Source organism: Streptomyces sp. NPDC044044 (assembly GCF_056434405.1).
On record NZ_JBWKFG010000008.1, the window covers coordinates 286,218 to 620,413 of the forward strand.

Genomic DNA, 334,196 nt, shown 5'->3' on the forward strand with positions numbered 1-334,196 from the left:
GCCTGCCGCCGACTGGGAGCGCGAGGCCCTGCCCATCGGCAATGGCGCACTCGGCGCCATGGTCTTCGGCACCCTCGCCTCCGAGCGGCTCCAGTTCAACGAGAAGACCCTGTGGACCGGCGGCCCCGGCTCCCGCGAGGGCTACGACCACGGCGACTGGCGCGAGGCCAGGCCCGGCGCCCTCGACGCGGTGCGCGGGGAGCTGGACGAGAAGGGCGCTCTGGCCCCCGACGCGGTCGCCGCCGAGCTCGGCCAGTCCCGCCGCGGCTACGGCGCCCACCAGACCTTCGGCGACCTGCACCTCGACATACCGAACGCCCCGGAGGCGCCCGACGCCACCTACCGCCGCACCCTCGATCTGCGCAGGGGCCTCGCGACCGTCACGTACACCCACCGACAAGTGCGCCACGAGAGGGAGTTCTTCGCCTCGTACCCCGACGGCGTGCTCGTCGGGCGCCTCACCGCCGACCGTCCCGCGAGCGTCAGCTGCACCCTGCGCCACACCTCGCCCCGCGCCGACTTCACCGCGAAGGCCGACGGCGACCGGATCGCCGTACGCGGTGAACTCGTCGACAACGGCCTGAAGTTCGAGGCGCAGCTGCGCGTCGTGCACCAGGGCGGCACCCGCACGGCGAACGCGGACGGCAGCATCACCGTCAGCGGCGCCGACCACGTCTGGTTCGCGCTCGCCGCGGGCACCGAATACGCAGACACCTACCCCGACTACCGCGGCGACGACCCCCACGCCGACGTCGTACGCGCCGTCGACCGGGCCGTCGCCAAGGGGCACGCCGCACTGCGCACCCGCCATCTGCGCGACCACGGGGACCTGTTCGCCCGCGTCGCCCTCGACATCGGCCAGAGCACGCCCGCCGACGTGCCGACCGACCAGCAGCTCAAGGGATACGGGGGAGGTGCGAGCGCGGCGGACCGTGCCCTCGAAGCGCTCTTCTTCCAGTACGGGCGCTACCTCCTCATCGCCTCGTCCCGCGCGGGCTCGCTGCCCGCCAACCTCCAGGGCGTGTGGAACAACAGCACCACCCCGCCCTGGTCGGCCGACTACCACACCAACATCAACCTCCAGATGAACTACTGGCTCGCCGAGGCCGCCAACCTCGCCGAGACCACCGCCCCCTACGACCGCTTCGTCGAGGCGCTGCGCGCGCCGGGACGACGCACGGCCAAGGAGATGTTCGGCTCGCGGGGCTGGGTGGTGCACAACGAGACCAACCCCTACGGCTTCACCGGCGTCCACGACTGGTCGACCGCCTTCTGGTTCCCCGAGGCCGCGGCCTGGCTCACCGCGCAGCTCTACGAGCACTACCGCTTCGGCGGCTCCACGGAGTACCTGCGCTCCACCGCCTATCCCGCGATGAAGGAGGCCGCCGAGTTCTGGCTCGACAACCTCCGCACCGACCCGCGCGACGGCGCCCTCGTCGCCACCCCCAGCTACTCGCCCGAGCACGGCGACTTCACCGCGGGCGACTCCATGGCCCAGCAGATCGTGCACGACCTGTTCACCAACACCCTGGAAGCCGCCCGCGTCCTCGGTGACTCGGCGGCCTTCCGGGCCGATCTGGAGAAGACCCTCGGCAAGCTCGACCCCGGCCTGCGCGTCGGATCCTGGGGCCAGCTCCAGGAGTGGAAGGCGGACCTGGACGACAAGACCGACGACCACCGGCACGTCTCGCACCTCTACGCCCTGCACCCCGGACGCCAGGTCAAGCCCGGCAGCAAGTGGGCCGACGCCGCGAAGGTCTCCCTCACCGCGCGCGGCGACGGCGGCACCGGCTGGTCCAAGGCGTGGAAGGTCAACTTCTGGGCGCGGCTTCGCGACGGCGACCACGCGCACAAGATGCTCGGCGAGCAGCTCAAGTCCTCGACGCTTCCCAACCTCTGGGACACCCACCCGCCGTTCCAGATCGACGGCAACTTCGGTGCGACATCGGGCATCGTGGAGATGCTCCTGCAGAGCCAGTTCGACGTCATCGAGGTGCTGCCCGCGCTGCCCGCGAGCTGGCCCGAGGGTTCGGTGCGCGGCCTGCGGGCGCGCGGCGGGGCGAGCCTCGACATCGAGTGGAAGGGCGGACGCGCCACACGCATCGTGCTCACCGCGTCGCGCACCCGTGAACTCACCGTGCGCAGCGACCTGTTGAAGGGTGGCGAGCAGACCTTCAAGGCGCGGGCAGGACAGCGGTACGTCTTCGACTGAGCTCGCGTCCGGTGGACATGCCGGGGCCGGGTCCACCCCCACGCGGACCCGGCCCCGGCTGTTCTCGCGGCGGCTCTAGGAGCCCGAACGCACCACCCGTACATCGGCCGCACGGACATACGCGACGCGGTGTCCGAACTGGACCTCGTAGTACGTGTCCTTGCCGCGCACCACCTTGTGCGGCGCGGTGTCGAACGTCGGCGCGTAGAAGTACTCGCCGGGCACCTTGTCGCCGATCGCGTACTTCTGTCCCGCGAGGAGCTTGTACGGCAGCGGCGTGACCGGCTGCACCGGAACGCCCGCCGGGTACGCCTCCTTCTCCGGATAGGCGCGCCCGTACACCGGGACCTCCTTGGCGTCGCCCTTCGGCGTCACCACGAGCCCCGACGCGTCGACGGCGGTCGGCTGCTTCTTCGGGTTCTTGAACCAGGCCTTCTGGCCCAGGTACCAGACGGCGGTCCAGTCGCCCTTGCGGTCGGCGACCGCGTACTGCTGGCCGGTGGACAGGCGCGCGCCGGTGTCGTTCACGCCGGTCGTCGATTCGCCGCCACCGGGCCGCAGGCCGATGTCCTTGATGAGCGGCGCGTCGTCACGCGGCTCGGTGTGGACGCGCACCGCGGCCGAACCGTGCGTCGCGCACTTCTCGCCCGGCTTGACGCAGCCCGTGTACTCCGGCCGGTTCTTGGAGTACGTGGGCGCCACCGTCACCAGACCGCCGTTCGGGCCCGCCGTCCGCTTGAACGGCTTGCCCATCAGGGTGAAGTAGTGCTGCCAGTCCCAGTACGGCCCTGGGTCGGTGTGCATGCCCGCGATCGTCGACGGCAGCGTGCCCGGCACGTTGTCGTGGCCGATGATGTGCTGGCGGTCCAGCGGGATGCCGTACTTCTTCGACAGATACTTCACCAGGCGCGCCGACGAGCGGTACATCGCCTCCGTGTACCAGGTGTCGGGCGCCGTGAGGAAGCCCTCGTGCTCCAGGCCGATCGACTTGGAGTTCACGTACCAGTTGCCCGCGTGCCAGGCGACGTCCTTGGCCTTCACGTGCTGGGCGATGTGACCGTCGGTGGACCGCAGGGTGTACTGCCAGGACACGTACGTGGGGTCCTGCACCATGTTGAGGACGCCTTCCCAGCGGCCCTCGGTGTCATGGATGACGATGGTGTCGATGCTCTGGCTCTTGGGCCGGTCCGACAGGTCGTGGTTGCCGTAGTCGTCGTTGCCGTCCGGGTCCTTGAACTCCTCGTACGGCGCCGGGATCCACTCGCAGGACACCGTGGACGGGCACTCGGTCTCGCCCTTCGGCGCCTTCCGCAGCCCCATGGCCCGCACCTGCGCGGCGTCCGGCTTCAGACCGGTGACCGCGGGCAGGGCCACGTGCTGGCCCGCGTCCGTGGTGCGCTCCTGACCGTCGTGGATGACGGCGAAGACGTCGTTCGCGTACGTCGCCGCGGTGGCCTGGTCGTCCGCGCCGGAGAAGCGGGCGATCGCGCCGTACCAGTCGGCGGGGTTCTCGCTCAGCGGCTTGCCGAGCTTCTTCTGCGCGGCGGCGAGCAGGGCGGCGCCGCCGCGTACGTTGGCGGCCGGGTCGGTGCGCAGCCGCTCGGCGGAGAGCCCGCTGACCTCGGCCGCGCGGGGCAACGTCTTGAGGCGGGCGGGCAGTTGGGAGTTCTTCGGCACCTTCGCCGTGAACTCCTTCGGCTTGAGGACGCCCCGTGACGCGTCGCCGCGCGGGTCCTCCTCGCCCTCGCTGTGGTGCGGGGTGCCGGCGATGGCGGTACGCGCGTCGGTGAGGTGCATCGGGCCGTAGCCGCCGGTCACGCTCGGCGCGCCGCCGTGCGCGTCCCAGCGGGACTGCAGATAGGACACTCCGAGCAGCACGCTCTGCGGTACGCGGTACTCGTCGGCCGCTGCCGCGAAGGCGCTCTGCAGCCCGTCCGGCGGCGCCTGGGCGCCGGCGCCCGGCGACGAGGATGACGGGGCGGCACCGAGCAGCGGAAGCAGCAGACCGGCGGAGACAAGGGCGCCCGCTGTCCTGACGGCGCGTCTGCGCGCGGCAGGGGTGCGGGCGGTGGCGGATCCTCGCAATGCAGCCTCCTGGGACGGTGAAGCGTGATGGGGCGTGCGGGGCCGGGCGTGCGTCAGTGGTACCGGCTCTCCGACGATCCGTCAATCATGCCCAGGAGGCGGGATTTCCCATGTCAGCGCCGGTCCCGGCGGGTTTCGCCCCGGGAGGCCGCACGGCCTGCGACGCGTCAGTGGATTGGACCAATGAGCAGCACGAACTCCACACCGATCATCGGGTCGCCCCCTGGGACGTCAGTGGTCCGGTCCACCTGTTCGGGGGATGCGTACGGCGTCTTCAGGCCGTCCTCAGGGCCGTTCTCAGGGCCTCAGCGTCGCGAACGCCCGGTCGACAAGGGCGCCCCGGTCCGTCGTGCCGCCCGAGCGCAGCCACTCCCTGTCGGCCGCGTCGAGAGCCGCCGCAGCGGCGGAGGTGAGGACATCGGCCGTGAACGAGTCCAGCTCCGCACCGGGCCGTTGGGTGAGCGCCTCGGCGACCTGTGCGCGCATCGCGTCCCGCTTCTGGTGCAGCCGGGCCCGCAGGGACGGCGTCGCGTCGATGAGGGTGAGCTCCGCCAACTGGGACCCGGAGGTGTGGATCCGCTGCTGCCAGGAGCGCAGTACCTGATGGAGGCAGTCCCACGGCGCCTCGTCGGCGGTCCTGCCGCGCACCTCGTCGGCGACCTCGTCCGCCATCGACTCCACGGCGCCGAAGACGACGTCCTCCTTGGACGGGAAGTACCGGAAGAAGCTGCGCTTCGACAGGCCCGCCGCGTGCGCGATGTCCTCCACGGTCGTCTCATCGAATCCCCGCTCGGCGAACAACTCAAGTGCCAGCGCGGCCAGTTCGGCCCGCATGGCGCGCCGGGCACGGGCGCGGATCCCGCCGGCCTCCTGATGATCTGCACTCTCACGGCTACCCATGCACCGGAGTTTACTTTGCTTCACCCGATGCCTAATGTGTCACCGAGTGACGTGTTCTGGGGTATACGGCTTCGGGGAGGCGGACATGACGTCCTTACGCGGCAAGACGGCACTGGTCACCGGTGGTACGGGCGGGATAGGCAAGGAGACGGCCCGCGGTCTCGCCCGGCGCGGCGCTCACGTGATCCTCGTCGGCCGTGATCCCGGGCGGGCCGCCGACGCGGCGCGCGAGCTCGCCCGTGAGGCCGGGAGCGGCCCTGTTGAGGCGGTGGCAGCGGACCTGACGCTGCACGAAGGGCTGCACGCCGTGGCCGACGCGGTGCGTTCCGGGTGCGGCCAACTCGACGTACTCGTCAACAACTTCGGCATGAACCCGGCCGGTCGGCGCCTGACCGATGACGGAGTCGAGACCGCCTTCGCCGCGAACGTCCTCGCGCCCTTCGCGCTCACCCGGTTCCTCATGCCCCAGCTGACGAAGGCGCCCGCCGCCCGGGTCGTCAACCTCACGGGCGGCATCCCGCGCGGACCCGTCGACCCCGGCAACCTCCAGGCGGAGAAGACCTTCGTCGGCTGGACCTTCGGCCAGTACAACCACACCAAGGCCGCGCTCATGGCGATGAGTTACGAGTACGCGCGGCGGATCGAGGACGGCCCTGTCACGATCAACGTGGCCTATCCCGGCCACGCCTACACGCCGGGCAACAAGGCCACCTCGATGAGCGCCTTCCCCTGGGTGTACCGCCCGGCCGCGCCCCTCGTCCGCCTGCTCGGCCCGCTCCTGCTCGCGGACCTCGCCAAGCCCGCCAGGTCCAGCATCCACCTGGCCACGAGCCCGGAGCTCGCGCACGTCACCGGTGCCTACTTCGACGCCAAGTGCCGCCGGGTCCCGTGGCCGGACTTCGCCACCGAGCCCCGTACGCGTGAAGCGGTCTGGTCGCTGTGCGAGGAGCTCGCCGGAGACGACGGGCCCTGACCGGCACGGCGACGGGGATCAGACGAAGCGGCGCACAAAGGTCAGCGCGGTGTCCGCCACCTCCTGCCAGCGGCTGTCGATCGTCAGTGCGTGGTCGCGACCGGCCATCTCCGTGATCTCGGTGACCCCGGCGTTCTCCCGCTGCTTCTTGTACGCGCCGTTGGCGAGCGCCCAGGGCACGGCGTTGTCCTTCTCGCCGGAGATGATCAGGAGGGGGCCGCGGCGGGGGTTGCGGCAGTCGACCTTCATCTCCGTCCGGGGGTTGATGTTGGCCCCGGCCGCCTGGAAGGGCGGTGCGCACGGGGCCGGGACCGCGTACTTCTCGTAGAGCTCCTTGGCTTCCTGCTCGCTGACGGCGTTGGCGTAGGCGTAGCGGAACTGGTCGAAGGTGAGCGGTAGTGCGCGCTTGCGGTTGGCCGGGTTGCCGATGATGGGGCGCAAGGAGCGCAGCGTCGAGAGGGGCAGCGCGAGGATGCCGCGGAACGGCACCGGGTCGATCGCCACCGAGGCGGCCGAGAGACCGCGCCCCGCGAGGATCTGCGTGAGCAGCCCGCCGACGGAGTGCCCGATGATGGCCGGTTTGCGCTCCAGGCCGTCGATCAGGCCGGCCAGGTGATCGGCGATCCGTCCGACGGTCTTGCCCGCGAGGGCGTCGGGGCGCTGCCTCGCCTCGGTGACCGAGGCCGGATCGTCGGGCCACGACAGGGCGACGGGCAGGTATCCGGCGGCCTCGAAGTGGGCCGTCCAGAGGTCCCAGCTGCTGGGCAGCATCCACAGACCGTGCACGAACACGACCGGAACGCGCTCTGGGGAGGCGTTGGCGCGGTCGATCTGCTGTGCGTCATTGAGGGACATAGCCTGAAGTTATGGGCGTAAGTCCCCCTGCGACATAGGGGCGGCGGCGGTATGGCCGGTGTTGCATGGTGCTTGTCCGGTCCGCGTGGACCGGGGGCGGGCCCGGCTTGGGGGCCGATGTCTCAGCGTGCCGCGCCCGACAGGGCCCGGTCCACCTGCCGCGGCGACAGCGCGTGCTCGACCGCGAGGATGCCCGCACCGATCGCCGCCGCGTTCTCGCCGGTGCGGCTCGGCTCGATCCGCAGCACATGGGTGGCCAGCGGATGCGAGCGGCGGTACACCGCCTCCCTTACGCCCGCGAGGAGTTGGTCGTGGACGGCGGCCAGCGCCCCGCCGACCACCACCGTGTCGGGGTTGAAGAAGTTCACCAGGCCCGCGAGCACCTCGCCCACCGCGCGGCCCGCCTCGCGCACCATCCGTACGGCGTCGCGGTTGCCGGACTTCACCAGGCGTACGACATCGCTGCCCGATGTCGCGTCCAGGCCGAGCCCGGCCAGCTTGCGGGCGATCGCCGCGCCGCCCGCCACCGCCTCCAGGCAGCCGGAGTTGCCGCACCGGCAGGGCTCCTCGATGTCGCCGACCCGGATGTGCCCGATGTCGCCCGCGCTGCCCTGCGCGCCCCGGTGCAGCCGGCCGTCGGCGACGATGCCGCAGCCGATGCCCGTGCCCACCTTGATGTAGAGCAGATAGCGCGTGTCGGGGAAGGCGCGGCGCTGCTCGGCGAGCGCCATCACGTTCACGTCGTTGTCGACGAGGGCCCGCGGGCCGAACCGCTCGGCGAAGAACTCTGGGATGGGGTACTGATGCCAGCCCGGCATGATCGGCGGATCCACCGGGCGGCCCGTCGAGAACTCCACGGGTCCCGGCACCCCGACCCCGATGGCCTGGAGCGACGCGGGATCGCGCTCGGCCTCCTCCAGCAGGGCGTGCAGCGTGCGCTCGACATGGCCGAGAACCTCCTGCGGGCCGTCCGCGATGGAGAGCGGGTCCTCGCGCAGGGCGAGCATCTCGCCGCCGATGTCGAGGAGGGCGACCCTGCAGTGCGACGCGCCCAAGTCGACGCCTGCGACGGCGTGTTCGCGGGTGCGCAGGCGAAGGCGGCGTGGTGGCCGGCCGCCCGTCGATCCGCCGTCCGCCTCCTCGGTGAGGAAGCCGTGCGCGATGAGCGCGTCCACCCGCTGCGACACCGTCGACCGCGCGAGCCCCGTCACACGGGCGATGTCGGCGCGGGTCTCCGCCGCCCCCGTGCGGAGCAGGGCGAGGACTTCGCCGGGTGACGACGGCGGGGAAACGGGGTGATCCGGCGCTCCAGACATGGCAGCCACCTTAGGGACGAGTTTCGCTGCTCACAAGGCCGATGGTGTTCGACGATCGACCTAAGTCACCGTCAACTCGCTTGCAGAGAAAGCTGCTTGAGCTCTTGACAGGTCAAAGCTGGCTCATCACATTGCTCTGCAGACCGCTGCCGAAGGAGCCGAGGGTGCAGGCGATGCAGGCGACGCAAGAGATGTTGGCGATGCGCGGGGTTTCCAAGAGCTTTCTCGGAGTGCGTGTGCTGCACGGGGTGTCCCTCGACCTCGCCGCGGGCGAGGTGCACGCGCTGGTCGGCGAGAACGGCGCCGGCAAGTCCACCCTGATGAAGGTCCTCGCGGGCGAACACGTCCCGGACGAGGGCAGCATCGTGCTCGACGGAACGGAGCGTTCCTTCAGCCATCCCGCGCAGGCCCAGGCCGCCGGGATCGGCATCATCCACCAGGAGTTCGCGCTGCTCGCGCACCGCACGGTCGCCGAGAACGTCTTCCTGGGCCGCGAACCGACCCGCTACGGCCTCGTCGACCGCCGTGCGATGGAGGCCCGCACGGCCGAACTCCTCGCCGAGGTGGGCGTATCGGGCATCACGCCGCGCACGTACATCCGCGATCTGTCCGTCGCCCGGCAGCAGACCGTCGAGATCGTCAAGGCGCTCGCGTCGGACGTCCGCGTCCTGGTCATGGACGAGCCGACCGCGCCGCTCGCCAACCACGAGGCGGGCCTCCTGCACGACCTCGTGCGCCGCCTCGCGGGCCGTGGCCTCGGCATCCTGTACATCTCGCACCGCCTGCGGGAGGTCTTCGAGCTCTCCCGGCGGATCACGGTCCTGAAGGACGGCCGTCACGTGACGACGGTGCGCACCCAGGACACGGACACCGACCAGGTCGTACGCGCCATGGTCGGCCGGGAGCTGAGCGCCTACTACCCGCCGCGCGCCCGCCCCGACGACATCGGCGAGGTACGCCTCACGGTCACCGGCGGCGGCAACGACCGGCTCCGCGGCATCGACCTGACCCTGCGCGCCGGCGAGGTCACCGGCATCGCGGGCCTTGAGGGCTCCGGCCGTACGTCCCTCGCGCGGGCCCTGTTCGGAGCCGCCCCGTTCACCAGCGGGACGATGACCGTGAGCGGCGAAACCCTGCGGCCCACCACCCCGCGGCAGGCCATCCGCGCCGGAATCGCCCTGGTGACCGAGGACCGCAAGGCCGAGGGGCTCGCCCTGCGGCAGTCCGTGCGCGACAACGCCCTGCTCGTGACCCGCGCCGTACCGGCCCGCGGGGGACCGCCCGCGGCCCGCGAACTCACCGCACTCCTTGAGCGCGTACGCCTCCAGGCGCGCGGCGAGGACCAGCAGGCCCAGTACCTCTCCGGCGGCAACCAGCAGAAGGTCGTCATCGCCAAGTGGCTGGCCGCCCGCCCCCGCATCCTGCTCTTCGACGAACCCACCCGCGGCGTCGACGTGGGTGCCAAGGCCGCCATCCACACCCTTGTCCGCGAGCTGGCCCGCGAGGGCATCGCCGTCCTGATCGTCTCCTCCGAACTGCCCGAACTCATCGGCATGAGCGACCGCGTCCTCGTCATGTCCGAAGGGCGCATCGCCGGTGAACTCCCGGCGGGGGCGGCCGAGGAGGACGTGATGCGGCTCGCCACGACCGAAGCGCCCTCAGACACGAGCGCCCCGTCCGGAGAGGAGCCCGCCGCGTGAGCGGTACCACCGGCACCACCATGGCCCCACCGCCCGCCGTGAAGACCCCCCGCGCACCGAGCCGCAGCAGGCTCACCGATCCCGCCGTCGGCGTCTGGCTCGCGGCGGCGGGCGTCACCGCGCTCGGCTGGATCGTGGTCGCCGCGCGCGGCGGCGACTTCCTCACGCTCTCGAACGTCGTCGGCATCCTGCAGAACTGCGTCGCCCTCGGCCTGGTCGCCGTGGGGCAGACCGCCGTCATCCTCACCGGCTCCCTCGACCTGTCGGTGGCGTATCTGATCAGCCTGGGCACACTCGTCGCCGCCACCACCATGGAGGACGGCAGCGTCGTCACCGCGGTGCTCGCCGTCCTCGCCCTGTCGGCGGCCGTCGGGCTCGCCAACGGCCTCATCGTCACCGGGCTCAAGGTCAACGCGTTCATCGCGACGCTCGGCACCGCGTTCATCCTGCGCGGCTGGATCGAGGACAACTACACGGGCCCGGCGGGCAAGGTCCCCGCCTCCTTCCAGCATCTGGGCTACGACCGGATGGGCCCGATCCCCGTCTCGCTCTTCCTGCTGGCCGCCGTCGCCGCCGCGATGTGGCTGATCACCCGCCGCACCCGCTTCGGCCACCACCTGTACGCGACCGGCGGCGACGAACACGCGGCCCGGCTCTCCGGCGTCCGCACCCGCCGCACGATCATCGCCGCCCACGTCCTGTGCTCGCTGTGCGTGGGCGCCGCCGCCCTCTTCCTCGCCTCACGGCTCGGCGCGGGCGCCCCCTGGGCGGGTACGGAGGCGCGCTACGACCTGGAGTCGATCGCCGCCGTCGTGCTCGGGGGCACCATCCTGGCGGGCGGGCGCGGGGGAGTGGCGGGCACGCTCGGCGGGGTCCTCGTGCTCGCCGTGCTCGACTCCGTCTTCAACCAGCTCGGCGTCGACCCGTTCTTCAAGAACGTGGTCCGCGGCATCGTCATCATCGCCGCCGTCGCGATCTACGCCCGGCGCCGCAGCGGGAGGTCCGCATGAGCAGTCAGACGGCCGAGCAGGCCAAGGCCTCAACGGCCGCCCCGTACAAGCGCGTTGTCCGCTCGCTCGGCACCGGGGCGCCCGTCTACGCGCTCCTGGTCATTCTGCTCCTCGCGCTCGCCGCCACCGACCCCGGCTTCTACGAACCCGACCGCTTCCTCGCCTTCGTCAAGCGCGCGGCGCCCCTGGTGATCCTCGCCGCCGGGCAGTATCTGGTCATCGTCTGCGGCGAGTTCGACCTGTCCGTCGGGGCGATCGTCACCGCGGGAGTCGTGGCGGCGGCCGAGGTCTACGGCTCGTTCCCGGACGCGCCCTGGCCGCTCATCACGGCGGGCCTGCTGCTCGCGGGCGCGGTCACCGGTCTCGTCAGCGGGCTGATCACCACGCGTCTGAGAGTGCCCTCCTTCATCACCACGCTCGGCATGGTGCTGATCCTGGAGGGCGCCGTCTTCTTCTGGACGGGCGGCTCCCCGCACGGCCAACTGTCCGCAGGTTTCCGTCAGATGGGCCGGGGCACCGCCATGGGCTGGCTGCCCTGGGCGGTCCTCGCCTGCCTCGTCGCGGGCCTGGTCGCCGTCCTGCTCATGCGCTCCGACTTCGGCCGCACGCTGATCGCGACCGGGGACAGCGAGCGCACCGCCGCCCTGGCGGGAGTCCGCGTGCACCGCGCCCGCGTCATCGCCTTCGTCCTGTCCGGCGCGGCGGCCGCGCTCGCCGCCGTCCTCGTCGGCGGCTTCTCCGGGGTCTCCGCGCAGGCGGGCCGGGGCTACGAATTCGAGGCGATCACCGCAGTGGTCCTGGGCGGGGTCGTGCTCGGCGGCGGCCGGGGCAGCGTTCTCGCCGCGATGGCGGGCGCCTTCTCGCTGCAGGCCCTGTTCACGCTGCTCAACCTGCAGGGCGTATCGGGCGCCCTGGAGTCCACCGTCCAGGGCGTCATCGTCATCGCCGCGGTCGGGCTCGGGGCCGCCGACTGGTCCCGGCTGCGCCGCCGTCGTATCCACTCCTCGGGAGGCAGACCCTCGTGATGCACAGCTCCTTGAACCCTCTGACGCGCAGGCGCGCGCTGATACCCGCGGTGGCGCTCCTCGCGGGCGCCCTGCTCACCTCCTGCTCCAGCGACACACCGCCCGACTCGCCCGCAGGGGCCTCGCAGGCAGCCGAGTCCGGCAAGGGCGGGGACAAGCCGTCCAAGTTCTTCGAACAGGCCGAGTACGAGCGACAGTTGAAGCTGGGCAAGGAGACCCCGAAGGGCCCCGCCGCCAAGCCCTGGGAGCAGATGCTCGAACCGGAGATGACCGACACCGCCCAGTACGAGAAGAAGGGCTCGGGCGGTACCCATCTCTGCTTCTCGAACGCCGGCGTCTTCAACCCCTGGCGCCAGGTCGGCCTGAAGAACATGAAGGCCGAGGTGAAACTCCACAAGGAGATCAGCGACTTCACCGTCCTCGACGCCCAGGGCAAGGACGACAAGCAGATCTCCGACATCCAGGAGCTCGCGGGCAACAAGGACTGCGACGCGCTCATCGTCTCGCCGAACACCACCGCCACCCTCACCCCCGCGGTGAAGGAGGCCTGCGGCAAGCTCCCCGTGATCGTCTTCGACCGCGGCGTGGAGACCGACTGCGCCGTCACCTTCGTCAACCCCATCGGCGGCTACGGCTACGGCGCGGTCGCCGCGGACTTCCTCGTCGACGAGGTCAAGCCCAAGGGCAAGATCCTCGCCCTGCGCATCTCGCCCGGCGTGGATGTCCTCGAGACCCGCTGGTCGGCGGCGAAGCTGGCCTTCGACAAGAGCGAACTCGACGTCGTGGACGCCAAGTTCACCGACGGTGACCCCGCCAAGACCAAGTCGATCGTCTCCGACGCGATCTCCCGGCACGGCTCCATCGACGGCGTCTGGATGGACTCCGGCGCCACGGCCGTCGCCGCCGTCGAGGCCTTCGAGGACGCGGGCGTGGACGTACCGCCGATCACCGGCGAGGACCAGCAGGACTTCCTCCAGGCGTGGAAGGACAAGGACCTCACCGCGATCGCCCCCACCTACCCGACCTTCCAGTGGCGCACGCCGGTCATCGCGGCCCTGCGCATCCTCGACGGCAAGCAGGTCCCCAAGGAGTGGAAGCTCCCGCAGCCCACGGTCACGCAGGCCAACCTGGACGAGTACCTCCAGGAGGGTATGCCGCCGCTGCACTACGCGATGTGCGGCTGCCAGGACATGCCGGGCTTCCCCAAGGAGTGGGGAGGCAAGAAGTGACGTACACGGCCTGGCAGTTGGGCGCGAACCCCTGGATCTGGCACTCGCCGGTCACCACCGAGGCGCTCGGCGAGACACTGCCCCGCCTCGCGGGCTGGGGCTTCGACGCCGTGGAGCTGCCCCTGGAGCAGCCCGACGACTGGGAGCCCGCCGCGGCGGCCAAGCTCCTGGACGCCACGGGCCTGACGCCCGCGGCCGTCGTCGCCGTCATGCCCGACGGGCGCGACCTGGTCCGCGCCGACCAGGGCACGCTGCGCGCCACCCAGGACTATCTGCGCCGCTGCGTCGACGCGGCCCACGCGATCGGCGCCCCCGTCGTCGCGGGCCCCGTCTACGCGGCGGTCGGCCGCACCTGGCGCATGGACCGGGCCGCGCGCGCGGCGGCGTACGAGGAGTGGCGCGAGCACATCGCGCCGGTGGTCGAGTACGCGGCACGCGCCGGTGTCCGTATCGCGGTCGAGCCTCTCAACCGCTACGAGACCAGCCTGTTCAACACGGTCGCGCAGACCCTGGAAGGCCTCGCGGGCCTGCCCGAGGAGTCGATCGGCGTCGCCCTGGACACGTACCACCAGAACATCGAGGAACACTCCCTGCCGCAAGCGGTCCGCACGGCGGCGGGCCGTATCGCCCACGTCCAGGTGTGCGCCAACGACCGAGGCGCCCCGGGCGCCGACCACCTCGACTGGCCCGGCTTCCTGCGCGCCCTGGGCGAGTCCGGTTACCGCGGGGCGCTCTGCATCGAGTCGTTCACGGCCCACAACGACGCCATCGCCGTCGCCGCATCCGTCTGGCGGCCCCTCGCGCCCACCCAGGACGCGCTCGCGACCGACGGGCTCGGCTTTCTGCGCCGCACCGTGGCCGCCCTCTGACATCCGGCAATCCCGCACGTCCGTCCGTCCTTCCCAGCAGAGAGGACCACCCCATGGACTGTCATGTGCGTGACAGAAGCATGCGTGACAGAAGACTGCGTGACGCGAAGGGGCTACGAAGAACGGTGATCGCCTTCGTCGCGGCCCTGCTGCTCGCGGTCGGGTTCCTGCCCGCCACGTCGAGCGCCGCCGACGCGGACAAGGCGCCCGCCTTCCGCGCCCTGCTCTTCACCAAGGCCGTCGGTTACGTCCACGACTCCATCCCGGCCGGCGTCCAGATGGTCAAGGAGCAGGCGGCGGCGAACAACTTCGAGGTCGTCGAGACCGCCGACGCGACGGTCTTCGACGACGCGAAGCTCAAGGACTTCGACGTCATCATCATGCTGCAGAACTCCGGCATGGTCTGGGACACCGAGGCCCAGCGCGACGCCATGAAGGCGTACGTGAAGAGCGGCAAGGGTGTCGTCGCCCTGCACAACACCCTGGACATGGGCGTCGAGGACTCCTTCCCCTGGTGGGACGACCTCATCAACGCCGGCGCCCACATGCCCGCCCACTCACCGGGCGTCCTGAAGGGCACCGCCAAGGTCGCCGACCGCGCGCACCCCTCCACCAAGGGACTTCCCGAGCGCTGGGAGCGCCCGGAGGAGTGGTACAACTTCGACAAGAACCCCCGCGGTGACGTGCACGTCCTGGTCACTGCCGACGAGACCACGTACGACCCGGGCGGCTCCAAGATGGGCGCCGACCACCCCATCTCCTGGTGCCGCAACGCCGAGGGCGGCAAGGTCTGGGCCACCGCCATGGGCCACGACAAGGCGTCGTACACCGAGCCCGCCTTCCGCGAGCACGTGCTCGGCGGCATCCAGTGGGCCGCGGGCAACAAGCCCGGCGACTGCGGCGGCACGGTCTGGTCCGGCTACGAGAAGACCGCGCTCGACGACAACACCGCCGACCCGATGGAACTGGACGTCGCCAAGGACGGCAAGGTCTTCTACGTCCAGCGCAGCGGCGATGTGAAGATCTTCGACCCGAAGAGCCACTCCACCTCCACGGCCGGCAAGCTCGACGTCTACACCGGCGGCGAGGACGGCCTCGTCGGCATGGAACTGGACCCGAAGTTCGCCACCAACCGGTGGATCTACCTCTACTACGCCCCCTCATCGGCGACGGACGACGTCAACCGCCTCTCCCGCTTCACGGTCAAGAAGGACAACACCCTCGACCTGGCCAGCGAGAAGAAGCTCCTGGACGTCCCCGCCTACCGCGACCGCACCTTCCCCGAACCCGGACACACGGGCGGCGCCGTCGAGTTCGGCCCGAACGGCACGCTCTACCTCGGCGTCGGCGACGACGTCCCGCCCAACCTCGACCCCAACTGGCAGGGTTACGCCCCGATCGACTGGCGTCCCGGCAAGGAGCGCCTCGACGCCGCCCGCACCGCCGGCAACACCAACGACCTGCGCGGCAAGATCCTGCGCATCAAGCCCAAGGACAGCGGCGGCTACACCATCCCCAAGGGCAACCTCTTCGCCAAGGGCACCGCGAAGACCCGCCCAGAGATCTACGCCATGGGCTTCCGCAACCCCTTCCGCTTCACCGTCGACCCCAAGACGGGCTACGTGCACGCTTCCGACTACGGCCCCGACCGCGGCGCCCCCGAGACCAACCGCGGCCCGGAGGGTCTCGTCGAGTACAACGTCATCAAGAAGGCCGGCAACTTCGGCTGGCCCTTCTGCCACGGCAACAACCAGGCGTACGCCCCCTACAACCCCGACACCCAGGAAGTCGGCGCCAAGTTCGACTGCTCCAAGCCCACCAACCCCTCGCCGAACAACACCGGCCTCAAGGACCTGCCGACGCTCCAGCAGCCCGAGATCTGGTACGGCTACGGCGAGTCCAAGGAGTTCCCGGAGATGGGCGCGGGCGGCTCCGCGCCGATGAGCGGCCCTGTCTACGACTACGACGCCAAGAATCCCTCCAAGACGAAGTTCCCCGCCTACTTCGACGGTGCGAGCTTCTTCTACGAGTGGGCCCGCGACTCGGTCAAGGAGATCCGCTTCGACAAGGACGGCAAGCTCCTGAAGATCAACGACTTCCTGAAGTCGGCCAAGTTCGCCAAGCCCATGGACATGACCTTCGGGCCGGACGGCTCGCTGTACGTCCTGGAGTGGGGCAGCGAGTTCGGCGGCGGCAACAACGACTCCGGGCTCTACCGCATCGACTACGCCCAGGGCCGGCGCACCCCGCTCGCCCAGGCCAAGGCGTCCGCCACCAACGGCCCCGCCCCACTGAAGGTCGACTTCTCCAGCGAGGGCAGCAAGGACCCGGACGGTGATCCGCTCACCTTCGCCTGGGACTTCGACGGAGACGGCACGTACGACTCCACCGAAGCCAGCCCCTCCCACACCTACGACGCCAAGGGAGACTTCAACGCCCAGCTGAAGGTCACCGACTCCACCGGCAAGTCCGGCTACGCCAACGTGCCCGTCACGGCAGGCAACACGGCACCCAAGGTGAAGGTCGAGACCCCGGTCGACGGAAAGCTCATCGAGTTCGGCGACAAGATCCCCTACAAGGTCACGGTCACCGACCCCGAGGACGGCACGATCGACTGCTCCAAGGTCACCGTCAATCCGGCCCTCGGCCACGACGACCACGAGCACCCCACCACCGACATCCCCGGCTGCGAAGGCACCGTGGACACCGGTGACCTCGGCGGCCACCCCGAGGGAGCCGACCTCACGTACGTCCTGAACGCGAAGTACACCGACAAGGGCGGCGACGGCGTCAGCGCCCTCACCGGCTACGGCCGCTCTGTCATGCACCCCAAGCACAAGCAGGCCGAGTATCACGACGACCAGTCAGGAACCCGCATCGTCTCCCAGGAAGGCGCCGAGAACGGCAAACGCATCGGCGACGTCAGCGACGGCGACTGGATCGCGTACAGCCCGATGAGTGTCGAAGGCGTCAGCAAGGTCAGCTACAAGCTGTCCTCGCCCTACGGCGTCGGCTCGATCGAACTGCGCGCCGGCGCACCCGACGGCAAGCTGCTCGCCACGACACCCGTCCCCAACACCGGGGGCTGGGACACCTATCAGGCCACACCTGACGTGCCGGTGGAAGCGCTGGCAGGCACCCACAAGCTGTACGTGGTCTTCAAGTCGCCCCAGGACAATTCCTTCGACCTGGACGCCGTGCAGTTCACGACGTCATAGTCACGCGGTAGTCGCCGGGGGCATACGAAGGTCCGCAGTGCGCCGCTGTCCAAGGCGCACTGCGGACCGTCATCCCCGTCAGCGAGTACCGACCGCCGCGCGCACGGCCCGACGGGCCAGCTGGCAGTCGTCGTGCAACCGCCTCAGCAGCAGCCGCTGTTCCTCACCGGACGGCGCAGCACCGGGATGGGCCGGGCCCGATGCCGCCGGGGCCGCGTCGTGCATCGAGCGCTGCACGGCCATCTCGTACGTACGGATCTCACGGGTCAGGACCAGCATCAGGTTGACCAGGAACGCGTCACGCGCCGCCGGGCCCTGCTCCTGCGCCAGCTGGCTGATCTCGCGCCGTGCCACCGGTGCGTCACCGAGCACCGACCACAGCGTCGCCAGGTCATAGCCCGGCAGATACCAGCCCGCGTGCTCCCAGTCCACGAACACCGGGCCCGCGGGGGACAGCAGGATGTTCGAGAGCAGCGCGTCGCCGTGGCAGAACTGCCAGGTGCCGTGCTGTCCGGCCGAGTGCGCGATGCCGTGCAGAAGTTTCTGCAGGTCGCCCATGTCCCGGTCGGTGAGCAGGCCAAGATCATGGAAGCGGGAGATCCGCCTGCCGTAGTCCATGGGCCTGCCGAACAACTCCTGCGGCGGGCGCCACCGGTTGAGGTGACGGATCGCGTTGAGCGCAAGACGTACGTCCGCGCGCGGCGGCGGCTCCACGGGATGGCGGGACAGCGCGGCGACGCGTCCCTGCATCCGCTCGATCACCAGCGTGCAGTCCTCGGGGTCCGCGGCGATCAGCCGCGGGGCCCGGACCGGAGGACGGTGCCGGACGAACGAGCGGTAGGCAGCTATCTCGTGCCGGATCCGCTCGGCCCACACGGGCGAGTGGTCGAGTAAACACTTGGCGATCGCGGTGCTGCGTCCTGTTGTCCCCACGAGCAGCACGGTCCGTCCGCTGCGGCGGAGCACCTGCACCGGATTGAACTCGGGACAGATGCGGTGCACCGAGGCGATCGCGGTGCGCAGTTGCGCCCCCTGGGGGCCTGACAAGTCGAGTCTCCCGCTGAGCGGTTGCGTGCCGGGCCCCGGAACGCGTCGCATGCGGCCGGCGCCGAGCGACCCGGCCGCGGGGCGCGCGGGCTCCAGATACGGGCCGCTGCCGGGCTGTCGGCTGTGCAGTGGCCGGGGCGGGGCGGACACGGAGGACGATGCTGTGTACATGGGCGATACAGATCCCTTCGTGTGCCTGCGAATTGCTGCGCCTCCCGCCCCGGCCCCCTTGGGAACACCCTGGGGAATGTCCCGCGGCGGGCCGGGTCGGGGTGGCGCATTCCTACCTGACACCCGGCGTCCCCTGGCACACCATGTGGCGCACCCTGGCGAACCGTGGCGAATAGTCGCTCAGCAACTGACAGAGGGTTACTGTCAACTCAGCCGAGAACCTGGGGGCTTGACGTGAACGGACAACCCAACACCCGACTGTCGGACCTTTTCGGCCTGGCAGGCTGGTCAAAAGGGGAGCTCGCGAGACTGGTGAACCGGCAGGCGGCGGCCATGGGCCATCCGCAACTGGCCACCGACACCTCGCGGGTACGGCGTTGGATCGACATGGGAGAAATCCCCCGCGATCCCGTGCCCCGGGTGCTGGCGGCTCTGTTCACCGAGCGTCTCGGCCGTGTCGTGACCATTGAGGATCTTGGTCTGGTCCGGCACGGGCGCGTGGGGAAACGGCGTGGCGACGGCGGTGTGGAGCACCCCGACGGCGTGCCGTGGGCGCCCGAACGGACAGCCGCGGTCCTCACCGAATTCACGGGAATGGACCTCATGCTCAACCGACGCGGCTTGGTGGGCGCGGGTGCCGCGCTCGCCGCCGGCTCCGCACTCAGCAGCGCCATGCACGACTGGCTGCACACTGATCCGGCCCTCGTTGCCGACGCTCCTCGTACCGACCATCCCCTGCACGCCGACCCCGCTGGGTTCGACCGCTATGAGGCCGCCCCCATCGGGTCGCAGGAGATCGAGGAACTGGAGACATCCGTCGAGGTGTTCCGGGCCTGGGACGCGGCCCGCGGTGGCGGGCTGCAGCGCAAGGCTGTGGTGGGACAGCTCAACGAAGTGGGCGGCATGCTCGCCTACCGACACCCCGACCATCTCCAGCGACGCCTGTGGGGCGTCGCTGCCAATCTCGCCGTCCTCGCGGGCTGGATGTCGCACGACGTCGGCCTGGAGCCCACGGCTCAGAAGTACTTCGTGATCGCCGCGCACGCGGCGCGCGAGGGGGGCGACCGGCCGCGTGCCGGTGAGGCCCTGTCCCGGGCCGCGCGCCAGATGGTGCATCTCGGGCGGCCCGACGACGCCCTGGACCTCATGAAACTCGCCCAGGCGGGACCGGGCGAGGAGATGCTGCCGCGCACGCAGGCCATGCTCTACACCATCGAGGCCTGGGCACAGGCGTCGATGGGCAAGGGCCAGGCGATGCGCCGCACACTCGGCATCGCGGAGGACCTGTTCGTCTCCGACAAGGGGGATGTGCCGCCGCCCAGTTGGATGCAGATGTTCGACGAGGCGGACATGCACGGCATGCAGGCCCTGGCCTACCGCACCCTCGCCGATCACGACGCGTCCGCCGCCAACACCGCCCAGCGCCATGCCAAGGAGGCGATCGACCTGCGGTCCAAGGGCCGCGATCGCTCGCAGATCTTCGACTACATCTCGCTGGCGTCGGCCTGCTTCATCGGCGACGACCCCGAACAGGCCGATCGGTACGCACGGTTGGCGCTGGTCTCGATGGGGTCGAACTCCTCGCACCGCACGTGGGACCGTCTGCGGGAGATGTACCGCCTGACCGCTCAGTACTCGGGCTACCCGAAGATCCAGGACCTGCGTGAGGAGATCAAACTGGCCCTGCCCAAGGCAACGGCCAAGACCGGAGGTGGCAGCCGGGTCCGCGCATAGGACCCGGCACGGCTCGCCGGGCGCAGGCCACTCGGGCGCGAGCCACTCGGGCGCGGGTCAGGAGTTGATCCGTGCGATCAGCAGGCAGGCGTCGTCCTCACGTGGGGCCACGCCGAACTCTTCGACGACCGTCCGCACACAGTCCTGCGCACCCCGCGTGTCCATGAAGCGTGGCGCGAGCGCGAGCAGCCGGCTCGTGGCCGCGTCCCTGGAACGCCGGGGGACAAGGCCATCGGTGTGCAGCAACAGCAGGTCGCCGGGCTCGAGTTGCACTTCGGCCTGCTCGTACGTGGCTCCGGATGTCGCCCCGAGGATCACTCCGCCCGGTGGCGTCAGCGCGCGCCCCGTCCCGTCGCGGAACAGCAGCGGGGCGGGGTGTCCCGCCTGCGCCCAGGTGAGGGTGTGGGTCGTGGGGGTGTACTGACAGCAGACGGCGCTGCCGAGCGCGGGCTGCGTGGTGGTGTCCAGTAACTGGTTGAGCCAGCCCATCAGTTGGCCAGGCCGCACTCCGGCGACCGCCATCCCGCGTACGGCGCCGAGCAGCATCGCCATGCCGGACGTGACGGTGACGCCGTGCCCCGTGAGGTCGCCGATGCTGAGCAGGAACTGGCCGTCGGGCAGCTCCATCGCGTCGTACCAGTCGCCGCCGATCAGTGAGCTCGTCGAGGACGGGAGGTAGTGCGCGGCGAGGTCGAGCGCCGCGGGTCCGCCGTGCGGGAACCGCAGGGAGCCGCGCCACGGCGGCAGCACAGCCTCCTGCAGTTCGACCGCGAGCCGGTGCTCTGTCTGCGCGATGTGCCGCTGGCGCTGCAACGAGTCACGGGTCTCGCGCACCACTCGCTGGCTGCGGCGCAGTTCGCTGACGTCCCGCAGGACCGCCCACATCGAGGCGGTGCTGCCGTCAGCGGCGAGCACGGGCTCGCCCATCATGTGCACCTGTCGTACGCCGCCGTCGGGCCGCACGATACGGAACTCGCCGTCGATCGGCTTGCCGTCGATCAGGCAGTCCGTGACCATGGCCGTCAGCATCGGCTGGTCGTCGACGTGCACCAGGGAGGGAAGCTCGTCGAGGGAGAGCGGGGGAGCCTGCGGGTCCCGCCCGAGGATCTGGTAGAGCTCGCCCGACCAACTCGCCTCGTCCTTCAGGAGGTTCCACTCCGCGCTGCCGACCCGGCTGAGCAGTGAACCGCGCTGCGGTTCGAGGGGCGCGGGCACGGCAGGGGCGACGGGTGTCGCGGCCGACGGCACGGGTCCGTCCCTCAACTGCGCGAGGTGGTCGCCCAGATCGTTGAGCTGATGGACCGCCAGGTCACACAGGGCGCGCTGCCAGCGATCCCGCGGGTCGCCGTCGTCGGCCCCGGTGTCACGGCGCACGGCGTCGACTTCCCCGCGGAGCCGACGCGTCTGCGTGATCAGCGCTTCGACCGAGCCGCGCTCGGGCGGCTGGGCGGAAGGGCGGTCCGCGAAGACATGGGACGGCATGAGGTGCTCCGTTGAGAATGCGGTGCGACCAAACGGGCGGGATGGACCGCTAATGACTTTCGCACAGCCAAGGGTGCCCCGTAAGGGATTTGGCAACACACGACGCGGTCATGTCTCTGGCATATGTCTGTGTCCTTCGGAGCAGAGCATTCCGGCGGCGCGGCGCCGATCACCCGCGCAAGTAGCGGATGACAGCCAGAACGCGGCGGTTGTGGTCATGTGACGCGGGCAGCCCGAGCTTGTCGAAGACGGCGGCCACATGCTTCTCGACGGTGCCCGCGGAGACGACCAGGCTCTGCGCGATCGCCGCGTTGGACCGGCCCTCGGCCATCAGCGAAAGAACCTCGCGCTCGCGCTCGGTGAGGGGCGCGAGCTCCTCCGCCCGGCGACCGGCCCCGGCCAACTGCGTGACGACCTCGGGGTCCAGCGCCGTCCCGCCCGCGGCCACCCGCTCCAACGCATCGGTGAACTCCGCGATGTTCGCGACGCGGTCCTTGAGCAGATAGCCGACGCCCGCCGAACCCGCGGCAAGCAGCCGCGTGGCGTACTTCGTCTCCACGTACTGGGAGAAGAGGAGCACTCCCGTGCCGGGGTGGTCCCGCCGGATGTCGATGGCCGCACGAAGCCCTTCGTCCGTGTGCGTCGGCGGCATCCGGATGTCGGTCACCGTGACGTCCGGGCGATGCTCGGCGACCGCGGCGCGCAAGGCGCTCGCGTCGCTCACCGACGCGCAGATCTCATGCCCGCGTTCCACGAGCATCTGGCCCAGCAACTCCCGCAGTACCGCGGCATCCTCAGCGATCACGACGCGCATGGCGGCATGTTCTCACGCGTGCAGCGGCAGCTCGACGGTGACCGCCGTAGGCCCGCCTTCGGGACTCTCGACATTCATCCGCCCATCGACCGTACGTACGCGCTGCATGAGTCCCGTCAGGCCGCTCCCCGCACCGGCGTCCGCGCCGCCGTGCCCGTCGTCACCGACCTGCAGGAGCAGCCTTGCGTCCAACTGCGCCACCGTGATGGCGGCCCGCCCGGCCCCGCTGTGCTTGATGACGTTCGCCAGCAGTTCGGCGGCGCAGAAGTACGCGATGGTCTCGATCGCCGGGGTCGGACGCTCCGGTATCTCCGTCACCAGGTCGACAGGGATGCTGCTGCGAGCGGTCAGCGTGGCGAGCGCGTCCGGCAGGCCGTCGTCGAGGACCGGGGGATGGATGCCGCGGGCCAGATCACGCAGTTCGGTCAGGGCCGCGGTGGCATTGTGATGCGCCCCGTCGACGAGTTGACGCAGACGCGCGACATCCAGTGGCCCGCCGCTCGGGCCCTTGCCCGCGCCCTCACCCTCGTGCTCGCTGAGCCGCTGTCTGATCATGTCGAGGCTCATCGCGACCGCGACGAGGCGGACCTGGGCTCCGTCGTGCAGATCCCGCTCGACGCGCCGGAGCAGCGCCACCGAGTCATCTACGGCGAGGGCCCGCGTCTCCTCCAAGTCGCGTACCCGATCGGCCAGTTGTCCGGGCCCGAGCAGGGTTCCGATGAGCCGGCGGTCGGCCTCGGTCACCAGGCGGGTCACCCAGGGCGCGCACAGCAGGGTGACCGCACCGATGGCCACCGCGAGGAACGTACCGGCGAAGGTATCCGCGTCCGGGCTGCCGCCGAAGGGAATCGGCGTGAGCACCATCATGCCCTCGGAGGAACCGGGCTCGGGACGCTGCCCGAACACCGCCCACCGCAGGGGTGCGGTGAGGTTGGCGAGACCCGTCAGCCACCAGAGGACGGCGTACGCCCCCAGGAGGCCGACCGGCAGTTTCGCCAGGACATAGGCCGCCGACCGCCAACCGGTCCCGTCCCACAGCCGGGCGTCGAGGCGGCTGACCAGGCGGCCGCTCGGACGGAGCGGCGCCGGTGCGGGCGTCTGATCCCCGAGGAACAGGGCGGCGAGGCGGCGGTGGACGCCGCCCAGCGCGCGTGCCAGCTGGAGCCCTGTGATGAACAGCAGCGCGCCCAGCACGGCGAACACCACCGACACGGTGAAGCCCGCGCCCAGGGCCAGCGCCACCGCGAGCAGCACGCCGCCCACCAGGCCCAGCGGGAACCCGATCAGGCAGTACGCGGCCTCCGCCCACGCCCGTCGGGTCAGTGGGGCGCGCCCCACGGCTCGCACGAGCGCGCGCGCCCCTCGCGTGCCCGTCGCCGTCCCGGGGTGCACCGGCGTGCCGGAGGTGGTGACGGTGCCAGTGGGGGCTGTGCCAGTGGAGGCGCTGCCGGTGGTGGCGGCGGCCTTCGGGCGTGTGACGTGCATGGCGTCCAGTGTCCTGTCAGGCGTCACGGCGAGTCGGCGTGCGCGAGCCCGCGCCGAGGGCGAGAGCGGCGTACCGGCCATGATGGTCGGGAAGAACTGCGCGACGGTGGTCCCCGAGGTCACGCCGATGACGGCGGGCAGCACGAAGGTGTTCGACGGCGACGGTGGGTCCATACCGCTTGGTGGGACCTCGGGTCTCGATCATCACGTCTCCTGCCGCAGATCTGGTGGGGTCGGACAACCTCACGTTAGATCTCCGCCAGGGCACGCCGGAACGTGGATTTCCTCCGTCTGGCCTGGGGGTTTACCCCCAGACGCCGGGGCGCGCACCACGCCACGCCCGGCCAGACTTCCGCCGGCCAGCCCCTACCCGCCTGCTCGCCTGCCCGCCGGGACGGTGTGTCAGACCACGGCGAGCCGGTCCACCAGCAGCTGCACCCTCGGCTCGGTCTCCTCCGGTGGCAGCCGTCCCGTCCGGGTCAGGGTGGCCACCCCGTGCAGGGACGCCCAGAACACCTCGGTGTACAGCCCCGGGTGGACACCGTCCCCGGCGACCTCGCCGAGGCACTCCAGCAAAGCGGCGAAGGCGTCCTTGAGCGGTTCCGGGGTGTCCTCCTGTGCGTAGGGGAGACCGCCGTCGAGCTGGAAGATGGCGTCGTAGACCGCCGGGTTGCGGTCGGCGAAGTCGAGGTAGGTGCGGGCAAGGGCGTACACCTGCTCGCGGGGCCCCTCTGCGGCGGCGGTCGCGGCGCGTACCGCCGCCGCCAGCTCGGCGGCACCCTCCAGGGCGACGGCGCCGATGATCTCCCGTTTGCCGCGGAAGTGGCTGTAGAGGACGGGCTGGCTGTATTCGATGCGCTCGGCTAGCCGACGGGTGGTGACCGCGTCCCAGCCCTGCTGCTCGGCGAGTTGGCGGGCCGTCGCCACGATGAGGCGCTCGCGGGCCGCCCTTTCACGCTCCTTGCGTTCCTGTACCGACATGATTCGATCCTAGCACCGCTAGACAAGCGAGCGGCAGCAGTACTAGCGTTGCCTCATCACCTAGCGGCGCTAGATTCCTGAGAGGTAGTCATGCTCAACGCACTTGAGGTAGTCACCACCGTGATCGTCGGCGTGATGGTGGGGGTGGAGTTCTCCGTCGCCTTCGTCATGAACCGGATCTTCAACGCCCTCCCCGAGGACAGTGGCCAACTCGCCCGTGCCCACGGGGGCCGGATGCTCGGCGCCGTGATGCCGGTCTGGTACATCGGCTCGCTCGTCCTCGTCGCGGTCTGGGCCGTCGCCGGATGGCACCACGACGGTGCCGCCCTGGTCGTCACCGCCGGTGCGCTGCTGATCGTCAGCGTGGTCATGTCGCTTCTGCTCCTGGTCCCGATCAACAACCGGGGCAAGACGTGGACCCCCGAGAACCGGCCCGAGGACTGGAAGGAGCAGATGAACCGCTGGGACCGCTACCACTACGTCCGCGTCGCCGTCATCATCGCCGCCTTCGCCCTGCTGGTCGCCGCCCTCGCCTGAGCCCGCGGGCCGACACCGCGCCGGTGGCGCACGATCTCCGCTCCCCGGGCGGCGGCTGGCCGCCGATGTCCCGACATCCGCATCCGCATCCGCATCCACCTCCACATCCACGAAGACTCGCAAGGAGAAGAACATGTCGCTGAAGAAGATCAACACCGTTCTGGCCGCCGCCTTCATCCTCTTCATCCTCTGGTTCGGGCTGGAGTTCATCGTGAGTCCGGAGACGACGGCGCCGGGCTTCGGCCTGCCGAGTTGGCCGTCCGGCGACGGCGGCGGCTTCCTGATCGTCAAGGGGATCCGCGACGTCGTGATGGCGCTGGGGCTGGGCATCCTGCTGGTGACGGGCCACCGCCGGGCGCTGGGCTGGCTGTTGGTGGTGGAGGCCTTCGCCGCGTACGGCGACATGGCCACCGTGCTGGCCCACCACGGCTCCGTGGCCACCGCACTCGGCGTCCACGCCCTGACCGCGACGTTGATGGTGGTCAACGGCCTGCTGATACTGCGCGAGACCCGCAAGGTCGCGTCCGCTCCGGCAACACCCGCCCCGCAGCCCGCCTGACGCCACCTTGGCGCGTGTCGGTGGGCGCCTGAGGTCCAGGGCCTCCAGCCCTCCAGCCCCCCACGGAGCCAGCCCCCCACGGAGCCAGCCCCCCACGGAGCCAGCCCCCCACGGAGTGAGCAGCCAACGACCCGCGCCCGGGCACAACCTCCAAGCGTGATGACGCATATGCGGCACTCTTTGGTCGATCGGCCAAGCATTCGCCAGGCGACTATGAGATTCCATGTGGCAGATGCAAGATGGAGTCCGACGATCGGTGCGCGGATGCCGCAGCTCCGGCCAGGCCCGAAAGGCGAGGTCCCCCCATGGTCATGCGCACCTACGACGGCAGCGCCGGAGGCGTCGACCACAGGGCCGTCGGCCCGGCGCATGCCTCTTTCCGTCGCCCCGACGAGCGCATCGCCCGCGTCATCGCCCAAGCCCTCGGCGATGCGCGCACTGTGCTCAACGTCGGTGCGGGCGCCGGGTCGTACGAGATCGCGGCGCACACGGTCACCGCGGTCGAACCCTCCTTGGCGATGCGCGCCCGTCGTCCTGCCCAGCTCGCCACCGCCATCGACGCCGTCGCCGAGGACCTCCCCTTCACCGACGGGCAGTTCGACGCCGCCATGACCCTCTTCAGTGTCCACCAGTGGTCCGACGCCGAAGCCGGGCTGCGCGAGATGCGCCGGGTCACCCGCGGCCCCGTCGCCGTGCTGACCTGCGACCCCGCACGCGTACGCGACTTCTGGCTCTACGAATACGCCCCCGACGTCCTGGAGGTGGAAGCCCGCCGCTACCCGTCCCTGGACCGGCTCGCGACCGCGCTCGGCGGAACCACCACCGCCCAGCCCGTCCCCATCCCGCTGGACTGCACCGACGGCTTCAACGAGGCGTACTACGGCCGCCCCGAACTCCTCCTGAACCCCGCCGCCCGCCAGGCCTGCTCGGCCTGGAGCTTCATCGACGACCGCGCCCGCCAGGACTTCGACACCTCCCTGCGCCACGCCCTGGGCTCAGGCGCCTGGGACGAAGCCTTCGGACACCTGCGCAACCGACCGACCTACAACGGATCCCTCGTCCTCCTGCGCGCCACCCCGTAGGACCTCCCCGCCGAGCGCCTTGAGTTGCCCGTTACGGCGTGGAGGGCCGCTGCGGGGAGCGGAGTACCAGCAGAGTGATCTCGCTGGGGGCGAAGACGCGGAACGGCGGGCCCCAGAAACCGGTGCCGCGGCTGGTGTAGAGGAGGGTGCGGGTGCCGTGGCGGCTGAGGCCGGCGAGGACGGGCTGGTCGATGCGGACGAGGTGGTGGAAGGGCCAGATCTGGCCGCCGTGGGTGTGGCCGGAGAGTTGGAGGTCGATGCCGTCCGCCGCGGCCCGGTCGATGAACTTGGGCTGGTGGGCCAGGAGCAGGACCGGCAGGTCGGGGTCGGCGCCGTCCAGGGCTCCGGCGAGGTGGGCGCGGTGACCGGGCAGGCCCGAGGACTCGGCGGTGACGTCATCGACGCCGGCGACCACGAGGGTGTCGCCGCCGCGTTCGAGCAGCAGATGGCGGTTGCGCAGCGGCTCCCAGCCCAACTCGTCCATCAGGTCGACCCAGCCCTGGGCCTGGCTGTAGTACTCGTGGTTTCCGGTGACGTAGACCCGGGCCCGGGTGGCGCGCACGGTGCCGAGCGGTTCGGCCTGGGCGCGGCGGCGTTCGGCCGTGCCGTCGGCGATGTCCCCGGTGTGGCAGACCAGATCGGCCTCCAGGGTGTTGACCGTCGCGCAGACCCGCGCCGACCAGCGGGCGCGGTCGAGCGGGCCGTAGTGGGTGTCGGTGATGAGGACGACGCGGGTGCCGTCCAATCCGGCTCCCAGGCGGGGGAGTTGTACGTCGAGCCGGCGCACCCGTGGCACCCGGCGGGCCTCGGCGTACCCCCAGGCGAGCAGCACGGCGGTGACGCCGAGGACCGCCCAGGTGACGATCCGGGCCCGGCTCTGCCCGTCGCCCGCGCCCGCCACGGTCAGGGCGAGGCGCAGCAGAACGCCGAGCAGGACGGACCAGGTGAACAGCACCCAGCTCGCCCCGAGAAGGGTGTCCCCGACGATCGCCGCCCAGTCCTGCTGGCGCCTGCCGTGGCCGCGCATCATCGCGAGCGGCATACCGATCAGACCGAGAGCGAACAGGGCGGTGCCGCCCCATGCCACGGGGAGCGGCCAGTGCTGGCCTGCGTGCAGCAGCACCCAGCACGGGACGGTCCACAGCAGGACGGGGGCGATCAAAGGGATGTAACGCATCAGGCGGCGCAGTCGGCTCTGCTGGGTCGCATGCGCCGAATCGTCCGCGGATCGGGCTTCGCTGGTCTCGGTCACGCTTCCCCTCCTCAAGTAGCCGGACTGCCGACCGGGCAGACTGCCGACGCGCGCAATCTATCCGGTTGCCCGAGGCGAGGTCTTGCCGACCATTGCGCTGTGACGCGACGTGCGCAGGAGTCGTGAAGAGTTTGCGCATGATTCTTGGGATTCGGTCACGGGAGAGGAAAACTCGGAGGCTCACTCGGCGCTTTCGAACAGGTCGGGCGCCGACCCATGTGATGGGAGACCGATCAACGATGTTCACTCTGGTACGGAGCAGAGTGCGGACGGCCGCGCTCGCGCTCTCGGCCGTCGCCGCCCTCGCCTTCGGCACGACCGCCACGACTGGCGCGGCGGCGGCCCCCGCCCCCGCACCGGCCCCTGCCCCCGCTCCCGCGAAACAGGGGCCGACCTCGGTGGCGTACGTCGAGGTGAACAACAACAGCATGCTGAACGTCGGCAAGTACACCCTCGCCAACGGCGGTGACAACGTTTTCGACGTCGCCGTGATCTTCGCGGCGAACATCAACTACGACACGAGCAAGAAGGAGGCGTATCTGCACTTCAACGAGAACGTGCAGCGAGTCCTCGACAACGCCGACACACAGATACGGCCGTTGCAGGACAAGGGCATCAAGGTCGTCCTCTCCGTGCTCGGCAACCACCAGGGCGCGGGCTTCGCCAACTTCCCGTCCCAGCAGGCGGCTTCGGGGTTCGCGAAGCAGATGTCGGACACCGTGACCAAGTACGGTCTTGACGGCATCGACTTCGACGACGAGTACGCCGAGTACGGGAACAACGGCACCGGCCAGCCCAACGCCAGCTCGTTCGTGCACCTGGTGACGGCGCTGCGCGCGAACATGCCGGACAAGATCATCAGCCTCTACAACATCGGCCCGGCCGCGTCACGCCTGTCCTACGGCGGTGTCGACGTCTCGTCCAAGTTCGACTACGCCTGGAACCCTTACTACGGCTCCTGGCAGGTCCCCGGTATCGCGCTGCCCAAGTCGAAGCTCTCGCCGGCGGCCGTCGAGATCGGCGGAACCTCGCAGAGCACGGCAGCCGACCTCGCCCGCCGCACCGTCAGCGAGGGGTACGGCGTCTATCTGACGTACAACCTCGACGGCTCCGACCGCAGCGCCGATGTCTCCGCGTTCACCAGGGAACTGTACGGCAGTGGCGCCGTCTACAAGCCGTAGAGCGACCGCAGGCCCCAGTGCGCGGCGCTCCCTCGGGACCTGCCGCTTCCCGTAGAACCGCGATCCGCTAGAACCGCGATCCGCGCGGGCCGCGTCTTCGACAGCGATGACAACGATGTCGGGGGCGCGGTGCGGGTCGGCCAAGTCTGGCGACGCACCCTCGTTCGCGCGGAAGCGTCGGCGCCTGGAAGGCCGAGTGGCCGCGTCGGGAACAGCTGGTCCGGTCGGCGCTGTTGCATCGACCGAGGGACCGGCGCCGCACGGCGGGGAACACGGGGGCCATCAGGTCGTCCGCCCCGCCGGGATTCGGGCCCCTGGATCTCGCGGTACGCCCGCCGCGCACTCGAAGCACGACGTATTTCTGCAGGAGGACTGCTTTTCATGACTGACCGGCCCTTGACGTTCATGGCAGTACACGCCCACCCCGACGACGAGGCCACCGGAACCGGAGGCGTCCTCGCGCGGTACGCGGCGGAAGGAATCCGCACGGTTCTCGTGACCTGTACCGACGGCGGTTGCGGTGATGGACCGGGAGGCGTCAAGCCGGGCGATCCCGGGCACGATCCGGCGGCGGTCGCCCTGATGCGCCGTCGAGAACTCGAGGAGAGCTGTGACGTCCTGAAGGTCAGCGATCTGGAGATGCTGGACTATGCCGACTCCGGGATGATGGGCTGGCCGAGCAACGACGCCCCCGGATCCTTCTGGCAGACCCCGGTGGAGGAAGGCGCCGCCCGGCTCGCGGAACTCATGCGGCACTACCGTCCCGACGTGGTCGTCACCTATGACGAGAACGGCTTCTACGGCCACCCCGACCACATCCAGGCCCACCGCATCACGATGGCGGCGCTGGAGATGACCTCGCTGACGCCGAAGGTGTACTGGACGACGATGCCCCGCTCGGGGATGCAGCGGTTCGGCGAGATCATGCGCGAGTTCCATCCGGACATGCCGGAGCCGGATCCCGCCGAGGCCGCCGCGATGGCCGAGATCGGCCTCCCCGACGACGAGATCACCACGTGGGTGGACACCATCGCGTTCAGTGGTCAGAAGTTCGACTCACTGGCCGCGCACGCCAGCCAGGGCGAGAACATCTTCTTCCTCAAGATGGGCAAGGAGAGGTTCGGCGAGCTGATGGGCATGGAGACCTTCGTACGCGTCAAGGACGCCACCGGCGCGCCCGTACCCGAGAACGACCTCTTCGCCGGACTGCGCTGATCACCGCTCCGCTCGCCGAACCTTCCGTACGAACTTCTCGTCGTGCTCCTCGTCGTACTCACGTCGTGATGGCCGGGGCGGTCAGTAGAAGCTGCGGATGAAGACGTCCGACTTGCCGTTGGTGTCGCCGGGCACGATGTCGTCGGCGGTGGACTGGAACACCACGTCACGCCCCTCGGCGCTGACCGCGTCGGTCCCGGCCGAGGCGGGCTGGTTCGAGACGATCTCGTCGGTGCCCGCTTGCAGGTCGCGCAGTGTGAGCGAGGGTGCGTTCGTGTCGTGCGGGGCGTACAGCAGATAGCGGCCGGTGGGATCGATGGCCACGCCCCGCACGTTCGGCACCAGTTGGGCGCTACCCGAGCTCACGTCGTGGACGTAGGTGTCGGAGCCCGAGAGGTAGACGACCTTTCTGCCGTCGTTGCTCAGCTGGACGAGCGTCGCATCCTGGGACGGGCCCTCGATCGGGGCGGAGGTGGTGCCGTCGGTCTTGTCCCAGACCAGGACGTCCTTCGTCTTGCCGTTCTGGTAGGCGACATGGCGGCCGTCGCCGCTGATGGACGGCCGGGACGGCTGGGTGTGGTCGAGGGCGGCGACGGTCTCATTGCTGCCGCCGTTGTCCCAGTCCTGCACCTCGATGCGCTGGCCGAACGACGGTTGCCTGATGGAGCGGATGACATGCGCGGTGTAGCGGCCGTCCGCGCTCAGCGACGGCTGGTCACAGGTGTAGGCCGAGCAGTTGAGGGACGCCGTGCGCCCCGTGCTCACCTGATACTGGCGAATCCGTACGTTGTCCATCCACTGGTGCGCATAGCCGAGGTATCCCCCGTCCCCGCTGATCACCGGGGGCTGGAGCGGGGCGAGGTTCCCCATCCTTTCGTTCTGCCTCGTCCGCTGGTCGCGGAGGAACACCCTCTCGCCTCCCGTCGCGGCGTCGGGCGTGAGATTCTTCGCCGACGACGAGAAGACGATGCGGCGGCCGTCGTGCGTGATCGAGGCGCCGCCGGAGTTGTCGTCGGCCTGGGTGCCGTCGGCGGCGACACTGATCCTCTCGACACCGGCTCCGCGGGTCCTCTCGACACCGGCTCCGCGGGCGCCCGCGACGCCCGTCTCGGCTGTGGTGTCGGCCGTGGTCTCGGCCGAGGCGGGCGTCGCGGGCAGCACCACCGTGACGGCGCAGGCCGCGACCGCCGCGCTCAGGGCCGCCCGCACGCGTCTGGTGGCGCTCCGGTTCGTATTTCCCCTCATTTTCCCCCCAGGTAGGACTCGGTCCGCCCTCCAGTTCCCCACCGGAGGGCCACAAGCATGCAACCGCGATGGTGCTGTGAGGTCAATGCGTCACATGACGTATCGAGAGGTGCAGTTTCGGTCATGTGCGGTTTCGGCCAGGTGAGTTCAGGTGACTTCAGCGAGTTCAGGTGAGCTGAGCTGAGCTGAGGTGAGGTGAGGTGAGGTGAGGTGAGGTGAGGTGAGTTCAGGTGAGAACGGTCCGCTTGGCACCGCACGGCGTTGCCGGCGGTGCCTTCGCATCATGCGACGGCGGTTCCCTCGAGCTCGACCAGCAGGGTGGGAATCGCCAGCCGCGTGACCCCGAGCATCGTGGTGGTCGGTGCCACCCCGGCGGCGCCCAACCGCCCCGCCAGCACGCCGTAGTGCTGGAAGAGCAGGTCGACGTCGGTCGTGTGGACGTTGAGGCGGACGAGGTTCGCGAGAGTCATGCCTGCCTCGCCGAGCACGGCCTCCAGGTTGTCGACGCTCAGCGCCAACTGCGCCGCCATGTCGCCGTCATGCTGGGGCTTGCCCTCGTCGCTCATCGCGGTCTGCCCCGAGATGTACAGGGTCCGGGTGTGCCCGGACACGACCTCGCCCTGGTTGAATCCCATCTCCGCCGACCAGGTCACCGGGTTGACCGCAGTTCTTTCCATCGCCACGTCAGCTCCATTCGATTCATGGGGAGTTCGTACGTCCATCGGCTCGGCAGCCGCCGGCTCCGATGTCGTGTTGACGAGCCTCGCAACGAATCACGACATCCTTGGTCATGTATTTCGATAAAGTTCTCGCATGCGCGCCGACCGGTTGGTCTCGTTGGTGCTCCTGCTGCGCCAGCGCGGTCTGCTGACCGCGGACACGCTGGCCCGTGAGCTGGAGGTATCCACCCGCACCGTGCTGCGCGACATAGAGGCGCTGTCCGCGGCCGGCGTCCCGGTCTACGCCGAACGCGGGCGGCACGGCGGGTTCGCGTTGTCGCCCGGTTTCCGGACCGAGCTCACGGGGCTCAACCACGACGAGGCCCTTGCCCTGCTGGCCGCCGGGTCGGGGCGCGGCGAGCAGGTGTTCGGCCTCGGCTCGGCGCTCGCCTCGGCCATGCGCAAGGTGCTCGACGCGCTGCCCGAGGGCCACCGCGCCACCGCGAGCGACGCGGTCCAGCGATTTCTCGTCGACCCGGAGACCGACCTGCTCTCACGTCGGCAGGTGAGCGAGGAGGTGCCTGGCACCACCATGATCGAGGTACGTCGCGCTGTGCTCGCCGGACACAAGTTGCGCATCCACTACGCGGCCACGGGCCAGGCGCCACAGTGGCGCACGGTGGACCCGATCGGCCTGGTCACCGTACGCGACCGGGGCTATCTGCTGGCCACGCGAACCGGCGCGGACCGAACCTACCGGCTGTCGCGGGTGCTTGCCGCCGAGGAGCTCCCCGAAACGGCACAGCGACCCAACCGGGTCGACCTGGACCGGATCTGGCGGGAACGCTCCGCGCGGTTCCTCTCCGGCGGCGACCACATCACCGTGCTGGTGCGGGTGAACCCGGCGCGGCGGGAGGACCTGCTGGACACCGCGCTGGCCGTCCGCGCAGAAGACCCCGACGCGGACGGCTGGCTGCGGCTTGAGGTGACCTACCAGGACTCACGTCACGCCGAATGGGCGCTGTGGCAGCTCGGCACGGACGCGGAAGCGCTGTCCCCGCAGTCGCTGCGCACCGCCTTGCGCGACCGCGCCGCAGCGTTCGCCGCGCGCTATGGCGAGCCGCTCTGACCGAGCGTTCCGCCCCCCCCGGCGACCGGGTGCTACCAGGTCAAGTCCCCGTGGAGCGCCAAGAATTGGGAAGGCGCCAACAAGGCGGCCCCGCGGACGAAAGCGGCGGCTCGCCCGGTGGCGGCATCGCGCCGCAGGAGCACGGCGGACGAAGCCGCTCGCCTGCTTCACCCGCTCACCGTCCCGGAGAATCTTCAAATAGATCTTCGCGCGGCTCCCGCAGCAGGTTGTCGGCCTGCCCCCAGGCGTCTACCTGCCCCTACGGGGGATGAGGAGTCCGGCTGGCTACGCTCCGAGCCATGAGCGGACCTGTAGTGGTCATCGAGTTGGCGGAGTTCGTCCCCTGCGTGCAGCAGCCCGAAGCCCCGCTTCGATCGGGGGGTCCTGCCGTCCTGCGGCGGACAGTCGCACAGGCGGGCTTCAGCGGCCGTCGCACGGGTCGGCGTCCGCAGGCATCGGCTTGGTGTCCGCCGCCAGGCAGGAGGAGTACACCCGCGAAGGCGTGGGCCGCGGCTCCGTTTCAGACGTGGTGCCCACGGCGATGATCAGCCCGGCAGCGACGACGGTCAGCCCTGCCATCGCGGCGAGCCAGGTACCGCGGCTCACCGATCGCCGCCGAAGTGGTTGCGGAACTCGTCGCGGCAGTCGTCCTCGGTGCCGACCCGGACTCGCGAGAAGCCCAGCACTCCGTCTCCGTCTCCCTCGTCCTCCCGCTCAGCCTTCGCCAACTGCCTCTCGATATCCGCGATGTACTCGGCGCACTCGGCGCTGACGGGTTTCTCGAACGGCGGGTCCGGTGCCGACGAGGCGTTCAGTGCAGCGGTGGCGGCGAGACCGGCCGCGCACAGCACCACCCACACGGCAACCCGAATGCGGCGGCTCATCGGTATCGGCTTGGGCATCCCGGCATCCTACGAGCACTGGCGGCCCCCGAGTTCGAAAAACCGCCGCCGAGCCACCCGTCATGACAGGGAGCTTGTACGAGCCGGTCAGCGGCTTGGTGAACGTGCCTTCATGCGGGCTCGGTGACGTCGCGACGGAGCGGTGCATCTTGTTCCGGTGGTGCCTGGAAGCCCTCCTGTGTCCACACGATCTCGAAGGGCATCTCCGGGTCGAGGTTGCTCATGCGTGCGGACACATCGCGGCCGACGATGAGCGCGTCGATGATCAGGGTGTCCGGCAGCTCGATGCCATGCCGTGCCGCGAAGGCATGGGGGTCCGCGGCTGCTTCCCTTGCAAGTTCCACATCATCGGCGACGGCCTGCAGGATCTCCCCGACACGTTCGTCACGGCCGAGGGCGATGATCTGCTCGTGCTTGGAGATCGACCGCTCGATGTCGGCGAGGTCGCTTTGCAGCGCCGTCCGTGACGGCAGGGGCTTGGGCAGCCTGTCGGGCCGGGGCGGCCTGCGGCGCAGCATCTCCCGGAGCCTGGCGGACTGTTCGCGCAGGGCGGCGAGGTCGGCCTCGTGAAGTACGAGAAGTCGCTGCAGCGTGGTCTGATGCCGGTTGTCGGGCATGTGCGGTCTCCGTGGCGGGCTGCTAAAGGACGGTGGCCCAGTCTCCGGACTGGTATGTCATGACGGGGGTGACGGTCAGCTGGCCTTGCACATCGATGGCGAACCGCATCACGGACCACAGCCGGGCCGGGGTATCGCTGAGGAGGTCGGCGATGACCCAGCGGCCGCGCTGCGTGGGCAGCGAGTTGGCGTCGAGGCTGAGCAGCGCCACCGACGCACCGGAATTGGTGAAGGTCTGCTCGCCGGAGTAGTTGTGGATCCAGCAGTGGTAGTCGCCCGGCACAAACGCGCCGCCCACCTGGGCGAGGGTGATGCGTTCGGGTCCGGTGGCGTCGCGGTCGTCGACGTCGAGGCCGATGAAGGGCACTGGCCGCATGGCGCTGAAGTAGCAGTGGAAGCGCTCGCCCGCGTTGTCGGGACCGGAGCAGTGCAGGTCGAGGTCGCGCGGGAGGGTGCCCCAGTCGAGCTGCATCACGAACGAGGTCGGCCTCTGGACAGCCATGTCGCGGCGGAGCGGGACAGTGATGGTCGTCGTCCCGGATACGGGGATGACCGCGGACACGTTGTTCGGCAGGTAACCGGTCATCGTCGCGCGCACGTTGGCGTTACCAGCGGGCAGGACGGTGGCGAAGGTCGCCTGCGGCGGGGTGCCGCTGGTGGTGTCGGTGCGCGCCAGGGTGTCGCTGGTGGTGAGGCGGACGTTGGCACCGTCGAGCGGCTGATTGTTGTTGTCGGCGTCGACGACCCGGACGACGAGGGTGGCGGCGGTGAGGGGCACGACGAGTTCGACATGCTGGTCCGGGGGGCCGATGGTCACGATCTGATCGGCGCTGGGATGCCGTTCGGTGGCGAGCTTGACCGTCGTGTGCGGCACGCACGCGAACTGGAAGCGCCCGTCGAGGCCCGTCTTGGTCTGGTATGGGTTGCCGTCGGGGTCCAGCAGCGCCGCACCTTGAGGGTCGGTGAGGAACACCCATTCACCGGGCATGGGGCTCCTCGCGGAATCGAGGACCTGGCCGGTGACCATGGTGCAGTCCATGGCGATCGGCACATCGATGGCCCCCTGGCCAGGAACCTGGGCCGTGACGGTCGCGATGTGGAAACGGTTCGCCGTGGCCTGCAGCTTGAGCGGCCCTGCGGGCACGCAGTCCCGGTCGGCGCCTTCGATGAATGCGGACAAGGGTGCACGGCCGTCGGACGGCTCCGGTGGCGTGGCCCCGGCGAACGGCTCACTCGGCGCCAGAGCGATGACCCGCGCGCCGGCGATCGGCGCACCGGTGCTGCGGCGCGTGACGACCGCCGTGACGCCCGCGCATTGGCGGCAGGGAGCACCCGGCGGCGGGCGCCAGCCGAGATCCGACCGGACTTCGCTGAACTCGACGGTGAACACGGTGGGCGGCGGTCCGCCGGGCTCGGCGTCACCATCGACGCGCTGAGGGCTGGTGTCGTCGCGAAGCCGCCATGACCGTTCCGGCTGAGCGGGATTGCGGGTGGCGAAGCTGAATGTCGCCCGATCGCCGGTGTCGATCGGCGTGCCGGCAGGAGCAGGGCCGCCGGCCCCGATCTTGGTGATCGTGAACGTCCACTCGCCCGGGTCGCCGGGCTTGTAGCCCGGGTAGCCGGGCGGGAACGGAGACGACACCAACACGGGACGGTCGGGGCCGCCGAACTGGTACGAGACGGGCGGGGCATCCTTCTTGCCCTTCTTGGGCAGGATCCGAACTCCGTGGTCGACACGGATCAAGGTGTCCGTCAGCGGCCGCCACATCTCGTCAACGGCACGCAGCACCATCTGGTCCCCGCTGCGGACAGGCCAGGTGGTCGGCTCGTCCATCAGGAACGTGTCCCACGTCCCCGGGCTCTCGGACGTCGGGCCGAGGTATCCGAAGAAGACCTTCGGGCCGTGGACAGCCCGCAGATGGCGACCGTCGTCGGTCCGGATACGGACGGCATTGGGCTTGAACGGCGTCGGTCGGCACCCGCCGTCAACGCACTCACACCATTCCGAGCAGGGAGGCCAGCAGCTCATGCGCATGCCGCCTCAGTGGGATGGCGTCCGATCCTGCCGACAGCGCAGGCACGTTGATGCGTCATCGTTGCCCCCCTAGCTGGAACCAGCTTGAGGGTCACTTACCTTCGGAGCCGAAGGTGGTCAATACAGGCCTTGACGACGCCCCAGGAAAGCGGCCATGTGGTGACTGAGTGCGGCGCGCCACCGCCTCTCGCAGACGGCTCCGACAGCAACGCCATGCACAGTGGCCATACGGTCGTACGCTGGCGCGATGGGAGTGGATCTAGAGCTGCTGGTGGTGGAGTGGGCGAGGGTGGAGGAGGCGGCGCCCGGCGATCGGGACGGCCTGTTGACTGATGCCGCCTTCGGCGAGGCGTTCAGCGACGATCTCTTCGAGCACGGCTGGTCCTGGCCCGTGAGCCCGGGACAGGACTGGTACGGCAGGTACGCCTTCAAGAACTCCCTTGGCTCCTACAAACCACACGTCCGGGCAGCTCACCGCTGGGATCACATGCGTGAGTCCGTCGAACCGACTGTGCGCACGGTGTTGGACCGGTTCCTCGACGCGCTGTTCTGGGACGGTCTGGAGTTCACAGAGAGTGCCGGCACGGGATTGCCGGAGCGGGTGCCCGGCTGGGACACGGACCTGCTGGTGTGGTGTCCTCCCGAGGATCCGCCCGTGATCGCGGAGTGGTGGAGGCAGGCGGTGCCCCGGTTGGAGGCCCTGCGCGAGCCGTTCGACCTGCATGCCGCAGAGCCCAGCGGCTGGGTCTCGACCTTTGATCAGTTCACCGATCTCCTCGCCGACTGGGGCGAAGTGGCCATGGAGGCAGAGCGTCGCGGATGGGGCATCGTCGGCTTGCGCTGCTGACGGGCAGCCACGTGCAGGGCCACCGGCGATCCGCCGCGGCGAGGACGCGGCGATGGTGCCCAGGGCCTGTTCGGCGGGTATTGCTTGCCGGGCAGGCCCTGGGCACCAGGCGGGCTCAGCGCTTGAGCGTGAAGGTGAAGTCGCCGGAGAGCTTGCCGCTCAGCCGGACCGCCGATACGACCTTCCCCTCCGTGATCAGTCGCTCGACCTCGGAGCGCGGAAGACCGCAGCCTTCAGCGATGACACGCACCGGCCGGACAGGGATCCGCGCCGCGAAGCGGACCGAGACGTCGATCACCTCGCGGTCCAGATGGTCCGACCCGCCGGTGTCGAGGCGCCAGGCGTCGTCCCAGTCGAGGGCGATGCGATTGCGGCGCCGCATGACCGGATCCTGCAGCAACTCGGCTGCCAGGCCAAGGTCGTTGTCGTGCAGCCGGTCCAGCAGCTCAGGTCGTACGGAGCGCACATTCATCCGCTTCAGGACCGTGAGCTTCGCGGTTTCCCCGCACGCTGCACAGAGCACGAGGAGCCAGGCGTCAATGAGCTTGTGGTGTGCGTTGACGCGAAATTTTCCGTTGGCCCGGAAGCGCTTGGACGCGCACGAGTGGCAGCGCCGGAGAACGGTAGGCAGGCAGGTGGGCATGACCACCCAGTCGTTGAGCACAGAAGTACACCGGTTTCAGTGAGAAGTCCGCAGCAAAAGCAGCGCGGCGCACATGCGCGACGCGCGACGAATCAGCACTCGGGAGGTCTCACAGGGTGTACAACGGCACGTCCTTGCCCAGACGACAGACGACTTGGTCGCGCAGCACGGTAGCGGCGTACAACTGCGCTGTTCCACTGCTTTTCGCGCGGAGGCTTTCTCCTTGCCTGCCCTGCCGTGCACCGTCGTGCCGAGCCGGTGGGCGGCGGCCTGCTCGAACGTGTCCGGGGCCGGGGCCTCTCCGCTCGCCCCGTACTGGATGCGGTTGCCCCAGATCTCGGCCGCACGCCGCAGTGCGGGCGAGGGCGAGACCCGTACGGGCTTGGCTGCCAGTGCGGCCGTGACGATCGTCTCCGTTATGGGGTGTCGGGGGCAGCCGTCCTGCGTGCGTAGGGGTGGGTCGCGCCGAAGGTGTCTGCCGCACAGGCAAGATGCCGATCGAAGACCTCCTGACTGTCAGGAGTGAAGGTCCACTGCCGCAGAGTCCGCCGCAGCTCGGACTCGGTCAGCCACCCATGCCAGGCCACCTCTCCCGGATCGGGGGCGACGAGCTCCGGAAGCACGGCATCGCACACCCCGAGCCAGTAAGGGCTGAGCCCACCCCGGTAGAGGAACTTGAACCGAAGGCACACTGTCGCCCGCACCCCCAGCTCCTCGCTGAGCTCACGGGCAGCCGCCTGCTCATAGGACTCGCCGACTCCCGCGGCGCCCCCGACGCCGAGTTCGTAGTGCCCTGGGAAACGGGACAGATGCTCGGCACGCCGATGGACGAGAAAGCGACCTTGCCCATCGCGGCACACCACCACGCCGACCCGGTGCAGCCAGCCCTCCCGGACGGCCTCCCTCCGGCTGACCACTCCCAGCACTCGGTCCTGCGCATCGACACGTTCCACGAGTTCATCCACGACGCACACGGTCCCAGACACCACTGACACCCGACCGAAATGCCCAGTGGGTCAGGCCATTGGCGCACGACGGCTGCCACGGCCGCACGGGCACAGGCACCACAAGCCGCTGGCCCACGTGCCCGTTGCGGCGCTTGCGCCACTTGCGGCCGGATCAGCAAATGGAGCTGCGGACCTTCGCGAAGGCGTTGTTCGCGACCTTGACGTAGATGGTCTTCTTGTTCTCGCGGTTGTACTTCTTCGAGAAGTCGCGGCCCGGGGTGAGCTCGAAGTCGACCTTGAAGCAGCGTCCCTTCTTCACCTGGAAGACGTCCCAGTCCTGATTGCCCTTGGTCCGCTCCCCGGGGTCGAGCCACTTCCTCTTCTGGTTGTTGCAGGTGGGCTTCTTGGTGGTGTAACTGCCGGTGCTCCCACTGCTCTTGCACCAGTTCTTCAGGGCGTAGAAGCCCTGCCCGCTGTTGTTCCAGGTCTGAGAGCACAAGGGCGGACGGCATGAACCGCCCGCGCTCGCGGTGGGCGCCGGGCCCGCCAGGGTGGCGGCGGTCGCGATCGCCACCACGGCGGCAGCGGTCCTGGCGTGCTTGAGTACGGGCTTGGTGGACACGGTCACGTTCTTCCCCCTTGTACGGTGGCCGGCCCCCATGGACCGGCGCGACCGACGTTAAGGCGGTCGCGGGGGCCGTCTCCAGGACTTTCGGGTGGGGCCGAAACTCAGTCGGCCGTCAGGCGGAGCTCCCGGTTCGGACGCCTAGCGGTGGGCCAGCAGCACTCCGCCGAGCTTGCGCGCGGCCGACGTGAGCGTGGGGTGGGTCTCGAGGGTGAAGCCGGACTCTTCGAGCCATGCGGCCACTTGGCTCGGCGGGCGACGACGGACGTAGGACTCCGGCCAGCGCTCACGGTTCTCCTGTGGCTCGGGCGGTGCTGTGTCGCCGACGTGGAAACCCACCAGCAGTAGACCGCCGGGCCGCAGCACGCGACGGAATCCGGCGAGGACCTCACCGATCGCGTCATCGGGGACGTGAATGATCGAGTACCAGGCGGCCAGGGCGGCCAACGCACCGTCCGCGAGGTCGAGTTGAGTCATCGACCCCACCTCGAACCGCACACCGGGATGCTCACGCCGCGCCACCTCGATCATCCGGGGCGACAGATCGATGCCGAAGGCGTCCAGGCCGAGGTCCCTCAGGTGGGCGGTGATCCTGCCGGGCCCGCACCCCACGTCCGCGACGGGCCCGCCGCCGTGCGCCCGCACCCGCTCGGCGAACAGCGCCATGACGTCCTGTTCGGGCGGCAGTTCGGCCAGGAGGTTGCGCGTCTCGTCCGCGTAGCTGGCGGCGTCGGCATCGTAGGACGCCCGGGTGTCCGCCAGCCACTTCTCGGCCGCTGGGCCTTCCTGTCCGGTGCTCACTCCCGGAGGCTATCCCAGGAACCAGCCGTCGGCCGGAAGGGCCGGAAAGGCCGGAAGGGCGGGAGGGCGGAGAGGGGTTCAGGGCCTGGTGCGAGCTGCTTCGGAGCCGCATCCTCACTCGGCTTGGCGCATCCTCATCCGGCTTGGAGGGTAGACACGAAGCGCGTGTCCACCCGCTTGGCGGCGGGCGCGGTGCGCAAGGCGCGATGGGGGTGGGGGCGGGGCCGGTGCGGCGCGTGGTCACCTTGCAGTCCGTCGAGCAGAAGCTGCTGCTGCTCGCTCTCCTGTTCGTGATGGGCGGATCGATCGTCGCGAACCTCTTCGCGTGGGACGTGAAGTGGCAGATCCCGCTCATCTACGCGGTCCTGTACGTCCTGCTGTCGATCGCCATCGAGATCCGCGACCGTCAGGCTCCTGCGTCTTCCACGCACTACCGCACGAGCGACGGTTCTTCCTGTCGTTCGTCCGTCTGGTGCGCACGGCCGAGCGTCATGTCTACACGAGCTACGTACGCAACACGGCGCCGCCGAGCTTCCAATCCCCTGCCGCACAGGAGTACTTCAGGGCGGCGGCGGACTGGACCCGGCGTAATCCCGGCGCGTCGTTCAACCGCATCATCGGTGTCCCCGCCCAGGAGCCCGGCAGGAGCGCCATGCGCTTGTGGCTGCGCGAGCACCACGCAGAGATGCAGGGCCTCGCCAATTACCACGCCCGCGTCGTGACCACCAACAGCGGTGTCGACGCGGTCAATATGGCGATCATCGACGACACCGCGGTCCTGTTGCTGCTGACGGCGGACGGATCCTTCATGAGCGGGCACAGCCTGGAGACGGCTGAGGCCGTGAATTCCTTCCGGGACTACTACCGGTCGTGGTGGGCATCGGCAGAGCCTCTCGAGGACTATGCGCGGCGCACCGGCCTCATGGACCCGGGGTGAGGCCGAACAGCGACCTGCTACGTGCACTCCGACGAAGCGCCTCAGATGGCTTCGCGGATGGCCCGCTCGAAGCCCTCCACATGGCCGCGGGTGAGCTGTGCCGCCTTGTCGGGGTCGCCGGCGACGATGGCCCGCAGCAAGGGGCCGTGCTCCTGGACGTGGCCGGTCATGCCGGGCAGCCGGTCGATGAAAAGGCACCAGATGCGGGTGGCCAGGTTGTCGTGCCGGACGAGGGTGTCCTCCAGGTACGGGTTGTGCGTGGCCGCGTAGATGGCGCGGTGGACCTGAAGGTCCAGGCGCATCAGCTCGGCCGGGTCGTGCGCACCGGAGTCCACGGCGTCCAGCTCCTCCTGGAGCGCCGTCAGGGCCGCCCGGTCCGCGGCCGTGGCGCGCCGCGCGGCCTGGGCTGCGGCCAGGGGCTCCAACTCCTGGCGCACCTCTGAGATGTGGGCCAGGTCGGTGATGTTGACGTCGGTGGCGAAGGTGCCGCGCCGAGGGTACGTCGTGATCAGGCGCTCGTACTGGAGCCGCTTGAGCGCTTCGCGCACCGGGGTCCGTCCGACGCCGAGGGACTGTGCCAGCTGGTCCTCGTTGATCGGCGCCCCGGGGCGGATCTCCAGCATCACGAGCCAGTCGCGAATCGCGCGGTAGGCCCGTTCGGCAAGGGACAGTTCCTCGCCCCTGGGCGCGGTGTCCAGCTGCTGCATGAAAGCCCCCTTGACCTGTCGCACGAGCTCCCATACCTTACCGCACAAGCTGATATATCAGTTGACCATTAGATGGCTCTCAGGATGGTGCACAGATGGCAACGAACCCGTCGATCAGCACAGTCGCCTCTTCCCTCTCCCTCCCGCTCGGCGCCTTCGACCCGGAGGTCGCCGCTGCCGTCGAGGCCGAGCTGCACCGTCAGCAGTCGACCCTCGAGATGATCGCCTCGGAGAACTTCACCCCGGCCGCCGTGATGGAGGCCCAGGGCTCCGTACTGACCAACAAGTACGCCGAGGGATATCCGGGCCGCCGCTACTACGGCGGCTGTGAACACGTCGACGTCATCGAGCAGTTGGCCATCGACCGGGTGAAGGAGCTGTTCGGCGCCGAGGCCGCGAACGTGCAGCCCCACTCCGGCGCCCAGGCCAACGCGGCCGCGATGTTCGCGCTGCTCGACCCCGGTGACACGATCCTCGGCCTCGACCTGGCGCACGGCGGGCACCTCACCCACGGCATGCGCATCAACTACTCCGGCAAGCTCTACGACGTGGTCCCCTACCACGTCCGCGCCGCCGACCTGCGGATCGACATGGAAGAGGTGGCGGAGCTCGCCCGGACGCACCGGCCGAAGCTGATCGTCGCCGGGTGGTCGGCCTACTCCCGCCGTCTCGACTTCGCCGCGTTCCGGCGGATCTCCGACGAGGTCGGCGCGTACCTGATGGTCGACATGGCGCACTTCGCCGGGCTCGTGGCCGCGGGCCTCCACCCCAGCCCGCTGCCGTACGCGGATGTCGTGACGACCACCACGCACAAGACCCTCGGCGGGCCGCGCGGCGGGGTGATCCTCAGCAGGGCAGGCCTGGCCAAGAAGATCAACTCCGCGGTGTTCCCCGGTCAGCAGGGCGGCCCCCTGGAGCATGTCATCGCGGCCAAGGCGGTCGCCTTCAAGGCGGCTGCGGGGGAGGAGTTCAAGGAGCGACAGCGGCGCACGCTGAACGGCGCCCGCATCCTCGCCGGGAGGCTGCTCGCCGACGACGTGGCCGAGGCCGGGATCACGGTCCTGACCGGTGGCACCGAAGTCCATCTGGTCCTCGTCGACCTGCGCAACTCCGCCCTGGACGGGCAGCAGGCGGAGGACCGGCTCCACCGCGTCGGCATCACCGTCAACCGCAACGCGGTGCCCTTCGACCCGCGGCCCCCGATGGTCTCGTCGGGCCTGCGGATCGGTACCCCGGCCCTGGCCACCCGGGGCTTCGGAGAGACGGAGTTCCGTGAGGTCGCCGACGTCATCGCCGAGGCGCTGAAGGACGAGCGGTTCAGCGACGAGCGTGCGGGCCTGCTGCGCGACCGGGTCGAGAAGCTCGCAGGGGCCCTCCCCCTCTATCCGCACCTGAGCGACCTGAAAGACCCGCACGGCTTGAACGCCCCGCACGGCTTGAACGACCCGAACGGAGACGCGGCATGACCACCGAGCCGCTGCCGGAGCACCCCGACTTCCTCTGGCGCAACCCCGACCCCCGCCCGTCGTACGACGTCGTCATCGTCGGCGCCGGAGGTCACGGCCTGGCCACCGCCTACTACCTCGCCAAGAACCACGGCATCACGAACGTCGCCGTCCTGGAGAAGGGCTGGCTGGCCGGTGGCAACATGGCCCGCAACACCACGATCATCCGCTCCAACTACCTCCTGGACGAGAGCGCGGCGATCTACGAACACGCCCTCGGGCTGTGGGAGCAACTCCCCGAAGAGCTGGACTACGACTTCCTGTTCAGCCAGCGCGGCGTGCTCAACCTCGCACACACGCTCCAGGACGTACGCGAGGGCGTGCGCCGCGTCAACGCCAACCGTCTCAACGGCGTCGACGCCGAATGGCTCGGCCCCGACGAGGTCGCCAAGGTCTGCCCCATCCTCAACGTCTCGCCCGACACCCGCTATCCGGTGCTCGGCGGCACCTTCCAGCCGCGGGCCGGGATAGCCAAGCACGACCACGTCGCCTGGGCGCTCGCCCGCAGGGCCGACGAGATGGGCGTGGACCTCATCCAGGGATGCGAGGTCACCGGCTTCATCAAGGACGGCGACCGGGTCGTCGGCGTCGAGACCAACCGTGGCCGCATCAACGCAGGGAGGGTCGGGCTCGCGGCCGCCGGGCACAGCAGCGTCCTCGCCGAGAAGGCGGGCGTACGGCTGCCCGTACAGTCCCATCCGCTCCAGGCGCTGGTCTCCGAACTGCACGAACCGGTCCACCCCACCGTGGTGATGTCGAACCACGTGCACGTCTACGTCTCCCAGGCGCACAAGGGCGAGCTGGTGATGGGCGCGGGCGTCGACACGTACAACGGCTACGGGCAGCGAGGCTCCTTCCATGTGATCGAACATCAGATGGCCGCCGCCGTCGAGCTGTTCCCCGTCTTCGCCCGCGCGCACGTGCTGCGCACCTGGGGCGGCATCGTCGACGTCACCCCCGACGCGTCGCCGATCATCGGCGCCACGCCCGTCGAGAACCTCTACGTCAACTGCGGCTGGGGAACCGGAGGTTTCAAGGCCACCCCGGCGGCGGGCTGGACCTTCGCCCACACCATCGCCACCGGCGAACCGCACCCCCTCAACCTCCCCTTCGCCCTCGAACGCTTCACCACGGGCGCACTGATCGACGAGCACGGCGCCGCCGCCGTGGCCCACTGAGAGGAGGATCCGATGCTGCTGATCACCTGCCCATGGTGCGGTCCGCGTGACGAGACCGAGTACCACTACGGGGGACAGGCCCATGTTCCCCACCCGGAGAACCCCGCGGATCTCGACGACCGGCAGTGGGCCGAGTACGTCTTCTACCGCGACAACCCCAAGGGCCCCTTCGCCGAACGCTGGATGCACGGCCACGGCTGCCGCCGCTGGTTCAACGCCCTGCGTGACACGGCCACTTACGAGGTGCTCGCCACCTACCGGCCCGACGAGCCGCGTCCCGACCTCGCCGCACCGGCCGCCGGAGGAGAGCGATGACCGACCAGCAGTTCCGGCTCGGGGACGGGGGCCGCATCGACCGCGGCACCGTCCTGCACTTCGCTCTCGACGGACGGGAGTTGACCGGCCACCCCGGCGACACCCTCGCATCGGCGATGCTGGCGAACGGCGTCGTCGAGGCGGCGCCTTCGCTCTACCGCGGCCGACCGCGCGGCATCGTCGCCGCCGGAGTCGAGGAGCCCAACGCCCTGGTGCAGCTGGGCGGTTCGTGTTCGGAGGGCATGCTGCCCGCGACGGCCGTGGAGCTGTACGACGGCCTGTCCGCCACGACGCTCTCCGGGATGGGGCGGCTCGACCCGACCCCCGACCCCGCCGTCTACGACAAGAAGTACGTGCACACCGACGTCCTGGTCGTCGGCGCGGGACCTGCCGGGCTCGCGGCAGCCGCCGCTGCCGCCGGCTCAGGCGCCCGCGTGATCCTTGTCGACGACCAGCCCGAGCCCGGCGGTTCACTGCTCTGCGGACGTACCGACACGGTCGCCGAGCAGCCCGCGCTCGACTGGGTCGCCGACGTCCGCGCGGCACTCGAAGCCGCCCCCGAAGTCGTCCTCCTGCCGCGCACCACCGCGTTCGGCAGCTACGACGACAACTACGTGCTCGCCCTGCAACGGCGCACCGACCACCTGGGCGCCGACGCCCCCGAGCCGTCCGAAGGCGTCTCGCGCCAGCGGCTGTGGCACATCAGGGCCCGCCAGGTAGTCCTGGCGACCGGTGCGCACGAGCGTCCGCTGGTCTTCGCGGGCAACGACCGGCCCGGAGTGATGCTGGCCGGGGCCGTGCGCGCGTACGTCAACCGCTATGCCGTCGCTTCTGGTTCGCGTGCCGTGGTGAGCACGACCAACGACAGCGCCTACGACACCGTCGCCGACCTGCATGCCGCCGGGATCGACGTCGCCGCCGTCGTCGACGCGCGCCCCACGCTGTCGCAACGGGCCTCCGAGGTCGCCGCCGCGACGGGCGTGCGGGTGCTGCGGGGCTGCGCCGTGACCGGCACCAGGGGCGAAGCCCGGCTCTCCGCCGTCACCGCCCAGGCTCTCGACGAGGACGGTCAACTCACCGGCGCCCCCGAGTCGTTCGACTGCGACCTGCTCGCCGTATCGGGCGGCTGGAGCCCGGTGGTGCATCTGCACAGCCAGCGCCAGGGCCGCCTGCGCTGGGACGAGGACCTGGTCGCCTTCGTGCCCGAGGGCACCGTGCGCAACCAGCACGTCGCCGGTGCGGCCCGCGGGACGTACGGCCTGGACGTCGCGCTGGCCGAAGGAGAGCGGGCCGGTGCGCTGGCCGCCACGGACGCCGGATTCCCCGTCCCGGTGCCCGACGCCCTCTCCGACCCCGAGGAGGCACGCCCCGCCACCCGCGCCCTGTGGCTGGTACCCGCGCCCGACGGAGAGCCCGCCACCTGGGACACCCACTTCGTGGATCTGCAGCGCGATGTCACCGTCGCCGACGTGTGGCGGTCCACCGGCGCCGGCATGCGCGGTGTCGAGCACGTCAAGCGCTTCACCTCGCTGGGCACGGCCAACGACCAGGGCAAGACGTCCGGCGTCAACGCGATCGGTGTGATCGCCGAGGCGCTCGGCGCGGGCGCGTCCCCCGGGGAGATCGGCACCACCGCCTACCGCGCGCCTTACACGCCGGTGGCCTTCGCCGCCCTGGCGGGGCGCGAGCGCGGTGAGCTGTTCGATCCCGAGCGCACGACCGCCATCCACCCCTGGCACGTGGCCCACGGGGCGCTGTTCGAGGACGTCGGGCAGTGGAAGCGCCCGTGGTACTACCCCGGGCCGGGCGAGGACATGGACACGGCCGTGGCCCGTGAATGCCGTGCGGCACGCGAAGGGGTGGCGTTCATGGACGCCTCCACCCTCGGCAAGATCGAGATCTGGGGCGCGGACGCGGGGGAGTTCCTCAACCGCATCTACACCAACGCCTTCAAGAAGCTCAAGCCCGGCATGGCCCGATACGGCGTCATGTGCAAGCCCGACGGGATGATCTTCGACGACGGTGTGACGCTGCGTCTCGAAGAGGGCCGCTACTTCATGACCACCACCACCGGTGGCGCCGCCGGCGTGCTCGACTGGCTGGAGGAATGGCTGCAGACCGAGTGGCCCGAACTCGACGTCCACTGCACCTCGGTGACCGAACAGTGGTCGACGATCGCCGTCGTCGGTCCCCGGTCGCGCCAGGTCGTCGCCGAACTCGCCCCCGACATCGACCTGTCGAACGACGCCTTCCCGTTCATGGCCTTCCGCGAGACCACCCTCGCATCCGGCGTCCCGGCCCGCGTCTGCCGCATCTCCTTCTCCGGCGAACTCGCCTACGAGATCAACGTCTGCGCGTGGTACGGCCTCGCGGTCTGGGAGCAGGTGCACGAGGCCGGACAGCCGTACGGCATCACGCCGTACGGAACCGAGACCATGCACGTCCTTCGGGCCGAGAAGGGTTTCATCATCGTCGGGCAGGACACCGACGGCACCGTCACACCACAGGACGCGGGCATGTCCTGGGTAGTATCGCAGCGGAAGGACTTCGTCGGGAACCGGTCCCACACGCGCGCGGACACGGCCCGCCCCGACCGCAAACAGCTGGTCGGGCTGCTGCCGAGCGACCGCAGCACCCGCCTCCCCGAAGGCACTCAACTCATCGCTCAGGGCGTGCCCTTGACCCCCGAGACCGGGCCGGTGCCGATGCTCGGCCACGTCACGTCCAGCTACCACAGCGCGGCCCTCGGCCGCCCCTTCGCCCTCGCCCTCGTCGCCGACGGGCGGGCCAGGATCGGCGAGACCCTCATCGCCCCGGTGGGCGATGACCTGGTGCCCGTCCTGGTGGCCGACTCCGTGCTCTACGACCCCGAAGGGACCAAGCGAGATGGCTGAGCCGACCGAGGCCACCGGCCTGACGGGCCTGCGCCGCAGCCCCCTGGCACATCTGGGAGAGCGGATGCGTACCGCCACGGTCACGGGCGCCCGCGGCGTGCGGCTGACCGAGCGGCCGTACGTCACCATGGTGAATCTGCGCGTCGACCCCGCCACCGATGCGGCCGGCCGCATCGGGAAGGCCCTGGGGGCCTCGCTCCCGCGCGAGTGCGGTCGCACCAGCGCATCCGAGGCGCACACGGCCCTGTGGCTCGGCCCGGACGAGTGGCTCGTCCTCTCCCAGGCCGAAGGGGCCGCCGTGACGGCGGAGTTGAGGGAGGCACTGGGAGGTGACCCGGGCTCGGTGGTGGACGTCTCGGCGAACCGCACCACGCTGGAGCTGACCGGCCCGGCCGCCCGCCAGGTCCTGGAGAAGGGCTGCCCGCTGGACCTGCATCCGCGAGCCTTCGGTCCTGGCCGGGCGGTGTCGACCACGGTGGGTCCCGTGGCGGTCCTGCTCTGGCAGACCGACGAGGCGCCGACGTACCGCCTGCTCCCGCGGGCCTCCTTCGCCGACTACCTCGCGCGCTGGCTCATCGACGCGATGAGCGAGTACGGAGGCACGGAGCTGCCTTGAGCTGTCCAGATGGCGGCACTTGCAAGGAGACCGCCCGCGGCGGTGTGCACGCGCCCGGCAGGCCGGGTGATCAACATCCACCACTCGCTCCTGCCGAGCGTCAAGGTCGAGCGCCGTGGCCCGAGCGGTCCGGTGGCACTGCGAAGGCCGGGTGTTCGCCCGGGGGAAGATGGACGGTGGTCCTTCGCTGAGAGGCTCACGTCCTCCTGCCCCACGGCAGGGTTGCGGGCATCCGCCGAGCGCGCGCTCGGCGGATGCCCGCAACCACTCCTGCCGGTCATCGCTCAGACGACGGCGCCGGTGTCCTCCCGTGCCGCGCGCCGCGCATCAAGGGGGCTCCGGCCCTTGCCGCCCCCGCTGGGTCGCCCGCGATCACGGCGCTGCTCCCGCGGAGGGCGGCGCCGCTCCAGCGTCACCGCCGTCGGCACCGCGGTGAACACGGTGGACACCGTGCCGATCACCACACCCGCGATCAGCGCCAGCGAGAAGTCGCCGAGCGAGTCCCCGCCCAGCGCGGTCAGCGCGGCGAGGATGAAGAGCGCCCCCATGCCGGTGTTGACGGTGCGCGGCAGGGTCTGGAGTACGGCCCTGTTCGCGGTGCGCTCCAGGTCCATGCGCGGATCGCGCCGCCTCGCCTCCCGCACGCGGTCGAAGACGACGACGGTGTCGTTGACCGAGTAACCGATGACGGTGAGCAGCGCGGCGAGGAAGACGCTGTCCACCGGCTTGCCGAGCCAGGCGAACAGGCCCACCACGACCAGTACGTCGTGCACCATCGCGCTGACGGCCGCCGCGGCGAACGTCCACCGGAACCGCACGCTCAGATAGATGAGCTGCGCGGCGACGGCGATCCCCAGCGCGATCAGCGCCTTCACCCGAAGCTCGTCACCGAGGCTCGGGCCGATCATCTCGTCGCGCTCGACACGGACGTCGCCACCCGGCTTCTCCAGCGCGCGCTTGATGGTGTGCTGTTCGTCGTCGGTGAGTTCACCCGTGCGCACGGAGATGTCACCGTCGCCGGACTCCTGGACCACGGCGCGGGGGAAACCGGCGTCGGCCACGACGGTCCGGGCCGTGTCCACGTCGACCGGCCGGCTCGTGGAGTACTCGACGAGCCGCCCGCCCGTGAACTCCACACCGAAGACGAGACCGCGCAGGGCGATCCCGGCGATCGCGACCACCACGAGCAGCGCACTGACGCCGAGCCAGCGCCTGCGGTGCCGCACGATCTGCGGGTCGCGCCGCGCCAGCCACGCGCGCACGCGCCCCGTCGACGTGATGCCGGTGATGCCCGGCCGCTCGCGCACGCCGCGCCGCCGTACCGCGAACTCGGCGAGCACACGGGTGACGACGAGCGCCGACACCATCGACGCGACGACACCGATGGACAGCGTCACACCGAACCCCTTGACGGGTCCGGTGGCGAAGAAGAACAGCAGGCCCGCGGCCAGCAGCGTGGTGATGTTGGAGTCGACGACCGCGCTCCACGCCTTGCGGAACCCGCGGGCGAGCGGCTGGTCGAGCGACTTCGTCCGTGCGCCGAGATACTCCTCACGGGCCCGCTCGAAGACGAGCACGTTCGCGTCCACGGCCATGCCGATAGCAAGGACGAAGCCGGCGAGACCCGGCAGCGTGAGCGTGGCTCCCAGGGCGACGAGAGCCGCGTACGAGATGAGTCCGTACAGCGCGAGCGCGAGGGTGGCGAGCGCTCCGAGGAGGCGGTAGACGACCGTGATGAACAGCGCGGTCAGCGCGAGGCCGATGAGCGCCGCCTGTGTCGACGCGGCGATGGCGTCAACGCCGAGCGTCGCGCCGACGGTCCGCTGCTCGACGACATCGACAGGGACCGGCAGGGCGCCGCCCTTCACCAGCGCGGCCAGGTCCCGGGCCTGTTCGTGGGAGAACCCGCCGGTGATGCGGGTGTCCCCGCCGGTGATGCCGGTGTCGCACGGTACCTCGGGGTTCATGCCCGGTGCGGAGACGACCTTGTCGTCGAGGACGATGGCGACGCGCCGCTCGGGCGAACCCTGGGCGGCACAGGCGGCGGCACCGGTGATGCGGGCCCAGTCACCGCTCGCGCCCTCCCGGAAGGTCAGGCCGACGGTCCAGCCGGCCATCCCTTGCTGGTCGAAGGCGGCGTCGGCGTCCTTCACCCCCTCTCCGGTCAACGCGGACGCGCCGAGCCGCAGGTAGGTGCCCTTCCGGTCGGGATCGGGGAGCGTGCGGGACCCGTCGGCGGCGCTGCGGCCGTGGTCCGCGGGGGCGCGGTCGGTGACGCCGGAGACGGGGTGCACGGTCAACTGGGCGGTACGGCCGATGACGGCGGCCGCCTCGCGCGGGTCCTGGACGCCCGGGAGTTCGACGATGATGCGGTGGTCGCCCGAGCGGGACAGGCTCGGCTCGGACACGCCGAGCGCGTCCACGCGCTGGCGCAGCACCTCCAGTGCGCGGTCGGTGGCCCGGGGATCGGCCTTGATCTTTCGGTCGGGGGAGTCCTTGGTCTCCAGGACGATCTGGGTGCCGCCCCGCAGGTCGAGACCCAGGCGGGCGGATTGGGTGAGAGCGACGGCCAGGGACGCGGCGATCACCGCGAGTGCGAACAGCGCACGCCACAAGGGCGCGCGGGACTTGGTCTGAGACATGAGACTGCTCCACGGCAGGACGAAGGGACAGCTGCCCGATCGACTCGCACGCGGTGCGACGCGGTGCGTGGACGGCTCAGGCGCTGACGAGGGTGATGTCGCTGCGCGGAGCACGTGGAGGGCCACGGGGTGCGGCCGGTCCGTCGGAACGCCGATGGACGGACGGGGCCTGCGCGCGTGCCTGGTCCGGTCCGCCGATGCTGCGGTGTGATGCCGGATCGGCCGCCGTCGCCGTGATCAGCCCGGGGTGGGGGATGGGGGACGCGTCAGGAGGCGTACCGCGGACCGCGGGGGTGTTCAGGAGGGCGGCGTGCGGGGCGGGTTGGCCCTGCGGATGCCCGCACCATTCGGCGGTGGCCGACGGGGCATGGGCCCTCGGCGCCGGAGAGGAGAGCGACGCCGGAGGGACGAACAGCGTGACGAGCGAGAACAACGCCGCGGACACGAGCGCGAGGGCCCACGAGACCCGCGAGTCCCGGGCAGCCGAGAGGGGCGTGGCGCGCTGCGACACCGTTGCCTCCCTGCTCGTGCGGTGGACCCGGTCCCGGCGCGGGGAACGGCACTTCGGCGAGCAGGGCCTCCGGCGACGGACGGCCGGAGCGCTGCCACCACCAGCCTAAGCAACCGGCGGCGGAGCCGGGCAGGGGGCACGTCACCACTGCTCGCCGCCCCGCCTTCCGCCCAGTCTCCCGCCCCGTCTCCCGCTCTGTTCCAGATCTGTGACGTGATCGGACGTGCCCGCGGCCCGGACCCCGCTAGCGTCGGGACCCATGATCGTATGGCTCAACGGCACTCACGGTGCAGGCAAGACGACGACCAGTGCGCTCGTGCAGCAGCTCCTCCCGGATTCCCGGGTGTTCGACGCCGAGAAGGTCGGCGAGACGCTGATGGACATCAAGCCCGGGTTGCCCTGGACGGGCAACTTCCAGCACTGGCCGCCGTGGCGGCCCCTGGTCGTCGAGACCGCCCGCCATGTGCTCGACTACACCGGCGGCACCCTCGTGATGCCCATGACCGTCCTGGTCGAGGAGTACTGGCGCGAGATCAGTGCGGGCCTTGCCCAACACGCCATCCCCGTACGGCACTTCGTCCTCCACGCCGACCAGGACACCCTCCGCGGGCGCATCGAGGGGGACAAGGACCTCGGCCCCTCCCAATTCCGCCTCGACTACCTGGAGCCCTACGCGGAGGCGGCCCGCACCTGGCTGCACCAGGAGGCCGAGGTCATCGACACCACACGCCTCACACCGCCCCAGGCGGCCCTGCGGATCGCGGAAGCGGTCAAGGGCTGAGGGTGAGGGTGAAACGGTCAGGGGAGCGTGCCCTCAGCACTGCGCGAAGACGTATCCCTTCGCGCCCTTGGGGCTGACGTCGAGGTCGCGCAGCGTGATGGACAGGCGGGGGCCCCAGGCGTCGCAAGCGATGCCGTAGTCCTTGCGCGTGTACTCGACGGCGAAGACCTTGTCGTCGTAGGCATCGGCGAAGTCGCCGCACTCCTTGTACGCCGCGCACTCCTCGACGACGGCGAAGTCGAATCCGATCCGGCCGCGCTCGGCGATGAGGTCGGTGGTGTTCTTCTGGGCGATGGCCAGGCCGCGGCTGTGGGCCCGCTCGGCGAGCAACTCGGCGAAGGCGGCGGCGTGTTCAGGCGTGAGGAGATCGTCGGAACGTTCGTAGGAGTCCAGGTTGTCGGGCTCGACCGCGTCGAAGCCCGACTTCGCGCAGCCGTCGATCCACGGCCCGACGACGGCCATCAGCTCCCGGCGCTTGGTGGGCGTGGAGATGTCCAGGAGCGGCTCCTCCCAGTCGTCGTCGACCACCAGGGAGCCGTCGTCGCCCTTCAGGAGCAGGTCGGGGTGCTTCTTCTTCCACCAGGTGATGGCGTCGCCAGGCTGGGTCTGGAACGCGTTGACGTAGCACACGTTGTACAGGCCCTTGACCGGCTCGGCGGAGCGGTCGCGCGAGACCGCCTGTACGGCGTCGTCCGGGGCGTAGGGGCCGCCGAGTTGGTAGTCGAAGACGGCGTCGGCCTTCGGCGCGCGCACGGAGTCCGCCCCGTCCGCGGCCGGGGCGTCCTTGCCGCCGTCGGTGGTGCAGGCGGCGGACAGGACCAGGGCGGCGGCGCAGGCGGCCAGACGGGCCGGGCGCGGGCGGTACGGGTGATACGGGCGGTGCATCGAAGACTTTCGTTCGGGGCGGCAGCCGGTGAGGGAGCCGCCGGATCGACGCGTCACGAAGGCCGTGGCGAAATATGACGCGATGTCGATCTTACGTACGTCTGCCGAGACCTCCACGCCCAGGAGCAGCAGATGAAGGTGAGGCCGGGCCGACCGTCAGGCCAGGACGACCGAGCGCGTCAGGTGCGCCGGCCGGTCCGGGTCGCGTCCCGCGTCCTCGGCGAGCCGCACGGCCAGACGCTGGGCGAGGACCAGTTCCGCGAGCGGATCGAGCCGCGGGACGCGCAGATGTGCGCCGGTGGCCTCGATCGCGGCGGTGAGGTCGGCGGGCAGCGGGGACAGGCTCCAGACGGCCCGCCCGGGACCGGCCACCGCGATGGGGCCGTGGCGGTACTCCATCACCGGGTAGGACTCCGTCCAATGCGCCGCCGCCTCCCGCACCTTGAGCGCCGCCTCGTGCGCGAGTCCGGCGTGCCAGCCATCGCCGAGGAAGGTGATCTGCTCCGCCGCGAGCAGCCGCGGATCCAGCGGTGCGCCCAGAGCCGTGTGCACATCGGACAGTGCCTGGCCGAGGTCATGGCCCAAGTGGGCTAGAAGCAGCGCGAGTTGCGTGGTCGGATAGCGGGTCTGCACGACGGACCGCTCGTCGGCGTGGTCGAGGATGATCACGTCGTCGGCGGCGCGCGCGGCAGGCGACCGGGGGACCGCCGTGAGGGTGGTGACCCGCGTGGAGGAAGGGGCCGCCGCGAGGGCGGTGAGGATCTCGGTGGTGGTGCCGGAGCGAGTGAGGGCCAGGATGCGGTCGTAGGGACGGTGCAGCCGTGCCGCCGACGCGGGGAACGCGTCGGTGGGGCCGTGCCCCAGGTCCTCCCGCAGATGGGCGTAGGCCTGGGCCATGAACAGCGACGTACCGCAGCCGATCACGGCGACACGCTCGCCCTTGGTGGGCAACGCCTGCGCGTATTCGGGCAGTTGCCTCAGCGCGTACTGCCAGCACTGCGGCTGTGTGTCGATTTCCTGACGTGTGAGCGACATGGGGTGCTTTCTCTGTCCGGGGGATGCGGGGGCGGGGCACTGGATCGATGGGGCCGGGCCGTGGGGCCTGCCGGTCAGTCGCCCAGGAGTCGGCGCAGGGAAGGCTGGAGCCGGTCCCCGTGGGCGCGGACCATGTCGTCGCACAGCCGCCAGATCTGTTCCACGGGAAGGGCCGCGGCGGTGGCCGGGTCGGTCATCGCCGCGTGCCGGATGTGGCGGGGCTCGTCGTCGAGGGCGGCCCGTACGACCAGGTCGTTCATGCTCAGGTAGGTGCGGTTGAGCGCGGCCAGCTGCGGGGGCAGGGATCCCGCGCGGGTGGGCCGGATGCCGGAGGCGTCGACGAGGCAGGGGACTTCGACCACCCCGTGGCCAGGGAGGTTGTCGATCAGGCCGTGGTTGGGGACGTTGCCGTAGACGGTGCGCGGGGTGCCGGTCACGATGCTGTGGATGATCTGAGGGGCGTACTCCATGGTGCCCTCGACGGTGAGAGGTTCACCGGCGGCCAGGGCGTCACGCGTGTGGTGGTAGGCGGTGACGTTCTCGTCGACGATGTCGAGGTAGGCGCCGATCGGCAGGCGCAGGCGCTCGATCTCGCTGTCGTGGTGCAGGTACCAGGGGACGTACTCGGAGGAGTGCTCGCTGGTCTCGGTGGGGTAGTGACCGAGCCGCCGGTACATGTCCACGCGGACCCGGCGCCTCAACTGCGCGTCCTGGGCGATCAGTTCGTCGAGCCGGGGGTAGAGGTCGCTGCCCTGGTGCTCGAACCGCAGCACCCATGCCTGGTGGTTGACGCCCGCCGCCAGGTAGGTGATCTCCTCGTACGGGACGCCCACCAGCTCGGCCAGGTCCCGCATGGTCCAGTACACGGAGTGGCACAGGCCCACCACCCGGGTCAGCCCTGTGGCCTGCGTGAGGTACTGGATGTTCATGGCCATGGGGTTGGTGTAGTTCAGGAGCCAGGCATCGGGACACAGTTCGGCGATGTCCTCGCCGAGTGCCTTCAGGAGCGGGAAGGTGCGCAGCGCACGGAAGATGCCCCCGATGCCCAGGGTGTCGCCGATGGTCTGGCGCAGCCCGTGGCGGGCCGGGACCTCGAAGTCCGTGCGGGTGGCCTCGCCCATGCCGACCTGCACGATGTTGATGACGAAGTCCGCGCCCGCGAGGGCATCGCGGCGCTCGGCGTGGCTGGTGACGGTGGCGTGCGCGCCGAGGTGCCCGGCGATGTGATCGGCCGCGGCCTGTGCGGTGCTCAGGCGCTCGGGGTCGATGTCGTGCAGGGCGATGTGGGCGCCCTTCAGTTCGGGGAAGGCGAAGAGGTCGGCGAGCAGGCCTTGGGTGAAGACGACGCTGCCTGCGCCGATGAAGGCGATCTTGGGGTGGTTCATGAGGCGTGCGCTCCGCTCAGGGTGGTGTGGGCGAGGACTTCGTCCCGCGTGGGCTGGGCCGCGGTTCCGCCGTGAGCGCGGGTGGACAGGGATCCGCAGGCGACGGCGAACCGCAGTGCCTCGTGCGGGGACCGTCCATCGAGGAGGGCGGCGATGAATCCGGCGTCGAAGCTGTCTCCGGCGCCGACGGTGTCGACGGGGGTCATGGGGAGGCCCGGCGCGGTGAGCAGCGTGTGGCCGTTGTGGCACAAGGCACCCTCGGCACCGTTCTTGACGACGGCCAACGGGACGCGGGCGGCGAGGAGTTCGGCCGCCTGCTGCGGGGTGCCGGACGGCAGCCCGGCCAGCCGCAGGGCCTCTTGGGCGTTGGGCAGCAGGATGTCCGTCTCGGCGAGGACGGCGTCGAGGGCCGCCGGCTCCCACCGCGCCGACGGGTCGTCCTGGGTGTCCAGGGATGTACTCGCGCCGTGCCAGCGCGCGGTGCGCAGCAGCGCGGGCAGGTCGGCGGCGAGACGGGGCTGCAGGAAGTACGAGGCGGCGTGGACGTGGCGGGCATCGGCGAGCAGTTCGGCGGGTACGTCGTCGCCGCTGACGGCGGTCAGGGTGCCCGGCGAGGTGAGGATGGCGCGGTCCTCGCCCTGGGTGAGCACGACCGTGAGCGGCGTCGGCCGGGAGGCGTCCAGACGCAGGGCGCGGGTGTCGACACCACGGGCGGCGAGCGCGTCGCGCAGGTAGCGACCCGCGTCGTCGTCGCCCACACGCCCGGCGAAGGCCACCTTCAGGCCCAGGCGCGCGGCCCCGCACGCCATGATCGCGGCCGAGCCGCCGAGGGTCAGTGTCCCGGCGTCGACGAGCTGTTCGCGCTGGCCGAAGGCGAGTGGGCCGGACAGCGGGCCCAGGATCACATCGGGGTTGGCGTCCCCGATGACGAGCAGGTCGTACGAGTGAGGCATCGAGTTCCTTCGGATCGTGCGGGAGAGGGCGAGGCGTGCGGGAGACAGGGCGAGGCGAGCGGCAGGTGCGGAGCAGGTCAGCCCTTCAGGCCGCTGGAGGTGACCGAGCGGATGAAGGCCTTCTGCGCGACGAGGAACGCGAGCAGGACCGGAAGGACGGTGATGACGTTGCCCGCCATCACCGCGGACCAGCGGGTGTGGTGCTGCCCCTGGAACGTGGTGAGACCCAACTGCAGCGTGTACTGGGTGTCGTGGTTGATCGCGATCAGCGGCCAGGTCAGGTCGTTCCACGTGGTGAGGAAGGTCAGCACGGCCACCGTGGCAAGCGCGGGCCGCGCCAGCGGAAGCACGATCGCCCAGAGGACCCGCAGCCTCGAACAGCCGTCGATCCAGGCGGCCTCCTCCAGCTCCCGGGGCAGGGAGAGGAAGAACTGGCGCAGCAGGAACACCGCGAACGGCGTGACGAGGGAGGGCACGATCAGCGCGCCGAGGGTGTCGATGAGACCCAGCTTCTTCATCACCAGGAAGGTGGGGATCATCGTCAGCTGGAAGGGCACCGCCATGGTCGCGAGCATCAGCACGAGCAGCGCCCGCGAGCCGCGAAAACGCATCCGCGCGAACGCGTAGCCGCCGAGCGCGCCGAAGACGAGGTTCGATGCCACGGCGACGGCGGAGACGATCGCCGAGTTCATCAGCCAGCGCGGGAACATGGCATTGCCCAGGACATAGCGGTAGCCGCCCAGGTCGATGCCCGAGGGCCACAGCGCCGGCGGGAAGCGGTTGATCTCCGCGTTGCTCATCACCGAGCTCAGGAGCAGCCAGATCAGCGGCACCGCGAAGAGCAGCGCCAGCGGGGCGAGCAGCACGTGCCAGGCGCTGAAGGGCAGCCGGATGCGGCGGTGGCGCAGAGCGGCGGGCTCGGACGCCTGGCGTGCGGTCGTCCCGGGCGCGGTGGTGGTCGCGGTCATCAGGCGGCTGCTTTCGTACGAAGGGTGCGCTCACGGCCACGGGCCACGCGCAGCACGGCGGCCACGACGAACAGGGCGAGCGCCAGGACGTAGGCGGCCGCGGCGCCGTACCCGGCGGTGAAGTTCTTGAAGGCCTGCTCCCAGATGAAGTAGACGATCACCGTGGTCGATCCGAGGGGCCCGCCCTTGGTGGTCACATAGACCAGATCGAAGACCTGCAGGGACTGGATGGTCTGCCACAGCAGCAGGAACACGCTGACCGGCGCGAGAGCGGGCAGCGTCACGTGCCGCAGCAGGTGCCGGTGCCCCGCGCCGTCCAGGCGGGCGGCCTCGATGAGTGACTGGTCGACGTCCTGCAGCGCGGCCAGGTAGATGACGGTGCACAGACCGGTGCCGCTCCACAGGGTGATGGCGACCAGCACGAACAGCGCCTGCGACGAGTCGGTGAGGAAGCCCTGCGGCGAGATCCCCAGGTGGTGCAGGACGGAGTTGGCCGCACCGAAGTCGGGGTCGAGGATGAACGAGAACAGCACGCCCTGGGCGGTGGCCGAGATGACGAACGGCACGAAGAACAAGGTGCGGTACAGGCCGACGAAGCGGATCCGCCGGTTCAGCGCCAGGGCGAGCGCGAGTCCGATGACGATGCTCAAGGGCACGTACAACACGGTGTAGAGCAGGGTGTTGCGCACGGCCTGGCTGAAGTGCGGGTCCTGGGACAGGGCACGGTAGTTGTCGAGGCCCACCCAGCGGCTCGGCGTGACCAGGTCGTTGGCCTGGAAGGACAGCAGCAGCGACCACACGACCGGCAGGACGCTCAGGCCGAGGATGACGAGCACCGCGGGGGAGACGAAGGCCCAGGCGGTGGCGGTCTCGCCGCGGCGCCGGCGGCGCAGGGCACGTCGGCCGGAGGCGTCCGGCGGCAGGGTCAGGGGGCGGGGAAGTGGTGGCATGGCGGTGTCCTCAACGTCCTCAACGCGGGATCAGCAGGGCGGCGTTGGCCTCTTCGGCGCAGGAGCGCACCGCGTCGGCGGGGCTTTTGCGGCCGAGCAGCACGGAGACGACCGCCTGCCCGAGGGACTGCGAGATGCGGGGATAGGCGGCGTGCACGGGACGAACCCGCGCCGATGCGACCGCCTCGGTGAACACCGGCAGGCCCGGCATCCGGTCGGCGTGCTCGCGCCAGGCCGGACGGTCCTGGCTGCGGCGGCTCAGCGGGAGACTGCCCGCCTCGACGGCCCAACGGCTGTCCTGGCCGGGCTGGTTGAGCCAGGTGACGAAGGTGCGGGCCGCCTCCGTCCGGGCCGAGCCGTTGTCGAAGACCGTCCAGGTGTCGGGTCCCGAGATGGTCAGGGGGCGGCGGCTGAAGCTGGGCAGGGGCACCACGTGGTAGTCGACCTCGGCCTGGGTGATGTCCGGAAGCTGCCAGGGTCCTGTGGGCACCATGCCCATCCGCCCGGACAGGAAGACCTGGTACATCTGCTCGCTGCCGGGCTTGGGGTCGACGTAGACGCTCTTGTCGCGCGCCAGGTCCCGCACGACCTCAAGGGCGCGTACGCCCTCCTGCGCGAAGCCGATGCCGTGCCCGTCGTCGGCGATCACGTCGCCGCCCAGGTCCCACACCATCGGCCACATCCGCCACACGGTGTCCTCGTCGCCGGTGCCGGGCCAGCCGGTGCCGAACCGTCCCTTGGAGGCATCGGTCAGGCGGCGCGCGGTGTCGGTGAACTCCTGCCAGGTCCAGCCCGCCTCGGGCAGATCGATCCCGGCCTCCGCGAACAGCTTCTTGTTGCAGACCACGGCGAGGCAGTCCAGGACCGCGGGCACCGCACGGACCCGGCCGTTGACGGTGACGGCCTGCCGGGCCGGTGCCCAGAAGTTGCGCCACGGCGTCGGCCCCTCGCGCACCTGTGAGGTCAGGTCGACGACCTCGGGGCTCCGGGCGACGCTGGCCAGGTCGGAGCCGAAGACGTAGGCGACATCGGGGTACGAGCCCGAGGCGAGCGCGGCGGTGACCTTCTGCAGCATGGCGTCGGCGAGCACACCGCCGCCCAGGTCGACGCGGATGTCCGGATGAGCGGCATGGAAGCGGGCGACCAGGCCTTTGAGCACCTTGGCCGCGGTGTCCGTCTGCCCGTGCCACAGCTGGATGGTCACCCGCCCGTCGGGGCCGACCCCGTCGGCGGGCCCCGTGCCGCAGCCGGCCAGCGCGCCCCCGCCCGCCGCCAGCGCCGCCGCGCCGCCCGCGCCCAGCACACTGCGCCGCGAGGGTCTTCCCGGCGCTCGGGGTCCTGCGCTCATCACTGCCTCCAGGGGGATCGGGTGCGCCCGCGGCGCGAAGAGTCCATGGGACGGAACGTCCATGGCAGGGAGGTGGAGCGGGTGGCCCGCTTCCGGGCGAACCGTGCCCCGGGGAGACCCGCGCCCCGGGAAGACCCGCGCGGCCCGGAATCCCGGAAGGGGGCCGCGGGTTCAGCAGGTCCGGCGGACGTATCCGCTGCTGCCCGCGGGCGACACGGCGACGTCGCGGCGCACGATGCTCAGCCGCTCGCCCCAGGCCGAGCAGGCCTTGCGCAGACCACTGTCCGTGTACTCGATGACCAGGACGTCGTCACCGAACGCGGAGGTGTAGTCCCCGCACTCGTCGTACTCGCCGCACTCCTCGGCGACGGCGAAGTCGAGCCCGGTCCGTTCGCGCTCGCCGGCCAGCTGGGGGGTGTTCTTCTGTGCGGCGGCCAGGCCCTGTTCGTGGGCGTGCGCGGAGAGCAGCGCGACGTACGACATGGCCTGATCGGCCGTCAGCAGGTCCGGGAAGCGCGTGAAGGTGTCGTAGTTGTCCGGCTCGACGGCCTGGAAGCCCTTGTCGGCACAGCCGTCGATCCAGCCGCCGACCTTGGCGGCGATCCGCTCGCGCTTGCCCGCGGTGCGGATGTCCAGGACGGCCTCGCCCCACTCGCCGTCGTACACGACGTCGCCGTCGGCGTCCCGCAGCAGCAGATCGGGATCCCAGTCCCCCTCGGCCCCGGGCTGGGCCTGGAAGGCGTTGAGGTAGCAGATGTTGTACAGGCCCGGCGCGGGCGAGGCCGCTCGGTCCCGGCTGACGGTCTCCACCCCGGCGGGCGGTGTGTACGAGCCGCCGATCTGGTAGTCGAACCCGGCATGCGGCGGGGGCAGTTCGGCGGCGGCCGCACCCGCGGACGCGGTCGAGGGGGCGAGCAGGCAGGCGGCGGCGGTCGCCGTGAGCGCCGCGGACGCGGCGATACCCCTGCGCAGAACACGATTGAGGCTCATCCAGGAGCTCCAGATGTCCGAGGGCACGTCCCCGCCTCGGACACGGAAAGGGTCCTGGCGACTCAGTCCGGGCTCATGGCCGAGGCCAACTACCGGCTGGGCGTACCTCTGCGCCGAGTGCTCGGCATCGGCGTGCCAGGGAGTTAATCGAGCAGTTTCAGTCATGTCAAGAGGAGAGGGCTGAGAAGCACATGGCGCATCTGAGCAGAAATGCGCACCAATCTTGCGGGACTCTGCTCGGAACGGCAGTCCCGGCTTATGCTCGACCGGTGCTGAGAAGCGACCGCCAGGCGCGGGTACTTGAGCATGTCGCTGCCCAAGGCAGCGCGGACGTGGCGCAGTTGTCCAGGATCCTCGGGGTCTCGCAGGCCACCGTGCGGCGAGACCTGCGGCAGTTGAGCGACCAGCGGCTGCTGGAGCGGACGCACGGGGGCGCGGTCCTGGGCGGCCTGAGCATCGAGGTGCCGCTCCGGCACCGGGTCGGCCGGCGCTCCCCGCAGAAACAGGCCATCGCGCGGGCCGCCGCCGACCTGGTCCCCGCCGGTGCGGTGGTGGGTCTCACCGGCGGCAGCACCACCACGGAAGTGGCCCGTCTGCTCGCCGACCGCGGCCCCGTCACGATCGTCACGAACGCCGTCAACATCGCGGCCGCCCTCGTCCTGCGCCCGGCCGTCACCCTGATCGTGGTCGGCGGCACCGCCCGCAGCGAGAGCTACGAACTGGTCGGCCCCATCGCGGAGAAGACCCTCGCCGACCACCACACGGACATCGCGTTCCTCGGTGTGGACGGCATCAGTGCCGTCCACGGGTGCACCACGCACGACCAGTTGGAGGCGGCCACCGACCGTGCCTTCGCCGGACACAGCAGCCGCACCGTCGTGGTCGCCGACCACAGCAAGATCGGCAGGGCGACGTTCGCCAAGATCTGCCCTGCGGCCGGCGTGCACACCCTGGTCACCGACGCCGACGCGCCCGGGGACGAACTCGACGCCATCGCCGCCGTCGGCGTACAGGTCACCGTCGTATGAGCACCGTCAGTGCCCTCGTCACCGTCAGTGCCTTCAGCGCCCTCAGTGCGCGATGGAGTCGATCAGCTCGCGGGCGCCCTGGCGCAGCAGCGTCACCGCCACGGACGTGCCGAGCGTCGCCGGATCGAGCGGCCCGGCCCATTCGTGGGCGTTGAGGACCGTCTTGCCGTCCGGGGTGAAGACGCGGGCGCGCAGCGAGAGGTCGCCGCCCCGCTCGCAGCGCGCGTACCCGGCGATGGGGGAGTTGCAGTGCCCCTGCAGGACGTGCAGGAACATGCGCTCCGCGGTGGCCTCCCGCCAGGCCTCGGGGTCGCCGAGGCCCGACACGGCGTCGATGGTCTCCGTGTCGTCCTCGCGGCACTGCAGCGCCAGGATCCCCGCGCCGATCGGCGGACACATCGTCTCCACCGACAGGACCTCGGTGACCACGTCCATACGGTCGATGCGCTCGAGGCCCGACACCGCGAGCAGCAGCGCGTCCGCGTCGCCCGCGGCCAGCTTCTCCATCCGGCGCCCGGCGTTCCCGCGCATCGGCACGCACTCCAACTCCGGGTGTGATGCGGCGAGTTGGGCGATGCGCCGCACCGACGACGTGCCGATGCGGGTTCCCGCGGGCAGCTCGTCCAGGGTGCGGCCGCCGGGGTGGATGAGCGCGTCGCGGATGTCGTCCCGCTTGAGGAACGCGGCGAAGGTGGTGCCCGCCGGAAGCGGCCGGTCCGCCGGTACGTCCTTGACGCAGTGCACCGCGAGGTCCGCCTCACCGGCGAGCAGCGCCGCGTCGACCTCCTTGGTGAACGCGCCCTTGCCACCGAGCTTCGCGAGGTCCCCCATCCACCGGTCGCCGGAGGTCGTGACCGGTACGACCTCGGTGCGGATCCCGGGGTGCAGCGCGGTGAGTTCGGCGCGAACGCGCTCCACCTGGGCCAGCGCCATGGGAGAGGAACGGGAGACGATGCGGATCAGCTCAGGAGCGGACATGCGCACCACGATAGGCGCTCGCGGCAGCAGTCTGCTAAAGGGCTCCTCGGTTCAGCCTGGGGCCCACGTGGCCGCCGGTCCTGGCGTGCGCGACGCCCCGGGCCCTCATAGCGTGAGAAGCAGCCGGTCACCGCCCCGCCCCCGTGCGGGCCCCGGCGTCCGACACCCGGGAGGTCCCATGTCAGCCGCCGCCGCTCACCAGCGGTCCCCGATCGTCCTCGAACGGATGGACCCCACCCATCTGGCCGACGTCCTGGCCCTGGGGCGCGAGCTGTACGACACCTCGGTGAAGCCGTACACGTCCTGGTCCCTCTCGGCGATCGCCGGGCACATGGACGCCGATGCCTCCTCCTGCTGGGTGGCGCTCGACGGTGACGCTCTCGCCGGGTTCGTCCTCGGCTCGATGGGATTCGACCAGCGCGCGGACTGGGGGAACCTGGAGTGGATCGCCAGCGCCCCCGCCTATCAGGGACAGGGCGTCGCCAGCCACCTGGTGCAGGCCTGCTGCGCGACGCTGACCGCCGCCGGTGCCACGGCCGTCGTGACCGATGTCGAGTCGCGCAACACGGCGTCCGCCGCGCTGATGCGGCGCAACGGCTTCAAGGAGAGCGTGTCGGTCACGCTGTTCGTGCGCGACGCTCCCGACGTGGCGCTCTGACAGCCGGGTTCCCGGATACGGGCACAGCTCTTATCCCGCACAGTCCTTTCCCGGCTCCAACGGCGGTGCGTTGACGCCCAGATGGGACTTGCAGCGCGGCGTGTTCCCCGCGTCCTCGTGCCAGGAGGCGGGCCGCGGGCGGATGAAGACCGCCGCCGCTGCCGCCGCGAGGACGAACAGGCCCGCGCAGCCCACGGCCGCCTTGCCGAAGGCGGTGTTCAGCGCGTCGGGATCCGCGTACGCCGTTCCGGAGAGGCCCACCGCCAGCGGAAGCGCCGCGACGACGAGCATCTGGGCCACCCGCGCCGCGGTGTTGTTGACGCCGCTCGCCAGGCCCGCGCGCCCCGCGTCGACCGAGGCGAGGACCGTGGCCGTCAGCGGAGCCACGAACAGGCTCATCCCCAGGCCGAGGACCACGACCGCGGGCAGGACCTCCGTGACGTACGCGGCGCCCGGCTCGATCCGCAGCATCAGGAGCGCACCGGCGCCCGCGATCAACGGACCGGCGACCAGCGGCAGGGTGGGGCCGACGCGCCGCGACAGATCGCCCGCCGCGGCCGAGAGCAGCAGCATCAGGACAGTGATCGGGAGGGTCGCGGTGCCCGCCTGCAGTGCGTCGTAGCCGAGCGTCGTCTGCAACTGCACCGGCAGCATGAACAAGAGCCCGCCGATGGCCGCGTACAGGCACAGCGTCATGACGTTGGCCGCGCTGAACAGACGGGAGCGGAAGAGGGAGAGCGGCAGCATCGGGTTGCGGCGGCGGTGTTCGACCATGACGAAGGCGACGCCCGCCGCGAGTCCGCCGAGGCCGGGCAGGAGGGCCGCCGCCTTCGAGGAGTCTCCCGAGGGGCCGATCAGCGCGAAGCTGATGCCCGCGAGGAACAGCGCCGCAAGGCACGCCCCTGTCACGTCGAACGGCTTCTCCGTGGCACCCTCGGCCCGGCTCTCCGGCACATGGCGGACCGCGAAGAGCACGAGCGCGGCCAGTGGCACATTGATCAGGAAGATCCACCGCCAGCCGGGACCGTCGATCAGCCAGCCGCCAAGGAACGGCCCGATCGCCCCCGCGACCCCGCCGAGCCCCGACCACGCGCCCACCGCACGCGCCTGGTCCTGCGGCCGGAACGACGTACGCACCAGGGCGAGCGAACCCGGTGTGAGCAGCGCGCCGCCGATCCCCTGCAGGGCCCGCGCCGCGATGAGCGTCCCCGCGTCCTGCGCGAGCCCGCACAGGGCGGAGGCGACGGCGAACCACACGACGCCGATGACCAGGGTGCGCCGCCGGCCGATGCGGTCGCCGAGCGCTCCGCCGAGCAGCAGCAGTGCCGAGAGCGTGAGCATGTAGGCGTTGACGACCCACTGCAGGGACGCGAGCGAGGTGTCCAGGTCGCGGCCGAGCGTGGGCAGGGCGACGTTCACCACCGTGCCGTCCAGCATCGCCATGCCGGACGCGAGGACGGCGCAGGCGAGCACCCAGCGGCCCCGCGCCGACTTCAGCGCGACGCCGCCGTCGGCGCTGTCCGTCGCGGGAGCCTTCTCCGTCGAAGCCATTGCCCCACCGTCGCTCTACATGTGCACCGCGCCGCCGTCCGCGTCCGAATGGACCGGAGCTCCTCTGCGGTAGAGCACGACCGTAACGAGGAGCCCGATCGCGAAGAAGACCGCCGACCACGTGTACGCGGTCGAGTAACTCTCCATCGCGGACTTGGCCTGGACCTCCGGCGTCGGCTGCTTGCCCACGAGGTAGTTGGCCGCGGCGCTGGTCGCGAGGGAGTTGAGCAGGGCCGTGCCGATTGAACCGCCCACCTGCTGGCTTGTGTTGACCATCGCCGACGCCACACCCGCGTCGTGCGCGGCGACGCCCGCCGTCGCCATGCTCATCGCAGGGGCGAAGATCAGGCCGAGGCCGAGGCCCGCGACGAGCAGCGGTGGCAGCACGTGGGCCGCGTACCCGCTGTGCACGTCGAGGGCGGTGAGCCAGGCCATCGCGGCCGCCGAGAGACCCATGCCCAGCGGCACGATGGGCTTCGCGCCGAACCGTGGCACGAGCGAGTTCGTCGTGACGACCGAGATCACCACCATCACGGCGACCATCGGCAGGAACGCGAGCCCCGTCTTGACGGGCGTGTAGCCGAGGATCTGCTGGAGGTAGTACGTCAGGAACAGGAAGACACCGAACATGCCGGCGCCCGAGATGAACATGGCGAGGAACGACGCCCCGCGGTCCCGGTCGAGCACCACCCGCAGCGGAAGCAGCGGATGTTCGGCCCGCGTCTGCCACCAGGCGAAAGCCGCCACCAGGACGGCGCCGACCACCAGGAACCCCCAGGTGTCGACGTCGCTCCAGGCGTGCGTCTCGGCGTTCGAGAAGCCGTAGACGATGCAGAACAGGCCCGCGGAGACGAGCAGCGTGCCCGGGACGTCCAGCTTCGGCCGGTCCGCGGGCCTGCCCCCGTGCAGCAGCCGGGCGCCGCCCAGCATGGCCAGCACGGCGAAGATGAGGTTCACGTACAGGCACCAGCGCCAGTCCAGGTACTCGGTCAGGACACCGCCGAGGAGCAGGCCGACCGCGCCGCCAGCGCCCGCGATGGCGCCGTAGATGCCGAACGCCTTCGCCCGCTCCTTGGGGTCCGTGAACGTCGTGGTGAGCAGGGAGAGCGCGGCGGGCGCGAGAAGAGCGCCGAAGACGCCCTGCAGGGCGCGGGCCACCACCAGCATGGTGAAGCTGGTCGCCGCGCCGCCGAGGGCCGAGGCGAGGGCGAAGCCGCCGAGACCGGCGAGGAAGACCACCTTGCGGCCCACGAGGTCGGCGATCCGGCCGCCGAGGAGCAGCAGGCTGCCGAAGGCGAGCGCGTACGCGGTGACGATCCACTGGCGGTTGCCGTCGCTGAACCCGAGGTCCTGCTGGGCCGACGGCAGCGCGATGTTCACGATCGTCGCGTCCAGGACCACCATCAGCTGGGCGATCCCCACGACCCCGAGGATCAGCCAGCGGTGCTCGTGGCTCCCGCCGCTCGGATGTGGGGGAGCGGAGGCGGAGGAGCCTGCGGTCTGCACCGCTTCGAAGGGCTCGGGCGCGGGCGAGCGGTCCATCGGTGCCTCCAGACGTCCCCCGCCACACAAGACATCCCCGTCACACCGTAGACGCGCTGGTCAGAGCCCGCGACCGGGGCACGGCAGGGCCGGGCCCCGGACAGCCAACCGCTCCGTCCGCGGGCGGTCGGTCAGCTTTGCGGACAGCAGGTGGGCGGTCAGCTCTGCGGCTCGCTGATGTTGACCATCCAGGGGACGCCGAAGCGGTCCGTGCACATGCCGAACACGTCGCCCCACATCTGCTTCTCCAGCGGCACGGCCACCGAAGCGCCTGCGGAGAGCTTCTCCCAGTAGCCGCGCAGCTCGGCGTCGTCGTCTCCGCTGAGGCTCACCGAGAAGTTGTTGCCGGGGTTGTGCTGCATGCCCGGCGGGGTGTCGGCGCCCATCAGGGTGAAGCCGTTCGGTGCCTCCAGCATGCCGTGCATGATCTGGTCGGCCTCTGGAGTGCCCTGGTGGCCCGCTTCGCCGAAGGTGTTCAGGGCCAGGTCGCCGCCGAAGACCTCCTTGTAGAACTCCAGGGCTTGGCGGGCATCGCCGCCGAAGCTGAGATACGGGTTGAGACGCGAGGCCATGAAAACCTCCCAGATCGGGGTGAACGGTCAGTTGCGCGGAGATTAGCGCGGCCCACTGACAACGGCCCCTCGGGCGGCATGCGGCAGGTCGTCCCTTGAGGCACGGAAAGGCATGTCGTCCCTTGATGGACGGATAGGCCGCCGAATGTCGCGCCCGGTTATTCAATCTTCATCAAATCTGGTCCGGCATCCGGACAGGCCTCTTGTGTGCGGACTGTATGCGAAATACGTTCTGCCGTATTCCTTGATCGTCCACGATCAGCCCGGAACCACCCTGGCGGAGGTACCTACCCGTGCGCCGAAAAGCGGTTGCCCTCGCGGCAGTTGCCCTGGTGATGTCCCTGACGGCGGGCTGCGGCTCCCTGCAGTCCTCGGCCACCGAGGTCGGCGGTGAGCGCATGACCGACGACCGTCCCGTGCGCGACGGCGGCACCCTCACCGTCGCCCTCAACGCCGACCCGGACAAGCTCGATCCGACCCTCGCGCAGACCCTCGTGGGCCGCACCGTCTTCGCCGGGATGTGCGAGAAGCTCTACGACATCGACGAGCACGGGACCGTGATCCCGCAGCTCGCCACGGCCCTGCCCAAGACGTCGAAGGACGGCCGCACCGTCACCTTCGGCCTGCGCAAAGGCCTGAGGTTCAGCGACGGGACGAAGCTGGACGCGGACGCCGCCGTCACCTCGCTGCTGCGCCACCGCGACCTCGCCGGCTCGGCGCGCGCCACCGAACTCGCCCCGCTCGCCGGGGCGAAGGCGACCGGACCGTACACGGTGAAGCTCACGCTCAAGCAGGCCTACGTGCCGCTGACCGCCGTCCTGGCGGACCGCTCCGGCATGGTGATGTCGCCGACCGCGCTCAAGAAGTACGGCAAGAACTTCACCAACCACCCCTCCTGCGTGGGCCCGTTCAAGTACGTGGAGCGCGTCGGCGGTGACCGCATCGTGCTCGCCAAGGACCCCAACTACTACGCGGCCGACCAGGTCCACCTCGACAAGGTGATCTACAAGCCGATACCCGACGGCAACGTCCGCCTGGCCAACCTGCGCTCCGGCGACATCCAGGTCGGCGACCAGATGACACCCGTCGACGTACGCAGCGCACTGACGGAACCCGGTCTCCAGCTCTTCAACTCGCCCTCGCTCGGCTACCAGGGCATCGGCCTCAACGTGGGGAACGTGAAGGGTCTCGGGCAGAAGCCCGGACGCATCGACACGCCTCTCGCGCGCGAGCCGAAGGTCCGTGAGGCGTTCGAGCTCGCCATCGACCGCGACCTCATCAACAAGGTCGTCTTCCAGGGCATGTTCGAGCCCGCCTGCGGCCCCGTCTCACCCGAGTCCGCCATCGCGCCGGGCGTCAAGGCGTCCGCCTGCCCCGGGCGGGACGTCGCCAAGGCCAAGCGGCTCCTGAAGGAGGCCGGGGTGAAGACGCCGGTCCGTATCGAACTGAAGGTGTCCACGACGCCCGAGTCCAGCCGCCTCGGACAGGTCGTCCAGGCCATGACCAAGGAAGCGGGGTTCGCCGTCACCTTGCGCCCCACCGAGTACGCCACCATGCTCGAAGAGACCGACTCCGGGCACTACGACGCCTTCACCAGCGGCTGGTCCGGGCGGCTCGACCCGGACGGCAACATCGCCAGCTTCCTGCAGACACGCGGCGCGATGAACGCCTACGGCCTCTCGGACCCGGCCATCGACCGCCTCGTCGAGCGCGGCCGCACCGAGGCCGACCCGGACGAACGCGCCAAGATATACGGGGAGTTGACCCGCCGCGCCCAGCAGAAGCGCGGGCTCGTCTACCTCTACCGGCAGAAGAACTACATCGTCACCGGCAAGGACGTCGCGGGCGTCCGCGTCTACGGCGACGGCCTGGTGCGCCTCACGACAGCGGGGTACGCGCGATGAGCCTCAGCCCGCTGCGCCTGGGCCCCGCCCGCTCGATCACTCCGCGGCTGAGCCCCATGACGTCCTACATCCTCACCCGGCTCCGGCAGTCATGCATCACGCTCGTGCTCGTGAGCATGGTCGTCTTCGCCGGGATCCGCGCCCTGCCCGGCGACCCCGCGCTCGCCCTCGCCGGCGAGGAGCGCAGCCCCGAGGCGCTCGCCGCGGTCCGTGAGAGCTACGGCCTGGACGACAACATCGCCATCCAGTACGGGCGGTTCATCGGTCACGCGATCACCGGTGACCTCGGGACGTCCTCACGCACCGGCCTTCCCGTCGCCGACGCGATCACCGCGGCCCTGCCCATCACCCTCGAACTGGCCGCCCTCTCCTTGCTGTTGGCGGTCACCGTCGGCATCGGCGCGGGCATCGTCGCCGCCGTGCGGCGCGGCAGGCCGGAGGAGTGGCTGGCCAACGCCCTCGCCCTGCTCGGCCTCTCCATCCCCACCTTCTGGCTGGGCATCGTCCTGGTCCTCGGGTTCGCCATCGCCCTGCCGGTCTTCTCGGCCTCCGGATACGTGCCGTTCGGGACCGACCCGCTCGACAACCTGCGCCGCATGGTGCTGCCCGCGATCGTCCTCGGCTCGGGCCTCGCCGCCGTGGTGATGCGCCAGACACGGGCGGCGATGCTCGACTCGCTCTCCGCCGACTACGTACGCACCGCGCGGGCCAAGGGCCTGTCACGGCGCGAGGTCATCGGCGGGCACGCGTTGCGCAACTCCCTGGTGACGGTCGTGACCGTGCTCGGCCTCCAGCTCGGCCACCTCATCTCGGGCGCCGTCGTCACCGAGCAGATCTTCGTCCTGCCCGGCTTCGGCAAGCTCACCATCGACGCCGTCTTCACCCGCGACTACGCGACCCTGCAAGGCGTGGTGCTGTGCACATCGGCCGCGTACATCCTCATCAACCTGCTGGTCGACGTGGCGTATTCGGTCATCGACCCGCGCATCCGGCTCGGAGGTGCCCGGTGACCACAGCGGTCCTCACCACGCTGGGACGGATACGTTCCGCGAGCGCGCGCAGCGGCAAGCTGCGCACCCTGCGCAAGAACCGGCTCGCCATGACCGGTGGCGTCATCGCCGCCGTGTTCGTCCTCGTGGCGCTCTTCGCGCCCCTGGTCGCGCCCTACGATCCGGCGCGCCCCGACTTCGCCAACGCCCTTGCCGCGCCCGGCTGGTCGCACTGGCTCGGCACCGACGACCTCGGCCGCGACCAGCTCTCCCGCGTCGTGTACGGGGCGCGGGCGTCCATGCAGGTGGGCGTGTTGGCGGTGGCGCTCGCGTTCGTCGTCGGCGTGCCCCTCGGCCTGCTCGCGGGCTACTACGGCAAGTTCACCGACAGCGTCGTCTCACGGCTCACCGACACGATGCTCGCCTTCCCCTTCCTGGTGCTCGCCGTCGGGCTCGCCGCGGTGCTCGGCCCCTCGCTCACCAACGCGACCATCGCCATCGGGATCTCGCAGATCCCGGCCGTCATCCGCATCACCCGCGCGGAGACGCTGCGGCTGCGACACGTCGACTACGTGGCCGCCGCCGTCGCCAACGGAGGCGGCGACGCCACGGTGCTCTTCCGGCACATCCTGCCCAACGCGACCTCGGCGCTGACCGTCCAGGCGACCGTCGGCATCCCCGCCGCGATCATCGGCGAGGCGCTGCTCAGCTTCCTGGGCCTGGGCGTGCAGCCACCGGACGCGTCGCTCGGCGTGATGCTCTCCGGCGCCCAGTCCTTCCTCGCGCCCGCGCCGTGGATGGCGGTCTTCCCCGGACTCGCCGTCGTCGCGGCCACGTTGGCGTTCAATCTGCTCGGCGACGGCCTGCGGGACGTCCTCGACCCCCGAGGAGCCACCCGATGAGCAAGCCCGTACTGAGCGTGCGCGACCTGTCGGTCTCCTTCCGCTCGGACACCCGCACCGTGCACGCCGTCGACCATCTCTCGTACGACGTCGCACCGGGCGAAGTGCTCGCGGTGGTCGGCGAGTCGGGGTGCGGCAAGTCCGTCACGGCGATGGCCGTGATGGGGCTCCTGCCGCCCACCGCGCGCATCGAAGGGTCGATCAGACTCGGCGGGACCGAGATCGCCGGAGCGAGCGAGAAGGAGCTCGGGAGGGTCCGCGGCAAGGACATCGCGATGATCTTCCAGGAGCCGATGTCCTCGCTCAACCCGGTCCTGACCATCGGCCGGCAGATAGGCGAGGTGCTGAGGCGCCACCAGGGCCTGTCGAAGAAGGAGGCACGCGCGCGTGCCGTCGAACTCCTCGACCTGGTGGGCATCCCGGCCCCCGCCCAGCGCGTCGACGAATACCCCCACCAGCTCAGCGGCGGCATGCGGCAACGCGTCATGATCGCCATCGCCGTCGCCTGCGACCCGTCCGTCCTGATCGCCGACGAGCCGACCACCGCGCTCGACGTCACCGTCCAGGCGGGCATCCTCGAAGTCCTGCAGTCCCTGCGCGAACGGCTCGGCACCGCGATCGTCCTGATCACCCACGACCTGGGCGTGGTGGCCGACGCCGCCGACCGGGTCCTGGTCATGTACGCGGGCCGACCCGTCGAACAGGCCCCCGTGCACGAGCTGTTCGCCGAACCGCGCCACCCCTACACCCGCGGCCTGCTGGGCGCCGTCCTGCGCCCCGGCGGCGAGGGCAAGCGCCGCCTGCCCGAGATCCCCGGCCTGGTGCCGAGCCTCGACGCACAGCCGGACGCCTGCACCTTCGCCCCGCGCTGCGCGCACGCCGACGACCAGTGCGCGACGCGCAGACCCGGCTTCAAGGCGGTCTCCCTGGACGCAGGAGCCGATGCCGCGCACCGGGCGGCGTGCTGGCACCCGCAGGAGACCCCCGTGCTCACGCCCACCACCCAGGAGGCCGGACAGTGACCCCCACCCAGACGCGCGAGAGCGACGCGGCGCCGGTGCTCGAACTGCGGGACCTGGAGCGGCACTTCGCGGGCCCCGGCGGCACCGTACGCGCCGCCGACGGCGTCACGCTCGCCGTCGGCAAGGGCGAAGTCGTCGGACTCGTCGGCGAGTCGGGCAGCGGCAAGTCGACGGTGGGACGGTGCGCCGTGCGGCTCGACGAACCCACCGGTGGCGCCATCCACATCAACGGCCAAGACGTGACCCGCCTCTCGCGGCGCGCCCTGCGCCCCCTGCGCAAGGACTTCCACCTCGTCTTCCAGGACCCCTCCTCCTCGCTCGACCCGCGCATGACCGTCGGGCAGATCATCGCCGAACCCCTGAGGCTGCACGGAATCGCCAAGGGGGACGCCGCACGCGCGCGCGTGGCGGAACTCCTCGCCCAGGTCGGCCTGCGCCCCGAACACGCCGACCGGCATCCGCACGAACTCTCCGGCGGGCAGCGCCAGCGCATCTCCATCGCCCGCGCGCTCTCCGTCGACCCGGACCTCCTGGTGGCCGACGAACCGACGTCCGCCCTCGACGTCTCCGTCCAGGCGTCGGTCCTCAACCTCCTGGCCGATCTGCAGCGCGACCGGGGCTTCGGGTGCCTGTTCATCACCCACGACCTGGCCGCCGTGGAGTTCCTCGCCGACCGCATCGCCGTCATGTATCTCGGACAGATCGTCGAACAGGCCCCGACCGCGGAGCTGTTCGCCGACCCGAAGCACCCGTACACGCAGGCGCTGCTGTCGGCCGCGCCCGTACCCGACCCGGCGCTGCAGCGCACCCGCGAGCGCATCGTCCTCAGCGGTGAACTGCCGAGCCCGCTCGCCCCGCCGCCGGGGTGCCGCTTCCACACGCGCTGCCCGCTGGCCGTCGACCGCTGCCGTGTCGAGGTCCCCGAGCTGCGCACGCTTCCCACAGACGCCGGACGCGAGGTCTCCTGCCATCTCGTCGCCGACGACGGAACGGCTCCGGACGCTGCCGCGGCCCAGACCCTCCGTACGATCCCCAGTACCCGCACCGCACGCTAGGAGCAGCTCACTTGTTCACCACCCGGCCGACACTCCAAGGCACCTTCGGCATGGTGTCCTCCACCCACTGGCTCGCCTCGCAGTCCGCGATGGCCGTCCTGGAGGACGGGGGCAACGCCTACGACGCGGCCGTCGCCGCGGGTTTCGTCCTGCACGTCGTCGAGCCGCACCTCAACGGTCCGGCGGGCGAGGTGCCGATCATCGTGGCGCCCGCCGACGGGGAGGTGCGGGTCCTGTGCGGGCAGGGCGTCGCGCCCGCGGGAGCGACCGTGGACCACTACCGCTCGCTCGGCCTCGACCTCGTGCCGGGCACCGGACCGCTCGCCGCCGCCGTGCCGGGCGCCTTCGACGCGTGGATGGTGCTGCTTCGCGACCACGGCACCAAGTCGCTCGCGGATGTCCTCAAGTACGCCATCGGGTACGCCGATGACGGGCACGCGCCCGTGGAGCGCGTCGGCGAGACCGTCGAGACGGTGCGCGAACTCTTCGAGAGCGAATGGCCCTCGTCGGCCGAGGTCTACCTGCCCGGCGGAGAGTCCCCCCGCCCCGGCGAACTCCTGCGCAACCCGGCGCTCGCCGCGACCTGGCGCCGCGTGATCGAGGAGGCGGGCAACGGCTCGCGCACCGAGCAGATCGAGGCCGCGCGGAAGATCTGGAGCGAAGGGTTCATCGCCGACGCACTGATACGCCAGGCGGCGATCCCCACCATGGACACCAGCGGAACCCGGCACACCGGAACCCTGACGGCCGCCGACCTCGCCGGATGGGAAGCGACCTACGAGGCCCCCGCGACGTACGACTGGAACGGCTGGACCCTGTGCAAGGCGGGCGGCTGGAGCCAGGGACCGACGTTCCTGCAGCAGCTCGCCGTGCTGCCCTCCGCACGAGCGGACCTGCCCGCGTACGGCTCGGCCGACTACGTCCACCTGCTCATCGAGGGCTGCAAGCTCGCCATGGCGGACCGCGAGGCCTGGTACGGCGACGCGGACGGCGCCGGCACGGTCCCGCTCGCCGATCTCCTGTCCCCCGCCTACAACGAGGAGCGGCGGACGCTCATCGGCGAGAAGGCCTCGCACGAACTGCGCCCCGGAAGCCCCGGCGGGCGCACCGCGAAGATCTCCGACCACGCGCGCGCCGTCGCCGCGGGCGAGCCCGGATTCGACGCGCTCGGCCTGCCCGGAGCGGGCGCCGGCGAGCCGACCGTCGCCAAGAGCGGCACCTCACCCGTGCCCGGCGAACCGGCCGTATCGGCGGACGGCGCGACCCGCGGCGACACCTGCCACCTGGACATCGTCGACCGCTGGGGCAACATGGTCGCGGCCACCCCGAGCGGCGGCTGGCTCCAGTCCAACCCGGTCGTGCCCGAACTGGGCTTCCCGCTCGGCACCCGCCTCCAGATGGCGTGGCTCGAAGAGGGCCTCCCCAACTCCCTGACGCCGGGCCGCCGTCCGCGCACCACGCTCACCCCGTCCCTCGCGCTCAAGGACGGCGTACCGGTGATGGCCTTCGGCACACCCGGCGGCGACCAGCAGGACCAGTGGCAGGTCCACTTCTTCCTGGCGGTCGCACTGCGCGGTTCCGTACGCGGAGGCCTCGACCTCCAAGGCGCCATCGACGCCCCGAACTGGCACAACGACAGCTTCCCCGGCTCCTTCTACCCGCGCGGCATGCGCCCGGGGAGCGTCACGGTGGAGTCCCGCATGGACGAGTCGGTCATCGAGGAACTGAGGCGGCGCGGCCACGACGTGACGGTCGGTGAGCCCTGGTCGGAGGGGCGGCTGTGCGCGGTGGCACGTGACCCGCGCACCGGCGTGCTCTCGGCGGCGGCCAACCCGCGGGGCATGCAGGGGTACGCCGTGGGGCGGTAGATCACCCGGAGAGCGCCCCGCAGGGCTCCCCGAAGGGCGCGGGGAGCCCTGCGGCACGGCCGGGTACGCGACGCCGCGTACCCGGCCGAAGGCGGGCGTCAGGACCGGCCGCTCGTCTCCTGGCCGTCCAGCGACTCCTCCGCCGACCGCTCCGGCTGCCTCGGCGAGGGCAGCGCCACGGCGGCCTCGGTCCCCCGGCGACGAGCCACGGCGCCGCCCACCAGCGCGGCCACCGGCTGCGCGAAGCGTGCGGTCAGCGGGCCGACGATCACGAGGATCAGGACGTACGCCGTGGCCAGCGGGCCGAGCGACGGTTCGATGCCCGCGGTGACGGCGAGTCCCGCGATGACGATGGAGAACTCGCCGCGCGCCACCAGCGCGCCGCCCGCCCGCCACCGCCCCTTGACGGAGATCTTGGCGCGGCGGGCCGCCCAGTATCCCGTGGCGATCTTCGTGCACGCCGTCACGACGGCCAGCACCAGCGCGGGCAGCAGCACCGGCGGAATGCTCGCCGGATCGGTGTGCAGGCCGAAGAAGACGAAGAACACGGCGGCGAACAGGTCCCGCAGCGGCGCGAGGAGACTGTGCGCCCCCTCGGCGACCTCGCCGGACAGGGCGATGCCGACCAGGAACGCCCCCACGGCCGCCGAGACCTGGAGCTGCTGCGCGATCCCGGCGACCAGGATCGTCAGACCGAGGACGACCAGGAGCAGCTTCTCGGGGTCGTCGCTCGACACGAAACGCGAGATGACGCGGCCGTAGCGCACGGCGAGGAACAGCACCAGACCGGCGGCCCCGAGCGCGATGCCCAGGGTGAGACTGCCCGCGGCCCAGCCGACACCGGCCAACAGGGCGGTGATGATGGGCAGATAGACCGCCATCGCCAGGTCTTCGAGGACCAGGATGCTCAGGATGACGGGCGTCTCGCGGTTGCCGAGGCGGCCGAGGTCGTTGAGGACCTTGGCGATGACCCCGGACGACGAGATCCAGGTGACGCCCGCGAGGACGACGGCGGCGACGGGACCCCAGCCCATCAGCAGCGCGGCGATCGCGCCCGGCACGGCGTTGAGCCCCATGTCGACCAGACCGGCCGGGTACTGGGTCTTGAGGTTGCTGACCAGGTCGCTCGCGGTGTACTCGAGCCCCAGCATCAGGAGCAGCAGGATGACGCCGATCTCGGCGCCGATCGCGACGAACTCCTCACTGGCGCCGAGCGGAAGCAGCCCGCCCTCGCCGAACGCGAGCCCGGCGAGCAGATAGAGGGGGATGGGGGAGAAGCGGAACCGTCCGGCGAATCTGCCGAGCAGCCCGAGCGCGAGGATGATCGCGCCGAATTCGATCAGGAAGACAGCGGAGTGCATCGAATCACTCCCGCCCGAGTATCGCGGCGGCGCTCTCCACACCCTCGCGGGTGCCGATCACGATGAGGGTGTCCCCGCCCGCGAGGCGGAAGTCCGGCGCGGGCGACGGAATGGCCTCGGCCCTGCGCAGGACCGCGACGATGGAGGCGCCGGTCTCGGTGCGCATCTGGGTCTCGCCGAGCACTCGCCCGTTCCAGTGCGAGGTGCCGGTCACCTCGATGCGCTCGGCGACGAGACCGAGGTCGGTGGTGTGCAGAAGGTTCGGGCTGTGGTGCGAGGGCATCAGCGCGTCGATCAGCGCGTCCGCCTCACCGGAACTCAGTCGCAGCGAGAGGGCGCACTCGTCGGGGTCGTCGGCGCGGTAGGCGCTGAGGGTGCGCGCGCCGTCCCGGTGCGCGACGACCGAGATCTGGCGGTGTTCTCGGGTGGTCAGGTCGTACCGGATGCCGATGCCTGGGAGTGGCGTCTGGCTGAGACGTGATGCGGACACAGCTCTTCCCCTAGTTGCTGATTGGCTGATGGGCGTCAATACGGCGTTAAGGTCACCCTATCGGCCCGTTCTTTGCCTGAACTTGGTGGTAGAGAACCCGCGCCGCGACTAGGGCTTGCCGTCCGCCAACACCGTCTCCACGGAATCGGCCTCCGTGGGCGACTTGTCCTCGCGATAGCGGACGACCCGGGCGAAGCGGAGCGTGACGCCGGCCGGGTAGCGGGTGGACTTCTGCAGCCCGTCGTAGGCGATCTCGACGACGAGCTCGGGACGTACGGTCACCACGAATCCGTCGTCGCTGACCGCGAGCTCACGCAGCCGCTCGGTCTGCCAGGCGAGCATCACGTCGGTCATGCCCTTGAAGGTCTTCCCGAGCATGGCGTACGTACCGTCGGCGCGCCGTGCGCCCAGATGGAGGTTGGACAGCTTGCCGGTCCGCCGCCCGTGCCCCCACTCGGCGGCGAGGACCACGAGGTCCAGGGTGTGCACGGGCTTGACCTTGAGCCAGGTCGCACCGCGACGACCGGCGCTGTAGGGCGCGTCGAGGGCTTTGAGCACAATGCCCTCATGGCCGCGCCGCAACGTGTCGGCGAAGAACTCCTCGCCGGCGCGGAGTTGAGCCTCGTCGGCGGGGTCGTCGACGACGGCGCGCCGCACCCGCATCGGCTCGGGGACGAGCCGCGCCAGGTGGCTGTGCCGCTCGGCGAGCGGCAGGTCGAGCAGATCCTGCCCGTCGGCGTACAGGACATCGAAGAAGACGGGGGATACGGGAAGTCCGGCGGCGGCGGTGGCGACATCGACACGGGACCCGACGCGTCCGGCGATCTCCTGGAAGGGCCGGGGTCTGCCGTCGCCGTCGAGCGCGATGACCTCACCGTCGACAATGAAGGCGTCGCCCGCCAATTCCCTTGCGGCAGCGCTGACTTCGGGAAGGCGGTCGGTGATGTCGTCAAGGGTGCGGGTGTAGACGCGGACGTGGTCCCCGTCGCGGTGCACCTGGACCCGGATGCCGTCCAGCTTCTCCTCGACGGCGCACGGCACCCCCAGCTTGCCGACGCCTTCCGTCACGGATCCCGCGCCGTGCGCCAGCATCGGGAGCACGGGCCGGCCGACGCTGAGCCGGAACTCGTCCAGGGAGCTCGGCCCCCTGGCGAGGAGAGCCTCGGCGACAGGGGTCACCGCCCCGGCCAGCATCACCGCGCGACGCACGGCGGCCGGCGGGGCCTCGGTGGCTCGGGCGAGACCTTCCACGGCGATGGCGTCGAGCGCACCCTGCCGGACCTCACCGGTCAGCAGCCCGAAGAGGAATCGCTGCTCCTCACCGGTGGCGGCCCCCATCAACTCCCTGACCAACCGCTTGCGTCCGGCCTGCGACCCCTGACCTGAGAGGGCGCCGATGGCGGTCAGGGCGTTGTCCGTGGCCTGAACGGTGAGGGTGGGTTCGACGGCGGGCGCGGGCGGTTCCTTGAGCAGACTCCACCCGATCCCGAGCCTCCCTTGGGGGAGGCGGCCCGCGAGGTAGGGAATGACGATGGGGGCGTCGGCGGGGGTGGCCGCGCGGAAGAGATCGGCGAGGAGGGCGATCTTCTGGGAGCGGGCGGGGGTGGTGGCCACGGTGGCGGACACGTGGGCGAGGCGGGCTAGGAGCATGCGTTCTCCTTTCCCCGATCCCGCCCGGGTCTTTCAGCCTGTCCGGCGTTTGAGGACGAACCGCCGCGCCAGCGGGTTTTCGGGAAGGGGCGGGGTCGGGGGACTGAATCGGTCGCCCCGGCCCTCGGCCCCCGACCCCCGACCCCCGACTACGCCTGGTGACAGATAAAGATCGGCCCGACCCAGCGCTCACAGTCCGGCTCAGGCGGAGGCGTGGGCTCGACAGGCGTGGGCTCGACGGGAGTCGGGTCCACCGGCGTGGGCTCCGGGGTGGGCGTTTGCGGAGTAGGAGTGGGAGTGGGAGTGGGAGTAGGCGTAGAGACCGGTGGCGCAACAGGCTCCGTCGGCTCGGCGGACGGAGCGACCGGCTCCGCCGGCTCAGCAGGCGCCACGGGAGCCACCGGCTCCGCCGAACCCTCCTGCTCAGGCTGAACCGGCGGCTCGGGCGCAGGCGCCTCCGGCTTCGGGGGAACGGGAGCCTCCTCGGCGGCAGGCTTCTGCTCCGGAGCCGCCGGGGCCTCCGGAGCCTCCACCGCTTCTTCCGCCGGAGCCTCCACCGCTTCCTCCCCCGGAGCCTCCTCCGCCGGAGCCGCAGGACGAGGCTCCGGCGGTCGAGCGACAGGACCCGCCGGAGCGGAAGGCCGCTCCGGCGCCCCGCTCTCGACCGAGGCAGCCCGCTGCGGCGGCACCGCATGGCCCGAACCCGAACCCGCACCCCGAGCACAAGCCCCGCCGCCACAGCAGCCCCCGCCACGGACGCGCCCACGACCCCCACCGCGGCGGCGGGCAGCTTGCCGCCCCCGGTGAGGACGTGACGTACGCCGTGCAGCAAACCGCCATGCCCGCCCGGGGCGGAAGCGGCGCCCGCTGCCCCCGCGGACCCCGCGGCCAACGGCACGAGGAACTTGCCCGCGCCGCCCAGAACGAAGATCAGCAGCGCAGGTCCGACCAGCGCGGGCAGCCGGTCGTTCGCGCGGGCGAGCAGCGCGAGCCTGTCCCGGCAGTCGGCGCAGTCGTCGAGATGGGCGAGCAACTGCTCGGACTGCCGGGTGGAGGCCTCGCCGCGTATGTGGCCGGGTATGCGATCCCAGTGCTGCTCGCACGCGGGATCCTCGGGCGTCCCGGGATGCGCGCGCAGGAAGGCCTGCCGCATCCCCTCGCGGGCCCGGTGGAGCAGGACGGCCGTCGCACCCCGCCCGGCACCGATCCGGCGGCCGACCGTCTCCAGCGGCTGTCCCTCCGCCTCGGCCAGCCACAGCGCCTTCACCCACCGCTCGGGCAACTGGCCGAGCACGCGACCGAGCAGATCCACGGAGGACACACGGTCACCTGGGTCGGCACCGCCACCGTCGACCGCGCCGAAGGGCCAGATGGACTCCATGAACCGCACGGCCTCCGGGGCATGCGGATCACGCGGCGTCTCGCGCCCGGCGTCGCGTCCCACGGCCACCGCGAGATTCCGCACGGTCGTCATGAGGTACGCCGGTACGTTCTCGATCTCGTGGCCCGCGGAGAGCCGTCGCCAGACGCGGAAGTGCGCCTCGGCGACGAGGTCGTCGGCGACCCAGGCGTTGCCGGTCAGCGAGCGCGCGTAGGCGACAAGGCGGGGCTGTTCCTCCTCGTAGATGCGGGAGTACGTGGCCGTGGTGGGCGTGGTGACCGGCCCGTCGGCGGATACGTCGGTCATGGCAGAGCACTCTCCCGGTCCCACTGCGGGTGGTTCGGACGAATTCGAAAGCCTAGGTGGTAAATGTCCGACTTGTGAGTCGGGAGTGGCGCAGGTCACAGGGATTGGCTCGCGTGTCGCGTAATGAACACCCCTGTCACGGACTCGAACAGTCACGGAAGAAAGCAGTGCGAGCAGCGGCAGCTGCGCCAGAAGAGGAGTCCGATCATGGCCGTCACCCTTGAGCAGCCCGCCCGCGCCCGCCTGGTCACCTCTGAAGGGCACGAACGCGCACTGCCCGTGACCTTGCGCTACTCGGCGGCCGACCCCCTGGCCGTCCAGATCACCTTCCCGCCGGAGGCCTCCCTCGACGGCGCGGAAGTCACCTGGATCTTCGCCCGCCAGCTCCTGGAGGAGGGCCTTCGTGCCCCCGCGGGCGGCGGTGACGTGCACATCTGGCCGTGCGGGCGGGCGCGCACGGTTCTGGAGTTCCATGCGCCGCAGGGTCTGGCCCTGGTCCAGTTCGACAGAGCCGTGCTGCGGCGATTCCTGCTGCGTACGTACGCGGTCGTGGGTGCGGGGCGCGAGGTCGCGGGGCTCGGCCTGGATCAGGATCTCGCCCGGCTCCTCGGTGGGGTCTGAGTGCGCCGCACGCACCCAACGGTGATTAGGTTAGGCTGCCCTAACTGAATCGTGGTGAGCGGGTTCCGGCCGCTCAGGGGAGGGGAATCCGATGGGTCATGGCTGGGAGGGCGTGGTCCTCAAACTGTTCCGCGGCAAGGACTTCGAGTTCACCGTGACCGGGGCCGAGGACGTCACCGAGCACTACCGGCGCCTGCACTTCACGGACGGCGGCATGCTCGCGCTGACCGGAGTGCACCCGACGATGTGGGTGCGTCTGTGGTTCGACCACGCGGACGGCAGGCATCACCAGCGTGCCTACACCCTGGTGGACCCCGATCCCGCCGCCGGTACGTTCAGCCTGGAGTTCGCCCTGCACGACGGCCGCGCGAGCGACTGGGCGCGCAAGGCCGGACCGGGGGACAGGATCGAGGCCACCCTGCAGGGCACCGGTTTCGACGTGCCCGATCCGCTGCCCGCACGGCTCCTGGTGATCGGGGACACGGCGGCGGTCCCGGCCGTCAACTCGCTCCTCACCGCCATGCCCGACGTGCCGGCCACCGTCTGGCTGGAGACGCAGCACGCCTCGGACCACGACATCGGCCTGCGCCTCGACCCGGCCCTGCACGACCTGCACCGGGTGGAGCGACGCGACGCGGGCGGCCACCTGGTCGACGAGGTCAGGGCCGCCCTGCCCGCGCTGGTCGAGGACCCCGCCGACGTGTACGCGTGGATCACCTGCGACACGACGACGACCCGGGCCCTCACCTCATACGTCCGCAAGGACCTCTCGATCCCGAAACAGCGCGTGCACGCGCTCGGCTACTGGCGCCCCGAGAAGCGGTAGGCACGGGCCGTCCGCCGCCGGATCACCACCGCCGAACCCGCCACCAGAGCCGCCGCACCCGCGGCGACGAGCAGGATCGCGGTCCAGTCCGAGCCGTCCGCCTCGACTCCGTGGGCGGCGAGCTCGGCGGCGTGCGCGGGACCCTGCGCCGTGCTCCGACTCTCGCTCTTGGGGATCAGCGAACCCACCGGCCTGACATGGTCCGCCGCCTTGAACCCCCAGTCGAGGAGCGACCTGGCCTCTTCGTACACGCGGTATCCGCCGCTCACCTGAGGGTTCATCACCGACACGACGAGGGTGCGGCCGCCGCGCTGGGCCGCGCTGATGAGGGTGTTGCCCGCGTGGCTGGTGTAGCCGTTCTTGATGCCGAGCAGTCCGGGATAGCGGGCCACGCCGTCGGCCCCGGTGAGCAGGCGGTTGGTGTTCTGGATGGGGTAGGACCAGTTGCCGTTCGGGAACTTGGCGACCGACGTCGAGCAGTAGCGGGCGAACTGCGGGTCCGCGAGCCCCGCCCGGCCGAACACCGCCAGGTCGTACGCCGAGGAGACCTGTCCCGCCGCGTCGTAGCCGTCGGGGGAGACCACATGGGTGTCGCGGGCGCCCAGGGAGCGGGCCTTGGCGCGCATCTGACGGACGGTCTGCTGCCAGCCGCCGTTGAGCTCGGCCAGCACGTGCACGGCGTCATTGCCCGAGCTGAGGAACACGCCGCGCCACAGGTCGGCGATGGTGTAGCTGCGCCCCGCCTCCACGCCCACGAGGCTGCTGCCCTCGCCGACCTCGGAGAGCTCGCTCTGGGTGACCTTGTGCCGGGCGACGGCGTCCAGGTGGGGCAGCGCGGTGAGGGCGAAGAGCGACTTCAGGGTGGAGGCGGGCGGCAGTTGGCGGTGCGCGTCGTGCGCGGCGAGTACTTCGCCCGAACGGGCGTCGGCCACCACCCAGGAGAGCGCGGAGACGTCGGAGGGGACGGCCGGGGCGCCGGCGCCGGGACGGGCCTGGACACCCGGCCGGTCCAGGAGGTCCGAGGTGTACGCGGGGCCGGGCTTGGGCGGCGTGGGCTCTTCCGTGGCGGCTGTGGCGGCCGTGGCGAAGGGTGTGGGCAGGAGGACCAGAGCGGCGACCGCGAGGGCCGCGGTGCGGACGGATGAGGAGCGCGGGAGGTACCTGATGACCATTCAGTCACCGTATGAGCGCTGCCCGAAGCCCGCAGGTCAGCTTGGTCCGGCTGGATGTACGGGGCGGCAGCCGACCGTGTGTGCGTGCCCTCTTCCCGAACCCGCCGTCCCTGCCCACACTGCTGGGCAAGGACGGCGGAGGGGGCCCTGATGACCGCTCGACGGGGACGGCGCACGGCGGCGAGCAGGCGGCGCGAGGCGAGGCGCAGGACGGGTGCGGTGGGCGGCGCTCTGCTGCTGCTCCTGGTGGTGGTGTTCTGGTCGGCCATCTGGCCCTACGCGGCAGGGGTGTTGATCCTCGGCGGTCTCGGTCTCGTGGGGTGGTGGCTGTGGCGCACGGACCGGATGGCGCGCGGCCGCGATCTCGCGTGGCGGCGCGAGGACGCGGTGCGGGCGGGCCACCGGACGCTCGCGCGGGCGGACGCGATGAGCGGCACCGAGTTCGAGGAGCTGGTCGCCGAGCTGTGCCGCAGGGACGGGTGCACCGAAGTGCGCCGCGTGGGTGGGGCGGGGGACAACGGCGCCGATGTCGTCGGTCGGCTCCCGGACGGCAGGACCATGGTCGTCCAGTGCAAGCGCTACGCGCCGAGCAGCACCATCGCGAGCCGCGAGATGCGCGATCTCCTCGGCTCGCGGGTGCACTTCGGGGCCGATGTGGCGATCTTCGTGACGACCACGCGCTTCAGCCGCCCCTCGGAGACCTTCGCGGCAGGGCACGGCATCGTGGCCGTGCACCGTGACCACCTGGGCCTGTGGAACAGCGGCGCCTCGCTGGAGTCGCTGCTCGGTGTGAGCGGTGCGGGCCAGGGGGACACCCGGCACCGGGCGCGCTGGAAGAAGACGTACGGGTAGCGCCGTACGCGCTGGAAGAAGACGTACGGGTAGCGCCGTACGCGAAGGGAGTCATGGGCTCGGTCGCCATGGCCGCCGCCTCGCTCCCGCCGCCTTCGCGAGGGCAGCCGCTCAGCCGCGCGGCCGGACGTGGAGATCCGGTCCGCTCGTCCCGGGCGCCTCCACGCCGGGCAGCAGCCGCATGTCGTGGTCGTAGTCGCCGCCGACGAGCGACCGGAACGGCACGGGCTCATCCGTGAAGAGCCCGTCGAGCCGACGCCTGTAGGCCTGCTTCGCCGCCGCGAACCGGTCCTCCGGCAGGTCGTTCGATGCGTGGACCGCGAACGGTTCGAGTGGCTCCATGCCGGTGAAGAAGAACAGGCCGTGCTGCAGCGGATGCAGCACGTCCGTCAGGCGGCCATGGATGCCACGGTCGGAGAGCGACGACTCCCGGGCCCCCGCCGTCACCGACACCAGCGCCCGCCGCCCCGCGAGCGCGCCCTCGCTGTAGGGCGGCGGGACCGCGGGGCCGTAGCCGAACCCCGCGGTGAACACGCGGTCGATCCAGCCCTTCAGGATCGCGGGCGCGGAGAACCACCACAACGGGAACTGCAGGATCACCGCGTCCGCCCAGCGCACCTTCTCCTGCTCCGCCGCGACATCGGGCGAAAGACGGCCCGCGAGCGTCTCCCGCTCCGAGACGGCCATGACGTGCAGCCGTCGGTCGGCGACGTGGTCGGGGAAGTCGTCCGCGTCCACCGTCGCCTTCCACTTCATCGCGTACAGATCGGAGACCTGTACCTCGTGCCCGGCCGCGCGCAGTTCGTCGACCGCGAAGGCGGCCAGCGACGCGTTGAGCGAGCGGGGTTCCGGATGGGCGCTGACGACGAGGATCTTCTTGGGCCGCTGGGGCGTGGCTTCGTTCATGACGCCACGTTCTCCCGGGCGGGACGGGCCAGCCAGAACCCTGTTCAACCGTCGGAACGCCGATCCTGGTACTGCGAGGGCCACGCATACTTGATCCATGGACGGCGTGGACCAGATGAAGAACAGTGACGCGATCGGCGACACCCGCCGGGCACTCGGCGGATTCCTGCGCGCCCGCCGGGGGCGCGTGGCGCCGGAGCACGTGGGGATCGCCGGCGGCCGTCGCCGACGGGTGCGCGGCCTTCGCCGCGAGGAGCTGGCCCAGCTCGCGGGGATCAGCGTGGACTACTACGTACGTCTCGAACAGGGCCGGGCCACCCAGCCGTCCCCGGAGGTGCTCGACGCGCTCGCCGGTGCGCTCGGCCTCGACACGGCGGAGCGCGGGCACCTGGCCACCCTGGCGGCGGCCCGGCGCGCCCCCGCGCCCACGGCCCGGGTCAGCCCGCTGCTGCGGCGGATCCTGGACTCCATGGCCGACTTCCCGGCCTTCGCGACGGACCACCGCCTCGACGTGGTGGCCTGGAACAGCCTCGGCGCAGAACTGATGGGCGGTCTGGGCGAACCGCGGCGGCGCGACAGGAACAACGCCCGGTTCCTCTTCCTCGACCCCGCGTCGCGCGATGTCTTCCCCGAGTGGGGCGACAGGGCGGCGGAGGCCGTGGGCCAGCTGCGGGTGGCGGCGGGACGCTACCCCGAGGACGCGGAGCTGGCCGCGCTCATCACCGAACTGGCCACGCACAGCGGCGAGTTCCGCCGGATCTGGGACAGCGGGGAGGTCGTGATGTGCGCGGCGGGCCGCAAGCGTCTGCGGCACCCGGAGGCCGGGCTGCTCACCCTGGACTTCGAGACCTTGCACGTGCCGGCCGCCCCCGGTGAGACGGGCCTCGTGGTGCACGTGTTCAGCGCGCGCGAGGGCAGCGCGGAGGCCACCGCCCTCACGGGGCTTGTCTAGCCCCTCCCGGGCCCGGCCGGCGAAGCGCCGAGGTCGGCGGCTCCGCGCCCCTGCGGTGCGCTACTTCGGAAGGTTCGCCTCGATCGCGGCGATGACCTCGGGAGCGTCCGGCTCGGTCTGCGGGCCGAACCGTGCCACCACGTCGCCGTCCGCACTGATCACGAACTTCTCGAAGTTCCAGCGGATGTCGCCGGTGTGCCCCTCGGCATCCGCCTGGCCCACGAGGTTCGCGTACAGCGGGTGCCGGTCGTCGCCGTTCACGTCGGCCTTCTCCGTCATCGGGAACGTCACGCCGTACGTCGCCGAACAGAACTCGGCGATCTCGTCCGACGTACCCGGCTCCTGGCCCATGAACTGGTTGCAGGGCACGCCGAGGACGGTGAAGCCACGGGCCGCGTACTTCTCGTGCAGGCGCTCCAGGCCCGCGTACTGCGGGGTGAGGCCGCACTTGGAGGCGACGTTGACGATCAGAACGGCCTTGCCGAGGTACTGGCCCAGGTTCGCCGAGCCGCCCTGGAGGGCGCCGATCTCTGCATCTTCGTAGACAGACATGATGCGGAGCCTACGCTCACGGGGCCCCGCCGATCACTCCGGTCCCCGTCCGGTTCAGGCGCCCGCAGGCGACCAGCTCGACGGTCGCGGCCACCGCGATCGTCTGGACCGCCATCAGGGCGATCAGCACGAACAGCTGCACCGCGCCGGCGAGCACCGGCGACGCGCCGCCCAGGAGCATGCCGACGAACGCGCCGGGCAGCGTGACCAGGCCCACCGTGCGTGTCTGGTCGAGGCCGGGAAGCAGGGCGTCCGACGCGGCGGGGCGGATCACCTCCAGGCGGGCGTCCCGGGCGAGCAGGCCGAGGGCGAGGCCAGCCTCGTACTCGCCGTTGCGGGAGTGGAGTTCATCGAGGGCGCGGCGCCCGCCGAGCACCGTCGCGGTCAGCGCGCCGCCGATCAGGATGCCGGACACGGGGATCATGGCGATGCCGCGCACCGGAAGGAGCCCGGCCAGGGCCAGGCAGGTCACCACCGGGACGACGGGGCCCGCGATCGGCAGCGCCGCCCACCACCAGCTGCCGTTGGCGGTGATGCGGCGCCCCGCGGTGCGCGCGGCGACGGCGACCATCAGAAGCAGGAAGGCGAAGAGCGCCACGACATGGTGGATCACCCAGCCGATGGCCAAGGACACCACGCCCAGCTGCAGAGCCGCCCGCACCCCGGCCACGAGGATCTCCCGCGCCCTGCCGCAGGACCCGTCGGGGGAGAGGTGGAACACGGCGGCCGTCGTGGCCGCGACGAGCAGCAGGACAAGGAGCGCGACACCGAGCGTCACGTTGACCGGAAGCAGGGCCTGAGCAGCGAGATCGCGCACGGGCCCACCCTAGGGCCTCTCGTTTGGATCAGGCCGGGTTCCCGGGGTCGTCGCGGAGCGGCCCGGTCTGTGAGGATGCGGGAAGAACATGTGATGCCGGACGAGCAAGTGACGCCGGAAGCTGGACCGGAAGAAAGAGGGGCTGACCTCATGGCGCAGCAGGTACAGGGCGTGATCGCGCGCGCGAAGGGCGAGCCGGTACGGATCGAGACGATCGTCGTGCCGGACCCGGGGCCCGGGGAGGCCGTGGTGAAGGTGCAGGCCTGCGGTGTCTGTCACACCGACCTGCACTACCGCGAGGGCGGCATCAACGACGACTTCCCCTTCCTCCTCGGTCACGAGGCGGCGGGCGTCGTCGAGTCGGTCGGCGACGGTGTCACGGAGGTCGCGCCGGGCGACTTCGTGATCCTCAACTGGCGTGCGGTGTGCGGCCAGTGCCGCGCCTGCCTGCGCGGCCGCCCCCAGTACTGCTTCGACACGCACAACGCCAAGCAGAAGATGACCCTCACGGACGGCACGGAGCTCTCGCCCGCGCTCGGCATCGGCGCCTTCGCGGAGAAGACCCTGGTCGCCGCCGGGCAGTGCACGAAGGTCGACCCGGCCGCTTCGCCCGCCGCGGCGGGGCTCCTGGGCTGCGGTGTCATGGCCGGCATCGGCGCCGCCATCAACACCGGCAACGTGGGCCGCGGCGACTCGGTCGCCGTCATCGGCTGCGGCGGTGTGGGCAACGCGGCGGTCGTGGGCGCGCGGCTCGCCGGAGCCGCGAAGATCATCGCTGTCGACATCGACGACAAGAAGCTGGAGACGGCCAAGGGCCTCGGTGCCACGCACACCGTCAACTCCCGCTCCGCGGACCCGGTCGAGGCGGTCCGCGAGCTGACCGGCGGCAACGGCGCCGACGTCGTCATCGAGGCGGTCGGCCGCCCGGAGACGTACGAACAGGCCTTCTACGCACGCGACCTGGCGGGCACGGTCGTCCTGGTCGGCGTGCCGACACCGGACATGCGCATCGACCTGCCGCTCCTGGACGTCTTCGGGCGCGGCGGCGCGCTCAAGTCGAGCTGGTACGGCGACTGCCTGCCCTCACGCGACTTCCCGATGCTGATCGACCTCTACCAGCAGGGTCGGCTCGACCTGGACGCGTTCGTCACGGAGACGATCGCGCTCGCGGACGTGGAGAAGGCGTTCGAGCGGATGCACCACGGGGATGTCCTGCGTTCGGTGGTGGTCTTCTGATGGCGGCGCGCATCGACCACCTGGTCACCTCGGGCACGTTCTCCCTCGACGGGGGTACCTGGGACGTCGACAACAACGTATGGATCGTGGGGGACGACAGCGAGGTCGTGGTCATCGACGCCGCGCACGACGCGGACGCCATCGCGGCCGCCGTCGGGGAGCGCCGGGTCGTCGCGATCGTGTGCACGCACGCCCACGACGACCACATCGACGCGGCCCCCGAGCTCGCGGCCCGCACCGGCGCGCCGATCCTGCTGCACCCCGCCGACGCGGAGCTGTGGAAGCAGACCCACCCCGACCGCGCCCCCGACGGCGAGCTGTCCGACGGGCAGGAACTCACCGTGGCGGGCACGCAGTTGACGGTGCTGCACACCCCTGGCCACTGCCTGGGTGCCGTCAGTCTCTACGCGCCCGCACTCGGCACGGTCTTCACCGGCGACACGCTCTTCGCGGGCGGTCCCGGAGCGACGGGGCGTTCGTTCAGCGACTTCCCGACGATCGTCGACTCGATCAGGGACCGGCTCCTCACGCTGCCTCCTCAGACACAGGTGCGGACCGGGCACGGCGACAGCACGACGGTGGGCGCGGAGGCGCCGCACCTGGAGGAGTGGATCGCCCGCGGTCACTGACCACCCCCGGCTGCGGCCCCTGACCGCACCAACTGACGTACGCGACCGGGGTCCTGCCCGGTGCACCCGACCGGCCCCGCGTGGTTCGCCGCGCGGGGCCTTTCGCGTACTGGCCCTGTTCCGCGATCTCCGATAAGTTAGGCAAGGCTTACCTAATGGAGGTTCTAGGATGGGTGTCCGTCACGCCAGCACGTCCGTGCCCACCGCAGCGGCACGCGCTCGCTCGCTGCTCACCACCGCGTGGTCCTGCGCGGTGACCACGGAGATCGGCAGGGATGAACTCGTCGGCGCGCACAGCGTCACGCCGGAGGGCATCCTCCTGCTGTCCCCGCCCCCCGACAGCGCGCTGGCCACCGCGATGATCTGCGCGCCGCGCGGTGAACCGTCCACCCTGGTGGAGTTCGCCGACGTCGCCCCCGTGTCGGTCAGGGACCGGATCAGGTCCCGGCTGTGGCTCTCGGGATCACTGGTACCCGACGGGGAGGGATTCATCTTCGCGCCGACCTGCGCCGTGCTGCACGACTCCACCGGCGGCCGGATCGGCATCGACCTCGACGAACTCGCCCTTGCGGCCCCCGACCCGCTGGCCGAGGCCGAGTCGCGGCTGCTCACCCACCTCGCCGACGCGCACGAGGAAGCCGTCGAGCAGCTGACCCGGCTCGTGTGCGCCGACAGCCTGCACGGCGTGGTGCGCGTGCGCCCGCTCGCCATCGACCGCTACGCCCTCACGCTGCGCCTGGAGAAGGCCCGCAGTCAGGCGGACGTCCGGCTGGACTTCGACGAGCCCATCGAGGACGTCACCCAGGTGACCGAGCGCATGCACATCCTGCTGACCAAGGCCCGCCACCTGCGCCGCCCCCTACTGCGCCCCACGTCCCCCGATGCCTGAATTCGCCGACTTCATCGAGCGCAGCGCGAGCACGAGCACCCCGATGTCATCGAGGAACACCGGATCGGGCAGCAGATCGGCCGGCAGGACGAGATAGGCGACCGCGCCCCAGAACACCCACTGGCGCTCGACCGGCAGCCCCGCCGCGCGCAGAGTGCGCCGCGCGCGGACCAGACGTACGAGCAGCGCTATCGCGACCGCGAGTGTCGCGGCCACCAGGATGGCGCCGGCAACAAGGAGGACCTTGATTTCCGTGCTCATCAGACCCTGACCTCCGTCCTACGACGTCCTGTGCGGGCACTCGGCCCAGGCTATGGGTACCCGCAGGACGCCACGCGAACATGCTTCCCGCTCTCGTCGCGCGGCGGACGTTCCGCCCTCCCATGACGGACGATGGAGGCCGGCATCACGCCGGCTCCTCCAACTCCTTCCTGGAAAGGCAGAGATGAGCGAGACGAGCCAGACGCTGCTCACGGCAGGGCGGGTTCTGACCGGCCCGCGTGGCCAGTACGTCACGGACGGCGCCGTACTGACCCAGGGCACGGACATCGTCGCCGCGGGCGCCCGAGCCGAGGTCGAGCCCCTGGCGCGCGGCGTGTCGCAGCGGTTCGCGCTGCCCGACGCCACGGTGCTTCCCGGACTCATCGACGCCCACGTCCACCTGGTCTTCGACGCGAGCAAGGACCCCGTCGCGGTCCTGGACGCGCACAGCGACACCACCCTCATGGCGGCGATGGAGGAGCGGGCGCTGCAGTTCCTGCGCAGCGGCGTCACCACGGTGCGCGATCTGGGTGACCGGGGCCGCCTCACCCTGCGCCTGCGCGAGGAGATCGCCGCGTCCCGGGTGCCAGGCCCGCGGATCATCGCCGCCACCACACCGCTGACCACCAAAGGCGGCCACTGCTGGTTCCTCGGCGGTGAGGTCGAGGGCGAGAACGAGATCCGCGCGCTGGTGCGGCGCAACGCCGAGCTCGGCGCGGACGTCATCAAGGTCATGGCCACCGGCGGCGGTCTCACCCGAGGCGGCCCCGCCACCTGGCAGCCCCAGTTCGGCGCCCCCGACATCCGCGTGATCGTCCGCGAGGCGCGCCGCGCCGGTCTGCCGGTCGCCGCCCATGGACACGGCACCGCGGGGATCGTGGCCGCCGTGATGGCGGGCGTCGACACCATCGAGCACTGCACCTGGATGACGCGCAAGGGGTTCGACCTGCGCGAGGACGTCCTGGACGCCATCGTCGCCAAGGGCATCAGGATCTGCCCCACCATCAGCCCGAACTGGCGGATGCTGCCCATGTTCTTCGGCGCCGAACGGGCCGAGGCCATGTTCGACCAGGTCCGCACGATGGCGGAGCACGGGGCGCGGCTGATCGCCGGGACGGACGCGGGCGTACAACGTGCGGGCTGCGACGGCCTGGCCCAGAGCCTCGGTTTCTACCAGCACTTGGGCATCGAACCCGGCCGCGTCATCGACATGGCGACCACGGAGGCCGCCGACGCCCTGGGGATCGCCGACCACGTGGGGCGCCTGGCCGCGGGCTACCGCGCCGACCTGATCGCTGTGCAGGGTGACCCCCTGAAGAACGTGGACGCCCTGGGCGATGTACGGCTGATCATGGCGAACGGCATGATGGTGGACCATGAGTGAGTCATCGGCACATCCCGCCCGGCCCGTCCAAGCACTGATCGTCGTCGACATGCAGTCCGCCTTCGTCACCGGAGAAGGAGCCGTGCCCGAAGCGGCCCGCCTTCTCGACCGCACGACCGACCTGATCACGCGGGCCCGCGCCGCGGGCGCCCTCGTCGTCCAGCTCCAGAACGACGGAGAGCCGGGGTCCGTCGACGAACCCGGCACTCAGGGCTGGGAGATACACCTCCCGGCGGACACCGACCGCGGCGAGAGGGTCCTGCGCAAGACCGTCGACGACGGCTTCGAGGAGACCGGACTCGCGGACCTGCTCGCCGAGTCGGGCGTGCGGGACCTGGCCATCTGCGGGGTGCAGTCCGAGATGTGCGTGATGGCGACCGCGCGTACCGCCCTGGAACTGGACTTCCGCGTCGTCCTGCCGCACGACGCACACGCGACGTACGACATCCCGGCCGCCGAGGGCATCAGCGACATGGTCCCGGCGGCGATGGTGTCCCGGGTGGCCGAATGGGCCCTCGGCGACGAGGTGGAGATCGTCGCGAGGGCCCAGGACATCGACTTCACCAAGCCGTAGGCCTGGCGGCGAAGGTGGATCAGCGCGCGGTGTACGCGCCGTCCACCAGGTGGTAGCTGCCGTGGATGAACGAGGCCCGCTCCGAGAGCAGGAACACGATCAGCTCGGCGACCTCCTCGGAGTGACCGAGGCGGCCCGCCGGGTGCAGGGAGACGAGGGCGTCGTACGCCTCCTTGTCCATGTTCTGCAGGAGCGGCGTCTCGATGAAGCCGGGGCCGACCGCGTTCACGCGGATGCCCTTCGCCGCGTACTCGGCGGCCGCGGTCTTGGTGAGGCCGACGACGCCGTGCTTGGCGGCGACGTAGGCGGGGGAGCCCGCGAAGCCGACGGAGCCGAGTATCGAGGCGACGTTCACGATGGCGCCCGCGCCCGCGGCCTCCAGGACGGGGAGCTCATAGCGCATCGAGTAGAAGACGCCGTCGAGGTTCGTGCGGATGACGCGGTTGTAGACATCGATGTCGTACGCGCCCGTCGGCTTGCTCTCGCCGCCGATGCCCGCGTTGTTCACCGCGAGGTCGAGCCCGCCGAACGTGTCGACGGCGAACCGCACGGCGGCCTCGACCGACGCGGGCTCCGTGACGTCCACGGCGACCGCGGCGGCCTTGACGCCCTCCGACAGGAGTTGCGCGGCGGCCTTCTCGGCGCCCTCGGCGTTGAAGTCGGCGATGACGACGTTCGCGCCGCCCTGGCCGAGTCGGCGGGCGGTGGCCAGGCCGATGCCGGACGCGGCGCCCGTGACCAGGGCGGTCTTGCCCGCGAACTCGGTGGCGTAGTCGGGGACGGTGGTGGCGGGGGTGGTGCTCATGGTGCTCTTCACTTTCCTCATGCGATGTGGGAGGCCGCCAGGGCCGCCTCCCCGGTCAGGACGGCGTAGGCCCGGTCCACATGCGCGGTGAGGTCTGCGTCGTCTGTTCCTTCGTCGTGCCCGCCGCGCGCCCAGCTGCGCAGGGCCGCGGTCAGCACTCCGGCGGCGGCACCGACGACGACGGCCGGGCGCTGGTCCCGGACGGGGTCGGTGCCGAGCCGCTCGGCGATGATCCGGACGGACTCGTCCTGGGCGTCGACCCGGACGCGTTCGTACGCGGCGAACAGCGCGGGCTCCGTGTCGACGAGGGCGAGCAGTGCCCGCGTCCGGGCCCGGCGGTGCAGGCCCGGAGTCTTCGGGTCGGTGAGCCAGTCGCGCACGGCCGCGCGGTAGGCGGCCAGCGGGGGCTCGTCGGCGGGGCGGTTGCGCAGGGCCGCGTTGATGCGGTCGCCGTCGGCGCGGGTGAAGTCGAGCGCCGCGGCCTCCTTGCTGCCGAAGTGGCGGCTGAAGGTGCGGCGCGTGACGTCGGCGCGCTCGGCGACGGCCTCCACGGTGACGGCCGCGAGGCCGTGCTCCAGGATCAGGTCGATGGCCGCGTCGGCGAGCGCTTCCCGGGTCTGCCGGGCCTTGCGCTGCCTGCGGTCCTCGCCGCCCCGGTCGGTGGCCGGGGCGCCTGGGCCGGATTCCGTCGCCTTGTTCATGCTGTCGACTGTACACCCCTGATGTCCCAATGGGACACCTGTCCCGTCGGGACTCAAGCGGAGGCTGGTGTGGCACGCAGATCGAAGACGCCGTACCCGAATCCCCGCGCCGTGACGACGCCGCTGCCGGCCTCCACGCCGTGCGCCTCCAGGGCCCGAGGGCCCGTCGCGCCCACGAGCTCGGTGGTGAACGCCGCCGGTGTGCTGCGGGGATTGATCACCACGAGATGGCGCCCGCCCCTGACGTACACGAACGGATAGCCGGTGTGCAGTACCTCCACCGAGCCGTCAGGGCCCAGCTCCGGGGAGGCCTTGCGCAGGGCGATCAGGCGGTGCACGAGGTGCAGCAGGGAGGTGTCGTCGGCCCGCTGGGCGGCGACGTCGGGTCGCTGCGGGTCGGGGTCGACGGGGAGATAGAGACGGTCGGCGGCGGCGGTGGAGAAGCCGGCGTTCGCGCTGTCGTCCCACTGCATGGGGGTGCGCGAGCCCGCGCGGTTGTAGCGCGGGCCGAGCACGCTGCCCTCGGTGTCGGGCAGGCCAGGGATGTAGCGCATGCCGATCTCGTCGCCGTAATAGATCGCCGGGAGCGTGGGCCAGGTGAGCTGGAAGGCGAACGCCGCCGGGAGCTGCTCGGCGGTGCGCGCGCCGCAGTTGAGGCGGGAGAAGTCGTGGTTGGAGGTGGGCAGCGCGATGTGCCCGGCGTCGCCGATGGCCTCGCGGGCCGCCCGCCACGCATCGACGAACGTACGCGCTGAGCCCTTGCCGCCCGGGTCGAAGAAGCAGTCGACGGGGTCCCACTCCTCGGAGGCGGTGCCCTCGCCGTTGTTCCACAGCGAGCGCAGGGGGCCGCCGTTGGTGGGTCCGCCGAACTGCAGGAAGAAGTCGACGTGGAACCCGGCGGGCACGGACACCGCCGGATCGCCCCACTCCGAGAGCAGCACCGCATCCGGGTGGGCGGCGTCCAGCCAGCCGCGCAGCTCGGTCCACACCTCGGCCGTGGCCCTGCGGTCCGGGTCGTCCTTCACGAGGGAGTGCGCCATGTCGACGCGGAATCCGGCGAGGCCCAGGCGCAGCCAGTGATCCATGATGTCGCGCAGGGCGGCCCGGTTGGCGCGCGGCCCCTCGGCGTCGACGGACTGCCGCCACGGCTCGGCCGGATCCATGCGCGCGTAGCCGAAGTTGAGGGCGGGCTGGGACTCGAAGAAGTTCGGCAGATACGCGCCGGGGCGGCTGCCCGGGGACGGCACGAAACCGTCCGGAAGGCCCTCGGGCGCCCAGATGTAGCGGTGGTCATCCGGATCGCAGGACGACGCGGTGAACCACGGATGCCGGTCGGAGGTGTGCCCGGCCACCAGATCGAGCAGCACCCGGATCCCGCGCCGCCCCGCCTGCGCCACGAGCCTGGCCAGGTCGTCGTCCGTGCCGTAACGCGGCGCCAGGGAAAGGTAGTCGGAGACGTCGTACCCGGCGTCGCGGAACGGCGAGGTGAAGCACGGATTGATCCAGACGGCGTTGACCCCCAGCCAGGCCAGGTGGTCCAGATGCGCGGTGATGCCGTTGAAGTCACCGATGCCGTCGCCGTCGGAGTCGGCGAACGACTGCGGATAGATCTGGTAGAAGACAGCGTCGGAGAGCCAGGCGGGGGCGGGACGGAACGAAGTCATGGAACGGGTGCGGCCTTTCCCTCGTGGCATGCGGTGGAGGCGGTGGGGCTGAGCCGTATGCCCCTCCAGCGTCACGGTCATGAGCGCCTCCGTCCAGCACGCCTCCCTTCCCTCCCCTCGGCGTGCGGCGGCGTGCGGCGGCCCGCCGAGGCCTGCGGAGGTCTGTGTCCGGCGTGTGGCGCCGACGAGCCACAGCGGTTGTCCCGCCGCGGGCCGGGGTAGGTCCGCCCGGTGCTTTCCTTACCGGGCCACGCCCCGCCGCTGAGCGATCACTTCGCCGCCGAGGGCTGTCTGCGACTGCCGTCGCTCATCCCGCCGTACCTGTTGGAGGAGCTGACGCGGGAGGTGGAGCGGCTGGAGAAGCTGGCGGTGCGCAGGGACTTCGCCATGGCGTCGACGGACGATTCGCCGCGCCACATGACCACCCTCGGCGGCCACACCATCGCCAGGGAATCCACCCTGATCCCGCGTCTGTACGGCGACGGCGAACTCCTGGCCTGGCTCGGCGCGGTCGCGTGCCTGCCCGCGGTCGAGGTCGCCGACCCCCTGGAGCGGCACGTCCTGAACATCCTCCACCGGCCCGGCGACACCCATGGAGCCCACACCGACGACTACCCCCTGGCCCTGGTGCTCTTCATCGAGGCGCCGGACGACCCGGCCGACGGCGGCCTGCTGCACTACACCCCGCGCTCGGGCGCCCTCGACGCCCTGCACACCGCCGCCGTCCGGGCACACCACCGGAGGGGCGACGGCTACCTCCTGCGGGCCGACACCACGGCCCATCGCGTCACCGCACTGCGCAGGCCGGGCATCCGCCGCACGGTGCTGAACTTCGCCTACACCACCCCCGACCGGCAACAGGCGCGCACGGCGACGGCCTCCCACCTGTACGCGCCCTAGAGCGGCAGCGCGCACACGGCCAGCGGGGCCGCGAACGGCTCGCCCGTCAGGCGCAGTCGGCCGCCCTTGCCCACCTGGAAGACGCTCACCGAACTCGACTTCTGGTTCGCCGCGAACAGCAGTCGCTGCGAGGGCGAGAAGGCGATGTGCCGGGGGAAGTCCCCGCCGACGGGGACGGTGTCGAGCAGCCGCAGCCTTGCGCCGCCCTCTTCGATCGCGTACCGCGTGAGGCTGTTGTGCCCGCGATTGGCGAGGAAGGCGAAGGTGCCCTCGCGCGTGACGACCAGCTGCGCCGGATAGCTGGTGCCTTCGCCCGTCCCGGTGGACTGCGGCGCGCCCGGCGTCAGCCGCCCGCTCGCGGGGTCGTACCCGCAGACGACCACGGTGTTGTCGACCTCGTTCGCCAGATAGGCGAAGCGCCCGGAGGGGTGGAACGTGAGGTGGCGCGGCCCAGCGCCCGGTCGCAGGGTGGCGTACGAGACCTGGGTGAGCTTCCCCTTCTTCGTGTCGAGGCGGTAGCTGTAGACGGTGTCGTTGCCCAGGTCGACGGCGAGGAGGTGTCCGCCGTCCGGGCTGGTCACGATCTGGTGCGCGTGCGGCCCGTCCTGCCCCGGCCCGGGAGGCGGGCTTGAGTGGGTGACGGAGTCGGTCAACTCGCCCAGTGCGCCGGAGCCTTGGATCGGATGGACGGCCACGCTCCCCGAGAGATAGTTCGCGCTGAGCAGCCAGCGCCCGCTCGGGTGCACGGACAGATGGCAGGGCCCGGCACCGCCGGTGCCTCGCGCGCCGAGCACCTCGGTACCCGAGGCCGAGAGCGCGATCGCCGTCACGCCGCCCTTCTCCCGCTCGTTGACCGCGTAGAGCGTCCGGCCCGAAGGGTGGAGGCAGAGGTAGGACGGATCGGGGACGCCGGCGAGGGTGCCCGTGCCGGTGATGCGCCCGGTCGCGTCGTCGTACGTCGCCAGACCGAGGCCGCTGCCGCCGCCGGACTGGGTGGTGTACGTGCCGAGGAACAGCTGCCGTGTGCGACGCGACGGCCGTTCGGGGGAGAGCACGGACGTGGCGGCGGACGCGGGCGTGGCGACAGCGGCGGCGGCCGAGGCGGCGACGGCTCCGATGAATCCGCGCCGCCCCCAGCCGCTCGCCTCGGACCGGCTGTCGGACCTGCTGTTCATCGCTGCCGCCATGTCCGCTCCTCAAGTGTCGGTAGTGACGCGTGTGGCAGACAGAGTGATGCCCAGAATCCCCACGATCAAGAGGCGCAACCCGAGTTGCATTCTGTGCAACGCCAAGATCACTGATGGACGAGAGTCCGGCGTCGGGCGTCCACGCCCTTCCGGCGTGGGGTGCGATCGATGTCGCGCACAGCGAGTAGAACACGGAGAGTAACTGCGGCAGGTCAACCGCGAATATGCGCCGCACGGTGGCCGGGGATGCCACCCGGAGGTATGAACTGGCCCTGAGCGGGCAAGATGTAGGTGCCATTCGCGGTGCCGCCCCAGTCCCCGGCGGCGTCGGGCGCCGGCCTCAGGGTCGCGCCGCTCGCGTTGTCGTAACTCTTCGTATGCGGGGTGTAGTGAAATTGGGGGGTGGACCATGGGCACGCCCGACCCGGGCTTTGGGCTGCACCACCGTGTGGTGGACGGATCGATCGTTCTGACGTTCCGCGGCGAACTGGATGCCTGGGCGGACCTGGAACTCGCGCCGCGCATAGCGGAGTTACTGGACCCGCCAGGCATTGATGTGGTGGTGGACCTGCGGCAGGTGTCCTTTCTGGACGCCGGTGGACTGCGCCTGCTGGTGCGCATCAAGGCCCTGGCCGTCACGAGGCGGTGCTCCCTGCGGCTGGTGCGCAGCAGTCCGCGCGTCTGGAGGGTGCTGCGCATCACGCGCCTCGACCGCAGTTTCACCGTTCTGGACGGCATGCCCGCCGGCCTGGACACGCCCGACGACTGCCAGGGAAACCTGAACAGACCAGCCTAGAACGGGCGCAAGCGGCAAATCTGATTACATGACGTACCCCTTCGCCCGCTCTCTCCTCGCCACGACCGTCCTGCTCATCGCCCTGCCCGCCCTCCCGGCAGCCGCCGCGTCCGCCCGCCCCGAGCCGCCGTGCACCGCAGGCACCGCCCCCTACCAGCGCCAGCTGGAGCGAGAGTTGCGCAGACCGGTCGACGGGATCCAGTCACCGGCGGACTGCGCGGCGATCCGGCGGTTGCAGCGGCGGCTCGGCGTCTCTCCCGCCGACGGGAGTGCCTCGCTGCGGACGTACCGGACGGTGGTCGCCGACAAGGTGCGGCGTGACCCGGCCGCCCGCCGGGGCTGTCCTTCCCGCGCGTACCGAGTGGTCTGCGTGGACCTGACCCGGCAGCTCCTCTGGGTGCAGGCGGGGCGGCGCCTGGAATTCGCGCCGGTGCCGATGCGCAGCGGGCGCGACGGTCTGGAGACGCGGCGCGGCTGGCACCGGATCTTCTGGAAGCACCGGGACCACTTCTCGACGATCTACAAGGTGCCGATGCCCTACGCCCAGTTCTTCAACGGCGGCCAGGCCCTGCACGGCACCCGGCACGACCTCTTCTCGTCCGGATCCGGCGGCTGCGTGAACCTGACGGTGGCGGACGCGCAGCGGCTCTACCGGCTGCTGCACAAGGGTGACCGGATCTACGTGTGGGGAACGAAGCCCGGCACCGGCGGCTGACGGACCGTCGGCCGCCGGTGCCGGGACCTCACTCGGGGCTCAGCTCTTGCCGCCCTTCTTGCCCGTGTCGTCGCGCACATTGCTGAGCCGGACGGTGACGCCCTGGGTGGCGTTGTCCTTGGTCAGCCGGTAGGGACCGGTGACCGCGGGGGAGGGCAGGCGATAGCCGTCCGGTACGGCGGTCTCCCTGAGGTAGTAGGAGTCGAGCGGCTGGTCGGTGAAGTCGCAGCGGCCCCGGCTGTCCGTGGCGCACCCTTGCCCCCTGCGGGTGTCCGGGTCCGCCCCTTTGGTCTGCAGGCCGTCCTTGCCGTTGGTCTCGCGCCACAGCTCGAACACGGCCCCGGCCAGCGGGCGGCCGGTGGTGCGGTCCGTCTTGCGGACGTGCAGGTCGCCCCTGGTGTCGTCGGTGGGTGTCTTCTTCTTGTTCTTCGCGGTCACCTTGACGCCGTCGCCCGCGCTCTGCGCGGTCACGACGAGCGGACCGAAGGAGGCGGGGGAGGGCAGGGCGTACCCGTCGGGGGCCTTGGTCTCCACCCAGTAGTACGTGCCGAGCGGCACCGTCCGGTCGCACTCGCCCTGGGCGTCCGTGGTGCACGGAGCGCCGACCTGGGTGTCGGGGCTTTCGCCGGAGGTCTGTACGCCGGGGACTCCGTTGGTCTCCTGCCAGAGCTCGAAGACGGCACCGGGCAGCGCCTTGCCGCCCGCCGCGTCCTTCTTGGCGACCTCGACCGTGCCGGTCACCGTCGGCGCGGTCCCGCACTCGGGCAGGTCACCCACGAAGGGGTAGTTGTGGAACTCCTGGCCGCCTCCGCCGCTCTTCGGGCTGGTGTGGGTGAGCGAACCGGTCGTGAAGAAGCGTCCGTTGATGCCGGGCACGCTGACCGTCGTGTCCGACGTGTTCTGGCCGATCAGTACGCTGCCCTGGAACTGCCCGGTGCCCTTGATCTCCACGTCCGTCGCGTCGGGGAAGTTCCACAGCAGGCGCTCCCGCAGCCTGTTGAGCGGGTCCGTGGCGTCGTCGATGCCGCCGCTGTACGTGTTGACCACCCGCTGTGCGCCCAGCACATTGACCAGGACCGTCGCCCCGTCCGGGATGTTCACGAAGCGGATGCCCTCCTGCCCGCCGGACGCGCCGGCCAGGTCGAAGTCGACGTTGAACACCTGGAGTGCCGAGGTGCCGTCCCCGGTGAACACGGTCTCGCCGCCCCCGTGCACGGCCCTACCGGTCGGCGTACGCGTGCCGTCCTCCCCGTGCGCGTAGCACTGGCTGGCCGCGTTGAGCTGACCGCGCAGCGCGGTGTAGGGCGCCGCCGCGTCCGGGTCCTCGGTCACGTCCTGGGCCATGATCGTGCCGCTCGCCGCGCCCGCATGACGTACGACCCCCTGCTCGGCGAGGAGCCGCTCGCCCGCACCGATCGTGATGCCGCCCCCGGTGGTGAGCCAGTCGGAACCGACCGGCGGCGCGACCCGGGAGCCGACGCCCGCCTCGCCGACGTTGTAGGCGCCGCCGGCCCCGTCCGCCTTGTCCTGGTCGAAGTCGCCGAGGACGACGACGCGCCCCTCGGCCTCGGCCGCGGCTCCGCGCACCCGGAAGTCGCCGCCCGCGAAGACGTTGATCGCGTTGTCGCGGAACTTGATCGAGCCATTGTCGATGGGCGGGTACGGGCCCGGAGGGCAGTTGCCCGGTACGCAGGGGCCAAGGCCTCCGGGAAGCGGCGCGGCCACGGCCCGGTCGGCGGGAGGATTCCCGGCCGAAGCGAAGGCGTTCCCGGAGGGGAACAGCGGAACGGACGCAGCGACGAACGCGCAGCTCAAGGTGGTCAGCAGGCGTCCGGCACGATGCGTGTGGAACATTCCGGGCATGTCGATAACCAGCTCCTCAGGCGATAGGAAAGGCTCCTTACCGGCAGCTTGCGACAGCCTCCCGCCGGGCCCGGCGCGGCAGGGCCGCGTCCTGGTGGGAGCGGGCGAACTTCCACTCTCACGGCGGCCCCCAGTGGAGTGCGGGCCTGCTCGGCACTTCCTCCGCCGGGGCCCGATGGCCGGTTCTGGCTCGCCGTGACGGAAGTTGACCACTCAGAGCCACTGCTCGGATACGGTGTGCGAGCTGTTTTCTTTGTTTCCCGTGGATACGCGAGGAGTTGCTGAGTGGACCGCAGTTCTGTGATCCGGATGCGTACGGTGCTTGCTGCGCTGGGTGTGGCGACCGCGATGGCGGCGGCACCCACCGCGACGGCGGTGGCGGAGCAGGAGCCGTCGTCCTCGGCGCGGCACGAGCCCTGCACCGGTGAGTTCCACAAGGACGCCCGCCTCGGCCCCAAGTGGCTCCCCAAGAAGTGGCAGGAGCCGGTCGGCCCGCTGCTCAAGGGATGGAAGCGCACGGGTGGCCTCTCGCCGTCGTCCTTCCTGAAGAAGTACTGGGAAGGTCCCGCCGAATCGGGCGGCTGGAAGTACCCGCCGAACGACGGCTTCGAGACGGTCAACGGTCAGGTCGACAAGCACCCCGAGGAGCTGGAGGAGGGCGAACTCCTCGACCGCTTCGGATCGGAGTACGGCTCGTTCCTGGCCCCTGCGGGCGACTCGTACGCCGAGCGTGCGCTGCCCCCGCAGAACCTCAACACCCGTGACGCCGCGGTCGCCTGCGACTACCGCGTCTACGAGGTGAGCAAGCCGTTCCACGTCTGGCAGGGCGGCATCGCCCCCTGGTTCGCGCAGCCCGGCGGTGGCCAGCAGATCAAGCTCGACCCGGTCTTCCTGGACCCGGGCGAGGGCCAGCGCCTGAACGTGAAGTGGCTGCTGGATCACGGCTACCTCGAGCCCGCGAACGACTAGCGCGCCGATGGACATCCGTGGACTGCCCACCGCACTGCGCGAGGCCGGCGTGGCCGACGGCTACTACTGGATCGAGGGCGTCCATGAACCGGCCCCCACGCCCCCCGACTTCGTCTACCTGCGGAGGACCGAGGACGGCGAGGCGTGGGAGGCCGGAACGTACGAGCGCGGAACGCACCATCCCCTCGCCCGGCACACGGACGAGGGGGAGGCGTGCGCGCTGCTGCTGCGCCTGCTGGTGTGAGGCACCGGGGCCGTGCCCGTCAGTCCTCGGGGCGCAGCAAGCCGCGCTGGTGCGCCTTGGCGAGCCGCTGGGGCACCAGGTAGGCGGAGCCGTCGACGGTGACCGGCACGAGCCGGGGAGTGCCGGCCTTCCACTGGGCTCGGCGGTGGCGGGTGTTGCTGCGGGACATTTTCCGCTTGGGTACGGCCATGGGCTCGGGTCCTCTCTCGGCGGTGCGGTGCCGAGGCTATATGAAAATGGATCCCATTTCTAATTAAGGCCGCTCAAGGTCCCGCTCAAGGTTCCGCTCAAAGTTCCGCGCCGGCGGGCAGGTGATCCCAAGGGGCGGATGCGGGCCTGCGGTTGACAGCTCGAACACGGCCGCGACAGCATCCCGCCGATGGAGATCACCGACCTGACACCTGCCGAGCGCCGCGTCTGGCAGGCGTTTCCGCTCGGCGATGGCGTCGACTTCCGGGAGAGCCCCGACGTCCCTGAGAGTCCCGATGACGACCCCAGGGCCGGTGGGTCCTGGGGGCCCGAGCGGACCGTGCGTGCCGAGGTGCTGCGGGCGCTGCTGCTCAACGGGCCGACGGAGGACGGCGAGATCGCGGGCATGAAGCTGACGGGCGCGCGGATCACCGGGTGCCTCGACCTCATGTACGGGACGGTCGAGCAGCCCGTACGGCTGCGGTCCTGCCACTTCGACGAGGCGCCGAACCTGTACGGGGCCCAGATCCGCACGCTGGCGCTCGGCGACTCGGTTCTGCCGGGGCTGAAGGCGGGCACCCTCCGGGTCGAGTCGGCCCTGCGGATCACCTGCTGCCGGATAGCGGGCCCCGTGCGGCTCGCGGGCGCGCAGATCACCGGTGCCTTCTTCGCCAACGGGGCGGAGCTCGGCACCCCGCACGATCCCGAGGCGCCGGACCCCGAAGCCGCGGCGGAAGCGGCGCTGCAGCTGAACCACGCGGTGATCGGCGCCGACGTATGGGCCCCCGGTCTGGTGGCCCACGGCCAGGTCCGGATGAATGGAGCCACCGTCGGAGGCCAGGTCAACCTCGACGGCGCCGACGTGGGCGGCGGTCCCGGTGAAGTCGCCCTGGACGTCGAGACCCTGTCGGTCGGCACCGATCTGCGGGCCAAGCGGCTGCGCGCCCGCGGCACGGTCAATCTGAGCGGCGCCAGAATCCCACGGCACGTCAATCTGGCCTACGCCCGCCTCTCCCACCCCGGCGGGACGGCGCTGCGCGCCAGCAGCTGCGTCGTCGGCGAGCTGTGGCTGCGGGAGGCCGCTCCGATCCAGGGGACCGTGAACCTGCGGCGCTCCCAGCTCGACCTGCTGTACGTCTCCCCGGAGGTGTGGCCCGACCAGGTCAAGCTCGACGGCCTCGGCTACCGCAGGCTCGCCCCCGACCTGCCCGCGGAGCAGCGGCTGCCGCTCCTTGAGCGTGAGGCGACCGGCTATCTCCCGCAGAGCTACGAGCAGTTGGCCGCCGCGTACCGCACGGTGGGCGACGAGGCAGCCGCCCGCACCGTACAGCTGGCCAAGCTGCGCCGTCACCGGCGCACCCTGCCCCCGTACGCCAGGCTCTGGGGTCACCTGCAGGATGTGACGGTCGGCTACGGGTTCCGCCCGATGCGCGCCGCCGGGTGGCTGCTGGTGCTGCTGCTCACCGGCGCCGTCGCCTTCGCGCTCCACCATCCGCGCCCGTTGAAGTCCGACGAGGCCCCGCACTTCAACCCCGTCTTCTACACCCTTGACCTGCTCCTTCCGATCATCGGCTTCGGGCAGGAGTCGGCCTTCGCACCGGACGGCCGGTACCAGTGGCTCGCGTATCTGCTGATCGCCACGGGCTGGGTCCTCGTGACCACGGTCGCGGCCGGTATCACGCGCTCGCTCAGCCGCCAATGACGAACATCGCCGACCTGGACACAGACAGGGCAATGATCGATATCCTCCAGCGAAACGCTCAAACGAACACCCAATGGGTACGTCGCTAGGGGGCCGGCAGCATGCGGGAGCCGAGGGATGTCAGGCGGCAGCGGATACTCGCCGTCGTGGAGTCGCGTGGTGAGGCGCGGCTGAGTGATCTCGCCGACGATCTGGAGGTCTCGGTGATCACCGTGCGCCGGGACGTCGAAGACCTCGCCCGGGAGGGCAAGTTGCGGCGCGGGCACGGCGTGGCGCGGTCCGTCGGGCCGGTGGAACGGAGCTCCGCGCCCGCCGAGCCGCCGGCGAGCGGCGGGGCCGTGGCGCTGATGGTGCCCGAGCGGCACACCTATCTGTACGAGACGATGCACGGGGCCCGCGGTGTCCTGCACGAGGCCGGGGTGCGGGTCGCGCTGCACATCGCACCGCAGGTGGAGGGCGCCGAACGGCCGCTGGTCGAGCGGGTGTTGGCCGAAGACGTGCGAGGGCTCCTCATCGCCCCGCGCTGGCGCACCGCGGCCGAGGAGGAGGCGGACTACGCCTGGCTCGCCGCGTCGGGCGTGCCCACGGTCCTGATGGAGCGGCGGCCGCGTGCGGGCAGTGCGCTGCACGCCATGGACTCGGTCTGCACCGACCACTGGTACGGCATCCACCTCGCCGTCGACCACCTCGTCCAGCTCGGCCACCGGCGGATCGTCCTGGCCGCCCGCGACGACAGTCCGACGGCCCGCGCCCTGCGTGCGGCCTTCGCCGAGATCGCCGCGTCGCGGCCCGAGGTCGAGGACTGGTCCGTGATGCTCAGCGCCGCGGGCGCGGGCCCCGGGCGGGTGCGCGAACCACTGGACCTGGCGGCGCGGCTCCGCGAGCGCGGGGCGACGGCCGCCGTGCTGCACGGCGACGTCGACGCGCTGATGCTCGTGCAGCAGCTCATGGACCGTGGGGTGCGGGTGCCCCAGGACTGCTCGGTGGTGGCGTACGACGACGTGGTGGCCGCGCTCGGCAGCACGCCGCTGACCGCCGTGTCCCCGCCGAAGCACGAGGTGGGCCGGACGGCGGCCGGGCTTCTGCTGCGCAGGCTCGACGAGTTGGCGGGGCCGGGCGCCGGGACGACGCAACGCGTGCAGCTTCTGCCGGAGCTCAAGGTCCGTGGATCCGCGACACACCTCGGGATCGTTTGACCGCTTCAGTTTCTTTTGATCGGTCTATTGACCGGCAACGTTCACGCGATCAGGATTCCGGTGTCCCGAACAAGAGCCGCGGGAGGCACCCATGCCTGGTCGACCGAGCCGCCGGTCCCTGCTCGCCGTGACAGCCGCAGTTCCCATGGCAGGTGCGCTGAGCGCCTGTTCGGGCAGCACGGGCAGCACGTCGCGCAGCAAAGGCGGCACCACACGCATCACCTTCTGGTCCGCACTGCGCGGAAGCCAGGAAGTGGTCGACGCGTTCAACAAGACCCACGACCGGATCCAGGTCGAGTTCCAGCAGATCCCGTCCGGCGCCATGGGCGGATACGCCAAGCTCAGCAACGCGGCGCGGGCCGGAAACGCCCCGGACGTCGCCACGATCGAATACCCCCAGGTCCCCGGCTTCGCCATCGACGGCGTCGCCCGGGACATCACCTCACTCATGAGCGACAGGCTGCGCGCCAAGCTGCTGCCGCAGGCCCTTGGCCTCACCACCTTCGAGAAGCGGGTCTTCACCGTCCCGCTCGACGTCGAGCCGATGGTCCTGCACTACCGATCCGACCTGTTCGACGCGTACGGGATCGAAGTCCCGCGCACCTGGGACGAGTTCACCGAGGCCGCCCGCACCGTGCGGGACAAGGACCGCGACCGGCGTCTCGCGCTCTTCCCCACCGACGGCGGCACCCAGTTCGCCGCGTGGGCGTGGCAGGCGGGCGCCCAGTGGTTCGACACCCGCGACGGCGCCTGGAACGTGTCGCTGACGGACCGGCCGACCCGGAAGGTCGCGGCGTACTGGCAGGGGCTCATCGACGAGGACCTGCTCTTCGTCAACGCCACCGAGAGCAGGCACCACGACGCGCAGCTCGGTGAGGGCCTGATCCTGACCCGGCTCACCGGCGCCTGGGACGCGGGCTCGCAGATGAACGCGAGACCGGGCCAGAAGGGCCGATGGGCCGTCGCCCCGCTCCCGCAGTGGGACCCCGACAACCCCGTCGTCGGCACCCACGGCGGCTCCACCTTCGCCGTCACCAAGGACAGCCGACACCCCGAAGCCGCCATGGAGTTCATCGAGTGGCAGGTCTCGCACCCCGACGCCCTGCGCGCCCGCCTCTCCAGCGGCACGAGCAGCCAGTACCCGGCCGTCCCCGACCTGGTCCCCGTGGGCCGCGAGGCATTCGACCGGAGCTACTACTCGGGCCAGGACATCTACCGCCTCTTCGAGGAACAGGCCGAGACGATCGGCGACGGCTGGGTCTGGGGCCCGCGCATGACCGCCACCCAGCGAGTGATGCAGGACGGCTTCGCGCGCGCCGGCGGCGGCAAGGGCTCGCTCATCGACGCCGTGCGTGCCGCCCACGACGGAACCATGCCGGACCTCAAGGCACTTGGCCTCTCCATCACCGAGCACAGCACATGAGCGGCCCCTACGCCCCGGCGCCGACGGAAGCTTCCGTACGCCCCGGCGCGACAGAACCCCGCACGCCGACGAGCACCAGCAGAAAGGCAGGTGACCCCCGATGACCACGACCGCGCCCCCGGCCCGCGCCACCCGCACCGCCGATGCCCCCGTCCCCGCCCGCCGCGCCCGCACGCGTGCGCGGCGCCGCGAACACGTGGCGTGCGGCGTCCTGATGACCCCCTTCCTGATCCTGTTGGTGGCGGTCTTCCTGATACCCGTCGGCACCGCGGTCTGGCTGAGCTTCTTCAGCGACGACCAGCCGGGTCTCGGCTTCGGGCCGGAGAAGACTGTCTTCGTCGGTCTGCGCAGCTACACGGCCGTCCTCACCGACCCGAGCTTCCTGGGCAGCCTGGGCACGGTCGCCCTCTACTGCCTGATCTACATCCCGCTCATGGTGATCGGAGCCCTCGCCCTCGCCCTGCTGCTCGACTCGGGCGTCGTACGGCTGCGCTCCTGGGCCCAGTTGGGGCTCTTCCTGCCGCACGCGGTGCCGGGCATCATCGCGGCCCTCATCTGGCTGTACCTCTACACGCCCGGTCTCAGTCCGGTCGTCGACGTGCTCTCCAAGGGCGACATCCACATCGACTTCCTCGGCGTGAACACCGTGCTCCCTTCGATCGTGAACATCGCCCTGTGGAGCAACCTCGGCTACAACATGGTGATCTTCTACGCCGCCCTGCAGGCCGTGCCCCGAGAAGTGATCGAGGCCGCCGTCGTCGACGGCGCGGGACCGGTGCGCACCGCCCTCCAGGTCAAGGCACCCCTGGTGCGCCCCTCGATCGTCATGGTCGCCATGTTCACCCTGATCTGGGCGATGCAGCTGTTCACCGAACCGATGCTGCTCAGCCAGTCGTCCCCGATGATCAACTCGCGCTTCTCGCCCAGCATGTACATCTACGACGCGGCCTTCACCCGCAACAACTACGGCCTCGCAGCGGCGGCCTCGGTGATCCTGCTCCTGTGCACGGTCGCCCTCTCCTACGGCGTCACCCGCTGGACCAACCGCACCCAGAAGGAGGCCGCACGATGAGCGCCGACACCCTCACCGCGCACCGCCCCCGCCTCCTGGGCCGCACCGTCGTGAACACCGTGGTCGGCATCGCGGTGCTCTACACCCTGCTGCCCGTCCTGTGGCTGGTGCTCGCCGCCTCCAAGAACCGGGACGCGCTCTTCAGCAGCGACTTCTTCTCGCTGTCCGACTTCTCCTTCCTGCAGAACCTGCGCGACCTGTTCGCCATGGACGGCGGCCTCTACGGCCGCTGGTACACCAACAGCCTCCTCTACGCCGTCCTGGGCGCCGCGATCAGCGCACTGGTGAGCGTCGCCTGCGGATACGCCTTCGACAAGTACCGTTTCCGGCACAAGGAGAAGGCCTTCGGCCTGGTGCTCGCGGCGGTGATGGTGCCGCAGACGGTGCTCGCCCTTCCGCTGTATCTGATGGCGTCGGCCACGGGCGTCGTCGACACCTTCTGGGCAGTGTTCATCCCGGTCCTGTTCAACCCGTTCGGCGTCTATCTGGGGCGGATCTTCAGCCAGGGGTACGTGCCCGACGAGGTGCTCGAAGCGGCCCGGGTGGACGGGGCGGGGGAGCTCACCACCTATGTGCGCGTCTCCCTGCGGATGCTGGGCCCCGGCCTGGTCACGGTGTTCCTCTTCCAGCTCACCGCCATCTGGAACAACTTCTTCCTGCCGATGGTGATGCTCTCGGACGAGAAGCTGTACCCGGTCAGTCTCGGCCTCTACACCTGGAACAGCTCGGCCACCGTCTCGCCCGAGTACTACCCCGTGGTCATCATGGGATCGCTCCTCGCGGTCCTTCCGCTGATCCTCGCCTTCATTCTGCTGCAGCGCTTCTGGAAGTCGGGTCTCACCGCCGGCTCGGTCAAGTGAGCCGTCGGTGAGCCACCGGTGAACCATGTGAAAGGGAACGTGTTGATGAACGGCAGCCACGGCAGCCACCGTCCGCACACCGCGCTCGCCATGGCGCGGGACGCGGCGACGGCCGTGCTCGGCCCCGACGCCCTGGCCGCACTCGGCCGGGTCTGCGATCTGGTGCCGGACACCGTCCTGGACGACTTCACCACGGAGCAGGCCCGCTCCGTGCTGCGGGACGTGGAGGTCCTGGTCACCGGCTGGGGCTGCCCGCCCCTCGACGCGGCCGTGCTCGCGTCCGCGCCCCGGCTGCGGGCCGTCGTCCACACCGCGGGGTCGGTACGCGGCCACATCACCCCGGAGTGCTGGGACCGCGGCATCGAGGTGTCGTCGGCCGCCGCGGCCAACGCCCTGCCCGTGGCGGAGTACACCGTCGCGATGATCCTGCTCACCGGCAAGCGCGTCATGGAGCGGGCCAGGGAGTTCAAGGCGACGCGGCGCCGCGACGACTGGCTCGGCCTCTCGCGCGGCGTGGGCAACTACGGCCGTACGATCGGCATCCTCTCCGCGTCGATGATCGGCCGCCGCGTCATCGAACTCCTGCGCCCCTACGACCTGCAGGTCCTGCTGCACGACCCCTACGTCTCCGACGAGGAGGCCAAGGCGCTGGGCGTGCGCCCGGTCGGCATCGGGGAGTTGTTCGCGAGCAGCGATGTCGTGAGCGTCCACACGCCGCTGCTGCCCGCCACCCGCGGTCTGGTCGGCCGTGAACTGATCGCCGCCATGCGCCACGAGGCGGTGCTCATCAACACGGCCCGCGGCGCGGTGCTCGACCAGGACGCCCTCACCGAAGCCGCGCTGGCCGGCCGCATCCGAGCCGTCCTGGACGTCACCGACCCCGAAGTCCTGCCCCCCGACCACCCGTTGTGGGAGTGCGACCACGTCATGATCACCCCTCACCTGGCCGGTTCGCAGGGCAACGAGTGGGGGCGCCTCGCCGATCTCGCCGTCGCCGAGCTCGGCCGCTGGTCCGCGGGCGACGGATTCGCCCACGCCGTACGACGCGAAAGGCTGGCCTACCTCGCATGAGCATCCCCGGACTGCCCGAAGAAAACCGGGAGTTGAGCCCCCGCACCGGCTACACGCGCGAGCACTGGGAGGCCGCGGCCGACGGCCTCCTGAGTGCCGCCTGGCAGTGGGCGACTCCACGCGGAGCCCTGCTCGACCTGCCGGGGCGGCCCTCCGCGTCGGGCGTACGGTCGGACGGCCTGGAGGGATACGCCCGCACCTTGCTCGCCGCCGCGTTCCGGGTGGCGGGCGCCGAAGGCAAGGACCCGCACGGCTGGCTCGACCGGTACGCGGAAGGACTCGCGGCGGGCACCCGCACGCCGGGCCGCGACGACGCCGAGTCCTGGCCGGTGATACTCGACCACAACGTCCAGGGCCAGCCGATGGTCGAGTCCGCGTCCGTCGCCCTCGGCCTGCGGCTGACCCGCCCCTGGCTGTGGGACCGGCTCGACAGCGGCGTACAGGACCGTGCGGCCGAGTGGCTGCGCGGCGCGATCCGGCACGTCCCCGCGCCCAACAACTGGTACCTCTTCCCCTACACCGTGGCCGGATTCCTGGAGTCGGTGGGCCGCGGCGACGCGGACACGGCACGGGCGCGTGAGCGGGCCATCGGACTCCTGGAGAGCTGGAACCGCGGCCAGGGCTGGTACGCCGACGGGGACGGCCGTGCCTTCGACCACTACAACGGCTGGGCCCTGCACCTGTACCCGACACTCGACGCCCAACTGGCGGGCGATGAGACCCAGTTGGCCCGGCACGGCGCCCGCCTGCACGAGCACCTGGAGAGCTTCGGGCTCCTCTTCGGCGGCGACGGCGCCCCGATCCACTTCGGCCGCTCCCTGACCTACCGCTTCGCCGCGGGCGCCTCCGTGGCCCTCGGCGCGCTCACCGGCCACACGCCCCTCACCCCCGGCACCTCGCGCAGGATCCTCAGCGGATCGCTGCGCTACTTCCTCGACCGCGGCTCCGTCGGCGCCGACGGACTGCTCAGCCTCGGCTGGCACGGCCCGCACGAGGCGACCCTGCAGTCCTACTCGGGCCCCGCGTCCCCGTACTGGGCATCGAAGGCGTTCGTCGGCCTCCTGGCGCCGGCCACCCACCCCTTGTGGACCGCCACCGAGGAACCCGCCCCCAGCGAGAGCCGCGACCAGGTCCTCGCGCTGCCCGCGCCCGGCCTCCTCGTGCAGAGCACCCGCGCCGACGGGATCGTCAGGCTGCACAACCACGGCAGCGACCACGCGCGCCCGCACGAGGCGGAGACGGCGGCCCACGAGGATCCGCTCTACGCACGCCAGGCCTACTCCACCAGGACAGGACCCACGGCACGCGGCAACACCGCGGACAACCACATCGCCGTGGAGGTGGCGGGAGTGCGCAGCGCCCGTAGCCGTATCCACCCGCTGGGCGCGGGTCAGGGCGAGGGCTGGGGCTGGGCCGCGTCACGGCACACCCCGGCGTTCGTGAGCGGTCCGCCCATGGTGCCGGGGCTGCGCGTGGAGAGCGTCACCGTGGCCAAGGGCCGCCACGAACTACGCGTGCACCGCGTCGTCGGCGCACCGCACGGCGCCCGCGTCACCCACACGGGCTGGGCGACAGGGCCGGACGATTCCTTGCTCTCCGCACTGCACCCCTTGCACGGCTGGAGCGGCCAGGACGAACAACGCGCGCCCCAGGGCACTGCCTTCACCCCCTGGGCCCGCCTGCCCCGGCTCACGGCCGATGCGGAGGGCACGGCCGTGTACGCGGCTCTGGCCACCCTCACCGCTGAGCCGGAACCCGCGTCCCTGGCCGATGCGGCCACCGTGGTGAGCGCCACGGCGGACACCGTCGAGGTGCGCTGGGCGGACGACGGCTCGCTGACCCGGATCGCCTTCGATCCGCTGACCGTCGAGCACGGCTGATCGCCGGGCACGGTGACCCCCGCACACGGGTGACTTGACCCTCACGTCGCGTCAGGCTGCAGGCTGTACGCGACGAAAGGCGAGGTCCATGAGTTACACGGTGGGGCAGGTCTCCGGGTTCGCGGGGGTCACCGTCCGTACGCTGCATCACTACGACCGGTCCGGGCTGCTCGTGCCGAGCGAGCGGAGCCCGGGCGGGTACCGCCTGTACGGCGAAGCCGATCTGGCCCGCCTGCAGCAGATCCTCTTCTACCGCGAACTCGGCTTCGCCCTGGAGGAGATCGCGGAGATCCTCGCGGACCCGCAGGCCAACGCTCTCGATCAGCTGCGCGCCCGGCACAAGGCGCTGGTGGAGCAGATCGGCAAGCTGGGCCGTCTGGTCGAGGTCGCCGAGCGGGCCATGGAGGTGCAGCAGACGGGCGTGCCGCTCAGCCCGCAGGAGCGGTTCGAGGTGTTCGGCGAGATCACCTTCGACCTGAGCTACGCCACCGAGGCCGGGCTCAAGTGGGAGAACAGCGCGGGGCACCGCGAGGCGATGAGCCGGGCCGCCGCCCACTCCAAGGAGGACTGGGCCCGGCTCATGAGCGAGGCGGCGGCCTGGCGGGCCGAACTCGTCGAGGCGTTCGACGAGGGCGAACCCGCCGAGGGGAAGCCGCCAGGGCCCTGGCCGAGGAGCACCGGCAGCACATCATCCGCTGGTTCACGCCGTGCCCGCCCGCCATGCACCTGCGCATCGCCGACGAATTCGCGGACGATCCCCGCGCCTTCGCCCTCGTCGTACCGCCTTCGGAGCAGCGGCCGGGCCTTGCCGCATTCCTGTACGCGGCGGTGCGGGCCAACGCGGAAGAGGGCGGGAGCGGGGTGGAAGGCCGATGAGAGTTCTCATGACCGCCGCCGGGTCGTACGGCGATGTCGCCCCGTACACCGGCCTCGGTGCCCGGCTGCGGGAAGCGGGCCACGACGTCGCCCTCGCCACGCAGGAGTCCTTCGCGCCGCTGGTGCGGGACGCCGGGCTCACCTTCCGCCCGCTGCCCGGCGACACGAGCGCGGGCGGCGGCGGCCATCGGCAGCTGATGCGCACGGCCGCCGCGTTCGTACGGGAGCTGGGGGCCGGGCTCGTCGATGCCGCGGAACCCGGCGCCGACGTACTGCTGCTCTCGACGACCACGGCGCCCCTCGGCCGCCAACTGGCCGAGGCCATGGACATTCCGTCCCTGGGCGTCTCTCTGCAACCCACCCACCCCACACGGGAGTTCGCGCCGGTGATGAGTGGCGGCAGGTCGCTGGGCGGGCCGGGAAACCGGGCACTGGGCCGCTTCTCCCTGCGGATGGCCGACCGTGTCTACGCCGACGCGGTCGCCGACCTGCGGGCACGCCTCTCGCTGCCCCGAACAGGCCGCGGTGCCGTCCGGCGGAGCCAGGAGCAGGCGGGGTGGCCGGTCCTGCACGGATTCAGCACGGCCGTGGTGCCCCGGCCCGCGGACTGGCGCGACGGTCTCGACGTCGTCGGCAACTGGTGGCCGCACCACGACCCGGACACTCCGCTGCCCGCCCCGTTCGAGGACTTCCTGCGGGCCGGACCGCCGCCCGTCTTCATCGGGTTCGGCAGCATGGCCGCGGGGGAAGGCGCGCGGCTGAGCGAACTGGCCCTCTCCGCGCTGCGGCGGGCCGGGCTGCGGGGAGTTCTCCAGGAGGGGCGGGCGGGGCTGATGGCGCACGGCGACGACATCCTCACCGTCGACGAGGTGCCCCACGCGCTCCTCTTCCCGAGGATGGCCGCCGTGGTTCACCACGCGGGCGCCGGAACCGCGGCGGCGGGCCGGGGTGCCCGCGATCCCCGTACCCGTCATGGCGGACCAGCCCTTCTGGGCCTCGCGGCTCGCCGGTCTCGGTGCGGGCACCCGGCCCGTGCCGTTCAAGGAGCTCACGGCGGAGCGCCTCGCCGAGCAGATCGGGCGTGCGGTGGGCGAGGCCACGTACCGGCAGGCAGCCGGTGCCGTGGCCCGCCGGATGGGCGCCGAGGACGGCGCCGGTCATGTCCTCAAGGCGGTCGAACGGCTCGGCTGAGCGGCTGCGGCCCCTAGTCCACCGTCACCACACCTCCCACCACCACGACCTCGGCCTTCGTCCCCGGTATCTCCTCAGGGCGAGCCCGCAGGATGTCGCGCGACAGGACGACGAAGTCCGCCAGCTTGCCGACGGTCAGCGAACCACGGTCCTGCTCAAGGAAGTTGGCGTAGGCGGAGCCCATCGTGTAGCCGTGGACGGCCGTCTCCACGTCGAGCGTCTCGGTGGGCTGCCAGGGTTCGCCGCCGCCGAGGGGGCGGCGCGTCAGGGCGGTGTAGATGCCCGCCATCGGGTCCATCTCGGCGACGTTCCAGTCGCTGGAGAGCGCGAGCACCGCCCCCGCCTCGTGCAGGCTCCGCATCGGCCAGGCCTTGTGCCACCGGTCGGCGCCGATGTTCTCGGCCCAGTCCTGTCCTGGCCCCGCGATCTCGGGGGCGCAGTGGCGCGGCTGCATGCAGGCGACGACACCGAGTTCGGCGAAGCGCGGGGTGTCGGCGGGGTCCAGGCACTCGACATGGACGACCTGGTGGCGGGCGTCGCGCGGTCCGTTGAGGGAGCGGGCGTGCTCGACGGCGTCCAGGACCGTGCGGATGCCCCGGTCGCCGGTGGCGTGCACGAAGCACTGGAAGCCGCGGGCGTCCAGCTTCGCGAGCAGCTCCGCGAACTCGTGCGCGGGGTAGAACGTGTCGCCCCGATGCTTCCCGCACCCGGAGTAGGGCTCGAGGAGCGCGGCGGTGCGGGGCTCCACGACGTCGTCGATGTACAGCTTGAGCGGCCCGACCCGCAGCCGGTCGTCCGCGAACCGCCGTGCGGCGGCGGCGAAGTCGTCCAGATCGGCGTCGGTCGTGCCGCGCGGATGGAAGAGGGCGGCGACGATGCGGGAACGCAGCCGCCCTTCCTCGCGGGCGCGGGTGAAGAGCTCCAGGTCGTCCAGGGAGTTCTGCGGTTCGACGACCGTGGTGATGCCGAAGCCGATCGCGTCGTCCAGGCTCTTGGCGAGCCGCCCGTACTGCCGGTCGGGCGACGCCCACGGGAGACCGAGCTCGCGCAGGGCGCGATGGCCGTCTCGGGAGAGGCCCTTGACCGCGAAGTCCTTGATGAATCCGGTGGGTTCGCCCGTCGCCGGGTCGGTCTCGGCGCGGCCGAACGGCAGCGACGTACGGTCGCGGTCGACGCCGAGACGGCGCAGGGCGGCCGTGTTGAGCCAGGCGGTGTGGACGTCGTAGCTCAGCACGAAGGCCGGGGTGTCGCCGGTGACGGGGTCGAGGTCGGCGGCGTTCGGCATCCGGCCGCCGGGAATCGCGGAGTAGTCGAACGCCTCGGCCTCGATCCACTCCGCGCCCGGGTTCTCGGCGCGCCAGGTGCGGATGCGGTCGTGGATCTCGCCGAGGGTGCGGGCGCCGGCGAGCTGTACGCACGCGTCGTCGGAGCCGAGGCGCACGTGGTTGTGGGCGTCGATGAAGCCGGGCAGGACCAGGCGTCCGCCGCCGTCGACGACCTGTGTTCCCTCGCCGGTCCAGGAGTCCGCATCCGTGTCGGGGCCGAGCCATGCGATGCGCCCGTCCAGTACGGCGAGCGCCTCGGCCGAGGGGAGGTCCGGGTCGACGGTGTGGATGCGGGCGTTGCGCAGGACGAGGTCCGCGGGCCTGGGGGTGGTGCTGGTCATGAGAGGTGAACTCCTGGGGCGGTACGGGTGGTTCGGGTGGGGCGGGGGTATTTCTTGGGTGGGCGGCGGATGCCTCAGGTGGAGGTGGAGGTGGAGGTGGATGCGGAGGCGGATTCGGAGGTGGGCAGGGAAGCGGGCACGCTGCGGCGGGCGAGCGCCCAGTACGTGAGAGCGGCGACGACCGAGCCGAGCAAGGTGAGGTCACCGCCGCCGAGCGGCGCCACCAGCGGCCCCGTCCACAGCTCCGAGGCGCAGGTCAGCGCGGCGAAGGCCATCCCGGCGACGAGGGCGGCCATCCCGGCGGGGCGGAATCCGGCCCGGTACCAGTAGGCGCCGTCGCGCCCGGTCGTGTGCAGAGCCCCGGTGTCGTACCGGCAGCGGCGCAGCAGCATGTCGGCGAGGAACACCCCGCCCCACGGCGCGAACACGATGATCAGGAGCGAGAGGAAGCTGAGCAGCGACTCGGTGAAGTCGGTCAGGAACAGCGCGCCGAGCGAGCCGAGCGCCGTCACGGCGACGCTGATGACGATGGCCTTCGCGCGGCTCCAGGGGATGCCGAGCACCTGGAGGTTGAGGCTCGAGGAGTAGAGCGTGAGGATCGAGTTGGTGACCGAGCCGCCGAGCACGAGCAGCAGGAACACCGCCTGGAACCAGCCCGGAAGCAGCCCCTCCACCCCTGCGACCGCGTCCGTCATGTCGGTCTGCGTGGCGGCCGCGACGCCCGCGACACCGAGCGCCACGGACGAGACCAGACCGCCGAGCGCGCCGGTGACGGTGATCGAGCGCAGCGAGGTGTCCCGGGGCAGATAGCGCGTGTAGTCGGCGGGCATCGGCAGGTACGAGAACGGCCCCGCGAGCATCACCACGAACGCGAGCGTCCAGCCGGAGAATCCGGCGCCACCGCCCGATGCCGCACCGAAGTCGGCGTCGGGCAGCACGAGGACGAGGAGCACCCCGAAGCCCGCGGCGAGCACGTACGCCATCCAGCGCTCGGCGAGTTGCACGGTGGCGTGCCCCCACATCGCCACCGCGAAGGTCATCGCGAGGGTCACCGTCAGGGCGAGGGCGCGTGCCGCGTCGCCGCCGCCCGTCCAGCCGAGGTCGGTGAAGAGCGCTTCGAGGGCGAGCGTGCCGACCACGGTGTTGACGATGGTGTAGCCGATGGAGACCACCCAGTTGAGCAGTCCGGCGGGGAAGTTCCCGAGGACGCCGAAGGCGGCACGGGAGATGACCAGGGTCGCGGTCCCGGTGCGGATGCCGCTCAGGCCTGCCGCGCTGATGGCGAAGAAGAAGAGCCCGCCGATCACGACCACGGCGGTGGCCTGCCAGAAGCTGAGGCCGAAGCTGACGGCGAGGGCGCCGTTGATGACGTAGGTGAAGGTCAGATTGGAGCCGAACCAGAGCCAGAACAGATCCTTGGCGCTCCCGTGCCGGTCCTCGTCCGGGATCGGGTCGATGCCGTGGGTCTCGACCCGGAACACCTCGTCGCTGGTGACGCCCGTGCCGAGCCCGGTGGTCGTCCCTGCTGCCGGTCCCGCTGTCGCCCCGGCTGTCGTTCCGGCTGCTGTCCCGGCGGAATCCGCGGCCTGTCGTGCCATGCGAGCACCTCACTCTCCGGCACCCAGACTTTGAATGCCGTTCTATGACCTAGAACGGCATTCAAAATGCGCCACGGGCCGGGGAGCCGTCAAGACCCTGCGGGAAATCAGCCGCGGACACCGGGGATAAGGTCGGCGGGTGGAGCAGGAAGCGGGGACCGGAACGGGAGCAGGCGTGGCAAGACGGCGGGACGGGCAGGTCGCGCGGGACCGGATGCTGGAGGAGGCGATGACGGCGATCGCCGAGAACGGCCTCGCCGCGCTCACCATGTCCGCGCTCGCCGAGCGTCTCGGCACCAGCGGCGGCCACATCCTGTACTACTTCGGCAGCAAGGACCGGCTTCTCCTGGAAGCGCTGAGCTGGAGCGAGGCCGCGCTCACCGAGGAGCGCCGCGCGCTGCTCGCGGGGCGTGCGGCCCCCGCCCGCAAGCTCGACCGGTTCCTGCGGATGTACCTGCCCAAGGGGCCGCGCGACCCCCGCTGGATGCTCTGGATCGAGCTGTGGGCGCGTGCCGGTGCGAAGGAACCGCTCCGCGCGGCCCAGGACGACCTCGACCGCGGCTGGCAGGCCGATCTGGAGGCCCTGCTCACCCAGGGCACGGCTCAGGAAGCCTTCGCGGTGGACGACGCCGCGGGCCGCGCCGGTGAACTGCTCGCACTCCTCGACGGCCTGAGCACCCGTGTCGTCCTGGGGCAGCGCGGCGCCGACCGCAAGGGCGCACTCACCTCGGCGCGCTCGGCGGCCGAGCGGCTCGTCGGGCGCCCCGAGGCGACCGGTCCGTAGCCCGAGCGGCCGAACGGGCAGGTCGTGATGGTCATGACGGAGCCGGAGCGTGGAAGCCTCCAGACATGACCGAAAGCGCGCATCTCTATATGGCGAACCCTCGGATCACGGTCCTTGGCGTCAACCCCGGCCGACCGCCCTTCCGCATCGTGGAGCTCGACGGCGAGGTGGTCGGCGAGGCCAGGGAACTCGTCGATGTCCTGGAGGTGGCCGCTCAGGCGGGTGTCGTCGTGCACGACGTGGACGACCCGGATCTGGTGCGCTGGGTGGGCGGCGACAAGTTCACCTGGAAGCCGAAGGCATCGACGGCACCCGAGGAGTCCATTCAGCCTAAGGAAGCGACGGAGCCGAACTAGCCGAAGCGGGGGACTCCCGGGGATCGGGGCACTCCCGGGGACCGGTGTGCGCCCGGGGGGCGGGGTGGTCGGGCCCGAGGTCGTAGATCCTGTTCAGGAGCTCGGCCTCGTTGCCCGTCAGGCCTGCGCGGCGCAGCGCCTCGTCCGCCTCCGCCATGGGTCCTGCGAGCAGCGAGGCCGCCGCGGCCGGTGAAGGGCCGGACAGTGCGGCGCGTGCGGTGTGCAGCAGCCGCAAGCAGGCCTGGGCGGCGGCCAGTTCGGGGGTCGGCGTGCCGGTCATGTCGAGAGCTCCTCTGTGCGGCGTCGGAAGGCCCGGTGGTTCGCACCGGTGGACCCTCCACTCTTGCGCACGGGTCTGACAATCGCGTCCCTACGCGGCCGCGGCGCGGCGGGTGAGCCGCAGGGTGAGGCCTTCGGGCATGAGGGTGAGGCGCTCGGCGACCCGCAGGCGGTAGCCGGGGTCGGCGTGCAGGTCGTAGCGGCGCAGGAGCAGACCGAGGACCAACGTCGCCTCGTGCAGCGCGAACTGACGGCCGATGCAGGCCCGCGCGCCCGTGCCGAACGGCTTGAAGACATGGGCGGGCCGCGCACGCACCGCCGCGGGGGCGAACCGGTCGGGATCGAACTCCTCGGGCCGCTCGCCCCACGCCGCCGGGTCGCGGTGCAGCAGCGTGGCAAGGACGAGCGCCCAGCCGCCCGCGCGGACCGGATGGGTGCCGCCGATGGTGGTGTCGTGCAGGGCCTGGCGGGAGAAGCCGGGCGCTGTCGGCCACAGCCGCAGCGACTCGTCGAGGACGCGGCGCAGATAACGGAGCTTGGCGACCTGCTCGTACGCGGGTTCCTCCGCGTCGCCCCAGACCGCGTCGACCTCCGCCTGCGCACGGGCCAGGACCTCGGGGGAGCGCGCGAGATAGTGCAGCGCGAACGACAGGGCGCCCGAGGTCGTCTCGTGCCCGGCGACCAGGAAGGTGATGACCTGTCGGCGGATGTTCTCGGCGGAGAGCCGCTCGCCGGTGTCGGGGTGGGCGACCTCCAGCATCCGGTCGAGAAGGTCGCCGTCGCCCGGCCCCGATGCGGCGCGGCGGGCCGCGACCACGTCGTCGACGGTGCGATTGAGGTAGGCCATGTCGGCGGCGTTGCGCCGGGTCGCGCCGCGCAGGAGCAGCGGGGCGAGCGCGGGCGGCACGACGTTGCGGCGCTGGGCGTAGGAGAGCGTGCCGACCATGGCCGTCACGAAGGGGTGCGGCCTGGACCGCTCGAAGGAGCCGAAGTCGTGCCCGAAGCCGGTGCGGGCGATCGTCTCCAGGGTCAGCTTCGTCATGTCTCCGGGCACGTCCACGGACCGGCCCGCCGACTCCCGCGCGTCCCAGCGGTCGGTCAACTGCCGGGCGACGTCCAGCATCAGCGGGTGGTAGCCCGCCATCGCGTCGCGGCTGAAGCCGGGCGCGAGGATGTCGTGCGCCAGCTGCCAGTTGGGCTCGTGGTTGTACGCGGTGAACAGGCCGTCGCCGGCCACCGGCCGCAGATTGGCGACGCCCAGGCCCACATGCTTGGCGAACCTCGACTCGTCGGCCAGCTCGGCCGCGAGCTCGGCGCCCCAGACGAAGACGATCTCCTTGCCGAAGGCCTTGCGGCGGAAGATGGGCCCCAGGCTGCTGCCGATGCGCATCGAGTCCTGCACGGGCGTACGGACGTGGGCGCCGAGGACGTCACCGATCAGGGGCAGGCGGCGCGGCGGATGGGGGATGAGATCGAGGCGCGGCCACGCGAGCTCGGCGCTGCGGAATCCCCTCGGGGGCTCAGAGGACTGAGGGGGCCCAGAAGGTTCCGCAGCCCCAGCAGCCCCGGCCGTCCCAGAGCCCCCAGCCGACCCAGCACCCTCCGCCACCTGCGATGTCTGCGACACCTGCGCCATGTGTGCCATCTCCCTTGTGCCGCAGACCCGTTGAGCCTGTTGTACGCGGATTCAATAAGGCCTTCCAGTCTGGTCCCGCTGTTGAATCCACGTCAAGTAAGGTGCTCACATGGTCGCGAACCCGCAGGAGCGCACGCGCCGCAGACTCAGCACCGAGGAGCGCAGGGAGCAGCTTCTCTCGGCAGGGGCGCGGCTCTTCGCGCAGAATCCGTACGACGACGTGTGGGTCGAGCGGGTGGCCGAGATCGCGGGCGTCTCACGCGGACTGCTGTACCACTACTTCCCGACCAAGAGCGATTTCTTTGCCGCCGTGGTGCAGCGCGAGAGCCATCGCATGCTGCGCCTGACGGCGGCCGTGCCCGGAGTGCCGGTCCGCGACCAGATCGGCACGGGCCTCGACACGTTTCTCGCGTACGTCGAATCGCACGCCGAGGGCTTCCGCGCCTTCCACCGTGCGGAGGAGACGGGCGACGCCACGGTCCGCAGGATCTACCGCGAAGGCCTGGCGGCCCACGAGGACCAGATCCTGGAAGCCCTGGCCGCGGACCCCGAGACGGCGGCCACCACCCACGACCTGCCCACGCTGCGCCTGGCCGTGCGCGGCTGGCTCGCCTTCATGGTGACCGTCTGCCTGGAGTGGCTCGAGGAGCCGGAGCTGCTGCCCCGCGCACAGGTGCGTGACCTGTGCGCGAGGGCGCTGCTCGGCGCGATCGCGCCCTGAGGTGTCCCCTCGGGGTCAGGCGGCGGTGAGCCGGCGGATCTCGCGGGGGCGTGACTCGCGCTCGTCGTGGTCGAGATCGAGCCCGGCCGCCTTGACGGCGGCGAACGACGCCGCGAAGGCGTCCTCGGACTCCCATTGGACGATCGAGACCACCGCGTCGTCGGACACCCAGCAGTCGGCCGAGAGGCATCCCGCCGTCCGCCGGAACTCCTCGGCGACCCGGTGGACGCGCGCGATGAACTCCTCCTGATACGCGGCGTGCGGATAGTGGTTCGCGACCATGCCCACCTTCATGAGGCTCTCCTTGTGAGATCGGCTCGTATTGCGGTGCTGCGCAGCCTCAAAGTAACCTACATACATGTCTGTATGTGAAACAGGATGGCGTGGCGATGACAGCACGGCCTGAGGGTGTTCGCGAGAAGCAGGCGGACCGGCGCGCCCGGACCAGGAGCGCCCTGCTGGAGTCGGCCGCGCGCGGGTTCTCCACGTACGGGTACGGAAACGTGGCTCTGGAGCGGGTGGCCGCCGACGCGGGCTACACCCGGGGCGCCCTGTACCACCTGTTCGCCAACAAGGAAGACCTGGCGCTGGCCGTGGTGGAGTGGGTCGAGGAGACCTGGAACGCCGAGGTCGGCGGGCCGGCCGCCGAGGAGACCGACCCCGTCGATGCGCTGCTCGTGATGGCGCGGGGCCACGCCGTCTACTGCCGCCGTGACGTGGCCCGCGTGATGCGGGCGCTGTCGGTCGAGTTCTCCGGTCAAGACCACGCGGTCGGCCGGGCGCTCGCCGGAGTCGTCGACCGGCTCGCCACTGGATGCGCCGACCGGATCGCCGCCGCACAGGAGAGCGGTGCGATCCCACCCGGGCCACCTCCCCGTGAGGTCGCGCTCGCCTACATCGGCACCCTCGAAGGCCTGGTGAGCAGCCTCGCCGGGCACGTCCCGCACGACGTCGAACTGGTCGAGAGGGCGGTACGGGGCCTGCTGGGCCTGCCGCCCGAGGCCTACACCGTCACGGAGGTCCAGGAATGAAGCTGCCGAAGACCGCGCACACGTCACGCCCCTGGCGGATCCACGAACTCGCCCCCGACTTCCAGGTGGAGGACGTCTGGGCGCTGCCCACGCCGGGCGGCCCCGACGAACTCCCCAGGCTGGTGTCACAGACCGTCGGCGGAGACTTTCCCGAGGGCGCGCCGCTGATCGTCCGCTTCCTCTGGGCCGCCCGGTGGAAGATCGGTGCCGTGCTCCGCCTCGACCGCCCGAACGCCGGGATAGGCGCGCGCGTCCCCTCGCTGAAGGACCGGATGCCGGACGACCTGCGGGCCGCCCCGAAGGGGCCGGAGTCCGCCGACTTCCCCTTCGCTTCGCTGTACTTGCTCAAGGACGAGTGGGCGGCGGAGCTGGCCAACAAGACCGTGCACACGGTCATGCACCTGAGCTGGGTCCCGGACGGATCCGGCGGGTACCGCGGGCAGATGGCGGTCCTGGTGAAGCCGAACGGCTGGTTCGGCGCTGCCTACATGGCCGCCATCAAGCCGTTCCGGTACCTGATCGTGTACCCCGCGCTGATGCGTGTCATCGAGCGCGCGTGGCGAAAGCAGGGCGACGAGGGACGGCCGCCGGTGCCTGCGCCCCAGCCGTGAGGCGGGCGCCGAGCTCAGGCCGCCATCGCCGGCGGCCGCGTCACCGCCACCACCCGTCCGTCCGGCAGTAGTTCGCCGGTGTCGTCGAAGACGATGGTGCCGTTGCACAGCAGGCTCCAGCCCTGTTCAGGGTGGGCCGATGTGATGCGGGCCGCGAGGTGGTCGGGGCTGTCGGCGGGCGGGCACGAGGGCTGGTGGGCGCACATGGTGTACCTCCGGGTGAGGGTCGCGAACCTTGTGCGCGGCCCGGTCTTGTCTCGGTTTCTCCTTGCGTGAGTGAAGACTCCGCAGGAGCCGCCAACTCATCGTTCGGAGAGGCTACTTGTCACCTCGGGCAGGGAGGAAACCGGCCCGGAAGTGCGCCAGGAGTGTGGTACGTGACGTGGCGTCAGGGTCCGTCAGGCGGCCCGCCGCCCAGAGGAAGAAGTCGTCCGCCTCCGCGTCGATCCAGTCGTACGTCGGGTCGAAGGGGCCGGGATCCGGTGCGGGGTAAAGGAGTTCGAGGACCGTCCCCCGAGCGCCGTCGACCGTGAAGCGTCGGGTTCCGTCCGGCCCAGGCGCCTGATGAACCGTCACTGTGGCGCAGTCCCAGCGGCATTGGCCGTACTGCAGCCAGAGGACCGGTTCGCCGTCGGACGGGTCGGCGTACAGCGCCGCTGCCGCCTCCCCGCCCGCGGTGACGAAGCCGTGGCAGCGGCCGGACGCGGGGGAGAGGAGACCCGTTCGGGGATCCAGGTCCCACGTCCGGCCGTGGCGGTCGTAATCCTGAAGCAGCATGGAGGTCAGACGCGCGGCGGGATGCCGAGTTCCTGGTCGACGGCCGCGCTGGTGCGGGTCGCCGCCTCGATGACCTTCGCCCAGCTGCCGTACTTGGCGAACTGCTGGTCCGCGGTCGGGCCCAGCGGGTTGCCGTACTTCTTCATGTTCCGCTCCTCCAAGGCCTGTACCGCTTCGGGGGACATCCCGGCGCGGGTGATGTCCTTGGCCTCGTTGCGCATGTCGACGAGGACGCGGGCGATCTCCTCGTCGGAGCGGCCCTCCTCGTGCATACGGTCCGCCACGCGCTCCATGGTGTCCAGCAGCCGGTGGTAGCTCAGCCGCACCTCGCGCGCCCGCTCGCGCTCCTCCGGGCTCATCTGCCGGATCAGGCAGACAGCGGCGTCCTTGCTGGTGCACGGCTCGTCGGGCGCGGGCGGCGGCGCCAGCAGCCTGGTGGCGGACGGCGCGTGCTGCACCAGCGCGTCCGCGTGGGCGTGGGCCGGGGCGAGCAGGGTGCCGCTGAGGGTGGTGAGCAGGGGGAGCAGGAAGAGGACCACGAGGCGGGGGAGGATCCGCTGGGGGATCCGGGGGGTCCGCTTCGTGGTCGGGAGGACGGGTACGGCGGGTGGGGCGGAAGCGGCCATGAGACGGGCACGCACGTAAGGACTCTCCTTCGCCTGGGAGTTGGGGCGAAGGGGACATTACGGCTCGATAACGGCCGCGGGCTGCCACGCTCGCGGCGCGTACGGGTGACGTGCCCGACGCGCGGCGAAACGCCGCCTCACCGCACCGCGGCCGCCTCACCGGCGGCAGGCGGCCGCAGGCTCAGCGCGTGCAGCGCCAACTGCATCTCGAACTGCGCCACCGGATCGTGCAGCCGGTCACCGAACACCTCGTCCAGCTGCCGCAGGCGGTAGCGGACCGTCTGCGGGTGCACGGCGAGGCGCGTGGCCACCTCGCTCGCGTTGTGCCCGCACCGCAGCCAGCACAGGAGGGTCTCGGCGAGGCGCTCCCGCTGCGGCGAGCGCACCTCCTTGAGCGGCAGCAGATGCCGCTGCGCGAGCGCGTCGATCAGCGCCTCGTCGTGGAAGAGCACCAGCGTCGCGAGATGGTCGGCGCAGTGCAGCAGGCCCGCGCGGGGCAGGATGCCGCGCCGGGACAGCTCAAGGGCGTCAAGGGCCCAGCGCAGCGAGCGCGCGCCCTCGTGCAGCGCGACCGTGGGACCGATCACCGCGCGCAGGCCCTGCAGCGCGGCGGCGATCGAGCGGGCCCGCCCCGGGCCCTCCGGGTCGGGCACCACGATGCAGCCGGGCTGTTCGGAGAAGCGCGCGAGGAACTCCGGAGGCACGATGGGCCTGATGGTCTCCGGGGTGAGGGCGTGGTCGATGACGACGACGGCCACCTCGCGCGGGATGGGCCACTGGGCGGTCTGCGCGAGATCGGCGATGGCCTCCGCCGAAGCGGGAGGATCGGCGGTCAGCAGGTCGATGAGGCGGGCCCGGCGCTGCTGCAGCTCGCCCGCCGCGTGCAGCCTGGCCTCGGTGTAGCCCGCGGTCGTCGCCGCGGCCATCTCGTCCAGGTGCAGGAACAGCGCCTCGCCGAAGGCCGCGAGGACGTGCCGGGGCAGCAGGTCGGCGTCGACCAGGGCGTTGACCCGGCGCCAGGTGACGCGCGCGCCCAGGCGCAGCGCCGACTGGAAGGAGTCGAGGCTGCGGCCCTCGTCCGCCTCGCCCCTGCCGATGTTCTGGTACGTGGCCTTCACCGACTCCCAGTCGGTGTCCGGGTGTGCCATCCGGGCCAGGAACCCCTCAAGGGCCTGCTCCACACCCCGGTTCACGACGTGCATGTACGTGTCGTCGGTCGGGCGTGCGTACTCCGGTATCTCCGTGCGGATGGCCCGCACCACCTCCGATGTGATGTCGTCGAGAAACGGTCTCACGTGATCGTGGAGGCCCGAGGGGAAGGCTCTGAACGCGGCGTACGACTCCTCTGCCGGGGTGCCCGCGGACGCGGGTGCGCCTGCCGGGGGTGTGCCGGGGGGCAGTGCCGAACCGTTCACCATGGCGTGCTCCCTCTGCGCGCGGGGGACAAAGGTTTGGTGAAGATACCGCCGGGGATGCGTGGCGGCCCGTCAAGGACGGACAGACATGATGCTGCCTCTCGTCACCCGGGTGACAAGAGGCAGCGCGTGCGAACTCGGTCACGGAAGCAGGCAGTTGCCGAACTCCGGCTTGCCATCGAAGCGGTCGCCGAGCCACTTGACCGCGTCGTCCTTCGCCAGTTGATCAGTCGTCAGGTGCTCACCCGGATACACCTTCCACTGGGTGGTGATGTTCGCCTCGCAGTACGCCTTGCGCGTCGCGTCCTCGGTCTCGACCGGGATGACTTCCTCCAGCGCACCGCGGTACTGAAGGACGGGGAAGTCGATCTCGTACGTGGCGCCGGAGCCCGCCCGGCCGATGCCGACGCCGAGCTTCTGCGCGTCGACGACCTCGCCCCACGTCCTGCCGTCCGTGCCCTTGAGCGCGTAGAGCTGTTCGAAGCTCAGCCGGTCCTTGGTGTTGTCCTCGATCTTCTGGCCGGCGAGGGTCGAGATCGTACCGGCCAGACAGTGCGACCTGGCCTTCTTGAGGGTCTCCTCGCCCTGGCCGTTCATGAGCTCGTCGAACGGCATCCGGGGGTACGCGGAGGACAGGCCGAGCACGGCGTCGACCATGAAACCCGCGAACGGGCTGCCGTTGAGCGCCTTGGCGACCACCTTCAGATCGCCCGGCACACCGCCGGACGCGTCCCCGGCGACGTCGAGCTCAGGAGCGTACGAAGCCGCGAGCTGCGCCGCCCACAGGCTGGCCGCACCGCCTTCGGAGTAGCCCCACAGGCCGACCTTCGTCCTCGGGTCGAGGCCGCTGCCGGGGATCTCGGGAGCGGTGCGCGCGATGTCGAGGAGTGCGTGACCGGCGTCGGCGCCGGAGACGTACGGATGGGTCTGGCCGTCGAGATAGCCGGCGCCGTCCGTGGCGGCGACGGCGTATCCGGCCTTCAGGAGCGCCGCGATGTTCTCGCCCTCGTACTCGTCCTGGAACGCGCCCGCGAGCTGCTTGGAGAACGCGCACTGCGAACCGAGCCCCAGCGTCCCGGGGTTGAAGGCCACGACGGGTCGGCTGCCGCGTCCCTTCCACTCCGCGTCGGGCACGGCGACGGTGCCGGATACCGCGACCGCCTTGCCCGCGTTGTCCTTCGAGCTGTACTGGACCTTCCAGGCGCGCATCGGGATGTCGCCGGGCACGTGGGGGAGTTCGGTGGCCCGGCAGGCGATGACGCTGCCGGGGTCGCTCGGCACGCCGCCGGGCACCTGGTAGATCCGCTCGTCCGGGGCGTCGCACGCCGCCGTCGCGTCCGGGGTCGCGGCGGCGCCCGCGGTCAGGGTCGGCACGCCGAGGCCCAGACCCGCAAGGGCGACGGCCGCGGTCAGCGCGAGCAGCCTCTTCTTCCGTTTCGCTCTTGGCCTGCGCACGGGTGCTCCTTCGGTTCGAGGGGGCCCTCGATGGGGCGTTCGAGGGGGGTCGCTGTGCACGCTGTGAAGTTACGGAGCAGTAACCAGGCCTTGATAGTCAGTGGAACCACAGCCCGTCGCGCCGGAACTGTGCGTGGGGCACAAGTGACGACCCGCCCTCCTGCGCCACGATCAGGTCATGACCGAGCCACAGGTGACGGCCCAGGACCCACGACCTTGGCTCCGTTTCTACGCCGCCGGGGTGCCGCACCGTCTGCGGGTCCCCGACGTCACGCTCCCCGACCTGCTCGACACGGCGGCCCGGCGACACGGCGGCCGGTCCGGCTTCCGGGGGTTGCACCGCGCAGTGGGCGCATGCGCCGAAAGGCTGCGGACGCTGGGTGTCCGGCGCGGCGACCGGGTGGCGCTCGTCCTGCCCAACTGCTCGTGGTTCGCGGTGGCGTGGCATGCGGTGCTGCGGCTCGGGGCCGTCGTGGTGGCCGTCGATCCCGGGGCTTCCCCGCAGGTGCTGAGGCATCAACTGGCCGACTCGGGCGCGGTATTGGTCCTTGCCGCCGACTCCGCGGGGGAGCGGCTCGACGCGGTGCGTGGTGACACGTGGGTACGGGACGTCGTCAGCGTGCCGGTGGGCGGGCAGTGGCCGGGGCGCGGCCGTATACGGAAGCCGGTCCGGACGAAGCGGGTCGTCCGGTCCCAGTCGGGCGGTGGCGGGCCCGAGCCGGGCGGCGCCGGGCCTGAGGCGGGCGGCACCGGGCCTGAGCCGGGTGATCTGGCCGTCCTCGCGTACGTCGCCCCTGAGGGGCCCGCGGCGATGCTCACCCACGCGAACCTGGTCGCGGCGGCCCATCAACTGGCCGTATGGCACCCGCAGTTGTGTGGTGGCCAGGAGACCGCACTGGCCGTCACGCCCCTGTGGCGCCCGCACGGGCTGCTGTTCGGGCTGACCGCCCCACTGCTCACCGGCGCGCGTACCGCCCTCCTGCCGGATCCCGACCCGCAAGCACTCCTGCGCACGGCACGCCGCCGGAAGGCGACCCTCCTGGCGGCCGAACCCGCAGACTGTCGAGGCCTCCTCCAGCGCCCCGCCCACGAGTTGGAGGCCCTCGGCACCGTGCGGACCTGGCTGACCGAGACGCTGGACGCCGGGACCGCCGACCGGATCCGCGGCTCCGTCGACGCGGTGCTCGTCGAGGGCTACGGCGTGCCGGAAGCCTCCGGCGCCGTCCTCGCCAACCCGCGCGGGGCCAATGCCCGCCCCGGCACGTCCGGCCTGCCCCTGCCCGGCACCGAGGTCCGCATCGGTCAGGAGGGCGCCCCGGAGGTCGAGCTGCCGCCGGGGTGCGCCGGTGAACTCCTGGTGCGGGGGCCGCAGGTGTGCGCGGGCTACTGGGGCGACCCTGCGGCGACGGCGCGGCGGCTGCTGCCGGGCGGGTGGCTGCGTACGGGCACTCTCGCGGTACTGGGGCCGGACGGCTACGCGACCGTCATCGGCGACGTCAGCGACATGAGCAACACCGGCGGCACCCGGGGCCTCGCGTCACACCCCGTCCAGGAACGCCCCCGTCCGTGACGCGCTGGCCCGCGCGATCTCCTTCGGCGTGCCCTCCGCCACGATCTCGCCGCCCGCCGCGCCGCCTTCGGGGCCCAGGTCGACGACCCAGTCCGCGGCGCGGACGACGTCGAGGTTGTGCTCGATGGTGATGACGGTGTTGCCCGCGTCGACCAGGCGCTGCAGGACGCCGAGCAGGCGCGCCGTGTCGGCGGCGTGCAGGCCGGTCGTGGGCTCGTCCAGGAGGTACAGGGTGCGCCCCGTGGCCCGGCGGCCCAACTCCTTCGCGAGCTTGACGCGTTGTGCCTCGCCGCCGGAGAGGGTGGTGGCAGGCTGGCCCAGCTGGAGGTACCCGAGGCCGACGTCGGACATCCGCTGGAGCCGCGTCGCCGCCCCCGGCACGGCGGCGAAGACCGTCAGCGCCTCGTCGACGGTCATGCCGAGGACCTGCGCGATGTCGTGACCGCCGTACAGCGCGGCCAGCACATCGGGCCTGAAGCGACGGCCTCGGCAGGCCGGGCAGCGCACCTCCACATCGGGCAGGAAGTGCATCTGCACCGTCAGCACACCCGCGCCCGTGCACCGTTCGCAGCGGCCACCCGCCACGTTGAAGGAGAAGTGCCCTGCGGTGAGACCCCGTTGACGTGCGTCGGGGCTCGCGGCGAACGCCTCGCGGATCGGCGTGAAGGCGTCCGAGTACGTCGCCGCGTTCGACCGCGGCACCCGGCTGATCGCCTGCTGGTCGATGGTCACGACCTTGTCGATGTGCTCCCAGCCCTCGATGCCGTCATGGGCGCCCGGAGCGTCGTTCGCACCGTGGAAGCGCTGCCGTGCCGCACGCCCCAGGATGTCGAGCACCAGCGACGACTTGCCCGAACCCGAGGGTCCGCTCACCGCGACGAGCCGCCCCAGCGGCAGTCGCGCCGTGACGTTCTTCAGGTTGTGCGCCCGTGCCCCGCGGATGACCAGCTCGGCACCGGACGCGGGCGCCCGCAGCGCGGGAAGCGGCATCGCGAGGCGCCCGGACAGATGGTCGCCGGTGACCGAACCGGTGGTGGCCGCCACTTCGTCCGGCGAACCGGCGGCCACGATCTGCCCGCCGTCGCGGCCCGCTCCGGGGCCGACGTCGACGACGTGATCGGCCGCGCGCAGCACATCGAGGTCGTGCTCGATGACCAGGACCGTGTTGCCCAGGTCGCGCAGGCGGCGCAGGACGTCGACCAGGCGGGCGGTGTCCGCGGGGTGCAGGCCGATGGTCGGTTCGTCCAGGACGTACAGCACACCGGTGAGTCCCGAACCGAGCAGCGCGGACAGGCGAAGGCGCTGGGTCTCGCCCGCCGACAGGCCGGGCGTGGCACGCTCCAGGGTGAGATAGCCGACGCCGACGTCGACGAGGCGGCGCACGCGCTCGCGCAGATCGTCCACGATCGGCTCGGTGACCTGCCACGCCTCGCCATCCGTGACATGCGCCCGCAGTCCGTCGATCCACCCGGCGAGCTCGTCGAGGGGCAGGCGTGACGCGTCGACGATGGTCAGCCCGGCGACGGTGACCCGTCGGGACTCCGGACGCAGACGGGTGCCTTCGCAGTCCGGGCAGACGTCGTTGACGAGGAACTTCTCCGCCTTCTCGCGGTAGGCGGCGTCGTCGATGCGCTCGGCGTAGCGCCGCAGCATGTTCGTGACCACGCCCTCGAAGCGGCCGCGGGCGACCGTCGACGGCGGTGCGGCATCGGGGAAGTGGCGGCGGAACTGCTCGCTCTGCACGCCGTGAAGAAGCAAGTCCCTTTGGGGTGCGCCCAGTTCACGTACGGGTGTGTCCGCGTCGAAAGTGAAGCCGTAGTGCTCACCGGCGGCGCGCAGGATCGGGATGTTGCGTGCGGTCAGGACGGGGAGCCAGCCGAGCACGGCGCCGCCCGCGACGCTCAGGGTGTCGTCGACCAGGCGCTTCACATCGGCCTGGAAGACGGTGCCGATGCCGGTGCAGGTCACGCAGGCACCGGCGGGTTTGTTGAAGGAGAAGGTCCCCATCACCATGCCCGGGACCGACGTCCCGCAGTGCGGGCAGGGGAGTGCGGGCTGTTCGTCGTCCGGCGACGCGCCGTCGGCGGGCTCGGTGCCTGACGGCTCGTCGTCCCAGAGCTCGTCGCCGCTCACGCGGTACGCGGGCGGGACGTCCTGCCCGCATGCCGGACACGGGCGGTGCCCGATGCGCGCCCACAGCAGACGCAAATACGTGAAGACCTCGGTGACCGTGCCGACCGTCGACCGGGGGCTGCGGTTGGTCAGATGCTGGTCGACGCTGATCGACGGCGAGAGGCCGGTGATCGAGTCGACCGCGGGCTTGCTGACGAAGGTGGTGACCAGGCCGAGCGACTCCAGATACTGCCGCTGACCTTCCCGGTGCAGGGTGTCGAAGGCGATCGTCGACTTGCCGGAGCCGGAGAGGCCGGTCAGGACGACGAGTTGGTTCTTGGGGATGGCGAGCGAGACGTTCTTGAGGTTGTGAAGGCGCGCGCCCTTGATGCGGATCGAATCGGTGGTTGCGGTGCTGGCATCCATGGCTTCGAGTGTTCCATTGAAGTCCTTGTTGAGACTTTTGCGCGAGAAGTGCCTCAAGGGCTGGGCCTCTGAGCGGATAACCTTCAACTCGGGTGTTGAGCAGCAGTCGGGAGAGGTCCTTCATGAGTCGAGCCGAGACGGCACTTCGTCCCGTCGATCTGGCCCGTGCGGCCGGTGTCTCCGCCCAGCAGATCCGCAACTACGCCGACGCGGGCATCCTGCCGCCCACCCCGCGCACGCCCGCCGGATACCGCAGGTTCGGCACCCGCCACCGCGACGCCCTGCTCACCTATCGCGCGCTCCTCCCGGGTTACGGCCTCGACACCGCCCAGGCGATCATGCGGGCCGTCCACGCGGGCGACGTGCCGCTGGCGCTCACCCTCGTCGACGCCGGGCACGCGGCGCTGCACGAACAGCGGCTCTCCCTCCGGGCGGCGGGCGAGGCGCTCGAAGCCGTCGCGAAGGAGACCCCTGACAACGCGCCGGACACCCCCCCGGACGATGCCCCGCAGACCTCCTCGCCGCCCGCCACACCACCGCGCCTGCGCATCGGCGAGGTGGCCGCCCGCCTCGGTGTGCGCACCTCGGCGCTGCGGGTGTGGGAGTCGGCGGGCCTCCTGGCGCCCCAGCGCGAACCGGTCACTCACTACCGCTGGTTCAGCCCCGCCGACGTACGCGACGCCCGCATCGTCAGCATCCTCCGGCAGGGCCACTACCCCCTGCCCCAGATCCACGCCGTCCTCGACGGCCTGCGCGAGACGGGCAGCCCCGACGCGCTCCGGGCGGCCATCGCGCAGCGCCTCGCGGGCGTCACCGCGCGCGCGACCGCCATGCTGGCGGCGTCCGGCCGGCTTCATCAGTACGTCACGGACGCACCGGACCCGCAGGAATACGTCACGGACGCACCGGCCCCGTAGGAGTACGTCACTGGCGCACCGGGCGGCGGGTCATCCGCTTGACCCCGGTCGGCGTCCCCGGACGCCGGTGCCGGGCCGGACGCCGCAGGGTGACGGCGGTGACGACGGCGCCCAACAGGACGCAGAGCGCGGCCAGTTGAAGTCCGGTGTCGTAGCCGTCGAGGAAGGCGCTGCGCGGATCGGCGCCGCCCCGCAGTGCCGTGCGCTCCGTACGGGTCAGGACCACGCCGACCAGGACGACCCCGAACACCCCGGAGATCTCGCGGGCCGCGCTGACGAGCCCCGAAGCCATGCCGGTGCGCGTCGCGGGGACGTCGGCGACGGAACGTACGGTCAGCGGAGTGGTCAGGGCGGAGCCCGCGCCGATCAGGAGCAGCCCCGGCTGCAGATCCCAGTACTGCGCGTGCAGCCCCGTCCCCGACACCCACACGAGCCCGCCCGCGACGAGGACGAGACCCCCGGCGATGGACCAGTGCGCCCCCACCGCCTTCGCCGCACGCTCGGCGAACGGCGTCGTCACGAGCAGCGCACCGGCCAGCGGCAGGAAGGCGAGACCCGCCTTGGTGGGTGAGAAGCCGAGCACGCGCTGGAGATAGAGCGCGGTGAAGAAGAACACGCCGTTGACCCCGATGCCCCACAGCACCTGAGCCGCAGCACCGCCGCTCAGTGAACGGTTGCGCAGCAGTCGCAGATCCACCAGCGGCAGAAAGGTCCGGGACTCGACGACGAGGAACGCGATCCCGGTGGCCAGCGAAAGCCAGAGGCAGAGCGGCACGGGCGGCGTGCTGAAACTGTGCTCCCCGCCCCTGACCAGGCCGTACGTGAGGAGGAAGAGCGAGGTCGTGGACAGTGCGACGCCCGGCAGGTCGAGGAGCGGCAGCAGGCCGTGCCGTACGCGATCGACGGCCCGCGGGACCGCGGGCACCAGGAGCAGGGCAATGATGCCGAAGGGGACGTTGAGCAGGAACACCCAGCTCCAGTCCCAACGTTCGGTGACGAACCCGCCCACCACGGGACCCAGCGCCAGCGCGACCGCGAGCGCCGCCGTCCACAGGCCGACCGCCATGGCGCGCCTGCGGGCGGGCAGATCGGCGGCGACCACCGCGAGCGAGGCGGGGATGACGAGCGCCGCACCCACGCCCTGCACCGTGCGCGCCGCGATGAGCGTCCCGCCGCTGTCGGCGAGGGCGGCCGCGAGCGAGGCCGCGGTGAAGACGACGATCCCCGCCGCGAGGACCAGCCTTCGGCCGAGCAGATCCGTGAGCCTGCCCCCGGCCGGCAGGAGCGATCCGAAGCTCAGAACGTAGCTGGTGGCCACCCACTCCAAGTCGGTGACGGTCAGGCCCAGTTCACGCTGGACCGTGGGCAGGGCGACATTGATGACGGTGTTGTCCAGCGTCGTGATGAAACCGGCCAGGGCGAGCATCGCCAGAAGCGCGGTCAGCCTGCCCCGGCCCACGTGCGGCTCCCCTCGGTCGCGATGCGGTTCCGCTGCCGGATTCTCCGGGGCGCCGACAGGTCGCCGCTGCTGCCCATGGCGCCGAATCCAGGGCCATGGCTTATCAATCGAGTGACAGAGCGTGTCAGACGATCTGTCAGCAACCCGTCTTACTCATGGGTCACATCCGGGCGGAACCTGGTGCACCGCTCGTCCCGGTCCCCGCGCTGTCCAGTTGGAGCCGCCATGTTCAGCCCGCAGTCCCCACCGTCCCCGCAGCCTCTCCAGCCGCCCGAAGGCCCGCTGCTGACCGACCATTTGGCGTACTGGGCCGAGCGTCGCCCGCACCAACGCGCCTTCACCTACGTGGAATTCCCCGAGCCCTCCTCGCCCGGCCTGCACCACACCCTCGGCTGGCAGGGTCTCGACGTCCGCGCCCGCGCGGTCGCCGCGAGGATCGCCGCGGTCGCGGGCCCCGGTGAGCGGGCGGCCCTGCTGCTCCCGCAGGGCCTCGACTACACGGCGGCGTTCCTCGGCTGCCTCTACGCGGGCGTGATCGCGGTGCCGCTCTTCAGTCCCGAACTCCCTGGCCATGAGGGAAGGTTGTCCGCCGTACTCGCCGACTGCGAGCCCGCGTGCGTACTGGCCGACTCGGGCACCGCCGCCGGGGTCGAGCGCTTCATGGCCGCGCAGGGGCTGCCGTCCGTGCCGGTGGTTCCGGTGGACCGGGCAAGCGTGGACAGGGCAGGCGTGGACGGGCCGGGCGCGACGCCCGCGAGCGCCCTTCCGGCACGCATCGAACCGGACGACATCGCCTACCTCCAGTACACCTCCGGCTCCACGCGCAGCCCCGCGGGCGTCGTGATCAGCCACGCCAACGTGGTGGCCAACGCCCGCCAGGCCATCGAGGCCTTCGCGGCCGACGCGGCGAGCAGCACGACCGTCGGCTGGCTTCCGCTCTTCCACGACATGGGCCTCGTCCTGAGCGTGGCAGCGCCCGTCGTCGGCGGTTTCCCCTCGGTCCTCATGGACCCGGTGGCCTTCCTGGAGCACCCGGTGCGCTGGCTGCGGCTGCTCGCCGCCTATCCCGGCACGATCAGCGCGGCCCCCAACTTCGCGTACGACTACTGCGCGAGCAGGGTCGACAGGGAGGAGGCCGCCGAGCTGCGCCTCGACCGCGTCAAGGTCCTCATCAACGGCAGCGAGCCCGTCCGCCCCGGCACCGTCGACCGCTTCCGCGACGCGTTCGCCGACGCGGGCCTTGCACCCGCGGCCCACTGCCCGGCGTACGGCCTCGCCGAGGCCACCGTGTTCGTGACGACCGACACCTTCGCCGAACCCCCCACGGTCCTCGCGTGCGACCCGCTCGCCCTGTCCGAAGGACGGCTCGACTTACGGGAGTCGACGGCTCTGGAAGCGACACACCTGGTCGCCTGCGGCACCCCGGCAGGGCAGGAGCTGCGCATCGCCGACCCGTCGACCGGCGCGGCCCTGGATCCGGGCGAGGTCGGCGAGATCCAGCTGCGCGGGCCCAACATCGGCCTCTGCTACTGGAAACGCAACGGGCTCTCCGAGGAGGTGTTCGGCTTCCGTCCACCCGATGCCACAGCGCACGACGGCGAGGCGGGATGGCTGCGCACGGGGGATCTCGGCGCCCTCCACGAAGGCAGGCTGTACGTCACCGGTCGGCTCAAGGACCTGATCATCGTGGACGGCCGCAACCACTACCCCCAGGACATCGAGGAGACCGTGCAGTCGGCCGTCGATCTCGTACGCCGCGACCGGCTCGCCGCGTTCCGCGTGCCCTGGACGGGTACGGAGACCGACGTCCTGGTCGTGGTCGCCGAGCACCGGCGGGGTGCGCGGCCCACCGAACAGGACCTGCTCGCCGCCCTGCGCACCGCCACGGCCGCCGTCTCGGCCCGGCACGGACTGCGCCTCGCCGAACTCCTCCTCATCCCGCCGGGCTCGCTGCCGAGGACGAGCAGCGGCAAGGTCGCCAGAGCCGCGGGCCGGGCGCGCTACCTGCTCGGCGCCTTCGGCGAGGGGGGCCGGGGCGGCGCGGAGGGCACACGATGAGGGACGTGGGCCGCGCGGAGATCCGGGCCGAGATCGTCGAGAGCCTGAGCGCCTGGTACGGCCTCGCCGCCGAGGAGATCGCCGACGACCGTCCGCTGGCGGAGCTGGGGCTGACCTCCCGCGACGCGGTCGTCCTCACGGCACGTCTCGGCGACCTCGTGGGCACCCGGCTGCCCGCGACGCTGCTTTGGGAGGCGTCGACGATCGGCGCGCTCGCGCAGCGGGTGGCGCGCGGCGAACCGGAGGACGGCGGTTCGCCGTCACAGGTGGATGCCCCCAACACCCCTTCTGCGGAGGGCGATGCGCCGGTCGCGGTCATCGGCATCGGCTGTCGGCTGCCCGGCGGAGCCACCTCGCCCGCCGCGTACTGGCGGCTCCTGAGCGAGGGCCGCGACGCCGTGGGAACCGTCGGCGACGACCGCTGGGCGCCCTTCCTGCGGGACGGGAAGAGCCTGCCGGACGACATCAGCAGGCACGGCGGGTTCCTCGCGGACGGGGACATCGACGGCGTGGCCGGCTTCGACGCCGAGTTCTTCGGCATCGGCGCGGACGAGGCCACCGCCATGGACCCGCAGCAGCGCATGCTGCTCGAGGTCGTCCGCGAGGCCGTCGACCACGCGGCGCTGCCCACGCCGTCCCTCGCGGGCACCCGTACCGGAGTCTTCGTGGGCATCAGCGGCAACGAGTACGCCCATCTCACCACCGCGGACCCGGAGTCGATCGGCGCCTGGACCTCACCGGGCGCGGCCCTGAGCATCGCCGCGAACCGCCTCTCCTACCTCCTGGACCTGCGCGGCCCGAGCATGGCCGTCGACACGGCGTGCTCCTCCTCGCTCGTCGCCGTGCACCACGCGGTCCGCAGTCTCGGCACGGCGGAGAGCGACATGGCGCTCGCCGCCGGGGTGAACCTGCTCCTTTCCCCCGCGGTGACCCTCGGCTTCCAGCGGGCGGGTGCACTGGCCGCCGACGGCAGGTGCAAGGCCTTCGACGCGGCGGCCGACGGCATGGTGCGCGGCGAGGGCTGCGGCGTCGTCGTCCTCAAGCGCCTAGCGGACGCGGAGCGCGACGGCGACCGCGTCCTCGCGGTCATCGAGTCGACCGGCGTCAACTCGGACGGCCGCTCGAACGGCCTCACGGCGCCGAGCGCTCAGGCCCAGCGCGCGCTCCTGGAGCAGTGCCATGCGACGGGGCCCGAGACCGTGGACTACGTCGAGGCGCACGGCACGGGCACAGCGCTGGGCGACCCCGTCGAGGCGTCCGCGCTCTCGGCCGCGCTCGGCCCGGGGCGCGGGCGGGCCGCCGACCAGCCGCTGCTCATCGGCTCGGTGAAGACGAACATCGGCCACCTGGAAGCGGCGGCGGGCATCGCGGGGCTCATCAAGACGGTCCTGTCCCTGCATCACGACGAGATCCCGTCCCATCTGCACTTCACCGCGCCGGGCCCGCACGCCGACCTCGACGCACTCGGCCTGCGCGTCGTCACCGGCCCCGAGCCGTGGCCCCGCTACTCGGGCACCGCACGGGCGGGAGTCTCGGCGTTCGGCTTCGGGGGCACGAACGCCCACGTGGTCCTGGCCGAGCACCGCGCGCCGCGCCGCGCACGCCCCGCGTCCACCGGGCCTGCCGTCGCCCTGCTCGACGGGGTCACCGAGGACCGCGTACGCGCGTACGCGGGTGAGTTGGCCCAGTGGCTGGCAGGGCCGGAAAGCCGCTCCGTCCACCCTGCGGACCTGGCCCGGACACTGGCGGGCCGCGTGGGACGGGGCCGCCACAGGGCGGCGGTCGTCGCGCGGGGCCGGGAGGAGATGGCCACGGTGCTGGCCCGTCTTGCCGGGCGGGAGCCCGATGGGCGGGTGGTGGTCGGGGCGCCCGTGTCCGCGGGTGGTGCGGGGGCGGTGTGGGTGTTCTCCGGGTACGGGTCGCAGTGGGCCGGAATGGGCCGTGAACTCCTCGCCACAGAGCCCGAGTTCGCAGCAGCCGTCGACCGTCTCGAGCCGCTGCTGCACGACCAGGCGGGCATCTCCCTGCGGGACTGCATGGATCCCGGCGCCGATCTGACCTCGCCCGCCGTCGTCATGCCCGCCCTCTACGGGATGCAGGTCGCCCTCGCCGCGCTGTGGACGTCGTACGGCTTCGAGCCCGCGGCCGTGATCGGCCACTCCATGGGGGAGATCGCCGCGGCCGTCGCCTGCGGCGCCCTCGACGAGGCCACCGGGGCGCGGGTCGTCGCAGTACGTTCGCGGCTCCTCGCCGGGCTCACGGGCGGCGCCATGGCCGTGGTGGACCGCCCCGGCGAGCACATCGAGGCCCTGGCCGCCGACTTCCGCACGCTTCAGGTCGCCGTCCACGCGTCCCCCGCGCAGAGCGTGGTCACCGGCTCCACCGACGATGTGCGCTCGCTCGTCGACCATGTCACCAGGGAGGGCGGCTTCGCGCGTTCCCTGCGCGTCACCGGCGCGGGGCACTCGCCCGATGTCGACCCGCTGCTCGCCGAGTTCGCCCGGGAGCTCGGCGCCGTGCGGCACACACGGCCCGGCTGCCGCCGCTACTCCACGGTCCTTGCCGATCCGCGCGACCCCGCGCCCTGCGACGTCGACTACTGGGCGGCCAATCTGCGGCGACCCGTCCGCTTCCGTCAGGCGGTGCGTGCCGCCGCGGACGACGGCCACCGTGTGTTCGTCGAAGTGGCCCCGCATCCCACGCAATTGCATCCGCTGACCGAGACGCTGCGGGACGCGGACGCCGACGGTTCGCTGATCCTGCCGACCCTGCGCCGCGACACCGACGACGCGCTCACCTTCCGTACCTCCCTGGCCTCACTGCTCGTACGCGGGGCGGGTGGGCTCCCCGAGCCTCGCGAGCGCCTGCATCCAGGGGCGCGCATCGTCGACATCCCTCCACCGCGCTGGCGCCATCGCCGCTTCTGGGCGGGGGAGGAGCCCGGCCCGCATGAGACGCCGCGTCACGCCCCGGCCCCGGTCCCGACCTGCGCCACTGGATCGCTCGACCGCCTGCGCGGCTGCGTGGCCGACGTCATGGGCTACACACCCGACCGCATCGACGCCGACATCCCCCTCACCGACCTGGGCCTCGACTCGCTCACCGCGGCACGCATCCGGACCGCGGTGGAGCGAGAGTTCGGCGTGGAGGTGGAACCAGGGGTGCTGCTGCGGCAGGCGACGCTGAGGGGGGTCGCCGACCTGCTGTCGGAGGGGCAGCCGGCCGGGCGTCCGCGGGGCGGGGGCGCGACGTCCCCGGCGACGTCCCTCGTGACGTCCCCTGCGGTTTCCCTCGCTCCGTCCCCCGCGGCTTCCCGCGGGGGTGGGCCGCGCCCTTCACGGCCGGGAAGGAGTGGAGCGGTGGCGGAGGACGAGGGGCCTCTTCGTGTCCTCGCCGACGCGGGCGGCGGCACCCCTCTCTTCCTGGCCCATGCCGCGGGCGGCACCTCGGAGGTGTACGCACGCCTGGCCGAACGGCTTTCCGGCACCCGCCCCGTCTACGGCTTCGACAGGCTGGCCGCTCCGGAGGAACTCCGGCCCCGCGCGGAGCACTTCGCGGATCGCATCCGTGCGGTGTGCCCGAATGGGCCCTGGATCGTAGGTGGTTGGTCCTACGGGGGCCTCCTCGCCCAGGAGGCCGCGAGGCTCCTGGCGCGGCACGGCGACGTCAGGGCCCTGGTCCTCCTCGACTCCGTGCTGCCCCTGCCCCCGCCCTCGGGCCTGTCCCCACTGCAGGAAGCCCGCCGCCGCTACGCCGATTTCGCCGCGTACATCACCCGCACGTACCGCACCCACCTCTCCCTGCCCTACGAGGAACTGGCACGCAGGGACGACGCCGAGCAGATCGCCCTCGTCATGAAGCTGCTGGAGCAGGCCGTCGACCTGCCCCGGGCCGTCCTCGATCATCAACGCACCTCGGCCCTCGACCTGCGCAGCGGTGAACGCCACACCCCCGGCCCGTACACCGGCCGGACCCTCCTCTACCGGGCCACCGAACCGGCCCCGCACACCGTGCGCGACGCCCGCTACGAACGGGACGACGCAAGCCTCGGCTGGGACGCCCACTGCACCGACCTCACGGTCACGCCACTGCCGGGGCACCACCTCTCCCTGCTCGACCCCCCGGTCGTGGACACGCTCGCCGAGCACCTGACCCGTGACCTGCCCGATGTCCGACCCACCTGACCGCTGACCGCCCCTCCTGGAAGAGGACCACCCCCATGCCGCAGAAGCACCGCAGACCACGCAGGAAGCTGGCCGCACTCGCCGCTGTCACCGCACTCCTCGCCACCGGTGGCGCCCTGGGCACCTCCACCGCCCTGGGGGCGCCCACCGCTTCGCCGGTGGCGGCCCGATCCGCCGAAGGGCCGCGCGTCGTCGGCGAGGAGTGGCTCGACTCCCGCACCGTCGACCTCACCGTCGACTCACCCGCGGTGGGCAAACAGCTTCCCGTACGCGTCATCCTGCCGACCCGCTTCAAGGAGCAGCCGGACCGCACATGGCCCGTGCTCTACCTCCTCCAGGGCGCCCACGACGACTACACATCCTGGACCCGCGAGACGGACGTCGAGGAGTTCCTGGCCGACAAGGACGTCATCACCGTGATCCCGGCGTCGGGCCCCACCGGCATCCCCACCGACTGGTGGAACCACGGCAGCCCCACCGCCCCCGACTACGAGACCTTCCAGGTCGAGGAGTTGACGGGCCTCCTGCGCGACACCTACCGCGCGAACGGCACCCGCGCCGTCGCCGGGGTCTCCACCGGCGGCTACGGCGCCATGGCGTTCGCCGCACGGCACCCCGGCACCTTCGGCGCGGCGGCCTCGTACAGCGGCGTCCTGGACACGACGGCCCTCGGCATGCCGACGGTCATGAACGCCATCGTCGCGCGGGAGTTGCAGCTTCCCTCCGCCCTCTGGGGCAGTCCCTTCCTGCACCGGGAGAACTGGAACCGTCACAACCCCGCAGCCCTGGCCGAGCGCCTCGCCGGAACCCGGCTGTACGTCTCCCAGGGCAGCGGTATCCCCAGCAGCGACTTCGGCAATCTCGAAGGGGCGGTCCTCGAAGGCACGCTGTGGGGCCAAGCGCGGGGATTCGCGCGGCAGTTGGACCGCGCCGGTGTCCCGGCGACGGTCCACTTCTACCGCGGCGGCTCGCACGCCTGGCCCTCCTGGCAGCAGGAGTTCAAGGCTTCCTGGCCGACGCTGGCGGCGGGCCTTGGGCTTCCGGCGACGGCGCGCTGACGTCGGCGGCGAGGCGGGCCAGCCTCCGCTCGTCCGGCCAGCGCACCGCACTCGCCCACGAGGCCAGCTCGAAGAGGCGTATCAGCCGGGCGCTGGAGTCGAGCTGGCCGCGCAGCACCCCGTGCCGGGCGGACGTCGGGTCGGCGTGGTGGAGGTTGTGCCAGGACTCGCCGCCGGAGAACGGGGCGAGCCACCACACATTCCCGGAGCGGTCCCGGACCCGGAAGGGGCGGTCCCCGCTGATGTGGCAGATCGAGTTGATCGACCAGGTGACGTGATGGAGCAGACCGATGCGTACGAGCCCGGCCCAGAAGAAGGCGGACCAGGCCGCTCCGGAGTCCCAGCTCCCCTCGCCCCAGAGGCCTCCGGCCACGGCGGGCGCGCCGAACGAGAACAGCACGATCAGCGGCTGCCACCGTGCCACCAGGGCCAGATCGCGGTCGGCGAGGAGGTCGGGGACGTACTTCTGCTGGTTGGTCCTGTCGTTGTTGAACGTCCAGCCGACGTGCGCCCACGCCATGCCCTTGAGCAGAGCGCGCACGGAGGTGCCGAACCGCCAGGGGGAGTGCGGGTCGCCGGGCTGGTCCGCGAACTGGTGGTGGCGTCGGTGATCGGCGCACCAGGTGATCGCGTCGCCCTCGACGGCCATGGTCCCTGCCACCGCGAGGGCGATCTTCAGAGGTCGGGCGGCCTTGAACGCCTTGTGCGTGAACAGGCGGTGGTAGCCGATGGTGATGCCGTGCACGGCGACGGCGTACATCACCGCGCCGATCACCAGATCGTGCCAGGTGACGCCCCAGCCCCACAGCGCGACGACGGACGCGATCACGGCGACAAAGGGAATGCCGACGAACACCCCCACCACGACCCGGTCGGCTGTGCCCATGCGTTCGCCCCAAGCGGCGTTCACGCTCTCTTCTGCCATGGGTTCTCTCACCTTTCAGTACGGGTGAGCCGGACATTAGCGACGGAAATGGGGAGGCCTCTACTCGGAAAGTGATGAGAGCGAGAGGGGTCGATTGGCGATCCAGGTGAATTGGAGCCGATCGGCTTGTGAGAGGCGGGTTTTCCGCCCACTGTTTGGACCCGAACCCGCATCATTGGACAGCTGTGCCGAAGGAGGAACGTCATGGATGTGCTCGCAGAGGCAGTCGTCGCGGGGGCCGACGCGGACGAACTGCGCCGACTTCCCTTACCCGATGAATTCACCGCCGCGCATCTGCTGAGGGAGGACGTGGAGAGCTTTACGGGGGTGGCGGACAAAGACGTCCGAAAAACACTCCATGTGGGATCCGTGCCGATGCCGGAACTCGCCCCTGACGAAGTCCTGGTGGCCGTCATGGCGAGCGGGATAAATTACAACACGGTGTGGTCGGCGATGTTCGAGCCGATATCCACGTTCTCCTTCCTGCACCACTTCGGTGCGAAAGGCGGCTGGGCCGCGCGGCACGATCAGCCGTATCACGTGGTCGGTTCGGACGCGGCAGGCGTCGTCGTCCGCACGGGCGCCGGGGTGCGCCGCTGGAGCATCGGCGACGAGGTCGTGGTCACCCCCGCCTACGTCGACGACGAGGAACCGGCGACCCACGCCGACGGCATGCTCGGCGACTCCCAGCTGGCCTGGGGCTTCGAGACCAACTTCGGCGGCCTGGCCCACTACTGCGTGGCCCGCGCCAGTCAACTCCTCCCCAAATCAGATCAGTTGACCTGGGAGGAGGCGGCCGGCAACCCGCTGTGCGCGGGCACCGCCTACCGCATGCTGGTCAGCGACCGCGGCGCGCGGATGACGCAGGGCGACATCGTGCTGATCTGGGGCGCGGCGGGCGGCCTCGGCGCGTACGCGGCGCAGCTCGTACGCAACGGCGGCGGCATCGCGGTGGGCGTGGTCGGCAGCGAGGAGAAGGCGGAGCGCGCCCGTGCCTTCGGCTGCCACGCGGTCATCAACCGCGCCGAGATCGGCCTGACCGGCAGCGCACCGGACGACCCGGCGGCGGTCGGCAAGAAGCTGGGCAAGCGGATCCGTGCCGCGGTGGGCGAGGACCCGCACATTGTGTTCGAGCACGTCGGCCGGGCGACCTTCGGGGTCTCCGTCTTCGTGGTCCGCCGAGGCGGCACCGTCGTCACCTGCGGATCGAGCACCGGCTATCTCCACGAGTTCGACAACCGCTATCTCTGGATGCGCCTCAAGCGCGTGATCGGCAGCCACGGAGCCAACCTCCAGGAACAGGCCGCGGTGGCCCGCCTCCTGGACCTCGGTCACATCCGTCCCGCCCTGTCGGTGACCTACGACCTCCAGGACACCGCCGAAGCCGCCCGCCTCGTCCAGTCCAACCGCCACACGGGCAAGGTCGGCGTGCTGGCGCTCGCGCCACGGACCGGTCTTGGGAAGCGGGGCGCGGCGTGAGTCATTGACCCAAGGACGCCGTGACGCCGCGCGCGTCCGCACAGTTGAGGGACAGCCGAGGGACAGCCGAGGGACGGTTGAGGGCGCGATCATGTCCCGGTCATGGCCCGTTCGTACATGACCGGGAACACGTCACGGCTCAGCGGACCGTCACATTGACGACGGGCGAGATGGCGCCGCCGCCCACGATGCGCAAGGCGTTGCGCCCCTTGAGGCCGAGTTTGACCCGCATGTTGTACGTCGCGGAGCGCGTGGTGTTCACGGAAGCGGGCAGCGACACCCATCGCTTGCCCTGCTTCTGCTGCAGGGTGACGCGCGTGCCGGTCCGCATGTGGTGGCTGACGCCGTACATGCGGAACTGCTGCCAGGCGCGCACGCTGCTCACGGTCGCCTTCGCCGTCAGCGTCGGACGCGGGGCTGCGGTCGCGGCTGCCCCGGGTGCGTGCGGGGCGTGCGGGGCGTGCGGGCTCACGGCGCCGGCGCCGGTCGCCGCGGGGCCCGTCAGAACGGCGACGGCCGCGATTCCCGCCACGGACACGTACTTCAGCTTCCACCGGTTCACGGTCAACTCCCTGTCTCCATCTCTCTGTTGCTTTCCCGCTCGGACGCTTTGCCGAGAAAGTTCCGCCAGCCGCCGTCGGGGCGCTGCCCCACCTCAAGCCCGCGCAGCCTGGCGAGGACGGCCGGGTCCTGGACGTCGAGCCAGTCGACGAACTGCCGGAAGGAGACCAGGCGCACGTCCTTCTTTCCGGCCATCGCCTTGAGGGCCTCCTCGACGGCATCCATGTAGATGCCGCCGTTCCACTCCTCGAAGTGGTTGCCGATGAAGAAAGGGGCGCGGTTCGTCTCGTACGCACGGCGGAAACCGGCGAGGTACGCCTGGGTCGCCTGGGTGCGCCAGCCGGGATAGTTGTACGAGGGTGCCCGCGTCGAATTCTTCGACTGGTTGGCCAGGACGTTGTAGTCCATGGACAGGACCTCGAAACGGTGTCCGGGGAATGGGATCTGCTGGAGCGGCAGATCCCACACCCCGAGGCGCTTCTGCGGCCATCGCTGTGATCCGCCGGGCGACGACGAGTCGTAGCGCCAGCCCCGTTCGCGGGCGACGGGCAGCAGATTGTTCCGGCCGAGGAGGCAGGGGGTGCGGCCGCCGACGAGTTCCTTGTCGTAGTCGAAAGGAAGCGACGGCAGATCGGTCCAGCCGGTGTTCGTGCGCCACTCCTTGACGAAGGAGGTGGCCTGGTCGATCTCGCTCTGCCATTGCGCGGGCGTCCAGTTGGCGACGCTTCCGGTGCCGGTGCAGAAGTGCCCGTTGAAGTGCGTGCCGATCTCATGGCCTTCGAGCCAGGCCTGACGGACGTACTTCAGCGTCTCCTTGATGTGGTCGTCGGTGAGATATCCGATGTCGGATGCGCCGACCGCGTTGTTCGGCGGCTTGTAGAGCCGCTTCTTGGACTCGGGAAGGAGATAGAGACCCGAGAGGAAGAACGTCATCTTCGCGTCGTGGTCCTCGGCCAGCTTCAGGAAACGCGGAAAGAGACCGTTGCCGACCTCGCCCGCACCGTCCCAGGAGAAGATCACGAACTGCGGGGGTGTCTCACCCGGCTCCAGGGGGACAGGGGTGACCGGCTGATGCGGCTGCTTGCCCGAGTACGCGGTCGAACCGTCGCCGATCGGCTTCGCCGGAGGCTGCTTCTGCTGCGCGCCGTGCTGGCCGCCTTCTCCCTCGCGCCCATGTCCCTGCGCCCGCCCGGACGGCGACGGCGACGGGGACTGGGACGTCGCATCCTTGGATCCCCGCTCCTTCGCACCGCACCCGGCGAGGCCCGCGCCCGCTGTCAGCGCAAGTCCCAGCCCCAGCGCGTGCCTTCGGCCGACCGAGCGCATAGTCACTCCGTTCACTCGCTTCCTGGTCGAACAATGCCTAGACCCCAGGAAGATGAATGAATCGTATGTTCTTATGTCTTTTACGGGATTTGACCCAAAAGGTGCATTCGGCGCCGCGAGGTGATGGTCCATCAGTGGGCAGCAAGGAGGCCATCAGTGGCCGGTCGCCCGCGCCTCAAGCCCCTGGTGGATCTGGTGGATCTCCTCCGCACGGTGGGACCCACGCGACGCCGCCGAGCGCCGGTCCGCGTTCGATCGCGGCGATCAGCTGATGGACCGGATGGACCGAGGCTCCGCCGAGCGGCCCGGCCACGGAGACAACCCCGGCCAGGGCCTTGTGCGCCCGGCGCCATGCGCGGCTGTGACGGCCGCGCAGATGCTCGACGAGGGCGTGCGCGTACTGCGTCATGGAGCGCGTCCATATGTCGTGCCTCGCCTGCGTTCCGGCCGACGCGCGGCGGACACTGCGCAGCGCGTCGGCCGGGGAGACGAGCGCCTGGGCCACGGCGAGCCCGGCCCAGCTGACCGCGGCGGGCGGGCCGTGGTCGGCATGGTCGGGGACCGTGTGGGCGGCCTCCCGCAGATGCTCGATGGCACGTTCCGTCTCGCCGTTGCGCAGCGCGATGACGCCCTGTACGTGCGCGACCCGGCCGATGGTGGCGTCGTCCCCGGCGAGGACCGCGACGCGCCAGGCCTGACCGAGGAGTTCCTCGGCCTCCGGCGCGCCCGTGCACGCCGAGAGCCAGCCGGCCAGCCAGAGGGCCTGCCCGCCGCCGAGGGCGTCGGCGCGTCCGAGGGGCAGCAGCCGCCGCAGATGCTCGCGCCCCTCGGCGGCGTGTCCGCACACGGCCCACCAGAACCACAGGTCCACCACCATGCCGAGGACGGTCGCGCCCTCGTCGGCGGTGTGCGGTTCCCGCTCGAGCGCGGCCCGCAGATCGGGCTCCTCGTCGCGCAGCAGCAGGGTCGCCTGCTCGTGCCGTCCGGTGCTCCACAACTGGTGGGCGGTCGAGGCGACGGCGCGGTACCAGGCGAGGTGCCGGGTGGCCGCCGCCGCGGACTCGCCGACGGATTCGAGGCGTTCGGCACCGAACCCGCGGGCCGCGGCCGGCAGCCGATAGCGGGGCTGCAGTACGCCCCCGGGATCACGCACCGGTTCGAGCACCGAGGCCAGGACGAGCCGCGCGAGGCAGGACGCCACCCGCGCCGGGTCGAGCCCGCCGCCCGCGCACACATGGACGGCGGCGTCCTCGTCGAACTCGCCCGCGAAGACGCTGAGCCGCGCCCAGACGCTGCGCTCGGCCTCCCCGCAGAGCGCGTAGCTGGCGCCCACCGCGGCCCGTAGCGACCGATGCCGCCGCAAAGGCGCTTCGGGCTTGCCGAGCCATCCCTGGGCCGGCCGAAGCATCCGCGCGAGCTGCGCGGGCGTATGCAGGGCGGTCTGCGCCGCCGCGAGCTCCAGCGCGAGCGGTACGCCCTCCAGCTGGGCACAGATGTCGCTGACCGCGCGCAGTTCGGCTTCGTCGGGCGCGACAGGGGAGTGCGCGGAGTCCCCCGCGCCCGGCTCGGCGTCCGCTTCCGTCCTGCGGCCGAGGCCGCGCGCCCGCTCCATGAACAGCCGTACCGCGGGCCCCGGTTCCTCCGCCGCCCCCGGCGCGCTGACAGCAAGCGGCCCGAGGTGCAGCACCAACTCCTGGCCGAGGCCGAGGGGTTGCCGCCCGGTGGCGAGAATGCGTACGCCCGGGGCGCGCTGCAGCAGCGCCTGCACCATGCGCACGCACTCCTCGCGTACGGGGTCGAAGTCGTCGAGGACGATCAGCACGCGCCGCGTCCGGAGCCGCGCGATGAGCTCCCGCTCACCGAAGCCGTCCTGCTCGCCCGGGTCCTGCTCGGATCCGGCAGCCTGGGGGTCCTGCTCGTCCGCGTCCTGCTCGCCGCTGTCCCGCTCGCCCGGGTCCTGGTCGGGACGGGCAGTGTGGGGGTTCGGCTCCCCCGCGTCCTGCTTGCGCCCGTCCTGCTCGCCGCTGTCCCGCCCGCCTGGGTCCTGCTCGGGTCCGGCAGCCTGGGGGACCTGCTCGCCGCCGTCCCGCTCGCCCCCGTCCTCCTCGCCGCCCATCTCGCCGTCCATGGCCTCGACCACCGCCCGCGCCACCGACCGCCCCCGCGCAAGGCCGCCGTCCCACCAGCGCACGATCACCACGCCGTCCGTGAGCTGGCTGCCCACCGCCGCCGCGGCATGCGCGGCCAGGGTGCTCTTGCCGACGCCCGCACCGCCCGCCACCGTCACCAGCCTGCTCTGGGCCAGCAGACGGCGGAGTCCCGACAGCTCATCGGCCCGGCCCACCAGGCCACCCCCGTGCCCACGCACTCGCCCCGTCATCTCCCTCACGCTCGGGCCCTCCACGCCGCGAGCCCTGCCGCCCGCCTCTCGCCACACTCGCCGTGCAGAATCGTCACTGCTACGAATTCGACAGATCCTCTAACTCCGTGTCCCGATCTGGGTTACGGGGCGAAGGGCCGGGCGGCCTGTCAGGCAGATCACCGGCTGCCTGCGTCCTGCCTGACGTGACCAAGAACGAGCCGGATCAGCCGGCCAAGCCGGCCCCCGAGAGCACCGCGCCCGAGAGACCGGCGCAGGAGCGGCTCTCCGCCGCGGAGACCTGGCGGGCGCTGTACCGCTACTTCCGCCCGCACCGCTGGTTCGTCGCGCTCGGCGCCCTGTGCACGCTGATCGGCGCTGCGACCGGCCTCGCCCAGCCCCTCGCCGCGAAAGCCCTGGTGGACCGGCTCGGCAGCGACGACTCGATCGCCGGGATCATCCTCCTGCTCACCGCCCTTGTGGTGATCGGCACCGCCATCGAGTCCGTCGGCGCCTACGTCCTCGAACGCACCGCGGAATCCGTGGTGCTCGCGGCCCGGCGCACCCTCATCGGGCGGCTGCTGCGGCTGCGCCTGCCGGAAGTGGAGCGCACCCAGCCCGGCGACCTGATGTCCCGGATCACCTCGGACACGACCCTGCTGCGGGCGGTCACCACGCAGTCCGTGGTGTCCGCCGTCGCGGGCGGGCTCACCTTCGTCGCGACGATCGTGATGATGGGCCTCATGGACGTCGTCCTGTTCGGCGTCACCCTCGGCGTGATCGTGCTCATCGGCGGCGCGGTGGCCCTGGTGATGCCGAAGATCGCACGGTCGACGGAGCGCGCCCAGGAAGCGGTCGGCACCATCTCGACCGCGCTCGAGCGGGCGTTCGGCGCGTTCCGCACGCTCAAGGCATCGGGCGCCGAGGAGCGCGAGACCGCCGCCGTGCAGGACGCCGCACAGGAGGCCTGGCGGCACGGCGTGCGGTCTGCCAAGTGGCAGGCGGTGGCGTGGAGTTCGGTCGGCTTCGCCGTGCAGGTCTCTTTCCTCGCGGTCCTGGGCATCGGCGGCGCGCGTGTCGCGTCCGGCGCGATCTCGGTCTCGACGCTCGTGGCCTTCCTGCTCTTCCTCTTCTATCTGATCGACCCCGTGTCCCGGCTCGTCGAGGGCGTCTCGCAGTACCAGGTCGGCTCGGCGGCCATCGCGCGGATCGTACGGGCCGAACGTCTGGAGACGGAGGACGTCACCGAGCCCATGGAGCCCACAGAGCGGCACGGTCCCGCCGCCGTCGCCTTCGAGGACGTCACCTTCCGCTACCGGGAAGGCCTTCCGTACGTCCATCACGGCGTGAGCTTCGACATTCCCGGCCCCGGCATGACCGCCTTCGTCGGCCCTTCGGGCGCGGGCAAGACCACCGTCTTCGGCCTTCTGGAGCGCTTCTACGACGCGACGGGCGGCCGCGTCCTCGTCGACGGCCGTGACGTGCACGAGTGGCCGCTCGCCGAACTCCGCGCCGTCATCGGGTACGTGGAGCAGGACGCGCCCGTCCTGGCCGGCACCCTGCGCGAGAACCTCCTCTTCGGTGCGCCCGGCGCGACCGGCGAAGAGATCCGGGACGTTCTCGTGCGCGCGCGCCTCGACACCCTCGTCGAACGGCTGCCGGACGGCCTGGAGACGCTGGTCGGACACCGAGGCTCCCAGCTGTCCGGCGGCGAACGCCAGCGTGTGGCGATCGCCAGGGCGCTGCTGCGCAAGCCGCGCCTCCTGCTCCTCGACGAGGCGACCTCGCAGCTCGACGCGGTGAACGAACTGGCCCTGCGCGACGTCGTCGCCGAGGTCTCCCGGGAGGTGACGGTCCTCGTGGTGGCGCACCGCCTTTCCACGGTGACGCTCGCCGACCGGATCGTGGTGATGGACGCGGGGCGGGTCCGCGCGTCCGGCACCCATGAGGAGCTGGTGGCGGCCGATCCCCTGTACGGAGAGCTGGCGGCGACCCAGTTCCTCGCGACCACGGCCTGATCGCCAGGGTCCGCCGATAACCACTGGCCCCACACGGGGAGTTGCGGGTTGGATGGCGGTCATGACCAGCGGACGCAGACGAGCGGCACTGTTCGTGGACGAAGAGCGGGACAGCAGGCTCGACGCACGGACCACCGGCGACGAGCGGCACATGCTCGCCGACTTCCTCGCCGCCCAGCGCGCGACGCTGGAGCTGAAGTGCGCGGGCCTGGAGGCCGAGTTGGCCCTGCGGTCCGTCGAGCCGTCCACGCTCTCGCTGCTCGGTCTCGTCCGGCACCTCGCCGACGTGGAGCGCCGCTGGTTCCGGCGCGTGCTGGCCGGTCAGGACGCGCCGCTCCTCTTCGGCACGGACACGCACCCCGACCACGACTTCGACGGCGCCGTGCCCGAACCCGCCGTGATCGCCGACGCATGGGAGGCCTGGCGCGCCGAAGTGGCCTTCGCCGACCGCTTCGCCGCGGAGGCGCCCGACCTGGACGTCGAGGGTCACGACGGGTGGCGCGGAACGGTGTCGCTGCGCTGGGTGCTCATCCACATGGTCGAGGAGTACGCCCGGCACAACGGCCACGCCGACCTGCTCCGCGAGCGGATCGACGGTGCGATCGGCGTGTAGCCGTGGCGTGTAGGAGTGAGTAGTGGGCAGTGAGCAGTGACGTGCGGCGCGGTGGCGTGCTGCGGAGGGCGGGCTGTGCCCGCTCCCGCGGCAACGGCGATGATCTCTCCATGAGTTTGAGAGAGATCACGTTGATGTCCGACCCGAAGGTGGCCGCCGTACCTGTACGGGAGTGCGGGGAGTGCCTCGTGGACGTACGCCACGGCGGCGAGCTTCTGGTGGACACCCGCGCCCAGGACGCCGACGACGCCTTCGCCCGGCTGCGCGAAGGCGTCCTGGCCCGCCTCCTGCACGCCCAGGAGCTGCTGCCCGGCGGACTGCGCCTGCTGTTCGTCGAGGGCTACCGCCCTCCGTGGCTGCAGCGCAGCTATTTCGAGGAGTACGAGGGCCAGCTCCGGGCCCTGCACCCCACGTGGGAAGCCGAGCGCCTCCACGCGGCGGCGAGCCGCTATGTCTCCCCGCCTCAGATCGCACCGCACAGCGCGGGATCCGCCGTGGACCTCACCCTCGCCGACGCCGACGGCCGCGAACTCGACCTGGGCACGCGGATGAACGCGGACCCGGAGGAGAGCGAGGGCGCCTGCTACACCGAAGCCGACAACATCACCCCCGGAGCCCGCCGGAACCGCGAGATCCTCGGCACGGCCCTGCGGAACGCGGGCCTCGTCAACTACCCCACCGAGTGGTGGCATTGGTCGTACGGGGACCGCTACTGGGCCCTGGCCACGGGCGCGCCGCATGCTCTGTACGGGGCGATGGAACTGAGCCGTCCCTAGCGCCGGATCAGGGATCAGGCAGGCCTACCGCGCCGGCACCAGCCGGTCGACGAGGTCGTGCCACCCGGCGTCCACGCGGTCGAGCGGCATGCCGAGCCCGACGGTCAGGTGGTGGACCAGGACACTGTCGATGGAGCCGAGCAGGGCGTGCGCGAGCAGCTCGGCGTCGCCCGTCGCGCCCGCCTGCCGCAGCAGCATCGTCACGTGCGTGAGGCGCAACCGGTTCGCCGGGACGGCGTAGGTGCGCAGCGGGTCGGTCCGGGAGGACAGGACCAGTTCGTGGTGGTCGCGTTCGTGGCGGACGAGGGCGGGGCCGAACGCGTGCAGGCGCTCCAGGGGCGGGGCGTCGGGGCCCAGTGGGGCCGGGCCCGAGAGGAAGGCGGCCTGGAGCTGCTGCTCGCGGTGGTCGAGGAGGGCCACGAGGAGTCCGGTGCGGTCGCCGAAGCGCCGGAAGACGGTGCCTTTGCCGACTCCGGCCGCCGTGGCCACCGCGTCCATGGTCAGCTGCGCGGCCCCGCATCCGGCCATCAGCTGAGAGGCGGCCTCCAGCAGACGCGTGCGGTTGCGCGCCGCGTCGGCCCTGAGCGACGGCGGTTCGCCGACCGGTGTGAGGGCGAGCTCAGTCGCCCCGACCGGTGCGTCGGGTGAGGGGAGGGGCGGGGGAACGGAGCCGGTCATGGATCCAGCGTAGCGCCCCATGAGAATAAGTGGACCGCGGTCCGGATAGGTGGTACAACTTTAAACGGACCTCGGTCCGCTTGCTCCGCTTCCCGTTACTGACTTCCGTCCGCACGCCTTTCAGGAGTTCCGCCATGTCTGTACGCATCCTCGCCCTCGTCGGCAGCCTCCGCGCCGGATCCCACAACCGTCAGCTCGCCGAGGCCGCGGCCAAGCACGCGCCCACGGGTGTGGACGTCGAGCTGTTCGACGGTCTTGCGGACGTGCCCTTCTACAACGAGGACATCGACGTCGAGGGCAGTGTCCCGGCCGCCGCGGCCCGCCTGCGTGAGGCGGCCGGCGGCGCCGACGCCTTCCTCCTCTTCTCGCCCGAGTACAACGGCACCATGCCCGCCGTCCTGAAGAACGCGATCGACTGGCTGTCCCGCCCGTACGGCGCCGGTGCGATCTCCGGCAAGCCGGTCGCCGTCGTCGGCACCGCGTTCGGCCAGTACGGCGGCGTGTGGGCGCAGGACGAGGCCCGCAAGGCCGCGGGCATCGCCGGTGGCGCGGTCATCGAGGACGCCAAGCTGTCCATCCCCGGCTCCCTGACGCGCTTCGCCGAGACCCACCCGGCCGACGACACCGAGGTGGCCACGGCCCTCACCGAGGTCGTCGCCCGCCTCACCGAGCAGGCCACGCCCGCCGCTGCCTGACGCTGCCACGGGGCCGGGCCGGGCCCGGCCCCGCTAGGCGCAGTCGAAGCGGTGGGTGCTCGGACGGTCGGGGCAGGCGCGGCACTCGAAGAGGTAGACCCCGCCCAGATCGCCGAACGCCATCCCGGCGTGCTCGTACGGCGCCTCGCGGTCCTCGGCCGGAGTCCAGGCCCGCGAGGAAGCCGCGTCGCTCTCGGTGCTCTCGAACGTCAGCAGATGATCCATCGGCCGGCCGCACTTCGTGCAGGCCGGCCACTGCGGGTCCTGGCCCCAGCCGGGATACCCGCCCAGCTTCGTGCCCGGAGCGGTGGACAGGTGGCACTGGTAGTCCCACCCGGTCTCCTCCTCCACCTGCGCGAACCGCTCCTCCAGGGCGTCCCAGATGTCGTCCGCGAGGTCCCAGCTCGGGTACTCCGTCACCTGTTCCGGGTGGACGGCGCAGGGGCGCGGCACGTACTTCTCGTGCCTCTCGACAGGCATCGGTGGAGCATCGAGCACCTGCCCCACCGCTCCGGCGTTCCGCCAGTGGACCTGAGGGACGACCCACTGGCCGCCGCCGTGCCGACGCGGGCACCACACCACCTGGAGCACGTCGCATCCTTCCGGGAAGGCGACGACGTCCGGGACGTGGGCCCGGTAGATCTGCGCGACGGCCACCATCGGCGCCCCTCCGTGCTCGGCGCACACCGGCCACGGCTCCCGTGCCGGCCACCGCAAAGGGCCGCCGACCGAACTGTCGTGGTACGTCGGGGCGCCCGCGCGCGGGTGGAGCCGTACCGCCTCCTTCTTGAAGCGGACGACTTCGGGGAAGAGCTGCTCCACGTCCAGGGGGCGTGGCGGCGTGTGGCGGGCCATGCGCCGGAGGATACGTGGGGGCGTGTCCGCGACGCGTGGCCGGAAGGTCTTCGCTTCGCCGTCAGGCGACGGGTGCGGGCAGGCTGACTCCGGTGAGGAGTTCGGCCTCGTGCCACAGGCGGGCGTTGGCCGCGGTGTCCAGGGCCCGCTTGGTCACGCGTGCCGTGGTGGTGGGGCCGACGAGGCCGAAGCGGCCCCCCGGACCGTAGTAGCCGCCGGCCACGGCGTCGGGGCTGGTCGCCGCGTGCAGCAGAGGTTCCGTGCCCGGCCCGGCCGCCTGTGAGGGCAGGAAGCCGAGCGAGGTGATCAGGGACGACTTCGGCTTGTCGCGGCCGAGGCTCGCGCCCGCCGTCTGGAGGTTGGTGCGGGTGTAGCCGGGGTGGGCGGCGGTGCTCAGGAGGTTCCAGCCGCGCTCGGCGGACACGGCGGCCAGCTGCTGGGCCAGCATCAGGTCGGCGAGCTTGGACTGGGCGTAAGAGCGGTAGGGGCTGTAGCGGCGGCGCTCCCACTGGAGGTCGTCGAAGCGGATCCGGCCGTAGTCGGCCATGCCGCTGCTCATGGTGGCCACGCGCGGGGCCCGCGCCGCGAGCAGCAGGGGCAGCAGTCGCAGGGTCAGCGCGAAGGGGCCGAGGAAGTTGCTGCCCAGCTGCAGCTCGAAGTTGTCGGCCGTGGTCATGCGGGTGGGCGGCGCCATCACTCCTGCGTTGTTGACCAGCAGGTCGATGGGCGTGCCGTCGGAGATGAGGCCGTCGGCGAACTCCTCGACCGACGACAGGTCCGCGAGATCGATCCGGCGCACGTCGATCCGTGCCTTCGGGTGCTCGGCGAGGATCTCGGAGCGGGCCTGCTCGCCCTTGGCGGGCGTGCGCACGGCCATCACGACATGCGCTCCGGCACCGGCGATGCGGCGGGCGGCTTCCTTTCCGGTGCCGCTGTTCGCGCCGGTGATGACGGCGAGGGTGCCGGTCTGATCAGGGACGACGTACATGGTGACTCCTGGGGAGGGGCGAATACCGGACCATCGGTCTCTTGCGTTCGAAGCTAGCAGACCGCCGGTCCGATAACAACAGACCAGAGGTCTGTAGACTCTGGTCATGACAGAAACGCCCTTCCGCCGCGCCCGCAGCGAGGAACAGCGCGCCGTACGCAGACAGGCGATCCTGGACACCGCGGCGGCGATGCTGACCGAGATGCCGGTCGCCCAGCTGAGCCTCAACGAGCTGAGCCGCCGCGTCGGCCTGGCGAAGTCGAACGTCCTGCGCTACTTCGAGTCCCGCGAGGCCGTGCTGCTCGAACTGCTCGACGTCGCGCTGGGGGAGTGGCTCCAGGACCTCGACGGCGAGCTCGCCACCGCGGTCGACGCCACCGCGTCCCCCACCGAACGCTGCGACCAGCTGTCCGCCACGATCGCCACCTCCCTGGCGGCGCGCCCCGTCCTGTGCGACCTGATCAGCGCGCAGGCCGCGGTCCTGGAGCGCAATGTCTCCCCGGAGGTCGCCGCGGAGTACAAACGAGCCGCCATCGCGGGCGTCGGCGTACTGATCGGACTCGTGCGCGCGCACCTGCCGGAGCTCACCGAGGACGACGGGATGCGGTTCGCCGCCTACGCCGTCATGGTGACGGGCGCCGTCTGGACGCACTCGCAGCCGTCCGCCGCGATGCTCGCCGCGTACGAAGCCGATCCCGAACTGGCGGCCATGCGGCTCGACTTCACCTCGTTCGTCCGCGAGGCACTCGAAGTGCTGCTGAGCGGGTTGCTCGCACGGGCCGCGCGCTGAGCGCCTATAGATTGGCCTCATGTACTCGACACAGGTGTCCGGCCACGTGAATGCCCCGCGTACGGCCGTCTACCAGGCGCTTCTGGACGCGGACGCGATCGCGCGCTGGCGCGTGCCGGACGGCATGAGCGGCCACGTGCACACCTTCGATCCCCGCGAAGGCGGGCGGTTCCGCGTCTCGCTCACCTACGACGAGCAGTCCGGCACCGGCAAGTCGGCCTCGCACACCGACACGTACCACGGCCACTTCGCCAAGCTCGTACCGGACGAGCAGGTCGTCGAAGTGCTCGCGTTCGAGACCGAGGATCCCGAGCTGCGCGGCACGATGACGATGACGACCACGCTCACCGACGAGGACGGCGGAACAGCCGTCCTCGTCGTGCACGAAGGGATCCCCGACAGCATCCCCGCCGCCGACAACGAAACGGGGACGCGCATGGCGCTGGCGAATCTCGCCCGGTTCGTCGAGGGAGCACGGTAGACGGAGCTAGGGCCGCTCAGTGTGCACGCGGCTCGGCCGCGTCCGAAGGAACGCGGCCAGAGCCACGGCGGCCAGCAGCAGAATCGCGGGCGCGAGCGCGGCGGCCGTGCCGTGGTTCAGCTGCAGCAGTCCGCCCGCGAGGGCGCCGGTGAACATCGCGGCGACGGACACGAACCTGCGTACGGACGCCGGGCCCGGCCGGTCGGAGGCCAGGCCGGTCAGGGTGCGCGTCAGGACGGTCGTGGTCAGATCGGGTACGGCGACCTTGCCGACCACGGCGTTCTGCAGTCCCATGCCGAGCGCGAGCAGCGCGATCAGGACATGTCTGAAGTCGGCGGTGAGGTCGAGCACCAGGGCCATCGCGACCAGCACGGCGTGCGCCGCGACCAGGAGCGCGAACAGCCGCAGCGGCCGCGCGACCCGTGCCGCGATCAGCCCACCCGTCCACGCCCCTGCCACGAACGCGCCGACCGCCAGGAGTGACGCCGTCGCGGACAGCTGCACGTCGCCCGCGAGCGCGAAGCCCAGGAAGACCACATTGCCGGTCATGTTGGCGACGAAGACGCGGTCGAGGCCGAGATAGCTGACGGCGTCGACAAGACCGGTGACGAACGTCAGCAGCACGAGGAGCGGAGGCAGTACGCCGTGGTGGCCGTCGGTCTCGGGGAAGAGGCGGGCGGCGGCCCGGTCGAGCAATGAGTTCATGCCGTTCTCTTCGGCAGGGACGCGCCGCGGCCCGACCCGGGTGCCGTCGGGTTCACCTCATCGTTCCCAGGCCCGGCGCGCCTCGCTCCCGGGATCGTCACGCACCGTCCAGCGGCGGCCGATGACCGCCGTCGCCCGGCGGCGGGTGTCGTACGGGGCCCAGCCGGGATCACCGGTGCGGGCGAAGCCGACCCACGCGGCATGCATGCGGCCGGAGAGGTCGGGCGGAGGGTCGCCCGGACCGAACAGGGCGCCGGGGCCGCTCAGTTGTGCCGTGTCGACGCCGAAGACGAAGGGGAGTTCCATCGTGTGGGTGGCGCCGAGCAGTCCGTCGAAGGCAAGGGAGCGCCAGTCGAACAGATAGCTGTACGTGGCGCCGGAGGACCGGTCGGCGTGGGCATCGGCCAGGGCCCGGCTCCCCGCGCCGAACAGCGCGTCGCCCATGACAGCAGAGCGCAGTTGCCCGGCGGTGGCCTCCGGGTGCGCCGCGCGGTAGGCGGCGACGAGCAAGTCCGGTTCGGGGTGGGAGCGTTCGGCCGCGGCGCGTACGTCGGCCGGGGTCGATGTGGCGTAGGCCCCGGAGGGTACGAGGTAGAGGTTGCCCTCCTCGGTGTTGGTGCCGATGAGGAGATCGATGTCGGCGCTGCCGTGCCCGGCGGCGATGACGTCGGCGGGCTGGCGGTCCGCGACCACGCTGAAGGGGCTGAGCCCGATCAACGGGTCGTAGGCGGTGGTGGTCCTCAGGTCGATGCCGCCGAGCCGGGCCGTGGCCTCGACCAGCCGCGCGTCGGGGATGGTGTCGAAGGCGCCGGCCCGCGGTGCGATGCCCAGCTCGGCCGCTGCCGCCCGTGTCACCCGGGCGGCCTGTTCGGGCGAGAAGGCGCCCAGGCCGCTGCCGCTCTGGACGATGGCCCGCCGGACGAGACCCCTGCTCTGCGGCGCGGCGACGACGGCACCGGTGAGGGTGGCGCCGGCGGACTGGCCGAAGAGCGTGACCCGGTCGGGGTCCCCTCCGAACGCGGCGATGTTCTCCCGCACCCAGCGCAGGGCGGCGAGTACGTCGAGCAGACCACGGTTGCGCGGCGCTCCTGGCAGGTCGAGGAAGCCTGCGATGCCGAGGCGGTAGTTGACGGTCACCAGGACGACGCCGTCGCGCGCGAAGGCGGTGCCGTCGTACAGGCTCGCCCTGGTCGAACCCGCCACGAAGCCTCCGCCGTGCACGAAGACCATGACCGGCAGGGGCTGGCGTTGCCCGTCGGGGGCCCAGATGTCGAGGGTGAGGTAGTCGTCCCCGGGCACCCAACCGGGGCCGAAGTAGGGCGACATGTCGATGGCACCCAGGCTCCGCTCGGGCTGCGGCGCGGTCGGCCCCGCCGCCGTCGCGTCCCGGACCCCGTCCCACGGGGCGTGCGGCAAAGGCGCGGCGAAGCGACCGGTGAGGGCCGGGGGCGCGGCGTACGGGATGCCGCGGAAGAGCGCGACGCCGTCGTGCCGGGTGCCCGCGACCCTTCCCTGCGTGGTGGTCACGGTGCGGGTGCCGGTGCGGTTCGCCGCGGTCATGCCTTCGTCACCTGAGCCTCGTCTCCCACCGCACGCTCGTACGGCGTGAACGGAGCCCACCCCTTGATGGCGAACGCGCTGCCCGAGCGCTCGACCTCGGCGGCGCCGTGGCCTCCCAGGTGCGCGGGGACGACGAGCGCGTTGTGGTCGGCGGCCCAGCCCAGGATCCGTCGGCGTGTGGCGCGGGCGCCCGCGGGGTCCTCGCAGAAGCAGCTGTTGTGGTCCGGGTCGACGAGCTGGACGGGACCGTGCAGCAGATCGCCCACGAAGACCGCGCGGTCGCTCCCGCCGGTGAGGGTGAGGACGCTGGAGCCGGGGGTGTGCCCGGGGGCCGCTTCGAGGAGCAGGTTGGTGTCGATCCGGTGGGATCCCTCCCACAGGCGCACCAGTCCCGCCCGGTGCACGGGGGCGACGCTGTCCTCGAAGACGTTCTGGTTGCCGCGGCCGAGCAGCGACGTGTGGCCGTTCTCCGGGTTCCAGAAGTCGTAGTCGTCCTTGGGCAGCAGATAGGTGGCGTTCGGGAAGGTGGGGACCCAGTCCCTGCCGTCCAGGCAGGTGTTCCAGCCGACGTGGTCGATGTGCAGATGCGTGTTGATCACGATGTCGACGTCCTCGGGGGCGACGCCCGCCCGCGCCAGTTCGCCGAGGAAGTCGGTGCGCAGGTGGCTCCACACCGGGGAGTACGGCCGCTCCTTGTGGTTGCCGACGCCCGTGTCGACGAGGATGGTCTTCCCCTCGCTGCGCAGCAGCCAGCTCTGGACCGCGGAGTTGACGATGTTCGTCCGCGGGTCGAGGAAGTCGGGCGCGTGCCAGGCGGCGTTGTCGCGCCAGGCGTCCTCCGGGGCGGTGGGGAGGAATTGGGCGGGCGTCATGTCGACGGGGCCGTAGTACTCCTTGACGCGGGTGACGGTGACGTCGCCGAGTTCGATCTGTTCCATCAGGGTGCTCCATGCCGGGGACTGTCTGGCTTCGGACCACCACCGTCGCCGTGTCCGCGCAGGTCAGCCAGACCCGCCGCTGCCTACCCCGGACAGGGTCAGGCTGCCGCGCACGGGCCGATGCAGACTGGACGGCATGAGTGAACGAGGACGGCTCGGCGACTTCCTGTACGCGCGGCGTTCCCAGCTGCGCCCCGCTGACGTCGGCCTGAAGGACTACGGCGACCGGCGGCGCGTGGCGGGCCTGCGCAGGGAAGAGCTCGCGCTGCTCGCCGGTGTCAGCGCCTCGTACTACACGCGGCTTGAGCAGGGCCAGTCGCTCGGGGCGTCCCCGGAGATCCTGGACGCCCTCGCCAGGGCCCTGAGCCTGGACGAGTCGGAGCGCCGGCACCTGCACGACCTCGCCGACGCGGGCAGAAGGCGGGCCCCCGCCGCGCGGCCACGGCCCGAGCGGGCGGGGGCCACCACGCTCCATCTGCTGAGCACTCTGGAGAGCGTTCCGGCCCTGATCACCGGACGTCGCGCCGACGTGCTCGCCTGGAACCCCCTGGGTCACGCGCTGTTCGCGGCGCACGTGGACCCCGACAGTCCCCGGCGGGCGGCCGAGCGTCCCAACCTCGCCAGGATGCTCTTCCTGGACCCGCACACCCGCGCGTTGTACGCCGACTGGACGGCGAAGGCCAAGGCCGTCGTCGCGAACCTGCGGATGGTCGCGGGACGCCACCCCGACGACACGCTGCTGACCTCCCTCATCGGTGAACTCACGGTCAAGAGCCCCGAGTTCGCCGCCCTGTGGACCGGTCATCAGGTGCGCCCCTGTGACTTCGCCGGCTACGAGATGCGCCATCCCCTCGTCGGCACCCTCACCGTGACCCAGCAGAGCCTCCAGCTCCCCCAGGCGGCGGACCAGCTCCTGGTGCTCGCCGTCACGGAGCCGGGCTCACCGTCACGACAAGCCGTGAGCCTCCTCGCGCAAGCCGCCACCGCCGAGGGCCGCGCTCGTTCCGCCTCCGGCCGCCGGCCGGGTTCCGGCGGCGAGCGGGCCGGTTCCAGGACAGCCGCAGGACAACCCTGAGAACCCCAAGTCGCCGTGCCCTCAGGGCATCGACCGCCCCTCCAACGCGGTCTGCCAGCCCGGTACTTCGGCCTCGCGCACCGGCGCGGCCCGCCGCCCGCCCCGCGCGAAGAAGTCGGCCAGCGGGAGCGTGGCCGCGCCGACCGTCACCGCGTCCGGGCCGAGGCGTCCCAGGTCGATGGTGACGCGCCCCGCCGGGTAGGACAGGGCGTAGGTGGGGATGTAGCGCTTCACCGCGGTCAGGAAGCGCTGCCCGAGCTGGAGTCCTGCCCAGCCGCCGACCAGGATCCGCTCCGGCTGGAAGAGGTTGATCAGGTCGGAGAGCCCCGCCCCCAGGTACTCGGCGGTCTCCTCCAGGACCAGCAGCGCCGTCGGGTCGGCCGCGCCGCTCTCCGGGTAGGCGGCGTTGAGCATGGCGGTGAGCCCGCTCTCCTCGTCCATGCCCACGGGCGGACGTCCGCCCGCCTCCTGCCACCGTTCGAGCAGCGCCTCCGCCCCCGCGTACGCCTCCAGGCAGCCACGGGCCCCGCACCGGCACCGTCTGCCCTGCACCCGCACGGTGAGGTGGCCCCACTCGACGGCGCGGCCCTGCTCCACGTCCTCGGTGACGACGCACGCGCCGACACCCGAACCGAACAGCACGACCACGGCGTTGCGGGTGCCACGCCCGGCGCCGAACCACATCTCGGCCTGGCCGAGCGTCTTGGCGCCGTTGTCGATGAAGTACGGTACCGATGACGGGAGTTGACCGGTCGCCCGGAGCAGTGACTCCAGCGGGACCGCGTTCCAGCCGATGGTCTGCCCGTGCACCACGGCGCCGATCTCGCCGTCGCGCGCGACGATTCCGGGTACGCCGATGCCGACGCCGAGGAGTCCCTCGTCCGCGCCGCCCGCCGCGTCGAGCACCTCGCCGATCCCGTCGCGGATGTGCTCGGCGATGCCGCCGACGTCATGACCCTTCAGGGTCAACGGCCTTTCCACCCTGGCGAGTTCGGACAAGGAGAGGTCGAAGAGTTCGACGCGTACGCGGGTCTCGCCGACGTCCACGCCGATCAGCTGGCCGCGGCCCGGCGCGACCCGAAGCAGCGTACGCGGGCGCCCGCCGTCGGACTCCACGCTGCCCGCCTCCTCCACCCACCCCTCCGTCACCAGCTCAGCCACGACATTGCTGATGGAACCTGAACTCAGCCCGGTGGCGGGTCCGAGCGTGAAGCGGCTCATCGGTCCCTCGAAGTACAGCCGCTGCAGTACGGCGGCGCGGTTCTCCCGCCGCAGGTCGTGCACCGTACGCCCGTTGCGCTGCCCAGCCATGTGGTTCCTTCCGGCGTGCTCTGCCTCGAAGTTGGTTCTGTGTGACCCCTTGACGGTATCTTCCCTGCCGGTTTAACTCACGTCCTAAATTAAGTCATGAGGGCATTCAAGAGTTGAACGCGGCGCCTGCTCGACCCGGCGCCGGGCCAGCCACCTCCCCATGACTCCCTCCGGAAGGGACACCTGGAGCCATGCGCAGATTCCGAGCCGCCGCCTCCGTCGGCGCCGCCACCCTCTCGCTCGCCCTCACCGCGACCGCCTGCGGCGGCGGTTCGACGACGGGCGGCGGGGGGTCCAACGACTCGCCGAAGACGCTGACCTACTGGGCGTCGAACCAAGGCCCCAATCTCGAGGCGGACAAGAAGATCCTCAAGCCCGAACTCGCCAAGTTCGAGAAGCAGACGGGGATCAAGGTCAAGCTCGAGGTGATCCCCTGGTCGGAGCTGCTCACCAAGATCCTTACCGCGACGACGTCGGGCCAGGGCCCCGACGTGCTCAACATCGGCAACACCTGGAGCGCTTCACTGCAGGCCAGCGGAGCCCTGCTGCCCTGGGACGAGAAGAACTTCGCCAAGATCGGCGGCAAGGACCGCTTCGTGGAGTCCGCGCTCGGCTCGGCCGGGGCGGCGGACAAGGACCCGGCCGCGGTCCCGCTGTACTCCATGGCGTACGCCCTCTACTACAACAAAAAGATGTTCAAGGAGGCCGGCATAGAGAAGCCGCCCGCCACCTGGGACGAGCTGGTCGCGGACGGCAAGAAGATCTCCAAGGGCGGCAAGTGGGCCCTGGGCGCGGAGGGGTCGAACCTCTCGAACAACATCCACCAGGTCTTCGCCCTCGGCAAGCAGCACGGCGCCGACTTCTTCACCGAGGACGGCAAGGCCGACTTCACCTCCGACGGTGCCGTCGCGGCCGTGAAGCAGTACGTCGACATGATGGCGAAGGACAAGATCGTCGCCCCGGGCAACGCCGAGTACGCGCAGAACCAGTCCCTCAGCGACTTCGCCAAGGACAAGACGGCGATGGTGCTGTGGCAGGCCGCCGCCACCACCTTCAAGTCGCAGGGCATGAGCGACGACGAGTGGGGCGTGGCGCCCGTGCCGGTCGGGTCCGGAGCTCCGGGTCAGGGCAAGGCGACCAACTCGATGGTCGCGGGCATCAACATGGCCGTCTTCAAGAACACCAAGAACATCGACGGCTCGCTGAAGTTCGTGAAGTTCATGACGAGCGACGCGGAGCAGAAGATCCTCTGCAAGTCCTACGGATCCGTGCCGCCCGTCAAGGCCGCGCAGGAGGACGCCGCCTTCGACCGTCCCGAGCTGAAGGTCCTGCGCGACACCCTCGCCAAGAGCGCCGCGCCGCTGCCCCAGGTGGCCAACGAGTCGCAGTTCGAGACCGCGGTGGGCACCGCAGTCAAGAACCTCTTCGCGAAGGCCGCGGACGGCGGTGAGGTGACCACCGCGTCGGTGAAGGCCGAACTGGTCAAGGCGCAGCAGCAGATGTCCCAGCAGTGAGTGATGCGACCGTGACCACTGGGACCACTGGAACCGCGACCATCGTTCAGGACGCGAAGGAGCCGTCCGTGACCACTCCGGAGACGGGACGCGCCCCGCGCCGCCGCCGTCCCGGACGGCTCCGCCGCATCAGCCTCCCGTACCTCCTGCTGCTCCCCGCCCTCCTGCTCGAACTCCTCGTCCATCTGCTGCCGATCGTCATCGGCGGCGTGATGAGCTTCAAGGAGCTCACCCAGTTCTTCATCCGCGACTGGGGCGCCGCGCCCTGGTCGGGCCTGGACAACTACAAGATCGCGGTCGACTTCGACGCGCCGGTGGGCGAGGCGCTGCTGCACTCGTTCTTCGTCACCTGTGCCTTCACGCTCCTCTCGGTCGGCCTCTGCTGGCTGATCGGGACGGCCGCGGCGATCTACCTGCAGGAGACGTTCAAGGGACGCGGCATCCTCAGGGCGCTCTTCCTCGTCCCGTACGCACTGCCCGTGTACGCGGCGGTGATCACCTGGGGCTTCATGTTCCAGCGTGACAACGGCCTGATCAACCACGTGCTCCACGACCAGCTGGGCCTCACCGACAGCGCGCCGTTCTGGCTCATCGGCGACAACAGCTTCGTCGCGCTGCTCACCGTCTCGGTGTGGAAGGGCTGGCCGTTCGCCTTCCTCATCATGATGGCCGGGCTGCAGAACATCCCCAGGGAGATGTACGAGGCGGCCGCGCTCGACGGCGCGGGGATGTGGCAGCAGATCCGCCGCATCACGCTGCCGTCCCTGCGCCCCGTCAACCAGGTCCTCGTGCTCGTCCTGTTCCTGTGGACGTTCAACGACTTCAACACGCCGTTCGTCCTGTTCGGCAGATCGGCGCCCGAAGCGGCGGACCTGATCTCCATCCACATCTATCAATCGTCGTTCGCCACCTGGAACTTCGGCACCGGATCGGCCATGTCGGTCCTGCTGCTCCTGTTCCTGCTCGCGGTGACGGGCGTCTATCTGTGGGTCACGTCGCGCGAGAGGAAGTCCGTGCATGTCTAGCCTCCGCATGGCCGTGCGCCCCCGGGGGGCCGCGAAGCCCCGGTCGCCGATGGCGGCGCCCCGCTCGTTCCTCTGGTCACGGCGGATCTTCCTGACGCTGCTCACGGGCTTCGTGCTGCTTCCGGTGTTCGTGATGGTGTCCAGCTCGCTCAAGCCCCTGGAAGACGTGTCGGGCAAGTTCCGCTGGATGCCGAGCGGGCTCACCATCCGCCCGTACATCGACATCTGGAAGACCGTCCCGCTGGCGAAGTACTTCATGAACTCGCTGATCGTGGCGGGCGCGGCCACCGTCTGCTCGGTGGTGATCGCCGTCTTCGCGGCCTATGCCGTCAGCCGCTACCAGTTCCGCGGCAAGCGCGTCTTCACGGTGACGGTCCTGTCCACCCAGATGTTCCCCGGCATCCTGTTCCTGCTGCCGCTGTTCCTGATGTACGTCAACATCGGCAACGCCACCGGGATCGCCCTGTTCGGTTCGCGGGCCGGTCTCATCCTCACGTATCTGACCTTCTCGCTGCCCTTCTCGATCTGGATGCTGATCGGGTACTTCGGCTCGGTGCCGCGCGATCTGGACGAGGCGGCGCTCGTCGACGGCTGCGGGCCGATCGGAGCGCTCTTCCGGGTCGTCGTGCCTGCCGCGATCCCCGGCATCGTCGCGGTCGCCGTCTACGCGTTCATGACCGCCTGGGGAGAAGTGCTCTTCGCCTCCGTCATGACGAACGAGGGCACCCGCACCCTCGCCATCGGCCTGCAGGGCTACTCCACCCAGAACGACGTCTACTGGAACCAGATCATGGCCGCATCGCTGGTCGTGAGCGTGCCGGTGGTCGCGGGCTTCCTCCTGCTCCAGCGCTATCTGGTCGCCGGCCTCACCGCCGGAGCCGTCAAGTGACCCACCACCCCCTCATGCCTGAACCCCGTATGCCTGATCCCCGTATGCCTGACATCCCTACGTCTGATCCCGTTACGTCTGAGAGGACGTCCGTGTCCGAGCTCATCGACCTTGCCGCACTCCCGCACGACTTCACGTGGGGCACGGCCACATCGGCGTACCAGATCGAAGGGGCCGTCACCGAGGACGGCCGTTCCCCCTCGATCTGGGACACCTTCTCGCACACCCCCGGAAAGATCGACAACGACGATCACGGTGACGTGGCCTGCGACCACTACCACCGCTGGCGCGAGGACATCGCGCTGATGAAGCAACTGGGCACCAACGCCTACCGGTTGTCCCTGGCCTGGCCGCGCATCGTGCCCGGCGGCGACGGCCCGCCGAACCCCAAGGGCCTTGATTTCTACGACCAGTTGATCGACGGGCTGCTCGAAGCGGGCATCACTCCGTCGGTGACCCTCTACCACTGGGATCTGCCGCAGGTCCTCCAGGACCGCGGCGGCTGGCCCGAGCGGGAGACGGCCGAGCACTTCGCCGCGTACGCGTCCCTCGCGGCCGAGCGCTTCGGCGACCGCGTCACCCAGTGGGCCACGCTCAACGAACCCCTCTGCTCGGCGTGGATCGGCCACCTCGAAGGCCGGATGGCACCGGGCCTGACCGATTTGACCGCCGCCGTGCGCGCCTCGTACCACCTGCTGCTCGGGCACGGCCTCGCCACCCAGGCGATCCGCGCGGCGGCGCCCGGCGCGCAGATCGGCATCGTCAACAACCTCTCCACGGTCGAGCCCGCGAGCGACCGCCCCGAGGACGTCGCCGCCGCCCGCCGCGTGGACGGCCACACCAACCGCTGGTGGCTCGACCCGGTCCACGGCCGCGGCTTCCCCGCCGACATGCTCGAGGTGTACGGGGTCGAACTCCCGGAGCGTGCGGGTGACTTGGCGACCATCGCGCAGCCGCTGGACTGGCTGGGCCTGAACTACTACTTCCCGGCCGTCGTCTCCGACGACCCCGCGGGCCCCGCGCCCCACGCCCACCAGGTGCGCCGCGAGTCGGTGCCCCGCACCGGCATGGACTGGGAGATCGACGCGAGCGGCATCGAGACGCTCCTGCTGCGCCTCACGAACGAGTACGGGGCGCGCAAGCTGTACGTCACCGAGAACGGCTCGTCCTACCCCGACGTCGTACGCCCCGATGGAACGATCGACGACCAGGAGCGCACCGACTACCTGATCCGTCACCTCGCGGCCTGCGCGAGCGCCGCCCGCAAGGGGGCGCCCCTTGCCGGGTACTACGCGTGGTCGCTGCTCGACAACTTCGAATGGGCCTACGGCTACGACAAGCGCTTCGGCCTGGTGCACGTCGACTACGAGACGCAGCGCCGCACCGTCAAGGGAAGCGGTCTGCGCTACGCCGACATCATCCGCGGCCACCAGGGGCGGGTGAGCCGCGCCGCCTGACACGGTCCGCGCGTGCCGACAGCGGCTCCCGGCTCTCCGCCGATCCGGGGGCCGCTGCGGCGTCCGTGCCCCGCCTTCCTCGGTCAGGTCGTATTCGGGGTGGTCTTGCGTCCCTCCTTCGCGGCCGCGCCGGTGCACACGAGGCCAAGCAGGAAGGTGAGGCCGCCGATGATGACGTTGGTGAGGATGACGCCCATGTCAGGGCTCGTGCCGACGATCCACGGCGACACGATCATCCATACGCCCATGGCGCACATGGCCCAGCTCAGGCTGTACATCCTGGCCGGTGCGACGGTGAATCCAAGACCCAGCAGGCCGATCGCGATGCCCATGATGAGGTTGTGCGTCGCGAGGACGGGCTGGCTTGCGGTGAAGTGGACCACCCACGGGGAGATGGCACAGAAGAGGCCCGTGAGGAACACGGGCCCGTCCACGAGTGCCACATCGCGTCCACCGAGTACGCGGGCATAGCGATCCCGCATTTCGGATACGTCAGGGTGAGCGGCTATGTCTCCCCTGTGTGAGACGTCGGCCATGAGACTCGTCTCCTCTGGTTCGTGCAGGCCTGATCATGTCGCGCGGCGGGATGTCGCGCATATCCATTCTGCTCTTATTTTTTCTTTATGTGTAGTTGTGGGGCATTTCTGGGTCTAGCGGTCCTTGGAGAGGGCGAGGAGTTCGGCGAACAGGCCGCCTCCGTGGGCGAGCTCCTCGTACGGCCCCTGCTCCGTGATCCGGCCGTGGCGCATGACGATGATCCGGTCCGCCACCTTGGTGTTCTCCAGCTGATGCGTCACGACGACGGTGATCTGGTCCGCGGCGGTCGCCTTGAGCGCGTCGAGGACGTCGCGCTCGCCGCGGACGTCCATCTGCGAGGTCGGCTCGTCCAGGATCAGCAGGGGCGGGCGCCGGTAGAGCGCCCGGGAGCAGGCGAGCCGCTGCCACTGCCCGCCCGAGAGTTCGCAGCCGCCCCAGAGCTCGCGGGCCAGCAGGGTGTCAAGACCGCCGGGCAGGGCCTCGATCGCGCCGCGCATGCCGACCGTGTCGAGGGCGTCCCACACCGGCCCGTCGTCGACCGTGCGGGGCTGGCCGAGCGTCACGTTCTCCCTGGCCCGCAGCGGCCACTGGGCGAAGTTCTGCGGGACCAGGCCGGTGCGGGCCCACACGGTGTCCGGATCCGCCGTGGCGAGATCGATTCCGTCCCAGGTCACCCGGCCCTTGTCGGCGAGGTAGATGCCGGTGATCAGGCGCGTGAGGGTGGACTTGCCCGAGCCGTTCTCGCCGACGACGGCCACGATCTCGCCGCGGCGCAGGGTGAGGGAGACGTGGTCGACGGCCGGGGATTCCTTGCCGGGGTACTGATAAGACGCCTCGTCGACGCGGATCTCCGTCACCTGCGCCGGGGCCGTCAACTCGCCCCTCTTGGGCGCGAGTTCGTGGGCCAGGTCGAGGAACGACCGCATGTCGGCGAGGTAGAGGCCGGTGTGGAACATCGCCGCGCCGTGGATCACCAGTTGGGAGAGCGCGGCCAGTGACGTCTGCACGGCGACGACCGCCGTGGCCGCCGCGGCGAGATCCACGCGCCCCGTGACGGCGAGCCAGGCCAGGGTGGCCCAGGTGCCGACGAGGAAGACACCGCCGAGCGCCGAACTGGCCAGGACGATGCGCAGCATGTGGGGCGCGGCCGTCAGGGTGCGCCGGTCGATGCGGCCGGACAGGGCGCGGTACCAGTGCAGCAGGTACCCGGTCATGCCGTTCGCGCGCACCTCGTCGCTGTACTTCGGGGTCGTCGACCACCACCGCATCATCTGGCGTACGTTGCGGTCGCCGACGTTCGCGTAATGCGTCTCGTAGGTGACGCGTGCCGAAAGGACCGCTCCGGCCCCGGCGGGCACGACCGCGAGGACGAGCAGCGGGAACATCAGCGGGTGCAGCACGGAGAGCACACCGCCCGCGGTGACCATGCGCACCAGGGCGGCCGTGAACCGCGTGGCGTCCTGCACCATCATGCGGCTGCGGGTCACCCCCATCTCGGCCGCTTCCTGCCGGTCGGCGAACCCCGGCTCGGCGTACGCGACGGCCTCCGCCCGGCACACCGCTTCGACCAGGGCGGTGTCGGCGCCGGTCGTCAGGCGCGGGGTGATGCGTCCGTCGGCGTACGAGCAGAGCGCCGTGGCGACGCGCGTGACGGCCGCGGCGACGGCGATGACCAGGAGCGCGGGGAGCGCCGCGCGCAGGCGGTCGGCGGCCGGACCGTTGCCGAGGACGGGCTGCATGGCCGTGGCGGTGAAGGCGAGCTGCACGGCCGAACCGGCCCCGACGAGGAGCTGGCAGAACAGGAGCAGGAGCACGGCGCGCCGGTCGGTCTCCCACGCCATCCGGGTCGTCCGGGCCAGGACCGCCGGCAGCCGCGAGCACATCTGCCGGAAGGAGGCCTCGCCGAGCGGATTCTTGCCGGGATTCCCCTCGAACCTGAGCTCTGCCGGAGGCGGCGGGGGCGGGGGCAGGGGCGGGGCTGCCACAGGTGTCGCAGGTGCCACAGGTTTCAGGGGTTTCAGGGGCTCCGTCACGCCGACCACCCCATCTCCGTGTACGTGCGGCCCGCGGCGATACCGGTCAGGGCGACGGCGGTGTAGTCGACGAGGGGGGACGGAAGGGCGGCGTAGGGCCACCACTCCAGGGCGCTGCAGCGGTCGGGTTCGCGGATCGAGGGGGTGCCGGAGTGGGCGAGTACGTGGAAGAGCAGTTGCATCCGCGCCCTGCCGTCGTCGCCGTCCCGGTGGTGGACGATGTGGACGAGCCTCAGGTCCTGCTCATGGATGGTGACGCCGAGCTCCTCGTGCGCCTCGCGCACGGCGCACCCCGTGGCGGACTCCCGTTCGAGATGACCGGCCGGAAGGTGCCAGGTGCCGGGGGCGTAGGCGGAGTCGGGAGAGCGCAGGCCGAGCAGGACCCTGCCCGCTCGCTCGAACACAAGGTGAACACCGACGATGTTGGCGTGCAGTTCCAATGGGGCTCCCTGGCGGCATCGGTACGGACAGACGCTCGGAAAACCCCGCCGAGCAGTGATGCGTAACGGTGACGCGGGAGCGAAGTCTCGCCCTAAAGTTCGATGCCGCACCCGGAGGGCCGCGCGGGTGGGCCGGAGAGCCGTGATCTTGCGTTCGATTCACTCTGCCGGATCGAACCACCCGATCCGGGGATTGCCGCTGCCGGGACTGGCCCGGTTCTCGTAAGGGCGAATCGTCGGCGAATCGTCCCGACGCCCGTACGGGGGACCAGAACGCGCCGACCCCCGTTCCCGCCCGCTGGAATGGACACGTGACCGCGCCCCCGGACGACTGCCTCGCGCGCAATGAGTGGATCTGCGGCGAGTATCTGAGCACCCGCCGCCAGATCATCGTCGACGCCGTCCTCCAGCATCTGGAACTGACCGCGGTCTCCGTCCTCATCGCGCTCGTCATCGCCGTCCCGCTGGCCGTCGTCGCCCGCCGCTGGGCCCTGGCGGCCGGTCCCGTCCTGGCGCTGACCACGGTCCTCTACACGATCCCCTCGCTCGCGATGTTCTCGCTGCTGCTTCCCGTGTACGGCCTCTCCGCGTCCCTCGTGGTCGCGGGGCTCGTCCTGTACTCACTGACGCTGCTCGTCCGCAACATCCTGGCCGGGCTGCGCGCCGTCCCCGAGGACACCCGGCAGGCCGCCCGCGGCATGGGCTACGGACCCGTCCGGCTCCTGCTCACCGTCGAACTGCCGCTCGCGCTGCCCGCCGCGATGGCGGGCCTGCGCATCGCCACCGTCTCCGCGGTCTCCCTCGTCACGGTCGGCGCGATCGTCGGCTTCGGCGGGCTCGGCAACCTCATCTACGCGGGCATGAACACCTACTTCAAGGCGCAGGTCCTGACCGCGTCCGTGCTGTGCGTCGTCATCGCCGTACTGGCCGATCTGCTGCTCCTGGGCGTGCAGCGGATCCTCACCCCGTGGACGAGGGCGGTGCGCTCATGAACACCATCAGCGACGCCTGGCAGTGGCTCACCGACTCGGCGCACTGGGCGGGCGACGACGGCATCTGGCACCGGCTCACCCAGCACCTCGTCCTCACCGTGGTGTGTCTGATCCTGAGCTGTCTGATCGCGCTGCCGGTCGCGCTCGTCCTCGGCCATCTCGGCAAGGGCGGGGCCCTGGCGGTCAACATCTCCAACGTCGGCCGCGCGGTCCCCACCTTCGCGGTCCTCGTCCTGCTGCTCCTCACCCCGATCGGCAACTGGGGCGAGGGCCCCACCGTCGTCGCGCTCGTCCTGTTCGCCGTGCCGCCGCTGCTCACCAACGCGTACGTCGGCATGCGCGGGGTCGACCGCAGCGTCGTACAGGCCGCGCGCGGCATGGGCATGACGGGACGGCAGATGCTGTGGCGGGTCGAACTGCCGCTCGCGATGCCGCTGGTCCTCAGCGGGGTGCGGATCGCCGCCGTGCAGCTCGTGGCCACCGCCACGATCGCGGCGCTCGCCGGCGGCGGGGGACTCGGCCGGATCATCACGGCGGGCTTCAACCTCGCAAGCACCCCGCAGGTCGTGGCGGGCGCCGTGCTGGTCGCCGTGTTCGCGCTGATCGTCGAGGGGCTCTTCGAGATCGGCGAACGGCTCGCCCCCGGGTGGGCACGGGGGAGAGGGCGGACCTGATGAAGCGACTCACGGGAGCGGGCGCCACGGCGGCCTTCGCGCTGATCCTGTCCGGCTGCTCCTCGGGGCCGTCCCTGGAGACCCAGGGCGAGGTCACGGCGCCGCCGGGCGACAGCCATCACCTGGTCGTCGGCTCGGCGGGATTCACCGAGAGCGATCTGCTCGCCCAGATGTACTCCCTGCTCCTGACGAAGGCCGGATACGGCGCCGAGATCCTCTCCGTGGCCAACCGCGAGCTGTACGAACCCGCCCTGGAGTCCGGGCAGATCGACGTCGTCCCCGAGTACGCGGCGACGTTCGCGGACTGGCTGAACGCCAAGAAGAACGGCGCGGACGCCAAGCCGGTCGGCTCGCCCGACCTCGACGCCACCATGAAGGCCCTGCGCGGCCTCGCCGCCCCGCGTGGCCTCACCGTCCTCGACCCGGGCAAGGCCGTCGACCAGAACGCGTTCGCCGTCACCGCGTCCTTCGCCGAGCAGCACCGCCTGAAGACGCTGAGCGACCTCGGCAAGTCCGGCCTGAAGGTACGCCTCGCCGCGGGCGACGAATGCGTGCAGCGCCCCTACTGCGAACCCGGCCTGAAGAAGGTCTACGGCATCGACATCACCTCAGTCGACCCCAAGGGCGTGGGCACGACCCAGGCCAAGAAGGCCGTGCAGAGCGGGCAGGACCAGATGGTCCTGACCACGTCGACGGACGCCACGCTCGACGACTTCGGCCTCGTCCTGTTGAAGGACGACAAGAATCTCCAGAACGCCGACTACATCGTCCCGGTCGTCAACCGCTCCCGCGCGGGCAGCGAGGGCGTCTCGAAAGCACTCGGCCGTCTCAACGCCGTGCTGACGACGGCGGACCTGGCATCCATGAACGAGCAGGTGGACAGCTGGCGCCGGCTGCCGCAGGACGTCGCGCGGACGTACCTGGAGGAGAAGGGGCTGCTCTGACGTCCGTTGTGCGGGTGTGCGGGTGTGCGGGTGTACGGGGCCCGGCATCGGCCGTACGGGCTCAGGCGTCGGCGACCGAGTCGAACTCCACCTGGTCCCGTGGAACGCCCTGCGCGTCCGCGTCCACCGAGCGGCGCAGGGCCTCGTGCAGCTTCGCCGGGGTCAGTACGCCCAGGAAGCGCGCCCCGTCCAGGACCGCGACCCAGCCCGCGTCGTGCTGGAGCATCACGCCGAACGCCTGCTTGAGCGGGGCGCCGACCGGGACCCACGCCTTCATGCGATGGGCCAGATCGCCGACACGGCCGCCCTCCCCGGCCAGGGCCACCTCGTCGATGCCGACCCAGCCGTGCAGGTCCCCGTCCGTGTCCAGGACGACGGCCCAGCGGGCGTCCTGCTCGCGCAGCCGGGCGGCGGCGAGCGCGGCGGACTCGTCGAGGCGGACCACCGACGGCTGCTCCAGGTCGTCCGCCTGGATGTCGGTGACCGAGAGACGCTTCAGGCCCCGGTCGGCGCCCACGAACTCGGCGACGTACGGAGTCGCCGGAGTGCCGAGCACCGCCCCCGGCGTGTCGAACTGCTCGATGCGCCCCTGCCCGTACACAGCGATCCGGTCACCGAGCCTGACCGCCTCCTCGATGTCGTGCGTGACCAGGAGAACCGTCTTGCGGACCGTGGCCTGCATCCGCAGGAACTCGTCCTGCAGCTGCTCGCGCACCACCGGGTCGACCGCACCGAACGGCTCATCCATGAGGAGTACGGGCGGATCGGCGGCCAGGGCGCGCGCCACGCCGACACGCTGGCGCTGGCCGCCGGACAGCTGCTCGGGGTAGCGGGAGCCGTACGTCTTCGGGTCGAGGCCCACCAGGTCGAGCAGCTCGGCCGCCCGCGCCCGCGCCTTCGCCTTCTTCCAGCCGACCAGTGCGGGGACGGTCGCCGTGTTGTCGAGGATCGTCCGGTGCGGGAAGAGCCCCACCTGCTGGATGACATAGCCGATACGGCGGCGCAGGCGGACCGGGTCGACGTCCGCGATGTTCTCGTCGTCGACGAAGATGCGGCCCGCGGTCGGCTCGATGAGGCGGTTCACCATCATCATCGTGGTCGTCTTGCCGCACCCGGACGGTCCGACGAGCGTGACCAGTTCACCCTGGCCGACCTCGAAGGACAGCTCGTCCACGGCCATGGTGCCGTCCGGGTAGCGCTTGCTCACCTGCTCGAACCGGATCATGTCCTCACGCTAACCGGGCACGTCACGGACCGCTCACCAGCACCACCTCCAATGTGCGCGGGCCGTGCACGCCCTCCACCCGGTCCAGTTCGATGTCGCTGGTCGCGGACGGTCCCGAGATCCAGGTCAGCGGGCGGGCGGGGTCGAGCCGTTCGAGTGCCTGCGGGACGGAGGAGACCACCTGGTCAGGGACCCGTACGACGCAGATGTGGTGATCGGGGACCAGCGTGATGCGCCGACGGCCCTGGTCGGGGCCGCCGTCCAGGACGATGGTGCCGGTCTCGGCGACGGCGACCGCGCAGCCGGTGACGACGCTGTGGACCTCGTCGAGCTCGTGCGGGGTGCTCGCGGCGCGGTCGTGGACGCGGGTGACGTCGGCGGCCGCGAGCCAGTGCGGCGGAAGGCCGGGCGGCACGAGCACGGTCCGTGCGCCGCGTGCCACGAGCAGGCGCACGAGCAGCTCCGGCAGTTCCTCGGCCGCGCAGCGGTGCACGAGTGCGCGGTAGTCGGCGAGATTCTCCGCGAGCAGGTCGACGGTCTGCTCGGTGGTGCGGTCGCCGTGCTCACGGAGGTAGTCGCGAGGGACGGCCGTGTCGTGGACGCCCTTCTCCTCGCCGTCGCGTACGTCCGCCAGCGCTCGCCGCACGCGGCCCAGGATCTGGTCCCTGCTGCTCACTTCTTGCCGCCCTTCTCCGCCCGGCCGCCATTCGTCCGTCGCCACCAGTCGCGGAACGGCTCCGCGGGCACCTTCGGCAGATCCCGCGTCGCGCTCCACGCCCGGCCGGGGCCCGGCAGCGTGCGCGGATGGATGCGCCGGGTCCCTGACGCAAGCCGCTGCCCGGTGCGCAGCACTCCCGGACGGCCGAACGCCCAGCCCGCCGCGCGCATCGCCGCCCGCTCCGCGGCGTGCCCCTTCGCGGGCCGCAGCGTCACCTTCGTGCCGTGCCGTGTCACCTCGCCGCCCTGGACCACGCGCTCCCGCAGGTGGACGAGGACTTCGGGGATGTCGATGGCCACCGGGCACACCTCGTAGCAGGCGCCGCAGAGTGACGACGCGTACGGGAGTGAGGCATCGATCTCGCTCTGGGTGCCGCGGAGTTGGGGGCTGAGGATCGCTCCGATGGGGCCGGGGTAGACCGAGCCGTACGCGTGGCCTCCGGCCCGTTCGTACACGGGGCAGACGTTGAGGCAGGCCGAGCAGCGGATGCAGCGCAGTGCCTGGCGGCCCACCTCGTCGGCGAGCGTGTCCGTGCGGCCGTTGTCCAGGAGCACGAGGTGGAAGGTGCTCGGTCCGTCCTCCTGTGACGGGCCCGTCCACATCGAGGTGTAGGGGTTCATCCGCTCCGCCGTCGAGGAGCGGGGGAGCGTCTGCAGGAAGACCTCCAGGTCCCGCCACGTCGGCACGATCTTCTCGATGCCGACGACCGAGATCAGCGTCTCGGGGAGCGTGAGGCACATGCGGCCGTTGCCCTCGGACTCGACGACGACCATGGTGCCCGTCTCGGCGACCATGAAGTTCGCCCCCGAGACGCCGACCTTGGCGCGCAGGAACTTCTCCCGGAGGTGGAGACGGGCGGCCTCGGCGAGCTCGGCCGGGGTATCGGTCAGTCCGTCCGGCGCCGGGCGGCCCCACTCGCTCATCTCGCGTGCGAAGATCTCGCGGATCTCGCCGCGGTTGCGGTGGATGGCGGGAACGAGGATGTGCGAGGGGCGGTCCTTGCCGAGCTGCACGATGAGTTCGGCCAGGTCGGTCTCGTACGCGTGGATGCCCTCGGCCTCCAGCGCTTCGTTGAGGCCGATCTCCTGCGTGGCCATCGACTTGACCTTGACCACCTCGGTCTCGCCAGTGGCCTTGACCAGCGCGGTCACGATGCGGTTCGCCTCGTCGGCGTCCGCGGCCCAGTGCACGGTGCCGCCCGCCGCCGTGACCGACTCCTCCAACTGGAGGAGATGGCGGTCGAGATGGCGCAGTGTCTCGTCCTTGATCCGTTTGCCCGCCTCGCGGAGCTGGTCCCAGTCGTCCAGCTCGGCGACGGCGCGGGCCCGTTTGTCGCGGATCGTGTGGGTGGCGTGCCGCAGATTGGCGCGCAGGGTCTTGTTCCCCACGGCCTCGCGGGCCGCGGTGGGGAAGGCGGGCATGCCCACGAACGTGCCGCTCGTGGCAGTCGTGTAAGCCGTGTCGGTCGTGTCAGTCGTGCCGCTCGTCTTGGTCATCCGAGGGGCTCCTCTTCCGTGCTCGCCAGGATCTCCGCGATGTGGACCGGGCGTACTCCGCTCTTGAGACGGGTCAGCGTGCCCCCGATGTGCATCAGGCAGGAGTTGTCCGCCGCGCAGAGGGTGTCGGCGCCCGTCGACTCGGCGTTGCGCACCTTGTCCGTGCCCATCGCCGACGAGACATCGGAGTTCTTCATCGCGAAGGTGCCGCCGAAACCGCAGCACTCGTCCGCGCCCGGGAGCGCGCGCAGCTCAAGGCCCTTGACCGCCTGGAGCAGCCGCGTGGGACGGTCGCCCAGGCCGAGGCTGCGCAGACCGTGGCAGGTCGGGTGGTACGTCACCGTGTGCGGGTAGTACGCCCCGACGTCCGTCACACCGAGCATGTCCACCAAGAACTCGGTGAGTTCATAGGTCTTGGGAACGACGGGTGCCAGCGTGGCCGCCAGGCCGTCGCCCCGGCCCTCGGAACGAGCTCGCTCTCCCATCCGGGGGTACAGCTCGCGGACCATCGCGCCGCACGAGCCGGACGGCGTCACGATCGCGTCGTACTCGTCCGAGCCGAATACATCGGAGAAATGACGGGCGAGCGGCTCTGCCTGGTGGCGGTAACCCGTGTTGTAGTGCGCCTGCCCGCAGCAGGTCTGCGCCATCGGGAAGTCGACGTCAACTCCTAGCCTGGTCAGCAGTTTCACCACCGCGCGGCCTGTGTCGGGATAGAGCGTGTCGTTGACACAGGTCAGGAACAGAGCGACACGCATCGCGGGTTCCTCCTCGTCGATCATCGGATGGGTGCAGCGTATGCGCTGCGCGCGCTTTGCGGGAGTCATGGTGCGAGGACGCGTCATGCGGGGACGCCTCATGCGGGGACGCGTCGCGCGGCCTCTTCCCACGCTGCTCGGTGTGCCGGGTCGGTGGTCGGCTCGTGGCGGGTCGACCGCTGGGTGCGGGCCAGCAGGGAGCGCATGGCATGGCGGTCGTCGCCCACCAGGCCGTGCGCTCTTGCCTGCACGAGTACGTTGCCCAGCGCGGCCGCCTCCGCCGGGCCCGCGAGGACGGGCAGCCCGCAGGCGTCCGCGGTCAGTTGGCACAGGAGGGCGTTGCGGGCGCCGCCGCCGACTATGTGGACGACGTCCACGGCCCGGTCCGCGAGGCGTTGGGCGTCCTCGATGGCGCGGCGGTGGGCCAGTGCCAGGGAGTCCAGAATGCAGCGCGTTGTCTCGGCGGGGGTTCGGGGGGCTGGCTGGCCCGTGGCCGCGCAGGCCTGGGCGATGCGGTGCGGCATGTTGCCGGGGGGCAGGAAGGCGGGGTCCGCCGCGTTGACGAGGGAGCGGAGGGCGGGGACTTGGGCCGCCTCGCGAAGGAGTGCCTCCAGGTCGGGGGCGCCGGTCGATGCCTCCCAGGTGCGCAGGCACTCCTGGAGCAGCCACAGGCCCATGATGTTGCGGAGGTAGCGGACCGTGCCGTCGATGCCGAGCTCGTTGGTGAAGTTGGCCTCGCGGCTCTCCTCCGTGCGGATGGGGGCGGTCAGCTCCAGGCCTGCCAGCGACCAGGTGCCGGTGCAGATGTAGGCGAAGTTCTCGGTGGTGGCCGGGACGGCGGCCACTGCTGACGCGGTGTCGTGCGAGGCGACCGTGGTGACGGGGGTGGGGGTGGTCAGGCCCGTCTCGTCGAGGACGTGCGGGAGCAGGTGGCCTGCGAGGTCGCCCGGGTGGCGTAGGGGTGCGAACAGTCCGAGGTCGACACCGAGGCGCGTCGCCACCTCGCGGGACCAGTCCTGTGTGCCGGGGTCGATCAGCTGGGTGGTGGAGGCGTTGGTCAGCTCCGTGCCCGGTTCGCCTGTCAGCCAGTACGTCAGGAGGTCCGGGATCAGCAACAGGTGCCTGGCGGCGTCTAGTTGGGCTGTTCCTTGGGCGGCCATGAGTTGGTAGAGGGTGTTGAAGGGGGCGTACTGGATTCCTGTCGTGGCGTAGAGCTCGGTGGGTGGGACTGTTGTCCACGCTGTGGCTGCGATGCCCTCGGTGCGAGTGTCCCGGTAGTGGACCGGGTTGCCCAGGAGGACTCCGTCGGCGTCGAGGAGGCCGTAGTCCACGGCCCAGCCGTCGATGCCGACGGAGGTGAGGGGGCCGTCGGAGCCTGCGGCGCGGAGGCCGTCGATGACTCCGGCGTAGAGGGACAGGATGTCCCAGTGCAGGGTGCCGGCGGTGCGGACCGGGCGGTTGGGGAAGCGGTGCGCTTCCTGGAGGGTGAGGGTGTCGGGGCCTGCCTGGGCCACCATGACGCGTCCGCTGGAGGCGCCCAGGTCGATCGCGGCGAAGCGGTGGTGTGAGCGGGGGTTGGTCATGGGGGCTCGCAGGGTTGAAGGTCCGTTGCGGGTGCGGGTGCGGGTGCGGGTGCGGGTGCGGGTGCCGGTGCCGGTGCGCGTGGGTGTGGATGCGGGTGGTCGGTGGTCGCGTGGTGCTCTTTGGGGCGGGGCCGCGCCGGTATGTCCGTCCTCGCCATCGTCCGGTGGCCGTGTCGCTGCTTGGTGCCGGAGTGCCGGGAGCCGTGCTCCGGGCGGACATACCGGCACGTTCCCTCGCGTCGGATGCGCGGCTGCGGGCCGGTGGGGCCTCTCATCTGCCCCAGACGTCCCTCCGGTCGGACGTGCGGTGCCGACCGGAGGAACTGTCGGTTACCTGAGGAACGCCGCTGCGACGCCCGCGTCCACGGGTATGTGGAGGCCTGTCGTGTGGGACAGATCGCCCGCCGTCAGGGCGAAGACCGCGTTGGCCACGTGCTCGGGGAGCACCTCGCGCTTGAGGAGGGTTCGCTGGGCGTAGAACGCGCCCAGGTTCTCCTCCTCGATTCCGTACGTCGCCGCACGCTGCGCACCCCAGCCGCCCGCGAAGATCCCCGAGCCGCGGACCACTCCGTCCGGGTTGACGCCGTTCACGCGTATGCCGAACTCGCCCAGCTCGGCCGCGAGGAGGCGGACCTGGTGGGCCTGGTCCGCCTTGGTGGCGGAGTACGCGATGTTGTTCGGGCCGGCGAAGACCGCGTTCTTGGACGTGATGTAGATGATGTCGCCGCCCAGCGCCTGGTCCCGCATGATGCGGGCCGCCTCGCGGGAGACGAGGAAGGAGCCGCGGGCCATGATGTCGTGCTGCAGGTCCCAGTCGCGGGCCATGGTGTCGAGCAGGGGCTTGGAGATGGAGATGCCCGCGTTGTTCACGACCAGGTCGACCCCGCCGAAAGCGAGAGCCGCGGCTGTGAAGGCGTCGGCGATCTGCTCTTCGGACGTGACGTCCATGGGGATGGCGATCGCCTTGTCCGGGCCGCCCAGCTCCTCCGCCACGGCTGCGGCGTTCTCCGCGTTGAGGTCCGCCACCGCGACGCAGGCACCCTCCGCCACCAGGCGGTGCGCGATCGCCTTGCCGATGCCGCTGCCCGAGCCGGTCACCAGGGCGACGCGGGTGGCCAGGGGCTTGGGGCGGGGGAGGCGCTGCAGCTTGGCCTCTTCCAGGGGCCAGTACTCGATGCGGAACTTCTCCGACTCGTCGATCGGGGCGTACGTGGAGACTGCCTCGGCTCCGCGCATCACGTTGATGGCGTTCACATAGAACTCGCCTGCCACGCGTGCTGTCTGTTTGTCCTTGCCGAAGGAGAACATTCCTACGCCCGGGATGAGGACGACGGCCGGGTCGGCGCCGCGCATCGCGGGGGAGGTCGGGTCGGCGTGGCGGGTGTAGTAGGCCGCGTACTCCTCTCGGTACGCGGTGTGGAGCTCCTTGAGGCGGGTGATGGCCTCCGAGAGGGGTGCGGTGGGCGGGAGGTCAAGGACCAGGGGCCTGATCTTCGTGCGCAGGAAGTGGTCGGGGCAGGAGGTGCCCAGGGCCGCCAGGCGCGGGTGTTCCGTGCTGGACAGGAAGTCGAGGACGGTGTCCGTGTCGGTGAAGTGGCCGATCTGGGGGCGGTCCTGGGATGCCAGTGAGCGGATGAACGGGGCCAGTCCCGCCGCGCGGTGGTGGCGCTCGGGGGTGGGCATCGGGGCGTAGCCGTCCAGTGCCGGGCCGAACGGGGCGGGCTTGCCGTGTTCGGTGAGGAATGCCTCCGCTGTGCGGATCATGTGCAGCGAGTTGCGCTCGCACTCGTCGGCCGTGGCGCCCCAGGCCGTGATGCCGTGGCCGCCCAGGACGCAGCCGATGGCGCCGGGGTTCGCCGCCTGTACCGCAGCGATGTCCAGGCCCAGTTGGAAACCGGGGCGGCGCCAGGGAACCCAGGCGACCGTGGAGCCGAAGCACTCGGCCGTCAGCTTCTCGCCGTCCGCCGCGCAGGCCAGGGCGATGCCCGAGTCCGGGTGGAGGTGGTCCACGTGCGGTGCGTCCACCAGGGCGTGCATGGCCGTGTCGATGGAAGGGGCCGCGCCGCCCTTGCCGTGCAGGCAGTAGTCGAAGGCGGCGACCATCTCGTCCTCGTGATCCGCGCCCCCGTACACCTCCTTGAGGGCGTGGAGGCGGTCCAGGCGCAGGACCGCCAGGCCCTCCTCGGTGAGGGTGCCCAGGTCGCCGCCCGAGCCCTTGACCCACATCAGGTCGGTGTCCGCGCCGGTGACCGGGTCGGGGGCCGTGCCCTTCGCCGATGCGTTGCCGCCCGCGTAGTTCGTGTTGCGCGGGTCGGCGCCCAAGCGGTGGGCGCGGTCCAGGAGTTCCTTGATCCGTGCGTGCTGTGTCATGTCGCTCATGCCCCCCATCCGGCCTGCTCGCCGCCCACGCGGTCCTTGACGATCTGCTCCTGCCAGCCTGACTGCTGATAGGCCCTCATGGGATCCGGGTCGAGCCCCGAGTCCTCCCTGACTTCTGCCAGTAGGGGCCGGACGTCCGTGTTGTAGGCGTCCATCAGGACCGCGTTGGAGGCCAGGACGTCGCCGGTCCGCTGGGCCTCGGCGAGCGCGTCGGCGTCGACGAGCAGTGCCTTCGCCGTGGCCTCCTGCACGTTCATCACCGAGCGGATGATCGCGGGGATCTTCGCCTCGATGTTGTGGCACTGGTCGAGCATGAACGCGATGTCGGAGGTCAGGCCTCCGCCGCGGACGACCTCGTACATGATCCGGAAGAGCTGGAAGGGGTCCGCGGCGCCCGCCATCAGGTCGTCGTCCGCGTAGAAGCGCGAGTTGAAGTCGAAGGCGCCGAGACGGCCCTCGCGCAGCAGCGTGGCGACGATGAACTCGATGTTGGTGCCCGGGGCGTGGTGGCCGGTGTCGACGACGACCTGGGCCTTGGGACCGAGCTTCAGGCAGTGCGCGTACGCCGTGCCCCAGTCCGGGATGTCCGTCGCGTAGAAGGCCGGCTCGAAGAGCTTGTACTCGATGAGCATGCGCTGGTCGTCGCCGAGGCGGTCGTAGGTGGTGCGCAGGGCCTCGGAGAGGCGGTCCTGGCGGGTACGGATGTCGTCCTGGCCCGGGTAGTTGATGCCGTCGGAGAACCACAGCTTCAGGTCGCGCGAACCCGTCGCGTCCATGATGTCGACGCATTCCAGGAGGTGGTCGAGCGCCTTGCGCCGGACCGTCGGATCCGGGTTGGTGACCGAGCCGAGCTTGTAGTCGTCGTCCTGGAAGACGTTGGCGTTGATCGCGCCGAGCGTCACGCCGCGTTCGGAGGCGTACTGTGCGAGCGCCGCGTAGTCGTCGACCTTGTCCCAGGGGATGTGCAGGGCCACCTTGGGCGCCACGCCCGTGTGGGCGTGCACCCGGGCGGCGTCGTCCAGCTTCTCCCGGGTCGTGCGGGGGACACCTGGCTGCGCGAAGACCTTGAAGCGCGTACCGGAGTTGCCGTACGCCCAGGACGGGGTCTCCAGGGCCTGGGTGGTGAGTGCCGCTTTCACGGCGTCCTTGCTGGTTCCGGCGGTCATCGCGCAGCCTTCCGAAAGAGCGGTCGGGGTGGGTCAGTTGGAGAAGTGGTGTGTGCCGGAGGCCGCGGCGAAGACGGCGCAGCCGTCCTCCATCCGCAGGAACTCCGTCGCACCGTGGGTTACTTGCGTTCGCTTGTCGGCGGGAATCCATACCTCCGCCGTGGTGTTGGCGGGCAGGGTGAGCGTGAGGCGGAAGCCCGCGGAGTCCGTCTTCCAGTGGGTGGTGACCGGGCCGTAGACCGCGTCGAAACTGCCCTGGGCCTCGGTCACGCCGCCGCCGGGGCGCGGGCGGACGAGGATCTTGCGGAAGCCCGGGTCGGCCGGAGCGATGCCCGCGATGTTCGCGTACATCCATTCACCCACCGAGCCGTAGGCATAGTGGTTGAAGGAATTCATGCCGGCGTCCTGGAAGCTGCCGTCCGGCTTGATGGAGTCCCAGCGCTCCCACATCGTCGTGGCGCCCTTGTCGATCTGGTAGCCCCAGCTGGGGAAGGACCGCTGGACGAGGAGACGGTAGGCGACGTCCGTGTGGCCGGTGGCCGTCAGGACGGGAAGCAGTCGCGGGGTGCCCAGGAAGCCCGTCGACAGGTGCCATTCCTTGGACTTGATGAGCTCCACGAGACGGGCGGCCGCCGGTGCGCGGTCGCTGTCGGCGAGCAGGTCCATGGACAGGGCCAGGACGTACGCGGTCTGCGTGTCGCCCTTCACCCGGCCGCCGCCGGTCACGTACGCGGCGCGGAAGGCGTCACGGACGCTGCCGAAGAGCTTCTTGTACGGGGCCGGGTCCTTGCCGAGCGCTTCGGCGGCCCGCCCGACCAGGTCGGCGCTGTGCGCGAAGTAGGCCGTGCCGATGACGTCCTTGGGCGTCTCGTCCTGGATGTTGAGCCAGTCTCCGTAGCCCTCGGCGGGGCGCAGATATCCGGAGCTGTGCTTCTCCAGGTAGTCGAGCCACTTCAGCATCGAGGCCCAGGACTGCTCCAGGACGCGCGTGTCCCCGTACGCCTGGTAAAGCGCCCAGGGGACGGTCACACCGGCATCGCCCCAGCCGGCCACTCCCTTGCCGACCGTGCCGATGAACGGGGCCACATCGGGGAAGGCGCCGTCGTCGGGCTGCCCGTCGCGCAGGTCGTCGAGCCACTTGGTGAGGAAGCGCGCCGACTCCATCGTGTAGGCGGCGGTCGGAGCGAAGACGTTGATGTCACCGGTCCAGCCGAGCCGCTCGTCACGTGCGGGGGTGTCCGTGGGGATGGACAGGAAGTTGCCGCGCTGGCCCCATGTGATGTTGCTGTGCAGCTGGTTGAGCATGGGGACGTCGGTCTTGAAGTCCATGGTGAAGGGGGCCGACGTGTGGATCACGCGGCCCACCACGGCGTCGCGCGGTGGCCTGCCCGGGTAACCCGTCACCTCCACGTAGCGGAAGCCGTGGAAGGTGAACCGCGGCTCGAACGTCTCCTTGCCGCCGCCCTTGAGCGTGTAGGTGTCCGTGGCGCGCGCGGTCCGCAGATTGGTGGTGTAGATCGTGCCGTCGGGGTTGAGGACCTCCGCGTGGCGCAGCTGGACCTTCGTGCCGGCCTTCCCGGAGACGGTGAGGCGGACCGCGCCGACCATGTTCTGGCCGAGGTCGAAGACGAACACGCCGGGCTTGGGCTCACTCACCTTGCGGGTGGAGATCTCGCTCTCCACGCGCGTGTGCCCGTCGATCTGGGCGACGACAGCGGCCTTGACCTTGTCGACGGCGTCGGCCGCGACCCAGTCCGAGTCGTCGAATCCGGCGCGCGTCCAGCCCGCTGTCTCCAGGCGGGCGTCGTAGTCCTCGCCCGACAGGAGGTCGGCGGCGGTCACCGGGCCCGTGGCGGCGCGCCAGTCGGTGCCGGACAGTACGCGGTCGGTCGAGCCGTCGGTGTACGTGACCTCCAACTGGCCCAGGAACGCGGGGCGGTCGCCGTACTGGTGCGGGCCGAACATGCCGACGTTCCCCGCGTACCAGCCGACCGCGACCGTCACGCCGAGCGCGTTGGCGCCGGACTTGAGCTGCTTGGTCACGTCGTACGTCTGGTACTGGACGCGCTTGTTGTAGTCGGTCCAGCCGGGTGCCAGGCGGTCGTCGCCGACGCGCTCGCCGTTCAGCCAGGCGTCGTAGAGGCCAAGGGCCGTGGAGTACAGCCGGGCCCGCGCGACGGTCCTGCCGGGGCGCAGGCGGAACTCGTGGCGCAGTTGGGCGGCGGGACAGTGGTTGGGGGCGACCTTGCCCCAAGGTCCCGAACCCCAGGGGGCGAGGACCTTCGACGCCGGCCAGGAGCCGTCGTCGTACTCCGCCGACCGCCAGTCGCCCGAGGGCTCCTTGTCGGTGCTCTTCCACGTGCCGTCGGTGGCGAGGGTGTGCACGCCGTCCGCGGTCGTCACCTCGAGCAGGCCGAGCAGGCCGGCGGGACCGGTCGTGGCATTGGTGGCCGAGACGGCGACGACCGCCGGGCCGGGGCGCAGTTGGGAGGTCACGTCGACGACCGCGGGCCGGCGCCAGTTGTCGGCGGCGCTGTCCGCTTCGGCGTGCGCCACCTGCGTGCCGTTCACGTACGCGGTGTACCCGTCGTCGGCCGTGGTGACGAGACGTGCGCGAGTGACCCCTTCGGGGACATCGACGCGGCCGCGGAACCAACGGGTGGCCGCCGGGGCGCTGTTCGCGGGGTCACCCTCGGGGAACCAGATCCACGAGGCGTCGTCCAGGGCGGGCGCGCCGACGAGGGACGCGGGTGCGCCGATCCACCGTGCCGTCCAGTCCTTCTCCCCGGAGAGCCCGGTCTCCCACCAGGAGGGCTCACTCCACTCGGAGGCCGTGCCCGCGCTGTCCCAGACCCGCACCGACCAGTAGTAGCGCGTACGGGACTTGAGGGCGGGGCCCGCGTAAGGGACCAGGACGGAGTCGCTCGACGCGACCTTGCCGCTGTCCCAGACGTCGGGCTCGGTGAGGCGGCCCGGGGCGGTGGCCACACGCACGTGGTACGCGCTCTGTGCCTGGCCTTCCTTGGTGGACGCCAGAGGCCAACTCAGCCTCGGACGGGGCACGTCGAGACCGAGCGGGTGTCTCACGTACTCGACGGTCGGTCTGGTCACGCGTAGGGCCCGGCCCCCCGCGGAAGGGGCGGCATGGGCCGTCGGAACTGCCCCGGCGGCCATCGCCGTTCCCAGGGCGGCCGTGGCGGTGGTGCTGAGCAGTCGTCTTCTGCTGATCACAACTTGACTCCGTAACGACTCGACGATGAATCGTTTCACGAGAGGCGAAGCTAGGGAGAGCGCCAGCTGATGTCAAGGGGGCTGGTGTGCTTCGCCCTTGGTGCGTCAAGTGGCGAAAGGATTTTCAGGGCACGCCCATTGACGCCGTAGTTGGTGCGGGTTTAGCTTCCCTGAAAATTGATTGAAACCTTTCACGCCGAGTGTCCGGCGGGTGACTCCTGATGACGCCCGACCCCTGACCGCCGGCGCCCGATGCCTGTTCCTCCATGCCAGAAGCCGCATGCCCTTCGTGACCGATCGGTGCTACCTATGAGAGAGCCCCCCGTCCTTGCCGTGCAGGGCCTGAGCAAGTCCTTCGGGGCCGTGCGCGCCCTGCACGACGTCTCCCTGGAGCTGTACGCCGGTGAGGCGCACGCCCTCGCGGGCGAGAACGGCGCAGGGAAATCCACCCTCATCAAGACCCTCGCCGGGGTCCACAGGCCGGACACGGGAGAGCTGACGCTCGACGGGTCCCCGGTCGTCTTCCACGGCCCCGGCGACGCCAGGGACGCGGGCGTCGCCGTCATCTACCAGGAGCCGACGCTCTTCCCCGACCTCTCCGTCGCGGAGAACATCTTCATGGGGCGCCAGCCCCGCCGTTCGCTCGGCCGCGTCGACCACAAGGCCGTGCACGCCGCGGCTGACGCGCTCTTCAAGCGCCTGGCCGTGGACCTCGACCCCGACCAGCCCGCGCGCGGGCTCTCCATCGCGGACCAGCAGATCGTCGAGATCGCCAAGGCGCTCTCCTTCGACGCCCGGGTCCTGATCATGGACGAGCCGACCGCCGCCCTCACCGGCAGTGAAGTGGCCCGCCTCTTCGGTGTCGTGCGCACCCTGCGCGAACAGGGCGCCGCCGTCCTTTTCATCTCGCACCGCCTCGAGGAGATCTTCGAGCTGTGCCAGCGCGTCACCACGCTGCGGGACGGCGGCCTGATCGCGAGCGAGCCGCTCGCCAGCCTGACCGAGGACGATCTCGTACGCCGCATGGTGGGCCGCGACCTCGACGAGCTCTACCCGAAGCAGGACACCCAGGTGGGCGAAGTCGCCCTCAGCGTCCGCCGGCTGACCCGTGAGGGCGTCTTCACCGATGTGTCGTTCGACGTGCGGCGCGGCGAGATCGTCGGGCTCGCCGGGCTCGTCGGGGCCGGACGCAGCGAGGTCGCGCGGGCCGTCTTCGGCGTCGACAAGTGGGATGCCGGAACGGTCGAGGTGCAAGGGAAGGCGCTGCTCAACGGCGCGCCGAGCACCGCCATGGCCGCCGGTCTCGCGCTCGTCCCCGAGGACCGGCGCGCCCAGGGCCTGGTGATGGACATGTCCATCGAGCGCAACATCGGGCTCACCGGACTGCGTACGACGGTGCGCGCGGGCCTCATGGACCGCGGCGCCGAACGCAGCCGCTCGCTCGACTGGGCGGTGCGCCTCCAGGTGAAGTACGCGCGCATCGCCGACGCCGTCGGCACCCTGTCCGGCGGCAACCAGCAGAAGGTCGTCCTCGCCAAGTGGCTCGCCACCAGGCCCCAGGTGCTGATCGTCGACGAACCGACCCGCGGCATCGACGTCGGCACCAAGGCCGAAGTGCACCGCCTGCTCTCCGAACTCGCCGCCGACGGGGTAGCGGTCCTGATGATCTCCTCCGACCTGCCCGAGATCCTCGGCATGGCCGACCGGGTCCTCGTCATGCACGAAGGGCGGCTCACCGCCGAGATCCCGCGCGCGCGGGCGACCGAGGAGTCCGTGATGGCCGCCGCCACAGGGAGGACGGCATGAGCGTGACCACCCAGAGCCCGGCACCCGCCGTGGACCCGGAGAAGGCCGGGGCCACCCGGCTCGTCGACCGCGTCTTCAAGATGCGCGAACTGGCCATCCTGCTGGTCTTCCTGGTGATGATCGGCATCACCCAGGCAGGAAACAGCGAGTTCCTGTCCGAGCAGGGCATCAAGGACCTGCTCCTCAACGCGACCATCCTCGTCCTCGTCGCGACGGGACAGGCCCTCGTCGTCATCACTCGCAACGTCGACCTGTCGGTCGGCTCCACGCTCGGGATCAGCGCCTTCGCCGCCGGCAACTACCTCCAGGGCGGCGGCGACTCGACGGTCGCGATCCTCCTGGCGGTCGCGCTCGGCGTCGGCTGCGGCCTGCTCAACGGGGCACTCGTCAGCCTCGGCCAGGTGCCCGCGCTCGTCGTGACCCTCGGCACCCTCTACATCATCCGGGGCGTCGACTCCATCTGGGTCGGCTCCCGGCAGATCACCGCGTCCGACCTGCCGGCCGGCTTCGTCGACTTCGGCTCCGGCGGGATCTCGGCCGTGCCGTATCTGGCCCTGATCGCGCTCGCCGTCCTGGTCGCCGTCGCCTACTACCTGCGGCACTTCGGCGGCGGACGCGAGCTCTACGCCCTCGGCTCCAACCCCGAGGCCGCACGCCTCGCAGGCATCCCGGTACGCAAGCGCATCCTCGCCGCCTACACCGCGTGCGGAGCGCTCGCAGGACTCGCCGGAGCGCTCTACCTGGCCCGCTTCGGCAACGTCGACTCGGCCACCGGCAACGGCTATGAACTCACCGTCGTCAGCGCCGTCGTGGTCGGCGGCGTCGTCTTCACCGGCGGCTCCGGGAGCGTCTACGGCGCGGCACTCGGAGCCCTGCTTCTGACCTCCATCAACAGCGTGCTTCCCGCGCTCGGCGTCAGCTCCGTGTGGGTGCTCGCCATCAACGGCGTGCTGCTCGTGCTGGCCATCGCCGTCGACCGGATCGTCGCCCTGCGCGTCGCCAAGGCCCTGAAGAAGAGGAACGCCCGCCATGGCTGACCCCAAGGCTGACACCAACGCCAACCGGCTCACGCTCACGAGGGCCGTCCGCTGGGACACCGTTGTCGGCGCTCTCCTTGTCGTACTCCTCCTGATGTCGTTCTCCTTTGTCGACGGTTTCGGGAACGCCCTCAACCTGTCGTTCCTCATCGGCAACACGCTGCCCATCGCGCTGATCGCCCTTCCGATGACGCTCCTCGTCGTCTCCGGAGAGATCGATCTCTCGGTGGCCTCGACGGCGGGGCTCTCCGGAGCCGTGATGGGCGCGCTCTGGAACGCGGGGATGGCCATCGAGACGATCATTCCGATCGTTCTCCTCATCGGAGTCGTCTGCGGCCTGGTCAACGGCCTCCTGGTGACCCGTCTCGGGCTGCCCTCGCTCGCCGTCACCATCGGCACCATGGCCGCCTACCGGGGCATCGCACAGATCGTCCTCGGCTCCGACGCCGTCACGGACTTCCCCTCGCAGTACCTGGACTTCGCGGCCGGACAGGTCGGCGACACCTTCCTGCCGTACGCCTTCCTGCCCTTCCTCGCGCTGCTCGCGATCGCCGTCGTCGTCCTGCACGCCACGCCCTTCGGGCGCTCGCTCTTCGCGATCGGCGCCAATGAGGAGGCGGCCCGGTTCGCCGGTGTGCGCGTCAAGCGGCACAAGCTGTGGCTGTTCGTCGCCACGGGCCTCATGGCCTCGCTCACGGGCGTCTTCTGGGCCCTGCACTACGCGAGCGCCCGCTACGACAACGCCACCGGGCTCGAACTGTCCGTCGTCGCGGCCGTACTGCTCGGTGGCATCGACTTCGACGGCGGCAAGGGGACCCTGGGCGGCGCGATCGCCGGAGTCTTCCTGCTCGGCGCGCTGCAGAACGCGATGAGCCTGCTCAACGTCTCCGCGCAGTCGCAGATCGTCGTCACCGGCGTGCTGCTCGTCGTGTCCGTGCTCGGGCCGCGCGTGGCCCGGCAGATCGCCGTCGCCCGAGCGGGCCGCCGCGCCGCCGCTCCCGCCCGCTGAACCCCTCGTACCGTCGACACGTCCGAAAGGGACCAACGATGCTCTCTCCCCGCCGCTCCGCCCTCACCCGCGCCTGCGTGACACTGGCCGCCGTCACCTCGCTCGCCCTCACCGCCACCGCCTGCGGCGGCACCACCAAGGAGTCCTCGAAGAACGACGACGCGGGCAAGGCCTCGAACGCCAAGGCCGACCCGGGCGCGGCCACCAAGAAGGGCCTGACCGTCGCCTTCCTGCCCAAGCAGGTCAACAACCCGTACTTCACCGTCGCTGACAAGGGCGGCGAGAAGGCACTCAAGGAGCTCGGTTCGACGTACAAGGAGACCGGCCCCAACAGCGCGACCGACACCAGTGGGCAGGTCTCCTACGTCAACACGCTCACCCAGCAGCAGGTCGACGCCATGGCCGTGTCCGCACAGGACCCCGGCGCCCTGTGCACCGCCCTCAAGCAGGCCATGAAGAACGACATCAAGGTCGTCACGTACGACTCGGACACCAACCCCGGCTGCCGTGACGTGTTCGTCTCGCAGTCCAGCGCCGAGGCACTCGGCCGCACCCAGGTGGAGCTGCTCGGCAAGCAGCTCGGCTACAAGGGCGACATCGCGATCCTCTCCGCCGCCCAGACCGCGACGAACCAGAACACCTGGATCGGCTTCATGAAGGACGAGCTGAAGAAGCCCAAGTACAAGAATATGAAGCTGGTGAAGACCGCCTACGGCAACGACGACGCCCAGCAGTCCTTCCAGCAGACCCAGGGTCTCCTCCAGGAGCACCCGAAGCTGGCCGGGATCATCTCGCCGACGACCGTCGGCATCAAGGCCGCCGCCCAGTACCTTTCGGGATCGAAGTACAAGGGCAAGGTGAAGCTCACCGGCCTCGGCACCCCCAACGACATGCGTCAGTACGTGAAGAACGGCACCGTCGAGGGCTTCGAGCTGTGGGACCCGGCCAAGCTCGGCGCACTCGCCGCGCACACCGCCGTGGCCCTGAAGTCCGGCCAGATCACCGGCAAGAAGGGGGAGAAGTACGAGGCCGGAGACCTCGGCAGCTTCACCATCGGTGACAAGGGGGTCGTCGATCTCGGCGAACCGACCGTTTTCGACAAGAAGAACATCGACCAGTACAAATTCTGAGGGGATCGCAGGCGGCGGTGCACAAGGCACCGCACGAGCAACGGAACAAGGGGACGCATGGTCGGCATCAAAGACGTGGCGAAGCACGCCGGCGTGTCGGTGGGCACCGTGTCGAACGTGATCAACCGCCCGGACGTGGTCTCCGAGGAGACCCGCCACCGGGTGCAGTCCGTGATCGAGCGGCTCGGCTACGTCCGCAGCGAGTCCGCACGGCAGCTGCGCGCGGGGCAGAGCCGCATCATGGCGCTGCTCGTGCTCGACATGGGCAACCCCTTCTTCGTGGACGTCGCGCGCGGTGCCGAGCGGGCCGCGCGCGACGCCGGGCTCCGCGTCATGATGTGCAACAGCGGACAGAGCCCCTCCGAAGAGGCCGAATATCTGGCGCTCTTCGCCGAACAGCGGGTCCGGGGCGTCCTGCTGACCCCGGCGGACGCGACGGGACGCAACATCGAGGCGTTCCGCAGGCACGCCATCCCGTTCGTCCTGGTCGACCGGGTCGCCGAGGGCGCCACCGAGTGCTCCGTCTCCGTGGACGACGTCCTCGGGGGCGCGCTCGCGGTGCGCCATCTGGTGGACACGGGCCACCGCAGCATCGCGTACGTGAGCGGGCCGCCCGGACTCAACCAGGTCAAGGACCGCAGGCAGGGAGCGCTGCAGGCCCTGGCCGAGGCCGGTCTGCCGGCCTCGGCGCTGCGGGAACTGCCCACCGAACGTCTCGACGTGGCCGCAGGACGCGACGCGGGCGCCCGCGTCCTCGGCCTCGCCGAGCGGCCGACCGCCGTCTTCTGCGCCAACGACCTGCTCGCCCTCGGGGTGCTCCAGGCGATGTACGCGGCCGGGGTGAGCGTGCCCGAGGACATCGCCATCGTCGGCTACGACGACATCGAGTTCGCCGCGGCCGCCGTCGTCCCGCTCACCTCCGTGCGCCAGCCCGCCATCAAGATGGGTGCGATGGCCGCGGAACTCCTCCTGGAGGAGACCGAGTCGGACGCCGAACCGGAGGAGCACGATCACCGGCGTGTGGTGCTCCAGCCGGAGCTCGTCGTACGGCGCTCCAGCCTGACACCCCGCTGACCATCCCTGCGGCGCGTGTGCTGAACTGGGCGAAGTGTCCCGTTCCGCACACGCCCAGGAGCCCCCTTGACCGTCACCGCCTCCTACCGTCAGCCCGGTGTGGTCCTCACCGACCACCGCTTCTCCGTGCCCCTCGACCACGACGACACGGCGGGGGAGCGGATCGAGGTCTTCGCCCGCGAGGCCGTGGCGAGCGCGCACGAGAGCGCCGACCTGCCGTGGCTGGTCTATCTCCAGGGCGGCCCCGGTTGCGGGGCCAACCGGTTCGTGGGCAAGGAGGCATGGCTGGGCAGGGCCCTGCAGGACTACCGGGTGCTGCTGCTCGACCAGCGCGGAACCGGCAGCTCCACCCCGGCCACGCGCCAGACGCTCCCGCTGCGCGGCGGCCCCCGCGAACAGGCCGACTACCTCCTTCACTTCCGCGCCGACTCCATCGTCCGGGACTGCGAGCTGATCCGGCGCGAGCTGACCGGCGCCCCCTGGACCGTGCTCGGCCAGAGCTTCGGCGGCTTCTGCGCGACCCACTACCTGTCGGCGGCCCCCGAAGGCCTGCACACCGCCCTGATCACCGGCGGCCTGCCCACGCTCGACGGCCACGCGGACGACGTCTACCGCGCCGCCTACCCGCGCATGGAACGCAAGAGCGCCGCCCACTACGCCCGCTACCCCCAGGACGTCGAGCGTGCCCGCCGCATCGCGGCCCACCTCGCCGAGCACGAGCCGGTCCTGAACGGCGGCTACCGCCTCACCGTCGAGGCGTTCCAGTCCCTCGGCATGCTGCTCGGCACCAAGGACGGCAGTCACCGTCTGCACTACCTCATCGAGGACGCCTTCGTACGGACGCCATCGGGGCCCGCCCTGTCCGACGCGTTCCAGGAAGACGTGCAGGCCGCCCTGTCGCTCAGGAACCGCCCGCTCTTCGCGCTGATGCACGAGACGATCTACGGTCAGGGCGAGCGGCCCACCGACTGGTCCGCGCAGCGGCTGCGCGGTCAGTTCCCGCAGTTCGACCCGGGCAAGGCGCTCGCCGGGGACGCGCCGCTGCTGTTCACCGGGGAAGCCGTCCAGCGCTGGCAGTTCGACTGCGACCCGGCCCTGCGGCCGCTGCGCGAGACCGCCGAGCTCCTTGCCGCACACACCGGCTGGGCTCCCCTGTACGACACGGCACGCCTCGCCGCGAACGAGGTGCCGGCCGCCGCCGCCATCTACCACGACGACATGTACGTGGACACCGACCACTCCCTGCGCACCGCCCGCTCCATCCGTGGCCTGCGCACCTGGGTCACCGACGAGTACGAGCACGACGGCCTGCGGGTGGGTTCACCGCGCGTCCTCGACCGGCTCCTGGCCCTCGCCCGGGGCGAGGTCTGATGAGGCGTCCGCGACGGGCCCCGCGAAGCTAGGCTGCGGGCATGACAGAGCCGTTGGATGTGAACGACCAGCTCAGCCCCATGCCCGAGGACTGGCAGCGTGCCCTCGCCGTCGTCGCCCACCCGGACGACCTGGAGTACGGCTGCTCGGCAGCGATCGCCGGATGGACGGACGGCGGGCGCGAGGTCGCCTACCTCCTGGCCAGCCGTGGCGAGGCGGGCATCGACACCCTCGACCCCGCCACGTGCGGGCCGCTGCGCGAGCGGGAGCAGCGGGCCAGCGCGGCCGTCGTCGGCGTGTCGACCGTGGAGTTCCTCGACCACAAGGACGGCGTGATCGAGTACGGGACGGCGCTGCGCCGCGACATCGCCGCCGCGGTGCGCAGGCACCGGCCCGAGCTCGTGATCACGCTCAACCACCGCGACACGTGGGGCGGCGTCGCCTGGAACACCCCGGACCACGTCGCCGTGGGCCGTGCCACCCTCGACGCCGTGGGGGACGCGGGCAACCGGTGGATCTTCCCCGAGCTGATCGAGGAGGACGCCCTCGATCCCTGGAACGGTGTGCGCTGGGTGGCCGTCGCCGGTTCGTCGTCGCCCACGCACGCGGTGGACGCGACGGCCGGGCTCGAGCGCTCCGTGCGCTCGCTCCTCGAACACCGCACGTACATCGTGGTGTTGACGCAGGAGGACCCCGAGAAGTACTGCCGCGAGTTCCTCACGGGCAACGCCCAGCGGGTGGCGCCGCGCTTCGGCGGGAAGCCCGCGGTGTCCTTCGAGGTCTTCAGCCGCTGAGCCACCGCCACTACGCTGACGGCACGTCCATCACCTGACGGGACGTCAGAAACGTAGGCAGGAGCTGGTGCTGGATGATCGACACCATCGGCACGGACATCCCGGAGGGTGAGGAGCGGCTGCGCCTCGACATCGAGGACGGCCTGGGCATCCTCACCCTCTGCTACCCGCAGAAGCTCAACGCCTGGAGCTGGGAGGCCACACGCCAGCTCGGCATCTTCGCCGACCGGATCCGCTTCGACGACTCGATCCGGGCGGTGCTGCTGCGCGCGGAGGGGCGGGCGTTCTGTGCCGGGATCGACGTCACCGCACTCAACGGCGGTGCGATCGAAGGCCGTTCGGTGTCCGAGCGCACCCGCAACTACTACGAGGGCATGCGCTGGGTCCACGAGCGATTCCGCACGTTCGCGCGCCTCCCGCAGCCGGTCGTCGCCGCCGTGCAGGGGTACTGCCTCGGGTTCGGCTTCGAGCTCGCGCTGATGGCGGACGTACGGATCGCGTCCGACGACGCGGTGTTCGCGCTGCCGGAGGCGCAGATCGGCGTCGCGGTGGACGCGGGCGGTGATCTGCGCATCGCGCGCGACGCGGGCGCGGGCTGGGCCAAGCTGCTCTCGCTCACCGGGCGCCGTATCGACGCTGCCACGGCCGAGCGGCTGCGGCTCGTACAACTCGTCACGCCGGTGGACGAGTTGACCAAGACGGCCCGCGAGGTCGCCGCGGAGATCGCGGCGAACGCCCCGCTGGCCGTCCAGGGCATCAAGCGCGGCATCGACGCCTACGCGGACGCGGGGATGGACGCGGCCCTCGACCGGGTCGCGCTGAACGCGGCGATCACGCTGACGTCGGAGGACTCACGTGTCGGATACGCGGCGAAGGGGGAGCGGAGAGCGGCTGCTTTCGAGGGTAAGTAGGCCCGGGGACAGGCCTTTTCCCGGGGACGACCTGTCCCCGGGGGGCTGGCCTACCCCTCGAAGGGTCCTCGCCCCATCTGCTCGCGCACCGTCACCACCTGCGGGCTGACCAGAGTGCGCCGCTGCCAGTTCGCGCCGTCGACCACCAGCGTGTGCCCGGTGATGAAGCGCGCGTAGGGCGAGGCGAGGAAGGTCGCGGCCCAGCCCAGTTCACGCGGGGCGCCGACGCGCAGGGCGGGCTGGCGGGAGCTCAACTCCCGCTGTCGGTCGCCCGATACGCGGTCCTGCGCGGGCGTTGCCCGGTCGAGATTGCCGCGGATGTCGGCGGTCATGTCCTCGTGCGGCATCAGGCCCGGCACCAGGCCGTTGACCTGGATCCCGTACGGACCCCACTCCACCGCCAGGCTCTCGACGAGACTCTTCACGCCCGCCTTGGCCGCCGCGCTGTGCGCGAAACCAGGTCCGCCCGTCCACGCGTACGACGCCCCGATGTTGATGACGGAGCCGGGCGTGCCGGCCGCGAGATGGCGGCGGCCGAACTCCCGTGTCATGAAGAACGTCCCGGTCAGGGTGATGTCCACGACCGAGCGCCACGCGTTCGGGGACATGTCCTCGGCGGGCACGGGGAAGTTCGCCGCCGCGTTGTTGACCAGGACGTCCGGCAGTCCGTACGCCTCCTGCGCCGCGTCGAAGACCTCGGCGACGCGGTCCGGGTCCCGGATGTCGCACGGCACGGCCGTCACCCGGCCGCCGAGGCCCGCGAGTTCGTCCCGCGCCGCCTTCAGCCGCTCCTCCTTGCGGCTCGCGATCACCAGATCCGCCCCGAGCCGCGCGAACTCCGCGGAGATCGCCTTGCCGAGGCCTGTCCCGCCGCCGGTGACGAGGACGACCGTCCCGTCGTACGTCCCGTCCGGCAGCGCGCTCGCGCCGGACGGGGGAGGCGTGGGAAGTCCCTGCGGTGGCGTCGTCGGTTCACTCGCGTGGTCCGTCATGGGGGCATCGATATCGCGGAACGCCTCACATCTCCATGCCCGCAGGGAGATCACGCGCACTCACGGAGCCTCCGCCCCGTGACCCGGGGCGCGCCCTGCCCACCAAGGGCGAGCAGGAGATCAGGCTCGCTCCTTCGCCCGGTGGCGCGCCGCGACGGTCTCGTCGATGTCACCGAGCACGAGCTCGTGGTTGATCATGAGCCCGGCCTGGTAGCCCGCGGCCGCCGCGCTGACCACCTGCACCTTGGGGCCTGTCGCGTTGCCCACCGCCCACACGCCGGGGACGCTCGTGCGGCCTGCCGCAGCCACGGCGGGGTAGGGGCCGAAGGGCGTGTCCTGCGTGTCCGCGCCGAGGCCGGTCAGCAGATCGTCACGTGGGGTCGTCCCCGCCTCCACGAACAGCGCCGAGCGCGGGACCACCCGGCCGTCGGCGAGGCGCACCCCCGTCAGGCGGTCGTCGGCCACGTCGAGTGAGGTCACCTCGCCCTCCACCACGGTCACGCCGGCGGCGTCCAGCCTCTCGCGGTCCTCGGCGGTCAACTCCCGCACCGTGTGCAGGAAGAGCGTCACGTCCTTCGACCACTGGGTGACAAGGAGCGCCTGATGGACACCCGTCACGGGCGACGCGATCACGCCGAAGGCCTCGTCCCGCACCTCCCACCCGTGGCAGTACGGGCAGTGCAGGACATCGCGCCCCCAGCGCTCGGCGAGGCCCCACACCCGCGGCAGTTCGTCGACCAGGCCGGTGGCCACGACGACGCGACGGGCGTGCGCGGACCTGCCGCCCGCGAGGTCGACCTCGAACTCCCCGCCGCCGTCGGGCCGTACGGCCGTCACCCGGTCGTCGACGAGCTCCACGCCGTACGCCTCGACCTCACGGTGCCCCACGGCGAGGAACTCGGCCGGCGGCATCCCGTCCCGCGACAGATAACCCTGCATGTGCGCGGCGGGCGCGTTGCGCGGCTCGCCCGCGTCCACGATCAGTACGCGCCGCCGGGACCGGCCGAGGACGAGCCCCGCGCTGAGCCCTGCCACTCCGCCGCCGACGACGACCACGTCGTACGCGGTGCTGTTGCTGTTGGTCTTCCGGTTGTCTGCGGCCTGGGTCATCGTGACCACCTCCACGCAGACCGTCGCACCGACCATGCGGTATTGACAATCAACTTTGCCGATACTGCAATAGAGTCATGACGGACAGCGGAGCAGTGGACCAGGCGGAGCACGAAGACGACGGCGCGAATCTTGACGGAGTGCTGGCCGAGGTCGGGCCCCGCCTGCGGAGAATCCGCAAGGAGCGCGGCGCGACGCTCGCGGGTCTCGCCGCCGCCACCGGCATCTCCGTGAGCACCCTCTCGCGCCTGGAGTCCGGCAACCGCAAGCCAAGCCTGGAGCTCCTGCTCCCCATCGCCCGCGCCCACCAGGTCCCCCTGGACGAGCTCGTCGGCGCCCCGCCCGTCGGCGACCCGCGCGTGCGGGCCAAGCCGATCGTCCGGCACGGCCGCACGATGATCCCGCTGACCCGGCAGCCCGGCGGCCTCCAGGCGTACAAGCTGTTCGAGCCCTCCCGCTCCGTCGAGCCCGACCTGCAGACCCACGAGGGGTACGAGTGGCTGTACGTCCTGTCCGGACGGCTGCGGCTCGTGCTCGCCGATCACGACGTGATCCTCACGGCGGGCGAGGCCGCGGAGTTCGACACCCGCCTTCCGCACTGGTTCGGCTCCACGGGGGAGGGGCCCGCGGAGTTCCTCAGCCTGTTCGGGCCGCAGGGCGAGCGGATGCACGTGCGCGCGCGGCCCACTCAGCGGGCCGCCCGGCCGTCCGATCGGCATCAGCGCGAAGCGGACTGACGAGACGGTTCCCCTGCCTGCAAGCGACCGCTTAGTATGCGACGGAGCTAGGTCTACGAACGCACCGTGGAGGCCCCGCATGCAGGCATGGCAAGTGCACCAGAACGGCGAGCCGGGCGCGGTGATGCGCCTCGAAGACGTGGACCGGCCGGTGCCGGGCGACGGACAGCTGCTCCTCAAGGTCCGCGCCGCCAACATCAACTTCCCCGACGCGCTGCTCTGCCGCGGGCAGTACCAGATCACGCCCCCGCTGCCGTTCACACCCGGCGTGGAGATCTGCGGCGAGACCGAGGACGGACGGCGCGTGATCGCCAACCCCGCCCTTCCGCACGGCGGATTCGCCGAGTACGCGATCGCCGACGCGGCGGCCGTCCTGCCCGCGCCCGACGCCCTGGACGACGCCGAGGCCGCCGCCCTGCACATCGGCTACCAGACCGGCTGGTTCGGCCTGCACCGCCGCGCGCACCTCCAGGCAGGCGAGACCCTCCTGGTGCACGCGGCCGCGGGCGGTGTCGGCAGCGCCGCCGTGCAGCTCGGCAAGGCGGCGGGCGCCAAGGTCATCGGCGTCGTCGGCGGCGCCGCGAAGGCCGAGGTCGCGCGCGAGCTGGGCTGCGACCTGGTCATCGACCGCCGTACGGAGAACGTGATCGGCGCCGTGAAGGAAGCCACCGGCGGCCGTGGCGCCGACGTCATCTACGACCCCGTCGGCGGCGACGCGTACACGCAGTCCACGAAGTGTGTCGCCTTCGAGGGGCGGATCATCGTCGTCGGCTTCGCGAGCAGTGTCATCCCGACGCCCGCCCTCAACCACGCGCTGGTGAAGAACTACGCGGTGCTCGGCCTGCACTGGGGCCTGTACAACGCCAAGGACCCGCAGGCGATCCTGCGCTGCCACGAAGAGCTCACCCAGCTCGCGGCCAAGGGCGCGATCAAGCCGCTGATCAGCGAGCGCGTGCCCCTCAGCGACGCTGCCGCGGCCGTCCAGCGTGTCGCCGACGGCATCACCACGGGGCGGGTCGCCGTGGTCCCCGAGGGAGGCGACGCATGACGGACGGAGCCGGACTGCGCCGCCGCGCGCAGGAGTTCCTCGCCGCGTACCCGCCCGCGACGACGGAACGCGCGGAGTTCCTGAAGGCCCGCTTCGACGCCGGGCTCGCCTGGGTGCACTACCCGGAAGGGCTCGGCGGCCTCGGCGCCCCGCGGTCCCTGCAGGCCGTCGTGGACGCCGAGCTCGAGGCCGCGGGCGCGCCCGACAACGACCCGCGCCGCATCGGCATCGGCCTCGGCATGGCGGCGCCGACGATCCTGCGCTTCGGCACCGAGGAGCAGAAGCGCAGCTTCCTGCGGCCGCTGTGGGTCGGCGACGAGGTGTGGTGCCAGCTCTTCAGCGAGCCGGGCGCCGGATCCGACCTGGCAGCCCTGGGCACCCGCGCCGTCCGTGACGGCGACTCCTGGGTGGTCAACGGGCAGAAGGTGTGGACGTCCGGCGCGCACGCCGCCCGCTGGGCCATCCTCATCGCGCGCACCGATCCGGAGGTGCCCAAGCACCGCGGCATCACGTACTTCGTCTGTGACATGACCGACCCGGGCGTCGAGGTGCGCCCGCTGCGGCAGATCACCGGCGAGGCCGAGTTCAACGAGGTCTTCCTCACCGACGTGACGATCCCGGACGCGCACCGCCTGGGGGAGATCGGCGACGGCTGGAAGGTCGCGCAGACCACCCTCATGAACGAGCGCGTGTCCATCGGCGGCGCCCGCATCCCGCGCGAGGGCGGCATGATCGGCCCGGTCGTGAAGGCCTGGCGCGAGCGCCCCGAGCTGCGCACGCACGACCTGCACCAGCGGCTCCTCAAGCTGTGGGTCGAGGCGGAGGTCGCCCGGCTCACCGGGGAGCGGCTTCGCCAACAGCTCGTCGCAGGGCAGCCGGGTCCCGAGGGCTCGGGCATGAAGCTCGGGTTCGCCCGTCTGAACCAGGAGATCAGCGGCCTGGAGGTGGAACTCCTGGGCGAGGAGGGGCTGTTGTACGAGGACTGGACGATGCGAAGGCCCGCGAAGGTCGACTTCGTCGGCCGTGACGCGGGCTACCGCTATCTGCGGGCCAAGGGCAACAGCATCGAGGGCGGCACCAGCGAAGTGCTGCTCAACATCGTCGCCGAGCGTGTCCTCGGACTGCCGTCCGAGCCGCGCACCGACAAGGACGTCGCCTGGAAGGACCTGGCCCGTTGAGTACGCAGACCACACAGAGCCCGCAGCCCGCGCAGCGCGACCTGCTGTACTCCGAGGAGGAAGAGGCGCTGCGCTCGGTGGTGCGCGGCCTGATCGCCGACCACTGCGACGCCACCGCCGTGCTCAAGCGCACCGAGTCCGCCGAGCCGCACGACCGCGACCTGTGGAAGGCGCTCACGGACGGCATGGGCCTCGCGGGCCTGCTCGTGCCCGAGGAGCTCGGCGGCCAGGGGGCCACGCACCGCGAAGCCGCCGTCGTCCTTGAGGAGTTGGGCCGGGCCGTCGCGCCCGTGCCCTATCTGACCAGTGCCGTGATCGCCACCGAGGCGCTGCTGGCCTGCGACGGCGACGCGGCGAGGGAACTCCTTGGCATGCTCGCCGCCGGACGCACGGTCGGCGTGCTCACCGTGCCGCTCGCCACTGCCCCGGGCGGTGCCCTGCCCGACGTGCGCACGGAGGAGGGGGCCCTGCGCGGCAGCGTCCCCGGTGTCGCCGACGCGCTCGCCGCCGATGTGTTCCTCGTGCCGACGCGTGCGGGGCTCTTCGCGGTGGACGCGACGGAGGACGGCGTCACCGTGGCACCGCAGACCTCGCTCGACCTCACGCGCCCGCTCGCCACGGTCACCTTCGAGGGGGCACGCGCGCGTGCGGTCGCTCCGGAATCAGGACCCGCTGTACGGCGGGGTCTGCGGGCGGGAGCCGGGCTCCTCGCGTCCGAGCAACTCGGCCTCGCCGACTGGTGTTTGACCGAGACCGTGCGCTACACGAAGGAACGCACGCAGTTCAACCGGCCCGTCGGCTCCTTCCAGGCGCTCAAGCACCGGCTCGCCCAGCTCTGGCTGGAGGTGGTCAACATCCGCGCCGCCGCCCGCAACGCGGCCGACACCCTGGCCGCCGACAGCGCGGACGCCGATGTAGCGGCGGCTCTCGCACAGGCCTACGCGTCCCCCGCCACGGTGCACATCGCCGAGGAGGCGCTCCAGCTGCACGCCGGCATCGGCATGACCTGGGAACATCCCGTCCACCTCTACCTCAAGCGGGCCAAGTCCGACTCCATCGCGCTCGGCACGGTGGGGCGCCACCGGGAGGAGCTGGCCGCGCGCGTGAACCTGCCCGCTCCCTGACACGGAGGCCCCTGCGCCCCGTGATCCATGCGGTCTCCCCGTGATCCATTCCGTATGGCCCGCACGTTTTACCTACCCATTACATGAGGCATAATTGCGACCCGTTCGCAATAACGTTTGATCTTCAGTAGGGGTGTGGAGCATGAGGGCCCGATCGATACGGGGTACGGGCGCGGTAGCGGCGGCCGCCTCACTGGCGGTCGCCGCCTCGGCCTGTTCGGCGCCGGGTGACGGCAAGAACGCGGGCGGCGCCAAGGACTCCGCGGTCGTCGGCATCGCGTACGAACCGGACACCCTGAGCCCGCTCCTCGGCTACGGCAAGGACGGCAACTCCAAGATCTTCGACGGTCTGCTCACGCACGACGCCGACATGAAGCTCAAGCCCGCGCTCGCCGCCGGGCTTCCCGAGGTCGGCGACGACGGCAAGACCTACACCTTCAAGCTGCGCGAGGGCGTCAAGTTCAGCGACGGCAAGCCCTTCACGTCCAAGGACGTCGTCTTCACCTACGAGACGATCCTCGACAAGAAGACGAACAACGCCGCCAAGACCGAGCTGGACGCCGTCAAGGACGTCGAGGCGAAGGGCGACGACACCGTCGTCTTCCACCTCAAGTACCCCTACGCGCCGTTCGCCGAGCGCACCGTCCTGCCGATCGCGCCCGAGCACATAGCCGGCAAGCAGGACGTGAACACCGGCGAGTTCACCACCAAGCCGGTCGGCACCGGCCCCTACAAGCTGGTGAAGTGGTCCAAGGGCGAAAAGCTCACCTTCAAGGCCAACCCCGGGTACTGGGGCGGAGCGCCGAAGGTCAAGAACTTCACCATGGCGATCATCAAGGACGACGACATCCGCGCCACCCGGCTCGACGCCGGTGAGCTCGACGGCGCGATCCTGCCGCCCAACCTCGCGAAGAAGTACGAGAGCGACGGCAACAAGAAGTCGTACGCCGCCAAGACCTTCGACTACCGCGTGGTGACCCTGCCCACCGGCAACAAGGTCACGGGCGACACCGACATCCGGCGCGCGCTCGACACCGGAGTCGACCGCAAGGCCATGGTCGACTCGATCCTGGACGGCGCGGGCAAGGAGGCCTACGGGCCCGTGCCGACCGACAGCCCCTGGTTCACCAAGGGCACCGAGCGCAAGCACGACCTCGCCGCGGCCAAGAAGAGCCTCGACAAGGCGGGCTGGAAGCCCGGCAAGGACGGCATCCGCGAGAAGGACGGCGTCCAGGCGACGTTCCCGCTCTGGTACCTCTCCGGCGACAAGCTCCGCCAGGACCACGCGCTCGCCTACGCATCCGACGCCAAGAAGCTCGGCATCAAGGTCGAGGTGCAGGCGGGCACCTGGGAGGTCATCGAGCCGCGCATGCCCAAGGACGCGGTCCTCGCGGGCGGCGGCTCCCCGGCCGACCCGGACTTCGACCAGTACACCCTCCTGAAGTCCTCGCTCGCCGGTGACGGCTTCAACAACATGGCCCACTACGACAACCCCAAGGTCGACAAGGCGCTCGACGAGGCCCGCGAGAGCGGCGACCACGCCAAGCGGCAGGCCGCGTACGACACCATTCAGCGCGAGCTGGTGAAGAACCCGGGCTACACCTTCCTCACCCACATCGACCACCTCTACGTCGTCGACAAGCGCTTCGGCGACCTGACCACCCAGATCGAGCCGCACGACCACGGCCTCGCGTCAGGACCGTGGTGGAACGTCGAGGACTGGCAGCCGAAGCAGTGAAGTCCGCGCTCCACAAGCTCCCCTGGGGGCCGATGGCGCGCATGACGGGACGGCGGGCCCTGTTCGCCGTCCCGGTCCTGCTCGCCGTGACCTTCGGCGTCTTCGCGATCGCCGCCGCGTCCCCCTTCGACCCCGTCAAGGCGTACGCGGGCACGGCCGGGCTCACCGCGTCCCAGGAGAACCTCGACCAGCTGCGCGCCAACCTCGGCGTCGACCAGCCGCTCGCGCAGCGCTGGTGGGAGTGGCTGACATCGGCCGTGAGCGGCGACCTTGGGGACTCCAGCACCCTGCGCCAGCCCGTCTCCGACGTCATCGGCGAACGCATCGGCTGGTCCGTGCTGCTCGCCGCCACCGCGTTCCTGCTCGCCATCCTCGTCGGCACGACGCTCGGCGTCCTCGCCGCGCGCCGCCCCGGCGGCTGGCTCGACCGCGCCGTGACCTCGCTCGCGTACACGCTCGAAGCGGCGCCGCCCTTCTGGGTCGGCCTGCTCGCCGTCTGGCTGTTCGCCCTGAAGCTGGGGGTCCTGCCCTCCGGCGGCCTCACGGACACCGCGAGCACGGCCGTCACCGCCGGGCAGGTCGCGAGCCACCTCGTGCTGCCCGCCGCCGTCCTGGCGATCTCGCAGCTTCCGTGGTTCGTCCTGTACGTACGCCAAGGAGTCGGCGACGCACTCGGTGACGACCCCGTCCGGGGCGCACGCGCGCGTGGCCTCGCCGAGCGGACCGTGCTCCTCGGACACGCCCTGCGCTCGGGCATGCTGCCGGTGCTCACGCTGATCGGCTCGCGCGTGCCCGAACTGATCACCGGGGCGCTCCTGGTGGAGACCGTCTTCAGCTGGCCCGGCATCGCCGCGGCCACCGTGTCGGCGGCGACCGCCGTGGACTTCCCGCTGCTCGCCGCGCTCACCGTCCTGGCCACGGTGGCGGTGCTTCTGGGCAACCTGCTCGCCGACCTGCTGTACGGGCTCGCCGATCCGAGGGTGGGATTCGATGGCTGACACGACGACCTGGCGCGCCTCCATCGGCGGCGCCGCCAAGACGCGCTCCACGCGCGCGTGGCGGGTGCGTTCCTCCGCGGTGATCGTCGCGGCCATCGTGCTCGCCGTGCTTCTCGTGCCGCCGCTGGTCAACCTCGACGAACAGGCCGTGAACCTCGCGGCCAAGCTCCAGCCGCCCTCCTGGGAGCACCCCTTCGGCACCGACGACGTGGGACGCGACCTGCTCCTGCGCTGCGTGTACGGGCTGCGGGTCTCGCTCCTCGTGGGCGTGGTCGCCGCCGTCGTCGCCACCGTCATCGGCACGGCCGTGGGGGCGCTCGCCGCCGCCTCGGGCGGCTGGGTGGACCGGGTCGTGATGCGGCTCGTGGACGTCTTCTCGTCCGTGCCGCACCTGCTGCTCGGCATCTTCATCGTGGCGATGTTCCGGCCCGGCGTGTGGCCGGTGGTCGTCTCGGTCGCGCTCACACACTGGCTGTCCACGGCCCGTATCGTGCGCGCCGAGGTGCTCTCGCTGCGGTCGCGTCCCTACGTCGACGCGGCCATCTCCGGCGGCGCGTCGCGGATGCGCGTCACCGTGCGCCATCTGCTGCCCGGCGTGCTCCCGCAGGCCGGACTCGCCGCCGTCCTGATGGTGCCGCACGCCATCTGGCACGAGTCCGCGCTGTCCTTCCTCGGCCTCGGACTCCCCACCCACCAGGCGAGCCTGGGCACCCTCGTGCAGAGCGCGCGCGGCTCGCTCCTGGCAGGGGACTGGTGGCCGACGCTCTTCCCCGGCCTGTTCATCATCGTGCCCACCCTGGCGATCGCGGGCCTCGCGGGCGCCTGGCGGGAACGGATCAACCCCCGGCGCCGATCGGAGCTGATGCTGTGACCGAGCCCGTCCCGAACCCGTCCCCCTCGTCCCCGGTGCTTTCCGTACGAGGTCTCTCCGTACGGTTCCGCATGCGCGGCGGCACCTTCGTCTCCGCCGTCACCGACGCCCACTTCGACCTCGCGGCGGGGGAGTGCCTCGCCCTCGTCGGCGAGAGCGGCTGCGGCAAGTCCGTGCTCGCCTCCGCGCTGCTCGGGCTGCTTCCGCAGAACGCGGAGAGCGCCGGGTCCGCGCTCATCGGCGACGTGGACCTGCTGGCCGCCGACGAGCGCACCCTGGCCCGCACGGTCCGCGGGCGGCGCGTCGGTCTCGTACCGCAGAGCCCGGCCGCGCACCTGACGCCGGTGCGCACGGTCCGCGCCCAGCTGGAGGAGACCCTGCGGGAACTGGCGGACGTGCGCCGCCCGCAGCTGCGCAAGGCCGCCGAAGCCGCCGCGGAGCGTGCCGCGTTCCCCGCCGGGCACCTGGACCGCTACCCGCACGAGCTGTCCGGCGGACTCGCCCAGCGCGCCGCCACCGCGCTCGCGCTCATCGGCGACGCACCGCTGCTGCTCGCCGACGAGCCGACGACAGGCCTCGACCGTGACCTCGTCGACCGCACGGTGGACGAGCTGCGGCGGCACGTCGGCGACGACCGCGCGCTGCTCCTGATCACCCACGACCTGGCCGCCGCGGAGCGCATCGCCGACCGCGTCGCCGTGATGTACGCGAGCCGCATCGTCGAACTCGCCGACGCCGAGGACTTCTTCGGCACCCCGGGCCCCCGGCACCCCTATGCGCGCGGCCTCCTGAACGCCCTCCCGGAGCGCGAGTTCACGCCGATCCCCGGCATGCCGCCCGAACTGTCCGCGCTGCCCGGCGGATGCGCCTTCGCGGCGCGCTGCTCCGGGGCTGACGATGCGTGCGGGACCGTTCCCGAGCCGGTGGACGGAGTCGCCTGCCACCACCCCCATACGGCGGCCGTCCTGGAGGCACCCCGTGCTTGAACTGCGTTCCATCACCGCCGGATACGACCGCCGCGCCCCCGTCATGCGGGGCGTGGACCTCACGCTCGCGCCCGGCGCCTCCGTAGGCCTTCTCGGCCCCAGCGGCTGCGGCAAGTCGACCCTGGCCCGGGTCGCCGCCCTGCTCCACAAGCCCGAAGCGGGCCGCGTCGTCATCGACGGCGAGCCCGCCCGCGGCTGGCGGCACCGTGCACCCCGCGCCCAGCGCACCGCCTTCGGCGTCGTCTTCCAGCAGCCCCGGCTCTCGGCCGACCCGCGGCTCACCCTCACGAACCTGATCGCCGAGCCGCTGCGCGCGGCCGGGCGCGGCGGCGAAGCCACCGAGCGGGTAAGGGAGTTGGCGGCCACGGTCGGGCTCGGCGAGGACCTCCTGGGCCGCAGGCCGCACGAGGTGAGCGACGGGCAGCTGCAGCGCGCCTGTCTGGCCCGCGCCCTGGTGCTCCGCCCGCGCTGGCTGATCTGCGACGAGATGACCGCGATGCTGGACGCCTCGACGACGGCGGCACTCGTGCACGCCGTGGAGGAGTACCGGCGGGAGAGCGGCGCCGGGCTGCTCGCGGTCGGGCACGACCGGGTGCTCCTGGAGCGCTGGTGCGAGCGGACCGTCCACTGGGACGAGCTGAGCGCTCCGCTGGAAGTACGGTGACGGAGCCGCGGGATGAGGCGCCGTGACGTGGCGTGAGGTGGCGATGCGCCGCCCTGCGTTTCCCGGAATGAACGAAGGGCGTCGATAGCGCCAACTCCCGGCACGGGGAGGTTTCTTGACGCGAGCATGGCCTCATACTCACTGAGGCCCGCCCGTCGTCCCCTCGCCCCTTCCGGGAGTCTCCGTGGCACTCGTCACCCGTCGTAGAGCCCTCACCATCGGTGCCGCACTCGCCGGCACCGCCGCCGTCCCCGCGTACGCCCAGGCGAGCGAGCGCGGACACGGACCCCGCCCCCTCATCCGCGCCCACGCGCACAACGACTACGAGCACCCCCGGCCCCTGTTCGACGCGCTGGACCACCGCTTCGGCAGCGTCGAGGCCGACATCTACCTCGTCGACGGCGCGCTCCTGGTCGCGCACGACCCGATCGACCTCGACCCCGCCCGCACCCTCGAATCGCTGTACCTGGACCCCCTGGCCGCCCGCGTGCGCGCCAACCACGGCTCCGTGTACCGGGGTTACCACCGCACCCCCTTCCAGCTCCTGATCGACATCAAGACCGAGGGCGCGGCGACGTACCTCGAACTCGACCGCCACCTCCGGCGCTACCGGCACCTGTTCACGACGTACTCGTACGGCAAGGTGCGCCGTGGCCCCGTGACGGCGGTGATCTCCGGAGACCGGGCCGCCCGCGCGCCGATGGAGGCCCAGCGCCTGCGCCGCGCCTTCTACGACGGCCGCCTCGCCGACCTGGGCAGCGCGGCGCCCGCCTCGCTCATCCCGCTGATCAGCGACAACTGGACGCTCAACTTCAGCTGGCAGGGCGTCGGCGCGATCCCTGCCGCCGAGCGCGACAAGCTGCGCGGCATCGTCGGAGCCGCCCACAAGCGCGGGCAGCGCGTCCGCTTCTGGGCGACGCCCGATCTCGCGGGCCCGGCGCGCGACGCCGTGTGGGGCGAGCTCCTCGCCGCCGGCGTCGACCACTTGAACACCGACGACCTGGCGGGGCTGGAGGCGTTCCTCGACGCCCACGGGCAGTAGCCCCGGGCCGCCCGTAGCAACGCCCCGGCACATAACACCCGTTCGGAGGACATGCCGGTCGCCCGGACGGTCCCTCCGCTGCGCCACACTCGGCCCAGAGCCGCGGTGTTGACGTGGCGGAGGAGGTTGTCCCCATGGCCATTTCGGTCTCCGTGGTGCTGCTGCTGGTGATCCTGGCAGTGGTCTTTCTGCGCAACGGCGCACTCAAGTTCTCGCACGCCCTGGTCTGTGCGTTGCTCGGCTTCTATCTGGCGAGTTCGAGCATGGCGCCGACCATTCACAACGGGGTCACGGCCGCCGCGGACATCGTCAGCGGTCTGCAACCGTGATCGTCAGCGGCCTGCGGTCGTGATCGTTGCGTGTTCGTGAACAAGTGTCATCTTTCCATGGACACTTCAAGGGTCTGGCCCTAGCTTCGGCCCCATGCCGCGTCGCAGAACCCTCAGCAGTGCCCTGGCCCTGACCGCTCTCACCGTCTCGGCCGCGTCCTTCGCGTATCCCGCCCAGGCGGACGACATACCGAGGGCGCCGGGGCACCGGCTCGTCGACCAGTACACGGGCGGGCCCGCCGACGCCCGCCCGCTGCCCGGCGAACAGCCGCCCCAGCACCCGTATCTCGCCGCCAACGGCCGCAGCGGAATGCACGCGGACGCGGCGGGCAGCGGAACGTACCCCTGGAACGGGCCGCTCGGGAAGAAGCCGAAGGTCAGCAGCGAGAAGATGGCGGCGCTCGGCGGTGAGTGCGCCACCGTCACCTTCGACAAGGCCGGCCGCATCGTCACCGTCTGCGGCACGTTCACCGGATTCCTGGTCAAGCTGCTCGACCCGGAGACGATGGACACGCTCGCCGAGTACAAGCTGCCGCAGCGCCCCTCCACCGTCGAGGCCATCACACGCCTGGACTTCTCGAAGATCTTCAAGGACACCTCGGGCGGCGCCTACTCATACCTCGACAACGAGGACCGGCTCGTCCTGGCCGACTCCCGCCAGCACATCGTCCGGCTCGCGCACGAGCAGGCGGCGGACGGCAGTTGGCGGTTCGTCGTCGACAAGGACTGGGATCTGACGGCGCACGTCCCGCACGACTGTGTGACCTGGTCAAATCCGTACCCGAGCGGCGAATGTGACCCGGTCACCTCGGTGATGCCCGACTGGGAGGGCCGCATCTGGTGGGTGACCCGGCAGGGGCGCGTCGGCACCGTCGACCCCGCGTCCGGTGACATCCGCTCCGTCCGCCTTGAGGGCGAGGAGATCCAGAACTCGTTCTCCGTCGCCGATGACGGCGTGTCCATCGTCTCCGACCACGCGCTCTACAGCTTCCGGGCCGGCAAGGACGGCACCCCGAAGGCACTCTGGCGCCAGACCTACGACCGGGGGACGGGCACCAAGCCCGGTTCGGTGAACCAGGGTTCGGGCACCACGCCCGACCTCTTCGGCCAGGGCGACGACGACTACGTGGCGATCACCGACAACGCCGACGACCGCATGAACGTCCTCGTCTACCGGCGGGGCGAGGACGTCGCCGACGACAAGCGCCTCGTCTGCAAGGTCCCCGTCTTCCGATCCGGCGCGTCCACCACCGACAACTCGCTGATCACCTGGGGCAACAGCCTCGTCGTCGAGAACAACTACGGCTACGAGAACATCACCTCGCTCACCTTCGGACGCAGCGTCGTCGGCGGCGTCAGCAGGATCGACGTACGCGAGGACGGCAGCGGCTGCGACACCGTCTGGGAGAGCGACGTCCGCGCCCCGTCGAACGTGCCCAAACTGTCCACCGCCTCCGGGCTGTTGTACTTCTACACGAAGGAGCCCAGCAGCCTCGGCATCGATGCCTGGTATCTGACGGCCGTCGACTTCCGCACCGGCGAGACCAAGTGGAAGCGCCTCGCCGGCACGGGCATCGCCTACGACAACAACTGGGCGCCGGTGACTCTCGGCCCGGACGGCACCGCGTACGTGGGCGTGTTCAACGGTCTGGTGGCGGTGCGGGACACCGAGTGAGCGCGTCCCGCCCGCACGGAGGGCAGGGCTCAGCCGACGCGGTCGGCCGGGCCCACCTCCAGCCAGGTGTAGCGGTCCGCCGAGCCGTCCTCGCCGTGGCTCTTGTGGGTCGTCTCCAGGAGGAAGCCGGTGTCCGGGTCGACGATGTAGCGGTCCGTCATCCGGTACTTCACGTCCTTGCCGGGACCGGTCGAGAACCCGAGGGTGGACCACTTGATCTCGAAGGCGACACCCGGGCGCCCCTTGCTGTCCCTGACGTCACCGATCAGCTTCACGCCGGGGGTGTCGGCGAGGATCTGGAAGAGGGCGGCACGCAGTCCGGGGCTCGCGGGTGAGTCCTCCAGCAGGGCGGTCACCTGGTGGCGGCGGCTCTCTGCGTCCTTCGGGAAGAGCGCGGTGAGCGCCTTCTGACCCGTGGGCAGCTTGTCGAGCGCGGGCCAGGTCAGCCACTTGCTGCCCACGGGCCACTTCTTGGTCTTGCTTCCCTTGCCCGGCCCGTGGACCGTGCCGTTCGCGTCCACCGTCCAGATGCGGCCCGCCCGGTCGAAGCAGGTGGTCGTCGTCGCATCCCCGTCGTCCTGGTTCACCGTCTCCATGCGGACCTTCCAGTACGGGGAGTGCGCTGCCGGGGAGTCCGCCGCGACGGTCGCCATGTCGTTCAGGAACTGGGCCGCCGATGCGGTGGCCGCCGGTTTGCCCCCCAGGTCGAGGACCGGGTACGCCACGGCGCCGGTGGCGATCGCGGCCACCGCCGCCGCGGCGACCAGGAGCCTGCGGCGGCGCGGGACGGCGCGGGTGCGCAGCGGGACCACGGACCCCTCGCGCAGCGCGGCGCCCGCCACCGCGGCTCGGGCCGCCGCCACCACGTCGGGTGCGGGCGGTGCCACGTCACCCGCCGCGATCAGTTCTTCGGCACCGGGAAAGTCGAGAAGGTCACCGCGTTCGGTCATGCCAGGTCTCCAGTCAGCTTGAGGGGCGCGTTCGAGCGCAGCCGGGTACGGGCGCGGTGCAGCCGGGAGCGAGCCGTCCCCGCGGGGATGCCGATGGCCGCGGCGGCCTCGCCGGGCGTGAGCTGCTCCCACGCGACGAGGAGCAGCAACTCCCGCTCGTCCGGCGGGAGTCCGGCGAGCAGCTCGCGCAGCTGCGGCGCCACCGCGGCCGCGTCGAGCCGCGCGTCCACCGCCTCCCACGGGTCGTCGTCACGGCCTTCGCCGGGCGGCCCTGTGCGCTGTTGCGCGAGCCGCCGCCAGTGCGCCGAGAGGACGTTGCGGGCAACCCCGAACAGCCAGGCCCTCGCGGGTCCGCGGGCGGCGTCGAAGCCGCGCCGGGCCGCGTACGCCTGGAGCCAGAGTTCGGCGAGCAGGTCGTCGGCGGCCGCGGGCGCCCGGCGTGCGAAGTAGCCGTGGAGAGCCGCCGAGTGGCGCACCACCAGCGGTTCGAAGGCTGCCGGGTCCCGCGCGGTGCGGGCCAGCAGCTCCTCGTCGTCCAGGTCCGTGAGCACGGGACCTCCGTATCCGTACCGCCGGTCGGCGGTCTCACCCCCTACTTGTCGGGAAGCCGTACCTGCGTTCGCACTCGTCGCCGGTCAGCCCTGGGGTCTGCCCTGGGATCAGCCTTGGAGTCTGCCTTGGAGTCTGCCCCGGGGTCAGCCTTGGGAGAAGACGCCGATGCCGTTCGCCACCGGGCGTTCCGCGCCGCCGCTGGGGTGATTGCGTACGGTGACGGATTCCGCGCCCGGGGCCTTCGCGACCAGGGTGGCGGACGAGACGAGCGTGGAGGAGCCGCCGCCGTCCAGGCTGAAGCCGTCCGTGGCGCCCAATTCCGTCAGGGTCTGGGCCACTTCGGCGATGGTCAGCCCCGTACGGAACTCGGGGGAGCCGTCGAGGGAGAGGAGCAGGAGGCGTTTGCCGCCGTCGGAGATTCCGGCCGCCGTCCGCACGGCAGGGGTGACGGCGTCGAGGCCGGGCAGCGGGGCGCCGCCGCGCAGGACGGGGTAGCCGCCGAGCGCGAAGCGGAACGGGACGCGTGACTTGGCCGCCACCAGACGGTGCTTGACCTGCACCCGGTCGCCGATCGACAGCTTGCGCAGCTCCTGCGCGCCCGCCTCGCGGCCGACGAGGACCGTGCTGCCGGAGGCCACGGGCCCAGTGCCGGGCGATCCCGCCGACCCCACCACACGGCCGCCGCGCACCGTCACCTCATGGGTGTCCGTGCTGCAGGGGGCGCCGCGGTTCGTGTCGGTGCCGCAGGTGGAGCGCACCCGCGAGGTGCTGCCCCAGTCGCTGGTGAACGCGCCGACGGACCCCACGGGCAGGGCGTACTGGTTGAGTCCGCCGAGGGGCAACCGTTTCTGAGCGGTGCGTACTTCGCCGTCCAGACGGAGGTTGTCCATGCGGGCCTTGCGGTCGAGGCCCACGCCGAGCACGGCTTCGGTGGTCACCCCGGGAGGCATCGCGGGACCGAAGCGCTGACCGTTGGGCACCGCCCCCTTGAGGGCCCGGCCGTGTGCGACCGCCGGTCCGACGGGTGCGCCGGTGGCCTCGACGCCCGGATGCTGGGTCTCGGAGATGTTGAAGAAGTCGCCGTTGATCCCGCCGACCGCCCCCGCACCGTCCGCGAGCGCGGAGACGACGGACCGAGCGCCAACTGCACCCGGATAGAGCAATCCGACACTGGTCTGGCGGTCGCTCAGGTCGACGTCGAGTACGTGCGCGCGGGTCATGCCGTGGGAGGCCACGATGTCGAACTGCCGGTACTGCACGCCCGGCGCGATCATCGACGCGGTGGACTCCCCGGTCGATTCCGCGGTCGCCTCCACGCCGCTGGCCGGTGCCGCTCCCATCAGAGCCGCACCGGCCAGCGTGCCGAATGCCGTCAATACCGAGAGCGCCGCTCTCGCCGTTCTGAACCGTCCCAAGCTGTGCTTGCGCCGTGTTGCCACCGTGCCCCCTGATGTCTCACTGGCCGACCGACCGCCTCAGTCTGAGGGTCGGTCAGAAAGTGCACCAGAGGGCAGAGCCGGACGGGTGCCGTGTCGGGGGCTATGTGCCGACCAATCGTGAACGGATGAGGAAACGGACGCCTTCCGGGGCTTCGAGGGAGAAGCCGCTGCCACGGCCCGGCACCACGTCCACGATCAGCCGGGTATGGCTCCACACGTCGTACTGGCTCTTCGACATCCAGAAGGAGACCGGTTCGGCGACGCCTTCCACGGCCAGCGACGCAAGGCGCACATCGGAGTCACCGGTCCGGAACTCGCCCTCCGGGAAGCACATGGGCGCGCTGCCGTCGCAGCAGCCGCCGGACTGATGGAACATCAGCGGTCCGTGGGCCGCCCGCAGCCGCCGCACCAGATCGGCGGCGGCGGGGGTCAGCTCCACGCGCGGGGTGTCGGTCATGGGCAGCCGCTCCTTGGTCACCGGGCCGCCGTCGAGGCGGTGACCCAGTCAAGGCCGGGCAAGGTTGCGAGGACGTTGCAGCCGATGCCGATGCCGATGCAGATGCCGGCACCGGTGCGGTGCCGGTGCCCCGGTCCTGGGCGTGGCGGCCCCGCGCGTGCGCGTGGCCCACGGCGTCGTCAGGCGAGCACCGCCCGAACGGCCTTGCCGCGGCGGCCGCTGCCCACGACCTCGAGGCGCGCGGCGAGGTGACGCACCATCGCCAGGCCCCGTCCGCTCTCCCGTTCGGTGCTCGGCCTGAGCGCGCGTGGACCGACGGGGCTCGCGTCGTGCACCTCGACGGTCACGTGGCCGTCGGACACCTCAAGGCGAAGCCGGCAGGAGCTGTGGCCGTGCTGGGTGGCGTTGGTGACGAGTTCGGACACGATCAATGTGGCGTCGTCCACCCGCTCGGCGTCCACCTCTGTCAGGTGCCGACGGGGCCGGGTCAGGAACGCGGAGGTCAGTCTCCGCGCCCGGCCGGCCGACGCGGCCTCCTGCGGCAGTGCGTACTCGACACGGGCGACGGGCCGATGGGCGCGCTTGTGCGCACGCATGGCGACTCACTTCCCTCCCCTGGGACGTCCGGCGTACTCGCGAGGACTTCCGCTCGCCGGGGCCACGGCATGTCTTGCGCGGCCGTCCTGCCCAACGGTGATGCCCGCCCTTGCTGATCGCCAACCAAGTCCCTGGGAGCGTTGTGGGTCACAGTCGGTCGCAGTGCGCGGGTACCAGCGAGGAGCCCACGGGACGGAACATGTTCGCTCCGAACATGCTCGTAACGAACATGTTCGTTATGGTGGTCGTATGACAGCTCATTCCGATGCCCCGCGCAGCCGTCGCGAGCGCCCGGCGAAGCCCGCCCTGACACGGGCCGGGATCGTGGCCGCCGCGGTGGAGATCATGCGTGCCGACGGCCTGGGCAAGGTGACCATGCGCCGGCTCGCCCAGGAGCTCGACACCGGGCCCGCCTCCCTGTACGTCTACGTCCGCAACACCGCCGAGCTGCACGCCGCGATCCTGGACGAGCTCCTCGGCACGGTCGAGGCGGCGCCGGACGGGGGCGACTGGCGCGAGCGCCTGGAGAAGGTGCTCACCTCCTACACCGCGGTGCTCTTCCGCCACCGCGGCCTCGCCATGGCCGCGCTGGTGGCCCGGCCCAGGGGTGAGCACTACCTGCGTCTCATCGAGACGCTGCTCGCCCTGCTCGACGAGGGCGGGGTCCCGCCGGGGCAGGCGGCCTGGGGCGTCGACCTGCTGCTCCAGCACGCCACCGCGACCGCCGCCGAGCACTCCCCGGGCAGCCGGGCCGCCGGCGCCCGGGAGGAGTGGGACGCGCTCGCCGAAGCCCTGCGGGACGCGCCCGAGCGGACTCATCCGCATGTCGCCGGGCTCGCCGCCGAGCTCCTGTCCGGCGATCCGGAGGCCCGCCTCTCCTGGGGCTTGCGCGCGTTGATCGACGGCATCCTGCGCACGCCTCTCCCGCCCGAAAGCCCCCGGAGCTGAGCACCGACAGCCCCCCCACGCCACCACCACGCCAGGGAGCACCACCATGACCACGCACACCACACCCGCCACGCACCACCCGATCGCCATCGTCGGCGCGGGCCTCGGAGGGCTCACCCTCGCCCGGGTCCTGCACGTCAACGGCATCGAGGCCGCCCTGTACGACCTGGAGGCCTCGGCTGCCGCCCGCGGCCAGGGCGGCATGCTCGACATCCACGAGGAGTCAGGTCAGGCCGCCCTGCGCGCCGCCGGTCTGTACGAGGAGTTCCGCGCCCTCGTCCACCCCGGCGGCGAGGCCACGCGCGTCCTGGACAAGGACGCCGTCGTCCGCATGGCGGAAGAGGACGAGGGCGACGGCGGGCGTCCCGAGGTCGAGCGCGGTCAGCTGCGCGACCTCCTGCTCGGTTCGCTGCCGGACGGCGCCGTCCGCTGGGGCGCGAAGGTCACCGGGGCGCGTGCGCTCGGTGGCGGTCGCCACGAGGTGGCCCTCGCCGACGGCTCCACGTTCACCACCGACCTCTTGATCGGCGCCGACGGAGCCTGGTCCCGGATCAGGCCCCTGGTCTCTGATGCCACTCCCGCGTACGCGGGCCTCTCCTTCGTCGAGGCGGACCTCCTCGACGCCGATGTCCGTCACCCCGAAAGCGCCGCCGTCGTGGGCGGCGGCATGCTCTTCGCGCTCGGTGAGGGCAAGGGCTTCCTCGCCCACCGCGAGCCCGACGGCAGCCTGCACGTCTACACCGCGCTCAAGGCCGCCGAGGACTGGATCTCCTCCATCGACTTCACCGCCGAGGGCACGGACCTCGCCAAGGCCGCCGTACTCGAACACTTCGCGGACTGGGACAAGCGCCTGCAGGCGCTGGTCGCGGACGCCGACGGCGCGTTGATCCCCCGGCGCATCCACGCCCTGCCGGTCGGCCACCGCTGGGACCGTGTCCCGGGCGTCACGCTGCTCGGCGACGCGGCCCACGTCATGTCCCCCTTCGCGGGGGAGGGCGCCAACCTCGCCATGCTCGACGGAGCCGAACTCGCCGGTGCACTCGCCGCGCATCCGGGCGCCACCGAAGCGGCGCTCGCCGCCTACGAAGAGGCGCTGTTCCCACGCAGCGAGAACGCCGCCGCCGAGTCCGCCGACAGCCTCGTCCTCTGTTTCCGGGAGGACGCGCCGCAGGGCCTGCTCGACCTCTTCAGCCGCGGCGACTAGTCGTCGAGGCCGGGGAGACCGGCGGCGAGGAAAGGGCCGATGAGGTCGAGCAGGGCCCGGGGGCGGTCCAGCGGGATGATGTGGCCGCAGTCCGGGACGAGACGGCCTGTCAGGCCGTCGGCGAGGGGGCGGACCTGCCGTTCGAGGGCCGTTCCGACGGGGTCGGAGCCGATCGTCATCGTGGGCATGGTGAGCCTGGCGTGCGCGGCGGCGGCCTGGATCTGCCGTCCGCTGGTGGGCATGGCCCGGTAGTGGGAGAAGGCGCAGCGCAGCGCGTCACTGCCGGTGTAGGCGCTGTGGAAGGCGTCCCGGACGCGGTCCGGGACACCGCGGCCGTGTGTGCCGGTGGTCAGGAACCAGTCGACGTACTCGGCCTCATGCCCCGCGAGGACGCTCTCGGCGAGCCCGGGAACAGAGTGGAAGCCGAACCACCAGGGCGGGCCCCCGGCGAGGAAGTCCTCCGCGCCGGGCAGGGGTCCCAGAAGGGACTCCATGACGACGAGCCTTCGTACGAGATCGGGGCGTCGCAGCGCGAGAAGGAACGCGGGAGGCGTACCCGCGTCGATGCCGACGACCGCCGCGCTCCGCTCCCCGAGCGCGTCGAGGAGCCCTTCGGCGTCGCTGGCGAGGCTGTCGGCGTCATAGCCGTCGGCCGCCCGGGTGCTGGCGCCGAGTCCGCGCAGGTCCGGGGCGATGACGCGGTGCCGCCGGGCGAGCCGGGGCATGACCTCGCTCCAGAGCTGCCAGGTGTGGGGGAAGCCGTGGAGCAGCAGGACGGCGGGGCCGGTGCCCGCGATCGCCACGTTGGCCGTGATGCCGTTGGTGGTGATCCGCCGCAGGGAGATGCCGGGGGCGGTGGCCCCGGCTGAGGGGAGGCGCATGGTGAGTCGCTCCGAAGTGGTTACCATTGGTGACCACATGAGGCTAGGTAACCGTCCCTGGCCTGCCAAGAACGCACTTTCCCGACAGGTGGTGAGCCCGAGGTGACCACCCCTCGCGAGGCGGGTCCCAAGTCCCGCGCCAAGTCCCGCCCCACGTCCCGTCCCAAGGGGAGTCCCCAGGCGGCGACGCGCGGGGATCTCTTCGACCCCGACTGCCCGACCCGCCGGCTCCTCGACCGCATCGGTACGAAGTGGACGTCCATGGCGGTCAAGGTCCTCGCGGAGGCCGAGCCGCACGAGGTCCGCTTCGCCGAGCTGCGGCGTCGTATGCCGGGCGTCTCGCAGAAGATGCTGTCCACGACGCTGCAGGCCATGACGCGCGACGGCCTGGTCGCCCGCCGGGTGGAGCCGACGGTGCCGCCACGCGTGCACTACCGGCTGACCGCCCTCGGGCTCTCCCTGGAGGGGCCGCTCGCCGCGGTCAGGGCGTGGGCCGAGGAGCACATGGCGGAGATCGACCGGGCCAATGAGCGCAGCGCGGCGGCAGCCGACGGCTCCGGCGGCGGCTGAGGGTCAGCGAACGCGCGCCACCGCCGCGTAGATCCCGCTGCCTTCCGCATCCGGCCGCGCGGTGTCCTTGAACCACTCGGGTGCCGTCACCAGGCCCGGCTCGACGAGGTCGAGTCCGTCGAAGAAGCGGGTGACCTCGGTACGGGTGCGGAAGCCGAGCCGGATGCCGCCCTTCGCGTACTCGTCGGTGACCCGCTCGGCCAGGTCCGGGTAGATGTCGGACGAGGCGTGCGAAAGGACCAGATGGCTGCCGGAGGGCAGAGCGCCGAGCAGCGTGCCCACGATGCCGTACGGGTCCTGGTCGTCGGGCAGGAAGTGCATGAGGGCGATCAGGGAGAGGGCGATCGGGCGCTCGAAGTCGAGGAGGCCCCGGGCGTGTTCGAGGATCTCCAGCGGCTCGCGGACATCCGCCTGGATGTAGTCGGTGATCCCTTCGGAGCTGCTGACCAGCAGGGCCTCCGCGTGGCGCAGCACGATCGGGTCGTTGTCGGTGTAGACGACCCGTGCCGACGGCACGACCTCCTGGACGATCTGGTGCAAGTTCGGCGCGGTGGGGATCCCGGTGCCTATGTCGAGGAACTGGTCCACGCCTTGGGAGGCGAGCCAGGCGACCGCGCGGTTCATGAACGCGCGGTTCTGCCGCGCGGCGTCCTTCGCCTCGGGCGGCAGCTTCTCGCCCACCGCCTCGTCGACGGGGTAGTTGTCCTTGCCGCCGAGCAGCCAGTCGTAGACGCGCGCGGGGTGCGGGTTGCTGGTGTCGATCGTCGGCCTTGGCACACCTGCGTTCATGACGTACTCCGTTGCTGCTGCGAGAGGCTGGATCGCCGCAGTCTGCCACAGCAACATCGTCTTGAGCATGGGGTGTTGGGGCTGCGTACGGATAGGCGATGAACAAGTCACACCCCGTGCGGCCGGGCCGTGCCGTTCGCGCCATTCGTGCTGTCGGCTCAGTTGTCACGGGTGCTCTCTGCCACCTCTGCCGTCTCTGTGCGCGGGGCCGGGAGAACCTTCCAAAATTCCATTGGTTTCCGTACTCCCGGCAATACCGCAGGAGTTTCCCGGAGATATGGAACAGGGAAGTCCGGTCTTCGGCCAAGTGGCGCGTTCACGACGGTTATTCGACATCATCGAGTCAAATGACGCTGGTGGTTGATTTTCAGATATGGCAGAGTCTTCAAGCAAGTGGCCGGGCAAGTCGAAAGGTGGGATCCGGCTGACCGTCCGGCCGCTCTAGGATCAGCCGTCAGGCGCGGGGGAGAAGTCGGCTCATGAACTTGGTGGACCGTGGGGAAGAATTCTCGATCATGGATGGCATGCTCAACGCCTGTATGGCGGGGCATGGCGGAGTGTTATTGGTAAGCGGCGCGGTGGCCAGCGGGAAAACCGCGCTGTTGCGCGCGTTCGGTGAACGCGCAGGCGCCGCGGGCGCATTGTTCCTGCAGGCCACAGCGTCAGAGGCGGAGAGTGATCTACCCCTTGGTGTGATGGGGCAGTTGCTGCTCGGTGCGGATCTGCCGGGGGCCGACGCCAAGCGGGCGGCCCGACTTGTGGACCTGATGGCGGTGGCCGCACAGATTCGGCGGGCCGAGGGGGTGTTGCCCGCCGTCGTGATGAATGAGATTCCCAAGCTCTGCGGGATTGTCCTGGAACAGGCCAGGGAAAGGCCCGTGGTGCTCAGCATCGACGACGTGCACCATGCCGACGGCCACTCCCTGGAATGCGTCCTGTACCTGGCCCGTCGACTCGACACCAGCCGCATTCTGGTGGTCCTGGGCGAGAACAGCGGATTTCTGGCCGGAAATACGCGATTACACGTTGACTTGCTGCGTCTGCCGGGCTGCCGCAATATCAGGCTCGGACCGCTCGAGCGGCGTGGAGTGGCCGAAATGATCTCCGGATTCGGGGGCGAGGGGTGGGGGACGCGCCAGCTCGTCTCGGATCTCCATCGGACGGGCGGCGGAAACCCGCTCCTCACACGGGCGTTGATCGAGGACCGCCGTGCGGCGGACGGCGGCGGACGCGGCTCCGCCGCTCTCGTGCCGGGCGAGGCCTTCGCGCAGGCCGTCACCACGGGTCTGTTCCGCGGCGACGTGGCGACGCGGAACACCGCGTGGGCGCTGGCGGCGGTCGGCCCCGACGTGCCGCTCGCCGAGCTGGTGGAAGTCCTGGGAACCAGCCGGGAGTCGGTCCACCGCAGCCTGCGCGCCCTGAACGACGCGGGGCTGCTCGACTCCGGCTGGTTCCGCCACGAAGCGGGACGGACCGCGGTCCTGCGGAGCATGGAGCCCGCACACCGCGCCCGCCTCGAGGCCCGCGTCGCCCAAGTGCTGCACGAGCACGGCGAGGCGGCGACCGTAGTGGTGCAGCATCTGATCGCGGCCGAGCCCATCGACGCCCCGTGGGCGCTCAGCACGCTCCTCGAGGCGGCCGAGCGCGCGCTGGCCGACGACGAGGTCGAACTGGCCCTCACCTGCCTGCGCGCCGCCCGCGACACCTGCACCGACGCCCGGCAGTCCGTGGCGATCAGAGCCGAGCTGACCCGGGCCGGATGGCGGCTCAACCCGGCCACCGCGGCCCGGCACCTGCCCGAGCTCACCGCCGACGCGCTCGACGGCGGCCTCGGGGCCCGGCACACGGTCGAACTCGTCGGCCATCTGCTCTGGTTCGGCCACGCGGACTCGGTCCTGGAGATACTCGACGCCGCCGAGCGGGGCGGCGCGGGACCCGAGACCCCCGGGCAGCCGGCGGCGCAAGCCTCGCGCCGGCTCGACTGCGTACGGTCCTGGATGGCGTACGAACATCCGGGACTCCCCGGCTCCGCCCGTGCCCGCGCCCGGCACGGCGACGACGAGCGGTGCGGGCGGACGCCGGCGCGCAGTCCCCATCAGCGCGCGGCGACCCTGATGAGGGCGGTCCTCGACGGCGCCGGCGACGACGTGGTGGTCAGGGCGGAGCAGATACTGCAGAGCACCCGCCTCGACGACAGCACGCTGACCGCGCTCGTCGTCGCCCTCAACTCCCTTGTCCTGGCCGACCGTCTGGACACCGCGGGCCTCTGGTGCGAGACCCTGTCCAAGGAAGCCGCCGAGCGCGGCGCACCCATGTGGCAGGCTCTCCTCGCCTCGGTCAGGGCGCGCATCGAACTCAGACTCGGCGCACTGGCCGCCGCCGAGCAGTCGGCGCGCCTGGCGGTCACGCTGGTCCCGCCCGAGGGATGGGGCGTGGCCATCGCCTCGCCGGTCGCCACCTCCGTGTACGCCAAGACCGCCATGGGCCGGCTCGACGAGGCGGCGGCCCAACTCGCCGTACCCGTACCGGAGTCGGCGTTCCACACCCCTGACGGACTGCTCTACCTCCGGGCACGCGGTCACTACTATCTCGCCGCCGGACGCCCCTATGCGGCGCTCGACGACTTCCACGCGTGCGGCGACCTCATGACCCGCTGGGAGTTCGATCTTCCCGCCCTTGTCCCGTGGCGGACCGACGCGGCCGAGGCCCACCTGCTGCTCGGGGACGACGACCGGGCCCGGACGCTCGCACAGGAGCAACTGGCCCTGGCCGGCGGCCCGAACGCAGGGGCCGCCTGGACGCGTGGCGTCTCGCTGCGGGTCCTCGCGAGTGCGCTCCACCCCGGGCGCAGGCTCTCCCTCCTGGGCGAGGCCATCGACGTCCTGCGGGAGCGCGGCCACCGCGTGGAGCTGGCCCGAGCCACGGACGAGCTGGCCCGCGCCCATCGCGAGCTCGGCAACGGCGGCCGGGCCCGTGCCCTCGCCCGCAAGGCGCAGCAGCTGGGGCGGGAGTGCGGGGTTCCCGTCCCCAGGGTGTCGCCGGTCGCCGACACCGGCAACTCCCTTCCCGCCGAGCAGCCGTGGCCGCCCACGGCCCGGCGCAAGGCCGACGAGCTCAGCGACGCGGAGCTGCGCGTGGCGACGCTCGCGGCCCGCGGCCACACCAACCGGCAGATCGCCGACAAGCTGTTCATCACGATCAGCACCGTCGAGCAGCACCTGACGCGCGCGTACCGCAAGCTCGCCGTCCAGCGCCGGGCGGACCTGGCGGCGAAACTCAGCCCCGTTCCCGTACCCGTCGCGGGCTCCGGCAGGAGGGAGGGGCACCGGGAAGGGCGTCATGAGGGGAGGGAGGACGGCGGGGCGCGCGACCGTCTTCGCGTGGTGTAGAGGCTGCGGGAGGTGCAGGGCGCCACGCGGATGGGTGACCACGGCCTGCATCTCCTCTCCCGGACCACGTGTGGGCGTTCCTCATGCGCTTTTCGTCAGCGTCTCCGTTTCTACGCGGCGGCCGGTCACACTGCGGTCCGTGAATCTGTGACCGGAGGATCCGCCACCGCGGCGGTACGCTTTCGGGAGCAGCAGGACGAACACGAGAGCGCGTCGACGGGGGGCCGTCACCGGAGCTGTGACCGGTGTGTGACGTGGGATCGGGCAACGTGGTGCCGCATGATCAGCCTCTGCCGCGGCGGCGTTCCCCGCCACTCCTCCCCTCCGCATCCGATGTGCCGAGCGAGGGGTGGGCGATGAGGGTACTGGTGGTCGAGGACCACGCCGAGCTCGCGCATTCGGTGGCGCGCGTGCTCCGCCGCGAAGGGATGGCGGTCGACGTCGTCTACGACGGCTCGGACGCGCTGGAACGCACGACAGTCGTCGACTACGACGTGGTCGTGCTCGACCGGGACCTCCCCGGAGTCCACGGGGACCAGGTCTGCAGCGCGCTGGCCACCCAGCCCATGCACGCCCGGGTCCTGATGCTCACCGCGTCCGGCACGATCGCCCACCGGGTGGAGGGGTTCAGCCTCGGCGCGGACGACTACCTCCCCAAGCCCTTCGCGTACGCCGAACTCGTCGCCCGTATCCGCGCGTTGGCCCGGCGCTCGCAGCCCGCGCTGCCGCCGATCCTCGTCCAGGGCGACCTGCGCCTCGACCCGGCGCAGCGCATCGCCTCCCGTGCCGGGGTGCGCCTGGCGCTGACGCCCAAGGAGTTCGCGGTGCTGGAGTACCTGCTCGCAGCCCAGGGCCGGGTGGTCTCGGCGGAGGAACTCCTGGAGCGGGTGTGGGACGAGGCGGCCGACCCGTTCACCACGACCGTCAAGGCGACCATCAACCGTCTGCGCCCGAAGCTCGGCGACCCGCCCGTGATCGAGACCGTTCCCCGGGGCGGCTACCGGATTTGAGATGACCATGCGTCTGCCCACGTCCTTCGCCCTGTCACCGTGGATCGTCCGCAGGCTGCTGCCACGGCGTGTGCGCGTACGCCTGACGCTCCTGTACGGAGTGCTGTTCGTCGCCTCGGGCGTGGTGCTGCTCGCCATCACCAACCTGCTCGTCGCCCGCACCCCGGCGAACCTCGTCCTCGTCAAGAACCGGGGCGGCGAGCCCGTGCTCTCGCCGGGCGCCGACGGCCGCCTCTACCTCGGCTACCCTGAGGCCAACTCCTCCGTGCAGCTCAACGACATCACCCAGCAGCTGCGCGACCAGGCGCTGCGTCAGCACGAGATCGAGATGGACCACCTGCTTGTCCAGTCGGGCATCGCGCTGGCGATCATGGCCGTGATCGCGATCGTGCTCGGCTGGGTGGTCGCAGGGCGCGTCCTGCGTCCGCTGCGCACGATGACGGGCACCATCCAGCGCATCTCGGCCCGCAACATGCACGAGCGGCTCGCCGTCGTCGGCCCGGCCGACGAGCTGAAGGACCTCGCCGACACCGTCGACGGACTCCTCGGCCGCCTGGAGACGGCCCTCGACTCCCACAAACGCTTCGTCGCCAACGCCGCGCACGAGCTGCGTACGCCGCTCACCCTGGAGCACGCGCTCCTCGAGGAGTCCCTCATCGACCGCGATGCCACCCGCGAGTCGTTCCGGTCGAACTTCGAGCGGCTGCTTGAGATCAGCAAGCAGCAGGCGCGCCTCCTGGAGTCGCTGCTCACCCTGTCCAGCAGCGAGCGCGGCCTCGACCACCGCGAACCCCTCGACCTGGCGGAGATCACCGAGGAGGTCGTGGAGGCCTCGCGTCCGGAGGCGCGGCGGCGGGGACTGCGCATCGAGACCGCCATCGAGCCCGCGACGGCGTCGGGCGACTCGGCGCTCGTCCAACGCCTTGTGGCCAACCTCGTCGACAACGCGATGGGCTACAACACCCCCGGCGGGCACGTGGAGATCACCACCCGTACACACGCGGGGCGGGCCGTCGTCGCCGTGGCCAACACCGGCCCCGAGGTGCCGCCGGAGCAGGTGGAGCGGCTCTTCGAACCCTTCCAGCGGCTCGGACGCACCGCGGGCGACGGCCATCACGGGCTCGGCCTCTCGATCGTCCGCGCCATCGGCGTCGCCCACGACGCCGTGATCGGCGCACACGCCAGGGCGGGCGGCGGACTCGTGGTGGAGGTCTCCTTCCCGCCGCGGACTGATCCGCTCCAACGGGCCGCTCGGATTGAGCAGTTGGACGATGGCCCGGCCACCCGTTGAGAGGCGGACCGTGAACTCCTACCGTTGTCGCGGCGCCTGATGGATCCCCCCGTCCGCATGTGCCGTCGGACACGGCGAAGCCGTCTCGAGCAACGGGAGGAACCTATGGTGGTCGTGATGGCCCCCGAGGCCACACAGCAGGACGTGGACGCGGTCGTCGAACTGGTGCGGGCGGCGGGCGGTGACGCGTTCGTCAGCCGCGGCGTGACCCGCACCATCGTCGGCCTGGTGGGAGACGTGGACGCGTTCGACGCCCTCAATCTGTCCAACCGCCGTGGCGTCCTCGACGTCGTGCGGATCTCGGCGCCGTACAAGCTGGTCAGCCGGGAGCACCACCCCGACCGGTCCGTGATCAGGGTGGGCGGCGTCCCCATCGGCCCCGACACCCTGACCGTGATCGCGGGACCGTGCGCGGTGGAGAGCCCCGAACAGACCCTGGCCGCCGCGCACCTGGCCAAGGCCGCGGGGGCCTCGCTGCTGCGCGGCGGGGCCTTCAAGCCGCGCACCTCGCCGTACGCCTACCAGGGGCTCGGCGAGAGGGGGCTGCGGATCCTCGCCGACGTCAGGGACGAGACGGGCCTCCCGGTGGTCACCGAGGTCATCGACCCGGCCAGCGTCGAACTGGTCGCCCCCTACGCGGACATGCTGCAGATCGGCACCCGCAACATGCACAACTTCGCGCTCCTCCAGGCCGTCGGCGCGGCCGGCAGGCCCGTGCTGCTCAAGCGCGGCTTCGGCGCCACCATCGAGGAGTGGCTGATGGCGGCGGAGTACATCGCGCAGCGGGGCAACCTCGACATCGTGCTCTGCGAACGCGGCATCCGTACGTTCGAGACCGCCACCCGCAACACCCTGGACATCAGCGCCGTGCCGGTGGTGCAGCGCCTCTCCCATCTGCCGGTGATCGTCGACCCCTCGCATTCGGGCGGCCGCCGCGACCTCGTCGTCCCCCTCACCCGTGCCGCCATCGCCGTCGGCGCGGACGGCGTCATGATCGACGTACATCCCGACCCCAGGACGGCGCTCTGCGACGGCGATCAGGCCGTGACCCGGCCGGAGATCGACGAGCTCGCGAACATCGTCGCTGTCCTCTCGCCGCTGATGGGCCGCACGCTCACGCGGCCCGCGGCGCGAGCCGGGGTCGGTCCGGGCACCCGATAGGGGTGAATAGGGGTTTCCGGCTCTAGATCAATTCTGCTAGTGAGGGGTACCAGGCCGGAAAGCGCGTTGTTAGGGTGAGCGTGGTTCGGCCAGCGGGCTTCCGCCCCCATTCAGGACCGGGGCGGAATCCCGACGGAGGGGAAGTGGCGCCGAGTGCGGGTGTAGTTCTGCGAATCGACGAGAGATGTGCGGCTCGGGCTCATCACCGCAGTGGCGGTGATGTATTTCCGCGCACCTCGTTCATCGCCCGGACATCGGGCGAACCAGTCTTCTGAACGCGCACCACTCTTCACTTCATGGTCGATCTCTCCCGGATGCTGCGCCGATTCTGACCGGCGGGCGGTCATGCGCGCACGGGCGACTTCAGATCACTAGGGGGACTTGAGTTGGCAATACCTGGGCATGCGCAGATCGACCAACTTATGGTCGTCGAAGTCGAGATCACTTCGCTGTCGACGGCCGACTCACCGCGAATCTCCGGAACAGACCAGGAACACGTCGAGGCGCTGGCGGTGGTGCAGAGCCCCTTGCCGCCCATCACCGTGCACCGGTCGACCATGCGCGTCATCGACGGACTGCACCGCTTGCGGGCCGCCGAACTACGGGGGCAACGCAAGATCGCGGTGAAGTTCTTCGACGGGGACGCGGCCGACGCCTTCGTCCTCGCCGTCGAGTCCAACGTCACGCACGGTCTGCCGCTGACCACGGCGGACAGGAAACGCGCCGCGGGGCGCATCATCGCATCCCACCCGCAGTGGTCGGACCGGATGATCGCCTCGGTCAGCGGCATCGCCCCGGGAACCGTCGCGGAGATCCGCAGACGGGCCCCGGCCGAGCAGGCCGGCACAGCGGGCAGGATCGGCCACGACGGCCGGGTGCGCCCGCTCAACGGCACCGAGGGACGCAGGGTGGCGAGCGAACTCATCGCCGAGAACCCCCAGCTGTCCCTGCGTCAGATCGCGCGCGTCGCGTCCATCTCCCCGGAGACGGTCCGTGACGTACGCAACCGGATGATGCGCGGCGAGGACCCGCTGCCCCAGCGCGGGAAACGGGGCGGCGGCGAAGGCATCGCGAGCGCCCCGAGTGGTGGCACCGGGCCCACCATCGTGCCCGACCGTGACGCCGGCCAGGACCGCACCGCGGTCCTCAAACGCCTCAACGCGGACCCGGCGCTGCGCTTCAGCGAGACCGGCCGCACCCTGCTGCGACTGCTCAACATCCACACGATCAGCGCGGAGGAGTGGGACGAGATCATCGACAAGGCCCCGCCGCACTGCGGCCGGATCGTGGCCTACCTGGCCAACGAGTGCGCGGAGATGTGGGCGGAGGTCGCGGTGCGCGTCCAGCGCAAGGTCGCCGAGACGGCCTAGGACACTCCGGGCGTCCAAGTGGGCAGACTGCCCGGTTGGACGCCGATCTCGTCACACCGGGATTCCTCCACGGCCATGGACAGGTCCTTGAGTTCCGTGAGTTCCGAGATTTCTGTGAGTTCCGTGAGTTCCGCAGTGCGTCCGCAGCGGGTATCGCTCTGCCCCAACACCGCTATTTTCGCTCCCAATTGATGGCCTGGACGACGGTAATACGGACGGGAATGCAGAAAGGTATCGTCCTGCCGGTGAGCACATTGCGTGTCATGTCAGCGAGCACCATTCCGTAATGCCGAGGCAGGAGGATTCCGTCGCGTGTTGATCACCCAAGGACCTGGTGGACCTACCGTCGGAGGGCCGCAATCCGGGGCCCAGAAGCAATCGCTCCGGCCGGGATCAGTACGCCGGGCGATGTCCTACATGAAGTCGCACAAACCCGCGTTCGCCTTTCTGCTGCTCACCACCGTGGTGGATTCCCTCATCATCGTTTCGACTCCTTTGCTCCTCAAAGTGATCATCGATGAAGGAATACTCAAGGACGACGCGGGGGTCATCACGACCGTCGCCCTCGTCGTGGCGGGACTCGCCGTCGTCGACGCGATCGCGCAGCTCGTGCAGAGCTACTTCTCCGGGCGCATCGGGCAGGGCGTCAGCCACGATCTGCGGGTCGAGGTCTTCAAGCACGTACAGCGGCAGCCGATGGCGTTCTTCACCCGGACCCAGACGGGACTGCTCGCGAGCCGCCTCAACGGCGACGTCATGCTGGCCCAGCAGGCCCTCACCACGATGCTGGTCTCCGCGACCAGCGTGCTGACCGTGGCGCTCGTCCTGGCCGAGATGTTCTATCTGTCCTGGCTCATCAGCCTGATCGCCATCGCCATGCTGCCCCTGTTCATCATTCCCGGCATCTACGTGGGGCGGCGCCTGCAGCACTACTCCAGGGCGCAGATGCAGGCCAACGGCGAGCTGGGCGGCATCATCAACGAGCGCTTCAACGTGGGTGGGGCGATGCTCGCCAAGCTCTTCGGGCGCCCCCGCGAGGAGGCGGCCGCGTTCGAGGCACGAGCGGGCGAGGTACGCCAGGTCGGCATCATCTGGACGGTGTACAGCAGGCTTTCCTTCGTCTTCATGGCGCTGCTGGCGTCCCTGGCTACCGCTCTTGTCTACGGCGTGGGCGGCGGCCTCGTGCTCAATGACGTGTTCCGCATCGGAACGCTGGTGGCCCTCGCCGCGCTGCTCGGCCGGCTCTACGGGCCCATCACGCAGCTGTCCAGTCTGCAGTCCAATGCGCTGACCGCGATGGTCAGCTTCGACCGGATCTTCGAGGTCCTCGACCTCAAGCCCCTGATCGAGGAGAAGCCGGACCCGGTCGCCCTCGCCGCTCCGGGCAGCGGCCCCGCCCCGGAGATCGAGTTCGACCAGGTGTCCTTCCGCTACCCGCGCGCCAGCGACGTGTCCCTGGCCTCGCTGGAGTCCAACGCCCTGTCCGCGGCCGAACGGGCCAAGGAGACGGCCGAGGTGCTCCACGGGATGACCTTCCGGGTGCCGTCCGGCAAGCTCACCGCCCTCGTCGGCCCGTCCGGCGGCGGCAAGACCACCGCAACCCATCTGGTGTCCCGCCTCTACGACCCGAGCTCGGGAAGCGTCCGCATCGACGGCCACGACCTGCGCGACGTCAGCCTCGACTCGCTGCGCGACGTCGTCGGCGTGGTCAGCCAGGACGCGCACTTCTACCACGACACGATCCGCGTGAACCTGTCCTACGCACGCCCCGACGCCACCCAGCGCGATCTGCTCCGAGCCTGCGACGCGGCCCAGATCGGCGACTTGATCCGATCACTGCCGAGCGGCCTCGACACCGTGGTCGGCGACCGCGGCTTCCGGCTCTCCGGCGGCGAGAAGCAACGCCTCGCCCTCGCCAGGCTCCTCCTGAAGGCGCCCTCCATCGTGGTGCTCGACGAGGCCACCGCGCACCTGGACTCCGAGTCGGAGGCGGCCATCCAGCTGGCGCTGACCACCGCGTTGCGGGACAGGACCTCGCTGGTCATCGCCCACCGTCTGTCCACCATCCGTGAGGCGGACCAGATCCTCGTCATCGACGAGGGCGTGGTCCGTGAGAGCGGGACACACGAGGAGCTCCTCGCGGCAGGAGGCCTCTACTCCGAGCTCTACCACACGCAGTTCAACCGCCCCAGCACCAACGGAGCGGGCCCGGTCGCCCGCAAGGAGCCCGTGCTGCAGGGACCTGTCATCGGGAGCGGCCCCGTCCTGGGCGGGAGCGGCCCCGTGCTCGGTGGCAGCGGTCCGCCGCCGGCGGTCGGCGGCGAGCACATCCTGCGCCTCGGTGCCGACCCGGACGAGCGCTGAGCGCCTGCCTGAAGGGGGAAGTGGTGGAGTCGTCGGTGGTGGCGGAGCTGATCGCCGCACGGGTGGAGTCGTCGCCCGGCGCGGTCGCGGTCGAGAGCGAACGGACGCTGTCGTACGGGGAGTTGTGGACGCGATCGGGCCAGTGGGCCGCGCATCTGGCCGAGCTCGGAGTGGGCCGGGGCGATCACGTCGCGGTAGTGATGGAGCGGTCGCCGGAGCTGGTGACGCTGCTCCTGGCCGTGTGGCGGGCGGGCGCGGCCTACGTGCCCGTCGACGCGGGCTCACCGGCCGAGCGCATCGCCTTCGTCGTCGAGGACTCGGCTCCCGCGCTGGTGCTGTGCACCGCCGACCGCAGGGATGTGGTGCCCGAGAGCGCCGCCGTGCAGGTGGTGGACGACCCGCGGGTACGTGCCGCGGTCGCCGCCCGCGACGGCAGCGACGTCCGCGCGCCGGTGGACGGGCGGGACGTGGCGTACGTGATGTACACGTCGGGTTCGACGGGTGTGCCCAAGGGTGTGGCGGTGTCGCACGGCAGTGTGGCGGCGCTGGTGGGGGAGCGGGACTGGGGTGTCGGCCCGGGGGACGCGGTCCTCATGCACGCCCCGCACGCCTTCGACGTCACGCTGTTCGAGATGTGGGTGCCGCTGGCCGCCGGTGGCCGCGTGGTGATGGCCGAGCCGGGTGCGGTGGACGGCCAGAAGGTGCGCGAGCACGTCAAGGGCGGCGTGAGCGCCGTGCACATGACCGCGGGGTCGTTCCGCGTCATGGCCGAGGAATCCCCGGACTGTTTCACGGGACTCCGTGAGGTGCTCACCGGCGGGGACGTGGTCCCGCCCGGCTCCGTGGCCCGCGTGCGCGCCGCCTGCCCGGACGTGACCGTCCGGCACCTGTACGGCCCGACCGAGGTGACCCTGTGCGCGACCTGGCACGTGCTGCGGCCGGGCGACGAGACGGACTCCGTGCTCCCGATCGGGCGCCCGCTGCCCCACCGGCGGACCTTCGTCCTGGACGCGGCACTGCGGCCGCTGCCCGCCGGCGCGGTCGGGGAGCTGTACGTGGCGGGGCCGAGCCTGGCGCGGGGCTACTGGAACAGTCCTGGTGCGACGGCGGACCGGTTCGTGGCGTGCCCGTACGCGCCGGGTGAGCGGATGTACCGCACCGGCGACCTGGTGCGTCAGACGGAGGGCGGAGAGCTGCTCTTCGTCGGTCGCGTGGACAGCCAGGTCAAAGTGCGGGGCTTCCGCGTCGAGTTGGGTGAGGTGGAGGCGGCTCTGGCCGCCCACCCCGCCGTGGCCCAGGCCGTGGTCGTAGCCCGCGAGGACCGGCACGGGGAACGCCGCCTGGTCGGCTACGTCGTACCGGAGAAGCCGGAGGGCCTGGACCCCCGGCTCGTCCGCGACGACATCGCCAGGACACTGCCCGAGTACATGGTCCCCACGGCGGTACTTGCCCTCGCGTCCCTGCCCGTGACCCGCAACGGCAAGGTCGACCGCGACGCCCTGCCCGCCCCCGACTTCGCCGCGAAGGTGACGGGCCACGCGCCGCGCACCGAGGCCGAAGCGGTCCTGTGCGCCCTGATGGCGGAGCTGCTCGGCCTGGAGCAGGTCGGAGTCGAGGACAGCTTCTTCGAGCTCGGCGGCGACTCGATCATGTCGATGCAACTGGCCGCCCGCGCCCGGCGCGCGCACCTGTTCTTCAGGGCGGAGGACGTCTTCGAGCACACGACACCGGCGGCCCTCGCCGCGGCCGCTCGGTCCGGGGAGAGGTCCGGCGAGACGTCAGGCGAGAGGTCAGGGGAACCCGGGGAGCACAAGGAGACGGCCGGACGCGACCGCTCCGCCGCTTCGCTCATGGGCGACCTCCGCGAGGACGAGACCGCCCGGCTGCGGGCCGCTGTGCCCGGCCTGGTGGACGTATGGCCGCTGTCGCCACTGCAGGAAGGGCTGCTCTTCCACGCCACCTTCGACGACGACGGTCCTGACGTGTACGCGAGCCAGCGGACGCTGGCACTGGACGGCTCCCTCGACGTCGACCGTCTGCGGACGTCGTGGCGGACGCTGCTCACCCGGCACGCCGTGCTGCGCGCGAGCTTCCACCAGCGCGACTCCGGGCAGACGGTGCAAGTCGTCACGGCCGACGCCGAGTTGCCCTGGCGCGAGGCCGATCTCTCGGAGCTGCCGGAGGGTGACGTGCCCGCCGAGGTGGCGCGCCTCGCCCAGGCCGAGCGTGCCGAGAAGTTCGATCTCCGCGCGGCACCGTTGCTGAGGCTGCTCCTGATACGCCTCGGAGCCGGCCGGCACCGCCAGATCGTCACCGTCCACCACTCCCTGGTGGACGGCTGGTCCACCGACGTCATCTTCGGGGAGCTCTCCGAGCTGTACGCGGCGGGCGGCGACGGCCGGGCTCTGCCCGCGACGACGTCGTACGGGGCATACCTGGCCTGGCTCGACCGGCAGGACAAGGAAGCGGCGCGCGAGGCTTGGCGCGCCGAGTTCGCCGGGGCGGACGAGCCGACCCTGATGGTGCCCGACGAGCCGGCGGGGCGGCAGGTCGTGCCGGAGCCGCTGCCTTTCGAGCTGACCGAGGAACTCACCCGCGGTGTCGCCGAGTTGGCCCGGTCCCAAGGGGTGACCGTCAACACGGTCGTGCAGGGCGCGTGGGCCCAGGTGCTCGCCCGGCTCGTGGGGCGCACGGACGTGGTGTTCGGTACTCCGGTGGCGGGCCGTCCCGCGGAGCTGCCGGGGGTGGAGTCGGCTGTCGGCCTCTTCCTCAACACCGTGCCCGTACGGGTGAGCCTGGCGGCGGACCAGTCGGTCGCCGGGATGCTCGCGGACCTGTGGGAGCGCCAGGTCGGGCTGATGTCCCGGCAGCACCTGGGGCTTCGCGAGATCCGCCGACTCGCCGGGCCCGGCGCGGTGTTCGACACGCTCGTGGTCTTCGAGAACCTTCCCCGGACGCCCGAAGGGACCGGTGCCGCAGGAGAGCCGGCCATCCGTCCCGTCGGGGAGCCGGAGGACAGGGGCCACTACCCGCTGGCGCTGATCGTGGTCCCCGACACCCGGCTGCGGGGACTCGTCGTACACCGCCCGGACGTGGTGGGGCGCGACCGGGCACAGGCTGTGATCTCCTCGCTGGTCCGCGTCATCGAGCAGATGGTGGCGGATCCGTCGTCGCCGGTGGGACGGCTCGACATCCTCACCGAGACCGAACGCGGGCTCGTGGCGCAGGAGGAACAGGAGAGGGCGCGGGCCGCCGTGTCCGACGTGACGGCACCGGACCTCTTCGCCGAGCAGGCCGCGGCCACGCCCGCCGCGGTGGCGGTGGTCGACGGCGGGCGTTCGCTGACGTACCGCGAACTGGCTGGACGGGCCGGGCGTCTGGCGCGCTGCCTGACGGACAGGGGAGTGGGTCCGGAGACACGGGTGGCCGTCATGGCGGACCGCTCGGCGGAGCTGGTGACGGCCCTCCTCGCGGTGGCGGCGGCCGGAGGTGTCTACGTCCCCGTGGACCCGGGGCTTCCCCCGGCGCGGCTGCGCCTGCTCCTCGACGACGTCGCCCCGCCGGTCCTGATCTGCGTACGGCAGACCCGCGACGCGGTACCGGAGGAGTTCACCGGCCAACTGGTGCTCCTGGACGGTCAGTTGACCGCCAAGTCGGCAGCCGGACAGGCCGGGTACGCTGGGTATGCGGACGGCCCGAGGAAAGACGCGGAGCGGCGCACACCGCTCACCGCCTCCAACGCGGCGTACGTGATCTACACATCCGGGTCGACCGGCACCCCCAAGGGCGCGGTCGTCCCCCACCGGGGCCTGCGCAACCTCGTCGCCGACCGCATCGCGCGCTACCGGATCGACGCGGACAGCGCGGTGCTCCAACTCGTCTCGCCGAGCTTCGACGTCTCCATGTCGGACATCTGGCCGGTGCTCTGCGCGGGCGGCCGGCTGGTCCTTGCACCGCCTGCGCGGCGGCACGCGACCGGCGAGGAGCTGGTCCGCCTGATGCGCACGCAGCGGGTGACGCACGTCGCGATGACCCCGACCCTCCTGGCGCAGCTTCCCCCGGAGGAACTGCCCGCGCTGCGCGTCCTGGTCATCGGCGGCGAGCCCGTCTCCGACGAGCTGCGCCGTCAGTGGTCGGTGAACCGCGAGATCTACAGCGAGTACGGGGTCACCGAGGCGACGGTCGCCTCCACGGTGAGCCGCCCTCTCGGCGCCCACGACGAGCCGTCGATCGGCCGCCCGGTCGCCAACACCTCCGCCCACGTCCTGGACGCGTTCCTGCAGCCGGTGCCCGCGGACACGGTGGGCGAGCTGTACGTGGCGGGCGCGGGCCTGGCGCGCGGCTATCTGCGGCGGACGAGGCTGACGGCGCGGCGCTTCGTGGCGAGCCCGTTCGCGCGCGGCGAGCGGATGTACAGGACCGGGGACCTGGTGCGCCGCACCGGCACCGGTGACCTCGTCTACGCGGGGCGGGCCGACGCACAGGTGAAGGTGCGCGGATTCCGGGTGGAGCTCGGCGAGATCGAGGCGGCCCTCACGGGGCATCCCGCCGTCGACCGGGCCGTGGTGATCCTCAGGCAGGACCGGCAGGGGGAACGCCGCCTGGTCGGTTATGTGGTGGGCACCGAGGCCCGAGCCGAATCCCAGGGCCCACCCGAATCCCTGGTCCAAGCCGCCGAGGCCCGAGCCGACCGACTGACCGACCGCCGAGCCGACCGCCTGACCGATCGCCTGACCGATCGCCGGGCCGACCTGCGGCCCCTGGACATGCAATCAGTGCGCGAGTACGCGGCCAAGGCGCTGCCGGAGTACATGGTCCCCGCTGCCGTCCTCGCCCTCGACGCACTGCCCGTCACCCCGAACGGCAAGGTCGACGTCCCCGCGCTCCCCGCGCCCGACTTCGCCGACCACGTGTCGGGCCGGGCGCCGGAAGGTGAGGCGGAGGAGATTCTCTGCGCCCTGTTCGCCGAGGTCCTCGGCCTTGAGCGGGTCGGCGCCGACGACAACTTCTTCGAGCTCGGCGGGGATTCGATCAGCTCGATGCAGCTGGTGAGCCGCGCCCGCCGGGAGGGTGTCTTCTTCAGCGCCCAGGATGTGTTCGAGCACGGGTCGCCCGAAGGCCTCGCCCGCGTGGTCAGGCTCGGTGCCGGACGCGCGTCGGGACCGGACGTGGGCGAGGGCGAGGTCGCCTGGACACCCGTGATGCGGGCCCTGGGCGAGCGGGCACTCGGCGGCGGATTCACCCAGTGGGTGGTGATGGGCACCCCCGCGGGTCTCGGCGGCGAAGTCCTGGCGGCAGGCCTGGGCGCCGTACTCGACACGCACGACATGCTGCGCGCCCACGCGGTGGCGGACGACGACACCCGGCCCCGCCTGGTGGTGGGCGAGCGCGGATCCGTCGATGCCGCCCGCCTGATCACCCGGCTCGACGCTGCGGAGGTCCCGGCGGATGGCCTGGACGAACTCGCGGGGCGCGCCGCGCGCGATGCGGTCCTGCGCCTCGATCCCTTCGCCGGAGCGATGGTCCAGGCGGTGTGGCTGGACGCGGGGCCGGAGCGCGTCGGCCGACTGGTCCTGGTGGTGCACCACTTGGCGGTGGACGGGGTCTCGTGGCGGATCCTGGCCCCTGACCTGCGCGCCGCGTGCGAGGCGGCGGACGCCGGGCGGGAGCCGGTGCTCGACCCCGTCGGCACATCCTTCAGGCGCTGGTCCAGGCTCCTCGTCGAGGAGGCGACCGGCAGCGACCGCGTCGCGGAACTCGACGCCTGGACCGCCCTGCTCGGCGACACGGCGACGGCACAGCCACCCCTCGGCCACCGGGCCCTCGACCCGGCACGGGACACGGCGGCAGGCATGCGCCACCGGTCCTGGACCGTCCCGCCCCGGCAGGCGGCCACGCTCGCGGGATCCACACCGGCCCTCTTCCACTGCGGAGTGCACGAGGTGCTCCTCGCCACGCTGGCCGGAGCCGTCGTCCAAGGGTGGCGCGGCACTCACGGAACGGTCCTGATCGACGTCGAGGGACATGGACGCAAGCCGGTACAGGACGCCGATCTGCTGCGCACCGTCGGGTGGTTCACCAGCGTGCACCCCATCCGCCTCGACCTGTCCGGCATCGACACGACGGGGGCGGCAACCGGTGGACCGGACGTCGGCTCGCTCCTGAAGGCGGTCAAGGAGCAGGCGCGCGCCGTGCCGGGCGGCGGGCTCGGATACGGCCTGCTGCGCCATCTGAACCCGGAGACAGGCGCGGTGCTCGCCGCGCTGCCTGGCGCGCAGGTCGGCTTCAACTACATGGGCCGCTTCCCCGCAGTCGGTGGAACAGGCGATGTCCAGCCCTGGCAGATGGCCGGAGAAGAGGCGATAGGAAGCTCCACCGCGGCGGCCATGCCGGCCACGCACACCCTTGAGGCCGGTGCGACCATCCGCGACGCCGCCGAAGGGCCGGAGCTGACCGTCTCGCTGAGCTGGCACGCCGCGGTCCTCGACGAAGCCGTGGCGGAACGCGTCGGACGCCACTGGCTCGACCTGCTCGCGGGCCTGGCCGCCCACACCACCGACCCGACGGCGGGTGGCCACACCCCGTCCGACTTCCCTCTCGTCGAGCTCGCCCAGGACGAGGTCGAGCAGTTCGAAGCGATGGCAGCAGAGCTCGAAGGAGGGCGTTCGCTGTGAAGACTCCCACCCCCGCCACGGGTCACGCACCCGCGGCCCACCGGCCGGCTCCGCACGCCAAGGGCTCGGCGCTCGCGGAGGTCTGGCCGCTCTCGCCCCTGCAAGAAGGGCTCCTGTTCCACGCGGACTTCAACGGCCAGGGACCCGACGTCTACACCGTGCAGAACATTCTCGCGGTCGAAGGACCCCTGGACGCGGCCCGCTTCCGGGCCTCCTGGGAAGCGCTCCTGGCCCGGCACGCGGCGCTGCGGGCGAGCTTCCAGCGGCGCAAGACCGGCGAGGCCGTGCAGCTCATCACCCGCGAGGTCGTCCTGCCGTGGAGCGAGGCCGACGTATCGGACCTCACCGAGGCCGAAGCGGCGGCCGAGACGGAACGCCTCGCCGCACGCGAACGCGCGGACAGGATCGATCCGGCGGCGGCGCCCCTGATGCGGCTGCTCCTGATCCGCATCGGCGAGCGCCGTCACCGCCTGGTGATGACGAGCCACCACATCCTCATGGACGGCTGGTCGGCCCCGCTCCTGCTCGACGAACTCGCCGAGGCCTACGCGGCGGGCGGCGACGCATCGGCCCTCCGTCCCGCGACGTCCTACCGCGATTACCTGGCCTGGCTCTCCCGCCAGGACAAGGAGGCCGCCCGAGCCGCCTGGAAGGCGGAGCTGGCAGGAGCGGAAGAACCGACGCAGGCCGTGGCGGGTCCCGCGAACCCGGCACACGGCGACACACCCCCGAAGAAACGCTCCTCCCACCTCACCCGGGAGACGACCCAGGCGCTCGCCGCACTGGCCCGCGCCAACGGCCTGACGGTGAACACCGTCGTCCAGGGCGCGTGGGCCCTGCTCCTGGCCCGCCTCGCCGGACGCACGGACGTGGTGTTCGGCGCGACGGTGGCGGGACGCCCTCCGGAACTGCCGGGCGCCGATTCCATGATCGGCCTCTTCATCAACACACTCCCGGTACGGGTCAGGCTCGACGGTGCGCAGCCGCTGCTCGCCATGCTCCGCGAACTGCAGGACCGCCAGTCGGCGCTCCTCGCCCATCAGCACCTGGGCCTCTCGGAGATCCAGCAACTCGCGGGCCCTGGCGCCGGTTTCGACACGCTCCTGGTGTACGAGAACTACCCCCGGCCGCCCGGAAAGGCGACCGCACCCGACGCGCTCTCCATCACCACGGTGGAGTCCCGCCAGGCGACGCACTACCCGCTGTCGATCGGTATCGCCCCCGGCGAGCGTCTCCGGGTGGACGTGACGTACCGGCCCGACCTGGTCGACGAAGCGGTGGGCGAGGCGCTGGCCGGGCTGCTGACCCGGGTGCTTGAACGGATGGTGGCCGATCCTTCGGCGGCGGTGGGGCGCGTCGGCGTGGCCCGCGCGCCGCTCGCGCCCGGGGCGGTGGCGGCTCCAGCGTGTGAGCCGGTGCCGGAGCTGATCGCGAAGCGGGTGGAGGCGGCACCGGATGCGGTGGCCGTGCAAGGCGAACGAGCGGAGCCCTGCTCCTACAGGGAGTTGTGGGACAAGGCGGGGCGCTGGGCAGCGCGGCTGGCCGCACGCGGCGTGCGGCGGGGTGACCGTGTGGCGGTGCTGATGGAGCGGTCGCCGGACCTGGTGGCGCTGCTTCTGGGGATCTGGCGGGCGGGTGCCGCCTATGTGCCGGTGGACGTGAGCTCGCCGGTGGAGCGGGTGGCCTTCGTGCTGAGGGACGCGGCCCCGGCGGTGGTGGTGTGCACGTCGCAGAGTCGGCCTCCTGTGGTGCCGGACAGCTTCGCCGGTCGGCTGCTGATGGCGGATGGCCCGCAGGTCCATGAAGCGGGGGCGGATGCTGAGGGCAGGGATCCCAGGGAGTCCGGGGAGTCCAGGCAGTTCGGCACACCCGTGGCGGCGTATGACGTGGCGTACGTGATGTACACGTCGGGTTCGACGGGTGTGCCCAAGGGTGTGGCGGTGTCGCACGGCAGTGTGGCGGCGCTGGTGGGGGAGCGGGACTGGGGTGTCGGCCCGGGGGACGCGGTCCTGATGCACGCCCCGCACGCCTTCGACGTGTCGCTGTTCGAGATGTGGGTGCCGCTGGCCGCCGGTGGCCGCGTGGTGATGGCAGGCCCCGGTGTCGTCGAGGCCCAGCAGGTGCGCGAGCACGTGAAGGCAGGCGTGAGCGCCGTGCACATGACCGCCGGTTCCTTCCGGGTGCTTGCGGAGGAGTCCCCGGAGTGCTTCACGGGACTGCGCGAGGTGCTGACCGGAGGGGACGTGGTCCCGGCCGCGTCGGTGGCGAGGGTCCGGCAGGCGTGCCCCGAGGTCACGGTCCGCCACATGTACGGGCCGACGGAGACGACGCTCTGCGCGACCTGGCACGTACTGGAGCCGGGCGACGAGATGGACTCCGTACTGCCGATCGGGCGTCCGCTGCCCCACCGGCGGACCTTCGTCCTGGACGCGTTCCTCAAGCCCATGCCACCGGGCATGACCGGCGAACTCTACGTCGCGGGCGCGGGGTTGGCGCGGGGCTACTGGAACAGCTCTGGTGCGACGGCGGACCGGTTCGTGGCGTGCCCGTACGCGCCGGGTGAGCGGATGTACCGCACCGGCGACCTGGTGCGCGAGACGGAGGGCGGAGAGCTGCTCTTCGTCGGTCGTGTGGACAGCCAGGTCAAAGTGCGGGGCTTCCGCGTCGAGTTGGGTGAGGTGGAGGCGGCTCTGGCCGCTCACCCCGCCGTGGCCCAGGCCGTGGTCGTCGCCCGTGACGACGGTCCAGGTGAGCGCCGCCTCGTCGGCTACGTCGTCCCGGACGGCCCGGCGGTCGACCCCGTACTCGTACGCGGCGACGTCGCCCGAGCGCTGCCCGAGTACATGGTGCCCAGCGTCGTGCTCGTCCTCGATGCCCTGCCCGTGACCCGCAACGGCAAGGTCGACCGCGCGGCACTGCCCGCACCCGACTTCGCGGAACGCGTCTGCGGACGCGCACCCCGGACCGAGGCCGAGGAGACCCTGTGCCGTCTGTTCGCCGAGGTGCTCGGCCTGGAGCAGGTCGGCGTCGAGGACAGCTTCTTCGAGCTCGGCGGCGACTCGATCATGTCGATGCAACTGGCCGCCCGCGCCCGCCGCGCGAACCTGCTCTTCAAGGCGCAGGACGTCTTCGAGCACGAGACACCCGCCGGGCTGGCGGCCGTGGGCCGCCGCTCGGGCGAGGAGGCGGTGCCGCCGGACGTGAGTGTGGGCGATGTGCCCTGGACGCCGGTGATGCGGGAGTTGGGCGAGCGGGCCGTGCGCCCGAAGTTCGCCCAGTGGACGATCGTCGGTGCTCCGTCCGGCCTTGAACGGCACGTCCTGGTGGGCGCGTTGAGCGCGGTGGTCGACACCCATGACGTGCTCCGCTCCATGGTGTCCCTGGATGAGGAGGGGCCGCGGCTGCTCGTCCGCGAGCAGGGCTCGGTGGACGCCGGGACCCTGGTCACCCGCGTGAACGCGACCTACGCGGTGGCAGGCACCCTCGACGCCATCGCGGACGAGGCGGCACAGGAGGCGGCGGAGCGCCTCGATCCATCGGCCGGCGTGATGCTTCAGGTGGCGTGGGTGGACGCCGGGCCCGGACGGGTCGGGCGGCTGGCCTTCGTGGTGCATCACTTGGCGGTCGACGGGGTCTCGTGGCGCATTCTGGTACCGGACCTGAAGTCCGCGTGCGAGGCGGTGGCTGCCGGTCGGGAGCCGCGGCTCGACCCGGTGGGCACGTCCTTCAGGCAGTGGTCGCGGCTGCTGGTCCAGCAGTCCACCGGAGAGGCACGGGTCGCGGAACTCGCCGAGTGGACCGCTCTGCTGGGACAGGCCGAACCCCCGCTCGGCGGCCGCGCGTTGGATCCGGACCGCGACACCGCGGCCACCCTGCGCCGCCGTTCGTGGACCGTGCCGACCCAGCAGGCCGAGACGCTGACGAGCCGGACGCCGGCGCTCTTCCACTGCGGTGTGCACGAGGTGCTCCTGTCCGGCCTGGCGGGAGCGATCGCCTACTGGCGCCAGGGGGCGGCCCCCGGCGTCTTGTTGGACGTGGAGGGACACGGCCGGGTGCCGGCCGAAGGTGTGGATCTGTCGCGCACGGTGGGCTGGTTCACCACCGTCCATCCGGTCCGCATCGACCTCGGCACGGTCGACGTGAGTCAGGTGGTGGCCGGTGGCCCGGCGGCCGGAGCGCTGCTCAAGACGGTCAAGGAGCAGGCGCGGGCGATACCGGGCGACGGGCTCGGCTTCGGGCTTCTGCGTCATCTCAACCCGGCCACCGCATCCACGCTGGCGGCCTTGCCGCGTCCGCAGATCGGCTTCAACTACCTGGGCCGCTTCACCGCCGACGCGTCGAGCGCCACGATCGGCGGTTCGCTCGATCCGGCCATGCCCGCCACGCACGTGATCGAGGCGGGCGCGGTCATCGTCGAGACGGCCGCTGGACCGAGGCTGACCCTCACGCTGAGCTGGGCCGCCGCGCTCCTGGACGAGGCGGCGACCGAACGCCTCGGCCTGCTCTGGCTCGACCTGCTCGCCGGTCTGGCGGCCCACACCGCCGATCCCGCCGCGGGCGGACACACGTCATCCGACTTCCCGCTCCTGGACCTCGCGCAGGACGAGGTGGACGAGCTCGAAGCCGGTTTCGCCGACGACATCCGGTAGCCCATGACCCGTAGCCGCCCTGAGCCGTCCTGAGCCGCCCTGAGTCGTCCTGCCTGGTCCTGAATCAGCTCGAAGCAACTCGCTCTGAGGAGAGAAGCGATGACCCGAACCCTGGTCGAGGACGTGTGGCCGCTGTCGCCGCTGCAGGAAGGGCTGCTCTTCCACGCCGCCTTCGACAGCGAGGGTCCCGATGTCTACCAAGGGCAGCGGCTGCTCGAACTGACCGGTCCACTGGACGCGGACCGGCTGCGGGCGTCATGGCAGGCGCTCCTGACCCGGCACGCGGCGCTGCGGGCGAGCTTCCGCAGGCGCAAGACGGGCGAGGCGGTGCAGGTCATCGCGCGGGACGTGGAGCTGCCGTGGCGTGCGGCCGACCTCTCCGGGCTCGCGGAAGCGGACGCGCAGGCCGAGGCCGACCGGCTCGCGGCCCGGGAGCGGGCCGAGCGCTTCGACCTCGCGGCGCCGCCGCTGCTGCGGCTCCTGCTGATCCGCATCGATGCCGAGCGGCACCGCCTGGTGCTCACCAGCCACCACGTCCTGATGGACGGCTGGTCCATGCCGGTGCTGCTCGACGAACTCGCGGCCACCTACGCTGCGGGCGGCGACACCTCAGGGCTCCCGCCGGTGACGTCGTACCGCGAGTACCTGGCCTGGCTCGGCCGTCAGGACAAGGACGCGGCACGGGCCGTCTGGCAGGCGGAACTTGCGGGGGCGGACGAGCCGACCCTGGTGGCGCCCGCGGACGCCGGCCGCTCGCCCATGCTCCCGGAAAGCCTGATCAACGAGATTCCCGAGGAACTGACCGATGGCCTGGTGCGGTTCGCCCGCGGCCAGGGGCTGACGGTCAACACGGTGGTGCAGGGCGCCTGGGCGCTGGTCCTCGCGCGGCTCGCCGGACGCACGGACGTGGTGTTCGGTGCCACCGTGGCGGGACGGCCCATGGAGCTGCCGGGCGTCGAGTCGATGGTCGGCCTGTTCATCAACACACTGCCTGTGCGGGTGCGTCTCGACGCCGAGCAGCCGGTGGCGCATATGCTGGCCGAACTCCAGGAACGCCAGTCGACCCTGATGGCCCATCAGCACCTGGGGCTCCCCGAGGTGCAGGGGCTCGCCGACTCCGGCGGCGCCGTCTTCGACACGCTCGTGGTGTACGAGAACTATCCGAGCCCGCCCGCGGCACCCCCGTCGCAGGACACCTTCACCGTGCGTGTCGCCGCAGGCCAGGAGAGCGCGCACTATCCGTTCACGCTCGTGGTGGCGCCCGTCGGCGATCACATGCTCTGCAAGCTCGACTACCGGCCCGACCTGTTCGACCGGGAGACTGCCGAGTCCGTGTTCGCGTGGCTGGTGCGGGTGATCGAGCAGCTGGTGGCGGACCCTTCGGTCCTCGTGGGACGGGTCGGGGTGCTCGCGGCGCCCGAGCGCGGCCTGGTCGTGGAGGGATGGGGCGGCACGGCGGGCGAGGAGCCGGGCGGCCTGGTGCCGGAGCTGATGGCCGGGCGCGTGGCGTCGTCGCCGGACGCGGTGGCCGTCGAGGGCGAACGGACCCTTTCGTACGGGGAGTTGTGGGCGGAGTCCGGCCGCTGGGCCTGGTACTTGGCGGACAGGGGGGTGCGGCGCGGTGACCGCGTCGCCGTCGTGATGGAGCGGTCGCCGGACCTGCTTCCGCTGCTGCTCGGAGTGTGGCGGGCCGGCGCCGCCTATGTGCCGGTCGACGCGGGTTCTCCGTCGGCCCGCGTGGGCTTCGTCCTCGCGGACTCGGCCCCGGTCGTCGTGCTGTGCACGGAGAAGACGCGGGCCGTAGTGCCCGAGGGAGGCGCAGAGCCGCTCGTGATCGACGACCCGCGGGTGCGCGAGGCCGTGCGCGCCGCACGCACCGTCGACGATTCGCCCGTGCTCGTGGGCGCGGACGACGTGGCCTACGTGATGTACACCTCGGGTTCCACCGGCGCCCCCAAGGGAGTGGCGGTGTCGCACGGCAGTGTCGTGGCGCTGGTGGGGGAGCGGGGCTGGTCGGTAGGCCAGGACGACGCGGTCCTGATGCACGCCCCGCACGCCTTCGACGTATCGCTGTACGAGGTGTGGGTGCCGCTGGCCGCCGGTGGCCGCGTGGTCGTCGCCGGGCCGGGAGCGGTGGACGCCGAGCAGGTGCGGGAGCACGTGGCCCGCGGGGTCACCTCGGTGCATCTGACCGCCGGTTCGTTCCGTGTCCTCGCGGGGGAGTCGCCCCAGTGCTTCGCCGGACTGCGCGAGGTCCTCACAGGCGGTGACGTGGTCCCCGTCGGCGCCGTGGCGCGGGTGCGCGAGGCCTGCCCCGACGTGGTCGTACGCCACCTGTACGGGCCGACCGAGGTGACGCTGTGCGCGACCTGGCGGGTCTGGGGGCCGCGTGACGCGGTCGGGTCGGTGCTGCCCATCGGACGCCCCCTGGGCAACCGGCGGGTGTTCGTCCTGGACGCGTTCCTCCAGCCGGTGCCGTCGGGCGTGACCGGGGAGCTGTACGTGGCGGGCGACGGCCTGGCGCAGGGGTACTGGGGCCGGGCGGAGCTCACGGCGGAACGCTTCGTGGCCTGCCCGTTCGTGCCGGGCGGGCGGATGTACCGCACCGGGGACCTGGTGCGCTGGTCCGACACCGGTGAGCTGCTCTTCGTCGGACGCGCCGACGCGCAGGTCAAGGTGCGCGGCTTCCGGGTGGAGCTCGGCGAGGTGGAGTCGGCGCTCGCCGCGCATCCGGCGGTGGCGCAGGCGGTCGTGGTCGCCCGCGAGGACGGTCCGGGCGAACGCCGCCTGGTCGGCTACGTCGTACCCGGGACTCCGGAGGGCTTCGACCCCTCCCTGGTCCGCGCGTACGCGGCCAGGACGCTGCCCGACTACATGGTCCCGGCCGTCGTGCTCCCCCTGGACGAACTGCCCGTCACCCGCAACGGCAAGGTCGACCACAAGGCCCTGCCCGCACCGGACTTCGCGGCGAGGGCCACCGGGCAGGCACCGCGCACGGAGGCCGAGTCGGTCCTGTGCGGCCTGTTCGCCGAGGTGCTCGGCCTGGAGCGGGTCGGCGTCGAGGACAGCTTCTTCGAGCTCGGCGGTGACTCGATCATGTCGATGCAACTGGTCGCACGAGCGCGCCGTGCCGGTCTCGTGGTGACGCCCCGGCAGGTCTTCGACGAGAAGACCCCGGAGCGGCTCGCATCCGTCGCGGAGGCGGTCGACCGGACACGTGGCGCGGGCACGGACCGGGACGCGGGTGTGGGCGATGTGCCCTGGACACCCGTGATGCGTGAGCTGGGCGAAGGCGGTCTGCGCGGCAGGTTCGCGCAGTGGATGACCGTCGGCGCACCGGCGGGACTCGGCAGGGATGTGCTGGTGGGCGGTGTGGGCGCGGTCCTCGACGCGCACGACATGCTGCGGGCGCGTGTGGTGGCCGGTGCGGACGGGCCCAAGTTGTCGGTCGGGCCGCGGGGTTCGGTGGCCGCCGATGGCCTGGTCGTCCGCGTCGGCGCAACGGACGCGCCGGCCGACTCGCTGGATGACGTGGGGGCGACGGCGGCACGCGAGGGTGCGGACAGGCTCGACCCCGCAGCGGGAGTGATGGTCCAAGCCGTGTGGGTGGATGCCGGGCCAGGGCGGGTGGGGCGACTCGTTCTCGTGGCGCATCACCTGGTGGTGGACGCGGTCTCGTGGCGGATCCTGCTGCCGGACCTGCGGGATGCCTGCGAGGCGATCGCGGCCGGTCGGGAGCCACGGCTCGACCCGGTGGCGACCCCGTTCAAGAAGTGGGCCGACGCCCTGGCCGAGGAGGCGAGCGGTGAGCGCCGTACGGCTGAACTCACACAGTGGAGCGAGCTGCTGCTCGGGCAGCTTGAACCACGTCTCGGGCGAAGGGAGTTGTATGCGGAACGGGACACCGCCGCGACCATGCGCCGCCGCTCGTGGACAGTGACGGCGGAACACGCCGCCACCTTGGTGAGCAGCACACCGGCGGTCTTTCACTGCGGTGTGCACGAGGTGCTCCTCGCGTCCTTGGCCGGAGCGGTCGCCCACCGGCGGCGGGAGGGCGCCCCACGAGTGCTGGTGGACGTGGAGGGCCATGGGCGTCAGCAGGTCTCGGGCGCGGAACTGTCCCGCACGGTGGGCTGGTTCACCAGCGTCCACCCCGTCGGGCTGGATGTCGGCGCCATCGACGTGAACGACGTGGTGGCCGGTGGACCGGCTGCCGGGGCCCTGCTGAAGACGGTCAAGGAGCAGGCGCGGGCGATACCGGGCGACGGACTGGGCTTCGGGCTGCTACGCCATCTCAATCCCGCCACCGCACCAGCACTGGCGGCCCTGCCGCGCCCGCAGATCGGCTTCAACTACCTGGGCCGGTTCACGGCGGACGCGGCCCACGGCGTGGCGACCCCCTGGCAGCTGTCAGGGAGCGAGGCGATCGGCGGCTCGATCGACCCGGACACACCGGCCCTGCACACCCTCGAAGCGAGCGCCGCCGTGCAGGACACCCCACGAGGCCCGGAGTTGACCCTCACGTTGAGCTGGCCGTCCGGGCTTCTCGACGACGCCGATGCGGCGGGGATCGGCCGGGCCTGGGAGCGGGTGCTCGGCGGCCTGGCCGCTCACACCGCCGATCCGGCCGCAGGCGGACACACACCGTCCGACTTCCCTCTCCTCGCCCTCACCCAGCAGAACCTCATCGAACTGGAGGCCACTGGACCGGAGTTGGCGGATGCATGGCCGCTGTCGCCGTTGCAGGAAGGGATGCTGTTCCACGCCACGTTCGACGAGGAAGGCCCGGACGTCTACCAGAGCCAGCGCCTGATGGCGCTGGACGGGCCGCTGGACGTGGACAGGCTGCGCGCCGCGTGGGAGGCGCTCGTCGCCCGGCACGCGGCACTGCGGGCGAGCTTCCACCGGCCCGAGTCGGGCGAGGCGGTTCAGATCGTCGCGCGGCAGGTGGAACTTCCCTGGCGCGAGGCCGACGTGTCGGATCTCGCGGACGCCGACGCGCAGGCCGAGGCCGAGCGCCTGGCCGAGCGCGACATGGCGGAGCGCTTCGACCTGACGCGCGCGCCGCTGCTGCGCCTGCTGCTCGTCCGCTACGGCGAGAACCGGCACCGCCTCGCCGTCACCAGCCACCACATCCTGGTGGACGGCTGGTCCATGCCGGTCATCCTCAACGAGGTGTCCGCGCTGTACGCGGCGAGCGGCGAGGGGCCGCGCGGCGACGCGGCACACCTGAGGCCGACCGCCTCCTACCGGGACTACCTGGCCTGGCTGGAGCGGCAGGACAAGGAGGCCGCACGGGCCGCCTGGCAGACGGAACTGGCCGGCGCCGACGAACCGACGCTGGTGGCTCCGGCGGATCCGGGCCGTCCTCCGGTGACGCCGGAAGTCAGCTCGGCGGAGCTCTCCCGGGAGACGACCCGGGCACTGACCGAACTGGCCCGCACCCACGGCCTGACGGTGAACACCGTGGTGCAGGGCGCCTGGGCGCTGGTCCTCGCGCGGCTCGCCGGACGCACGGACGTCGTGTTCGGCGGCACCGTGGCCGGGCGGCCCCCGGAGCTGCCCGACGCGGAGTCGATGATCGGCCTCTTCATCAACACACTGCCCGTACGCGTGCGCCTTGATCCCGGACGGCCGGTCCTGAAGATGCTCGCCGAGCTCCAGGAGCACCAGTCGGCGCTCATCGCCCACCAGCACCTCGGCCTCTCGGAGATCCAGCAGCTCGCGGGGCCGGGCGCGGCCTTCGACACCATGCTGATGTTCGAGAACTACCCGCGTGACTCGTCCACCCTGCCCGGACCGGCGGACGGCGAGGTCACGATCACGCAGCTGAACACCCTGGCGGGGACGCACTACCCGCTGGCCGTGGGAGTCATCCCCGCTGACCAGCTGTGTGTCCTTGTGACGTACCGGCCCGATCTCGTCGAGCGGGAGAGCTCCCTCAGGACGGCACGTCAGGTCGTACGAGTACTTGAGCAACTGGTGGCGGACCCCTCGGTGTCGGTGGCCTCAGTGGACGCGCTCGATCCCGTGGATCGCGCATCGGTCGTGGAGGAGTGGAACGCCACAGGCGCGCGGGCCCCTGGCGGGACCGTGCCTGAATCGATCGCCGGGCGGGCGGAGTCGACGCCGGGTGCGGTGGCCATCCAGGGTGAACGGGCGTTGTCGTACGGGGAGTTGTGGGCGGAGTCCGGTCGCTGGGCGCAGTACTTGGCGATGGTGGGTGTGCGGCGGGGTGACCGTGTCGCGGTGGTGATGGAGCGGTCGCCGGACCTGGTGGTGCTGCTTCTGGGGATCTGGCGTGTGGGTGCCGCCTATGTGCCGGTGGATGTGGGCTGGCCGCAGGAGCGGGTCGCGTTCGTCCTGAAGGACGCGGCACCGGCGGTGGTGGTGTGCACATCGGGGAGCCGAAGTGTGGTGCCGGACGGAGCGGCCGCACATGTCGTGGTCCTTGACGACCCGCAGATGCGGGCGGCGCTGGATGCGTGCGGAGCCGAGCGGCCGGTCGTGTCCGTGGCGGCGCATGACGTGGCGTACGTGATGTACACGTCGGGTTCGACGGGCGCACCCAAGGGAGTGGCGGTGCCGCACGGCAGCGTGGCGTCGCTGGTGGGGGAGCGGAGTTGGGCGGTGGGCCCGGCGGACGCGGTCCTCATGCACGCCCCGCACGCCTTCGACGTATCGCTGTACGAGATGTGGGTGCCGCTGGCCGCCGGTGGCCGCGTGGTCATCGCCGACAGCGGTGTGGTCGACGCCCAGAGGATGCGCGAGCACGTGAAGCGTGGAGTGACGTCCGTCCATGCGACGGCCGGTCAGTTCCGGGCGCTGACGGAGGAGACACCCGACTGCTTCTCCGGGTTGCGTGAGGTGCTGACCGGCGGGGACGTCGTCCCGGCCGGGTCGGTGGCCCGGCTGCGGGAGGCCTGCCCGGACGTCACCGTGCGCCACATGTACGGGCCGACCGAGGTGACCCTGTGTGCGACCTGGCATGTGCTGGAGCCGGGTGAGGAGATGGGCTCCGTACTGCCGATCGGGCGTCCGCTGGCGCACCGGAAAGCTTTCGTCCTGGATGCGTTCCTCAAGCCCTTGCCGCCGGGTGTGACCGGTGAATTGTACGTAGCGGGGGCGGGGTTGGCGCAGGGCTACTGGAATGGGCAGGGTCTGACCGCTGAGCGGTTCGTGGCCTGCCCGTACGTGGCGGGTGAGCGGATGTACCGCACCGGCGACCTGGTGCGCCGGGGCGAGGGCGGTGAGCTGCTCTTCGTCGGCCGTGCGGATGCTCAGGTCAAGATCCGTGGCTTCCGTGTGGAGCTGGGTGAGGTGGAGGCCGCCCTGTCCGCCCACCCCGCCGTGGCCCAGGCCGTGGTCGTCGCCCGCGCGGACGGGCAGGCGGAACGCCGTCTCGTCGGCTATGTCGTCCCGGACGGCACGCCGCCGGACCCGGAACTCATCCGCGCCCATGTGGCCAGGACCCTGCCCGACTACATGGTCCCCACCGCCGTACTCACCCTCGACACCCTCCCGGTGACCCGCAACGGCAAGGTCGACCGCGACGCGCTGCCCGCCCCCGACTTCGCGGGGAGGGTCACCGAGCGGGCCCCGCGCACGGAGACCGAGGCGGTCCTGTGCGCGCTGATCGCCGAGTTGCTTGGCCTGGAACGGGTCGGGCCCGACGACAGCTTCTTCGAGCTGGGCGGCGACTCGATCATGTCGATGCAGCTGGTGGCCCGTGCCCGCCGCGCGAACCTGCTCCTCAAGGCACAGGACGTCTTCGAGCACGAGACGCCCGCGGGCCTCGCGGCCGTGGCCGAGCACGTGGGCGCGGAGACGGGCACGGCGGAATCGGGCATCGGTGACGTCCCCCCGACGCCCGTGATGCGGGCGCTCGGCGAGCGAGGCCTGCGCGGCAGGTTCGCCCAGTGGACCATCGTCGGCGCCCCGGCAGACCTTGGCCGGGACGTGCTGGTGAGTGGTGTGGCTGCCGTTCTCGACGCGCACGACATGCTGCGGGCCCGCGCCATGACCGGAGAGGGCACCGGGGACGGGCTCAAGCTGTCCGTGGGGCCGCGCGGTTCGGTCGATGCCGCGGCCTTGGTCACGCGCGTCGACGCGACGCGTGCGTCGGCCGACTCGCTGGACACCCTGGCGGACGAGGCGGCCCGCGCGGCCACCGAGCGCCTGGATCCCTCGGCGGGTGTGGTGCTCCAGGCCGTCTGGGTGGATGCCGGGCCCGAGCGGACCGGCCGACTGGCCCTCGTCGTCCATCACTTGGTGGTCGACGGGCTGTCGTGGCGCATCCTCGTCCCGGATCTGCGGGCCGCCTGTGAGGCGTCGGCCACCGGGCGAGAGCCGGAGCTCGACCCTGTGGGCACGTCGTTCAAGCAGTGGACGGACACCCTGACGCAGCAGGCCACCGGCGAGAGCCGGACCGGCGAGCTCCCGGACTGGACCGAGCTCCTCGGCACACCCGAACCCCCTCTCGGGCACAGGGAATTGGACCCGGTGCTGGACACCGCGGCCACCATGCGCCGCCGCTCGTGGACCGTGCCTACGCGCCTTGCGGCCACACTGGCGGGCCGGACGCCGGCGCTCTTCCACTGCGGGGTGCACGAGGTGCTCCTGTCGACGCTCGCAGGGGCGGTCACGCACTGGCGGCGGGGCGAGGGCGGTCGGAACGTACTCCTGGACATGGAGGGACACGGCAGGGAGCCGCTCGCGGACGCCGAACTCTCGCGCACGGTCGGGTGGTTCACCACCACGCACCCGGTTCGCCTGGATGCCGCCGGGATCGACCTGGACGATGCGCGAACCGGCGGTCCGGCGGCAGGAGTGCTGCTGAAGACGGTCAAGGAACAGGCGCGGGCGATACCGGGCGACGGGCTCGGCTTCGGTCTCCTGCGCCATCTCAATCCCGACACCGCACCGACCCTGGCGGCGCTGCCGACCCCGCAGATCGGCTTCAACTACCTGGGCCGTTTCACGACGCGGACGGCGAAGGGCCCGGTCGTCCCCTGGGGGCCGGCCGGTGGCGAGGCGATCGGCGGCTCGGTCGACCCGGACATGCCCGCCCTGCACGCCCTGGAAGCGGGCGCCGCGGTGCGGGACACCCCGGAAGGCCCGGAGCTGACCCTCACGCTGACGTGGCCCACCGGAGTCCTTGACGAGGCCGACACGGAGAACCTCGCCCGGACCTGGCTCGACCTGCTCGCCGGTCTGGCCGCCCACACCGCCGCGTTCACCGCCACAGGTTCCACCACCGGCTCCACCACCGTCCCCACCGTGGGCGGACACACCCCCTCCGACTTCCCTCTCCTCGACCTCACGCAGCGCGAAGTCGACGAACTAGAAGCAGCAGTACCTGAGTTGGCCGACGTATGGCCGCTCTCGCCGCTGCAGGAAGGGCTGCTGTTCCACGCGGGCTACGACGAGCAGGGGCCGGACCTCTACGAAGGGCTGCGCGTGCTCGACCTGGACGGGCCGCTGGACGTGGGCCGGCTGCGGGCTTCATGGGCGGCGATCCTGACCCGGCACCCGATTCTGCGGGCGAGCTTCCACCGGCGTGCGTCGGGTCAGGCGGTGCAGGTCATCGCGCGCGAAGCTGAACTACCGTGGCGTGAGGTCGACTTGTCGATGCTCACGGCGGCCGAGGCACGCGCCGGACTGGACCGCATCGTCGAGGAGGAGCGCACCCGCCGCCTTGACGTGACGGCGGCCCCGCTGCTGCGCCTGCTCCTGATCCGGCTCGGCGAGAACCGTCATGCCCAGGTGGTCGTCAACCACCACATCGTCACCGACGGCTGGTCGCTGCCCGTCCTCATCGCCGAGATGTCCGCGATCTACGCGGCAGGCGGCGACGGGCGCAGCCTGCCCCCCGCGACGTCGTACCGGGAGTACCTGGCATGGCTGGAGGGCCAGGACAAGGAGGCGGCGCGTGAGGCCTGGCGCGCGGAGTTCGCGGGCGCGGACGAGCCCACGCTGACGCTGCCCGACAACCCGTCCGCCGCGCCCGCCGTACCGGAGCGCGTGCCCTTCGAGTTCGGCGAGGAACTCACCCGGAGCGTCGTCGGCCTGGCGCGCGGGCACGGCCTGACGGTGAACACGGTCGTGCAGGGCGCCTGGGCGCTGCTCCTCGCCCGGATCGCCGGGCGCACTGACGTGGTGTTCGGCGCGACTGCGGCGGGCAGGCCCGCCGAGCTGCCGCGCGTGGAGTCGATGGTCGGCCTGTTCATCAACACACTGCCCGTACGGGTCGATCTGCGCGGGGAGCAGTCGGTCGCCGCGATGCTGACCGGCCTTCAGGAGCGGCAGGTCGCGCTCATGTCCCACCAGCACATCGGTCTCTCCGAGATCCGCAGGCTCGCGGGCCCCGGCGCCGCATTCGACACGCTGGTCGTGTACGAGAACTACCCGCGCCCGCCCCTGCGGGAGCCCTCACCCGACACCCTGTCCATCCGCCCCGGCGGCACGCCGGAGGACACGGGCCACTACCCGCTGACACTGATCGCGGTGCCCGGCGAGCGCCTCCACGGCGAGTTCATCTACCGCCCCGGTGTGTTCCACCGCGCGTGGGCCGAGGAGATGGTGGCGTCGCTGGGCTGCGTGCTCGAAGGGATGGCCGCCGATCCGTCGGCGCCCGTGGCACGGGTGGGCGTACTGGGCGGGGCGCGGCGCGAGCGCGTCGTCGGCGAGTGGAACCGCACGCGGGTGCCCGTGGCCGCGGAGACGTTGCCCGAACTACTGCGCCGGCAGGTGGAGCTGTCGCGGGACGCCGTCGCCCTGGTATCGGGCGAACGGTCGCTGTCGTACGCGGAACTGCAGGCGGAGGCGGGGCGCTGGGCGCGCTGCCTGATCGCGGCCGGAGTCGGTCCTGAGCGCCGGGTGGCCGTCCTCGCGCCGGGATCCGCGGCGGCGGTGACCGCCGTCATCGCGGTGTCCATGGCGGGCGGGGTCTTCGTGCCGGTCGACCCGGGATACCCGCCGGAGCGGGTGGCGTTCGTGCTCGCGGACGCGGACCCGGCCGTCGTGCTCTGCACACGGGAGACGCGGGCCGTGGTGCCGGAGGGGTTCGAGGGCCGCCTGATCGTCCTCGACGATCCGGAGGTCGCCGCGGAGGTCGCTGGGAAGGCGGCGGGCCCCATCGGCCACGCGGAGCGGACCGGTCCGCTCGGCGCGCACAACGCGGCGTACGTGATCTACACATCGGGGTCGACCGGCACGCCGAAGGGCGTGGTCGTGCCGCACGCGGGGCTGGGCAATCTGGCGCGGGCGCAGATCGAGCGGTTCGCGGTGGGGCCGGACGCGCGGGTGCTCCAGTTCGCCTCGCTGAGCTTCGACGCGGCGATCTCCGAACTGTGCATGGCGTTGCTCTCGGGAGGCGCGCTCGTGCTGCCGGGCGCGGACGCACTGCCGCCGCAGGTTCCGCTCGGGCAGGCGGTGCGCGCATGGGGAGCGACACATGTCACGGTGCCGCCGAGCGTGCTCGCCGTGGAGGAGGAACTGCCCCCAGAGCTGAGGACGTTGGTGGTGGCCGGAGAGACGTGTCCCCCGGCGCTCGTGGACCGCTGGTCCGCGGGGCGGCGGATGGTGAACGCGTACGGACCCACCGAGCTGACGGTGTGCGCGGCCATGAGCGCGCCACTCTCGGCGGGCGGCGGCATGGGCAAGGAGGCAGGCGACGAGGCCCGCGGGTCGGCAGGCCGGGACGCGGTGCCGATCGGGCGCCCGATGGCCAACGTCAAGGTGTTCGTCCTTGACCGCTTCCTCCAGCCCGTACCGCCGGGAACGCCGGGTGAGCTGTACGTCGCGGGCGCGGGAGTGGCCCGCGGGTACTGGGCGCGGCCCGGTCTGACCGCCGAGCGGTTCGTGGCGTGCCCGTACGCCCCAGGCGAGCGGATGTACCGCACCGGTGACCTGGTGCGCTGGACCGACGACGGAGAACTCGTCTTCATCGGTCGCGCGGACGCGCAGGTGAAGGTGCGGGGCCACCGGATCGAACCGGGCGAGGTCGAAGCGGCACTCGGTGCGCATCCCGGGGTCGCCCAGGTGGTGGTCGTGGCGCGCGACGACCGGCGGGCAGGCGAGCACCAGCTCGTCGCGTACGTCGTCGCCGATCCGTCGGAGGCCTGGCGCACCGATGAACTGCTCACCGCCTTGCGCGACATGGCGGCGGAGCGGCTGCCCGCCTCCATGGTCCCCTCGGCGTTCGTGCCGCTCGACCGGCTGCCCCTCACCGCGAACGGGAAGGTGGACCGGCGTGGTCTGCCCGCCCCCGACTTCGCGGGGAAGGTCTCGGGACGGGAGCCGCGCACGGAGAGGGAGGCGCTGCTGTGCGCCCTGTTCGCCGAGGTGCTCGGCCTGGAACGGGTGGGCGTCACGGACAGCTTCTTCGAGCTGGGCGGCGACTCGATCTCCTCGATGCAACTGGCATCGCGCGCCCGACGCGCCGCACTTGTGGTAACGCCCCGGCAGGTCTTCGAGGAAAAGACCCCCGAGCGCCTGGCGGTGGTGGCGGAGACTGCCGACGGAGCCGGGCAGAGCGCCGTCGAGGACATCGGTGTGGGTGAGGTGCCCTGGACCCCGGTGATGCGCGAGCTCGGCGAGGCCGCGCGCCGCCCGAGGTTCGCGCAGTGGGCCGTCGTCGGCGCTCCGGCCGGTCTCGGACGTGACGTACTCCTGGCCGGTGTGGCCGCCGTCCTCGACACCCACGACATGCTGCGCGCACGCGTGGTCACTGCGGACGACGGCGGCAGCGGCTCCGAGCCACGCCTGGTCGTCGGCGAACGAGGATCCGTGGACCCCGAGGCCCTGGTCACCCGGGTGGTTGCCGAGGACACGGCGGCCGAAGAGCTGGACGAGACCGCGGAACGCGCGGCGAAGGAGGCCGCCGGGCGTCTCGACCCGTCGGCGGGCGCGATGTTCCAGGTCGTCTGGGTGGACGCGGGCCCGGAGCGGGTCGGCAGGCTGGTCCTGATGGTCCACCACCTCGCCGTGGACGGAATGTCCTGGCGGATCCTGGTGCCCGACCTGGCCCTTGCCTGCGAGGCCGCCGCTGCGGGACAGGAACCGGTGCTCGACCCCGTGGGGACGTCGTTCAGGCGCTGGGCGAACCTCCTGTCGGCACAGGCGAAAGGACCGGACAGAGCGGCGGAGCTCGACGCGTGGACGGCCCTGCTCGACGGTACGGAACCGCTCATCGGGTGGCGTGCGCTCGACCCGGCGGCCGACACCGCCGAGACCACACGCCGCGCGTCCTGGCAGGTCCCACGGGAAGAAGCGGTCACGCTGGCGGGCCGGACGCCCGCGCTGTTCCACTGCGGGGTCCACGAGGTGCTCCTGTCGACGCTCGCGGGCGCCGTCACGCGCTGGCGAGGCGAGGTCACGTACGGGCGAGGCGAGGTCACGCACGGGCGACGCGAGGGCGGACATGTGCTGCTCGATGTGGAGGGCCACGGCCGTGAACCGGTCGAAGGCGCCGAACTCTCCCGCACGATGGGCTGGTTCACCAGCACCCACCCCCTCCGCCTCGCCGTCGCCGACGTGGACCTGACGGAAGCGGCGGACGGCGGTCCGGCGGCCGGAACGCTCCTGAAAGTGGTCAAGGAGCAGGCGCGTGCGGTCCCGGGCGACGGCCTCGGATACGGCCTGCTGCGCCACCTGAACCCTGAGACGAGCCAGGCCCTCGCCGCACTGCCCGGCCCGCAGATCGGCTTCAACTACCTGGGCCGGTTCACGGCAAGCGCACCGACCGACGGCACCCGGACCGAAGGCGCACCGACCGACGGCCCCCGGACCGAAGGCGGCACGGTCGCCGCCTGGCAGATGGCCGGAGACGCGGCGATCGGCGGCTCGGCCGACCCGGACATGCCGTCCATGCACGCCCTGGAAGCGGGCGCGGCCATCGTGGACACTGCTGACGGGCCCGAGCTGACCATCTCGCTCAGCTGGGCGGGCCAGATCGTCGACAGTGCCGCGGCGGAACGCATCGGCCGGCTCTGGCTGGACATGCTCGGCGGCCTCGCCGCCCACACCACCGATCCCACGGCCGGTGGACACACCCCTTCCGACTTCCCCCTCCTCGGCCTCGCGCAGAGCCAGATCGAGGAGATCGAAGCCGGATTCAACCCGCTCTGAAGCCCTGAGACTCCGAGGCTCGAGGAGAGAAGTGATGACCCGATCCACAGTCGAGGACGTGTGGCCGCTGTCGCCGCTGCAGGAAGGACTGCTCTTCCACGCCGCCTTCGACGACCAGGGTCCGGACGTGTACACCGTGCAGTCCGCGCTCGACATCGAAGGCCCCGTGGCCGCGGACCGGTTACGGGCGTCGTGGGAGGCGCTCCTCGCCCGGCACGCCGCGCTGCGCGCCTGCTTCCGGCAGGTGAGCGGGGCGCAGATGGTGCAGGTCATCGCGCGGGACGTGGTGCTGCCCTGGCGCACGGAGGACGTGTCGGACCTGGCCGGGTCCGAGGCGCCCGCGGCACTGGAACGTCTGGCGGAGAGCGAGCGGGCGGAGCCCTTCGACCTGGCGGCGCCGCCTCTGCTGCGCCTGCTCCTGATCCGCGTCGGCGAGCACCGGCACCGCCTTGTCATCACCAGCCACCACATCCTCATGGACGGCTGGTCGGCACCGATCCTCATCGGCGAACTCTCCGAGATCTACGCGGCGGGGGGCGACGCCTCGGGCCTCGGGCGCACGACCTCCTACCGCGAGTACCTGAAGTGGCTCGGCCGTCAGGACAGGGATGCCGCGGAGGCCGCCTGGCGGACGGAACTCGCGGGCACGGACGAGCCGACGCTGGTGGCACCCGCCGTCCCTGACCGGCTCCCGGTCTTCCCCGAGAACGTGAGCGGAGACCTCCCGGAGGAGGTCACGCGCGGTGTGGTGGAGCTGGCCCGCACCAACGGCCTGACGGTGAACACCGTGGTGCAGGGCGCCTGGGCACTGGTCCTCGCACGGCTCGCCGGACGCACGGACGTCGTGTTCGGCGCGACGGTCGCGGGACGGCCTCCCGAGCTGCCGGGCGTGGAATCGATGGTGGGTCTTCTCATCAACACACTGCCGGTACGGGTCCAACTGGACGGTTCCCAGCCGGTGTTGGACATGTTCCGCGCGTTGCAGGAGCGCCAGTCGGTGCTGATGGCTCATCAGCACCTGGGCCTCCCGCAGATCCAGAAGGCCGCGGGCCCGGGAGCGGGCTTCGACACGCTCCTGGTGTACGAGAGCTTCCCTCAACCCCCCGCCGACTCCGCGTCGCAGGACCGCGAGAGCCTGTCGCTCAGGCCGGCGGGGTTCACCCGGGAAGCGGCGCACTATCCGTTGACGCTGGTGGTCGGCCCCGCCGAACGCATGCACCTGAAGCTCGAGTACCGCCCGGACCTGTTCGTGCGCGGTGCCGCCGCATCGGCGCTCGACGCGCTGGTGGCGGTGCTGGCGGGGGTGGTCGCCGACCCCGCGGTGACGGTGGGACGCGTCGGGGCCATGGCCGCGGTCGAACAAGGGTCGGCTGTCGCGCCGCCGCGCGAGGTGGTGCCCGAGCTGATCGCGGGGCGAGTCGTGTCGACGCCGGGTGCGGTGGCCGTGGAGGGTGAACGGGCGTTGTCGTACGGGGAGTTGTGGGCGGAGTCCGGTCGCTGGGCGCAGTACTTGGCGATGGTGGGTGTGCGGCGGGGTGACCGTGTCGCGGTGGTGATGGAGCGGTCGCCGGACCTGGTGGTGCTGCTTCTGGGGATCTGGCGGGCGGGTGCCGCCTATGTGCCGGTGGATGCGGGCTGGCCGCAGGAGCGGGTCGCGTTCGTCCTGAAGGACGCGGCTCCCGCGAGGGTGGTGTGCACGTCCGAGAGCCGGGGTGCGGTGCCGGAGCGAACTGCCGGGCGCCTGCTGGTCCTTGACGACCCGCAGATGCGGGTGGCGTTGGATGCGTGCGGAGCCGAGCGGCCGGTCGTGTCCGTGGCGGCGCATGACGTGGCGTACGTGATGTACACGTCGGGCTCGACGGGTGCGCCCAAGGGTGTGGCCGTGCCGCACGGCAGCGTCGCGGCGCTGGTGGGGGAGCGGGACTGGGGTGTCGGCCCGGCGGACGCGGTCCTGATGCACGCCCCGCACGCCTTCGACGCGTCACTGTTCGAGGTGTGGGTCCCGTTGGTCGCGGGTGGTCGGGTCGTGATCGCCGAACCCGGTGTGGTGGATGCCCAGCAGGTGCGTGAGCACGTGAAGGCAGGCGTGAGCGCGGTGCACATGACCGCCGGTTCGTTCAGGGTCCTCGCCGACGAGTCGCCCGACTGCTTCTCCGGGTTGCGTGAGGTGCTGACCGGAGGGGATGTCGTCCCCTCGGGGGCGGTGGCCCGCGTACGCGAGGCCTGCCCGGACGTGGCGGTCCGTCACATGTACGGGCCGACGGAGACGACGCTCTGCGCGACCTGGCACGTACTGAACCCGGGCGACGAGATGGGCTCCGTACTGCCCATCGGGCGTCCGCTGCCGCACCGGAAAGTTTTCGTCCTGGATGCGTTCCTCAAGCCCTTGCCGCCGGGTGTGACCGGTGAATTGTACGTAGCGGGGGCGGGGTTGGCGCAGGGCTACTGGAATGGGCAAGGTCTGACCGCTGAGCGGTTCGTGGCCTGTCCGTACGTGCCCGGTGAGCGGATGTATCGCACCGGTGACCTGGTGCGCCGGGGCGAGGGCGGTGAGTTGCTCTTCGTCGGCCGTGCGGATGCGCAGGTCAAGATCCGTGGCTTCCGTGTGGAGCTGGGTGAGGTGGAGGCCGCCCTGGCCGCCCACCCCGCCGTGGCCCAAGCCGTGGTCGTCGCCCGTGACGACGGTCCTGGCGAGCGTCGCCTCGTCGGCTACGTCGTCCCCGAGGGGAGCGAGCCCATCGACCCCCAGCTCGTCCGCGCGGACGTGGCCAGGACCCTGCCCGACTACATGGTCCCGGCCGCCGTACTGGCCCTGGGTGCCCTGCCCGTGACCCGCAACGGCAAGGTCGACCGCAAGGCCCTGCCCGCGCCCGACTTCGCCGAACGCGTCTCCGACCGCAAGCCCCGGACCGCGGCCGAGGAGACACTGTGCCGTCTGTTCGCCGAGGTGCTCGACCTGGAGCGGGTCGGGCCCGACGACGGCTTCTTCGACCTGGGTGGCGACTCGGGGCTCGCGATGCGCCTTGCGGGACGGATCCGCGAGGAGTTCGACGCCGAGCTCGGCATCCGGCAGTTCTTCGGCTCGCCGACACCGGTCGGAGTGGCCCGGCTGCTCGCCACGAAGGCGCGGCCCGTCCTGCAACCGGCCGGGCACCGCGATGAAATCCCGTTCACGGCAGGGCAGTTCCGCACATGGCTGATGTCCCGGCTCGATGACGAGGCGGGATGCGACCGCATCCCGGTGGCGCTGCGGCTCAGCGGCGATCTCGACCAGGAGGCGTTGCGGTCCGCTCTCGGCGATGTCGCCGCGCGGCACGAGATCCTGCGCACCACGTTCGACGGAGCGCGGGGCGGCGACATGCGCCAGCGTGTCCTGGACGCCGCCGCGTCCCGCCCGGAGCCGGCCGTGGTGCGGACGACCGAGGCGGAGCTGCCCGACCTGCTGGCCGCCCGTACCCGGCACGTGTTCGACCTCGAACGGGAGGCGCCGTGGACGCAGGCGCTCCTCCGCCTCTCGGACACCGAGCACGTGCTGCTTCTGGTCGTCCACCGGATCGCCGCCGACGAGGCCTCGCTGGACGTCCTGGTCCGGGACCTGGCCACCGCGTACGGCGCGCGCCGTGAGGGCCGGGTGCCCGAACGGGCCCCGCTGCCCCTCCAGTTCGCCGACTACGCCCTCTGGGAACAGACGCTGCTCCAGGGCGAGCAGGAGCCCGAGAGCCTGGTCAACGACCAACTCGCCTACTGGCAGGACGCCTTGGCGGGCATCGAGGCCGAGACCGAGCTGCCGGCGGACCGGCCGAGGCCGTCCGTCGCCTCGCACCGGGCCGCGACCGTCCCGCTGCGACTCGACGCGGAGGCCCACGGCCGCCTCGCCGATCTGGCCGAGCTGGCCGAGGGCGACGGAACGACGCCGTTCATGGTGGTGCAGGCGGCCCTGGTAATCCTGCTCGCCCGGCTCGGTGCGGGCGCCGACGTCACCATCGGCACGCGGATCCCCCGCCGGGACGAGTCCGGCCTGGAAACGCTGGTGGGTCCCTTCGCCGGGGCGCTCGCGTTGCGTACGGACGCGTCCGGCGACCCCACGTTCCGCGAGCTGCTCGGCCGGGTCCTCGCGGCGAACCAGGAGGCGCGCGAGCACCGGGACGTGCCGTTCGAACGCCTGGTGGACGCCCTGGAGATGCCACCCTCGCTCGCACGCCACCCGGTCTTCCAGGTCCTCCTGGAGGTCGACGACAGCGTGGACGAGCCGTGGGACCCCTGGGAGCTGCCCGGCCTGCGCACCACCCGACTGGACCTCGGCGCCGAAGCCACCGAGCTGGACCTGTCGTTCAGCCTCACCGAACGGTACGAACCCGACGGAGACCTGGGCGGCATCGACGGTCGACTCCGCTACGCGACGGAGCTGTTCGACCGGGCGACCGCGGAGGCGCTCGCGCAGCGGTTCGTCCGCGTGCTGGAGCAAGTGACGGCGGATCCGGAGCTGCGCCTGAGCGATGTCGACGTGCTGCTCGACGCCGACGAGGCCCAAAGGCTCGTGGCGAGCGGGAACGACACGGAGGCGGAGCAGCCCGCGCGCACGGTGGTGGAACTCCTTGCCGAGCAGTCGGCCCGTACGCCGGACGCGGTCGCCGTAACGGATCCCCACGGCTCACTGACGTACGAGGCGTTGGACGCCGCGGCGGAGCGGCTCGCCCGGCGGCTGATGGAGCACGGGGCAGGCCCGGAGAGCGTCGTCGCCGTGGCGCAGCCGACCGGCAAGGCCTTGGTCGTCGCGCTGCTCGGGGTGCTGAAATCCGGTGCGGCCTGCTGCTTCGCCGAAAATCCCGCGCGCCCTCTGGACGGCGTCGACCTCGCGTCGTGCGAGATCCTGGTCTGCTCCGACGAGTCCGTCGCGTCGATGCCCGACGACGCCCGAATTCCGGTCGTGGTGCTCGACGGCCTGACGTCGGACGAGATGAACAGGGCGTCGGCGAGGGCTGGTTCACCTCACCCCGTCGACCTGAGGCACCCCGTCCACCTGAGGCACCCAGTCCACCTGAGGCGCCCTGCCCTCCTGAGGAACCCGGCGCTCGTCCACGCGGGTGCCGTCACGGAACACCGCACGCTCACCTCCCACACGACGTACCGCATGCATGCCTCCCCGGCTCTGGGCGCGGCTCCGTTGCTGGATGCCAGGGCCCCGTTCGCGGCGCTCCTGACCCCGCTGCTCGCGGCGCTCTGCGCGGGAGGGAGCGTGCGGCTCGGCATACCCGGTCAGGATCTGGCCGCGGGGGAGAGCGAGTCGCTGGTGGTCACCACCCCGGAGTTCCTGGAGTCCGCTTCCGTTTCCGATGCCCTGGTCGTGGACCTGGCGGGCGAGCCGCAGGCCGTGGACCAGGTGCGCGGATGGCGGGAGCGCCACCCCTCGATCCCGCTGGTGAGCGGCTACGGATCGCCGGAGACGGGCGGTGCCTGGCTGGAGCACCGGACGGACTCCGACGCTGGCGAGGTGTGGGAACCCCGGACCGGCGGCCCGGTCCTGAACACCCGCGCCTTCGTGCTCGACGAACGCCTGCGCCCGGTGCCGCCGGGTGTCCCCGGCGATCTGTACGTCGCGGGCGTCACGCTCGCGCGCGGCTACGCGGGCGGTCCGGGGCGCACGGGCGAACGGTTCGTGGCGTGCCCCTTCGGCCCTGCGGGTGAGCGCATGTTCCGCACCGGCGAACGGGCGAAGCGGACCAGCGCCGGCCGGATCGCCGTACAGCCCGAGGACCGGCGACGGCACCGGGACACCGGTACAGGGCGGCGGATGGGCAGGAACCGCGGCGACTTGGGCGTTCTGCTGCCCCTGCGGCCGGAAGGCAGCCGCCCCCCGCTGTTCTGCGTGCACACCGGCATGGGCCTGAGCTGGACGTATGCCGCTCTCCTGCCGTACCTCCCGCAGGATCTCCCGGTGTACGGCGTGCAGGCGCGCGGGATCGCGCGGGCCGGGCAACTGCCGGGCAGCATCGAGGAGATGGCGGCCGACTACGCGGACGAGATCCGCACGGTCCAACCCGCAGGCCCCTACCAGCTCCTGGGCTGGTCCGTCGGCGGAACCATCGCCCAGGCCGTCGCCGCCCGCCTGGAGGAACTGGGCGAAGAGGTCTCGCTCCTGGCGCTGCTCGACGCCTATCCCGGCAGCGGAGCCGCCCCCAAGTCGCGGTTCCGCGGCGAGGAGGGCCAGGAGGCGGAGGGCTACAGCGTGCTGCAGCAAGGACAGCAAGGACAGCAAGGGCAGCAGGGAGAGCGGGGGCAGGGGCAGGGCGCCGACGTGGCCGCCCTCTACCGCTCGTCGGGCATGAGCGAGCAGGCCCTGTCGAACCTGGAGACGGTCGTGCGCAACATGTCGGGGTTCGCACCGGACCACACACCCCGCCCCACCCGCGGCGACCTGCTGCTCTTCGTGGCGGCCGCCGGCACGAGCGCGGAACGGCCCGTGCCGGATGCCACCGCGCGCTGGCAGCCCTTCATCGGCGGCGACATCGAAGCGCACGAAGTGCCCGTCGGCCATTACGACATGCTCAAGGCCGAAGCCTTGACGCGTATCGCGCCCGTCGTCGCGCGGAAACTCGGCGCCGCGACAGGAAAGGCGAAGGAAAAGAATCCGGAACAGCGGACAGCAACCGAAAAGGACTGAACGATGACCAATCCGTTCGACAACGAAGACGGCACTTTCCTCGTTCTCGTCAACGACGAGGGACAGCACTCCCTGTGGCCCGCATTCGCCGAGATACCGGAGGGCTGGACGACCGCGCACGGCGAAGGAACCCGGCAGGAATGCCTCGCGTACATCGAGGAGAACTGGACGGACATGCGCCCCAAGAGCCTCGTCGCGGACATGAGCAGGAACGAGACGGAGGTGCCCTAGGTGGACACCGAAGCACTGGTGACGGTGGCGATCGGTGATGTGGCCGTCATCGTCATCGTCTCCCGTCTCCTCGGCGCGCTGGCCCGCCGCTGCGGGCAGCCGGTGGTGATCGGCCAGATCGTCGCCGGAATCGCGCTTGGCCCGACGCTCCTCGGCCGGCTGCCGGGAGATCCGACCTCGCGGCTCTTCCCGCCGGAGGTGCTGCCGTTCCTGACGGTGCTCTCGCAGATCGCCATCGTGATCTTCATGTTCGTCGTGGGGTACGAGATGGACGGGCGGCAGCTGCGCCAGGGCGGCAGAGCGGCGGCCACCGTGGCGCTGTTCGCGTTCCTGGTTCCCGCGGGGCTCGGCGTGGGCGCGGTGGGGGTGTTCCACGGGGCCTTCGACGCGGTCCAGCCGGGGCAGGCGGACGGCAGGGCGTTCTGGCTGTTCATGGCCGTGGCCGTCTCCGTCACCGCGCTGCCCGTGCTCGCGGCCATCGTCCGTGAGCGAGGGCTTGCGGGCAGCCCCGAGGGCACGGTGGCCACCACGGCCGCCGGGCTCATGGATGTCGTGGCGTGGCTGGTCCTCGCCGCCGCCCTCGCCGGCACCGGTCACGCCACCGGGCGGTCGTGGCAGCTGACGCTGCTCCTGATCTCCCTGTTCGTGGCGGCCATGTTCCTGGTGGTGCGTCCCGTGCTCGGACGGTGGCTCCGGCGGTCCAGGGTGGTCCTTGCCAACCAGCTCACGATCGCGCTCGGCCTCGCCCTGGGCAGCGCCTGGGTGACCGCCGAGCTCGGTCTGCACCCCGTGTTCGGCGGTCTGCTCGCCGGTCTCACGATGCCCCGCAGGGACGGGGTACCGGACGCCGATGTGCTGCGGCCGATGGAGCAGACGTCCGATCTGCTCCTGCCGTTGTTCTTCGTGACGACGGGCCTTTCCTTCAACATCGGCTCGCTGGACGGCGACGGAGGGCTGCTGCTCCTGCTGATCCTCGCCATCGCCATTCTGGGCAAGCTGGGACCGGCGTACGCGGCTTCGCGGATCAGCGGCATGGACACGCACCGGTCGGCGACCGTCGCCGTGCTGGTGAACACCCGCGGGCTCACGGAACTGATCGTCCTGAACGTCGCGTTGGACGCCGGGATCATCGGCCCCCCGCTTTTCACCGTTCTCGTACTCATGGCCTTGGTCACCACCTTCATGACGGGGCCTTTGTTGTCCCTGACGGCGCGCAGGCACAAGCGGGAAACTCCGCGCGGCCCGGAAAAGCAGGTCGTTCCCGCGCTGACGGATGGACAAGCTTGACGCCCGGTCAGGGCAATTTCAGACTCGATTGAGCAATAAGGCTCCCTGGGTGGGTACCGCGCTTTACGCCATGCGAAAGCCCGGCCGGGAGAACAGGGGAGGAGTGATGACCTTGCCGGATTCCGAGGAATTCGACGTGGTGGTGGTCGGCGGAGGACCCGCCGGATCGACACTGGCCGCCCTGGTGGCCATGCAGGGCAGGCGCGTGCTTGTCCTGGAGAAGGAGTTCTTCCCGCGCCACCAGATCGGCGAGTCACTGCTGCCGTCCACCGTGCACGGCGTGTGCAGGCTGACCGGTGTCGCGGACGAACTGGCCAAGGCGGGCTTCCCGCGCAAGCGCGGCGGCACCTTCCGGTGGGGGGCCAACCCGGACCCCTGGACCTTCTCCTTCTCCGTCTCCCCGCGCATGAGCGGGCCGACGTCGTTCGCCTACCAGGTGGAGCGGTCCAAGTTCGACGACATCCTGCTCAAGCACGCCCGCAAGGTGGGCGCCGAGGTGCGCGAAGGGTGCGCGGTGCTCGACGTCGTCGCCGACGACGAGCGGGTCCGGGGCGTCACGTACACCGACGCGGACGGCAACGAACGCCGGGCGCTCGCCACGTTCGTCGTGGACGCCTCGGGCAACATGAGCCGCCTGCACCAGCGGGTGGGAGGCAAGCGTGAGTACTCGGAGTTCTTCCGCAGCCTCGCCCTGTTCGGCTACTTCGAAGGCGGCAAGCGGCTGCCGGAACCCAACTCGGGCAACATCCTTTCGGTCGCGTTCCCGAGCGGCTGGTTCTGGTACATCCCGCTGAGCGACACCCTGACGAGCGTCGGCGCCGTGGTGCGGCGCGAGATGGCCGAGAAGATCCAGGGCGACCGCGAGAAGGCGCTCATGGCACTCGTCGACGAGTGCCCCCTGATCGGTGAGTACCTCGCGAACGCCAAGCGGGTCACCACCGGGCAGTACGGACAACTGCGCGTCCGCAAGGACTACTCGTACCACCAGACGACCTTCTCCCGCCCCGGCCTCGTCCTCATCGGCGACGCGGCGTGCTTCGTCGACCCGGTGTTCTCGTCGGGCGTCCACCTGGCGACCTACAGCGCGCTGCTCGCGGCACGCTCCATCAACAGCGTCCTGTCCGAACGCGTCGACGAGGAACGGGCGTTGAAGGAGTTCGAGGCCCGCTACCGCCGCGAGTACGGCGTCTTCTACGAATTCCTCCTGTCCTTCTACGAGATGCACCACGACGAGGACTCCTACTTCTGGCAGGCCAAGAAGGTCACCCGGACCGAGCAGCCCGAACTCCAGTCGTTCGTCGAGCTCATCGGCGGCGTCTCCTCCGGCGAGCGTGTCCTCACGGACGCCGAGATCCTCGCCAAGCGCTTCTCCTCGGGCTCCGCCGAGTTCGCCGCCGCGGTCGACGAACTGGCCGGCAGCGGCGACGGAAGCATGGTGCCGCTGTTCAAGTCCTCGGTGGTGCGCGAGGTCATGCAGGAGGGCGGCCAGGTCCAGATGCGCGCCCTGCTCGGGGAGGCGGCCGAAGCCGAATCCCCCCTGTTCAGCGGCGGTCTGGTGCCGTCGCAGGACGGCATGTTCTGGCAGTCGCCCGTCTCCGCCAAGAGCCCGGCCGAGTAGAAGGAGGTCCGCGCATGGCGCGGCCGTCAGACCTCTCCATGCACAACCGCAGGGACCGCCTCGACCCGCTGCCCGAGCTCGGCGAACTCAGCGAGCGGGCACCGCTGTCCGAGGTCGAACTCGGCGAGGGCCCAGGCTCGTCGACGGGCTGGCTCGTGACGGGCCACGACGAGGTGCGCGCGGTCCTCGGCGACGCGGAGCGGTTCAGCACGGCCCCGCCGGCGGGCGGCACCCGGCCGGTCCAGGCGGGCAACCTCATCCAGTACGACCCGCCCGACCACTCCCGGCTCCGGCTGCTGCTCACACCCGAGTTCACGGTCCGCCGGATGCGCGGCCTCGAGCCCGCCGTAGAGTCCGTCGTCGCGGACTGCCTCGACTCCCTGGAGAAGACAGGGCAGCCCGCCGACTTCATGCGGCACGTCGCCTGGCCCGTGCCCGGCCTCGTCATGTGCGAGCTGTTCGGCGTGCCGCGCGACGACCGGGCGGAGCTTGCGCGGCTGCTCAAGGTCAGCAGGCCCGCCTTCCGCGGCCGGAAGCTGCAGATGACCGCGGGCGCCGCCTATCTCGCGTACGTCGACCAGCTCGTGGCCAGGAACCGGCGCGCACCGGGCGACGACCTGCTCGGCAGGCTGGTGCGCACGCACGGCGACGACATCGACGACGACGAACTCGTCGGCCTCACCGCGTTCGTGATGGGCTCGGGCGTCGAGAACATGGCCAGCATGCTGGGCCTCGGCATCCTGGCCCTCCTCGAACACCCCGATCAGCTGGGCCTGCTCAGGCAGTGCCCGCACCTGATCGACCAGGCGGTGGAGGAGTTCATCCGCTATCTGTCGATCATCCCGACGGCGTCACCGAGGACCGCCCGCGAGGACGTGACCCTCGCGGGCGAGGTGATCAAGGCCGGGGATCAGGTGGCCTGTTCACTGCTGGCCGCCAACCGCGTCCGGCCGCCCGGCGCGCCGCCGGACGTCCTCGACATCACCCGTGAGGCCACCGCCCATGTGGGGCTCGGCCACGGCATCCACTACTGCATCGGGGCATCCCTGGTGCGGATGGAGCTCAGGAGCGCCTACCTGGCGGTGCTGCGCCGCTTTCCCGAGCTGCGCTGCGCCGTGCCGCCGGAGGAGATCCGCTTCCGGACGCAGGCGCCGTACGGCGTGGAGACACTGCCGGTCACCTGGTAGCGAGCGATGGGCAGGGGAGCGATGACAGTGACGACATCCACGGCCGGACCCGGCCTCGTCCACACGCGCCGTGCGCGCTTCGGCCCGGCCGAAGAGCTGCGCAGGCTGTCCGCGGGGCGGCCCGTCACCCGGATCGACGTGGGTCCGGGAACGGACGGGGTGCCCGTCTGGCTGGTCACGGGCCACGCCGAGGTGCGCCAAGTCCTCGGCGACCACCGCCGGTTCTCCACCCGGCGCCGCTTCGGGCCGCCCTCGGCGGCGGGCCGGGGCGAGGGACCGCGGCCCGACGAACTGATCGGGCAGCTCATGGACTACGACCCGCCCGAGCACACCCGGCTGCGGCATATCCTCACGCCCGAGTTCACCCTGCGCCGGATGCGCAGGCTCGAGCCGGGCATCACCGGCATCGTCACCGAGCACCTCGACGCCATGGAACGCACGGGCCCACCCGCCGAACTCGTCGCGGCCTTCGCCTCGCCGGTCCCCGGCGCCGCCCTGTGCGAGCTGATCGGCGTACCGCGCGACGACCGCGGCGACTTCCTGCGCCGCTGCCACGCCTTCCTCGCGCCGGGCCGGGGGCGGCAGCGGCGCGCGGCGGCCGGGGAACTGCTCTCGCGGTACGTCGCCGCGATGGTGGCCCGGCAGCGCACGGACCCCGACGAGGGCTTCCTGGGCATGCTGATCCGTGACCACGGCGACGAGGTCACGGACAAGGAACTGCGGGGCGTGTGCGTCCTGTTGGTGCTCGCCGGTCTCGACAACATCTCGGGCATGCTGGGCCTTGGCACCCTGTTGCTGCTCGGCCACCCCGACCAGCTCGCCGCGGTGCGCGACGACCCCCAGGCGGTGGACCGCGCGGTCGAGGAACTGCTGCGCCACCTGTCGGTGCCGCACGCCCCGACACCCCGCACCGCCCTGGAGGACGTCACGATCGGGGAGCAGCTCATCAGGGCGGGCGAGCACGTCCTGTGCTCGCTGCCGATGGCCAACCGCGACCCCGCGCTGCTCGCCGAGCCCGACCGCTTCGACATCACGCGCGAGCCCGCGGCCCATGTCGCCTTCGGCCACGGCATCCACCACTGCCTGGGCGCGGCACTGGCCCGGATGGAACTGCGGATCGCCTACCCCGCGCTGCTGCGACGCTTCCCAGGCCTGCGCCTTGCCGTGCCCGAGGCCGAGGTGCCGTTCCGCGTGCACGCGCTCGCCCACGGCGTGGACCGGCTGCCGGTCACCTGGTGAAAGAGAAGGCCAAGGAGGAGCAGATGGACGTACGGGTCGATCGCCACCGCTGCGCGGGTTCCGGGCTCTGCATGGCCCAGGTCCCCGCCGTCTTCGACCAGTCGGACGAGGACGGCAAGGTCCTGCTCAACGCACCGGCCCCCGCCCTCGAACTGGCCGCCGCCGTGCGCGCGGCGGCCGCGCGGTGCCCGTCCGGCGCGATCACGCTGCACGAACACGACCCCGCCGGCCACTGACGCCCACGCCCGCGCTCACGTACGCGGCGCTCACGTACTCGGCGCTCACTCACGCAAGGCCACCCCGCGGCAGCCGCACCGTACGCAGTTCCCGGGCCGCGCCGACACCGGCGCAGCCCGCGAGCCCCAGCGCGTCGCGCAACTCGTCGGCCAGCAGATCCAGGACCTGCCGCACACCGGCCTCACCGCCGGCGGCGAGCCCCCACACCGGTGGCCGCCCCACCAGGACGCCGTCCGCGCCCGACGCCAGCGCCTTGAGCACGTCCGTGCCGCCGCGCACGCCGCCGTCCACCATGACCTCGCACCGGCCGCCGACCGCCTCGGCCACCTCGGGGAGGGCGTCGATGCCGGGCAGCGCGCCGTCGAGCTGACGTCCGCCGTGGTTCGACACCACGACGGCGTCCGCGCCCAGTTCCACCGCACGAACCGCGTCCTCGGGGGCGAGGACGCCCTTGACCACCAGCGGCAGACGGGTGGCCGCCCGCAGCTCCTGCACGCACGACCAGGTCACCGAAGGCGAGAACGCCTCGGCCGTGTGGGCGGCCACCGCCGAGCCGTTCCCGCCGGAGCGGTGCGCCGCCGATGCCGCACCGCCGTCCAGATGCGCGGCCCGCACATGGCCCGGCAGCGCGAAGCCGTTGCGCACGTCCCGCAGGCGGCGGCCCATCCAGGGCACGTCGACGGTGAGCATCAGCGCCTCGCAGCCCGCGTCCTCGGCCCGGCGGGCCAGGTCCAGGGTGCGCCGCCGCTCGCGCAGCCAGTAGAGCTGGAACCACACCGTGCCGCCGACCGCCGTGATCTCCTCGACGGGGACGCTGCTCAAGGTGGCCACCGTGAACGGCACCCCTGCCGTCTTCGCCGCCCGAGCGGTGGCCAACTCGCCCTCGGGATGCACCAGTCGGTGGTACGCGACCGGGGCGACCGCCACCGGCATCCGCACCGGACGCTTCAGGAGCGTCGCGTCCGTGGCGCACCCCGAGACGTCCCTGAGCACCCGGGAGGCGACGAAGATGCGGTCGAACGCCTCCCGGTTCGCGTCGAGGGACCGCTCACGGCCGCTGCCACCCGCGATGAAGTCCCACACCTCGGGTGGCAGGGCCGCGGCAGCCGCTCTCTCGACGTCGCCCAGATCACGCGCGGCCGCGGGGTCAGCGCGCCGCACGCTGCCCGGTCCGTTCCAGCTCCACGGCCTCGTACAGCGCCTTGATGTTGGAACTGCCGAAGGTCTGCGCGCCCTGGCGCTCGATGACCTCGAAGAAGATCGTGCCCCGCGGGTGCGTCGACGCGGTGAAGATCTGGAACAGCTGGCCGTCGTGGTCCTCGTCGACGAGGAGGTTCGTCGCGCGCAGTTCGTTCAGGGTGTGGGACTTGAGCCCGATCCGTTCGGCGAGCAGGTCGTAGTACGTCGACGGGGTCTGGAGGAATCCGACACCGCGCGCGGACAGCGTGCGCACCGAGCGGACGGCGTCCTTGCTGGAGAAGGCCAGATGCTGCACGCCCGCTCCATGATGGCTCTTGAGGAATTCGTCGATCTGACCGGGCTGCGCCAGCGGATCGGGCTCTATGAGCGTCAGCGTCACCGCTCCGTTCGCGCTCTGCACGACCTTGGAGTCCATTGCCTGGGCGCCGACGACGATGTGCTCCTTGAAGACTTCGCGGAAACCGAGGGCCTGTTGATAGAAACGGGCCGTCGATTCGAGATCTCCGGCGTTCAGGCACACCGCGACGTGGTCGATGTCGAGGAGCCCCACCTCACTGGTGCGCGCCTCGCGCGAGCCGAGCGCCGGAACGAATCCGGGAGGAAGGCCAGGGCCTTCTCCCGGGGGCCGCTCGACCAGCGTGTGCACCACGTCGCCGAAGCCCGAGACGGCCGCCGTGACCGCGGGGCCTTCGCCCGCGTGCCGCGTCGGCTTTTGCACGGGACGCGCCCCGCCCGCCACCGCGGCGGCGAACGCCGCGGACACGTCCGCGGTGCGCAGGGCGATGTCGGCGACGCCGTTGCCATGGGTGGTGACGTACGTGGTGGCGGGGTGGCGCTCCGCCGTCGCCTCGGTGAGCACCAGGGTCATCCGCCCCTGGCGCAGGGCGATGCTGCGGTGGTCGGCGGAACCGCCGGTGCCTACGACCGTGAAGGCGTACTGGTCGACCCAGGCGAACACCGCCTCCTCCAGGCCGTCGACGTACATCTCGACATGGTCGATCGCGAGATCCGCCAGATCATTGTTCGGTGCCGTTGCGGGTAAATCCGTCATTGGAGTCCTCGTGGGAAGAAGAATGCGGATTCATGCCCTCGCGCCGGATCGCGGAATGCCGGACCGCGAAAGGTGCTGCGGAAATCCACGACATTGCCGCCGGGCCGCGAGGCTGAATTCTCTTTGCGGCCCCGATGGTACGACCGACTTCGTGGTTCCCGCACCTGTCAAGCCATTGCCGTGGATCTCTTCCGGGTAGACGCTGAAGCGATGGAAATCCTGCAAACGGAAATCGCCGTCGCCGAGTTGAACGCGGCCACGCTGCACGCGTCGCTCGGCGATGTGTCGATGGAGTCCATGAACCTCCTCAACCAGGTCGCCGATACCTACCCGGACGCGATCTCGTTCGCGGCGGGACGCCCCTACGAGGGCTTCTACGACGTGACCCAGATCCACGAATACCTCCAGGTCTTCTGCGACCACCTCCGCACCCGGCTCGGCCTGAGCGAGACGCAGACCGCCCGCACGCTGTTCCAGTACGGCGCGACGAAAGGGATCATCGGCGACCTCGTGGCACGCAGCCTCGCCGTGGACGAGGGCATCGACGCCGACCCCTCGTCCGTGGTCGTCACGGTCGGCTGCCAGGAGGCGATGTTCCTGCTGCTCCGCGCGCTGCGCGCCGACGGCAGCGATGCCGTCCTCGCCCCGAGCCCGACCTATGTCGGCCTGACGGGGGCCGCGTTGCTGGCCGACATGCCCGTACTCCCGGTGCGCACCGGAGCGGACGGCATCGACCTCGACGACCTCCTGGTCCAGCTGCGCCGGGCGCGCGCCGACGGACGGCGGGTCCGCGCCTGCTACGTGACGCCCGACTTCGCCAACCCGGTGGGCGTCAGTCTGCCGCTAGCCGACCGGCACCGCCTCCTGGACATCGCCGCCGACGAGGACCTCCTGCTCCTCGAGGACAACGCGTACGGCCTCCTGAACAGCGCGGCCGACCGTCCGCCCACGCTGAAGGCCCTCGACCGCGACCGACGCGTCGTCTATCTGGGGTCGTTCGCCAAGACCGGGATGCCGGGCGCCCGCGTGGGCTACGTGGTCGCCGACCAGCGGGTGGCCGGCTCGGGCGGAGGCGACACGCTGTTCGCCGACGAGTTGTCCAAGCTCAAGAGCATGCTCACCGTCAACACCTCGCCGATCGCCCAGGCCGTGATCGGCGGCAAGCTCCTCGCCCACGACTGCAGCCTGGTCGCCGCCAACCGCCAGGAGACGGAGGTCTACCGGCGCAATCTGCGTCAGGTGCTCGACGGCCTCGAACGGCGTCTCGGCGACCGCGCCTCCGTCACCTGGAACGTACCGACCGGCGGGTTCTTCATCGTGCTCACCGTGCCGTTCACCGTCGACGACGCCCTCCTGGAGCACGCGGCGCGCCGCCACGGCGTGCTGTTCACGCCCATGCACCACTTCTACGGCGCGTCGGCAGGGTTCCGTCAACTCCGTCTGTCGATCAGTACGTTGACGGGCGACCGCATCGACCAGGGCCTTGACCGCCTCGCCGCGCTGATCGATGAGCGGCTCGGGGAGTCCGACGCGCCCGGTGCGCGGGAGGGGACCGGGGAGCCGCTCCCGGGTGAGGTCGCGTGACGCTCCGCACCCTGGCCGTCGTCGGCACCGGCCTGATCGGCACCTCCGTGGCCCTCGCGGCCCGCCTGCGCGACGTGACCGTCTACCTCTCCGACCGGGACGAGTCCGCCGTGCGCGCCGCAGCGGTGCTCGGGGCCGGGCGGCCTGAGGCCCCGCAGGACCCCGTCGACCTGGCGGTGCTCGCGGTGCCGCCCAGCCAGATCGCCCCGGTCCTCGCAGAACTGCAGGCGCGGGGCCTCGCGTCGAGCTACACCGACGTGGCGAGCGTGAAGGCGCTCGCCGAGCGGGAGATCCTGGACTCCGCCCCCGACCCGTCCCGCTACATCGGCGGCCACCCCCTCGCGGGCCGCGAGCGTTCGGGCCCGCTCGCGGCCCGCGCGGAACTCTTCCAGGGCCGCCCCTGGGTCCTCACCCCCACCCGCCTCACCTCCAGGGCCGCCTTCGGCCGCGCCCTGGACCTGATCGCGCTGTGCGGCGCGGTGCCACGCGTGATGCGGGCCCGCGCCCACGACGACGCGGTGGCGCTGACCTCCCATGCCCCGCACCTGGTGGCCAGCCTGATGGCGGCACGCCTGGGGGAGGGGCCCGCGGAGGCGGCCCATCTGGCGGGGCAGGGGCTGCGCGACACCACCCGGATCGCCCGCGGCGACTCCCGGCTGTGGAGCGACATCGTCGAGTCCAACGCGGCGGCGGTCGCCGACATCCTCACCCGGCTCCAGGAGGACCTCGCCAGTGTCGTCGCCGCCCTGTACGACCTCGCCGACCCCGAGCGGGGCAGGGAGCTCTCCGGCAAGAGCAGGCACACCCTGGTGGACCTCCTCGACCGGGGGGCGGCCGGGGTGGGGGAGCTGGACGGGCCACCACGCCTCGACGGGCCGCTTCGTGGAGGGGTTCCCGGGATCGTGGCCGGAGCCGTTCCTGCAGCCGCTCCCGGAGGCGTTCCTGGACAGACCGTCCCTAGCCGCCCGAGGTGAAGTCCCCGTAACCGCAGGTGAGTTGGGGTGCCGTCCCCGTCGGCGCCCGAGGGCCGGGCGAGCCTGTAGGGACGGCGCCGCTTGTATCCGCCGTGTGACCGGTGCCCGCGTAGAACTTGGCCCCATGTCCACCACACACAAGCGAACCGCACAGACACTGATCGCGGCGACGGCGCTCGTCGCCGGCGTCTTCCTCTCCGGCTGCTCCGGTGACTCGTCGGCCGCGTCGAAGGACGACCCGAAGAAGCCGGACGCCTCGCCCACCAGCCCCTTCGACCAGGCCCTCGCCTTCTCCCAGTGCATGCGCGAGAACGGCGTGACCGGATTCCCCGACCCGCAGAAGGACGCGGGCGGCGGCATCGCGCTCACCCCGGGCGGCGACGTCGACCCGAACTCCGCGGAGTTCCAGTCCGCGTCCGAGGCCTGCCGCGACAAGATGCCCCAGGGCGGTCAGCTCGGCGGGGGCGGAGGCGGCGGTGAACCGCTGGACTCGGCCAAGGTCTCGGCCTGGGCCAAGTGCATGCGCGAGAACGGCCTGCCCAAGCTGCCCGACCCGGAGATCAACGGCGGCAACATGTCGCTCGACTTCGGCGCGAGCGGCATCGACCCCGGCAGCGACGAGTTCCAGAAGGCCCGGATCGCCTGCCAGGACAAGTGGCCCGGCGGCGGCCTCACCGGCTCGGGCGGCGGCGCCTGATGACCGCACCGGACGAGACACGCGAGCGTGCGCTCGGCGCGAGGGAACGTGACACGGAGGCAGGGGAGTTCGAGGAGCCCGAGTCGGAGAGCCCCGTGGAGCCCGCCCGCGGCTCCGGCGAGGTCTCCGGAGCCCTGGAACTGCACACGCCGGGGGAGGTGTCCGAGCGGCCTCCCGACCGCCTCGCACCTGAGCGCGAGAAGACCGCGCTTGAGAAGACCGCCCGTGAGGAGACTTCTCTTGAGGAGACCGCCACCGCAGGGGGCGACGACGACGGCGGAGAGACGACCACGACCCGCCCGGGGGACCGCCGCAGGCGCCGCCCGCTGCGGATGTCGCTGATCGTCGTCGCCGCGATCGCGGTGGTCGCCGCCGCGGGGGCCGCCACCACCGGCGTCTTCGGGGACGACGGCTCCGGATCGGCGGGCGACGCCCCCTCAGCGCCGCCGAAGACCGCCACGGTGGATCGGACCACGCTGACGCGCACGGAGACCGTGGACGGGAACCTCGGCTACGGCGACGCGACGGCCGTACAGGCCCCACCGGTCGGCAAGGCGGGCGCCGGGATCATCACCTGGGTGCCCGGCGACGGCGACACCATCAAGCGCGGCGAGGGTGCCTACAAGGTGGAGGAGCAGAAGGTCCCGCTGCTCTACGGCTCCACCCCCTTCTACCGCCCGCTGAAGACGGGCAGCGAGGGCAGGGACGTCGAGATCCTGGAGAAGAACCTCTCCGCCCTCGGCTACACCGGCTTCACCGTCGACGACACGTACGACGCCGCAACCGCAGAGGCCGTGAAGGACTGGCAGGACGACCTGGGCCGGGCGGAGACGGGGACCGTGCAGCCGTCGGACGCCGTGGTCGCCCCGGGCGCCCGGCGCGTCGCCGAGGTGAAGGCCACGGCAGGCGCCCCGTCGAACGGTCCCGTCCTCACCTGGACCGGCACCGAACGCACCGTCACCGTCGACCTCGACGTGCAGTACGAGGACATGGTCGAGAAAGGCACCAAGGCGACGGTCACCCTTCCCGACGACACCACGGTCCAGGCCGAGGTGACCGACGTCGGCACCCCCTCCACGCCGTCCCAGGACGCGGGATCCGAGGGCTCGGGCGGCCAGTCGGGCGGCGACGACAAGCCCATCCTGCCCGTGGAGCTGAAGGTCGGGAACCAGAAGGGCCTGGGCCGCTACCAGGCGGCCGCCGTGGAGATCTCCCTCAAGGCGGAGACGCGCAAGGACGTGCTCGTCGTCCCGGTCAACGCCCTGGTGGCGCAGCGCGGAGGCGGCTACGCCGTGGAGGTCGTCCAAGCGGACGGCGAGGTGAAGGTGCGGACGGTCAAGGTCGGCATGTTCGCCGACAGCATGGTGGAGGTGTCCGGGGCGGGCATCACCGACGGCACGGTCGTGGGGGTCCCCAAGTGACCACCGCGGCGCACCCGGTGGTCGAACTGGCCGGAGTCTCCAAGACGTACGGAGAGGTCGAGGCGCTCAAGGGCGCCGATCTCGTCATCCGGCGCGGGGAGCTGCTCGCCGTCGTCGGCCCTTCCGGCTCGGGCAAGTCCACGATGCTCAACATCATGGGCACCCTCGACCGCCCCACCACCGGCACCGTGCACATCGACGGGCACGACATCGACCGGCTCAGCGACCGGGAGCTGTCCGCGCTGCGGGCGGGGACGATCGGCTTCGTCTTCCAGCAGTTCCACCTCGCCCCCGGCGTCCCGGCGCTGGACAGCGTCGCGAACGGGCTGCTGTACAGCGGCAGGCCGCGGAGCGAGCGGCGCGGACTCGCCGAGCGTGCCCTGCGCCGGGTCGGCCTCGGCCACCGCCTCTACCACGAGCCGCATCAGCTCTCCGGAGGCGAGAAGCAGCGCGTGGCCATCGCGCGCGCGGTCCTCGGCGACCCGCCGCTGCTGCTCGCCGACGAGCCGACCGGCGCCCTCGACTCGCGTTCCGGCGCGGTGGTGATCGAGCTCCTGCACGAACTGCACCGGGCGGGGACCACGGTCGTGGTCATCACCCATGACCGGGACATCGCGGGCTCCCTGCCGCGCGAGGTCCGCATCAAGGACGGCCGCATCGAAGAAGACGCGATCGACGCGATCGAGGCGATCGAGGCGAGCGGCGTGACTGGTTCGACCGACGCGGCCGACCTGCTCCCCGAGGAGGCCCTGCGATGAGCCCGACCAAGGAGTTGAGTACGACAGGGGAGCGGGGCACGGCGCGCGAACTGCCCCGTCCCGCGTCGCCACCGCGCCCCAAGCCGGCGCGGATGGGCCCGGCAGACGTGCTGCGGGTCGGCGGATCGGGGCTGCGCTCGCGGCCCATGCGGGTGTTCCTCTCGGCGCTCGGCATCGCCATCGGCATCGCCGCGATGGTCGGCGTGGTGGGCATCTCCACCTCCAGCAGCGAGGACCTCAACCGGCGGCTCGCCGCGCTCGGCACGAACCTCCTGACCGTCTCGCCCGGCCAGTCCTTCGCCGGTGACGCGGCCCATCTGCCCGACTCCTCCGTCGACATGATCGGCAACATCAAGGACGTCGAGTCGGTCTCCGCCATCGGCAAGACGAGCGCCAAGGTCTACCGCAACGACCACATCAAGAAGGAGGAGACCGGCGGCCTCAACGTCTACGCGGCCCGCACGGATCTGCCGAGGACGGCGGGCGCGGAGATCGTCGACGGCCGCTGGCTCAACGCCGCGAACCAGCGATACCCGGCCGTCGTGCTCGGCCCCAAGGCCGCCGAACAGCTGGGCGTCTTCCGGGCCGGACCCGACGCGTTGGTGTGGCTGGGCGGACAGTGGTTCACCGTCGTGGGGATCCTCGCGCCCAACGAGCTCGTCCCCGACCTGGACTCGGCCGCGCTGGTCGGCTGGCCCGTCGCGGAGAAGGAGCTGGACTTCGACGGTTACCCCACGACGGTCTACACCCGCGCCGAGGAATCCGCCGTGAGCGACGTCCAGTCCGTGCTCGGCGCCACCGCCAACCCGGAGAACCCCAGCGAGGCCAACGTCTCGCGCCCCTCCGACGTCCTGGAGGCCAAGGAGGCCACCGACGACACCCTCAGCGGACTGCTCCTGGGCCTCGGCGCGGTCGCCCTGCTCGTCGGCGGGGTCGGCGTCGCCAACACGATGGTCATCTCGGTCCTGGAACGCCGCTCCGAGATAGGCCTGCGCCGCTCGCTGGGCGCCACACGCGGCCAGATCCGTACGCAGTTCCTCTGCGAGGCCCTGCTGCTGTCGGCGCTCGGCGGCGTCGGCGGGGTCCTGCTCGGCATCGCCGTCACCTCCGGCTACTCCACCTACCAGGGATGGCCCTCGGTGGTGCCGGTCTGGGCGATGGCGGGCGGTGTCGGCGCGACCCTGGTCATCGGCGGACTCGCCGGCTTCTATCCCGCGGTGCGCGCGGCGCGGCTGCCTCCCACGGAGGCGCTCGCCACGACGTGACCCCCGCAATCCGTCACCCAACAGACGCGGTGCCTTCGTCAGCCCAAATCCCCCGCGGGCGACGAGGGCATCGCTTTGTGCCCAGAAAAGCCCTGAACTCCACTGTCTCCACGGGGAGTTCAACCACGGGGAGTTCAACCACAGCGAGTTCAACCACGGCGGTGCGCATATTCCCTTCGATTCTAGCGGGCGCATTCCGAGAGGGACGCTGTCCAATGAAGGGGTGATTCCGCTGCCTGGACGGCCACCCCTTCTCGTATTCTCGCCGCATGACTGAGCACTTAGGGAAAGTCGACGAAAGCGCCCTGCTCGATCTGCTCCAGGAGCAGCGCATCGGCACGCTCGTCACCCTCAAACGCGACGGCCGCCCGCAGCTCTCCAACGTCGGCTATGCCTTCGACCCGCAGGAGCGCGTCATCCGCCTCATGGTGACCGACAGCCGCGCCAAGACCCGGAATCTGCGCCGCGATCCGCGCGCGAGTTTCCTCGTCACCGACGGCGCCGGTTTCTCGTACATGATCGCCGAGGGCGATGCCGAGCTCACGCCGGTCGTGACCGACCCGCATGACGCGGTCGCCGATGAACTGGCCCTGGTCTTCCGGGGGTTCCAGGGCGAGCACCCGGACTGGGAGGGATTTCGCGCCGCGATGGTGAAGGAGCGGCGCCTGGTGATCCGGCTGCACGTCAAGCACCTCTACGGAGCGGCAGGGAAGCGGATCCTCGCGGGCGGCGGACCCAAGGGACCCGGCGCCGCGCCCGTGGGCGCGGTGGCGGGGCGGCCCGGTCTGCAGCTCGGCACGGGTGAGCCGCCGCCTCACATGCGGTAGAGGTCCGTTCACATGCGGTAGAGGTCCGTCAGGAGCGCCACGGCCGCGTGCGTCATCGGGTGCGGGTCGTGGCGGCGCCAGATGAGATGCACCGCGATGGGGTCGGCGTCGCGCAGCGGCCGGAACACGACGCCGTCGCGGCGGTACTGGTTGGCGGTGCTCTCCGGGGTGAGGCCGACACAGCGGCCCGAGGCGATGACGGCCAGCCAGTCGTCGATGTCCTGGGTGTACTCCACCGGGGGACGGGCCTCTTCGGGCCACAGCTCGGCGGTGGTGGTGCCGGTGCGCCGGTCGATGAGGAGCGTCCGGTCCCGTATGTCGGCCAGCGGGATGGAGCGCCGTCTGGCCCACGGGTCGTCGCTCGCCAGGGCGCAGAAGCGCCGCTCGTGACCGACGACGGCGCTGGTGAATCGCGCCTCGTTGAAGTCGGTGCGGACGACGGCGAGGTCGCACAGGCCCTCGGCGAGGCCGCCCGTCGCGGAGTTCGTCCGGATCAAGTACAGCTCGACATCGGGGTGCCCGGCCGCCCAGCGGCGCTGGAACTCCGCAGTGTGGCGGCCCATCGCCGACCAGGCGTGGCCGATGCGCAGCCGGGTGTGCCCGGTGGTCGCCTCGCGGATGAGGTCGTCGGCCTCCGCGAGCAGATGCCGGGCCCGTGCGAGCACCTGCACGCCCGCCGTCGTGGGCGTGATGCTCCGGCTCGTACGGTGCAGGAGGCGCACCCCGAGCACTTCCTCGAGGCCGCCGAGGGTTCGCGAGACGGCGGCCTGGGAGACACCCAACTCGGCTGCTGCGTCGGTGAAACCGCCGGTGTCGACGATGGCGACCAGGCAGCGCAGATGCCGCAGTTCCAGATCCATCACCACAGCGTACGGGCGACCGGAACTCATCGATGACCAGAGCGTATGGATGAGTGCTCGCATGCATTTTTCGTATGCTCGCGCGTGACGCATCCTGCGGTGCATGAGAACGTCTCAGAGCCCCGCCGTGCCCTCTGCCGTCCCGGGCGATCGGGGGGATGCCGGTCCACGAGGCCGCCTCCCCGGCATGGCGATGATGTTCGGCAGTGGCCTGTCCAACCAAGTCGGCGCCGCCACGGGCGCCTTGGCGTTCGGCGCCATCGGTCCCGCCGGTGTCGTCGCCGTGCGGCAATGGGTCGCGGGAGCCGTGCTCATCGCCGTGGGCAGGCCCAAGGTGCGCGCCTTCACCTGGCGCCAGTGGTGGCCGCTGCTGTGCCTGGCCGCGGTCTTCGCCACCATGAATCTCTCCCTGTACACCGCGATCGACCGTGTGGGCCTCGGCCTCGCGGTGACCCTGGAGTTCCTGGGCCCGCTGGCGGTCGCGCTCGCTGCCTCCCGCCGTGCGGTGGACCTCGGCTGCGCGGTCGTGGCGGGGGCGGCGGTGGTCGCCCTGGCCCGCCCGCAGCCCAGCACGGATTACGCGGGCATCGCGCTCGGCCTGCTCGCCGCGGTCTGCTGGGCCTCGTACATCCTGCTCAACCGCACGGTCGGCGCCCGCCTGCCGGGCGTCGAGGGATCGGCCGCCGCCGCGGGAATCTCGGGGCTCCTCTACCTGCCCGTCGGCATCGCGGTTCTCGCCCACCATCCGCCGACGGCCACCGCCCTGGCCTGCGCGGCCACCGCGGGCATCCTCTCCTCCGCGGTCCCGTTCCTCGCCGACCTGCTCGCCCTGCGCCGGGTCGAGGCCCGCTTCTTCGGGGTCTTCATGAGCGTCAACCCGGTTCTCGCGGCGCTGGTGGGCATGGTCGTCCTGGGGCAGTCCCTGGACTGGGTGGAGTGGACGGCCATCGCGGCGATCGTGACGGCGAACGGGGTCAGCGTCCTGAGGTGACCGGCTGACCCCCGAGACGGCCGCGATCAGCCGAGGCCGAGCTGCCGTGCCGCCGCGTCGACCGTCTGGGCGAGGAGGACGGCGATGGTCATGGGGCCGACACCGCCGGGCACGGGAGTGATCAGGCTCGCGCGCTCCCGGGCGGAGTCGAAGTCGACGTCACCGACGTTCCCCGCGTTGTATCCGGCGTCGATCACCACGGCCCCGGGCTTGATGTCCGCGCCGGAGATGAAGCGCGGCTTGCCGACCGCCGCGATCAGGACATCGGCCTGCCGCACGATCGACGTCAGGTCGGCGGTGCGCGAGTGGCAGTACGTGACCGTCGCGTCCCTGCCCAGGAGCAGCATGCCCGCGGGCTTGCCGAGGATGGCGCTGCGTCCCACGACGACGGCGTGCTTGCCGGAGAGGTCGACGTCGTACGCGTCGAGCAGGCGCATGATGCCGCCGGGCGTGCAGGAGACGAAGCCGGGCAGGCCGAAGCCCATCGCCGCGAAGGAGTGCATGGTGACGCCGTCGACGTCCTTGGCCGGTGCGATCGCCTCGAAGGCGGCGCGCTCGTCGATGTGGGGCCCGACGGGGTGCTGCAGCAGGATGCCGTGCACGGTCGGGTCCTGGGAGAGGCCGGTGATCGTCGTGACCAGTTCCTCGGTGCCGATCGAGGCGGGCAGCGCGATGTGTCGCGACTCGATGCCCGCCTTCTCGCAGCGGGCGCGCTTCATGCGTACGTAGGTCACCGACGCGGGGTCCTCGCCGACCAGGACGGTCGCCAGGCAGGGGCGCGTCCCGGTGCGGTGGAGTATGTCTGCGGCTGTCGCGGAGCTGGTTTCGACGATCTGACGGGCGAGGCCGGTGCCGTCCATCAGGCGAGCTGTCTGCGTCTGGGGCATGTGCCACTCCTGGACTTCAGGGTGAGTCGCCCAGGCGCGCGGCATCGACACGATGTCAGGCCGCTCCCCGGTGGTACTCCACCTCAGCGCCAGTCACGGCCCGCCTCTCACCCTAGAGGACGGTGCGGGGCCGGAGGACGCGGACCTTGAGGATGTAGCTGAGCTTAAAAGAGATTCAAAACTCTTTGCTTGTCCTTCCTGGTCGGTGACGGCATCGTTCACTGACAACGGCCAGAGCGAGGAGAACCACAGTGAACGGCGTCCCCGGCAGAACGTGGGCAGTGGCGAGGGTGGGTGTGCTCGCCCTCCTGTGGGGATCGACCTTCCTCTGGATCGAACTGGCCCTGGAGGGTCTGTCGCCCGTGCAGGTCACGCTCCTGCGCTGCACCCTCGGAGCGGCGACCTTGACGGTCCTGCTCTTCAGTACGCGCAACCGTCTTCCGCAGGGCCGAGCGGTGTGGAAGCACATCTTCGTCGCCGCCTTCTTCTGCAATGCCCTGCCCTTCGGCCTCTTCAGCGTCGGCCAGCAGACGGTCGACTCCGGGGTGGCCGGCGCGCTGAACGCGACGACTCCGCTGTGGTCGGTCCTGATCGGCCTCGCCATCGGCACGGAACGAGGACTGCGCCCCATCCGCCTCGCCGGACTCCTTCTCGGGTTCGCCGGTACGTCGTTGATCTTCGCCCCGTGGCAGCAGTCGGGTCTGACGAGCTGGGGCGCTCTCGCGATCGTGGGCGCGGCGGCCAGCTATGCCGTCGGCTTCGCGTACATGGGGCACCACCTCGTCGGGAAGGGCATGCCCACCCTGTCCCTCTCCGCGGCCCAGCTCATGGCGGCGACGGGTCTGACGGCCCTTGCCCTGCCGGTCGGCGGCCTGGAGACCATCCACGTGGACCACACGGCTCTCGTCGCCGTCGTCATCCTGGGGATCTTCGCCACCGGCGTCACCTTCCACCTCACCTACCGGATCATCGCGGACGAGGGTGCGACCAACGCGGCGACGGTCGGGTATCTGCTGCCGGTGGTCTCCGTCGCGTTGGGCGCCATCGTGCTCGACGAGGCCTTCAGCTTCCGGGTGGCCGCGGGCATGGCGGTCGTCCTCGTCGGGGTCGGCATGACACGTCGGCAGAAGCGGAAGCCGGATCCCTTGACCACGGAAGCCGTGGCTGTCCCGGCGGCCGAGAAGGAACAGGGCGCACTCACATGACCGAAGTGACCGTGACCACCTCCCTGGTGACGACACCGCCCGCGGACGCGTACGTCATCGGTGTCGCCCAGGGCCCCAAAGGGCCGCTGCCGACACCCGAAGCGGAGGCCGTGGCCGAGGCGTTCGACGGGACGCAGGCCGGGATCCTCGACGCTCTCGGCATGACCGGCGCCGCGGGCGAGGCAGTCGCCATCCCCGCGCCGAAGGGCCTCGACGCCGCCCTGGTCCTCGCGGTCGGGCTCGGCGAAGCCGACGGCGCCGGCGGGCACGGCGCGGAGGCGTTGCGCCGCGCCGCCGGTGTGGCGGCCCGGACGCTGGCCGGCAGGGCGCGGGCGGTGCTTGCCCTTCCGGCGGGTACGGCCGATGCCGTGGAAGCGGTGGCGCTCGGCGGTCTGCTGGGTGCGTACGCCTTCACCGCCTACCGCACCGGGGGCCACGACAAGCCGCCCGTCGGCGAGCTCGCGATCCTCACCGGCATCGAGGGCGCGGACGTGGCGGTGCGGCGCGCCACGGTGGTCGGCCAGGAGCTGAACCGCTCCCGCGACCTCGTCAACACACCGGCGAACGACCTGTATCCGGAGACGTTCGCCGCCACCGTGCGGGCGGTCGGTGCGGAGCACGGACTCATGGTCGATGTGCTGGACGAGAAGGAGCTGGCCGAGCAGTCCTTCGGCGGCATCCTCGGTGTCGGACAGGGCTCGGCCCGGCCGCCGCGGCTCGTGAGGATCACCCACACCCATCCCGAGGCGCGGACGGACCTCGCCTTCGTCGGCAAGGGCATCACCTACGACTCGGGCGGCATCTCACTGAAGCCGGTCGGCTTCAACGAGATCATGAAGCGTGACATGTCGGGTGCGGCGGCGGTGTTCGCCGCGGTCACCGCCGTCGCGAGGCTCGGTCTGCGGGTGAACGTCACCGGTTGGCTCGCGCTCGCGGAGAACATGCCGTCCGGCTCCGCAGTCCGCCCGGGTGACGTGCTGCGGATGTACGGCGGCAAGACCGTCGAGGTGCTCAACACCGACGCCGAGGGACGGCTCGTCCTCGCGGACGCCCTGGTGCGCGCGGGCGAGGAGGAGCCGGACGCCGTCGTGGACGTGGCCACGCTGACCGGCGCCATGCGGCTCGGCCTCGGCAACCGCGTCTTCGGCGTGATGTCCACCGACGACGCCTTCCGCGAGCGAGTGGTGGACGCCGCGGGAAGGGCGGGCGAACAGGCCTGGCCGATGCCGCTGCCCGCCGAGCTGCGCGAGAGCCTGGACTCCTCGGTGGCCGACATCGCCAACCAGGGGGAGCGGATGGGCGGTGGGCTCGTCGCCGGTCTGTTCCTCAAGGAGTTCGTGCCGGACGGCATCCGCTGGGCGCACCTCGACATCGCGGGACCGGCCTTCCACGAGGGCGCTCCCTACGGCTACACCCCGCAGGGCGGCACCGGGTCCGCGGTCCGAACTCTCGTAGCTCTGGCGGAGGATGCCGCAGATGATGCACGCTCTTGACGTCGTCACGACCACCGCGGCACCCCGGCCGTTCGGCCACTACGCGCAGGCCACCGTCACGCCGGACGGCACCATCCGGGTTTCGGCGCAGCTTGCGGTCGGTGACGGTGTCTCGTCCGTGTCCACCGTCCCGGATCAGGCGCGCCAGGCGCTGGCCAACGTGCTGTCCATCGTCGAGGCTGCCGGCGGGCGTGCGGACTCCGTCGCGAAGGTGACCCTCTGGCTGACGAACATGTCCGAGTGGGAAACCGTCGACACCGTCTTCGGCGAGGTGTTCGGGAACCATTGCCCGGCGCGCGCCGTGCTCCAAGTGGGGGGCCTGCACCACGGGTTCAGCGTGGCGGCGGACGCCGTCGCCTGGCGGGTGCGCGACGAGCGATCGGAAGGACGGCTGTGACGGGCGCGTGGGCCGGGGCGCGCGGCCGGAGGGCTGGGACCAGCCCTCGGACCCTCTACCAAGTCGACTCCTTCACCACGACCCCCTTCACCGGCAACCCGGCGGGCGTGATCCTCGACGCGGAGGGCATGACGGAGGGCGACATGCTCGCCGTCGCCCGCGAACTCAACAACTCCGAGACGGCGTTCGTGCTGCCCGCCGACGGAGCCGACCACGACGTACGCGTCCGCTTCTTCACCCCCACGACGGAGGTTCCGACCTGCGGGCACGCCACCGTGGGTGCGCACTTCGCGAGGGCCGTCGAGTACGGACTGCCGTCCGGTGAGCTGGTGCAGAAGACGGGGAGCGGGCTGCGGCAACGGGTGGAGATCCACCGTGACGGTGACCGGGTGCGCATCGGCATGCGGCAAGGGGCGGCGGCTTTCGGGCCCGAGCTGGACGGCACACAGGTGGACCGTCTGCTGCGTGCGCTGGGCGTGGCGGCCGGAGACCTGGCGGACGGCGGTCCGGTCCAGGTGGTGTCCACCGGGCACTCAAAGGTCGTCGTGGAGCTGCGCGCCCGCGCCGTGGTGGACGGCCTGCGCCCCGACCCGGCCGCGCTGACCGCGCTCAGCCACGAGGTGGGCAGCAACGGATTCTTCGTCTTCACCCGGGACACTGCCGAAGCCGATCCCGAACTCCTCACCTGGGCGCGGATGTTCGCGCCCGCGATCGGCATCACCGAGGACCCGGTGACCGGCAACGGCCACGGCCCGCTCGGCGCTTACCTGGTGCACCACGGCATCGTCCCGGCGCCCGACGGGACGCTTACCTTCACCGGGCGCCAGGGCGTGGCCATGGGGCGGCCCGGCGAGGTCGCCGTGCGGGTCGAGGCGCAGCAAGACGGCACTCTCCTGGTGTCCATCCGGGGAGACGCGGTGACGGCGTTCCGCACGCGACTGGACGCGTGAACGCCTGCCTGACGTTCACGTCTGACATTCACGTCTGACATTCACGCCTGACACTCATGAACGCCATGTCCGAATGCCGCCAGCACGCGCTCACGCGCCACGCGAGCATCGAGTACGCCGGGGCCAGCATGCCCCACCGTACGAAGGACCCGGAATCATGCACCAGCCCACCCTCGCCCTCGGCGTGATCTTCCACAACGCCCACTGACGACAGTGTGACGTCCGAATCCCGCCAGCACGGGCGGTCGCCGCACCTCAGTGTTGAAGGTGGAAGCAGAGCCCAGGAAAGGAAAGAGGGAGGTCACCACGATGACTGTCCACACGATCGTCACCAGCCCGCTCGGCGAACTGCTGCTGGCGGGAGAGCCGGCGTCGGACGGCGTCTCGCTCACGTCGCTGTCCATGCCCGGACAGAAAAACGCCCCTGCTGTGCAAGGTAGTTGGGTCAGCAACCCCGCCCCCTTCGCGGAGATCTCCCGACAGCTGGACGCCTACTTCGCCGGTGAACTCACCACTTTCGACATCGAGTTCACCCCGAGCGGCACCGACTTCCAGCGGCGCGTCTGGAGTGCCGTGGAGGAGATTCCGTACGGCACGACGACCACCTACGGAGAGCTCGCCGGGCGCCTCGGCGTCGAACGCGGGCGCGTCCAGGCCCTGGGTGCCGCCATCGGCGCGAACCCGCTGCTGCTCGTGCGCCCGTGCCACCGCGTGATCGGCGCCGACGGCTCCATGCGCGGGTACGCGGGCGGCGTGAAGCGCAAGGTCCAGCTCCTCACCCATGAGGGCGCCCTGCAGCCCGCCCTGATCTGACCCGCACGACCACGAAGGACCCCTCGCCGCGAAGGACCCCTCACCATGATCGACACCACTCGTCCGGCAGACACCCGCGTGGACACCCGCGTCGGCGAACGCGTGGCCGCCGGGGACTGGGACGTGCTGACCGCCGAGCTGAACGAGCACGGCAACGCCCTCACCGGTCAGCTCCTGACCCCCGAAGCCTGCCGCGACATCTCCGCCCTGTACGACCAGGCCGACCGCTTCCGCGCCACCATCGACATGGCCCGCTACCGCTTCGGCTCCGGCCAGTACCGCTACTTCACCCACGAACTGCCCGATGTCGTGCGGGAGTTGCGCGAGGCGCTCTACCCGCGGCTGCTTCCCGTCGCCCGTGACTGGGCCGCGAAGCTAGACAAGCCCGCCCCGTGGCCCGACACCCTGGGGGAGTGGCTGGAGATGTGCCACGCCGCCGGGCAGGCCAAGTCCGCGCAGATCCTGCTCCGTTACGGGCCCGGCGACTGGAACGCCCTGCACCGCGACGTCTTCGGGGACATGCTCTTCCCGCTCCAGGTCGTCGTCGGTCTCGACGCCCCGGGAACCGACTTCACCGGCGGCGAGTTCATCATGACCGAGCAGCGCCCCCGCGCCCAGTCACGCGGATCGTCGACCACCCTGCCGCAAGGCCACGGGATCGTCTTCACGACCCGCGACCGGCCCGTGGCCTCCAAGCGCGGCTGGTCGAACGGGCCGATGCGGCACGGCGTGAGCACCGTCCGCTCCGGGCGACGGCACACGCTCGGCCTGGTCTTCCACGACGCGGCGTGACCCCCGCCCAGGCCGGGCGGCAGGACCCGCCCACGTACACGCTGTGCGGCCCGGACGGAAAGCCGTACCCGAGCAGTACGCCGGGCACTCTGGGCGGACACCGCCGCGGGCGCCTGTACGGCCGCCTCGACTGCCCCTCCGCGCTGCGGGCCGTCGCGCGCGGCCCCTACGCCACCCACCGGGTGTTCTTCCCCGACGAGGCCACCGCGATCGCGGCCGGCCACCGCCCCTGTGCGGTCTGCCTGCCCGCTCAGTACGCTCGCTGGAAAGCAGACACAGAAAGCACCGGCACACCATGAGCATCCTGAAGGAGCGGGAGTCCTCCCGCTCGCCCCTCGTCGGCGCCGCCGGGCCCGCCGCCCACGCGGACCTGCCCGCGCCGGCCCCGCACACCGAAGCCGAACTCGACGCCCTCGTACGTCTGTTGACCCTCCCGAAGGCGCGGATCGAGACCGTCACCATCGGTCACAGCCGCGACGCGGCCTCCCGGGCCGCCGCCGAAGCCTTCGCCGCCGCGTGGACGGCCCGCGGCGGCACGGTCCTCACCACGGTGAGCTGGCCCGAGACGGCCGCGTCCTGGCTGCGCCCCGCGCGCCGCCTGACCGCGCAGATCCCGGACGCCTGGATCATGGCCGCGGCCCCTCTCGGCTTCGTTCAGCTGGCCCGCAGGCTGCGCCACTCGACCGACTGGGACCCGGCCCGCACCTACGCCTTCGCCTCCCTCCAGGACTCCCGCGTCCCCGCGCTCGCCGGAGACGACGTGCTCCACGGCCTGCGGGGTGCCACCGCCGACGGAGACACCTGGGACGTGCGCCACCGCTGGGTCACCACCCGCCTGTCCGCCGAGGTGATCGAGTGAGCGCCCTGATCCCCCGCCCCACCACGGAGATCGCCCCCGGCGCGGTGCACGTGCCCCAGTGGCTCACCCTGGAGCAGCAGCGCGAACTCGTCACGGCGTGCCGCGGCTGGGCCTCCGGGCCGGTGCCGATCCGTCACACGCGGCTGCCGCGCGGCGGGGTCATGTCCGTGCAGACGGTGTGCCTCGGCTGGCACTGGCAGCCGTACCAGTACACCCGCACCGCCGGTGACGTGAACGGCAGGCGGGTCGCCGCGCTCCCGGACTGGATGGTCGACCTGGGCCGCCGGGCGCTGACGGCGGCGTACGGGGACGCGTCGGTCGCGGCCGACCGCACCCCGGACACGTACACCCCAGAGACGTACACCCCGGACACGGCGCTGATCAACTTCTATGACGGGCAGGCCAGGATGGGCATGCACCAGGACAAGGACGAGCGGTCGTCGGCCCCGGTGGTGTCACTGTCCATCGGCGACACGTGCGTCTTCCGCGTGGGCAACACCGAGACCCGCACCAAGCCCTACACCGACGTCGAACTGGCCTCCGGCGACCTGTTCGTCTTCGGCGGCCCCTCGCGCTACGTCTTCCACGGCGTGCCCAAGGTCCACGAGGGCACCGCGGACCCCGCCACCGGCCTGACCTCGGGCCGCCTGAACATCACGATGCGGGTCACAGGCCTCACCGGGTGACCCCGGCGGCTACTCGAACCGCGAGGTGTCGCCCGCCCCTCGGCGCACGATCTCGGCCTCGCCGCCGGAGAAGTCGATGACCGTGGTCGGGCTCGTGCCGCAGTCACCCGAGTCGACCACGGCGTCCACCACGTGGTCGAGCCGCTCCTTGATCTCCCAGCCCTGCGTCAGCGGCTCCTCCTCGTCGGGCAGGAGCAGCGTGCTGGAGAGCAGCGGCTCACCGAGCTCGGTGAGCAGGGCCTGCGTGACGACATGGTCGGGGATGCGGACGCCGACGGTCTTCTTCTTCGGGTGCAGGAGCTGGCGGGGCACCTCCTTCGTCGCGGGCAGGATGAAGGTGTAGCTGCCCGGCGTCGCGGCCTTGATCGCCCGGAACACGTCGTTGTCGATCTGCACGAACTGACCCAGTTGCGCGAAGTTCTCGCAGACCAGGGTGAAGTGGTGGCGATCGTCGAGGTTCCGGATCTTGCGGATCCGGTCGAGGCCGTCGCGGTTGCCCAGCTGGCATCCCAGCGCGAAACAGGAGTCTGTCGGATACGCGATGAGCGCCCCGGAGCGGATGCTGTCGGCCACGGTGCTGATGCTGCGCGGCTGGGGGTTCTCGGGGTGCACGTCAAAATACTTCGCCATCCGCCGAGCCTACGGGATCGCATCAGGAGTCCCTGTTTTCTCGGCGGTCGCACTGCCGCACGCGGCTAGTCGTCGTCGACCACGCTGACCAGCGCGAGCGTGACGTTGTCGGGGCCGCCGGCGTCGATGGCGGCCTTCCACAGCTCGAAGACCGCACGGCCGCCGTCGTGGGCCGTGAGGATGTCGTCGAGGGTGTCCTCGGGCACGGGGTCGGTCAGGCCGTCGGAGCACACCAGATAGCGTTCACCTCCGACGAGCGGCAACGTGCTGACGTGCGGTGTGACCGCGCTGAACCGGAGCGCACCGCCGAGCGCCTGCGTGACGATCGACGTGGTGCGCCTGCCCGGTGCGGGCGGCGGGCTGTCGTCGACGCTCACCTGGCGCAGCGTCCCGTGCGTGCCGCTGCGGCTGACGTCGAGCACCCTGCTGTCACCGACGTTGAACACCAGCAGTTCCTTGCCGAGGACCACGACACCCGCGACCGTCGTCCCCATGGTGGCCAGCTCCGGGTCGTGCTCGGCGGCCGCGTACACGGCGTGATTGCAGGCGTTCAGCGCGTCATGAACGGCCTGCTCGCCGTCGAGCGACGAGCCGACCGCCGCCAGCTGCCGTACGACGAGACCGCTGGCCACCTCGCCGCCGGGCTGGCCGCCGATGCCGTCGGCGACCGCGACGACCAGGGGATTGCCGAGCGGGAACCCCAGGGTCTGCGGGTTCTCGGTCATGGTCCCGCACAGCGTCCATGGGCCGACGGCCAGGCTGTCCTCGTTGTGATCGCGCACGAGCCCGGGGTGGCTCAGCGCGGTGACCGTGATGTACGGCATCCCTGTCCCGCCTCTCCGCAACGGCCAGGCGTGCTCCGCACCACCATTGTCACGCCGGGAGCCTCCCTCGGCTCAGTGGCGGACCGTGGCCACCCTCTGCCCCGCGGTGACCACGCCGTGCCATGGTGAGGGATCCGGCTGGTCCGGACCAGTATCCGGTCGTGGTGGAGGAGCGTACGCATGCGCGGCACAACGGTCTTGCCCGGCGAGGGGAACAGCGGATTACCGGGCAGCGGGCCACCCGGCGAGGAGGGCATGCCGACGCACCGTCTGGAGGTTCCCATGCCCAACGCGCTGCCGTTCGCCATCGGCACGTTCGACACCATCGGGCCGATGTCACGTGCGTCGTTCCCGCACCGGCACACCTTCCACGAGATCGTCCACGTCACCGGCGGCACCGGCAGCCACGTCGTCGACCTGACCCGCTTCGGGCTGAGGCCGCCGAACCTGTGCTTCATCGCGCCTGGCCAGGTCCACCACTGGGAGAACGTCACCGGCCTCGACGGGCGCGTCATCCTCTTCACCGACGACTTCCTCCTGGACCACCCCGCGGATCGCCACGCACTGCGAGGGCTCGGGCGGCGCTCCTGGCTCGAACTTCCCGACGAGGCGGCCGAGCCGACCGCGCGCCTCGTCGCCGAGCTGGACGGCGAGTACCAGTCGGGTGCCGACGGATTCCAGAGCGTGCTGCGGGCCCTGCTGCACGTCCTGGTGGTGCGGGCGGCGCGGCTGCCCGCACACCAGCCGACGGCGGCGCCGCCCGCACCGCGCTCGCGGCCCGGCTCGGTCGCCGCGGAGTTCGTGGCCCTGCTCGGCGCCCCGGAGAGCGCTCTTGGCTCCGTCCGTGCGTGCGCAGGGCGCCTGGGAGTCTCCGTGAGCTATCTGGGCGAGGCGGTGAAGGCGTCCACCGGCCGCACGCCCGGCGAACTGATCCGGCAGGCCCGGGTGCACGAGGCCAAACGCCTGCTGCTGCGCACGGAGTTGTCGGTCCGTCAGATCGCGCTCCGGGTCGGCTTCGGCGACCCGGCCTACTTCTGTCGCTTCTTCCGCAGGGAGACCGGCGCGAGCCCGGGGGACTTCCGGCGCGGCGGTGGCGATATTCACCACGACCACCGACTTGAGTCCATCGCCCGAACTCGGCCGTCCGCATAGCTTCGGAGCCGATCCGGAACCCACCCCACCCCCTCAGGAGGAGCGATGGAGCACGAGATCGGCACGACCGGGGACGGCATACGCGACGGCGCCGGTGACCATGGCGTGACCAGTGAACCGAAGGCGCACCAGGGTGGCGGCCCCAGCCGCAAGGCCGTCCTGAGAGCGGCCGCCGCGGTGGGCATGGCCCTGCCCGTGGCCCTCATGGGAGTCCCCGCGCTCGCCCGCACGGCGGGGGAGCGCGGCGTGGTGCCGGAGGCGACCCCGGCCTGCGACGACGGCGACGATCCGACGCCCCCGCAGATGGAGGGCCCGTACTTCAAACCCAACTCCCCCCAGCGCACCTCGCTGCTGCAGCCCGGCACGCCGGGCGTGCGGCTCACCGTCACGGGCTATGTCTTCGGGCGTGTCTGCCGGCCGATTCCCCGGGTCCTGATGGACTTCTGGCAGGCGGACACCTACGGGACGTACGACAACACGGGATTCCGCTTCCGGGGACACCAATTCACCGACGCCAACGGCGCGTTCAGGCTCACCACGGTCGTGCCCGGCCTCTATCCGGGCCGCACCCGGCACCTGCACGTCAAGGTGCAGGCCCCGGGGCGCCCCGTCCTCACGACCCAGCTGTACTTCCCCGGTGAACCGCGCAACAACACGGACCCGATCTTCGACGCCCGGCTGCTCATGAACGTACGCACCGTCGGGAACGCGAAGGAGGCCGACTTCGACTTCGTCCTGAACGTGCCGCAGCAGCCCTGACCGGAGACGGGCCTGCCGCTCGGCGTCCCGGTGAGGCGGCCGAGCGGCAAGGGGCGCGTAAGGGGCGCGTACAACCTTTGGTGACCGCGGAGGGTCAAGTGATCGGCCGGCATGAACCGGTGGTGAACTCCACCGGGCGGCCGCCCCACCGAACTCTGAATCAAGGGAACCCGTATGTCGCGAGCCAGCCGCACAGCCCGTCGCACCCTGCCCCTGATGGCCGCCTCCCTGCTCGTGGGCAGCGGCCTCTCGGCCCTTGCCCTCGGGGCGGGCAGCGCCCAGGCGGCCACACCGGCCACCGACGCGGGCCGCGCGAGCGCCGCCGCGGCGAAGGCGACGGACGACCTGAACGGCGACGGCTACGCCGACCTCGTCGTCGGCGCCCCGGGCGGCACCGTGTCCGGCAAGGCCAAGGCCGGGTACGTCGTGGTGACCTACGGTTCCAAGGACGGCCTCGACCCGGCCAAGAAGAAGATCATCAGCCGCTCCACGAGCGGTGTGCCCGGCGCGGCCACCGCCAAGCAGGAGTTCGGCAGGCACGTCACCAAGGCGGACCTGGACCAGGACGGGTACGGGGACCTGGTCATCGGCACCGGTGTCAAGGGCGGTGGCTCGGTGATCCTGTGGGGCTCCGCGAGCGGCCCGGCAGGCGGCACCGCGATCGACACCTTCGGATTCGCCCCGCAGGCGGCGGACTTCGACGGTGACGGCACCACCGACCTTGCCCTGTTCGACCTGGTGGGCTCGCACGGCGACGACCCGGTCGACCAGAAGGCACGCCTGTGGAAGGGGCCCATCGCGCGCACCGGCACCCCGGCCGCCACGCTCGACTTCATGGACAAGTCGCAGTGGTGGAGCTACGAGAGCGACGAGCGCCCCTACCCCGCGTGCCGCGAGAAGCCCGAGGACTGTGTCGACGGACCGCTCTCCGTGCAGGGCCCGGTGATCCCGGATGCCGTCGGTGACGTCAACGGCGACGGCCGCGCCGACATCGCCATCAACGACTACACCGGCGACGGCACCTGGACCAACAGCATCCTGTACGGCAGCCCCACCGGCTTCAAGCGCGGTGAGGGGGCGGGTTCCAGGGGGCAGCTGGGCCTCGGCGACATCAACGGCGACCACTACGACGACCTGGTCGTCGGCGAGGGTGACTACGACGAGGCCGAGGGGAAGGTCCAGGTCGCCTACGGCTCGGCGGACGGTCTGAAGCCGGAGTCCCAGAAGTTCGACCAGGACCTGCCCGGCATCCCCGGCGCCGAGGAGGTGGGCGACCGCTTCGGCAGCTCCGTCTCCGTCGGCGACGTGACGGGCGACGGTTACGCGGACATCGCGCTCGGTGTCGTCGGCGAGGACGTCAAGACCGTTCGCGACGCGGGCGCCGTCGTCCTCGTGCACGGCAGCGCGAACGGCGTGACCGGCACGGGCGCCCAGGCCTTCCACCAGGACACGGCGGACGTGCCCGGAGTCGCCGAGGCGGACGACCAGTTCGGGGCTGCCACGGCCCTGCTCGATGTCACGGGTGACGGCCACCGCGACCTCGCGGCGTCATCCGCGAGGGAGAACGCCCAGGCGGGTGCCCTCTGGTCGCTGCGTGGTACCGCCACAGGCCTGACCGCCACCGCCTCCGTCGCCTTCGGTCCCAAGGACGTCGGGGCTCCGGACGCCGCGGCGCTCTTCGGCAGCACCCTGCGCTAGGAACGAAGCGGCTCAAGTGCGGGCCCGCGGGCGGGGGACGACGGATCGTCGCCCCTGGCGCGGGCCCGTGCCGTTCCTCCTCAGTCGCTGCCGCCTCCGCCACCTCCACAGCCGAAGCCGGAGTCCGCGTGGTCGGAGCCCGAGTCGTGGTCAAGGGCCTTGCCCAACCGGACCATCGCCCGGCCGAGGCCGGACGGAATCAACTGCGCCTCCATGACACCGCGTCGGACCGTCCCCTTCGGGAGGACTTCGGGTCCGCCGAACACATGGGCGGGCAGGCTTCCTTCCTGTTCGGCCGCCTGCAGCCGCTGCCTGCCGGTCCGGGTCAGCTGCTGCCGGGCCCTGGTCACCAGGCCCAGGTCCGCGAGCCGGTCACCGATCTCCGCCACCTCGGGGGACTCCCGCAACCGACCGCACACGGACTCCGTGCTGCTGCTCTGCGGGCAGGCCGTGGCCAGGGCGCGCTCGACGGGGTGCTCGGGCAGCCGATCGCCCACGGCCCGCACCCGCGACGCCCTGAGCCTGAGCAGCCCGCCCTCGGCCAGCGCGATCACCGCGCACTCCACCACCCGCCGCGGCCCACCGGCCAGATACGCGACGTCGTACACACCAAGGGCCTGTCGCGCCTGCACCGCCGTCGTGGCCCGCCTGAAGTACATCCGCATGCCCCCACCCCCTTCGGACACCCCGTCTTTCGGCTGTGGTGCCCGATGGCAGGAGCGCACATCCCTCTTCCTCGCTCCTTCAGAGCAAAACTTGAGGGTCCCGGCCCCATTGGTGCCGTCCGGTCCCGCGGCCATCATGACGGCATGCGGAAAAGTGTGGATGTCGATGCTGCCGGCGCGGACGGCGAGGCCCTCTGGTCCGCCGCGGACACCGATGCGCATCTGTGGAGCCGGATGCTGCGCGCCGGGGTCACGGTGGTGGTGGGGCTCGGTTTCAGCGGGCTGCTGCTCGCCGCAGGGGAGCGGGGCGTCGCCGCCGTGATCACGGGCTGCGTTCTGCTCGTCGGGCTGCCCGTGGCCTTCCACTGGCTGCGTGACAGCCGCGCCGTCGTCGAGGTGCACGCGGCAGGCGGCGGCGACCGGTCGGTGCTGCGGCTGCGGAGGGCCGTCGGAGGGATCGTGGACATTCCGGCGGGATCGGTCAGCCGCGTGCATCTGGTGAGCACGCCGTTCCAGGAGCCCGATACCCCGGGCGACGGGACGGCCGTACTGCATCTGCGCACCCGTCAGGGCCGCCGCTACCGTTGCCGTTTCGCTGGCATGGACACACGGCGGCGTGCGCGCTTCCAGGAGGCGTGGAGCAGGGTGTGCCCCGCGGCGTCCTTCACGACGGGAGTGCGGACCTGGCCGCTGCCGTCCGGCGACTACGACTGACGGGCACGCGGTCACGGCGTCCCTCAACCCCCGACAGTCTCAGGTGTCTTGACAGCAACCGCCTCGCGACGATCGCCTGGAGCCCTGCCGCGCGGCGGCGCCGGGACACACGGGGGAGAGGCAGGCCATGTTGCGGGTGTACTTCACTGCCGAGGACCTGGCACGGGTGCGGGTCGCCTCGGGTCCGGACTTCCTCTGGGAGATCAGCAACAGCGTACAGACGCTGCAACGGCGGGACGGGGCAAGGGTGTTCGGGGAATGGCGGCGGTGGGCCAGGCCGCGCCTCTCGGACAGCTGCCGGCTCCTGTCTCCGCTCCTGCCGCCGCACGGCTGCTCTCCCGACTTCCTCACCCCCACGCACGGAGAAGGCGAGACCCTCCACGCGGCGGTCGACACCCTCGTGCGCACTCCCCGCATGCGGCTGCGCACGGATCTGACGCGGGTGGCCGCGTCACGTCGCCTTCCGGGCTGGACGGAGTCGCTGGCGCGTGGTGACGTCGCAGCTCTGCGGCAGTTGGGGCACGCCCTTCACACGTACCACCTGGAGGCGCTCGCGCCCTTCTGGCCGCGCATCCACGCCCAGATCGACGCCGACCGCATCATCCGGCTGCACAGCCTCCTTGACGGCGGGACCGATGGGCTGCTCGCGGGCCTTGGCCCTCAACTGCGCTGGCGGCAGCCGGTGTTGGAGGTCGACTATCCCGTGGACCAGGACCTGCGGCTCGACGGCCGGGGGCTCACCCTGCAGCCCTCGTTCTTCTGCTGGCCCACGCCCGTCACGCTCGCCGACGGCGAACTGCCCCCTGTCCTGGTCTATCCCATCGACCACGCGCTGGACTGGACCCGCCCCACGTCCCCCGACCGTCCGGCCGACGGCGCCCTGGGACCGCTCATCGGGCACACGCGGGCCGCCGTCCTCAGGGCGGTCCGCACCGGCTCGTCCACGGTCGAGCTCGCCCGTCTCCTTGCGGTCACCCACCCGGCGATAAGCCAGCACGTCAAAGTGCTGCGCGCGGCGGGCCTTGTGACCACGGTCCGCAGGGCGGGGCGGTCCCTCCATGTCGCCACGGCGGAAGGGCGCGCGCTGCTGCGCAGCAGTGGGTCGTAAGTCTGGGCTTTCATTCATTGCGTCTGGCATGGCCATGCAAGGAAGCTGACCGGGCTGTTGCACACGCATCCCCCCACCGCGTTGCGTCCCAACACCCCGCCGTACGCGTGTTCAACGCGCGTCCACCTGAGAATTTCCGGGCACGGCACGAGGGACGCATCGACGATCCGATGAAGGAGTGGCGTTGCGCACTACTACTACTCGCATCCTCACCCGCCGCGCGGCCGTGGCCGCCTCACTCGCCGTCGTCGGCACCCTCTGTGCCGTGCCGGGCGTCGCCCAGGCCTCCGAGGTCCCCACGGCCTCCGCGGCCTCCGCGGCGTCCTCCGGGCACGGCCTGAAGTGGTTCCAGGAGCGCCACGGGCTGCCCAGGACCGGCTCGGTCGACGGCGCGACCGCCAGAGCCCTGCGCCAGGCCCCCGATGCCGAACTGCTCCGGACCTTCCGGACCGCGGCCGACCTCGGGCCCGAGGAACTCGCCAACGCGCGCACCGTCATCGGTGTCGGCAAGGGCGCGCAGATTCCCGAACAGGGCCTGGTCATCGCGCTGATGACAGCCATGCAGGAGTCGAAGTTCGTCAACTACCTGACGCCGGTCGACCACGACTCCCTGGGGATCTTCCAGCAGCGCCCCAGCACCGGCTGGGGCACTCCCGAGCAGATCACCGACGTCGCCACCTCGTCCAAGTCCTTCTACGGAGTGGCCCCCTTCGGCAGCAACCCGGGGCTGATCCAGATCGACGGCTGGCAGACGATGCCCCCGGGCGACGTCTGCCAGGCCGTCCAGGTGTCGGCCTATCCCGACCGCTACGCCCAGTGGGAGCAGTTCGCCCGCGACCTGCTCGCCCAGGAAGGGCCCTCGGTCCCGCCGATCCCCTGATCCCAGGCACCGGTCCTCGCATCTCGCACGCCCCTGCACGCATCACCCCCCTCACCCCAGGAGCCCATATGCGCAAGAGACTTGTCTCCACAGCGATCGCCGTAGCCGCGGTGGGCGCCCTCGTCACCCCGGCCGCCGCCCAGGCCGAACCCGCGCACCCGCAGAGCGTGTCCGTGCTCGGCCACGGCTCGAAGGCCGGGACCGCGGTCGTCAGCGGACAGAACGAACCCGGCACGCGACTGAGCGTCGGCGGTGCGCGGACGAAGAGCGCACACACACTCCCCGTCGACTACCAGGTCCAGGAGACCGGTTACTGGTGCGGACCCGCCGCCACCCGCATCGCCCTTTCCGCACGGATCGCCCCGCCGAGCCAGGGCGCGCTGGCCGCGCAGCTCGGTACCACCGAGGCGGGCACCGACCACATCAGCCAGGTGACCGGCGTGCTCAACGCGAACCTCGGCACCGGCTGGTACGAGACCAAGGAGATGCCGAACGACCCGCCCACCCAGGCCCAGAAGGACCTGCTGTGGAACGACATCGTCCTGGACATCGACAACAACTACCCGCTGGTGACCAACATCGTGGCCCCGCCCGGCAATCAGCCGCCCGGCTATCCGTCGGACCAGACGATCTACCACTACTTCACGGTCATCGGCTATGACGACGCGAACCGCACGGTCCTCATCGCCGATCCCGCCTCCTTCAGCGGCAACCAGATCTACTGGCTCTCCTTCGACCAGCTCGCCACCCTGATCCCGCCGAAGGGGTACGCGGCCTGAGCCGGAGGGACCGGGACACCAGCGGTGGCCGTGGGTGGCGCCGCACGACCACGTGCGCCACCCACAGCCCGCTCGGCCGCCGTTCCGGGGGGCAACGACGGCAGCCTCAGCGGCACCGACTCCGCTGAGGCCGAACAGGATGCAGGGTCCGGGCGAGCCTGCCGACCTCAGGGTCATGTGTAGCTACCCCTTGCTTCCGCCCGAACCGGGTGTGCGGATGCACCGGGAGCCAGGAATTTCTCAGCGACCGTCCCGCACGTCCTCCAGGCGGAGGCGCAGACTGTGGATGCCGCGCCGCGCATGGCTCTTGACCGTGCCCAGCGGCCACCCGGTGCGCTCGGAGATCTGCGGATGCGTGAGGTCCTCGTAGAACGACAGGCGCAGTACCGTCCGCTGCGGGATCGGGAGCCTCGCCAGCTCCTCCGTCATCAGCGCCCGGTCGACCGTCGGGTCCATCCCCTCCTGGGCGCGGTGATCCATGGCGGCGTACTGCTTCCCGGCGCCCTCGACGAGAGCGGCCCTGCGGCTGCGCGCCGCCAGCGCGTCCGCGATCCTGTGCCGGGTGATGCCGATCAACCAGGCCGCGAGGCTGCCCAGTTCGGGGCGGTAGCAGGACCCGCCCCGCCAGGCGGCGAGGAACACCTGCTGCGTGATGTCCTCCGCCTCACGGCTGTCACCGAGCGCGCGCTGGGCCAGGGCCTGCACAAGAGGACCCCACCGGCGGTACACCGCTGTGAGGCTCGCTTCGTCTCCGTCGGCAATGCCCCTGGCCAGATCTGCGGTCCGCTCCCCGCCGGGGGCACGCACCGGGTGTGGCACCAGTGTGCTCATCGACGCTTCGTCAGCTCCTCGTGGTGATCACAATCGCCGTACGACCGAAGGAAAAAGGGCAGTCACGTCGTGGCCGCGGCCACGATCCGGTCATCCTGGAAACAGTTGCTCGCGGACGGCAACTCGCATCGGTTGTGCGTCGTATCGTGGCCGGATGAGCGAGGGGCAACACCGCGGTCAGGACAGTGAGTCCGCAGGTACAGGTGTGACGACGGGGGCTCTGGCGCGACGCCTCGGGGTGTCGCCGACGACGTTGCGCACATGGGACCGCAGGTACGGCCTGGGCCCCGCCCGGCGCGATCCCGGTCACCACCGGCGCTGGTCCGAGCAGGACGTGGCCATGGTGGAGGAGATGGGGCGCCTCACCACCGCAGGGGTGTCGCCGGCCGAGGCCGCACACCAGGCGCTCAAGCTGCTCGACCCCGATGGCGCTTCCCGCCCTGGGCCCGAACCGGCCGCCGTTCCACGGCAGCGGGGGCCCGCACGCGCCGCCCCGGCGCCGTCACCCGACACGCTCGTCCGCCGGCGGCGCGGCCTCTCGCGCGCCGCCGTACGGCTCGACGCCCCGACCATGCAGGACCTGCTGACCGACGCGGTGGAGAGCCACAGTCTGGTCACCGCGTGGCAAGAGGTGATGGTGCCGACGCTGCACGCGGTGGGGCGCAGGTGGGAAGAGGCCGGCGACCGTTACGTGGAGGTCGAGCACCTGCTGTCCTGGCACGTCTCCCGCACCCTGCACCGCAGCGCCACCGCACCGGTCGCCCCCGTCCCGCCGAGCTCCCCTGCCGCGAGCGCACCCCTCGTCCTGGCCTGCGTGCCGGGTGAACAGCACTCCCTGCCGCTGGAGGCGCTCAGCGCGGCGCTGGGCGAACTCGGCGTGCCGCAGCGGATGTTCGGCGCGGCCGTACCGGTCGAGGCGGTGTCGGCGGCCGTGCGCAGGACGGGCCCGGCCGTCGTCGTCCTGTGGGCACAGGCCCGCTCCACCGCGAGCGTCCCGCTGGCCCGGCACATCGCCGACACCCGCTGGGGGGTACGGGGCGCCCGGGGCCGTTCCGTGGTGATGCTGGGCGGCCCCGGCTGGGCGGGCCCCGCGGTGCGCGGTGCGCTGCGGCCCACCAGCCTGCGGGAGGCGCTGGCCCAGATCAGCCGGGTGCGCGGGGAGAGCGTGCCCGCCTGACGCCTCGGCGGCCGTCAGACCGCCGCAGGCAACGGCACGCGCAGAGCGCTGCGTTCGTCACGCCACGCGGCCAGGAGCCGCGCGCCGAGGCGGTCCTCCAGGAACCCCGTGGCCTCGATGCCGAACACGACGTCGGACTCGAGACCGGGCTCGCTCGCCAGCAGGCCGCCGATCACCTCGCGGCGCACCACCTGCTCGTGCACGGCGTCGGCCTCCACGTGTTCGTCGTAGAACCGCTCGGCCGCCCGCCCGGCGCCGCTCCTGCGCATGGCCTTGGCCAGCCGCCGGGAGCCCGGGGGCGAGGTCACCTCGACGGCGGCGAAGTGCCCCACCAGCGCGCCGCGCAGCGCCCGGTGCAGGCCGAGCAGGGACATCAGATTGACCGTCGCGAGCACTTCTGCCGGGGCGGCGTCGAGGTAGTGGCCGTACGCCGTCTCCAGTGCGAGGTCCTCCATGAGGTCGGCGAAGAGACGGGCGTGGATGTCCTCGGCGCGCCCTGCCCCGAACTCGTCGAACTCGACGGCCACCATGCCCGCCTTGGCCCGGCCGTGCAGCCGGGGGATGACCCATGCGTGCGGGTCGGCCTCCTTGAGGTGGTACAGCGAGCGCGCCGCCGCGTACTCCCGCAACTGCCACAGCTCGCCGTCGCGCTGGAGATGGTGGCTGACGCTGGTGCGGCTGTCGCCGATGGGCTCCAGCAGCAGGTCGGCCAGGGCGCGTTCGGCGGTGTCCGTGGAGCGGCAGTTGGCGCGCAGGGCGCCGAGGAAGCGCCCTTCGAGCGCACGGCGCAGTCCAAGGAGCTCCGGGTCCCATTCGAGGTCCTCGCGGACGCCGTCGAAGCCCTGGTAGTGCAGCTCGTAGAGCGTGTAGAGAGCGAGCTGGAGATCGTCTCCGTAAGGGTCGGCGTCGTGGGTGTCGAGGGACAGGGGTCCCGGACTGCCTCCGGCGCGCAGGGTGGTGACCACGAGGCGGGACAGCACGCCGCGGGGCTCGGGCAGGGCGGGGCTCGTGCGGCGCGACTCGCGGTGGCCGTCGGCGGGGGGTGGCTCATGGTTCTCGGTGGGCATCGGCTGCTTCTTCCCCCTAGGTGTTCTCGTCGTTCGCGTTCGCGTTCTCGGTGGCGGACTCGGGCTCGGGCTCGGGCTCGGGCTCGGCGTGGGTCGAGGTCTCGTCCTCGGCTTTGACGCGGCGGCGGTGACTGGTGTCGCACCACGGGTAGGTCCGGCTGCGGCGGCAGGTGCAGATCGCGACGGTGAAGCGCCGGGAAGTGACGACCACGCCGTCGTCCCCGACCACTTCGACAGGCCCCTCGACGAGCAGGGGCCCTTCGGGGTCGATCGTGACACGGCGGGGGCGCTGGTCCTCCCGTGCGTCCGGCGCGGGGTCAGGTGCGTTCGGCACGGATGACCACCAGTTCTTCCATGGTGTCGTCGATCCCGGCTTTCCCGGCGTTCCCGGCACCCAGCAGCCCCTGCCTGCGCAGGAACGCCCTGCGCGAGCGCAGGACGGGCCCGAAGGGTACGAGGGCGCGGTCGGCGACCGTGGTCTCCAGACCGGCCTTCGAGAGACGGCGCAACGTGGCGTCGGTGTCGCACATGGCCGAGTGGACCATGAGCAGCACGCCTCCGGGGCGCAGCGCTCGGGGAGCGGCGTCGCAGATGCGGTCGACCACCGCTCGGCCGTCGCGTCCCGCGTCCCAGGAACGCGCCGCGCCGCGCCGTGGCAGCCGGGCGGAGGGGGAGGGCACGTACGGCGGGTTGCTCGCCACGAAGTCGTAGGCCCGGCCGGGAACGGGGGCTGTGAGGTCGCCCCGCAGGACGGTGATGCGCTGCCGCGCCACCCTCGCGTTGAGGCGGGCGGTCAGGACGGCACGCCAGGCGATGTCCACCGCCGTCACCGTGGCACCGAGCCGCGCCGCGTGGACGGCCAGCGCGCCACTTCCGGTGCCGAGGTCCAGTACGTCCGTGCCCGGACCGATGGCCTCGCGGCACAGGGCGCGTGCGAGGAGGCCCGTGTCATCCTGCGGTGCGTAGACCCCGGGGAGGGTCATCAGGCGTCCCAGGGCGGCCGGTGCGACCGTTTCGGCGGCCATCACGCACCTCCAGTCGTCGTGGGCGTCACGGGGCACAGCCGGTTCCCGCGCCGCACACTCACCACACTCCGCTGTTCCGGTACCTGCCACCACTTGGGTGATGACGCAGAGCGACGCTCCGGATCGGCTGGGTGCACGTCTGGCCTCATGAATTCCTCGGCTGCTCTGGGCTCGCTCCCGCGACTGTGCCGTCCCTGGTGCCCGGTGGCCCGTGAGGCACACCTGAAGTACCTGCCGAGAGTCACGGAGTACGTCACTCTCAAGTGAAGGCCGGAATTTCTGTTTGGCCCCTTTCCGGCAGGGCACCCGGTGCGTTGGAGGTTGATCATCCCCTCCCGTTATTTGAATCCCTGCTTTTCAGGGAAAGCCAATTGAGGAGTTCTCGATGAGCAACGAAATCTGGAGCTACGCTCCCACCGCCGGGCACGGCCCGGACAACGACCTGACGGGCTACAAGGTCGAGGCCGCGGACGGCCACATCGGCAAGGTCGACAAGCACTCGAGCGAGGTCGCCAACCAGTACATCGTCGTCGACACCGGCGTGTGGATCTTCGGCAAGGAGGTGCTGCTGCCTGCCAGCACCGTCACCGCCATCGACCACGAAGCGCGGAAGATCCTGGTCTCGCGCACCAAGGAGCAGATCAAGAACGCGCCGGAGTTCGACAAGGAGAAGCACCTGGGCGACCCCGCCTACCGCGACCAGCTCGGCGGCTACTACAGCGGTCCGGGCCACTGATCCTCGCGAAGGTGTGACCACGCCGGTGCGCTGAATGCCGCACCGAAGCCGATGGCGTTCGAGGCACGAGGTGCCTCGGGCGCCATCAGGCATTCCGGCGCTGCTCCGTTATTTTGGGGAAATTTCTTCCCTCGATCGCATTCGATGCGCGCGCGTACTGCAAAAGGCCGACCCCGGGCGGATTCGGTGTCCACCCTCCCGTTATTCGTCAGCGTTGTGCGCTTTCTCGAATTCTGCCCGATCGAGGGTGTCCGCCACGGTCGTGCAGGCGAGCCGCACCACGGAGCGCAGCTCGGCGTCCGAGGTGCCGGCGCGGCTGAGGACGGCCAGTGACTGGTTGACGGCGACGACGAACGTGGCGAGCTCGTCGAGCGTCCGGGCGTCGGCAGGGGAGTCCGCCAGCGCCGCGCGCACCCGCCGGTGCTGTGCGTCGAGCAGGCCGCGCACCTGAGCTCTGTTCTCGTCCTTCAGCGTCACCGACTGCGCGGCGGACTGGGCGACGAGACACCCGACGGGGACCGAAGGGTCGGCGATGCGGGCAAGGACGACGTCGAAGAACGCCTCGACCGCGCGCACCGGATCACCGGGGTGTGCCGTGAGCGCCTGCTCGTACTGGGCGCCGTAGATCGACGCGTAGCGGTCGAGGCACTGGCCGAACAGGGCGTCCTTGGTACCGAAGGCGCCGTAGAGCGAACCGCGGCCGAGGCCGGTGGCGGAGCCGAGCGCGTCGAGTGAGGCGTCCGCGTACCCGCGCTGCCAGAACACCCGCATGGCCTGGTCCAGGGCCGCGCCGGTGTCGAACTGCTTCCGGCCGGCCATGCCCCCACCTCCCGTTTCGTGTCGTCGAGGCGAGCCTACCCGCATCTTGGACCGATCGGTCGCCTATCTTTGACCGATCGATCCAAGATGGTTAGCGTGGCCAAGGTCCGTGTGGTTCCGCGACAGAGGATGATCATGAGCCTGCCCCACCCGCCCGCGCCCGAAGGCCTCGGCTCCGTCTCCCAGGTGCCGGATCTCCCGGCCGGATTCACCGACACCTTCACCAGCCGGTACGTCGACACCGGCGAACTGCGCCTGCACGCCGTCACCGGCGGCGAAGGTCCCGCGCTCCTGCTCCTCGCCGGCTGGCCCCAGACGTGGTTCGCCTGGCGCCTTCTGATGCCGGAGCTGGCTCGGGACTTCCGGGTCGTCGCGGTCGACCCGCGCGGTGTGGGGCTCTCCGACAAGCCTGCCGACGGGTACGACACCGGCACGCTGGCGCGCGACATGGTGGCTCTGATGGACGCGCTCGGACACAAGCGCTTCGCCATGGTCGGTCACGACGTCGGGATGTGGACCGGCTACGCCCTGGCCGCGGACCACCCCGGCCGGCTCGACCGCCTGGCCGTCGCCGAGGCCGCGATCCCGGGGCTTTCCCCCACGCCGCCCCTCTTCGGCAGCCGGGAAGCCAACGACCGCCTCTGGCACTTCGCCTTCAACCGCCTCAGCGGCATCAACGAGCAGCTGGTCAGCGGGCGGGAACAGCTCTACTTCGGCCATCAGTTCGCCACGAAGTCCGCGAAGCCCCTGCCCGACCACGCCGTCCGGCACTACGTCGAGATCCTCGCCGCGGACCCGGAAGCCCTGCGCGCCAGTTTCGAGTTCTACCGCGCACTCGACACGACCGTCGCGCAGAACCAGCGGCGCCGCACTCGCCGTCTGTCGCTCCCCGTCCTGGCCATCGGGGGAGCGGAGAACCTGGGCGCATCGGTCGGCGAGACGATGAAGCTCGCCGCGGACGATGTGGAGAGCCTTGTCCTCGCCGCGTGCGGCCACTACCCCGCCGAGGAGGCGCCGGAGGCGATGCTCTCCGCCCTGACCGGGTTCCTGGCTCCGTACCGTCGGCGGGGGAACTAGGGGGAACTAGGGGGAACTAGGGGGAGATCAGGGGCGGTCGACGCGGGCGGCGATGGCTCGCGCGCACTCCAAGGACTCGGTGTGCGTCGTGTCCACCTCCATGTCGTAGAGCACGCCCCGGTGGACCAGTTCCGCCTGGGAAGCAGCCATTCCGGCGACCCGGTCGCCCCGCGCCGTCTCCCGGCCCGCGGCCACCGCGCTGTCACAGCGGACGCCGACCCACAGCACCCGCAGATCACCGAGGGACTTCCGCCACCGCTCCTGGGATGCCGGGCCGCCGAGGAAGACCTCGTCGACGATGACCCGGGCGCCCGCGCGGGCCATGGTCGCGATCCCCTCGATCCACGCCGCCTCCAGAGTCCGGAACTCCGGGCCGACGCTTACCGAGCCGTCCTGGGCGAAATCGATTCCCTCCGACGCGCTCCGCATCGAGGCGGGCATCGCGTCGACCAGCGTGTCGCATCCGAAAGCCAGCCACGGATCCGGCAGCACCGCCTGCAGGCAGCGCGCGATGCCGGACTTCCCCGAGCTGGAACCACCATTGAGAACGATCACTTGAGTCGTCACGGCGCCACAGTAGGAGCATCACCGCGCCACGGAAAACGGATATCGGCGGTTCAGCCCGCTCCGTCGTACGGACTGACGCGGCGGTACGCGGCGCGCGCGTGAAGGACGCGGCCCGCCGTCGTGCCGATGAGCGCCGCGGCCAACAGGCAGGCCATCCACTCGGGATCCCGGTGCCCTGCCCAGGAGATCTCGCCGATGGGATGGGCGGCGAAGAAGTTCAGGAGCATCCAGCACAACAGGGCAGTCCCCGGTGCCGCGACGTACCGGCCCCGCACTCCGAGCAGCGCGGCAAGGACCGAGAGAGCAGCGAGCGCGAGCCCCGTGCGGTCGAGCGCGCCGAGCAGATCGAGCACCGTCACCAGCGCGAAGGCGCCCGCGTACGCGCCTGTCCAGATGAAGGGCGTGGCCACAGGTTCCGGAACGACCCGCACGCCCTTGGCGATGTATCGCCACTCCACCACCGTCGATTCCTCCCCACCGCCGGTCCGCCGGGGCGCCGCTGCCCCGGGGACGTCCGTGACCGGCGCCTACCGCAACGAGACCGACGCGCCGGAGATCGGGCACGGGGCGTGGTCTCGGGCAGATTGTCGCACCACATCAGGGGCACGCCGTCCGGCCAGGTGCGACCTCCCACGCCTGCCCCTTCGTGCGCGGACCGTGCGGGACGGGCTCCGGGGTGGTCTCGGAGTGGCCTCCGGGGTGGTCTCCGAAGTGGTCTCCGAGGTGGCCCCCGGGGTGGTCCGCCTTTCGTCGTGCCCACGTCATAATTCCCGGATGAACCTCGCTTCAACTCCCGAGCCACCCGCGCCGCGACGGCGCGCCCGCATCGTCGTCGTAGGAGCCGGACCGGCGGGGCTCACCGTCGCCAACATCCTGCGTGCCGCCTCCGTCGACTGCGTGGTCCTGGAGACGGAGAGCAGAGAGTTCATCGAACAGCGGCCCCGCGCGGGCTTCATCGAGGAGTGGGCGGTGCGCGCCCTGGAAGAGCGGGGTCTCGCCGACCGTCTCCTCGCGCACGCGCAGACCCACAGCGCATGCGAGTTCCGGTGGGCGGGGGAGCGTCACCGGTTCTCGTACGGCGAGCTCTCCGGCAACCGTCACTTCGTCTACCCGCAGCCCCTTCTGGTGTCGGACCTGGTGCGTACGTACGCCGACCGCGCGGGCGGCGACATCCGTTTCGGCGTACGCGACGTGGAACTGCACGGCGTCGACACCGACCGCCCCGCGGTGTCGTACACGGACCCGGAGACCGGTGAGCGCCTCCGCATCGACTGCGACGCGATCGCGGGGTGCGACGGCGCCCGCGGCGTGACGCGCACGTACATGGGCGCGGAGCGGGCCACCGTCGCCCGGCACGACTACGGCATCGGCTGGCTCGCTCTCCTCGCCGAGGCGCCGCCGTCATCGGACTGCGTCGTCTTCGGCATCCACCCACGCGGCTTCGCAGCCCACATGGCCCGAAGCCCCGAGGTCACCCGCTACTACCTGGAGTGTCCGCCCGGCGACGACCCCGAGAACTGGCCGCACGAGCGTGTCTGGTCCGAGCTGCACGCCCGGCTCTCGGTGGCGGGGGCGCCGCCGCTCACCGAGGGGCGACTGATCGAGAAGCGCGTCCTCGACATGCACAACTACGTCGTGGAGCCCATGTCCCACGGGCGGCTGTATCTCGCGGGCGACGCCGCCCACCTCGCCGCCCCGATCGCCGCGAAGGGCATGAACCTGGCGCTGCACGACGCGCTGTTGCTCGGCGACGCACTCGTCGCCTACTGCGCCCGAGGCGACGACGGCGACCTGAACGGCTACTCGGAGGCCTGCCTGCCGCGGGTGTGGCAGTACCAGGAGTTCTCCCAGTGGCTCTCGGAACTGCTGCACGGGACGTCGTCCGGTGACCCGTTCAAGGCGGGCACCGCTGCCGCACGGCTGCGCAGGATCCTCCGCTCGCCGGCCGCCGCTGCCGCGTTCGCCGAGCTCTACATCGGGAAGGGCGCCGGCAACTGAGGCTCGGCGCGGGGGAGATGCTCGCGCAGCGTGGCGGCGAACTCCTCGGCCCGCGCCAACTGCGTACGCAGGTCACGCACCCGCTGCTGCGTGGCCTGCTCGAAGCCGCGCATCCGCTCCACCAGTTCATCGCGCTCTTCGGCCGACAGGTCGTCGCCGGAGTCCAGGCGGTCGGTGGTGGCGAGCAGATCGCGCATCTCGTCCAGCGTGAAGCCGAGCGGCTTCATGCGGCGGATGACCATCAGGCGGGCGACGTCGGCCTCGGTGTAGAGGCGGAAACCGCCCTGGGAGCGGGCGGACGGGATGACCAGGCCGGTGTCCTCGTAATGGCGGATGGTGCGCAGCGACAGCTCGGTCCGTGCGGCGACCTCACCGATCTGCATGTGCTCGCTGCCCACGCGGCTGCCTTCCTCGTCGCTTGTCGCTTGTCGCTTGTCGCTTGGCGTTTGTCGCTTGGCGGTTGTTGCTCGTCGCGGTCCTGGCTGACCGCCTTCGATCTCTACCGTAACGTTAGGGTAGGGTCTGCGGGTGCCGGGACCGGCTCGCGTGCCGCCCCCGCTCCATGGTGCGGGACACCCTCCGCGACCTCAGCCGTGTGGCAGCCGCCGATCGCAGCGCTTCTTCCGGCCCCCTTCCGCACGCCCCGGGTGATGCCAGGCGCTGCCCGAGCACGACAGGTACCTCTCTTGTCCACGTCCGCACCGTCCCCGGCCGCCCGGCTGCGTGGCCTGCGCCCCGACTGGCTGTCCGACCCGAAGGTCTGGCGCACCGAGGTGCTCGCCGGTCTGGTGGTCGCGCTCGCGCTGATCCCCGAGGCGATCTCGTTCTCCATCATCGCCGGGGTCGACCCCGCGATCGGTCTGTTCGCGTCCTTCACGATGGCCGTGACCATCTCCGTCGTCGGCGGCCGCCGCGCGATGATCTCGGCGGCGACCGGCGCCGTGGCCCTGGTCATCGCGCCTCTCAACCGCGAGCACGGCTTCGGGTATCTCGTCGCGGCCGTGATCCTGGCCGGTGTCTTCCAGATCGCGCTCGGCGCGCTCGGCGTCGCCAAGCTGATGCGGTTCGTGCCCCGCAGCGTGATGGTCGGCTTCGTGAACTCGCTCGCCATCCTGATCTTCATGGCGCAGGTCCCCGAGATGCACGACGTGCCCTGGCCCGTCTACCCGCTGATGGCGGCCGGCCTCGGCCTCATGGTGTTCTTCCCGAAGGTCACCAAGGTGGTCCCCGCTCCGCTCGTCTCCATCGTCGTCCTCACCGCGATCACCGTGGCGGCCGGGATCGCGGTGCCGACCGTCGGCGACAAGGGCGAACTGCCGTCCTCCCTGCCGGTGCCGGGTCTGCCCGATGTGCCCTTCACCATGGACACGTTGACGACCGTCGCGCCCTACGCGCTCGCCATGGCGCTGGTCGGCCTGATGGAGTCCCTGATGACCGCCAAGCTCGTCGACGACATCACCGACACCCGCTCCTCCAAGACCCGCGAGTCCGTCGGCCAGGGCATCGCCAACATCGTCACCGGCTTCTTCGGCGGTATGGGCGGCTGCGCCATGATCGGCCAGACGATGATCAACGTGAAGGTGTCAGGGGCCCGTACCCGCCTGTCCACCTTCCTCGCGGGCGCCTTCCTGATGGTCCTGTGCATCGTCTTCGGACCCGTCGTCTCCGACATCCCGATGGCCGCCCTGGTCGCCGTGATGGTGATGGTCTGCTTCGCGACCTTCGACTGGCACTCCATCGCGCCGAAGACGCTCCGGCGGCTGCCCGCAGGCGAGATCGCGGTCATGGTCGTCACCGTGGCGTGCGTGGTCGCCACACACAATCTTGCCGTCGGCGTGGTCGCGGGATCCGTCACGGCGATGGTCATCTTCGCCAAGCGCGTCGCCCACGTCGCCGAGGTCACGGCCGTCACCGACCGTGCCGAAGGCCGTGTGACCTACTCCGTCACCGGCGAGCTGTTCTTCGCCTCCGCCAACGACCTCGTCGGGCAGTTCGACTACGCGGGCGACCCCGACAAGGTCGTCGTCGACCTGACGGCCGCCCACATCTGGGACGCCTCCTCCGTCGCCGCCCTGGACGCGATCGAGACCAAGTACGCCCAGCGCGGCAAGACAGTGGAGATCATCGGTCTGAACGAGCCGAGCGCACAGATCCACGAGAAGCTCAGCGGCGAACTGACCGGCGGCCACTGACCGACCTCGCGGATCTACCGGCGGGCGGCTGTGCTGGCGGGCGGTTGAGGCGGCCCCAGAAGCCGATGACATTTGTACCGGGGGATCGGCGACATCCGGATCTGCCCTCCGCCTCGCGCCGTGGGCACGATGGTCCGTGTGAAGACTCAAAGGGATCAGACGGTGCCTCAGAGCGGCACGTACGAGATCGACGCGAAGGCTTCGGAGGTGCGGTTCCGGACGCGCACGGTGTTCGGCCTCTTCCCGGTGCAGGGCACCTTCGACATCGGGCAGGGGCAGATCACCGTGGCCGATCCGGTCGAGGAGTCCTCGGCGGATGTGACGATCCGGGCGGACAGCTTCGACTCGGGTCTGGAGCGTCGTGACCGGCACGTCGCGTCCGCCGACTATCTCGACGCGGCCACGTATCCGGAGATCGCGTTCCGCGGCCTGCGGCTGGCGGAGTCCGGGACGGGGACGGCAGCGCTGCAGGGGGAGTTGACGGTGCGGGGTGTCACGCAGCCCGTCGCCGTCGCCGTCGGCGCGATCGTGCCGGACGGCGAGCGGCTGACCGTCGAGGGCACGGCCACCGTCGACAGGTACGCGTTCGGCGTGACCACGGCGAAGGGCATGACCGGCCGACGCCTGGAATTCCACCTCGCCGTCGTGGCGGTCGCCGTCGGCTGACGTTCACTGCAGGGGCAGGACGGAGAAGGTGTGGTCCTGCCAGATCCGGCGGGAGGACTCCTCCGGATACGTGGTGACAGCGGGCCGGGTGTCGAAGAGCCGCACGAGGCGTTGCCCGGTGTCGTACGCGGGCCAGCCGGGATCGCCGTGCGCGGCGAACGACGTCCAGGCGGCGCGCATGCGGGCGGACAGCGCCTCTGCCTCCGGTGGCGGGCCCTCGCCGATCAGCGCGGCAGGCTGCCCGCGGTCCAGGTTGCCGAAGACCAGCGGCACGTCGAGGCCGTGGCAGGCTCCGAGGACGCCGCCCATGCCCGGGGCGGGCCAGGTCAGTTCGTAGACATGGGCGCGACCACCGGCGGCAGCCTGGGCCTGGGCGAGATGGAGGCTCGGCATGCGGAACAGAAAGTCGGACTGGACCAGTTCGTGCAACTCGTCCGGGCCCGCGGCCGGGAATCCGTCGCGGTAGCGGCGCGCGCCGTCCTGGCCGGGGCCGAAGACGTGCAGCGCGGTCTCCGCCTGTTCCCGCGTCACCTGGCCGAGCAGACCGTCGAGGGCCGTGAGCAGCCGCTGTTCGTCGCGTGTGTGGCCGACGAGGAGATCGATGCCGCGGCCCGCGCCGTCGGCAAGGGCCTGCCAAGGAGTGACCGGCAGCGCATCGCCCTCGACGACGACCGGTGAGAACGCGATCGACCTGTGCGCCGGCTGCCCCCAGCGCTCCGCCCACTGGCCCATCTTGGCGCCGACCGCGTCACCGGCGGCCGACAGCAGGACCGGGTCCACCGCGGACAGGTCGGCCACCGTGGGCCTCAGCCCCAGCTCGGCGGAGCAGGCGGACGCGATGTCGGCGGCGAGCTCCGGCGAGAAGAACGTGCCCTGCACACTCTGGGCGATGGCCCGGCCGAAGAGCCCGGCGGCGAGCGGCATCGCGAGGAGCGCGGCGACCGATCCGGCGCCCGCCGACTGGCCGAAGACGGTGACGCGGGCCGGGTCGCCGCCGAAGGCCCGGATGTTGTCACGCACCCACTCCAGGGCGGCGACCTGGTCGAGCAGCCCCCGGTTGGCGGGTGCCCCCTCGATCTGCCCGAACCCCTCAAGTCCCACGCGGTAGTTGAACGTCACCACGACGACGCCGCCCTCGCGTGCGAGGCGGCAGCCGTCGTACTCGGGAAGACCGGACATGCCGATCGTGTAGGCGCCGCCCTGGATCCACACCATCACCGGCAGCCCCGCGCCCGGGTCCGCGCCAGCGCCAGTACCTGTGCCAGTACCCGCGCCCATGCCCGTGCCCGTGCCCGAGTCCGGCTCGGGCGACCAGACATTCACCGTCAGCCAGTCGTCGCCCACCACTTCCTGGGCCAGCGCGTCCATGCCGAAGTGGCCGCCCTGAGGGGGCGGCGGCCCGTACTCCCGCACCGCCCGCACGCCGTCCCATCCCCGCACCGGCCGCGGCGCGGCGAACCGCAGGGGGCCGACGGGTGGCTCGGCGAAGGGGATGCCACGGAAGACCGCCACCCCCGCCTCCCGCGTGCCGCGCAGCGCTCCGGCCACCGCGCGGACCTCGGGGTCGGGCCCGGACGGCTCCGACACGGCATCGTTCATCACAACTCCCTCTGTGGCCGGGCGGGAACGCGATCGCAGGCTTCCCGCGGACACGGAAGCGGATGCGGCTCCGGACACTGGGGAGCATCCCGCCGCGTCCGGACGCCGCGCCAGCGATTTAGGGACGGGCGGGGCCTCCGTGCATCCGCGTGACGCGCGTGATGGACTCGGGGCATGGCTGTGAAGACGGCTCTGTTCGGGCCCGCATGAACCCGCACTCCGAGCTGAACGCGCTCTCCGAGCTGAACCCGCTCTCCGAGCTGAACCCGCTCTCCGAGCTGGACGCGCTCTCCGAGCTGGACGCGCGTATCGCGGGGTGTACCGCCTGCCCGCGCCTTGTCGCGTGGCGGGAGGAGGTGGGGCGGGTCAAACGGGCCGCCTACCAGGACTGGACGTACTGGGCCAGGCCCGTGCCCGGGTTCGGTCCCGCGGACGCCTCGATGCTCGTCATCGGGCTCGCGCCCGCGGCGCACGGAGGGAACCGGACGGGCCGGATGTTCACGGGGGACCGCTCCGGAGACGTCCTGTACAAGGCGATGCACGACTTGGGTCTTGCCTCGAGCCCGCTGGCGGTGTCCATGGACGACGGCCTGACGTTGCGCGGGGTGCGCGTGACGTCGCCGGTGCACTGCGCCCCGCCCGACAACAAGCCGACCCCGGGTGAGCGGGACACGTGCAGGCCATGGCTCGTGCGGGAGCTGGAGTTGCTGGGGCCGCGTCTGCGGTCGGCGGTGATCCTGGGGGCGTTCGGGTGGCAGGCGGCGCTGCCTGCGTTCGCGGCGGCGGGGTGGCGCCTGCCGAAGCCACGGCCGCGGTTCGCGCACGGCACGCGGGTGACGTTGGAGCGCGAGAGCCTGCCGGGACCTGGAGAGTCCTCGACTCCCGCTGCCCCCGGGGAATCCGGCGGCCCGGGGCCGGGTCCGGTCACCTTGTACGGCTGCTTCCACGTCAGCCAGCGCAACACGTTCACGGGCCGGCTGACTCCGGACATGCTCAAGGACGTCCTGCGGGAGGCCGCGGGCGATGCGGACATTCCGCCGTACGCGCCGGAGAGCGGGCAGCGGTGAGCGGTGAGCGGCGAAGCGTCGGCCGACGCGGCGGGAACGCCCGAAGCCCCCGCACGCGAAGGGGCGGGGGCTTCGGCGGAGCCGGTCAGGTGTCGCGGCGCTTGACGGAATCCTGGGCGCGGTCGCGCGCGTCGCCCATGGCCTTCTTGGCCTCGCCCTTCGCCTGGTCCATCTTGCCCTCGGCCTGCTTGCCGCGGTCGCCCGTGACCTTGCCGGTCATCTCCTTGGCCTTGCCCTTCATCTTGTCCATGCCGCCCTTGTCAGCCATGACCACTCCTTTGTCGGTACAGCGCCCACTGGTCTCACGCACGGTGTGGGCCTCTGCCTTCAACCTAAGCGGGACTTGGAGACCCCGCCCGTCCAGCCGTCACTCACCGTCACGGCGAGGGGCCGAGCGGAGTCAGTCCAGGCAGAACTCATTGCCTTCGGGATCGGTCATCACGATGTGGCCCTTGCTCAGCGGGGGAGCGGGCTCGTCGCGGCGTACCCGCTCGGCGCCCAGGGCCACCAGGCGGGCGCACTCGGCCTCCAGCGCGGCCATCCGCTCCTCTCCGTCGAGCCCGGGAGCCGCGCGGACGTCCAGGTGAACGCGGTTCTTGGCGACCTTGTCCTCCGGCACCTGCTGGAAGAAGACGCGCGGTCCGTGGCCGGACGGGTCCTCGATGGCCGATCTCGAGTTGCGCTGGTCCTCGGGTACTCCGATCCGCGCGAGGAAGTCGTCCCACGCCGCCAACGCGTCGGCGCCCTCGGGCAGATCGACACCGGGCGGGCCGGGGATGACGTAGTCGAGTGCGTCGCTCCAGAAGGACGACAGGGCCCGCGGGTCGTGGGCGTCGAAGGTGATCTGGATGTCGCGGCTCATCGGACTGCTCCGTTCGTAGCGGGATGCGTGTGCGGGTAGAGGTCGCGCAGCGGACACACCTCGGACAGGTGCCAGACGTCGAGCCGGGTCTCGAGCTGTTCGAGCGCGGTGGCCGCGCTGTCGGCATACTCCCAGCTCTCGTACGACGACGCCGCCGCGCCGAAGTGCGCCGCGTCGCGCGCGGCGAGCACGCCGCACACACCACGCGTCCGGTTCCAGTCGAGTCCGTCTGCGTTCATGGAGCCACCGTGACACCCCTGGCGGACAGGATCGGTCCGCTATTTCTGGCAGGGTGGGCGCCATGGACGGGGTGCGCGATGACGAGCTGGGTACGACGGAGCGGGTGCTCACCCTGCTCGGGCTGCTGCAGCAGCGCCGGGTCTGGACCGGCCCCGAGCTCGCCGAGCGGCTCGGGGTCACGCCTCGCACAGTGCGGCGTGACGTCGACCGGCTGCGCACGCTCGGCTATCCGGTGCACGCGGGCCAGGGCGTCGGCGGCGGCTACCGGCTCGGACCGGGGCAGGAGCTGCCGCCGCTGCTCCTCGACGATCAGGAGGCGATCGCCACCGCCGTCTCGCTGCTCGCCGGTGCGGGAGGCGCGGTCGCCGGTGCGGGCGACGCCGCGCTCCAGGCGCTGGCCAAGCTCGACCAGGTGCTGCCCGCCCGGCTTCGGCACGAGGTGCGCGCGCTCTCCGGCTCGGTGGAGTTCTTCGGCGGAGGCCGCACGCCGGTCGACCCCGAGGTGCTCATGAAGCTGGCCAGAGCCTGCCGCGACGAGGTCGAGGCAGGCTTCGACTACCCCTCCGGGGGCGAGGTGCACCGCCGGCGTGTCGAGCCCTACCGCCTGGTCGCCTCCGACCGGCGCTGGTACCTCCTCGCCTACGACCTCGATCGCGACGACTGGCGCACCTTCCGCGTCGACCGGATGACCGAGGCGTCCGCGCGGACCTGGCGCTTTCGCCCGCGCGAGGCGCCCGACGCCGCGACGTACGTGCAGGAGGGCGTGGCGAGTCGGGTCTACACCCACCGGGCGCGCTTCCTCGTGCACGCGCCGGCCGACACGGTACGCGCACAGATCCCGGCGTCGGCGGCCGTCGTACGACCGCGGGGGAGCGGGCGCTGCGAGGTGCTCAGCGGCGCCGAACGCCTCGACGCCGTGCTGATGCACGTGCTCCTGCTGGGGCACGCCTTCGAGGTGCTCGACCCTCCGGAGCTGGGGGAGCGCTGTCGCGAACTGGCGGAGAGGCTGCGGTCGGCCGGAGCGCCGCCCGCCGCGGTGGCGGACACGCAACAGCCTTGACCGGGAGAGCGCATCTCGGCTCTTCGTCTCTCGCGGCCGACCACGCATCGGACGACTGGTCGGTCCTGGCGGGGTGTTGGCGGCGTACGCGCATGCCGTGATGCCGGGTGGTTTGTATTCATCGGAGTATTGACCCGGGATTTGATGCCCCGTTAGCGTCCCCGGCAAGCCCGCCCACGACGAGGAGCGAGACCTCATGACCCAGGCCGCCGGCCCCGACACGACCTGGTTCACCACCGACCGGTTCGGCATGTTCGTCCACTGGGGCCTGTACTCCCTGGCCGCCCGGCACGAGTGGGTCAAGACCCGGGAGAAGCAGTCCGACGAGCAGTACCAGGTCTACTTCGACCACTTCGACCCCGACCGCTACGACCCGGTCCGGTGGGCGAGGACGGCGAAGGCGGCCGGCATGCGGTACGTCGTCCTGACCACCAAGCATCACGACGGCTTCTGCCTGTGGGACAGCGCGCTCACCGACTACAAGGTCACCAACACGCCGTACGGCCGCGACCTCGTCGAGCCGTTCGTGGAGGCGTGCCGCGCCGAGGGGCTCAAGGTCGGTTTCTACTACTCGCTGATCGACTGGCACCACCCGTCCTTCCCCGTGGACGGCACCCACCCGCAGCGCGACGACGAGGAGTTCAAGGCCGCCACCGCCGACCGTGACATCCGCGACTACCGGCGCTACCTGCACGGCCAGGTCCGCGAGCTGCTCACGGACTTCGGACGCGTCGACTACCTCTTCTTCGACTTCTCGTACGCGGACGGCCACTGGTGGGGCGGCAAGGGCCCCGACGACTGGGACTCGCCGAACCTCCTCGCGATGATCCGTGAACTCCAGCCGCACGTCCTCGTCAACGACAGGACCGGCCTTCCCGGCGACTTCGTCACCCCCGAGCAGTACCAGCCCGCGGGACCGATGACCAAGGACGGGCTGCCCGTGGTCTGGGAGGCGTGTCAGACACTCAACGGCAGCTGGGGCTACGACCGCGACAACCTCGACCACAAGAGCGCCGACCTGCTGATCCGCATGCTCGTCGACGGCGTGTCCAAGGGCGGCAACCTGCTGCTCAACGTCGGCCCCACCGGCCGCGGAGACCTCGACCCGCGCGCCGTCTCCGTGCTCGGCGACCTCGGCCGGTGGACGGACCTGCACGAACGGTCGGTCCGCGGCTGCGGCCCGTCCCCGTTCACCGCCCCCGCCGACTGCCGGTACACCCAGCGCGGCGACCGGCTCTACGTCCACCTGTTCGCCTGGCCGCTGCGCCATCTGCACCTGCCGGGCCTCGCAGGCCGGGTGCGCTACGCCCAACTCCTCAACGACGCCTCCGAGATCACGCGCATCGAGATCGCCCCCGGGGAACCCTCACTCAGCACCGAGATGGGCGGGCAGCCCGCAGGCACCCTCACCCTCCAGCTCCCGGTCCAGCGGCCCGAGACGCCCGTACCCGTCATCGAGCTGTATCTGGAGGCACCATGCGACGCCGCACCTTCCTCACCGGCACGGCCTTAGGAGCGGCGCTCGCCGCCGTTCCGCTCGCCACTCTGTGGCCCGAACGCGCCGTGAACCGATCGCAGTTGGACGCCCACGGCAGTCATCGGTGAACACAACTCCCGTCGCACCCGTATCTAGGGCCGGACATGTCCCCGGCTTCGGTCGGTGATCGCATTCGGCATCCGCACAGGAGGCGACGAGTTGAGGCACAAGCGAATACCCAAGCGAAAGGCCGTTCTGGCCGGGGCGGCGGTGATGGGCATGGTCGCGACGGCCGTCCTGCTGCAGCAGGCGAACGCCTCGCAGTCCGGGACGGAGAGCGCCTCGGAGTCCGCTGCCAAGAGGCTCAGCGCGGCATCGGCGACGAAGCTCGTCGAGCCGCTGGCATCGCAGCTCGGCGATGCCTACGGCGGGGCGTACTACGACGAGAACAAGCAGCAGCTCGTCGTCAACGTCGTGGGTGACAACAACGCGGTGAACGTCCAGGTGAAGAGAGCCGGAGCGGTGGCGCGCAGCGTCGACAACAGCACGGGTGAACTGGGCGCGGCCACCAAGACGTTGGCCAACCGGGCCACCATGGCGGGAACCGCGTGGGCCACGGACCCCAGGACCAATCAGATCGTGGTCACGGCCGACCGCACGGTCACCGGCGAACGCTGGGACAAGCTGGAGTCGACCGTCGATTCGCTCGGCACAGGAATGGCCCGCATCCAGAAGTCAACGGGCGAGTTCAAGACCTTCGCCGCGGGCGGAGACGCCATCTTCGGCGGCGGCGCACGCTGTTCGCTCGGCTTCAACGTGACGACCGAGGACGGCAGCCCCGGCTTCCTCACCGCGGGGCACTGCGGGGTGGCCGCCGAGAGCTGGTCGGACGCCCAGGACGGCGCGGCCATCGGTACGGTCCAGGCCGCGACGTTCCCGGGGGACGGCGACTTCGCCCTGGTCACGTACGACGACCCGGCAACCGAGGCCCCGAGCGCGGTCAACACGGGCGATGGGCAGACCACGGAGATCGCGCAGGTGGCCGAGGCCGCGGTCGGTCTCGAGGTGTCCCGCATGGGCAGCACCACCGGCCTCCAGGACGGCGTGGTCACCGGCCTCAACGCCACGGTGAACTATCCGGAAGGCACGGTCAGCGGCCTCATCCAGACCGATGTCTGTGCCGAACCGGGAGACAGCGGGGGCTCGTTGTTCACCGCGGACGGGAGCGCGATCGGCCTCACGTCGGGCGGCAGCGGCGACTGCACGGCGGGCGGCGAGACCTTCTTCCAGCCCGTGACCACCGCGCTGGAGGCGGTCGGCGCCGAGATCGGAGCCGGCGGCAACTGAGGTCCGCGCGGCGTGTGAGGTCCGCGCGGATCCAGAGCGCCCTTGGCCGGCCGACGGCGGTCGGCCGGCCAAGGACTCAGCGCTCCTGCACGGCGGTCCGGCGCTGCTTGGCGCGGTGGGCGAGCGCGTCGATGATGCGTTGCCAGGCCGGTGATGCCTCGGAGATCCGGGCGGAGACCAGCTTGAGATACCCCGGCGGGCTGCCGTCCTGTTCGTGCTCGATCTCCCACGCGTCCAGGTCGTCGATGAGCCGGTCCAGGCGTGGATCGTGCGGATTCCAGTCGACCGACTGATCACAGGCGAGAAGCAGGCGCACCGTCTCGGGGTCGTCCAGACCGGCGTTCTTGTCCCGTACCCGCTGCGGCATGACGTGCGGATCCAACGCCTGCATCAGGATCCACGAGTCGCGCTCCAGGAGCACCCTCTGTTCGCTGATCCCAAGACCGCGCATCCGGTCCAGGACGGCGACCACCTCGGGAGGCAGGACGAGCCTTTCGCCGCCGGCCAGTTCGGCGATCCTCCAGCGGTACTCGGTGAGCTGGTCGATCTTGCGCTGCAATGCGGCGTCGATGTCGGTGACGGCCGCGGCGAATTCGGCAGGCTGCGCGTGCAGCAGCGCGTCGATACGGGCCAGCGGCACACCCGCGTCGGCGAGGGTCCTGATCCGGATGAGATCCACGGCCGCCTGCGCGCTGTAGCGGCGGTAGCCGGAGGCATCGCGCTCGGGCTCGGGCAACAGGCCGATGTGGTGGTAGTGGCGAACGGTGCGCACGGTCACCCCGGCGGTCGCCGCGAGTTGGCTGATCGTGAGCACCGTTCTCCTGAAATCTTCGTGAAGGGGTTGGTGCCGAGCTTAGCGGCGGGCCGCCCGGTCGATGACGTCACGGATCGCCTGGACCACGGCATCGGGGCGGTCGAAGCAGAGCCGGTGGTGGACGGTGTCGGAGAGGACGCGTTGTTCGCCGTACGACACCGAGCTCACCAGGGCCGCGTCCATGCGCGTGTGGCCGTCGTGCATCTCGCGCAGCGTCCGCTCCGACGTCAGCGTCTGCTGGGCGGGGTCGGTGCCGACCACGGTGAGGGCGACCACAGGGACGTCGGGAATGTTCGGCCCTGCCCGCAGTTCGGCGGCGAGTTCGGCCAGCTCGGTGCGCTCGGCGATGCCGACCCGGATCCATGTGTCGCTCACCTTGGCCTCGATCAACGCCTGCCCGATGTCCCGCGGGTAGTCCGCGCGCAACTCGGCATACGTCGCGCGCAGGGCCGGGAGCATCTCGTCGAGCTGCTCCTGATCAGGTGCCATCCGCTCGACCGCGGCCAGGCTCGCCTCGGCAGGCATGAAGTCGTCCCAGTCAGGGTGGAAGGCGTCCAGCCAGACGAGACCGGCCACGTCCTGCGGGTACAGCTGCGCGAACCGATGCGCGTAGAAGCCGCCGAGGGAGTGCGGCACCAGGACGTACGGGGCGGGGATGTGCTGGGCGCGCAGCAGCTCACGCAACTCCGTGGCCACCGCTGCGGCGGTGCGCGGCAGCGGGAGGGGATCGCTGTAGCCCGTGCCGCCGCGGTCGTACGCCACGGCGGTGGTGAACCGCGAGACACTCTGCTGAACACCGAAGTAGTCAAGGCCGACCGCACCGGCGCCCGGCAGGAACACCACGGCGGGCCCGCCGCTGCCCGCCCGGTGCACGAAAACGCGGCGGCCGTCGATCTCCTGGAACCCTCCGACCGGCGGGGCGAGCCGAGCAGGGGAAGTGCTGTTGTTCGTCATGCGCCGAGACTCCAACCCTGACGCAGGGTCAGGGTCAACCTCCACTGCCGCTCCGGGGGAACGCGCTATCGGGGGTCGACGCCCGTCATGTCGCACGTCGCGTCCCACAACCGAGCCGCGGCGGAGGCGTCAGTGAGGTGACCCCACACCGGTTCGCGTCGGGGTCTGCCGCGCAGGCCGAAGACGCGCGGTCCCCACAGCTCGCCTCCCCGCACGGCCGGGTCGAGCACGGCACGGACCGCGGGCCACGCACCGGCATGCTTGCCCTGGAGGATGAGGCCGGCCGGCGCCTTGAGGATCAGCGTGCCGGTGGTCCGCACATGGACCGGCGGCCGTGACGGGGTGAGGGAGTCAAGCGCGCCGCCGGGGTGGACCACGACACTGGCCACCGTGCTGCCGGCGGCACGCAGGCGCCGGTCGAGTTCGAGGCCGAAGTACATCTGCGCCAGCTTGGAGCGTCCGTATGTGCGCTTGGGCCGGTAGTCCTCGCGGGACTGCAGGTCGTCCAGGTCCAGCCGCTCGGTCTTCGCCGCGAAGCTGCCCATGGTCACGATCCGGGCCGCGGGCGCTGCCGACAGCAGTGGCATCAGCCAATGAGTCAGCGCGAAGTGCCCCAGGTGGTTCGTGCCGAGCATGAGCTCGTGACCGTCCCCGGTCTCCCTGCGCGGCGGGTCGTCGAGCGCGACACCGGCATTGTGGACGACCGCGTCGAGGCGATCCACGTCCAGTGCTTCCACCGCCGCTTCCAGGGACGAGAGGTCCGCGAGATCCAGCCGGACGGTCCGCACCTGTGCGCCGGGGACGCGGGCGCGGATCGACGCCCTCGCCACGTCGGCCTTCGCGGGATTCCGGCTGCCCAGCACGACGGTGGCCCCTGTGGCGGACAACTGCTCCGCGACGAAGTACCCGATACCGGCGTTGCCGCCGGTGACCAGGAAGATCCGGCCGTCGGCACGAGGCAGCCGTTCGACACTCCAGGGCGGGGTGGGGGACGTGGATGACATGGTGGCGGGTCTCCCTTGCGGTGAACGCGGCTGCCGCTGGGCAGCGGGTCAGCTCGACGCCCTCACATTCCCACCGGTCACCGACACATCGGCTACAGATCACCGTCGGCCTCGCCGAGCGGCCGACATCCCGCCGACGCCGGTCCAGAGCGACTGGATCAGCGCCAGACGGATGTCAGGGCGCCAGGGACTCAGGCCATGCTCGTGGCACCGTCCATCGACTCACGGATGATGTCCGCGTGACCGGAGTGCTGAGCGGTCTCGGTGACGACGTGCATCAGCACCTGGCGGGCCGACCACCGCGCGCCGTCCTCGAACCACGGGGCTTTCGGAAGCGGCCACGAGGCGTCCAAGTCGGGCAGATCGGCGACCAGTTCGTCGGTGCGGCGAGCCACTTCGGCGTAGTCGGCCAGTACGCCCGCCAGCGTCTCGCCCGGCAGCATCCGGAACTCGCCGCCGCGCTGGGCCCAGTCGGCCTCGGTCATGGATGTGAAGTCCTGCATGGCCGAAGGGCCGTTCAGGATGAAGTCCGTCCAGGATCGCTCGACCCCGGTGACGTGCTTGATCAGACCGCCGATGCACAGCTCGCTCGCGGTGGTCCGCAGGCCGGCCTGCTCGTCCGTGAGGTCACGGGTGGTGAAGCGCAGGAAGTGCCGGTGCTTGCCCAGCGTCTGCAGCCATTCGGCGCGCTCGCCGGTGACGTCCGGGCCCTCGGCCAGGTCGCGGGTGGTCAGCTCGTTCGCAGTCATGGTCTCCGCCTTCCGGTGTTCCTGCTCCGTCGTACAAGGAAGACGCTATGCGTCGTATAGGTCAGATCCTGTCCTAGATGAAGGAACGCTTCTCGTCGCTTCTCGTCGCTTCTCGTCACATCCGTTGCCCGTGTGACCCAGATGGTTCTACGCTCACCCGGTCCACATGGCGAACGACGTTCACATCCATGACTCATCCGTGACTGGAGTGTGTGATGCGCGCAAGATCCCGGGTACGGTTCGGCGCCTTGCTCACCGCGGTGGCGGCCCTCGCCTCCGTTCTGATGCCGGCCGCGAACGCCACCGCCCGTGAGGGCGCCCCGCGAACCGCTGTGCTCGACGGCAGCCGGCTCCAGCAGACCAAGCTCCGCCTGGACCACGGAGATCCCGAACTGAAGCGTTCCGTAAGGGACTTGACGGCCCGTGCCGACGGCTGGCTCGACCAGGGGCCCTGGACGGTCGTAGACAAGCCGAAGCCCGCGCCCGGCGGCGACGTGCACGACTATCTGAGCCAGGCGCCCTACTGGTGGCCCACGCAGACACCGACCGCGGACAATCCCTGGGGCTGCCCGTACGAACAGCGGGACGGGCAGCGCAATCCCGAGGTCGACACCGGGACCGACCGCCAGGACGTGGAGAAGGTCTTCGACTCGACGTACGACCTGACGCTCGCCTGGTACTACACGGGCAAGAAGAAATACGCCGAGAAGGCCGCATCGGTCCTGCGCACCTGGTTCCTGGACCCGGCGACCAGGATGAACCCGAACCTGGACCACGCGCAGTTCATCCCCTGCAAATACGACGGCCGGGCCATCGGCATCATCGACTTCTCGCAGTCGTACACGAGCGTCGTGGACGCGATCGCGGTCCTCGGCACGGGCGCACCCGGCTGGTCGAAGGGCGACCGCTCCGCGATGGGGAAGTGGAACAAGGACTTCCTTGGCTGGCTCGTCGACAGCGACTTCGGCAAGCAGGAGAGCGCCGCGCAGAACAACCACGGCACGTTCTACGACCTGCAGGTCGCCGCCCTCGCCTATTCCACCGGCGACACGGCCCTGGCCCGCCGCACCGTCCTCGATGCCCGTGCCCGACGCATCGACCCCCAGATCGCGGGCGACGGAAGCCAGCCGCAGGAGCTCGCCCGGACGCGGAGCTGGCACTACTCGACCTTCGACCTCGTCGCCTACACCCGGCTCGCCGCGATCGGCCGGAACGTGGGCGTGGACCTCTGGTCGCACCAGGGACCCGACGGACAGAGCCTGTTCAAGGCCGTCGACTACCTCCTGCCCGCGGCCACGGGTGCGGCGAAGTGGCCGCATCCCGAGCTGGAGTTCCACCGGTTCGCGGCGAGCGACGTCGTGCACGCGGCGGCCGACGCCGGGGGCGCCGCCGCACGCAAGGCGGTCCCGAAGCTGGAGAGGCCGCCCGGCGGGGACCTGTGGGCGCTGCGCCCCGCGGCCGAGCAACTGGACTCGATCGCGGGCTGAGCGGCGGATCCCCCGGTTGGCGCGGGGGTTACCCCTACCTGGAGCTGGGCGGTTAGCGGGATCGTCCCGGAAGGTCAGCGACGGAAATGCTGGGTCCGGCAAAGATCGCTGGTTTCCCCATGATTCCGTAGGAGTTGGCTCGTGCGTGAGCAGGTATGGCAGACGTCTCGTACATCCGGGCGGCAGCGGGGCGGTCGACGCGGAGCCGTGCCGGCCGCGGCCGCCGTGGTCGTCGGCGTCATGACGATGGGCGCCCTTTCGCCGACCGCGGCGTCCGCCTCCGCCGGGCACGACCCCGTCCGGCAGGGCCTGAACGCGCTGGTGCACTCCGACGGAGTGCCCGCCGCGCTGGCGAGCGTCAAGGAGCGTGACGGCCGCACCCGCACCTACACCGCGGGGGTCGGCGACCTGGCCACCGGTGCGAAGGTGCCCAGGGACGGTCAGGTGCGGATCGGCAGCAACACCAAGACGTTCACCGCGGTGCTCGTGCTGCAACTGGTGGGGGAAGGGAAGATCGACCTGGACACGTCGATCGACACCTATCTGCCGGGTCTCGTACGCGGAGAGGGGATCGACGGAAGCCGCATCTCCGTCCGCCACCTCCTGCAGCACACCAGCGGACTTCCCAACTACGTCAACTACCTCGGCGAGGACATCCGGCACTACGAACCCCGCCAGCTCCTCGACATGGCGCTGCAGCACAAAGCCCGCTTCGACCCCGGGAAGAAGTGGGAGTACAGCAACACGAACTACGTGCTTGCGGGCCTGCTCGTCGAGAAGATCACCGGCCGCACCCTCGCCGAAGAGCTGGACCGGCGCATCATCGAACCCATCGGGCTGCGCCACACCTACTTCCCGGCCCCCGGTGACGTGACCATCCGAGAGCCCCACCCCAAGGGCTACTACCAGGAAGCGGCGGGCGCGCCGCTGCGTGACGGCACGGAGCTCGACCCTTCCTGGGGATGGGCCGCAGGCCAGATGATCTCCACCAACACCGACCTCAACCGCTTCTTCACCGCGCTCCTTTCCGGCCGCCTCCTGCCCAAGGCCCAGCTCGACGAGATGCGCACCACCGTCCCCGCCGGAGAGCCGTTCGCCTCGGGCGCCGGCTACGGACTGGGGCTCGTGAGTACGCCGCTGTCGTGCGGCGGTGTCTACTGGGGCCACGGCGGCAGCACCACGGGCTACGAGACCCGGGGCGGCGTCACCGGCAAGGGGCGCACCGCCAACGTCGCGGTGACCGTACAGCCGAGCGACAAGGGCACCATGAAGCGCGTCGAGAAGGTCGTGGACGAGGCCCTCTGCCGCTGAACCACGCCTCCGCTCCCCTCCCGTACCGCCGGTCACGTCGGCGGTACGGGAGGGGAGAGGGAGATCCGTCGCACCTCCGCACACCTCTTGAGTTGCCCGCAATGCTCGACCTAGGCTTGCCGGGTCGTGAATGAAACGTTTCATTTACGTTGTGGGCACTCGAATTCATCATCCAAGGGACGTGTGATGAGCGAAGAGCGTGAGACGAGGCGCGGCAGTGCGTGGAACCGCCGGGCCTTTCTGAGGACTTCCGCGGCCGGTGCCGGAGTGGGCGTCATCGGGCTGGGCCAGGGCGTGGACGCAGCCGCCGCGGCGGATCGAGGGGACAAGGGGGAGGGGGCTGGGAAACTGAGAATCGAGCGCACCACCGTCGAGTACGCGACGACCCTCCTCGGTACGGACACAGCCGAGCCGAGGCTGAGTTGGGAACTGTCGGCACCGGGCCATGGCGCCCGGCAGGGCGCGTATCAGATCAGGGTCTGGCTCGGCTCGGGGGAGAAGAGCACCAAGGCGGTGTGGGACTCCGGCCGCGTCGCCTCCTCGCGGACTCTCGGAGTCCCGTACGGCGGGCCCGCGTTGAAGCCCCGTACGCGCTACCACTGGCAGGTGCGGGTCTGGGACGCCGACGGACGGGCCTCCGCCTGGAGCACCCCTCGCTGGTGGGAGACCGCGCTGGCGAAGGACGGCTGGCAGGGGCACTGGATCGGCGCGGAAGCCGCGCCGAAGCCACCCGGCTTCGAGGGAGCTTCCTGGATCTGGTCGCCGGGCTCCACCGCGCAGGACGCCCCGGCGGGCGCGAGGTGGTTCCGTGGCGTGCTCGAACTGCCCGAGGGCGTCGAGATATCCGCTGCGCAGGTCGTGGCCACCGCCGACGACGACTTCACCCTCCACCTGGACGGCGAGGAAGTGCTGCACGCCCCGGAGCAGACCGACGGCTGGCGCACCGCTCGTCTTGCCGATGTGACCGAGCGCGTACGAGGTGCGGGCCGGCGCGTGGTGATCGCCGCTCGCGCGACGAACCGCGGCAGCGCTGCGGTCAACCCCGGTGGCCTGCTCGTGCGGCTGCTGGTGCGATCCGGCGGCGGCGACCACGAGTTGGCCACCGGGGCGGGGTGGCGATGCGCGGAGTCGGAGCAGGAGGGCTGGCAGCGAGCCGACTTCGACGACAGCGGGTGGCCCGAGGCGGAGGTGCTCGCGCCGTTCGGCGAGGGCCCCTGGGGCAGTGACGCCCAGGTCCCCGCGGCCGAGCAGCCCGCGCCGCTGCTGCGCCGGGAGTTCACCGTACGCAAGTCCGTGACGCGCGCTCGCCTCTACATCAGTGGTCTCGCCTACTACGAGGCCCACATCAACGGCCGCCGGATCGGCAGCCAAGTGCTCGACCCGGGCTTCACGGACTACGAGCAGACGGTCTTCTACGCCGTGCACGACGTGACGGACCAGATCCGCAGGGGCTCCAATGCCGTCGGTGTCACGCTCGGCCGCGGCTTCTACGGCATGACGACGCCCAACGTATGGAACTGGCACAAGCCGCCGTGGCACGGGGAACCCCAACTCATCGGCCAGTTGGAGATCGAGCACCCGGACGGCTCCCGCACCACCGTCGCCACCGACGGCTCATGGCGGATCGCGGAGGGCCCGACCCGGACCAACTCCCTCTACGCGGGGGAGACCTACGACGCCCGCGAGCACCAGAAGGGCTGGACCGAGCCGGGGTTCGACGACCGCGACTGGCGGCGGCCCGTGCGGCAGGACCCGCCGAAGGGAGCGCTGCGCGCGCAGCCCCACGACGCGATCGAGGCCATCGACACCGTGCGGCCGGTGGCGGTGAAGGCGCACGGCGACGACTGGATCGTCGACATGGGGCGCACCCTGGCGGGGTGGACGCGGCTGCGCGTGCGGGCCGACGCCGGTACGACGGTCCGGCTCGCGCACGGCGAGAAACTCAAGGACGACGGAAGCGTGCACGCCGAGACGGGGCACGTGCCCGGCCGTTTCCAGACCGACGAGTACATCTGCGCGGGTGGCGGGGCCGACGAGGTGTGGGAGCCCCGCTTCTCGTACAAGGGCTTCCGCTATGTGCAGATCAGCGGGCTGCCCGGCAAGCCCGATCCGGACGACGTGACCGGCGTCGTGGTCCACACTCCCGTCGACGACACCGGCACCTTCAGGTGCTCCGAGCCCTTCTACGAGCGGCTCGAACAGGCCATGCGGCGCACGATCCAGAACAACCTGCACGGCATCCCCACCGACACACCGATGTACGAGAAGAACGGCTGGACCGGTGACGCGCAGGTCGGCGCGCCCGTCATGATGTACGCCCTCGGCATGCACCGGTTCCTGGGCAAGTGGCTGGGTGACCTGCGGGACAGCCAGAACAAGGACGGCCAGCTGCCGGTGATCGTGCCGAGCGGAGGCTGGGGGTACGGGGACCTGGGGCCGTCTCCGGAGTGGACCACGGTCTATCCCTTCCTGGTGCGCGAGATGTACCGGGTCTACGGCGACGAGCGCGTCATCGGGGAGCATCTGCCCGCCCTGGTCCGGTACTTGGACTGGGAGATCGACCGCTTGAAGGACGGCCTGGCGGTGACCGCGCTCGGCGACTATCTGTCGCCCGGCTACGGAGGCAACCCGCCCGAGGACACCCGGCTGACCGCGACCGCCTATCTGCACCGGGCGCTCACCGACACCGCCGAGATGGCGCGCATCGCGGGTGACAACGATGTCCACCGGCGCTTCCTGAACACCGCCGAGGAGATGAAGAAGAGCCTCAACGCGACGTTCCTCGCCCCCGACGGCCACTACCGCACGGCCAAGGACCCCGAATACCGGCAGACCAACAACTGCATTCCGCTGGCCTTCGGGCTCGTTCCGCCCGGCGCTCGGGCGAGCGTCACGGCGTCGCTCCTCGCGGACATCGAGAAGCGGGGCAACCACCTCAACACCGGCTGCCTCGGCACCAGTGTGCTGCTCCGTTGCCTGAGCGCGCAGGGCCACTCAGACGTGGCCCACGCCATCGCCACCCAGCGGACCTACCCGAGTTGGGGCCACTGGTTCGACAACGGTGCCGACACCATGTGGGAGATGTGGCCGCTCGACTCACGCTCCCGCGACCACTACTTCCAGGGAACCGTGGTGCAGTGGCTCTACGAGAACGTGGCGGGGCTGCGTCCCGGCGACGAGGGGTACCGCACCTTCACCGTGCGGCCCGACGCGCGCACGGGTGTCACCTGGGCGCGCACCGAGTTCCACACCGTGCGGGGCCCCGCCGAGGTGTCCTGGTCGCGCGTCGAGCAGACCGTGCGCCTCACGGTGCGGGTGCCGGTGGGCGCGACGGCGGAGATCCATGTCCCCGCCGCGTCACGCAAGGAGGTGCGGGCGCCGCAGGGTGCTGAGTTCGTGCGCACCGAACCGGGCTACGCGGTGTACCGGGCCCCGCATGGCACGTGGGGGTTCAGCGGGCGTCCCTGAAGTCCTCAGCTCCTGAAGTCCGCAGCTTCTGAAGTGCTGAAGTACTGAAGTGCTGCAAACCTCCGCCCCGGCGCTCGGCCCGCCGGGGCGGGAGACGGGCCAGTCAGCTGAGCGGCTGTGGAGGGCACCGGCGGTGTCGAACGCGGTGCACCAGGCCGCTTCTGACGGTCCCAAACCTCATCGCCCCAAGGGGCCCCGGACGGCGTACGAGCCCCGGTGAGCGCCCACCGGGCCCTCCTGATCTTCGCCCTGCGCTCTCGGAGAAGTCGGGATAACTTATCCCCATTTCTACCGATTAATGCCCTGCAGTGTGTAGGGGGAAGGCAGGCGATGGCCAAGACCTTGAGCGTCCCGCTCGCCGGAATGGAGTACCGCGGCCCGATGCCGGCCGTGCGTGCCCCGCGACGCACCGGAGGGCAGGGCTGGCTGGCCGCCGTGGCGGTGGCTTTCACGCTGGCCCAACTGGTCCTCGTACGGCCCGACATGGGGCTCGGCTGGGATGAGGCGGTGTACGTCAGCCAGGTGAGCGGCCACGCTCCCGCCGCGTTCTTCAGCGCACCTCGTTCCCGCGGGATCTCCCTGCTGGTCGCGCCGATCGCCTCGTGGTCGTCGTCCACCGAACTCCTGCGGGTCTATCTGGCCCTGCTGTCCGGTCTCGGCCTCTTCCTGGCGCTGCGCGCCTGGCGCGGCCTGTTCCCCGTACGGGTGACGGCCCTCGCCGGCGCTCTGTTCGCGACGCTCTGGGTGACCGTGTTCTACGGCCCGGAGGTCATGCCCAACTACTGGGTCGCGATCGGTGCCCTGGCGGGTGTCGGGTGCTTCCTGCGGGTCCAGGCGGACCGCCGCGACCGGGCGGCGCTGTGGGGCGCGGGCGCGAGCGCGGCCCTGATGGCGTGGATGCGGCCCACCGACACCGTCTGGGTGGTCCTTCCGCTCCTGGTCCTGCTGGTGTGCGCCCACCGGTGGCGGCGGCCGCGGTTGCTGGCGGCGCTCGTCGTGGGTCTTGGGACAGGGGCGGTCGGGTGGGTCGTCGAGGCGTACGTCAGTTTCGGCGGTCTGGGCGCACGCCTGGCCGACGCCTCGCGGATCCAGGGCGGCCTCGGCTGGAACATCGCCGTCCTCGATCAGCTCCGCAGCCTGCGCGGCCAGACGCTGTGCCGCCCGTGCACCGCTTCGGTCCCGGCGCCGGAGCTGATCGCGTGGTGGTTCGCCCTGCCGCTGCTCGCCGCACTGGGTCTCGTGGTCGCGGTCAGGGCCCGGCGCACCGCGGGCACGCTGCTGCCGCTGGCCTGTGCCACGACGGCGGGCATCCCGTACCTGTTCATGATCGGATACGCCGCGCCGCGCTTCCTGCTGCCGTTCTACGCCCTGCTGGCCATCCCGGTCGCCGACGCCCTCGTCCATCTGGTCACCACGCCTCGCCGGGCCTGGCGACCGGTGGCCGCGACGCTGGTGGCGCTGGCACTCGCCGGGCATGTTGCCGTGCAGTACGCGGTCCTGGAGGACGCCGTGGGCCGCTCCGCCGCCGGCCGCAAGGACTGGGCCCGCACGGCGTCCGAGCTGCACCGTCTCGGTGTACGGCCGCCGTGCGTGGTGACCGGGCTCGAGGCCCTGCCGATCGCCTTCTACGCCGGGTGTTCCTCCGCCCAGACGCAGGGGCACAACGCCAGCACGACCCGGGCGGACCTCCTGCGGACCGCGGAGCGGACGCCGACGGCCACGCTCGCCACGGCGAAGGACGGGCCCCCGGAGTACGCGCGCGGCTGGCCGTCCCACCCGTTCGGCGATCTGCGCATCCATGTGGCCCCCGCGACGAGGGCGGGAAACCAGCGATGACCGGATGACCCTCCCGTCGGGCGTCCGCATGCGGTGGTTGGTCCCCGTACGCACCGTGGATGGACAGCGGGACAAAAGGTGTCCATACGAGTGTTTTGCGGGCGAGTGAACGGAGAGCAGTCCCGACACACCGCCCTCTGCACGCGAAACGATCAGTACAAGGAGTCACCGTGACCGCAGTACCCGCCATCACCCTCAACAACGCCGTGCAGATCCCCCAGCTCGGCTTCGGCACCTACCAGATCGAGCCGGAGGAAACCCGGGAGACGACGCTGGCCGCGCTGGAAGCCGGCTACCGGCACATCGACACGGCACAGATGTACGGCAACGAGAAGGAGGTCGGCCAGGCGGTCCGCGACTCCGGTCTCGACCGCGCCGACATCTTCGTGACCAGCAAGCTCAACAACGGCGCCCATGAGCACGACGACGCACTCAAGGCGTTCGACCGCACCTTGGAGGACCTCGGCCTCGACCACCTGGACCTCTTCCTCATCCACTGGCCGCTGCCCGGCAAGGGCGACTTCGTGGAGACGTGGAAGGCCCTGGAGGAGATCTACCGCTCGGGCCGGTCCAAGGCCATCGGGGTCTCCAACTTCCAGCCCCACCACCTGCGCCGGCTGCTGCAGGGCAGCGACGTGGTGCCCGCGGTCAACCAGATCGAGGTGCACCCCTACCTCACCCAGGACGACGTCAGGGCCTTCGGTGCCGAGCACGACATCGCCACCGAGGCCTGGTCGCCCATCGCGCAGGGCAAGGTGCTCGACGACCCGACCATCAACCGCATCGCGCAGCGGGTGGGTAAGTCGCCCGCCCAGGTGACGCTGCGCTGGCACATCCAGCGGGGCGACATCGTCTTCCCCAAGTCGGTGACCCAAAAGCGCATCGAGGAGAACTTCGACCTCTTCGACTTCGAGCTCAGCGAGGGCGACATCGGTGAGATCTCCGCACTGAACCGCGACGAGCGGACCGGCCCCGACCCGGAACGCTTCAACGGCTGAGGACCGACCGCCGCATCCCGTCCCAGCCCGCTCAGCCCGTCTTCGGGAAGGCCTGTTCGGTCCAGATGGTCTTGCCGGAGCGGGTGTAGCGCGTTCCCCACCTCTGGACGAGCTGGGCGACGATGAACAGGCCGCGCCCGCCTTCGTCGTCGTCGCCGCTGTGGCGCAGGTGCGGTGACGTGTGGCCCCTGTCCGCGACCTCGCACAGGAGGGTGCGGTCACGGATGAGGCGTACTTGGATCGGCCCTTCGGCGTACCTGACCGCGTTGGTCACCAGCTCGCTGACGACCAGCTCGGTCGCGAACGCCAGTTCCTCGAGGCCCCAGCGGTGCAGCTGCTCGGTGGCCAGGTCCCGGGCCTGGCCCGCGGCGACCGGTTCCGGGGGCAGCTCCCATTCGGCGACCTGCGAAGCGTCGAGTTCGCGGGTACGGACGAGCAGCAGGGCGGTGTCGTCGGCCGTCGAGCCGCCCGGCAGCAGCTGCGCCACGGCCCGGTCGCACAGCTCTTCGAGCGACGCGTGCTGTTCGCTGAGTACACGTCCCAGGATGTCGAGTCCGTGATCGATGTCGCGGTCGCGTGCCTCGACGAGGCCGTCGGTGAACAGAGCGAGCAGGCTGCCCACCGGCAGTTCGATCTCCATCGACTCGAACGGCAGGCCGCCGAGGCCGAGCGGCGGTCCTGCCGGCAGGTCCGGGAAGGACAGCAGGCCGTCCGGGTCGACGACCGCGGGCGGCAGATGCCCGGCCCTGGCCATGACGCAGCGCCGCGAGACCGGGTCGTAGACCGCGTAGAGACAGGTCGCCCCGGTGGTCACATCGGTGTAGGTGCCGTCGGGTGTTCCCGGCTCGCTGCGCTGCTCCTCCGCCGACTGCGCCACCAGATCGTCGAGCCGGGAGAGCAGCTCGACGGGGTCCAGGTCCATCTGGGCGAACGCGCGCACGGTCGTCCGCAGCCGTCCCATGGTGGCGGCCGCCTGCAGACCATGGCCGACCACGTCCCCGACCACGAGCCCGACCCGGGTTCCGGACAGCGGGATGACGTCGAACCAGTCACCGCCGACGCCTGTCACATCGTCCGTGGGCAGGTAGCGGAAGGCCAGGTCGACCGCCGACTGCTCCGGCACGTGCTGCGGGAGCAACTGGCGCTGGAGGGCCAGGGACGCGGTGCGCTCACGGGTGAAGCGGCGGGCGTTGTCGATGGACACGGCCGTACGGGCGACCAGCTCGTCGGCCAGTGCCACCTCGCCGCTGTCGAAGGTGGCCGAACCCGACCCGGGCCCGCGAAGGAACGTGACGAGCCCCAGCGTGCTGTTCCCGGCCCGCAACGGCACGACCAGCGCCGTGTCGTCGAGCACGAGCCCGCCCGACGAGAGGCAGCGATGCTGCGGCGAACCAGGCGGGTACTCGACGGGAGGGTGGTCCACGGGGGGACGGGGAGCGGCGCGCCCGCGATCGGCGGGCCCGCAGCGCGAAGGCCGCTCTCCCGGCTCCGCCCGGCCGGTTTGGTCGGCCGAGCAGCGGGCGACCCGCACCAGGGAGGTCGCCGCCGCGCCGCTGGTGGAAGGCACCTCGCCCTCCAGGACCGCCTGGGCGAGATCGACCGTCACCGTGGTGGCGAACTCCGGTACGGCGACCTCGGTGATCTTCTCGGCAGTGACGCTCACATCGAGGGCGGCCCCGATTCCGCGGCCTGCTTCGACGAGCAGGGCAAGCCGCCGCTGGGCCTTGTAGCGGTCGGAGATGTCGAAGGCGTCCTCGCAGACGCCGATGACGTGTCCGTCGGCGTCCTGGAGCCGGTAGTAGGCACAGGACCAGAGGTGGTCCGTCTCCGGGTCGCTGGGCGGCCGGCCCTGGAAGTGGAGGTCCAGAAATGGTTCTCCGGTGTCCATCACATGACGCATGACCGCTTCGAGCGTGGGCGGGTGCCCCTTGGTCACGAATTTTCCCTCGGAGTACAGCTGGTCCGCACGAAGGCCCCGGAACTCGGCGAAGGGCCGTCCGATCTCCCGTTCGTACGCCGCGTTGCACCAGGTCAGGCGCAGGTCGGTGTCGTAGATGCCCAGGCCGACGGGCGACTGGGTGGCAAGGCCGTGCAACAGGGCAAGCTGGGACTCCCACATCCGGAGGTCCTTCAGCTCCGTCGCGACGATGACGCGCGCCGCCGTGCCGGAGCCCGGCAGGGGGCACTCCGCGGTGGCGACGATCAGCTCACGCCCGTCCCGGTGCAGGGCGACGCGGATCTCGTTTCCCTGGAACCGGGGCGCGATCGGGAGAACAGGGGGCGTCGGCCCGGGTGCCAGGAAGGCGGCCAGGGACCGGCCGACGACCTCCTGCGACTGATGTCCGAGGAGGCGCTCCGCCGCGGGGCTCCACCCGATGACCGTGTCCTGGGCGTCGACGACCACCGTGGCCGCCCTGGTGACGTCGAGGGGCCCACGAAAGTCAGCGCTCTGCTCCGCGTTCGATGCCGTCATGGCGACACACCAGCCCCGTTCATCCCCTACAGAATCCGCCGTCCCGGGGGCGGGCACAACCGCTGTGCGCCCACCGGCCGGCCGGTCCGCCCCCACCTAGGGAGCCAGTGTCTCCGAAGGGTGAGGTTCTGCCCGTATTCCCCTCACGACCACGGTGATGACGCAGAACGCGATGAGTGTCTCGGCCCAGAGGAAGGCGATGTGGTCGAGCAGCGAACCGATGGGCGGTGCGCCGGGCGCGGTGTTGCGGAAGGCGGCGAGGGCGAAGAGGGTGGCCGCCATCCAGCCGAGGGCAGGCCAGGTGAGGCCTTTGCGCCGGCTGACGAGGAACCACGCGCCGATGAGTACGGCGATGGCGAGCGCCCACATGGCGGCCATCATGAACACGGTGAAGATCAGGACGCTGGTGGAGCGCGTGAGGTCGGCGGCGAACACCGCGACACCGTCCGCCTCGACGCGTCGACCTGGGCCGAGAACAGCGCGTCGTTGTTGGACAGCGTCATGCGGACGGGAACGGTCTCGCCCCCTCCGTAAGGGTGACGGGTACGTCCACGGTCGCGATCCGGCTGTGGGCCGGGAAGGTGAGATCACTGCGGATCGATGACGAGGTCTGCAGGGTGAGGGTCTCCACCGGGTAGATGCCTCCCGCCTCGCCCAGGTGTCCGCGCGGGGTGACCAGGACTCGCAGGACGAGCTCGCGACTCGCGGCGTCGACCCGCTGGACGGACGCCTCGATGTCCACCCGGTCGCGGACCGACGCGCCCGCCCGGTACCGGGTGTCCAAGGCATGGCGCTCACCGAACTGGAGCCAGACCCCGACGGCCGCGGCCACGGCCACGGCGAGCAGGACGAGACCCGCGAGCAGCGGTCTGCCGCGGGACGGGGGGAGGCGTCGCATCATGGCCGCAGTCGCTCTCGGGGCGGGCCGGATCAGTCGACCGGCTTGCCCGGCTCGTCGTGGGTGGAGCAGTGGATGCCGCCGCCCCCGGAAGCGATGGTGTCGATCTGGATGGGCACGATGTCGCGCTTGGGGAAGTGCTCCTGCAGGATGCTCCGGGCGCGCTTGTCGGCCTTCCGGTCGCCGAACTTGGGCATGAACACGGAGTCGTTGGCGACGTAGAAGTTGGCGTAGGTCGACACGAAGTCGTCGCCCTCGCCGGTGATCTCGTACAGGTCGGGCTGCGGCAGATCGATGATCTCGAGGGATCGGCCCCTGGCGTCCTTCGCCTTGCTCAGTACGGATTTCGCCTGGTCGGCCGCGCGTGACCAGGAGTCGGCGGGGGTGTCGGGGTGCGCCCTGTCCAGGAGCACCACACCGGGGGCCGTGAAGCGGACGAGGCTGTCCACGTGGGCGTCGGTGATGTCCTGGCCGCGGACGCCGGCCAGCCAGATGACCTTCTTGATGCCCAGGGTCCGCTTGAGCTCGTCCTCGATCTGGTCCTGGCTCTTTCCGCGGTTGCGGTTGTCGTTGACGATCGAGCTCTCGGTGATGAGGAGCGTGCCCTCGCCGTCGGTCTCGAAGGAGCCTCCCTCGGCGACCAGGGGGGCCTTCCTTCGGGGGATGTCGTACTCCGCCAGGAGGGTGCGGCCCACCCGGCCGTCGTTCGTGTGCTCCTGCTTGTTGCCCCAGCCGTTGAAGCTGAAGTCGACGCCGACGACGTCACCGTCCTGCTCCACGAACACCGGCACGGTGTCGCGGGCCCACAGGTCGTCGACGGCCAGCGGGATGACCTCGACGTCGCGCCCGCAGGCCTTCTGGGCGGCGGCCTGCTGGTCGGGCCTTGCCATCATCACGACGTACTCGTACTCCGCGATGGTGCGGGCGATCCGTGCGATGTCCTTGCGTACGTAGGGGAGGTCCTCCGCCCACACCGACTCCAGGGCGGGCCAGGACATGAAGGTGCGCGCGTGGCTCTCCCACTCGGCACCCATGCGCAACCCCTTGGCCGCTGTCTCCTCGTCACCGGCGGTGCTTGCGGCCCCCGCCAGCTCGTCGCCGGGGCCGCAAGCCGATGCGCCAAGGACCACGGCGCCGATTCCGGCGAACGCGCGGAGCGCTGAGCGACGGGGGGGGAGGGAGAGAGACACGGTGGGTTCCGATCATCGTGATGGGGATCAAGCTATCCGTCGGCACGGCGGGACGCTCGACGAGCGGGGCGTGGACGGGCGTGACACGTGAAGGGCGCGATACGGACGGAGCCGCTCGCTGTCCCGACTCTGACACGAACTGAAAATTCAGTCAAAGAGAGCGACGGTGCTCCGCAGATGCGCCAGCTCCACCGCGATGGCCTCCCGCATGAGCTCGCGGGCGTGAGCCAGGGACAGGACCGAGCTGAGCCACCGCATGCTGAGGCCCTCCAGTACGGCGGTGAGCCGCTCGGCGGACGCGGTGAGGGCGTCGGCGGGCGCGGTCCGGTGGATGCGCCCGAGGCTCTCGGTGAGTTCACCGATCCAGATCAGGCGGGCATCGGCCAGCGCTTCCCGGAGGTCCGGGTCGAAGACCGCGGTGGCGCGCAGCTCGCCCCACGCCGTGCTGTTCTCGCGTACCTCGGGCCGGTCCTGGAACTCCAGCAGGAGGGAACGCTCCAGCTCCTGCCGGGCGGTGCGGCCGGAGGTACCGTCCTTGGCGCGTCCGGTGCCTTCGGCATCGGTGTGCCCGGCGGTGTAGCGCTCCGCGCGATCGCTGATGAACTCCATGGTCCGGCGCAGGATGCCCGCGCGATCCGTGAAGTGGTAGTAGACGAGCGCCGTGGACACGCCCGCATCGGCGGCTATCTCCGACACCCGCAGCCCGCGGACCCCGCGCCGGGCGATCACCCTGGCCGCCGCCTCCAGGATGGTTCTCCTGCGGTCAGCCCTCACGTCGTTCCTCCTCGCGCAGCGGCCGGTGGCCGTCTCGTCCGGCCTGCATTGACTGAAACTTTAGTTAGCGGCACGATCATCCCTCAGGCGGCCCCTGGCCGTCGCGCTGACCGCGTGCGGGTGCGCGTGCGGAAACCGACCTGCCCCGCACCTTGGCCCCCCTCGCCGAAAGAGCCATCCCATGTCCACTCACCCTTCCGGGGCGCAGTCCGCCCGCGTCCCCTCCCTGGTGCCCACGGACCTTGCCGACCTGCTGCGTCGCTGCCTGGCCAAGCACCCCGGAGACCGGCCGGCCCCGAGCGAGTTGATCGACGCCGTGCGCGCCCATCCCGCTGTGGTTCATCGACTTCGGCATCGCCCGAGCGGCCGACGCCACCGTCACGGTGGTCATGAGCGGCCATCGGGAGGGCCGCTGACCCGGGGCCGTGCGGTGGGCCTGCCGTGCGGTTCGGCTGTCGGCCGACCGAGATCAACGGGCCGGGTACGGCCCGGTAGGGTTTCGATTCATGGCGCCTCGCTCTACTCAGATCCTTGAAGCGGCCGCACGGCTGATCGCCCGTCGCGGGGTCCGCGGCCTGCGCGTCGAGGAGCTCGCCGCCGAGGCGGGTGTCTCCACGGGGTTGATCTACTACCACTTCAAGGACCGCACGGGAATCCTGCGCCAGACGCTGGAGTTCATCAACGACCGTGCCGAGCGCTACACCACCGGCGACGCTTCGGACGCCGAGCCGCTCGCTCCGCGCGACGAGCTGGAGGAGATCCTCCTCCTGGAGCTCCAGGACACCCCGGTCGTCAGGGAGAACAGCTCGGCCTGGGGCGAGTTGCGCGCCAGTGCCGTCTTCGACGAAGTGCTGCGGGACGATCTCGCCAGGGCCACCCTGGTGTGGGTGCAGGAGGTGGCGGCCCTGCTCGGGCAGGTGCAGCCGACGGCCCCGGCGCCCGCCCTGGCCGCGGCCGGCGAGCGCCTCACCGCCCTGCTCGAAGGGCTCAGCATGCGCTGGCTCAGCGGCGGACTGCAGATCGACCACGCGCGTGACCTGATGCGCGGAGCCATCAACGCCGAGCTGGCGCTCCTGCGGGAGAAGTAGGTCCGGCTGCCGCGGGACGCTTCCTGCCGCACCCCTGCCGCACTCCTTCCGCCTGCTGTTCCCTCCTCTCTCGACCCGTTCTTTCCTCACGCCCGGACTCTTGACTGAAAATTCAGTCAATGCCACAGTGAGGGCGCTGCCCGCCTCCGCCACCGAGCGTCGAGGCGCCGCCGAACTTCCCGGAGCGAGGAATTGAGCCCATGCCGCTGACTCCCACCGAACGTGACCGGCTGCTGCTGTTCACCGCCGCCGAACTCGCGCGGTCCCGCCATGCGCGGGGCCTGAGGCTCAACGTCCCCGAGGCCACCGCGGTGATCGCCGACACCGTCTGCGAGGCGGCGCGGGACGGTCTGCGCCTGGCCGCGGCCGTCGAGCGCGGTCGTACCGTGCTGGGCCCCGACGACGTCCTGCCGGGCGTCGGCGACGTGGTCACCGAGATCCAGGTCGAGGCCGTCTTCGACGACGGCACGCGACTGGCCGTCGTCAGCGACCCGTTCGGCGCATGGGCGCGGCGCGACGACGCCCCCGGCGCCGTACTCCCGGTGTCGCAGGACATGACCACTCCCGAACCGACCGAGGCGATGACCGTACGCAACACCGCGTCCGTGCCGGTCAGCGTCACGTCCCACTTCCACTTCTTCGAGGCCAATCCCCGGCTCGACTTCGACCGCTCGGCTGCCTATGGCATGCGGCTCGCGGTTCCTGCGGGCTCCTCCGTGCGCTTCGGCCCCGGCGAGAGCGTCGAGGTCGGGCTCGTGCCGATCGGCGGCGCCCGCATCGCGATCGGCTTCGCAGGCCTCGTGGACGGGCCGCTCGACGCCCCGGGCGCACGGCAAGCGGCGCTGCACAGGGCGGCGTCCTGCGGCTACTTGGGTGCCGACGCCGTCGGAGATCCGGAAGGAACGAAAGCATGAGCAGACCCAGCAGGCACAGCGATCACTGCGCGCCGGGCAGTCGGCACATCGACGCGCACGAGTACGCCACGGTGCACGGCCCGCAGGTCGGCGACCGGGTCAGGCTCGGGGACTCGGGCCTGGTGGTCCGGGTGGAGTCCGACTCGCAGATGTACGGCGAGGAGTTCCTGGCCGGGTTCGGCAAGACGGCCCGTGACGGGCTGCATCTGAAGGCCGCCGCCGTCCGTGAGACCTGTGACGTGGTGATCAGCAACGTGCTGGTGATCGACGCCGTGCAGGGCATCCGCAAGGTGTCCGTCGGGATCAGGGAAGGCCGCATCCACGCCATAGGGCGGGCCGGGAACCCCGACACCCTCGACGGCGTCCACGTCGTCGTCGGCACGGGGACGACGATCATCTCCGGTGAAGGGCTGATAGCGACCGCGGGCGCCATCGACACGCATGTCCATCTGCTCTCGCCACGCATCATGGAGGCCTCGCTGGCCTCCGGCGTCACCACGATCATCGGCCAGGAGTTCGGGCCCATGTGGGGCGTCGGGGTCAACTCCCCGTGGGCGCTGCGGCATGCGTTCAACGCCTTCGACGCCTGGCCGGTCAACATCGGCTTCCTCGCCCGTGGTTCGTCGTCGGACCCCGCGCCTCTCGTCGAGGCACTCGCCGAGGGCGGTGCCTGCGGCTTCAAGGTGCATGAAGATCTCGGTGCGCACACCCGCGCGCTCGATACGGCGTTGCGGGTGGCCGAGGAGCATGACGTCCAAGTCGCCCTGCACAGCGATGGGTTGAATGAGTGTCTGTCCGTCGAGGACACCTTGAAGGTGCTGGAGGGGCGGACCATTCACGCCTTCCACATCGAGGG

At 71.2% G+C, this 334,196-nt stretch carries 277 protein-coding genes, 5 pseudogenes and 1 riboswitch (1 of these 283 only partly in view); of the genes and pseudogenes, 161 read left to right on the plus strand and 121 right to left on the minus strand.

The genetic code is table 11. The annotated features are described in order from the left end of the window. Positions 1-2,212 carry the 3' portion of a glycoside hydrolase family 95 protein gene (locus AC07AG_RS29335; RefSeq protein WP_478759127.1) on the plus strand. It extends 122 nt beyond the left edge of the window, so the window shows 2,212 of its 2,334 coding nt (coding positions 123-2,334); the start codon falls outside the window, past its left edge; its stop codon occupies positions 2,210-2,212. Between the two features lie 75 nt (positions 2,213-2,287). Here AC07AG_RS29335 and AC07AG_RS29340 read toward each other — a convergent pair whose 3' ends face one another. Together AC07AG_RS29340 and AC07AG_RS29345 are read right to left on the minus strand one after the other, a co-directional pair. After that, complete coding sequence (locus AC07AG_RS29340) at positions 2,288-4,297, minus strand: N-acetylmuramoyl-L-alanine amidase (RefSeq protein WP_478759128.1); 2,010 nt, start codon at positions 4,295-4,297, stop codon at positions 2,288-2,290. Between the two features lie 297 nt (positions 4,298-4,594). Further along, a complete protein-coding gene (locus AC07AG_RS29345; RefSeq protein WP_478759129.1) occupies positions 4,595-5,197 on the minus strand; it encodes a TetR/AcrR family transcriptional regulator in 603 nt (200 codons plus the stop codon). Positions 5,198-5,282: 85 nt separating this feature from the next. Between AC07AG_RS29345 and AC07AG_RS29350 the strand changes: the two genes are divergently transcribed. Further along, positions 5,283-6,170, plus strand: coding sequence for an SDR family NAD(P)-dependent oxidoreductase (locus AC07AG_RS29350; RefSeq protein WP_478759130.1), 888 nt, complete (start codon positions 5,283-5,285; stop codon positions 6,168-6,170). Positions 6,171-6,188: 18 nt separating this feature from the next. On the opposite strand, the gene AC07AG_RS29355 is transcribed toward AC07AG_RS29350, so the two are convergent. Both AC07AG_RS29355 and AC07AG_RS29360 read right to left on the minus strand, forming a co-directional pair. Beyond that, complete coding sequence (locus AC07AG_RS29355) at positions 6,189-7,025, minus strand: alpha/beta hydrolase (protein WP_478759131.1); 837 nt, start codon at positions 7,023-7,025, stop codon at positions 6,189-6,191. Positions 7,026-7,147: 122 nt separating this feature from the next. Continuing rightward, positions 7,148-8,341 carry an ROK family protein gene (locus tag AC07AG_RS29360; protein WP_478759132.1) on the minus strand — a complete coding sequence of 398 codons (1,194 nt, stop codon included), beginning with the start codon at positions 8,339-8,341 and terminating at the stop codon, positions 7,148-7,150. Between the two features lie 191 nt (positions 8,342-8,532). Here AC07AG_RS29360 and AC07AG_RS29365 point away from each other — a divergent pair, with 191 nt between their 5' ends. The 6 genes from AC07AG_RS29365 to AC07AG_RS29390 all read left to right on the plus strand — a co-directional run bounded on the left by AC07AG_RS29365 (position 8,533) and on the right by AC07AG_RS29390 (position 17,392). Further along, positions 8,533-10,041, plus strand: a complete 1,509-nt coding sequence (locus AC07AG_RS29365) for a sugar ABC transporter ATP-binding protein (protein ID WP_478759389.1) — start codon at positions 8,533-8,535, stop codon at positions 10,039-10,041. A 20-nt stretch (positions 10,042-10,061) separates the two neighbouring features. Further along, positions 10,062-11,051: an ABC transporter permease gene (locus AC07AG_RS29370; RefSeq protein ID WP_478759390.1), complete on the plus strand. Its 990-nt coding sequence runs from the start codon at positions 10,062-10,064 to the stop codon at positions 11,049-11,051. Next, positions 11,048-12,076: an ABC transporter permease gene (locus AC07AG_RS29375; RefSeq protein ID WP_478759133.1), complete on the plus strand. Its 1,029-nt coding sequence runs from the start codon at positions 11,048-11,050 to the stop codon at positions 12,074-12,076. The genes AC07AG_RS29370 and AC07AG_RS29375 overlap by 4 nt, the downstream gene beginning before the upstream one ends. Positions 12,077-12,096: 20 nt before the next feature. Beyond that, complete coding sequence (locus AC07AG_RS29380; protein ID WP_478759391.1) at positions 12,097-13,305, plus strand: substrate-binding domain-containing protein; 1,209 nt, start codon at positions 12,097-12,099, stop codon at positions 13,303-13,305. Continuing rightward, complete coding sequence (locus AC07AG_RS29385) at positions 13,302-14,174, plus strand: sugar phosphate isomerase/epimerase family protein (RefSeq protein ID WP_478759134.1); 873 nt, start codon at positions 13,302-13,304, stop codon at positions 14,172-14,174. Before AC07AG_RS29380 ends, AC07AG_RS29385 begins: the two co-directional genes overlap by 4 nt. Positions 14,175-14,254: 80 nt before the next feature. Continuing rightward, entirely contained in the window at positions 14,255-17,392 is a 3,138-nt protein-coding gene (locus AC07AG_RS29390; RefSeq protein WP_478759135.1) for a ThuA domain-containing protein, read from the plus strand. Between the two features lie 78 nt (positions 17,393-17,470). Here AC07AG_RS29390 and AC07AG_RS29395 read toward each other — a convergent pair whose 3' ends face one another. Continuing rightward, positions 17,471-18,610: an aminoglycoside phosphotransferase family protein gene (locus AC07AG_RS29395; protein WP_478759136.1), complete on the minus strand. Its 1,140-nt coding sequence runs from the start codon at positions 18,608-18,610 to the stop codon at positions 17,471-17,473. 234 nt (positions 18,611-18,844) lie between these two features. Between AC07AG_RS29395 and AC07AG_RS29400 the strand changes: the two genes are divergently transcribed. Beyond that, the gene (locus AC07AG_RS29400; RefSeq protein ID WP_478759137.1) at positions 18,845-20,344 is read left to right on the plus strand and encodes a DNA-binding protein NsdB; all 1,500 of its coding nucleotides are present in this window, start codon (positions 18,845-18,847) and stop codon (positions 20,342-20,344) included. A gap of 57 nt (positions 20,345-20,401) precedes the next feature. Here the strand turns inward: AC07AG_RS29400 and AC07AG_RS29405 are convergent, their stop codons facing one another. The 4 genes from AC07AG_RS29405 to AC07AG_RS29420 form a co-directional block, all read right to left on the minus strand. Further along, the gene (locus AC07AG_RS29405; protein ID WP_478759138.1) at positions 20,402-21,826 is read right to left on the minus strand and encodes a PP2C family protein-serine/threonine phosphatase; all 1,425 of its coding nucleotides are present in this window, start codon (positions 21,824-21,826) and stop codon (positions 20,402-20,404) included. Between the two features lie 169 nt (positions 21,827-21,995). Next, on the minus strand, positions 21,996-22,640 hold the full coding sequence (locus AC07AG_RS29410; RefSeq protein WP_478759139.1) for a response regulator: 645 nt from the start codon (positions 22,638-22,640) through the stop codon (positions 21,996-21,998). A 12-nt stretch (positions 22,641-22,652) separates the two neighbouring features. Continuing rightward, the gene (locus tag AC07AG_RS29415) at positions 22,653-24,299 is read right to left on the minus strand and encodes a sensor histidine kinase (RefSeq protein WP_478759140.1); all 1,647 of its coding nucleotides are present in this window, start codon (positions 24,297-24,299) and stop codon (positions 22,653-22,655) included. A gap of 228 nt (positions 24,300-24,527) precedes the next feature. Further along, positions 24,528-25,106 (minus strand): TetR/AcrR family transcriptional regulator, encoded by a 579-nt coding sequence (locus AC07AG_RS29420; protein WP_478759141.1) that lies wholly within the window; start codon positions 25,104-25,106, stop codon positions 24,528-24,530. 90 nt (positions 25,107-25,196) lie between these two features. On the opposite strand from AC07AG_RS29420, the gene AC07AG_RS29425 reads away from it, so the two are divergent. From AC07AG_RS29425 to AC07AG_RS29435, 3 genes are all read left to right on the plus strand, one after another. Next, on the plus strand, positions 25,197-25,643 hold the full coding sequence (locus tag AC07AG_RS29425; RefSeq protein WP_478759142.1) for an anthrone oxygenase family protein: 447 nt from the start codon (positions 25,197-25,199) through the stop codon (positions 25,641-25,643). Positions 25,644-25,776: 133 nt separating this feature from the next. Next, positions 25,777-26,202, plus strand: a complete 426-nt coding sequence (locus AC07AG_RS29430; protein WP_478759143.1) for a DUF4267 domain-containing protein — start codon at positions 25,777-25,779, stop codon at positions 26,200-26,202. Between the two features lie 305 nt (positions 26,203-26,507). Next, positions 26,508-27,284, plus strand: coding sequence for a class I SAM-dependent methyltransferase (locus AC07AG_RS29435; protein WP_478759144.1), 777 nt, complete (start codon positions 26,508-26,510; stop codon positions 27,282-27,284). Between the two features lie 31 nt (positions 27,285-27,315). Here the strand turns inward: AC07AG_RS29435 and AC07AG_RS29440 are convergent, their stop codons facing one another. Further along, positions 27,316-28,536, minus strand: a complete 1,221-nt coding sequence (locus AC07AG_RS29440) for a metallophosphoesterase (RefSeq protein WP_478759145.1) — start codon at positions 28,534-28,536, stop codon at positions 27,316-27,318. A gap of 239 nt (positions 28,537-28,775) precedes the next feature. Here AC07AG_RS29440 and AC07AG_RS29445 point away from each other — a divergent pair, with 239 nt between their 5' ends. Together AC07AG_RS29445 and AC07AG_RS29450 are read left to right on the plus strand one after the other, a co-directional pair. After that, positions 28,776-29,717 (plus strand): endo-beta-N-acetylglucosaminidase H, encoded by a 942-nt coding sequence (locus AC07AG_RS29445; RefSeq protein ID WP_478759146.1) that lies wholly within the window; start codon positions 28,776-28,778, stop codon positions 29,715-29,717. 381 nt (positions 29,718-30,098) lie between these two features. Beyond that, a complete protein-coding gene (locus tag AC07AG_RS29450) occupies positions 30,099-30,932 on the plus strand; it encodes a PIG-L family deacetylase (protein ID WP_478759147.1) in 834 nt (277 codons plus the stop codon). An 81-nt stretch (positions 30,933-31,013) separates the two neighbouring features. On the opposite strand, the gene AC07AG_RS29455 is transcribed toward AC07AG_RS29450, so the two are convergent. Continuing rightward, positions 31,014-32,177, minus strand: coding sequence for a hypothetical protein (locus AC07AG_RS29455; protein WP_478759148.1), 1,164 nt, complete (start codon positions 32,175-32,177; stop codon positions 31,014-31,016). Positions 32,178-32,458: 281 nt separating this feature from the next. Further along, positions 32,459-32,854: a RidA family protein gene (locus tag AC07AG_RS29460; protein WP_478759149.1), complete on the minus strand. Its 396-nt coding sequence runs from the start codon at positions 32,852-32,854 to the stop codon at positions 32,459-32,461. Positions 32,855-32,990: 136 nt separating this feature from the next. On the opposite strand from AC07AG_RS29460, the gene AC07AG_RS29465 reads away from it, so the two are divergent. Beyond that, the gene (locus tag AC07AG_RS29465; RefSeq protein WP_478759150.1) at positions 32,991-33,965 is read left to right on the plus strand and encodes a helix-turn-helix transcriptional regulator; all 975 of its coding nucleotides are present in this window, start codon (positions 32,991-32,993) and stop codon (positions 33,963-33,965) included. A 420-nt stretch (positions 33,966-34,385) separates the two neighbouring features. On the opposite strand, the gene AC07AG_RS29470 is transcribed toward AC07AG_RS29465, so the two are convergent. The 4 genes from AC07AG_RS29470 to AC07AG_RS29485 all read right to left on the minus strand — a co-directional run bounded on the left by AC07AG_RS29470 (position 34,386) and on the right by AC07AG_RS29485 (position 37,318). Beyond that, positions 34,386-34,571, minus strand: a complete 186-nt coding sequence (locus AC07AG_RS29470; protein WP_478759151.1) for a hypothetical protein — start codon at positions 34,569-34,571, stop codon at positions 34,386-34,388. Further along, positions 34,568-34,867 (minus strand): hypothetical protein, encoded by a 300-nt coding sequence (locus tag AC07AG_RS29475; RefSeq protein ID WP_478759152.1) that lies wholly within the window; start codon positions 34,865-34,867, stop codon positions 34,568-34,570. The genes AC07AG_RS29470 and AC07AG_RS29475 overlap by 4 nt, the downstream gene beginning before the upstream one ends. Positions 34,868-34,977: 110 nt before the next feature. Next, complete coding sequence (locus AC07AG_RS29480; RefSeq protein ID WP_478759153.1) at positions 34,978-35,484, minus strand: hypothetical protein; 507 nt, start codon at positions 35,482-35,484, stop codon at positions 34,978-34,980. 22 nt (positions 35,485-35,506) lie between these two features. Then, complete coding sequence (locus AC07AG_RS29485) at positions 35,507-37,318, minus strand: hypothetical protein (RefSeq protein ID WP_478759154.1); 1,812 nt, start codon at positions 37,316-37,318, stop codon at positions 35,507-35,509. A 448-nt stretch (positions 37,319-37,766) separates the two neighbouring features. Here AC07AG_RS29485 and AC07AG_RS29490 point away from each other — a divergent pair, with 448 nt between their 5' ends. Continuing rightward, positions 37,767-38,366: a hypothetical protein gene (locus AC07AG_RS29490; protein ID WP_478759155.1), complete on the plus strand. Its 600-nt coding sequence runs from the start codon at positions 37,767-37,769 to the stop codon at positions 38,364-38,366. A 115-nt stretch (positions 38,367-38,481) separates the two neighbouring features. Here the strand turns inward: AC07AG_RS29490 and AC07AG_RS29495 are convergent, their stop codons facing one another. The 4 genes from AC07AG_RS29495 to AC07AG_RS29510 all read right to left on the minus strand — a co-directional run bounded on the left by AC07AG_RS29495 (position 38,482) and on the right by AC07AG_RS29510 (position 41,382). Next, positions 38,482-39,030 carry a DUF1062 domain-containing protein gene (locus tag AC07AG_RS29495; protein ID WP_478759156.1) on the minus strand — a complete coding sequence of 183 codons (549 nt, stop codon included), beginning with the start codon at positions 39,028-39,030 and terminating at the stop codon, positions 38,482-38,484. A gap of 395 nt (positions 39,031-39,425) precedes the next feature. After that, positions 39,426-39,962 (minus strand): NUDIX domain-containing protein, encoded by a 537-nt coding sequence (locus tag AC07AG_RS29500; RefSeq protein WP_478759157.1) that lies wholly within the window; start codon positions 39,960-39,962, stop codon positions 39,426-39,428. Between the two features lie 166 nt (positions 39,963-40,128). Beyond that, on the minus strand, positions 40,129-40,584 hold the full coding sequence (locus AC07AG_RS29505) for a hypothetical protein (protein WP_478759158.1): 456 nt from the start codon (positions 40,582-40,584) through the stop codon (positions 40,129-40,131). Positions 40,585-40,722: 138 nt separating this feature from the next. After that, positions 40,723-41,382 carry a class I SAM-dependent DNA methyltransferase gene (locus tag AC07AG_RS29510; RefSeq protein ID WP_478759159.1) on the minus strand — a complete coding sequence of 220 codons (660 nt, stop codon included), beginning with the start codon at positions 41,380-41,382 and terminating at the stop codon, positions 40,723-40,725. Positions 41,383-41,854: 472 nt separating this feature from the next. Between AC07AG_RS29510 and AC07AG_RS29515 the strand changes: the two genes are divergently transcribed. Beyond that, on the plus strand, positions 41,855-42,319 hold the full coding sequence (locus AC07AG_RS29515; RefSeq protein WP_478759160.1) for a hypothetical protein: 465 nt from the start codon (positions 41,855-41,857) through the stop codon (positions 42,317-42,319). A 41-nt stretch (positions 42,320-42,360) separates the two neighbouring features. Here the strand turns inward: AC07AG_RS29515 and AC07AG_RS29520 are convergent, their stop codons facing one another. After that, entirely contained in the window at positions 42,361-43,026 is a 666-nt protein-coding gene (locus AC07AG_RS29520; RefSeq protein ID WP_478759161.1) for a GntR family transcriptional regulator, read from the minus strand. A gap of 95 nt (positions 43,027-43,121) precedes the next feature. On the opposite strand from AC07AG_RS29520, the gene glyA reads away from it, so the two are divergent. Genes glyA through AC07AG_RS29545 form a run of 5 tightly spaced genes read left to right on the plus strand, consistent with a single transcriptional unit; the run spans position 43,122 to position 49,534 of the window. Further along, positions 43,122-44,492: a serine hydroxymethyltransferase gene (gene glyA, locus AC07AG_RS29525; RefSeq protein ID WP_478759162.1), complete on the plus strand. Its 1,371-nt coding sequence runs from the start codon at positions 43,122-43,124 to the stop codon at positions 44,490-44,492. Beyond that, entirely contained in the window at positions 44,489-45,709 is a 1,221-nt protein-coding gene (locus tag AC07AG_RS29530; RefSeq protein WP_478759163.1) for a sarcosine oxidase subunit beta family protein, read from the plus strand. The genes glyA and AC07AG_RS29530 overlap by 4 nt, the downstream gene beginning before the upstream one ends. A 12-nt stretch (positions 45,710-45,721) precedes the next feature. Further along, on the plus strand, positions 45,722-46,024 hold the full coding sequence (locus AC07AG_RS29535; RefSeq protein ID WP_478759164.1) for a sarcosine oxidase subunit delta: 303 nt from the start codon (positions 45,722-45,724) through the stop codon (positions 46,022-46,024). Beyond that, positions 46,021-48,918, plus strand: a complete 2,898-nt coding sequence (locus AC07AG_RS29540; RefSeq protein ID WP_478759165.1) for a sarcosine oxidase subunit alpha family protein — start codon at positions 46,021-46,023, stop codon at positions 48,916-48,918. The genes AC07AG_RS29535 and AC07AG_RS29540 overlap by 4 nt, the downstream gene beginning before the upstream one ends. Further along, the gene (locus tag AC07AG_RS29545; RefSeq protein WP_478759166.1) at positions 48,911-49,534 is read left to right on the plus strand and encodes a sarcosine oxidase subunit gamma; all 624 of its coding nucleotides are present in this window, start codon (positions 48,911-48,913) and stop codon (positions 49,532-49,534) included. The genes AC07AG_RS29540 and AC07AG_RS29545 overlap by 8 nt, the downstream gene beginning before the upstream one ends. Before the next feature lie 284 nt (positions 49,535-49,818). Here the strand turns inward: AC07AG_RS29545 and secD are convergent, their stop codons facing one another. Together secD and AC07AG_RS29555 are read right to left on the minus strand one after the other, a co-directional pair. Then, positions 49,819-52,176, minus strand: a complete 2,358-nt coding sequence (secD, locus tag AC07AG_RS29550; RefSeq protein ID WP_478759167.1) for a protein translocase subunit SecD — start codon at positions 52,174-52,176, stop codon at positions 49,819-49,821. A 76-nt stretch (positions 52,177-52,252) separates the two neighbouring features. Then, positions 52,253-52,687, minus strand: a complete 435-nt coding sequence (locus AC07AG_RS29555) for a hypothetical protein (protein WP_478759168.1) — start codon at positions 52,685-52,687, stop codon at positions 52,253-52,255. Positions 52,688-52,946: 259 nt separating this feature from the next. Between AC07AG_RS29555 and AC07AG_RS29560 the strand changes: the two genes are divergently transcribed. Further along, entirely contained in the window at positions 52,947-53,468 is a 522-nt protein-coding gene (locus AC07AG_RS29560) for a P-loop nucleotide/nucleoside kinase family protein (RefSeq protein ID WP_478759169.1), read from the plus strand. A gap of 33 nt (positions 53,469-53,501) precedes the next feature. On the opposite strand, the gene AC07AG_RS29565 is transcribed toward AC07AG_RS29560, so the two are convergent. The 8 genes from AC07AG_RS29565 to AC07AG_RS29600 all read right to left on the minus strand — a co-directional run bounded on the left by AC07AG_RS29565 (position 53,502) and on the right by AC07AG_RS29600 (position 61,982). Further along, positions 53,502-54,470 carry an endo alpha-1,4 polygalactosaminidase gene (locus AC07AG_RS29565; protein WP_478759170.1) on the minus strand — a complete coding sequence of 323 codons (969 nt, stop codon included), beginning with the start codon at positions 54,468-54,470 and terminating at the stop codon, positions 53,502-53,504. Positions 54,471-54,509: 39 nt separating this feature from the next. Beyond that, complete coding sequence (locus tag AC07AG_RS29570; RefSeq protein ID WP_478759171.1) at positions 54,510-55,388, minus strand: SIS domain-containing protein; 879 nt, start codon at positions 55,386-55,388, stop codon at positions 54,510-54,512. Positions 55,389-55,462: 74 nt separating this feature from the next. Further along, positions 55,463-56,773: an alpha-galactosidase gene (gene melA / locus AC07AG_RS29575; protein ID WP_478759172.1), complete on the minus strand. Its 1,311-nt coding sequence runs from the start codon at positions 56,771-56,773 to the stop codon at positions 55,463-55,465. Beyond that, entirely contained in the window at positions 56,770-57,726 is a 957-nt protein-coding gene (locus AC07AG_RS29580) for a carbohydrate kinase family protein (RefSeq protein WP_478759173.1), read from the minus strand. The genes melA and AC07AG_RS29580 overlap by 4 nt, the downstream gene beginning before the upstream one ends. A 77-nt stretch (positions 57,727-57,803) precedes the next feature. Continuing rightward, positions 57,804-58,694: a carbohydrate ABC transporter permease gene (locus AC07AG_RS29585; protein ID WP_478759174.1), complete on the minus strand. Its 891-nt coding sequence runs from the start codon at positions 58,692-58,694 to the stop codon at positions 57,804-57,806. Next, entirely contained in the window at positions 58,694-59,644 is a 951-nt protein-coding gene (locus AC07AG_RS29590; RefSeq protein ID WP_478759175.1) for a carbohydrate ABC transporter permease, read from the minus strand. Before AC07AG_RS29590 ends, AC07AG_RS29585 begins: the two co-directional genes overlap by 1 nt. Before the next feature lie 19 nt (positions 59,645-59,663). Beyond that, complete coding sequence (locus AC07AG_RS29595; protein WP_478759176.1) at positions 59,664-60,992, minus strand: ABC transporter substrate-binding protein; 1,329 nt, start codon at positions 60,990-60,992, stop codon at positions 59,664-59,666. A gap of 171 nt (positions 60,993-61,163) precedes the next feature. Beyond that, positions 61,164-61,982 (minus strand): endo alpha-1,4 polygalactosaminidase, encoded by an 819-nt coding sequence (locus AC07AG_RS29600; protein WP_478759177.1) that lies wholly within the window; start codon positions 61,980-61,982, stop codon positions 61,164-61,166. A 269-nt stretch (positions 61,983-62,251) separates the two neighbouring features. Here AC07AG_RS29600 and AC07AG_RS29605 point away from each other — a divergent pair, with 269 nt between their 5' ends. Then, positions 62,252-63,010 carry a DeoR/GlpR family DNA-binding transcription regulator gene (locus tag AC07AG_RS29605; protein ID WP_478759178.1) on the plus strand — a complete coding sequence of 253 codons (759 nt, stop codon included), beginning with the start codon at positions 62,252-62,254 and terminating at the stop codon, positions 63,008-63,010. Positions 63,011-63,052: 42 nt separating this feature from the next. On the opposite strand, the gene hemC is transcribed toward AC07AG_RS29605, so the two are convergent. Then, positions 63,053-63,988 (minus strand): hydroxymethylbilane synthase, encoded by a 936-nt coding sequence (gene hemC, locus AC07AG_RS29610; protein ID WP_478759179.1) that lies wholly within the window; start codon positions 63,986-63,988, stop codon positions 63,053-63,055. A 178-nt stretch (positions 63,989-64,166) separates the two neighbouring features. Between hemC and AC07AG_RS29615 the strand changes: the two genes are divergently transcribed. Next, positions 64,167-64,646: a GNAT family N-acetyltransferase gene (locus tag AC07AG_RS29615; protein ID WP_478759180.1), complete on the plus strand. Its 480-nt coding sequence runs from the start codon at positions 64,167-64,169 to the stop codon at positions 64,644-64,646. Between the two features lie 30 nt (positions 64,647-64,676). Here AC07AG_RS29615 and AC07AG_RS29620 read toward each other — a convergent pair whose 3' ends face one another. The 3 genes from AC07AG_RS29620 to AC07AG_RS29630 form a co-directional block, all read right to left on the minus strand. Then, on the minus strand, positions 64,677-66,197 hold the full coding sequence (locus AC07AG_RS29620) for an MFS transporter (RefSeq protein WP_478759181.1): 1,521 nt from the start codon (positions 66,195-66,197) through the stop codon (positions 64,677-64,679). 15 nt (positions 66,198-66,212) lie between these two features. Then, positions 66,213-67,739 carry an MFS transporter gene (locus AC07AG_RS29625; RefSeq protein ID WP_478759182.1) on the minus strand — a complete coding sequence of 509 codons (1,527 nt, stop codon included), beginning with the start codon at positions 67,737-67,739 and terminating at the stop codon, positions 66,213-66,215. A gap of 158 nt (positions 67,740-67,897) precedes the next feature. Then, positions 67,898-68,311 carry a VOC family protein gene (locus tag AC07AG_RS29630; RefSeq protein ID WP_361041653.1) on the minus strand — a complete coding sequence of 138 codons (414 nt, stop codon included), beginning with the start codon at positions 68,309-68,311 and terminating at the stop codon, positions 67,898-67,900. Between the two features lie 293 nt (positions 68,312-68,604). Between AC07AG_RS29630 and AC07AG_RS29635 the strand changes: the two genes are divergently transcribed. From AC07AG_RS29635 to AC07AG_RS29660, 6 genes are read left to right on the plus strand one after another with little or no spacing between them, the layout of a single operon-like run. Continuing rightward, entirely contained in the window at positions 68,605-70,215 is a 1,611-nt protein-coding gene (locus AC07AG_RS29635) for an ABC transporter substrate-binding protein (RefSeq protein ID WP_478759183.1), read from the plus strand. 56 nt (positions 70,216-70,271) lie between these two features. After that, a complete protein-coding gene (locus AC07AG_RS29640) occupies positions 70,272-71,225 on the plus strand; it encodes an ABC transporter permease (protein ID WP_478759392.1) in 954 nt (317 codons plus the stop codon). Beyond that, complete coding sequence (locus AC07AG_RS29645) at positions 71,222-72,106, plus strand: ABC transporter permease (RefSeq protein WP_478759184.1); 885 nt, start codon at positions 71,222-71,224, stop codon at positions 72,104-72,106. The genes AC07AG_RS29640 and AC07AG_RS29645 overlap by 4 nt, the downstream gene beginning before the upstream one ends. Beyond that, positions 72,103-73,128, plus strand: coding sequence for an ABC transporter ATP-binding protein (locus AC07AG_RS29650; protein ID WP_478759185.1), 1,026 nt, complete (start codon positions 72,103-72,105; stop codon positions 73,126-73,128). Before AC07AG_RS29645 ends, AC07AG_RS29650 begins: the two co-directional genes overlap by 4 nt. Beyond that, entirely contained in the window at positions 73,125-74,183 is a 1,059-nt protein-coding gene (locus AC07AG_RS29655) for an ABC transporter ATP-binding protein (RefSeq protein WP_478759186.1), read from the plus strand. The genes AC07AG_RS29650 and AC07AG_RS29655 overlap by 4 nt, the downstream gene beginning before the upstream one ends. 11 nt (positions 74,184-74,194) lie before the next feature. Continuing rightward, on the plus strand, positions 74,195-76,051 hold the full coding sequence (locus AC07AG_RS29660; protein ID WP_478759187.1) for a gamma-glutamyltransferase family protein: 1,857 nt from the start codon (positions 74,195-74,197) through the stop codon (positions 76,049-76,051). A gap of 98 nt (positions 76,052-76,149) precedes the next feature. Here the strand turns inward: AC07AG_RS29660 and AC07AG_RS29665 are convergent, their stop codons facing one another. From AC07AG_RS29665 to AC07AG_RS29680, 4 genes and pseudogenes are all read right to left on the minus strand, one after another. Beyond that, positions 76,150-77,412, minus strand: coding sequence for a cation:proton antiporter (locus tag AC07AG_RS29665; RefSeq protein WP_478759188.1), 1,263 nt, complete (start codon positions 77,410-77,412; stop codon positions 76,150-76,152). 4 nt (positions 77,413-77,416) lie between these two features. Then, positions 77,417-77,902, minus strand: coding sequence for a cation:proton antiporter regulatory subunit (locus AC07AG_RS29670; RefSeq protein WP_249591803.1), 486 nt, complete (start codon positions 77,900-77,902; stop codon positions 77,417-77,419). A 108-nt stretch (positions 77,903-78,010) separates the two neighbouring features. Then, positions 78,011-79,552: an ATP-dependent DNA ligase gene (locus AC07AG_RS29675; RefSeq protein ID WP_478759189.1), complete on the minus strand. Its 1,542-nt coding sequence runs from the start codon at positions 79,550-79,552 to the stop codon at positions 78,011-78,013. Between the two features lie 1,045 nt (positions 79,553-80,597). Further along, positions 80,598-81,239 (minus strand): annotated as a pseudogene (locus tag AC07AG_RS29680) (RNA polymerase sigma factor); the annotation flags it as partial. 207 nt (positions 81,240-81,446) lie between these two features. Here AC07AG_RS29680 and ssgD point away from each other — a divergent pair. Both ssgD and AC07AG_RS29690 read left to right on the plus strand, forming a co-directional pair. Continuing rightward, positions 81,447-81,860 (plus strand): spore wall synthesis regulator SsgD, encoded by a 414-nt coding sequence (gene ssgD, locus AC07AG_RS29685; protein WP_478759190.1) that lies wholly within the window; start codon positions 81,447-81,449, stop codon positions 81,858-81,860. A gap of 91 nt (positions 81,861-81,951) precedes the next feature. Beyond that, positions 81,952-82,686 (plus strand): siderophore-interacting protein, encoded by a 735-nt coding sequence (locus tag AC07AG_RS29690; RefSeq protein WP_478759191.1) that lies wholly within the window; start codon positions 81,952-81,954, stop codon positions 82,684-82,686. Here the strand turns inward: AC07AG_RS29690 and AC07AG_RS29695 are convergent. Continuing rightward, positions 82,662-83,858, minus strand: coding sequence for a D-alanyl-D-alanine carboxypeptidase family protein (locus AC07AG_RS29695; RefSeq protein ID WP_478759192.1), 1,197 nt, complete (start codon positions 83,856-83,858; stop codon positions 82,662-82,664). The genes AC07AG_RS29690 and AC07AG_RS29695 overlap by 25 nt on opposite strands. Positions 83,859-84,008: 150 nt before the next feature. On the opposite strand from AC07AG_RS29695, the gene AC07AG_RS29700 reads away from it, so the two are divergent. Then, positions 84,009-84,710: a restriction endonuclease gene (locus AC07AG_RS29700; RefSeq protein ID WP_478759193.1), complete on the plus strand. Its 702-nt coding sequence runs from the start codon at positions 84,009-84,011 to the stop codon at positions 84,708-84,710. A 111-nt stretch (positions 84,711-84,821) separates the two neighbouring features. Here the strand turns inward: AC07AG_RS29700 and AC07AG_RS29705 are convergent, their stop codons facing one another. Further along, a complete protein-coding gene (locus tag AC07AG_RS29705) occupies positions 84,822-85,616 on the minus strand; it encodes an NAD(P)H-dependent oxidoreductase (RefSeq protein ID WP_478759194.1) in 795 nt (264 codons plus the stop codon). A 97-nt stretch (positions 85,617-85,713) separates the two neighbouring features. On the opposite strand from AC07AG_RS29705, the gene AC07AG_RS29710 reads away from it, so the two are divergent. After that, positions 85,714-86,568 (plus strand): helix-turn-helix domain-containing protein, encoded by an 855-nt coding sequence (locus AC07AG_RS29710; RefSeq protein WP_478759195.1) that lies wholly within the window; start codon positions 85,714-85,716, stop codon positions 86,566-86,568. Positions 86,569-86,628: 60 nt separating this feature from the next. Here the strand turns inward: AC07AG_RS29710 and AC07AG_RS29715 are convergent, their stop codons facing one another. Then, positions 86,629-87,120, minus strand: coding sequence for a glutathione peroxidase (locus AC07AG_RS29715; protein WP_478759196.1), 492 nt, complete (start codon positions 87,118-87,120; stop codon positions 86,629-86,631). Between the two features lie 16 nt (positions 87,121-87,136). Further along, positions 87,137-87,937 carry an ABC transporter permease gene (locus AC07AG_RS29720; protein ID WP_478759197.1) on the minus strand — a complete coding sequence of 267 codons (801 nt, stop codon included), beginning with the start codon at positions 87,935-87,937 and terminating at the stop codon, positions 87,137-87,139. Positions 87,938-88,087: 150 nt separating this feature from the next. On the opposite strand from AC07AG_RS29720, the gene AC07AG_RS29725 reads away from it, so the two are divergent. The 3 genes from AC07AG_RS29725 (at position 88,088) to AC07AG_RS29735 (ending at position 90,691) form a co-directional block, all read left to right on the plus strand. Next, on the plus strand, positions 88,088-89,173 hold the full coding sequence (locus AC07AG_RS29725; RefSeq protein WP_478759198.1) for an S-(hydroxymethyl)mycothiol dehydrogenase: 1,086 nt from the start codon (positions 88,088-88,090) through the stop codon (positions 89,171-89,173). Beyond that, a complete protein-coding gene (locus tag AC07AG_RS29730; protein WP_478759199.1) occupies positions 89,173-89,802 on the plus strand; it encodes an MBL fold metallo-hydrolase in 630 nt (209 codons plus the stop codon). The genes AC07AG_RS29725 and AC07AG_RS29730 overlap by 1 nt, the downstream gene beginning before the upstream one ends. Positions 89,803-89,971: 169 nt before the next feature. Further along, entirely contained in the window at positions 89,972-90,691 is a 720-nt protein-coding gene (locus AC07AG_RS29735) for a DUF2470 domain-containing protein (protein WP_478759200.1), read from the plus strand. Here the strand turns inward: AC07AG_RS29735 and AC07AG_RS29740 are convergent. After that, positions 90,662-90,952, minus strand: coding sequence for a YkvA family protein (locus AC07AG_RS29740; RefSeq protein ID WP_478759201.1), 291 nt, complete (start codon positions 90,950-90,952; stop codon positions 90,662-90,664). The two genes, AC07AG_RS29735 and AC07AG_RS29740, sit on opposite strands and share 30 nt — an antisense overlap. A gap of 184 nt (positions 90,953-91,136) precedes the next feature. Here AC07AG_RS29740 and AC07AG_RS29745 point away from each other — a divergent pair, with 184 nt between their 5' ends. Continuing rightward, positions 91,137-92,336 (plus strand): metal-dependent hydrolase family protein, encoded by a 1,200-nt coding sequence (locus tag AC07AG_RS29745; protein WP_478759202.1) that lies wholly within the window; start codon positions 91,137-91,139, stop codon positions 92,334-92,336. Beyond that, on the plus strand, positions 92,329-92,910 hold the full coding sequence (locus tag AC07AG_RS29750; protein WP_478759203.1) for an isochorismatase family protein: 582 nt from the start codon (positions 92,329-92,331) through the stop codon (positions 92,908-92,910). Before AC07AG_RS29745 ends, AC07AG_RS29750 begins: the two co-directional genes overlap by 8 nt. A gap of 19 nt (positions 92,911-92,929) precedes the next feature. On the opposite strand, the gene AC07AG_RS29755 is transcribed toward AC07AG_RS29750, so the two are convergent. From AC07AG_RS29755 to AC07AG_RS29765, 3 genes are read right to left on the minus strand one after another with little or no spacing between them, the layout of a single operon-like run. Then, entirely contained in the window at positions 92,930-93,715 is a 786-nt protein-coding gene (locus AC07AG_RS29755) for an SDR family NAD(P)-dependent oxidoreductase (RefSeq protein WP_478759204.1), read from the minus strand. 17 nt (positions 93,716-93,732) lie between these two features. After that, complete coding sequence (locus AC07AG_RS29760; RefSeq protein WP_478759205.1) at positions 93,733-94,416, minus strand: TetR/AcrR family transcriptional regulator; 684 nt, start codon at positions 94,414-94,416, stop codon at positions 93,733-93,735. A 53-nt stretch (positions 94,417-94,469) separates the two neighbouring features. Further along, positions 94,470-96,080 carry an alpha-amylase family glycosyl hydrolase gene (locus AC07AG_RS29765; RefSeq protein ID WP_478759206.1) on the minus strand — a complete coding sequence of 537 codons (1,611 nt, stop codon included), beginning with the start codon at positions 96,078-96,080 and terminating at the stop codon, positions 94,470-94,472. Between the two features lie 231 nt (positions 96,081-96,311). Here AC07AG_RS29765 and AC07AG_RS29770 point away from each other — a divergent pair, with 231 nt between their 5' ends. Further along, positions 96,312-96,980, plus strand: a complete 669-nt coding sequence (locus AC07AG_RS29770) for a HalD/BesD family halogenase (protein ID WP_478759207.1) — start codon at positions 96,312-96,314, stop codon at positions 96,978-96,980. Here AC07AG_RS29770 and AC07AG_RS29775 read toward each other — a convergent pair. Then, a complete protein-coding gene (locus AC07AG_RS29775) occupies positions 96,977-98,167 on the minus strand; it encodes a lactonase family protein (RefSeq protein WP_478759208.1) in 1,191 nt (396 codons plus the stop codon). The genes AC07AG_RS29770 and AC07AG_RS29775 overlap by 4 nt on opposite strands. A gap of 409 nt (positions 98,168-98,576) precedes the next feature. On the opposite strand from AC07AG_RS29775, the gene AC07AG_RS29780 reads away from it, so the two are divergent. After that, the gene (locus AC07AG_RS29780) at positions 98,577-98,963 is read left to right on the plus strand and encodes an STAS domain-containing protein (protein ID WP_478759209.1); all 387 of its coding nucleotides are present in this window, start codon (positions 98,577-98,579) and stop codon (positions 98,961-98,963) included. Positions 98,964-98,991: 28 nt separating this feature from the next. Continuing rightward, complete coding sequence (locus AC07AG_RS29785; protein ID WP_478759210.1) at positions 98,992-99,678, plus strand: L,D-transpeptidase; 687 nt, start codon at positions 98,992-98,994, stop codon at positions 99,676-99,678. Between the two features lie 39 nt (positions 99,679-99,717). On the opposite strand, the gene AC07AG_RS29790 is transcribed toward AC07AG_RS29785, so the two are convergent. Next, the gene (locus AC07AG_RS29790) at positions 99,718-101,541 is read right to left on the minus strand and encodes a choice-of-anchor A family protein (RefSeq protein WP_478759211.1); all 1,824 of its coding nucleotides are present in this window, start codon (positions 101,539-101,541) and stop codon (positions 99,718-99,720) included. Between the two features lie 309 nt (positions 101,542-101,850). Between AC07AG_RS29790 and AC07AG_RS29795 the strand changes: the two genes are divergently transcribed. Both AC07AG_RS29795 and AC07AG_RS29800 read left to right on the plus strand, forming a co-directional pair. Next, complete coding sequence (locus AC07AG_RS29795; protein ID WP_478759393.1) at positions 101,851-102,510, plus strand: TNT domain-containing protein; 660 nt, start codon at positions 101,851-101,853, stop codon at positions 102,508-102,510. Between the two features lie 7 nt (positions 102,511-102,517). Beyond that, positions 102,518-102,754, plus strand: a complete 237-nt coding sequence (locus AC07AG_RS29800) for a hypothetical protein (RefSeq protein ID WP_478759212.1) — start codon at positions 102,518-102,520, stop codon at positions 102,752-102,754. Positions 102,755-102,773: 19 nt separating this feature from the next. Here the strand turns inward: AC07AG_RS29800 and rpmF are convergent, their stop codons facing one another. Beyond that, positions 102,774-102,944, minus strand: a complete 171-nt coding sequence (gene rpmF / locus AC07AG_RS29805) for a 50S ribosomal protein L32 (RefSeq protein WP_478759213.1) — start codon at positions 102,942-102,944, stop codon at positions 102,774-102,776. Between the two features lie 189 nt (positions 102,945-103,133). On the opposite strand from rpmF, the gene AC07AG_RS29810 reads away from it, so the two are divergent. The 9 genes and pseudogenes from AC07AG_RS29810 to AC07AG_RS29850 all read left to right on the plus strand — a co-directional run bounded on the left by AC07AG_RS29810 (position 103,134) and on the right by AC07AG_RS29850 (position 114,214). Next, positions 103,134-104,645: a membrane-associated oxidoreductase gene (locus tag AC07AG_RS29810; protein WP_478759214.1), complete on the plus strand. Its 1,512-nt coding sequence runs from the start codon at positions 103,134-103,136 to the stop codon at positions 104,643-104,645. Positions 104,646-104,746: 101 nt separating this feature from the next. Continuing rightward, positions 104,747-105,841, plus strand: coding sequence for a substrate-binding domain-containing protein (locus AC07AG_RS29815; RefSeq protein WP_478759215.1), 1,095 nt, complete (start codon positions 104,747-104,749; stop codon positions 105,839-105,841). A gap of 91 nt (positions 105,842-105,932) precedes the next feature. After that, on the plus strand, positions 105,933-107,264 hold the full coding sequence (locus AC07AG_RS29820; RefSeq protein WP_478759216.1) for an ABC transporter substrate-binding protein: 1,332 nt from the start codon (positions 105,933-105,935) through the stop codon (positions 107,262-107,264). A 100-nt stretch (positions 107,265-107,364) separates the two neighbouring features. Then, entirely contained in the window at positions 107,365-108,336 is a 972-nt protein-coding gene (locus tag AC07AG_RS29825; protein WP_478759217.1) for a carbohydrate ABC transporter permease, read from the plus strand. Continuing rightward, positions 108,333-109,196 (plus strand): carbohydrate ABC transporter permease, encoded by an 864-nt coding sequence (locus tag AC07AG_RS29830; RefSeq protein WP_478759218.1) that lies wholly within the window; start codon positions 108,333-108,335, stop codon positions 109,194-109,196. The genes AC07AG_RS29825 and AC07AG_RS29830 overlap by 4 nt, the downstream gene beginning before the upstream one ends. A gap of 45 nt (positions 109,197-109,241) precedes the next feature. Beyond that, positions 109,242-110,267 carry a hydroxyacid dehydrogenase gene (locus tag AC07AG_RS29835; RefSeq protein ID WP_478759219.1) on the plus strand — a complete coding sequence of 342 codons (1,026 nt, stop codon included), beginning with the start codon at positions 109,242-109,244 and terminating at the stop codon, positions 110,265-110,267. Beyond that, complete coding sequence (locus AC07AG_RS29840) at positions 110,264-112,147, plus strand: DUF2264 domain-containing protein (RefSeq protein WP_478759220.1); 1,884 nt, start codon at positions 110,264-110,266, stop codon at positions 112,145-112,147. Before AC07AG_RS29835 ends, AC07AG_RS29840 begins: the two co-directional genes overlap by 4 nt. An 88-nt stretch (positions 112,148-112,235) precedes the next feature. Further along, positions 112,236-113,023, plus strand: a pseudogene (locus tag AC07AG_RS29845) (MerR family transcriptional regulator). Beyond that, positions 113,020-114,214: pseudogene (locus tag AC07AG_RS29850) on the plus strand (glycosyltransferase). The pseudogenes AC07AG_RS29845 and AC07AG_RS29850 overlap by 4 nt, the downstream one beginning before the upstream one ends. A 13-nt stretch (positions 114,215-114,227) precedes the next feature. On the opposite strand, the gene AC07AG_RS29855 reads toward AC07AG_RS29850, so the two are convergent. Beyond that, positions 114,228-115,880, minus strand: coding sequence for an amidohydrolase (locus tag AC07AG_RS29855; protein ID WP_478759221.1), 1,653 nt, complete (start codon positions 115,878-115,880; stop codon positions 114,228-114,230). Between the two features lie 74 nt (positions 115,881-115,954). Beyond that, complete coding sequence (locus AC07AG_RS29860; RefSeq protein ID WP_478759222.1) at positions 115,955-117,478, minus strand: purine-cytosine permease family protein; 1,524 nt, start codon at positions 117,476-117,478, stop codon at positions 115,955-115,957. Positions 117,479-117,692: 214 nt separating this feature from the next. On the opposite strand from AC07AG_RS29860, the gene AC07AG_RS29865 reads away from it, so the two are divergent. Together AC07AG_RS29865 and AC07AG_RS29870 are read left to right on the plus strand one after the other, a co-directional pair. Further along, positions 117,693-118,262 (plus strand): TetR/AcrR family transcriptional regulator, encoded by a 570-nt coding sequence (locus AC07AG_RS29865; RefSeq protein ID WP_478759394.1) that lies wholly within the window; start codon positions 117,693-117,695, stop codon positions 118,260-118,262. 65 nt (positions 118,263-118,327) lie between these two features. Next, positions 118,328-118,618 (plus strand): hypothetical protein, encoded by a 291-nt coding sequence (locus AC07AG_RS29870; RefSeq protein WP_478759223.1) that lies wholly within the window; start codon positions 118,328-118,330, stop codon positions 118,616-118,618. Here the strand turns inward: AC07AG_RS29870 and AC07AG_RS29875 are convergent. Continuing rightward, on the minus strand, positions 118,593-118,898 hold the full coding sequence (locus AC07AG_RS29875) for a hypothetical protein (RefSeq protein ID WP_478759224.1): 306 nt from the start codon (positions 118,896-118,898) through the stop codon (positions 118,593-118,595). The genes AC07AG_RS29870 and AC07AG_RS29875 overlap by 26 nt on opposite strands. Before the next feature lie 90 nt (positions 118,899-118,988). Further along, positions 118,989-120,533, minus strand: a complete 1,545-nt coding sequence (locus AC07AG_RS29880; RefSeq protein ID WP_478759225.1) for a cytochrome P450 — start codon at positions 120,531-120,533, stop codon at positions 118,989-118,991. A gap of 109 nt (positions 120,534-120,642) precedes the next feature. Between AC07AG_RS29880 and AC07AG_RS29885 the strand changes: the two genes are divergently transcribed. Next, the gene (locus AC07AG_RS29885; protein ID WP_478759226.1) at positions 120,643-121,254 is read left to right on the plus strand and encodes a TetR/AcrR family transcriptional regulator; all 612 of its coding nucleotides are present in this window, start codon (positions 120,643-120,645) and stop codon (positions 121,252-121,254) included. Positions 121,255-121,269: 15 nt separating this feature from the next. On the opposite strand, the gene AC07AG_RS29890 is transcribed toward AC07AG_RS29885, so the two are convergent. Beyond that, the gene (locus AC07AG_RS29890; protein ID WP_361041776.1) at positions 121,270-121,548 is read right to left on the minus strand and encodes an antibiotic biosynthesis monooxygenase; all 279 of its coding nucleotides are present in this window, start codon (positions 121,546-121,548) and stop codon (positions 121,270-121,272) included. A gap of 95 nt (positions 121,549-121,643) precedes the next feature. Between AC07AG_RS29890 and AC07AG_RS29895 the strand changes: the two genes are divergently transcribed. Both AC07AG_RS29895 and AC07AG_RS29900 read left to right on the plus strand, forming a co-directional pair. Next, the gene (locus AC07AG_RS29895) at positions 121,644-122,285 is read left to right on the plus strand and encodes a TetR family transcriptional regulator (protein WP_478759227.1); all 642 of its coding nucleotides are present in this window, start codon (positions 121,644-121,646) and stop codon (positions 122,283-122,285) included. Further along, positions 122,282-122,896: a DUF2867 domain-containing protein gene (locus tag AC07AG_RS29900; RefSeq protein ID WP_478759228.1), complete on the plus strand. Its 615-nt coding sequence runs from the start codon at positions 122,282-122,284 to the stop codon at positions 122,894-122,896. Before AC07AG_RS29895 ends, AC07AG_RS29900 begins: the two co-directional genes overlap by 4 nt. Positions 122,897-122,910: 14 nt before the next feature. On the opposite strand, the gene AC07AG_RS29905 is transcribed toward AC07AG_RS29900, so the two are convergent. The 5 genes from AC07AG_RS29905 to AC07AG_RS29925 all read right to left on the minus strand — a co-directional run bounded on the left by AC07AG_RS29905 (position 122,911) and on the right by AC07AG_RS29925 (position 127,169). After that, on the minus strand, positions 122,911-123,102 hold the full coding sequence (locus AC07AG_RS29905) for a DUF5999 family protein (RefSeq protein ID WP_478759229.1): 192 nt from the start codon (positions 123,100-123,102) through the stop codon (positions 122,911-122,913). A 112-nt stretch (positions 123,103-123,214) separates the two neighbouring features. Further along, the gene (locus AC07AG_RS29910; RefSeq protein ID WP_478759230.1) at positions 123,215-123,673 is read right to left on the minus strand and encodes a hypothetical protein; all 459 of its coding nucleotides are present in this window, start codon (positions 123,671-123,673) and stop codon (positions 123,215-123,217) included. Positions 123,674-123,678: 5 nt separating this feature from the next. Next, positions 123,679-124,314 carry a hypothetical protein gene (locus AC07AG_RS29915; RefSeq protein WP_478759231.1) on the minus strand — a complete coding sequence of 212 codons (636 nt, stop codon included), beginning with the start codon at positions 124,312-124,314 and terminating at the stop codon, positions 123,679-123,681. A 122-nt stretch (positions 124,315-124,436) separates the two neighbouring features. Then, positions 124,437-125,717, minus strand: coding sequence for a PucR family transcriptional regulator (locus AC07AG_RS29920; RefSeq protein ID WP_478759232.1), 1,281 nt, complete (start codon positions 125,715-125,717; stop codon positions 124,437-124,439). 138 nt (positions 125,718-125,855) lie between these two features. Next, complete coding sequence (locus tag AC07AG_RS29925; protein WP_478759233.1) at positions 125,856-127,169, minus strand: lipase family protein; 1,314 nt, start codon at positions 127,167-127,169, stop codon at positions 125,856-125,858. Positions 127,170-127,347: 178 nt separating this feature from the next. Between AC07AG_RS29925 and AC07AG_RS29930 the strand changes: the two genes are divergently transcribed. Continuing rightward, positions 127,348-128,739, plus strand: coding sequence for an AMP-binding protein (locus AC07AG_RS29930; RefSeq protein ID WP_478759234.1), 1,392 nt, complete (start codon positions 127,348-127,350; stop codon positions 128,737-128,739). On the opposite strand, the gene uvrA is transcribed toward AC07AG_RS29930, so the two are convergent. After that, positions 128,707-131,277: an excinuclease ABC subunit UvrA gene (uvrA, locus tag AC07AG_RS29935; RefSeq protein WP_478759235.1), complete on the minus strand. Its 2,571-nt coding sequence runs from the start codon at positions 131,275-131,277 to the stop codon at positions 128,707-128,709. The two genes, AC07AG_RS29930 and uvrA, sit on opposite strands and share 33 nt — an antisense overlap. Before the next feature lie 122 nt (positions 131,278-131,399). Here uvrA and AC07AG_RS29940 point away from each other — a divergent pair, with 122 nt between their 5' ends. Continuing rightward, entirely contained in the window at positions 131,400-132,194 is a 795-nt protein-coding gene (locus AC07AG_RS29940; protein ID WP_478759236.1) for a MerR family transcriptional regulator, read from the plus strand. A gap of 7 nt (positions 132,195-132,201) precedes the next feature. On the opposite strand, the gene AC07AG_RS29945 is transcribed toward AC07AG_RS29940, so the two are convergent. Beyond that, positions 132,202-133,653, minus strand: coding sequence for an MFS transporter (locus tag AC07AG_RS29945; RefSeq protein WP_478759237.1), 1,452 nt, complete (start codon positions 133,651-133,653; stop codon positions 132,202-132,204). A gap of 225 nt (positions 133,654-133,878) precedes the next feature. Between AC07AG_RS29945 and AC07AG_RS29950 the strand changes: the two genes are divergently transcribed. Genes AC07AG_RS29950 through AC07AG_RS29960 form a run of 3 tightly spaced genes read left to right on the plus strand, consistent with a single transcriptional unit; the run spans position 133,879 to position 140,953 of the window. After that, positions 133,879-135,711, plus strand: coding sequence for a fatty acyl-AMP ligase (locus tag AC07AG_RS29950; protein WP_478759238.1), 1,833 nt, complete (start codon positions 133,879-133,881; stop codon positions 135,709-135,711). Next, on the plus strand, positions 135,708-139,895 hold the full coding sequence (locus AC07AG_RS29955; protein ID WP_478759239.1) for an acyltransferase domain-containing protein: 4,188 nt from the start codon (positions 135,708-135,710) through the stop codon (positions 139,893-139,895). The genes AC07AG_RS29950 and AC07AG_RS29955 overlap by 4 nt, the downstream gene beginning before the upstream one ends. Before the next feature lie 35 nt (positions 139,896-139,930). Continuing rightward, entirely contained in the window at positions 139,931-140,953 is a 1,023-nt protein-coding gene (locus AC07AG_RS29960) for an alpha/beta hydrolase (protein WP_478759240.1), read from the plus strand. Here the strand turns inward: AC07AG_RS29960 and AC07AG_RS29965 are convergent. Continuing rightward, on the minus strand, positions 140,895-141,878 hold the full coding sequence (locus AC07AG_RS29965) for an acyl-CoA desaturase (protein WP_478759241.1): 984 nt from the start codon (positions 141,876-141,878) through the stop codon (positions 140,895-140,897). The genes AC07AG_RS29960 and AC07AG_RS29965 overlap by 59 nt on opposite strands. Before the next feature lie 204 nt (positions 141,879-142,082). On the opposite strand from AC07AG_RS29965, the gene ccrA reads away from it, so the two are divergent. Next, a complete protein-coding gene (gene ccrA, locus AC07AG_RS29970) occupies positions 142,083-143,357 on the plus strand; it encodes a crotonyl-CoA carboxylase/reductase (protein WP_478759242.1) in 1,275 nt (424 codons plus the stop codon). Between the two features lie 139 nt (positions 143,358-143,496). Here the strand turns inward: ccrA and AC07AG_RS29975 are convergent, their stop codons facing one another. The 3 genes from AC07AG_RS29975 to AC07AG_RS29985 all read right to left on the minus strand — a co-directional run bounded on the left by AC07AG_RS29975 (position 143,497) and on the right by AC07AG_RS29985 (position 147,624). Further along, positions 143,497-143,919 (minus strand): hypothetical protein, encoded by a 423-nt coding sequence (locus AC07AG_RS29975; protein WP_478759243.1) that lies wholly within the window; start codon positions 143,917-143,919, stop codon positions 143,497-143,499. A 2-nt stretch (positions 143,920-143,921) separates the two neighbouring features. Next, positions 143,922-145,244, minus strand: a complete 1,323-nt coding sequence (locus tag AC07AG_RS29980; RefSeq protein ID WP_478759244.1) for a polysaccharide deacetylase family protein — start codon at positions 145,242-145,244, stop codon at positions 143,922-143,924. A gap of 175 nt (positions 145,245-145,419) precedes the next feature. Continuing rightward, positions 145,420-147,624: an ATP-binding protein gene (locus tag AC07AG_RS29985; RefSeq protein WP_478759245.1), complete on the minus strand. Its 2,205-nt coding sequence runs from the start codon at positions 147,622-147,624 to the stop codon at positions 145,420-145,422. A 290-nt stretch (positions 147,625-147,914) separates the two neighbouring features. Between AC07AG_RS29985 and AC07AG_RS29990 the strand changes: the two genes are divergently transcribed. The 3 genes from AC07AG_RS29990 to AC07AG_RS30000 all read left to right on the plus strand — a co-directional run bounded on the left by AC07AG_RS29990 (position 147,915) and on the right by AC07AG_RS30000 (position 151,010). After that, positions 147,915-149,621, plus strand: a complete 1,707-nt coding sequence (locus AC07AG_RS29990; protein WP_478759395.1) for an ABC transporter ATP-binding protein — start codon at positions 147,915-147,917, stop codon at positions 149,619-149,621. A gap of 61 nt (positions 149,622-149,682) precedes the next feature. Next, positions 149,683-150,234, plus strand: a complete 552-nt coding sequence (locus tag AC07AG_RS29995; protein ID WP_478759246.1) for a DinB family protein — start codon at positions 149,683-149,685, stop codon at positions 150,232-150,234. Between the two features lie 116 nt (positions 150,235-150,350). Continuing rightward, complete coding sequence (locus AC07AG_RS30000; RefSeq protein WP_478759396.1) at positions 150,351-151,010, plus strand: M15 family metallopeptidase; 660 nt, start codon at positions 150,351-150,353, stop codon at positions 151,008-151,010. Positions 151,011-151,034: 24 nt separating this feature from the next. Here the strand turns inward: AC07AG_RS30000 and AC07AG_RS30005 are convergent, their stop codons facing one another. Beyond that, positions 151,035-151,688: a TetR/AcrR family transcriptional regulator gene (locus tag AC07AG_RS30005; protein WP_478759247.1), complete on the minus strand. Its 654-nt coding sequence runs from the start codon at positions 151,686-151,688 to the stop codon at positions 151,035-151,037. Positions 151,689-151,822: 134 nt separating this feature from the next. On the opposite strand from AC07AG_RS30005, the gene AC07AG_RS30010 reads away from it, so the two are divergent. Then, a complete protein-coding gene (locus AC07AG_RS30010) occupies positions 151,823-152,383 on the plus strand; it encodes an NAD(P)H-dependent oxidoreductase (protein WP_478759248.1) in 561 nt (186 codons plus the stop codon). Between the two features lie 33 nt (positions 152,384-152,416). Here the strand turns inward: AC07AG_RS30010 and AC07AG_RS30015 are convergent, their stop codons facing one another. Both AC07AG_RS30015 and AC07AG_RS30020 read right to left on the minus strand, forming a co-directional pair. After that, positions 152,417-153,238 carry a YwqG family protein gene (locus AC07AG_RS30015; protein ID WP_478759249.1) on the minus strand — a complete coding sequence of 274 codons (822 nt, stop codon included), beginning with the start codon at positions 153,236-153,238 and terminating at the stop codon, positions 152,417-152,419. 61 nt (positions 153,239-153,299) lie between these two features. Continuing rightward, positions 153,300-154,226 (minus strand): SDR family oxidoreductase, encoded by a 927-nt coding sequence (locus tag AC07AG_RS30020; RefSeq protein ID WP_478759250.1) that lies wholly within the window; start codon positions 154,224-154,226, stop codon positions 153,300-153,302. Positions 154,227-154,332: 106 nt separating this feature from the next. Here AC07AG_RS30020 and AC07AG_RS30025 point away from each other — a divergent pair, with 106 nt between their 5' ends. Further along, positions 154,333-155,016, plus strand: coding sequence for a TetR/AcrR family transcriptional regulator (locus AC07AG_RS30025; protein ID WP_478759251.1), 684 nt, complete (start codon positions 154,333-154,335; stop codon positions 155,014-155,016). 19 nt (positions 155,017-155,035) lie between these two features. After that, a complete protein-coding gene (locus tag AC07AG_RS30030; RefSeq protein WP_478759252.1) occupies positions 155,036-155,497 on the plus strand; it encodes an SRPBCC domain-containing protein in 462 nt (153 codons plus the stop codon). Between the two features lie 6 nt (positions 155,498-155,503). Here the strand turns inward: AC07AG_RS30030 and AC07AG_RS30035 are convergent, their stop codons facing one another. Genes AC07AG_RS30035 through AC07AG_RS30045 form a run of 3 tightly spaced genes read right to left on the minus strand, consistent with a single transcriptional unit; the run spans position 155,504 to position 158,700 of the window. Then, the gene (locus tag AC07AG_RS30035) at positions 155,504-156,202 is read right to left on the minus strand and encodes a YoaK family protein (RefSeq protein ID WP_478759253.1); all 699 of its coding nucleotides are present in this window, start codon (positions 156,200-156,202) and stop codon (positions 155,504-155,506) included. A gap of 57 nt (positions 156,203-156,259) precedes the next feature. Beyond that, positions 156,260-157,762 (minus strand): carboxylesterase/lipase family protein, encoded by a 1,503-nt coding sequence (locus tag AC07AG_RS30040; protein WP_478759254.1) that lies wholly within the window; start codon positions 157,760-157,762, stop codon positions 156,260-156,262. Continuing rightward, entirely contained in the window at positions 157,759-158,700 is a 942-nt protein-coding gene (locus tag AC07AG_RS30045) for an MBL fold metallo-hydrolase (RefSeq protein WP_478759255.1), read from the minus strand. Before AC07AG_RS30045 ends, AC07AG_RS30040 begins: the two co-directional genes overlap by 4 nt. A gap of 136 nt (positions 158,701-158,836) precedes the next feature. Here AC07AG_RS30045 and AC07AG_RS30050 point away from each other — a divergent pair, with 136 nt between their 5' ends. Further along, positions 158,837-159,775, plus strand: a complete 939-nt coding sequence (locus AC07AG_RS30050; RefSeq protein ID WP_478759256.1) for a helix-turn-helix domain-containing protein — start codon at positions 158,837-158,839, stop codon at positions 159,773-159,775. A gap of 21 nt (positions 159,776-159,796) precedes the next feature. Here AC07AG_RS30050 and AC07AG_RS30055 read toward each other — a convergent pair whose 3' ends face one another. Beyond that, positions 159,797-161,086, minus strand: coding sequence for an ROK family transcriptional regulator (locus AC07AG_RS30055; RefSeq protein ID WP_478759257.1), 1,290 nt, complete (start codon positions 161,084-161,086; stop codon positions 159,797-159,799). A gap of 191 nt (positions 161,087-161,277) precedes the next feature. On the opposite strand from AC07AG_RS30055, the gene AC07AG_RS30060 reads away from it, so the two are divergent. The 4 genes from AC07AG_RS30060 (at position 161,278) to AC07AG_RS30075 (ending at position 165,971) form a co-directional block, all read left to right on the plus strand. Then, positions 161,278-162,600, plus strand: coding sequence for an ABC transporter substrate-binding protein (locus AC07AG_RS30060; protein ID WP_478759258.1), 1,323 nt, complete (start codon positions 161,278-161,280; stop codon positions 162,598-162,600). Positions 162,601-162,668: 68 nt separating this feature from the next. Then, positions 162,669-163,625 (plus strand): carbohydrate ABC transporter permease, encoded by a 957-nt coding sequence (locus tag AC07AG_RS30065; protein ID WP_478759259.1) that lies wholly within the window; start codon positions 162,669-162,671, stop codon positions 163,623-163,625. Then, a complete protein-coding gene (locus AC07AG_RS30070; RefSeq protein ID WP_478759260.1) occupies positions 163,618-164,514 on the plus strand; it encodes a carbohydrate ABC transporter permease in 897 nt (298 codons plus the stop codon). The genes AC07AG_RS30065 and AC07AG_RS30070 overlap by 8 nt, the downstream gene beginning before the upstream one ends. A gap of 44 nt (positions 164,515-164,558) precedes the next feature. Further along, positions 164,559-165,971 (plus strand): GH1 family beta-glucosidase, encoded by a 1,413-nt coding sequence (locus AC07AG_RS30075; RefSeq protein ID WP_478759261.1) that lies wholly within the window; start codon positions 164,559-164,561, stop codon positions 165,969-165,971. A gap of 83 nt (positions 165,972-166,054) precedes the next feature. Here the strand turns inward: AC07AG_RS30075 and AC07AG_RS30080 are convergent, their stop codons facing one another. The 3 genes from AC07AG_RS30080 to AC07AG_RS30090 all read right to left on the minus strand — a co-directional run bounded on the left by AC07AG_RS30080 (position 166,055) and on the right by AC07AG_RS30090 (position 168,981). Next, the gene (locus AC07AG_RS30080; RefSeq protein WP_478759262.1) at positions 166,055-166,507 is read right to left on the minus strand and encodes an SPW repeat protein; all 453 of its coding nucleotides are present in this window, start codon (positions 166,505-166,507) and stop codon (positions 166,055-166,057) included. Positions 166,508-166,621: 114 nt separating this feature from the next. Then, complete coding sequence (locus AC07AG_RS30085) at positions 166,622-168,493, minus strand: ATP-binding cassette domain-containing protein (RefSeq protein WP_478759263.1); 1,872 nt, start codon at positions 168,491-168,493, stop codon at positions 166,622-166,624. A 44-nt stretch (positions 168,494-168,537) separates the two neighbouring features. Then, entirely contained in the window at positions 168,538-168,981 is a 444-nt protein-coding gene (locus AC07AG_RS30090) for an NUDIX hydrolase (RefSeq protein ID WP_478759264.1), read from the minus strand. A gap of 311 nt (positions 168,982-169,292) precedes the next feature. Here AC07AG_RS30090 and AC07AG_RS30095 point away from each other — a divergent pair, with 311 nt between their 5' ends. From AC07AG_RS30095 to AC07AG_RS30105, 3 genes are read left to right on the plus strand one after another with little or no spacing between them, the layout of a single operon-like run. Next, entirely contained in the window at positions 169,293-169,973 is a 681-nt protein-coding gene (locus AC07AG_RS30095; protein WP_478759265.1) for an ABC transporter permease, read from the plus strand. Further along, positions 169,970-170,647 (plus strand): ABC transporter permease, encoded by a 678-nt coding sequence (locus AC07AG_RS30100; protein ID WP_478759397.1) that lies wholly within the window; start codon positions 169,970-169,972, stop codon positions 170,645-170,647. Before AC07AG_RS30095 ends, AC07AG_RS30100 begins: the two co-directional genes overlap by 4 nt. Next, positions 170,647-171,591, plus strand: a complete 945-nt coding sequence (locus tag AC07AG_RS30105; protein ID WP_478759266.1) for an ABC transporter substrate-binding protein — start codon at positions 170,647-170,649, stop codon at positions 171,589-171,591. Before AC07AG_RS30100 ends, AC07AG_RS30105 begins: the two co-directional genes overlap by 1 nt. A 61-nt stretch (positions 171,592-171,652) precedes the next feature. On the opposite strand, the gene AC07AG_RS30110 is transcribed toward AC07AG_RS30105, so the two are convergent. The 8 genes from AC07AG_RS30110 to AC07AG_RS30145 all read right to left on the minus strand — a co-directional run bounded on the left by AC07AG_RS30110 (position 171,653) and on the right by AC07AG_RS30145 (position 184,147). Next, positions 171,653-172,816: an ABC transporter ATP-binding protein gene (locus AC07AG_RS30110; RefSeq protein WP_478759267.1), complete on the minus strand. Its 1,164-nt coding sequence runs from the start codon at positions 172,814-172,816 to the stop codon at positions 171,653-171,655. Positions 172,817-172,838: 22 nt separating this feature from the next. Next, a complete protein-coding gene (locus AC07AG_RS30115) occupies positions 172,839-173,492 on the minus strand; it encodes a LutC/YkgG family protein (RefSeq protein WP_478759268.1) in 654 nt (217 codons plus the stop codon). Continuing rightward, the gene (locus tag AC07AG_RS30120; protein ID WP_478759398.1) at positions 173,489-174,955 is read right to left on the minus strand and encodes a LutB/LldF family L-lactate oxidation iron-sulfur protein; all 1,467 of its coding nucleotides are present in this window, start codon (positions 174,953-174,955) and stop codon (positions 173,489-173,491) included. Before AC07AG_RS30120 ends, AC07AG_RS30115 begins: the two co-directional genes overlap by 4 nt. Before the next feature lie 71 nt (positions 174,956-175,026). Next, entirely contained in the window at positions 175,027-175,788 is a 762-nt protein-coding gene (locus AC07AG_RS30125; protein WP_478759269.1) for a (Fe-S)-binding protein, read from the minus strand. A 98-nt stretch (positions 175,789-175,886) separates the two neighbouring features. Further along, positions 175,887-177,371 carry a rhamnulokinase gene (locus AC07AG_RS30130; RefSeq protein WP_478759270.1) on the minus strand — a complete coding sequence of 495 codons (1,485 nt, stop codon included), beginning with the start codon at positions 177,369-177,371 and terminating at the stop codon, positions 175,887-175,889. Between the two features lie 330 nt (positions 177,372-177,701). Beyond that, entirely contained in the window at positions 177,702-179,741 is a 2,040-nt protein-coding gene (locus AC07AG_RS30135; RefSeq protein ID WP_478759399.1) for a bifunctional aldolase/short-chain dehydrogenase, read from the minus strand. Between the two features lie 5 nt (positions 179,742-179,746). Further along, positions 179,747-180,916 carry an L-rhamnose isomerase gene (rhaI, locus tag AC07AG_RS30140; protein WP_478759271.1) on the minus strand — a complete coding sequence of 390 codons (1,170 nt, stop codon included), beginning with the start codon at positions 180,914-180,916 and terminating at the stop codon, positions 179,747-179,749. Positions 180,917-180,949: 33 nt separating this feature from the next. Continuing rightward, on the minus strand, positions 180,950-184,147 hold the full coding sequence (locus AC07AG_RS30145; protein ID WP_478759272.1) for an alpha-L-rhamnosidase: 3,198 nt from the start codon (positions 184,145-184,147) through the stop codon (positions 180,950-180,952). Positions 184,148-184,456: 309 nt separating this feature from the next. Here AC07AG_RS30145 and AC07AG_RS30150 point away from each other — a divergent pair, with 309 nt between their 5' ends. From AC07AG_RS30150 to AC07AG_RS30185, 8 genes are all read left to right on the plus strand, one after another. Beyond that, complete coding sequence (locus tag AC07AG_RS30150; RefSeq protein WP_478759273.1) at positions 184,457-185,953, plus strand: sugar ABC transporter ATP-binding protein; 1,497 nt, start codon at positions 184,457-184,459, stop codon at positions 185,951-185,953. After that, positions 185,950-186,990, plus strand: a complete 1,041-nt coding sequence (locus tag AC07AG_RS30155; RefSeq protein ID WP_478759274.1) for an ABC transporter permease — start codon at positions 185,950-185,952, stop codon at positions 186,988-186,990. The genes AC07AG_RS30150 and AC07AG_RS30155 overlap by 4 nt, the downstream gene beginning before the upstream one ends. Then, entirely contained in the window at positions 186,983-187,999 is a 1,017-nt protein-coding gene (locus AC07AG_RS30160; protein WP_478759275.1) for an ABC transporter permease, read from the plus strand. Before AC07AG_RS30155 ends, AC07AG_RS30160 begins: the two co-directional genes overlap by 8 nt. 38 nt (positions 188,000-188,037) lie before the next feature. Next, positions 188,038-189,129, plus strand: a complete 1,092-nt coding sequence (gene rhaS / locus AC07AG_RS30165) for a rhamnose ABC transporter substrate-binding protein (protein WP_478759276.1) — start codon at positions 188,038-188,040, stop codon at positions 189,127-189,129. 57 nt (positions 189,130-189,186) lie between these two features. Further along, entirely contained in the window at positions 189,187-190,203 is a 1,017-nt protein-coding gene (locus tag AC07AG_RS30170; RefSeq protein WP_249591897.1) for a LacI family DNA-binding transcriptional regulator, read from the plus strand. Between the two features lie 66 nt (positions 190,204-190,269). Further along, a complete protein-coding gene (locus AC07AG_RS30175; RefSeq protein WP_478759277.1) occupies positions 190,270-191,574 on the plus strand; it encodes an alpha/beta fold hydrolase in 1,305 nt (434 codons plus the stop codon). Between the two features lie 41 nt (positions 191,575-191,615). Continuing rightward, a complete protein-coding gene (locus AC07AG_RS30180; protein WP_478759278.1) occupies positions 191,616-192,368 on the plus strand; it encodes a PIG-L deacetylase family protein in 753 nt (250 codons plus the stop codon). A gap of 74 nt (positions 192,369-192,442) precedes the next feature. Continuing rightward, complete coding sequence (locus AC07AG_RS30185; protein ID WP_478759279.1) at positions 192,443-193,279, plus strand: enoyl-CoA hydratase/isomerase family protein; 837 nt, start codon at positions 192,443-192,445, stop codon at positions 193,277-193,279. Between the two features lie 50 nt (positions 193,280-193,329). Here AC07AG_RS30185 and AC07AG_RS30190 read toward each other — a convergent pair whose 3' ends face one another. Together AC07AG_RS30190 and AC07AG_RS30195 are read right to left on the minus strand one after the other, a co-directional pair. Further along, positions 193,330-194,271: an SDR family oxidoreductase gene (locus tag AC07AG_RS30190; RefSeq protein ID WP_478759280.1), complete on the minus strand. Its 942-nt coding sequence runs from the start codon at positions 194,269-194,271 to the stop codon at positions 193,330-193,332. 120 nt (positions 194,272-194,391) lie between these two features. After that, positions 194,392-195,381 carry an NAD(P)/FAD-dependent oxidoreductase gene (locus AC07AG_RS30195; RefSeq protein WP_478759281.1) on the minus strand — a complete coding sequence of 330 codons (990 nt, stop codon included), beginning with the start codon at positions 195,379-195,381 and terminating at the stop codon, positions 194,392-194,394. 77 nt (positions 195,382-195,458) lie between these two features. Here AC07AG_RS30195 and AC07AG_RS30200 point away from each other — a divergent pair, with 77 nt between their 5' ends. The 12 genes from AC07AG_RS30200 (at position 195,459) to AC07AG_RS30255 (ending at position 207,771) form a co-directional block, all read left to right on the plus strand. Next, entirely contained in the window at positions 195,459-196,118 is a 660-nt protein-coding gene (locus AC07AG_RS30200) for a helix-turn-helix domain-containing protein (protein ID WP_478759282.1), read from the plus strand. Positions 196,119-196,197: 79 nt separating this feature from the next. Beyond that, positions 196,198-197,166, plus strand: a complete 969-nt coding sequence (locus AC07AG_RS30205) for an NADPH:quinone oxidoreductase family protein (RefSeq protein WP_478759283.1) — start codon at positions 196,198-196,200, stop codon at positions 197,164-197,166. Continuing rightward, positions 197,163-198,344 (plus strand): acyl-CoA dehydrogenase family protein, encoded by a 1,182-nt coding sequence (locus AC07AG_RS30210; protein ID WP_478759284.1) that lies wholly within the window; start codon positions 197,163-197,165, stop codon positions 198,342-198,344. The genes AC07AG_RS30205 and AC07AG_RS30210 overlap by 4 nt, the downstream gene beginning before the upstream one ends. Next, the gene (locus tag AC07AG_RS30215) at positions 198,323-199,468 is read left to right on the plus strand and encodes an acyl-CoA dehydrogenase family protein (RefSeq protein ID WP_478759400.1); all 1,146 of its coding nucleotides are present in this window, start codon (positions 198,323-198,325) and stop codon (positions 199,466-199,468) included. The genes AC07AG_RS30210 and AC07AG_RS30215 overlap by 22 nt, the downstream gene beginning before the upstream one ends. Before the next feature lie 142 nt (positions 199,469-199,610). Further along, positions 199,611-201,206, plus strand: a complete 1,596-nt coding sequence (locus AC07AG_RS30220; protein WP_478759285.1) for an ABC transporter substrate-binding protein — start codon at positions 199,611-199,613, stop codon at positions 201,204-201,206. Between the two features lie 32 nt (positions 201,207-201,238). Beyond that, the gene (locus tag AC07AG_RS30225) at positions 201,239-202,204 is read left to right on the plus strand and encodes an ABC transporter permease (protein ID WP_478759401.1); all 966 of its coding nucleotides are present in this window, start codon (positions 201,239-201,241) and stop codon (positions 202,202-202,204) included. Further along, positions 202,197-203,075 (plus strand): ABC transporter permease, encoded by an 879-nt coding sequence (locus tag AC07AG_RS30230; RefSeq protein ID WP_478759286.1) that lies wholly within the window; start codon positions 202,197-202,199, stop codon positions 203,073-203,075. The genes AC07AG_RS30225 and AC07AG_RS30230 overlap by 8 nt, the downstream gene beginning before the upstream one ends. A gap of 71 nt (positions 203,076-203,146) precedes the next feature. Then, positions 203,147-204,061, plus strand: coding sequence for an ABC transporter ATP-binding protein (locus AC07AG_RS30235; protein WP_478759402.1), 915 nt, complete (start codon positions 203,147-203,149; stop codon positions 204,059-204,061). After that, the gene (locus AC07AG_RS30240) at positions 204,054-204,725 is read left to right on the plus strand and encodes an ABC transporter ATP-binding protein (RefSeq protein ID WP_478759287.1); all 672 of its coding nucleotides are present in this window, start codon (positions 204,054-204,056) and stop codon (positions 204,723-204,725) included. The genes AC07AG_RS30235 and AC07AG_RS30240 overlap by 8 nt, the downstream gene beginning before the upstream one ends. Before the next feature lie 184 nt (positions 204,726-204,909). Then, positions 204,910-205,767 carry a phosphatidylinositol-specific phospholipase C/glycerophosphodiester phosphodiesterase family protein gene (locus AC07AG_RS30245; RefSeq protein ID WP_478759288.1) on the plus strand — a complete coding sequence of 286 codons (858 nt, stop codon included), beginning with the start codon at positions 204,910-204,912 and terminating at the stop codon, positions 205,765-205,767. A 134-nt stretch (positions 205,768-205,901) separates the two neighbouring features. Next, positions 205,902-206,096 carry a hypothetical protein gene (locus AC07AG_RS30250; RefSeq protein ID WP_160503040.1) on the plus strand — a complete coding sequence of 65 codons (195 nt, stop codon included), beginning with the start codon at positions 205,902-205,904 and terminating at the stop codon, positions 206,094-206,096. A 94-nt stretch (positions 206,097-206,190) separates the two neighbouring features. Further along, positions 206,191-207,771 (plus strand): hypothetical protein, encoded by a 1,581-nt coding sequence (locus tag AC07AG_RS30255; RefSeq protein ID WP_478759289.1) that lies wholly within the window; start codon positions 206,191-206,193, stop codon positions 207,769-207,771. A 29-nt stretch (positions 207,772-207,800) separates the two neighbouring features. On the opposite strand, the gene AC07AG_RS30260 is transcribed toward AC07AG_RS30255, so the two are convergent. The 5 genes from AC07AG_RS30260 to AC07AG_RS30280 form a co-directional block, all read right to left on the minus strand. Further along, positions 207,801-208,721: a CU044_5270 family protein gene (locus AC07AG_RS30260; RefSeq protein ID WP_478759290.1), complete on the minus strand. Its 921-nt coding sequence runs from the start codon at positions 208,719-208,721 to the stop codon at positions 207,801-207,803. Further along, entirely contained in the window at positions 208,718-209,272 is a 555-nt protein-coding gene (locus tag AC07AG_RS30265; protein WP_478759291.1) for an RNA polymerase sigma factor, read from the minus strand. Before AC07AG_RS30265 ends, AC07AG_RS30260 begins: the two co-directional genes overlap by 4 nt. A gap of 144 nt (positions 209,273-209,416) precedes the next feature. Beyond that, positions 209,417-210,613 carry a phosphodiester glycosidase family protein gene (locus AC07AG_RS30270; RefSeq protein ID WP_478759403.1) on the minus strand — a complete coding sequence of 399 codons (1,197 nt, stop codon included), beginning with the start codon at positions 210,611-210,613 and terminating at the stop codon, positions 209,417-209,419. Positions 210,614-210,812: 199 nt separating this feature from the next. Then, positions 210,813-211,169 carry a DUF779 domain-containing protein gene (locus AC07AG_RS30275; RefSeq protein ID WP_478759292.1) on the minus strand — a complete coding sequence of 119 codons (357 nt, stop codon included), beginning with the start codon at positions 211,167-211,169 and terminating at the stop codon, positions 210,813-210,815. A gap of 179 nt (positions 211,170-211,348) precedes the next feature. After that, positions 211,349-211,765 carry an ATP-binding protein gene (locus AC07AG_RS30280; RefSeq protein WP_478759293.1) on the minus strand — a complete coding sequence of 139 codons (417 nt, stop codon included), beginning with the start codon at positions 211,763-211,765 and terminating at the stop codon, positions 211,349-211,351. Positions 211,766-212,015: 250 nt separating this feature from the next. On the opposite strand from AC07AG_RS30280, the gene AC07AG_RS30285 reads away from it, so the two are divergent. Both AC07AG_RS30285 and AC07AG_RS30290 read left to right on the plus strand, forming a co-directional pair. Next, complete coding sequence (locus AC07AG_RS30285) at positions 212,016-212,714, plus strand: TetR/AcrR family transcriptional regulator (RefSeq protein ID WP_478759294.1); 699 nt, start codon at positions 212,016-212,018, stop codon at positions 212,712-212,714. Positions 212,715-212,760: 46 nt separating this feature from the next. Beyond that, positions 212,761-213,918 (plus strand): FAD-dependent oxidoreductase, encoded by a 1,158-nt coding sequence (locus tag AC07AG_RS30290; RefSeq protein WP_478759295.1) that lies wholly within the window; start codon positions 212,761-212,763, stop codon positions 213,916-213,918. Here AC07AG_RS30290 and AC07AG_RS30295 read toward each other — a convergent pair. Further along, positions 213,915-214,799, minus strand: coding sequence for an alpha/beta fold hydrolase (locus tag AC07AG_RS30295; protein WP_478759296.1), 885 nt, complete (start codon positions 214,797-214,799; stop codon positions 213,915-213,917). The two genes, AC07AG_RS30290 and AC07AG_RS30295, sit on opposite strands and share 4 nt — an antisense overlap. 102 nt (positions 214,800-214,901) lie before the next feature. Between AC07AG_RS30295 and AC07AG_RS30300 the strand changes: the two genes are divergently transcribed. After that, on the plus strand, positions 214,902-215,369 hold the full coding sequence (locus AC07AG_RS30300; RefSeq protein WP_478759297.1) for a winged helix-turn-helix transcriptional regulator: 468 nt from the start codon (positions 214,902-214,904) through the stop codon (positions 215,367-215,369). Positions 215,370-215,372: 3 nt separating this feature from the next. Here AC07AG_RS30300 and AC07AG_RS30305 read toward each other — a convergent pair whose 3' ends face one another. Then, a complete protein-coding gene (locus AC07AG_RS30305; RefSeq protein ID WP_478759298.1) occupies positions 215,373-216,158 on the minus strand; it encodes an SAM-dependent methyltransferase in 786 nt (261 codons plus the stop codon). A gap of 479 nt (positions 216,159-216,637) precedes the next feature. Here AC07AG_RS30305 and AC07AG_RS30310 point away from each other — a divergent pair, with 479 nt between their 5' ends. The 17 genes and pseudogenes from AC07AG_RS30310 to AC07AG_RS30390 all read left to right on the plus strand — a co-directional run bounded on the left by AC07AG_RS30310 (position 216,638) and on the right by AC07AG_RS30390 (position 264,655). Further along, a complete protein-coding gene (locus AC07AG_RS30310) occupies positions 216,638-219,547 on the plus strand; it encodes a helix-turn-helix transcriptional regulator (protein WP_478759299.1) in 2,910 nt (969 codons plus the stop codon). A 356-nt stretch (positions 219,548-219,903) separates the two neighbouring features. After that, positions 219,904-220,557 carry a response regulator transcription factor gene (locus AC07AG_RS30315; protein ID WP_478759300.1) on the plus strand — a complete coding sequence of 218 codons (654 nt, stop codon included), beginning with the start codon at positions 219,904-219,906 and terminating at the stop codon, positions 220,555-220,557. A 1-nt stretch (position 220,558) separates the two neighbouring features. Beyond that, positions 220,559-221,848 (plus strand): sensor histidine kinase, encoded by a 1,290-nt coding sequence (locus tag AC07AG_RS30320; protein WP_478759301.1) that lies wholly within the window; start codon positions 220,559-220,561, stop codon positions 221,846-221,848. Between the two features lie 117 nt (positions 221,849-221,965). Next, the gene (gene aroF, locus AC07AG_RS30325) at positions 221,966-223,009 is read left to right on the plus strand and encodes a 3-deoxy-7-phosphoheptulonate synthase (RefSeq protein WP_478759302.1); all 1,044 of its coding nucleotides are present in this window, start codon (positions 221,966-221,968) and stop codon (positions 223,007-223,009) included. 422 nt (positions 223,010-223,431) lie between these two features. Further along, a complete protein-coding gene (locus AC07AG_RS30330; protein WP_478759303.1) occupies positions 223,432-224,379 on the plus strand; it encodes a streptomycin biosynthesis protein in 948 nt (315 codons plus the stop codon). Between the two features lie 417 nt (positions 224,380-224,796). Then, on the plus strand, positions 224,797-226,743 hold the full coding sequence (locus tag AC07AG_RS30335; protein ID WP_478759304.1) for an ABC transporter ATP-binding protein: 1,947 nt from the start codon (positions 224,797-224,799) through the stop codon (positions 226,741-226,743). Between the two features lie 62 nt (positions 226,744-226,805). Beyond that, a pseudogene (locus AC07AG_RS30340) lies at positions 226,806-228,479 on the plus strand (non-ribosomal peptide synthetase); the annotation flags it as partial. Between the two features lie 114 nt (positions 228,480-228,593). Then, a complete protein-coding gene (locus AC07AG_RS30345; RefSeq protein WP_478759404.1) occupies positions 228,594-233,417 on the plus strand; it encodes an amino acid adenylation domain-containing protein in 4,824 nt (1,607 codons plus the stop codon). Continuing rightward, positions 233,414-238,066: an amino acid adenylation domain-containing protein gene (locus tag AC07AG_RS30350; protein ID WP_478759305.1), complete on the plus strand. Its 4,653-nt coding sequence runs from the start codon at positions 233,414-233,416 to the stop codon at positions 238,064-238,066. Before AC07AG_RS30345 ends, AC07AG_RS30350 begins: the two co-directional genes overlap by 4 nt. 99 nt (positions 238,067-238,165) lie before the next feature. Then, a complete protein-coding gene (locus AC07AG_RS30355; protein WP_478759306.1) occupies positions 238,166-252,196 on the plus strand; it encodes an amino acid adenylation domain-containing protein in 14,031 nt (4,676 codons plus the stop codon). A 34-nt stretch (positions 252,197-252,230) separates the two neighbouring features. After that, positions 252,231-258,857 carry an amino acid adenylation domain-containing protein gene (locus AC07AG_RS30360; protein ID WP_478759307.1) on the plus strand — a complete coding sequence of 2,209 codons (6,627 nt, stop codon included), beginning with the start codon at positions 252,231-252,233 and terminating at the stop codon, positions 258,855-258,857. Between the two features lie 3 nt (positions 258,858-258,860). After that, positions 258,861-259,088, plus strand: coding sequence for an MbtH family protein (locus AC07AG_RS30365; protein ID WP_478759308.1), 228 nt, complete (start codon positions 258,861-258,863; stop codon positions 259,086-259,088). After that, positions 259,089-260,375, plus strand: coding sequence for a cation:proton antiporter (locus AC07AG_RS30370; protein ID WP_478759309.1), 1,287 nt, complete (start codon positions 259,089-259,091; stop codon positions 260,373-260,375). 106 nt (positions 260,376-260,481) lie between these two features. Continuing rightward, a complete protein-coding gene (locus AC07AG_RS30375; protein WP_478759310.1) occupies positions 260,482-261,993 on the plus strand; it encodes a tryptophan 7-halogenase in 1,512 nt (503 codons plus the stop codon). A 14-nt stretch (positions 261,994-262,007) separates the two neighbouring features. Continuing rightward, positions 262,008-263,180 carry a cytochrome P450 gene (locus AC07AG_RS30380; RefSeq protein WP_478759311.1) on the plus strand — a complete coding sequence of 391 codons (1,173 nt, stop codon included), beginning with the start codon at positions 262,008-262,010 and terminating at the stop codon, positions 263,178-263,180. Positions 263,181-263,207: 27 nt separating this feature from the next. Further along, positions 263,208-264,419, plus strand: coding sequence for a cytochrome P450 (locus AC07AG_RS30385; protein ID WP_478759312.1), 1,212 nt, complete (start codon positions 263,208-263,210; stop codon positions 264,417-264,419). Between the two features lie 23 nt (positions 264,420-264,442). After that, the gene (locus tag AC07AG_RS30390; RefSeq protein WP_478759313.1) at positions 264,443-264,655 is read left to right on the plus strand and encodes a ferredoxin; all 213 of its coding nucleotides are present in this window, start codon (positions 264,443-264,445) and stop codon (positions 264,653-264,655) included. Positions 264,656-264,704: 49 nt separating this feature from the next. Here the strand turns inward: AC07AG_RS30390 and AC07AG_RS30395 are convergent, their stop codons facing one another. Further along, positions 264,705-265,817 carry an alpha-hydroxy acid oxidase gene (locus AC07AG_RS30395; protein ID WP_478759314.1) on the minus strand — a complete coding sequence of 371 codons (1,113 nt, stop codon included), beginning with the start codon at positions 265,815-265,817 and terminating at the stop codon, positions 264,705-264,707. Continuing rightward, positions 265,804-266,907 (minus strand): 4-hydroxyphenylpyruvate dioxygenase, encoded by a 1,104-nt coding sequence (gene hppD / locus AC07AG_RS30400; RefSeq protein WP_478759315.1) that lies wholly within the window; start codon positions 266,905-266,907, stop codon positions 265,804-265,806. Before hppD ends, AC07AG_RS30395 begins: the two co-directional genes overlap by 14 nt. A 210-nt stretch (positions 266,908-267,117) precedes the next feature. On the opposite strand from hppD, the gene AC07AG_RS30405 reads away from it, so the two are divergent. The 7 genes from AC07AG_RS30405 to AC07AG_RS30435 all read left to right on the plus strand — a co-directional run bounded on the left by AC07AG_RS30405 (position 267,118) and on the right by AC07AG_RS30435 (position 274,433). Further along, on the plus strand, positions 267,118-268,491 hold the full coding sequence (locus tag AC07AG_RS30405; RefSeq protein ID WP_478759316.1) for an aminotransferase-like domain-containing protein: 1,374 nt from the start codon (positions 267,118-267,120) through the stop codon (positions 268,489-268,491). Continuing rightward, on the plus strand, positions 268,488-269,465 hold the full coding sequence (locus tag AC07AG_RS30410) for a prephenate dehydrogenase (protein WP_478759317.1): 978 nt from the start codon (positions 268,488-268,490) through the stop codon (positions 269,463-269,465). The genes AC07AG_RS30405 and AC07AG_RS30410 overlap by 4 nt, the downstream gene beginning before the upstream one ends. A gap of 124 nt (positions 269,466-269,589) precedes the next feature. Beyond that, the gene (locus AC07AG_RS30415; protein ID WP_478759318.1) at positions 269,590-270,162 is read left to right on the plus strand and encodes a hypothetical protein; all 573 of its coding nucleotides are present in this window, start codon (positions 269,590-269,592) and stop codon (positions 270,160-270,162) included. Continuing rightward, positions 270,162-271,583, plus strand: coding sequence for a peptidoglycan-binding protein (locus AC07AG_RS30420; RefSeq protein ID WP_478759319.1), 1,422 nt, complete (start codon positions 270,162-270,164; stop codon positions 271,581-271,583). The genes AC07AG_RS30415 and AC07AG_RS30420 overlap by 1 nt, the downstream gene beginning before the upstream one ends. Then, complete coding sequence (locus tag AC07AG_RS30425; RefSeq protein ID WP_478759320.1) at positions 271,580-272,341, plus strand: ABC transporter ATP-binding protein; 762 nt, start codon at positions 271,580-271,582, stop codon at positions 272,339-272,341. The genes AC07AG_RS30420 and AC07AG_RS30425 overlap by 4 nt, the downstream gene beginning before the upstream one ends. Before the next feature lie 92 nt (positions 272,342-272,433). After that, a complete protein-coding gene (locus AC07AG_RS30430) occupies positions 272,434-273,606 on the plus strand; it encodes an ABC transporter permease (protein WP_478759405.1) in 1,173 nt (390 codons plus the stop codon). A gap of 269 nt (positions 273,607-273,875) precedes the next feature. Continuing rightward, a complete protein-coding gene (locus AC07AG_RS30435) occupies positions 273,876-274,433 on the plus strand; it encodes a PPOX class F420-dependent oxidoreductase (protein ID WP_478759321.1) in 558 nt (185 codons plus the stop codon). Between the two features lie 8 nt (positions 274,434-274,441). Here AC07AG_RS30435 and AC07AG_RS30440 read toward each other — a convergent pair whose 3' ends face one another. Next, positions 274,442-275,293: a LysR family transcriptional regulator gene (locus tag AC07AG_RS30440; RefSeq protein WP_478759322.1), complete on the minus strand. Its 852-nt coding sequence runs from the start codon at positions 275,291-275,293 to the stop codon at positions 274,442-274,444. 103 nt (positions 275,294-275,396) lie between these two features. On the opposite strand from AC07AG_RS30440, the gene AC07AG_RS30445 reads away from it, so the two are divergent. Then, positions 275,397-276,284: an EamA family transporter gene (locus AC07AG_RS30445; protein ID WP_478759323.1), complete on the plus strand. Its 888-nt coding sequence runs from the start codon at positions 275,397-275,399 to the stop codon at positions 276,282-276,284. A gap of 26 nt (positions 276,285-276,310) precedes the next feature. Here AC07AG_RS30445 and AC07AG_RS30450 read toward each other — a convergent pair whose 3' ends face one another. Continuing rightward, entirely contained in the window at positions 276,311-277,171 is an 861-nt protein-coding gene (locus tag AC07AG_RS30450) for a bifunctional 5,10-methylenetetrahydrofolate dehydrogenase/5,10-methenyltetrahydrofolate cyclohydrolase (protein WP_478759324.1), read from the minus strand. A 21-nt stretch (positions 277,172-277,192) separates the two neighbouring features. Continuing rightward, positions 277,193-277,278: riboswitch (ZMP/ZTP riboswitch) on the minus strand. 144 nt (positions 277,279-277,422) lie between these two features. On the opposite strand from AC07AG_RS30450, the gene AC07AG_RS30455 reads away from it, so the two are divergent. The 9 genes from AC07AG_RS30455 (at position 277,423) to AC07AG_RS30495 (ending at position 284,366) form a co-directional block, all read left to right on the plus strand. Beyond that, entirely contained in the window at positions 277,423-278,376 is a 954-nt protein-coding gene (locus AC07AG_RS30455; RefSeq protein WP_478759325.1) for a DMT family transporter, read from the plus strand. Next, positions 278,373-279,869, plus strand: a complete 1,497-nt coding sequence (locus AC07AG_RS30460; RefSeq protein WP_478759326.1) for a leucyl aminopeptidase — start codon at positions 278,373-278,375, stop codon at positions 279,867-279,869. Before AC07AG_RS30455 ends, AC07AG_RS30460 begins: the two co-directional genes overlap by 4 nt. Next, positions 279,853-280,266 (plus strand): RidA family protein, encoded by a 414-nt coding sequence (locus AC07AG_RS30465; RefSeq protein ID WP_478759327.1) that lies wholly within the window; start codon positions 279,853-279,855, stop codon positions 280,264-280,266. Before AC07AG_RS30460 ends, AC07AG_RS30465 begins: the two co-directional genes overlap by 17 nt. Beyond that, positions 280,263-281,216, plus strand: a complete 954-nt coding sequence (locus AC07AG_RS30470) for a PhzF family phenazine biosynthesis isomerase (RefSeq protein WP_478759328.1) — start codon at positions 280,263-280,265, stop codon at positions 281,214-281,216. The genes AC07AG_RS30465 and AC07AG_RS30470 overlap by 4 nt, the downstream gene beginning before the upstream one ends. Before the next feature lie 309 nt (positions 281,217-281,525). Then, positions 281,526-282,029: a methylated-DNA--[protein]-cysteine S-methyltransferase gene (locus tag AC07AG_RS30475; protein WP_478759329.1), complete on the plus strand. Its 504-nt coding sequence runs from the start codon at positions 281,526-281,528 to the stop codon at positions 282,027-282,029. A gap of 45 nt (positions 282,030-282,074) precedes the next feature. After that, positions 282,075-282,821, plus strand: coding sequence for a 2OG-Fe(II) oxygenase (locus AC07AG_RS30480; RefSeq protein WP_478759330.1), 747 nt, complete (start codon positions 282,075-282,077; stop codon positions 282,819-282,821). After that, positions 282,818-283,120 carry a metal-binding protein gene (locus AC07AG_RS30485; RefSeq protein ID WP_478759331.1) on the plus strand — a complete coding sequence of 101 codons (303 nt, stop codon included), beginning with the start codon at positions 282,818-282,820 and terminating at the stop codon, positions 283,118-283,120. The genes AC07AG_RS30480 and AC07AG_RS30485 overlap by 4 nt, the downstream gene beginning before the upstream one ends. Continuing rightward, on the plus strand, positions 283,117-283,680 hold the full coding sequence (locus AC07AG_RS30490) for an ABC transporter substrate-binding protein (RefSeq protein WP_478759332.1): 564 nt from the start codon (positions 283,117-283,119) through the stop codon (positions 283,678-283,680). Before AC07AG_RS30485 ends, AC07AG_RS30490 begins: the two co-directional genes overlap by 4 nt. Continuing rightward, positions 283,677-284,366 carry an alpha-ketoglutarate-dependent dioxygenase AlkB family protein gene (locus AC07AG_RS30495; RefSeq protein ID WP_478759333.1) on the plus strand — a complete coding sequence of 230 codons (690 nt, stop codon included), beginning with the start codon at positions 283,677-283,679 and terminating at the stop codon, positions 284,364-284,366. The genes AC07AG_RS30490 and AC07AG_RS30495 overlap by 4 nt, the downstream gene beginning before the upstream one ends. A 9-nt stretch (positions 284,367-284,375) precedes the next feature. Here the strand turns inward: AC07AG_RS30495 and AC07AG_RS30500 are convergent, their stop codons facing one another. Next, positions 284,376-284,996: an L-threonylcarbamoyladenylate synthase gene (locus AC07AG_RS30500; protein ID WP_249591949.1), complete on the minus strand. Its 621-nt coding sequence runs from the start codon at positions 284,994-284,996 to the stop codon at positions 284,376-284,378. Positions 284,997-285,061: 65 nt separating this feature from the next. After that, a complete protein-coding gene (locus AC07AG_RS30505; protein WP_478759334.1) occupies positions 285,062-285,820 on the minus strand; it encodes a PP2C family protein-serine/threonine phosphatase in 759 nt (252 codons plus the stop codon). Between the two features lie 180 nt (positions 285,821-286,000). Between AC07AG_RS30505 and AC07AG_RS30510 the strand changes: the two genes are divergently transcribed. From AC07AG_RS30510 to AC07AG_RS30520, 3 genes and pseudogenes are all read left to right on the plus strand, one after another. After that, positions 286,001-286,972 carry a helix-turn-helix transcriptional regulator gene (locus tag AC07AG_RS30510; protein ID WP_478759335.1) on the plus strand — a complete coding sequence of 324 codons (972 nt, stop codon included), beginning with the start codon at positions 286,001-286,003 and terminating at the stop codon, positions 286,970-286,972. Positions 286,973-287,155: 183 nt separating this feature from the next. Then, positions 287,156-287,728: pseudogene (locus tag AC07AG_RS30515) on the plus strand (dioxygenase family protein); the annotation flags it as partial. A 177-nt stretch (positions 287,729-287,905) separates the two neighbouring features. After that, a complete protein-coding gene (locus tag AC07AG_RS30520; RefSeq protein ID WP_478759336.1) occupies positions 287,906-289,429 on the plus strand; it encodes a hypothetical protein in 1,524 nt (507 codons plus the stop codon). Between the two features lie 80 nt (positions 289,430-289,509). On the opposite strand, the gene AC07AG_RS30525 is transcribed toward AC07AG_RS30520, so the two are convergent. After that, a complete protein-coding gene (locus tag AC07AG_RS30525; RefSeq protein WP_478759337.1) occupies positions 289,510-290,094 on the minus strand; it encodes a TIGR04222 domain-containing membrane protein in 585 nt (194 codons plus the stop codon). A 144-nt stretch (positions 290,095-290,238) separates the two neighbouring features. Between AC07AG_RS30525 and AC07AG_RS30530 the strand changes: the two genes are divergently transcribed. From AC07AG_RS30530 to AC07AG_RS30545, 4 genes are all read left to right on the plus strand, one after another. Further along, positions 290,239-290,808 carry a hypothetical protein gene (locus AC07AG_RS30530; RefSeq protein ID WP_478759338.1) on the plus strand — a complete coding sequence of 190 codons (570 nt, stop codon included), beginning with the start codon at positions 290,239-290,241 and terminating at the stop codon, positions 290,806-290,808. Between the two features lie 127 nt (positions 290,809-290,935). Beyond that, positions 290,936-291,916, plus strand: a complete 981-nt coding sequence (locus tag AC07AG_RS30535; protein WP_478759339.1) for an ArsR/SmtB family transcription factor — start codon at positions 290,936-290,938, stop codon at positions 291,914-291,916. 184 nt (positions 291,917-292,100) lie between these two features. Further along, positions 292,101-292,796, plus strand: coding sequence for a peptidoglycan-binding domain-containing protein (locus AC07AG_RS30540; RefSeq protein WP_478759340.1), 696 nt, complete (start codon positions 292,101-292,103; stop codon positions 292,794-292,796). A 68-nt stretch (positions 292,797-292,864) separates the two neighbouring features. Further along, positions 292,865-293,575, plus strand: a complete 711-nt coding sequence (locus tag AC07AG_RS30545) for a C39 family peptidase (RefSeq protein WP_478759341.1) — start codon at positions 292,865-292,867, stop codon at positions 293,573-293,575. 240 nt (positions 293,576-293,815) lie between these two features. Here the strand turns inward: AC07AG_RS30545 and AC07AG_RS30550 are convergent, their stop codons facing one another. Then, positions 293,816-294,406 carry an RNA polymerase sigma factor gene (locus AC07AG_RS30550; protein ID WP_478759342.1) on the minus strand — a complete coding sequence of 197 codons (591 nt, stop codon included), beginning with the start codon at positions 294,404-294,406 and terminating at the stop codon, positions 293,816-293,818. 154 nt (positions 294,407-294,560) lie between these two features. Here AC07AG_RS30550 and AC07AG_RS30555 point away from each other — a divergent pair, with 154 nt between their 5' ends. Next, positions 294,561-295,583 (plus strand): MerR family transcriptional regulator, encoded by a 1,023-nt coding sequence (locus AC07AG_RS30555; RefSeq protein ID WP_478759343.1) that lies wholly within the window; start codon positions 294,561-294,563, stop codon positions 295,581-295,583. 14 nt (positions 295,584-295,597) lie between these two features. Here the strand turns inward: AC07AG_RS30555 and AC07AG_RS30560 are convergent, their stop codons facing one another. Genes AC07AG_RS30560 through AC07AG_RS30570 form a run of 3 tightly spaced genes read right to left on the minus strand, consistent with a single transcriptional unit; the run spans position 295,598 to position 297,675 of the window. After that, a complete protein-coding gene (locus tag AC07AG_RS30560) occupies positions 295,598-296,650 on the minus strand; it encodes an iron-containing redox enzyme family protein (RefSeq protein WP_478759344.1) in 1,053 nt (350 codons plus the stop codon). Between the two features lie 16 nt (positions 296,651-296,666). Beyond that, complete coding sequence (locus AC07AG_RS30565) at positions 296,667-296,984, minus strand: CDGSH iron-sulfur domain-containing protein (protein WP_478759345.1); 318 nt, start codon at positions 296,982-296,984, stop codon at positions 296,667-296,669. After that, positions 296,968-297,675, minus strand: coding sequence for a HemK2/MTQ2 family protein methyltransferase (locus AC07AG_RS30570; protein ID WP_478759346.1), 708 nt, complete (start codon positions 297,673-297,675; stop codon positions 296,968-296,970). Before AC07AG_RS30570 ends, AC07AG_RS30565 begins: the two co-directional genes overlap by 17 nt. A 385-nt stretch (positions 297,676-298,060) precedes the next feature. On the opposite strand from AC07AG_RS30570, the gene AC07AG_RS30575 reads away from it, so the two are divergent. Further along, positions 298,061-298,411, plus strand: a complete 351-nt coding sequence (locus tag AC07AG_RS30575) for a PRC-barrel domain-containing protein (protein WP_478759347.1) — start codon at positions 298,061-298,063, stop codon at positions 298,409-298,411. A 201-nt stretch (positions 298,412-298,612) separates the two neighbouring features. On the opposite strand, the gene AC07AG_RS30580 is transcribed toward AC07AG_RS30575, so the two are convergent. Continuing rightward, on the minus strand, positions 298,613-299,230 hold the full coding sequence (locus AC07AG_RS30580) for a TetR/AcrR family transcriptional regulator (RefSeq protein ID WP_478759348.1): 618 nt from the start codon (positions 299,228-299,230) through the stop codon (positions 298,613-298,615). Between the two features lie 135 nt (positions 299,231-299,365). Between AC07AG_RS30580 and AC07AG_RS30585 the strand changes: the two genes are divergently transcribed. After that, on the plus strand, positions 299,366-300,307 hold the full coding sequence (locus AC07AG_RS30585) for an alpha/beta fold hydrolase (protein WP_478759349.1): 942 nt from the start codon (positions 299,366-299,368) through the stop codon (positions 300,305-300,307). A gap of 27 nt (positions 300,308-300,334) precedes the next feature. Here the strand turns inward: AC07AG_RS30585 and cpt are convergent, their stop codons facing one another. Beyond that, positions 300,335-300,874: a chloramphenicol phosphotransferase CPT gene (cpt, locus tag AC07AG_RS30590; protein WP_478759350.1), complete on the minus strand. Its 540-nt coding sequence runs from the start codon at positions 300,872-300,874 to the stop codon at positions 300,335-300,337. 50 nt (positions 300,875-300,924) lie between these two features. After that, complete coding sequence (locus tag AC07AG_RS30595) at positions 300,925-301,335, minus strand: hypothetical protein (RefSeq protein ID WP_478759351.1); 411 nt, start codon at positions 301,333-301,335, stop codon at positions 300,925-300,927. Between the two features lie 313 nt (positions 301,336-301,648). On the opposite strand from AC07AG_RS30595, the gene AC07AG_RS30600 reads away from it, so the two are divergent. Further along, complete coding sequence (locus AC07AG_RS30600) at positions 301,649-302,872, plus strand: 4-hydroxybenzoate 3-monooxygenase (protein WP_478759352.1); 1,224 nt, start codon at positions 301,649-301,651, stop codon at positions 302,870-302,872. On the opposite strand, the gene AC07AG_RS30605 is transcribed toward AC07AG_RS30600, so the two are convergent. Further along, a complete protein-coding gene (locus AC07AG_RS30605; RefSeq protein ID WP_478759353.1) occupies positions 302,845-303,270 on the minus strand; it encodes a MerR family transcriptional regulator in 426 nt (141 codons plus the stop codon). The two genes, AC07AG_RS30600 and AC07AG_RS30605, sit on opposite strands and share 28 nt — an antisense overlap. A gap of 252 nt (positions 303,271-303,522) precedes the next feature. Between AC07AG_RS30605 and AC07AG_RS30610 the strand changes: the two genes are divergently transcribed. Together AC07AG_RS30610 and AC07AG_RS30615 are read left to right on the plus strand one after the other, a co-directional pair. After that, positions 303,523-305,064, plus strand: coding sequence for a SulP family inorganic anion transporter (locus tag AC07AG_RS30610; RefSeq protein WP_478759354.1), 1,542 nt, complete (start codon positions 303,523-303,525; stop codon positions 305,062-305,064). Between the two features lie 138 nt (positions 305,065-305,202). Further along, positions 305,203-305,730, plus strand: coding sequence for a YceI family protein (locus AC07AG_RS30615; protein WP_478759355.1), 528 nt, complete (start codon positions 305,203-305,205; stop codon positions 305,728-305,730). 3 nt (positions 305,731-305,733) lie between these two features. Here AC07AG_RS30615 and AC07AG_RS30620 read toward each other — a convergent pair whose 3' ends face one another. Beyond that, positions 305,734-307,329 (minus strand): carboxylesterase/lipase family protein, encoded by a 1,596-nt coding sequence (locus tag AC07AG_RS30620; RefSeq protein WP_478759356.1) that lies wholly within the window; start codon positions 307,327-307,329, stop codon positions 305,734-305,736. 278 nt (positions 307,330-307,607) lie between these two features. Here AC07AG_RS30620 and AC07AG_RS30625 point away from each other — a divergent pair, with 278 nt between their 5' ends. Next, entirely contained in the window at positions 307,608-308,396 is a 789-nt protein-coding gene (locus tag AC07AG_RS30625) for a uracil-DNA glycosylase (protein ID WP_478759406.1), read from the plus strand. A gap of 85 nt (positions 308,397-308,481) precedes the next feature. Here the strand turns inward: AC07AG_RS30625 and AC07AG_RS30630 are convergent, their stop codons facing one another. The 3 genes from AC07AG_RS30630 to AC07AG_RS30640 form a co-directional block, all read right to left on the minus strand. Next, complete coding sequence (locus AC07AG_RS30630) at positions 308,482-308,664, minus strand: CsbD family protein (RefSeq protein ID WP_478759357.1); 183 nt, start codon at positions 308,662-308,664, stop codon at positions 308,482-308,484. Between the two features lie 132 nt (positions 308,665-308,796). Further along, complete coding sequence (locus AC07AG_RS30635) at positions 308,797-309,258, minus strand: VOC family protein (RefSeq protein WP_478759358.1); 462 nt, start codon at positions 309,256-309,258, stop codon at positions 308,797-308,799. Then, on the minus strand, positions 309,255-309,497 hold the full coding sequence (locus tag AC07AG_RS30640; RefSeq protein ID WP_478759359.1) for a hypothetical protein: 243 nt from the start codon (positions 309,495-309,497) through the stop codon (positions 309,255-309,257). Before AC07AG_RS30640 ends, AC07AG_RS30635 begins: the two co-directional genes overlap by 4 nt. Positions 309,498-309,559: 62 nt before the next feature. Between AC07AG_RS30640 and AC07AG_RS30645 the strand changes: the two genes are divergently transcribed. The 3 genes from AC07AG_RS30645 (at position 309,560) to AC07AG_RS30655 (ending at position 313,382) form a co-directional block, all read left to right on the plus strand. Continuing rightward, positions 309,560-310,558, plus strand: a complete 999-nt coding sequence (locus AC07AG_RS30645; RefSeq protein WP_478759360.1) for a helix-turn-helix transcriptional regulator — start codon at positions 309,560-309,562, stop codon at positions 310,556-310,558. A 196-nt stretch (positions 310,559-310,754) separates the two neighbouring features. Further along, the gene (locus AC07AG_RS30650) at positions 310,755-312,071 is read left to right on the plus strand and encodes an alpha-L-fucosidase (protein WP_478759361.1); all 1,317 of its coding nucleotides are present in this window, start codon (positions 310,755-310,757) and stop codon (positions 312,069-312,071) included. A 183-nt stretch (positions 312,072-312,254) separates the two neighbouring features. Then, the gene (locus tag AC07AG_RS30655; RefSeq protein ID WP_478759362.1) at positions 312,255-313,382 is read left to right on the plus strand and encodes a S1 family peptidase; all 1,128 of its coding nucleotides are present in this window, start codon (positions 312,255-312,257) and stop codon (positions 313,380-313,382) included. A 76-nt stretch (positions 313,383-313,458) separates the two neighbouring features. On the opposite strand, the gene AC07AG_RS30660 is transcribed toward AC07AG_RS30655, so the two are convergent. The 4 genes from AC07AG_RS30660 to AC07AG_RS30675 all read right to left on the minus strand — a co-directional run bounded on the left by AC07AG_RS30660 (position 313,459) and on the right by AC07AG_RS30675 (position 316,903). Next, entirely contained in the window at positions 313,459-314,196 is a 738-nt protein-coding gene (locus AC07AG_RS30660) for a MerR family transcriptional regulator (RefSeq protein WP_478759363.1), read from the minus strand. A gap of 39 nt (positions 314,197-314,235) precedes the next feature. Further along, positions 314,236-315,150, minus strand: coding sequence for an alpha/beta fold hydrolase (locus AC07AG_RS30665; RefSeq protein WP_478759364.1), 915 nt, complete (start codon positions 315,148-315,150; stop codon positions 314,236-314,238). Between the two features lie 65 nt (positions 315,151-315,215). Next, positions 315,216-316,154: an SDR family NAD(P)-dependent oxidoreductase gene (locus AC07AG_RS30670; protein WP_478759365.1), complete on the minus strand. Its 939-nt coding sequence runs from the start codon at positions 316,152-316,154 to the stop codon at positions 315,216-315,218. Positions 316,155-316,345: 191 nt separating this feature from the next. Continuing rightward, positions 316,346-316,903 (minus strand): DinB family protein, encoded by a 558-nt coding sequence (locus AC07AG_RS30675; protein ID WP_478759366.1) that lies wholly within the window; start codon positions 316,901-316,903, stop codon positions 316,346-316,348. A gap of 215 nt (positions 316,904-317,118) precedes the next feature. On the opposite strand from AC07AG_RS30675, the gene AC07AG_RS30680 reads away from it, so the two are divergent. From AC07AG_RS30680 to AC07AG_RS30700, 5 genes are all read left to right on the plus strand, one after another. Continuing rightward, the gene (locus AC07AG_RS30680) at positions 317,119-318,390 is read left to right on the plus strand and encodes an alginate lyase family protein (protein ID WP_478759367.1); all 1,272 of its coding nucleotides are present in this window, start codon (positions 317,119-317,121) and stop codon (positions 318,388-318,390) included. A gap of 207 nt (positions 318,391-318,597) precedes the next feature. After that, positions 318,598-319,701, plus strand: a complete 1,104-nt coding sequence (locus tag AC07AG_RS30685) for a serine hydrolase domain-containing protein (RefSeq protein WP_478759407.1) — start codon at positions 318,598-318,600, stop codon at positions 319,699-319,701. 186 nt (positions 319,702-319,887) lie between these two features. Continuing rightward, complete coding sequence (locus AC07AG_RS30690; protein WP_478759368.1) at positions 319,888-323,169, plus strand: family 78 glycoside hydrolase catalytic domain; 3,282 nt, start codon at positions 319,888-319,890, stop codon at positions 323,167-323,169. 330 nt (positions 323,170-323,499) lie between these two features. Next, positions 323,500-325,005: a hypothetical protein gene (locus AC07AG_RS30695; RefSeq protein WP_478759369.1), complete on the plus strand. Its 1,506-nt coding sequence runs from the start codon at positions 323,500-323,502 to the stop codon at positions 325,003-325,005. A 170-nt stretch (positions 325,006-325,175) separates the two neighbouring features. Then, positions 325,176-326,003, plus strand: a complete 828-nt coding sequence (locus tag AC07AG_RS30700; RefSeq protein WP_478759370.1) for an aldo/keto reductase — start codon at positions 325,176-325,178, stop codon at positions 326,001-326,003. A gap of 31 nt (positions 326,004-326,034) precedes the next feature. Here the strand turns inward: AC07AG_RS30700 and AC07AG_RS30705 are convergent, their stop codons facing one another. The 5 genes from AC07AG_RS30705 to AC07AG_RS30725 form a co-directional block, all read right to left on the minus strand. Further along, on the minus strand, positions 326,035-328,476 hold the full coding sequence (locus tag AC07AG_RS30705) for a SpoIIE family protein phosphatase (protein WP_478759371.1): 2,442 nt from the start codon (positions 328,474-328,476) through the stop codon (positions 326,035-326,037). Between the two features lie 96 nt (positions 328,477-328,572). Then, entirely contained in the window at positions 328,573-328,911 is a 339-nt protein-coding gene (locus AC07AG_RS30710; protein ID WP_478759372.1) for a DUF4436 family protein, read from the minus strand. 64 nt (positions 328,912-328,975) lie between these two features. Further along, positions 328,976-329,377, minus strand: a complete 402-nt coding sequence (locus AC07AG_RS30715) for a DUF4436 family protein (RefSeq protein WP_478759373.1) — start codon at positions 329,375-329,377, stop codon at positions 328,976-328,978. 29 nt (positions 329,378-329,406) lie between these two features. After that, complete coding sequence (locus AC07AG_RS30720; protein WP_478759374.1) at positions 329,407-330,504, minus strand: agmatine deiminase family protein; 1,098 nt, start codon at positions 330,502-330,504, stop codon at positions 329,407-329,409. 207 nt (positions 330,505-330,711) lie between these two features. Further along, positions 330,712-331,338 carry a TetR/AcrR family transcriptional regulator gene (locus tag AC07AG_RS30725; RefSeq protein ID WP_478759375.1) on the minus strand — a complete coding sequence of 209 codons (627 nt, stop codon included), beginning with the start codon at positions 331,336-331,338 and terminating at the stop codon, positions 330,712-330,714. Between the two features lie 506 nt (positions 331,339-331,844). Between AC07AG_RS30725 and AC07AG_RS30730 the strand changes: the two genes are divergently transcribed. From AC07AG_RS30730 to AC07AG_RS30740, 3 genes are all read left to right on the plus strand, one after another. Then, positions 331,845-332,426 (plus strand): TetR/AcrR family transcriptional regulator, encoded by a 582-nt coding sequence (locus AC07AG_RS30730; RefSeq protein ID WP_478759376.1) that lies wholly within the window; start codon positions 331,845-331,847, stop codon positions 332,424-332,426. A 200-nt stretch (positions 332,427-332,626) separates the two neighbouring features. Then, positions 332,627-333,340, plus strand: a complete 714-nt coding sequence (gene ureA, locus AC07AG_RS30735; RefSeq protein ID WP_478759377.1) for an urease subunit gamma — start codon at positions 332,627-332,629, stop codon at positions 333,338-333,340. Beyond that, positions 333,337-334,196: amidohydrolase family protein (locus tag AC07AG_RS30740; RefSeq protein ID WP_478759378.1), on the plus strand; the 860-nt coding region annotated here is incomplete at its 3' end. The genes ureA and AC07AG_RS30740, both read left to right, overlap by 4 nt.

What these genes read in the sequence shown, in the direction of transcription:
- AC07AG_RS30450 (WP_478759324.1), bottom strand. Translation starts at nt 277,171, where the DNA reads ATGCCCCAGACGCAGACAGCTCGCCTGATGGACGGCACCGGCCTCGCC.
- AC07AG_RS29905 (WP_478759229.1), bottom strand. Translation starts at nt 123,102, where the DNA reads ATGTGCGCCCACCAGCCCTCGTGCCCGCCCGCCGACAGCCCCGACCAC.
- AC07AG_RS30280 (WP_478759293.1), bottom strand. Translation starts at nt 211,765, where the DNA reads ATGCGTGCGCACAAGCGCGCCCATCGGCCCGTCGCCCGTGTCGAGTAC.
- AC07AG_RS29705 (WP_478759194.1), bottom strand. Translation starts at nt 85,616, where the DNA reads ATGAACGAAGCCACGCCCCAGCGGCCCAAGAAGATCCTCGTCGTCAGC.
- AC07AG_RS29875 (WP_478759224.1), bottom strand. Translation starts at nt 118,898, where the DNA reads ATGACCGGCACGCCGACCCCCGAACTGGCCGCCGCCCAGGCCTGCTTG.
- AC07AG_RS29410 (WP_478759139.1), bottom strand. Translation starts at nt 22,640, where the DNA reads ATGCGCGTCGTGATCGCTGAGGATGCCGCGGTACTGCGGGAGTTGCTG.
- AC07AG_RS29740 (WP_478759201.1), bottom strand. Translation starts at nt 90,952, where the DNA reads ATGAGCACGGAAATCAAGGTCCTCCTTGTTGCCGGCGCCATCCTGGTG.
- AC07AG_RS29775 (WP_478759208.1), bottom strand. Translation starts at nt 98,167, where the DNA reads ATGGCGGCAGCGATGAACAGCAGGTCCGACAGCCGGTCCGAGGCGAGC.
- AC07AG_RS30695 (WP_478759369.1), top strand. Translation starts at nt 323,500, where the DNA reads ATGGCCAAGACCTTGAGCGTCCCGCTCGCCGGAATGGAGTACCGCGGC.
- AC07AG_RS30190 (WP_478759280.1), bottom strand. Translation starts at nt 194,271, where the DNA reads ATGACGGACCACGCGAGTGAACCGACGACGCCACCGCAGGGACTTCCC.
- AC07AG_RS30155 (WP_478759274.1), top strand. Translation starts at nt 185,950, where the DNA reads ATGAGCGTGACCACCCAGAGCCCGGCACCCGCCGTGGACCCGGAGAAG.
- AC07AG_RS30545 (WP_478759341.1), top strand. Translation starts at nt 292,865, where the DNA reads ATGCGCAAGAGACTTGTCTCCACAGCGATCGCCGTAGCCGCGGTGGGC.
- AC07AG_RS29345 (WP_478759129.1), bottom strand. Translation starts at nt 5,197, where the DNA reads ATGGGTAGCCGTGAGAGTGCAGATCATCAGGAGGCCGGCGGGATCCGC.
- AC07AG_RS29700 (WP_478759193.1), top strand. Translation starts at nt 84,009, where the DNA reads ATGACCGCTCGACGGGGACGGCGCACGGCGGCGAGCAGGCGGCGCGAG.
- AC07AG_RS29710 (WP_478759195.1), top strand. Translation starts at nt 85,714, where the DNA reads ATGGACGGCGTGGACCAGATGAAGAACAGTGACGCGATCGGCGACACC.
- AC07AG_RS29950 (WP_478759238.1), top strand. Translation starts at nt 133,879, where the DNA reads ATGTTCAGCCCGCAGTCCCCACCGTCCCCGCAGCCTCTCCAGCCGCCC.
- AC07AG_RS29625 (WP_478759182.1), bottom strand. Translation starts at nt 67,739, where the DNA reads ATGGACCGCTCGCCCGCGCCCGAGCCCTTCGAAGCGGTGCAGACCGCA.
- AC07AG_RS30150 (WP_478759273.1), top strand. Translation starts at nt 184,457, where the DNA reads ATGAGAGAGCCCCCCGTCCTTGCCGTGCAGGGCCTGAGCAAGTCCTTC.
- rpmF (WP_478759213.1), bottom strand. Translation starts at nt 102,944, where the DNA reads ATGGCCGTACCCAAGCGGAAAATGTCCCGCAGCAACACCCGCCACCGC.
- AC07AG_RS29900 (WP_478759228.1), top strand. Translation starts at nt 122,282, where the DNA reads ATGAAGCTGCCGAAGACCGCGCACACGTCACGCCCCTGGCGGATCCAC.
- AC07AG_RS29795 (WP_478759393.1), top strand. Translation starts at nt 101,851, where the DNA reads ATGCGTACGGTGCTTGCTGCGCTGGGTGTGGCGACCGCGATGGCGGCG.
- AC07AG_RS30365 (WP_478759308.1), top strand. Translation starts at nt 258,861, where the DNA reads ATGACCAATCCGTTCGACAACGAAGACGGCACTTTCCTCGTTCTCGTC.
- AC07AG_RS29535 (WP_478759164.1), top strand. Translation starts at nt 45,722, where the DNA reads ATGCTGCTGATCACCTGCCCATGGTGCGGTCCGCGTGACGAGACCGAG.
- AC07AG_RS30440 (WP_478759322.1), bottom strand. Translation starts at nt 275,293, where the DNA reads ATGGATCTGGAACTGCGGCATCTGCGCTGCCTGGTCGCCATCGTCGAC.
- AC07AG_RS29460 (WP_478759149.1), bottom strand. Translation starts at nt 32,854, where the DNA reads ATGGAAAGAACTGCGGTCAACCCGGTGACCTGGTCGGCGGAGATGGGA.
- AC07AG_RS30170 (WP_249591897.1), top strand. Translation starts at nt 189,187, where the DNA reads ATGGTCGGCATCAAAGACGTGGCGAAGCACGCCGGCGTGTCGGTGGGC.
- AC07AG_RS30490 (WP_478759332.1), top strand. Translation starts at nt 283,117, where the DNA reads ATGAGCATCCTGAAGGAGCGGGAGTCCTCCCGCTCGCCCCTCGTCGGC.
- ccrA (WP_478759242.1), top strand. Translation starts at nt 142,083, where the DNA reads ATGGATGTGCTCGCAGAGGCAGTCGTCGCGGGGGCCGACGCGGACGAA.
- AC07AG_RS29630 (WP_361041653.1), bottom strand. Translation starts at nt 68,311, where the DNA reads ATGGCCTCGCGTCTCAACCCGTATCTCAGCTTCGGCGGCGATGCCCGC.
- AC07AG_RS30290 (WP_478759295.1), top strand. Translation starts at nt 212,761, where the DNA reads ATGACCACGCACACCACACCCGCCACGCACCACCCGATCGCCATCGTC.
- AC07AG_RS29375 (WP_478759133.1), top strand. Translation starts at nt 11,048, where the DNA reads ATGAGCAGTCAGACGGCCGAGCAGGCCAAGGCCTCAACGGCCGCCCCG.
- AC07AG_RS29450 (WP_478759147.1), top strand. Translation starts at nt 30,099, where the DNA reads ATGACTGACCGGCCCTTGACGTTCATGGCAGTACACGCCCACCCCGAC.
- AC07AG_RS30585 (WP_478759349.1), top strand. Translation starts at nt 299,366, where the DNA reads ATGAGCCTGCCCCACCCGCCCGCGCCCGAAGGCCTCGGCTCCGTCTCC.
- AC07AG_RS30310 (WP_478759299.1), top strand. Translation starts at nt 216,638, where the DNA reads ATGAACTTGGTGGACCGTGGGGAAGAATTCTCGATCATGGATGGCATG.
- AC07AG_RS30570 (WP_478759346.1), bottom strand. Translation starts at nt 297,675, where the DNA reads ATGGCCGCCGAAACGGTCGCACCGGCCGCCCTGGGACGCCTGATGACC.
- AC07AG_RS30665 (WP_478759364.1), bottom strand. Translation starts at nt 315,150, where the DNA reads ATGACGAACAACAGCACTTCCCCTGCTCGGCTCGCCCCGCCGGTCGGA.
- AC07AG_RS29360 (WP_478759132.1), bottom strand. Translation starts at nt 8,341, where the DNA reads ATGTCTGGAGCGCCGGATCACCCCGTTTCCCCGCCGTCGTCACCCGGC.
- hemC (WP_478759179.1), bottom strand. Translation starts at nt 63,988, where the DNA reads ATGTCCGCTCCTGAGCTGATCCGCATCGTCTCCCGTTCCTCTCCCATG.
- AC07AG_RS30250 (WP_160503040.1), top strand. Translation starts at nt 205,902, where the DNA reads ATGGCCATTTCGGTCTCCGTGGTGCTGCTGCTGGTGATCCTGGCAGTG.
- AC07AG_RS30105 (WP_478759266.1), top strand. Translation starts at nt 170,647, where the DNA reads ATGAAGCGACTCACGGGAGCGGGCGCCACGGCGGCCTTCGCGCTGATC.
- AC07AG_RS29490 (WP_478759155.1), top strand. Translation starts at nt 37,767, where the DNA reads ATGGGAGTGGATCTAGAGCTGCTGGTGGTGGAGTGGGCGAGGGTGGAG.
- AC07AG_RS30355 (WP_478759306.1), top strand. Translation starts at nt 238,166, where the DNA reads ATGACCCGAACCCTGGTCGAGGACGTGTGGCCGCTGTCGCCGCTGCAG.
- AC07AG_RS30345 (WP_478759404.1), top strand. Translation starts at nt 228,594, where the DNA reads ATGGGCGACCTCCGCGAGGACGAGACCGCCCGGCTGCGGGCCGCTGTG.
- AC07AG_RS30390 (WP_478759313.1), top strand. Translation starts at nt 264,443, where the DNA reads ATGGACGTACGGGTCGATCGCCACCGCTGCGCGGGTTCCGGGCTCTGC.
- AC07AG_RS29570 (WP_478759171.1), bottom strand. Translation starts at nt 55,388, where the DNA reads ATGTCGCTCACACGTCAGGAAATCGACACACAGCCGCAGTGCTGGCAG.
- AC07AG_RS29695 (WP_478759192.1), bottom strand. Translation starts at nt 83,858, where the DNA reads ATGGTCATCAGGTACCTCCCGCGCTCCTCATCCGTCCGCACCGCGGCC.
- AC07AG_RS30680 (WP_478759367.1), top strand. Translation starts at nt 317,119, where the DNA reads ATGCGCGCAAGATCCCGGGTACGGTTCGGCGCCTTGCTCACCGCGGTG.
- AC07AG_RS29780 (WP_478759209.1), top strand. Translation starts at nt 98,577, where the DNA reads ATGGGCACGCCCGACCCGGGCTTTGGGCTGCACCACCGTGTGGTGGAC.
- AC07AG_RS30500 (WP_249591949.1), bottom strand. Translation starts at nt 284,996, where the DNA reads ATGGCGAAGTATTTTGACGTGCACCCCGAGAACCCCCAGCCGCGCAGC.
- AC07AG_RS30005 (WP_478759247.1), bottom strand. Translation starts at nt 151,688, where the DNA reads ATGACCGGCTCCGTTCCCCCGCCCCTCCCCTCACCCGACGCACCGGTC.
- AC07AG_RS29890 (WP_361041776.1), bottom strand. Translation starts at nt 121,548, where the DNA reads ATGAAGGTGGGCATGGTCGCGAACCACTATCCGCACGCCGCGTATCAG.
- AC07AG_RS29585 (WP_478759174.1), bottom strand. Translation starts at nt 58,694, where the DNA reads ATGACCGCGACCACCACCGCGCCCGGGACGACCGCACGCCAGGCGTCC.
- AC07AG_RS29715 (WP_478759196.1), bottom strand. Translation starts at nt 87,120, where the DNA reads ATGTCTGTCTACGAAGATGCAGAGATCGGCGCCCTCCAGGGCGGCTCG.
- AC07AG_RS30670 (WP_478759365.1), bottom strand. Translation starts at nt 316,154, where the DNA reads ATGTCATCCACGTCCCCCACCCCGCCCTGGAGTGTCGAACGGCTGCCT.
- AC07AG_RS30130 (WP_478759270.1), bottom strand. Translation starts at nt 177,371, where the DNA reads ATGACCAACCCCCGCTCACACCACCGCTTCGCCGCGATCGACCTGGGC.
- AC07AG_RS29835 (WP_478759219.1), top strand. Translation starts at nt 109,242, where the DNA reads ATGAACGGCAGCCACGGCAGCCACCGTCCGCACACCGCGCTCGCCATG.
- AC07AG_RS30690 (WP_478759368.1), top strand. Translation starts at nt 319,888, where the DNA reads ATGAGCGAAGAGCGTGAGACGAGGCGCGGCAGTGCGTGGAACCGCCGG.
- AC07AG_RS30040 (WP_478759254.1), bottom strand. Translation starts at nt 157,762, where the DNA reads ATGACCGCGGCGAACCGCACCGGCACCCGCACCGTGACCACCACGCAG.
- AC07AG_RS30405 (WP_478759316.1), top strand. Translation starts at nt 267,118, where the DNA reads ATGGAAATCCTGCAAACGGAAATCGCCGTCGCCGAGTTGAACGCGGCC.
- AC07AG_RS29725 (WP_478759198.1), top strand. Translation starts at nt 88,088, where the DNA reads ATGGCGCAGCAGGTACAGGGCGTGATCGCGCGCGCGAAGGGCGAGCCG.
- AC07AG_RS29540 (WP_478759165.1), top strand. Translation starts at nt 46,021, where the DNA reads ATGACCGACCAGCAGTTCCGGCTCGGGGACGGGGGCCGCATCGACCGC.
- AC07AG_RS29425 (WP_478759142.1), top strand. Translation starts at nt 25,197, where the DNA reads ATGCTCAACGCACTTGAGGTAGTCACCACCGTGATCGTCGGCGTGATG.
- AC07AG_RS30640 (WP_478759359.1), bottom strand. Translation starts at nt 309,497, where the DNA reads ATGAACGCAGACGGACTCGACTGGAACCGGACGCGTGGTGTGTGCGGC.
- AC07AG_RS30200 (WP_478759282.1), top strand. Translation starts at nt 195,459, where the DNA reads ATGACGGACAGCGGAGCAGTGGACCAGGCGGAGCACGAAGACGACGGC.
- AC07AG_RS30255 (WP_478759289.1), top strand. Translation starts at nt 206,191, where the DNA reads ATGCCGCGTCGCAGAACCCTCAGCAGTGCCCTGGCCCTGACCGCTCTC.
- AC07AG_RS30550 (WP_478759342.1), bottom strand. Translation starts at nt 294,406, where the DNA reads ATGAGCACACTGGTGCCACACCCGGTGCGTGCCCCCGGCGGGGAGCGG.
- AC07AG_RS30045 (WP_478759255.1), bottom strand. Translation starts at nt 158,700, where the DNA reads ATGGAACAGATCGAACTCGGCGACGTCACCGTCACCCGCGTCAAGGAG.
- AC07AG_RS30635 (WP_478759358.1), bottom strand. Translation starts at nt 309,258, where the DNA reads ATGAGCCGCGACATCCAGATCACCTTCGACGCCCACGACCCGCGGGCC.
- AC07AG_RS29785 (WP_478759210.1), top strand. Translation starts at nt 98,992, where the DNA reads ATGACGTACCCCTTCGCCCGCTCTCTCCTCGCCACGACCGTCCTGCTC.
- AC07AG_RS30285 (WP_478759294.1), top strand. Translation starts at nt 212,016, where the DNA reads ATGACAGCTCATTCCGATGCCCCGCGCAGCCGTCGCGAGCGCCCGGCG.
- uvrA (WP_478759235.1), bottom strand. Translation starts at nt 131,277, where the DNA reads ATGGATGCCAGCACCGCAACCACCGATTCGATCCGCATCAAGGGCGCG.
- AC07AG_RS29480 (WP_478759153.1), bottom strand. Translation starts at nt 35,484, where the DNA reads ATGCCCGACAACCGGCATCAGACCACGCTGCAGCGACTTCTCGTACTT.
- secD (WP_478759167.1), bottom strand. Translation starts at nt 52,176, where the DNA reads ATGTCTCAGACCAAGTCCCGCGCGCCCTTGTGGCGTGCGCTGTTCGCA.
- AC07AG_RS30120 (WP_478759398.1), bottom strand. Translation starts at nt 174,955, where the DNA reads ATGCCCGCCTTCCCCACCGCGGCCCGCGAGGCCGTGGGGAACAAGACC.
- AC07AG_RS29370 (WP_478759390.1), top strand. Translation starts at nt 10,062, where the DNA reads ATGGCCCCACCGCCCGCCGTGAAGACCCCCCGCGCACCGAGCCGCAGC.
- AC07AG_RS30110 (WP_478759267.1), bottom strand. Translation starts at nt 172,816, where the DNA reads ATGATCCGGTTCGAGCAGGTGAGCAAGCGCTACCCGGACGGCACCATG.
- AC07AG_RS29865 (WP_478759394.1), top strand. Translation starts at nt 117,693, where the DNA reads ATGCTGGAGGAGGCGATGACGGCGATCGCCGAGAACGGCCTCGCCGCG.
- AC07AG_RS30030 (WP_478759252.1), top strand. Translation starts at nt 155,036, where the DNA reads ATGTACTCGACACAGGTGTCCGGCCACGTGAATGCCCCGCGTACGGCC.
- AC07AG_RS29405 (WP_478759138.1), bottom strand. Translation starts at nt 21,826, where the DNA reads ATGCCGTCCCATGTCTTCGCGGACCGCCCTTCCGCCCAGCCGCCCGAG.
- AC07AG_RS29580 (WP_478759173.1), bottom strand. Translation starts at nt 57,726, where the DNA reads ATGCCTCACTCGTACGACCTGCTCGTCATCGGGGACGCCAACCCCGAT.
- AC07AG_RS30610 (WP_478759354.1), top strand. Translation starts at nt 303,523, where the DNA reads ATGCCAGGCGCTGCCCGAGCACGACAGGTACCTCTCTTGTCCACGTCC.
- AC07AG_RS29620 (WP_478759181.1), bottom strand. Translation starts at nt 66,197, where the DNA reads ATGGCTTCGACGGAGAAGGCTCCCGCGACGGACAGCGCCGACGGCGGC.
- AC07AG_RS30415 (WP_478759318.1), top strand. Translation starts at nt 269,590, where the DNA reads ATGTCCACCACACACAAGCGAACCGCACAGACACTGATCGCGGCGACG.
- AC07AG_RS29955 (WP_478759239.1), top strand. Translation starts at nt 135,708, where the DNA reads ATGAGGGACGTGGGCCGCGCGGAGATCCGGGCCGAGATCGTCGAGAGC.
- AC07AG_RS30195 (WP_478759281.1), bottom strand. Translation starts at nt 195,381, where the DNA reads ATGACCCAGGCCGCAGACAACCGGAAGACCAACAGCAACAGCACCGCG.
- AC07AG_RS30235 (WP_478759402.1), top strand. Translation starts at nt 203,147, where the DNA reads ATGCGCGGCGGCACCTTCGTCTCCGCCGTCACCGACGCCCACTTCGAC.
- AC07AG_RS30205 (WP_478759283.1), top strand. Translation starts at nt 196,198, where the DNA reads ATGCAGGCATGGCAAGTGCACCAGAACGGCGAGCCGGGCGCGGTGATG.
- glyA (WP_478759162.1), top strand. Translation starts at nt 43,122, where the DNA reads ATGGCAACGAACCCGTCGATCAGCACAGTCGCCTCTTCCCTCTCCCTC.
- AC07AG_RS30645 (WP_478759360.1), top strand. Translation starts at nt 309,560, where the DNA reads ATGGACGGGGTGCGCGATGACGAGCTGGGTACGACGGAGCGGGTGCTC.
- AC07AG_RS29910 (WP_478759230.1), bottom strand. Translation starts at nt 123,673, where the DNA reads ATGCTGCTTCAGGATTACGACCGCCACGGCCGGACGTGGGACCTGGAT.
- AC07AG_RS29760 (WP_478759205.1), bottom strand. Translation starts at nt 94,416, where the DNA reads ATGAACAAGGCGACGGAATCCGGCCCAGGCGCCCCGGCCACCGACCGG.
- AC07AG_RS29395 (WP_478759136.1), bottom strand. Translation starts at nt 18,610, where the DNA reads ATGTACACAGCATCGTCCTCCGTGTCCGCCCCGCCCCGGCCACTGCAC.
- AC07AG_RS29870 (WP_478759223.1), top strand. Translation starts at nt 118,328, where the DNA reads ATGACCGAAAGCGCGCATCTCTATATGGCGAACCCTCGGATCACGGTC.
- AC07AG_RS30360 (WP_478759307.1), top strand. Translation starts at nt 252,231, where the DNA reads ATGACCCGATCCACAGTCGAGGACGTGTGGCCGCTGTCGCCGCTGCAG.
- AC07AG_RS30080 (WP_478759262.1), bottom strand. Translation starts at nt 166,507, where the DNA reads ATGGCCGACGTCTCACACAGGGGAGACATAGCCGCTCACCCTGACGTA.
- AC07AG_RS30020 (WP_478759250.1), bottom strand. Translation starts at nt 154,226, where the DNA reads ATGTACGTCGTCCCTGATCAGACCGGCACCCTCGCCGTCATCACCGGC.
- AC07AG_RS29650 (WP_478759185.1), top strand. Translation starts at nt 72,103, where the DNA reads ATGAGCAAGCCCGTACTGAGCGTGCGCGACCTGTCGGTCTCCTTCCGC.
- AC07AG_RS29940 (WP_478759236.1), top strand. Translation starts at nt 131,400, where the DNA reads ATGAGTCGAGCCGAGACGGCACTTCGTCCCGTCGATCTGGCCCGTGCG.
- AC07AG_RS29880 (WP_478759225.1), bottom strand. Translation starts at nt 120,533, where the DNA reads ATGGCGCAGGTGTCGCAGACATCGCAGGTGGCGGAGGGTGCTGGGTCG.
- AC07AG_RS30050 (WP_478759256.1), top strand. Translation starts at nt 158,837, where the DNA reads ATGAGTGAACGAGGACGGCTCGGCGACTTCCTGTACGCGCGGCGTTCC.
- ureA (WP_478759377.1), top strand. Translation starts at nt 332,627, where the DNA reads ATGCCGCTGACTCCCACCGAACGTGACCGGCTGCTGCTGTTCACCGCC.
- AC07AG_RS30435 (WP_478759321.1), top strand. Translation starts at nt 273,876, where the DNA reads ATGACTGAGCACTTAGGGAAAGTCGACGAAAGCGCCCTGCTCGATCTG.
- AC07AG_RS29745 (WP_478759202.1), top strand. Translation starts at nt 91,137, where the DNA reads ATGAGCGAGACGAGCCAGACGCTGCTCACGGCAGGGCGGGTTCTGACC.
- ssgD (WP_478759190.1), top strand. Translation starts at nt 81,447, where the DNA reads ATGGCCGTCACCCTTGAGCAGCCCGCCCGCGCCCGCCTGGTCACCTCT.
- rhaS (WP_478759276.1), top strand. Translation starts at nt 188,038, where the DNA reads ATGCTCTCTCCCCGCCGCTCCGCCCTCACCCGCGCCTGCGTGACACTG.
- AC07AG_RS29590 (WP_478759175.1), bottom strand. Translation starts at nt 59,644, where the DNA reads ATGCCACCACTTCCCCGCCCCCTGACCCTGCCGCCGGACGCCTCCGGC.
- AC07AG_RS29415 (WP_478759140.1), bottom strand. Translation starts at nt 24,299, where the DNA reads ATGGACCCACCGTCGCCGTCGAACACCTTCGTGCTGCCCGCCGTCATC.
- AC07AG_RS29430 (WP_478759143.1), top strand. Translation starts at nt 25,777, where the DNA reads ATGTCGCTGAAGAAGATCAACACCGTTCTGGCCGCCGCCTTCATCCTC.
- AC07AG_RS29800 (WP_478759212.1), top strand. Translation starts at nt 102,518, where the DNA reads ATGGACATCCGTGGACTGCCCACCGCACTGCGCGAGGCCGGCGTGGCC.
- AC07AG_RS30060 (WP_478759258.1), top strand. Translation starts at nt 161,278, where the DNA reads ATGCGCAGATTCCGAGCCGCCGCCTCCGTCGGCGCCGCCACCCTCTCG.
- AC07AG_RS30135 (WP_478759399.1), bottom strand. Translation starts at nt 179,741, where the DNA reads ATGACACAGCACGCACGGATCAAGGAACTCCTGGACCGCGCCCACCGC.
- AC07AG_RS30305 (WP_478759298.1), bottom strand. Translation starts at nt 216,158, where the DNA reads ATGAACGCAGGTGTGCCAAGGCCGACGATCGACACCAGCAACCCGCAC.
- AC07AG_RS29675 (WP_478759189.1), bottom strand. Translation starts at nt 79,552, where the DNA reads ATGCTCCTAGCCCGCCTCGCCCACGTGTCCGCCACCGTGGCCACCACC.
- AC07AG_RS30420 (WP_478759319.1), top strand. Translation starts at nt 270,162, where the DNA reads ATGACCGCACCGGACGAGACACGCGAGCGTGCGCTCGGCGCGAGGGAA.
- AC07AG_RS29840 (WP_478759220.1), top strand. Translation starts at nt 110,264, where the DNA reads ATGAGCATCCCCGGACTGCCCGAAGAAAACCGGGAGTTGAGCCCCCGC.
- AC07AG_RS30055 (WP_478759257.1), bottom strand. Translation starts at nt 161,086, where the DNA reads ATGGCTGGGCAGCGCAACGGGCGTACGGTGCACGACCTGCGGCGGGAG.
- AC07AG_RS29755 (WP_478759204.1), bottom strand. Translation starts at nt 93,715, where the DNA reads ATGAGCACCACCCCCGCCACCACCGTCCCCGACTACGCCACCGAGTTC.
- AC07AG_RS29995 (WP_478759246.1), top strand. Translation starts at nt 149,683, where the DNA reads ATGACCAGCGGACGCAGACGAGCGGCACTGTTCGTGGACGAAGAGCGG.
- AC07AG_RS29475 (WP_478759152.1), bottom strand. Translation starts at nt 34,867, where the DNA reads ATGCCCAAGCCGATACCGATGAGCCGCCGCATTCGGGTTGCCGTGTGG.
- AC07AG_RS29545 (WP_478759166.1), top strand. Translation starts at nt 48,911, where the DNA reads ATGGCTGAGCCGACCGAGGCCACCGGCCTGACGGGCCTGCGCCGCAGC.
- AC07AG_RS30535 (WP_478759339.1), top strand. Translation starts at nt 290,936, where the DNA reads ATGTTGCGGGTGTACTTCACTGCCGAGGACCTGGCACGGGTGCGGGTC.
- AC07AG_RS30525 (WP_478759337.1), bottom strand. Translation starts at nt 290,094, where the DNA reads ATGCGGATGTACTTCAGGCGGGCCACGACGGCGGTGCAGGCGCGACAG.
- AC07AG_RS30675 (WP_478759366.1), bottom strand. Translation starts at nt 316,903, where the DNA reads ATGACTGCGAACGAGCTGACCACCCGCGACCTGGCCGAGGGCCCGGAC.
- AC07AG_RS29765 (WP_478759206.1), bottom strand. Translation starts at nt 96,080, where the DNA reads ATGACTTCGTTCCGTCCCGCCCCCGCCTGGCTCTCCGACGCTGTCTTC.
- AC07AG_RS30465 (WP_478759327.1), top strand. Translation starts at nt 279,853, where the DNA reads ATGATGCACGCTCTTGACGTCGTCACGACCACCGCGGCACCCCGGCCG.
- AC07AG_RS30600 (WP_478759352.1), top strand. Translation starts at nt 301,649, where the DNA reads ATGAACCTCGCTTCAACTCCCGAGCCACCCGCGCCGCGACGGCGCGCC.
- AC07AG_RS30275 (WP_478759292.1), bottom strand. Translation starts at nt 211,169, where the DNA reads ATGACCGACACCCCGCGCGTGGAGCTGACCCCCGCCGCCGCCGATCTG.
- AC07AG_RS29750 (WP_478759203.1), top strand. Translation starts at nt 92,329, where the DNA reads ATGAGTGAGTCATCGGCACATCCCGCCCGGCCCGTCCAAGCACTGATC.
- AC07AG_RS30335 (WP_478759304.1), top strand. Translation starts at nt 224,797, where the DNA reads ATGAAGTCGCACAAACCCGCGTTCGCCTTTCTGCTGCTCACCACCGTG.
- AC07AG_RS30230 (WP_478759286.1), top strand. Translation starts at nt 202,197, where the DNA reads ATGGCTGACACGACGACCTGGCGCGCCTCCATCGGCGGCGCCGCCAAG.
- rhaI (WP_478759271.1), bottom strand. Translation starts at nt 180,916, where the DNA reads ATGACCGCCGGAACCAGCAAGGACGCCGTGAAAGCGGCACTCACCACC.
- AC07AG_RS30025 (WP_478759251.1), top strand. Translation starts at nt 154,333, where the DNA reads ATGACAGAAACGCCCTTCCGCCGCGCCCGCAGCGAGGAACAGCGCGCC.
- AC07AG_RS29665 (WP_478759188.1), bottom strand. Translation starts at nt 77,412, where the DNA reads ATGCACTCCGCTGTCTTCCTGATCGAATTCGGCGCGATCATCCTCGCG.
- AC07AG_RS30430 (WP_478759405.1), top strand. Translation starts at nt 272,434, where the DNA reads ATGGGCCCGGCAGACGTGCTGCGGGTCGGCGGATCGGGGCTGCGCTCG.
- AC07AG_RS29980 (WP_478759244.1), bottom strand. Translation starts at nt 145,244, where the DNA reads ATGCGCTCGGTCGGCCGAAGGCACGCGCTGGGGCTGGGACTTGCGCTG.
- AC07AG_RS30100 (WP_478759397.1), top strand. Translation starts at nt 169,970, where the DNA reads ATGAACACCATCAGCGACGCCTGGCAGTGGCTCACCGACTCGGCGCAC.
- AC07AG_RS30630 (WP_478759357.1), bottom strand. Translation starts at nt 308,664, where the DNA reads ATGGCTGACAAGGGCGGCATGGACAAGATGAAGGGCAAGGCCAAGGAG.
- AC07AG_RS30075 (WP_478759261.1), top strand. Translation starts at nt 164,559, where the DNA reads ATGCCTGACATCCCTACGTCTGATCCCGTTACGTCTGAGAGGACGTCC.
- AC07AG_RS29485 (WP_478759154.1), bottom strand. Translation starts at nt 37,318, where the DNA reads ATGGACGAGCCGACCACCTGGCCTGTCCGCAGCGGGGACCAGATGGTG.
- AC07AG_RS30125 (WP_478759269.1), bottom strand. Translation starts at nt 175,788, where the DNA reads ATGCGTGTCGCTCTGTTCCTGACCTGTGTCAACGACACGCTCTATCCC.
- AC07AG_RS29815 (WP_478759215.1), top strand. Translation starts at nt 104,747, where the DNA reads ATGCGGGAGCCGAGGGATGTCAGGCGGCAGCGGATACTCGCCGTCGTG.
- AC07AG_RS30650 (WP_478759361.1), top strand. Translation starts at nt 310,755, where the DNA reads ATGACCCAGGCCGCCGGCCCCGACACGACCTGGTTCACCACCGACCGG.
- AC07AG_RS30160 (WP_478759275.1), top strand. Translation starts at nt 186,983, where the DNA reads ATGGCTGACCCCAAGGCTGACACCAACGCCAACCGGCTCACGCTCACG.
- AC07AG_RS30705 (WP_478759371.1), bottom strand. Translation starts at nt 328,476, where the DNA reads ATGACGGCATCGAACGCGGAGCAGAGCGCTGACTTTCGTGGGCCCCTC.
- AC07AG_RS29560 (WP_478759169.1), top strand. Translation starts at nt 52,947, where the DNA reads ATGATCGTATGGCTCAACGGCACTCACGGTGCAGGCAAGACGACGACC.
- AC07AG_RS29595 (WP_478759176.1), bottom strand. Translation starts at nt 60,992, where the DNA reads ATGAGCGCAGGACCCCGAGCGCCGGGAAGACCCTCGCGGCGCAGTGTG.
- AC07AG_RS30555 (WP_478759343.1), top strand. Translation starts at nt 294,561, where the DNA reads ATGAGCGAGGGGCAACACCGCGGTCAGGACAGTGAGTCCGCAGGTACA.
- AC07AG_RS30330 (WP_478759303.1), top strand. Translation starts at nt 223,432, where the DNA reads ATGGTCGTCGAAGTCGAGATCACTTCGCTGTCGACGGCCGACTCACCG.
- AC07AG_RS29830 (WP_478759218.1), top strand. Translation starts at nt 108,333, where the DNA reads ATGAGCGCCGACACCCTCACCGCGCACCGCCCCCGCCTCCTGGGCCGC.
- AC07AG_RS30730 (WP_478759376.1), top strand. Translation starts at nt 331,845, where the DNA reads ATGGCGCCTCGCTCTACTCAGATCCTTGAAGCGGCCGCACGGCTGATC.
- aroF (WP_478759302.1), top strand. Translation starts at nt 221,966, where the DNA reads ATGGCCCCCGAGGCCACACAGCAGGACGTGGACGCGGTCGTCGAACTG.
- AC07AG_RS30295 (WP_478759296.1), bottom strand. Translation starts at nt 214,799, where the DNA reads ATGCGCCTCCCCTCAGCCGGGGCCACCGCCCCCGGCATCTCCCTGCGG.
- AC07AG_RS29730 (WP_478759199.1), top strand. Translation starts at nt 89,173, where the DNA reads ATGGCGGCGCGCATCGACCACCTGGTCACCTCGGGCACGTTCTCCCTC.
- AC07AG_RS29355 (WP_478759131.1), bottom strand. Translation starts at nt 7,025, where the DNA reads ATGTCCCTCAATGACGCACAGCAGATCGACCGCGCCAACGCCTCCCCA.
- AC07AG_RS29895 (WP_478759227.1), top strand. Translation starts at nt 121,644, where the DNA reads ATGACAGCACGGCCTGAGGGTGTTCGCGAGAAGCAGGCGGACCGGCGC.
- AC07AG_RS30035 (WP_478759253.1), bottom strand. Translation starts at nt 156,202, where the DNA reads ATGAACTCATTGCTCGACCGGGCCGCCGCCCGCCTCTTCCCCGAGACC.
- AC07AG_RS30260 (WP_478759290.1), bottom strand. Translation starts at nt 208,721, where the DNA reads ATGACCGAACGCGGTGACCTTCTCGACTTTCCCGGTGCCGAAGAACTG.
- AC07AG_RS29930 (WP_478759234.1), top strand. Translation starts at nt 127,348, where the DNA reads ATGACCGAGCCACAGGTGACGGCCCAGGACCCACGACCTTGGCTCCGT.
- AC07AG_RS30580 (WP_478759348.1), bottom strand. Translation starts at nt 299,230, where the DNA reads ATGGCCGGCCGGAAGCAGTTCGACACCGGCGCGGCCCTGGACCAGGCC.
- AC07AG_RS29600 (WP_478759177.1), bottom strand. Translation starts at nt 61,982, where the DNA reads ATGAGCCTCAATCGTGTTCTGCGCAGGGGTATCGCCGCGTCCGCGGCG.
- AC07AG_RS29735 (WP_478759200.1), top strand. Translation starts at nt 89,972, where the DNA reads ATGGGTGTCCGTCACGCCAGCACGTCCGTGCCCACCGCAGCGGCACGC.
- AC07AG_RS30475 (WP_478759329.1), top strand. Translation starts at nt 281,526, where the DNA reads ATGACTGTCCACACGATCGTCACCAGCCCGCTCGGCGAACTGCTGCTG.
- AC07AG_RS30460 (WP_478759326.1), top strand. Translation starts at nt 278,373, where the DNA reads ATGACCGAAGTGACCGTGACCACCTCCCTGGTGACGACACCGCCCGCG.
- AC07AG_RS29350 (WP_478759130.1), top strand. Translation starts at nt 5,283, where the DNA reads ATGACGTCCTTACGCGGCAAGACGGCACTGGTCACCGGTGGTACGGGC.
- AC07AG_RS29885 (WP_478759226.1), top strand. Translation starts at nt 120,643, where the DNA reads ATGGTCGCGAACCCGCAGGAGCGCACGCGCCGCAGACTCAGCACCGAG.
- AC07AG_RS30315 (WP_478759300.1), top strand. Translation starts at nt 219,904, where the DNA reads ATGAGGGTACTGGTGGTCGAGGACCACGCCGAGCTCGCGCATTCGGTG.
- AC07AG_RS30715 (WP_478759373.1), bottom strand. Translation starts at nt 329,377, where the DNA reads ATGATGCGACGCCTCCCCCCGTCCCGCGGCAGACCGCTGCTCGCGGGT.
- AC07AG_RS30380 (WP_478759311.1), top strand. Translation starts at nt 262,008, where the DNA reads ATGGCGCGGCCGTCAGACCTCTCCATGCACAACCGCAGGGACCGCCTC.
- AC07AG_RS29690 (WP_478759191.1), top strand. Translation starts at nt 81,952, where the DNA reads ATGGGTCATGGCTGGGAGGGCGTGGTCCTCAAACTGTTCCGCGGCAAG.
- AC07AG_RS29790 (WP_478759211.1), bottom strand. Translation starts at nt 101,541, where the DNA reads ATGCCCGGAATGTTCCACACGCATCGTGCCGGACGCCTGCTGACCACC.
- AC07AG_RS29615 (WP_478759180.1), top strand. Translation starts at nt 64,167, where the DNA reads ATGTCAGCCGCCGCCGCTCACCAGCGGTCCCCGATCGTCCTCGAACGG.
- AC07AG_RS29985 (WP_478759245.1), bottom strand. Translation starts at nt 147,624, where the DNA reads ATGACGGGGCGAGTGCGTGGGCACGGGGGTGGCCTGGTGGGCCGGGCC.
- AC07AG_RS29465 (WP_478759150.1), top strand. Translation starts at nt 32,991, where the DNA reads ATGCGCGCCGACCGGTTGGTCTCGTTGGTGCTCCTGCTGCGCCAGCGC.
- AC07AG_RS29435 (WP_478759144.1), top strand. Translation starts at nt 26,508, where the DNA reads ATGGTCATGCGCACCTACGACGGCAGCGCCGGAGGCGTCGACCACAGG.
- AC07AG_RS29365 (WP_478759389.1), top strand. Translation starts at nt 8,533, where the DNA reads ATGTTGGCGATGCGCGGGGTTTCCAAGAGCTTTCTCGGAGTGCGTGTG.
- AC07AG_RS29855 (WP_478759221.1), bottom strand. Translation starts at nt 115,880, where the DNA reads ATGACCAGCACCACCCCCAGGCCCGCGGACCTCGTCCTGCGCAACGCC.
- AC07AG_RS30620 (WP_478759356.1), bottom strand. Translation starts at nt 307,329, where the DNA reads ATGAACGATGCCGTGTCGGAGCCGTCCGGGCCCGACCCCGAGGTCCGC.
- AC07AG_RS30015 (WP_478759249.1), bottom strand. Translation starts at nt 153,238, where the DNA reads ATGGCCCGCCACACGCCGCCACGCCCCCTGGACGTGGAGCAGCTCTTC.
- AC07AG_RS30010 (WP_478759248.1), top strand. Translation starts at nt 151,823, where the DNA reads ATGTCTGTACGCATCCTCGCCCTCGTCGGCAGCCTCCGCGCCGGATCC.
- AC07AG_RS29390 (WP_478759135.1), top strand. Translation starts at nt 14,255, where the DNA reads ATGCGTGACAGAAGACTGCGTGACGCGAAGGGGCTACGAAGAACGGTG.
- melA (WP_478759172.1), bottom strand. Translation starts at nt 56,773, where the DNA reads ATGAACCACCCCAAGATCGCCTTCATCGGCGCAGGCAGCGTCGTCTTC.
- AC07AG_RS30375 (WP_478759310.1), top strand. Translation starts at nt 260,482, where the DNA reads ATGACCTTGCCGGATTCCGAGGAATTCGACGTGGTGGTGGTCGGCGGA.
- AC07AG_RS29455 (WP_478759148.1), bottom strand. Translation starts at nt 32,177, where the DNA reads ATGAGGGGAAATACGAACCGGAGCGCCACCAGACGCGTGCGGGCGGCC.
- AC07AG_RS29530 (WP_478759163.1), top strand. Translation starts at nt 44,489, where the DNA reads ATGACCACCGAGCCGCTGCCGGAGCACCCCGACTTCCTCTGGCGCAAC.
- AC07AG_RS30530 (WP_478759338.1), top strand. Translation starts at nt 290,239, where the DNA reads ATGCGGAAAAGTGTGGATGTCGATGCTGCCGGCGCGGACGGCGAGGCC.
- AC07AG_RS30225 (WP_478759401.1), top strand. Translation starts at nt 201,239, where the DNA reads ATGGCGCGCATGACGGGACGGCGGGCCCTGTTCGCCGTCCCGGTCCTG.
- AC07AG_RS30575 (WP_478759347.1), top strand. Translation starts at nt 298,061, where the DNA reads ATGAGCAACGAAATCTGGAGCTACGCTCCCACCGCCGGGCACGGCCCG.
- AC07AG_RS29520 (WP_478759161.1), bottom strand. Translation starts at nt 43,026, where the DNA reads ATGCAGCAGCTGGACACCGCGCCCAGGGGCGAGGAACTGTCCCTTGCC.
- AC07AG_RS30210 (WP_478759284.1), top strand. Translation starts at nt 197,163, where the DNA reads ATGACGGACGGAGCCGGACTGCGCCGCCGCGCGCAGGAGTTCCTCGCC.
- AC07AG_RS30510 (WP_478759335.1), top strand. Translation starts at nt 286,001, where the DNA reads ATGCGCGGCACAACGGTCTTGCCCGGCGAGGGGAACAGCGGATTACCG.
- AC07AG_RS30270 (WP_478759403.1), bottom strand. Translation starts at nt 210,613, where the DNA reads ATGGGAGCGGCACCGGCCAGCGGCGTGGAGGCGACCGCGGAATCGACC.
- AC07AG_RS30180 (WP_478759278.1), top strand. Translation starts at nt 191,616, where the DNA reads ATGACAGAGCCGTTGGATGTGAACGACCAGCTCAGCCCCATGCCCGAG.
- AC07AG_RS29820 (WP_478759216.1), top strand. Translation starts at nt 105,933, where the DNA reads ATGCCTGGTCGACCGAGCCGCCGGTCCCTGCTCGCCGTGACAGCCGCA.
- AC07AG_RS29965 (WP_478759241.1), bottom strand. Translation starts at nt 141,878, where the DNA reads ATGGCAGAAGAGAGCGTGAACGCCGCTTGGGGCGAACGCATGGGCACA.
- AC07AG_RS30070 (WP_478759260.1), top strand. Translation starts at nt 163,618, where the DNA reads ATGTCTAGCCTCCGCATGGCCGTGCGCCCCCGGGGGGCCGCGAAGCCC.
- AC07AG_RS30480 (WP_478759330.1), top strand. Translation starts at nt 282,075, where the DNA reads ATGATCGACACCACTCGTCCGGCAGACACCCGCGTGGACACCCGCGTC.
- AC07AG_RS29810 (WP_478759214.1), top strand. Translation starts at nt 103,134, where the DNA reads ATGGAGATCACCGACCTGACACCTGCCGAGCGCCGCGTCTGGCAGGCG.
- AC07AG_RS29640 (WP_478759392.1), top strand. Translation starts at nt 70,272, where the DNA reads ATGACGTCCTACATCCTCACCCGGCTCCGGCAGTCATGCATCACGCTC.
- AC07AG_RS29920 (WP_478759232.1), bottom strand. Translation starts at nt 125,717, where the DNA reads ATGGTGAACGGTTCGGCACTGCCCCCCGGCACACCCCCGGCAGGCGCA.
- AC07AG_RS30220 (WP_478759285.1), top strand. Translation starts at nt 199,611, where the DNA reads ATGAGGGCCCGATCGATACGGGGTACGGGCGCGGTAGCGGCGGCCGCC.
- AC07AG_RS30185 (WP_478759279.1), top strand. Translation starts at nt 192,443, where the DNA reads ATGATCGACACCATCGGCACGGACATCCCGGAGGGTGAGGAGCGGCTG.
- hppD (WP_478759315.1), bottom strand. Translation starts at nt 266,907, where the DNA reads ATGACGGATTTACCCGCAACGGCACCGAACAATGATCTGGCGGATCTC.
- AC07AG_RS30320 (WP_478759301.1), top strand. Translation starts at nt 220,559, where the DNA reads ATGACCATGCGTCTGCCCACGTCCTTCGCCCTGTCACCGTGGATCGTC.
- AC07AG_RS29860 (WP_478759222.1), bottom strand. Translation starts at nt 117,478, where the DNA reads ATGGCACGACAGGCCGCGGATTCCGCCGGGACAGCAGCCGGAACGACA.
- AC07AG_RS29445 (WP_478759146.1), top strand. Translation starts at nt 28,776, where the DNA reads ATGTTCACTCTGGTACGGAGCAGAGTGCGGACGGCCGCGCTCGCGCTC.
- AC07AG_RS29960 (WP_478759240.1), top strand. Translation starts at nt 139,931, where the DNA reads ATGCCGCAGAAGCACCGCAGACCACGCAGGAAGCTGGCCGCACTCGCC.
- AC07AG_RS29420 (WP_478759141.1), bottom strand. Translation starts at nt 25,106, where the DNA reads ATGTCGGTACAGGAACGCAAGGAGCGTGAAAGGGCGGCCCGCGAGCGC.
- AC07AG_RS30505 (WP_478759334.1), bottom strand. Translation starts at nt 285,820, where the DNA reads ATGCCGTACATCACGGTCACCGCGCTGAGCCACCCCGGGCTCGTGCGC.
- AC07AG_RS30520 (WP_478759336.1), top strand. Translation starts at nt 287,906, where the DNA reads ATGTCGCGAGCCAGCCGCACAGCCCGTCGCACCCTGCCCCTGATGGCC.
- AC07AG_RS30560 (WP_478759344.1), bottom strand. Translation starts at nt 296,650, where the DNA reads ATGCCCACCGAGAACCATGAGCCACCCCCCGCCGACGGCCACCGCGAG.
- AC07AG_RS30445 (WP_478759323.1), top strand. Translation starts at nt 275,397, where the DNA reads ATGAGAACGTCTCAGAGCCCCGCCGTGCCCTCTGCCGTCCCGGGCGAT.
- AC07AG_RS29825 (WP_478759217.1), top strand. Translation starts at nt 107,365, where the DNA reads ATGACCACGACCGCGCCCCCGGCCCGCGCCACCCGCACCGCCGATGCC.